Raw genomic sequence first — 461,373 nt, forward strand, 5'->3', positions numbered from 1 at the left:
GAGGTCGAAGAGCGCCTGCTGTTCCGGGCTTCGCTCGGTCAGCAGGCGCCGCGTCCGCGGGCGGCCACCGGTGGACGGGTACCGCAGCACCGTCTCCCCTATCCCCGCGAGGCTGTCCATCAGCTCGCGGACCGACAGGTTCATCCCGGCGCGGTCCGCCTCGCGCCGCATGAGGTGGGTGACCGTGGACGCGAGCACCGTGACCAGTGTGTGCACGGCGATCCGATGCGGGGTCCAGTCCCAGCGCGGGGTGGGGCCGGTGACCGCAGGACCGGTGAGCCAGCGGAACGTCGAGTCGAGGTGGGTCCGGGCCCGGTACGCGGTGACGACTTCGGACACGGGCCAGTCGTGGTCGGTGACCAGCACCTGCTTGCCGAAGAACTCGTCGTGCAACCGCGACACGGCGGCGTCGTCGACCTTCCAGGTCAGCCGGATCTCCCCCGGCTTCGTCCCCATCAGGGAAGGGGAGAGCACCCGTTCGACGCGGCGCCCGCGCGTGATCCGCGCGATTTCGGCGTTCACCTGACCACGGTCACCCCTGTAGACGCCTGAGGCCAGTGCGGCGTCGAGGCCGGAGAGTTCCCGCGTCGCGGTGCCCAGTTCCTCGCCGAACGCGCGGGCCTGCGCGTTGTGCAGGGTTTCCGAATGGGTCAGGATCACGCGGCGCCGCACGCCCGCGACCACGGCTCTGGTGTCGAGAGCGGTCAGCCCGGCGAAGCGCTCCGGGTCGACGGGCTTCCGCGCGGACGGCGGTTTCGACAGCAACTCCGGATGCTCCGAAAGCGGGAGTGCGCCGACGAAGTGCCGTCCGAGGTCCAGTTGCGCGGCTTGGCCCGCGGTGAAGACCAGCGTGACGGGGTACAGCGAGCGGAGTCGCTCGGCGAGCGCGGCGAACGGCGGCGCCTCCTCCCTCGGGTACACGTGCGAGGCCAGCGGGATCGCACCGTCCTTGGTCACCACCAGGCCGAGCCCGGCGAGTTCGCAGCGGCAAGGGTCGGCCGTGGTGAAGGTGGCGAACTGCGGGACGTCCACGGCGAGCGCGGCGTCGCCGCTCCCCAGCCAGGAGAGCACCGCGTCGGCGACGGCGGTCTCGATCCTGGCGATCCGTTCGGGCGTGAGGCGGTGCAGGGCGCGCCAGTGATTCGGGAGGTCCGCCCGGACGAATTCCCGGGCGACGGAGTCACGCCACCAGTCGGCTAATGGCGTTTCAGGGGCTGTCGCCCGGTGCAGGACAGCGAGCGCGAGATGCGTCCCGAGCGTGGTCGCGGCGCGCTGGGCTCCGACGGCCTCGTCGACCCGGCGCACGAAGTCGAGCCGTCGCAGCGTGGCCCACACCGCCGCGACGTCACCGAAGGTCCGGTGTCGCGCTTGGCCGGGGGCCGAGACGTCGCCCTCCATCGCGCGCCCGATCTCCTCGGCCGTCCCGAGGTAGCGCTGCGACACGACCCTGGGCTCGCCGTCGACCCGCGCTGAGGTGACGAGGTAGTAGTACGTCCGCCCGCCGACCTTCTTGCCGATCACCGAAGCCACACTTTAGGTAATACACTCCGGCCCACTGATGGGCAACCGAGATCATGCGCTGACCAGCGAAAACAGTGATCCCGCCCACGTGGGTGACGCGGTGGCGGGATGCACACTGGCAGGTGGAGCGAGTCCGGCCATAGCGTGCGGGAATGGCATCGGATGCAGACGCGAACGCCCCCACCACCTCGGCGATGCGCCGGGCGCTCGCCAGGGCGCGCGACGGGAAGACCCTCGACATCACCGAGGCCTCGATCCTGCTCCAGGCGCGCGGCGACGACCTCAAGACGCTGTCCGAGCACGCCTCCCGGGTCCGCGACGCCGGGCTCGTCGCGGCAGGCCGTCCGGGCGTGGTCACCTACAGCCGTTCGGTGTTCATCCCGCTGACCCGGCTGTGCCGGGACCGATGCGGCTACTGCACCTTCGCGACCGTCCCCGGTCGCGTCGAATCGCCGTTCCTCTCCCCCGACGAGGTGCTCGACATCGCCCGCAAGGGTGCCGAAATGGGGGTCAAGGAAGCGCTGTTCACGCTCGGCGACCGTCCGGAGGACCGCTGGAAGGCGGCGAAGGACTGGCTCGACGCGCACGGCTACGACGACACGCTGTCCTACGTCCGGGCGATGGCGATCCGGGTTCTCGAAGAGACGGGTGTCCTCCCGCACCTCAACCCGGGCGTGCTGAGCTGGCAGGACTTCCAGCGGCTCAAGCCGGTTTCGGCGTCCATGGGCATGATGCTGGAGACGACGGCGAAGCGGCTGTACACGGAGAAGGGCGGCCCGCACTACGGCTCGCCCGACAAGGACCCCGACGTCCGCCTGCGGGTGCTGGAGGACGCCGGCCGCAGTTCGGTGCCGTTCACCACGGGCATCCTGATCGGCATCGGGGAGAACTTCGAGGAGCGCGCCGACTCGCTGTTCGCGATCCGCAAGGTCGCGAAGACCTACGGCGGTATCCAGGAAGTCATCGTCCAGAACTTCCGCGCGAAGCCCGACACCAAGATGCGCGCGACCCCGGACGCCGATCTCGAGGAACTCGCCGCGACCATCGCCGTCGCGCGGCTCGTGCTCGGGCCGCGGATGCGCATCCAGGCACCGCCGAACCTGATCGGCCAGCAGTACGAACTGATGCTGAACGCGGGTATCGACGACTGGGGCGGCGTCTCGCCGCTGACCCCCGACCACGTGAACCCCGAACGCGCGTGGCCGCAGATCGACGAGCTCAAACGCCGCACCGAGGCGCTCGGCTTCACCGTGCGCGAGCGGCTGCCGATCTATCCGGAATACGTCAAGGCCGGTGAGCCGTGGTTGGACCCGCGGATGAACGCGCATCTCGCGCCGCTGACCGACGCCGAGACCGGGCTCGCGATCGAAGAGGCGATCCCGGTCGGCATCCCGTGGCAGGAGCCGGACGGCGGCTGGAAGGAGGCCGGGCGCACCGATCTGCACGTCGAGGTCGACACGGTCGGGCGTACGGAAGACCGGCGCAGCGACTTCGACTCGGTCTACGGCGACTGGGCCGAGATCAAGGGCAACATCAAGACCGCGCCGCAGCGGTTCGACCTCGATATCCGGGATGCCTTGCGAAGCGCGGAAAAGAACCCCGCCGGGCTTTCGGACGACGAGGCTCTGGCGCTGCTGCACGCCGACGGGCCGGAGCTCGACGCCTTCACCAAGATCGCCGACGACCTGCGTCGCGAGGTGAACGGCGACGACGTCACCTTCGTCGTCACGCGGAACATCAACTTCACCAACGTCTGCTACACCGGCTGCCGCTTCTGCGCGTTCGCCCAGCGGCGCACCGACGCCGACGCGTACACGCTTTCGCTGGAGCAGGTCGGCGACCGGGTCGACGAGGCGTGGGCCGCGGGCGCGACCGAGATCTGCATGCAAGGTGGCATCCACCCGGATCTGCCGGGCACCGCGTACTTCGACCTGGCGGCGGAGGTGAAACGCCGTCAGCCGGACATCCACCTGCACTCGTACTCGCCGATGGAGGTCGTCAACGGCGCTTCGCGGACGAACCTCTCGATCGAGGACTGGCTGGCGCGCGCGAAGGAGGCCGGTGTCGACTCGCTGCCGGGCACGGCCGCGGAGATCCTCGACGACGACGTCCGCTGGGTGCTGACGAAGGGCAAGCTGCCGACGTCGGAATGGATCAACGTCGTCACCACCGCGCACAAACTCGGCATCACCACGACGTCGACGATGATGTACGGCCACGTCGACACCCCGGCGCACTGGGTCGGGCACCTGAAGCTGCTGGCGAAACTGCAGCGAGAAGGCCTGGAGCGCAACGGGCGGCGCGGGTTCAGCGAGTTCGTGCTGCTGCCGTTCATCCACCAGAGTTCCCCGATCTACCTCGCCGGGCTCGCCAGGGCGGGGACGACGCTGCGCGAGAACCGCGCGGTGCACGCGCTGGCCCGGCTGCTGCTGCACGGGATGATCGACAACATCCAGAGTTCGTGGGTGAAACTCGGTGAAGAGGGCAGCCGCGCCGTGCTCCAGGGCGGGGTCAACGACATCGGCGGGACGCTGATGGAGGAGACGATCAGCCGGATGGCGGGTGCGGCCAACGGGTCGTACAAGACGATCAGCGACATGCGTGCGATGGTCGAGCCGCTGGGCCGTCCGCTGCGGCAGCGGACCACGGAGTACGGCACGCCGACGGCTGAGCGGATCGCCGCCGCCCAGGCGTCCGACGGCGTCGCGACCGCGGTGCGGCGGCCGCTGTTGCCGCTTGTCACCAGCTGACGAAAAGTCACTGACGGCCCCCTTGTCCGCGTACGAACGCGGACAAGGGGGCCGTCACGTTCCGTGTGGCACCGCTCACAAGGCGCGGGAGTCACGGGCGTTTTCTGTGCTAAACCCGAGGCTCACTTCCGGGCAGCCGAGAGGACGTCGATGACCGCGAGCGCAGTCCAGGTGGCCGATACCGCCCGCTATCCGTTGTCCGAACCGGGAAGCCCCGCGTGGCGCGCAATCGTTTCCCGGACCCGCGCCGAACTGCGGGAAACGGGCTGCAGTGTGCTGGCCGACTTCATCCGTCCGGAGCTGCGTGACGTCCTTCGCGACGAAGGCGCGAAGATCGCTCCGGAGGCGTACGCGAAGGTCGAACGCGTCAACGCCTACAACATCGCCCTCGACACTCCGCTGCCGGAGGACCATCCCGGCCGCACGATCATGGAACGCGGCAACGCCTTCGTGGCGCGTGACCGGATCCCGGTGACCGCGGTGATCCAGCAGCTGTACACGAGCCGGGAGTTCCAGCGGTTCGTCGCCGACTGCTTCGAACTCCCCGAACTGCACGAACTCGCCGATCCGCTGTCCGGCCTGGTGCTCAACGTGATCGAACCGGGCCGCTCGCATCCGTGGCATTTCGACACCAACGAGTACACGGTCAGCATGCTGACCCAGGACGCGGCCGACGGCGGTGTCTTCGAATACTGCCCGAACATCCGCTCCGAAACGGCCGAGAACTTCGACGACGTCCGTGCCGTGCTGGTGGGCGAAGGTGATCATTTGATCAGGCGGCTCACTCTGCGTCCTGGCGATCTTCAGCTGTTTCGCGGACGCTTCGCGCTGCACCGGGTGAGTAGTGTTCAAGGGGCAGTCGCCCGCCATTCCGCGATCTTCGCGTACAGCGAGCGTCCTGGGGTCATCGGCAGTCCGGAACGGACGAGACAGCTGTTCGGCCGGGTCCTGCCGGAACACGTCGCTTCGGCGGCGGTCCGGGGCGATCAGCTGCTCGACTAGCGCCTGTTGGCGGAGCTGAAGGAGTACCTGAAGGTGACCACAGGTGTGAACCCGCCCCGGCCGTAGGCCCCGCTATCGCGGTCGCAGGGCAGCGCCCCGCCGACGTCGATCGCGGTCGCGGGTTCACCTACAGACACTCAGTCAGGAGCTTGGCCGTGCCTTTCGATTCGACCGGCAAGATCTCTTTCGACCACATCTACACCGAGCCCGATCCCCGTGCGTTCTTCGGTACCTTGCGCAGACTGGACTACTCCATCCCCCAGCAGGCGAAGGCCTACTTCGCGAAGTTGATCGACGAGTACCGCGCGGAGGCCGACGTCAAGATCCCGACGGTGCTCGACCTCGGCTGTTCCTACGGCGTCAACGCGGCGCTGCACCGCTGTGACACCTCGATGGAGCAGCTGTACGACCACTACCGGGACGGCGAGTCGCTCAGCCGGGACGAACTGATCGCGCGCGACCGCCGGATGGTCGGGAAGCTCGCCGTCGGCGACGGTGTCCGTTTCATCGGCCTCGACGCCTCCGCGCCCGCACTGGACTACGCGCTCGCCGCCGGCTTCATCGACGACGCGATCCACGCGGATCTGGAGAGCGAAGACCCGACAGAGGAACAGCGCGCGCTGCTGGCCGACGTCGACATCGTCATCTCGACCGGCTGCGTCGGCTACGTCACCGAGAAGACCCTCGTCCGGATAGCGCGGGAGAACCGGCCGTGGATGGCGCATTTCGTGCTGCGGATGTTCTCCTACGGGCCGGTCGCCGAGAGCCTCGCCGACTTCGAATACGACACGACCGGGGTCGACGGCGTCTTCCGGCAGCGGAGATTCGCTTCGGATGAGGAAAAGTCGCAGATCTTGGACAATCTTTCCGTCGCGGGCGTCGACCCGCGTGGGCTGGAAGACGACGGCCGGCTGTACGCGCGGCTGTTCGTCTCCCGGCCGAACGGCGCGGCGGGCGAGCTCGCCTCCGTGCTGAACGCCCTTCCCCTTCGAGATCAAGGATGATCGTGAGCAGTCCGGAACCGTCCACCCGCACGTTCGGCAACGAGGACATCCTGCCGCGGGTCCCCGTCCCCAGCCTGGAGGACACCTGCCGCCGGTTTCTCGAGTGGTGCTCGCCGCTGCTCACCCCCGGCGAGCTGGCGGAGACCGAAGGCGCCGTCACCGAGTTCCTCGCGGAAGGGAGCCCGGCGTACGAACTGCAGAGCGCGCTCGAGGCCTACGACAAGCGGGAAGACGTCCGCAGCTGGCTCGACACCTTCTGGCCGTACCGCTACCTCGGCCGTCGCGATCGGATCGCGCTCAACGCGAACTTCTTCTTCCTGTTCACCGAATCCCCGCTGGGGCAGCTGGAGCGCGCGGCCGAACTGGCGGCGTCGGCGGTGGACTACAAGCTGAAGCTCGACGAGGAACTGGTGCCGCCGATCGTGCTGCGCGGGCAGCCGCAGTCGATGGTGCAGCACAAGTATCTCTTCTCGGCGACGCGGATTCCCGGCGCCGTGCAGGACACCGCGCGCACGCCGTACCGGGAGGACTGGCCGGGGCCGTCGCGGGCGCGGCACATCGTGGTCTTCCACCGCGACACCCCCTTCCGGATGGACGTCATCGCGCCGGACGGGCGGCCGTACTCCCCCGATCAGCTGGTCGCGGGGTTGCAGACGATCGTGAAGTCAGGGAACTTCGTCGAAGACGCGAGGACCGCCGCCGGGCATTTCACCACCAAGGCGAGGGCGGAGTGGGCGGCGACGCGGGAAGCGCTGCTCGCCGCCGGGAACGCGGCCGCGCTCGACGACATCGAGACGGCGTTGTTCTGCCTGTGCCTGGAGGACTTCACGCCGGCGAACACGCAGGAGGCGTGCGACAACCTGCTGCACGGCGACAGCGGGAACCGGTGGTTCGACAAGGCCGTTTCGCTCATCGTGTTCGAGGACGGCACAGCCGGGATCAACGTCGAGCACTGTGAACTGGACGGGACCACGATCCTCGGGTTCACCGACGCGCTGCTGAGCGGGACGCGGCTGGAGCGCCCGCCCGCCGACGGCGTCCCGGCGTCGGAGGTCATCGAGTTCGTCCTGGGTGAGGCGCTGCGCGAGGACGCCCGCGCCGCTGCCGCGTCCTTCGCCGAGTACGCCGAAGCGACCGCTACGAAGACGGTGTCCTTCACCGACTTCGGTGCGAAGCGGGCGAAGGAGCTGGGGATGTCCCCGGACGCCTTCGCGCAGATGGCGTACCAGCTCGCGCACAAGCGGGCGAAGGGGATCACCGGCGCGACGTACGAGTCGATCGCGACGCGGCAGTACCAGAACGGGCGCACCGAAGCGATGCGGGTGGTGACGCCCGAAGTGCAGTGGTTCGTCCAGGTGATGGACGACCCGCAGGCCGACCGGCAGACGCGTCAGGCGGCCTTCCGCGCGGCGGCCGCGAAGCACGTCACGCGGGCGAAGGAGTGTCAAGCGGGTGACGCGCCGGAGCAGCACCTGTGGGAGCTGCAGCTGATCCAGAAGCGACGCGGCGTCGAGGACTCTCCGGCGCTGTACTCGTCACCCGGCTGGCTGAAGATGCGCGACGACTACCTGAGCACCAGCTCGGCGCCGTCGGTGAACATCCAGTACTTCGGCTTCGGGTCGACCAGCCCGCAGTGCATCGGTGTCGCGTACGTGCTGCTGCCGGAATCGCTGAATCTGTATCTGTGCACGCCGAAACACGTGGCACACGAGATGGAGCTGTTCGCGACCGAGCTGGACGGCGCCATCCGGGAGTTGCAGGAGTTGCTGGCCTGAGTTCGTGAGCGCGGTCTGTGATGGGCCGAAGGCGTCCTTCACCGCGTCGGATGCGGTGAAGGGGGCTTTCGGCCCGCAGGCAAGAGGCGTTGCGAAGGCCACCCAGGGTTTGTGACGAGACGGCACGGCTCTGCGACGGTTCCGCCCCGGATCCGGGCCAGTGCGACAGAGCGCCCTTACGATCGGTGAGCCTTTCGATCTTGGGGGAACCATGGCTCGCATCCTGCTCGTCGAGGACGACGTGGCACTGGCCGAAGCGCTCACGCTCGCGCTGAAGGCTCTCGGGCACGACGTCGTCGCCGCCCTGACCGGAGAGCGGGCGCTGGAGGCTCTGTTCACCGACCGGCTCGAACTCGATTTCGTCCTCCTCGACGTCATGTTGCCCGGGATGGACGGCTTCGAAGTGTGCCGCCGGATCCGCGCGCGGAGCCGGTTGCCGGTGGTCCTGCTGACCGCCCGCGGCGACCCGATCGACATCGTCGCCGGGCTGGAATGCGGCGCCGACGACTACGTGGTCAAACCCGCCGAACCGCGGGTGATCGACGCGCGGATCAAGGCGATCGGCAGGCGCGCCGTCACCGCTCCCGGGCCGTCGGCCGGCCGGTTGCGGGTGGGACGGCTGGAGATCGACGCGGCCGCGATGAGCGTGACCCGTGACGGCGCCGAACTGGCGCTGACCGCGACCGAGATCCGGCTGCTCGTCGAGTTCGCCGAACATCCCAACCAGGTACTGAGCAGGCAGACACTGCTGAAACGGGTATGGGATTACGGCTACGTCGGCGACTCGCGGATCGTCGACGCGGCGGTCGCGCGGCTGCGGGCGAAGATCGAGGACGATCCGGCGAATCCCGTGGTGCTGAAGACCGTGCGCGGACTCGGCTACCGGCTGGTGGGCGAATGAGGTTCGGACTCCGCGCCAGGGTGACCGCGGCGGTCGTGACGGTGACCACGACGGCGACGGTCGTGATGGCCTTCAGCGCGGCCGAAATCCAAGAGGACGACGCGTTCGACAGGTTCACGGCCGCGGCGAAGACGTCGTTCGGGGCGATGTTCGGTCAGGCCTGGCCCCACCTCGAACAGTTCATGGCGGGCGCCCCTCGGGCCTTGGAAATGTTCTCCCAGGGAATGGACAAGGCGGCGGCGGACTGGATGCTCGTCACGAGCCATCCCCAGCCGACCAACAACGACTTCGGCGGGCTCAAAGGGCCTCCCGAAGTCGTCAAGTCCTCGTCGCAAAGCCACGACTGGGCGACGGGCACCGAAAACGCGAACCCGCCCGACAGGCGAGCCGCGTTGGAAACGGTCAAGGACGTGGTCCTTGTGCGGACCACGGGACCGGAAGAACTCCTGTCGGCGACCACGACCGATCCGCTGACCGGCCACCGGCTCCTCGTGGTGAGCGCGAACTTCGTCGCGTACTGGGTCGTGCAGTTCTTCGACCTCACCACGTTCGAGCAGGATCTGACGGCCCAGCGGTGGAAACTGGCGTGGATCGCGCTCGGGGTCACCGTCCTCGGCGTGGCGGCCGCCGTCTTCGCCGCGGGCCGGATCCGGCGGCCGGTGCTCCGAGTCGCCTCCGCCGCGCGCGACCTGGGCGGCGGCGCCTTCGACGTGCGTGTTCCGGTGAAGGGCCGCGACGAACTCGCCGACCTCGCCGCGTCGTTCAACACGATGGCCGATCGGGTCGGCACGGCGATCGAGGAGTTACGTGCCAAGGATCGCCAGCAGCAACGCTTCGTCGCCGATGTCGCCCACGACCTGCGGACGCCGCTCGCGTCGATGGTCGCCACGGTCGCCACCCTCGAGGACGCCAGCCCCGAGGTCCGGACCCGGGCGACCGAGCTGCTCGGCACGCAGGCCCGGCGGCTGGCGCGGCTGGTCGAAGATCTGATGGAGATCTCGCGGTTCGACGCGGGTTCCGCGGAGCTGCGCCCCGAACTCGTCGACCTGCCCGCGCTCGTCGAGGACGCGATCGAGGTGAGTGTGCCGGGGACTTCCGTCCAGGTGACGAGCACCGGTGACACGACCGTCTCCGCTGATCCGCGCCGCGTCCACACCATCGTGTGCAACCTGCTGGTCAACGCCGAACGGTACGGCCGGACCCCGATCACGGTGTCCCTGGAAGGCCTTTCCGGCACGGTGACGATCCGGGTCGCCGACTCCGGGCCGGGGGTCCCCGAGGAGTTGCGCCCGATCCTGTTCGACCGGTTCGTGCGCGGCGATCACGCGCGGCAGGCGACCGAAGGCAGCGGGCTCGGGCTGTCCATCGCCCGCGAGAACGCGCTGATCCACGGCGGGGAGATCACCGTGCACAACGACGGCGGCGCCGTCTTCACCGTGCGGCTTCCACGGGAGTCACCAGGGTGAGCCACCGTGGCGCGTAGCCGTCGAAGTACGGCATCGGGACGTGCGTGAGGATCAGGAACACCGCGGTCAGCACGCCTGCCTGGGACAGCTTCAGCTCGCGGTGACCGAGCCGGTGCCACACCACCAGGACGAAGTTCGTGACCAGCAGGAATCCCCAGCGGGCGTCGTCCCAGCCGCCGAACGCGAGCAGCACCGGCGCCCCGATCGCGGCGACGGGCGCCGCCGCGGTGAGCGTCGGCCGGTGCAGGACCAGGAAGCCGCCGATCACCACGACCGCGATGGGCAGCAGATAGAGCAGCACCGCGGTGATCGAGTACAGCCGCCAGCTCTCGGCCTGCGTGCGCCCGAACAGATCCAGCGCGTCGACACGGTAGGGAAAGTCCGCTGTGGACAGTGACCGGCGGAGTCCTTCGACAGCGCCGGGTGCGGCGGGTGGCAGCGCGAGGATCACCAGGCCGAGCACGGCGCCGGGAGCGAGCAGTGCGCACGCGCGCCGAAAAGGGAGCTTCCGCAGCAGGGCGAACCCGAACACCGGCAGCACGGTGAGCAGCGCGATCTCGTGCACCGTCACCGAAAGCGCCATCACCGCGCTCGCGAGCGCGAACCTGGTGCGATGCAATGCCCACAGCGCACCGAACAGGAGGAGATACAGCACCTGGTCGAAGTAGCCGATCTCGTGGAACAGATAGCCACCGCACGGCAGAAGGAGCCAGGCGACGATCAGCAGCCGCCGGCTTTGGGTTCGGCTCTGGAAGAAGGCGAGCGCCACGGCCGCCAGCACCGCGCCGAGGACCACGAAACTCGCGACCGCGAAGATCAGGTAGTCCTGCCCGAACGGCTTCAGGAGCGTGCCGACGAGGAAACGCCGGTGGAAACCGTCGGTCAGGGACACGGCCTGCAGGGTCGCCGCCCACTCCCCCGGCAACCGGAATCCGGTGTATCCGGCGACGAGGACGGCGATCCCGAACAGCACGGTGACGCTTCGCCGCGGGGTCTTCCCGGGAACGGGCACCGGGGCCCGGTCGAGCAAGGTGGTCATGGCGCCAAGCTAGAAACGGATCATGTCACCACCATGACCGCTGATCACCGGCTTCGCACGGCTCTGCTACATCGTGCTCGACCTCAGGAACGCCTGTTCGGAGCCCTCGACCACGAAAGCGGTCCGCGCCTTGGTGGTCGTGGGCAGGTCGCAGGAGAGCCACGCCACGCCGGGCGTCAGGAGCCCCTTCAGCTGGTTCGGCACGTCCGGGGCCCCGGCCGTGCACTCGAGATCACTGATCATTTTCGCCACGGCCTCGCGACGCAGCTTCACGACCGCGGACAACCGGAGGTCTGACGGTCCGGGCGCCTCGATCCGGCCGTCGGAGGCGCCCATCCGCTCCTCGACCCAGGACGCTTCGACGATCTCGCCGACATCGGGGAAGTCCTCGGCGACCGGCGCCGAATCGGTGCGGACGGCCATTTCCTTCGGCGGTGCCGGGGCACAGGCCGCGATCAGGACGATCGCGGCCGTGCTCCCCAGGATCTTCCCCATGGTGTGCATGGGGAAGATCCTGCCTCAGGTGGTGAGCTTCAGGATGTCGATTCCGCGAGTGTTGTCGGCGACATAGACGTAACCCTTGTGCCAGTAGGGCGCCCACGCGCTGGCGTCCGCCGGGCGGAAGTAGGCGATCTGCTTCGGGTCGGTCGGGTCGCTGACGTCGAGGAACCGCGTGCCCTGCGCGTAGAAGGACTGCACGAGGACCTTGCCGCGGATGTCGAAGTAGTGCGCGGAGCAGTCACCCGACGCCGGGTCACTGCCCTCCTGCCCGGCGACGCTCCAGGTGCCGACGGACTCGAGGCGGAACGGCTTCTCCGGCGTCGAGCGCCAGCCCTCGCCGTTGTACGAGTTCTTCAGCGACGAGATCGTCAGCACGCCGTCACCGGCGCAGCCGTCGAGGAAACTCTCTTCGGTGGCGTAGATCAGGTCGCGGCCGTGCCGGCGGTTCGAGTCGGCGCCGTCGGCCGAGCGGTGCCCGGCCGGGTGGAAGCTGTTGTGCATGAACTTCGACGGCGCCGCCGTCTCCTCGACCCCGCCGCCCGCGTAGGGCACCGGGTCGAACGCGGTCGCGCGGCGGACCTTCCCCTGCACGGGGTCGCGGTGGTAGCCGTTGGTCCAGTAGCCGCGGACGCCGCCCCGTCCGGACACCCAAGCCACGCCCTCGGCGTCGACCTGGACGTCGTGCACGTAATCGGTCTTGCCGTCGTTGCGCGCGAGTTCGATCGGGTTCGGGAACGTCTTGGGGTTGCGCGGGTCGCGGATGTCGGTCACCCAGATCGGGCGGCCGCCCCACTCCGCGGGCTGGTTCGCGGCCTTGGACGGGCCGCCGGTCCACAGGTACCGGCAGTCGTCGACGCAGCTGGTCGTGTGACCGGCGGGCACCTTGGTGTAGCTCAGGATGGCCGGTTTGTCCGGGTTCTTCAGGTCGATGATGTAGATACCGGACTCGCCGGTCTGCGTGGTGCCGCCATAGGCCCGCGGGTCGCGCGCCAGGAAGACGAGCTTGCGCTTGACGTCGACCTCGGTGTCCTCGGTCTCCCACAGACCGGGAAGGCTGACCTCGCCGATCAGCTTCGGCGCGGTGGGGTTCTTCGTGAGGTCGTAGACCTTCAGGCCGAACTCGCCGGAAACGGCCATGACGTCACGTTTGCCGTACTGCAGGAACCCCATGGCGATGGCGCCTTGCGCGTCGGGCACGTTGCCGACGGCCTTGACGTTCTTCACCGCGCCGGGGGCGCCCGCGACCCGGACCTTCTCGCCTGCCGGTTTGTCCTCCTCGCCGCAGGCCGCGGCGGGCAGACCGGTGGCGATCAGGGTCGCGGTGACCGTGGCGAGCGCCAGGCACGAACGGAGCAACCAGTTTCCTCGCACAGAAACCTCCCAGGCTGGTTCCTGCACCTTATGATCGCCACTTTGCCCGCACAACCGCCAATAGTCGTTGCTGGACTGCTATGACATGACCATGCGCTTGCGTCTTCTGGTCCCGCTCCTGGCCGCCGCCCTCGTCGCGGCGGGCTGCACGGAATCCGGCGAACCGCCCGCACCGGACGTTCTTCGCGTGGGCCTGGCCGCTCCGGTGACCCTGCTGCCCGCCGACGTCCGCGACCAGTCCGGGCGGATGCTCGCCGGCGCGCTCTGGACGCCGTTGGCCGATTACGACCCCGCGACGGGCAAGACGGCGCCTCGGGCGGCCGAATCGTTCACCAGTTCCGATCGGCTCACGTGGACGGTGAAGCTCAAGGACGGCGGGAAGTTCCACGACGGCACCCCGGTGACCGCTCAGTCCTATGTGGATACCTGGAAGGTGATCGGCGCGGAGCGGTGGCAGGCTTCGCGGGTGGTCAAGGATCTCCTGCGGGCCAAGGAGATCACCGCGCCGGATCCGCTGACCATCCGGCTCGTGCTCGACCGGCCGTCCGGTCAGGTCCCCGCTCTGCTCTCCTCGCCCGCGCTGGTCCCGCTGCCCGCGTCGGCACTGGCTTCGCGTGATTGGGCCGGTTTCGCACAACGCCCCGTCGGCAACGGGCCGTTCCGGCTGGACGGCGCGTGGCAGCCGTCGGGCGGCAAACTCGTCCGCGTGGCGGACGCGCCGGGCAAGGCGCGCGTGATCGAACTCAAGACCGGCGACGCGGCGGCGCAGTACGACGAGGTCAAGGCCGGGAAGCTCGATCTCTCCACGTTCGTCCCCGGTGATCGCCACGAGGCCATGCATGCCGATTTCGCGCAGCGGCACGTGATGTGGGCCCTGCCCACCGTCGCCTACCTCGGGTTTCCCCTGACCGCACAGCACTTCTCCGACGCGACCGTCCGGCACGGTTTCGCGCTCGGGATCGACCGCGCGGCGCTGGAGGCCGGTGCCCTCGGCAAGCAGGTGGATCCGGCGAAGTCGCTGCTGCCGCCCGCCGTCGCGCCGGGTGAGCGCAGCAGTACCTGCCGCCCCTGCACGTTCGACGCCGGCGCCGGGAAATCCCTGCTGACCCAAGCGGAGTTCCCGGCCGCACCTGTCCACTTCGGACAGTCGCAGGGAAGCTGGCTGCGTCCGCTCGCGGAGCAGGTCAGCGCGGCGGTCGGGGTCCCGCTCGCCGCGGAGCCCGGACAGGGACCGTTCGCGATCGACGTCGGCCTGATGACGCCGAGCCCGCAGGAGGTGCTGGCCGAGATCGCCAAGGCGACCGGATATCAGAGCGACGGGTTCGCCGACCTGCTGAAATCGGCCGAGGAGATCGAATCCACCGAGAGCGGTGAGGTCTACCGGCTGGTGGAGAACCACCTGCTCCGGGACCTCCCGGTCGTACCGCTGTGGTCCGGGCACGGGCACGCCGTCTGGGCGGACCGGGTGGGCGACGTCAAGGCGACGACGTTCGGCGGGGTGGACCTGTCAGCGGCTTCCGTGCGGTGACCCGAGCGTGCACTCCCCCGCGACGACGTCGATGAAGGCCGCGGTCAGCGGGTCGGGCGTGCTGCGGCAGTAGGCGGCGAGCGGGCGCCGGATCGGCGGTTCGGGCCGCAGGACGCGGCCGTGGAAGCCTTCGGGCAAGACGTTGGCGGGGACGAGCGCGGGACCGAGCCCCGCCGCCGCGAGCACCGGGGCCGCCGCGCTCTGCTCGGTCCGGACCGCGGCCCTCGGCTGGAACCCCGCCGCGGCGCACGCCTGGTCGACGAGGTCGGCGAGGCCGTTGCCCGGCGCGTAGTGCACCCACGCGCAGTCGGCGAGGGTCGCCAGATCGACGACGCCGGTGCCGTCGTCCTCGCGCGGCCCGTCGATCGGCAGGACCACGACGAACTCCTCGGCACCGATTTCGCGGACCGGCCCCTCCCAGCCCCGCGGCACCGGGCCGACCGCGACGTCGGCCTCCCCCGCGGCCATGGCCTCCCGGAGCTCGTCCGCGTGCCGGAACTCCACCAGCCGGACGTCGACCTCCGGCCGCTCCCGGCGCCAGACCCGCAACGCCGCGGGCAGGACCCCGATGCCGACCGAATAGACCGTCGCGATCTGGAGCTCCCCGGCCTCCAGTCCGGACGCCTGCCGGGCCGCGCACCGCGCGCGTTCGGCGTCGGCGAGGGTGGCGCGGGCGTGCGGCAGCATGGCGCGGCCCATCGGGGTGAGCCGGACGCTGCGCGGCAGCCGTTCGAGCAGCGGGCCGCCGACGCCTTTCTCCAGTACGCGTACCTGATGCGACAGCGCGGGCTGCGTCACGTGCAGCACCTCGGCGGCCTTGGTGAAGGAGCCGGTGTCCACGACGGTCACCAGGTACTCGAGCTGTCGCAAGCTTGTCATGAAGAGAGTTTATCGGAGCGGTGATATCTATGCCTTGGACTTATCTCGGCGGGGAGTCCAGGCTTGAGGACATGAACGAAGAACGCAAGGTCGCCCTGGTCGCCGGGGCCAACGGGGTCATCGGCAAGAATCTGATCGAACACCTGGAGACCCTGCCGGGCTGGCGTGTCATCGGCCTGTCGCGGCGCGGCGGCCCCGGTCAGATCGCGGTCGACCTGCTCGACGCGGACGACACCCGGGCGAAGCTCGGCGGCCTGGGCGATGTCACGCACGTGTTCTACGCGGCTTATGTCGACAAGCCGACCTGGGCCGAACTGGTCGCGCCGAACCTGGCGATGCTGACGAACCTCGTCGACGCGATCGAGCCCGCCGCGCCCGGACTGCGCCACATCAGCCTCATGCAGGGCTACAAGGTCTACGGCGCCCACCTCGGCCCGTTCAAGACCCCGGCGCGCGAGGACGACGCCGGGCACATGCCGCCCGAGTTCAATGTGGACCAGCAGGAGTTCCTGGAACGGCGTCAGGCCGGGAAGACCTGGACGTGGTCGGCGATCCGGCCGTCGGTGGTCGGCGGCACCGCGCTGGGCAACCCGATGAACCTCGCGCTGGCCATCGCGGTCTACGCGTCGATCTCGAAGGAACTCGGCCTGCCGCTGCGGTTCCCCGGCAAACCCGGCGCGTACGACAGTCTCCTGGAAATGACCGACGCCGGCCTGCTGGCGAAGGCCACCGTATGGGCCACCGGTTCGGAGAACGAGGCGTACAACATCGCGAACGGCGACCTCTTCCGGTGGAGCGACCTCTGGCCGCGGATCGCGCGGTACTTCGACCTGGAGGTGGCGCCGCCGCTGCCGATGTCGCTGGACGTCGTCATGGCGGACAAGGAAGAACTCTGGACGTCCATCGCCGCGAAGTACGGCCTCGACGTGCCCTACAGCGCCGTTTCGTCGTCGTGGGCGTTCGCGGACTTCGTGTTCGGCTGGGATTACGACATGTTCGCGGACGGCTCGAAGGCGAGGCGAGCCGGTTTCCACGAATACGCGGAGACCTCGGCGATGTTCTTCCGGCTGTTCGACGAGTTCCGGAAGGCGAAGGTGATCCCGTAGGGCCGGAGGCTTCCGGGTGGTCGCCGGCCGAGCGGAGTTGCGAAGGGGACTTTCCCCTCATCTCACGCGGCGAAAGCGCCCCTCACCGCGTGAGATGAGGGGAAAGTCCCCTTCAGCCCCGTCCGATGTACGGCATCGCGGTCGCCGTGACGGTCAGGAACTGGACGTTCGCGTCGAGCGGCAGCCCGGCCATGTACAGCACGGCGTCCGCGACGTGCCGGGCGTCGAAGGTCGGCTCGGCCTTGACGCTGCCATCGGCCTGCGGGATCCCGTCGGCCATGCGCAGGGTCATCTCGGTGGCGGCGTTGCCGATGTCGATCTGTCCACAAGCGACGTTCCAGGCCCGCCCGTCGAGGGAGATCGACTTCGTCAGCCCGGTCACCGCGTGTTTCGTCGCGGTGTAGGCGACGGACGCGGGGCGCGGGGCGTGCGCGGAGATCGAACCGTTGTTGATGATCCGGCCGCCGCGTGGGTCCTGCGTCTTCATCAGCCGCACGGCCTGCTGCGCGCACAGGAACATCCCGGTCAGGTTGGTGTCGACGGCGCGTTTCCAGTCCGCGAAGGACAGTTCGTCGACCGTCCCGCCCACCGAAACACCCGCGTTGTTCACCAGGAGATCCAGCCGTCCCCATTCCGCGCGGACCGTCTCGAACAACGCGGCGGCGGAATCCGGGTCGGCGACGTCCGTGGGCACGGGAAGCGCGTTCGTGTCGCCGCCGGCGGTCTCGGCCAGCGCGTCCGCACGGCGGCCGGCGAGGGCGACCCGGTACCCGGCGCCGAGTAACGCGCGGGAGATCTCCCTGCCGAGCCCGGAACCCGCCCCGGTGACGACCGCGGTCCTGCCGTTGCCCATCGAACCTCCTCGCAGACCGTGCCGGATCGACCCGGCTCGGTGATTGTTTTCCGATTACCCGCGTCCGTTCAGGCTAGCGCGCGACCGTCGGCGGAAAACGTTCACCCGTCGGCCGTCGCGCCTTCACGAAAACCGGTAACCCCTTCACCGTATCGAGGCGATTCACCGGATGTGCCCAGGGGGAATTCACTCCGTTCACTTCGTCGCCGGAGTGGTGGACAGTGAAGAAGAATCCGCGCTTCCAGCTGGTCCAGACCGGCGATCAGACCATCCGATGGCGACTGCTCGGCGGCAACAACGTGTCGCTGGGGTCGGCGCCCGACGACTATCCGCGAGCCGAGGAATGCCTCGCCGCGATCGCCTGGCTCAGCGTCCATATTTCCGAGCTGACCAGCGATTTCAGTCATCTCAGCGGCGGGCGCTGGCGCTGGCGCCTGCATCGGGACGACCGGGTCGTCGCGATCGCCAGCCACGCCTACGGGCGGCGTATCGAGGCGCAGCGCGGGCTCGACCGCTTCCGCTCGGCCACCACCGAGGCGCCACTCGGCGAAGGGATCGAGACCATCTCCGATTGGCGCCGGAAATACCGTCGCGATTCCGGCGGTATTTCACCGAATCGTTCTCCGTGACGGCCGCTCACGGAAAGTGCGTTCCCCGGAGATTAACCACCATGACGTCGGGCGGGAACGCGAAGCACCGTCGCCGGACAGTGTCGCGGAGCGAGGATTGTGGCAAGTCACGGAATCCCGTGACGACTTGGGGACTAGAGAAAGAGTGCCAACAAGATGCGTGCTCGTACCACTCGGTTTCTCGGCGCCACCGCCATCGCCGCCTGTGCCTGCCTCACCCTGACCGGCACCGCCTCGGCGGTCGCCCCGGCCAACGGCCTCGAAGACGTCCTGGCCGCGGCGGGCTCGGACACCACCGCCGACATCACCGGCGCGATCCTGGCCAACGCCAACGGCGCCGCCTGGAACACCGACCCCGACAACCACGTCAACATCCCGCCGCTGCTCGCCGCGGGCGGTACCTTCACCGTTCCCGGTGACCTTTACGCCGATCAGGTCGTCTACAACACCACGACCACCCTGCCGCCGAACGGCTCTTCCCAGGGCAAGGCCGCGCTCAAGGCCTCCGGCGACGCGGGCGACGGCAAGATCGACATCGCGCGGTCGTCGTCGCCCCGTGGCTCGTCCGACCCCGCGTCGTTCGAGTACTACTCCTTCGCCACCGACGGTGTCACCTGGTCGTCCTCGGCGACCGGCTCGGGCGCGGGCCTGTCCCTCACACTGGCGCAGCTGCGCGGCATCTACGACGGCTCCATCACCAACTGGAACCAGGTCGGTGGCGCCAACGCCGCCATCGTCGTCTACCTGCCCCAGACCGGCTCCGGCACGCTGAGCTTCTTCACCACCACGGTCCTCGGCTTCGACCCCACCACCAAACCGGTCACCATCAAGCGGTTCCAGGAGCACGACGGCAGCTCCATCCCCACCGCCGACCGGGCCAACGCGATCGCCCCGTTCTCCATCGCGCAGTGGATCGCCCAGGGCAACGCGGTGACCGCGGACAAACGCGCGGGCTTCACCGTGAACCCGCTGACCGGTGCCGGCTTCAACGGTTCCCCGGTCGCCGGCTCGGCCGGCAACTACACCCCGGCCTTCACCACGGCGTTCCTGGGTTCGCGCAGCGTCTACCACGTGCTCGACACCCGCACGCCGAGCTACGACCAGGCCCAGCGCGCCGTCGGCTTCGCCGCCGGTGACACGGCCGCGACCGCCAGCCCGTTGTGCGGTGGCCAGCTCGCCACCACCATCAAGCGGTACGGCTTCCTGACCGTCTCGGGCCCGAACGGCCTGTCCTGCGTCAAGTCCTGACCCCCTCCTAGCGCGTGAAGGCCCCCTTCCCTCGGCTGAGCCGAGGGAAGGGGGCCTTCACGTGCGATGGGACTACTGCGGCTACTTCGGAGCGACGCCCAGTGCGGCGAGCGCCGGGCCGGTCATGATCACGCCCGCGCCGGTGACCGGGTCGAAGCCCGGGGCGCCGAGGTCGATCGCGGTGGACACGAGCGCGTTCCGGATCTCCGCCTGGGTCGCGGCCGGCTTGCCCTGCTTCAGCAGCGCGGCGATGGCGGCGGCACTCGGCGCGGCGGCCGAAGTCCCGAAGAACGGCTGGAAGCCGCTCACCGAGGTCGCGACGCCGTCGGCCGCGGTGATGTCCGGCTTGTTGCGCGTCGCGCCACCGGTCGAGGACACGTTGCCGGGGGTGATCACCGAACCGTCCGGGTGGTAGAACTGGTGACGGCGACCGTCCGAAGTGAACCGTTCCCACTTGCTGGCGGCGGTGAACAGACCCGGGTACGGGCCTGCCGGGTTCGCCGGATCACCGGCTTCGAGCGCACGGCCGAAGGCGCCGGCGGCGGGAGCGGCCGCGACGCTGAAGGCGTTGACGGCGGCCGAGTGGCCGGAGGTGACACCGTTGGTGCTGAAGGCTTTCAGGTCACCGGAGGGGACGAAGCGGCCGCGGATCACGTTGAGCGCGATGAACCGGTCGGAGCCGCTGTACTTGACCACGGCGACCTTGAAGCCCGAGCCGCTGGCCGGAACCTGGGCGATCTCGTACGGGTTCTGGGTGCCGTTCTGCGCGCCCTCACTGGAGGCGACGACCGCGCCGGAGGAGTTCAGGACGAACAGGTCGTAGTCGCTGGTGGCCTTGCCCCACGGGTCGGACCAGAACAGGGTGACGTAGCGGCCGACCGAGTTCGGCGAAAGCGCGTTGTACAGCTGGGTCGTGGCGCTCGGGTCGAAGTCGTGCGGCGTCCCGGTGACCCCGGAGATCTTGCTGCTGGAGCCGCGGAAGTCGCCTTCGTAGTAGCCGCTGGTGCCGTCGGTCAGGTTGCCCGAGTTCCCCGCGGAGGAGAAGTAGAGCGCGCCGGCCGCGGTCACGTCGTTGACGGCCTGCGCGACCGGGCCGTCCTGGAACGGCGACTCGTCGAAGTAGGAGACGTCGTCGACGATGATCGTGCACTTGCCGGTGGTCCGCAGGGCGCGGATGTTGTCGGCGAAGCTCTGCTCGCTGGTGAAGGCGGTCGCGAAACCGAGCGCGGCGCCGGGCGCCATGTCGTGGATGATCTCCAGCATCGCGGTGCCCTCGTCACCGCTGCCGGCCTGGCCGGGGAGGACGTCGACGGCGGGGAGTTCGCCGGCGGTCTGCGACGCCTGGAGCGACTTGATGCCGTCCGAGAGCACGCAGACCTTCTGACCCGCGCCGGTGACGCCGTACTTGGTGCGGGCGGTGTCGTTGCCGTGCGCCTTGTCGCCCTCGGCGACCTGCAGCGCGGCGGCGGTCTTCTTGGCCGCGGCCTGCCGCCGGTCCTGCGGCGCGGATTCGTTCCAGGTCATGGCCTGGGAAGCGGCCTTGACCTCGGCGACGTCACCGCGTCCGGCGATCGCGTCCACGGCGGTCAGGGGGAGGTCGGCGCGGATCGCACCGGCGGGTGAGGCGTAGCGGACGGTGCCACCCGCCGCCTTGACGGCGTCCACCAGGGACTGTCCGGCGCCCTTGATGTCCACCGCGACCGTGCCGGCGTCGCTGACGCCCAGCCCGGTCCGGTACTCGGGCAGCTTGCCGGCCAGGCTCTTGTCGGCGCGGAGGCGCTTCTCGACGACGAGCTGGCTCGACTGTTTGCGCTCGGCCGGGGTGAGGCTCTTCTTGATGCTCTGCAGCGCGCTGATCCCGGCCTGGGTGCGCACCTCTTCCGACGGCTGGGCACCGGAAACCGCGGTCGACAGCAGCAAAGCGCCGACCGCGACCGGAACCGAGCATGTGACCACCCGGCTGAATCTGCTCATCGAAAACTCTCCCTGATTCTGGCCAACACAGCCCGTGACAGGAATTCCTTCGGCCGCCCGAATGAATTACCCTGACCGGGTGTAATGGGGAGAATCTAAAGAGCTATCAGTGAGGAGTCCACCGACCAAAGTCGGTATCGGGCGAAGATCCACATCGTGGGAGTGATTTCGGTCCGAAAAGACCGAAATTCCGCTCCTAAGCCCACGCGGGAAACAGCCGCCAAAGCGCCAAAGCCGCCAGTGACGCCAGGGTGAGCAGCACCGGGCCGGTGATGACGTAGGTGGAGACCGGCCGCCACCGGCGGTAGAGGAAGGTCGCCCCGGCCGCGGCCGCCACGAACCCGCCGAAGGCCAGCACGAGCCCGGCCCACGCGTCGCCGTCGCCGGTCCGGCCGTCCTGCGCGTCCGCCTTGCCATTCTGCGGGGTGGGCCGGAACGGCCTGCCCTCCAGCGCCGCGGTCACCACGGTCGCTTCCGCCGAGGCCAGCGGCCACCAAGACGCCGAAGTCACCAAGGTCAGCCGATCGTTCTGGGTCTTGCCGTAGTCGGCCCCCTCGTCGAGCGGGCGGGTGGCCTTCTCGGTCACGCGGTAGACGGATTTGCCCTGAGTGGTCGCGACGACGATTTCGTCACCGGGCTCCAGCGCCTCCAGCGATCCGAACGGACCGCCGTAACCCGCGTTGCGCGCCACGATCGCGGCGTTGCCGGGCTGCCCGGGACCGGCGGTCCCCGGCACGTGCCCCGGCCCGGACGCGGTTTCCCCGCTCGACGCGCCTTCGACGACGACCTGCTGCAGTTTCAGCGCGGGGATCTCCAGCACGGCGACCGGCTTGCCGAACTCCACCGGTTCGCTGGGCGGAGCGGCGCCGAAGAGGCTTTGGCTGGCACCCAGCGCCAGGCCGATCTCGCCGCGGATCTCGCCCAGCGCCTTCCGCTGATCGCTCGCCTGGAGCATCGGCCCCAGCGCGTAGACGACCAGCGCCAGCGCCACCAAGGTGGTGACCAGCCAGGCGGCGAGGACAGCGCCGATCCATCCCGGACCGAAGCTCAGGAAGCGGGTTTCCGGTTCCTGGTGCCGCTCTTCGACAGAGGTGCTCACGCCGCTCCTCCGGCCGATTTACGCCGCAGGAGACCGAAGAGCATCGCGAACGCGGCCCCGATCTCGGTCAGCGCGACGACCAGCCACCTCGGCACCGGGCGTCCGGCGGCGACGTACGCCGTCGCGGACGGGAGTGTCGCCAGGATCACCAACGCCACCAAGGGAATGAGCGCGCCCAGCACTCCGGCGCCCGGGAACTTCGGGATGTCGATCGACTCGGCGAGGTTCTTGGCCGCCAGCACGCTTTCCGGGGTCGGGGCGGCCGCGGGAGCGGGCCCGGTGGCGGCCGCCGTCGCCGAAGTCCCGGCGGGCGAACCCGTTCCCCCGGTGGGGCCGGTCAGCGAGGAATTGGCGGCCGTCGTGGCACCGTTCCCGCCCGCCGGTGGCGGATTCTTCGCTTCTTCCCTTTCCTGACAGGCTTCTTGGACCGTCCCGGTGCCGATCTTGGCCACTCTCGCGGGAACGGTGGCCGCCAAGCCAGGGCTCAACGGGGTCATTCCCGGCGGGAGCAGCGACTGGCCGTAGCCGCTCGCCAATTCGGCGACCGCCTTCAGCTGTGCCTGTTTCTCGGTCATCGGCTTGCAGGTCGCGTCGATCAACGGATTGACCGGCGCCGCCAGATACTCCACGAAGGTCAGCGGGTACGCGCCGTCCTTGGTCACGGTGCCCGGCTGCGCCGTCCCGTCCGCGCCGACCTCCATCGAATCGGCCGCCAGCTGCAGGCTTTCCTTGGTCGGCGCGACGAAGTTCCCCTTGCCGTCCGGAAGCGCGACCGGCGCCCAGCCGTAGGCCCTCGCCGTCGCGAGATCGGTGACGACCCAGCTCATGCAGCCGCCGGTGCAGACGAATCCCGTTCCCACGACACCGTTCTGCACGGTCTTGCGCACGGCGAGCTGACCGGTTTTCGCGTCGACGTTGTGCAGCGAGCGGGCACCGGGGTCGAGCGCGTTGAGATCGGAGATCACCCCCGGCGACTTCCCATCCAGCTCACCGAAGTACTCCGTGCCCTTCTTCGGGAACACCCAGGCCGACGGCGCCGCCCCGGCGAGGACCTTGCTCAACGCGAGCGGAACGGTGCCCGGTCCGGATTCCCCGGTCACCCCGAAGAAATCCAGGCTCTCGGCGCCGGCCCTGGCGCTGGCCGCGTTCGCCTCGTTCTCTCTCGTGACGGCGGCGAGCGCCGGATTGCGGCCGACCAGCGGGGTACCGTTCCGGAAAATGCCGCCCCGGCCGTCCAGATCGGGTTGCTGTCCCCCCTTGGTGACCATGTTCGCCACCTCGTCGTGGGTGAACCGCAGGGTGCCGGTGAACTTCGCGTTGAGCGAGCTCCCGTTGTCGTCGCTGTCGGTCGGCGACCAGCCGACCGCGGCCACCACCGCCGCGTTGATCCCGACCGGGATGTACTGCCGCTCCCGGACGGTCTGGGTGGCGAGCGCGTTCCCGCTGCCGGTGATCACCAGATCCGAGTCGCCCTTGTCGAACGCGGTCAGGCCGGCGTCCTCCGTCTCGCTCACGATGTTCGACGGCTGCTCGGCCTGGGTGGGCGCGCAGAGCGCTTGGTTCCAGGCGACCGCGGCACGGCCCAGCCGCTCCGGCATGCTGGCGTTGAGGGTGTTCTGACCGGCGCCCTTACAGCCTTCGACGCCGATCGCCTGCTGCGACGGGGTGAACGCGATCGAGCTGTCGATCCAGGTCACGAACGCGCCGTCCGCGTTCTTCGCGGTGATCGTGACCGCGACCGAACAGGGATTGTTCTCATCGCACCGGAACGAATACTTGTTGCGGGTCTTCGCACCGGTCGCCGGATCGACGACATCGGGATTGGCGGCCCAGGAAACCGTGGGCGGCTTGTCCGCCTGACCTTCGGCGTTCTTGGTGAAGGTGGTGTACAGCGGGTCCCAGATGATCGGTTTCGGGGTGGAGGAGCCGAGCGGGATCTGAGTGTCGATGACGATGTCGCCGGTCCTGCTGCTCCGGCGGCCCGTGGCGCTGTCCATATGCGCCGCGTTCGCGATGAACTCGTCTTTCAACCCTCCGCAGTAGGCATTGACCCGCGCGCTGACGGAACTGTCCCGCAGCCACGGCGGTTTTCCCGCGACCTTGATCAAATTGTCCGGCAGGACCTTGGGGCAGACTTTCAGGGACGCCTGGGCACCGCTCGCCAATCCCGACACCGTGATCCGCACCGGTTCGCCGTTCCGGGCCGCCGACAGATCGGCGGGCTCGGTTTTGAGGGTGTACGGCGGGTTCGCCGGCGCTTGCGCCTGCGCCGCGGGGACGGACACCCCCGTGACCATCAGCACCCCGCAGATCAGCAAGATCCCGACTTGTCTCGCACGGACGAAGAACACGGACGACTCCCAAGGTGCGCGGGCATACGGCGGCGAGCGGGACTCGATCACGAGCCGCGCCGGAACCAACGTCCCCGAGTCGCCCGTTCGGGGTCAACCGCACCCGGACCCGCCCCGGCACAGATTCACACGCGCCCCGTCGGGCGTTCTCCGCTTGGACACCTTTCGCGGTTTCGGGCACCACATACTGGCCGCATCGAGGGGCGACGTGGTGTGCCCTGAACTCGTTTGCCCACCGATACGAAGGAAGGCCGCTCGTGACCGTCGCGCCACCCCGGCCCGACCCGTCGCCACCGGGAACCCCGGTGCGGCGGGCGATCACCGAAGTCCTTTCCCGGGCAGACCGGGCGTTCCGCCGCGTCACCACCGGCGCCGGGCTGACCATGCTGGGCATCCTTCTGGTCATCGGCTTCTTCCTGGTCTACCGGTCCGGGCCCGCCTTCGACAACAGCGGTTTCGGGTTCTTCACCACCATCCGGTTCGACCCGGCCTCCGGCGTACTCGGTGTGCTGGGCCTGCTCTACGGGACGATCGTGGTCGCGCTCATCGCGGTCCTCGTCGCCGTCCCGCTGAGCATCCTGGCCGCGCTGTTCATCACCGAGTACTCGAGCGGCCGGATCCGCGGCTTCCTCACCGGCCTCGTCGACCTGCTCGCGGCCATTCCCAGCCTGTTGTACGGCTTATGGGGATTCAGCTTCCTCGGCCCGCAGATCGTCCCGGTGTCGACGTGGCTGACCGAGAACCTCGGCTGGTTCCCCCTGTTCGCGTCCAAGGAGAACACGCTGTACATCCAGTCCATGTTCATCGCCGGGCTGGTGGTGTCCCTGATGGTCCTCCCGATCACGACCTCGGTGATCCGCGAGGTGTTCGCGCAGACTCCGCCCGGGGAAAAGGAAGCGGCGCTCGCACTGGGCAGTACTCGGTGGGGGATGGTCAAAACGGTCATGCTGCCCTTCGGCCGGGGTGGCATCATCGGCGGTTCGATGCTCGGGCTCGGCCGCGCGCTCGGCGAGACGATCGCCGTTTCCCTGCTACTGCCCCAGGTTCCGGAGATCACGCAGCACGTCCTCCAGTTCGGCGGCGCGACCATCTCCGGGTTCATCGCCAACAACTCCGGCGCCTCCGGCCTTTCGCTGTCCGGGCTGATGGCGGCGGGCCTGGTGCTGTTCGTCTTCACCTTGGCCACGAACTTCACCGCGTCGGTCATCATTTCCAAGAGCCGGTCCGGTGCGGGAGTCGATGCCTGATGACCACGACACTCACTCCCCCGGTCTCGTCCGGCCCGCGCAAACTCGTCAAACGCCGCCCGTCGGAGACCACCCGGCAGGATCGGCTGGCCGCGCTCGGCTGCGCCGTGTCGGCCACCCTGCTCACCTGGTTCGTCATGCATCTGCTGCTGGATTCGCCCGGCTGGCTGGCGGATCTGATCGTCGCCTACCTGCTGTACCTGGCGATGCTCTACCTGGTCACCCGCGACCGTCTCGGCAGGCTCGCCGCGTCGGACCGGCTCGTCTCGACGATCGTGGTCTCCGGGGCGCTCACCCTGCTCGTCCCGTTGCTGTTCCTGTTGACCTACATCGTGATCGAGGGCGCGCCGTATCTGCGCCTGGGCTTCTTCACCCACGACATGTCCGCGGTCGCGCCGACCGATCCGGTCACCGCGACCGGCGGTCTGCACGCGGTCGTCGGAACGCTTCAGCAGACCGCGCTGACGCTGGTGTTCGTCGTTCCGCTGGGGGTGCTCACCGCGATCTTCCTGAACGAGACGCGGTCGAGGTTCCGCCGCCCGGTGCGGATCATGGTCGACGCGATGAGCGGTCTCCCGTCCATCGTGGCCGGTCTGTTCATCTACGCGGCGCTGATCATCCCCGGTATCCAGGCGGGGGTGGGACTGTTCAGCTACAACGGTTTGATGGCCACCTTGGCGCTGACGATGGTCATGCTGCCGACGGTGACGCGGACCGTGGACGTGGTGCTCCGGCTGGTCCCGGACGGCCTGCGCGAGGCGTCGCTGGCACTCGGCGCGAGCCGCGCGAGGACGGTGTGGTCGGTGGTCCTGCCCACCGCGCGGACCGGCGTCACCACCGCCGTGATCCTCGGGATCGCCAGGGTGGCAGGCGAAACGGCACCACTGCTGTTCACCTCGTTCGGCTCGCTCGCGATGAACGCCAACCCGTTCTCCGCGCCGCAGGAGAGCATCCCGCTGTTCATCTACCGCTTCATCAAGCAGCCGCTGGAGAACGTCCAGCAGCGCGGTTACGTCGGCGCGCTCGTGCTGATCCTGCTCATCTTCGGCCTGTTCGCGATCGCCAGGATCGTCGGGCGCGACCGGTCGAAGCGCAAGGCGAAAAGAACGAAGGAGAACCGGTGACCGACACCACCGAATTGTCCACCGTGGACGGTAATGAGGAGAATCCTTACTCCACCGGCTATCTCACCCCCCGCGACGCCGACGGCAGGCCTCAGGTCACCTTGACCGGCGGCCCGCCGCCCGGCGCGGCGGAACTCGAGTCGCGCGAAATCGGTGCCTGGTTCGGCGACCGGCTGGTCCTCGAAGGCGTGTCGCTGCGGATGCCCGCCAAGGAGGTGACCGCGCTGATCGGTCCGTCGGGCTGCGGCAAGTCGACCTTCCTGCGCATCCTCAACCGGATGCACGAGCTGGTCCCGTCGGCGTCGCTGACCGGTGAAGTCCTGCTGGACGGCCAGGACATCTACGCCGACGGAACCCGGCCGCAGCAGGTCCGGCTGCGCATCGGCATGGTGTTCCAGAAGCCGAACCCGTTCCCCGCGATGTCCATCCGGGACAACGTACTCGCCGGACTGAAACTCGCCGGCGTCAAATGCGACGACAAGAACGCGCTCGTGGAACAGAGTCTGGAACGCGCCGGGCTGTGGCGTGAGGTCCGCGACCGGTTGAGCTCGCCCGGCGGCGCTCTCTCCGGTGGGCAGCAGCAGCGGCTCTGCATCGCCCGTTCGCTCGCGGTGCAGCCGAACGTGCTCCTGATGGACGAGCCCTGCTCCGCCCTCGACCCGACGTCGACCCGGCGGATCGAGCAGACGATCGCCGAGATCGGGCACGAGGTGACCGTCGTGATCGTCACGCACAACATGCAGCAGGCCCAACGGGTTTCGGATCACTGCGCGTTCTTCCTCGCGGCCGAGAACGAACCCGGCCGGGTGATCGAGCACGGTCCGACGGACACGATCTTCAACGCGCCGTCGGACGAACGCACCTTCGACTACGTGAACGGGCGATTCGGATGACGGCCTTGCGCAGAGTGGGCGCTTTGGCCGGGGTCTCGGCGCTGCTGCTCTCGATCTCCGTGGCGGGCGCGCCCGGCGCGGCCGCGCTCAGCAGGGTCACCGGCTCGGGGTCCAGCTACGTCGGCGTGGCGATGACCGACTGGCAGAACGGCGCGACGTCGCGGGGTATCCCGGTCAACTACTCGGCGACCAACTCACCCGCCGGGGTCAACCAGTACGGCGACCGGACGGTCGACTTCGGCGGGACCGAAGCCGAGGTCTCCTCGCTCCTCGCGGCCGGTGGCGGCGGGGTGACCGCGCAGACCCGCGGCTACCAGTACGTCCCGGACGTCGCCGGCGCGGTCGCCGTCATGTACAACGTCACCGACCAGGCCGGGAAGCGGGTCGACTACCTGCACCTGACCCGCGAGGTGATCGGCCGCATCTTCAGCCGGGACATCACCCGCTGGAGCGATCCGGCGATCACCGCGACCAACGGCGGGAAGTCGCTGCCGGACCAGCCCATCACGCTGGTCGGCCGGACCGGGCAGTCCGGGACGACGGCACTGTTCTACGACTTCGTCGCGCACGCGGCACCCGACGCGTACCAGCGTTTCGTCTCCCGCAACGTCGGCAACGGGATGGGCAGCCTGCCCGCCGGGGTGCGCCCGATCCAGCTCCCCGAACGAGGACCGGACGCCGACTGGTACCGGCTGCTCGCGGACTCGGACCAGATCGCGCAGGCCATCGGCAAAGCGACCATCCCGTTCTCGATCGCCTACGACGAATTCGCCTACGCGCAGCGCCACAACGTGCCGTCGGCATGGGTGCAGAACGGCGCGGGGCAGTACACGCAGCCTTATGCGGAGAACATCGCCTCCGCGCTGAAGTTCGCGGAACTCCGCCCGGACCTCAGCCAGAAACTCGACAAGGTCTACTCGAACGCCGACCCGAAGACGTACCCCATTTCGGCGTACTCCTACATCATGATGCCGTGTACGAGCGGCCGGGACACCTGCCGCGGCGGCTATGGCGACCAGGGCAAGACCGACACGATGACCGCGTTCCTCGAACACGTCGCCTGCGACGGCCAGATCAACATGGCCCGGATCGGTTACTCGCCGCTGCCGCCGAACCTGTCGCAAGAGATCATGAACTCCAATTCGCGGCTCACCGGGCAGCCACCGAAACAACTGAACGCGAGCAACTGCGCCAACCCGACCTTCCGCGGCAGTCTCGGCGCGGGCGCGACCAGCCCGCCCGACCCGCTGGTGACCGCCGGGATCCTCGCCCCGAACGGCAAACCCGCGACCGGACAGGGCGCCGCCGGACCGAGCAAGTCGGCCGGGCCCGCGAACGGTCGGGCCACCGGCGACAAGACCGCGACCGCGACGGCGAACCCCGACGAGGAATCGGCGGGCGGCGGCTCGAAGAACTGGCGGGAAGCCGCACCGGCGTCCTACGACGAGGGCGGGTTCGGCGGCTTCGGGGGCTGGGCGGCGCTGGTGCTCTTCGTCGCGATTGTGACGCCACTGGTGGTGCGCGGGGTGATCCGGAAGCTGCGGGGTGCTTAGGGGCTCGTGAGTGGTAAGGACGGTTCTAACCGTCCTTACCACTCACGAGGTCGACCTCACGGGAAGGTCAGCACGATCTTGCCCCGCCCGTGTCCGGTCTCGATCTCCCGGTGCGCCGCCGCGGCTTCGGTGAACGGATACGTCCGGCGCACCAGGAAACGCAGTTCCCCCTTGGCGTACAACGACGCCAGCATCCCCAGCCGCTCGGCCGACCGGGTGCCGGTGATCAGTCGCGCCCCCACCTCGGGCGCGCGCCCGTGCTCGACCAAGGTGAGCACGCGGTCCGGATTCCCGACCAGTTCCAGGGAAAGATCGAAGGCGGCTCCGCCCGCGCCGTCCAGCGCCGCGTCGATACCGGACGGCGCGAGGGCACGCACCCGGTCGGCGAGGCCATCCCCGTAGACCACCGCTTCGGCCCCGAGCGAACGGACGTACTCCTGGTTCGCCTCGCTCGCCGTCCCGATCACCCTCGCCCCGCGCAGCACCGCGAGCTGGACGGCGGCCGTCCCCACCGAACCGGCCGCCCCGTGGATCAGCACTGTCTCGCCACGGGCGACCCGAAGCGCGTCCAGCGCCAGGTACGCCGTCTGGGTGCCCGCCGTGAACCCGCCCGCGACCTCCCACGGCATCTCCGCCGGCTTCGGCGTGACGTTCTCCGCGGGCACCACGATGTACTCGGCGTACGCCTGAACGGCGGTGAAGCCGAGCACCTCGGCCCCCGCGACGAGGCCGGTAACCCCGGAACCGACCTCGTCGACGACCCCGGCGAACTCGTTCCCCGGGACACGCGGCCAACGCAGCTCCAGGCCCGCGGGTTCCCAGCCCGCCCGCACAGCCGCGTCGTACGGCTGCACCCCCGCCGCCTTCACCCGCACCCGGACCTCCCCCGCCCCGGCGTGCGGCTCCTCCAACTCCAGCACCCGGAGTACTTCCGGGCCACCGGCTTCCGTGAACGCGGCCGCTTTCATCTTGTTCCTCCAGTTCGTCCCCGGCTGTCGGAACCCAGCCTCATACCTCCAGATAGCTGGAGGTCAAGAACTGTCGGTGTGACGTTCTAAGCTGCGCTCGTGACGAGCTACCGCATCTCCAGGGCAAACGCTTCCGACGCCGGCAGGCTGACGACGCTGATGCACGAATCGGCCGCCTACCAAGGGGAGTACGCGTCGATCCTCGAGAACTACCAGGTCACGGAGGACTACCTCGCCACCCATCCCGCGTTCGTCGCGCACGCGCAGCGGGACGTGGTGGGCTTCTACAGCCTGATCGAGTATCCGGCCGAGCTGGATCTGCTGTTCGTCGCCGATTCGGCGCAGGGCACCGGCATCGGCGCGTGGCTGGTGGAGCACATGCTCGGGGAGGCCGCGAACCTCGGTATGACCGAGCTCCGCGTCGTCTCCCATCCGCCGGCCGCCGGGTTCTACGAGCGGATGGGCGCCCGCCGCGTCGGCGTCGTACCGCCCAGTCCGCCGAAGATCACCTGGGAGCGCCCGGAACTGGTCTTCGACGTCAAGCACCCACCGCACGACTGAACCGGCCGATCAGTTTGCGCAGGTGCCCGGCGAATTCCGGCGAGTCGACGACCTCGAAGTCGGTGTCGAGCAGGCCCAGGTAGAGCGCGAGGTACTCCAGCGTGTCCGCACCGGCTTTGAGCAGGCAGGTCCGCTCGTCGAGGGCTTCGACGACAACGGCGGGCGGTACCTTCGCCGCGGCTTCGGCGGCCGGGGCCCGCAGCCGGATCGTCGCGTGGTGCCGCCACAACGCGGCGCCGACGCCTCGTTGGAGGTAGGCGATCACGCCGCCTTCAGGTGGTTCGCGCTCCTCGAACCGCCGCCCGTTGGGTGTCCGCGGCCGCACCCGATCGGCGCGGAACGTGCGCCAGTCCTGTTTGTCGACGTCCCAGCCGACGAGGTACCACCGGCGGCTCATATGCACGACGCGATGCGGCTCGACCTGCCTTCGTGTCTCGGAGCCGTGGTGTCCCACGTAATCGAAGCGCAGGGTCTCGCGGTCACGGCAGGCAGCGGCGATGGCCGAGAGCACGTCGGCGTCCACCGTGGGGCCGCCGCCCTGCACCGCGAGCGTCGCGGAGTTCAGCGCCGCGACCCGATGCCGCAGCCGTGACGGCAACACCTGCTCCAGTTTCGCCAGCGCGCGCACCGACGTCTCCTCGATCCCCGCGATCGTGCCGCCCGCGGCCGTGCGCAGGCCCATCGCCACCGCGACGGCCTCCTCGTCGTCGAGCAGCAGTGGCGGCATCGCCGCGCCGGCGCCCAGGCGGTAGCCACCGGAGACGCCGGGAGTGGCGCCGACCGGATAGCCGAGGCCACGAAGGCGCTCGATGTCGTTCCGGATGGTCCTGGTGGTGACGTCGAGCCGATCCGCCAGTTCCGGGCCCGTCCAAGTGCGCCTGGCCTGCAGCAACGACAGGAGTCGCAGCAGCCTCGCCGAAGTTTCCGCCATGAATCCCACCTTGTCCGCGATCGCGGAACGAAACTTTCCGCAATCGTTCCTAATCTAGCCCCATGACCGACATCAAGCCCTTCCGCATCGCCATCGACCAGGCCGAACTCGACGACCTCAAGGACCGTCTGCACCGCACCCGCTGGCCCCGCGAGGTCACCGGCGACTGGAGCAGAGGCGTCCCGGTCGCCTACCTCAAGGGATTGGCCGAGTACTGGGCCGACGGCTTCGACTGGCGCGCACAGGAAGCCGAGCTGAACGAGTTCCCGCAGTTCACCACCGAGATCGACGGCCAGACCATCCACTTCCTGCACGTCCGCTCGACCTCCCCGGACGCGCTGCCGGTGCTCCTCACGCACGGCTGGCCCAGCTCGCCGTTCGAATTCCGGCGAGTCGTCGAGGAACTCGGCACCGAGTTCCACCTGGTCATCCCGTCCCTGCCCGGTTACGGGTTCTCGAACCCGGTGAGCGGCCCCGGCTGGGGCAACCTGTTCCGCGTCGCCCAGGCGTGGACCACGCTGATGGACCGCCTCGGCTACGAGCGCTTCGGTGTGCACGGCACCGACGCCGGCGCCGGAGTCGCGGGCGTCCTGTCGATGATCGCCGCGCACCGTGTGGTCGGCGTGCACCTCACCGGGACCAGCGCGGGGATGCCGTTCGGCCCGGCCGTCGAGCTGGACGGCCTCGATGACGAGGACCGCGAGCGCGGCGAACGCTTCAACCGGTTCCAGTCCGACGGCCTCGGCTACCTGCACCTTCAGGCCACCCGGCCGCAGACGCTGGCCTATTCGCTGAACGATTCCCCCACCGGTCAACTCGCCTGGATCGTCGAGAAGTTCGCCGAATGGACCGATCCGGCCAAGGCGCTGCCGGACGAGGCCGTCGATCGCGACCACCTGCTGACCGCGGTCAGCCTGTACTGGTTCACCGGTGCGGGCGCCTCCTCCGCGCACGCCGTGTACGAAGGCATGGAGGCCTACCGGCAGATGTCCCAGGGCGGCTGGAGCGAGGCGCCCGCCGGTCCGCCGCGGGCGATCGCCGTCTTCGCCGGGGACACCACGATCCGGAGTCTCCAGGACGGCCCGGTGGAACACTGGTCCGAGTACGACACCGGCGGCCATTTCCCGGCGATGGAGGTTCCCCGCCTGTTCGCCGAAGACCTCCGTTCCTTCCTGCGAAAGTGCGTCTGACGATGGAGCAGCTGAGCCCCCGGGCCCTCAACCGCGCGACCCTGGCCAGGCAGTTCCTGCTCGAGCGCGCCGATCTTCCCGCCGTCACCGCGATCGAGCGGTTGGCAGGTCTCCAGGCTCAGGCCCCCGACTCGTCCTATGTCGGCCTGTGGTCGCGGCTTGGGGATTTCCAGGTGGACGAGCTGGCGAAACCGCTGGCCGCCCGCGAGGTCGTCCGGTCGACGCTGATGCGCGGGACGGTGCACCTGGTGACGGCCGCCGACGGCCTCGCCCTGTGGCCGACCGTCAAATCGGTGGTCGAGCGCGGTTTCCTCGGCCACTACTCGCGGGAGATCGCTGGACTCGACCTCGCAGCGGTCGCCGAAGCGGGGAAGGCCCTGCTGTCCGAGCGGCCCCGCACACGCGCCGAAATCCGGACCGCGCTCGCGCCCCGGTGGCCCGGCGCGGACCTGCCCACGCTCGGCTACGCGGTCAACAGCCTGCTCCCGCTCGCGCACGTGACCCCGCGTGGCCTGTGGGGCCAGACCGGGCCTGCCGCGTTCGCCCTGCTCGAAGACTGGGTCGGCGCACCGTTCACGGACGGCATCACCCTCGACGACCTGGTGCTGCGCTACCTCGCGGCGTTCGGCCCGGCGACCGTCCGGGACGCGCAGGTCTGGTCGGGGCTCACCAGGCTCAAGGAGGTCTTCGAGCGGCTCCGTCCCCGGCTGATGACCTTCCGCGACGCTGCGGGGAAGGAACTGTTCGACCTTCCCGACGCACCGCGCCCCGACCCGGAAACCCCGGCACCGCCTCGATTCCTGCCCGAGTACGACAACGTCCTGCTCTCCCACGCCGACCGCGCGCGGGTGATCCCCGACGGCCGCCGAGTGCCATTGCCTCCGGGAAACGGCGGCCGCCGGGGGACCCTGCTCGTCGACGGTGAATTCCTGGCCATTTGGGCGATCAAAGGGGCGACTCTGACGATCGAATCGCGAAAGCCGTTGCGGGATCAGGATTCGATCGCCGAAGAGGGCGCCCGGCTCCTGGAATTCGTAGTACCGGGCTCGGCCCCCGACATCCGTTTCGACCTCGACGGATAACGGTCCGGCCTTTTGCCGTAACGACGGGCGGCGTTCGGGCGAAGCATGGCGCGTAGAGCCTGAAGGGAGCGGGCGATGAGCAAAAACTACGGGTTCATGACGGTGCTGGCGGGGTTGAGCGCACTCGCGGTGATCGCGGTCGCGGCGGTCTGGCGGTACCCGAACACCTCCGACGTCACGGCCGTGATCACCGCGGCGGGAACGGTGATCGGCACCGTGGTGGGTGCCTTCTTCGGCGTGAACGCGGCCTCGGCGGGACGCGTGAAGGCCGAAGAGAGCCGGGATCAGGCGACCGCGGCACTGGTGAAGGTCGCGGGCGAGGCCGAAAGAGGAAGCGACGTCGCCAAGACGGCGATGGAAGGCGTGAGCTGACCGTCCTCTATGGACACACTCAGTCGAGCGCCTCGAGCAGGGCGAGATCCGGTGGGACGAGGGTCGTGGACAGTACGAGCTCTCGCAGCAGGTTGTCGTTCAACGTGTTGCCGACCGGCTCGCCGACTTCTTCGCGCCGCAGACCGAAGACACCGCCGGCGGACAGCCGCGCCCGGACGTCGATGACGACGTGCTCGACGCGCCGGGCGGTCCACGTCTCACCGGGCCTGAGTTCGGCGAGCACCTCGGCCGTCTGCTGACGGGACAACGGCTGCGGATTGAGGTCGTGCAGCAGATACCGTTGCCCGAAGACGACCAGGACCAGGCGCTCTTCCGCGCTGAGACGCCACCGGCGGGGCGGCACGGTGACGTCGTCGTGCCGGGTGACGGGCTGTCCGCCCTCGGGACCCGCGACGTACAACTCGAGCAGGTGCTCCCGCCTGCCCGAACCGCGGACGAACAGCGGCGTGTACCCGTCCGACAGGGGGATCGGTTCCTCGCCGCGGGACAGCCAGCGGGAATTCGGCAAGCGGATGGGCAGCTGGCCGGTGTTGCTGACCCACCACTGCCCGTCGGCGAAGTTCAGCAGCCCGTGCCTGCGGCTGACCTGCAGGTCGTTCTCCCCCACACAGACGTCGACCTGCGGCCGATTACGCCCGAAAGTGATCTCGCCGCCCTCGCCGGGGTCGACGGACACGCCGCCCGCGAGCGTGAGCGCGAACACCGCGCCGGGAGCCGACGGCGGCACGCCGAGCGCCAGGCTCTCGTGCGTCGTCGTGAGCCGCTTCATCGTGCCTCCTCCTGTTCCCCGGCAGTATGCGGGACGCCGCCGGGGACGGGTCCCGGTGTCGCGTTCGCCCGTATGTTGGAGTACATGATTGACTTTTCCAAGGACACCGTCTTCAAACTCACGCCGTGCAAGCCGAAGGACATCGCGCCCACGGTGCAGCCGATCATCATCCCCGGCGAGGAGATCATCTCGTCGTTCAAGGCGGTGCGCGACTTCGTGGTGTTCACGAACAAGCGGCTGATCGCGGTGAACGTCCAGGGCATGACGGGCAAGAAGAAGGACTTCACTTCGCTGCCTTACAACAGGATCCAGGCCTTCTCGATCGAAACCGCGGGCACCTTCGATCTCGACGCCGAGCTGGACCTTTGGTTCAGCGGGCTGGGGAACGTGCGGCTCGAATTCCGGGGGTCGGACATCCGGGCGATCGGCCAACTGATCGCGACCCACACGCTTTAGCCCCTCCCGCAATTGGTCACCTACTTGCGTCGGGTGGGCTGCGGTAGGCGTTGGGCCGGGTGGGTCGTGAGTGGTAAGTGACGTTCTAGCGTCACTTACCACTCACGACCCACCTGGGCGACGCGACTCCCGCCGGCTCCGGGGCGTTGCGAAAGTGGCTTTCGCAACGCTGGCCTGCGTGTCGTGAGCGTCTCGGGACGGTAGCGCCAGCCGCCACCGCCGTGCGCGAATGGCCATCTCGCGTGACTGCATGGACGACTCGCGTGATCCGATGGACGACACGTGTGTCCAGACGGACGACTCGCGGCGGCCCCCGTCGCGCGCAGGCCAGGGCAGAATTGGGACATGACCTTTGAGTCCGAGTACGCCAGGATGTGCGAGCAGACCAACCAGATGCTCCGGGAAGAATCGATAGCGGTCGCCAGGCGGGTACTTCTCGCGACCGACCAGCAGTACCTGGCCCGCGGCTACGGTGTTCAAGCCCACGGCTTCCGGCGCCTGCGCGACGCGCTCGCCGACCAGCTTCTCAATCTGCTCACCGCGTCAAGGCGCGCCAGTACCAGTTTTGCCGATGCCGACCTGCCTGTGGCGATCAGATCCGACTCTCACGGCGACAGCTGGGTAGACCCGGGCGCCGACGCGATCGGGCAGCTGGCAGCGGCATTGGCCCGCGCGGCCACCATGCTCGTCGGCACCACACCCAGTGACTTCACCGACGAGTCGACCGGAGAGTGGGCCACCGGCGTGCTGAACGCGGTTCGCACGGCCGCGGAGAAGGTGATCAAGGTGGCCTAGGGCGTGTCTTGTGAGTCATGGAGCCAGAACACGATCGCGGCGATGGTGAGTTCGGCCTGGTAGTAGGCGGCGCGGTCGCGGAACTGCTTGAGCCGGTTGAAGCACCGTTCGACCACGTTGCGCTGTCTATAGGCCTCGGCGTCGAACGCTGGTGGTCGCCCGCCGCTGCGGCCTTTGGCTGTGCGGCGGGCGATCTGGTCATCCCGTTCCGGACTGACGAACTTGATCCGCCGGTCTCGCATCGCCCGGCGGGTCGACGGATGCGAATACGCCTTGTCCGCGATCACCGTCTCCGGTCGGCAGCGTGGCCGGCCGGGACCGATCCGGGCGACGGTGATGCCGTCCAGCAGCGGGACCAGCTGCGGGCTGTCGTCAGCCTGGCCCGGGGTGAGCAGGAACCGCATCGGCAGGCCCACCCGTCCACAACCAAGTGGTCCTTGGTGCTCAGCCGCCACGGGATGTACCGAGAAGTGTCCGAGGTGGACCGATCGCACCACCACGAACTCAGGTACTGGGCGGGCTTCAAGGAACGCAAGGCCGAGGAGTTAGCCGCACGAATCGACGCGGCGAGAAGCAACTCGTGAGTGGTAAGGACGGTTCTAACCGTCCTTACCACTCACGAGGCCTTACATGTTGATCATGTGGCCCGCGAGGCCGTGCACGGCTTCCTTGACCGCTTCCCCAAGGGTCGGGTGAGCGTGCACGTTCCGCGCGATTTCGTGCACCGTAAGGTCCCACTGCTGCGCCAAAGTCAGCTCCGGCAGCAGTTCGGTCACCTCGGGGCCGATCAGGTGCGCGCCCAGCAGCTCGCCGTGCGTCGCGTCGCTGAGGATCTTCACGAAGCCGACAGCCTCGCCGAGGCCGTGCGCCTTTCCGTTGGCGGTGAAGGGGAACTTCGCCACCTGGACGTCGAAGCCCTTTTCGCGCGCCTGTTCTTCGGTCCAGCCGAAGCTGGCGATCTGCGGCTGGCAGTAGGTCGCGCGCGGGATCATCACGAAGTCGAGTTCCATGGTCTCGGCGCCCGCGATGGTTTCGGCGGCGACGACGCCCATGGATTCGGACGCGTGCGCGAGCATCAGTTTCGCGGTGACGTCGCCGATCGCGAAGATGTGCGGGACGTTGGTGCGGCCGCGCGAGTCGACGGCGATGGCGCCGCGCTCGGTCAGTTCCACGCCGGTCTTGTCCAGGCCGTATCCCTCGACCCGCGGCTGGAAACCGATGGCCTGCAACACCTTGTCCGCTTCCAGGACCCGCTGCTCACCGTTCTTCGACACGGTCACGAGGACCTGCTCGCCGGTGTCGTCGATCGACTCGACCTTGGTGGAGGTCAGCACCTCGATGCCGAGCTTCCGGTAGCGGCGCGCGAGTTCCGCGGAGACCTCGGCGTCCTCGAGCGGGACCATCCGGTCGAGGTACTCGACGATGGTCACCTTCACGCCGTAGTTGTGGAGCACGTAGGCGAATTCGACGCCGATCGCGCCCGCGCCGGCGATGATGATGCTCTCCGGCAGCTCGTTTTCCATGATCTGCTGTTCGTAGGTGACCACGCGGTCGCTGCGCGTGGTGCCCGGCAGCAGACGCGCGGTGGCGCCGGTGGCGATCACGCAGTGGTCGAAGGTGACCCGTTCGCCGTTGACCTCGATGGTGTTGGCGTCGAGGAAGGTGCCGTGCCCGTCGTATTCGGTGATCTTGTTCTTCTTCATCAGGAAGTGCACGCCCTTGACGCGCCCGTCCGCGACCTTGCGGCTGCGGTCGAAGGCGGCCTGGTAGTCGAAGCTGACCTTCCCCTCGACCTGGATCCCGAACGACTTCGCCTCTTTGGTCACGATGTGCGCGAGTTCGGCGTTGCGCAGCAGCGCCTTCGACGGGATGCAGCCGACGTTGAGGCAAACGCCGCCCCAGTATTTCTCCTCCACGACCGCCGCGCTCAGCCCCAGCTGCGACGCCCGGATCGCCGCCACGTAACCGCCGACTCCGGCCCCCAGGACAACGACGTCATAGTGTGCACTCATACCTCGAAACCTACCCCTCACCGGGAGGGTCCGAAGGGTGAGACTGCCTACTCGGGGCGCGAGCCGCGGATCTCGATCAGCAGGTCGGTCACCGCGGTCATGATCCGCTTCGTGGCCTCCTCCAGCACCTCACGGGACGGCGAGGGCGTCATGAGATCCGAGAGGTCCACCGGCGGCCCGGCGGCCAGGTTCACCGTCTTGCGCGGGAAGGCGCGCGGAAGCACGGCGTCGGACGGCAGCAGGTGGTGTGTGCCCCAGTTCGCCAGCGGGATCACCGGGACGCCGGTCTCCAGGGCGATCCGCGCGATCCCGGTCTTGCCGCGCATGGGCCACCCGTCCGGGTGATCCGTGAAGGTCGCTTCCGGGAAGATGACGACGCATTCACCCTCACGGACGGCGCTGACGGCGTCGCGGTACGCGTCGGACGCCGTGGCCGCGCCGCGGTAGACGGGGATGTGCTTGCCGGAGCGCATCACCGAGCCGGTGACGGGCGCGTCCCACAGGCTCGCCTTCGCCAGGTAGCGCGGCACGCGTCCGTGCGCCAGGCAGTACGCGGTCACCGTCGTCGGATCGGCGAACGAGAGGTGGTTCGACGCGACCAGGAAGCCGCCCGACGAGGGCAGGTGCTCCCCGCCGCGCACCCGGAAGCGGGTGAACAGCACCAGGAACGGCCACACGACGTTGATCGCGAAGGCGAACCAGGCGCCCCGGCCGGCGCGGGCGAAGCGCCGGCCGAAGGCGATCATCTGGCGGAACGTCAGCAGGTCACCCGAAACGGGGCTCAGCGCGGTCCAGCGTTCACGGGGTCTCAGCACCATGGACGTAATTCGTAGCCGAACCAGCCCCGGTTCGGCTGCAACCGCGCGCGAACGCGGCGCGGATCACACGCGCTCGAGCACCACCACGGGGATCTCACGGTCGGTCTTCTTCGCGTACTCGTTGTAGTCCGGCCAGACCGCGGCGAGCTTCTCCCACAGCTTCGCGCGGTCCTCCCCTTCGAGGGTCCGGGCCCGTACGGTGAACTTGTCCGCCTTGACCTGGGCCTTGGCCTCGGGGTTGGCCTGCAGGTTCTTGTACCAGCCCGGGTCCTCCGGCGCGCCGCCCTTGGACGCCACGATCACCGGGTTGTCGTCATCGTCGAACTGGTAGATCAGCGCGAACTTGCGGTCCTCGCCGGTCTTGCGGCCCTTCGTCGTGAGGATGAGGCAGGGCGCGCCCTTCTCCCAGTCGTGGCCCACCTCGCCGTCGGTCTCTTCGTAGCGACGGACGTGCTCGTCACCGAAAAGCATGTCTGCGTTCCTCTCCTCGTCCTGGGGTGTACCGGCGCCCCGCCAGTCTGACGCGAATCGGTCGGTCGCGCTGATCAACTCGTGCAGGATGCCGGGTTCGTCGAACGCGTGACCGGCACCGCCGACCATCACCAGTTCCGCGGTGGGCAGCACCTGGCTGAGCTCCCACGCGGTGATGGCCGGGGTGACCACGTCGTAGCGTCCCTGGACCAGAACGCACGGGATGTCCCGGAGCTTCCCGGCGTCGCGCAGCAGCTGATCTTCGGCCAGCCAGCCGCCGTGCCGGAAGTAGTGATTCTCGATGCGCGCGATCGCGAGGGCGAACGAAGGATCGCTGAACGCGTCGATCACCTCGTCCTGGGGGCGCAGTTTGACCGTCTCCCCCTCCCAGCGGCTCCACGCGATCGCGGCGGGGCCGTGCACCGCCGGATCCGGGTGGCTCAGCAGTTCGTGATAGACCTCGATCAGGTTGTCCTGGCGGCGCGAATACGGCACCGGGGCGAGGAAACGCGACCACGCCTCGGGGAAGAGGAACGCCGCGCCCCCGCCGTAGATCCATTGCAGTTCCTTGACCCGCAAGGTGGCGACGCCGCGGAGGACGAGTTCCGTGACGCGTCCGGGGTGGGTTTCCGCGTAGGTCAGCCCGAGCACACTCCCCCACGAACCGCCGAAGACCATCCAGTGTTCGATGTCCAGGTGCTCGCGCAAGCGCTCGATGTCGGCGACCAGATGCCACGTCGTGTTGACCGAGAGATCGGCCTCCGGGGTGGCGCAGTTCGGCGTGCTGCGCCCGCAACCGCGTTGATCGAAAAGGACGATCCGGTACCGCTCGGGGTCGAACAGCCTGCGATGTCTCGGACTCGAACCGCCACCGGGGCCGCCGTGGAGAAAGATCACCGGCTTGCCCTCGGGATTGCCGCATTCCTCCCAATAGATCTCGTTGCCGTCACCGACGGGCAACATCCCTTGGACGTAAGGTTCGATTTCCGGGTAAAGGCCGAGCATGTCCGCCACTATGCCCCAAACGCCCGCTTGGAGGATCGATGAAGGCTCGCCCCCACGTGACGCTGGAGGATGTGGCGCGCACCGCGGACGTGTCGCTCGCGACCGCGTCCCGCGTACTCAACGGCACCGCCACCGTCCGGGGAGATCTCCGCGAACGAGTGATCGCCGCGGCCTCCGAGCTGTCCTATACCCCCAACGCTCACGCTCAGGCATTGGCCGGTGGCTCACGGCCCACCGTCGGAGTGATCTGTCACGACGTCGGCGATCCGTATTTCGCCGCGATCGCCGGCGGGGTCATGCGGGTGGCGAGCGAAAACGATCTTCTGGTGATGCTCGCGAGCACGTTCCGCGATCCGGCCAAGGAGGTCGCCTACGTTTCGACGCTGCGTGCGCAGCGCGCGTCGGCCATTCTGCTGATCGGTTCCGCGTTCGAAGACAAGGCGTGGGAGAAGGCGATGGCCGCCGAACTCGAGCCGTACCGGCGCGGCGGCGGGCACGTGGCGGCGGTCAGCAGGCATCGCGGGCTCAAGGTGGACACCGTCCAGCCCGACAACCGCGGTGGCGGCGCCGAACTGGCGAAGGCCCTGCTGGACCTGGGACATCGGCGGTTCGCCGTGCTCGCCGGGCCGAAGAGCCTGACGACCGTCGTGGACCGTCTCGACGGCTTCGCCGCGGAGCTGCTGGAGCACGGCGTCGACTTGGCCGAGGACGACGTCTTCGAGGCGGCGTTCACCCGCGACGGTGGTTACGAGGCAATGGAGAAGGTCCTCGCCCGGCCGCGGAAGCAGTGGCCGACGTGTGTGTTCGCGGTGACCGACGTGATGGCCATCGGCGCGATGTCGGCGCTGCGCGACGCCGGCGTCTCCGTGCCCGGCGAGATGTCGATCGCCGGTTTCGACGACATCCCGGTAGTGCGCGATCTCACGCCCGCGCTGAGCACGGTCGCGCTGCCGCTGGAGAAGCTGGGCGAACGGGCCATGGACCTGGCGCTCAAGGCATCGCCCGGCACCCGGCCGCGCGTGGTGCGGATGTCCGGCGAGGTCGTCCTGCGCCGCAGCACCGCCGCTCCCGCTCGCTGAAACCCTTGTGTGCGGCCCATGGGGTGACTTACCGTGGCGCGAGAAAGCGCTTTCTCACCCCCGCGCCACGGAGACCCGATGACCTTGATCGCCCTGCCCACCGCTGACGGCGGACTGGCGGAGTGGACGCCCCGAGGGGCGGCAACGCCCGCGAAACCGGCGTCACCGCCGACCTCCCGGATCGCCTACGCGGCCGCGCACGTGGTCGCCAACCCGCTCGCCCCCGCCGACCCCGAAGAAGGTGCGGTGCTGGACTGGGACACCACGCTGGCCTTCCGCGAGCACCTGTGGTCCTGTGGTCTCGGCGTCGCCGAAGCGATGGACACCGCGCAGCGCGGGATGGGGTTGGACTGGGGCACCACCAAGGACCTCATCCGGCGCACCGGGGCACTCGCCGCCGGACGGCCGTGGGTGGCCGGCGTCGGCACCGATCAGCTGCCCGGCGGCGAAGCGACCGCCGAGTCCATTGTGGACGCCTGGCGGGAACAGCTGGACCTGGTCGGCGAGGCCGGGGCGATCCCGGTCGTGATGGCCAGCCGGGCGCTGGCCGCGTCGGCTTCCGGGCCCGCGGATTACCACGCCGCGTACGGGAAGTTGCTCTCCGGCGCGGACCGCTCGGTCCTGCTGCACTGGCTGGGCGAGCAGTTCGACCCGGCCCTGGCGGGCTACTGGGGCCACGACGACGTCCGCGCGGCCGCGAAGGAACTGGGCAGGCTCTGCGCCGAGCACGCCGGCGTGATCGCCGGGGTCAAGGTTTCGGTGCTCGACGCCTCGATCGAGACCGAGTTCCGCCGCGCCCTGCCCGAAGGTGTCAGGTGCTACACCGGCGACGACTTCAACTACCCGGAGCTCATCGCCGGGGACGACCAGGGCCACAGCGAGGCGCTTCTGGGCATCTTCGACGCTGTCGCGCAGGTCGCCGGTGCCGCGCTCGCCCGCCTCGACGAAGGCGACAAGGACGGTTTCCACGGCCTGCTGGACCCGACGGCGGCGCTCAGCCGGGCCATTTTCCGGGCGCCCACCAGGAACTACAAGACCGGCGTCGTCTTCCTCGCCTATCTCAACGGGCACCAGGACCACTTCCGCATGGTCGCCGGCCGCGAGTCGGCCCGCTCGATCACGCATCTGGCCGAGTTGCTGCGCCTGGCGGACGCCGCGGGCGCGCTCACCGACCCGGAGCTCGCCGTCGCGCGGATGCGGCCGCTGCTGGCCGCGGCGGGGGTGGCGTGATGGACCGGTTGAGCCTGAACCAGATCACCACCAAGGCGTGGTCGCTGCCGGAAGCCGTGGCGGGCTGCGCCGAAGCGGGCGTCCGCTGGATCGGCCTGTGGCGGGACAAGGTCGCCGAGACCGGTGTCGAGGAGACCGCCCGGTTGCTCAAGGAGTACGACGTCGGCGTGTCGTCGTTGTGCCGTGGTGGTTTCTTCACCGGGATCACCCCGGAAGGGTCCCCTGTGGACGGCGTCGCGCAGACAAGGGAGGCGATCGACGAAGCCGCCACCCTGGGCGCCGACGTCCTCGTCCTGGTCGTCGGCGGGGTGAACGGCGACCTGGCTTCGTCAAGGCAACGGGTCGCGGACGCGGTCGGTGAGCTGGCACCGTACGCCGGTGAGCGCGGGGTCCGCCTCGGCCTGGAACCGCTGCACCCCATGCAGTGCGCCGAACGGTCGGTCCTGTCCACAGTGGACCAGGCGCTGGCGATCGCACGGGAGCATCCGGCCGATCAGGTCGGCGTGATCGTCGACGAGTTCCACGTGTGGTGGGATCCGCGGATCGAGGAGTCGATCGCCGCGGCGGCGGGCCGGATCGCCGGATTCCACGTCTGCGACCAGAAGGTACCGCTGACCGACACCCTGCTCGGCCGGGCGCTGCCCGGTGACGGCCCGATCGACCACCGGCACCTGAAGGCGTGTGTCGAGGCCGCCGGCTACACCGGGCCGATCGAGGTCGAGGTGTTCGACGCCGACCTTTGGCGCCGCCCCGGTGGCGAGGTGCTCGCGGAGACCATCGAGGCCTACCGGGATCACGTTTCCTGACGAAAGTAAGGGTCCCTCGCTGCCCAAGGTCGGCTGTCCGGGCGGCCGTGGTTTCCTACCGTTCGCGGTATGAAACCACGGCTGCTCTGGTGGCTGGGCACAGCGTTGCTCCTGCTCGCCGTCCACACCGACTGGAACGTTCCGCTCGCGGCCTGGGTGTTCCCGGTCTTCCTGCTCCGCTACGCCCGCCTGGTCCCCCTTCGTCGCGCGGTCCTGATGGTGGGCCTGTCCCTGCTGATCGGGCAGCTGTTCTGGCTCGGGGTCACCGGCCTGCTGTTCGTGCTCTCCGCGCTGCTCGCGTTCACTTTGCTCGCGGTGCTGCAGACGACGGCGTTCCTTGCCGATCGGCTGCTCGCCGGGCGCGCCGGGCCGTTGAGGACGCTGGTGTTCCCGGTGACGCTCGTCGCGGGCGAACACCTTTTCACGGTGATCACCGGTTTCGGTGACTTCGGCGCGCTCGGCAGCACCCAGGCCACGAACCTGCCGCTGCTCCAGACGGCGTCCGTGACCGGCGTCTACGGCCTCACCTTCGTCCTCGCGTGGTTCGCGTCGGTGGCGAACACCGTCTGGGCGGAAGGTTGGCAGCCGGTCAAGCGCACGGTCCTCGTCCACGTTTGCCTGCTCGGCGTGGTGTTCGCCGCCGGTGGCGCGCGGTTGCTGTTCGACGCTCCCACCACGGAGACCGTGCGGATCGCGGGGATCAGCCCGTCGGCCGAGGCCGACCGGTCGAGTTCCGGCGCACTGGAGCGCATCGGGGTGAAGTATTGGCGAGCGCAGGAGGTCAGCGGTGCCGATCCGGTCGCGGTCGGTGCGGCGTTCGCACCGGTCACCGACGATCTCGTGGCGCGGACCAAGCAGCAGGTGTCGGCGGGCGCGAAGATCGTGCTCTGGCCGGAAACCCACGCTCGCGTCCTGGAACGTGATCAGGCGGCGCTGCTGAAGCGGGTCGGCGACGAAGCGAGACAGGCCGGTATCCACGTGGGGGTCGCGTACGCGCTCTACACGTCGCAAGCTCCTTACATCCGCAACGTGGTCGTGCTCATCGGACCGGCCGGCGAGGTGCTGTGGACCTACGACAAGACACATCCGACGCCGATGGAACCGATGACCCCCGGCCCGGGGAACGTCCCCACCGCGGAGTCACCGTACGGACGGCTCGCGGCGGTGATCTGTTACGACGCCGATTTCCCCGGCCTGATGCGCCAAGCCGCGGACAAGGGGACGGCACTGATGCTCGTCCCCGCCAACGACTGGCCGGGTTTCGGCTCCCTGCACGCCGAAAAGGCGGGCTTCCGCGCGGTGGAAAACGGTTACTCCCTCTTCCGGCACTCCACCCATGGGAATTCCACAGCCGTGGACGGCCAGGGCCGCGTGCTCGGGCACGCCGACTACTACCGCACGGATCAGCAGACGCTCGTCGCCGATCTGCCGGTACAGCCGAGAACACAGACCGTGTACAGCCGTGTCGGTGACGTGTTCGCCTGGCTGTGCCTCGCGGCGGCCGCGCTCTGTCCTTTATGGACATATCGAAGGAAACGTTAGCACCCCGTTACGGAAGAGGTGGTGTTCCTAACGTCATACCCGAAAAGAACAGTGTTCAACGGTTAAGCTCCCCCGCATGCCGAAACTGCTCGTGGTGGAAGACGACGACGCGATCGGCGGTGTCCTCGAATCGACCCTCCGCCTGCACGGCTACGAGGTTTCCTGGCAGCGCGACGGCCGCACCGCGCTCGCGGCCGCGGCGGACGGCGGCATCGACTTCGTCCTGCTCGATCTCGGCCTGCCGGATCTGGACGGGGTCGAGGTCTGCCGTCGGCTGCGGGCGGAGCTTCCCGGCGCCGTCCTGGTCATCCTGACCGCGCGGCAGGAGGAGATGGACGTCGTCGTCGGCCTGGAGGCCGGCGCCGACGACTACCTCACCAAACCCATCCGGCTCGGCGAACTGCTCGCCAGGGTCCGGGCGCATCTGCGGCGGGGGACGGCTCCGCCGGAGAGCAGGCCCGCGATCGCCATCGGCCATCTGCGGGTGGACACCGCCGGACGGCGGGTCAGCGTCGGCGGGCGGGAGATCTCGTTGCGGGCCAAGGAGTTCGACCTGCTCGCCCGGTTGGCCGAGCAGCCGGGTGTCGCGGTCAGCCGGGACACGCTGATGTCGGAGGTGTGGGACGCGCACTGGTACGGCTCGACGAAGACCCTCGACGTCCACATCGCCGCGCTGCGCCGGAAGCTGACCGAGTCGGCGCCCACCCCCGAGCAGGCGCCGAGGATTTCGACGCTGCGCGGCCACGGGTACCGGCTCGAGCAGCCCTTCGAGAGTCAGTAGTCGCGCAGGTCGGAGACCTCGTCCCGGGCGGCCAGCTGCGCGATCCGCGCCGACGCCGCCACGCACGACACGATCACCACCGCCGCCAGCAACCCGAAGTACCCGTGCGGCGAAGGCACTCGCTCCATGCCGGTGAGGGCGACGAACAGCACCCCGAGCACGTGCCCCGCGATCAGGCCCCCGGCCCCGACGACCAGCGCGTCCCCCGCGATGAACGCCGCCACCTGGCGGCGTTTCCCGCCGAGCGTGCTCACGATCAGCAGGTCACGCCTGCGTTCGTTGAGCGCCGCCCCGAACGAGGGCCCCGCCGCGGCGGCCGCGAGGATCAGCGACGCGATCAGATCCACCTTGGCCTCGCCGCAGCCGTCCTTGGTGAAGGCGGTCGAAATGGCATAGGCCACCGCCAGCGCGACCAGCACCACGGACCGCGCCAGAAGCGCGCTCCGCCACGAAATGGACAGCGCGAGCACCCCCGCCAGTCCGGAGACGAGCGGCCGGAGCAGGCCGCCGATCACCCGCTTTCCCTTCCGCAGCCCCAGCTCCACCAATCGCCACAGCAGCATCGTGCCGCCCGCCCAGCCGAACAACGGCCAGACGAAGGCGAGCGCGAGCAGGATGACGTCGAGGCCGTACGGCGCCCACCAAGGGGGACCTTCGTCGCTCGGGATGAAATACCACTCGCGCAGCACCGGGGGCAGGATGGCGAGTGCCGCGACGAGCGTCCCGGCGAGCAGCAAGAGAACGATTTCCCGGACGAGCGAGACTCCGGAGCCGGTCGAGAAGCCACAGGCCAGTGACAGGGCGACCCCGGCCACGCCACCCGCCAGGCCCGCCGTACCGGCTTCGGCGGCGGCCAGGCCGAGTACCTGCCCGCCGGTGGCGCCGCGGGCCCGCAGCAGGTCCTGATCCGCCCGCAGCACCCGCGCCGAGGGGGTGGTCAGCAGCACCACGAGCACCATCGCGGGCACCCATCGCGGTGCCAGGCTTCCGGTCCAGTCGTGCACCGCGAGCAGGGTGGTCACGATCGCGACCCCGGCCGCGGGGACACCGAGCCTGGCGGGGCGCACGCGCGCGATCCCGCCGACCCACAACGCCATCGCCGCGATCACCGGTCCCGCACCAGCTTCCCGTCGACCATCGCCCAGCGCTCGCCGAACAGCCCGGCCGGGGCCTCTTCGGCCGTGGCCACCAGCAGTCCGGCGCCCAGCTGGTCCGCGGCCCCCAGGAGCCTGCGGAGGAGCCGCTGCCCCTCACGCTGGTCGAGCCAGCCCGCCGGGTCGTCGGCGAGGATCAGTTTCGGCGCGGGCGCGAGCGCCCTGGCCAGGACGGCGAGCCGGATCTGCTCACCGGTCAGGTCACGGGGCGCCTTCTTGGCGAAACCGGCCAGGCCCACCAGCTCCAGCGCGCCGTCGACGGCGTCGCGGACCGCCGTGCCGGTCCGGCCGGCGAGCACCAGCGGCAGAGCGACGTTGAGCCGGACGTCGAGATCGCGCAGCAGCCCGCCGTCCTGCAGCATCAACCCGATCAGGTCGGGGCCCGGCGGCGACGGCTCGAAGGCAGGCCAGACGACGGTGCCCGCCGTCGGTTTCTTCATCCCGGCGAGCAGATGCAGCAGCGTCGTCTTCCCGGCACCGGCCCTGCCGGTCACCACCGCGCGGGTCTCCGCGCAGATCTCGCAGGTCACGCCGTGCACGGCGACCACGGCGGTCAGCCCGGAACCATAGGTGTGCGCCAGCTCGTCGGCGCGGACCAGTGGTGCCGTCACGCCACTCTCACGATCCGGTGCGCGGCGGCCGCGATCTCGGGGTCGCGGGTCGCCACGACCACGGCCGTCCCGCGAGCCGCGACGGCGCACAGCAGATCCATGAGTTCGAGTGCGGCGAGTCCGTCGAGTTCACCGGCGGGTTCGTCGGCGAGGACCGTCTCGGGGGCTCCGGCCAGCACGACGGCGACTCCGGCGCGCGCGCTTTCCAGCGCCGACAGCGTGTCCGGATAGTCGTCACCGCGGCCGGCCAGCCCGACCAGTTCGAGCAGGTCGTCCGCGGCGCGGAGGGAGCGGCCGGCCAGCCGTCCCGCCAGCACGACGTTCCGCGCGACGGTGAGGTGATCGAAGAGGTTTCCGCGTCTGAGCAGCACGCCGACACCGGGAGCGCCGGCGGAGGCCTCGCCGCTTCCGGCGGGCAGCACGGCCACACACTCGCCCGGGACGGCGAACCGGACGAGGGGGACGGATCCGGGCCCCGGGCCTGCCATGACGGCGGCACGTCGGCGCATGGCCCCAAGGTAAGGCGAACGGGGTCAACATCGCCTTGATCTCAGGTCAACGGACGGCAAAATATCGCGTCGGGTGGGTGATCCTCGCGCTCGTCGGCCACACTCTGTCCGTGCGCCGCCGGATCGTCACTCTCACCGTGCTGGCCGCGGTGCTGGCGATCACCCTGTTCGGGGCGCCGCTGGCCGTCGCGGTCGCGAGGTTCCACGAGGGCAACTCGACCCACGACCTCGAACGGGTCGCCGACACCGTCGTGCTCGACGTGACCGGCGATCTCGCCAACGGCCGGGTCCCGGAGCTCCGGCCGATCAAACCGGACAAGGACCGCATCCGCGGGATCAGGGTCGCGGTCTACACCCCGACCGGCAGGCTCCTGGCAGGCAACGGCCCGCCCAGTGAAGACCGCTACGTCCGCGAAGCGCACTACACCGACATGGCGACCGGGACCCGCGACGACGAGGTCGTCCTGGCCGTCCCCGTGCTCAGCGGGCAGTCGCTGGTCGGCGTGGTCCGCGCCGCCCACCCCCGGTCCGAACTGGACGCCCAGATCCGGCTGACCTGGATCAAGATGATCGTCCTCGCCGGGCTCGCGATCGGGGCCAGCTGGCTGATCGGGCGCCGGATCGCGACCCGGCTGGCGCGGCCGCTGGAGGATCTGGCCGCCACCGCCGAACGCCTCGGCGAGGGTGACTTCACCGTGCGCGCCCGCCGGACGGGTGTCCGCGAGATCGATCAGGTCGCCGAAGCGCTGGACGTCACGTCCGAGCGGATCGGCGAGACGCTGGAACGCGAGCGGACCTTCTCCTCCGACGCCTCCCACCAGCTGCGGACGCCGCTGACCGGCCTGCGCCTGCAACTCGAGGCGGCGCTGGAGAGCCCCGATCGCGACCCCTACGCGACGATCCGCGACGGCATCGCGTCGGCCGACCGCCTGGAACGCACCATCGACGACCTGCTGGCGCTGGCCAAGCAGACCAGGGCCCCCCGAGCGCTGCTCGACCTGGGCAAACTCTTCGAAGAGGTCCGGCAGACCTGGCACGGACTGCTCGCCGGGCGTGGCCGGGCGCTGCGGATCAGCGGACGCGATGCCCTCCCCGCGCGGGCGGCGGACGCGGCGGTGCGGCAGGTGCTCGCCGTACTGCTGGACAACGCGGCGACCCACGGACGCGGCACGGTCTCCGTCCTCGCACGCGACGCCGGGGACGCGCTCGCCATCGACGTGAGCGACGAGGGCACCATCCCGGACGGTCGCGATCCGTTCGCGACCGCCGACCGGACCGAGGACCACGAAGGCAACGGGATCGGGTTGCGGCTGGCGCGGAGCCTTGCCGAGGCGGAGGGCGGACGGCTGCGGCTGACCAGTCCGTCGCCGACGACGTTCACGCTGCTTCTGCCAGCCGAACGTCCCACGCCGAAAAAAGAAGGCCCGGGCCTGGCGAGCTAGGGGGGGTTACTCGCCAGGCCGGGCCGGTAGGAGGCAAACGCGCCCCGACAGCGCGCACGGCATGCCACCTGAATGAAGACGGTAAAGACCAGCGGGCCAACAGACGGTACACGCCGGATTAACTGACACTTTGCTTTTACATGTCACACCGATTCGGCCGCTGTCCGGCCCCGCTGAATCGATCGTGGGAAGATTGACCGCATGACCACCGAGCCGGCGCCGAGATGGCGGAGACTGGAACCGGACGAACGCAAAGAGCAGATCTTCGCCTGCGCGGCCCGCCTTTTCGCCGACCGCCCGTACTCGGAAGTGTCCACTTCGGACATCGCGGCGGAGGCAGGCGTCGCCAGGGGTCTGATCAACCACTACTTCGGCACCAAACGCGAGCTCTACCTGGAGATCATCCGGCGCGCGCTGACCGTGCCGCGGCTCGCCGTCGAGATCCTGCCGGACGGGCCGCTCGAACTGCGTGCCGACGTCGCCATCGACTGGTTCCTGGACATGGTCACCAGCCAGGGAAAGATGTGGCTGGCCGCGATCGCGCCGGAAGGCATCGGCCGCGACCTCGAAGTCGAACGGATCCTGGAGGAGGCCGATCGCGAATCGGCGGACCGGGTGCTCGAAGCGGTCGGGCTCTCCCGTGAGAGCGAACACGGGCAGGAGCTGAACGCGCTGGTCCGCGCGTTCGGCGGGATGGTCAAGGCGGCGGGCCGCGAATGGCTCGTACGCGGCTCGCTCGATCGCGCTCAGGTGCACACGTTGCTCAGCAAGTCGCTGGTCACACTGGTCGGCGAGGTCTTTCCCGAGATCCAGCGGGCAGCCCCGCGCACCTAGAGAAGCCCCCGGCACCTCGAGGGGGAGGTGGGTGCCAGGGGCTTCGGGACCGGTGACGAGCACCGGTATTCCTCCACACTACGCCGATTCCCTGTCACGGCTCTGTCAAACTTCCCAAAGCGTTCAACTGGGTGAGCCTGAGTTCCAGCCCGTCGAGGCAGCGCTGCACGGCATAAGCGTAGAGACGCTCGTAGTAGCCGGCCGCGAGATCGGGGTCCGCGACCAGCGCCGAAACCGACTCGCCCAGCGCCGCCATCCCCGGCAAGTCCGCGCGTGTGCGGTACGCGGCGTAGCCCTCGCTGCGGTCGAGCTGGAGCGCCATCGCGCTCTCGCGGTCGTCCTCCATCGCGACGAACTGGCAGGCGGTGGCGAGCAGCAGGTTGTAGGCGAACGGCGACTCGGTACCGAAGCCCGCCGCGAGCAGGCGGCCGATGCCGGCGTTCATGGTCGGCACGGCGGCGGCGACCGACGACCCGAACAGGGCCAGCCGCCGCGCCGAGCCGGGATAGCGGCGCAGCACTTTCCGCACGGTCGGCAGGAACTCGTCGAACCACTCCCGCCACGGCAGGGTTTCGTCGGGCAGGGTCAGCTCGCCGACCACCCGGTCCAGCACCGCGACGACGACGGTGTCCCGGTCGCCCACGTGGTGGTAAACGACCGCGGGGTAGGCGTCGACGGCCGCCGCGAGCTGCCGCAGCGTCCAGTTCTCCAGGCCCGACTCCGCCGACAGCTCCAGCGCGGCGTCGACGATCCGGTCCCTGGTGACGGCCGGCCGTCCGGAAGCCGCGCGGGACCTGGGGCGGGGGCCCGCGTCTTCGGGGAAAGTCGGCATGCGGGCTACCGTATCCGCCTTCGGCTGGTCGGACGGCGGGGGCTTCCGGCAGGATCGTGCCATGCCCCGCGCGCGTGTGAACGGCCTCGAACTCGAGTACGACACCTTCGGCTCCCCCGCGGATCCGCCGCTGGTACTGGTGATGGGCCTCGGCGCCCAGATGGTGACGTGGGAGGTCGGCTTCTGCGAGCTGCTCGCCGGCGGCGGGTTCCACGTCGTCCGGTTCGACAACCGCGACGTCGGTCTGTCGTCCTATTTGGACGATCTTCCCGCGCCGGATCTGGCCGCGCTCGCCGCGGGTGATCCGGCCACCGCGCCGTACCTGCTGTCCGATCTCGCCGCCGACGTCACCGGGCTGTTCGACGCGCTCGGGTTCGGCCGCGCGCACGTCGTCGGCGCGTCGATGGGCGGGATGATCGTGCAGCAGCTCGCGATCGACTCGCCGGAGCGGCTGCTCAGCCTGACGTCGATCATGTCCACCACCGGGGATCCCTCGGTCGGGCACGCCGAGCCCGCCGCGCTCGCCGGGCTGACGCGGCCACCGGCCGCCACCCGGGAGCAGGCGATCGAAGACGGTGTCGCATGGTTCAAGCTCGTCGGTTCGCCCGGTCACCCGTCCGACGAGGAATTCCTGCGGATGAAGGCCACCCGGAACCACGACCGCGCGAATCACCCCGCGGGAGCGTTGCGGCAGGCCGCCGCCATCGTCGCTTCGGGTGACCGCACGGCGAAACTGCGCAAGGTGCGGGTCCCGGCGCTCGTCATCCACGGCGAAAGCGATCCGCTGATCAACGTCAGCGGCGGGAAGGCGACCGCGGAAGCGATCCCGGACGCCGAACTGCTGTTGTTCCCCGGGATGGGGCACGAACTGCCGCGGCAGCTGTGGCCCGCGATCGCCGGCGCGATCGTCGCGCACGCGCGGAAGGCCTGAAGGGGCAAATCCCGGCGGAGGCGCAGGGAAGCCATTCACGTCCGGTGACGCGGTGTTCCCTGGAGGGAAGCGAGTGCTTCGGCTCCTCGGTTCGGCGCGAACGCGACCGCGATCGGCTCACTCGCCGGAGCCGTACGGCGTTCCGTGGAAACCGCCGCGTCCGAGTCGCCCCACCCCCTGGAAGGAGCGACTCGGACGCGGCTTTCCGGCCCTGCGCCTGCCCACACCCCTCCGGTGGGCGGGCACGAAGGGGATCATCGGCTACGGGAAGGTTCCAGCTGGTCCGCCCGGACCCAGGTCGCGTGAAAACCGAGCGGGACACGCTGGGGCAACAGAACCCTGGCCACGGGTCCGGCAGCGAGATCGGCGGCGTCGAAAACGTCCAGCTCCGAGCGCCCCTCACGCTCGTCCTGGACGAAGGTCACCAGATAGCCGTCGTCGGAATCGGCGGCCGCGCCGTCGCGGGGTGCGAACGGCGCCTCACTGCCCCACCGGCCCGGGCCGAAACGGTGTTCGGTCTTGGTGCCGGCACGATTGTCGTAGCACACCAGGCCGTCGAACTTGAGCGTCGCGTCCGGCGAGATGTGCACCGCGTAGGAGAAGCGATTCCGGCCGCCGGCCACCCTCGAGTCGACGGACGGAAATTCGGTGTTGTCATCGTCGAGCTGGTTCTCCAGGCACTGCCCGGTCCGCAGGTTGAACCGGTAGCGGTGAAGCGAAGCGTCCAGCCGCAGGTACGACAGCATCTTGGCGAGCGGGGTGAGCGCGTCGGCACGCGGTCGCGGCCGCTGCACGCGGCAGACGTCGAGGACGACTTCCTCGCCCTGCTCCCAGGAATTGACGACGTGATAGATGTAGCAGGGGCTGGCTTCGAACCAGCGAATCTGACTACCGTTACCGTAGCGAGGCAGCACCCCGAACCGGCTGGGCAGTGAGCGGTCGAAGAACAACTTGTGCCGCCCGTTCCGCGCCGCCTCCATGTCCTGGACCAGCGGCAGATCCATCAGTACGGCGTGGTTCTCGGTGATCGCCATGTCGTGCGGCAGGCGCGGACCGAGGAGTTCGATCTCGGTCGTGCTCGCGACCTTGCCGTCCGCACTGATCACGCCGTAACGCAGGTACGGCGGTCGCGGCCCGTAGTCGAACCAGAACAGCTCACCGGTGCGCTCGTCGACCTTCGGATGGGCCATCATGTCGCCCACCAGCGTGCCGAGGAAGTCCTCCGCGCCCAGTGTCTTCAGCGACAGCGGGTCGACCGCGTACGGCGTGCCGCACAGGTACCAGGTGGAGAGCACCTTGCCGCGATGGAAGATCAGGTCGGTGTTGGCGCTGTCCTTGACGTTCACGCCATGCGTGTTGCCGAACGGGTTGCCTTCGGGCGACTCCATGACGCCCTTCCAGAGCGCCTTGCCCGCCGCGGATTCGGCCTCGAAGGCCTTGGTGCGGATCCAGCGGTTGCGGTAGCGGGCCTTGCCGTTCTCCAGGTGGACGGCGTGGATCATGCCGTCGCCGTCGAACCAGTGGTAGCGCCCTTCCGGCGCGAATCGCGGGTTCGGCCCGTTGCGCAGGTACACGCCGTTCAGATCCGCGGGGATCTCGCCGACCACCTCGAGATCGCTCGCGTCGATCTCTTCCCCCACCGGGGCGTAGACGCCCATCAGGTACGGGTTGACCTCGGATTCGCCGGTGGCGGCCGCCACCAGCACCGGGTGCTCGGAGGTACTGGCCATGCCGAGACACTACGATTGCTGTAGTCAGGTGTCAATAGACTTCTACTGCTGTAGTCAGTAGTACGCTGACAGCGATCCCACCCTCGGAAGGAACCACGTGACAGAGGCGACGGCGCAGCGCGTCCGGCCGGCGGGCGATCCACTGCGCCACGCGCTCGAACTGCTCGGCGACCAGTGGACCTTGCTGATCCTGCAGAGCCTTTTCCTGCGCTTCCGCCGCTATGAGGAACTCCGGCTGCGGCTCGGCATCTCCCCCACCGCGCTGTCCGGGCGGCTGCGCGCGATGGTCGACGCGGGCGTGCTCGTCCGCACGCCGTACCGCGACGCGCGCCGCACGCGGCACGAGTACCGGCTCACCGAACGCGGCCTCGAACTGTGGCCGCTGCTGATCTCGATCTGGGCCTGGGAACGGGAATGGGTCGAGGGACGGCGTGCCGTGCTGCCGACGCTGATCCACCTCGACTGCGAACTGGCCACCTCGGCACCGCTCGGCTGCGCCTCCTGCGAACGGCGGGTCGACGCCCGCGACGTCCGCGCACGACGGCTCGACGACACCGGCGTCGTCGAGGCGACGGCCTCGAAACGCTTCCGCCGCAAGGACGCCGAATCCCTCGCGGGCGACCCGCTGATGTTCTTCCCGGACACCATGGAACTCCTCGGTGACCGGTGGTCGACCGGGCTCGTGGTGAGCGCACTGCTCGGGGCGCGGCACTTCTCGGAGTTCGAACGCGAACTCGGCATCGGGCCGAGCGTGCTTTCGGGACGGCTGTCGAAGCTCGTGGACGTCGGTGTGCTGCGGACCGGAGCCGCGAAGACCCGCACCGACGCGCACGACTACCGGCTGACGGCGAAGGGGCTCGCGTTCTTCCCCGCGCTGGCCTTCATCGCCGAGTGGTCACAGGGTTTCGAGGTCCCTGGCCAGGAACCGGACATCACACTCGACCACGTGGACTGCGGCAACCGGCTGAAGCCGATCCTGCTGTGCGACCACTGCTGGCGGCCGCTGCTGCGGAACCGGGTCCGGTTCGGCGGCCCGGTCCGGCTGCCCACGCCGCCCAGGTGACGTAAATCGACTCGCCAAGCCGGTCGGTTCCTGACAGGCTGGCGTGGTCACACGTCGTCACCTCGGAGGTAAGAATGACTGAACCCGCACCGTCCCCTGCGGATGGCGAAGAGGACGACACCAAGCGCAAGTTCCGCGAGGCCCTGGAGCGCAAGCAGGCACAGGCCCGCTCGGGCTCGGCCCACGAGAACGGCGGCGGGAAGAACCTGCACGCGCACGGTCCGGCGGCGAACAAACGCACCTTCCGTCGCAAGAGCGGCTGAGTCCTCCGCGCCTGGACGAACCTGACGCGAAAGCCACTTTCGGGGCATCTGGTGTCCTGAAAGTGGCTTTCGCCGCGTCCAAGCCGCGCGACGGAGCTGGGTCCCAGGGCCACACCGGGCACCACTCCGCCGCGCATGCCATGAAGGGGCCTTTCATCGCGAATTTTGCTATGAAAGGCCCCTTCATGGCGCTTGAGAACTACACCGTCAGGATCGACCGCAGTCCGCCGACCTCGGCCATCCGGCGCTCGGCCAGCCGGTCGGCCGCCGTCGCCGGTGGCACGCCGTCGGCCTTGGCCAGCGCGAACACCTCCTTGGTGGTGTCGAAGATGGCCGTCGTCTTGCGCTTGGCACGCGCGAAGTCGAACCCGTGCCGCTCGTCGTCGACCTGGATCACGCCACCGGCGTTGACCAGGTAGTCCGGCGCGAAGAGGATGCCGCGGTCGTCGAGCTGCTTGTCGACGCCCGGGTGTGCGAGCTGGTTGTTGGCCGCGCCGCAGACGATCTTGGACCGGAGGTCGCCGACGGTCTCGTCGGTGAGCACCCCGCCCAGCGCGCACGGCGCGAAGACGTCGAGCTCGGTGCGGATCAGCGTGTCGAGGTCTTCGACGACCTCCACGCCGGGGTACGCCGCGCGGGTGCGCTCGATCGCCGCGGGCGAGACGTCGGTGATGACCACCTGCGCGCCCGCCTCGATCAGATGCCCGACGAGGATGTGCCCGACCTTGCCGACCCCGGCGACGCCGACCTTGCGACCCGCGAGGTCGGGGACGCCCCAGACGGCGTCCGCGGAGGCCCGCATGCCCTGGTAGGTACCGAAAGCGGTGAGCACCGAGGAGTCGCCGGCGCCGCCGTTCTCCGGCGAGCGGCCCGTGACGAACTCCGATTCGCGGGCGACGATGTCCATGTCCTGCACGTAGGTACCCACGTCGCAGGCGGTGATGTAGCGGCCGCCCAGCGACTGGACGAACCGGCCGAAGGCGCGAAGCAGCGCTTCGGTCTTGTGCTTCTGGGGGTCGCCGATGATGACGGCCTTGCCGCCGCCGAGGTCGAGCCCGGCGAGCGCGTTCTTGTAGGCCATCCCCTTCGACAGCGCGAGGACGTCCGCGAGGGCCGCGTCTTCGGATTCGTAGGGGTAGAAGCGGGTCCCGCCCAGCGACGGTCCGAGCGCCGTCGAGTAGATCCCGATGATGGCCTTCAGGCCGGTGGCCTGGTCCTGGCAGAAGACGACCTGTTCATGGCCGGTTCCCTGGCCGAACACTTCGGTCACTGTGGTGACTCCTTGTCCTGGAGTGCACGCTGCTTGTGGCTCACGTGCGAAGTTCCTGCAACAAGGCACAGTCCCCGACGAAGGTCGTCCGGCGGCGACGGTGCCACATCGCAAACCTAGATCGCCCCGGTCCGTTCGCCAAGCCGGGGCGGGCCGTCTCAACCGTCGACGACCTCTTTGAGGACGCGGAGCGCGGAGTCGAGCTGCCGGTCGGACAGATAAGGCGCCGGCCCGAACCTCAGATACGCGCCGCGGCTGTCGGTCCGCACGCCGCGTTCGTCGAGGGCGGCCTGCAGCGCGCCCGCGTCGGCGCACTTCAGCGAAAGGAACCCGCCGATGCGGTCCAGCGGCGTCTCCCGGTCACGGGTGATGACGTCCTCGGGCAGCCCCAGCCTGTCGAAGCCCTCGGCGAGGTAGCCCACCTGGTGCCGCGACACCTCCCGCAGGAACTCGGGCGTGAGCCCGTGCTCGGCGAAGAACCGGAAGACGCGGGCGCCCCGGTAGTGGCTCGTCGGGTCGTAGGTCGCTCCGGCGAACCGGTCCGATCCGGAGGCGTAGGCGATCTGGTCGGGTCGGCGCTCGTCCGCGAGCGCGCCGAACTCGGCGTACCAGCCGGTGACGACCGGCCGCAGTTCCTGTGCGTGCGCGGGCATCCGCAGGAAGCAGTTGCCTTCGCCGAGCTGGAGGTACTTGTAGCCGCCGCCGAGGACCCAGGCGTTGGTGAGCCCGAGGTCGTGCAGCGAGAACGGGACGATGCCGAGCGCGTGATAGGCGTCGACGACGAGGTTCACCGACTTCGAAAGGCAGACGTCGGCGAGATGCGCGAGACCCGGCACGAGGCGGGAGGTCTCGAACAGCACCGCCGAAACGAGCACGGCGGCGGTGTCTTCGGTGACCTCGGCCGCGACGCGTTCGGCCAGCGTGGCGACCGGCGCCGCGGGGACGCGGACCACCTCGACCCCTTCCTCGGCCAGCCTGCCCAGCTGACGGCGGAGTGTGTGGAACTCGCCGTCGGTGGTGACCAGCCGCGGACGGCGCGGCAGGTCCATCGCCGAGAGGAACCGGATCACCAGATCGTGCGTACTGGCACCGAGCGCGATGTCGCCGTGCGGGTCACCGAGCAGCGCCCGGAACCCGGCCCGCAGCTCGTCCGCCTTGGCGAAGGCCCGCGCCCACTTCGTGTCGACCTCTTCGGCAGCGTCGGCGAAGGCTTCGAGAAGGCCTTCGCGCGCGACGTCCGGCCAGGCCTGGTGCGAGTGCCCGGTGAACAGCAACCGGTCCGCCACACCGAATTCCGTGTAGTGCGCCGCGAGCGCGTTGGGGTCGCGGCGAAGTTCGTCGAGGTTCGTCAAAGCCTGCTCCGCACAGCCCAGAGATCCGGGAACATCGGGGAGAAAAGCGTCGTACGCAGATAGTGCGCTCCCGACGAACCCCCCGTCCCGGTCTTGTCTCCAATGGTCCGCTCGACCATCTTCACGTGCCGATACCGCCACTCCTGCATCCCTTCGTCCAGATCGACCAGGTGCTCCGCCACGACGGACGGCCCGGTGTCGTCGCGGTAGACCCGCAACAGAATTTCTTGGAGCGCCGGAGAGGGTTCGAGTGGCTTGGTGACATCGCGCCCGGTCGGGACGTCGTACCCCTTCACCGCGAGGTAGGTGACGAAGGAGTCGAAGAGCGACGGCCGTGACATCGCGTCCGCGATCTGGGCACGCTGGTCACCGCCCTCGGGGTAATGCGCGAACACCCGCTCGTCCCGGCGGCCGAGGACGGCCTCCAGGACGCGGAACTGAGCCGACTGGAACCCGCTCGAAGCGTCGAGTCGCGCACGGAAACTGGTGAACTGGCTCGGAGTCATCGTCTCGAGCACATCGATCTGCGCGACCACCACCTTGAAGATAGTCAGGATTCGCCTCAGTGTGCGGACGGCGTGAGCGGTGTTACCCGCTTCGAGTTGCTCCTGCAGGTAAAGCGCCTCGTGGAGAACTTGTTTGAACCAAAGTTCATACACTTGGTGGATCACGATGAAGAGCAATTCATCGTGCTCGTCGGACCGCGGATGCTGCGCGTCCAGCAATTCGTCCAGCGAAAGGTAGGACGTGTAACTCAATGCGGCCTGAGTGTCGTTCATTTTTCTGTCACTCCATCGATATCGCGCCGACCGTGATCGCGCCGCCAGGGCGCGATCCCGGAAAGATCAAGAGCCTCTCCCGGTCACCTTTCCTTTTTCCGTCACCTCGTCGAAATGGCGCTGCGCCGCCGGGGCCAGCGCGTGGTAGAGCTCGTGGAACAGGTCGACCGCGGCCGCCCGGCTCGGCGGAGCGGGCACCAGCCCGACCGGGAGCTCCGGATCGAGTGACGGGAAGGCGCGGAACGTGTGCGTCAGCCAGGTCCGGACCCGGAACGCCTCGGCGTCGGGCAGGTCTCCCGGATACCCGCCGAAATCCCGGACGAACGCGTCGTACCGCGCGGCGAGGCCGTCGAGGTTCCACGCCCTCGCGGCGAAGCGCCGGACGTCGAGCCCGGCCGACGGTTTTCCGAGCATCAGCCCGGCGTGTTCGGAGACGTCCAGTTCGGCCAGCAGGGCGAGTACCTCGGCCTCACGGTCGTGCGGGGCGATCCAGGTGCCGTCCTGGACGGGCCCGAAACCGAGGAACCGCAGGCGCCGCACCAGCCGTTCCCTGGCCTGCCGCCGGCTCTCCGGGATGCTCTGCCACAGCACGGTCCACTCCCCGACCTCGCGTTCGCGCCTGCCGAGCGAGAAGATCCGGCGGTCACCGTCCTCCAGGAGCGCGATCGTGCGGCGGGTCAGCGAGTAGTGGACGAGCCTGCCCGCCTTGTGCCGCGCGAGCAGATCGCGGCGGGCGAGCCTGGCCAGCGCGATCCGCGCGGCGCCGTCGGAGAAGCCGAGCCCGGCGAGCACGCCGACCAGGCCGCCGGACCAGACACGACGGCTCTCGCGCGGCGACACGTAAGTGCCGAGCAGCGTCATCACCAGTTCCTGGGGACCTGGGTCGCCGTGGGGCGCGGCCGATTCGGGCATACGAGCAACTCTATACACCTCAGGCCGCTGCGGTGTAGCTTGACTCGGGTGACGTACTTCGCGGAGTTGAGCTCACCACAGGTCGCCGCGCTCGCGTCCGACGAGCGCGTTCCCGTGCTGCTGCTGCCGGTGGGCGCCGTCGAGCCGCATGGACCGCACGCGCCGCTGGGCACCGATCCCCTGATCTCCCGCGGGATGTGCGAGCGCGCCGCCGCGCGGCTGGCCGGTGATCCGGGTGTCCGGGTACTGATCCTGCCCGAGGTTCCGTACGGCGTGACGCGGCTCGCCGCCGGGTTCGCGGGTGGCATCTCGATCGGCGAGGAAACCCTGTACGCGCTGCTGACCGAGATCTGCGGGGCGCTCGCCGAGCAGGGACTCACCCGGATCCTGCTGGTCAACAACCATTTCGAACCGGCGCATCTGACAGTGCTGCGGCGCGTGGCCGAGACGGCGGGCGTCGGCTTCGTCGACCTGGTCCGCCGCCGGTACGCCGAGCGGCTCACCGACGAGTTCCGTTCCGGCGAATGCCACGCCGGGCAGTACGAGACGGCACTGGTGCTCGCCGACCGGCCGGACCTCGTCGACGCCGCCGTTCAGCGCGACCTTCCGCCGGTCCACGTCGACCTGGCGCGCACCACCATCACCGACTTCGGCTCGGCCGGGATGACCGAGGCCTACTGCGGATCCCCCGCCCAGGCGACCGCGGAGGAAGGCGAGAAGACCTTCTCGGTGCTCACCGACATCCTGGTCGAAGCGATCCGAGAACTGGTATGACCTTCAATCTGGCGACCCATTTCGTCGACCGCCTGCCCGGCGAACGGACGGCGTTGCTGTGCGGCGACGAGGAAGTCACGTACGCGGATTTGGCGGCTCGGGTGAACCGGGCCGGGAACGTGCTGCGGGAGCTGGATGTCCGAAGTGGACAGCGGGTCCTGCTCGCGCTGAACGACGGTGTCGAGTTCGTGGCCCTCTGGTACGCGGCGCAGAAGATCGGCGCGGTCACCGCCGAGGTCTATTCCTTCCTCCAGCCCAAGGACTACGCGTACTACCTGGACTACACCGAGGCCGTCGTCGTCATCGCCGACGGCTCGACGTTGCCCGCGCTGCGGGCGGCCGGGGCGCGAAACCTGCTGGTCGTCGGCGATGTCGCGCTGGAGCCCGGTGAGCACTCGTTCGACTCGCTGGCCGCATCGGCGTCCGCCGAGCTGGAGGCCGCGCCGACCACGCTGGACGACGTCGCCATCTGGAAGTTCACCACCGGCAGCACCGGTGCGCCCAAGGCCTGCGTGCACCCGGCGCGCAGCGCACTGGAGAGCTTCGACCGGTACGCGCTCGGCGTGCTGGGACTCCGCGAAGACGACCGCGTGCTGGCCGTGCCGAAACTGTTCTTCGGCTACGCGCGGGATCTGACCGCGTTGTTCCCGTTCGGCGTCGGCGCGTCCGGGATCGTGTTCCCCCAGCGCAGCACCGCCGATCTGCTGTTCTCCCTGATCGAACGCCACCGGCCGACGATCCTGGTCAACGTGCCGACCATGATGAGCGCGATGATCGCCCATCCGCAAGCGTCCTCTGTGGACATGAGTTCGCTCCGGCTGGCGACGTCGGCGGGCGAGGCGTTGCCGTCGGAGCTGCATCGCAAATGGGACAACCTGTTCGGTGTCCCGGTGATCGACGGGATCGGCTCGTCGGAGGCGTATCACATCTATCTGTCCAACGTTCCCGGCGCGCAGCGGGTCGGCAGCCTCGGCCGCGAGGTACCCGGCTACACCGCTCGTGTCCTCGACGAACGCGGCGATCCCTTGCCGGATGGGGAGATCGGCACCTTGGAGGTGACCGGCCCGACCATCGCGCGCGGGTACCACGGCGACGCGGAAAAGACCGCGCGGACGTTCCATGGCGACACCCTGCGCACGGGCGACCTGTTCAGCCGCGACATCGACGGCTACTTCCATCACCACGGCCGCGCCGACGACCTGCTGAAGGTGTCCGGTGTGTTCGTCGCGCCGAGCGAGATCGAAGACTGTCTCATCGGTCATCCCGCGGTCGTCGACTGCGCGGTACTGGGCGTGACGGTCGACGGACTCGTCGTCCCGCGGGCGTGCGTCGTCCTGGCGGAGGGCGCTTCCGCCACGGCCGAGGAGCTGAAAGACCACGCGCGGACACATCTGGCGAAGCACAAATACCCGCGCGAGGTGGTGTTCGTGACCGGACTCCCCCGCACGGCCAACGGGAAACTCGATCGGCGCGCGTTGCGCCGGGTGGAGGCAGAGTGAGCAGGATCGTCGTCGTCACCGGCGGGACCCGCGGGATCGGCGCGGCCATCGCCGCCCGGTTCCGGGCCGCCGGCGACAAGGTGCACGCCCCCGGCCGGGCCGAGTGCGACGTCACCGACGAAGACGCCGTCGCGCGGTACTTCGAAGATCTCGGCCCGGTGGACGTGCTGGTGAACAACGCCGGGATCTCGGCGAGCGCGCCGCTGGCGAAGACGTCGCTGGAGCAGTGGCGCACGCAGATCGAGGTCAACGCGACCGGCGCCTTCCTGTGCACTCGGGCGGCTCTGCCCGGTATGCGGTCGCGTGACACCGGCCGGATCGTCACCGTCGCCTCGACGGCGTCGCATATCGGCTACCGCTACACGGCCGGGTACACCGCGTCGAAGCATGCCGCCGTCGGCCTGATGCGGGCCACCGCCGCGGAACTGGCGGGCACCGGTGTCACCGCGAACGCCGTCTGCCCGGCCTTCGTGCGCACGGACATGACGGCCGCCTCGGTCGCCCGGATCCGGGAAAAGACCGGCCGGGACGAGGCCGGCGCCGAGGCCGCCCTCGCCGCCGCGGCGCCGCTCGGCCGCCTGCTCGAACCCGACGAGGTCGCCCACGCGGTGACCTTCTTCGCGGCGCCCGAAGCGGCCGCGATCAACGGACAGACACTCGTCCTCGATGGAGGTGGGATCCAGTCATGAGCCCGTTCCGCGCCACGCCGCCGATCACGACGGACTGGGAGCACTTCGAGTTCACCGTGGACGACGGCGTCGCCACGGTCACCTTGGACCGCCCCGAAAAACTGAACGCGCTCACCTTCGACGTCTACGCGGACCTGCGCGACCTGCTGGCCGAGTTGCCGCACCGCGGCGACGTCCGAGTGCTGGTCGTCACCGGCCGGGGGCGCGGCTTCTGCTCCGGCGGCGACGTCGAAGAGATCATCGGCGAGTTGCAGAGAATGGAGTCCGCCGAACTGCTGGAGTTCACGCGGATGACCGGCGCGGTGGTGAAGGCGCTGCGGGAGTGCCCCATCCCGGTGATCGCCGCGGTGAACGGCATCGCGGCGGGCGCGGGTTCGGTGATCGCACTGGCGAGCGACTTCCGCCTGCTGGCGTCTTCGGCGAAGTTCGCCTTCCTGTTCACGAAGGTCGGCTTGGCCGGCGCGGACATGGGCTCGGCGTACCTGCTGCCGCGGCTCGTGGGTCTGGGCCGGGCGACCGAGTTGCTGATGCTGGGCGACAAGATCGACGCGACGCGCGCGGAGGCGATCGGCCTGGCTTCGAAGGTGGTTCCCGACGCCGAGCTCGCTGCCGAGGCCTCCGCATTGGCGCGGCGCCTGGCCGATGGCCCGGCTCTGGCCTATGGGACGACGAAGGTGCTGCTGACGCGGGAGCTGGACATGGACCTGGGCAGTTCCATCGAGCTGGAAGCGATCACGCAGGCTTTGCTGATGACGGCGAAGGACCACGGGGAGTTCTATGCGGCCTGGACGGCCGGGCGTGCGCCCCAGTGGACCGGGCGGTGAGCTCTTTTCGCTGAAAGCCCCCGCAACTAGTCATCTACTTGCGCAGGACCGGCCGTGCCCAGTAGCCGCTCCGCCAGCACCCGGCACCGCTCCCCCAGCTCCGCCGGCTCGATCACCGCGAACGCGTGCCCCAGCACCACCACGTGCATCAGCAGGAAGTCGAGATCCCCGGCCCCGCTCACCACCTCGCACCGCGAACGGCCCCGTTCCCGCACGACGGCCGCCGAAGCCGGAATCTGCGCCCGCACAACGGGAGCGGGTGCGTGGACCAGGAATCGCGCCTGGTGCCGGTACACCCGGCTGGCGATGTTCTCCTGCACGTAGGCGGCCGCGTCGGGTGCCGGGCGCGGGCGGAAACGCCACGACCTCGCGGAAACCTCGGTCATCCGGTCGACGCGGAAAGTGCGCCAGTCGTCGCGGTCGAGGTCGTAGGCGAGCAGATACCAGCGTCGCCCGGAAGCCACCAGCCGATACGGCTCGACCCGCCGCACCGCGGACCCCGAAGAGGACGGATACGCGAAGCCCGCCTCGACCTCGTCACGGCAAGCTCGGGCCAGGGTCATGAGTACGTCGGGGTCGATCGGCGCGCGGCTTCCGTCGAAGGCGACCACCGCACCGGACAACGCGCTCACCTCGTGGCGCAGCCTGGTCGGCAGCACCCGATCGAGTTTCGTCAGTGCCCGGAGCGTGGCCTCGCCGCTGCCCGCGCCGGCGAGCAGCGAGACCGCGGTGGCGATCGCCTCCTCGTCGTCCAGCAGCAGCGGCGGCATGTCGTGGCCGGGTCCGAGCTGGTAGCCGCCGCCCACGCCGTTGCCGGCCTGCACCGGATATCCGAGCGCGCGCAGGCGTTCGACGTCGCGGCGGATCGTGCGCGGCGTGACGCCGAGCCGTTCGCCCAGTTCCGGGCCGGTCCACACCGCGCGCTGCTGCAAAAGGCCGAGCAGGGTGAGCACCCGCTCGGTCGTGCCGCGCTCGTCCTCCATGTCACCCACTGTGCCAGAGATAGCGGACCGATCCTGTCCGCTAGGCGTGTCAGAGTGGTCCCATGAACCGCAAGAGCCGCGAATTCCAGGTCAGCTTCGACGCCCTCGACCCGAAAGCCCTGTCGATCTTCTGGCGCGACGCCCTGGGCTACGTCCACCCCGGCCCTCCCGGGGTGGAGGTGCCCGAAGGCACCGACCCGCTGGACGCGTGGGCCGAGTTCCTCGAGCGTGTCGGAGTGCCCGAGGATCAGCGCAACACCCGCTCCGCCCTCGAAGACCCGGACGGCGAAGGGCCGCGGATCTTCTTCCAGCAGGTCCCGGAGGACAAGATCGCGAAGAACCGCGTCCACCTCGACCTCCGCGCCGCGCCCGGGCTGGTGGGAGACGAGCGCATGGCAGCGCTCGAAGCCGAGTGCGACAGGCTCGTCGCGCTGGGGGCGAAACGGATTCAGCGCTTCGAGCCCGAGGAGCCGCTGAGCCTCGGCTTCATCGTGATGAACGATCCGGAGGGCAACGAATTCTGCCTAGACTGAGGTGACGGCGATCGCGTTGTCCTCCAGCGAGCCGAAGTAGAGGGTCCCGGCCCGCTCGCGGACGCCGACGAGCACATGGAACCCGTCGATCTCCCCGCGTAATTCGTGGACCTGCTTCCCGTCCGGCGTCACGCCTCGCACCCCGCATTCCCGCGCGGGTGCGGGCTGCAGGGCCGTCGGCAGCGCCCGGACTCCGGCCCGCAAGGGCGCGGGGAGCTTCTGCACCAGGGAAAGCGCGGGCACCTTCGGGCTCGCCACGGTGATCCAGATCAGCCCGTCGCTGCCGGTCGAGATGTTGTCGGGATACCCCCACAGGTCGTCGACGAGGTAATCCCGCGTGCCCGCCTTGTCGCCGGTGAGCCACACGCGCGCGACCCGGTAGGCGCCGGTCTCGGCGACGGCCACATAGGACTCGTCGGGCGGCAGCGCGACGCCGTTGGCGAACTGGAAACCGTCCGCGAGTTGCTCGATCTTGCCGTCCGGCGTGCGGCGCAGAAGCCGTCCGCCACCGGTCTGCTCGATCAGGTCGTCGCGCCATTTCTCGATGCCGAAGCGACGCGACGAGTCGGTGAAGTACACCGTGCCGTCGGAGGCGACTGCGGCGTTGTTGCAGAACACGAAGTCGAGCCCCACCGCCGAAGTCGCCAAGGTGGTCACGGGGCCGCCCGCGAGCGGCATGGTGAGCAGACCGGCCTTGGCGTCGCAGATCAGGAGGTCTTCGCCGTAGAACTCCAGCCCCAGCGGACGCCCGCCGGTGTCGCCGAGGACGTCGATCCGCCTGCCGTCCGGCGTGACGCGCAGGATCCTCCCGTCGTCGACGCCGGTGTAGATCCGCCCCTGGTCGTCGACCACGACGTCCTCGGGACCGTGCCCGTTGACCGGGATGACCGTGACCTCGCCGAACGCCATCGCGTTTCTCCTAGTGTCGCGCACCGGAATGCGGTGCATGAGTCGGTGGATCCAGGTTTCCGCTGGCGGTGTTGCCGGTTCGTCCACGTACCGGGTTGTACTCGGGCGGACCGGCAACGCCGCCAGCGGGAAGCTGGGCCGCCGAATCATGCACCGCATTCCGGTGCGCGACACTAGCGATAAGTGAGTAGTTCCGCGGCTTCCGCCTCGAAATGCGGATGTTCGTTGAACGACAACAAGGTCACCCCGCCACGGCCGGACACGAGTTTGGTGATGCCCGCGTTCACGGTGACCCGGTTCAGCTTCAGCAGCCCCGCCTTCGGCGTGCCCATGAGCACACCGCAGACCGTCGCGATCACGCCACCGGAGCTGAACACCACGGCGTGTTCGCCCTTGCCCAGCGACGCCACGACATCGGCCAGCGCGCCCTTGACCCGCTCCAGGAACTGAGGCCAGGTTTCGGCACACGGACCTGAAGCACCTGCTGCGACCCAAGCGTTCAGGGCACCGTCCAAAGCGGCCTGATACGCCCGCGAATCGGTCTGCTGGACACCGGCGGCATGATGCTTCGCGATGTCGACGTGGTCGTACTCGTTCCAGCGCTCGTCCTCGACGACGGCGATCCCGGAGCCGAGCACCTTCAACGCCGTCGCGGCCGTGTCCCGTTGGCGGGCAAGGGAACCCGCTCGCACCTGGGTGAACTCGACACCTCGCCGCACCAGCTCCTCACCGACCACAGTGGACTGTTCGAAGCCGCGCGGCGAGAGCTGGTCGTAGTTCTCCGCGCCGAACGACGCCTGCCCGTGCCGGACCAGGTAGATCGCACCCATCTACGCGTGTCCTCCTCCGATGACGCGGCGGCAACGCCCGTCGAGGTAGCCGACGAACTGCCAGAGGTCCTTCAGCGCCGGGTTGGTCGTCTGTCCTTCGTGGTAGCGGTAGTAGATCTGCTGGATCACCACCGCGAGCCGGAACAGGCCGTACACCTCGTAGAACGTCCAATCGCCGATTTCGAGGCCCGAGCGCTCCGCGTACCGCCGCACGAACTCCTCGCGCGTGTACATCCCGGGCACATGCGTCGGCTGACGGCGGCTGAGCTTCATGACGTCGTCATCGTCGTCCTGCACCCAGTACGCCAGCGTGCTGCCCAGTTCCATCAGCGGATCGCCGAGGGTGGCCATCTCCCAGTCGAGCACGCCGACGATGTCGAGGTCGTCGTCGAGCACCAGGTTGTCGAGCCGGTAGTCGTTGTGGATCAAGCAGATCTTGACCTCGGACGGCTGATTGTCCTTCAGCCACGCCATCACCTCGGCGCAGTCCGGGACGTTCTCCGTGCGCGCCTTGAAGAATCGCTCCGACCAGCCGCGCACCTGGCGCTCGACGTAACCGGCACCCTTGCCGAGATCGGCCAGCCCGGCGGCCTCGACGTCGACGGCGTGCAGTTCGACCAGCCTGTCGACGACCTTGCCGCACAGCTCCCCCGCGACCTCCGGCGGCAGGGCGAGGCCGGCGGGCAGATCTCCGCGCAGGATCAGGCCTTCGAGCCGTTCCATCACGTAGAAGTCGCCGCCGAGCACGGTTTCGTCGTCGCAGAAGGCGAGAACCTCGGGCACGTACGGGAAGACGGGCCGCAACCCCTGCTGGACCCGGAACTCGCGGCGCATGTCATGCGCGGAGGCGGCCTTGTGCCCGAGGGGCGGGCGCCGCAGGATCAGCTCGCGATCCGGATAGGTCAGCAGATACGTGAGATTCGAAGCCCCGCCGGGGAACTGCCGGACCTCGGGCGGCGAGTCGCCGAGCCCGGGCACCCGCCCGGCCAGCCAGGCGTGCACCACGGCCGGGTCGAACGAGTCCTCACCGCGGACCTCGACGGTTTTGTCCGGGGCCACCGTCATCCGAACTTCTTCAGCAGAGGCGCCGGGACGAACGGGAAGAGCTTCGAGAGCACGCTCCACGGCCACGTCGGCACGAACGCCTTCGCCGTCTCGGATTCGATCGCCTTCACCAGCGCCTGCGCGCCGGGCTCCGCCTTGACCGCGCCCGGAAGCTTCGAGATGTCCGGGTTCATCCCCGATTCGATGAACCCGGGATGCAGTGTGGTGACCTTGATCGGCGTCTTCAGCAGCTCGATCCGGGTGCCCTCGGCGAACGCCGAGATCCCCGCTTTCGAGGCGGCGTACGCGGTGGTGTTGCCGGGGACACCGCGAAGCGCGAGGAAGGAGGAAACGACCACGAGGTGGCCGTCCTTCTGCTTGCGGAAGATGCCGACGGCGGCCTCGATCTGGGCGGCAGCGGCGAGGAAGTTCGTCTGGAGCGTCTGGCGGTTGGCGTCGAACCGGCCGGTGCCGACCCGCTGTCCCTTGCCGAGCCCCGCGTTCACGATCACGCGGTCGAGGGAACCGAGTTCCTCGCGGAACTCCTCGAAGACGGCGAAGACCTGGTCGTGGTCGTTCACGTCCAGCTTCCGGGTGACCACGGTGATGCCGGGATACGCCTTTTTGAGTTCCGCCGCGAGGGCTTCCAGTCGGTCGACACGGCGGGCGGCCAGCGCCAGGTTGCGGCCTCTGGCGGCGTACTGCCTCGCCATTCCCTCGCCGAGTCCGGAGCTCGCCCCGGTGATCAGGATGTTCTTCCGCAGGACCATGGCCTGGAGCTTACCCGTTGGTAACAAGTCTGGGATCCCCTCGGACAGGGGCTGCCCCCGGCGCCTGGAGTACGCCGGGGGCAGCCTGTCCGAAAAGGGTCTTACTTGACCTGGAGCAGCTTGTTCGCCGTTCCACCGGTCGGGTTGCTGATCTTGCCGTCCGCGGCGGCGCCGACCAGGCCTTCGGCGACCTGGGCCGGGGTGGCGTCAGGGTGCGCCGAGAGGTACAGCGCGGCGGCACCGGCGACGTGCGGCGCGGCCATCGAGGTACCGCTGATGGTGTTGGTGGCGTCGTCACCGGTCGCCCACGAGGAGGTGATGTCGACACCCGGCGCGTACAGGTCGACGACCGAACCGAAGTTCGAGAAGCTGGCCTGCTTGTCGGTCTTGTCGCTGGCGGCCACCGTGATGGCCTCCTTCACCCGGGCGGGCGAAGTGGTGCCGGCGTCGGAGGACTCGTTGCCCGCCGCGAGGGCGAAGGTCACGCCCTTGTCGATGGCGCCCTTGACCGCCGCGTCCAGGGCGTCGTCCGCGCCGCCGCCCAGGCTCATGTTGGCGACCGACGGACCCTTGGCGTTCGCCGCGACCCAGTCGACACCGGCGACGACACCCTCGGTGGTGCCGCTGCCGTTGGCGTCCAGCACGCGGACGCCGACGATCTTCACTCCCTTGGCCAGGCCGTGCTCCGTGCCGCCGATGGTGCCGGCGACGTGCGTGCCGTGACCGTGCTCGTCGTTGGGGGTGTCGTCGTTGTCGACGAAGTCCTTGCCGCCGGCCGCGCGATCACCGAAATCCTTGTGCGAGCCGAGGACACCGGTGTCGATGACGTACGCGGTGACGTTGTCGGCCTTCGTCGGGTACGTGTACTTGTCGTCGAGCGGAAGGTCCGCCTGGTCGACGCGGTCCAGGCCCCACGACGGCGGGTTGTCCTGGGTCTCGCTGATCTTGAACGTCTTGTTCTGGACGACGTACGCGACCTGCGGGTCGGCGGCGAGACGCTTCGCGGCGGCCTCGTCGGCCTTGATCGAGAAGCCGTTCAGCGCCGAGCCGAACGTGCGGGACAGCGTGGTGCCGTACTGACCGGCGAGGCCCTGCGCCTTGGCGGCCACGTTCGCGGTGATCTCGTGCGCCGCGGCCACGCCCTGGCCGACCGCGGTGGGCTTGAGCACGACGATGTAGCTGCCGCCGACCGCGTTGGCCGCACCCGCGCCGCGGATCTCACCCTGCTGCTCGGCGTTGGCCGCACCCGCGCCGAACGTGGCGACCGCTGCGGTCACACCGGCGAGGGCGACTCCCGCCACGAGGCCGCTACGGGTCTTTCGGGACTTCAGGTTCTTCCGGGACTTGCTCACTGGTTCCCTTCCTGCCGCGCCGTGCGGATCACCCGGGAGGATGATCGTTGTTGAGAGCCATGCAAGCCGGTGCGCTGGTGGCCGGGCAATGATTCACAGTTACCAGTACTAGGCCAAAAGGAGTAACAGCGCTCGTCCGAAAAGTCGTTTTCGCCTGGCAGAAGGCGCCCCTGAAGCGTTACCTCAGACTGTTAAAGTTATTCGTGTTGTTATCAACCGGGCGGTGTCAGGAAACGGCAGACGGGGGCGGTCGGGCAGCATATGGTGGCGGGGAGCACGGCGGACCGGGTGACCACGGACGATGAAGATCAGCCGCGTACCGCCTTCGCCACCGCGTTGAGATCGGCCATCGCCACCAGCGGCCTGAGTCTCGACCGTATCCAAGCCCGGCTCCTCGCGCGCGGCGCGTCGGTGAGCGTGACCGCGCTGAGTTACTGGCAGTCGGGCAAACGTCAGCCGGAACGGCAGAGTTCACTGTCCGCGGTCCGGGTCCTCGAAGAGGTCTTGGCGATCCCCGCCGGTTCGCTGCTCAGCCTGCTGCCGCCGCCGCGGCCGCGCGGGGCGTCGTCACGCCGCAGCCGGGCGACCACCGAGCAGCCGCTGACCTTCCCGCTCGAAGCGCTCCAGGCGTTGCTGGAGAAGGTCGGCGCGCCCAACGCGCTCGAACAACACCATCAGCTGAAGCTCGTCGGCCTGCACGACCTCTGCGAGATCGCCGAGGACGGCGGGCAGCGCGCGGTGACCGCGCGGGCGGTGTTCCAGGCGGGTGCGGACGGTCAGGACCGCTGGCTGCTGGTCTACGCCCAAGGTGATCCGGAGGCCGGGCCGCCGGTGCTGAACACGCTGCGCAACTGTCACGTCGGCCGCGCCGAGGTCGACGACGAGCACGGGCTCACAGTGGCCGAACTGCTCTTCGACCGGCCCATCGACCGCGGCGAGACGCATCTGATCGAGTACTCGCTGACCAACCCCGGGCCGCCGTACCCGGAATGCCGGAACACGCATTACCGCGAGTTCCGGCGTCCCGTGCGTGAATACCTGCTGGAGGTCCGGTTCGATCCGGGCACCGTGCCGGCGAAATGCTGGCAGTACAGCGCCCACGGCGCCTCGGCTGGGCCGAGGGACCGGAAGGAACTCAAACCGGACCAGGGCAACGGCGTCCACGCCGTGGCACTCGACTTCGGCCCCGGCGTGTTCGGCATCGACTGGGAGTACTGATCGCCTCGTGAGTGGTAAGGACGGTTAGAACCGTCCTTACCACTCACGAGGCCGTCGCGTCAGTGCAGCTTGTTGCGCAGCACCTTCCCGGTCGCGTTGCGCGGTAGCTCTTCGAGGAACTCCACCTCGCGCGGCACCTTGTACCGGGCGAGGTTGGCCTTGACGTACTCGCGCACGCCGTCGACGTCCAGGTCCGACTTCTCGGCCCGCACCACGAACGCCTTCAGCCGCTGCCCGAACTCGGGATCCTCGACGCCGATCACCGCCGCTTCGAGCACGTCCTCGCGTTCGACCAGAAGGTTCTCGACCTCGATCGGGAAGACGTTCTCGCCGCCGGAGACGATCATTTCGTCGTCGCGGCCGTCGATGAACAGGAGGCCGTCCTCGTCGAAGTGGCCGACGTCGCCGCTGGAGAGCAGCCCGTCGATGATCTCCTTGTTGCGCCCGTCGGTGTAGCCCTGGAAGCTCAGCCCGCTGCCGACGAACACCCGGCCGGTGACATGCGGCTCGGTGATCTTCTCGCCCTTTTCGTCGTACAGCGCGACCTTGCAGCCCACCGGCGCGCGGCCGACCGTACCCGGTGCCTTGCGCCAGTCTTCGGGAGTCGCGACCGTCGCGACCGCGACCTCGGTGGAGCCGTAGAGGTTGTGCACGACGTCGCCGAACGCCGCGGTCGCGCGGTTCCCCAGATCCGGTGACAACGCGGAGCCGGCGACGAAGATGATCCGCAGGCACGAGGTGTCGTACTTGGCGCGGACCTCCTCGGGCAGGTCGACGATCCGCTGCAGCATCGTCGGCACGAGGACCAGCGTGGTGCACCGGTTCTCCGCGACGCCGCGCAACGTCTCCTCCGGCACGAACCTGCGCCGCATGACGACCTTCGAGCCGAGCGCGAAGGACAGGATGAACTGCGACAACCCGGTGCCGTGGAACAGCGGCGCGCCCATGTAGGTCGCCTCACCGGTCCGCAGCGGGATGCGGTCGAGGAACTGCGCGGAGGCCAGCGCGGAGGTGTGCGGGCGCGGCGCGCCCTTCGGCGTCCCGGTGGTGCCGCTGGTCAGCAGGATGAATCCGCCCGGTTTGGCCGGCGCGGGCCACGGGCGGTCGTCGGTGCTGGCGACCAGCTCGGTGACGATCGGGATCTTGTGCCCGGACAGCTCGGCGTCCGAATCGACCCACGCGAGGTAGTGGTCGACGTCGCCCTCGACCGCGTCCAGCAGGTCGGAGAACTCCTGGTCGTACACGAGCGCGGTGACGCCTTCGCGTTTCGCGACGTCCGCGAGCTGCGGTTTGGCGAACCCGGTGTTCATCAGCAGCAGCTTGGCGCCGAGCTTGCCCGAGGCGAGCATCGTCAGCACGAGACCGCGGTGGTCGCGGCACAGCGCGGCGATCACCGAACCCGGGCCGAGGCCGCGTTCCGACCACGCCCTGGCCAGCGCGTTCGACTGGGTGTCGAGCTGCTTGAAGGTCAGCGGGCCGAGCTCGTCGATGATGCCGGTCGCGGTCGGGTCCCGGCGGGCGGCGATCATGTTCGCGCCGGCGAACGGACCCCATTTACGCACCATGACCAGCGAACGCAGGCCCTCGTCGACCCGCGGGATGGGGAGCAGGCCCGCTTGGCGCATCACGTCGATGCTGCGCACGGTCTCGGTCACCTTGCCCGCCACCAAGGTGGCGAGGCCGGTGGGGTTTCTCATCCGGGCACCTCCGTTGCTGCTGCGGCGAGACACCATGCCCCCGGCGGTTCGCGTATCGGCGGTATGGGGTTGCTACTCGACAGTAGCCGACCGATAGCGCAGGCGCACTAGCCGTCTGGTGACAGAAATGTCGGGGGGAACCACCACAATGTGAGTGTGCAGGCGATCGCAGGTCAAGAGGAGGATGGCGACTTCGCGATCGCTTTTTCCGGGGAGCCGCCGCGGCAGGGCATGAAGCTCCCGGAGTTCGTCGGCGAAGTGCGGCGGTGGGAGGCGGAGCACTCACCCCGTTGGGTGTTCCCGTCGGTCGAAGGGACGTATCCGGCGCTGATCAAGGCGGGCGTCCGGGTGCGGCGCTGTCATGACCTGGCGCTGACCGAGGGACTGCTCCTGGCCCACGAAGGCCGTCCGCAGGAGTCGCGAAGCCTGCGTGCGGCGCTGGCCAGGGCAAACGGGCAGGAAGCGCCCGCCGACGAGCCCCCACTGTGGGCCGAGGACGACCAGCCGACGCTGTTCGAGACGCGGGGGCCGCGACTGCCGTCCGGTGTCACGGTGATCGACGCGGCGCGCCGGGTGCTGGCCGAGCAGGAGAAACGGGTCGCCGTCACCGATCACCCGGAGCGGTTACGGCTGCTCTTCGCGGCGGAGTCGGCGAGCGCGCTGGCGGCCGCCGAGATGTCGGCCGACGGGCTGCCCTGGCGGGCGGACCTGCATCTGGCGTTGCTCGCCGACCAGCTCGGGCCCCGTGTTCCGGCCGGCCACCGGCCGAAGCGGCTGGTCGAGCTGGCGGCGAAGATCAGCGCCGCGTTCGGCGGGCGTCCGGTCAATCCGGACGCCCCGGCCAGCGTCGTCCGGGCGCTCGGCCGGGAGGGCATCGAGGTTTCGTCGGCCAGGAAGTACCTGCTGCGCGACATCGACCATCCCGCCGTCCCGCCGCTGCTGGAGTACAAGGAGCTCGCGCGGCTGCATTCGGCGAACGGCTGGACGTGGCTCGACGAGTGGGTGCACGACGGCCGGTTCCGCCCGCACTACGTCGTCGGCGGCGTCGTTTCCGGCCGCTGGGCGAGCCGGGGCGGCGGCGCGCTGCAGATCCCGAAGATCCTGCGGACCTGCGTCCGGGCCGATCCTGGCTGGAAACTGGTGGTCGCCGACGCCGCCCAGCTGGAGCCACGGGTGCTGACCGCGTTGTCCGGAGACCGGAAGCTGGCCGACGTCGCCGCGGCCACGGATCTGTACGCGAGTCTCGCCGAGGCGATGTTCTCCGGAGTGCGCCGCGTGCCGGTGCCCGCGTGGGACGACAGGGACGACCGGGACCGCGCGAAGATCGCGATGCTGTCGGCGATGTACGGCGGCACGTCCGGCGAGGCGGGACCGTTGCTGGCGTTGCTGCGCACCAGGTTCCCCGACGCGGTGTCCTATGTGGAGCGTGCCGCGCAGGCCGGGGAACGTGGTGAGCGCGTCCGCTCGCGGCTCGGCCGGACGTCGCCCGCGCCGTCGGAGGCTTGGCGCGCGCTGACCGGCGGCGTCGCGGAGGACGAGGCGGGTGAGCTGAAGGCACGGCAGGCGTCCCGCAACTGGGGTCGCTTCACCCGGAACTTCGTGGTGCAGGCGAGTGCGGCGGACATGACCGCGGTCCTGCTGGCGACCCTGCGCAGCAGGCTCCCGTCCCCCGCGCACCTGGTGTTCTTCCAGCACGACGAGGTCCTGGTGCACACCCCGGCCGAGTTCGCCGACGAGGTCTCGCAGTCCATTGTGGACAGCATGGCCGAGGCGGCGCGGATGCTTTTCGGTCAGGCCTGCCCGGTCCGGTTCCCGCTGCACATCGCCGCCGTGGACACCTACGCCGACGCGAAGTGAGTTACGCCCCCAACCACGCGAGTTACGCCTTCAATCACGCGAGTTCGCCGTTCAATCACGCGTGTCGTCCGTCTGCACACGCGCGTCGTCCATCGGATCACGCGAGTTCCGCCTCCAGTCACGCGAGTCGTCCGTCTGATCCCACGTGTCGTCCGCCCAATCACGCGAGTTACGCCCTCAATCACGCAAGTTCCGGCCCCAATCACGCGAGTCCCGGTTCCAGGCGATGGGATATACGTGACCAGATGGCGAACTCACGTGATCAGATGGACGACTCGCGTGATTGAACGGACGACTCACGTGATCAGATGGACGACACGCGTGATCGGGGGCGCAACTCGCGTGATCGGAGGCGTAACTCGCGTGATCGGGCGGCGAACTCGCGTGATCGGAGGCGTAACTCGCGTGAGCACCGCAAGTAGGTGACTAATTGCGGGAGGTGGCGGCGTCGTCCAGGGCCTTGATGACGCGCTTCAGCGAGACGGGGTGGGCGGTGCCGAGCGTCTGGGCGAAGAAGCTGACCCGCAGTTCCTCGATCATCCACCGGATCTCCCGCAGCGCGGGCGAAGAAGTGCCCGGCGGCAGCGCGTCCAGCGCCGCCTGGTACTCGTTGCGGAGCCAGGCGATGTCGCCGGTGCGCTGGATGTCGCGCGTCGGCTCGGTCGGGAGTTTCTCCAGCCGCCGTTCAATCCCCCGCAGATACCGGACGACGTGCTTCAGCCTGTCCTGCCCGGTCTCGGTGACGAAACCCTTGTGCACCAAGCCGTCCAGCTGCGCGCGGATGTCAGCGAGCGAGTCCTTCGGGCCACGCGTGTCGGCCAGCCGCGTTTCGACGTCGTTCGCGGCGCGCAGGATCTTCTCGACGTTGGTCAGCACGTCGAGCACCCCGGCGTTCAGCCCGGCACGCACCTTCTCCAGCAGGACCGCGAAGCCGGCCTCGTCCCAGCGCGGTCCGCCGTTGTCGGCCACGAGCTTGTCGACGGCGCAGTCCACACAGTCTTCGAGCAACGCCGCCACGGAGCCGTGCGGATTCCGGTTCAGCACGAGTTTCGAGGAGTTGCCGAGATTGCGGGTGATGAACTTCATCGGCGAAGGGATGTTCAGCCGCAGCATGCGCCGCGTGCCCGCCCACATCGACTGTTCCTGCTGGCCCGGCGTGTCCAGCAGCCGCACCGCCACGGAACCGCCTTCGTCGACCAGCGCCGGATACGCCTTGACGTCGTGCCCGCGTTGCTTGCTCGCGAACACCTTCGGCAGCTCACCGAACGCGGGCGTCGTCAGCCCCTCGCGCTCGATGCTGTCCGCCGCCTTGGAGATCGTCGCGCGCACCTGACCGCTCAGATCTCGTTTGAGAGCGTCGATGTCCTTGCCCTCGGAGACCTTCTTGCCGCGGACGTCGACCACGCGGAAGGTCATCTTCAGATGGTCGGGGACCGCCGACAGCTGCCAGGCGTCGTCGGGGATAACCACTCCGCGTAACGCTTCCAGCTCGTCGGCGACGACGTGCAGCAGCGGCCCGTCGGCCGGGCCGACCCGCGACAGCACCAGTTTCGCGTGGTCGGGCGCCGGCACGAAGTTGCGGCGGATCGCCTTGGGCAGCGACTTGATCAGCTGCGTCACCAGCTCTTCGCGCAGGCCGGGGACCTGCCAGTCGAAGCCGTCCGGGGTGACCTGGTTCAGCACCGGCAGCGGGACGTGCACGGTGACGCCGTCCGCGTCGGCCCCCGGCTCGAACTGGTACGTGAGCTTGAAGGTCTGGCTGCCCTGGGTCCAGAAGTCGGGGTAGTCGGCCTCGCGCACGCCGCCCGCGGTCTCGTTGATGAGCATCGTCTTCTCGAAGCTCAGCAGGTCGGGCTCGGTGTGCCGGGCCTTCTTCCACCAGCTGTCGAAATGCCGCGCGGAGACGACGTCGGCCGGGACGCGCTGGTCGTAGAACTCGAACAGCGTCTCGTCGTCGACCAGGATGTCGCGGCGGCGGGCCCGGTTCTCCAGGTCCTCGACCTCTTCGAGCAGCGCGCGGTTCTCGCGGAAGAAGTGGTGCCGGGTCTCCCAGTCACCCTCGACGAGGGCGTGCCGGATGAACAGCTCGCGACTCACCTCGGGATCGATCCGGCCGTAGTTGACGCGGCGGTCGGCGACGAGCGGAACGCCGTACAGGGTCACCTTCTCGAGCGCCATCACCGCGCCCTGTTTGCGCTCCCAGTGCGGCTCCGAATAGTTCCGCTTCACCACGTGCCCGGCGAGCGGCTCGACCCACTCCGGCTCGATCCGCGCGTTGACCCGGCCCCACAGCCGTGAGGTTTCGACGAGCTCGGCCGACATCACGAACCGCGGCTGCTTCTTGAACAGCGCCGAACCCGGGAAGACCGAGAAGCGCGCCCCGCGCGCGCCGAGATAGTCACCCTTGGCCGGATCCTTGAGACCGACATGCGACAACAGCCCGGCGATCAGCGACGTGTGCACACGTTGCGGATCGGCCGGGCCGTCCGTGTTGAGGGTGATGCCGAGCGGTTTGGCGAGCTGACGCAGCTGGCTGAAGATGTCCTGCCATTCGCGGATGCGCAGGTAGTTCAGGTACTCGTTGCGGCACATCCGGCGGAACTGGTTGGTGGACAACGCCTTCTGCTGCTCGGTGACGTACTCCCACAGGTTCAGGTACGCGAGGAAGTCCGACGTCTTGTCCGTGAACCGCGCGTGCTGCTCGTCCGCCGCCTGCTGCTTCTCCGCCGGCCGCTCGCGCGGGTCCTGAATGGACAGTGCGGCGGCGATGATCATCACTTCGCGGACGCAGCCGTTGCGAGACGCTTCCAGCACCATGCGCGCCATCCGCGGGTCGACCGGGAGCTGCGCGAGCTTGCGGCCGGTCTCGGTGAGCTTCTTGCCGTCGGACATCTCGAACGCGCCGAGTTCCTGGAGCAACTGGACGCCGTCGGTGACCTGACGGCGATCCGGCGGCTCCACGAAGGGGAACGCCGCGATGTCGCCGAGGCCGAGCGAGGTCATCTGGAGGATGACCGACGCGAGGTTGGTCCGCAGGATCTCCGGATCGGTGAACTCGGGCCGGGCGTCGAAGTCGTCCTCGGAGTACAGCCTGATGCAGATACCGTCGGACGTCCGGCCGCAGCGGCCCTTGCGCTGGTTCGCCGACGCCTGCGACACCGGCTCGATCGGCAGCCGCTGCACCTTGGTGCGATGGCTGTAGCGCGAGATCCGCGCGGTGCCGGGGTCGACGACGTACTTGATGCCGGGCACGGTCAACGAGGTCTCGGCGACGTTCGTCGCGAGCACGACGCGGCGTCCGGTGTGGCGCTGGAACACCCGATGCTGGTCCGACGACGAGAGCCGGGCGTACAGCGGGAGGATCTCGGTGTTGCGGAGGTCCTGTTTGGACAGGGCGTCCGCGGCGTCGCGGATCTCCCGCTCGCCGGAGAGGAACACCAGGATGTCGCCGGGCCCCTCGTGCTGCAGTTCGTCGACGGCGTCACAGATGGCCTGCGTCTGGTCGCGATCCTGATCGGCGTCCGGGTCGTCGGGGTCGATGATCGGCCGGTAGCGGACCTCGACCCGATACGTCCGGCCGGAGACCTCCACGATCGGCGCGTCGTCGAAATGCTTGGAGAACCGCTCCGGATCGATCGTCGCCGAGGTGATGATCACCTTGAGATCGGGGCGGCGCGGCAAGAGCTGCTTGACGTAGCCGAGGATGAAGTCGATGTTGAGGCTGCGCTCGTGCGCCTCGTCGATGATCAGCGTGTCGTACTGGCGCAGCATCCGGTCGGTCTGGATCTCGGCGAGCAGGATGCCGTCGGTCATCAGCTTGACCAGCGTGTCCTGGCCGGAATGGTCGGTGAACCGGACCTTGTAGCCGACGGCCTCGCCGAGCTCGGTGTTCAGCTCGGAGGCGATGCGATCGGCGACCGTGCGCGCGGCCAGCCGCCGCGGCTGCGTGTGCCCGATCTGGCCCCGGATACCGCGGCCGAGTTCGAGACAGATCTTCGGCAGCTGGGTCGTCTTCCCGGACCCGGTCTCGCCCGCGACGATCACCACCTGGTGGTCGCGGATGGCGGCGGCGATCTCGTCCTTGCGCTGGCTGACGGGCAGCTCTTCGGGGAACGAGATCTTCGGGACGGCGTCGCGTCTGCGGGTGACCCGCAGCTCGGCGGCCTCGATGTCGGCCTCGATCTGCGCGGCGAGCGACTCGGCGTTGCGCGCTTTCCGGGCACCGTCGAGCCGGCGCCGGAGGCGGTGCTCGTCGCGCGACATGAGTTCGGGCAGGCGAGCGCGCAGGGCGCCGAGCGGGGAAGGTTGAGAAGCCATGACCGGCACCAGGATAGCCGTGCGTGACGATCCGGGCCTCCGAATATCCCGCACGTCACCACCACCCCTCGCAATTCGCCATCTACTTGCGATAGTTGGCAGGACGAACTATCGCAAGTAGATGACGAATTGCGGGGGGTCAGAGGTGCCGCAGGGAGGCCGGGGTGAGATCGGCGAGGGTCCGGTGCCCGGACAGGCCCATGGTCAGGTCGAGGTCGGCGAGCAGGCTCCGCAGCACGTGCCGGACGCCCTCCTCCCCCGCGTGCGCCAGGCCGTACACCCACGGCCGTCCCACCAGCACGGCCTTCGCCCCGAGCGCGAGCGCCTTGGCGATGTCGGCACCGGTGCGGATGCCCGAGTCGAACAGGATCTCCAGCCGGTCGCCGACCGCGGCCACGATCTCCGGGAGCGCGTCGAGCGACGCGATCGCGCCGTCGACCTGACGGCCGCCGTGGTTGGACACGACGATCCCGTCCATCCCGGCCTCGACGGCGCGGCGCGCGTCGTCGGGGTGCTGGATGCCCTTGAGCACGATCGGCCCGTCCCAGTGCTCGCGCAGGAACGGGAGCCGGTCCCAGGTGCTGTCGGTGCCGGTGATCATCGAGATCCAGCGCAGGATCGCGGTGGGCGGATCCTCCTCCGGCGTCTTCTCCAGCAGGCCGCGGAACACCGGGTCGCTCAGCGGGACACCGAGCCCGACCCCCTTGATGAACGGCAGGTACGCGTGGTCGAGGTCGTTCGGGCGCCACGCGAGGGTCCAGGTGTCGAGCGTGACCACTAGCGTGGTGAAGCCCGCGGCCTTCGCCCGCGCCAGGATGCTCGCGCAGACCTCGTTGTCCGTCGGCCAGTACAGCTGGAACCAGCGCGGCCCCTCGCCACTGGCTTCGGCGACGTCCTCGATGCTCGTGGACGACGCCGTCGACATGATGTACGGCAGCCCGACCGACGCCGCGGCCCGCGCGGCCGCCGGTTCGGCGCCCTCGTGCACGATCGACTGGACGCCGACCGGCGCCAGCAGCACCGGAGCGGGCACCGGCGTCCCCAGCACCGTCGTCGACAGATCGCGTTCGGTGGCGCCGGTGAGCATCCGGGGCACCAGGCGCCAGCGGTCGAACGCCTCTCGGTTGGCCCGCGCGGTGGCGCCCGATCCGGCCGAGCCCGCGACGTACCAGAACGGTCCGGGCTCGAGGATCTCCCGCGCGGACTCCTCCAGCTTCGTGGCGTCGGTGGAGCACGGCGGGAAGGTCCCGCCGAGCCCCTGCAGGTAGATCTCGTTCTGGTAGCCGCCGAACCGTTCGGTCACCCAGGCCTCCTCGTCACGTCGCCCTGGCCGGCTCGTCGCGGCGGGTCGAGCCTCGGACAATACTCGCCGGTAGCAACCAGGTGAGTTTCTCGGAGCGGATGACCGCGACTGGACCGATCACGGCCAGCAGGAGGACGTAGCCCGCGACGAACGGCGCGACCCGCGAGTCCAGCCCGGCGGCCGTCGCCATCGCGGCGAGCACGAGCGAGAACTCGCCGCGGGTGAGGACGGTGAGCCCGATGTTCACCCCGGCTTGGCGATCGAAGCCGTTCACGCGCGCGGCCAGCGCGCCGGCTCCGAGGTTCAGCACGATCGTCAGCGCCACCGCGATCAGCACCGGCACGACCACCGAGCCGACCGCGTTCGGGTCGATGCTGAGCCCGAAGATGAAGAAGAACAGCGCGCCGAACGCGTCCCGCAGCGGGAGTACCAGCTTGTGGATACGCGGCGCGACCTTCGAACCGCCGAGCATCATGCCGACCATGAACGCGCCGATCGCGTCGGACACCCCGACCTCTTCGGCGACAGCGGCACCCATCACCGCCACCCCGACGAAGCAGACGGTGAGCAGCTCGTCGTCGGCCGAACCGAACAGCTTCGACACCACCCGGCCACCCCAGCGGGCGAGCGCGGCCATCACGATCAGGAACGCGAAGGCCTTCCCGAAGTCGGCGAGCGCCGAACCGAAGCTCCCGGCGCCGGACAGCACCGGCTGCAGCAGCGCCAGGTACAGCGCGAGGAACAGGTCCTCGATCACGATGATGCCCATGATCAGCCGGGATTCGGGGTTGGTCATCCGGCGGGCTTCGAGCAGGAGTTTGGTGACGATCGCCGACGACGAGATACCGATGGCACCGGCGATGACCAGCGCCTCCCTGGTGCCCCAGCCCAGCAGGAAGCCGAACGCGAGCCCGCCGCCGATGTTGAGGATCAGGTAGATCAGCCCGGACCAGACGAGTTTGCGCCCGCCTTTGGCCAGGTCGTCGAGGGAGAATTCGAGGCCGAGGTAGAACAGGAGGAAGACGAGACCGAGCCCGGCGAGCACACCGAGCTCGGCCGGATCGTCCACAAGGGACAGTCCGGGGGTGTTGGGGCCGAAGACGAAACCGGCCAGCATGAACAGGGGAATGGTCGGCAGCCCGATACGGGCGCCCGCTCTGGCGATGACACCGGCGGCGAGGAACGCCCCGCCGACGGCCAGCAGGGCATGACCGGAACTCATGGAGACCTCCGATGGATGGCTGATGCGGCTTGGGGACCGGGTCAGCGCGGAGGTGCCCGAGCGGGTGCCTGGGGCACCGCTCGGGTGATGACGACGGGTTCACCCTGCTCAGGGGCGTAGCCGGTGTCAGGGAGGTCGACGGTCTCCGCTTCGGCGGGAGCGTCGGCAAGGGGAACTGTTTGCCCGCCGTGGAAGGCGGGCAGCGGATGGGTCGCGAAGACGGCGACCGGATCTTCCTTCGCGGCCCGCCCGTGCCCGTGGGGAACGGTCGGCGTGACGAAGGCGAAGACGAGCAAGAGCACGAGGAAGAAGACGGAACGGTGCCGTGTGGCGGGGGCACGGTTCGTCGTCATCTGCCCGCTACTTTACCAGTCCTTTATAGACTGATCGACGGCTCCCGCCACATGGGCAGCATCGGCGGCCCGCCCTCGGCCGCGAAAGCCGGTCCGTGATCGCGGAAACCCAGCCGCCGGTACAGTTTCGCGCTCTCCGCGCTGCTCGCCTCCAGATACGCGGGTACCGCGCCGTACCGGTCGAGCCCATACTTCAGCAGCCGTGCGCCGATCCCCTGCCGTTGCGCGTTCTTGCGGACGCCGATGAACTGGGCGTGGTGGTACTCGCCGCCGGGAGCGTGCTCCGTCATCAACTCGAACAACGCCGCGAGCCTGCCGATTTCTTCCCCGGTGAGCCCGGCGAACGCTTCGTCGTCGATGTCCTCGTCACCACCGGGCGCCCAAAGCGCGGCGGCGGACAGGTCGCCGGTGACGTCGACGTGGCCGCCGACGGCGAGCATCCCCAGCACGACCGCCCGATGGAAGATCGGCAGCGCCACCGCGCGGCGCTCGTCACCGGGAAAGACCCACATGCTCACCGGGTCTTCATGGAAGGCCTCGGACAGTACATCGATCACAGTGTCCATTTCGGACGGTTCGGCGGGCCGGACGATCATCGCCCCGCCCTCAGCACGACGGGCTCGTCGACTTCGAGCGGGCCGCCGATGGCGGCGTACGTCTCAGGATCCTTGGTCCGCAACACTTCCGCGCGCAGGAAACCGGCAAGGGCGGCGACGACCACGAGACCGGGCAGACCCCAGCGCAACAGGAACGTCCCGGCCGGGCCGAGCAGCAGATCGAAGTTGAGCAGGATCAGCGCGAGGACGGCCGACAGCGCGAGCATCGCCGCCCCCGGCGCGATCCAGCGGCGCCAGGCGTTTTCGGCGTCGCGGCGCCGTTTGAAAAAGCCGATCACCGAAAGCGAGACGGCGATCATGATCACCACGACACCGGTGGACGCGGTCGTGCCGAGCCAGGTGAACAGTTCGGTCACCGGATCACGGCCCGCGATCGCGAACAGCGACACGACCACCAGCGCCAGCGCCGTCTGCGTGAGCGAGCCCGCCACCGGCGCGCCGGTGCGCTTGCTGGTCTTGGCCAGCGAGCGAGGCAGCAGCCCTTCCCTGCCCAGCGCGAAGAAGTACCGCGCGACGGCGTTGTGGAAACTCAGCAGCGCCGCGCACTGGCCGGTCACGAACAGCGTGTACGCGACATCGGAGAACGTCTCGCCGAGGTGTTCTCCCGCCAGGGTGAACAGCAGGTCCGGGCCCTGCGCGGCGGCGGTGGTGACGATGACGTCCGGCCCGGTCCCCACGGCCAGCGCGAGTGACGAGACGACGTACAGCACCGCGGTGAGCCCGATCGCCGCGTACGTCGCACGCCCGACCGTGCGGCTGGGTTCCCGGGTCTCCTCGCCGTAGGTCGCCGCGCCCTCGAAACCGATGAACGCGGCGGCGGAGAACGCGAACACCGCGCCCACACCGGTGGTGAACAGGCTCGACGGCTCCAGCGGGACCCAGGAAACGGCGCCACCGGCGGGGTTCGCGAACAACGCGATGTCGACGACCGCGACGACGGCGACTTCGAGGCAGAGCGCCACCCCGAGCACCTTGGCGTTGAGATCGACCCGCAGGACGCCGAGCGCGCCGATGATCAGCACCATCACCAGCGCGCACAGCCACCACGGCGGCGGGGATCCGGTGAGCGTGCCCAGCCAGGTCGACACCGACCAGCCGAACAGTCCGTAGATGCTGATCTGGATGGCGTTGTAGGAGATCAGCGTGACGAACGCGATCCCGGCGCCGGTGGATTTGCCGATCCCGTTGGCGACGTACGGGTAGAACGCGCCCGCGTTGGTGATGTAGCGGCTCATCGCGGCGTAGCCGACCGCGAACAATCCGAGGATCGGGGCGAGCAGGAGGAACGACAGCGGCACCCCGATACTGCCGGTGACCGCGTAGTTGGTCGGGACCCCGCCCGCGATGGCGAAGAGCGGCCCCGCCGCGGCCACCACGAAGAACACGATCTGCGCGGCTCCGAGCCGTCGATGGCCGAGACCGCGCCGCGGTCTTTGCGTACCCATGAACCCGTCCCCCCGGACGTCGGTTTGGCGCTGGAGGTTCTCGATCTTGCGAGAGCCATCCCACCCTAGGGCCGGCCACCCCGGCGAGGTACGTCCGTTCAGGCTAAAAACGGACCTCGGGTCGCAGTGGTCCGCGCGCTACCGCTACTTTGGCCGTCCCGCACTACGACGCCGGGGGGCGTGCCATTCATGCGTCGGCTGACCTTGGTCGATTCCCTGTTCTTCCTCGCCCACGACGAGTTCACCGGAAAACCCGCGCTGCGAGGCACGGGACTCGGCATCGGAATGGCCGGTTCCGCGCTCTGTGATCTCCTCCTCGCCGAGCGGATCACCGTGGAACGCAAACGAATCCGGCCGTTGTCGCGCCGCGGCCTCGCCCATCCCCCGCTGGATCGGGTGTTCTCGGAAATCCTCCGTGAACCCGAGCGGCACACCGTCCGGGAATGGGTCGGCCATCTCCGCCACGATCTCGGGGCAACGGTCGCGGACAACCTGCTCGCCGCGGGGGTGATCGACCGCGAAACAGACCGGATGCTCATGCGGAAGAATCACCGCTATCCGCCACGGGATCTGCTGATGTCGACGGCCGCGCGCAGCAGGGTGAGGACGGCCGTCCTCGGCACCGATCAGCCGGATCCGCATTCGGTCTGCCTCGCCCTGCTGGCCTGGACCATCGGGCTCGACGATTTCTGCGAACCGGAACTCGACCGCGCCGGCCTGCGGGCTTGGGCCGGGTCCACGCATCGGGAACTCCCGAGGGCGCTCGCCGAACTGATCTCGGGGGTGGACGCGGTGAGCGCCGCCGTCGTCTACACCGGCGACCGGCGCTGACCGGCGGTAGCCTGACGCCATGCCTGCCGACCGTGACCACGACGTCGTGCTGTTCGGCGCCACCGGATTCACCGGTGGCCTGACGGCGGAATATCTCGCCCGCACCGCGCCGCCAGGTCTGCGCCTCGCCTTGGCCGGACGTGATCCCGTCAAGCTGGAAGCGCTGCGGGAAAAGCTTTTCTCGCTCAATCCGGCGCTCTCCGAGCTACCGTTGTTACGGACCGACGTCTCCGATACGGGCTCGCTGCGGAAGGTCGCCGAGGCCACGAAGGTCGTCGCCACCACGGTCGGCCCGTATGTCCACTATGGAGAACCGCTGGTCGCCGCGTGCGCCGAAGCGGGGACCGACTACGCCGACCTGTGCGGTGAGCCCGAGTTCGCCGACAAGATGTACCTCGCCCACCATGCCCGCGCGGTCGAGACCGGTGCCCGGCTCGTGCACGCGTGCGGTTTCGACTCGATCCCGCACGACCTCGGCGTGCTCTTCACGGTTTCCCAGCTACCACCAGGGAAACCGATCCGGATCGACGGGTACGTGCGCGCGGGAGCGGCCCCGTCGGGCGGCACCTTCCTCTCGGCGCTGACGGCGTTTTCGCGGCTGCCGTCGAGTTTCCGCGCCGCACGGGAACGCGCGGCGGCCGAACCGCGGCCGGAGGGCCGTCGTGCGCGCGCCGCGCTGGGCACACCCCATCGCAGCCCCGACGGTTTCTGGGCGGTGCCGCTGCCGACCATCGACCCGATGATCGTCGAACGTTCCGCCGCCGCGCTCCCGGTGTACGGCCCCGACTTCACGTACCGGCATTTCGCCGCGATCAAACGGCTTCCGGTGGTGGCCGCCGGCGCGGCCGGGATGGGTCTCGTCTTCGCCGCCGCCCAGCTCCCGCCCGCGCGACGGGCGCTGTCGAATCTGCTGAAGCCCGGCGGCGGTCCGGACGAGCAGCGACGGGCGCGGTCGTGGTTCTCCGTGCGGTTCCACGCCGAGAGCGGCGGCGAACGCGTCGTGACCGAGGTGTCCGGCGGCGACCCGGGGTACGGCGAGACGGCGAAGATGCTCGGCGAGTCCGCGCTGTGCCTGGCACTGGACGACCTTCCCGCGACGGCCGGGCAGGTCACCACGGCGACCGCGATGGGGCAGTCGCTGATCGACCGGCTGAGCGACGCCGGCCTGCGGTTCGCGACACTCTCGTGAGTGGTTAGGACGGTTCTAACCGTCCTAACCACTCACGAGGCCAGCAGGTCTTCAGCGGTCCGCGTGTTGATCACCCGGTCCGGCTCGATCCCCAGCTCGGTGGCCCGCGCGCAGCCGTAGACCAGCCAGTCCAGCTGGCCCGGCGCGTGCGCGTCGCTGTCGATCGCGAAGTCGCAGCCCAGCTCAACGGCCAGGTTCAGCAGGCGCGTCGGCGGGTCGCGCCGCTCGGGACGGGAGTTGATCTCGACGGCGACCCCGTTGTCCCGGCACGCGGTGAACACCGCCTCCGCGTCGAACTCCGACTCGGGCCGCTTCCCGCGGCCTCCCATCACCAGCCGCCCGGTGCAGTGCCCCAGCACGCGGACCCGAGGATGCCGCACCGCGGCGAGCATCCTCGGCGTCATCTCCTTGGCGGGCATCCGCAGTTTCGAGTGGACGCTCGCGACGACGAAGTCCAGCTGTTCCAGCAGTTCTTCCTCCTGGTCCAGCGTGCCGTCGAGGTGGATGTCGACCTCGATGCCGTGCAGGATCCGGAACGGTGCCATCTTCTCGTTCAGTTCGGCGACGACGTCCATCTGCCGCCGCAGCCGTTCGGGCGAAAGGCCGTTGGCGACGGTGAGCCGCGGCGAGTGGTCCGTCAGCACCATCCATTCGTGGCCGAGCGCGCGGGCGGCCTCGGCCATCTCGTCGATCGGGCTGCCACCGTCGGACCAATCCGAATGGGTGTGGCAGTCGCCGCGCAACGCCGCCCGCATGGGGCCGCCGTCGGGCAGCTTCGGCTCGCCGATCTTCTCGAAGTAGGCGGGACGGCGTCCGGCGAGGACGTCTTCGACGACGGCCGCGGTCGCCTTGCCGATGTTCGGCAACGCCGTCAGCGTGCCCGCCTCGGCGCGTTTGCGCAGGTCGTCGGGCTTGACCTTGGCGATCACCGAGGCCGCCTGCCGGAACGCCCTCACCCGGTAGGTCGGCTCGCCCGCACGCTCCAGCCGGAACGCGATCTCCCTCAACGCCTGCGCCGGTTCCATGGCTACCTGTCTACCCGGTCAGCGGCGAAGCGGCAGCTCATGAAGAGCTACGTCGCGCAGCTCGCCGTCGCGGATCTCGGCGGTCTGGTACGTGCAGAACGGCTGGCTCCGCCGGTCGGTCGGCGAGCCGGGGTTCAGCAGCCGCAGCCCCTTCGGCGTGACCGTGTCCCAGGGGATGTGGCTGTGCCCGAACACGAGGACGTCGGTGTCCGGGAACTGTTCGTCGCAGCGGCGCTCACGCCCCTGCTTGCCGCCGGTTTCGTGGATGACCGCCAGGCGGACCCCGTCGAGGTCCGCCCGCGCGATCTCGGGGAGCCGCGCCCGCAGGTCCGCGCCGTCGTTGTTGCCGTAGACCCCGATGAGCCGCTTGCTCCGTGCCTCGAGTTCGTCGAGCAGGGCGGCCTCGACCCAGTCACCGGCGTGGATGACGACGTCCGCCGCTTCGACCTCGCGCCAGACTTGGGCGGGCAGCCGCTTCGCACGCTGCGGCAGATGTGTGTCGGCGATGAGCAACAGGCGCATCATTCGTCTCCGATGGTCTCGAGGATCCGGTCCAGGAAGTCGCCGATATGGGCGCGCAGCAGCCCGGCCGCGCCGTCGGCGTCACCCTTCTTCGCCGCCGCCAGCACCGCCTTGTGCTCGGCCCATTCCCTGCGCCAGCTGGGATTCGCCGCCCAGCCGACCACACTGATCAGCGCCGCGCGGTCCCTGAGGTCGTCCAGCATCGAGACCATCAGCGGGTTGCCGCAGCCGCTGTAGAGCGCGCGGTGGAACCGGCGGTTGAGCAGGCTGAGCGCCGCCTGGTCCTTGTCCGAGATCGCCGCCGACGCCTCCTTCAGCGCCTCCGCGGCGTCTTCGAGCAGGTCCGGCGAGCGGCGTTCGACCGACCGGCGCACGGCCTCGGGCTCCAGCACCATGCGAACGTCGTAAACGGACTTCGCCAGCTCCGCGTCGACCACGCAGACCGAGGCGCCCTTGTACGGGCTGAAGGTCACCAATCCCGTGTTCGACAGCACCTTGAGCGCCTCGCGGACCGGCGTCTTCGACACCCCGAGCCGGGCCGCGAGTTCGGCTTCGACCAGCGGCTGGCCGGGCTTCAGCTCCCTGGTGAGGATGCCGCGGCGGATCTCTTCGAGCACCACTTCGGTCCGTGAAGCGGGCAGGCTGAACGTCGAAGGCATGGGCCGATCATATATGAGATGCCATAATCGCGATCATGAGGAACCCCGAGGAACTCCGAAGCCACCGCTGGTTCGGCGGCGACGAACTACGCGGCTTCAGCCACCGGGCCCGGAGCAGGCAACTCGGCTACAACCCGGAGGAGCATCTCGGGAAACCCGTCATCGCGATCCTCAACACCTGGAGCGACATCAACCCCTGCCACATGCATCTGCGCGAGCGGGCGGACCAGGTCAAACGCGGGGTGTGGCAGGCGGGCGGATTCCCGCTGGAGTTCCCGGTCGCGACCCTGTCGGAGACGTTCCAGAAGCCGACCCCCATGCTCTACCGCAATCTGCTTTCGATGGAGACCGAAGAGATCCTGCGGTCCTACCCCGTCGACGGAGCGGTCCTCATGGGCGGCTGCGACAAGACGACACCGGCGTTGCTGATGGGCGCGACGAGCGCGGGTCTGCCCGCGATCTTCGTCCCCGCGGGCCCGATGTTGCGCGGGCATTGGCGGAACGAAGTGCTCGGCAGCGGCACCGACATGTGGAAGTACTGGGACGACAAGCGGGCCGGGCTGATCGGCGCCGGGGAACTGTCCGAATTGGAGCGTGGACTGGCCCGTTCTCCCGGAACCTGTATGACGATGGGGACCGCGTCCACCATGATGTCGGTCGCGGAAGTGCTCGGCCTGACCTTGCCCGGCGCCGCGTCGATCCCCGCCGTCGACTCGGCGCACCACCGGATGGCCGCGGCGAGCGGAGCGCGTGTCGTCGAGATGGTGTGGGAGGACCTCACCGTCACGAAAATCCTCGACGAGCGCGCGTACGCCGACGCGATCACCACCGTGCTGGCGCTCGGCGGCTCGACCAACGCCGTCATCCATCTGATCGCGATGGCCGGGCGCGCGCGGATCCCGTTGTCTGTCGGCGATTTCGACGCGATCGCGCGCCGGGTCCCGGTACTGGCGAACATCCGGCCGGGCGGTGACTGGCTGATGGAGGATTTCTACTACGCCGGCGGGCTTCCCGGCCTGCTCTCCCGGCTGACCGACCTGCTGCACACCGATCGGGTCACCGTCACCGGCCGGACTCTCGGCGAAAACCTGGCTTCGGCGCGGGTGCACGACGACGACGTCATCCGCACGCGCGACAACCCGGTCGCCACCGAAGGCGGGGTCGCGGTGCTTCGCGGCAATCTGGCGCCGTCGGGCGCGGTGATCAAGCACATCGCCGCCGATCCCCGGCTGCTCGTCCACACCGGACCCGCGGTGGTCTTCGACGACCACGAGGACTTGAAGAACCGCATCAACGACCCCGCGCTCGGCATCACCGAGGATTCGGTCCTCGTCCTGCGCGGATCCGGCCCGCTCGGCGGCCCGGGGATGCCCGAGTACGGGATGCTGCCGCTGCCGGATCACCTGCTGGCCAAGGGCGTCCGGGACATGGTCCGCGTCTCCGACGCCAGGATGAGCGGCACCGGTTACGGCGCGTGCGTGCTGCACGTCGCGCCGGAATCCCACGTCGGCGGGCCGCTCGCTCTGGTCCGCGACGGCGACCGGATCACTTTGGACGTTCCCTCGCGACGGCTGAGCCTCGACGTCGATGATGCCGAATTGCAACGTCGCCGGGCACGATGGAACCCGCCCGCTCCGCGGTACGAAAGGGGTTACGGCGCGTTGTACACCGAACACATCACGCAGGCCGATGAGGGCTGTGACTTCGACTTTCTTGCCAGAGTGGGTGAAAATCCCGAACCTGACGCCCAGTGACCACCCGACGGAGTGACCCGCTCACCCAACCGGGCGAGTTGCACGACCACAAAACGCGCCCCGTATCTTGAACCTACGTCCGGAACGTAGGGAAGCCCGGATGTTCGATCACGACGCCCGGCCTCGCCGGACCGTGGAGGGTGGAGAGTTGCCGCAGGAACCGCGCTGGCCCGAGTCCCACGCTGAGCAGACGGACATTCTCCCGGTCGTCACGCCCGGGTTCGCGGAGTCTGCCACGCCGGAGGAGCCCGCGCCACCGAAGCGCCGCCGCAGCCACCGCAAGGCCGCCTTCATCGGCGGCGGCGTGTTCGGCCTGCTGGTCGTCGCGTACGCCCTCGACGTGCTGGTCTCCCAGGGCAGCGTCCCCCGTGGCGTCACCGTCGCCGGGGTGGACGTCGGCGGGATGGACCGCGCGGCGGCCGAGAAGGAGCTCCGCGGCGGCATCGAGCCGCGGCTGACCCGGCCGGTGAAGGTCGTCGCGGGCGACGCCGAGGAGTCGCTGGCGCCGAACAACGCGGGGTTGCGCCTCGACTGGCCCGCCACCCTCGACCAGGCCGGCGACCAGCCGCTGAACCCGTTCACCCGGATCGCGTCGTTCTTCTCGACCACCGAGGTCGGCGTCGTCACCCAGACCGACGACGCCAAGCTCACCGCCGCGCTGGAGAACCTGCGCGACAAGGTCGATCGCGATCCGATCGAGGGCACCGTGCGCTTCGAGGAGGCCAAACCGGTCGCCGTCGAGCCGAAGACGGGGCAGAAGCTCGACGTCGAAGCAGCCAAGAAGACCATCCTGGAGCGCTGGGCCGGCGGTGAGCCGCTCACGCTCGCGGTCACCCAGACCCCGGTCAAGGTTTCGGCGGAGGCCGTCCACGCCGCTCTCGAGCAGATCGCGAAGCCCGCCGTGGCGTCGCCGATGGTCGTCAAGGGCGAGGGCAAGGACGCCGTCGTCAAACCCGCGCAGATCGCGGCCGCGCTGACCTTCGAGCCGGTCGACGGCGGGGTGCTGAACCCGAAGGTGGACAACAACAAGATCATCGAGGCCGCGAGCCCGCAGCTGAAGTCCACCGAGAAGGAGGGCAAGGACGCGCAGATCGTCTTCGAAGGCGGCAAGCCGACCGTGCAGCCCTCCGAGGACGCCAACGTCGTCGACTGGGAGCCGAGCCTCAAGCCGGTGCTCGACGTGCTCAAGCGCGCCGCGCCCCGCGAGCTGCCCGTGACCTACAAGAAGACCCCGGCCAAGGTGACCACCGAGCAGGCCAACCAGCTCGGCATCAAGGAGGTCGTCAGCGAGTTCAAGACCGGCGGGTTCGCGCCGGACTCGGGGACGAACATCCGGGTCGTGGCGCAGAAGGTCAACGGCGCCATCGTGAAGCCGGGCGAGACGTTCAGCCTCAACGGGTTCACCGGGCCGCGCGGCACCGCGCAGGGCTACGTCGAGGCCGGTGTCATCAAGGACGGCGCGCCCGGGCGCGAGGTCGGCGGCGGGATCTCGCAGTTCGCGACGACGCTGTACAACGCCTCGTACTTCGCCGGCATGAAGGACACCGAGCACAAGGAACACAGCTACTACATCAGCCGCTACCCCGCCGCGCGCGAGGCGACCGTGTTCCAGAACCACAGCGGCGGCAGCGTGATCGACCTGAAGTTCACCAACGACACCGACACCGGGGTCGCGATCCAGACCATCTGGACGCCGTCGGACATCACGATCCGGCTGTGGGGCACCAAGAAGTACACCGTCGAGTCGATCCCCGGCGGCCGCACCAATCCGTCCGATCCGCCGACGAAGCCCGGCCCCGCCGAGAACTGCAAGCCCAGCAACGGCGCGCCCGGCTTCACCACGTCGGACACCCGGGTCATCAAGGACGCCTCGACCGGCCGCGAGATCCGTCGTCACACCAGGAACGTGCACTACAACCCGCAGCCCAAGATCACCTGCGGCACGGAGTAGCCCCGGAAGTACGTGAAGGCCCCCTTCACTGCGCCTAGCGCAATGAAGGGGGCCTTCACGTACTTGCGAGGGTTCACCGCACGCGTGCAGGGCGGTACGCTCGGTGACTCACCCGACCTGGCGGGGGTGGTCACCTCGTGGAGCCCAAGGCGACCTTCCGGCGGATCCTCGCGGTCGGCGAACTGCGGGCGATCTGGTTCGCGGAACTCCAGTCGATCCTCGGCGACCAGGTGGCCAGGGTCGCCCTGTCGGTGCTGGTGTTCGAGCGGACCCGTTCGGCGACGTGGCCCGCGCTGACCTACGCGCTCACCTATCTGCCCGATCTGATCGGCGGACCGCTGCTCGGCGGACTGGCCGACCGGTTCCCGCGCCGCGCGGTGATGGTCTGCTCCGACGTCGTCCGCGCGCTCCTGGTCGCGGTGCTCGCCGTCCCCGGCATCCCGCTGCCCGTACTCGCCGCCGTGCTGGTGGTGGTGCAACTGGCCAACGCGCCGTTCACCGCCGCGCAGGCCGCGGTCCTGCCGTCGGTGCTCAGCGGGGATTCCTACGTCCTCGGCCAGTCCCTGCTGAAGATCACCAACCAGGTCGGCCAGCTCGCCGGATTCGCCTTGGGCGGCGCGGTGATCGCCGCGATCGGGCCGGGCCGCGGGCTGGCGCTGGACGCGGTGACGTTCGGCGTCTCGGCGATCGTCCTGCGGCTGGGGGTCCGCGCCCGGCCCGCTTCGGGTGCGAGCGGACCGGCGACGTCGACCCTGCGCCGGCTTTCGGCGGGCGCCAGGACGATCTGGCACGATCGACGGCTGCGCGCGCTGGTCGGGCTGGCGTGGCTGGCGGGTTTCGTGATCGTGCCGGAAGGGCTCGCGGTGCCCTACGCCGCGGAGATCGGCGGCGGCGCGGCGACGGCGGGACTGCTGCTCGCGGCGCATCCCGCCGGGATCGTGCTCGGGGTGTTCGCGCTGAGCAGGCTGGTGCGGCCCGAAGTCCGCTTGCGCATGGTCGGCGGGCTGGCCCTCGGCGCCATCGTGCCGCTCGCGGCGTTCTGGTTCCGGCCATCGCTCCCCTACGCCGCCGGACTGCTCTTGCTGTCCGGGATGTGCGCGGCCTACCAGGTCACCGCGAGCACCACGTTCATGCGGCTGGTACCCGACACCGAACGAGGCCAGGCCTTCGGCCTCGCCGGGTCGGGACTCATCGCCGTGCAGGGAATCGGGCTGATCGCCGGCGGCCTGCTCGTCGGCGTGCTCGGTTCACCCGCGACGACGGTCTCGGTCATCGCACTCGCCGGTCTCGTAGTGGCTGTTCCGGCCACCCGGGCTTGGCGCCACGTGGCCCCGCTTCACCCCCTTTGACCGGAACCGGGTATTCACCAGTTCTGCCCGCGCATGGAGCTCACCCCCTCCACTTCCCCGATCCGGTCACGCGTGGTGCACCCACGCCTACCCATACAGCGTAGTGACACCTAGTATCCAACCGATTACGTTCGTCTCCGTGGCGCTAACGAATTGGGCGCTGTGGCGGCTACCCAACCGCGGCTTGATCGGCTTCGTCCTCCTGGTGGACGTCGCGGCGATCGCCGGATCCGCCTGGTCTTTTCTCCGGGTCCCGTTCACTCACGGCGACGCCCTCCCCTTCTCGATCCTGATCGTCAGCGCCGTCGCGTACACGGAGTTGTCGCGTCCGGTCGAGCGCGTGCGGGAACGGTTCGCGGGCACACCGCACATCTCGCTCGACAGCGTGTGGACCTTCGCCGCCGTGCTGCTGGTGCACCCGGCGCTCGCCGCGCTGGTCATTGCCGTGTCGTTCTTCTACCGCTGGTTCCGCGGGCAGCCGAACCCGTTGTTCCGGCGGGTGTTCTCCGCCTCGGCGACCGTGCTCTCGGGGTTCGCGGCCGCCGCCTTCCTCTCCCGGTACGCGGCCCCGTTCGACCTACTGCCCCGCGACGTCTCCTCGTTCTGGTCGATCGTCGCGGCGGGCGGGGTCTTCCTGCTGGTCAACACCGTGCTGATGACCATCGCGGTGTTCTACGGCACGCCGCACGAGCGGCTGCGCGACGCGCTGGCGAAACCGTTCGAATACGCGCTCGAAGCGGCCACGATCGCGCTCGGCGTCATCGTCGCGTGGGCGTTGCGGGACTGGCCCGTGGTGCTGCTGCTGGTCGTCGGGATCACGCTGGTGCTGCACCGCGGAGTCCTGCTGCGGCAACTGAAACGGCAGGCGCGCAGCGACGCCAAGACCGGGCTGCTCAACGCCAAGGCGTGGCGCGAAGCGGCGGCCGACGAACTCGACCGCGCGCGGCGCGCGGGACGGCACACCAGCCTGTTGATGGTCGACGTCGACCGGTTCAAACTGATCAACGACCGGCACGGGCATCTGGTCGGCGACCGGTATCTGGCGGCCATCGCGGAAACGCTGCGCACCGAGGTGCGCGGCACGGATCTGGTCGGGCGGTTCGGCGGCGAGGAGTTCGTCGTCCTGCTGCCCGGCACGCCCGCCGTCCACGCCCACGCGATCGCGGAGCGGATCCGGTCGAGCGTGGCTTCGCGCGCCGGTGACCTGCCCGAGCACGTCACCGTGTCGATCGGCCTCGCCGACCGGCCGGGCGTCAGCGATCTGGACGCCGTACTCGCCGTCGCGGATCGGGCGCTCTACGAGGCGAAGAACACGGGGCGGAACCGGACTTCGGGCTACCAGGTCACCGGCTGACTTCGTCGCGTTTCAGGGTAGGCCGGCGAGCGACTTCTCGAGGACCTCGTCGGACAGCGCGTGGTCGGAAATGTCGCCCGCCAGATACGCGCCGTACGCCGGAAGGTCGAGGTGAGCATGCCCGCACAGCGCGGTCAGAATCACCTTCTCCTCTCCGGTTTCCTTGCACCGCAACGCTTCCTGAATGCACGCGGCGAGGGCGTGGGTCGGCTCGGGCGCGGGGATGATGCCCTCCGTGCGGGCGAACCGCACGCCTGCCGCGAAACAGTCCTCCTGCCCGATGGCGACCGCGTCGATCAGCCCGAGCTCGTAGATATGCGAGATCAGCGGCGACATCCCGTGGTAGCGCAGGCCGCCGGCGTGAATCGGGTCGGGGATGAAGTCGTGACCGAGCGTGTGCATCTTCAGCAACGGCGTCAACCCGGCGGTGTCCCCGAAGTCGTACGCGTACTTCCCGCGGGTGAGGGTCGGGCAGGCGGCCGGTTCGACCGCGCGGATCACCGGATCCATCCGGCCGGCGAGTTTTTCGCGCAGGAACGGGAAGGCGAGCCCGCCGAAGTTGGATCCGCCGCCCGTGCAGCCGACGAGGACGTCCGGGGTGTCCCCGGCCAGTTCGAACTGCTTGAGCGCCTCTTCGCCGATGATCGTCTGGTGCAGCAGCACGTGGTTGAGCACGCTGCCGAGCGCGTACCGCGTGTTCTCCGCCTGCGCCGCCTGCTCGACCGCCTCGCTGATCGCGATGCCGAGACTCCCGGCCGAGTCCGGGTCCGCGGCCAGGATCGCGCGGCCGGATTCGGTCAGCTCGGACGGGCTGGGGTGCACCGTCGCGCCGAAGGTCTCCATCATCAGCTTGCGATACGGCTTCTGATCGAACGAAGCGCGGACCTGCCACACCTCGCACTCGAGCCCGAAGGTGGCGCACGCGAACGCGAGCGCGCTACCCCACTGTCCCGCGCCGGTTTCCGTGGTCAGCCTGGTGACCCCCTCCGCCGCGTTGTAGAACGCCTGCGGGACGGCGGTGTTGGGCTTGTGCGAGACGACCGGGCTGACACCTTCGTACTTGTAGTAGATGCGGGCGGGAGTGCCGAGCGCCTTCTCCAGCCGCCTCGCGCGGAACAGCGGCGACGGCCGCCAGAGCCGGTAGACGTCGAGGACCTCTTCCGGGATGTCGATGTACCGTTCGGTGCTGACTTCCTGGGCGATGAGCGCCTGCGGGAACAGGGGCGCGAGGTCGTCCGGGCCGACCGGCTCACGGGTGCCCGGATGCAACGGCGGCGGTGGCGGCTCCGGCAGATCCGGGACGACGTTGTACCACCTGGCCGGCATGTCGGCTTCGTCGAGGATGTATTTGGTCCGCTCCGCCATTGAGCCTCCTCTGTCCGTCCCTTCAACCTAAAGGGACGGACGGCGTGACACCAGGGATCGCTACTACGGTGTGGGCATGGGGAATTTCGTACTGCTCGACGCACCGTCCAATCTCGGACTGCGCCCGCCCGCCGAAGGTGTGGTCCCCGGCTGCTACAAAGCGCCGGGCGCGCTCCGTGACCACGGCCTGCTCACCCGTTTGGGGGCGACCGACGGCGGTGTCGTCACCCCGCCGCGATATCTGCCCGACCGGTCGCCCGGCGGCGGCGTGCGCAACGCGGCCGGGATCGCGACCTACACCGCGGCCCTCGCCGGACGGCTGGCGAAGATCCGCGCGGACGGTGGCTTCCCGGTGGTGCTCGGCGGCGACTGTTCGATCGCGCTCGCCGCCATGCTCACTCTTCGCCGCGAAGGCCGCTTCGGCATCGTCTACTTCGACGGTCACGACGACTTCCGGCACCTCGGCAATTCCGATCACGTCGCCAACGTGGGCGGTGAGGCCCTCGCCGTCGTCACCGGCCGTGGCCGACCGGAACTGGCCGATGTGGACGGTCTGGGGCCGTACGTCCGTGACGAAGACGTCCTCGTGCTCGGTGTTCGCGCGGAGGAATCCACCGAGGCGCGGGACGCGGGGCTGCGCGTCGTGACCAGCCAGGAGATCATGGCCTCCGGCACCGGCGGCGCACTCGCCGCCGCCCGCGAGATCTTCGCGCCGCTGGACGGTTTCTGGATCCACATCGACATCGACACGCTCGATCCGGAATTCGTGTCCGCTGTGGACAGTCCCGATCCCGGCGGGCTCAGCCCGGACAAGCTCGTCGAACTGCTCCGCGGCCTGCTCGCCATCCCCGGCGCCGCCGGGCTGGAACTGACCATCTTCGATCCCGACCTCGACCCCGACGGCACACAGGCCGCCCTGGTGGCGGACTGCCTCGTGCGCGCACTGGAAGGAACCCGATGACCAAGGTGACCGTCGCCGACGGCTCGTTCGACGCCCCGCTCTGGCTGCCCGAATCCGGCTCCGGTCCGGGGCTGGTGCTGATCCAGGAGATCTTCGGGCTCGACGACTACCTCAAATCGGTCGCCGCCGATCTGGCCGCCCTCGGTTACGTCGTCGCCGTGCCTGAACTGTTTTGGCGAATCTCCCCCGGCTGGTCGGCCACGCACGACGAAGCCGGGCTTTCGGCCTCGATGGCCGTCGCCGGCCGGCTCGATCCGGCACGCGCCGTCACCGACGTGCTCGCGACCCTCGCGACGCTGCGCGACCTGCCCGAAACCGATGGCCGCGCAGGCGTCTTCGGTTTCTGCCTCGGCGGCTCGATGGCCTACGCGGCCGCGGCCGAAGGCGACCCGGATGTCGCGGTCTCGTACTACGGCTCGCGTGTTCCGGAGCAACTTCCGTTGCTGGACAAGATCACCTGCCCGATCCAGTTCCAGTTCGGCGGCGAGGATCCCTACATTCCCGTCGAAGGCGTGCGTCGCCTTGCCGACGCGGTCGCTGCTCACGACGGAGCGGAGATCCACATCCACGAGGGGGCGGGGCACGCGTTCCACAACCACGTGGCGCCGATGTTCCACCAGCCGGAGCCCGCCGCGGCGGCTTGGGCACTGACGCTGGAGTTCCTCGGGCGGGTCTTCCCCGCGTGAGTGAGCATTGGGCCTCGTGAGTGTTAAGGACGGTTAGAACCGTCCTTAACACTCACGAGGTACTTCGCTGTGGGCGAAGCACCGGAATATGTCGGTGCCTCCCGGTAGTTTCCCCACCATGGCCACATTGGTGAGTTTTCACGCCCACCCCGACGACGAGTGCATCGTCGCGGGTGGCGTCATGCGCAAGGCCTTCGAGGAAGGTCACCGTGTCGTGCTCGTCGTCGCGACCAGGGGGGAGGTCGGCGAGGTGCCGGACGGTTTCCTCGACGACGGAGAGGAGTTGTGGCAGCGCCGCGTGCAGGAGACGCACGCTTCCGCCGAGGTCCTGGGGGCCAAGCGGGTGGAGTTCCTGGGGTACACCGATTCCGGCATGATGGGCGAGCCGCGCAACGACGTGCCCGGCACGTTCTGGCAGGCCGACGTCGAGGAGGCCGCGCAGCGGCTGGCCGCGATCCTGCGCGAGGAGCAGGCCGACGTCCTGACCGTCTACGACGACAACGGCGGCTACGGGCATCCTGATCACATCCAGGTCCATCGCGTCGGGAAGCGCGCGGCCGAGCTGGCGGGCACGCCGCGGGTCTACGAGGCGACGAGCAACAGTGACGAGATGCGCCGCGGCATGGAGGAGGCGGTGCGGACGGGGCAGATGAAGGCCGAGGACCTTCCCGATTTCGAAGACGGTTCCGAGTTCGGCAAGCCGGAAGCGATCCTGACCGCGAGGGTCGACGTCACGGAGTACCTGTCTCACAAGCGGGCCGCGATGCGCGCGCACGCCAGCCAGATCAGTGAGGATTCGTTCTTCCTCGCGATGCCCGACGAGGCCTTCGCGCAGGCGTTCGGCGTCGAGTGGTTCATCCGTGCCGGGCAGGGTCCGGGCATCACGGAGACCGATCTCATGGCCGGTCTCTGACCGATGGGCATGTGCGGGGCGTACCTGCGGGTCACGTCCGACGAACTACGTGGACTGAGCGAGAAACCCGAGCGGTACTGGGAGTACGCCGAGAAGGCCGACGGCACCGAGCGGGCGGTGGACGTCGACAAGGCCTGGCACGCGCTGTGGTTCCTGGGCGGGCGGGCCGGGTTCGAGGTCGACTTCGTGCTGGGCGGAACACTGCTGGGAGAAGCCGACAGTGACGGGCCACCGCGGCATTTCACCGCGGACGAGGTGCGGACGATCTCGGCGGAGATGGCGCGGACCGGGTTCGATCGGCTCTCACACGGTGTCGAGCTGTCGGAACTCGAGGCCGAGGGGATCTACCCGTCGATCTGGGACGAGCCCGACGCGCTGGATTACGTGCGCGGGTACTACGACGAACTGGCGGCCTTCTTCGCCGGGGCCGCGAAGGCCGGGGAGCCGGTCGTCACGATCATCACCTGACGAGTCCGTGAAGGCCTCCTTGAGGGACTCTGGGTCCCTCAAGGAGGCCTTCACGGAATTGATCAGGCCGTGGCGGCGGTGACGTCGAGCTCGACGAGCTGCCCGCGATACCCGAGCTGCGCGACCCCGAGCAGGGTGCTCGCGGTGGTGAAGGCCTCCCCGATCTCCGACTCGACGAACCGGTCCCACACGGCCGAGAGCACGTCGGCGTCCGGCGTGACCACGTAGATCACCGTGCGCACCACGTCGGCCGGGGTCGCCTTGGCGAAGGCGAGCGCGGCGGCGGTGTTCGCGACGACCTGGTCGACTTGGGCGAGCACGTCGCCCTCGACGACCTTGCCGTCTTCGGCGAGCGGGCACTGGCCGGCGAGGTGGATGTCCCGCCGTCCTTCGACGATGGTCACGTGGTGGTAGGTGGGCGTGGGGTGCAGACCAGGTGGATGGTGGCGTTGAATGGTCACGAGCCGCATCCTCACCGAGGCGGTCGCGACGGGACAACCGGATTTCACGGGAGAGCCATGCGCAGGACGATCGACTGGACCGGTGACGCGGTCACGATCATCGACCAGACCGTCCTGCCCGCGGAGTATCGCGTACTCGAACTGCGCACGGTCGGCGAACTCGTCGACGCCGTCCAGCGGCTGGCGGTGCGCGGGGCGCCGGCGCTCGGCGCGGCGGGGGCGCTCGGTGTCGTGCTCGCGGCCCGCGCGGGAGGTGACGTCGAAGCCGAGGCGCACCGCGTCGCTCAGGCGCGGCCGACGGCGGTCAACCTGAGCTGGGGTGTCTCCCGCGCCCTCGCGAAGCTCCCGGAGGGGCCGGAAGCCGTTCTCGCCGAAGCGCTGGCGATCCTCGACGAGGACGAGCGGATCAACCACGAAGCCTCCCGGCTGGCGGCCGGCGTGGTGCTCGAACACTGTGCGCGGCGGCCGTTGCGGCTGCTCAGTCACTGCAACGCGGGCCACCTCGCCACGGTCGCCTGGGGCAGCGCGCTCGGCGTCGTCTGGCATCTTCAGGCCCGTGGCCTGGTCGAGTCCGTGCTGGTCGACGAGACCCGGCCGCTGCTGCAAGGCGCCCGCCTTACCGCGTGGGAACTGGCCGAAGCCGGTGTCCCGTACCGGATCCAGCCCGACGCCGCGGCCGCCGCCGCGATGAGCCGCGGCCTGGTCGACTGCGTGCTCGTGGGCGCCGACCGGATCGCCGCCAACGGCGACGTCGCCAACAAGATCGGCACCTACGGCCTGGCGATCGCGGCGAAGCACCACGGAGTCCCGTTCGTGGTCGTCGCCCCGTCGTCCACTGTGGACACCGCGATGCCGGACGGCGCCGGGATCGTGATCGAGGAACGCGATCCCGGCGAGGTCCTGAGTTTCGGTGGCACGAAGGTCGCTCCCGAAGGCGCCGAGGTGTTCAACCCGGCCTTCGACGTGACGCCGTTCGAGCTGGTCACCGCGGTCGTCACCGAGCAGGGGGTGCTGCGCCCGTGATCAGCTTGGTGAACAAGGCGGCCATTTCCGCGTCGTCGTAGCTCAACGGGAGCGTGTCGAAGTAGTAGCGGAGAACGCCTGGTCCGGTGCCCACGAATCACCGTCACCCCGAGCAGAACCGATGCCACACCAAGGAATCTCTTGATTTTCACACCTGGTCGCCTTGGCAAGAGCGGCCACGCGAAGTCGATTACCCGGCAGGTAATGCGGGCTAGAAGGATTCGAGGCAGGACGGCTCGCGGTCGGTGGCGAACGCGGCCGTCGCCCGGGAAACCGCGCCGGCGGTCCGCTCCTTGATCCGGCCCGCGGCGGCCAGCGTGCTGGGCCTGGTCCCGCCGAGGAAGATCGCGCCGAGATCGTCCACGCCCAGTTCCAGATCCGGTGCGTCCTCCACCTGCGTCACCTCGGCGTTGCCGTCCTCGTCGGTGACAAGCCGCCAGTTCCCGGTGTTCCACGGACAGAAGGCATCGCGGACGCCGAGCACCAGATCCACCGGAGCGCCATAGCGCCGGGTGACGAGGCCGCGGTCGACGTCGACGAGCCGGAGCCACAAGGAGTCACCGGCGGACCGGGTCATGGCGCGGGGGTTGGCGAGCAGATGGACGAGCGGCTCGTCGAGGGCGGTGAACCCTTCCACCGTGACGACCAGGTCGTAGTCGAGCAGGAAGCGATACAGCGTCGCGTACGCCTCCGGAGTGGTCGCGACCATTTCCTGCACGGTCAGGATCCCTCGCGGGCCTTCCTCGTTCCAGTCGTTCTTCAGCCGGTAGATCACGTAGCCGTCCGGGAGGACGGCGAACTTGAGCGCGGTCGCGCCGTGACGGCGGTACTCGGGGTCGTCGAGCACGAATTCCCAGGTCGACTCGGGCCTGTCGAGTGCGCCGACCCGTTGTGGCGCTTCCTTTTCGTAGATCGCCTTGATCAGCGGAATCGCCTGTTTCCGCCCGACTTCGCGTACTCGGTCGGCTTCGAGTTCGACGCCGGGCCGGAACTCGGACTTGGCGCGCACTTTCGCGCGGTGGAACTGCGCCGCGAGGCCATAACCGAAACGGGGATAGATGACCGCTTCGGACGCCCACAACGCGGCGATCGGTTCACCGCCGTCTTCGTGCAGGCCGTGCAGTTGCGCCCGCATGACCCGGGTGAGCACCCCCCGCCTGCGGTGGCCCGGCGCGACGGCGACCGACGTCACCGCGGCGAGCGGCGTCTGCCCGGCACCGGGAACGGTGATCTCGCGGGTGAGCAGTTCCCCCACTCCGACGAGGTCGTCGCCGTCGAAGACACCGTGCGTGCGGTCCGGCTCGAACACCAGCCGTTCGCGGTGTTTCAAGCCTTCCGTCGGGTCGGTCAGGAAGGCGCTCGCGAGCAGTTCCGCGAACGCGGGCAGGTCGTCGGCGGTCAAGGTGCGGAGGGTCAAGCCGTCATCGCTCACCCTGTCGTCCTACGCCTCTTCACCGACGACCGCCACGCATTAAAGTGCGGTCGTCAGGGCCGCGGCCCGATCACCTCACCCTTTTCCGTCACCTCGATGGCCATCGCGGGACACGAGTCCGCCGCGTCCAGCACCGTCTCGTCCGGCTCCACCTCTCCCGTGACCAACGTCGCCGTGGCACCGTCGAGTGCGAAGACCTCCGGCTTCAGCGCGGCGCACATCCCCGAGCCGATGCACGTATCGCCATCGACGTCGACTTTCCAGCTCATGCTCACCATCCGATCGGCATGGAGCGGGGCCCCCGCACCAGCATCTGCGTCTTCCACACGATATCGCCGTCGAGGTGCAGTCCGGGGAGATCCCGCAGCAACGCCCGCAGGGCCTCCTGCAGTTCCAGCCGCGCCAGCGGGGCGCCGAGGCAGTGGTGCACGCCGTGCCCGAAACCGAGGTGAGGATTGGACTCCCGGCCGAATTCGAGGGTTTCCGCCGACGTGAACTGGAGCGCGTCCCGGTTGGCGGCACCGATCGCGACCATCACCGGCTCGCCCTCCTTCACGAGCACATCACCCACCTGGATGTCTTCGGTGGCGTAGCGGGCGAACCCGGCTCCGGCACCCAGAGGGATGAATCGCAGCAGTTCCTCGACCGCGGCCGGGATCAGGTCCAGGTCCGCGCGCAGCCGGGCGAGCTGCTCCGGCTGTTCGAGCAGGGCGTAGACGAAGTTGGGGATCTGGCTGGCGGTGGTCTCGTGGCCGGCGATCAGGATGCCGATGCACATGTCGACCAGTTCCAGCTCGCTGAGCCGGTCGCGGACGTCGCGCGCCTCGATCAGCGCGGTCATCAGGTCGTCCTGGGGCTCGGCGCGATGCTGCTCGACGAGCACGTGCATGTACGCCCGCAGCTCGTCCTGGTTGGCCATCATCTCTTCGGTGGTCAGCGGGCTGGTCGACAGCGCGGCGTCGCTCCACACGCGGAACTTCGGCCGGTCCTCGACCGGGACACCGAGCAGTTCGCAGATCACCGCGACCGGGATCGGCAGCGCGTAGTCCTCGACCAGGTCGGCGGGCTGCCCCTTGGCCTTCATGTCCTGGATCAGGCCCGCCGCCAGCTCGGCGACGCGCGGCCGCAGCAGTTCGACGCGCCGCATGGTGAACGCCTTCGCGACCAGCGTGCGCAGCCGGGTGTGATCCGGCGGGTCCATGCTCAGGATCCCGCCGGGCCGCCTGCCCGGCGCCATCCGCGGCTCGTCCCGTTCCGCCGCCATCGCACGGGAGAAGCGCCGGTCGCCCAGTACGAAGCGCGCGTCGGCGTATCGGGTGGCGAGCCACGCCGGCTCACCGTGCGGAAGACGGACACGGAGCATGCCCTTGGTCGCGCGGGCGGCCGCGTAGGCCTCGTTGAGTTCGAGCCCGGCGTCTTCGTTGAAGGGATAGGCGACGAATTCGGTGTCTGTGGTGGTCATTTATCCGGAAACCCCCCGGCTCGGCGGTTTGTAAGCAACTGCTTACAACGCTAACCATGATCACGGTGAGCGTCAATGCGCCTACCGTGCGACGTCCGGCTAGCCTTTGGCGATGACGGAAGAACCGCAGGTCCGCAAGCGTGACGCGGCCGCGACCAGGGCGGCCCTGCTCGACGCGGCGGCGGCTCTCTTCGCCGAACGCGGTTTCGACCGGACGACCGTGCGCGACATCGCGAAACTCGCCGGGGTCAATCAGGCCTTGCTTTTCCGCTACTTCGGTTCGAAGGACGCGCTGTTCGAGGAGGTCCTGGCGCGCGGCGGACGCGAGCAGATCGCCACCACCCCGCCGGACGAACTGCTCGGGACGGCGTTGCGCAGCATGCTGGAGTCCGACACCGGCCGCGACCGCACCCTCGACGCGTACCTGCGCTCGACGGGGCACGACAGCGCCGCCGCCGCGGTCCGGCGGCAGCTCGGCGAGGAGTACGCCAAGGTGCTCGCCACGCTGACCGACGCCGAAGACGCGGACCTGCGGGCCGACCTGATCCTCGCCTGGCTGCTCGGGATCGGTCTGGTCCGCGACATCACCGGCAAGGAACCGCTGGCCAGCGCGGATCCCGACGACGTCTGCCGCCTGGTGCTCGGCGCGGCGCGGACGTTGCTGGAGCGCAGCGGGTAATTACGTCGCCTTCCCCGGCGCGCTGCTCTACGGTCGTGCCGTGATCCCGTTTCCGCCCGCCGGCACCGAAGCCGAGTTCGACGCGCTGACCAGGCAAGACCTCCTTCCGGCGGTGACTTCGCTGGGCCTTGGCGAGGCTGTCCCGTTCACCGAGGGTTCCTTGCCGGTCTACGCCGTCGGCGAAGATCTGGTGCTCAAGCTGTTCCCGCCGGTGCATCGCGACGAACTCCCGACCGAGCGGACGATGCTCGAGGTCCTGCACGGGAAACTGCCGATCCCGACCCCCGCCGTGCACGAGGCCGGTGAACGGGACGGCTGGGGCTACGTGCTCATGGACCGCCTGCGCGGCGAAACGCTGAAGGACGCCTGGCCGAAACTGTCCACAGAGGACAAGCACCGGCTCGCTCCCGAACTCGGCGAGGCGCTGGCCGCCCTGCATTCGCTGCACGACCCGCGGCTCGACGTCCTCGGCCCGCCGGACTGGGCCGCGTTCGTCGCCGGGCAGCGCGAAAAGGTCGTCGAGCATCACCGCCGGACCGGGCTCGACGAGTCTTGGATCAGCCGGATTCCGGCGTTCCTCGACTCGGTCGACCTGGGCAGCCCGCCGGTCGTCCCGCTGCACACCGAATTCATGCGTGACCACCTCATGGTCGTCCACGACGGCGAACGCCCTCGGCTGACCGGCCTCTTCGATTTCGAACCGGCGATGCGGGGTGCGGCCGAGTACGACTTCGTCGCCGTCGGTCTGTTCGTTTCGGGCGGGGACAAGGATTTCCTGCGTCGCCTGCTGGCCGGATACGGCGTCGAGCCGGACGAAGAGTTCTCCCGGCGTTGCCTGGCCTACGCTCTTTTGCACGTCTACAGCAATTTCACCTGGTACTTCAGGGTTCTTCCCGCACCGGACGAGCCGACGCTGGAGAGCCTCAGCCGCGCTTGGTGGTAGCTCACGTGACGGGTACGGCTTCCGGGCCGCGGATCGAGAGCGGCAGGCGGCGCGGCCGGAAGGACCCGGCCGGTCACCCGCCCGAAGAGCCGAAGATCCTTCTCACCCGGTGATAATCCCGCGCAGGAACTCCAGGTAGCCCGGCCGCTCGGCCGCGGACAGCAGCGTTCCGCCGCTCGCTCGCTGAGCCTGGATCAGGCCGAGGAAAGCCGTGTACGCCAGTAGACCTCGATGCCGGGCCTCGGTTTCGGGACGGCCCATTTCCCGGAAACACCGGACGATGAAGTCGACGCGCCGCGCGGTGACGTCCGCGAGCAGCGGGCCGATCACCGGGTCGCCGGCATGGGCGAGCAGGGTCAGCTCGGCCCGCTCGTCGTCCTTGCCGCTGAAGACGAGTTCGAAAAGCTCGCGCAGCCTTCGCTCCGGATCCGAGATCCCGTCCAGCAGGGTGATCAGCGCCTCGGTGTCGTGCTCGACCCACCGGCGCACGGCCGCTTCGACCAGGGCGTCCCGATTCGCGAAATGCCAGTAGAAGCTGCCTTTCGTCGTCCCGAGTTTCGCCGCGAGAGGCTCGACGGCGATCGCGGCGACCCCGCCGTCGCACAACGCTTCGAGCGCCGCGTCGGCCCAATCTTCACGGGCGAGCTTCCGTTTCACGCTCCGTACGCTACCGTATGGGAAACCATACGGCACCGTACGGAGGCTGACATGCCCTTCGGATCACCCGCGAACTGGGGCGCGACCCCGGAAGAACGCCGCCGCGCGCAGCCGGCGGACACCCTGCTCGACGGCCCGATCGCGCACTTCGACCGGGCGATCACCGTGCACGCGCCCGCCGCGCTCGCCTACCGCTGGCTCTGCCAGATCTCGGTCGCGCCCTACAGCTACGACCTGCTCGACAATCTGGGGCGCCGCAGTCCGAGCACGCTCACCCCCGGCGCCGACGAACTCGCTCCCGGCGACAAGCTGATCGTGTTCGAGCTGACCGAGGTCGAACCGGGGCACCAGCTCACCGGCCGCACCTTCGCCGAATCCGAGAAGGTGTTCGGCCCGGTGGCCGCCACTTACTCGGTCGAACCGATCGACGAAACCTCCTGTCGCATGCTGTGCCGCATCATCGTCACCTCGAAGGGATTCCGCGGCCGCCTCAAGGAGTTCCTGCTCGGCTGGGGCGACCTGGTCATGATGCGGAAGCAGCTGCTGACGTTGAAGAAGTACGCCGAACGGGACGCGCGGCTCGGTCACCTCTCGTGAGTGGTAAGGACGGTTAGAACCGTCCTTACCACTCACGAGCGTCTAGGGCAGCGCGCGCCTCAACAGCTCGGCCAGGTGCAGCGCCCGCCGTCCGTCGAGCTGCTCGATCTGCGTCCGGCAGCTGAAGCCGTCGGCGACCACCTCGGTGCCCTCGGCCGCGGCACGGATCGCGGGCAGCATGCGGTCTTCGGCGCAGGCGACGGAAACGTCGTAGTGCCCGCGTTCGAAGCCGAAGTTGCCCGCCAGTCCACAGCAGCCGGAGTCCATTGTGGAATTGTGGACACCCGCGGCGCGCATCGCGGCCTCGTCGGCGTCGAAGCCGAGCACGGCGTGCTGGTGACAGTGCACCTGGCTGAGCGCTTCGACGTCGAGCGACCGGAATTCGAGCGGCGAGTCCTCGACGAGTTCGGCGAAGGTCCTGGTCCGTTCGGCGAGCAGTTCCGCCACCGGGTCGCCGGGCAGGAGCGCCGGGAGATCGCCGCGGAACAGAGCCGTGCAGCTCGGCTCCAGACCCGCCACCTGATATCCCGCACGCAGGTACGGTTCGAGTACGGAAAGCGTGCGGCGCAACACCTTCTTCGCCGCGTCGAGCTGTCCGGTGGACACCAGGGTCAGCCCGCAGCAGACGCCGCGATCGGGCAGGACGACGTCGTAGCCGGCGGCGGTGAGCACCTCGGCCGCGGCGTCGAGGACGTCCGGGGTGAGGTAGTTGTTGAAGGAGTCGGGCCAGAGCACGACGGGCCGGGAGCCGGTCGCCCAGCGCTTCAGGTCGGTGCGGCGCCGGGTGAACGGCGCCGTGGCGAACGTCGGCAGCTCCCGTTCCGGCGCGATCCCGCCGAACTTCTTCAGGAGCCCGGAGAACCGGCGTGAGATCGTGTTCGCCGGCCGGGGCGCCAGCGCCGCCGCGCGCAACCACAGCGGAAGCCAGCCCATCGAGTAGTGCGACGCCGGGCGCAGCCGTCCCTTGTGATGCTGGTGCAGGAACTCCGCCTTGTACGTCGCCATGTCGACGTCGACCGGGCAATCGGACAGGCATCCTTTGCACGACAGGCAGAGATCCAGCGCCTCGGCGACCTCTTCCGAGCGCCAGCCGTCGGTGATCAGTTCGCCGTTCACCATTTCGGCGAGCAGATGCGCGCGCCCCCGCGTCGAGTGCTTTTCCTCGCGCGTGGCGCGGTAGCTCGGGCACATCACGCCCGCACCGGTGGTGTTGCGGCATTTCCCGACGCCGACGCAGCGCCGCATCGCCTGCCCGAAGCTGCCCCGGTCTTCCGGGTACGCGAGCGCGGTGACGTCTTCGAGGTCCAGCGGCGCGCGCCGGACGCGGAGATCGGCGTCGACCGGCCTGGGGTTCACCAGGATGCCCGGGTTCATCATGCCCGCCGGATCGAAGATTCCCTTGAACCGCGCGAAGAGCGCGAGGATTTCGGGGCTGTACATCCGGGTCAGCAGTTCCGAGCGGGCCTGTCCGTCACCGTGTTCCCCGGACAGCGAGCCACCGTGCGCGGCGACCAGGTCCGCCGCCTCTTCGAGGAACGACCGGAACCCGGCGATCCCTCGCGGTGACAACAGATCGAAGTCCAGCCGCAGGTGCAGGCAGCCCTCGCCGTAGTGGCCGTAGACGACGCTCTTGCGGCCGTGCTCGCGCATGAGCTGCTTGAACTCCCGCAGATAGGCGCCCAAACGCTCGGGCGGGACGGCCGCGTCCTCCCAGCCGGGCCAGGCCTCCTCACCGCCGGCCAGCCGGGTCGCGAGACCGGCGCCCTCCTCCCGGATCCGCCACAGCCGCTTCTGCGCGGCCACGTCGTCCAGGAGCGCGGATCCGGTCAGCGCGCCGCGGAGCCCGTCGATCAGGCCGCGCGCCTTGTCCGGATCGGCCATCTCGACGAACAGCCACGCACCGCCCGGCGGAAGCCCGTCGGCGCGACCGGGTTCGAGCAGGGCGACGAGGTCCGCGTCGACACCCTCGACGGTCAGCGGCGACCACGGCAGGATCTCCATGACCGCGTCGGCCGCGGCGATGTCGGACTCGAAGCCGAGCACCGCGAGCACCTTGCGTTTCGGCACCTCGGCGAGGGACACCGTCGCCTCCAGCACGGTGACGCAGGTGCCCTCGCTGCCGACCAGCGCCTTGGCGACGTCGAAACCGTTCTCCGGCAACAGGTGCTCCAGCCCGTAGCCGGACACCCGCCTGCTGAACGAGGACAGCTCGGTCCGCAGCAGCGCCAGGTTGTCGTGGACGAGCGCGCGCAGTTCCGAGAAGACCCGGCCTTCCGTGCCGGGCCGGGACGCCCGCGCGTCCACTTCGGACGGCGACGTCGGGCCGACGGTGAGCCGGGTGCCGTCGTAGAGCAGCACGTCCAGTTCCCGGACGACGTCGACCGTCCGGCCCCAGGCGACCGAATGCGAGCCGCAGGCGTTGTTGCCGATCATCCCGCCGATCGTGCAGCGCGAATGCGTCGACGGATCGGGCCCGAACCGGAGGCCGTGGGGCGCGGCGAGCCGCTGGAGGTCGTCGAGGACGGTTCCCGGGGCGACCCTCGCCGTGCGGGCGGCCGGGTCGAGGCCGAGAACGCCGCCGAAGTGGCGTGACGTGTCGATCACGACGCCCGGCCCGCACGAGTTGCCGGCGACGCTGGTGCCGCCGCCGCGGGCGATCACGGGCAGCCCGGCCTCCCGGCAGGCGGCGACGGCCGCGATCACTTCGTCGACGCTCCGCGGCAGCACCACACCCTTCGGCACGTGCCGGTAGTTGGAGGCATCGGTCGTGTACAGCGCCAGTGTCGCGGCGTCGGCCAGGATCTCCACGGGGTCCATTCAAGACAACCGCGGGCGAGAACGCATCGGCGAACCTCTCCGGACGGGTGTGTCGGAAACCACGTCCGATATGCGATCGTGAGCGCGTGACGGCGAGACGGCACGCCGGTGAAGACCTCGCCGCCGAGCACAGCGCGGTGCTCGGCGGGCTTCTTCGCGAGCGCGAAGAGCTGCTCGCCACCCTCGACCGGGTCGCGGCCCTCAACGGCACCGCGCGCCTGATCCGCGAGTCGATCGGCACGCATTCCGGCTTCGTCGCCGAGCTGACCGGGCCCGAACAGGCGGTGATCCGCTGGATGTCGGGCACCCGCACGGACGCGTTGCAGGACCTCGCCGTGCCCATCGGCCAGGGCATCGGCGGGCGGGTGCTCGCGCTGGGCAAGCCGGTGCGGGTCAACGACTACGTCAACTCGCCGAGCATCACCCACCAGTTCGACGCGCAGGTACGCGGTGAGGGCCTCGCCGCGATGATCGCCGTCCCGATCGTCAGCGGGACCGAGACCGTCGCCATCGCGTACGCCGCCATGCGCGAGCGCCGCGACTTCGGCGACGACGCGGTCCAGTCCCTCGAAGACATCGCCACCGAGGCCGGCCGGGCGCTGAAACTGGCGTCGGTCGCCGAGGCCGACCGCGAGACCGCGCTGTCCGCCGAGCGGCTCCGGATGCAGAGCGCGCTGCACGATTCGGTCGGCGCGCTGCTGTTCTCCATCGGCGTCCAGGTCCGGAACCTGCACGAGGACATCAGCGACAACCCGGCGCTCGAATCGCGGCTGCGACGGCTGGAGGGCGACGTGTCGGCCGCGTCGAGAGCGCTGCGCGAGTCGTTGCTGGCGTTGTCGGAGTCGAGCCCGGAACGCGCGCTGCCGGTGGAGCTGGCCGAGCACTGCCGCTCGTTCCAGGCGCGCTGCGGCGTCCCGGCGCGCTTCGTCCAGCTCGCGCCGGTGCCGCGGCTCGACGCCGAACGCACCGGCCTGCTGGTGGCGGCGGTGCGGGAGGGCCTGCTCAACGTGGAGAAGCACGCGGACGCGCTGTCCGTCGTGGTCAGCCTGCTGCCCAGCGAAGACGGCGTGCAGGTGGTGGTCGCCGACGACGGGACCGGGCATCGCTCCGGAGACGAGGAGCCTGAGCCGGGGACCGGGATGGGGCTGCGCGCGCTGGCCGAACGCGCCGCGCGGCTCGGCGGCCGGGTCAGCCTGGTCCGCGACGAGGACGACGGGTGCACGCTGCGCGCATGGGTACCGGAACCGTGCCGTCGCCGGTGACGGTCCTCGTCGTGGACGACCACCCGGTGGTCCGCGACGGGGTGAGCCTGCTGCTGCGCTACGACCCGGCGATGACCGTGGTCGGTTCGGCCGAGACCGGCCGGTCCGCGATCCAGCGGGCGGCTGAGCTGAAGCCGGTGCTGATCCTGCTGGACCTGCGGCTGCCGGACATGCTCGCGCCCGAGGTCATCGCCGAGCTCCGGCGCGTGCACCCGGCCGGGCGGATCGTGGTGTTCACCGCGCACGGCGACCATCAGGGTGTCCGGGCCGCGCTGGATTCCGGGGCGCACGGCTGCCTGCTCAAGGACGTCGCCGGGACGGATCTGGTGGCGGCGCTGCGGCAGGTGCTCAGGGGTGAGCGCGTCGTCGATCCGCGCATCTTCCCCGACGACGGCCAGCGGTCCGACGCACTGGCCCGCAGTGGCCTGACGCGGCGCGAGTACGAGGTTTTACGACTCGCGGCGCAGGGGCAGACGAATCCGGAGATCGCGGAATCGACCGGCCTGGCGCGGAACACGGTGAAGACCTACCTGCAGTCGGCACTGCACAAACTCGGCGCCCGGAACCGCGTCGAGGCCATCGGTAAAGCCTCCGAAGCCGGCCTCCTCTAACCCCTCCGCAATTAGTCACCTACTTGCGGTAGTTCGACGATGAACTACCGCAAGTAGATGACGAATTGCGGGGTTCGGGTGCGTGAGGACCGCAAGCAGGTGACGAATTGCGCTGTGTCCGTTTTGTAGCCGTCTGGGTCTCCAGGTGGGGGTAACGCGGCGGAGGGTGCCCACGCAGGATGACCGCCACCGATCGTGACTCGGGTCACACGGATGGAGGAGGCGGCTTGCTGAGTGTCCGTGATCTTCAAGTGCGGTACGGCCGATCGGTGGCCGCACTGCACGGGGTCGACCTCGACGTTTCACCCGATGGAGTGCTGGCCGTCCTCGGCAGCAACGGTGCCGGGAAATCGACTCTGCTGCGCACGGTCTCCGGCACGCTGCGTATGCACCGCGGCTCGGTTTCCGCCGGCGAGGTGCGCTACGACGGCAAACCACTGACCAAACTGGACCCCGCCCGCATCGTCGGTCTCGGTGTGGTCGGCGTCCCCGAAGGCCGCCAGGTCTTCGCGCGGATGACGGTCGAGGAGAACCTGCGCGCGGGCGGGATCGGCGCCCGCTCCCCCGAGCAGCGCGCCGCCGCCCGCAAACGCGTCGACGAGCTCTTCCCGGTCCTGTCCGAACGGGCCAAACAACGGGCGGGCCTGCTCTCCGGCGGCGAGCAGCAGATGCTCGCGATCGGCCGCGCGCTGATGTCCGGCCCGCGACTCCTTCTGCTTGACGAACCCTCGCTGGGGCTCGCGCCGAAGATCGTCGAGCGGATCAGCGACATCATCCGCGAGATCCACGACCAGGGCACCGCCGTGGTGCTGGTCGAGCAGAACGCCGTGATGGCGTTGCGCGTCGCCGATCACGCGATCGTCCTGGAGGTGGGCCGGGTCGCGCTCGCCGGGACGACGGCCGAACTCGCGGCGAGCGAGGAGGTCCAGCGGCTCTACCTCGGTGGCCACGCCGAATCGCAGGCCACCGCCGAGGCCGAAGCCGCCGACGCCCGCAAGCAGCTCGCGGGCCGGAGCCTGTCGAGGTGGGCCGGATGACGCCGCCCGAGCTGCACGTCGAGAACGTGACCCTGCGCTTCGGCGGGATCAGGGCGCTCGACGACGTCTCCTTCACCGTCGGTTCCGGCTCGCTGCACGCGCTCATCGGGCCGAACGGCGCCGGGAAGTCCAGCTGTTTCAACGTGATCAGCGGGCTCTACCGGGCGAACACCGGCCGCGTCCGGCTCGACGACGCCGTCCTTTCCGGACTCCCGCCGCACCGGCTGGCCGGCCTCGGCGTCGGCCGGTCGTTCCAGAACGCCGCCCTCTCCCCCGGCTCCACCGTGCTCGACAACGTCATGCTCGGACGGCACGCGCTGACCAAGGGCGGCTTCCTCGCCTGCGGGCTCCGGCTGCCGTGGACGGTCCGCGCCGAACGACGGCATTCCGCGCGGGCCAAGGAGATCTGCGACTTCCTCGGCATCGGCGCGCTGGTGGATCTCCCGGTCGGCGCGCTGCCCTACGGCGCCGTGAAACGCGTCGACCTCGCCCGCGCGCTCGCCGTCGAACCGGTCCTGCTGCTGCTCGACGAACCCGCGGCGGGCATGAACGCGACCGAGACCGCCGAACTGGCCGGGACGATCCGCGACGTCCGTGACGAGCTCGGCATCTCGATCCTGCTGGTGGAACACGACATGGGGCTGGTGATGGGCATCGCGGACCGGGTCACCGTCCTGGACTTCGGCAGGCGGATCGCCGACGGCACCCCGGCCGAGGTCCAGTCGGATCCGGACGTGATCAGGGCATATCTCGGCACGGAGGCCACGGCGTGAACACTTTCCTGCAACTCGTGGTGAACGGACTCGGCAAGGGCGCGGTGTTCGCGTTGCTGGCGCTGGGTTTCGTGATCATCTTCAAGGCCACCGAAGTGGTCAACTTCGCGCACGGCTCGCTCGTGCTCTTCGGTGGCTACCTGGTCGTCGTGACGCGCGAATCGCTCGGCTGGGCGGGCGCCTCACTGGTCGGCATCATCTCGGCCGGTCTGCTCGCCCTGCTGCTGGAACGGTTCCTGCTGTCCCGCTCGCGGCACGCGGACGCGAACAGCCTGGCGTTGCTGACGATCGGCGTCGACGTGATCATCACCGAGGAGATCGTGCGGCGGCTCGGCGTCACGCTGCCGTTCCTCGGCGACGCCTGGGACGCGCAGCCGTTCCAGATCGGCGGGATCACCCTGTTCCGCACGCATCTGGTGGCGCTGCTCGTCGCCGCCGTGCTGATCACCGCGTTCACGGTGGCGTTCAAGTATTCGAACTGGGGCGTCGCGATGCGAGCCCAGGCCGAGAACCGCGAAGCCGCCGCGCTGATGGGGATCCGCAGTTCGCGGGTGACGGCGACCGCGTGGGTGGTCGCCGGTGTGCTCGCCGGAGTCGCGGTGCTCTTCATCGCCACACAGGACTTCTCCGGCGCGGGACTGTCCCGCGGCACGCACTCCATCGCGCTCGCGGCGTTCCCCGCGGCCATCCTCGGCGGGCTGGACTCGACGGCGGGCGCGGTGGTGGGCGGTCTGGTCGTCGGGCTGGTCGAGGCGCTTTCGGCGCAGTACGTGTCGTTCGACTTCTCCAAGAGCGCGGTCTTCCTGGTGATGCTCGTGGTCCTGGTGGTGCGGCCGTCGGGGTTGTTCGGGACAAGGGAGAGCACCCGTGTCTGACACCGCCGTGAAAACCCCTCCCGCCGCCCCGACGGCACCGCCCGCGAAACGCGATCGGGGACGGCTGCTCAAGACGCTGGCCTGGATCGCGCTGCTCGTCGTCCTGCTCGCGATCCCGTTGTACCTCGACGCCGCCTGGCTGAAGGCCGGGCAGTACATGATGATCGGCGGGGTCGGCGCGATCGGGCTGACGATGCTGGTCGGGCAGGCCGGGCAGTTGTCCCTGGCACACGCGTTCTTCCTGCTGGCGGGCGCGACCGGCTACACCGTCCTTTCCGGACCGGTCGACGACGAGCGTGTGTTCGGGCTCGGCCTCGACCCCGGCCTGTCGCTGGTCGGCGCGGTGGTCATCGCCGCGCTGCTCGGCTTGGCGTTCGCGCCGGTTTCCGGACGGCTGCGCGGGATCTACCTCGGTGTCGCGTCGCTATCGCTGGTGTTCCTCGGGCTCTACTTCGGACAGTCGGCCGAGACCCTGACCGGCGGGACGTCGACCGGGCGCAGCCCCGAACCGTTCTCGCTGTTCGGTTTCCCGTTCACCAACGACGGCCCCGAAATCGAGCTGATGGGCGTGCCGATCCGGCAGGCGGAGCGGCTCTGGTACCTGTTCCTGCTGCTGACCGTGCTCGCGTTCGTGGTCGCCAAGGCGGCGGTGCGCAGCCGGGTCGGCCGGTCGTGGCGCGCGGTGCGGGACAACGAGGCCGCCGCGTCCGTGATGGGCGTCAGCGTCACGCGCGCCAAGGCCGGCGCGTTCGCCGTCTCGTCGGCGTACGCGGGGCTCGCGGGCGCGATGACCGTGCTGTGGTTCGACATCCTCAAACCCGACGAGAGCGAATTCGGCACGTACGGCATCAACATCTCCATCGCCTTCCTGGCCATGGTGATCATCGGGGGACTCGGCTCGGTGCCCGGCGCGCTCGTGGGCGCGCTGATCGTCAACGGGCTGCCGCAAGTGCTTTCGCTGTACTCCGCCGATCTCGGCTGGTTCTCCGGAACCGGCGACGGCGCACTGACCCCGATCCTGGTCAGCTCGTTCGTCTACGGCGCGGCGATCATCCTCGTGGTGCTCTTCGAACCGGGCGGGCTCGCCGCGATCGGACGCCGGATCACGTCAGCAAGGAAACCTCATCTCCCGGAGGAGCAAGACAAATGAAGCGCACATATCCGGCCGTCGCGCTGGCGGCGGTCCTCGCCCTCTCGGCGTGCAGCACGAAGGCGGGCGACTCGGGGTCCTCGGGGGCGGACGGATCGGGCGTCAAGACCGACAAAGGAGTGACGGCATCGGAGATCACCCTCGGCGTGATGACCGACAAGACCGGGGTGTTCAAGAACCTCGGTCTCGGCATCACGCAGGGGAACGAGTTGTGGGCCAAGGACTTCAACACCGCGGGCGGGGCCTGCGGCCGTCAGGTCAAACTCGAGACCGTCGACCACGGCTACAAGGCGGACACGGCGAAGACGCTGTATCCGCAGATCGAGCCGAAGGTCCTCGGCTTCGTGCAGTTGCTCGGCTCGCCCGTGGTGGCCGCGCTGAAGCAGAACATCGCGTCGGACAAGACCGTCGCCGCCCCCGCCTCGTGGTCTTCGGAGCTGCTCGACAACCAGTACGTGATGATCGTCGGGACGACATACGACCTGGAGATCATCGACGGGCTGTCGTACTTCCAGGAACAGGGCCTGGTGAAGGACGGCGACACGATCGGGCACGTCTACATCGACGGCGAATACGGCAAGAACGGCCTGCGCGGCTCGCAGTTCTACGCGAAGAAGCACAATCTGACGGTCAAGGAGGTCAAGGTGACCTCCACGGACAACGACCTCACCAACATCGTCACCGGGCTCAAGGGCGACGGCGTCAAGGCCATCGTCCTGACCACCACGCCCGCCCAGACCGGTTCGGCCCTCGCGGCGAACAAGGCGCTCGGGCTGAACGTCCCCGTGCTCGGCAACAACCCGGTGTTCGATCCGGTGCTGCTGAAGAGCCCGGCGGCGAACGCGCTGGACAAGCTGACGATCGTCGCCAGCAGCGTGCCGTTCTCCGCCGACATCCCCAAGGCCAAGGACGTCGCTACGAAGTACAAGGCGGCGTACAAGGAGACCCCGAACGGCGGGATCCCCTACGGCTACGCGGTCGGCGAGGTCTGGGGCACCGTGCTCAAGAAGGCCTGTGAGAACAAGGACCTCACCCGGGACGGCATCGCCGCGGCGCTGAAGCAGACGACGTCGGCGAGCACGGGTGACCTGGTGGCGGCGCTGGACTTCTCGAAGGCGGGCACCCCGGCGACACGCCAGGTGTACGCGGCGACACCGGACGCGTCGGCCGAGGGCGGGGTCCGCTACGTCAAGCCGCTGTTCGAGGCTCCCGAGGCGAAGGAGTACGTGGCTCCGCACCAGAAGTGAGTCTCGCTTCGGCGAGCGCGTCCGCTTCGGCCAACGGTGTGGTGCCGTTGGCCGAAGCGGCGTCGAGAATCGTTCGCGTGGTGTCCTCCAGGGTTTCGACTCGGGCGATCGCCTGTTCGTGCGTGAGGTTTTGGGCTTCCCTGCCGAGCGTGTAGACCACTCCCCCGGCGCTCGCGACGAAATCCGGGATCCACAGAACTCCCCGGGCGGAAAGCTCGTCGGCCACGGTGTCGTCGGTGAGCTGGTTGTTGGCCGGGCCGACGACCAGCGGAGCGGAGACCTCGGTTTCCGGGCCGAAGACCCCGCCGACCGCGGCCGGGATCAGGACATCGGCCTCGATGCCGAGCACTTCCTCCGGCCGGACCAGGGGGAGGCCTTGTTCGCGGGCCGCGGCGAGGCGTCGTTCGTCCACATCGGACACGACGACCTCGGCCCCCTGCTGGACCAGGTCCGTGGCCAGGTGGGCGCCGACCGAGCCGTATCCGCTGATCACCACCTTGCGGCCGTGCATTCCTTCGTCACCGAAGACAGCCAGCGCGCCCGCGCGCAGGGCGGCGAGTACGCCGACGGCGGTCGGCCCGCTCGACGAACCGGTCCCGCCGTGCTCCTGGGGAAGGCAGAACACGTGCGGGGTCCGCTCGCGTAGCACGAGCATGTCCTCCGGGCCGGTTCCGACGTCGGGACCGGCGAGATACGCGCCGCCGAGCGACTCGATGAGGTCGGCGTGGTCGAGCAGGATCTCGCGCCGCTGCTCGGCCGTCGGCACGGCGTCGAGTGCGACGACACTCTTGCCGCCGCCGAAGTCCAGGCCCGCGACCGCGCATTTGCGCGTCATCGCCGCGGACAGCCGCAGCACGTCGTCGATCGCGTCGTGGACGCGTGGATAGACCTTGAACCGGCAGCCGCCGACGGCCGGGCCGAGCGTGCTCGAATGCACGGCCACCATCGTGGTCACTCCGGACCGGCGTCCCCTCCGGACGACCAACTCCTGTACGGACATCTCATCCCTTCCCGCGCAATTAGTCACCTACTTGCGCTGAAGTTAGGGTGATTCACAGGGTGTCAGGAGTTTTGCCGAACGTTATTCGGCAGGTAGGCGGAGGTGGCAGGCGTGGACGAACTTGATTCGGCGATCATCCGGGAACTCCAGGCGGATGCGCGGCAGTCGAACCGCGACATCGCCCGGAAGGTCGGCGTCGCGCCGTCGACCTGTCTGGAACGGACCCGGCTGCTGCGGGAGCGCGGCGTCATCCGCGGGTATCACGCCGACATCGACCTGCGGAGCCTCAACCGCGGCGTCCAGGCGATGGTCTCGGCGCAGGTGCGGCCCTTGAGCCGGGAGGTGATCGACTCGTTCCAGCGCTCGGTCGCGGAATTGCCGGAAGTCCTTTCGGTCTACGTCACCGCCGGCAGCGACGATTTCCTGATCCACGTCGCCGCACAGGACGTCGATCAGCTCCACGCATTCCTGGTGGATCGATTGGCGAAGCGCAAGGAGATCATCGGCTTCCGCAGTTCGATCATTTTCCGGCATCTGCGCAAGACCGAACTGGAACCGCTTCCGCCTCGAATACCCGGTGATACCCCTTAGTGGACGACTCGCCGCCCTTCAGTCCGCCCGAAATCCCGGACTTCGCATCCAAGGAGACGGAAACTGTCGGGGGTATGGGTTTGACTGTTCAGTGCGGGACGGAAAGGAGGCACGCCATGGACCTTCGGACGGACCTCAACCATCGTGAGCGGGCCACCCTGAGAGCCGTGGCCGAGGGCCACGCCGAGATCAGCTGCAGCCGCGAGCCGGACCTGTTCGTCGACGGCCTCGCCTGCTGCGACCAGCACACCGCGCATCGCCTCGCCCATCTCGGGCTGGTGGCGCCTGCCAGAGACGGCCGGTGGGGGGAGCGCGTTCCGGCTCTGCTCACCGAGGCCGGAGCGGCCGCGTTGGACGACCTCGCCGGCCCCGGAGCGGCCGCGTAATCCGGTTGCCAGAGCGGCTCGCCGTCGCCACGCTTTGCCGATGCGTGTCTTTCTGGAGACCGAGCGGCTCCTGCTGCGACAGTTCACCGGCGCCGACGTCGACCACCTATTCGCGCTCTACGACGACCCCGAAGTCATGCGTTACCTCAACGGGGGCGAACCAGCCGACCGGGCGGAGATCGAAGAACACGACCTTCCCGCCTTTCTCGGTTACTACGAGCGTTTCCCCGGTTACGGGTTCTGGGCGGCGATCGAGAAATCGAGCGGGGATTTCCTGGGCTGGTTCCATTTCCGCCCGTTGCGCGATCACCATACGGACGACCCCGAACTGGGCTACCGGCTGAACCGGTCGTCCTGGGGCAAGGGGTATGCGACCGAAGGTTCGCTCGCACTCCTGAAGAAGGGGTTCACCGAATTCGGGGCCCGGCGGATCTGGGCGGCGACCATGGCGGTGAACCTGGGGTCCCGGCGGGTCATGGAGAAGATCGGGATGCGGCACGTCCGGACCTATCACGAGCACTTCGACAACCCGATCCCCGGCACCGAGGAGGGCGAGGTCGAGTACGCCATCACGCTGGAGGAGTGGCGGACCCGCGTCGGCCTCGTGAGTGGTAAGGACGGTTAGAACCGTCCTTACCACTCACGAGGTGGGCAGCCAGGTTTCGCCGATCTCCTCGGCCAGGGCCTCCCCGCCGGTGAGGTCGGCGAGCCAGGCGCGGAACGTGTCCCCCTGGCCCGGCGCGAGTCCGACGTCGAAGTGCGCGACGTCCTCGAAGCGGGTCGCGTGCAGGAGGTACGGCGACGAGCGGATGTCGTTCTCCAGCCGTCCGGCGCGGTCGTAGTCGACGACGACCTCCACCAGCCGCAGCCGCCGGTACTCCCGGACGCCGAGGACGTCGACGGCCTCCGAGACGGCCTGTCCGTACGCGCGGATCAGGCCGCCGGTCCCGAGGAGCACCCCGCCGAAGTAGCGGGTCACCACCGCGACCGTGTCGGTCAGCTCCCGGCGGCGGAGCACCTCGAGCATCGGGGTGCCCGCCGTGCCCGCGGGCTCCCCGTCGTCGCTGGAACGCTGGGTGCGCCCGTCGGCGCCCAGCACGAACGCGTGACAGTGGTGCCGGGCCGCCGGATCGGCCTTCTTCCGGCCGGCGATCACCTCACGGGCGGCCTCTTCCGAGGTGACCGGCGCGAGCGCGCAGAGGAACCGCGACCGCCGGATTTCGATCTCGTGAACCCCGGTGCCCGCCACGGTGAGATAACGATCCGCCATCGGCCAAGCCTCTCAAACCGGCCAAGGCACTCTGCCGTTCGGGCGATTCGACGGTCACCCGGGGTCACCGCAACACCGGCGAAACCCACTCCACTGCGCGACCCAGATCACACTTTCGGACTAGGTGAGCGATCGTTTACGCAGCTCAGCGGGCCGATGCCCCACTCAGTGGACGTCTCATTCCAGCCAGTGGGCAGATGATGTTTGAAGTCAACGCCCGCGTGGCATTTCCCACCCCGACCAAGCGACGTATGTCGATAACAGCGATTTCACACTATCGTCATAAGACCGGCGAACCCGGGAGTAACACGTGTACCCGTCAGCCGCCCACCACAGTGGCCGGACGGCACCCACGTGCACAGCAGTACCGATATGCGCATCGGCCGCCCAGTGCAGTGCGGCTCTACGAGGCCTGCCCCCGTTTCCGCGGGCGGGATCGTTCCCTCTCGACTGACCATCGCGGTCCCGGACCACTTCGTTAACTGGTTCACGTCCGAACCACCCGAACGGAGTGGTACCGGTCGCGCCGACGCCTTGGGAGGCGGCCAGCCGTGACCCACCATGCCAGCTACAAGGGCAGCAAGGCCCCCGAAGGCCTGTACGACCCGGAGTTCGAGCACGACGCCTGCGGTGTCGCGTTCGTCGCCGATCTCTCCGGTAAACGCGATCACGGCATCGTCGCCAAAGCGCTGATCGCGCTGCGGAACCTGGAACATCGCGGGGCCCGCGGCGCCGACCCGGAGACCGGCGACGGCGCCGGGATCCTCATCCAGGTCCCCGACGAGTTCTATCGCGAGGTCGTCGGCTTCGAACTTCCCGAGCCCGGCGCGTACGCCGCCGGCACGGCTTTCCTTCCGCAGGACGAAAACGCCCGCGGCCGGGCGATGACGACCATCGAACGCATCGCCGCCGAAGAGGGCATGCGCGTCCTCGGCTGGCGTGACCTTCCCGTCCACACGGAACACGTCGGTACCGGCGCGGCCGAGACCATGCCGTATTTCAGCCAGCTGTTCCTGGCGGGGAACGACGCGCTGGAGGGCCTGGCGCTGGAACGCGCCGCCTTCGTCGTGCGCAAACGCGCCGAGCACGCGCTCGTGGAAGACGACGTGTACTTCCCGAGCCTCTCCTCCCGCACGATCGTCTACAAAGGAATGCTCACCGAGCCGCAGGTCGAGAAGTTCTTCGCCGACCTCACCGACGAGCGCGTCACCAGCGCCATCGGCCTGGTGCACTCCCGCTTCTCCACCAACACCTTCCCCTCGTGGCCGCTGGCGCACCCGTACCGGTACGTCGCCCACAACGGCGAGATCAACACCCTGCGCGGCAACCGGAACTGGATGGACGCGCGTGAGGCGCTCCTCGAATCCGACCTGATCCCGGGCGACCTCAAGCGGATCTACCCGATCATCACCCGCGGCGCGAGCGACTCGGCGTCCTTCGACGAGGTGCTGGAACTGCTCCACCTCGGCGGCCGTTCGCTGCCCCACGCCGTGCTGATGATGATCCCGGAGGCCTGGGAGAACCATCAGGAGATGGACCCCGCGCGCCGCGCGTTCTACGAGTTCCACTCGACGCTGATGGAGCCGTGGGACGGCCCGGCGCTGGTCTCCTTCACCGACGGCACCCAGATCGGCGCGGTGCTCGACCGCAACGGCCTGCGCCCCGCCCGGTACTGGGTCACCGAAGACGGCCTCGTCGTCCTCGCCAGTGAGGTCGGCGTGCTGGAGCTGGAGCAGTCCACGATCGTCCGGAAAGGACGGTTGGAGCCGGGCCGCATGTTCCTCGTGGACACGGCCGCCGGCCGGATCGTCGAGGACGAGGAGATCAAGGACCGGCTCGCCACCGAGCACCCGTACGACGAATGGGTCGAGGACGGGCTGCTCCCGCTCGACGGGCTTCCCGAACGTGAGCGCGAGATCCCGCCGCACGCCGCGCTCGTGCGGCGCCAGCAGGCTTTCGGCTACACCGAAGAGGAACTCGACGTCCTGCTCCAGCCGATGGCCCGCACCGGCGCGGAGCCGATCGGCTCGATGGGCAACGACTCCCCCATCGCGTCGCTGTCCAGCCGGCCGCGGCTGATCTTCGACTACTTCATCCAGCTCTTCGCCCAGGTGACCAACCCGCCGCTGGACGCGATCCGCGAGGAACTGGTCACCTCGCTGGGCACCCAGCTGGGCGCGGAGCCGAACCTCCTGCAGGCCGACGCCAAATCGTGCCGCCGGATCGTGCTGCCGTTCCCGGTGCTGGACAACGACGAGTTCGCGAAGCTGGTGCACGTCAACGACGACGGCGACCTGCCCGAGTTCCAGGCGGTCACCGTGCACGGCACCTACGACGTCCACGGTGGCGGCGAGGCGCTCGTGCGACGGCTCGACGAGATCCGGGCCGAGGTGTCCGCGGCCATCGCCGAGGGCGCGCGGCTGATCGTGCTGTCGGACCGCGGCATCGACGAAGACCACGCGGGGATCCCGTCGCTCCTGCTCACCGGCGCGGTGCACCACCACCTGGTGCGCGAGAAGACCCGCACGCAGGTCGGCCTCATCGTCGAGGCGGGCGACGCGCGCGAGGTGCACCACATCGCGCTGCTGATCGGCTACGGCGTCGCCGCGGTGAACCCGTATCTGGCGATGGCGACCGTCGAGGAGATGGCCGACCAGGGCCTGATCCCCGGTGTCACCGCGAAGCAGGCGACCGCGAATCTGATCAAGGCGCTGGGCAAGGGCGTCCGCAAGACGATGTCGAAAATGGGAGTGTCCACAGTGGCCTCCTACACCGGCGCACAGATCTTCGAAGCGGTCGGGCTCGGCGACGAGGTCATCCAGAACTGCTTCACCGGCACCACTTCCCGGCTCGGCGGCGTCGGCTTCGACACGCTCGCGCTGGAAGTCGCCGAGCGGCACCGCCGGGCGTTCCCGCGCGATGGGTTCCGCGCGAACCACCGCGAGCTGGAGACCGGCTCGGACTACCAGTGGCGCCGCGAGGGTGAACCGCATCTGTTCAACCCGCAGACGGTGTTCAAACTGCAGCACTCCACCCGGGCCGGGAAGTACGAGGTCTTCAAGGAGTACACGAAGGCCGTCGACGACCAGGCTCAGAAGCTGTACACGCTGCGCGGGCTGTTCGACTTCAAGATCGGGCAGCGGCCAGCCGTGCCGATCGAGGAGGTCGAGCCGGTCTCCGAGATCGTCAAGCGGTTCGCCACCGGCGCGATCTCCTACGGCTCGATTTCGGCCGAGATGCACGAAACCCTGGCCATCGCGATGAATCGGCTCGGCGGCAAGTCGAACACCGGTGAAGGCGGCGAGGACCCGGAACGGCTCTACGACCCCGAGCGCCGCAGCGCGGTCAAGCAGGTCGCGAGCGGCCGGTTCGGCGTCACGAGCGAGTACCTGGTCAACGCCGACGACATCCAGATCAAGATGGCGCAGGGCGCGAAGCCCGGCGAGGGTGGCCAGCTGCCCGGCGCGAAGGTGTACCCGTGGATCGCGAAGACGCGGCACTCGACGGCGGGGGTCGGGCTGATCTCGCCGCCGCCGCACCACGACATCTACTCGATCGAGGATCTCGCCCAGCTGATCCACGACCTCAAGAACGCCAACCCGGCCGCGCGGATCCACGTGAAGCTCGTGTCCGAGGTCGGTGTCGGCACGGTCGCGGCCGGTGTGTCCAAGGCACACGCGGACGTCGTGCTCATCTCCGGGCACGACGGCGGCACGGGCGCTTCCCCGCTGTCGTCGATCAAGCACGCGGGTGGCCCATGGGAACTCGGGCTCGCCGAGACGCAGCAGACGCTGCTGGCCAACCGGCTGCGCGACCGGATCGTCGTGCAGACCGACGGCCAGCTCAAGACCGGCCGTGACGTCGTCATCGCCGCGCTGCTCGGTGCCGAGGAGTTCGGTTTCGCGACCGCTCCGCTGGTGGTGTCCGGCTGCATCATGATGCGGGTGTGTCACCTCGACACCTGCCCGGTGGGCGTCGCGACGCAGAACCCCAAGCTGCGCGAGAAGTTCAGCGGCAAGGCGGAGTACGTGGTGAACTTCTTCGAGTTCATCGCCCAGGAGGTCCGGGAATACCTGGCGGAGCTGGGTTTCCGGTCCATCGCCGAGGCCGTCGGCCACGCGGAGATGCTCGACAAGCGCAAGGCGATCGATCACTGGAAGGCCGCCGGGCTCGACCTGTCGCCGATCTTCCACGTGCCCGACATGGCCCCGGCCGGGCTGCGCCACCAGCAGACGGTGCAGGACCACGGGCTGGAGAAGGCGCTCGACAACACGCTGATCCAGCTCGCCGAGGGCGCGCTGTCGTCCGGCGACAAGGTGCGGCTGGAACTGCCGGTCCGCAACGTGAACCGGACCGTCGGCACCATGCTCGGCCACGAACTCACCAAGCGGTGGGGCGGCGAAGGCCTGCCGGACAACACGATCGACGTCACCTTCACCGGGACCGCCGGTCAGTCGTTCGGCGCGTTCGTGCCCAAGGGCATCACGCTGCGGCTTTACGGCGACGGCAACGACTACGTCGGCAAGGGTCTCTCCGGCGGACGGCTCATCGTCCGCCCGCCGAAGGTGGCGCGGTACAACGCCGAAGAGCACATCATCGCGGGCAACGTGATCGGGTACGGCGCGACCAGCGGCGAGATCTTCATCCGCGGCAAGGTCGGCGAGCGGTTCTGCGTGCGCAACTCGGGCGCGCTGGCCGTCGTCGAAGGCGTCGGCGACCACGGCTGCGAGTACATGACCGGTGGCCGTGTCGTCGTGCTCGGCGGCGTGGGCCGCAACTTCGCGGCCGGTATGTCGGGCGGCGTCGCCTACGTGCTGGACCTGCCCGCGCACCGGATCAACCCGGAGATGGTCGACGTCGACCCGCTGGATTCGTCCGATGTGGACTTCCTGCGTGAGGCGCTCGAAAAGCATTACGACGAAACGGAGTCCGCGGTCGCGCGTGCGCTGCTCGCCGACTGGGACGCCGCCGTCGACCGGTTCGGCAAGGTCATGCCGAAGGACTACAAGCGCGTGCTCGCGGCGCAGGCGAAGGCCGAGCGTGACGGGCGTGACGTGAACGAGGCGATCATGGAGGCAGCTCATGGCTGATCCCAAGGGCTTTCTGACCACCACTCGCGAGACGCCCAAGAGCCGTCCCGTCGACCTGCGCCTGATGGACTGGCGCGAGGTGTACGAGGACTTCGCGACCTCGAAGCTGCAGAAGCAGGCCGGCCGCTGCATGGACTGCGGTATCCCGTTCTGTCACCAGGGCTGCCCGCTCGGGAACCTCATTCCCGAGTGGAACACGCTGACCTGGCGTGACGATTGGCGCGACGCGGCCGAGCGGCTGCACGCGACCAACAATTTCCCGGAGTTCACCGGGACCCTCTGCCCGGCGCCGTGCGAGACGGCGTGTGTGCTCGGGATCAACGACGATCCCGTCACCATCAAGCGGGTCGAGATCTCGATCATCGACCGGGCCTTCGAAGAAGGCTGGGTCACGCCGGAGATGCCGGTCGTCAAGACCGGCAAGAAGGTGGCGGTGGTCGGGTCCGGCCCGTCGGGACTCGCCGCGGCGCAGCAGCTCACGCGTGCGGGCCACAGCGTCGTGGTCTTCGAGCGGGCCGACAAGATCGGCGGGCTGCTGCGCTACGGCATCCCCGAATTCAAGATGGAGAAGCACCGGCTCGACCGGCGCCTCGACCAGATGCGGGCCGAGGGCACGGAGTTCCGGACTTCGGTGAACGTCGGCGTCGACCTCACCGTCGAGGAACTCCAGTCGTCCTACGACGCCGTGGTCCTCGCCGGCGGTGCGACCGCGTGGCGCGACCTGCCGATCCCCGGCCGCGAGCACGCCGGTATCCACCAGGCGATGGAGTTCCTCCCGCACGCCAACCGGGTCGCCGCCGGTGAGCTGGACGTCTCGCCGATCAGCGCCGAGGGCCTCGACGTCGTGGTTATCGGCGGTGGCGACACCGGCGCGGACTGCGTCGGGACGTCGCACCGCCAGGGCGCGAAGTCGGTGACGCAGCTGGAGATCATGCCGAAGCCGCCGCTTTCGCGGTCGGACGCGCACCCGTGGCCGACGTATCCGATGATCTACCGCGTCTCGTCCGCGCACGAAGAGGGCGGCGAGCGGCTGTACTCGGTCAACACGCAGGAGTTCGTGGCCGACGCCGACGGGCGCGTGCGCGCGCTGAAGCTGGTCGAGGTGCGCAACGAGGGCGGCAAGTTCGTCCCGGTTCCCGGAACGGAACGCGAACTGCCCGCGCAGCTGGTGCTGCTCGCGATGGGCTTCGTCGGCCCGGAGCGGGAAGGCCTCCTGGAGTCGCTCGACGTCGAACTGGACCAGCGCGGCAACGTCGCCCGCGACAAGTCCTTCAAGACCAGCGTCGACAACGTGTTCGTGGCGGGTGACATGGGCCGCGGCCAGTCGCTCATCGTGTGGGCGATCGCCGAAGGCCGCTCCGCCGCGGCCGGGGTGGACGCGTTCCTCACCGGGCGGGACGTGCTGCCCGCCCCGATCGCGCCGACCGACCGGCCTCTCACCTAGGCCGCTTTTAGCGCGTGAAGGCCCCCTTCCCTCGGCTGAGCCGAGGGAAGGGGGCCTTCACGCATGTTCGCCCTCTCGCGCTTAGTCCTCTGCATGCGTTAGTTGCGCGTGCAACCACCGAAAGCAGAGGACTAAACGCGGGGCGTGATCGGCGCTTTGGTCCTTTCGAGTGAAAGAACCGCCGGAAGAGTGTACTTGCGGGTGATGACAGCGAGGTTTCGGTATCGGTTGTATCAAGGGGTAAGACCCGCACGGCGGCGACCGGCACATACCTGCCGGGGCCGCCGGACGGGTTTCTCAAGGAGGGGGTTCCTTGCCATGTCCGTCGATCTGACCATGCCTTTGGAATGGAAGACCGCGACCGGCGACGCCGCGAAAATGCTCGAAGAACTACAGCCGAACATCCTCAAAACACACGCTCGCGACCATTTTTCCGCACTGTTCCTCCGATTTTCGGAGGCCACGGACGCGATGAAGTTCCTCGCGTCGCTCGTCCCGCTGATGAAGTCCGCGAAGACCCACCTGACCGAGGTCGAGCGCTTCAAGGCCGAAGGGGTGAAGGGGACGCCCTACGTCGGCACCGGGTTGACGGCGGCGGGCTACCGGTTCCTGAAAATCGAGGTGCCACAAGACGAATCTTTCCGTCGCGGCATGCGCGCGCAGGAGACCCGCGAGAAGCTGAACGACCCGCCGCGCTCCACGTTCGACGGGGGATACCACGACGAGATCCACGCGGTCGTCATCATCGGCGACGCCGAGGACGCTCCGATGACCGCGCGCCGGAACCAGGTTCTGGCGCTGATTCCGCCGACGGTTTCCGTCGTCGCCGAGGAAACCGGATTCGGGCGGGTGAACGCCAACGGTGATGGAATCGAGCATTTCGGCTACGTCGACGGCCGGAGCCAGCCGTTGTTCCTGGTCGAGGACATCCACGCGGAAAAGACGGAAACGGACGGGATCAGCGTCTGGGATCCGGCCGCGCCGCTGAACCAGGTACTCGTCCCGGATCACGCCGCTCCCGATCCCGGAGTGCATTTCGGCAGCTACTTCGTTTTCCGTAAATTAGAGCAGAATGTGCGGCGGTTCAAGCAGTCGGAGGAGGTTCTGGCGGATCAATTGGGGCTCGTCGGCGAAGACCGGGAACGGGCGGGCGCGATGATCGTCGGCCGGTTCGAAGACGGCACCCCGCTGACCGCGCAACGGGAAGAAGGCGCGGAAAGTCCGGTACCGAACAACTTCGACTACGGAAGTGACGCCGCCGGCGCCAAATGCCCCTTCCAGGCCCACATCCGGAAGACGAACCCGCGCGGCAGCGGAGGCGCGGAACAGCCACCGCAGGAACGCCTGCACCTGATGGCGCGGCGGGGCGTGCCCTACGGCGAACGAGCCGACGACCCGAACGCCGATCTGCCGCCCTCGGCCCGGCCGAGCGGCGGTGTCGGCCTGCTGTTCATGGCGTTCAATTCGGTACTGGACAACCAGTTCGAGTTCACCCAGGCGAACTGGTCGAACAACCCGGGGTTCCCGATCCCACCCGTCGGGGTCAAACCGCCAGGCCTCGACCCGGTCATCGGCCAGGGCCCGCGGCCGGAATCCGTCTACACCACGGAATGGGCGGGCACGCGCACGGTGACCGCGGATCCGATCCCGCAGGCGGTGACGCTGAAGGGCGGCGACTACTTCTTCATGCCGTCGCTCGCCTTCCTGCGCGGGCTCGGCGGAAAGGACTGATCGGGCGGCGAATATCCGCTGAACGTCACCGTAACGGGCGAAAATCCGATATCGATCCGGAGTCGGCGGAGATAGCCTGCGAAACGGGCCGGTCCTGGGCGTGCCGGCCACCGGGCGGACGCCGGTCACTGGGGGTGGCCGGCGCCCGCTCCTTTCGCTCTTTCCCTCCCGATGTCCCGAAACCGCCGCTTCTCGCCGCCCGTATCGCGACGCGTAGTACTTTGTCCGGTGCGATAAGCGACATCGGGCTTCGGGGAGGGAGCTGGAGATGAATCGGCATGAGCGACTCACGGCTTTATTGGACATGGTGGGAGAGCGGGAAAAGGTCGACGTCGAGGTTTCGGCGGGCGAACTCGGTGTCTCCCCCGCGACGATCCGCCGGGACCTCGATCACCTGGCGGGCCGCAATCTCGTGGTCCGCACCCGCGGCGGCGCCGTCGCGAGCAACGTCGCCTACGACCTTCCGTTGCGGCACAAGGCGGCTCGCAACGCGCCCGAACAGCAACGGATTTCCGCCGCCGCGGCCAGAATGGTCGACCCCGGCATGGTGGTCGGCCTCAACGGCGGCACCACGAGCACCGAAGTGGGCCGTGCGCTCGCGACCCGGCCGGACATGGGCGAGCCGACCGGCGGTCCGTCGCTCACCGTGGTGACGAACGCGCTCAACATCGCCCATGAACTGGCCGTGCGCCCCAATATCAAGATCGTGGTGACCGGCGGGGTCGCGCGGCAGCAGTCGTTCGACCTGTCCGGCCCGCTGTCGCACCTGTTCCTCGACCAGATCTCGCTGGATCTGGTGTTCCTCGGGGTGGACGCCTTCGACCCGGTGCACGGCGCGCAGGCGCATCACGAAGGGGACGCGAGCACGAACCGGCTGATGGCGGCCCGCGCCCGTCAGGTCGTCGTGCTCGCCGACAGCGGGAAACTCGGCGGTCACGCCTTCGCGAAGATCTGCGCGACCACCGACGTCGACGTTCTCGTCACCGATGGCCGCGCGGATCCGGAGCGGGTGCACGCCTTCGAGGAGGAAGGCGTGCGGGTGGTCAAGGCTTGAGCCGGTCCAGTGCCAGCAGCGCCGCGCCGAGCCTGCCCGCCTCGTCGCCGAGCTGCGCGATCCGCAGTTCGGGCATCCGCTGGAACTGCAGGTTCGCCGCCAGCCACGCGCGTACGGGTTCGAGGACGTAGTCGCCCGCGGTGAACAGGCCGCCGCCGAGAACGACGACTTCGGGTGCCAACAGCGTGACCAGGGTCTTGATGCCGTGGCCGAGCCCTTCGAGCGCGTCGTTGACCACGGAGATCGCGGCCTCGTCGCCGTGCCGGGCGGCGTCGACCACCTGCTCCGCGCCGTCCGCGGGCCGTCCGGTGTGCTCGCTGTAGCGGCGGGCGATGGCCGACGCGGAGGAGATCGCCTCGAGACATCCCGTCGCGCCGCACCCGCACGGCAGCCGGTGGCCGACGTCGATATGCCCGATCTCGCCGCCTTGCCCGCCCGCGGCGTACAGCCTTCCGTCGAGCTGGAGCGCGGCCGCGATCCCGGTGCCGACCGGGATGAAGGCGGCGTCGGTGCAGCCTTTGCCCGCGCCGACGCGGAACTCCGCGAGCCCGCCGGCGCGGACGTCGTGCCCGAACGCGAACGGCAGCCCCAGCCTGCGGTCGAGCATCTCGCCGAACGGCACGTTCCGGAAGTCGAGGTTCGCCGAGAACCGGGCCACTCGCCCGACTTCGTCGACGATGCCGGGGATGACCACGCCGACGGCGTCCGGCGTCCCGGTCCCCGCCTGCTTGCCCAGCGTTTCCACGATCCGCGCGACCTGGTCCGCGAGCGCCTCGCCGTCCGCTCCGCGCGCCGTCGGCTCGCGCAGGCTGGCGAGGTCTTTCAGGTCCGCGTCGTACAGGGCCGCCTTGATGGACGTTCCGCCGACATCGAGTGCCGCCACCGCAGGTGTCATAGCTGGATTTTGGCATGCGCCCCGCCGCGGACCGCAAGGATTCCGTCGTCGCCGTACCGTCAGCCGCGCGGGGTCAGGTACCCCTGGGAGAACGCCGTGGCCACGGCCGCCGCCCGGTCGTTGACGCCGAGTTTCGCGTACACGTGCAGCAGGTGTGTCTTCACCGTCGCTTCGCTGATGAACAGCCTTTTCGCGGCCTCGCGGTTCGTCGAACCCTGGGCGATCAGTTCGAGGACTTCCAGTTCACGGTGTGAGAGCGGGCCTGAGGTCGGCTGCCGCATCTGCCCCATCAACCGGGTCGCGACGGCGGGAGAGAGCATCGCCTTTCCCTGGGCGGCCGCCTCCACCGCGCGGAACAGTTCGTCCCTCGGCGCGTCCTTCAGCAGGTAGCCGGTGGCACCGGCCTGGATGGCAGGCAGCACGTCGCTGTCCGTGTCGTACGTGGTGAGCACGAGGATCCGCGAAGTCACCCCGCGTTTCGCCAGCTCTTCGATGGCTGTGACGCCGTCGATCCGGGGCATCCGCAGATCCATGAGGATCACGTCGGGCCGGAGCTTCACCCCGGCGGTGATGGCCTCCTCGCCGTCCCCGGCCTCACCGAGGACATCGAAGCGCGGGTCGGCGCTGAACATGCCGCGCAGCCCGTCGCGCACCACGGGATGGTCGTCGACGATCAACAGCGAGATCACCGCTCGGCTCCGGCCGGAATCGCCGGCACGGACGCCGAGATCGCGGTGCCCCCGCCCGGCTCCGACTCGATGTCGAGACGTCCGGCGAGGCGCTGCACGCGCTGCCGCATACCGGCGAGCCCGAACCCGCCGTCTGCGGAACCGTTGGCGCGCTTGGCGGTGGGCTCGAAGCCCACGCCGTCGTCACGCACGTCGAGCGTCACCAGATCCTCCATGTACGACAGGGTCAGGCCGACTCGGCCCGCCTTCGCGTGCTTGGCCACGTTGGCCAGTGCTTCTTGAGCGGCCCGGAGCAGCGTCACCTCGACATCGGCGTGCATCGGCCGAGGGTCGCCGGTGGTGGTCAGCACCGCCTCGATGCGGTTCACCTCCGACCAGCGTCTGGTCACGTCGCCGATCGCGTCCTGGAGCCTGCCCTCGGCGAGCGGCTCCGGCTGCACCGCGTGCACCGTCCGGCGTGCCTCGGTCAGGCTTTCCCTCGCGAGGTTCATCGCGTTCGTCACGTGCCGGTGCAGCACCGGGGGCTCGTCCAGGGTCTGCTCGGCGGCCTGGAGCTGGGTGAGGATGCCTGCCAGGCCTTGCGCCAGGGTGTCGTGAATGTCCCTGGCGATCCGCTGCCGCTCGTCGAGCACCCCGGCCTCCCTGGCCTGGACCAGCAGCTGGGCGTGCAGGCCGGCGTTCTCCTCCAGCGCCGCCTCCAGCCTGGTGTTCGCCTCGTTCAGCTCGGCGAGCGCCTGCTTCTGCTTGAGGTTGCGCTGGTCCGACTGCTCGGCGATCCGGGAGAAAGCCCCGGCCAGCACGGTGATGATCACGCTGAGCGCCGCCCACGCCGCCCACATGTTCTCGTCCCGGATCCCGGTCAGCCCGCCCAGGTACGCCACCGCCGAGATCACGGACGTGGCGGCGACCCCGACGTACCGCCAGCGGCCTTTCAGGTAATGGAACGCCTGGGGGTAGCCGATGAAGGCGAAGAGGCCGTACCACGGCGCGACCGCGACCAGGCAGGCCGTCAGCAGCATCAAACCCGTGTAGTACAGGCCCATCAGCGGGCCGTTCCGGTGCCATTCCGGATGAAGCGTGTGGAACCAGAAGGTCCAGGCCAGGATTCCGGCCGAAAGCGTGAGCACTGCCGGCAGGTGCACCGGCACCCGCCAGATCGGCAGCAGCACCGAGATGAGCACGCCGATCGCCAGCAGGACGTACGGAAGGACGTTGAAGACCTTCGTCTCGACCCGTTCCCAGCGGTCGAACTCCGCACGCAGCTCCGCTTCGATGCCCACGACTCACTCCCAGCGGAAGTACCGGGCGGCCAGCCCGCCTGCCACGATCGTCCACCCCAGCAAGACCGCCACCTGCAGTGGTTGCGGCCAGTGACCGGCGGCGGCGTCCTGCAATGATTGCACGCCCGCACCCAGCGGAGTGAAGTCGCTGATCGTCCGCAGGACGTCGGTCATCTGGGCGCGCGGCACCCAGAGACCGGCGAAGAACAGGATCGGGAAGAACAGCAGGGTCCCGATCGCGCCCGCGCTCTTGCCGGTCGGCGCGACGGAAGCGACCAGCAGGCCGATCGCGAACATCGCCAGCGCCGTCAGCAGATAGGCAAGCAGATACGCGAAGAACTGACGGGGCAGGCCCACGTCGTACAGCACCCTGCCGATGGCCAGCACGACCAGCATCGTCGCCACGGACATGATCGTGGACATCAGCAGCTGCGCGCCGAGCATGACGTGCGGTTTGACCGGGGTGGTCCGCAGGCGCCGCAGCACCCCTTTCTCCCGGTAGGTGGCGAGCAGCTGGGACACGCTGTTCAGCGCGAACATGGCGAGGCCCATCGCGACGATGATCGGCAGGTACAGGGTGATCGCCCTGGCGCCGCCGAGGTCCGCGCTGGGTTCTCGCAGCGCGGGGAAGGCGCCGAGGACGACGAGCAGGAGCGGCGGGAACGCGAGCACGAAGAACACGAGCATCGGCTCGCGGAAGAAGAGTTTGGTCTCGGCGACGGTGAGCCGGGCGAGGGCGGACATGGTGTTCTCCTCAGGAGTCGATGGTGCGGCCGGTGAGCGCGACGAACGCGTCGTCCAGCGACGCCTGCTCGACCCGCAGGCCTGCCGCGGTGACCTGGTTGCGGGCGAGCACGGTGGTGACGGCGAGCAGCAGGTTGCCGGTGCCGGTCACGACGAGCTGGTCGCCCGCACGGTCGACCGAGGTGACCTCGGGCAGCGCCGTCAGCGCGAAGTGGTCCAGCGGGGCGGACGGACGGAACCGGATGCGTTGCCGGTCGTCGACGCCGGCGACCAGCCCGGCCGGGGTGTCGAGCGCGACGACGCGGCCGGAATCGATCACCGCGAGCCGGTCGCACAGTCGTTCGGCTTCCTCCATGAAATGCGTGACCAGCAGGATCGTGACCCCGCGATCGCGGATTCGCTCGATCAGGCCCCATGCGTCACGGCGAGCCTGCGGGTCCAGGCCGGTGGTGAGCTCGTCGAGGACCGCCACCTTCGGGTTGCCGATCAGCGCGAGCGCGATCGACAGCCGTTGCTTCTGCCCGCCGGACAACCTGCGGAACTGGGTGTCGATCTTGTCGGTCAGGTCGAGGAGGCCGAGAAGTTCCCGCCAGTCGGCCGGTTCACGATAGAAGGAGCGGTACAGCTCCATCGCCTCGCCGACCTTGAGCTTGTCCGGCAACTCGCTTTCCTGCAGCTGCGCGCCAAGCAGCTGCCGCAGCTCACCGGATTCGCGTCGCGGGTCGAGCCCGCACACCCGGATGGTCCCGCCGTCCGGGACGCGGAGTCCCTCGACGCATTCGACCGTCGTGGTCTTGCCTGCCCCGTTGGGGCCCAGAATGCCGAAGATCTCGCCTTGTTCGACGGCGAAACCGACCCCGTTCACCGCGGTGTGGTCGCCGTAGCGCTTGACGAGGTCTTCCACCTCGATGATTGCCATACGAAGACCATGCCGCGCGGCGGGGGTCCGCCGAATCAACCGCGTGGCCACGACTGAGGTGGGCGACGGTGGATCCCCCATCAACCGATCGGTGGATGCCCGCGACGTCACGAGCCTGTGCCGATCGGGTTCCGTCACATTGACCGGACGCTTCGTGGCGACCTACGCTCGACCGGCCAGACGACGGCACCCGGAACGCGGTGAGAATCCGCGCGGTCGCGCCACTGTGACCCCGAGCCATCGGGGAAGCCAGACCCGGAGCCGTCGTGACACCCCTGAAGAGGCCGCGCTAGCCCGAGGAGGTCCCACCGCCATGTCCGAAGCGGTAGCCGCAGTACCCGTCCCCGTCCGGATCCCCGTCCGCGAGATCCTGCCCTGGGCGGTGCTCGTCATCCTCCTCTCGCTGATCACGCTGTACTTCGTCAGCGCCGAACAGGGCGCGGTGTCGGTGTTCGCGAACTCGTACGTCCACGAGTTCGTCCACGACGGCCGGCACCTGCTGGCCTTCCCGTGTCACTAGGCGGCACGCGCCCCATGATGAGGACCTTGCTGGTCCGCGGCATGCTCGCGGGCCTGGTCGCCGGTGTCCTGGCGACCCTTTTCGCGTACTTCTTCGGTGAGCCTTCGGTCGATACCGCCATCGGTCTCGAAGGCACCGCCGCTCATTCGCACAGTGCTCCGGGTGCCCACGAACACGCCCCCGCCGAGGGGGAAGCGGCGGAGGAGGAACTCGTCACGCGTGGCGTGCAGAGCACCGTGGGCCTGCTGACCGGCGTCGGCCTTTACGGGGTCGCCGTCGGCGGGCTGTTCTCGCTCGCGTTCGCCTTCGTCTACGGGCGCCTCGGCACCCTGCGGCCGCGGGTGACCGCGGCTCTGCTCGCCGGTGGCGCCTTCGTGGTCGTGTTCCTAGTGCCGTTCCTGAAATACCCGGGGAATCCGCCCGCGGTCGGTCAGGCGGGCACGATCGGGAGCCGGACTTCGCTGTACTTCGGTTTCGTCGCGCTTTCGCTGCTGGTCGGCATCCTCGCGGCGGCGTTCGGCCGGAAGCTGGCCGACAAGCTCGGCGCCTGGCGCGGCGGCCTGATCGCGGCGGGCGGGTACGTCGTGCTGATCGGGGTGGCGGCGGCGCTGTTGCCGTCGGTCGACGAAGTCCCCGACGGATTCCCGGGCTCCACGCTGTGGACCTTCCGGCTCGCTTCGGTCGGCACGCAGGTGGTGCTCTGGACGGCGCTCGGCCTGACCTTCGGCACCCTGGCTGAGAAGGCGTTGGGGCGTAAGGAAGCCACTAGCCCGCAGCTCGGCTGACCGGCTCCCAGGAGCGCCATTCCGCGACGCGGCTCTGGTGCAGTTCCATGATGACGTCGAAGTCCCCGTCGCCGAGCAGCAGGCGGCGGGGCGGCGCGTCGCTGGCCACCAGTTCGAGGACGGCCTCGGCGACCTTCACCGGGTCTCCGGGGACGCCGTCGGCGTACTTCGCCATCAGCGCCGCGCGTACCGGGTCGTAGGCCGGGTTCATCGGTGACATCTTGAGGCTGGCGCCCATGAAGTCGGTGGCGTAGATGCGCGGCTCGACCAGGGTCACGTGGACGCCGAAGCCTTCGACCTCCTGCGCGAGCGCGTCGCTGAGGCCTTCGAGGGCGAACTTGCCCGCGTTGTAGAGGCCCATGGTGGGCACCGCCATCAGGCCGCTCACGCTCGACATCTGCAGGATCCGGCCCTCGCCCTGTTCCCGCAGCACGGGGAGCACGGCCTGGGTGACCCACAGCGCGCCGAAGAAGTTCGTCTCCATGATGGCCCGCGCGTCGTCCTCGCCGACCTCTTCGACCGCGCCCATCAGGCCGAAGCCCGCGTTGTTGACGACGACGTCGAGCCGTCCGAACGCCGCGGCCGCCTTCTCGACGGTCGTGAAGACCGCGGCTCTGTCCGTGACGTCCAGCGGCAGGACGACCAGTCTGCCTCCGCTCCCGGCGACCAGATCGTCGAGCACCTCGGGGCGGCGCGCCGTGCCCACGACGTTGTCCCCCGCCTCGATCGCGTGCTCGGCGATGAGCCGCCCGAGACCGCGGCCGGCGCCCGTGATGAACCAAGTACGCATGTCCGGCTCCCTTGAAATTCAGCGAGACGAACCGTCTCGTCTCGTGGTGCTACAGTACCGGCATGGCTGGAAACGTCAAGTCCCCGGATCCGACCCGGCGTAACGAACGCTCTCGACAGGCCATCCTGACCGCGACGACCGAACTGCTCGGGGAGGTGGGCTACCCGAAGCTGGCGGTGGAGGCGATCGCGTCGCGGGCGGGGGTGGGAAAACAGACGATCTACCGCTGGTGGCCGGACAAGGGCGCGCTGGTGCTGGACGCGTACCTGGCGCTGGTGCAGGGGGCGGACGAGCTGACCTTCCCGGACACCGGCGACCTGGAGGCCGATCTGCGCACGGTGCTCAGATCCACTGTGGACCCGCTGGCGGACAAGGGATACGAGGCGTTCTACCGGGCGTTGCTGACCGCGATCCAGGGCGACGCGAAGCTGTCCGCGGAACTCGACGAGCGGCTGGTGCGGCCGTGGCTGGAGGCGACGCGGGAGCGGTTCAGGGTCGCCGCGAGGACGGGGAGGATCGACGACGCCGACATCGACACGGGCGTGGATCTGTTCTACGGGGCGGTCTACTACCGCTGGCTGCTGCGGACCGGTCCGCTCTCCGAGGAGTTCGGCGAGTCGGTGGTCCGGCTGGTGCTGCGCGCGCTGGAGCCCGGTTCAGACACCGGGCGGAACGAAGGGCAGGCCCGGCCGAGCGCCACGCTCGATCAGATTTATGAGCCCCACGGTGTCGAGATGGTCCTCGACGGCGTCGGCGAGCCGGTCCAGCATGCTCTCCCGGAGCAGGCCGAATCCGGGCGCCCCGTCGACCGGTGACCAGTCCGCCACCTCGCCCAGCCAGGCGCGGCGGAAACCGTCGTTCTCGAAGGCTCCGTGCCACATCGTGCCCCACACCGCACCCAGCCGGTATCCGTCCAAAAAGGACTCGGCGGGGCCGGTGGAGGTCACGGTGCCGTGGTGGATCTCGTACGCCTCCACGGGTTGCCCGCGCCATTCCCCCGAGGGCCGGGCCAGCACCTTGTCGGCGCCGAACGAAACGCGCGTCGGCAGCAGACCGAGACCGGGTACCGTTCCGGCGCCGGATTCGACGTCGTCCTCGATCTCGGCGGCCAGCATCTGATAGCCGCCGCAGATCCCCAGCACCGGACGTCCCGCCTCGGCCCGCGTCCGCACGGCGTCCGCCAGGCCGCGCGCACGCAGCCACGCCAGGTCGTCCACGGTCGCGCGGGAACCCGGCAGGATCACCACGTCGGCGGAAAGGACCGTGTCCGGATCTGCGGTCAGCGCGACCGAGACCCCGGGCTCGGCGGCGAGCGCGTCGACGTCGGTCGCGTTGGAGGCACGGGGAAAACGCACGACGGCGACCCGGAGCGACCCGCCCGACGCACCCCAGCCCGCGGCGGCGAGCGCGTCCTCCGAGTCGATCCATACCTGGTCGAGCCAGGGCAGCACGCCGAAGACCTCGCGGCCGGTGAGTTTTTCCAGCGTCTCCAGTCCCGGCCGCAGCAGGCCGACGTCACCGCGGAACTTGTTGACCAGCCAGCCCGAAACCAGCGCCTGGTCTTCGGCGGACAGCAGGGCGAGGGTGCCGAACATCGCGGCCATGACGCCGCCGCGGTCGATGTCGCCGACGACGACCACGGGCAGGCCGAAGCGCCGCGCCAGCCCCATGTTGACGTAGTCGCCTTCGCGCAGGTTGATCTCGGCCGGGCTGCCCGCGCCCTCGCACAGCACGACGTCGAAACGCTTTCGCAGTGAAGTGAAGGTGTCGAAGGCGATCTCGGCGAGCCCGGCCCGGCCCGTGGCGTACTCCCCCGCTTCCAGCGTGCCGAACGGTTTCCCGAGCGCGACGACATGGCTGCGGCGATCGCTCCCCGGTTTCAGCAGTACCGGGTTCATCGCGGCTTCGGGTTCGACGCGGGCCGCCCGCGCCTGGAGCCATTGCGCGCGGCCGATCTCGGCGCCGTCGGCGCACACCATCGAGTTGTTCGACATGTTCTGGGACTTGAACGGCGCGACCCGCACGCCCCGGCGCGCGAGCCAGCGGCACAACGCGGCGGTGACCAGGCTCTTGCCCGCGTCCGACGTCGTCCCGGCGACGAGCAGGCCGCTCACCGCGTGACCGCCACGGCGACGGCGAGCGCGGCGAGACCGACCGCCCTCGACAGCCGGACCGCGCGGCGCACGTCCACCGGTTCGGGCTCGCGGCCGTCGCCGAGGACACCGCGGCGTTCGGTACGTCCGCCGTAGCTGTTCGTCCCGCCCAGCCTGATCCCGAGCGCGCCGGCGAAGGCGGCCTCGACCTGGCCCGCGTTGGGGCTCGGATGATGCTTCCCGTCGCGGCGCCAGATCCGGAACGCGGGTCTGGCGAATCCGCCCGCCAGCGGCGCCGACGCGACCGTGAGTGCCGCGCCGACCCGGGACGGCACCAGATTCGCCAGATCGTCGGTCCTCGCCGACGCCCAGCCGAAGTTGGCGTACTTCGGGGACCGGTAGCCCACCATCGCGTCGAGCGTGTTGAGCGCGCGGTAACCGAGCAGGCCGGGGATCCCGGCGACCGCGCCCCACAGGAGCGGCGCGACGACCGCGTCGGAGGTGTTCTCGGCGATGGACTCGGTGGTCGCCCGCGCGAGTTGTCCGGTGTCGAGCCCGGTGGCGTCACGGGCGCACAGATGCGAAAGCCGCTGCCGCGCGGCCGGCAGGTCGCCTTCGTCGAGCAACCGGGCCATGCGGGTGCCCTCGGCCGCGAGCCCCTTGCCGCCCAGAACCACCCAGGTGGACGCCGCGGTGAGCGCGAACCGCGCGAACGGCCGCTTCCGGGTCCAGAACTGGGCCGCGACCCCCAATCCGGTGACGGTGCCCGCGCAGACCGTGGTGTATGCCGCGCCCCGCACCTTCGAATCGGTGTAAACCCGCTGTTCGAGGGCTTGCGCGGCCCGGCCGAAGCCCGCGACCGGATGCCTCCTGCGTGGATCTCCGAACACGGCGTCGGCGACGTAACCGGTCACGAGTCCGGCTGCGGTGGCGGCTTGTCGGAGTGGCACGTGGCGAACCGTAGCGCGTGCACGAGAATGCGGGGTATGACCAAGCTGACGCATCGCCTCGCGAAGGTCCTGGAGACCCTCGCGCGCGCACTTCGCCGCTACTCGCGCGACGACGGCAAGGTGCTGATACTGGGCGGCGTCCGCTCTGGGAAGTCACACCACGCCGAGCGGCTCGCGTCCCGCCACCCGCACCTGACCTACGTCGCGCCCGGGCTGCCGCCGAGCGCCGAAGATCCCGAATGGGCCGCCAGGGTGGCCGCGCACCGCGCTCGGCGGCCGGGCAACTGGAAGACGGTGGAGACCACTGACCTGGCCACGGTGCTGCGCACGGCGACGCATCCGCTGCTCATCGACTGTCTCGGCACGTGGATCAGCCGGGTGCTCGACGAGGTCGGTGCCTGGGAGCAGCGCAAGGGCTGGGAACGGCGGCTCGACGACCGGCTGGAGGACTTCCTGGCGGCGTGGGCGCAGGCCGACGTGCCGGTGATCGCGGTCAGCAACGAGGTCGGCAGCGGTGTGGTGCCCGCGACGGTGTCCGGACGCGTGTTCCGTGATGTGCTGGGCGCGTTGAACAACCGGGTCGCCGCCGTGTCCGACCGGACCGTGCTGGTCGTCGCCGGACGGATGCTGGACCTGCCGTAGGGAGTCACCATGCGTATCGCCACCCTGGACGCCGCCGCCGAAGCCGCCGCGCGCACCAGGCTGGACGGTCTGGTCAAGCCGCTGGGCTCGCTCGGTCGGCTCGAAGACCTGGCCGCCTGGCTCAGCGCGGCGCACGGCGAGGTCCCGCCGCGGCCGCTCGACGACGTCCGCGTGGTCGTCTTCGCCGGGGATCACGGGGTTTCCGGGATGTCGGCGTATCCGCGCGAGGTCACCGCGGCGATGGTGCGGGTGTTCCTGGCAGGCAAGAGCGGCGTCGGCGTGCTGGCCAAGCTCGCCGGAGCGACGGTGCGGGTGTGCGACATCGCGGTGGACTGGGACGCGGCGGACGTGCCCGCCGAGGTCACCGCGCACAAGGTCCGGCGGGGTTCCGGTTCGATCGACGTCGAGGACGCGCTCGCCGAGGGCGAGGCGCGGACGGCGTTCGAGCACGGGCGGGCGATCGCGGACGAGGAGATCGACGACGGCGCGGATCTGCTCGTTCCCGGCGACATGGGGATCGGCAACACGACGATCTGCGCGGCCGTGGTCGCCTCGCTGCTCGGTCTTTTGCCGGAAGACGTCGTCGGTACGGGCACCGGGATCGACGAGGACGGGCGGGTACGGAAGCTCGCGGTCGTCGAGGCCGCGTTGATCAGGGCCGGTGCGGTGAAGGACCCCTTCACGGTGCTGACCGCGCTCGGCAGCGCTTGTCTCGCCGCGACGGCGGGTTTTCTCGTGCAGGCGGCGGTTCGCGGGGTGCCGGTGCTCCTCGACGGCGTGTTCTCCGGGGCCGCGGCGCTCGTCGCCCGCGAGATCGCGCCAGGCGCCGAGCAGTGGTGGCTGGCCGGGCACCGGTCGACCGAGCCGTCGCAGGCGTACGCGTTGAAGGCGCTCGACCTGGAGCCGATCCTCGACCTCGGGCTGCGGCTGGGCGAGGGCAGCGGCGCCGTGCAGGCGGTACCGACGCTGAGGGCGGCACGGGCGATCCTCGCGGACATGGGTCTGCTGGCGGATCTGGCTTGATCGCCGACGCGCTGAAGATGGCCGTCGGCACCCTGACCACCGTCCGGGTGCCGCCGCCGGGAGTGATCGACCGGCGGGTGGCGGGCGGCGCGATGGTGCTCGCCCCGCTGGCCGTCGTGCCGCTCGCGGCCGTCGCCTCGCTGATCGTCTTCCTGGGTGAGTCGGCCGGTCTGCCCGCGTTCGCGTCGGCGGCGCTCGCGTTGGGCGCGGTGGCACTGGGCAGCCGCGGTCTTCATCTGGACGGGCTCGCCGACACGGCGGACGGGCTCGGTGCTTCGTACGACCGCGCGCGGGCGCTGGAGGTCATGCGGCGCGGGGATTCCGGGCCGACCGGGATCGCGACCCTGGTGCTGACGCTGCTCGTGCAGACCGGCGCGCTGGCCGGGGCGATCTCGGCCGGGCACGGGATCGCGGCCGCCGCGGCGGCGGTCATCGCCGGACGCGGGGTGCTCTCGCTGTGCTGTACGCGCGGCGTGCCCTCGGCACGGCCGGAAGGACTGGGCGCGACCGTCGCCGGTTCGGTGCCGGTGTGGACGGCCGCGGCGGTGTTCGCCGTGCTCGCGGGCGCGGCCGCGCTGGTACTCCCGTGGTGGCAAGGGCTCGCCGCGGTGGCACTGGGGTATCTGGCCGCGGCGGCGTTGCTGGCGCGGTGCGTTCAGCGGCTGGGCGGGGTCACCGGGGACGTGCTCGGTGGCTGCGTCGAGGTCGCCGTCGCGGGGGTATTGCTGGCTTTGTCGTTCTGAACGACGTATCTCGCGTGCTCAGAGACGTATCTTGCGTGCTTGGAGGCGTAACTCGCGTGTTACGCCTCCAAGCACGCGAGTTACGCGTCTGAGCACGCGAGATACGCCTGCGGCCTCACTGGCCCCGGTCAGGCGGCAGTGTCCGTCTTCAGCTTCTCGTCGATCTCCGGCAGCCAGAAGCACAGTTCGAAGGTCTTCATCCCGGCCCAGAGTCCGAGCTTCCGGCCCTGCGAAACCAAAGTGAGCGACGAGAACAGCAGCAGCACCGCGACGGCGGCGGCGACGAACGGGTGCTTGCCCGCGAAGATGTCGACGATCGCGGCGATGGCGCCGAACAACAGTGGCGGCGCGCAGTTGCGCACCATGAGCCCGGACGCGCGCAGCCGCGTGACGTCGGCCGCGACCTCCTTGTCGTGCAGTTGCAGCGCGCACAGCAGGAGATGCGGGTTCTCCTTCAGGAACGGGCGGTCCTTCGCGGCGGGCATCCGGCGGACGAAATCCTGGGCCGCGTCCCGGTTCCGCCTGCGCGGCACGATCCGCTCCAACGCCTCCCCGAGCGGATAGGCCAGATAGCCCAGCAGGAAGCTCAGCACCACGATCACGACGACCAGCACCACGGTGGGCACGCCACCGATACTCGCCGCGGTCAGGATGTGGAGTTTCGCCCCGAGGTAGCCGAAGAACGCGACGTACAACGCGCCGGGGATGGTGTAGGCGAAGAGATCGAAGACGCCGATCACGAAGTTCACCGGCCCATCCAACCACTTCGGGTGCCCGATGGTAAGACGAAACGAGCAGGCAAGACCGCCCACGCTCGGCCGGGCCAAGAGATAGCGCAGGATGATCAACGCCCCCAACGGCCACACCGATGCTGCTGACGGCGAACCACCCAAAAGCGTTACACCGGCACGGCGGGCTGGAGGCCACGCTAGAGGCAGGGAGCCATATCGGGCGACGAGGGGACTTACCCGTGATTACGTTGGACGCACTGAGGGGTCATGTACTCGAAGAACATCTTGCGCGACTCTTGCGCAGCAATGGCTACCACCTGCTCGTTTCCGAGAGGCAAGATCCCGATGCCCTGAAACGTGGCGCGCACGGTCTACTCGTGCGCGGGCGAGGTACGGATCACCAGGCTGATGTCCTCGGGGAACTAGTGCGGCCCGCGCCGTTCTCCCTGCCACTCCGAATCTTCGTCGAGGCCAAGTACCGCAAGTCGAAAGCCGATCTTCGCGATGTCCGAAACGCTCACGGCGTAATCCACGACGTCAACGAACAGTACGGAACAGCATCCGCTGGATCTCGACGTATTCCGATGCGACGCTACCACTATCGCTATGCCCTGTTCTCCGTGTCCGGGTTCACCCGGCCCGCACAGCACTACGCGCTCGCGCAGCAGATCTCGTTGGTCGACCTGTCGAGCCCGGCCTTCGCCTCACTGTTGGCAGCGGTGGATCAAACCGCTCGTGAGCTGCACTCTTTGGCTGAACGATCGCGTATCTCGACCTTTCCTCGCGGCCAGGTCCGGACGGCTCTCAGACTCGCTCTCGGTACTTGGACCGCCGACGGGCACGACGCCCATGTCGGCGTTGAGCGAACTGACCATACCGCTCTCCGCGGGCAGTGGGCGAGCGAGCTGAATCCTGCAACTCAAGAATCCCAGCACCTTCCTGACGAATCGCTTGCTCGTATTGCCGACGACCTCGCGGACGACTCCGGGTACGACCTCATCTTGGGCTTTCCGCCCGCACCGTTCGTCTTGGTGCTGCGACCTGATGATCCGCATCGTCTCCGCGAATACCTGGAACGCAAAAGCTCGGACATTCTCGTGAACATCGCGACCGGACGAAGAGATGAGATCGCCGGCGACTGGGTGATCACGCCAGCGGACGAAGAACGCGGGTTTCAGCTCCGATTCGCGCTACCGACTCAGCTCGAGGACTGGCTTCTCCGCGCGGACGGTGCGGCCGCCCTACGGGCAAGGGAAGTCAAGAGCGCACTGCTTTCCTCGATCACGTTCTTCTACGGCGACCGCCTTGTCCGGCTACTCTTCCAGCCACGCCGCCGAACGTGACGAGATTTCTTGCCAAGCCGCCAGGAACCGATCCACCGTCTCCCGGTCCCGCACCGCGATCCGCAGGTACCGCGCGTCCAGCCCCGGGAAGGTGTCCCCACGCCGGACGGCGAAACCGTTCTCCCGCAACCGTTCCCGGACACCGTCGGCGCCGGGGAGCCGTACGAGCACGAAAGGACCCCGAGGCTCTCCGAGCACTTCGACGCCCAACGCGGTCAGACCCGAAACCAGGTACTCCCGGTCCGCTTCCGCCGCCACCGCCAGCTTTTCGGCTTCCTCCAGCGCCGCCGGGCGACAGCACGCCACCACGGCGACGGCGGCGAGCGACGACACCGACCACGGGGGCTGGACCGCGCGCAGACCGTCCACAACGGACTCGCCGGCCAGTACGTATCCGGCGCGCAGGCCGGCGATCCCCCAGGTCTTCGTCAGGCTGCGCAGGACGGCGAAACCGGGTTGTCCCGCAACGCTTTCGGTCTCACCGGGGACGGCGTCGAGGAAGGCCTCGTCGACGACGACCAGGCGCCCCGGGCGCCCCAGCGCGAGCAGGTCCGCCGCCGGGTGCAACACGGACGTCGGGTTCGTGGGGTTCCCGACGAAGACCAGATCGGCTTCTTCCGGAACGTCGCCCAGCCGGAAGCCGTCGTCGGGGGACAGCAGCACCCGGTGCACGGGATGGCCTGCCGCGCGCAGAGCGGCCTCGGGTTCGGTGAACTGCGGATGCACGACGACGGCGTGCGACGGCCGCGACGCCGTGGCCAGCAACGTGAACGCCTCTGCCGCGCCGGAGGTCACCAGCACCTGGGACTCCGGCAGCGAATGCCGGGCGGCGACCGCGGCCGTGGCGGCGGTGACGTCCGGATAAGCCGCCAGATCGTCGAGGGCCGCCGCCAGTTTGGCGCGCAGCCAAGCGGGTGGCACGGGGAGACGGACGTTGACCGCCAGATCGACGAGTCCTTCGCCGACTTCGCGATCACCGTGGTGCCAGAGGTCGTAGTCAGCCATGGTCGTGCACCGCGGTGGCGAACCGTTCGGCGAGTTCGGGGTAGCCCGCCCAATGGACGTGCAGGTACGACGCGTGCAGGGACGCCGAAGCGAAACCGTCGGGAATGCGGTCCCAGCCCCACGCCGGGGTCGGGCCGCTGCCGGGTTCGATGATCGTGCGGTGGAATTCGTGCCCGGTGACGCGTTGCCCCGCGACGGCGAGCACGCTGTCCGCGGGCGCGAAAGCCTGGCGGTAGCCGAGTTTCCCGCGTTTCGTCATGGTGGCCGATGCGTCGAGGACACCGGTCATCGGTGTCCCGTCGATGTCCTGGCACAGGTACAGCAGCCCGGCGCACTCCGCCACGACGGGCATTCCGTCGCCGACGGCCCGCGTGACCGCGGTCCGCAGCGGGGCGTTCGCCGACAGTTCCTCGGCGTGCACCTCGGGGAAGCCGCCGCCGAAGTACAGCCCGGCGCAGCCTTCGGGAAGTTCCTTGTCCTGCAACGGATCCACGTCGACGACGTCCACACCGGCGGCGGCGAGCAGCTCGACGGCCTCGGTGTAGCGGAAGGTGAACGCGGGACCGGCCGCCGCGGCGACCACCGAACGGCGTCCGTCGTATGCGAACGGAGGCCGCCAAGGCTCCCCCGAAAGCCGCGAAGCCGACCGGGCGACCTGCACGATCGCACCGAGGTCCACGCCCTCGCTGATCCATGCCGCCAGCTCCGGCAGCAGTCGTTCCGACTCGCTCGCCCGCTCCGCCGCCGGGACCAGACCGAGGTGACGGCTCGGCGCGTGGATCTCTTCGTTGCGGTACAACGTTCCCAGCAGCGGGACACCGGTCGCTTCCAGCGCGGTGACGATCTCGTCCGCGTGCCGTTGCGAGCCCAGCTTGTTCAGGATGACGCCGGCCAGGCGGACGCGCGTGTCGTACTGCGCGAACCCGAGTACGGTCGCGGCGACACTGCGCGACGCGGCCGAGGCGTCCACGACCAGCACCACGGGCGCGTCCAGCAGCCGCGCCACATGCGCCGTCGACGCGTACCCCTCGGTGCCGAGCGCCCCGTCGAACAGGCCCATCACGCCTTCGATGACCGCGATGTCGGCACCGGCGGAACCGTGCCGCAGCAACGGGATCAGCCGATCCTCACCCTGGAGGAACGGGTCGAGGTTGCGCGGGGGCCGTCCGGTGGCGAGGGCGTGGTAGCTCGGGTCGATGAAGTCGGGGCCGACCTTGTGCCCGGAGACCTTCAGCCCCCGCGCGCGCAACGCCGCCATCAGGCCCGCGGCGATCGTGGTCTTGCCGTGCCCCGAACCGGGCGCGGCGATGACCACGCGATTCACCATTCGATGCCTCGCTGGCCCTTTTGCCCCGCGTCCATCGGATGCTTCACCTTCGTCATCTCGGTGACCAGGTCCGCGGCCTCGATCAGCTCGGGCGGGGCGTACCGGCCGGTGATCACCACGTGCTGGTGGCCGGGACGCGCGGTCAGCGTCGAGACGACGTCGTCCACTTCGAGCCAGCCCCATTTAAGCAGGTAGCTGAACTCGTCGAGGACGTAGAAGTCGTGGGTCTCGGCGGCGAGACGGCGTTTGATCTCGGCCCAGCCCTCACGCGCGTTCTCGGCGTGGTCCTCCTCGGAACCGGATTTGCGCGCCCAGCTCCAGCCTTCGCCCATTTTGTGCCACTCCACCGGGCCGCCCTGTCCGGTGTCGTCGTGCAGCTTGCCGAGGGCACGGAACGCGGCTTCTTCGCCGACGCGCCACTTCGCCGACTTGACGAACTGGAACACGCCGATCGACCAGCCCTGGTTCCACGCGCGCAGCGCCATCCCGAACGCGGCCGTGGACTTGCCCTTCATCTCGCCGGTGTGCACGGCGAGCAGCGGGCGGTTGCGGCGCTGACGGGTGGTGAGCCCGTCGTTCGGCACGGTTTCCGGTTTGCCCTGGGGCATTACGCCGCCTTTCCGGAGATACGCGTACGGACGGCGCCCGCGAGGGTGTCGGCGGCGACCTCGGCGACCGGGACATGCTCGGCGCCAAGGTGCTCGGCCAGTTCCGCGGCGAGCCCGAGCCGCATTTTCCCGCTCTCGCAGTCCATCACGATCGAAGTCACGTTCCCGGCCAGCAGCCCGGCGGCCTGTTTCGCGCGCTGGACGGCGTCGGCGCCGCTGGTCGCGCGGCCGTCGGTGACGACGACGAGCAGCGGACGCCGCAGCGGATCACGGACCGCTTCGATCCGCAGGACCCGCGCCGCCTCAAGGAGTCCTTCGGCCAGCGGTGTCCGTCCGCCGGTCGCGAGACCGTCCAAACGGGACGCGGCGGCGTCGACGCTGATCGTCGGCGGGAGCGCGAGTTCGGCACCGGAGGCGCGGAAGGTCACCAGGCCGACCTTGTCGCGACGCTGGTAGGCGTCGAGCAGCAGCGACAGCACGGCGGTCTTGACCTCGCGCATCCGCTGCCGCGCGCCCATCGAGCCGGACGCGTCGACGCAGAACAGCACCAGGTTGCCCTCGCGCCCTTCCCGCCGCGCGAACCGGAGATCCTGGGGCCGCACCACGAGTCCGGCGCCACTGCGGCCGCGGGACCGCTGATGCGGCGCGGCCGCGCGCACGGTCGCGAGCAGATGCGGATGCCCGTCCCTGGTCCCGGCGGGCTGGACGCCGATGGTCCGCCCGTTGTCGGTGATCGCCCTCGACCGCCGTCCGGCGGCACCCTCACCGGTGCCCTTCACCTCGAAACGCCTGGCACGAAAGGCTTCCCCGGCCCCGACCGGTTTCTGGTCACCACCGCTCTTGCCGCCGCCCGACGGCTCCTGACCGCCGCCGTCCGACGGCGGAGCCTCACCGCCCTCAGGAGGGGCACCGGAACCGGGGCCGCCGTCGTCGTCGGGACCGGGGCCTTCCGGCTCGGCGTCCTGGAGCGCCTGTTCCAGCTGCTCCTCGGAGATCCCGGGCGCGTCGAAGGGATTCCGGCGACGGCGGTGCGGCAGCGCGAGCCGGGCCGCGACCCGGACGTCGTCGGTGGTCACCTCGGTGCGCCCGGCCCAGGCGGCGTGCGCGACCGCGGTCCGCGCGGTCACGATATCCGCGCGCATCCCGTCGACCTCGAAGGACGCGCAGACCTCCGCGATCTGCCGCAGCGCGTCGTCGGGGAGTTTGACCGACGGCAGAAGTCGTTGCGCCGCCTCGATGTCCGCGGCGAGTTCGGCGTCGGCCGCGGCGTACTGGCCGGCGAAACCGTCGGGATCGGCCTCGTAGGCGAGCCGCCGCCGGACGACCTCGACCCGCAGTTCGGGATCCCGGCTGGACGCGACCTCGACGGTGAGCCCGAAGCGGTCCAGCAACTGCGGCCGCAGTTCGCCTTCCTCGGGGTTCATCGTGCCGATGAGAACGAACCGGGCCGCGTGCGACACCGAGACACCCTCGCGTTCGACGGTCGCGCGCCCCATGGCGGCGGCGTCGAGCAGCGTGTCGACCAGGTGGTCGTGCAGGAGGTTGACCTCGTCCACGTACAGCAGCCCGCGATGCGCGGCCGCGAGCAGACCGGGCTGGAAATCGGTGACGCCGTCCGCGAGCGCGCGTTCCAGGTTCAGCGAACCGATCACCCGGTCTTCGGCCGCGCCGACCGGCAGCTCCACGAGCCGCGCGGGACGGCGGTGCGCGGGCGAACCTTCGGCGTGCGGGCCGTCGGGGCAAGCCGGGTCGGGCTCGACGGGGTCGCAGGAGAACCGGCACGCGTCCACCACGTCGACGCCGGGCAGCAGACCGGCCAGCGCGCGCACCATCGTCGACTTCGCCGTGCCCTTCTCCCCGCGCACCAGCACCCCGCCGACGGCGGGCGAGATCGAGGAAAGCACCAGCGCCAGGCGCAGATCCGGCATCCCCACAACGGCGGTGAACGGGTACGGCTTCACAGCACTCCCTGTCGTCGACGACCTCCGGCCGATCATCGCATAGGAATTCCGTCATCTACCGTGACCGAGGTGCGCGAAAAATCACCCCTGACGGTCGTCGGGATCGGGGCCGACGGCTGGCCCGGCCTGTCCGAGCGGGCCAAGGAAGCACTGCTCGGCGCCGACGTGGTCGTGGGCTCGCCGCGGCAGCTCGCGTACTTGCCCGCCGGGATGAAAAGCGAACCCTGGCCGAGCCCGCTCCTTCCCGGCCTGGACGCCTTCCTCGCCGAGCGGGAAGGCCGCGTCTGCGTGCTGGCCAGCGGTGATCCCCTGTTGTCCGGCATCGGCACGACGCTGATCCAGCGCGGCTACGACGTCGAGGTCCTGCCCGCGCTCTCCTCGGCCACGCTCGCCCGCGCGAAGCTCGGCTGGTCGGCGGAGGAGACCGAAGTGGTCACTGTCGTCGGCCGCGCGATCAGCCGGGTGAACCGTGTGCTCACGCCCGGCCGGAAGATCCTCGTGCTCGGTGCGAACGCCGAAGACCTGCTCGACCTCCTCAAAGCCCGCGGTTACGGCAAGAGCCGCGTCACCGCGCTGTCCGACCTCGGCGGCCCGGAAGAGCGTGTCGGCCCCGGCACGCTGACCGTGTTCGCCATCGAGGCCGACGGCCCCGCGCTGCCGCTGACCGGCCTCCCCGACGACGCCTTCGAGCACGACGGACAGCTCACCAAACGCGACCTCCGCGCGTCCGCGCTGGCCAGGCTCGCGCCGACGCCCGGTGAACTGCTGTGGGACGTCGGCGCGGGCGCGGGCAGCGTCGGGATCGAGTGGTCCCGGATCCATCCCGCGAACCGGGCGATCGCGATCGAGCGGTCGCCCGAGCGGGCCGCCCGCATCACCCGGAACGCGCACGCGCTCGGCGTCCCGGAACTCGACGTGGTGATCGGCGCGGCGCCGGACGCACTCGATGGGCTGACCAGGCCGCACGCAATCTTCGTCGGCGGCGGGCTGACCGTGCCCGGGCTGCTGGACGCCTGCCTGGCGACCGGCGCGCGGATCGTCGCGCACGGCGTGACCCTCGAATCCGAACAGGTGCTGGCCCGCGCGTACGGCGAACACGGCGGGGAGCTGATCCGCGTCGGCGTCGAACAAGCCGCGCCGCTGGGCGGATTCACCGGCTGGACCCCGGCGCGAGCCGTGACGCAGTGGAGCAAACCTTGACAGTGCACTTCATCGGAGCCGGACCCGGCGCCGCCGACCTCATCACCGTGCGGGGCCGTGACCTGCTCGGCCGCTGCGAGACCTGCCTGTACCCCGGCAGCATGACGCCCACGGACCTGCTCGCCCATTGCCCGGACGGCGCGGTGCTCATCGACACCGCGAACCTCGCCCTGCCCGCGATCGTCGAGCGCATGGTCGAGGCCCACGGCAAGGGCCACGAGATCGCGCGGCTCTGCTCCGGTGATCCGTCGATCTACAGCGCGGTCGCCGAGCAGATGCGCCGTCTCGACGCGGCCGGCGTTCCCTACGACGTCACGCCCGGTGTCCCCGCGTTCGCCGCCGCGGCCGCGCTGCTCAACCGCGAACTGACCGTGCCCGAGGTCGGCCAGAGCCTGGTCATCACGCGCGCGCAGGCCCGATCGACCGCCATGCCACCGGGGGAAACGCTGGCGAACTTCGCGCGCACCGGCACCACGCTCGCGCTGCATCTGGCGATCAACCGCATAGAGCAAGTAGTCGACGAATTGCGGCCGTTCTACACCGACGACTGCCCGGCGGCGGTGGTGGCGCTGGCGAGCCAGCCCGGTGAGCAGGTGCTGCGCGGCACGCTGGGCACCATCGCGGCGCAAGCCCGCGAGGCTGGGATCAGCCGCGCCGCGATGATCTTCGTCGGGCAAACCCTTGCCGCGGAAGGGTTTCCCGACAGCTTCCTGTACTCGGCCACCCGCGATCGCGCCAACCAACCGGAGTCGCTGTGAAGAACCTTCGCTGGGGCCTGCTGGCCGCCGGGACCATCGCCGCCGAGTTCGCGGCGGGCGTCGAAGAGAGCAAACACGGTGTCCTCGAAGCCGTCGCCGCGCGATCCGGTGACCGGGCGGCCGAGTTCGCGAGCCGCTTCGAGATCCCGAAATGCTATGGCGCCTACGAAGACCTGCTCGCCGATCCGGACGTCGACGCGATCTACATCTCGACGCCGCATCCGCTGCACGGCGAATGGGCGATCCGCGCCGCCGAAGCGGGAAAGCACATCCTGTGCGAGAAACCGCTGACGATGTCGGTCGCCGAGGCGGAGAAGGTCATCGACGCCGCCCGCGCCAACGACGTCTTCCTCATGGAGGCGTTCATGTACCGGCTGCACCCGCAGATCCGGCGGCTGGCCGAACTGATCTCCTGCGGCGCCATCGGCGAGGTCCGCGCCGTGGACGTCGCCTTCAGCTACAACTTCGCCGTACCCCGGCTCACCGATCCCGCGCTGGGCGGTGGCGGGATCTTCGACGTCGGCTGTTACTGCACGTCACTCGCGCGGCTGGTTTCGCAGGCGGCGACCGGGCAGGACGTCGTCGAGCCCGAAGAGGTGCTCGGGATGGCCAGGCTCGACGAGAACGGCGTCGACGAGGTCGCGTTCGGGCTGCTGCGGCTGCCCGGCGGGATCCTCGCGCAGCTGGCCTGCGGTTTCCGGCTGACGCAGGACGACCACATCCGCGTGTACGGCTCGGAAGGGCAGCTGTACGTGCCGAAACCGGCGTGGATCCACGAAATGCGCAAACCGAAGACCTCGCAGATCATTCTCACGCCGGAAGGCGGTGAGCCCGAGGTGATCGAGGTAGAAGCGACTCAAGGCCTCTTTGCTCGCGAAGCCGACCACGTCGCCACCCACCTCGAAGACCGCCAGGCACCCGAACTCACCTGGGCGGAAACACTCGCCAACCTGCGCACGCTGGAACGGTGGCGCGAGGCTGTGGCCCGATGAAGCTGCTGATCCTTGGCGGCACCGGCGAAGCACGCGAGCTCGCGAAGGAACTCGTCGCGCGCGGTGAGCACGTCGTGTCGTCACTCGCCGGCCGCGTCGCGCGCCCGAAGCTGCCTCACGGCGAGACCCGCGTCGGCGGCTTCGGTGGCCCGGAGGGTCTCGCGCGCTGGCTGACCGAGAACGACGTCGACGCGGTGATCGACGCCACGCATCCCTTCGCCGAACGCATCGGCTCGAACGCGGCCATCGCGGCGCGGGAAACGGGAACACCGCTGCTCAGGCTCGCCAGGCCCGGGTGGACCGAACAGCCCGGCGACACCTGGCACTGGGCCGACGACCTCGATCACGCCGCGCGGCTGCTGCCGTCACTCGGCGAACGCGTGTTCCTCACCAGCGGACGTCAAGGGCTCGCCGCCTTCGCCGGGCTGGATCTCTGGTTCCTGATCCGCTGCGTCGACCCGCCCGAAGCGCCGCTCCCCCGCCGTCACGAAATCCTGCTCGACCGCGGGCCGTACACGGTGGAGAAGGAGCGGGCGCTCATGGAGCGGCACGGCGTGGAGGTCCTCGTCACCAAGGACAGCGGCGGCGAGATGACCGCGTCGAAACTCACGGCGGCCCGCGGGCTCGGCCTCCCGGTGGTCGTCGTCCGGCGGCCGAAGCGACCGGAAACGTCCAGCGTAACGACAGTTCAGGGCGCTCTAACCTGGTTGAGCGGCACGGCGAAGGGCAGCCCTGCGTAAGCCGTTCGGACCAGACCCGTTAGCGTTGCGCCGATGCGTCTGATCGCTGTCACGCTGGGGTTGCTGTCCGCCTTGTGCGCATTGGCTTTCCCCTTCCTGCCGGTGGTGCAGGACACGGCGGAGGTCGTCTGGCCAACGGGCGGCGACACCCGCTCCGTCAACGCGCCCTTGACCGGGTACTGGGCTCAGGACCTGCGCGTCGACCTGCCGTGCACGACCGTCCGGTCGCTGGACGCGCGTTCGCAGGGCCAGGCGCTGTTGTTCTCCACCGTGCCCGACGGCCGCACCGACCCGCGCGCCGGCAAGGGCGTCGGCCTCCAGTTGCGCATCGACAACGGCGTGCTGCTCGCGTCCAGCCAAGGGCAGCAGATCGTGCAGCAGCCGCTGCCCGAGAACAAATGCGACATCGAGCTCCGTGCGGACGCGAACCGGATGACGCTGACCGTCGCCGAGACCGTGGTGTTCCACGCCGAGGGCGACGTCCGGCCGCGCCTGGTCGGGATCTACTCGTCGATCAACGCGGGCAAGGACCCGATCGCCGGCCTGCACGTCTCGGTCGTTCCGGACACCCGCTACCAGACTTCGCCGACCGTGTGGAAGTGGATCATCGGCGTCATCGCGGCGCTGTCGTTCATCGGCTGCCTGATCGCGGTGTGGCGGATGGACTCCGGCTTCGCCCGCCGTGCGCCGCGCTGGGCGCCGGTCGGCTGGTGGCGGCTGACCGCCCGCGACGCGACGGTGATCATCGCGCTCGGCGCTTGGGTCTTCATCGGCCCGGTCACCTCGGACGACGGCTACATCCTCACGATGTCGAGAGTGGCCGAAGAGACCGGCTACCTGACGAACTACCACCGGTGGTTCGGGGTCGCCGAGGCGCCGTTCGGCTGGTTCTACCACGTGTACCAGCTGATGGCGCACGTCAGCACGGTGCCGCCGTGGATCCGGCTCCCGTCGTTCCTGCTCGGCGTGCTGAGCTGGCTGCTGATCAGCCGCGAGGTCATGCCGCGCCTGGGCACACAGGTCCGCACGAGCCGCGCCGCCGGCTGGGCCGCCGCCGCGGTCTTCCTGGTCTGGTGGATGCCGTTCAACAACGGTGTCCGGCCCGAACCGGTCGCCGCGCTGGGCTCGCTGCTGGCGATCTGCGCCGTCGAGCGCGCGCTGGTGACCCGCCGCCTGCTGCCGTTGTGCCTCGGGCTGACCGCGGCCGGGTTCACCCTGGCCGCGACGCCGACCGGGCTGATCGCGGTAGCGCCGTTCCTGGTCGCCGCGCGCCCGCTGTACAAATTGGTCCGCCAGCGCGCCGAGAACGGCTGGCTGCCGGTACTCGCGCCGGTGCTGGCCGCCGGGCTGCTGGTGCTGGTCGTGGTGTTCGCCGACCAGACCTTCGCCACCGTGCAGGAAGCGACCCGGATCCGCACCCTGGTCGGCCCGAACCTCTCGTGGTTCCAGGAACTCGCGCGCTACCAGCTGCTGTTCGAAAGCCTGCCGGACGGCTCCGTGCCACGCCGGTTCCCCGTGCTGCTGGTGCTGCTGTGCACCGGGACCTGCCTGGTGGTGCTGCTGCGCCGCGGCCGGATCCCCGGCGCCGCGCTCGGCCCCAGCCGCCGCCTGATCGGCACGGTCGCCCTGTTCTTCCTGCTGCTGGCGCTGACCCCGACCAAGTGGACGCACCACTTCGGCGCGTTCGCCGCGGTCGGCGCGGCCATGGCGGCCTTGACCGCGCTGGCGACCAGTTCGACGGTGCTGAGGTCCAGGCGCAACCGGGCCGCGTTCCTCGCCGGGCTGCTCGTGGTCGGCGCGCTGGCCGCGACCGGGCCCAACTCGTACTGGTTCGTCTCGAAACTCGGCGTGCAGTGGACCGCGGTGGCGCCGTCGATCGGCGGGATCCCGCTGTCGACGATCCTGCTGATCGCGGCCGCGATCTCCGGGGTGTACGCGTTCGTGGAGAACGTCCGCGCGCACCGGCCAGGGCTGCAAGCGGGACCGCAGGAGGGGCGGAGCCGGTCGCTGCGGCTCGGTTCGCTCTCGCTGGTGGTCGTATGCGGCCTGATGGCCACGGGCGAGTTCGTCAGCATGGCGTGGGCGATCCACAACCAGCAGGGTTCCTACAGCCTCGGCGCCGCGAACTTCGGGCATCTGTTCGGCAAGAGCTGCAACCTCTCCGATCACGTGATGGTGGAACGCGACGCCGCGACCAGCATCCTGCGCGCCCAGTCCGAACAGCGGACGGTGCCGGTCAAGAAGGAGGAGCCGCCCGCCGGGCAGACCCCGCCGCCGCTGCCCGATCCGGAACAGGACAACGGCCGCGTGCAGACCGGGTTCCACACCCGCGCGATCGACGACAAGGACCCGCTGGCCGAGCCGCCACACGGGTTCAAACCCGACGAAGTCCCGATGTGGAGCAGCTTCCTCGACGCCGAAACGCGGGCCGGACGGCTGCGCAGCGACTGGTACGCCCTCTCCGAGAAGCCCGCCGACGGCCAGATCGTGGTCGCCACCGCGGGTGCGGCCCGGCGGCCGACGTCGGTGAGCCTCGACTATGGCGTCAACACCAGCGAAGGCGTGAAGGTCGTCCGCAGCCAGTTCGTGCTGCCGCCGGGCGCCGGGACCAACGGCTGGAACGACACGCGGATCAACCTGCGCGACCTCCCCGCCGAGACGACGTCCGTGCGGATCAACATCGTCGACAACGACCTCACCGAGGACGGCTGGATCGCCGCGTCCGCGCCGCGCGTGCCGACGTTCACCACGCTGACCGAGAAGATCGCGGGCAAGCAGGTGTACATCGACTGGCCCGCGTCCTTCGTCTACCCGTGCGTGCAGCCGGTGACCTCGCACGACGGCATCTCGAAGGTGCCCGACTACCGGATCACCCCCGGCGCCGTCGCCGACGAGGCGAACTGGGCGTCCAGCACCAACGGCGGCCCCATCGGCTGGCTCGAAGAAGTCGCGGCCGAACCCGAGGTGCCCAGCTATCTGATCGGCCAGCCGAGCCAGTCGTGGGGCCAGCTGCTGCAGGTGGAACCGTTCACCGAGGGCATCGCCCCGACGATCGTCCACGGCGAGAAGGTCGTCCCCGGCTGGTGGTCGCCGGGTCCGGGACCGCGGCAGCCGAACGGCAAGGACCCGACGCGCTAGTGGGCTGAAAGCGTCCTTCACCGCATCAGTCGCGGTGAAGGACACTTTCGTCGCGTCTCATGCGGGGAAAGCGTCCTTCAGCGCCTCCGGCAGCGGGCCTTCGTGCAGGACGCCGAGCCGCTGCGTAGCGCGCGTGAGTGCGACGTAGAGCTCAGCGGCACCGCGCGGGCCGTCGGCGAGGATCCGCTCCGGGTCCACGACGAGGACGGCGTCGAACTCGAGCCCCTTCGTCTCCGAGGCCGGCACCGTGCCCGGCACCCCGGGCGGGCCGATCACGACGCTGGTGCCCTCATGCCCGGCTTCGTCGTTGACGAACTCCTCGATGGCGCCTGCCAGCGAATCAGCGTCGACCTGCCGGGCCCACGGCCGGACCCCGTTGGACCGGACCGACTCCGGCGCGCGGACGTCGGGCGCGAACTCGGCGAGCACCGACGCCGCGACGGCCATGATCTCCGCCGGGGTGCGGTAGTTCACCGTCAGCGACCGATAGACCCAGCGGCCCGGCACGTACGGCTTCAGCATCGCGTCCCACGATCGCGCCCCGGCCTCGGACCGGCGCTGCGCCAGATCGCCGACGACGGTGAACGACCGGCTGGGACAGCGCCGCATCAGCACCCGCCAGTCCATTTCGGACAGTTCCTGCGCCTCGTCGACGACGACGTGCCGATATGTCCAGTCGCGATCGGCGGAGGCGCGTTCGACGAGGCTGCGCGTGTCGTGCTCGACGAACCGATCGGCGAGTTCGTCGGCGAAGAGCAGGTTCTCCGCCGACAGCATGACGTCCTCGTCCATCTCCTCGCGGTCGAGTTTCATCGTGTCGAGCACACCTTCGGCATACTCGGCCTCGGCCTTCTTCTCCCGCGCGAGCGCCTTCTCCGCCGCCTCGTCCGCCGCCTTGTCGCGGCCGAGCAGGTCGACGAGCTCGTCGAGCAGCGGCATGTCCGACACCGTCCAGGCTTCCCCGTCGGCGCGGAGCAACGCCTGGTCCGCACCCGCCGCGCGAAGCCGTTCCGGCGACGACAGGAGCGAGCCCAGCAGACTCTCGGGCGTCAGGATCGGCCAGAGTTCGCCGAGCGCGGTGGTGAACGTCTCGCTTTCCGCCAGTTCCTTGAGCAGGTCCTTCCGCAGCCGCTCCCATTCGTCGCGGTCGTCCCGGCTGAGCCAGCCTCGGCCGATCCGCGCGATCGCCCGCTCGGTCAGGACGTAGGTGACGACGTCGATGAACGTCCCGCGCGCCTCGTTGTGCGGCAGACCGCTCTTGCGGGCCTCGTCCCTGGCCCATTCCGCGGTCTCGGCGTCGATCCGCACGGTGACGTCGGCGAGGTCGATCAGCACCGGCTCCTCCGGCAGCCGCTGGCGATCGGCGACGGCGGCCTTGAGGACGTCCAGCATCTTCAGCGAACCCTTGAGCCGCGTCGCTTCCGGGCCGTCCTCGGCGGTGACGTGCTTGCCGGGGACGAAATCGCCGGTGGTCATGAACACCACGTCGGTCTCGCCCAAGGACGGCAGGACCCGGCCGATATGGTGCAGGAACGCCGGATTCGGCCCGACCACGAGCACGCCGTGGCGTTCCATCCGCTCGCGCTGGGTGTAGAGCAGGTACGCGACGCGGTGCAGCGCCACCACGGTCTTCCCGGTACCCGGCCCGCCCTCGATCACCAGCACGCCCGGGTGCTCGTGCCGGATGATCTCGTCCTGTTCGGACTGGATCGTCGCGACGATGTCCCGCATCCCCTCGCCACGCGGCGCGTTGACGGCCGCGAGCAGCGCGGCGTCACCCTCCGCGTCGCCGCCGGGACGGCCGAACACCTCATCGGTGAAGCCGAGCAGCTCGCGCCCGTGCGTGTGGAACTGGCGGCGACGGCGCATCTTCTCCGGTGTCGCGGCCGTCGCGGTGTAGAACGGGCGGGCGGCGGGGGCCCGCCAGTCGAGGAGCACCGGCTCGTAGTCGTTCTCTTCGTCGAAGAGCCCGATGCGGCCGATGTACGAGGTCTCCCCCGCGAGACTGTCCAGCCTGCCGAAGCACAGGCCGTTGTCGACGACGTCCAGCCGCCGTGACTCCCTGGCCAGCGCCCGCACCTCGACGTCGCGCTCCATGGCCGTCCCGCCGGTTCCGCCCAGCGCCGCCTGGTACTCCCCCTTGACCCGCGCGCGTTCGGCGTCCAGGCGCGTGTAGAGCCCGGCGACGTATTCGCGTTCGGACCGCAGCTCTTCTTCATGACCCTGAGTTGACACAGACTCCCATTTCACCAGGTTGCGGCTACGGCGAGTGAGTCTGAGGCATGACCGGGGTCTTGTGGCAAGTCCCCCTATGCGCTATATGTTTATTACGGAGGGAGTTGCCTTCGTTCGATTCTTGGCCGATCGGCCCATCTCCCCCAGGTTGCCTCCGAGCCTTTTATGCCCGTTTGCCCGGGTCCGCGAGGGATCGTGAAGGGCAGCGAGCTGTTCTCTTGAGGGCAGCGGGTGGCGTGAAGGGCGCTTTCGCCACATTGGATGCGGGGAATGTCCCCTTCACCCGGGCACCGGGGGTCCGCTGCGCTGGCTCGTGAGTGATACGGGTCGTTAGAGCGGGCGGCATTAGCCGCAGGTCCGTGCAGGCCTCGACCTTCACACCCTGCCGAAGTACCGCAAGGGGCGCCGGTGGCGTAATGGGCGGCAGCTGGTCCCAAGCCCGGCCCGTGAAGGACCTCGCCGAGTACATGAAGGCCCCCTTCCTGTACTTAGGCGCAAGGAAGGGGGCCTTCATGTACTGCAACGGCGGCGCCTTCGCGGCGGCCCTCATCCGCACGGCGGCGCCTTCGCGGCGGCCCTCATCCGCACGGCGGCGCGTAGTCGAGCCCCGGGAAATACCTCTCCCACTCCTCCCTCGTGATCCTCTGCGTCGCCAGCCGGCAGATCTCCTCGCCCACGCGCTCCGTGTCCGTCTGCCACAGCTGGACACCGCTGCTGCCGATCGCGAGCGTTTGCCCGTCCTCCCGGTACGCCAGCGAGTTGACCGTCGCCGCGAATCCGGTGAGCTGCGCTTTTTCGACCGGATTCCGCGGATCGTCCAGGTCGAGGACGCGCACTGTCCGGAACGCCGACGCCGCCAGCTCCCGGCCGGTCGGCCCGAACGCGAGATGCCCCACGCCTTCGGGATTGCCGCCCAGTTTCGCCAGCCGCACGGCGTGCGCGCGATCGGCGATGTCCCACAGGTAGATGTTCCGGTCGTCGCCGCCCGCGGCGACCGTGCGCCCATCGGGGCTGAGCGCCATCTTGAACAGAGTGCCGCCGTCGGGCCTCAACGTCGACACCAGACCCGGCCGCTTCGGGTCGGCGACGTCCCACAGCGTGACCGCGGACGTGTCGGGCCCCTGGCTCGCCACCAGCGTCCGCCCGTCCGGGGTGAACGCGAGCGACCACACGGTGCCGTCTCCGACGGGGATGACCCGGGGCTCGGCGAACCGCCGGGGATCATCGACGTCCCAGAGCTGGATCGGCCCGTCGTCGTGGCCGGAGGCGAAGGTCTTCCCGTCGGGGCTGAACGCGAGCGAATACGTGGGTTTCACCTCGGTCGACGCCAACAGCCGCGGCACCACGGGATCGGCGATGTCCCAGCGCTGGAGCAGGAACCTCCCGGCCACCCCGGCCCCGTCGTGCGTCGCGAGCGCGAGACTTCGCCGGTCCGGGCTCAGCGCGATGGCGGTGACGGTGGCCGGGCCGGGGAGTTTCGCGAGCTGGCGCGGGGCACGGAGATCGTCCATCGCCCAGAGCCGCACGTCGTCCCCCGCGGTGACGAGGATCCGGCCCTGTGCGGTGAACGTGCCGGCGCTCCAGCCCGCGCTCGAAGCCAGCGCCAGTTCGCCGACGTCCTGCAGCCGGACCGTCCGGTCGTCGCTGGTGGACACGATGGTCTTGCCGTCCGGGGAGAAGCCCGCCCACCAGATGGCGTTCGTGTGCCCGGACAACGGCGGCAGTTCCTTCGCCGGTCCCGTGACGTCCCAGAGCCGCACGGACTGGTCGTCCCCCGCGGTCACCACCAGCCTGCCGCTCGGGCTGAACCCGGCCGCCCAGACCACGGCCGGGGTGGTCAACGTCGACAACGGCCGCGGCGCCGCCGGATCGGCGACGTCCCAGAGTTTCGCCGTGCGGTCCCAGCTGGTGGTGAGCAGCCGCCGCCCGTCCGGGCTCCAGGCCGGGGTGAGCTGGAGGTCCTTGTGTCCGGAAAGGACGGAGCGCCGCCGCGGCGCGGACGGTGTGGTGACGTCCCAGAGTTCCGCCGTCCAGTTCGTGCTCGTGACCGCGAGCATCGTGCCGTCGGGATTGAACACGGCGCGTTCGAGCTCGGGGGCCGGGATGCCGCCGAGCGGTTTCGGCGCAGCGAGGTCGCCGACGTCGGTGAGCAGGACGGTGCGGTCGACGGAGCCGGTGGCGAGGCGGCGGCCGTCCGCGCTGAAATCGAGGGACAACAGGGGCGCGCGATGACCGGTGACGTCGGCCTTCCGCACCGGCTTCCGCGGATCGGTCAGCTCCCACAGCCGGACCCGGTGGTCCCTGGTGGCGGTCGCGAGCGCCCGCCCGTCGCGGCTGAACGCCAGCGGCCCGCGGACCTCCTCCGAACCGGGCAGCGTCGCCAGGAGCGCCGGCTGCCGCGAATCGGCGATCGACCACACCTGCGTCGCCCGGTAGGAATCCGAGGTGACCATGAGCTGCCCGCTCAGCGCGACGGTGACGTCACCGGAGTCGAAGACCATCCGGGTGGCGAACGGCGCCGCCACGGACGCGAGCAGGCCGTCGTGGGTTTCCCGGATCGGCGCGAGCCGGTACGCGGCGAGGCTGAGCTGCGTCGACAGCGCCGGGTTCGAGTCCCGCATCGCCTTCGCGTCGACGGCGGCCTTGCGCGCGAGTGCCACGTTCCGCTGGTCGGTGGCGGTCCGTCCGGCATCGACGGCGTATCCGACGGCGACACCAGCCAGGAGCAGCAGGACACCGAGGAGCGCCACAAGTCTTCGCAGCCTCCGCGTCCGTTTGCGACCGACAGCGGTCTCCTCGGCTTCGGCGTCCAGCCCGGCCTGGAGGAACTGCCGCTCGCGCGCGCTCAGCGCTTCCGGCTCCCGCTCCGCCCATTCGGCCGCGAGCCCCAGCCGCGTGCCCCGGTACAGGCTGCCCTTGTCGCGATCCAGCGATTCCCACAGCTCGGTCGCTTCGGCGAGCTGGCGATGCAGACGATGCCCTTCGCGGTCCTCCGCGAGCCAGTCGCGCAGCCGAGGCCAGCCGCGGATCAATGCTTCGTGGGCGATTTCGACTCCGTCGCGGTCGAGGACGAGCAGGCGCGCGTCGGCGAGGCGTTCGAGGACCTCCGTGGTCGCCGGGTCGTCGTCGAGTTCGCGGCGGTTGAGACGGCGCTTCGTGTCTTCGGTGCCTTCGCCGAGCGCGGTCAGCCGAAGGAAGATCTGTCGCACGACGCGTTGTCTGTCCGGCTCCAGATCCGTGTAGACCGCCTCCGCCGTCTGCGCGATCGCGTTGAGGATCCCGCCCGCCGCCTCGTAGGCCGCGCTGGTCAGCGTGATCCCCTGGCGCCGGCGCCAGGTCTCCAGCAGCGCGTGCGAGACCAGCGGGAGCATCGCGGGTTGACCGGTGGCGTCGGCGACGAGCGTCGTGACCAGCGCCGCCTCCACCCGGCAGCCCGCGCGGACGGCGGGTTCGACGATCGCGGTCCGGAGTTCGTCGGCGGTCATCGGGCCGACCATCACCTGCGCGTCGGTGAGCGCCTCGACCAGACCTGCGTGACGGCAGAGGTGACCGTAGAAGTCCGCGCGGACACCGAGGACGACCCGCGTTTCGTGCTCGTCGCGGGAGAGCGCGAGCAGCGTGTCGACGAACTGCTCGCGTTCGGCCTGGTCCCGGCAGAGCGTGTAGACCTCCTCGAACTGATCGACGATCAGCAGCCGTCCCTCGGCGTCGAGGTCCTCTTCGAGCGGATGCGCTCCAGGCGTCCGGATGACGGCCGGACGCTCGCTCACCGCTGCCAATCCGGCTCGCAGGACGGACGATTTCCCCGAACCCGAAGCGCCGAAGACGCCGACGAGCCGACGTTCCGCGAGCTTGCCGGTCAGCTCGGCGACCAGCCGCTCGCGGCCGAAGAAGCGGGCGGCGTCAGCCGTCTGGAACGCGGCCAGCCCCAGGTACGGAAGCTCGGCGTCGTCGCGTTCGCCCGCGGCCGCGGCGAGGCCCGCGGCGACCGTGCGCCAGCGCTCCTCCCAAGCCGGGACGTCGCCGCCGCACGCGGTGACGTACGCGGCCGTCACCGCGAGCCCCGGCAGTTTCCGGCCGCCGGCGGCTTCGGAGAGCGCGGCGGCCGAGTAGCCCGCACGGCTCGAAAGCTCACGGTAGGTCGGCCCGCCGGCCTTCTCGCGAAGTCGCCGGAGATCCGCCGCGAAGCTCACGACGACGTCGTCGCCCGGCCCCAGCGGGCGCTCGCGTCTCGGCACCAGGCCCCCTGATCGTCGAAGCGCCTGTCGGCGGAGCAGCAGACGCATTTGAAAACAACCGGACGCGTGAACCGCCCCGGCCGAAGGCCCCGCTATCGCGGCCGCGGGTTCACCCACTGACATCAAGCGTTATCGAAGGGACATTGTTCACCGGAAACGGCCCGACACTGTACAAAAGTTCTGCGCTACAACCGATGGCGTGCCGATTCGAACCCAAACGGTGACCGTGGTCTTCGCGGGTGTCCCCGAACCCCCCGCGTCCGCGGAACTGGAGGTGGTCGCCCACACCCCCGACGAACGCGAAGCGGTCTGGCACGCCACGGCCCTTCGCCCCGACGTCCTCGTCCTGCCCGTCCACCCGCCCGCGCTCGACGGGCTCGCCGTGACCCGCGAAGTGACCGCCCGCGTGCCGGGAACCGCCGTCCTGGTCCTGACCCCGCCGGGCGACGGCGAACTCGTGATCGCCGCGATGCTCGCGGGCGCCCGCGGCGTCCTGTCCCGGAGCGCGGGCCACGACGATCTGGTCCGGTTCATCCGCGGGGTGGCCGGGGGCGCGGTCGTGTTCGGCGAGCGCGCCGCGGACCGGCTCTACGGCTTGCTCGCCGCCTCGCAGCCGATGCGGGCGTTCCCGCGGCTGACCTCACGCGAGCACGAGGTGCTCGGCCTCCTGGCCGGCGGACTGGAGATCCCGGCCGTCGCGCGGCGGCTGGGGCTCGCGCCCAAGACCGTGCGCAACGTCGTCTCGTCGATCCACGCCAAGGCCGGCACGGACGACCGGGAAGTGCTGCTCGCCCAAGCCCGCAACGCGGGTCTCGGGCATCACTCGTAGGTGCGCGGCGTCCAGACCACGCCGTTCTCGGCCCGGGTCTTCGACGAGCCGATGATCAGCAGGCAGCGCATGTCCACTTCCGACGGCTCCAGCGTGCCGAGGGTGACCACACGGACGTCCTCCTCCGGGCCGCCGACGTCGCGGGCGACGACCACCGGTGTCTCCGGCGCGCGATGCCGGAGCAGGACGTCGCGCGCCTGGGCGAGTTGCGTGGTCCGCGTGCGGGACGCCGGGTTGTACAGCGCGAGCACGAGATCCGCCGCACCCGCCGCGTCGAGCCGTCGTTCGATGATCTCCCACGGCTTGAGCCGATCGGACAGCGAAAGCACGCAGTAGTCGTGGCCCAGCGGCGCGCCGACCCGTGACGCGGCCGCCTGCGCGGCCGTCACGCCGGGCACGATCCGCACGCGGGCGCCCGCGCCGTGACCGGCGGCGACCTGCTCCAGCACCGCCGACGCCATCGCGAACACGCCGGGATCACCGGACGAGACCACCGCGACCTTGGCACCGTTCGCGGCCAGCTCCAGCGCTTCGACGGCGCGTTCGGCCTCGACGCGGTTGCCCGACGCGTGCCGCTGCTGGCCCGCGCGCTGCGGCACTCGCGCGACGTACGGGCCGTAGCCGACGACGTGCTCGGCCGCGGCCAATTCCTCGGTCGCTTCGGGGGTCAGCCAGCCGGGACCGGCCGGGCCGAGGCCGACGACCACGACTTCGCCACCGGTGTGCGTCTCCGGCTTCCTGGCGACCTCGGGTTCGTCGGCGAGCCGGGACGCGTAGGCCGGGCTAGGCAGCAGCGCCAGCGAGAAGTACGGCACCGAATCCGGATCGACGTCGGCGAACGGCTCGACGCGCTGCGCCTGCCAGGTCGCCCGTTCGACGTAGAAGGCGTCGTCCAGCTTCCCGGCTTCGGCCAGCGCCTCGCGGACGTTGCCGAACGTGCGCCCGAGTTTGAGCACCGCGGCGGCCTGCGTGTCGGCGAGGCGTCGCGCGAGTTCCGGCGCGGGCAGCGTGCCGGGCAGGATGGTGAGGACCTCGTCACGCTGCACCAACGGGCGGCCGAGCACGGACGACGCGGCGCTGACCGACGTCACGCCGGGCACCACGGTCGCCTCGTAGCGGTCGGCGAGGCGTTCGTGCATGTACATGTAGGAGCCGTAGAAGAACGGGTCGCCTTCGCAGAGCACCACCACGTCGCGTCCGGCGTCGAGGTGCTCGGCGAGCCGCTTCGCGCTCAGCTCGTAGAAATCGGCGATCGCGCCTTCGTAGCCGCCGGGATGGTCGGTGGTCTCGGTGGTGACCGGGTAGACCAGCTTCTCCTCGATCTGGCCGTCCCGCAGGTACGGTTCGGCGACCGAACGCGCGATGCTCCGGCCGTGCCGCGCGCTGTGATAGGCGATGACGTCGGCCTCGCCGACCAGCCGGGCGGCCTTGACCGTCATCAGTTCCGGGTCGCCGGGCCCGAGCCCGACACCCCAGAGTTTCCCGAGCCCGCTCATTCGACCTCACTCGCCATCGCGTTGATCGCGGCGACGGCCATGGCGCTGCCGCCGCGGCGTCCGTGCACCACCAGGTACGGGGCCGGTGCCCGCTTCGCGAGCTCCACTTTGGACTCGGCGGCGCCGATGAAGCCCACCGGGACCCCGATGATCGCCGCCGGCGCACCGACGCCCTCTTCGAGCAGTTCCAGCAGGCGGAACAACGCGGTGGGCGCGTTGCCGATCGCCACCACGGATCCGGGCAGCTTGTCGCGCCACAGCTCCAGCGCGGCCGCGGACCGGGTGGTGCCCATCCGCTCGGCCAGCCCCGGCACCTTCGGATCGGACAGTGTGCACAGCACCTCGTTGGCGGCAGGCAAACGTTTGCGGGTCACCCCGGAGGCGATCATGTTCGCGTCGCACAAGATCGGCGCGCCCGCTTCGAGCGCGGCGCGGCCGGATTCCACCACGTCGAGGCTGTAGCGGAGATCGTCGACCAAGTCGACCATCCCGCAGGCGTGGATCATCCGCACGGCCAGCACCGCGACGTCGTCGGGGAGGATCGCGAGATCCGCCTCCTCACGGATGGTGGCGAACGAATGCCGGTAGATCTCGGCCCCGTCCCGGATGTAGTCGATCACTGCTGTCCTTTCTCCGCCAACGCTTTCGCCAGCTCGCCGACCGGGACAAAGGCCCCGTCGACCAGATAACCGTCCTCCGTCGCGAGCACGTCGACGTGCTCGCGCGCGGGCTTTCCGCATCGCCGTGCGCAGCCGGCGAAATGGACCCTCGGGGTCCGGCCGACACGCGCCGCGTCGGCCCGCACGTCGGCGAGCGATTTCGCGCAGCCCGGCTGTCCGACGCAGGCGCTGATCCCGAGCGACGGCTCACCCGGATCGGTGATCAGCCCCGGCTCCGCTTCCACGGCGCCGAGGACGAGGATCGACCGCCATGGGGTGACCACGGCGTTCCCGGCCTTCGCGATCTTGCGTGCCTGAGCCGAGGTGAGCCTGCCGAAGACGGGGGCGACCCCGGTCGCCTCCCCGATCCGCCCGATCGGAAGGCCGGGGTTCACCGGGAATCTCCGCGGCTCCACGATTCGGCCTGGTATGCCTTCGATCAGTGGCTCCGTGTCGTCGAGTTCGCTGACCCGCCAAGCCGTTCCCCGCCTTCGAAGGAACGCTCGCGCGACCGCAAGCAGCGTCTCGACGGCGTGTTCGGCGGTGACCCGCAGGCCGGTGTCTTCGCCGGCGAGCAGCACGGCTCCGTCGCGCCAGCAGACGTCGGCGCCCTCCCCCGCGACGTCGCCCTGGCCGCCGTCCAGGGCGAAGAGGAAACGTCCCGGGAGGTCGGCCAGCTCAGGGACGGCGCACAGGGCCTTGTCGAGCGCCGAGGCGAGAGTTTGGGCGGTTCCACTCAGCGGCGACGCGAGGATGTTGCGGACGCGTTCGTGCGACGGCGAGGGCAGGAGCCCGGCCGCGGCGAGCCTGCCCGCGAGACCTGGCCGGGTGACGCCGCGCAGCTGCACGTTCCCCCGGGAGGTCAGGTGGAGGGCGCCGTCCCCGAGATCGTCGGCGGCATCCGCGAGCGCCTCGAACCGGGCCGCCGTGATGGCACCCCCGGGCAGCCGGACCCGGGCGAGCGGACCGTCGGCGGCGTCGTGCGTGGCGAAGACACCAGGGCACGCGTCGGCTCGGACACGGGCGCTCGTGGACATGCGCTCACTGTAGATGGCGCGTTCGAGCAAGAGTATGTCTCAGATCATATGTAGTAGGTGTGCTACATTCGATCGCAGCACTGAGATGGGGGTGACCAATGAGAGATCCACAAGACGTGATGATCTCCGTCAAAGATCTCCGGATGCGTTACGGGACGAACGACGTCCTCCACGGAGTCGACTTCACCGCGCATCGCGGCGAGGTGATCTGCCTGCTGGGTCCGAACGGCGCGGGCAAGACCACGACGATCGAGATCCTCGAAGGCTTCCGGATGCGGTCGGAAGGCGAGGTCAGCGTGCTGGGCGCCGACCCGGCGCACGCGGACGAGAACTGGAGGGCGCGGCTGGGGGTCGTCCTCCAGGCTTGGCGCGACCACGCGAAATGGCGAGTGCGCGAGCTGCTGGAACACCTCGGCGGCTACTACGCGCCGTATTCCACGGACCGCATCAAGCGGCCGTGGGATCCGGACGAACTGGTCGCCGCGGTCGGCCTCACCGAGCACGCGGACAAGAAGGTCCGGATGCTCTCGGGCGGACAGCGGCGCCGTCTCGACGTCGCGATCGGCATCGTCGGCCGCCCGGAACTGCTGTTCCTCGACGAGCCGACCGCCGGACTGGACCCGGAGGCGCGGCGCGAGTTCCACGAACTCGTGCACCGGCTGACCGATGACGACGACACGACGATCCTGCTGACCACACACGACCTCGACGAGGCCGAGAAACTGGCCGACCGGATCCTGATCCTGAACCACGGCCGCATCGTCGCCGACGGTTCGGCCGACGCGCTGAGCAGGCAGATCGCCGGCGAGGCCGAGGTGCGCTGGACGCTGGACGGCCAGCGGTTCGTGCACTCGACCACGGAATCGACGAAGTACGTGCACGAACTGTTCAAACAGCACGGGGACGCCATCGGCGATCTGGAGGTCCGGCGGGCGTCGCTCGAAGACACGTACATGACCCTGGTCCGCAAGGCCGAATCCCTCGAGGCGGTGGGCGCGCGATGAACACGATTCAGCACAGTGTCCGGCTGGGCGTCCGACGCGGCTGGATCGAAGGCCGCCAGATGATGACCAACCGGGAAGACCTCTTCAACACCTTCCTGTTCCCGGCGATCTTCATCATCGTCATGTTCTTCATGCGCGGCGCGAAACTGCCGGGCACGGAGTTCTCGCTCGGCGCCGCCACCGTGCCGAGCGTGCTGGGCGCGTCGATCGTGTTCAGCGGCATGCTCGGAATGGCGGGCGTCCTCGCCGTCGAACGGGAAGACGGCACGCTCCTGCGCGCCAAGGCCACCCCGAACGGCATGATCGGCTACCTCGTCGGCAAGGTCGTCACGGTGTCGGTGAACACCGTCATCGGGATACTGCTGGTACTGATCCCCAGCCTGATCCTGTTCGACGGCATCGCGCCCGGCGGGCTGACGTCGTGGCTGGGCCTGCTGTGGGTGCTGGTGCTCGGCCTGCTCGCCACCATGCCGATCGGCGCGATCTTCGGCTCGCTGACCTCGAACGCGCGCAGCATCGGCCTGATCATGCTGCCGACACTGGGTATCGGCGCGATCTCCGGGATCTTTTACCCGATCACCGCGCTGCCGGAATGGCTGCAGGGAATCGGGCAGGTGTTCCCGATGTACTGGCTCGGCCTCGGCATGCGGTCGGCGCTGCTGCCGGACTCGACGGTGATGGTCGAGATCGGGCAGTCCTGGCGGCCTTGGGAGACCCTCGGCGTGCTGTCGGTGTGGGCCGTGATCGGATTGACGCTGGCCCCGGTCGTCCTGCGGCGCATGGCGCGGCGCGAGTCCGGGTCCTCGGTGGCGGAACGACGGGAAAAGGCGATGCAGCGAATTGGCTAGTTCATGAGCGAGGTCGTTTACAACCGGATCGCGATGTTGCGAGCGGAACGGGGCATCTCCCGCCGCGAACTCGCCGATGCGCTGGGCGTGCATTACCAGACCATCGGCTACCTCGAACGCGGCGAGTACAGCCCGAGCCTCTACCTCGCACTGCGGATAGCGGAGTTCTTCGAGGTGGCGGTGGAGATCATCTTCTCCACCGCCCCTTTCCCGCGAATAGGTGACTCTTCGTCGGAGCGGTCGGCTTGAGCGTGCCTGGTTTGGCGCGCGGCTTGCGCACGCTCGATTAGGCGCGCGGCTTGCGCAGTCCAGCTGGAGCATGCCTGGTTTGGGGCGCGGCTTGAGCATGCTCGATCAGGCGCTCGGGCTTGCACAGTCCGGCTGGAGCACTTCTCGGCGTCTTCGTGTGTCCCTTCGCAATTAGTCGACTAATTGCGAAGGGGGAGGCTCGCTCAAGGTGATTCGACTCGGCGTCCAATTCACCCTTCAGTGTTGTTCGCGCGTTTCGCTCGTCGCTTAAAATTACGAACACATGTTCGATGAACTGCGGTATTCTGGAGGGGTGTCCGAGACCTTCGTTCCCGAGTTGCCGCAGGAGCTGTGGCGCGCTGGCAAGCTGGAGCTTGCCCATGGCGTGCAGCAGTCTTTGCAGGTGATTCGCATGGCTACCGCCGGACTGGGGCGGTATTTGGCGGAGATCGAGTCTCGGGGCGTCAAGGACTTGTACGGATATGGCCGTACGGCCAGCTGGTTCGCCGATATCGCCGGGTTGTCGGTCGGTGAGGCGGGTGCGGTGGTGAAGCGGGCGATCGCCCTGAATCCCAGCCGGGCGTTGGACGGCACTGAAGTTCCGGCCGCGCTGCCTGCCACTGCCGCGGCCGCTGCCGAGGGGTTGGTCGGGGACGAGCGGATCGATCAGATCCTGGAGATTCTGAAGAGACTCCCCGCCGACACCTCCACTGAGGACCGCGAGAATGCAGAGAAGATTCTCGCCACCCTTGCCCGGGACGCTGGCCCTCGCCAGTTGGCGGACGCTGAAGCGAACCTGCTCGCCTTGCTGGACCCGGACGGGAACGAGCCGAAAGACCCTGAGCCCAAGGAGCCGCGCCGGGAAATCACCCTGGAGCGCCGCAAAGACGGATTCTGGAAACTCACCGGGTTGCTCGATGACGAGACCGGTGCCCGCACCGCCGCCGCCCTGGAGGCCTACGCCCAGCCACGGCCGGTGGACGAGTTCGGCCAGGCGGATCTGCGGATGAAATGCGAGCGCATGGGTGACGCCTGGGTCGACCTCCTCGACCTGGCCATCGCCTGCCCCGACCAGCCCGGCACCAGCGGCTACCGGACCCTCGTGAACGTCACCATCGGCCTTGACGAACTCAAATCCGGTCTCGGGACCGCGTGCCTGGATTTCGTCGGGACGATGACCGCGAGGGAAGCCCGCCTCGCTGCCTGTGACTGCCTGATGCTGCCGGTCGTGCTGAGCGCTGCCGGAGAGCCCCTCGATGTGGGACGACTCAGACGGTTCGTCACCCCGGGCCAACGCCGGGCGTTGAACATCCGCGACGGCGGCTGCGCCTTCCCGGGCTGTCACCGGAAACCCAAGAATTGCCACGCTCACCACATTCATCACTGGGCAGACGGCGGCCCGACGGATCTTCGGAATCTGGTGCTGCTCTGCGGATTTCATCACCGGTTGATCCATCACGGTGACTGGGAAGTCCGCATGGCCGCTGATGGGTTACCGGAATTCATCCCACCCCAATACCGAGATCCGCTCCGACAACCTCGCCGCAACACCCTGCACCACGTCTGAGCCCCGAGGAGCCCGTCGGCCACACCGGCGACGGGCCCCTCGGCATGCCCACGCCCGGACGCACGTGAAGGAGCCCGTCACCACCTGCCGCTCCTTCCCTCGATGCGATGCCGCCGCGTGATCGATCACCCAAGACGATCGCGATGGAAGGCAGCAGCCGGCATGGCGGATGACGTTCCCACCGCGACGATCAAGCCCCGGAGATCCGATGCCGTGGTGTTGGTGATGAGCACAGACCTGACCAAGGTCCCGATCATCCACCCGGCTCTGAAGCAGGCACTGATGGACCCGGCTGGACCACGAGACCGAAATCCCTGCCCGACGTCGTCCGACGGGACAGCGGCAGGCCCTGGTGACGGCCACGACTCGCTGGTCCTCGACCTCGACCTGTCTTCCCGCGACGGCCTGTCCGTGCCGCGAACACCACACGATTCGCCCTGGAGGGCGATGCGGTCGACTACACAGCGAAACCGTTCCGTTTCGACGAGTTGCCGATCAGGATCAGGCTCCGGCTGCGCCGGACCTGCGCACGCGACGCGGAGGTCGAACGGCACCGGCGCGGAGCAGACCTCACGCGAGTTCGGCCATCCGCCACCAAGCCCAGGTGCTCACTCGTGAGCAGATCCTCTCCCTCGTGGGGGGTCACGACTTCGACTCGCCTCCACCATCGTCGACGTGTACATGCGCCACCTCCGCATCGCCCGCGACATCGGGTACACGTTCGACCCCGGCTGCACATCACCTTGACTCCCGCCGGACCGCACCGGAGAGTGAACCGAAGAACCCACGCGTCGGCAGGTGGAGGAACCCGGTGAAAGTCCGGGGCGGTCCCGCCACTGTCACCCCTCCTGGGCAAGGGAGGGGAAGCCAGGAACTCCGGCCGGCGCGACCGAACGACCCGGGGCGCGGACACCCCGAGTGAGGACTGCTGTGATCCTGCTTCTGTCCACTTCGGACACCGACCTGCTCAGCGCCCGTTCCAGCGAGGCCGAATACCGGCTGGCGAACCCCGCCCGGCTCGATCTGGCCGAGCTGCCCGCCCTGCTCGACGGCGCCCCGATCGTCGTCGTCCGGATCCTCGGTTCCGAACGCAGCTGGCAGGAGGGACTCGACACGGTCCGCGCCAGCGGCGCCCACGTGGTCGTCCTCGGTGGCGAGCAGACGCCCGACGCGCAGCTCATGAAGCTGTCCACGGTCCCGGCGGGCACGGCGGCGGAGGCGCACGCGTACCTCGCGCAGGGCGGGCCGGAGAACCTCACCCAGCTGCATCGCTTCCTGAGCGACACGCTCCTTCTGACGGGTGACGGCTTCGAGCCGCCCGCGGTGCAGCCGCTCTGGGGTGTCCTCGAACGCGAGCCCAAGACCACCGAGGGTCCGGTCATCGCGATCCTCTACTACCGGGCACACCATCTCTCCGGCAACACCGAGTTCGTCCACGCCCTTTCCGACGCCGTCGAGGCCGCCGGGGGTCGCGCGCTTCCGATCCACTGCGCGTCCCTGCGCACCCGCGAGCCCGAGATGATGGCCGAGCTGGCCAAGGCCGACGCGCTCCTGGTCACCGTGCTGGCCGCCGGCGGCACCCGGCCGTCCGAGGTCGGCGCGGGTGGCGACGACGAGGCGTGGGACGTCGCCGAGATGGCCGCGCTCGACATCCCGATCCTCCAGGCCCTGTGCCTGACCAGCGATCGCGAGACCTGGTCGGCCAACGACGACGGCCTCTCGCCGCTCGACGCCGGCAACCAGATGGCCGTCCCCGAGTTCGACGGCCGGCTCATCACCGTCCCGTTCTCGTTCAAGGAGATCGACGACGACGGCCTGCCCAAGTACGTGCCGGATGCCGAGCGCGCGTCCCGGGTCGCGAAGATCGCGCTGGCCCACGCCCGGTTGCGCCACACTCCCCCGCCGGAACGCCGTATCGCGCTGATGCTATCCGCGTACCCGACCAAGCACTCCCGCGTCGGCAACGCCGTCGGTCTCGACACGCCCGCGTCCGCGATCGAACTGCTGCGCCGCATGCGCGATCAGGGTTACGACCTCGGCGAAGACCCGTTCCCCGGCGTCGAGCCCACCGGCACCGACCAGCCGGACGGCGACGCGCTGATCCACGCGCTCATCGCCGCGGGCGGCCAGGATCCGGAGTGGCTCACCGAGGAACAGCTGTCCGGCAACCCGATCCGCGTCCCGGCCGACAAGTACCGCGCGTGGTTCGCCGAACTGCCCGCGGAGCTGCGCGAGGGCATGGAGGAGCACTGGGGCCCCGCGCCCGGCGAGCTCTACGTCGACAACGGGGACATCGTCCTGGCGTCCCTGCAGTCCGGCAACGTCATCCTGATGATCCAGCCGCCGCGCGGCTTCGGCGAGAACCCGGTGGCGATCTACCACAACCCGGATCTCCCGCCGAGCCACCACTACCTGGCCGCGTACCGCTGGCTGGAGGAGGAGTTCGGCGCGCACGCCGTCGTCCACCTCGGCAAACACGGCTCGCTGGAATGGCTTCCCGGCAAGACCGCCGGTCTCTCCGACTCCTGCGCGCCGGACGCCGTCCTGGGCAACCTGCCGCTGATCTACCCGTTCCTGATCAACGACCCGGGTGAGGGCGCGCAGGCGAAACGGCGTGCGCACGCCACGATCGTCGACCACCTGATCCCGCCGATGGCCCGCGCCGAGAGCTACGGCGACATGGCCCGCCTGGAGCAGCTGCTCGACGAGCACGCCAACATCGCCGCGATGGACCCGGCCAAACTGCCCGCCGTCCGCGCGCAGATCTGGACGCTGATCCAGGCGGCGAAACTGGACCACGACCTCGGTGTCGAGGAGCGTCCGCACGACGCGGAGTTCGACGACTTCCTGCTGCACATCGACGGCTGGCTGTGCGAGGTCAAGGACGCGCAGATCCGCGACGGCCTGCACATCCTCGGCGCCGCGCCGGAAGGCGAGGCGCGGATCAACCTCGTGCTCGCGATGCTGCGGGCGCAGCAGATGTGGGGCGGCAAGCAGGGCGCGGTGCCCGGTCTGCGTTCCGCCTTGGGGCTCAAGGAGAACAGCGACGCTCCACTGTCCGAAGTGGACGCGATCGAGCAGACCGCCCGATCGCTCGTCGAGGCGATGGAGGCCAGGGACTGGTCTCCCGCGGCGGTCGCCGAGGTCGTCGCCGACGTGCCGGAGCACCAGGAGGTCGCCCGCGTGCTGACCTTCGCCGCCACCGAGATCGTGCCGCGGCTGGCGGGCACCGGCGCCGAGATCGACGCCGTGCTCCACGCGCTCGACGGCGGCTACATCCCGGCCGGGCCCAGCGGTTCTCCCCTGCGCGGCCTGATCAACGTGCTGCCGACCGGCCGCAACTTCTACACCGTGGACCCGAAGGCCATCCCGAGCCGTCTCGCCTGGGAGACCGGGCAGGCGCTCGCCGACTCGCTTCTCCGCCGCTACAAAGAGGACACGGGCGACTGGCCGCGTTCGGTCGGCCTCTCGGTATGGGGCACGTCGGCCATGCGCACCTCGGGCGACGACGCGGCGGAAGTCCTTGCCCTGCTGGGTGTCCAGCCGATCTGGGACGAGGCTTCGCGACGGGTCACCGGCATCGAGGCGATCCCGCTCGCCGAACTCGGCCGCCCGCGGATCGACGTCACCGTGCGGATCAGCGGATTCTTCCGCGACGCCTTCCCGCATGTGATCACCCTCCTGGACGACGCCGTCCGCCTGGTGGCGAACCTCGACGAGCCCGACGAGCAGAACTTCGTCCGCGCGCACACCAGCGCGGATCTGGCCTCGCACGGGGACGAACGCCGTGCCACGACGAGGATCTTCGGCTCCAAGCCCGGCGCGTACGGCGCGGGCCTGCTGCCGCTGATGGATTCCGGGAACTGGCGCGACGACAAGGATCTCGCCGAGGTCTACGCGGTCTGGGGCGGCTTCGCCTACGGCCGCGACCTCGACGGCAGGCCCGCGCGCGAGGACATGGAGAACTCGTACAAGCGGATCGTGGTGGCGGCCAAGAACACCGACACCCGCGAACACGACATCGCCGACTCCGACGACTATTTCCAGTACCACGGCGGGATGATCGCGACGGTCCGCGCGCTGACCGGGACCGCTCCCGCGTCCTACGTCGGCGACAGCACCACCCCGGACGCCGTCCGCACGCGCACCCTCGGCGAGGAGACCGCCCGCGTCTTCCGCGCCCGCGTGGTCAATCCACGCTGGCTGGCGGCGATGCGCAAGCACGGTTACAAGGGAGCTTTCGAGCTCGCGGCGACCGTCGACTACCTCTTCGGTTTCGACGCCACCGCCGGGGTGGTCGGCGACTGGATGTACGAGAAGCTCAGCGAGTCCTACGTGCTCGACGAGGTCAACCAGGAGTTCCTGCGCCAGGCCAACCCGTGGGCGTTGCGCGGCATCATCGAGCGGCTGAACGAAGCGGCCGATCGGGGGCTCTGGGCGGAGCCGGACGCCGATCTTTTGGCTCAGCTGCGCGAAGTCTACCTCTCGTTGGAAGGCGACCTCGAATCCTGACCGTCACCCGCTGGAGCAGCGCCATGGCACTCCCGGCGGTACCACTGTCGTATGCGCAGAACTTAGCGTGACAAGGGCGGTGGGACGTCAATGATCGGGAGGACAGCGATGATCAAGCGTCTGTTGAAGGTCGTGCTTCGCCACGGCTGCTGCTCGGCGTGCACCGGCCTGGGCTGCGGCTGCTGCGACGCCTGCAAGTAGTTCAAAGGTGAACGCCCGGGATATGGGTGTTCGCGCGGCGGACGTCGGCGGCGAGGGCGGGTACCTCGATCACCCGGCGTCCGGCCGCCTCCAGCGTTTCGGCGCCGACGCAGTCGACGAACACCGACGGCTCGCGCCAGGCGAAAACGACGCGCGGGATGCCGGCGTCGAGGATGAGCTGGGTGCAGCTTCGCGGATGTGACGTCCGCGAGCTGCACGGCTCCAGCGACGTGTACATCGTCGCCGCCGCCAGCCTCGGATCCCGGGGTTCGAGCTTGGCGAGCGCGGCTTCCTCGGCATGGTTGGCGGGATCGCCGTCGCCCGAGTAGCCGGTGGAAATGACTTCGCCGTCGGCGGCGGTGATGACGGCGCCGACGCGGAAGGTACGTGGCGGGCAGTTCTCGGCCAGTGCGATGGCCTCGCGCAGGCGCAGAATGTCCACTTCGGACGGTTCCGGGGTCGCGTGGTACTCCAGTACGGCGATGTCACCCAGCCTCGTCGTGCCGGTCAGCGTCAACCCACGCGGGAACGCGCCGGGCCCGGTGAACCGGGGCGCTCGTGGGTCGCCGACGAAGAACGGCGCGATCGCCAGGTGCAGTTCGTCGACCAGGCCTTCGGTGAGGAACTGGGTGTGGATCGCGCCGCCGCCTTCCACCATCAGCCGCCGGACGCCCCGCGTGTGGAGGTCGGCCAGCATCGCGCGCAGATCGACCAGCTCGACGACGGTCGCCTTCACCCCGGTGACGACGCCGGGCGGCGCGTAGACCAGCTTCTCGGCGTCACCGACGGTGAAGAACTGCGCCGTCGGATCGAGTGACCCGCTCCGCGTGAGGGTGACCTTGACCGGCTGTTCCGGACGGCAGGCCGCGACCCGTTCCGCGACCAGTTCCGGCGAGCGGACCAGCAGCCGCGGGTCGTCGGCGCGAACCGTGTTCGCGCCGACGAGGATCGCGTCCGACGCCGCACGCAGACCGTCCACCCTGGCCCAGTCCTCCTCGTTGGACAGCACCAGCCGGGTGTCGCTCGCGTCGTCGAGGTAGCCGTCGAGCGAGACCGCGGCGGAAAGCAGGACATGAGGGCGTTCGATCACGACCGCCAGTATGCCCCCGCCGGTCGCGGGTCGCCGAGGCTACACGGTGGGGCTTGTGGCAGGTCCTCCGTTGCCGGAAATCGGAGCCACGTGACCAAGACCGACACCGGTGCCATCGCCGAAATCCGGCGATGCAAGACCCCGTGATTCCCAGGGGCGGCGTTCAAGAAAACCTGTCTGCGCACTGCTGACCACTGCCAGGCGTCAAGCGCAAGGCCGAGTTCGCCCTGGTCCGCGAATGCCGCAGGCCATTCCTGGCGCTTCGTTGCCGGAAAACGGCGACCCGTCTTCGCCCGAGTCCCCCGCACTCCCCGCGAAAATCGATCGCCACGCGGCGACCCGCGGGCTACCCTGTCGCGGTGATCTTCTGAGACGAACCTGCGCCCTCAACCCACCTCCTTCGCAGGGAGTCTCATGTCTTCTTCCTTGACACTTTCCGACGTCACCTTCACCTGGCCCGACGGCACCCCGGCGTTCGAACGCCTCTCGCTCACCATCGGCGGCGGTCGCACCGGCCTGGTCGGCACCAACGGATCCGGTAAGTCCACGCTGCTCAGGCTGCTCGCCGGCGACCTGCGAGCCACCTCGGGCTCGATCACCGCACCGGGTGAGCTCGGCTACCTGCCGCAGAATCTCGTCCTGGACACCGGCCGCCGCGTCGACGACGTACTCGGTGTCACGGCGATCCGCGCGTCTATCCGGGCCGTCGAGAGCGGTTCGGCCGCCGAAGCGCACTTCGTCACCATCGGCGACAACTGGGACGTCGAGGAGCGCATCCACGCGATCCTCGACCGGCTCGGCCTGGGCGCCATCCGGCTGGACCAGCGGGTGGGCGAACTGTCCGGTGGCGAGCTCACGCTGCTCGGGCTCGCCGCCCTGCTGCTGCGCCGTCCCGCCGCGCTACTGCTCGACGAGCCCACGAACAACCTCGACCTCCGGGCACGCGAGCTCGTGCACCGCGAGGTGGCGGGCTGGGGCGGGATCCTCGTGGTCGTCTCGCACGATCGCGAGCTGCTCTCCCTGGTCGACCGGATCGCGGAGGTCCGCGACCACGAGGTGACGCTGTACGGCGGGAACCTCACCGACTACGAACACGCCGTCGAGGTCGCGCAGGAGGCGGCGCGGCGGCACCTGCGCGCGGCGGAGTCCGATGTCAGGCGGCAGAAACGGGAGCTGATCGAAGCCGGGACCAAACTCGCCCGGCGCGCCCGCTACGGCCAGCAGATGTGGGACCGGAAACGCGAACCCAAGGTGCGGATGCGCAAACGCCAAGAGGACGCGCAAATCGCCGCGGGCAAGTACCGGAACCTCCACACCGACAGGCTCGAAACCGCCGTCGAGGCGATGAAGGCCGCGGAGGATCTGGTGCGGGAGGATGCCGAAATCCGGGTCGAGCTACCGGAAACGACGGTCTCGAGGGGAACGGACGTGCTCCGGATCGACGCCGTGCCCCGCTTCGGCCCGCCGGTGGACCTGCACGTCATGGGACCCGAGCGGATCGCGCTGGTCGGCCCCAACGGTTCGGGCAAGACCACCCTGCTCCGCACGATCACCGGCGAAATCCCGCCGGAGTCGGGTGAGGTGGGACTGTTCGTCCCGGCCAGGCTGCTCCCCCAACGGCTCGACGTCCTCGACGATTCGCTGTCCATTGTGGACAATGTGCGGCTGGTCGCGCCGTCGCTCACGGACAACGAGATCCGCGCGAGGCTGGCGCGGTTCCTGTTCCGGGGCAAGGCGGCCGACCGGGAGGTGACGTCGCTGTCCGGTGGGGAACGGTTCCGTGCCACGCTGGCGACGTTGCTGCTGACCGAGCCCACGCCCCGGCTGCTGCTGCTCGACGAGCCGACGAACAACCTCGACCTGGCGAGCGTGCGACGGCTCACCGAGGCGCTCCTGGCCTACCGGGGAACGCTGATCGTCGCGAGCCACGACCGGCCATTCCTCGCCGACATCGGCATCACCCGCCGGCTGGAGCTCTAGTCTCGTGAGTGGTAAGGACGGTTCTAACCGTCCTTACCACTCACGAGACTTCAGGCGTCGAAGTCCACGGTGACGGCGTCGGAGATCGGCACCGACTGGCAGGTGAGCACGAAACCGGCGTCGACTTCGGCCTTCTCCAGGGCGAAGTTGCGCCGCATGTCCACCGTGCCGTCACAGATCTTCGCCCGGCAGGTTCCGCACACTCCGCCCTTGCAGGCGAACGGCAGGTCCGGGCGATACTTCTGCGCGCCGTCGAGCAGCGAGGAGCTCCGTGGCAGCGTCATCGTCGTCGACCGGCCGTCGAGCACCAGCGTGACCTCGCTGGACGCACCCACGACGGCCGGATCGATGTGGTGCACCGGTTCCGGCGGGGTGTCCACATAGAACAGTTCCTGATGGATCTTCTCGTCGGCGACGTCCAGCGAGCGCAGGAGTTCCTGCGCTCCGGTCACCATCTCGAACGGCCCGCACAGCCACCAGTGCGCGACGTCCTCGACCGGGATCAGCACGGTGCACAGACGCCGCAGCTTCTCCACGTCGAGCCGCCCGGTGAACAGTTCGGCCTCGCGCGGTTCCCGGGAGAGCACGTGGACGAGTTCGAGCCGGGCGGGATGACGGTCTTTGAGATCCGCGAGGTCGTCGGCGAACATGACGGTGTCCGTGCGCCGGTTGCCGTACAGCACGGTCACCGTCGCGTCGGAGTCGCTGAGCAGCGAGGACGCGATCGACAGCACCGGCGTGATCCCGGATCCGGCCGCGATCAGCACGTGATGCCCAGGAACGTCCAGGTCCGGACTGAAGTTGCCGGTCGGCGGAGCGACCTCGATCTCGTCGCCGGGTTTCACGTCGCGCACCAGCCACGACGAGAACAGCCCGCCCGGCACCTCGCGGACGCCGACCCGCGGCGCCGCGCCGGCGGGCGCGCAGATCGAGTACGAACGGCGCTCGTCGCGGCCGTCGATCTCCCGGCGCAGGGTCAGCGACTGTCCCGGCTTGAACCGGAAGGTGTCCGCGAGGTCCTCGGGAACGTCGAAGGTCACCGCGACGGCGTCGTCGCACAAACGCTGGACGTCGGACACCTTGAGGGTGTGGAAGCCCGTGCGGCGCAGGGTCGCTGTCACTAGATCTCCTTGACGTGTTCGAACGGTTCGAGGCAGAACCGGCAGCGGCGCAAGGCCTTGCACGCCGTCGCGCTGAACCGGGACTGCTCCTCGGTGTCCGCGGAACCGCAGTGCGGGCAGCGCACGGACGACACCGGCGGACTCAGCGTGAGCGGGATCGGTCCGGTCCGGCGCGGCGCGGCGCCCGGCGGCGCGATGCCCGCTTCGGCCAGTTTCCGTTTGCCGTCCTCGGTGATCCAGTCGGTGGACCACGCCGGCTGGAGCACCGTGCGGACTTCGACCTCGCCGTAGCCCGCGCCGGTCAGCGCGTGCACGAGGTCGTCGCGCATGGTGTCCATCGCCGGGCAACCCGTATAGGTCGGAGTGATCGCGACGACCACCCGGCCGTCCTCTTCGGACACTTCACGCAGCACACCGAGATCGGCGAGGGTGAGCATCGGCAGTTCCGGATCGGTGACCGTGGCCGCCACGGCGTACGCGGTCACCATGTCGCGTCCGGATGTTCCCTGGCGACACTCTGCAGGGTCGCCAGCAGGAAGCCCATCCGCTCGGTGTGCACGCCGTCACGGCCCATCCGGCCCGAAACCCCCGCGATGGCACCGATTTCCGGGCGCGTCAGCTTCGCGACGGCCAGCACCTGGTCGAGGATCGCGTCGAACTCCGGCCTCAGCGACGGCGACTCGACGAACTCGACCTCGTGCGCCGTGAACAGCTCGCCGACATACGGCCAGACCGCGTCGAGGCCTTCCTGCATCCGCGAGTGGGACAGCTCGGTGCCGTCGCCGAGGCGCACGGCCCACTGGGCGGCGTAGTCGCGGTGGTAGGCGACCTCCTTGACCCCCTTGTCCGCGATGGCCGCGAGCACGGGGTCCACGCTGGTCTGCAAGCGCTGAAGCAGGGCGAGACGCCAGATCGAGAACACCAGCAGCCGCGCGATCAGATGCCCGAAGTGCCCGCCGTCGAGTTCGGCGAGCCGGACGTTGCGGTACTCCTGCTCGCTTCGGAAGAAGGCGTACGAGTCCTCCGTGCGGTCGCTGCCGTCGGCCTTGCCCGCGCGGGCCAGCAGCAGCCGCGCCTGTCCGAGCAGGTCGAGCGCGATGTTCGCGATCGCGACCTCGTCCTCGAGCTCCGGCGCGTTCGTGCACCACTCCTGCAACCGGTGCGAAAAGATCAGCGCGTCGTCGCCTAGCATCAGGCAGTACGCGGCCAGCCGCGCACCGTCCACACCGGACGGAACCGTGGTGTCCACACCGGACAGCGGATCCTCGAACCCGGTGCCGAAGGCCCAGCGGGAATCGTTCTCCTCGGTGATCGCCTCGTAGGCGTTGTCGAAGCTCATGTCAGATGTGGGGGACGTTGTCGGGGATGTCGTAGAACGTCGGGTGCCGGTACACCTTGTCGCCGCTGGGCGCGAAGAACGGGTCCTTCTCGTCCGGCGAGGACGCCGTGATGTCCGACGCCCGCACGACCCAGATCGACACGCCTTCGTTGCGGCGGGTGTAGAGATCCCGCGCGTGGTGCAGCGCCATGTCGTGGTCGGCGGCGTGCAGCGAACCCACGTGCACGTGGTTCAGGCCGCGCTTGCCCCGGACGAACACCTCGTACAACGGCCAGTCGTGTTTCATCACGAACCCTTCTTCGCTGCGTGCGCGGCGGCGGCTTCCCGCACCCACGCGCCGTCTTCCTGGGCCCGCCGCCGGTGCGCGATGCGCTGGGCGTTGCAGGGGCCGTTGCCCTTCAACACGTTCTTGAACTCGTCCCAGTCGACGGCGCCGAAGTCGTAGTGCCCGCGTTCGGGGTTCCACTTCAGGTCCGGGTCCGGGAAGGTGACGCCCAGCGCCTCGGCCTGCGGAATGGACATGTCGACAAAACGCTGGCGCAGCTCGTCGTTGGTATGCCGTTTGACCTTCCACGCCATCGACTGCGCGGTGTTCGGCGAGTCCGCGTCCGGCGGGCCGAACATCATCAGCGACGGCCACCACCAGCGGTTCACCGCCTCCTGCACCATTTCCCGCTGCTTCTCGGTGCCGCGCATCATCGTCATCAGCAGCTCGAAACCCTGCCTCTGGTGGAAGGACTCCTCCTTGCAGATGCGGATCATGGCGCGCGCGTACGGCCCGTACGAGCTGCGGCACAAGGGAACCTGGTTGCAGATCGCCGCGCCGTCGACCAGCCAGCCGATCACGCCGACGTCGGCGAAGGTCAGCGTCGGATAGTTGAAGATCGACGAGTACTTCTGCTTGCCGTTGATCAGCTTGTCGGTCAGATCCGCGCGGTCGGCGCCGAGCGTGGCGGCCGCCGAGTACAGGTACAGCCCGTGCCCGGCCTCGTCCTGCACCTTCGCGAGCAGGATCGCCTTGCGCCGCAAGGAAGGCGCCCGGGTGATCCAGTTGCCCTCGGGCTGCATGCCGATGATCTCCGAATGCGCGTGCTGCGCGATCTGCCGGATCATCGTCTTGCGGTAGCCCTCGGGCACCCAGTCGCGCGGCTCGATGCGCTGATCGCGCGCGATGGTCGCTTCGAAGTGCTTTTCGAGGTCTTCCTCAGGAAGGGTCGCTGTCATGACTGCTCCTTGGCGACCAGGGTGAGCACGTCGTACTTGGCGACCGAGTCGCCGTCGGCGTTGGTCACGTCGGCGTCCCAGCGGACTTCGCCGTATTCCTGGTCGATGCGCGGGGTGATCTGCTTGGCGGTCAGGGTCACGGTCAGCGAGTCGCCGACCTTGACCGGGGTGAGGAACCGCAGGTTCTCCAGGCCGTAGTTGGCCAGCACCGGGCCGGGTTCCGGCGAGACGAACAGGCCCGCCGCGAACGAGACCACGAGGTACCCGTGCGCCACGATCCCGCCGAACAGCGGGTTCGCCGCCGCGGCCTCGGGGTCGGTGTGGGCGTAGAAGGTGTCGCCGGTGAACTCGGCGAAGTGGTCGACGTCTTCCTGGGTGACGGTGCGCGGACCGGCGACGACGGAGTCGCCGATCTTCAGCTCCGCCAAGGACTTCCGGAACGGGTGGACGTCACCTTCGGTCCTCGGCGCGCCCGCGACCCAGCGGCCGGTGACCGTGCTGAGCACCCTCGGGCTGCCCTGGACGGCGGTGCGCTGCATGTGGTGCAGCACGCCGCGGACGCCACCCATCTCCTCGCCGCCGCCGGCGCGGCCGGGGCCACCGTGCACCAGCTGCGGCATCGGCGAGCCGTGGCCGGTGGATTCCTTGGCGTCTTCGGCGTCTAGCACCAGCAGACGGCCGTGGTACGGCGCGACGCCGAGGACGACCTCACGCACGAACTCCTGGTCCGCGGAGACGACGGAACCCACGAGACTGCCCCCGCCGCGTGCGGCGAGCTCGATGACCTGTTCGGTGGAGGTGTAGGGCAGCAGGGTCGACACCGGGCCGAACGCCTCGACCTCGTGCGGCTCGGACCGCTCCGGGTCGGCCTTCAGCAGGACCGGCGAGATGAACGCGCCGCGTTCGGCGTCCGCGCCGACGACCTCGACCTGCTCCGGGTCACCGAAGACGACCGTGCCGACGTCCAGCAGCGCCTTGAGCGACCGCCGGACCTCTTCACGCTGCTCCAGGCTGGCCAGGGCGCCCATCCGGACGCCCTCGGCGGTGGGGTTGCCGATGGTGGTCTTCGCCAGCCGCGCGCTCGCGGCCTCGGCGACGTCGTCCACCAGTTCCGCGGGGACGAACGCGCGGCGGATGGCGGTGCACTTCTGGCCGGCCTTGACCGTCATCTCGGTGGTCAGCTGCTTGACGAAGAGATCGAATTCGGTGGTACCGGGTTTGGCGTCCGGGCCGAGGATCGACAGGTTCAGCGAGTCGGCCTCGGCGTTGAACCGGACGGAGTTGCGCACGATCGCGGGGTGCGCGCGCAGCTTCTGCGCCGTCGACGCGGAGCCGGTGAAGGAGACGAGGTCCTGTGCGGTGACGTGGTCGAGCAGGTCGCCGACGCTGCCCGCGACGAACTGCAGCGTGCCCTCGGGCAGGATGCCCGACTCGATGATGATCTCGACCAGCCGCGCGGTGAGATAAGCGGTCTGACTGGCGGGCTTGATCAGGCTCGGCACCCCGGCGAGGAACGCGGGCGCGAACTTCTCCAGCGGGCCCCAGACGGGGAAGTTGAAGGCGTTGATCTGGACGGCGACCCCGCGCAGCGGGACGGCGATGTGCTGGGCGACGAAGGTGCCGCCCTTGCTCAGCGGCTCGACGTTGCCGTCGACATAGACGGTGTCGTTCGGCAGTTCGCGCTTGCCCTTGCTGGAGTAGGCGAACAGCACGCCGATGCCGCCGTCGATGTCGACCATCGAGTCGGTCTTGGTCGCGCCGGTGCGCGCCGAGAGCGCGTACAGCTCCTCGCGGTGTTCGCGCAGGTGGGAGGCCAGTGCCTTCAGCAGCGCGGCACGCTGGTGGAAGGTCAGCTCACGCAGCGCGGGGCCGCCGACGCGGCGCCCGTAGTCCAGCGCGGCGGCGAAGTCGATGCCCTCGGACGAGACCCGGGCGACCTCTTCGCCGGTGGAGGCGTCGTGCAGCGGTACTCCGTCACTTTCCGCCGTGTGCCATCCGCCGGAGACGTAGCTGCGCAGCAATGCCATGGGGCCGAACCCTTCACTGGTGGGATTAACAGACCGTCCGTTCAGTAATTCACTGTAGCTCGCGTCCGGGGTCTTGCAAACCCCCGGACGGCGGCGGATCCTTGACATCCACCCGGAAGCGCGCCTTTACTTGCGGCACCCTTTAACAACCGTCCATTCGGTCAGTAACCAGGGGGTCTGGCTTGACTAACGCCGCGCACACGATGTTCGCCGACGACCAGGCGTCCAACGCGCTGGGCATCGAGCTGGTCGAGGCCGCCGACGGGCACGCCGTCGCCACCATGCGGATCACCGAGACGATGGTCAACGGTCACGACATCGCCCACGGCGGCTACGTCTTCCTGCTGGCCGACACGACGTTCGCCTGCGCCTGCAACAGCCATGGGCCGGTGACGGTCGCTTCCGGTGCGGAGATCTCCTTCGTCGCCGCCGGCAAACTCGGCGACCACCTCATCGCCACCGCCACCGAGCGGACCCGCTACGGCCGCAATGGCATCTACGACGTCACCGTGCACCGGGAGACCCCCGACGGGCCGGAGGTCGTCGCCGAATTCCGCGGCCGCAGCCGCACCATCGAGAAAGCATGACGATGACCGCCTTCAGCGACGACGCCGAGAACCTGACCATCGACGAACTTCAGGCGCTGCAACTGAAGCGTCTCCGGTGGACGCTGCGGCACGCCTACGACAACGTGCCGTTCTACACCCGGAAGTTCGACGAGGCGGGCGTTCACCCGGACGACTGCAAGGCGCTCGAAGACCTGGCGAAGTTCCCCTTCACCACGAAACAGGACCTGCGCGACAACTACCCGTTCGGCATGTTCGCCGTGCCGGAAGCGCAGGTCAGCCGCATCCACGCGTCCAGCGGGACCACCGGGAAACCGACCGTCGTCGGCTACACCGCCGAAGACATCGACACCTGGGCGACGGTGATGGCGCGGTCGATCCGCGCCGCGGGCGGGCGGCCGGGCGACAAGGTCCACGTCGCCTACGGATACGGCCTGTTCACCGGCGGCCTCGGCGCGCATTACGGCGCCGAGAAGCTCGGCTGCACGGTGATCCCGGCGTCCGGCGGCATGACCGCGCGCCAGGTGCAGATCATCACCGACTTCAAACCCGAGATCATCATGGTCACCCCGTCGTACATGCTCACCCTGCTCGACGAATTCGAACGGCAGGGTGTCGACCCGCGGACGAGCTCGCTCAAGGTCGGCATCTTCGGCGCCGAGCCGTGGACCGAGCAGATGCGCGCGGAGATCGAGGACCGTGCCGGCATCGACGCCGTCGACATCTACGGCCTGTCCGAGGTGATGGGGCCCGGCGTCGCACAGGAATGCGTCGAGACGAAGGACGGGCTGCACATCTGGGAGGACCACTTCTTCCCCGAGGTGATCGACCCGTTCACCGAGAAGCCCACCGACGCCGAGGGTGAGCTGCTGTTCACCTCGCTCACCAAACAGGCGCTGCCGATCATCCGGTACCGCACGCGCGACCTGACCCGCCTGCTGCCGGGCACCGCGCGGCCGGCATACCGGCGGATGGAGAAGGTGACCGGGCGCAGCGATGACATGATCATCCTGCGTGGCGTCAACGTCTTCCCCACGCAGATCGAGGAAGTCGTGCTGGTGACCCCCGCGCTCGCGCCGCATTTCCAGCTGATCCGGTCGACGAAGGGCCGGATGGACCACCTGACGGTGCGGGTCGAAGCGCGTCCGGACGCGTCCACCGAGCAGCGCGCCGAGGCCGCCGCCAGGCTGATCGCCGGCGTCAAGGACGGGGTCGGCGTGAGCGTCGGCGTCGAGGTCGTCGACCCGGACACCCTGGAACGGTCGCTGGGCAAGATGCGCCGCGTACTCGACGAACGGGACCGCGGTTGAGCACCCCCGCCCGCCGGGGACGCCCCGGCTACGACCTCGAATCGCTGCTGCAGGTCGCGGTCAAACTGTTCAACGAACGCGGCTACGACGGCACCAGCATGGAGGACCTCTCCCGCAAGCTCGGCATCACCAAATCCGCGATCTACCACCACGTGCCGAGCAAGGAGGAGCTGCTGCGGCTCGCCGTCGACCGCGCGCTGAACGGCCTGTTCGCCGTCGCCGCCGAGACGGAATCCTTCGAGGGCAAGGCGATCGAGAAGCTCGAGCATCTGGTGCGGGGCAGTGTCCTCGTACTGGTCGACCAGCTGCCGTTCGTGACGCTGCTGCTGCGGGTGCGCGGCAACACCAAGATCGAACGCGCGGCGCTGGCGCGACGGCGCGAATTCGACCGGCTCGTCACGGAACTGGTGAAACAGGCCGAAACCGAAGGCGACGTGCGGCCCGACATCGATCCCGCGGTCACCGCGCGGCTGCTGTACGGCATGGTGAACTCGCTGATCGAGTGGTACCGGCCGCGGCGGGGTTCGGCCGGGACGGAGCTGGCGGACGCGGTCTGCAAGATCGCCTTCGACGGCCTCCGGACCCAGTGAGGCTGAAGGGGATTTGAGCAGAAGTCCGTGAGAGACCCAGTCCCGCTACTCCCCCGCGGCCTTGGGCGGCCGCCGCGCCTGCCAGATCAGCGCCTCGCGCAACTGCTGGATGAGCTGTTCGTCGTCGGCCTCCGACGGATCGACCCCGAGCGGGATCCAGCGTTCGCCGACCTCGGCACCGTTCTCGAAACTGGTGATCACGATCCCCGCGTAGGAGACGCATTCGTCCTGGACGCGGACGTCACGATGCTGCAGCCGCACACTGACCCACCGTCCGGTACGGCGAACCGGATCGCGTTCGGCACTGGCCATTCGTCCCTACCCATGACACCCGGTCCCCCCGCCCCCAACGTCGCCGTGCGGGCCCCTGGGGTTACCGGCGGGTTGTTCCGAATGAATAACGGCGACCGGTCACCTGAAACGGTTACGCTCGGCCCATGAGCACCGATCCGGAGAACCGGCGGCGCCGCCTCGAGCCGGCCGCCCGGCGCGCCGAGATCCTGACCGCGGCCCGGCGGCTGTTCGGCGCGAGCACGTACGCCTCGGTTTCGACCTCGGACATCGCGAAGGCCGCCGGGGTGGCGAGGCCCCTGATCAACCACTACTTCGGCGGCAAACGGGAGCTGTACCTGGAAGTCGTCCGGCAGATGATGATCGTCCCGGCGCCGGTGATCGAAAACCTGCCCGACACGAGCGCCGAAGAGCGGCTCGCGATCAGCGTCCAGCACTGGATCGAGGTCGTCGAGCGCAACGAGCAGGCGTGGCTGACGGCGATCGGCCCCGAGGCGGTGGGCCGCGACCCGGAGATCGAGCGGATCATGCTGGAGGCCGACGAGATCGCCGCCGATCGCGTACTCGCGGCCGCGTTGATGAGCGAGGTCACCGAGGGTCGCGAAGAACTCCGCGCGATGATCCGTTCGTACGGCGGGATGCTGCGCGCGGCGTCACGCGAATGGCTGATCCGCGGCACGCTCGGCCGCGAAGAGCTGCGGGTCTTCCTCACCGATTCGATCCTGCACCTGCTGCGGGTCACCTACCCGGCCGTGCTCGCAACGCGTTCCGCCGGGCATAAGCCGCCGGCGTCATCCCCTTCCAGCGTTTGAACGCGTAGATGAAACTCGACGCTTCGGCGTAGCCCAGCCGCAGCGCGACGTCCTCCACGCTGAGCGCGCCGGTGTCGAGCATTTCCTCCGCCAAGGCCTGGCGGACCTCGTCGAGCAGCGTGCGGTAGCCGGTTCCGGCCTCGAACAGCCGCCGTCGCAGCGTGCGCGGGCTGAGCGCGAGCTGCCGCGCGACCTCGTCCATCCCGGCGCCGACGCCGCCGAGCCGCACCAGCCGTTCCCGGACCTGCTGCGCGATCCCGGAGCGTTCCCGTTTCCGGGACACCAGCAGATCGCATTGCGCGGCGCAGACCGCGACCGTCTGGTCGTTGGCCTGCGGCAAGGGTTTGTCGAGGAAGAGCGGATCAAGGGTGGCTAGATGCGACGGAGCGGCGAACGACGGCGGCAAGCCGAACGTCCGCACGTATTCGTCCACTGTGGAGGGACGTTCGTGCCGGAAGGCCACGGAACGCAAGGAGATGTCCGGCAGGATGTCGCGCATGACGGTGTGGATGGTGCCGAGGTCGCGCAGCACGAGGAACCGGGCGACGTCGCCCGGCACGCGGCTGTCGTCCATGGCCAGCGCGAGCCGTCCGGACTCGACGGTCACATGCGGGATGCAGAAGGTGAAACTCAGGTCGAGGTAGCGCAGGGCGAAGCGCATCGCGTCCCCCAGCGTCGGGCTGCTGATGCACGCGAAGCCGAAGATGCCGAACGCGCTGACCCGGTACCGCCTGCTCAGTCGCAGCGCGATGTCGTCCCCGTCGCCGAGCCCGCGGATCAGGGCCCGGACCACCGCGAGCTCCTGCCGTGCGTCGACCTGGCCGTCCACGGACGCGTACTCGTAGGACTCCAGCCCCGCGACACCGTTCTCGGCGGCGAAGCGGGCCATGAGCACGATGCTCGCCGTGCCGCGTGGGTAGTCCCAGTCCCGGATCACCGGCGGCGGTAGTTCCATGGCCGGGATTATGGATCCCGGCAACGCTCGCCGCATTGAGGACCGTAACTGTCCTTGATCCCGATTAGGGTGAACGGCATGTCCGACACGTTGAGCAGGCGCGCGCTGAACCGCGCCATGCTGGACCGGCAGCTGCTGCTCCGGCGTTCGAAGATGACCGCGCTCGAAGCGGTCGAGCAGCTGGCCGGGTTGCAGGCACAGGCCCCGAACCCGCCGTACTTCGCACTGTGGACCCGGCTGCACGGGTTCCGCCAGGAAGATCTGGCGAACCTGCTGCTGGACAAGCGTGTCGTGCGGATCGCGCTCATGCGCGGCACGGTGCACCTGGTGAAACCGGCGGACGCGCTGGCCTGGCGGCCGATCGTGCAGCCCCTCTACGACCGCTCGGTGACCGGCAACACCCAGTTCAGCCCCGACATCAAGGACCTCGACCACCAGGAGATCGCCCGCACCGCCCGCAAACTGCTCGGCGAGCGGCCGCTTTCGTCGGCGGGACTCGGCGCGGAACTGGCGAAACACTGGGAGGGCGTGGCGCCGTCGTCGCTGGTGCATGTCGCGCGGGCGTTGCTGCCGCTGGTGCAGATCCCGCCGCGTGGCGTCTGGGGCAAGGCCGGCCAGCCGACCTATCAGACCACCGGGGACTGGCTGGGCGCCGAGCCGGACGCGACGCCGTCCCCGGAAGCGATGTTCCGCCGCTATCTGGCCGCTTTCGGGCCCGCAAGTGTGCAAGACGCGCAGGCATGGGCGGGGATCACGAAGCTCGGCGACGTCGCCGAGCGACTGCGGCCGGAGCTGCGGACGTTCCGCGACGAGAACGGCCGCGAGCTCTTCGACCTCGAAGACGCCCCGCGGCCGGACCCGGACACCCCCGCGCCCGCCCGGCTGCTGGGACCGTTCGACCAGACCGTGCTGTCCTACGCCGACCGCACCCGCGTGATCAGCGACGAGTACCGCAAGGTCGTCATCACGCAGAACGGCCTGGTCAAGGGCACCATCCTGGTCGGTGGGTTCGTGAAGGGATTCTGGGAGATCAAGACGGCGAAGAAGGCCGCGTCGGTGGTGATCACGCCCTTCGAGCGGGTCCCGAAGCGCGATCTGGACGCCCTCGAAAGCTCCGCTCACCGCCTGCTGACCTGGGCTCACCCGAAGGCCGAAAGTCATTCGGTGGAGATCGTGGCCGGAAATCTCGATTGAGTGGCCGGTCGTGTACTTCCTAGTGGGGTGACCGCTGGGTAACTTCGATCGGCATGGGCGATACGAGCGTGCTGATCGTAGGGACGGGCTTCGGCGGGGTCGGAACGGCGATCGAGCTCAAACGCGCCGGGTTCGACGACTTCACCATCCTGGAGAGCGCGGACGAACCGGGCGGCGTCTGGCGGGAGAACACGTACCCCGGCGCCGGCTGCGACATCCCGTCGCCGCTGTACTCGTTCTCCTACGAGCCCAACCCCGACTGGCCGAAGCGGTTTTCGCTGCAACCGGACATCCACGAGTACCTCAAACGCGTGGTGCGCCGCTACGGGCTCGAACCGCACATCCGATTCGGCACCCGCGTCACCGCCGCGGCCTTCGACGAGGAGCGCGGACTCTGGCGAGTGGAGACCGCGGGTGGCGAGACGTTCGAGGCGAACGTCTTCGTGCCCGCCGTCGGCCAGCTTTCGCGGCCGGTCCAGCCGGACATCCCCGGACAGGAGACCTTCAAGGGCGCCAGTTTCCACTCCGCGCGCTGGGATCACGACGTCGACCTGCGCGGCAAGAAGGTCGCGGTGATCGGCACCGGCGCGAGCGCCATCCAGTTCGTGCCCGAGCTCCAGCGCCAGGCGGGTGAGCTGACGGTGTTCCAGCGCACCGCGCCCTACATCATGGCCAAACGGGACACCGGCTACCGGCGCTGGCAGCAGCGGCTGTTCCGGCATCTGCCCGCCACCCAGCTGCTCGGCAGGCTGCGGATCTTCCTCCTCGCCGAGTACGCGACCTACGCGATGACCAAACATCCGCTGCTGGCCAAGATCTTCGAACTGCGGACGGCCCAGCTGCGCCGCCGCCACATCAAGGACCGGGCGCTGCGCGAGAAACTCACCCCGGACTATCCGCTGGGCTGCAAGCGGATCCTGTTCACCAACGAGTACCTGCCCGCGCTGGCGCAGCACAACGTCGCCGTGGAGACGCGGCGGATCAGCGCGATCACCCCGTCCGGGGTGCTCACCGAGGACGGCGTCGAACACGAAGCCGACGTCATCGTCTACGGGACGGGTTTCGCGGCGACCGACTTCCTCGGTGAACTCAAGATCGAGGGGCTCGGCGGGCGGGCGCTGTCCGACGCGTGGAAGGGCGGCGCGCGGGCGTACCTCGGCATGACCGTGCCGGGTTTTCCGAACCTGTTCTGCGTCTACGGGCCCAACACGAACCTCGGCGCGGGCTCCATCATCTACATGATCGAACGGCAGGCTCGCTACATCCGCCAAGCCGTCGAACATCTCGCCAAACCTGAAGTGTCCTATATGGACGTCGTACCGGAGGTCGAGCAGGCCTACGACGAGGAGATCCAGCGACGCCTCGGGCGCAGTGTCTGGACGACCTGCGCCAGCTGGTACCGCCAGGAGAACGGCCGCGTGAGCACGAACTGGCCGGGCCTGGTCACCGAGTACGACCGGCGGACGAAGAAGCTCGACCTCGGCGACTACCGGACGGCGGGTGCGCGATGAACTACGACGTGCTGGTGATCGGCTCCGGTTTCGGCGGCAGCGTGACCGCGTTGCGGCTCACCGAGAAGGGGTATCGCGTCGGAGTGCTGGAGACCGGCCGCCGGTTCGCCGACGACGAGTTCGCGAAGACGTCGTGGCGGCTCCGGAAGTACCTGTGGGCCCCAAAACTGGGGTGCTACGGCATCCAGCGGCTCACACTGCTGAAGAACACCTTCGTGCTGAGCGGCGCGGGTGTCGGCGGCGGGTCGCTCGTCTACGCCAACACGCTCTACGAACCACCGGACACCTTCTACGAAGACCCGCAGTGGGCGCATATCACCGACTGGAAGGCCGAACTGGCCCCGCATTACGACCAGGCGAGACGGATGCTGGGCGTGGTGGAGAACCCGCTGGTCACTCCGGCCGACCGCGTGCTGCGCGAGGTCGCCGAGGACATGGGCATCGCGGGCACCTATCGGCCCACGCCGGTCGGCGTCCACTTCGGCAAGCGCGACGTCGACCCGTTCTTCGGCGGCGAAGGACCGCTGCGCAAGCCGTGCACGCACTGCGGCGAGTGCATGACCGGCTGCCGGGTCGGCGCGAAGAACACGACCGTCAAGAACTACCTGTACCTGGCGGAGAAGGCGGGCGCGGAGGTCCATCCGCTGACCACCGCCGTGTCGGTCCGGCCGATCGACGGCGGCTACGCGGTCGACACCGTCCGAACAGGACGATGGGGGCGCAAGCGCAAGCAGACCTTCACCGCCTCCGAGGTGGTGTTCGCCGCCGCTTCCCTTGGCACCCAACGGCTTCTGCATTCGTTGAAGGACTCGGGAACGCTGCCGAACCTGTCACCGCGTCTCGGCCTGCTCGCCAGGACGAACTCCGAGGCCGTGCTCGCCGCGCGGTCCCTGCGCAAGGACACCGATTTCACCCGCGGCGTCGCGATCACGTCGTCGATCCACCCCGACGCCGTCACGCACGTCGAACCGGTGCGTTACGGCAAGGGCAGCAACTTCATGGGCCTGCTGACGACGGTGCTCGTCGACGCCGAGCCGGGCCGACGCCGGTGGGTGCTGGGCGCGCGGGAACTGTGGCGGAACCGCCGGCAGCTGGTGCGGCTGCACAACCCGCGACGGTGGTCGGAGCGGATGGTCGGGCTGCTGGTGATGCAGACGCTGAACAATTCCGTGACCACGTATCCGAAAAGCGGGCTCTTCGGCCGCCGGATGACCACGAAGCAGGGCATCGGCGAGCCGAACCCGGAGTGGATCCCGGCCGGCCACGAGGTCACGCGGCGGGTGGCGGACAAGATCGGCGGGCTGGCGCAGGGCGCGTGGACGGATCTGGCGAACATCCCCATCACCGGCCATTTCATCGGCGGTTGCGCGATCGGCGACAGCGCCGAGACCGGCGTCGTCGACCCGTACCAGCGCGTGCACGGCCACCCCGGGCTGCATATCGCGGACGGTTCGGCGATCTCGGCGAACCTCGGGGTGAACCCGTCGCTGACCATCACCGCGCAGGCGGAACGCGCGATGTCGTTGTGGCCCAACAAGGGCGAGCCCGACCCGCGGCCGCCGCTCGGCGCCCCCTACCAGCGCCTGTCCCCCGTCGCCCCGCTCAAGCCCGTCGTGCCCCCGCACGCCCCGGCCGCCCTGCGCCTCCCCCTCACCCCGCTCTGACCCCCCGCAATTCGTCATCTACTTGCGATGTTCGCGTGGCGCGAATATCGCAAGTAGATGACGAATCGCGAAGTGGAAAGGGCGGGGCACCGTCGCCCGCGCGACGACGGTGCCCCGCCCCGGTCTAGCGGATCATCACGGGAGGCCTGCCAGGCCCGCGCTCACCGTGTTCGACCACGCGTAGCCCTGCGAGGCGTCCCAGTTGATCGACCAGGTCATCGCGCCCCGGATCGTCGGGTACGTCGTCGAAGGCTTGAACGAACCGCAGTTCGTACCCTTCGCCAGGCAGTTCAGCGCGTTGACCGTGTTGCCGGGCGCCTGGTAGCCGCCACCGGCCGCCGAACCCGACGCCGGCAGGCCGAGCCCGACCTGGTCGGCGCGCAGACCGCTCTGCAGCTGGATGCAGGCCAGCGCGGTGAGGAAGTCGACCGTGCCCTGCGAATAGACCTTCTGGTCGCAGCCGAGCATCGAGCCGCTGTTGTAGTACTGCATGTTGACGATCGTCAGGATGTCCTTGACGTTCAGCGCCAGCTTGAAGTACTCGGCCGCCGGGCTCTGCATGTCGATCGTCTGCGGCGCCATGGTGATGATCGAGCCGCCCGCCGCGTGGATGCTGCGCAGCGCCTGTGCCATGTAGGTCGCGTTGACGCCGTTCTCCAGGTCGATGTCGACACCGTCGAAGCCATAGGTCGCGATGAGCGACTTCATGCTGTTGGAGAAGTTCGTGGCCGCGGCCGCGGAGTCGACGCGGATCGTGCCCTTCTCACCGCCGACGGACAGGATGACCTTCTGCCCGCGCGCCTGCGCGGTCTTGATGTCGGCCTTGAACTGCCCGTCGGTGTAGCCGCCGAGCTGGCTCGACAGGCCGGAGTCGAGGGTGAAGGTGACCGCGCCCGGCGTGGCCGTCGCGTCGGCGAAGGACACCGCGATGATGTTGTACTTCGTCGGGACGTCGGCGAGCTTGAGCGCCTTCGCGCCGTTGTAGAAGTTCTGCCAGTAGCCGGTGATCACGTGCTTCGGCAGGTTGCCGGTCGGCGGGGTGCTCGTCGTGGTCGTCGGCGAGCTGGTGGTGGTGGTCGTCGGGCTCGTGGACGTCGTCGGCGTGGTCGGTGTCGTGGTCGGCGAACCGCCGGGGCCGTCGAGGTTCACGTCGTCCGCGAAGTACGCGGGCTGGCCGTACCAGCCGTGCAGGTAGATCTCGACGCTCGTGGTGGACGCGCCGGTGGTGAAGCTCAGCGAGAGCTGCGACCAGCTGCCGCCACCCGGGGTCCAGGTGTTCTTGTCACCCGTCCCGGTGCCGGTGACACCCAGGTAGGTGTAGCTGCCCTGCACCCACGCCGAAAGCGTGTACGCGGTGTTGGCCTTCACGGCCACGCTCTGCGAGCAGCGGGCGTTGTCCTGCCCCGCCGGGGTGGCGCTGAGCGCGCGGGTGCCCGAGTGGACCGGCGTGGTGACCACGGAGGACGTGCCGGTGCAGGTCCAGCCGCTCGTGGTCCCGAGTTCGAATCCCGGGTTGGTCAGGATGTTGGCGGCCGAGGCGTTGCCCGAGACCGCGAAAGTCACCCCCAGGCACACGGCCAGTGACGACAGCAGGGCGAGGAACGCGTGTTTCGGCTTCACTTTCACGACTGGCCTCCACGAACGGGTGATGTCGGCCACATCAAAATGGTACAGACCAATACAACTGTCAAGGGTTCGGTTAGGGGAGGCCATACGAAAGTCGGCTCGGCGCGAGCGGCAGAATGCAGGGTCCGAGAGCACCCGAGGGCGGATTCAGGAGCGTGGGAGTGAGCGTGCAGGGCCTGCAGACAGTCGAGCAGAAGATCGCCGAAGAACTCGGTGTGCGCGAAGGGCAGGTCAAGGCGGCCGTCGACCTGCTGGACGGTGGATCGACCGTGCCGTTCATCGCCCGGTACCGCAAAGAGGTCACCGGGATGCTGGACGACACCCAGCTGCGCACCCTCGAAGAACGCCTCCGCTACCTGCGGGAGCTCGGCGAGCGCAAGGTCGCGGTACTGGAGTCGATCCGCGGCCAGGGCAAGCTGGACGAGGCGCTCGAAGCGTCGATCATGGCGGCGGACACCAAGTCCCGCCTCGAAGACATCTACCTGCCGTACAAGCCCAAGCGGCGCACGAAGGCGATGATCGCCCGCGAGGCCGGTCTGGAGCCGCTCGCCGACGGGCTGCTGAGCGACCCGAACACCGACCCGCAGGCCGCGGCCGCGGTGTTCGTCGACGCCGACAAGGGCATCGCGGACGCGCAGGCCGCGCTGGACGGCGCCCGCGCGATCCTCGTCGAACGCTTCGCCGAGGACGCCGACCTGATCGGCGAACTGCGCGAGAAGATGTGGGCCGAAGGTCGTCTGGCCTCGAAGGTCCGCGACGGCAAGGCCGAAGAGGGCGCGAAGTTCTCCGACTACTTCGAGTTCTCCGAGCCCTACACCAAGCTTCCCTCGCACCGGATCCTCGCGATGTTCCGCGGTGAGAAGGAGGAGATCCTCGACCTCACGATGGAGTCCGAAGAGCCTTCGGAGGAACCGAAGACCGGGCCGACCGAGTACGAGAACCGCATCGCCCACAAGTTCGGCATCTCCAACGAAGGCCGCCCCGCCGACAAGTGGCTCGGCGACACCGTCCGCTGGGCTTGGCGGACGAAGATCCTGCTGCACCTCGGCATCGACCTGCGGATGCGGCTCCGCCAGTCGGCCGAGGACGACGCCGTCCGCGTGTTCGCCGCGAACCTGCGCGACCTGCTGCTCGCCGCTCCGGCCGGCACGCGCGCCACGATGGGCCTCGACCCGGGTTTCCGCACCGGCGTCAAGGTCGCCGTCGTCGACGCGACCGGCAAGGTCGTCGACACCCACGTGATCTACCCGCACCAGCCCGCGAACAAATGGGACCAGTCCATCGCCGAACTCGCCGCGCTGTGCGCCCGGCACAAGGTGGACCTGATCTCGATCGGCAACGGCACCGCGTCGCGCGAGACCGACAAACTCGCCGGCGAGCTGATCAAGAAGCACCCGGAACTGAAGCTGACGAAGGCCGTCGTCTCCGAGGCGGGCGCGTCGGTCTACTCGGCGTCGGCGTTCGCGTCGCAGGAACTGCCGGGCATGGACGTCTCGCTGCGCGGCGCGGTCTCGATCGCGCGCCGGCTGCAGGACCCGCTGGCGGAACTGGTGAAGATCGACCCGAAGTCGATCGGCGTCGGGCAGTACCAGCACGACCTGTCGGAGATCTCCCTGTCGCGTTCGCTCGACGCGGTGGTCGAAGACTGTGTGAACGCCGTCGGTGTGGACGTCAACACCGCGTCCGCCCCGCTGCTGACCCGCGTCTCGGGTATCACGACGACGCTGGCGGAGAACATCGTCGCGCACCGCGACGAGAACGGTCCGTTCAAGACGCGGAGCGGGCTCAAGGAGGTCGCGCGGCTCGGCCCCAAGGCGTTCGAGCAGTGCGCGGGCTTCCTCCGGATCCCGGACGGCGACGACCCGCTCGACTCGTCCTCGGTGCACCCGGAGGCCTACCCGGTGGTGCGGCGGATCCTGTCCTCCACCGGCACGGACATCCGCTCGCTGATCGGCAACTCGCGGACCCTGCAGGCGCTTAAGCCCACCGAGTTCGTCGACGACACCTTCGGTCTCCCGACGGTGACCGACATCCTCGCCGAACTCGAAAAGCCGGGCCGCGACCCGCGTCCGGCGTTCAAGACCGCGACCTTCGCCGACGGCGTCGAGAAGATCGGCGACCTCAAGCCGGGTATGCGGCTGGAAGGCGTCGTGACGAACGTGGCCGCGTTCGGCGCGTTCATCGACGTCGGCGTGCACCAGGACGGCCTCGCGCACGTCTCGGCGCTGTCGAAGAACTTCGTCAAGGACCCGCGTGAGGTCGTCAAGCCCGGCGACATCGTCAAGGTGAAGGTCCTGGAGGTCGACGTGCCGCGCAAGCGGATCTCGCTGACCCTGCGGCTGGACGACGAGCCCGGCAAGCCTGCTCGTGAGCAGGGCGGCGGCGGTCGGGACCGCGGCCAGGGCGGTCAGCGCCAGGGCGGCGGACAGCGGCAAGGCGGCCGTGGTGGCGGCCGGGACCGCGGCGGGAACTCCGGTGGCGGCGGCGCCATGGCGGACGCGCTCCGGAAGGCCGGCTTCGGCAAGTAAAGCTGCTGAAGGGCGCTTTCCCCGCATGCGATGCGGGGAAAGCGCCCTTCACCGCGTCAGATGCGGGGAAAGCGTCCTTCAGCTCAGGGATTCATGGCGTAAGCACCCGAGAGGTCCCGCACCAGCGACCACACGTGATCGAAGCGGGCCGCGTCGACGACGGGCTTCCGGATCGAAGCCAGCGCGAGCGCCTGCTGCGCGTCGGTCGAGGATGACTTCCCGTGCAGCTCGATCGCCGTGAGGCTGAAGTCCTGCACCAGGATGGCGAAGATCTGGTCGACCACCTCGGTCTCGATCCCGGTGATCTCCGCCTGCTCCAGCACCAGCTGCCCGTAGACGACCAGCGTGAACAGCTCGGTCAGCGCGAGGCCGAAGTCGATGTCCTGCTGCTGCGCCTCGTCCGGCGCGGCTTCGGTGAACAGCTTCACCAGCGCCTCGGCCTGTTCGGTGAACCGCGCGACGTTCGGGATCGCGGACGCCTTGGCGTAGGCCTCACGCCAGTCGTGGAACCGCACCTTCGAGAGCCCGCGCGCGGGGCCCTGGCGGAACAGGAACTCGTCGTCGGCCGCGTCGGAACGGGTCGGCACCGGCTCGTAGGCCTGCGGCGCGAACAGATAGGCGGGCACGAACTTCGCGATCAGCGCGAGGTTCACCGCCACCGTCCCTTCCAGCTTCGGCAGGCCGTCGATGTCGTTCTTGGACATCGCGAGGTAGGTGTCCGCCTCGAAACCCTTGGCCGCCACCACATCCGCGACCAGGCCGATGACCTTCTGCGCCTCGGTGGTCACCTTCATCTTGGTGATCGGGTTGAACAGCAGGTACCGGCGGTCGTCCGCGTTCGCGCTGCGGAAGTAGTCCACGGCACGGTCGGAGAACAGCTTCATCGCGACGAGCCGCGCGTACGCCTCGACGAATTCCCGGCGCACGTGCGGGAATTCGGTGACCTTCTTGCCGTAGAGCACCCGATTGTGCGCGTGCGTGATCGCCTCGTACAGCGAGTGCGTCGACATCCCGATGCCGCCGAAGCACAGGTTGAACTTGCCGATGTTGACCGTGTTCAGCGCCGCGGAGAACGCGTCGGCACCAACGTGCAGAATGTCCTCTTCGGACACCGGGTAGTCGTCGAGCTCGAACTCGGCGACGTACATCTGCGACGGGACGACGTTCTTCACCACGCGGTAGTTCGGGTGTTCCGAGTCCGCGTAGAAGAACACGTACTGGTCCGGGCCCTCGACACCGTCGATGCGGCCGAACACCGAAACGGTCCGCGCGCAGTTGCCGTTGCCGATGTAGTACTTCGATCCGTTCGCACGGTAGCCGCCCTTGCCGTCCGGGGTGAGCACGAGGTCCGACGAGTAGATGTCGGCCCCGTGCTCCTTTTCGGACAGCCCGAACGCGGCGACGCCGCCTGCCGCGAGCGAGTCCGCCGCGCGTTTGCGGGCGGCCTCGTTCGCGCTCTGCCACACCGGGCCGAGGCCGAGGATGGTGACCTGCCACGGATACCAGTAGTTCAGCCCGTAGAAGCCGAGGATTTCCGACAGGGCCGCGACCCGCGCGGTGTCCCAGCGCTTGTCAGGGTTCCCGTCGGCGTTGGTGCCGGGAGTGAGGAACGTCGAGAAGAGCCCTTCCTTGCCCGCGAACTCGATGAAGTCCGCGTAGAAGGTCCGGTCGTGGTAGTCCTCGACGAGCTTGCGTTTGCCGCGCTGTTCGAACCACTCGATGGTGGCACGCAGCAGGCGACGCGTCTCCGGGTCGAACTGCCGTGGGTCGTACCCACCCGGGTTCAGCAACAACGCGGTCGCCTTTTCGCTCATGGTCACTCCTGGTCAGCCGAAGTTACTACCCGGTAACCGTAGCGCTTCGCTTCGCCGTCCGGCCACCGAACTCGATCGAAGTCACCTCCCCGTGGTCGTTCCGCAGGAAACGCGCGGTGGGCTTGCGGGTGTCGCCGGCGGGGGCGATCGCGTCACCGCCCACGAAAACGGCCTCGAACGGCGGCGGCGAGGGGAAGCCCTCGACATCGGCCACCAGTTGGGCCCAGAGGGCGCCGGCGCGGTCCTCGACCACGAACGCCAGGTCACCGGTCTGATAGCGGCCCAGGTACTCGGCGATGTCCGGCTGCCGCACCGGCGGCGGGGTCGCGAGCGGCGGCAGCCCGACCAGATGTTCCAGGCACCAGTCGACGATCTTCGCACCCAACGCGGACCCGCCCGCGCTATTGGTCAGCACCGTGACGGCGAAGTCGTGTTCCGGCAGGGTGACGAACTCGGACAGCTGCAGATTGCTCACGTTGCCGCCGTGCCGGACCAGCCGAGCGGCGCCATGGGTCGTGTGCAGCCAGCTCAGCCCGACCTCCTCGAACCGCAGCGCGGCCTTGCGCTGCGGCGCGCGCATGAGGTCGCGGGTGGCTTCGCTGAGGGGAGGCTCGCCCTCGGCCTCACCGGTCAGGAAGAACCGCGCCCATTTCAGCTGGTCTCCCGCCGTCGACCACAGGCCCCCGCTCGCGCTGTCCGCGCGGGTCAGGCCCACCGTGTGCGCGACCGCCGCTTCGCCGTCTCGCAGCACGTGACCGACGGCGTGACGGCGCGTGAGCACCTCCCACGGCAGGTAATACGACTCGGTCATGCCGAGTGGTTCGAGCAGCCGGGCGCGGACCACGTCCTCGAACGGTTCGCCCGCCACCACCTCGACGACCCGTCCGGCCAGCTGGAACCCGGCGTTGCAGTAGGAGAAGACCTCGCCGGGCGGGAAGTTCTGCGGCAGGTCGCCGAACTTCGCGATCGCGAGCGCCAGCGCGTCGTCACCCCACCCGGTGGTGAAGTCGACGTCGCCGAGGAACCCCGCCGAATGCGTGAGCAGATGACGCAAGGTCACCGTCTTCCGCGCCACCGGATCCGCCAAGGGAAGGTCGGGGAGGTACTCGACCACCGGCCTGTCCAGGTCCAGCACACCGTCTTCGACCAGGGCCAGTGCGGCGGCCGCGGCGAAGGTCTTGCTGGTGGAGCCGATCATGAACGCCGTGCCGGGATCGACCGGTAGCCCGGTGTCCACACTGGACACCCCGGTGACGAACACCGACTCCACACCCCGGTACGTCACCCCCACCACCGCTCCGGGGACGCTCGCGCGACGCGCCTCCTCGTCGAGCACCCCTTGCAGATCCTGAACGTTCGACACCCGTGTCCCCTTTCGTCCGGTCAGGCCAGCGTTTCAGCACGACGCCGCGCCCGGCTCGTCCGAACCGACGAACATCGCCGGACCGGTGCGGGCGATATCACGTAGCCCGGGAGATCAGGACCCAGTACACTGGGCGACGCGGTCCGCTCAGTTCTGCCTCGGGCCGCGTTTCGTTGTCGAAGACCACGCGCCGCGGCCCCCCGAGGTCTGCGCCGGGCAGGACAACCCTTTCTATCCTTACGGAGATACCAGGGCGCACCTGTGCCCACACGCTTATGAGCACACCTACTTTTACCGAACTCGGCCTGCCCAAGACCCTCGTGGACTCGCTCGCCGAACAGGGCGTCACCAGCCCGTTCCCGATCCAGGCCGCCACACTGCCGCATTCGCTGGCCGGCCGGGACGTCCTCGGCCGCGGCCGCACCGGCTCCGGCAAGACCTACGGCTTCGTGCTGCCCGTCCTCGCCCGGCTCGCCGAAGGCCCGACGCGCCGCCGCCCCGGCCGCCCGCGTGCGCTGGTGCTGGCGCCGACGCGCGAACTGGCGACCCAGATCGAGGCGTCGTTCCTGCCGCTGGCCAAACCGCTCGGTCTCAGGGTCACCACGATCTTCGGCGGCGTCAGCCCCAACCCGCAGATCACCAGGCTGCGTGACGGCGTCGACATCGTCGTCGCGTGCCCCGGCAGGCTCGCCGACCACATGCGCTCCGGCGAGGCGAAGCTCGACCATGTCGAGATCACCGTGCTGGACGAGGCCGACCACATGGCCGACCTCGGCTTCCTGCCCGACGTCCGGCGCATCATGGCCGAGACCCCGGAGCGCGGGCAGCGGCTGTTGTTCTCCGCGACCCTCGACGCGGGCGTCGACGTGCTGGTCAAGCGCTTCATGCACGACCCGGTCACGCACAGCGTCGACTCGGCCCAGTCGCCGGTCTCGACGATGAAGCACCACGTGCTGCACCTGGAGGAGACCCACCGGCTGCCGGTGCTGATCGACCTCACCGCCGCGCCGGGCCGCACGCTCGTGTTCACCCGGACGAAGCACCGCGCCAAGCAGCTGACGCGCAAGCTCATGGCCTCCGGCGTGCCGGCGGTCGAACTGCACGGCAACCTCGGCCAGACGGCGCGGACCCGCAACCTGGAGGCGTTCGCCTCCGGCGCGGCGAAGACGCTGGTCGCGACCGACATCGCGGCGCGCGGCATCCACGTCGACGACGTCACGCTGGTCATCCACGCGGACCCGCCCGTCGAGCACAAGGCGTACCTGCACCGCTCCGGCCGGACGGCGCGGGCCGGGGCGTCCGGCACCGTCGTCACGCTGATGACCGACGCGCAGGTCGGCGACGTCCGCGACCTCACCCGCAAGGCGGGCATCAAGCCGACCACGACGCAGCTCGGCCCCGGCCACCCGCTGCTGTCGGAGCTGGCGCCCGGTGAGCGTTCGTTCACCGCGTCGCCGCGACGGCCGATCGTGGACACGCGGCCGAAGCGGGTCAGCGCCAGCGGTGAAGCCATCCCGGGCAAGGGCGACGACGAAGACCGTCCGGCAAGTGGTGGACGTGGCGGCCGCGGTGGTCGCGGCCGTGGCCCCTCCGCCGGTGGCCGCGGCGCTTCCGGTGGCGGCCGTCGTAGCGGCTCGTCCGACGGCCGCTCGCGTCAGCCTCGCTCCGAGGGCGACCGCCGAGGTGCTCCCGCCGGCCAAGGCCGTCGCGCGGCCGAGCCCACCGGACGTCGCGAAGGCGCGCCCAAGGGCGGTGGCCAGGGTCGTCGCTCAGCCGACTCCCAGCCGCGCCGCGGCTCCGGTGCCGCGAAGCCGCAGTCCTCGCGGAACCAGTCCGGTGGCGCTCCGGCCCGTCGTGGCGGTGCCGCCGCTTTCTCCTCCGGGACCCGCGCCGGCTCGCGCCGCTCGCGCTAGTCCCGCCCGGCTTCCGTCCCGCGAGTTACGCCTTCGAACACGCGAGATCCGGCTTCAAGCACGCGAGTTACGCCTTCCGTCACGCGTGATCGGATGGCCGGCACATGAGTCGTCCGTCTGATCACGCGTGTCGTCCGCCGGATCACACGTGCCGTCCGTCTGATCACACGTGACGGCCGCCGGATCACACGTGACGGAAGGCGTAACTCGCGTGATCAGGGGCGGATCACGCCTGGCGGGCGGCGGCGCGGGCTTCAGCGGCCGCGCGACGCTCTTCGAAGCGCGAAGCTTGGGTGTCGAGGGCCTTCAGGAACTGGTCGAGTTCGTCCCGCGCCTTCTCCCCCACTTCGCCGAGCCCTTCGAGCTCGAAGATCTTCCACTGCCGCAGCAACGGCCAGATCACCTCGTCGTGGTGGATGCGCAGGTCGTAGATGCCCGCCTTCGCGATCAGCGCGGCCTTCCGCACGAAGCTCGGGATCACCGCGCCCGGCATCTGGAACTGGACGACCTCGTCGGTGATGGCGCGCATCATCGCGTCGGGTGAAAGCTCCAGCGACGCCTGCACCAGGTTCCGGTAGAAGAGCATGTGCAGGTTCTCGTCCATCGCGACTCGCGAAAGCAGCTTCTCGCACAGCGGATCCTGCGTGTACTTCCCGGTGTTGCGGTGCGAAATCCGCGTCGCCAGCTCCTGGAAGGACACGTACGCGAAGACGTTCAGCAGCTCCTTGTCGCCGCTGTCGTACCCGGCCTGCATGGTCTGCATCCGCGCCCGCTCCAGCTCGACCGGGTCCACCGCGCGCGTCACCAGCAGGTAGTCGCGGATGCAGATCCCGTGGCGGCCCTCTTCGGCGGTCCAGCGATGCACCCACGTGCCCCACGCGCCGTCGCGGCCGAAGGCGCGCTCGATCTCGCGGTGATAGCTCGGCAGGTTGTCCTCGGTGAGGAGGTTGACCTCTAACGACGTCCGCGCGATCGGCGACACCCGGGACTGCTCGGGATCCCACGCCTCACCGCCGAGATCGGCGAAGTTGCGGCCCTCGTCCCAGGGCACGTACTCGTGCGGCATCCATTCCTTGGCGACCGAGAGATGTCGATTGAGGTTCTCCTCCACCGTTCCCTCGAGCTCGAGCATCAGCCGGGTGGTTTCGGGGACCGCCATGCGTCTCGTCCTTCCAGGGTACGGAAAACGCCTACCTACGACACCGTAACTTACGGTGTCGTAGGTTTGCCACCTCCGGAAGGTGAACGCTCAGGAGCCGGCGACGGCCGCCAGCTTCGGCACCAGCTGCTCGATCGCGTACGGGATGCTCAGCACGGTGTTGAACGAGATCGCGGCCCCGACCGGCGGGTTCTCGTAAGTGATGAACAGATCCCTCTTCTCGCCCGAGACCTTCAGCCGCTGGTACACCGGATCGGCCCGCACCCTGGTCTCCGCGTTGACGTCGGAGTTCAGCCACACCAGGCGATCCGCGTCGAACAGGTCGAACCGTTCCGAGGAGACCTCGACGACGTTGTTCTCCGGTTTGCTCAGCGCCTTGACCGGCTCGAAGGGCCGGAAGCCCAGCTCGGTCATGAAGATCATCTTGGGGTCGGTCGTGGTGAACGCGGAGAACTTGCCCGCCTCGAAGGTGTCGGCGACGACCATCGACAGCTTCGCGAACCCGAGATGCTCGGCGCGCGCCTGCGCGAACCGCCGGTCGATCCCCGCGATCAGGTCTTCGGCCTTCTGCGGGAGCCCCAGCGCGCGGCCCACCATCCGGGTCATCTCCTGCCACGGCGCCGCGTAGTCCTCGTACTTCGGCGGCTGCGCGACGACCGGCGCGAGCTGTGAGAGCTTGTCGTACTGCTCCTTCTTCATCCCGCTGTACTGGGCGAGGATCAGGTCCGGCTTCAGCGCGGCGATCTTCTCGAAGTTGAAGTCGTCCCGTTCGCCGACGACCTCCGGCTGCTTGTCACCCCAGCGAGCCTGGGTCCACGGCCACTTCCCGTACGGCCGCTCCTTGAACCAGTCGACGGCGCCGACCGGCCGGATCCCGAGCGCCAGCACGGCGTCGTGGTCGGACAGGCCGAGCGTGACGATCCTCGAAGGCTGCTTCTCGACCGTCGCCGACCCGTATTTGTGCTCGACGGTCACCGGGAAGGCACCCCGGGACTCCGGCGGCACCAGGCTCTCGTCGGCCGATTGCGAAGAACCACAACCGGCCACCAGCAGCGACATCATCAGCGCGGTCAGGGTCGCCTTGACCCGCACCCCAGTAACGGACATGCGGGTAAGGCTAGCCTGACCAAAGTCCTAAAGGGACGCGGTGAGACCACGCGCACGTAGGACCGAACGTTCCAGCGGACGGAATACCACCAGTTCGATACCGACGCCGACCAGCAGGATCAGGAAGATGGCCGACATCACGGCCTCCATGCTGTTGAACGACGAGCCTTCGTGCAGGTAGGCGCCGAGTCCCTTGCCGAGCGCCGGGGACAGCGCGATCAGCTCGGCGGCCATCAGCGAACGCCACGAGAACGCCCAGCCCTGCTTGAGCCCGGCGAGGAATCCGGGGAGCGCGGCGGGCAGCAGGATGTGCCGCGCGGACGACAGCCTGCTCGCGCCCATCACCTGGCCCACTCGCGGCAGTATCGGCGGGATCTGGTCGATGCCGGCGACCAGGCCGTTGGCGATCGAAGGCACCGAACCCAGCAGGACCACGAAGTAGATCGACGCGTCGTTCAGCCCGAACCACAGGATCGCCGCGGGCACCCAGGCCACCGACGGAAGGCTCTGCAGCCCGGTCAGAAACGGCCCGACCGCGGCCCGGACGACCCGGACCTTCGCCACCAGCAGCCCGAGCGGGGTCCCGATGACCACGCCGATCAGGAAGCCCAGTGCGGCGCGGTGCACCGATGTCCAGACGAACTCGAAGATGTCGCCGTCGACGGTGATGCCGACGAGTTCGTCCCACACCGCGAGCGGCGCGGGAAGCATGGCCTCCGGCCAGAACGCGGCGGCCCACAAGGCCTGCCACAGCGCGACCAGCAGCGCCAGGAAGACCACCGGCGGCACGAAGCCCCGCAAGAATCGCTTTCCCCGGCTTTCCCGGCGTTCCCCGGTGGGGGTGTCGAGCGAGTCGAGTCCCGCGCCGACGGCCTCGTCGGCGTCTTCCGCCGCGGTTTCGGGGCGGTCAAGCCGCGGCATGGGTACTGATCACCTCCCGGAGGTGACCGGTGATCTCCAGCGTCAGCTCCTCGGCGTCGGAGGCCTGGACGTCGCGCCATTCCCGCACGACCCGGCCAGGCCGCGACGACAACAGCACGACCCGCTGGCCGAGCCGGACCGCCTCGCGGACGTCGTGGGTCACGAACAGCACCGACGTGCCGGTGCTGCGGTAGACGCGCAGCAGTTCACCCTGGAGAACGTCGCGGGTGATGGCGTCGAGGGCGGCGAACGGCTCGTCCATCAGCAGCAGCGACTGCTCCGGGTCACCGCCGACGCGCAGGGTGGCGGCCAGCGCCCTGGCGAGCGCGACGCGCTGCCGCATCCCGCCGGACAGCTCGTGGGGCCGCTTGTCGCCCGCGCCGCCGAGGCGGACGAGTTCGAGCAGTTCGGCCGCCTTTGCGCGACGCTCGGACCGGCCGAAACCCGCGAGGCGCAGCGGCAGTTCCACATTGCGGGCCGCGGTCAGCCACGGCATCAGCGCGGCCTCCTGGAACATGACCGCGGGCCGCGAGGTCTCGAGCGTGATCGAGCCCGAGGTCGGCCGGTCGAGACCGGCGACCAGGTTCAGCAGGGTGCTCTTGCCGCAGCCGGAGGCGCCGAGGAGGCAGACGAACTCGCCGGGGGCGACCGTCAGATCCATCCCGTCGAGGGCCACGACGGCGCGGCCGGTCGGCCCGAAGGCCTTCCGCACCCCGTCGAGGCGCACGGCGACACCGGTGGACAGGCCGGGCTCCAAGGTGGTCGTCATCGCTGATCCCCTCCGGTCACTTCGTCAGCCCGGGCGCGTTCACGCCGGGCTTGCCCTGCTCTTCGAGCACGGCGTTGAGCGGGCCGAAATCGGCGAACCCCTTGAGGTCCACCGCGGACTTCACCACGCCCGCGGTCACCGAGTCCTGCGCGAGCTGGCTGAAGGTCGACGCCACCGGATCGATACCAAGTTCGATGCCGGAGAACGCGCGATCGAGAACGGCCTCGCTCAGTGTGCTGCCCGCGAGCGCCTTGAGTTCACCGTTGACGACCTTTTTCGCCTCGGCGGGGTTGGTCTTCGCCCACTCGATGGCGGCGAGTTCACCCTTGAGGATGGCGGTGACGGTCTCCGGGTGCTGCTGCAGGAACTCGCTGCGGACGATCACGACCGTGGTCGGGAATTTGCCTTCGGGCCACAGCGTCTTCTCGTCCAGCAGGACCTTCGCGCCCGCGTCCAGCACGAGCCGCGAGGACCACGGCTCCGGCAGCCAGCCGCCGTCGAGCTCACCCTTCTTGAAGGCGTCGAACGTCTTCGGGTTGTCGAGGTTCGTGACCTTGACGTCGGGGATCTTCTTCTCGGCGACGAACTTCTTGAGCGCGACGTCCTGGGTGTTCGCCAGCGACGGCGTCGCGATGTTCTTTCCGGTGAGCTGCTCCGGCGTGGCGATCTCCGGCTTCACGACCAGCTGGGCGCCGCCGGTGACCGCACCGGAGACCAGCTGGATGGCGCCCTTGGACTTGGTGAAGGCGTTGATGGCCGGGCCGGAGCCGATGAACGCGATGTCGAGCGAGTTGCCGAGCAGCGCGTTGACCTCTTCGGGTCCGGCGTTGAACGTCTGGGTGGTGAGCTTCGTCGAGCCGAGCTCCTTGGCGAAGAAGCCGTTCTTGGTCCCGATCAGCGCGGGCGCGTGGGTCACGTTCGGGAAGTACCCGACGCGAACCTCTGCCGCGGCTCCCTGGCTCTTCTGCTCCGCCGGGGCGGCGCCGCTGTCCGCGCGTGAACATCCCGCGATCCCGCCGGCCAGTGTCAGGGCGGCGAAGGCCGCGGCCAGCAAGCGGGTTCTGTGGTGGGTGCGCACGGAAGGTCGCCTTTCGGAGGGTACGACTCGGCTCGGGTGGTGGCGCGAGAGTCGCATGTTCACCCGCGTACCTGCATCGCCATCCGAATGACGGGAAAGATGCTGAGAATCCTTGACACCAGGCGGAACTCCTGTTCCACATTTCAGGACCGGTGTAACGGATCGGGCCGAACGGGCGAATCACGCTTAGTGGTGACGCACCCTCGTACCGTCGCGATGGCGGGCGTGCTGACCGCCGGGATCGGCATGGGCGTCGTCGCGTCGACGCTCAAGATCGCCGACGGCACGCACACCGTGCTCGACACCACCCTGTCCACGACGACGGGGTTCCTCTTCCTCCTCGCCGGCGCGGTCGCGCACGTGCGCCGGACGTCGAACCCCATCGGCCTGCTCATCGCACTGGCCGGGCTCGCGTTGTTCACCGAGGACCTGCAATTCGCCGACGAACCGCTGGTGCACACGGCCGGTCTGGCGCTGTCGGCCGCGTCCAGCCCGGTGATCGCGCATCTCGTGCTCGCCTTCCCGCACGGGAAACTCCGGTCACGCTCCGAACGGGTGCTCGCCTTCTCCGCGTACGCCGTGGTCTTCGGGTCGGCCGTCCTCGGCCTGCTGGTCAACGACGATCCGCAGAACCTCGCCGCCGTCGCCGCGTCGCCGGAGGCCGAACAGCTGGTCAAACGGCTGCTGGAGCTCGTCGGCGCGCTGATCGGCGGCGGGGTCGTGGTGGTGCTGCTCTACCGCTGGCTCACCGGACGGCTTCCGCAGCGCCGGCTGCTCTCGCCTGTCCTCGCGATCGCCGTGGTCGGCGCGGTGAGCACCACGGTCGGCAACGCACTCGGCTCCGGGCATCCGTTCTCCGAACCGCTGCTGGACGTCTACCGGATCTCGTTCTGCCTGTGGCCGCTGACGTTCCTGATCGGCGTGCTGCGGGCGCGGGTCGGCAACGCGGAGATGATCCGGCTCCTGCTGGAACGCGACGGCACCGGGCTGGCCGCGCTCGTGCAGGACGATGAAGTGTGGAAGGACAGCCGGTCGATCGACGCGCTCAACGCGGCCGCCGGGCTGGTGCTGGACAACCAGCGGCTCGCCGCGGAACTGGAGGAGCGCCTCGTCGAGGTCCAGGCCTCGCGTGCCCGCATCGTGGCCGCCGCCGACGACGAACGGAGGCGGGTCGAGCGGGATCTGCACGACGGCGCCCAGCAACGCCTGGTCAGCGTCGTCCTGCTGCTGCGGATGGCGGAACGACGGCTCGGGGACGAACTCACCCCCGCCGTCGCGACGCTGCTGAGGAGCACCATCGACGAACTGCAGGCCACGGTCACCGAACTGCGCGAACTCGCGCGCGGGCTCCGCCCCGCGATCCTCACCGAGGCCGGGCTGATCCCCGCGGTCCGGTCGCTGCTGGACCGCGTCCCGCTCACCGTCGATCTCGCGGGCGAGGACGTGCCGCGGCTCAGCGGTGCCGTCGAAGCGACGGCGTATTTCGTCGTCTCGGAGGCGGTCACCAACGCCTTGAAACACGCGCGGGCGGGCGAAGTCCGCGTGTGCATCCGCGTCGAGGACGACGGCCTGCGGGTGGACGTCCACGACGACGGCACCGGCACGGCCGACATCGGCGGCGGCTCCGGGCTGCACGGCCTCCGTGACCGGGTCCGCGCGCTCGGCGGCGAACTGACCGTCGCGAGCGACCCCGGCTCGGGCACCACGGTTTCGGCCGTCATCCCGCTCGACGGTTAGGCCAGCCCCCGGATCGCGCGTGACGGCGGCCGCGTCCCCTGGATGGAGGCGACCATCTCCAGCACCTGACGCGTGCGCCGCACCTCGTGCACCCGGAACACCTTGGCCCCCTCGGCCACCGCCCAGGCCGTCGCGGCGAGGGTTCCGTCGACCCGCTCCGCGAGTTCCACGCCGAGTGTCTCGCCGACGAAGTCCTTATTGGACAGTGCCATCAGCACCGGCCAGCCGGTGTCGGCCAGTTCCCGCGCGTGCCGCAGCAGCGCCAGGCTGTGCCACGTGTTCTTGCCGAAGTCGTGCGTCGGATCGATCAGCACCCCTTCACGCGGGACACCGAGCGCGACCACGGCTTCGGCGTGCGCCGTGGTCTCCGCGACGACGTCCGCGACGATGTCCGGGTAGTGCACCCGGAACGGGCGGGTGCGCGGGACGGCCTTCCCGGTGTGCGAGCAGACGTAGCCGGTGCCGAACTCGGCGGCGACCTCGGCCAGTTTCGGGTCGGCTCCCGCCCAGGTGTCGTTGATCAGATCCGCGCCCGCTTCCGCCGCACGCCTGCCCACCTCGTGGCGCCAGGTGTCGACGCTGATCACCAGGCCGGGGTGCAGTTCGCGGATCCGCTCGACGAACGGGACCACCCGTCGGATCTCTTCCTCGACGCCGACCTCCGCACCGGGGCCTGCCTTGACCCCGCCGATGTCGACGATGTCGGCGCCTTCCGCCACCACCCTGTCGACGGCGGCGAGCGCGGCCGGATCCGAAAAGGTCGCCCCCTTGTCGTAGAAGGAGTCGGGGGTACGGTTGACGATCGCCATGACCAGGGCGCGGTCTCGGGCGACGCGGCGCCCGCGGAAGGTCAGCTCGTTCACGTACCGATCGTAGGCGAGCGGACGTCTTCCCGGTGAGTACCGCCCATCGGGACCGTCCCGGCGACCGGGAGCACCCGTTCGGGTGACGTATCTGATATATGACGTAAGAGATCGGATCTCTCTTGACTCTCCGTCGAAGCCGCGGGTAGACGTTGTTCAGCCGGGATGGCGACGGACGGCGGATCGGCATCCCGGCCACTCACTCCCCCGGTTCCCCGGCGCAGGAAGGGCCTCGAATGTCCCCAGATCCTCTTCGCGCGGCACGGCTTTCCCGGCGCACGGTGCTGGCGGGAACCGCGGGCGCCGTCGGCGCGCTCGCCCTGCCCGGCGTGGCCTCCGCGGCTCCGGTGGATTGGTCGCGCGCCGTCGTCGACTCGACGATGAAGCGGCACACCCCGGCCACCCTCGGCGGCTGGGGCTACACCCGCGGCCTCTACCTCTACGGCCAATACCTGGTGTACCGGCGTACCGGCGAGAAGTCCTACCTCGACTACATCCTCGCCTGGTACGACCGGTTCGTCACCGAGAGCGGGATCTCCAACAATTTCACCAACCTGGACGCGATGCGCTCCGGGCAGATGTTCCCCTTGCTGTACACCGAAACCGGGCAGGCGAAGTACAAGACCGCGGCGGACCAGTTGCGCGCGCGGTTCCCCTCCTATCCCCGGACGTCCGACGGCGGGATGTTCCACGCCACGAGCAGGGTCGGGCAGCTGTGGGCGGACGGCGTGTACATGGCGCAGCCGTTCCTCGCCCTGTACGGCAAGACCTTCGGCGATGCCGCCTACTGTTACGAAGAGGCCGCGAAGAACGTCAGCGTCTACTTCGACCGGCTCAAGGAACCCGCGAAGGGACTGCTGTACCACGCCTACGACGAAGACGGCTCGGAACCGTGGGCATCGGGTCCCGGGCGGCATTCGAAATTCCACTGGGGCCGCGCGATCGGCTGGCTCGGGATGACGGCGATCGACCTCCTCGAAATCCTCCCGTGCGACCATCCGCGACGCCGTCGTCTCGTCGACGTCGTGAAATTCCTCGCCGCGGGGTACACACGCTGGCAGGACAAGGCTTCGGGGCGCTGGTTCCAGGTCGTCGACCGGGGCGGCGACAAGGACAACTGGCTGGAGACCTCGGCTTCGGCGATGTACACCTTCCTGCTTTCCCGCGCGGTGGAACGCGGCTACCTCGGCGCCGAGTACCGGCCCGTGGCCGCGAAGGGCTATCGCGGGGTTTTGTCCCAGGTTTCGACCGGAACCGACGGATTGACCGATATCTCGAACATCTCCGAAGGCACGAACGTCGGCGACACGGCGTATTACTACGCACGAAAACGCAACACCAACGATTTCCACGGTCTCGGTGCGTTCCTCATCATGAATGAGCAACTCGCCCACTGAGGTCGCCGCACCGGCCGAAGGGCGCTTTCCCCGCTTCCGACCTGGGGAAAGCGCCCTTCGGTCGTTTTCCGGCCGGATTCCGGGTATTGACCGGAGGCGCTACCATCGCGTGCTGCGACGCCCACTCCCAGGAGGGACGACCGGATGCGCGAGACGCCGACCCCGGCTTCTTATACCCGGCTCGAACTCGGTGACACCAGCACGATCCAGGTCGGTGTGACGGTTTCCCCGCACATCTCGCTGGTTTCGATGCTCGTCGAGGTCGTCGGCGGGTACGACCGCGGCCTGCCCGCCGCCTGGCGCCGTCAGGTGGGCTCGGCGATCCCCGAGCAGGGATACCGCGCGGCGAGCTCACTCGCCCGCCGCGGCACCTCGGTGCAACCGGACTTCATCGTGCCGATCAGCCCCGGCGAGGACTCTTCCGCCGTGGCTCAGGCGGAAATGCTGCGTGAGCTGACGGAATCCGACGTTCTGAAAGGCTTGGAAGAGGTCTTCGGCGACCGGGTGCCCGCGCAGTGGCGGCAGGCCACCGACCATCCGAGACGCTGGGCCGCCTCGCTCGCGGACGCCTTCACCGCGACCAGGCTGGCGACCGAAAACCTCTGGACCAAGGCCCGGCCCCTGCTCGACCGCGAGATCGAACGGATCGGCGTCGCCTCCGTCCGCGGCGGGACCGACGCGGTGCTCGGCCTGCTGCGACCGCATTTCCGGTTCAGCAACGGCTGTCTGCTGCTGCCCGACCCCGAGCCGGCGAAGTACACCGTCCGCGGCCGCAAACTGATCCTCGTCCCGATGCTCGCGGGCACCCGCTCGGTGGTGTCCAACTTCGACGAAGAGGACGCCATCTGGATCGGCTACCCGCTGCCCGGACTCGACGGCCTGCTCGACGGCGGCAAGGCCGAACCGGCCCCCGGGGTCGACGGACTCGACCTGGTCGTCGGCGCCCACCGCGCGAAACTGTTGCGGCACTTGGGTAAGCCGGCTCGGATGGGCGAGATCGCGAATCTGCTGTCCTGCGCCGCGAGCACCGCGACCTACCACTGCGAACAGCTCGTCTCGGCGGGGTTGATCCAACGGCATCGCGAGGGTCAGGTGGTGCTCGTGGTGCGGACGCCTCGCGGTGACGCGCTGGTGGACCTGCTCTCCTGACTCGTGCGCGTGGGCTGAAAGCGTCCTTCACCGCATCGGATGCGACGAAAGCGTCCTTCACCGCGTCAGACGAGGCGAAGGACGCTTTCAGCCCGCTCTAGACCCGCTGCAACCCCGGCTTCCCCGCTTCGACGACGTACGAACGGTCCGCGGCCAGGACCACCTTCGAGAAGTCGTACTCGGTGGTGTCCGAAACCGTCATGAAGTCCGCCCGCATCTGCGTTTGCGACGCCGTCACCCGGACATAGCCGCGCTTTCCCCGGCAGTACTTGATGTGGGGGTTGTGCGACAGCCACGTCGACGACGGGTCGGTCGCGGTGTCGCTGTTGCTCGTGACCGAGGTCGTCACCAGTTCCGAACCGAACACCGGGTCGCTGTGGTTGAAGTAGTCGCGGCGCAGATCGGCCGCCCAGTGCCGGTGGACGTCGCCGGTCAGCACGATCGGGTTCGGCACCTTGCGGTCCACGATGCCCTTCGCGATCCGGTCGCGGGAAGCCTCGTATCCCTGCCAGGAATCGGGGCTTTCACAGGTCGCCTTGTTGCCGTCGCCGTCACGGGTGGCGAAGAAGACCTGCTGGCCCAGGAAATCCCACTTCGCCGGATGTGTCTCCAGCGCCTTCAGCAGCCAAGCCTCCTGTGTCGTGCCCAGGATGCTGCGCGACGTCGAACGCATGTCGGTGCACGATGGGCCCGTCGTGCCGGACGGGTCGGTCACCTGCGCGTTGCGATACTGGCGGGTGTCGAGCATGTGGAACCGGGCGAGGTTGCCCCAGCCGAACTGCCGGTACAGGCGGATCGACGCGCCGCTCGGCTTCGCGGTCGACCGGATCGGCATGTTCTCGTAGAACGCCTGGAAACCGGCGGCCTTGCGCTCCGCGGTGGCCGGGCTGGCGGTGCCGTTCCAGTTGTTCATCACCTCGTGGTCGTCGAAGACCACGACCCACGGCGCCATCGCGTGCGCGTTCTGGAGGTCGGCGTCGGTCTTGTGCTGGGCGTGCCGCGCGCGGTACTGGGCCAGCGTCGTCACGTCCTCGGTGAAGGCCAGCCTGCGCGGATTCCGGTCGGCGGCGGCGCGGCCGGACTTCCGCTCGTACATGTAGTCGCCGAGGAACAGGACCAGATCCGGGTTGTCGGCGAGCATGCCCTTGTACGAGTGGTACCAGCCTTCCTCCCAGTGCTGGCAGGAGGAGAAGCAGTACTTCAGCTGGTTCACCGCCGCGCCGGCGGCGGGCGCGGTCCGCGTCCGGCCGACGGGCGAGAGGTAGCCGCTGGTCTTGAACCGGTAAAAGTACTCCCGTCCCGGTTCGAGGCCCACCGGTTCGATGTGGACGCTATGCCCGGAAGCGCGAGCCGCGGTCACGGTCCCCTTCTGCACGACCGAGGAGAACGCCTGGTCGTTGGCGATCTCCCAGTCCACTGTGTACGAAGCGTCCGGCATACCGCCGAAACCGTCGGGGTTCAGCGGGGCGGGAGCGAGCCGCGTCCACAGCACGACACTGTCCGGCAGCGGGTCACCCGACGCGACACCGAGCTGGAACGGGTCGTGGATGGCGGGAGCCGCCGCCAGTGTTCTCGCGTTCGCCCACGAAGGCACGGTCGACGACAACGCCGCCGCCGAAACCGCCGCGGCTCCACCGAGGAGTACCGCCCGCCGATTCACCTGGCCCATGAAAATTCAACCTTTCGAAGTGGGGAAAGAACGGGGAGGGATTTCACGCGGCGTAATCGGTGATGCCGCTGCTACAGGCCTCGAGCGTCGGATTCGCGGCGGCGTCGGCGACGCAGACCTTGTAATAGACCCAAGATCCCTTCGCGACCGGCACGGCCTTGTCGACGTGGGTGCCGTTACCGCCGGAGGCCCAGACGTAGAACGGGCCGGCGCCGCCCTTCAGCCAGTACGCGACCACGGCGGACTTGCCGTCGGCGTTCCGGTCGTAGACGAGGAAATGCGCGTCCGACGAGCGGAACTGGCCCTCTCCCGCGCAGACCCCGGTGGAACATTCGGCGCTGCCGGAACCGACTCCGCAGTCGGGGGCGATCCGCTGGTCGGAGCCGGTGTAGACGTAACTGTCCGAGATGTAACCGCCGAGCGCGGGAACGTAGTCCCACAACGTCGTGGTGCCCAGCGGACCGGTGACCGAGGTCCCGATCGTCTGGCAGTCGATGGTCACCGTGGCGCCGTTGGCCACCGTGCGCACCGCGGTCGCGGACGTGCTCGGGGCGCGGCGGACGTTCAGCGGATCACCCGCCGTCTTCACGGTCCCGGTGGCCGCGGCCAGTGCGGGAGTGGCTCCGGCGAGGCCCAAGGCGCCCGCCGTCACCAGCACGAGAAAGAAACCGGCGAGCCGCCGGACACTTGAACGCTTCATGACCGCAGCGTCGACCGGCGTCGTACACATCACGTACAAACACCGACCGCTGTCTGCACATGCATGCGAATGGATCTAGCCAACCATGGCGGGACGGCAATATTATCGGCGGATATGGGGCTCCTGCCGTATTGGCGGTTTAGGTGACTATTCTCGGGTTTCGCGTTCTCGGTCCGCTCGAAGTGGCGGTGGACGGACAGGTGGTGCCGCTCGGCGGGCCCAAACCCCGGCTGCTGCTGGCCGCTCTCCTGCTCCAGCCCAACGTCGTCGTCTCCACCGAACTGCTGATCGAGGTCCTGTGGCCTTCGTCGGCGCCCCGTTCGGCGGCGGCGAACATCCGCACCTACGTCCATTCACTCCGCAAACGCCTCGCAGACCACGACCCCGAACTCGGGGAACGCATCGGAAGCCGGGCATCCGGCTACATCCTCAAGGCCACCCCCGACGAGATCGACCACATCCGCTTCGGCGAATTGGCCGCCCGCGCGCAGGACGCGCTCGGCCGCGGGGAAGCCGAATCGGCCCTCGGCCTGCTGGATCAAGCGGAAGCGCTGTGGCGCGGGGAAGTTCTCGAAGGCCTCCCCCACGACCACGGCTGGGGCGCGACCGTCGCCCGGCTGACGGAATTGCGGCTCGCCGTCCAGGAACAGCGGCTGCGGGCGAGGATCGAACTCGGCCGGACCGCCGAGGCCGTCGCCGAGTTACGCGGCCTGGTCACCGAACATCCCCTGCGTGAAGAGCTCTGGCAGCAGCTGATCGTCGCGCTGCGGGCCGACGGCCGCACGGCCGACGCGATCGAGGCCTACGAAACGGCCGAGAAGGTACTGGCCGACGAGCTCGGCACCGAGCCGGGGCCGCGCCTGCGGGAACTGCGGGCATCGCTGGTCCTCACGCCGTCCGCGACCCAGGACGCGGTGGCCGCCGCCCTCACCGTGCCGATGACGCCGGTCTGCCAGCTGCCGCTGGACCTGCCGGACTTCACCGGCCGCGACGAGGTGGTCAGCGCGCTCGTCGGACTCTTCCACGATCGTCGTGAACAGGGAAAACCCGCGATCGCGGTGCTTTCGGGGGCGCCGGGGATCGGCAAGTCCTCCGTCGCGATCCGGGTGGCGCACGCGGTCCGCGACGACTTCCCGGACGGTCAGCTGCACGTCGACCTCGCCGGGACGTCGTCCTCGCCCCGGCCCCCGATGACCGTGCTCGCCGAGTTGCTCCGCGCCTTGGGCGTCCCCGACGCGGGACTGCCGCGTGATCTTCCCGAGCGCGCGGCGCTGCTGCGTTCCCGGCTCGCGACCCTGCGGATGTGCGTCGTCCTCGACGACGCCGGCAGCGCGGCGCAGGTCCGCCCGCTGCTGCCCGGCGCGGGTTCCTGCGCGGTGCTGATCACCAGCCGGGTCCGGATGCCGGATCTGGCCGGGGCCACCCCGGTCGACGTCGACCTGCTGCCCGAAGGCGAGGCCGCGAAGCTGCTCGAAGGCATCGTCGGCACCGAAAGAGTCGCGGCGGAGCCGGAGTGCGCGACCGCGATCCTGCGCCACTGCGGCTATCTGCCGCTGGCGATCCGGGTCGCCGGCGCGAAGCTGACCCACCGGCCGGGCTGGACGCTGCGCGTGCTGGCCGACCGGCTGCGGGACGAAAGACGAAGATTGGACGAACTCCGCGTCGGTGATCTCGCCGTGCGGGCCAGTGTCACGCTCAGCTACGACCTTCTGCCGATGTCGGCGGCGACCGCGTTCCGTGGCCTCGGCGGGCTCGGCTCGGTCCAGTTCCCGGGCTGGGTGGTCGCGGCCCTGCTCGGCCGCACGCACGGTGAGGACGTCCTCGATGTCCTGGTGGACGCTCATCTGGTCGAGCTCAGCGGCTCGGACGCCACCGGCGAGCCCCGCTACCGCTTGCACGACCTGTTGCGGTGTTACGCCCTCGAACTCCGTGCGCAGGACGTTCCGGTAAAGGCACGCGACGCCACGAAGCGGGTGCTGGAGGGTTATCTCGCGCTCGCGGTCGAAGCCGCCGCCCGGATGCCGATCCATTTCTTCGGGCTCTACCGGGACGACACGGCCGTCCAGCCCGGGCTGCCGCCGGGCACCGCACACCTGATCGAGGATCCGGCCGCGTGGTTCGCCGCCGAACGGCACACCTGTGTCGCCGCCGTCTCGCTCGCCGCCGATCTGGGCTTCGACTCGCTGGCCTGGCGTCTCGCCGCCGCGCTGGCGCCGTACTTCGACCAGCGCGGTCACCAGGACGACTGGATGCACACGCACGCCGTCGCGCTGGCCGCCGCCCGCCGGTCCGGCGAGGTCCGCGGTGAGGCGATCATCCAGCGCAATCTCGGGCAGATCCAGCTGTACCAGGACAGTTACGCCGAGGCCCTGGTCGCGTTCGAGCAGTCGCAACTGCTGTTCGACAAGGTCGGCGACACGCGGGGCGCGGCGATCGCGCTGGCCGGGCTCGGCACCGTGCTGCGGATCAAGGGCGAGGACACCGTCGCGCTGGAGCACTGTCACGCGGCGCTCGACCAGTTCTCGGCGGCGGGCGATCCGCATGGTGAGGCCGTCGCGCGCATCGCGATCGGCGCGGTGTGGCTGGCGCGGCGCCGATACGCCGACGCGGAACGCTGGTTCACCGAGGCGCTGGAGCAGTCCGCCCGGATCGGCGATCGGCACCGCGAGGCGCACGCGCTGAAACGGCTCGCCATGCTGCGTCAGCATCAGGGCAACCTCTCCGGCGCGCGGGAGCGGGTCGACCGTGCCATCGCGATCTTCAACGAACTCGGCGACGACCACTGCGTCGGCTACGCGAACCAGAACCTCGGCGAGCTGTACCTGCACAGCGGCGACCTGGCCCACGCGCAACTGCTGCTGGTCAATTCGCTGAGCGTGCACCGGCGCAACGGGGACCGCCGGTCCGAGGCCGAGGTGTCACAGTTGCTCGGCGAACTGCACGAGGCGCTGAGCCAGCCCGAGCGGTCGCGGACGTATTCGGAGCGCGCGCTGGCGTTGTGGCGGGAACTCTCCGCGCGCCCACAGGAATCCGCACTCGCGTCGCGCCTGCAGGAATCGGCCGAAGCCTCGTACAACGACTCCGCGAGCGCCTGACCTTTTCGCCATTCGGCACCTGATTGCGAGGTTCACCCACCGCAACCAGGTGCCGACTTGCGTTTGTATCGATCGTGTACACGCCCCGGCGAAGCTCCCTTCGTAGCAACCGAGAGTGCTCGAAGGGAGACCGGAATGGTCCGGACCGTTAAGGCCCGCCGGGTGATGGCGGCCGTCCTGGCCGTGGGGGCGGTCACCGCCTTGGCCGCCAGCCCCGCGAACGCGGCGCCCGAAGGCAGCTGGCGCGCCGATCTGTCCACTGTGGACGGCGACGACGTCAACGTCCGCAGCGACGGTGGCGTGCTCAGCCTGGAAAACGCCGCCTGGCACAGAAAACCCGACTCCGTCGGCAGCCAGGGCTACCTGCTGCTCGCCGAGCAGAAGCTCGGGAAGCCGGTCAACCGCGTCACCGCCCAGGTGACCGCCGACGCGCCGAAGGGCACCGAGGTCGAGGTCGACGTCCGGGGCAAGCTCAACTCCCAGGACTGGACGGAGTGGACGCCCACCGAGGGCGGCGCCGCCCAGCTGTCCGCTTCGGTCTCCACGGTCCAGGTCCGCATCGGACTGCGCACGGTGACCGACGGCGTGACCGCGAAGGTCAGCGACGTCACCCTCCAGGGTGAGCTCGGCCCGCAGACCAACGCGATCGGCGCGGCCGCCGCCGCGCTGACGTACAAGGTCTACGGCACCCGCGAAGGCCTCGTCGGCGGCACCACCGCCAACGGCCACGTGATCAAGTCCCGCGACCACTTCGTCGCCCTCCCCTCGGGCCGCGGCCTCGCGCCGAAGAACACCGGCAACTACACCGTCCGCGTCTGCCGCACCGACAACAGCCGGTGCGAGTACGCGCCGGTGTGGGACGTCGGCCCGTGGAACACCAAGGACGACTACTGGAACCCGTCGGCCACCCGCCAGATGTGGAAGAACCTGCCGCAGGGCAAGCCCGAGGCGCAGGCGGCGTACCAGGACGGCTACAACGGCGGCAAGGACGAGTTCGGCCGCAAGGTGGCCAACCCGGCGGGCATCGACCTCGCGGACGGCACGTTCTGGGACGGCCTGAAGATGACGGACAACGGCTGGGTCAACGTCTCCTACCTGTGGACCGGCTCCGGCCCGACCGGCGTCATCAGCACCGCGGGCGACCCGATGAACATCCGGGCCTCCGCCAGCACGACCGCGGCTATCAAGGGCCTCGCGGCGAACTACGCGAAGGTCAACATCGAGTGCTACGTCGAGGGCGAGACCGTCACCGGCAAGTTCGGCACCAGCAACGTCTGGGACCGGATCGGCCCGGGACACTACGTCTCCGACACCTACGTGCAGACCGGCTCGGACCTGCCGGTGGCGCCCAAGTGCTCGTGACGCACCCCTGAACCCGCTTCGGCCGAAGGCCCCGCTATCGCGGTGGCAGGGCGCCCCTGGCACCTGTCGTGCCCTCAGATCCAGGCCGCGCCCTGCCGACGTCGATCGCGGTCGCGGGTTCAAAGGTCGAACACAGATCGCGAAGGCCCGGCGTACCCCATAACGCCGGGCCTTCGCCCTTTCGTCCACCCTTTTTCCCGCGCGGACAGACCTGGGGCCGAGGCGTCCGCCATCGAGACTGGGCGGTAGCCACGACCTGAGGGGGTCCGCATGAATCCGCCCGAAACGACCACGCTGCGCGAAAAACTGTCCGGCACGGTGGTCACCGCCGCCGATCCGGGTTACGACGCAGCCCGCGCCGTGTGGAACGGCGACATCGACCGGCGCCCGGCGGTGGTCGCCGAATGCGCCACGCGCGAGGACGTCGTCACCGCGCTGGCCTTCGGCCGCGACAAGGGACTCGAGATCACCGTGCGCGGCGGCGGGCACAGTTTCAGCGGTTCCGCCGTCGCCGACGACGGGCTGGTGATCGATCTCGGCGGGCTGCGCCGGATCACCGTCGACCCGGATGCCCGCACCGCGGTGGTCGGGGGCGGCGCGCTCTGGGCCGACGTCGACGAGGCGACGCAGCGGCACGGGCTCGCGACGGTCGGCGGCACGGTGAGCGACACCGGCGTCGGCGGTCTCACCCTCGGCGGTGGTTTCGGCTGGCTGACCGCGAAACACGGGCTCACGATCGACAATCTGCTCTCGGCGGAGGTCGTGACGGCCGACGGCCGGATCCTGCGGGCTTCCGAGGCGGAGCATCCGGATCTCTTCTGGGCGCTGCGCGGCGGGGGCGGGAACTTCGGCGTGGTCACGGAATTCGAGTTCCGGCTGCACCGCGTCGGCCTCGCCGAAGTCGGGCTGTTCTTCTGGACGCTGGCCGACGCGCCCGAGGCGATGCGTTTCGCGAAGGACGTGATCGCGTCCCTGCCGTCGGGCACCGGTTCCATGCTCGTCGGGCTCAACGCGCCACCCGCGCCCTTCGTCCCGCCGGAGCTTCACCTCGCGCCGGGTCTCGCGCTCGTCGTCGCCGGCTTCGACGGTCCCGAACGGCACGGCCTGCTGGTCGAGCGGATCCGGAGCGGGCTGCCCACGGCATTCGAACTGGTCACCCCGATGCCGTACGCGGAGCTGCAAAAGCTGCTCGATCCGACCGCGCCACGGGGAATCCTCGCCTACGAGAAGTCGCTGTACGTCGCCTCGCTGTCCGAAAAGGTCATCGACCTGATCGCCGCGCGCCTGCCGGACAAGGCGTCGCCGACGACCGTTCTGCCGATCGTGCCGTTGCAGGACACGTTCTCGACGGTGCACGACGACGCGACCGCGTTCGGCGGGCCGCGGGCGCCCGGGTTCGTCGTCGGTATGGCGGCCACCGCCCCGACGCCGGAACTCCTGGCCGCGGACCGTGTCTGGACGCGGAGGCTGTGGGAGGAGCTCCTGCCGCATTCCAACAACCACGGCGGCTATCTGAACTTCATGAACGAATACGACGAAGACCGGGTGCGTACGGCGTTCGGCGCGGAGAAATACGCGCGGCTGGCCGCCATCAAGGCGGTGTACGACCCGGACAACGTGTTCCGGCACAACGCGAACATCCGTCCCGCTGGGTGAGCCTTTTATTCACAACCATGAACGGTCTTCACAATCCCGTCATCGGCGTGCGAAACTCCCGTTACGCATTTCCCACTGACGAATGGCGGGCATGGTGAGCGTTTCCCGGCGAACCCTGTTGACCACCGCAGCCGGTGCCGCCGTCGCGGCCACGACGATCACCCCGGCCGCCGGAGCGGCCGGGGAAACCGCCGACAGCCTGAGGACTTTCCGCCGAACGGCCGATTACGCGGTCGCCAAGTTGCGAGCCGTCGCGCCCGGTGTGACGGCCTTTCCGGAGATCACCCGGTTCGAGAAATGGACCTATTCGCAGAACGGCGGCTGGATCGGCGGATTCTGGCCGGGAACCTTGTGGCTCGCCTCCATCCACAGCGGTGATCCGCAATTCCGCACCCTCGCCATGGCGTCGGCGGAAAAGCTCGCGCCGCGCCGGCACGAGACGCGGGACCACGACCTCGGATTCCTCTTCTATCCGTCGTGGGTGACCGGCTGGCGGCTCACCGGCGACGAGAAATGGCGCACCGGCGCGCTGAACGCCGCCGCGTCGCTCATCCAGCGCTACAACGAAAAGGGGAGGTTCATCCGGGCGTGGGGCGCGCTCGGCACGCCGGGCAACGCCGGCCGGGTCATCATCGACACGATGATGAACCTGGATCTCCTGGCGTTCGCGAGCAAGCAGACCGGTGACCGGAAGTACCTCGACATCGCCGTCTCCCACGCGAAGACCACCGAACGAGTCTTCCTTCGCCCGGACGGTTCGACTCCGCACGTGTTCGATTTCGACCCCGACACCGGCGCCGAAATCGGCCCGAACACCGTGCAGGGTTACAGCCCGACGTCCTGCTGGTCGCGCGGACAGGCGTGGGGTATCTACGGATTCACCACGATGTACCGGCGTTCCGGCGACCCGCTGTTCCTGCGGACCGCGCAACGCCTGGCCGACTTCGCGCTGCGCGCGCTGACTCCCGACAACGTGCCCGTGTGGGACTACCTCGCGCCGCAGGCACCGCACGACATCAAGGACTCTTCCGCCGGGGCGGTGATGGCGTGCGGCCTGCTCGACCTGGCGAAGGTCGCGAACCGGCCGCACTACCGCGAGGCGGCGATCCGGATCCTCACCGCGTTGTGCGACACCTGCCTGACCACGAAGTCCACCCGCGCCGAGGCGATCGTGGCACGGGGGACGCGCAACCGCCGTGCCGAGGACGGCGTCGAGGTTTCGCTGCCCTACGCCGACTACTACCTGCTGGAGGGTCTTTTGCGGGTGCTGATGCCGAAGGAGATCGACAAGGCGATCGACCTGTCGATCGCCTGACGACGGGTGGCGGCGGACGCTATCGGATATCTGAGTGTCCATTTGATGCTTGTATGTTCGGTTTTCGACAGGGGTCGTGAGCGGTAAAGAGGGTTAGAACGACCATTACCACTCACGACGCCCTCATAAAGCGCACAAACCCCCAAGCCCGCCTCAGCATCCACCGCCCCCTTGGTCAGCGGTTATGCGACTTTGTCGGCCCCCTGACCTTGAGGGTTGGACAAGGAGTCCCGCGCGGACCTTCCGCGACCCGTGCAGTGAAGGGCGCTCAGTGCGCGTGGTGCCCTTCGTGACCACTGTGGTCGCCGTGCCCGCCGTGGTGCGCGTGGACCTTCGCGTGCCCCAGCCCGCGCCCGATCATCCACTTGTTCACCGGCACCGTCAGCACGAACGCGACGGCCAGCGCGAACGCCAGCGCACCCCAGAACAGCAGGCTCGCCAGCCCGGCCTCCATGGCACCCGGCACCACCAGCATGACCCCGTTGTCGACGATCTCCATGACCGCGATCGACACGGTGTCGGCCGCCAGCGCCACCTTGAGCGCGGTGCCGAACGGAAGGCCCGACTTCAGCACGCCGCGCATGGTCAGCGCGTAACCGAAGACGAAGGCGAGCGCCACCGCGAGGACGATCGTCGCCACGTTGCCGAGGCCGAGAGCCGTGCCGATCACCATGCCGAGGACCTCACCGATCGCACAGCCGGTGAGGCAGTGCAGGGTCGCCGACGCCGCCATCGACCAGCTTGCTCCATGCCGTGTCTCGTTCATGCGGACACCATACCCCCCACCCGTATATAAGGCGCAGTGATGCGCATCTCCCGGTCGCTCACCGTCACCCCCGTAGGCCGACCCGGTAATCAGCCCAGGTCGATGAACTCACTTCCGTAACCCTTTGCGCTCATCCGGTTGACCGGGGTAACCGAACACCCCTAGTTTCGCCGGAGGTCTCCACCGCGCGTAGACCGATCGGCTGGTTCAGGTAGTTCCGTGACTATGGGGTGGAGATGCGAGGGCCGACGAAGACGCTCGTCGTTGCCACTGTGCTCGCTTGGGGCATGGTGTTCGGGCTGACCGGCTGTGGCGGTGGTGAAGAACCGGCGGAGACGGCGGCGAAGCCGATCCGGATCGCCTTCGTGCCGAAGGTCGCGGGCATCCCGTACTTCGAGGCGATGAACACCGGCGGGCAGGCCGCGGCCAAGCAGCTCGGGGTCGAATGGAGCTCGACCGGCCCGGCCACGGTCGAGCCCGCGGCGCAGGTCTCGATCGTGCGCGGCCTCGTGGACCAGCAGGTGGACGTCATCGCGATCGCGCCGAACGATCCCAGGGCGATCGCGCCTGTGATCACCGAGGCGCGGGCCAAGGGCGTCCATGTGATCACTTCGGACACCGACGCGCCCGGCACCGATCGCGAGCTCTTCGTCAACCAGGCGACCCCGGAGGGCATCGGCAAGGCGCTCACCGACGCTTTGATGAAGAAGATGGGGAACGCGGGCAAGTACGCGATCGTCTCCTGCGGCGAAACCGCCGAGAACCTCAACGCGTGGATCGCCGTTCAGCGCGCTTATACGGCTACGGAGTACCCCCATGCGCAGCTCGTCGAAACGGTCTACGCCGGCGAGGACAAGGACAACGCCACCGCGCTGGCCAAAGGGCTGATGGCCAAGTATCCGGACCTCACCGGCCTGGTCGGCGAATGCACGACATCCGCGCCCGGGGTCGCCGAGGCGGTGCGGTCGCAGCAGAAGATCGGCCGCGTCTTCACCGTCGGTGTCGGGACGCCGCAGGCGATCAAGCCCTACCTGCTGGACGGTTCCGCGTCGCTGTCGGTGCTGTGGAACGTCGAATCGCTCGGCTACCTCACCGCGTGGGCGGGCAAGCAGATCGCCGAGGGCAAACGGCTCGGCCCGTCGAACAAGGTCAACCTCGAACTCCCCGCGATCAAGTACGAGGAAGACACGAAGACCGTGCTCCTCGGCGACCCGCTGCTCATCACGCGCGAGAACGTGGACCAGTTCAAGTACTGACTCACCGGCCCCGCCGGACGGCGGCCGCCGCCGCGCCACCACCGAGGATCAGCACCAGCGCGGTCAATCCCCACCGTCGTTTCTCCTTCGTACGGGCAAGGGAATCGGTCTCCGCCGCCTCCTCCTTCCGTTCCCGGGGCGCGGCGGAACGAGACGGCTTCGGCGCGGGAGCGGGCGGCGGCACCACCTTGGGTGCCGGAGTGGGCGCCGGGCTCGACGACGGCGTCGGCGAGGGAGCCGGCGAAGGACTCGGTGACGAAGACGGACTGGGCGAGGGTGTGGAAGACGGGCTGGGAGACGGAGGCAGGGAAGGCGCCGGAGTCCGAGTGGGTGTCGGCGTGGGTGCCGGAGTCGGCTTGGGCGGCTCGGGTTTCGGCGGTTCGGGCGCGGTGAGACAGCCCGCGGCGTCCGAACCCGCCAGCGGCGGGCCCGAACGCACCACGGTCACCTGCCCGCTTCGGTCGAGGCGGTAGAGCACACTGCGCCCGCCGATCCGGTTCGCCGTGGCGTACAGCGCGCCGTCGCGGCCGAGCACGACCGAACCGTAGACGTCGGCGGGCGGGAAACGCGCGTCTTCGGCTTCGCGGACCTTGCCGGACGCGGGATCGATGGTGATCACGGCGCCCTTCCCCCGCCAGGTGGTGGACACGCCGTAGAGCAATCCGTTGTGGTACGCGAAATCGTTGACGTCGTGGGCGAGCGTGATCGGCCGGAGGAACACCGTCCCGATCACCCGCAGGTACCGCTCTCCCGGCGACAAGTCCACTGTGTACAAAGTGCCGTTCCTGAGCAGATACCAGGAATTCCCGCCTATCGCGCCGGCGGTCACCCCGGCGACGGGGCTCCACAACGGCAACCGGTTCCCGGCGCGGGTGATCGGACCGAGGTCCTGGGTCTTCCCGTCACGGTCGATCGTCACCGCGTGCGCGCCCCGGCTGAGTCCTTCCGCGACACCGAAGACCAGGTTCCGCGTCGCGGAGTACCCGAGCGCGTTGAGCCGGTAGCCCGGTTCGGTCACGCGCGCAGTGGCCCCCGATCCGGCGTCGAGCCAGCGCAGCTTCGACTTCCCGTGCGACCCGGTCTCCGCCTGCACCACCAGGCAGGACTCGGCGGCATGGGCGGCCATCGGGGCCAGCAAGGCCGACGCCCCCACCAGACCGGCGACGGCCACCGTCGCCGCCGACCGCGTCACCCGGTCCACAGTGCTCACCGGCTCAAGAGATCCTCGCCAGCGCGGAGGTGAACGCGTCCGGCGGGATCCGCACCCCGCCGCCGAACGGGTTCTGCAGCTGATAGATCGCGAACAGCAGCAACGTGACCGTTCCCGCCAGTGTGGACACGAGCACCAGGTGCGCGGCCAGCCGGGTACCGCCGAACAGATTGGGCAGCAGCGCCGAGATGAGGCTGCCGAGAATGAGCGCGAACCAGACGACGCTGCCGACCCGGCTGCCCTCGACCGCGTTGAGCCGGTCCTGCCTGGCCTCGTAGACCTGCCAGAGCTGGGTGGCGGCCTCGGCTTTGCGCTCACGGATCCAGTCGTCGTCCGACGGGGCCTTGTCCACCGCCTTGCGCAAGTTGTCGAGCTGTGCCCAGCCGCGATCGGGAATACTCGTCTGCCCCCCGGCCATCAGCGGCCACTCCTTCTGCTCGACCGTGGTGATGTACTCCGCGCTCAGCTTCCGCACCTCGTCCTTGACCTCGGTCCCCAGCGAATCGGCGGCCCAGACCGCGGCGACCAGGCTGTCCGCCTCGTGGTACGAGCCCTCGCGCGCCGCGCTCGCGGAGTCGAAGAGCGAGATCAGGATGAACGCGACCAGTACGGCGTGCAGCCCGCCGACGATGGTGAACACCTGACCGGCGGCGTCGTTGTTGTCCGGCCGTCCCTCGTCCCAGCCGAACCGGCGGACGAGGTAGCCGACGAAGCACGCGATGGCCGCCGCGCCGACGACCCAGGCGATGCCGGTCAGGTAAATACCCATTCGAGTCCTTCCCACGGAGACTGCTGAAGCTAGTTCACACTTCCACGGGCGAAAAGGCCGGTTGAATCAATTCATACCAGTGGCGGAAGAAGCCCAGCCGACCTTCACCGGCTCGGCCCAATTTCGCAACACTCGAAACAATTTCCGATACACGCCGGAAAGGCGCGTCACCGGTCGGAGAGCTCGGCTTCACGACCGAGTGAGCGGTCACCACGAGACGTCACCGACGCCGCCGCATACCCGCGTTTCGCGCAGCTCCGGCACCCGAACAGCCGTCTTCGGACCACGCATCCGGAGCAGTCCGGCAAACAGGTGAACCTCTCCGCAGACCCGATCGAGCTGTTTGTCCGGGCATTGGCCCTTGCTATGTTGACCTTGCCCATGCCCCACTCGAATGAGTAGCCACGAATTGCGAAAACAGCAGTTCACCGGGTCGACCGAAAGGGAGTCCGTTGACGACAACCGAGACCCACACCGGAGCCCGGCCCGCCGGTGAAGTGCTGGACTGGAGCCGGAAGCTGCTCGACCCGGCCCTGCGCGAGACCGTCGACGGCCTGCCCGAATCGATGCGGCTGATCGCCGGCTACCACTTCGGCTGGTGGGACGAACACGGGCGTCCGTCCACTTCGGACAGCGGGAAGACCTTGCGGCCCGCGCTGGCGCTGCTTTCGGCGCAGGCGGTCGGCGGGGACGCCGAAATCGCCGTGCCGGTGGGGGTCGCGGTGGAGCTGGTGCACAACTTCTCCCTGTTGCACGACGACGTGATGGACTCCGACACCACCCGGCGGCACCGCCCGACGGCGTGGACCGTTTTCGGCACCGGCGCGGCGATCCTCGCCGGGGACGCCCTGCTGTGCCGGGCCTTCGAGGTGCTGTCCCCGTTCGGGCAGACCGCGCTGCGGGTGCTCAGCAGTGCCGTGATCGATCTCTTGGAGGGCCAGAGCGCCGATCTGAAGTTCGAGGAACGCGGTGACGTCGACACCGCCGAATGCGTACGCATGGCCGAAGGGAAGACCGGCGCGTTGCTCGGGGCGTCGTGCACGCTCGGGGCGCTGGCCGGGGAAGGGAGGCAGGATCAGGTCGACCGGCTGACCGAGTACGGGAGGGCGCTCGGGCTGGCGTTCCAGCACATCGACGATCTGCTCGGGATCTGGGGCGATCCGGCGGTGACCGGGAAACCGGTCCACTCGGATCTGTCCAACCGGAAGAAGTCCCTGCCGGTGGTGGCCGCGCTCCATTCGGGGACGGAAGCCGGGCGAGAACTGGATGCCTTGTACCGCAAGGAAAACCTCGAAGCCGCGGAATTGCCCCACGCGGCCGAGCTGGTGGAACGGGCGGGCGGCCGGGCTTGGAGTCAGGAGCAGGCCGACGCGCTCCTGACCGGCGCGCTGCACCATCTCGCCGTCTCGAACCCGGTGCCTCGCCCAGGCGCCGAGCTCGCGGCCCTCGCGAAACTGGTGGTGCGGCGACGGTATTGAAGGCGGGCGCGGTAAGGCAGGGGTGGGCGGGACCAGCCTGCCCCTGTCCCGTCGGGTCAGCGGCCGGGGCGGGTCAGTCCCCGGTCGCCCGCGCCGCGGCTGAGGACGACCTCGTCGGTGGCCTTGAGCGCTTCCGCGCCGGCGTTCCCGGCCTGCCCCGCGGTCAGATCGAGCAGGCGGATCGGCGGGCCGAGCTGGACCAGTGTCGGGACGTATTCGGCCTTGTCGACCTTCCAGCGGTCGCCGTCCCGCACGAACCGGAACCGCGCGGCCGCGCCTTGTTCGGTCGAACCCTTCGGCTCCGAATGCCGGGCGACGCTGTTGCCGAGGCCATAGGCGACCCATTTGCCGTTGATCTGCTCGAAGGGCTGCACGACGTGCGCGTGATGGCCGATGATCAGGTCGATCGAGTCGTCGCCGAGGAGTTTCTTCGCCAATGAGCGCTGTTCGGCGGTCGGGTCGTGCTGGTATTCGGTGCCCCAATGCAGGCTCGCGAGGACGACCTGCGCGCCCGCCTTCCGCGCGGCCTTGGCCTCGGCGATCACGTCTTCGGCGTCGATCTGGTTGACCAGCCAGGGTTTGCCCGCGGGCACCTTGATCCCGTTGAACCCGTAGGAGAAGGAGATCTGCGCGACTTTGACGCCCTTGACGTCGACGATCAGCGGCTTCTTCGCCTCTTCGGCCGAACGCGCCGAGCCGGTGTGCTTGATCCCGGCCTCGTCGAGTTCGTCGAGTGTCCTGGTCGCGCCGTCCACGCCCTGGTCGATCGTGTGGTTGGACGCCGTCGAACAGTTGTCGTACCCGGTGTCCTTCAGCGCGTCGGCGATCTCGGGTGGCGCGCTGAACGACGGGTAGCCGCTGTACGGCCCGCCCTTCGGCGCGAGCGGGGTCTCGAGATGGCAGATGCCGAGGTCGGCCCCGGAGATCAGCGGTTTGATCCCGGCCAGCAGGGGGCGGTAGTCGATCTTGCCGCCGCCGTCCTCCTTCGCCTGCTCGGTCAGCGCGGGGTGGATCAGCACGTCACCGGTCGCGACCACGGTGAACGACCCGTCCGGCGCCCGGCTTGCCGCCGGCGCCTCGGACGTGGCGGGCTGCGGCTGCTGTTCCGGAGCGCTGCTGCACCCTGCGAGCAGGAGAGCGGCGCCGAGGAGGGCGGTGGTCTGGCGGGCACGGGAGCTGAACATCTATTCCCTCGATCGGGTGAAGGTCCCTCCATCCTGCCTTACGGGTGGTCACTGGACAGCGTCACGCCTGATCGCGGAGGATCGCGTCATGACCGCGCGTCCCCGGTTCGGCCTCATCGCTTTCGTCGTCGCCGCGTTCTGGCTGACCGCGGCATGTGGATCGTCGGCCGACAGAACGACGGCGGACGGCGCCGCCGGGGCGATCGCGCAGGCGATGACCGACGGCGACAATCCCGCTTTACTGGCCTTGACCTGCCCGCGCACGCCGGACAAGTCCGCCGCTCCGGCCGAGCTGGTCTCCGGCGAAACGCCGGTCACTGTCGGCAGCGTGGAGCAGAAGGACCAGGCTGCCATGGCGGTCCTCAACGACCAGCGGAACGACAAGCGCGCGTACGGCGCACTGCTCATCGAAGGCGACGACGGGAACTGGTGCATCTTCGGCTTCCGCAACTGCCCGCGCGATGTGAAGGTGACCAGCGCGAACTTCGTGACCGTCTGCCGAGGCTGACCCTCAAGCCAGGCAGTCGCCGGGCTCTCCCCGCCGCAGCGCCGGATCCTCCTGGGTGAACGTCCGCGCCACCCCCGGCCCGCTGGTGCGCGTCTCGAACCGGACGGTCACCCGCCCGTGCCCGGCGCCCTGCACCCACCCGGTTCCGTACGACTCGTGCACGACGTCGTCCCCGGGCCGCCAGCTCGACGTCACCACGGCCGCCGGCGCGGGCGCTCGCTCGACCACGGGCGTCTCGGCGGCCGGAACGGAAAGAGTGAACAGCGGATCCTGATGCGGCACCGAAAGCCCGGAGAACGCCACCCCGGCCAGCCGCACCCCGCCGAACTCGGCCGGATCGATCAGCAGCCGTTCCGCCATCGCGGCGAGCTGATCGAATTCGTCGGTGGGCGAGGCCATCGTCTCCGAACGCGTCACGGTGCTGAAGTCGGTGTGCCGCAGCTTCACCACCACCGTCCGCGCGACACGTTCGGCGTTGACGAGGCGCCGGTGCGCGTGCACGGCGAGGTCGCGGACCTCGCGGCGCAGGCTCATCAAGTCGATCAGGTCACGGTCGAAGGTCGTCTCCGCGCTGACCTGCTTGAGCTCCGCGCGGTCGGACACCGGCCGGTCGTCGACGCCGGTGGCCAGCCGCCGCAGGTCCCGCCCGACCACACTGCCCAATGTGGACACCGCGTCGGCGTCGGAGAGCGCGGTCAGCTGGCCGAGTGTCCGGACGCCGATCGCCCGCAGTTTCCCTTCCGCCACCGGGCCGATCCCCCACAGCACCCTGGTCGGCAGCGGCGCGAGGAAGTCGCGTTCGGTGCCCTGGTCGACGACGAGCAGCCCGTCCGGTTTCGCCAGATCCGACGCCACCTTCGCGACCTGCTTTCCCGACGCCGCCCCGATCGACGCCACCAGGCCGATTTCGGACCGGATGTGCTCCCGCAGGCGCGTACCGAACTCCCGCACCTCGTCGGAAGAAGCACCGGCCAGCGAAGGCGGTTCCGCGAAGGCCTCGTCGAGGGAGATCCGTTCCAGCACGGGCGCGTACTTCGCGACGAGGTCGAACACCTGGGTGCTCAGCAGTTCGTACAGTTTGAACCGCGGCGGCAGGATGACCCCGGTGGGCGGCAGCAACCGCCGGGCCTGCGACATCGGCATCGCCGATTTGATCCCGTGTTCGCGCGCCTGGTAACTCGCTCCGGCGACGACGCCGCGCGGGCCCGCGCCGCCGACCAGTACCGGACGCTTGCTCAGGGTCGGCCGGGTCAGCTGTTCACAGGAGGCGTAGAACGCGTCCATGTCGAGGTGGATGACCCACCGGTCATGCCCGCCCATCGCCCGGCACCTCGAGAAGACGATGCAGGGCCTTCGTGTACTCCTCGAACGCGGCCCGGCCACGGGTGGTCAGCTCGACCAGCGTCACCGGCGTGCGGTGCTCGAACGCCTTCGTGATCTCGACGTAGCCCGCGTCCTCGAGTTTGCGCAAATGGGTCGACAGGTTGCCCGGTGTCATGTCCAGCAGTTGCTGCAGCCGCGGGAAGGTGATGCTGTCCCCCGGCCCCAGGCTCGACAGCGCCACGGTGACCCGCAGCCTCGCCTGTGCGTGGATCACCGGATCGAGCTGGGGCAGCCCGTCTTCGCTCATCGCGCCCGCACCAGGAAGGCCAGCGACGCCACCAGGAAGCCACCGCCGCCCGCGAGGCTCAGCACGAGGAAGTTGTGCGGTCCTCCGGCCAGCACGCTCGCCGCGCCGCACGCGATGATCCACACCCCGAGGCCGTACTGCAGTTTGCTCTGCCACAGCATCCCGCCGGCGAGGTACATCAGGCCGGTCAGCATGAGCGAGGTCCCGGACCACAGCAACGGGATCAGCTCGGTGTCGAGGCCGAGGCGGATCAGCGCGGTGTTCACCACCGTCAGCCCGCCGAACGCGATCATCCAGCTCCACCCGTACATCGCCCCGACGAGCCGGGACGGCCCGCGCACCCCGCGACCCGAACGGATGCCGTAGATCGCCGAATACGCCATGGCCCCGGCGAACCCGGCGACGGTGATCGCCCCGGCGGCCCACAGCGGCATCAGCGCGGTCGGCGGGGCGGAGAGGTAGATCAGCCCGAAACCGAACAGCCACACCAGACCCCAGACGGCGAGCAGCACCGCCGGATTCGGCCCGATCTCGCGCCGGGTCCGCTCCGACTGCGTGGCGATGAGCGCGAGCGACTCCTCGGGCGTCATCGGCCGCTCGTCGCCGTCCCGTTCATCCTCCGCCACTTCGGAAAACTAACACGGGTTCACAGTCTCGCCGTGTCGAGCCGGAACCTCGCCATCACCACGAGCGCGGGGATCACCAGCCACGCCGCGAGCACCGCGACGGCGGTCAGCGTGCCCGAACCGCCGAGCACCGGTGCGCGGCCGATCTCACCGAGCCAGTACGTCGGCATGAGGTGCCCCGCGGTGTTCATCCAGCCGGGCAGGACCTGCAGCGGAATCCACAATCCGCCGAACATCCCCAGCGGCAGCATCAGCGCGCCGGTCACGGCCTGGACGGTGTCGCCCTTGCCGAACAGGCCGATCATCAGGCCCAGCACCGCGAAGGGCAGCGCGCCGAGCCAGAGTGCGCCGAAGATCGTCAGCCACTGGCCGGTTTCGAGCCGGATGCCGCGGATCATCCCGGCCGCGAAGATCACCAGCAGGACGGGCAACGCGACGAACAATCCCGCCGTCACCTTGACCATCAGGTAGCCGGGCGCCCGCATCGGTGTCAGCCGCAAGGTGCGCTGCCAGCCGTCGGTGCGCTCGGTGGCGACGCGGGTGCCGGTGAACAGCGCGGCCGTCATGGCGCCGTACGCGGCCATGTTCACCATGGTCACCGTCGCGGTCGAGATGCCAGGAGCGATGTCGCGGGCGCCGAAGATCCCGCCGAACAACAGGAACATCGCCAAGGGCATGCCGATGGTGAACAACGCGAACTGCGGGCTGCGGACGATGCGCTTGATCTCCAGCGCCAGGTAGTTCAGGTTCATCTCGAGGCCCCCTCGGTTTCATCGGCGGTCAGCGCGATGAAGGCTTCTTCCAGTCCCACAGCGGTGATTTCGATGTCCGCCGCGAGCGGGAACTCGCGCAGCAGGCCGCGGATGGCGGCGTCGGAATCGGCGCAGCTCAGTTCCGCGTGCCCGGCGCGCAGCACCGCGCGCGACACCCCGGGCAGCGCGGCGAGCGCGGCCTCGGTGGCTCGCGGGACGACGGCACGCAGCACGCGTCCGGCGACCGCGGCCCGGACCTCACCGACCGGACCGTCCGCGACCACCCGGCCGTGCCGCATCAGCACGACACGGTCCGCGTAGTCCTCGGCCTCGGCGAGGTAGTGCGTCGCGAAGAGGACCGTGCGGCCCGTCTCGGTGTACTCGCGCATCGACGCCCAGAAGCGGCGGCGCCCGTCGACGTCCATGGCGGCGGTCGGCTCGTCGAGCACCAGCAGGTCCGGATCGCCGACCAGCGCGAGCGCGAACCGCACCCGCTGCTGCTCGCCGCCGGAGAGCTTCCCGCAGCGGCGATTCGCGTACTCGGTGACGCCGGCGCGCTTGAGCACCTCACCGACCGGCAGCGCGTTCCGGTGCAGTGAGGCGAACAGGCCGACGAGCTCGGCGACCGTCGCGTCCCGCAGCAGCGTCCCGTTCTGCGCCATCGCGCCGACCATCCCGCGGTCCATCGCCTCGGCGGCGGTGAGCCCGGCGACCCGGACCTGACCGGCGTCCGGCCTGCTCAGGCCCAGCAGCATGTCGATGGTGGTCGATTTGCCAGCACCGTTCGGCCCGAGCAGCGCCACCACCTCCCCAGGCGCGGCCCGCACACTGACGTCGTCGACGGCCAGGACGTCGCCGAAGCGCTTGACCAGCCCCTGGAGGCTGAACGCGTCCGCCATGACTTTCCCCCTTCGAGCACTCTGAACCACAAAGCTCACTCGCACTTTGTAACACAAAGTCCCCTGCTCTCAAAACCCCGTAGCGCGTGAAGGCCCCCTTCCCTCGGCTGAGCCGAGGGAAGGGGGCCTTCACGCGCATTGCTTAGGCGGGCACCCGGGAGGTGGCCGCGTCAGGAACCGAAGCGGGTGCCGGAGGCGGCACCGGGAGCGGCAGCGGCGCGCATTCGACGTCGGCCGTCCGCCCTGGCTTGCGCTCGGGCAGTACCCCGGTCGCCAGGTAGTCGGCGATCCGGTTGTCGACGCACGCGTTGCCGCGTGGGGTGATGGCGTGGCTCGTACCGCCCGGCTCACCGATCAGGCGAGCACCGGGGAACCGGCTACGCACTTCGAGGCTGCCTTCGTACGGCGTCGCCGCGTCGAGGGTCTCGCCGATCATCAGCACACTCGGCACCTTCGAGCCGTCTACCTTGACCGGCTTGCCGGGCTTCGCGGGCCAGTACCGGCAGGGCGCGTTGAACCAGGCGTTCTGCCACGTGAAGTACGGCGCCTTCTCGTACGTGCGCCAGTTGTCGCGCTTCCACTGCTGCCAGCTCGACGGCCACTTGACGTCCGTGCACTGGACGGCCAGGTAGACGGCGTACCCGTTGTCGTCACCGCGGCCGCCGAAGGCCTCGAACAGACCCTTCATCGTCTGCCAGTCGCCCTGGTTGACGAACTTCGCGAGCGCGTCGCCGAGCAGCGTCCAGCGCAGCTGGTAGTAGGAAGCCTGCTGAAAGACGTCGAGGAACTCGTCCGGCCCGATGTAGCCGCCCGCCGGAACCGCCGCCAGCTTCTTCAGCTGCTCGTCGAAGACCTGCTTCACCGCGGCCTGGGTCTTGCCGAGGTGGTAGACGGAGTCATGCTGCGCCACCCAGCCGAACCAGATGTTCAGGTTGACGTCGAAGGCCACGTCCTGGTTCAGGTTGGCCTGGTACCAGACGTTGCGGGGGTCCACAGTGGAATCAAGGACCATCCGGCGGACGTGCTGCGGGTACAGCGTCCCGTAGACCTGGCCGAGGTAGGTGCCGTAGGAGTATCCGTAGAAGTTCAGCTGCTCCGCGCCGAGCGCCTTGCGGATACTTTCCATGTCCTTGACCGTGTCGGTCGTCTTGATGTTCTCCAGCAGCGCGCGGCTGTTCTTCTCCGCGCACGCGTCGGCGTAGGACTTCGAGCGCTGCAACCAGGTCTTCTCCAGTTGCCGCGTCGTCGGCACGTAGTTCGGCCGGTTGTAGTCCATGTAGTTCGGGATACAGGAGAGCGCGGGTTTGCTGGAGCCGACACCGCGCGGGTCGAAACCGACCCAGTCGTAGGCGTCGCCGGCGCGGTTCGGCACACGCGTCCCGCGGGTCGCGAGCAGCAGCCCGGAACCGCCGGGCCCACCGGGGTTGGTGAGCATGACGCCCTGGTACTGCGCCTCGGGTGTCTTGTGCTTGACGCGGCTGAGCGCGAGCTGGATCTTCTCGCCGCGCGGCCGCGAATAGTCCAGCGGAACGGGCAGGTAGCCGCATTCGGCACCGGCCTTGATCAAGGTCTCGTCGGTACAAGCGCCCCAGGTGATCGTCTCGGCGGGTTGCGTCTCTTCCGCGGCGACGGCGGGCGCGGTCACCGCGACCGACGCGAGCGTGGCGACGGCCAGCGCGGTGATGAGCACACGTCTCAAGGTTTCTCCCTTTCCCTCCAAAGGTGAAAGCCCCGAAACCCTATCCACGTCCATGACCTGCGGAAGCCTTCCGGCGAAGGTCCCTACCAATGGCGGGTCCCGATCGCGGCAAACCGGGCAACCGGTTAATCGGTTGGGAGGCCGGGCGGGAGTCGCTAGGCTGTCGATCATGATCTGCCACATCCGCATGCGCACCGTCTGAGACGGCGTGACCGCAGGGCCGCCCGCGATCAGGTGGTCCCTTTTCTGCGCGCCGTCTGACGTTCCTTCACAAATTCAGACAGGACATCATGCAGAACAAGCACATCGCCATGATCGGCTCCACCGCGCCGAGTCACATCTATCCCTCGCTGGCGATCATCCGTGAGCTGGTCACTCGCGGGCACCGGGTCACCTACGCCGTGGGCGAGCCGCTCACCGGGTTGATCGAACCGACCGGGGCCGAAGTCGTCGCGCATCCGTCGATCCTCCCGCTCGGCGATCAGGCGGCGTGGCCGGAGGATCCCGCGTCGCAGATGCGGGTCTTCCTCGACGAGGGCATCCAGGCGATGCCGGCGCTCACCGGCTTCTACGACGAGAACCGCCCGGATCTGCTGCTCTACGACATCGGCGGCCTCCCGGCTCCGCTGCTGGCCAGGCGCTACGACGTTCCGGCGGTGCAGCTTTCCCCGACGTATGTCGCCTGGGAAGGCTACGAAGAGGACATGGGCGAGATCCTGACCTCGATCCGGACCTCGCCGTCCGGAAAGGACTATTTCGCCACGTTCACCCGATGGCTGCACGAAAACGGCATCGAGGCCGACGCCTGGGACTGGATCTCCCATCCGCCCCAGGTGCTCGCGCTGCTGCCGAAGGCGATGCAGCCGAACGTCGATCGGGTGCCGTCGTCGGTCCGGTTCGTCGGCCCGGCGCTGGACCCGGAACGCCTCGCCGACCGAAGCTGGACCCCGCCGTCGAACGGCAGGAAGGTCCTGCTGATGTCGCTCGGCACGGCCTTCACCGACCAGCTCGACCTGTTCCGCGCTTGTGTCGACGGCTTCCGTGACTCGGACTGGCACGTCGTCATCTCCATCGGCCAGACCGATCCGGCCGCGCTCGGGCCGCTGCCCGAGCACATCGAGGTGCGTCAGTTCGTGCCGCAACTCGCGGTACTGGAAGCCGCGTCGGCGTTCATCACGCACGCCGGCATGGGCGGCAGCACGGAATCGCTGTGGTACGGCGTGCCGACCGTCGCGATCCCGCTGGCCACCGACGGTTTCGGCAACGCGGCGAAACTGGCGGAGCTCGGGGTCGGCGAGCAGCTCCCGGCCGACGAGGTGACGGCCTCGACGTTGCGGGCCGCCGTCGAGCGGGTCGCCGGGTCGCCCGAGGTGGCCGCGCGGCTCGCCGAGGTCCAGGCCGAGACGCGCGGGAACGGCGGCATCGACAAGGCCGCCGACGCCGTGGAGTCCTTCCTGAGCTAGGCCCTCGTGAGTGGTAAGGACGGTTAGAACCGTCCTTACCACTCACGAGACGATCAGCCCCGGATCTCGTTCAGGTAGTTGTAGATCGTGTACCGCGTGACGTCGAGTTCCCCGGCGAGGTGGTCCACCGAGTCCTTGATGAGGAAGAACCCCGCCTCGTCCAGTTCCCGGACCACGGCCGCCTTGTGCCGCTTCTTCATCAGGTCCACCGGGATCCCGGCCTTCGCCACGGCGCGCCCGACCAGGAACCGTTGCAGGCTGTCGACGTCCGGCGGGAACGTCTCGGGTTCGTGCCCGTCGGCCTTCGGCGCGCCGTCGGACAGCCGGTTGACGCACAGGCAGCCGATCGCGACCCCGTCGGCGTCCCGCAGGAACAGCGTCGAGGAGCGGATCGCGCGGCCGTCGGGGCCGTGGGTCTCGTAGTTCGTCAGGTCCTGCGTGGTACCGCGGCGGACCAGGCCCAGCAGCAGATCCGTCATCGGCCCGCCGACCGTCCGGCCGGTGAGGTCACCCGCGATGGCGACGATCGAGTCCGGGAGCCTGCTCAGGTCGTGCAGCAGGACTTCGTTGCCCGGCCCCAGCATCGCCGCGAGCGCGTGCACCGCCGGGACGAGCGCGGTGAGCAGATCACCCGAAGCCGCCGAAGCGACGACCGGCGCTTCGAACACCGTGACCGGCTTCTTCAGCCGCTCCAACGCCGTCCGCAGCTGTTCGGCCGCGCTCGCCGGAGTCGACGCGTGCGGCGACAGCCGGACGTGTTCCGGCCGCACGGTCGCGGCGATCCCGGCGTTCGCCAGCGCGGAACCCACCTGTTCGGCCGCGTGCCCCGGCAGTGTGAAGGCGAGGATGCCCGCCCGCCGGTCGACGGCCGAAACCACTTCCCCGCCAACGGATTGCACGGCCGCTTCGAGTTCGCCGACCCGCTCGGCGATCCGGCCCGCGATGGCTCCGACGCCCGCTTCCTCGACCAGCTCAAGCGCCGCCGCGAACGCGCCCGAGGTGATCGGGCTCAGGTTCGAGATCGACCACGAGGCCGCGGTCTCGTCGGCGGGATGGATCTCGTCGTCGAACAGTCCCGGATCGCGGGCTCCGGTCCAGCCGGAGAGGATCGGTTCCATCCGCTCCAGCGCGCGGTCGGACAGCACGGCGAAACCGGTGCCCCAGCCCGCCCGCAACCACTTCTGCCCGCCGACGACGAGCACGTCCGCGACCTCCCATGGCGCTTCGGTCACCCCGAAGCCCTGGATCCCGTCGACGACGAGCAGCCTGTCGCCGACCACCTCCCGGAGCGCCGCGAGATCGGCGCGGTACCCGGTCCGGAAGTCGACCGCGCTCACGCTCACCAGGGACGTCTCCGGCGTCAGCGCCGCCTTGACCGCGTCCGCGGTGACGTTCCCCAGCGGCAGCCGCCGCACGGTCAGCCGTCCCGCCTGTTCGGCCCGCGCCCACGGGTAGGTATTGGCCGGGAACTCCGCCGCCGACACCAGCGCCTCGCCGCCGGGCGCGTTGAACGCCGCCTGGAACAACCCGAGACTGGTATGCGGCAGCAGCACCGTGTGGTCGGTGTCGCTGCCGGAAAGCCGCGCGGCGGCGGCCTTGGCCCTGGTCTCCTGCCGCATCAGGTCGTCCACGGTGGACGGACCGGCCTTGGTCGAGGCGTCGAGCAGGCTCGCCGTCGTGTCGAGCACGGCGTGCGACGGCGGACCGAACCGCGCGAAGTCGAGGTACCCGGCCGGCTCGTCGAACTGCAGCAGGTACCGCGGGGAGATCCGCGTCATGCGAGGACCCGCGCCAGGAACTGCTTGGTCCGCTCGTGCTTCGGAGCGCTCAGGATCTCCCCCGGCGGCCCGGTCTCGACGACCACGCCATCGGCCATGAACACCACCTCGTCCGCGGCCTCGGCCGCGAACCCCATCTCGTGCGTCACCACGACCATCGTCATCCCCTCCGCGGCCAACGTACCCATCACCGCCAGTACCTCGCCCACGAGTTCGGGGTCGAGCGCCGACGTCGGCTCGTCGAACAACATCAGCTTCGGTTTCATCGCCAGCGACCGGGCGATCGCGACCCGTTGCTGCTGCCCGCCGGACAGCTGCGCCGGATAGGCGTCGGCACGGTGGGCGAGGCCGACCCTGTCGAGCAGGTCGAGCGCCTGGACGCGCGCTTCCTCAGGGTTCAGCCCGAGGACCCGCACCGGCCCTTCGACGACGTTCTGCAGCGCCGTCCGGTGGCCGAACAGGTTGAATCGCTGGAACACCATGCCGATGTCGCGCCGCTGGCGGGCGACCTCGCGTTCCTTCAGCTCGTACAGTTTGCCATTGCGCAGCCGGAAACCGATCGGCTCGCCGTCGACCCAGACCTGGCCGGCGTCGATCGTCTCCAGATGGTTGACACAGCGCAGGAAGGTACTCTTCCCGGCGCCCGACGGGCCGAGCAGGCAGACCACCTGTCCTTTGTGGACTTCGAGGTCGATCCCGCCCAATACCTCGGTGTGGCCGTAGCTCTTGCGGACGCCGACGGCCTTCAGCAGTGGCTCAGACACGTTCACTCCTCACCAGCGGCGCGGTGCGCAACGCCTTGGCGGCACGGGAGAACGGGCTCCTCGACCGGTCTTCGGAGTCGAACGTGCGCTCCAGATAGTGCTGCCCGACCCCGGCGACGGTCACCACGACCATGTACCAGACGGCCGCGGCCAGCAGGGTCTCCATCACCAGCAGATTGTTGGACGAGATGTTGTTGGCGGCGTGGATCAGTTCGGTCACGCCGATCACCGACGCCATCGACGTCCCCTTGAGCATGTTGATGAAGTCGTTGCCGGTCGGCGGGATGATCACCCGCATCGCCTGCGGCAGCACCACGCGGCGCAGCGTCGCGCCCGGCGACATCCCGATCGACTTCGCCGCCTCGGTCTGTCCACTGTCGACACTGTTCAGCCCGGCGCGGACGATCTCGGCCATGTACGCGCTTTCGTTGAGCGCCAAGCCCAGCAGCGCGGCGGTGAACGCGGTGATCAGCACGTTGGTCTGCTCGTGCAGCAGATAGCCGCCGAACGGCAGCGGGATCGAGATGAACTCGAAGACCAGCGCCAGGTTGTACCAGATCAGGATCTGCAGCAGCACGGGAAGCCCGCGGAACAGCCAGATGTAGCCCGCCGCGAACCAGCGCGCCACCGGATTCGCCGAGCGGCGCATCAGGGCGATCACGATCCCGATGACGATCGCCGACCCCTGCGCGATCACCGCGAGCAGCACGGTGTTGAGCAGGCCGACCGCCATCACGCGGTACCACAGGAATTCCGGCACGGAGTCCCACTGGATCTGCGCGTTCGCGAGCGCGATCCCGAGCAGGACCAGCAGCGCGAGGATGACGACGGCGCTGACCCAGCGGCCCCAGTGCCTCAGCCGGACGATCGGCAGCGGCTCAGCTCCCGCCATTGAGCTTCGCCTCCTTGACCGCGCCCTGTTCGACGCCCCAGGCCTGCAGGATCTTGCCGTAGCCGCCGTCGGCGATCAGGGACTGCAACGCCTTCTGGATCGACTCGGCGAGCGGTTTGTTCTCCTTGGTGACGCCGATCCCGTACGGCCCGCCGTTGATCGGCTCGCCGGCGACGACCTCGAAGAACTTGCCCTCGCCCGCGGTCCGCGAGATGTAGACCGCGCTGGGCAGGTCGTTGAGGATGGCGGCGACCCGGCCGGTGCGGAGCTGGTTCTGGTTCTGGGTGTCGGAATCGGTCGCGGTCACGGTCAGCGCGGGTTTGCCCGTCTGCGCGCACTTGCCGTTCTGTTCTTCGGCGAACTTCTGGTGGCTCGTCCCCTGCACGACCGCGACGTTCTTGCCGCACAACGTGTCCGGGCCGGAGATCTGGTCGGGATTGCCCTTGCGGACCATGATCGTGATCCCGGAGGAGAAGTAGTCGACGAAATCGATCTGCGCCTGACGGGTCTTGGTGTCGTTCATCGCGGCCATCGTGAGATCGACGCGGCCGGACTGGAGGCTGGTGATCAGCGACCCGAACGCCATGTCCTGGTGGTGCACGGTGACGCCCAGCTTCTTGCCGATGGCCTTGGCGAGGTCGACCTCGTAGCCGATCGGGGTCTTGCCGTCGGCGGCGTAGAAGTTGTTGGGCGCGGACTGCAGATTCGACGCCAGGTGCAGCATCCCGGCCTGCGCGTACTTCGCGGGGAGGGTGCCGGCGACGGCGGCGTCCTTCTGGACGGACTCGATCAGCGCGGTCGTGTCCGGGATGGCGGCGGGCGCGCCCGGGGCAGCGGGTTCCTGGCCACCTGCCCCGTCGGGCCCGCCTCCGCAGGCCGCGGTGACGAGCGCGGCCACGCCGGTGAGCACGGCCAGGCGCCAGGTTCGGGTCAGGGTGAGCGGCGTCGACGGCATGACGGACCTCCACGGGGGCTTCAGGTGGTCGCCGACGCTACAACTGGCTGTTGAAGAGGTCAACTCACAGTTGAAATCCTGTCCGGTGGATGTCCGTTTCGCACGGCTTCCGCGCCCCGGGGTCGTGAGTGCTAAGGACGGTTCTAACCGTCCTTACCACTCACGAGACCCGACGGGCTCGATGCCAGTTACTCGGCAAGATGCGAAGGCCTCCTTGAGGGACTCTGGGTCCCCCAAGGAGGCCTTCACGGACCTGGCTCCAGACTCACGCGAGTTCCGTCAGACCGCGACGTAGTTCCCCGACAGGATGATCAGAACCTGCACGGTGATGCCCGTGCCGTAGTAGTCCTTGGCGTTCGGCGACCAGGTGGTGATCGACGTCCACAGCTTGTCGAGCCAGGCCTGGCTGCCCGGGTCGTTCATCGCCGCGATGGCGAACGACGCGGTGAAGCAGGGGTGCTGCCCCGTCTCCTCCGGCAGCTTGGCCCCGGACAGCGTGTAGCCGGTGGTGATCTTGGCCGGGTTGCCGCCGGTGTTCTGCTGGATCCAGGTGTTCATCTTCCGCACCTGCCCCTGCGCGGGGCTGCCCGAAACGGTGATCCCGTCGACGCCGAGCCGCCACGGGTCACGGCAGGCGTTGTAGCCGTAGTACGGGTCGTGGTCCTCGAGGAAGCCCTCCGGAGCGGGCTTCGGCGTGGAGTTGGTGTTGACGACGAAGTCCGGGATCAGGCCGGTCTTCGGCGCGTACTGCTGCTGCAGCTGCGTGACCGCCTTCTCCTGACGGGTCCGGACCTGACCCCAGAAGGAGTCGCCGGTGGCCTTCTCGAACGCCCGAAGGTGTCCTGGCATCCAGTCCGACGAGCGCGAGCTGTTGATGTACTTGCCACTGTCGGCCCAGTCCGCCAGCCGCATGAACTTCGTGTCGGGGTTGACCTCGCTGCGCTTGATCGCCTTGATGATCCGCAGCGCCTCGGCCTTGTAGTTGACCGAACCGCCGCTGCCCCAGACCTTGTCGGCGAGGAGCAGGCCGTACGCGATCTCGAGGTCGCCGTCGGTCGCCGCGTCACTGCCGTTGACGCTCTGGCAGCTCTCGTTCTGCTCGGCGGCGTGCAGATCCTTGTCGATCACGGACGGGTGCGCTTTGACGAACTTCAGGATGCCGTCGAAAACCGTGCGCGCCTGCGAGTCCTTGCCCGCCATCATCGCCGCGATGGTCATGCCGTAACCCTGACCCTCGGCCACGAAGGCATGGTCGGCGTCCGGCGCCTTGACCGCGTACGTGCCCGCCCCGCACTTGGTGGTCAGGAAGTTCTTCTTCCAGTAGTCGTAGTACTTGGCGAGCGCCGCGTCCTGTGCCGATTGGGCCACGGACGGGCGCAGAACGCCCGGCAGGTAAGGGGTCCCCTGCCTGGTCACCGCGGTGGCGGGGGCGGTCGTGGCGACCAGCCCGGCGGTCAGCGCGGCCGCGGCCAGCACTGTCCGAACGGTCTTTCTCATCGGCTCCTCCGGAAACGTCGTTGATGGCGGCGGCGCGTTTCGAGAGTGACAGCCGGATCGGGCAAAGACAAGAGAGTTAAGAAAGTTTCCTTACTATTACCTCAAATGACGTCTCCGTGACGCGTGCCTTAGCGTTGACGGCATGACGATCGACCTGAGCGCGCGCGGCGAGTCCTTCCGCGACTTCTGGACCGAACGGCACCTCGCCACCCTGACCACGGTCCGCCCCGACGGGACTCCGCACGTCGTCGCGGTGGGGGTCACGGTGGACTTCGAGGCTGGGATCGCCAGGGTGATCACGTTCCGCTCGTCCAAGAAGGCGCGCCTGATCAAGGAAGCGGGCGAACAGGGCATTCCGGTCGCCGCCTGCCAGATCGACGGGCCCCGGTGGTCCACTTTGGAGGGACGTGCCGTGCTGCGCGAAGACCCGGAGTCGGTACGCGACGCGGAAAACCGCTATGCGGCGCGTTACCGACAGCCCAAGCCGAACCCGGAGCGTGTGGTCGTCGAGATCACCGTGACCCGGGTACTCGGCAACGCCTGACCCGCGCGCACGAGCCGGGTGTGCCGGTCGGGGATCAGCCGGTGACCGGCAGGCGTCAAGCCACGAACAGGCTGAGCAGTCCTTCGACCGAGCGCACGATCACCCGGGCGGCCGCGCGTTCGGCGTGCGCGGCGTCGGCCCGTTCCGCCTCGTGCCGCCAGCGGACGAGCGCGCTTTCCGCGGCCGCGTGGATCTCGGCCGGATCCGCGTCCGGTTCGAGACCGAGCCGTTCGGTGGGCGCGAGTCCCTGGGCACCGAGCAAGCGGACGGCTTCCTCGGCGACCTCTCCGGTCAACGCCGTGCGGCCGCCGCGGACACCGGCGATGAGCCGCAGCTCCCGGAAGTCGTGCGCCGCCGCGGCGAAACGCTCCACGCGCGCGGCGAGCCGGTCGCCGTGCGGAAGGGGTTCCGCGGCGAGAAGGCCTTCCAACCGCACCACCGCCGTGCGCGCCTTCAACGCCTCGGCCCGCGCGACGAAGCAGCCCGCGAGCGCGTCCCTCAGGTCGCCGAGACCGCTGCGGTGCACGAGTTCCGCCGAAAGTTTCAGTCTGTTCTCGCAGCCGGTGCGGATCAGGGTGATCGCCAGCCGGACCCCGTAGAGCCCGAACCGCGACACCAGATGCTTCCTCGATTCCGCCGGGACCCCCACCGGGAACGGATCTTCCACAAAGGAATCGACGGACAGGAGGTAGCGCTCGAGCTCCGGCCGGGAGATCGACGCCAGCGCCCGCAGCACCTCGAATTCGTCGTCTCGCAGCGCTCGCCCCGCGTAACCGAGTTGCCCGGCGACCGCGATGACTCCCTGGAATCCCGCGCAATCCGGGTTCTCGCGCCAGGCCCGCCGCGCCAGCTGTTTCGCGGTGAGCAAGGCGTCGATCCGGCCCGCGCCGACCTCGTCCGCTCTGCCGAGCACCAGCACGGAATTGACCGCCGTCTGCCGCGCGAACGCCGAACCGCCCACCGGCCGGGTGCCCGCGAGTTCGTCGGGTTCGAGATGGCGCACCAGGCGTACCGTCGCGTCGACGTGTTCGGCGGGGGCCGGGGTGTCGAACAGTTCGATTTCGCGCAACGCCCGCGTCGGCCATTCCGCGAGGGCGGAGACCAAAGTGGACTTTCCGGTTCCCGGGGTGCCGGTGAAACCGACCCGCAGCGGTTCTTCCAAGCGCTCCAGGCATTCCCGCAGCATCGACACCGCGTGCGGGCGATCCCGGTAATGCGCCGCGGCCTCGTTCAGCAGTTCCCGGACGTCCAGGGGGGTCACGCCGAAAGCTCCCGGCGCGGCGTGGCGCCGGTGCCGAGCGCCCCCGCCTTCCGGTGCAGGGCGGCCAGCCGGTCGATCTCCTTCTTGACCCGCTGGGTGCGCCGGTCCCGTTCGGCGGAGCCGGCGATGATCAGTTCCCGTTGGCGCGTCAGCTCTTCGGAGAGCCGGTCGGCCACCGCGGCGAAATGGTCGCGCAGGCGCCGCTGCACCTGACGGACCTCGTCCTTGATCTCCTTGCTGAACCGGATGAACACGTCGTCGACGTGGCGCTGCGCGGCGGCCTTCGCCAGCGCCTGACGTCGCTGCAATCGCGTCCCGCCTTCGTCGCGCACGCTCTTGGTCGCGAACGCGACCCCGGCGCCGAGCGACACCGGGTTGATCAGCGGCAGCCCGGCGAGACTGGTGACCAGGCCGAACATCAGCACGCCGCCGTAGGAACCGCGCAATCCGGTGAAGAGTTTCTGCCCGATCTTGAACCGCTCGATCTTGGGTGCGCCGACCTCGGGGATCGAGTCCACTCCGGACCCGCTCAGCGGTAGTTCCGGCGCATGACCGTAGTGCGGCCCGAAGGTCGAGGCGACCGCTTGCGCGATCCACTCCGACCGGTCGGACACCCAGTTGTAGTTCGTCTCGACCGCCTCGGCGAGGTTCTCTTCCAGCCAGGTCTGGAAATCCGGCCAGATCTGCACGGGATCGCCTTCGTCGAAGGTGCGGTCGATATGCCGCACGATCATCCGGGTCCGCTCGCGCAGGTCGTATTCGGCGTCGGAGATCAGGTCGGTGATCTCGTCCGACAACATGTTCTGCCAGCGGACGTTCTGCCGCCGCAGCTCCTCGGCGCGCCGCTGTGCCTGGTGCAGCAGCGTGACCTGGTCGACCCCGTTGTCCTGCGAGACCGCGTTGAGCCGGGCCTGGAGTGTCTCGACCAGCTCGACCGCCGCCGCGCGCACACTCACCGCGGCGGCGAGCGCACGGGTCCGTTCGATCGGGCGCGCGGCCTGCTCTCCCACCCAGTTCAGCAGTTCCGGGAAACCGGACCGTCCGTTGAGGACGGCGTCACCGGCCTTCGCGGCGGCCTGGCGGACCGTCGCGGACACCGGGAAGACATCGGCGACGACACCGGTCTCCGACAACGCGGCGCGATTGCGGGCGGCGAGTTCCCGCCAGTCCGGGCTCACGTCGATCTTGGTCAGCGCCAGCACCAGCGCCGGGCACCAGGTGCGGATATGCCTCGCCAGCGCGAGTTCCGCGGGCTGGAGTTCTTGTGTCGCGTCGGAGACGAGGATCACCGCGTGCGCGTCGGCGAGGACGTCGAGGGTGGCGGCGGTGCGCGGCGATCGGGGATCCCCTATCGCCGGGGTGTCCACCAGCACCAGTCCCGTGCCGAGCAGTTCGCGCGGCAGGCCGACTTCGACCCGGCGCAGGGAGCCGGGCGGCCGGACTTCGAGTTCCTTGGCCAGGTCACCGACCGGCACGCTTTCCCTGGCATGCCCGACCAGGATCGCGGCGGGATCGGCGGCGTAGCCGATCTCCGTGGGAACGGCGGGCGTACTCGCGTCCCCGACCGCGCAGACCGGCGCGTTCACCAGCGCGTTGAGCAGGTAACCCTTGCCCTGCTTGGGAAAACCGACCACCGCGATCCGGGTGCCCGGCGCCCGCTGGTCGCGTCTGCGCCGGAGGCGTTCGGCCAGGTCGGCGCGACCGTGGGCGGCACAGGCGTCCAAGGTCTCGTTGAGCACGTCGAGCCAGGCGGGGGCTGTCACGGGGATGCAGTGTTCCCTTAACCAAGCGCGGAATCAATGTGGCATAGGCCAACAATGCCGTGCGGGCCCCGCGACCTGCTGCGGTCGCGGGGCCCTGACACAAAGCTGAAAGATGTTCGTATCAGCCGATGTGGATGTCGTTGTTCGACGCGATGTCGCCGGTACCGATGGTGACGTCACCGATGGTGCCGATGGTGCCGGTGACGTCGGAAACCGTGTCGTGGACCTCGGTGACACCCGCGTGGTTCGCGACGTTGGCGACCTCGTTGGCCACGTTGCCCGCGACCGCGCCGGACACGTCGCCGTGGTTGTTGGCGACGTCACCGTAGTTGTTCGCGATGTCGTGCACCTTGGTGGTGACGTCGGCGACGTCGACGTGACCGATGGTGCTGGTCAGGTCGCCCACCTCGGACAGGAAGTTCGGGGCGTCGCCCGCGACACCGTCGGTGCGCGGCAGGTCGCTGCTCAGGTCGCCGACGGCGGGCACCGAGTCGACGGCCGGAATCTGGACGGCGTCCACGGCCGGAACCTCGGGGACCAGGCCGGTCGCGGTGTCGACGGCGCCGTTGGCGATGTCGCCGGCCTGGCCGAGGGACGCGGCGTCGAGGCCACGCGAAAGGTCGCCGGTCAGTCCGAAGCTGCCGGCGGTGTTCTGCGCGAGGGCGGTCACGCCCGCGGCGGCGTTCGACACGTCGGTCACGTCGGAGACGGCCGGGACGGCGGGCAGACCCGGGACGTCGACCGGCAGGTCGCCCACGGCGGGCACGGCCGGGACGGCAGGCAAGCCCAGCTCCGGCAGGCCCGGCACGGCCGGGACACCCGGGAGACCGGCCTCGGGCAGGCCCGGGAGGGCGCCGGCGCCGGGGACGGCGACCGGCAGGCCGGCGGTCAGCGCGGTGAGCTGGTCGATCGCGCCCTGGACACCGTCGGCGCACTCGCCGTCGGTGCCGAGACCGGCGTTCGCGATGCCGCCGAAGCCCGCCAGGTTGTCGGCGGTGGCCGCGGTGGTTCCGGTGAGGCCGGTGGCGGTGTCGACCGGGACGAAGTCGAGCACCAGCGGGACGACCTCGTGCACGTCGGCGGCGTTGATGTCACCGAGGCCGGCGTCGGCCAGCACCTGCTGCGGGTCGTTGGCGAACGCCGCACGGGCCGCGGTGTCGTTCAGCAGGTTCAGCGTGAAGTCGTGCAGGGTCTGGACGGAACCCATGAAAGGACTCTCCTGGAGGTCTAGGTCGGTGGGGAAGCACAGCGGCCGGAGGGCACAGCTGAGCGCAGGTCACCGAAGCTAGTGAGCCGGTGCCACTGAGCACATCGGGGATCACTCCTGGTCGTCGCTCACTCAGCCAATAGGGGATCGGTATGACATCGTTAGGGCGTTAGGGGCTTAACCGAGACGCACACGGTTGGGTTTAATGCCAACCCTCACCCGGATGGGTCAAGCCGTTCAGGTGAGTGGCCCTATTTGGTCCTTAGGGGCTGGTCAAGCGAAGGAGGATGCTCGTTGCCCTACGTCCTCGGCATCGATATCGCCTCGACCCGCACCACCGCCGCCACCTGCGTGGACTCCGGCGACGGCTGGGGCGCGCCCGAGCCGTCGTGGCTCGGCGCGCGCGGCCCGGCGGCGGCGTCCGCGGTGTTCCTCGACGACGACGGCTACCTGCTCACCGGGGACGCCGCGGTCGAGGCGGGCCGGTCCGCGCCCGCCCGCCTGCTCACCGGATTCCACGAACGGGTCGGCGACGACGTCCCCGTCATCGTCGGCGGCGAGCGGTTCCCGCCCGAATCCCTCAGCGCGGTCCTCGTCGACGCCGCCGTGGATCAGGCGGCCGAACGCTTCGGTGAGAAACCGCGCCACATCGTGCTCACGCACCCCGCCGGCTGGGGTTCGTTCCGCCGGGACCTGCTGCGCCGCGCGCTGGCCGAGGCCGGGTTCCCCCGTGCCGCGCTGGTGGCGGCGCCGGTCGCCGCCCTGCACGCGTACCTCGCCCCGCATGGCGGCGTCACCGCCGGAGTCTGCGAATTCGGCCCGGACGGCGCGGTGGTCACGATCGCCGCCGCCGGGGTCAACGGCTGGCAGCCGGTCAAAACGGTGGAGGGCGTCGAGCCCGCTGAGGCCGTCGGCAAGGTCTTCGAACTCGCGCACGGCGCCGGGATCCCGCCCCAGGCGCTGGCAGGCATCGTGCTCTGCGGCGAGGCCCCGCCGGTTCCCGGCCGGACCCCGTGCCCCCTCTTCGCTTCGAGCGACCCAGTGCTGACAGTCGCGACCGGGGCGGCCAACATCGCCGCGCGACGTGACGTTCCTCAACCCGGCGGGGCCGCGTCGAACGCCGTCGCGACCATCGAAACCACCCTGCTCCCCCGGGTCGACGTGCCCGAAGAGCTCACCGAGCGACCCGAACGGCCGCCGGTGGACATCACCCCGTTCCCCTTGCCAGAACGCACCGGGGCGGCGAAACTGCTCAGCCGGCGCAAGCCTCTCGTCGCCGGGGCCGCGGTCGTGGTCCTGGCCGCGAGCACCCTGCTGCTCACCCTGACCACTCGAGAAGCCACCGCGGACAAGGGTCCCGAAGCCCCTCCCACCACTTCGAGCTCGTGCGCGCCGCCCACCCCCGGTGCCACGCCGTCCACCCCCGAAGGTCGCTGTTGAACGCACTGCTCGACAAGCCCGGCATCATCCATCCGGGTGCCCGGCGCCTGCTCGACGAGGTGACCACCGCCCCGGAACTCCCGGTGCGGGTCACCGTCGTCGCCCCCGGCGGGCACGGCAAGACCCATCTGCTCGGCCAGCTCGGACGTCACTACGCGGACGCGGGGGTCGAAGCGCTACTGGTCGACGACGCCGATCAGCTCGACGACGACGAGCTCGCGAAGATCAAGGCACAGGCCGAAGAAACCACGGCGCCCGTGGTGCTGGCCTTCCGGCCGGCGGCGCGGACGACGACGCTGCGGGTGCTCGCCGACTCCTTCGGGAGGTCGGTGGCCTTGGGCGCGTTCGGCGTCGACGACGTCCGCCGGCTCGTCGAGCACGCCGGCGGCGACGCGGCCACGGCGGAAGACGTCCACGCCAGGACCGGTGGTGTCCCGGGATTCGTGCTCCGCGCGGTCACCGGCAGGCTCGCGGACTTCCGCGGCGAGCTGGAGCAGCTGGACGACGACGTGCACCGCTACCTGATCGCGGCGGAAGCGGGCGCCGGCCGCAATCTCGATCTGCTGGCGGCGTTGCTGAACCGCGATCGCGAAGGGCTGCCCGAGGTCTTCGACAGTGCTAGGGCGACCGGTCTGCTCGGCGAGGACGACGTCCTGCTGCCGATCGCCGCCGAAGCCATCCGGACCTGGGGCTCGCCAGGGCGCCGGCTGACGGTGCTGCAGCGGCTGGTCGAACTCCAGCTGCGGGACGGGCTTCCGGTGCTGGAGCTCGCTCGTTCCCTGCTGGGGACGGGAAGTTCGGGCGCGAGCGCGGCGGCGGCCTTCGAGGCGGCCGCCCGTGAGGCGATGTCCGACGACACGAAACTCGCGGCGCGGTTCTACGAAGCCGCGTCCGAGGCCGGTGGGCGCGGCGCGGCGCTCACCGTCGGCTGGGCGCACGCCGCGGCGCTCGCCGGGGACCTCGACACCGCGCTCCGGCTCGGCGACGGCATGCTCGGCAGCACGTCGGATACCGATGCCAGGGCCGCGGGCGCCGAAGTGGCGGCGACCGTGCTGGCGCATCGCGGCGAACTCGCGCACAGCGCGGAGCTGTACCAATGGTCCGGCCGGGCGGCCTCCAAGGCGTTCGCCGCGATCGCCTTGCTGGGTACCGGAAAACTCGAAGCCGCCCGAGGTGTGCTGGAGACTCCGGAAGTGCCGACCCTGTTCGCGGGCGCCGCTTCCCGGATGGCGCGGGCGATCACCGGCTCGGTGTCCGGCTGCGGCGCGGAGACGCTGTCGGCCCTGCTGGGCGCGGCCTCGATGCTCGAATCGGCGGGCGCGCCCGCTCCGCTCCCGGACAGCCCGGCGGCCCTCGCGGCGTTGGTGGGCCTGCATTCCGGCGAACTCGCGCTGGCCGAGTCGGTGCTGAGACGCGCGGTGGACGGGCGGATCGGCGGCGACCTGCTCGCGAAACGGCACCGGTTGCTGCTCGGCTGGGTCGCGATGACCGCGGGCGACCTCAAGACGGCCGTCGAGGCGTTGATGCCGCCGGACGGTCTCGAAGCGCGCGACGAACTTTTCGCCGCCACCCTGCAGCTGGGCCTGGCGCGGCGGTCGAGCGATCTTCCCGGCCTGCAACGCTCCTGGGACCGGGCCTACCAGGCGTCGATGCGCCAACAACCGGACCTGTATTCGTTGCTGCCGCTGGGAGAACTCGCGATCGCGGCCGCGCGGGGCGGCGCGGGCGCCAAACTGGCAGGCCTGCTCGAACGGGCGCACGCCGTACTCGACGCGCTCGGCAATCCTCCACTGTGGACAGCCACCCTGCGCTGGCACGAACTCCACGCCGCCATCACCGTCGAGGATCACGCGTCGGCGGGCGAACATCTGGCCGCACTCGACGATTTCGCGTCCTGCGGCCGCTATCCGGCCGCGCTCGCCGCCGCCGCGACCGGCTGGCTCGCCGTCTTGACCGGCACCGTCGATCCCGAGGCGATCACCGCGTCCTCTTCGGAGCTGCACGAACTCGGCCTCTGCTGGGACGCTTCGCGACTGGCCGGGCAGGCGGCGATCCGGACCTCGGACCGCAAGGCGATGGTCCAGCTGCTCGAAGCCGCTCGCCAATTCCAAGGGCGGGCGCCGGAACCCACCGCGGCCACCGGGCTGAGCGCGCTGAGCGAACGGGAACTGGAGGTCGCCCGGCTGGTCGTCGAGGGGCGGACCTACAAGCAGGCCGGGAGCGAACTGTTCATCTCGGGGAAGACCGTGGAGCACCACATGGCGCGGATCCGGGGGAAACTCGGCGCCGGAGACCGGCGGGAGCTGCTGGCCATGCTGCGGGAGTTGCTCCCCGCGGGCGAGGGCTGAGGCGGGTTCGGGCCTGGCTACCGCTCCGCGAGGTAGGCGTCCTCCGCGGTGTAGTCGAACATAGGCGCGAAATAGTCGTGGTCGAACCCTGCCGGGAGCCGATCGGTGGAGTCCAGCCAATCCAGCTCGGCGAGCACGGTGGTGGCGTAGTCGCCGACCGGCCGGTAGCCCCGGCGCCCGGCCGCGTCGGTTCCCTGGCAACGGGGACGCGATTCACCGACTTCGGGACCGTCGGGAAATATTTTCCAGCCGACCGGGATGCGCCATCTCGAGTGCCGAGTGGACCAACCGCGAACTCGACGGGAATGAGTACCCCTTTTACCTCAAGACGAGCACCATGGCGACGGCGCCACAAAGAATCAGGCCGGAAATGCGACTATTCACTGACGGCGCGCACGATTTCCGAGTCAATTGAGGCGCACGGAGCCGACGCGGGCGGCTACCGACCGGTCGGCCGCGCAGTGCGGTGGAGCGAGCAGAACGGGCGATATTTCGGAAACCCCCGAAATTGATTCGCCTATCAGTGGCGGCGTCGCCGAAAAGATCCGCTAGGGCATCACCCCTTGGTGGGTCTGCCGTACTCTGATCGGCCTCGGACGAAAAGCGGAATCGGCGCGAGCGGGCCGGTCGAGGACACGGAGATCAAGGGGTCGAGCGTCATGACCAGGCCACTACCTTCCGATGGGCAGGGGCGGCCCGCCGGAACGCAGCCTCTCGCGTCGCGGCGGGAACGCGTCAAGCTCGCGCGCAAATGGGCCTATCTCGTCAGTAGCACCACTTACCTGCCCTTGTCGCACGACCAGATCGAACGAGAGTTGCTCGGTCTGCTCGATCGGCTGCTCGAGGCGGTGGCCGGGGACCGGCCCGCCACCGAGATCGCCGCGGAGGTCGGCGCCGAACTCGTCCGGCTGCACTGTGTCGGCAAGACGAGCCTGCAATGCACGGTGGACCTGCTCGCCGCCGCACTACTGGCGCCGACGGATCCGCGCTCCGCCGATCGATTACCGGAGCGCGTCGCCAGGTTGCTCGGTGCGCTGGCGTCCGGTTACGTGGAGGCGATTCGTTCCGCGACCGTCGAGCAGCGGGGCACGAGTGACCAGGCGTTGCTCAACGCGGTCCGGGAGTCGCAGCGCGAGTGGCGGGCCTGCGAGGCCCAGCTGGACGAGATCTTCCTCGGTTCGCCGAGCGGGATCGCGGTCACCGAGCCCGATGGGCACCTCGTCCGCACGAATCCCGCTCTGCAGCGGATACTGGACCGGACGCCGAGCGAGGTCGCGGACGGCAATCTGTTCGACTTCGTCCACGAGGCGGATCGGCGCCTTTTGCTGGACGGCTACCGCGATCTCCGGGACGGCAAGCTCGACCGGCTGCGATCGCGGCCGCGCTTCGTCACCAAGGACGGCGACCCGCTTCAGGCCACGCTGACCGCTTCGCTCCTGCGCGGTTCACACGGCTACGTCACGATCGTGTCCGACGACGCGGAGCTGACGCTCCTGCAGAACCAGCTACGACACCAGTTGCTGCACGACATGCTCACCGGTCTGCCGAACCGGCAGTTCTTCAGCACACACCTCGAGCACGTGCTGCACCTGCCGAATCCGGCGACGCTGTACCACGTGGATCTCGACGGGCTGTCGTTGGTCACCGATGGTCTCGGCAGGAAGGTGGGAGACAGCCTGCTGCGGATCGCCGCGGACCGGCTCAGGTCCGTGGTGGCGGGCGAGAACGCGATGGTCGCGCGGTTCGAGAGCGACAAGTTCGGCATCCTGATCGAGAATTCGGCGAGCACGCCGGACGTCGTCACGATGATCGAGCGGATCAACGAGACGTTGTCGGAGCCTGCCTACATCGACGGCAAGGGCCTGGCGCTGACGGCGAGTTTCGGCGTGGTCGAAGACCTTCCCCGCACCGCCGAACCGGCCGAGTTGCTGTGTTCGGCGGACCTGGCGATGCGACGGGCCAAGCGCAAAGGACCTGGCCGGTGGGAACGGTACGACCCGGTATGGGACGGCCGAGCGAGGGAGGCCATCGGCCTGGTCGCCACCATGCCCGGCGCCTGGGAGAACGGCGAGCTGGGCATCGGCTACGAACCACTGGTACGGCTGGCCGACGGAGAGATCGTCGGAGCCGAGGCGCGCCTGAGGTGGGACCATCCGGAGCTGGGACTGCTGCCGAGCGAACGGTACCTCGAACTCGCCGAGCGCACCGCGCTGATCGGCGCGCTCGGCGCCTGGCTGGTCGAACGGGGCTGCACGGACATGGCCGCGGGCGGCGGCGCGGACATGCCGCTGCTGGTACCGCTCACGCCGAACCAGCTGGCCGATCCTCGGCTGGCCGGGACGATCCGGGGAATTCTCGACGGCGCCGCGCCGGGCCCCGGCCGGTTGTGGCTCGGCCTGCCGGCCGGGGCGCTGCTCGAAGCCGGGCACGAGATCGTCGACAACGCGCGAGTGCTCGCCGACCTGGGAATCGGAGTGGTACTGCACGACTTCGGCGTGACACCGGGGGAACTGACGTTACTGGAGGACTTGCCGGTACACACCGTACGCCTCGACTCCCGTCTCGTGTGGCATTCCGTCGACGAGGACTCGCTCGTCCTCGCCGGGGCGAGGAACCTGATCGCGCTGGTTCGCCAGGCCGGAATCACCGTGCTCGCCGGTGACCTCGAAACCAGCGCGCAGGCACGGTGGTGGCGGCGGGCGGGAGTCGAGCTGGGAACGGGTCCGCTGTTCACCGGCGAGGAGGGACCGGTGACCGACATCGGTTCGCTCATCGGCGGTGGACGGGCCGGTCCGCTTCAGGGCCGGTGACCCTCATTGTCCTTAAAGGACACTCGCGCTCGAAAGGCGGCGCGAGGCACACCGACGTCCCGCTTCAGGATTTGCGTGCCATTCCGGCGTACAGGACCTGGTTCAGTGTCGGGTCCTCGGCGATGTCGCCGGGCCCGGCGGGGCGCCAGGTGCCGCATCCGACCAGACCGGGTTCGAGCAGTTCGAGGTCGCCGAACATGGTGAGCACCTCGTCGTAGGGGCGTGACGTGACCTGGTCGCCGCCCCTTGTCGCGATCCTGAGCGCTTCCCGAACCTGGTAGGGCAAGTAATCCTCGGTGATATGCGTGATCGCCAGATAGCTTTCGGAAGCCATCGCGTCGATGTAGTGGCGCATGAGGCCACCCGGGTCGGATTCGTCGGGGAGCCAGTGCAGCATGCACAGGAACAACATGCCGATCGGCTCGTCGAGATCCAGCTGCCGGCGCAGCTGAGAATCGCCGAGGATGCGTGAAGGGTCACGGGCGTCGGCCTTGAGCGCGGTGGTGCGGTCGTTGCCGTCGAGAATCAGCCGGCTGTGCGCGACCGCGACCGGGTCGTGGTCCACATACACCACCCGGCATTCCGGGTCGGCTTCCTGCGCGATTTCGTGCACGTTGCCGACGGTCGGCACGCCCGAACCGATGTCGAGGAACTGGCGGACGCCCTGGTCGACCATGAACCGGACTGCCCGGCGAAGGAACGCGCGGTTGAGCCTCGCCACACCCCGGGCGTGCGGCATGATTCGCTCGGCCTTCGTGGCGGCCTCGCGGTCGACGGCGAAGTTGTGGCCACCGCCCAGCATGTAGTCGTAGATCCGGGCGGCACTGGGCACCGTGTCGTCGGTCCCCGGCGGGACCCAGTCCGGTGATCGCGTCAGTGTCAACACCCCAATGCCATCGCTTTTCCTTGGAGAGCCGTCGAGTTTACTCAGTCCGGCACGGTAATCGGGGCCTGGCCGCGTAGTCACCCGATCGAGTGCTGCGGGCTGCCACCGAATGGCGCTAGCGTGTCCTCTTCCCTTTCGCGTCGGCGATGGAGACACACTCCGGCGTCGCTTCGCATTACCACCGCGTACACGAGCCGGCTGCCGATGGCAGTCGTCCCGCGCTTCCGGCAACCGGCGAAAGAACTATTTCAGTGGAGGTTTTTTTCATGCGTCGTGGCAGAGTGAAGCGCCGCCGGGCAGGCGCGGCGGCGTCCGCCATCCTGCTGGCCGCGTCACTGTCGATGCCCGCGCAGGCTCAGGCCGATGCGGCGACGTGCCGGTCCGTGACCATCCCGGTGAAGCTGGCCGGACTGCTCCCCCAGACCGTGCACGGCAGGCTGTGCGAACCACCGCAAGGCGCGAGGACCGTCCAGGTGCTGGTGCCGGGCGCCACCTACAACAGCGTGTACTGGGACCCCGCGATCACCCCGGAAACCCGTTCGTTCCGCCTCGCGATGAACAAGGCGGGCCACGCCACCCTCGCCATCGACCGGCTCGGCACCGGTGCCGGCTCCAAACCGCCCAGCGCACTGCTGACCGCGTTCACCGGGGCCGACGTGGTCCACCAAGTGGTCCAGACCATCCGGCGCGGCGAGCTCGGCTCGCGGTTCGACAAGGTGATCCTCGGCGGACATTCGCTCGGCTCGGCCATCGCCGTGCTCGAAGCGGGCACTTACCACGACGTGGACGGCGTGCTGATCACCGGGCTGGCCCACCGCATCAATCCTCCCGGCGCGCTGACCGTCTTGGGCTCGTTCATCCCCGTCGCGCTCGACCCGGTGTTGTCGCGGCTGGGGCTCGACCCCACCTACCTGACCACCCAGCCGGGCACCCGATACGCGGCCTTCCACGCACCCGGGCCCGCCGTCCCCGAGATGACCGCCTACGACGAGGCCACGAAGGACGTCGTCGCTCCCGGCGAACTGCTCGACGCCGCCGCCCTCGCCACCGTGCTCCCGTACAGCTTGAAGATCACCGTGCCGGTGCTGGTCGTGCTCGGGGGCGGGGACGGCGGCCTCTGTGGCCCGCTCGCGACCGACTGCACTTCCTCGGCCGGGCTGCTCCGGTCCGAGGCGCCGTACTACTCCGCGGCGGCGAAACTGCGAACCTACGTACTGCCCGGCTACGGCCATTCGATCAACTACGCACCCAACGCGCCCGACTACCACCGAGCCGTCACACAGTGGGCCGACACCATGGGACTGTCTCGGTGATCGCGCGCCGGCCCAGAGATCACGGGCTTGCGCGGACCGTATCGCCGAGGCCGGTTTCCGCCCACCACGCTCCTCCTTTCGCGGGTAGACGCCCGACCACAAGGCGCGTAGGAACAAGAGAATGGCTGAGGAAAGGTCCAGACGAGTTTTCCTGTCCACCTCGGCGGCGCTCTCGGCGGCCGCCCTCACCGGTGTCCCGGCCGGCGCCGAAGAACAAGGCGACCGGCTCTCCCCGCAGCGACCCGACGCCGAGCTCCGGGCGATTCTGCGGGAGATCGACGAACACCGCATCGAGGCCACCGTACGCAGGCTCGCCGGCTTCGGGACGCGGCACACGTTGTCGTCGCAGACCGACCCTGTCCGGGGAATCGGTGCCGCCCGCGACTGGATCTTCGCGGAGATGACGAAATCCGCGCAGCGGTCGGGCGGCCGGATGGCGGTGGAACTGCAGTCTTATCTGCAGCAGCCCGCCCCGCCCCGCATTCCGGTCGCCACCACGATCACCAACGTCGTCGCCACCCTGCGCGGTTCCACCACCCCGGAGCGGGTCTACGTCGTGTCGGGCCACTACGACTCGCGGTGCTCGGATCCGCTCGACGCGACGAAGGACGCTCCGGGCGCCGACGACGACGCTTCCGGAGTGGCCGTCGCGATGGAACTCGCCCGGGTGCTCGCCACTCGCCGCCCGGCGGCGACCATCGTGTTCGCGGCGGTCGCGGGCGAGGAGCAAGGTCTGTTCGGCGCGCGGCACATGGCCACGCTGTACAAGGCGGCGGGCACGAACGTACAGGCGATGTTCACCAACGACATCGTCGGTTCGAGCCGGGCGGACGACGGGACACGGGATCCGCGCACGATCCGGTTGTTCGCCGAGGGTGTGCCGACGTCGGAAACCCCGGCGCAGGCGGACATCCGGCGCGCGGTCGGCGGCGAGAACGATTCGCCGTCCCGCCAACTGGCCCGGTTCGTACGGTCGGTGGCGGAGAACGACGCGACCGGGATGACCGTCCGGGTGATTTACCGCCGCGACCGCTACCTCCGGGGTGGCGACCACATCCCGTTCCTCGAACAGGGCTATCCGGCCGCGCGGTTCACCGAACCCCACGAGGACTACGCGCACCAGCACCAGGACGTCCGGGTGGAGAACGGCAAGCGGTTCGGCGATCTGCCCGAATTCTGTGACTTCCCGTTCATCGCCAGGGTCGCGCGGGTGAACGCCGCCACGGTCTGGTCGCTGGCGACCGCGCCCGGCACCCCGGAGGACGTCCGGATCCGGACCAACCAGCTGACGAACGACACCGATCTGGTGTGGCGGCGCGGGACGGACCCGGATCTCGCCGGCTACGAGGTCGTCTGGCGAGAGACGACGGCGGACGACTGGACGCACGCGTTCAGGGTCGGCGACCGGACCGAGGCTAAAGTGGATCTGTCGAAGGACAACGTGTTCTTCGGTGTGCGCGCGGTCGGGAAGAACGGCCGCCGCGGTCCGGTCGCGTTCCCGACGCCCTTGAGTTGAGGTCACCGAGCTGATGCCACGATGACAGTCACCCCCGGCGACCTCGACGCGGCGATCGCGAGCGTGACGGACAGCCTGCGCGAGGCGTCGGGCCGTGACTGGACGGCGGCACCGGGCACCGGCGAACTGAACGCCTGGCGCACCGCCGAGCATCTCGGCGACTGCCTCATTTCGTACGCGGGCCTGCTGATCGCGCGGCCGTCGGCACCCCGTTTCGTCTGCTTCGAAGCCGTCGCCGACCAGGCCGCCACTCCCTCGGAGCTGCTGGAGTTCGTCACGGTCGGCGGCGGCATCCTGGGCGCCACGCTCCGCACGATGGCCCCGGACGTCCGCGCGTACCATCCGAGCGGCCGCGCCGACCTCGAAGGTTTCGCCGGAATGGGCTGTGTCGAGGTGCTGGTCCACGGGGAGGACATGGCCAGGGGCCTCGACGTCACCCTCGACCCGCCACGCGACGTCTGCGCGCGAGTGCTCGCGCGGATGTTCCCGGAAGTCGACACCACCGGCGTCGATCCCTGGCGGGTGTTGCGGTGGGCGACGGACCGGACGGAGTTACCGGGCCGTTCGTCGCGAGCCGGATGGCAATGGCGAGGCGCACCGCTCGGCGAATGACCGAACGCCTCAGTGTCGTCGGAAAGCCACCACGGCGGCTTGGATACCGTCTCGCCAGGCCACGACGGGCCCCTCGCCAAGGCCGGCCTCCAAGGCGCGCAGGTGCCACTCGGCCGGAGGATGCCATTCGGCCGAAGGCGAATCACCGAACGACCGGGCGCGTTCCCCCACCGCGGGGCCGAGCACCGGATCCGCCGCGACCCCCTCCCACCAAGCACTCCAGGGATCTTCGCCGTCGTCGCTCGTGGCCGCCATGACCGCCGCGGCCGGCATGTCGTCCACATTGGCCACGAACCCGCGCGCTCGCACGAGCCCGGCGAACTCGGCGTACAACTCGGTCAGCCGGCCGGGTGGCAGGTAGTGCAACGCCATGACCGCCAGAACGGCGTCGTAACCGTCATACGGCAGTCGCGTGACCCAGTCCGGGTCACGCAGATCGGCCCGGACCACCTCGACCGAGGACGGCAGGGACGCGCCGGCGATCGTCAGCATCACCGGATCCAGATCGACCAACGTGAGCTCCGCCCCGGGAAGGCGCTCGAGCAGACGAGAACAGAGCGTGCCCGTGCCGCCACCCACGTCCAGCACGCGTGGCGCCGCACCTTCGGAGCGCGACGCGACCAGGTCGATCATCCGCGCGATCGCCCGCTCGCGTCCTGGCTGGTACTTCGCCATGAGGCGCTCCCAGCCGTCGTTCCAGTCCCCAAGAGTCATAACGAGAATGATAATCGATATCAGATGGCGTGCACTGCGTCACCGGGCGCCTCCGGGCAGTGGGCGAGGTACGGCCGATCGGCGCAACTTGGCCGCTGAAGCGTTTGTCACGACGGAGCCGGGGAACTTATCCGGTATGTCCAGATGGCGAACCACCAGCAGGAGCAACACCGCCGTGCGGGTCATCACCGGCATTGGCGCGGTGTTCGCGTTCATCGAGTTGCTGTACATGGTGATGGTGCTCGCGGGAGCCAACGCGGGCAACGGTTTCTTCATCTTCATCCAGGCACTGGCCAAACCGCTGGCGTTGTTCTGGCCGGGCCTCTTCCCGGTCAGTGACCCGAATCTCGCGGTCATCCTCGACTACGGTCTGGCCGCCGCGTTCTGGGTGATCCTGGCGGGTGTGATCGCCCGTTTCGCGGCCCGCTGACCCCCTCCGGCAGCGATCGGCGTCCCGTTCGGCGACACTGGACGGATGAGCGACGGCAGATGGTTCGACCTGAACCCGCTTCCCGAGCTGTTCGGCCTGGCCGCCGCCGGGCGGGCGCTGCTGCCCAGCGTGCCCGTGACCCCGGCCGCGATCCTGAAGACCGTCACCGAACAGCTGGTCGGGCGGCGGCTGACGGCCAGGGTGGAGGGGCACGACGTCGAACTCACCCTGACCGGGCTCGACTACGAGACCGACAGCCTCAGCCTGGCCGCGACCGGCAAGGTCGGCGACGTCCGCATCGTGGTCGAGGACGTCGACTGGCCGGAGACGCCGCTCGAACGCATCACCGTGCTGGCCTCGAACGTCCGTCTCCGCTCGCTCCCGTCCCCGGCCGCCATCCCCGAGCAGGTGAAGATGGCGATCCGGGTGTCACCGGAAGTCCTCCAGGCGCGCGTGGCGGAGGTCCGGCCGGGCATCATCGTGACCCCCGGCGAGGACGGGCATTTCCACGTCCGCTGGGAAAAGCGCCCCCGCTGGGGCCATCTCGCCCTTGAGTCCACTGTGGAGGACGACGCCGTCGTCCTCCGGCCGATGGCCGTCCACATCGGACGCCGCCGGTTCGGCCCGCCGTCCCGTCTCAGGCCGATCGTCCTGCCGCTTCCCGAACTCCCGCAAGGGGTGCGGCTCGTCGCGGTCGAGGCGCACGACGGTCATCTGATCCTGCACGCACTGGCGGAGGAATGGCCGGAGAAATTGTCCACCATCCCGCTCGGCGATCTGCTGGGCTGGGTGACGACGGCGGTGGCCACACTGACCCTGCCGCGGCTCGGCGGACGCTGATCGGTGATGGCCCCCGTCACCACGGGCGGCGGGGGCCATCGCCGGGTCATGAATCAGCTGTGCAGCCGCCCTTGCGCGACGGGCAACGCGGCCGGCTTCGGCGTCGCCGCGGGAAGCGCGGCACTTTCCGCCTGCGTCGCGGCCTGGGACCGCACGAGCCCGGTCGAGTTCCCGCACACCTTCTTCTTCTCGGCCGAGGTCATCTTCTTGCCGACGGTCCTGGTCTGACCCACGACACCCGGGGCCGGGCCCTCACCGCTGAAGTTCCAGACGTACCACTGGTGGTGGCCCCACCGGCGCTTGTCGTACCACATGTCGTACGAACCGCTGGCCACCTTCATCACCGGTGAGCGGTCCAGGCCCGCCCAGTAACCCGGGTTGACCTCGATCCGGGTCTCGACGTTCTCGCTGGTCTCCCAGCCCCATTCCTGGCCCCACGTGCGCTTGTAGGCGACCGTCCACTGGACGAGGAACTCGAAGCCCGCGCTCACGCTGAGCTCGTTCGAGACCGTGTTCTTCCCGCTGCGCGTGTCCCGCTTGCCGATCACCTGGGTGATCTTGTTGGAACTGCAGTTGAACACCGTGTCCACCCGGCCCCAGTCGCCGTAGAAGTCCTGGCCGCGCTGGTCGACGTGCGCGTTGCAGGTCTTGGTGGCGCGGCCACAGTCCCGGAGCAGTTCGGCACGGGAAGGCCCGCGCGTGTACAGCACCGAGCTGCCGCGGTCGTTCATGTTCGACCCGTAGTTGCCGCTGTCGTTGGCGTACCACTCCTGGATGTCGCCCTGCCGGTAGGCGTCCGCGTACATCGTGATGTGGCAGTCGTTGAAGGTCTGGAAGGAGGAAACCTTGTCGTTCCAGTCGTTCCCGAGGTAGTCGAGGTACTGGACGGTCCCCTCCGTGCACGGCGACCCGTGGACGGCGAGGCTCCCACCGCCGAAGTTCCAGTGTTCGTAGAGCACGCTGATCACCGTGGCGGCCGCCCCGGCCTTGCCGGACTCTTCGATCCGCGCGGCCATCCGGCCGTTCTCGGCGGTACCGGGTTTCGCCGCCGCCTCCGGCACACCGGTCACCTTGCCGTCCGACGCCGCGGCGATCGACTCGCCGAAGCTGCCGTAGCACTGGATCGCACCGCTCGCCGCATCGGCGACGCAGTGCTCGCCGCGCTCCTCGGCGTTCGCCGGGGTACCACCGGCGAGGCACACCACCACAGCGGCCAGGAAGGCCGCCCCGAGTCTGTACTTGTGCACGTCTGAACTCCCTGGGGAAGAAGGAAACCGACCACGACCGGATCGGCCTCACGAGTGCACTACGGGCGGTCCGCCTTGCCCATGCAGAACGACCGGCAGACCTGATTTCGCTTACCGGTGATCGGTACTCCTCAACCGGATTGGCCGCGCTCGCGCAGATATCGCGTGTGGTCGGCCTGCAGATGGACGTCACCCGCATAGAACCGCTCCGCGATGCGATGCGCTTCGGTCTCCAGCAGCTCCAGTTGCGTGAGGAGTTCGTCGGACGCGCTCGGCTCACCACTGGCCCGGCGTTTGGCGGCGAACCACCACGGCAGATTCAGGTAGGTCTCCACCGACAGCGGCAGATCGGTTCGCGCCAACCGGGTGACGGCGTGCCGGACGTCCGGGTTGGCCGCCCACCGCTCCGGCCGCGAAAGCAGGTCGTCGAGCACCTCGGCGATCCGACGCACACCGTCCACAGAGGACTCCGGCATGCGCTGCGCCCGAGCGGTCACCTTGCCCACCAACGAGTCGAGCTCCGCGCGCAGCTGCCCGGCCTCGGCGAGGGCGTCCACCGAGACGAGCCGGACCCGTTCGGGCGGCGCGAGGAGGGCGAACACCGCGTACAGCCCCGCGACGACGAGCGGCCACAATCCGCCGACGACGCCGGTCAGGTACAGCGCGAGCCCGATCAGCCCGCCGACACAGCCGGCGAGATTCTTCGTGGAGCCGAGGTACCGGATCACTGGTACCCGCGGATTTCCTGGAAAACCTTGGGCAGCACGTCGCCCCGCGCGTCGAACACGTTGCCGCCGGTGCGTTTCGCGACCTCCCCGAGTTCGGCGGAGTCGCCCTCGCCGAAGATCACGGTGAACACCGGGATCTGGCGCACGGCCTCCGGCAGCGACGGGAACCTCAGCTGGAAGTCCGAGAACTTGGCGCCGTTCGCGTTCTGCCCGTCGGTCATCAACACGATCGACGTGAACCGATCGGGGTCGCGCGCGACCAGAGGACCCATGATGTCGTACGCGCGGTGAAGGCTGTCGTAGATCGCCGTACCGCCGTTCGCGTCGAGACCCTCGGCGAAGCGTTTGATCTTGTCCAACGCGGGTTGTGGATCGCCTTCCGGGACGGTGAACGTCTCCGGAGTGCCGGGCACGGTGTCGAACGGCAGCATCGTGACCTCTTCACGGCTGCGGAACCGGCGGTACCGCCCGGTCAGCGAACCGTCGGCGCCGGTCAGGCCGATCAGCGCGGCGCGCAGCGACTCGATCCGGTCGCCCGACATCGAACCGGAGGTGTCGAGCACATACAGCGTCCGCGACGGCCGCCGGATCTTGTCGAAGTAGGCGCCCAGCAACGCGTCGGCCGCCTGCTGCGTCGCGGGGAACGGCAGCTCGACGAGGTCCTTCTGCGCGAACTGCCGTCCCAGCTGGACACCCGGCACGACCGGACGGCGTTGCGTGGTCTCCATGATCTTGCGCTGGGTGTCGGGCGTCCGCAGCCGCTCGGCCAGCTTGCGGTGCGCGTCCCGCGCGTCGGAATTCGCGCTCTGCACCAACGTCAGCGGGTAATCCGCGGTGACGACGCCGTCGGACGGGTACACCAGCGTCAGCGGCTCGGGGAGTTTGCCGCTCGCGTTCATCGACAGCAGGACGGACTCGTAGTTGATCAGTCCGTCGACCTTCTTGCCGGGATCCTGGCCGGTCGCCCGTCGTTGGTAGGCCTCGGAAAGCCAGCCGGACGAGCCCGCGGACAGCGCCTGCGCGCTGAAGAATTCGGTCAGTTTCGGGGTGACGGAAGCGATCTGCTGCGCGTCGACCGCGTTGCCCGCCCCCGCGAGCGCCGACGCCACCCCGACCAGTGCCGAGAAACCGGAGTTCGACGCCGACGGATCGGTCATGCCGTAGGTGAAGGCCTTTTTCCCGGCTTGCTCGGCGATCTCGCCCCAGCCCACCGGCCGTCCGGTCCAGCCGAGCCGCTGCGCCGACGACGCGGACAGGCCGAGCACCACCGGCGAACTCATGATCTTCACCTGCTCGCCCAGCCGTTTCGCGGCCTCCGGAACCGCCGCCGGGTAGCGGTTCGACGAGAACCAGACGGCGTCGTACTGGCCGTCCACCTTGCCGTTCGCCAGCGATTCGGTGCCTTCCAGCGTTCCGGTGAACTGGAACTTGACCTTGACGCCGGTCGCGGCCGCCTCCTGTTCCAGCAGCGGCTGCAGATCGGCCAGCTCGCTGCCCGCGAGCACCCGCAACGTGCCCGGCTCGGCCTCCCCCAGGTTCTGCGTCCCACCTTCGCTCGAATCGCAGGAAACCAGTGACAGCGCGCAAACCGCGCCGACCGCCAAGACCGCCCAGCGTTTCACGATGCCCCCTCGGCCGTCGCCGTCTCGTGAGACCGGCGCAGATGGTCTTCGGCCCGCCGGATCTCCCCCGACAGCGCCTCCACGGTCGCCGCCATCGTCGAGACGGCCCCCGCCTTGAACTCGTCGATCGCGTCGATGCTCCGGTAGATCCGCTCGAACGACTCGCGGATCGTCGCGACCGCCACCGCGGGATCACTGCCCGCGCGCTGGATCTCGGCGCTGCGCAGTTCCAGCATTTCCGCGTTGGCCCTGATCAGCCCGTCGGTGGTGGCCTGCACGGCCTGGACCTCGTCGAGGACGTCCCGTTGGCCGGCGAGCGCCGCGCTCACCAGCAACGCGACCCGCAACGCCGCGACGGTGGTCGACACCGCCCGTTCGATCCCGCGGATCAGCTCGTCGTTGTTGCGCCGCACCAGATCCAGCGCCAGATAGCCCTGCGCGCTCACCGCGAGCTGGGTCAGCAGATCCTGGTGTCGTTGCCGGATCGGATGCACCGCGTCGGCCCGCAGCGACTTGGCTCGCGCGGGATCGGTGAAGTCGAAGATCCCGGCCTGGCGCTCGACGGCCGTGTCGACGGCTTCGGCGAACGCGGCCGCTTCCGACAGCTTGCCGAGGGTCGCCCACAACCGCTCCCGCTCGCCCTTGAGCGCGGCGTTGTCCCGGCGCAGGACGTCCTGCCGCGCACGCAGGTCCAGTACCAGCGCGTTCACCGGCTCGTTGGCCGCGCGGTAGCGGTCCAGCGCCTTCTTCGCGCTGCCCGCGACCGGGATCAACCCCATCAGCTTGCGGCCGGTGATCGGCAGTTTCGCCGGGTCGATCTCCGCCACGGTCCGCCGGAGCCCGGCCAGGCTCACCGCCGCCTGCTGTTGCGGTGACCCGATTTCCGCCAGCGCCCGCGTCGAGCGGTCCAGGAGCGCGCCCGCGACGGTCGCCGCCGCCCGCATGTCGGACTCGCCGACCGCGAGCAGTTCGTCCAGCACCCGGGTGAACTCCGGTGATCGGACGTCGAGCGCTTCGAGGCGACGGGCGAAACTCTCGGCGCGCTTCGCGACCTCGGCGTGGACCTCCGGCGCGAGCGTGACCAGGCCCGCGGCCCGCTCGGCCGGGATCGCCTCCACCGGTTCGGGTGGAGTGAACGTGAAATCGTCCATCAGTACTGTTTCTTCACGGCGTCGAGCAGACGCTCCAGCGTTTCGAACGACGGCGGTTCGACTGCGTCCACCAGATCCGCGGGTACCGGCGCCTTGGCCGCCGCGACGACGTCGGCGAACAAGCGCGGGTCCCCGGTGCGGAAACCGAAGGTGGCGGCGAGTTTCCCCAGTTCCGGGTCGGTCGCCAGCAGCCTGCCCACCTGGTCGCCGTTCGGCTTGAGCGGGACCAGCGTGTGCTTCGAGTACACCGTCGGCGCCGTGTAGAGCAGGCGCATGTCCGGCCGGATGGAACCGTCGGCGCGGACCAGCCTGTCGACGAACTGCGACTCGTAGATCAGCGCCATCGGCGTCTTGCCCATGCCCGCGGCTAGGTAGTCCTCGAACGGGCCTTCGGTGCTGTTCTGCGTGTAGCCCTGGTCGATGAACAGCTTCGACACCGCGGGCAGCACCTTCGACTCGGCCTCCGGAGTGCTGACCACGTTGTTCCCGTTGGCGACGAAGGAAACGATCGAGAGGTACATCGCCGCCGAGTTCGATTCGCGCGGGTCCGTGGTCGTGAGCAGCACGTTCTTGCGGGCCGGGAACGCGGTGTTGCCGGGGAGCTGGTCCCAGCGCGTGCTCTTCTGCGCCAGTTCGAGGTACTTCGCGATGTCGAGCACCTGGTAGTCCCCGGCGCCCTTGCGCACGGTCCCGTTGGCGCTCAGGAGGTTCACGATCGGCTCGAAGGTCGCGACCGCCATCGGCGACTGGAACGGCGTGTGCACACCGGTCACCTTGTGGTCGCGCTGGATCCGCTGCGCGGCAGGCGACGAGGACGGGAACGCGAACTCGTACTTCCCGAGATCCATGCTCGCGATCTGCCGCGAACCGGCGGTGTCGACCTCGACCTTCACCCCGTGCCTGGCGAACGCGTCCGCCACCCGCTTGTCGGAGAAGAAGGCCAGCTTCTCCGAGCCGATGACGCCGCGCACCGTGGTGAGATCCGCCCCCTGGGCGGTGTTCTCGTCATCACCGCGCCCCCAGACGATCACGGCGACCACGGCCAGCAGCAGCACCACCGCCAGGCCGATCGACAGACGGCGTTTCACCGGCCCACCCCCTCGTTCACCTGCTCGATCTTTCAGCCCGTTCGACTCTTTTGACGCGCGAGTGAGCCATTTCGAAGTGAACGATCGATGAACGAAAGAAGTCGTCAGTTCCTGGCGAACCGTTGGGGTAGAAGGAAAATCAGATCACGGACTGCTCCGAGACCGGCAGGCACACGGTGAACCGCGTATCGCCGGGCTCCGAGTCGACCCGCAGATCGCCCTGGTGCCGTTCGACGACGATGCGCCAGGAGATGTCCAGACCGAGCCCGGTCCCCTGTCCCACCGGCTTCGTGGTGAAGAACGGCTCGAAGATCCGCTGCCGCACCTCCGCCGGGATCCCGGGCCCGGTGTCGCCGATCTCGACGTGCACGTGATCGTCCACTCTGGACGTCCGCAGGGTCAGCGTGCCGTCGGACCCCATGGCGCCGAGCGCGTTGTCGATGATGTTCGTCCAGACCTGGTTCAGCTCGCCCGCGTATGCCGGGATCCTCGGCACCGCGTGGTCATACTCCTTCACCACCCGGATTCCCGGCCCGATCTTCCCGGCGAGCATGACGAGGGTCGAGTCGAGTCCTTCGTGGACGTCGATCCACTGGTGCGGGGCACGGTCCATCTGGGAGTACTGCTTGGCCTTGCCGACCAGCACCGAGATCCGGGTCGTCGAATCCTCGATCTCGCCCATCAGCATCTCGGTCTCGAGCGCGTACGCCAGCCAGCGGACGGCGCCGTCGAGGAAGGTCTCGCCCACCGAGTCCAGCAGACGGTCGAGATCGGGCACGGTCAGCCCCGCGCGGACATAGATGTCGGCGAGGTCCCAGCCCTGGTCGATGCCGTGACCGTCGAACCAGTCGCCGATCTCGTCCTCGCGGTCGGCCTGCTGCATCGCGGTCAGCTTCGGGGCCGATGCGACCTGCTTGACCAGCTGCTCCTGGATGTCCAGCAACTGCTCCAGCAACGTCGGATCGACGTTCTTCTTCGCCAGCATCGCGAGTTTGTGCCGCATCCCGGCGACTCGCTCCCGCAACGCCGCCGTCGCGCGGACGGCCGCCGCGGCCGGGTTGTTGAGTTCGTGGGTCAACCCGGCGGAAAGCTCGCCGAGCGCCAGCAGCCGCCGCCGAGAACCGATCACGGTGTCGCTGTTGCGCCAGCCGAGGTACATGCCCTCCAGCAGATGCGTCGCCATCGGGAACCAGCGGCGGAACTCGGTGGCGAACTCCGCCGCGGGCAGGGTCAGGAAGGTGAGGTCGCTGACCGCGTGCACCGAAGCGCCGTAAGTGTGTTCGGTCTCCTGGTGCACGAAGAACTGCGTCGCACCGCAGTAGGCGCCGCGCTGATCGGATCGGATCGTCTCGACCTCGGTGCCGCCGACGAGCCGCGTCATCCGCAGCGCGCCCGAGAGCAGGAGATAGAAGCAGGTGGCCGGTTCACCCTCGCGCATGACCGTGGTGCCGCCGGCGTACTGCTCCAGCACGGCGTGCTCGTCGATCCAGTCGAGCTGTTCCTCGCTGAGGTGCTCGAAGAGGAAGAGCCCGCGCAGTTCCTCCCTGGGCAGAACGCTCATTGCTCCTCCAAGTAGCGGTGGACCAGGGTGACCGCCATGGCGCCTTCGCCGACGGCCGACGCGACACGCTTCACCGACGCCGCCCGGACGTCACCCGCCACGAACACGCCCGGGATGGACGACTCCAGGTAGTGCGGGTCGCGGTCCAGCGGCCAGCCCGGCGGCGGGCCGCCGTCAGTGAGCAGATCGGGGCCGGTCCGCACGAAACCGTGGTCGTCTCGCTGGATTTCCGTGCCGAGCCAGTCGGTGCGCGGCGCGGCGCCGATGAAGATGAAGAGGTGACCGGTGGGCACGGTCTCGGTCGCGCCGCCGTTCTCGCACAGGGTCAGCCGTTCGAGGTGATCGTCACCGTGGGCCTCGACCACCGTGGTCCGGGTGCGGACGTGGATGTTCGGTATCCCGGCGATCTGCTCGATCAGGTAGTGCGACATCGACGCTTCCAGCGACTGGCCGCGGACGAGGATGGTGACGTCCGCGGCGTGCTTGGAGAAGAACACCGCCGCCTGGCCCGCCGAGTTCGCGCCGCCGACGATGTAGACGTGCTCGCCCTTGCACTCGGGCGCTTCGGTCGCGGCCGAGCCGTAGTACACGCCGCGGCCGGCGAGCTCGGCGACGCCGGGAGCCTCCAGTGCCCGGTAGGTGACGCCGCTGGCCAGCACCACGGAATGCGCGGCGATCTCGGTCCCGTCGCCGAACATGACCACGCGCGCGGAGCCGCGGGCCTCCAGGCCCACGACGTCGCGGGCGGTGAGCACCTCGGCACCGAACTTGAGCGCCTGCCGCCGCGCCCGGTCGGTGAGCTGCGCGCCGGAAACGCCGTCCGGGAAGCCGAGGTAGTTCTCGATGCGGGAGCTGGTGCCGGCCTGACCGCCGGTCGCCTTGCGCTCGACGATGACGGTGCGAAGGCCCTCCGACGCGCCGTACACGGCCGCCCCGAGGCCCGCGGGCCCGCCGCCGATGACGATCAGGTCGTAGAACTCCTGCGCCGGGCGCGTGGACAGACCGACGGCGTCGGCGAGCTCCGGCCCTGACGGCTGGCGCAGCACCGTGCCGTCCGGGGTGACCAGCACCGGGATGTCCTGCGGCGCCGCGTCCGCCGCCTCGAGGATCCGGCGGCCCTCGTCGTCGTCGACGGAGTACCAGCGGTACGGCACGGCGTTGCGCGCCAGGAAGTCGCGCAGGTGGAACGACGGCGAGGAGTACCGGTGGCCGATGAGCTTGATCTCGTCGACCGGCCGCTCCCCCACCGCGCGCCAGGTCTCCACGAGCGCGTCGACGACCGGGTAGAGCTTCTCCTCCGGCGGGTCCCAGGGCTTGAGGAGGTAGTGGTCGACGTCGACGACGTTGATCGCCTGGATCGCGGCGTCGGTGTCGGCGTAGGCGGTCAGCAGCGCGCGACGGGCGTTCGGGAACAGGTCCATCGCCTTCTCGAGGAAGACGATGCCGTCCATCTGCGGCATCCGGTAGTCGGCGAGGATCGCGGCCACGGCGTCGCCGCGCAGCTTGATCTCGCGCAGCGCTTCAAGGGCGTCGGCACCGGAATCGGCCCGGATGATCCGGTAGTCCTTTCCGTACCGTCTGCGCAGGTCGCGGGCGACCGAACGGGACACGGCGGGATCGTCGTCGACGGTCAACAGGATCGGCTGGCTCACCGGATCAGCCTATTACGTTGGAGTCGTGCTGACCGAAGCCGAAGAAGTGATCTACGCCCGTACCGCCGTCGGGTGTGAGGCGGCCACCGCGCCGGAGTTGCGGTTCCTGCGCACGATCACCGGCGGCACCGAGGCGAACCTGCCCCGTGCCGTCCGGCTGGCCGGCGCGTCGTGCTGGAACGGCGACCCGCCGACGCTGATGCTGCCGCCGGGCCTTCTCCGCCGCGGCACCTGAGCGCGCACGGTCCCGGCGCCGTCCTCGGCGGGTCCGCCACGCCACGGGCGCATCGCGGCAAAGGCGCGCAGGCACGGCTGCTCCTCCACGGCCGCCCGCGAAGGCCGCCGCTTCGCCGTCGCGACCGCGGTGGAAGGTTCGCCGAGCCTGTCGAACCTGCGCCGTGCCGGAGCGCGGATCCATCTCCGGCAGGCTTTCAGGCTTGGGTGAGCTTCCGCAGGCGGAAGGCCAGCACGAGCAGCATCACGCCGTACAGCAGGGCGTAGATCCCGACCAGCAACGCGATCCCGTACGCGCCGGCGATCGGGTTGACCACGATCACGATGCCCGCGATCAGCGAAAGCGCGCCCGCCGCGATGAGGAACGCCTCGCCCTCGATCTGCTTGCGCAGCCGGATCGCGGCGACGATCTCGACGATGCCGGTGAAGATCGCCCAGAAGCCGACCAGCAGCGCCAGCACGAGCACCGTGATCCCCGGCCAGATCAGGACGAGGACACCGGCGATGATCCCGAACGCACCGAGCACTCCGTAGGCGGCGCGATGGGCGGCGTCACCCGGCCGGAAGGCCTGCATGATGCCACCGATGCCGTCGAAGATGGCGTAGATGCCGTAGAGGATCGCGAGGGCCAGGACGGTCGTTCCCGGCCAGATCAACGCGAGAATGCCGAAGAGGATGGCGAAAACCCCGCGCAGGGCGGCGAGCGGCCAGGCCAGGCGGGGTTCGACGACGGTGAGACCGGCGAGAGGCATGCTCCGAGTATCGAAGCGCCGCTACGCGAGCGCGCGGCACGCCACCCGTAGGGGTGAAAGGACCGTGCGCCCCCTCTTCCCGACCCGCGGCAGGTGTTGCGAAAGCACTTTCGCGACCTTCTCGCGGTGAAAGGCCGGTGCGCGCCGCGACCGCCATCCCGGCGCGCACCGGGGTCATCAGGGATAGGCGACCAGGTTGGCCACGGTCGATCCCGAGTTGGCAGGCCCACCGCGGTCGTTGATCACCCGGCCGATGGTCCCGTTCCCGCCGAGGGAGACGGCGACCATGCTGCGGAACCGGACGTTCGGGGTGTTCGGCACCTCGATCGCGCGATCGGCCACCACGCTCGGATTCACGTTGAAATAGCAGTAGCTGCCGAGCCCGTACGCCTCGTGGCTCGTCACCGAGTTCGAGACCTTGTAGGCCGCGTAACCCCGCGTCGAGCCGTTCATCCAGGCGGCCTGATTCGGTGGGTCGTAAGGCATTTCGTTCTGGTAGAAGTACGTCCGGCCGCGCTCGCCGGCCCAGATCGTCTGGTACTTCTGGTAGTGCTCGACGAACAGGCCGTACATCGTGATGTCGTCACCGTTGACGATCAGACCGGTGTCGGCGGTGTTTGTGGTCCATCCGACGCCGCTGCCGTGGTCGGCGCGCCAGATCCACAGGTGGTCGCCGATGACGTCGTCGCTGTTGACCACCAGGCTGTTCGTGGCCTTGCCGACGCCCGCCCCGCCGACGCGGAAGAAGACGTCGTGCAGCGAGGTCGGGTTGGCCGCGTGATCCTGCGCCGAATTCGCCGGGCCGACCTCCATGAGCGTGGCCGAATTCGTGGTGCCCGCGTCGATCAGCACGCCGGCGATCTTGACGCCGTCGACGTCGGCCACCGTCATCGCGGTGATGCCGTTGTCCGGGATCAGCGTCGCCAAGCCGAGACCGAGCACGACGGTGTCCGGCCGGGTGACGCGAAGCGTCTCGGCGAGGTGATAGACACCCGGGGTGATCAGGAGGTCCTTGCCTTCGGCGAGAGCCGCGTTGATCTGCGCCGCCGTCGTGCCGGGCTTCGCGATGAAGAACCGGCTGATCGGCAGCGAAGACCCCGGCTGACCGGCACCCCACGTGATGCCGGAGGCGTTGGTGCGCTTGGCGGGCACGAAAACCTGGTACGCGCCCGCGCCGTCGACGTAGAGGAACGGCTTCTCCCGCACGACCGGTGTCGTGTTCACCGTGGTGTACGGCGGATTCGGGAAACTGGTCGACGGTGCGCCGCTCACACCCGCGAACACCATGTTCCAGTTGGAGCCGCTCCAGCTCCCGAACTGCGAGTTGCGCGAGATCCACTGCTGCTGCGAGCCGGACCGGACCTGGCCGTCGACCTTCACGTCGGACATCCAGCCGCCGCTCGACCAGCCGCCGTCGTCGAGCTGCAGGTTGCCGCGGACATGCATGCGGCGATACGGCGCCGCCTGCGAAACGGCCCACCGATCGGTGCCGCCGTTGGGGTTCACGGACAGGTTTTCCGCGCCACGCCAGAAGTTCTGCGTCGCGTTGCCCTGGAACCAGTCGGCCTCCGCGTGCACCGCGCCGTTGATCGTCACGTTGTCGGGAGACAGGCCGAGCCCGAGCACCTGCGTGTAGAACCCGACATTGACGTCGACGTTGTACGAGCCCGGCTTGAACAGCAACGCCTTGCGATTCGAGCCGAACTGGCTGGTCTCCTGCTGCGAGAACACGCTGTTGACCTGAGACTGGATCGCCGACTGCGACATACCGGGGTCGAAGACGAGCACGTTCGGCCCGAGGTCGGGGTTCGCGGCGCCGGAGACCGGGGTGAGCCGGAAGGACTGGGCGCCGGTGCCGTTGCAGGCGTACTGCTGGAGCTGGGTGCTGTCCTGGGTCGAGAGACCGGGGATGTCCAGGCACTTGCCACTGTTGCGGCTCACGAAGTGATACGCCCCGCCCGTTTCCTCGACCGGCTGCCACTGCTGGTTGTTCCCGCCGCCGTAGGCCCACAGGTGGATCAACCCGCCGTCGGCCGTCGTCACCTCGGCGACGTCCCACACTTGGCCCGGGTTGTTGCGGGTGTTGACCCGGTAGTAGCCGCCAGAGGTGGGCTGGAACTGCCACTGCTGGGAGAAGGTCTGGTTGCAGGCGTACTGCTGGACGACGGTCCCGTTCGCCGCCCCGGCGGCGCGCGCGTCCACGCACTTCCCGCCGGTGGTCGACACCGTGTACCAGGTGTCGGGGACGATGGCCGCCTGCGCCGCCGGGGCCACCACTATCAGCGCTCCGACCAGCGAAAACAGTGCTATCAGGGCTGCTCTGGCCCTCATCGGGACCTCCTCCGCGTCATTCGGGCAGGGCGAGCTGAGGCGGAGCCCAGTGGAGACGCGGCGTAGCGGGCGGGGACCTCGGCGTCACGATGGTCGAAAACGTAACGGCGGTCACATCGAGAGTCAATACAAGGCTAAAAATAAGGCGCAAAGATGCAGGTCAGCGCCATTCGACCCGGCAGGGGGTGCATAGAGTGACCCCCGCGTGAACGGCCCTCATGGGCGGTGTAATGTATGGACACACGAGATGCGGAGAACAACGCCGCTCCGGGGCTATGGCGCAGCTGGTAGCGCACCTCACTGGCAGTGAGGGGGTCAGGGGTTCGAGTCCCCTTAGCTCCACAATACAAAACCCTCCCGAATCAGCGGAACTTCCGCAGGCTAGGGAGGGTTTTTCGGTTGTCCGATGATCTTCGGTGATCACTTGGAGATCCGTGGCGGATCGATTCAGGAGCCTCTGCTGGAGGATTTCTGGAGGATCGATCTTGCCGCTCCGCCTGCTCGATGTGATCAGCAACAGGCGCCAGGGCGAGGGCCCATGGGGCTCGCGGCGAAGCGAGGCAGGAAAACTCTCAGCTGCTGCAGGCTCTCCCCCTTACTTTCCCACCACCGCGGCGCGGTGGGGGTCAACCAGCGGTCCCGCAGATCCGGCCGGCTGTGGCGCATTCGGTCGGCCAACAGCCGTGCGTGCTTTCCGCCAGCGGCGCTCGAGACAGCGGATCAAGCGTCACTCGACTTCACGGGCGACGTTGCTGTAGGTCTCCACGATGCGGTTGTCGAGCAGGTGCCCGAGCCGACGAGCCTGGGCGATCTCGGGCGATCATCCACGTCTTGTGGCTGTGCCGTAGTCCGTGGAACGTCAGACCCTGCCGAACAGGCTCGATCGACACAGCAGCGCCGGGGCGCTGAAGGTTTCCGTCCACCGCGGGGCGGAAGACCCGCCGATCGAAGTCACTGCGGCGCAACCAGCAGCGGCGCGGACTGGCGAACACGAAGTCACCATCGTGACCGTCCAGGTGGTCCCGCAACAGATCGATCAGGAACGGTGGCAGCGTGATAGTGCGTGCCGACGCTGGAGTCTTGGGTGGCCCGAGCCAGAGGCGGTGGTTGCCTTCATGCAAGCAGCCGGTGTCCGGATCGATGACGATGCACCCGTCGTCGAGGTGCGTGTTGACGCGGCGCAGACCGGTCAGTTCGCCCCAGCGTGCCCTGGTCCAGCCCGCGGTCACCACCAACAGCCCATAACAGTGCCCGCCGAGCAACTCCGCGTTGTCCGAGATCCGGACGACTTGCTCGGGCGTGGCCCAGACCCGTTCCACGGAAACGGGCGACCGCTCACGGCGCCGACCACGCCGCGCCCTCCTGCGCACAGGATTGACGGCGATGAGCCGTTCGTCGACAGCGTCGTCAAGCATCATCGAGAACACCGTGACAATGCCGGCCACCGTCGACCGGGCGTAGCGGCGCCGCAACTCCTTGACCCACAACGTCACCGCCAGGGCAGTGATATCGCCGACCGCGGTACTCCCCCACCGCGGTTCGATCTGGTTACGGATCCGGCTGCGATAGTTCTCCTCAGTGCGGACCTCCACGTCGAGAGTTTCGGTCCACAAGGCCGCCCAGGCGGACACGCTGGTCTTCGCCGCCTGCGGGTCCAACCAGATACCACGCCGTTGATCGGCCTCAATCTGATTGGCATAGTCATCAGCCAACTTCTTGGTACCGAAACCAGAACGCGACCCGACCCTGCCGTCAGCCGTGGGATACCGGACACGCCAAGAGCGCGGGCCGATCTTCTCTGTCCAAGCCATACCACCCTCCCGGACGCCAGCGTCGAAAGTGGACAGCCCCGGTATGCGCCACCGTTTGCCAGTTCGCAACTCGGCTACCAACAGTGCAAACGCGACAAAGGCAAGCAATACAACGCCACGTCGATGAGCTGCAGATTCCCTCGGATCACAAGTCCCCTCCGCCGTAAGGTCGGCCAGTGTCGCAAAGGGTCAAGTTTCGGCCATCTATGCAGGTCAACGCGGACCTCACATCCCATCCGACTGTCAGGCCGTATCGGGTAGTGTCGGGCTCTACGTCGGCAACGGAGCCCAATCGGAGACGGCACTGGCCCGCGTTGCAGGCGACAGCTCGTGGCCGACCTGAATGAGAATTCAGCCCGCGCTGGATGTCACAAGTCCGCCAAGAAGTGTGTGACAAGTTCGCGGTAGCGCCAGACTTCGGTGCGACGCTCGGTGCCGTCCATGTCGATCGACGCCCCCCGGGGGGGAGGGGGAAGGTTTGCGAGCTCGCGGACGCGTGGTTCGTAGTCGAAGTCGAGACCCTCATGATAACCCTGGCCAACGACAGCGGGGTGGTGTTCGCGCCATCCTGTCGTCGCAGTGATCAGCAACTGAAAACCGGACCTGCTGCAGGTGACAGCTACCGCTCACAGTCACAACGGTTGTAGTGGTCGGCCACCGCCGGGCTGAACGGGCATTAGAGGTCGTGTCGAGGAGCCCAGGTCAGGGGAGTTCGCGGTTGAGAACGACCAGTGCGAGGGCCGCGGCGGTGAGGCCCGCGAGGATGGCTGCGGGTACATTTTGGCCGGCGAAGTAGGTAAGCGACCCTGCGATGAGGCCGATGACGAAAGCCAGCAGGATCAGGACTGCGCCGCGTAGGTCGAACAAGGGTGGCGGCGTCTTCTTGACCATGACGTCTTCTCCTCGGATATTCGATGGTCAGGGTGAGTGCGCTGGTTGCCGACCTTCCGGTCGATGTGGACCAGGCGAACCGTTGTGGACCAAGCATGCTGGTAGCGGCGAGGCTGGTAGACGATTTCTGACAGACTTGGCCATACTTAGACAGCCGCCCGCCGACGAGTTCCGCAGTTGACAGGCCTTGACGAACTTTGACAGCCCCTGACAGTTGAGAGATCATGCCCACATTTCGCCGCCCAGCCGATCTTCCGCACCGACTGCGAGACCTCAATGACGCTCTGCATGTTCTCCACGAGCTTGCCGGGCTGCCCAGCTCCCGGCGTATCAGTAACTCGATCCTGAACGACAACACTCTTCCCGCCACGGCAAGTCACGAGCGAGTCCGCTCCGCGTTCTCGAAGTCCGTTCTGCCGCGTTGGGAGTTAGTCCTGTCCATCGTCACCACGCTCGGTCCGCTAGCGGACCGAAATGTCAGGATGGAGAAAGAGCGCTTCCACACCTTATGGCTGTCCGCTTTGCGCGAGTCCAGAGGCGAGCCGGACTTCCGCGACCACAGCGAACCGCTCATCTCAGCGACCTCCGTCTCAGCCAACACCCGGCAGCCGACCGTAGGCGGGGAACAGTTCACACTAAACATGACAAGAGCGGTAACCGACCAGCTCACCGAGGCACTGGCTGCCATCCCGGCACGTCCCCTGGTCCCAAAGGAGCTCAGCCGCATCAGCCACGGCCCTGGCGTCTACCAGCTGTTCCATCGCGATCGACGTGTCTACATCGGCTCGGCTCCAGCTTCGATAGAACATCGTCTCGCTCGGGCATTGCGCAAGCTCTCGGGTCGTCGCAATATCGACCCAGCGGACGTGTTCTTCAACTTCCTGAAGGTGGAAGAAGACTTAGATGGACTTTCACCACACCACCTCCTTCTCAAACGAGAAAAAAATTCAGGTAGCGCTCCCTGGAACCAGAATGGATTCGGCAACTTGGACCCGGGCCGACGGCGCGACAGTGCCGACATATCCAAGCAGCACTTCGACTACCAGTACCCCGTGAACCTCGACTATCAAATACCCGAGGTTGTGGGACAGTGGCCAGCGAGCGAAGCAGTAAGGACGCTGAAACGTACTCTGCCATACGGGTTCCGTTACGCTAAATCGCTCCAGACGAACTCACAGGTCATCGATTTCGGCACAACGCCTCCCACAATGAACGATGCGATGTCCCTCCTGACAAGAAACCTCGGCCCAGGGTGGCAAGGGACCGCCTTGTTAGGGCACGTGATTCTATATCCAGAAACACGGCAATATCCCTCTGCGCAGCGGACGTACCTGCCATTGAGCACTGCAGACGAGCAACGATGACCTCTAGCCTGGGCCTTTCGCGCAGGTGCTGTAAAACTGATTCGGACTGGAGGAAGTGCCTGTCCTGTAAGGGAAATTGATGTTTGCGAAGACAGCCAGTTTCACGAGCAGGAACGCACTCCCTGGTGCAAGATAGCAAGCGGTCGCGGGTCGAGGTCAGCGCGGATGGCACGGGACTGGTGTCACGTGCGGGCGTGGCGCTGCTACGGGAGTTGACGGGCAGCACCGGTCCGGGAACTGGCTGGTCGGAAGCAATTCTTGACACCTACGACGGGATGCCGGTCCACTTGCCGGGGCGGATTTTGGCTGATCTGGCGGTGATGATCGCCGACGGTGGTAACGCGCTGGAGCACTTGGCGACGCTGCGGGATCAGGACAACTGTTCGGCTCGGTGGCCAGCGACGCCACCACGTGGCGAGTCCTGGACGAAGTCGACGACGAACATCTGGCTCGTTTGCAGGCCGTTCGCGCGGCGGCGCAGGAACGCGCCTGGGCCGCCGGAGCAGGCCCCGACCTCACTGGCGGGCTGGTGATCGATATCGATGCGACGATCACCATCGCCCACAGCGAGAAGGAGAGCGCGGCGAAAGCGTGGAAGAAAACGTTCGGGTTTCACCCGCTGCTGGCCTACCTCGACCGCCCCGACATCGCCGGAGGGGAAGCTTTGGCCGGGATCCTACGATCGGGCAAGGCTGGGACGAACACCGCCACGGACCACGTCGAGATCCTCACCATGGCCCTTGCCGCATTGCCCGCTCACGCCCGGCCCAGCCCCGATGATCCCGGCGCGCCGCGGGTGATGGTGCGGACCGACGCCGGGGCGACGCACGCATTCGCGGCCGCGACACGCAGCGCGGGATGCGGGTTTTCACTGCGGTTCTTCATCGTCGTCGAGTTCAGGCCACAGTTCTCGCGATCCCCGCCGACGCGTGGGTCCAGGCCTGCGACCTCGACGGCAAACCCTGGAAAGGGGCGTGGGTCGCCGAGATCACCGGCATACTCGGCCTATTGAAATGGCCGGACGGTGCACGGGTCATCATCCGCCGGGAACGCCCGCACCCCGGTGCGCAGTTGCGGTTCACCGACACCGACAGGGCCGCGGGTAGAACCGAGCGCCCGTTCGGCGACGGTGGCGATAAGGGTGTCGTCGGGCGCGCTCGCTGGGGTCATGGCGCTGAGGTGGTCATGTGCGTCGTCGCGGGTCGCGTGGAGGGACACGTGACGGCCGTCGGGCAGGCCGTCTACGACGAGGATCTACACGCTGGCGGCGGCGCGGTCGCGCATCATGCGGCACCGCAAATCCAGCGCGCCGTCGGGCACGCAGCCGAGACGTTCAGCGACGACGAGACTGTCGGCGGCCAATCCCAGCCGGATGTAGCGTCCGGCTATGTCGATCTCGGAGGCGCCCACGGCGACGAGCACTGGGCGCCGTCCGACGCGCCGTTCGTGACCCCTTCGAGTCTCGGGTGCGACGTGGCATTTCACGCAAAGTAGTAGAGCTGGAAGCTATCCGCAGTGATGGTTTCCAGGTCTACTACTTTGCGGTGAAGTCTTAGAGGATCACCCCGGCTTCGTAGAGCCGCCAAAGCAGGGCAACTAGACTGCTGGCGTCGGCGACGGCGCCCCAGAGCAGCTTGAGGACCTTGCAGGCGTCCGCCCGATGGTCCTTGTCCTTGAGCGACAGCGCAAAGTGCGTCGCGTAGCCGATAAGCCCCGCGACGAAGACGGCATAGCCGCCGATGAGCCAAGCCCACATGGCTTGTGTCCCTTCAACCCGAGTGACGGTGTCGAAGGGGAGTCAGGCACCAATCTCTGAACTTTGACGTGCGCCTGAACCCTGCTCCTCAACGACATAGCTGACCGAAAGTTCCCGAATGACCGTCACAGGTCAGTCCAGTGCCGGGATTGGGGTGTGGTCTTCGTCGGCGGCGATGAGATCGGTGACGATGGCGGCGGAGCTGAGCAGGGCGCGGGCGTGTTCGAGGTAGGCCTCGGTGACGGCGACGGAGGAGTGGCCGAGGTCGAGGCTGATCTGGCGAATGGGGGATGCCGTTGTTCTCGGCGGTGATGGCGTAGAAGTGCCGGGTGCTGTGCGGGTGGATAGTGTCAGCGATCGGGCTTAGCTGCGCGGCGTGCCCGCGCAGGGCGCTGGACGTCGGAGTTCGGTGTTGCTCAGCCGATCCAGGCGCGTGAGCTGCAGTTCGGCCGCGACGGCGAGCAGGCCGTCGTGGTCCAAGCTCAGATCTCTTCGTGGCCGGTGACCGCTACGGGGTGTTAAGAGGCGGTTCATGCGATCTCATAAGGCATATGGTCCACGCCGACTCCGCCAGTCGGGTTATTCATCGCTAAGCAACGGAACACACTTGACGGTGGTGAATTATCGCCGATAAGGTTTGGGTCGGGAGAGGGAAGCGAGGGGACTGTGCGCTATATTCACGGATAGACATTGCTGGGGCTTATTGTTTATCGCCGTGTTGACGGATTACATCGCGGAGACCCATCTGGGGCGACGAGGCCAGACCGAACCGTCTGGGCTCCAAGGTTGACTTGCTCGACTCCGACGTCACCTCGCTGCAGCGAGCGGCCACAGAGTAAGCCCATGAGCAGGCCGTACGTCGAAGAGGGGGTCGCGGTCCTGATGGCTGTGTGCCGTTCCGGCCGCGTGTGTCCCGCTCGATCGCACCATTGTCGCGACCTTCCCACACAGCGGAACACCTGCTCCCGGCCGCCTAGCTATATCACTCATTTTCACTCCGCCTAACGAGGGGCCCTTAAGCTCTGTCGATTTAACGGCATCGACAGTAGCTCAGTTCCGTCGCCACGCCAAACTGAGTTTGCGACACTCGATTTAACGGAATTCGCATTTCCACTGGGAGGTCTTTGTGCACTTTTTCAGGAAAAGAAGCAGACCCCGGGTCGCGGTACTGACCGCGACGGCGGCGGTGGTCGCGCCGCTCTGTCTGACCGCGATCGCGCAGGCCGCGCCCGCCGACGACTCCGGGAACCTGCTGGCGCTGACCCGGCAGTACTTGCAGGACCGGGCCAGCCGGGTCACCGATTCCCGGCCAGCCGCTCTGGCCGCCTCGGCGCTGACGTCGGTGGCGGCGACCAGTCCCTTCTCCGCCCGGCTGGCCACGGAGATCCCCGCGCTGGATCGCCTGCGGGCCAGGACCGTCGGCACCTACGCCCAGTACCGCAATGCCCAGGTCGATTTAGTGTCCCCGACGGTGACGGTCACCGGCGACACCGCCCGGGTCACGGTGCAGGAGCAGACCCGGCTGGTGTTCGCGAAACGTGATACGCCGGACTCGGCGGACGCGACCCGCTACCAGGTACCGCACGTGCTCGATTTCCAGCGGCACGGAGCCGGCTGGGTCCTGGCCTCCGACGCCCTGGACGTCCCGGCCGACGCGCTCGACCCCGTCCCCTACGTGAATCCGGTCAAGCTGCAGCCGGCCACACGGCGCGATCTGGCCAGCGAAACCCCGATCCCCAAGGACGTCAAGCCGAACTATCCCGGAGCCCAGCCCTACAGCAGCGCTCCGCCTGTCAGCATCAACGGGGGTGTGCCGATCGACCGCCAGACCGCGGTCCGCTACGCCCGCACGTTTGCCCTCAGCTACAACCCTGCCTACGAGCGCTTCGGCAACGACTGCACCAACTTCGCCTCCCAGGTCATGCGCGCAGGCGGCTGGCCCGACGTCGGTCGCCCCGGGCCGGACGGCGACGATAAGTGGTTTCAGTACAACGTTGTTTCTCACAGCAGGACCTGGGCCATCGCCCATGAGTTCTTTTTCTTCGGCTACCTACACAGCAAGCGTCTACGCCACTATGCCGGCGAAACTCCCCTGATCGCTGACCTGATCTTCGTGGACTGGGCATGGGGCGGGGTGCCCGACGCCCACCTCGACCACACCATGATCATCACCGAAAACCCCGCCGGCAACATCAACGACTGGTCGAAGATCAAGGTCACCTACCACAGCACCGACCAGGACAACGTCCCGCTTAACGTCGTGTCCGACAAGCTCGGCCAAGGTGCCAATTGGTACTTCACCGACACCCGGGGACTTCCGGGATAGCGCCGAACAGCAGCTAAGTAACACACGACGGGTTGGCCCCTCGCAGCAGTGAGGGACCAACCCGGCTAGGCAACACTCTCCGCTCGCATCGTCATCGCGAGGCGGGGCGTGCCGAGTTGATGCCGCCGCTACCGTGGTGAGGAGCACTTCGTCATGCCGAAAGGGGCAACCATGCCAGGCAGGGAACCTGTGCCCACGCCGCGCCACGACGATAAAAGCGTCGATGACCGGTCCACGAGCCGCCGACGCCGACGTGTGGTGATCCTGTCAATCGCTGTGCTGGTCGTTCTCGGTGCACTATGTGGTGCCGCGTTCATCCCCAAGGTGGCGAACCACTTCGGCTACGCACTACCGGGAGAGAAAGGCCTCCCGTACCAAGTCAAGTACAACGGCAGGGACTACCGCAGCCACATGACGTGCGCTGGCGCGCAATGGTGCGAAGACGAGAAGACCCCTGAACAGCGAACAAGGCCGTACTGCACGCCTCGTGCTGGACTGGGTCTGGAGAAAGGCAACGGCGGTACGGGGATGGTGAAGGTCGATGACGTCTTCACCATGTTCGGACCCTCACACCCGGTTTTCACCGTTGGCGCCCTCCCACAGGGAGGGACCGTGACGGGAGTCGTCGTCGAGGCCTCCAAGGACTGCTACCTGACATATGACCTAGTGGGCGGCCCTTAGTTCCGCTCGCCGTCGTTCGACAGCGACGAACACCGCCGGGTGCCGTGACGGCGGCGGTCAGGTCCTGGCCATGCGCGTGGCGAGGTCGTCGGCGCTGGCTGTCCGGGTGCCGCGTCGGTCGTCGAGTCGGCGGTGGGTTCCTTCCTTGCTGGGCTTCAAATATCGCTGGAGGATGCGGCGGTCTTCGTGACCGGAGAGGTTCATCAGATCGGCTTCGGTGGCGCCGTCTTCTCCGGCGTGGGTAAGGCGGGAGTGGCGCAGGTCGTGCAGGTCCCAGCCGCCGGTCGCGGTATCGAGGTGGCGTTCGGCGCTGCGGTAGGTCATGCGCCGACGGCGGCTGACCGGGTCGGCGTCGCGGGCGAGGACCTATAGTCGAGCGCGGCCGGCAGGCCGGGTCGGGCGTCGACGGCAAGCTGCCGGGGAGCTTCTCCTCGAACACCCTCACGCAGATCGGGCCAAGTGCGTCGTGCTGCCGTTGGTTTTCGTGTTTGCTCGTGCTCACCCGCACGAGGCCGGGTTCACGGCGGGCACTCTGCTCTCGGTCGTGGACCTGTTCGCCGCGGCGCACGAGACGTTGCCCGCCGGCGTCGACCCGGCGGGACGCCGGGGCTGCTGGTGGCCTTCTCCGTCGCGGGTGGCACGGGCGAACACAACTGGAGACTCTGTCATGATTTTCGTGTAAGCCACGGACGATTTCTTCTCTTATTCTAGTGGAGAGGGAGGCGGCCTGGGAAGAGTGCGGCGAGGGTGTTGAGTGTTTGTTTCCAGCCTCGGGTGCCGGTTCCTGATGGTCCGCCTCGGTTGCTGGTGATGTTGCGAAGGCCGAGGTAGAGCAGTTTTGTCGCGGCGGCGTCGCTGTCGAAATGGCCGCGATTCTTGGTGATTTTCCGGAGTTGGAAGTTGATGTTCTCGATCAGGTTCGTCGTGTAGACGATCCTGCGGAGTTCGGGTGGATAGTCAAGGAATGGGATGAAGTCGTTCCAGGCGTGCCGCCATACCTGGATCGCGGCCGGGTATTGTGTGCCGAAATCTTTGTCGAAGTGTGTGAGTGCGATTTCGGCCGCCTCGAGTGTTGGTGCGGTGTAGATCTCACGCATGGCGGCGGCGACCTTCTTTCGGTCGCCGTAGGAGATGAAGCGCATGGCGTTGCGGATCACGTGCACGACGCAGGTTTGGACCACGGCGTCGGGAAACGCGCCGCGGATCGCGTCGGGCAGCCCGGTCAGGCCGTTGCAGCAGGCGATCAGGATGTCTTTCACGCCACGGTTGCGCAGGTCGGTGACGACCTTGGCCCAGAACTTGGCTGCTTCGGTGTCGGCGATCCAGAGCCCGAGGGCGTGCTTGCGGCCTTCTATGTCCACGCCGACGGCCAGGTAGGCGACCTTGGACGTGACCACGCCCTTGTCCTTGACTCTGAGTCGCAGGCCGTCGACATAAAGAATCGGGTATATCTCGTCCAAAGGCCGGGATTGCCACAACGCGATCTGGTCGGCCACGACCTCGGTCACGTTGGAGACCAGCTCCCGTGACACGTTCACGCCATAGACTTCACGCAAATGTGATTCGATATCGCGGGTCGTCATGCCACGCGAATACAGTGACAGGATCGCCTCGTCGATGTTGCCCAGCCGGCGTGCGCGTTTCGGGACGATCGCCGGTTCGAACGAGCCTTTCCGGTCACGCGGCACCGCCAGCTCGACCGGACCGTTAGTGGTGGACACGGTTTTCGGGGACCTGCCGTTCCGGGAGTTCCCGGACCCGTTCCCGGCCGGGTCACCTTTCTCGTATCCGAGATAGTGGGTCATTTCGGCGTCCAGTGCCCGTTCGAGCACCGCCTTGGTCATCTCGTTCAGCAATTCCTGCGCGCCCAGCGCACCGCCATTCGCGTACGCGTCTTTCACCAACGCATCGAGCATGTCCGGCGGCAGCACGCGAGCGAGTGCCTCGCCGGCAGCGGAACCCGCAGCCCGATCAGGTGTGTCCTCGGTCACAGACGGAGCCTTTCTGGGTCGCGTCCGACGACCCGATCTTGGTCCATCCGTGGCTTACACGGTTGTCATGACACGGCCCTGCAAGGTGGAGTCGCTCGGCATCTGCGAGCCCGAAGGGTCTGAAATAATCCAGCACCAGGCGACATACCCCGACACAGCGACTGACCACCAAACAGACGAAAAAGTCTCGTTCGACATCACTCGACACCGTCCGACACGTTAAATGCCGACTCTTAACCAACTGGTTGCCGACTGCCGATTCGGCAGACTAAGGCGCTGTCCCAACTCGAAGGTCATGGTCGCCCATCCTCTTGTCGTTGAGCTGTCCTGAACTCTCACACCAATTTTCCTGGAGCAGACCTGGAGCACAGCGTAGGTCACAGCTGCACTCAACGACGCCGAACCGCATCGAGCAGCCCACAGTTGCTCCAACCGACCAGCGGGTTCTCGATAACCGCAGGTCAGCGCCCTGGTTGAACCCTGGCAGTGAGGGGGTCAGGAGTTCGAGTCCCCTTAGCTCCGCAATACAAAACCCTCCCGAATCAGCGGAACTTCCGCAGGTCAGGGAGGGTTTTTTGTTTGATCGATGATCGCCGGTGATCACTTGAAGATCCGCCGCGTATCGATTCAGGAACCTCAGTTGGAGGGTTTCTGGAGGATCGATCTTGCCGCTCTGTCTGCTCGATGATCAGCAGCAGGCGCCAGGCCGAGGGCGCGCAGGGCTCGCGGTGAAGCGAGGCAGGGGAACGTCTCGGCTACTTCGTTTTTCACCGCTGCTTTCCCCCAACCGCGGCGCGGTGGGGGTCAATGAGCGTTCGCGCGGGTCCGGCCGGCTGTGGCGCATTCGGTCGGCCCACAGCCGTGCGTGCTTTCCGCCGGCGGCGCTCGACTTCACGGGCGACGTGGCTGTAGGTCTCCACGATGCGGTTGTCGAGCAGGTGCCCGAGCCGTCGGGCTTGGGCGATCTCGGGGATACCGTCGGCGATCATCCACGTCTTGTGGCTGTGCCGTAGTCCGTGGAACGTCAGCCCCTGCCGGACCGGCTCGATCGACACAGCAGCGCCGGGGCGCTGAAGGTTTCCGTCCACCGCGGGACGGAAGACGCCCGGACCCCCAGGACCGCCGTGGTGACCTGGCGCGAGGCGAGCACGGTGCCGTTGGCGACCCCGTCCAGCCCGGACGGCACCGCGTAGAACGGATCATCGCTCGGCGCGGGCGAAAGCAACCCCGCCTGCGCCACGGAACCGGATGCCAGAGCCGTCGCTCCGGCCACTGTCGCGACCAGCACCACGAGCCGTCGCCAGATCTTCGTTCGCCTCATACGCCGTCCACCGTTTCCGTCGGTCCACAGTGGAGCCACGGTAGGCCGGGCGATTCAGCGTGGGGGAACACTCATTCACGGGCCGATGAACAGGAGGTTCCTGTTACCGGCGTCACCGCTGGATCCGGTCGACCACCACGACCTACGACCGCGGCTGATGAGCACGTTCGACGCGTTGGCCGTTTCGCCAGATGGCGGTGATGTCGCGGGTGTTGGTGATGGTGCTGGTGGGGTCGCCGTCGACGAGGAGCAGGTCGGCGCGGAGTCCGGGCGCGATGCGACCGCGGTCGGCGAGGGCGAATCGGTCGGCTGGTGCGCTGGTGGCGGCGGTGAGGGCTTCGATCGGGGTGAGGCCTGCGCGGACGAGTAATTCGAGTTCGAGGTGCAGCGTGGCGCCGTGGGCGGTGTCCGGGTTGGAGGCGTCGCTGCCGGCGAGGATGGTGACGCCGGCGTCCCGGAGCAGGCTGAGCGTCTGGTGAGGTACGTCGAGGTCATGGCGTGCTTCGGGGTTGAGGGGGAAGTCGCCGAAGCTGAGCATCTGCCGGGATGTGGCGTCGAGGTAGGGCTCGATGCGGTGGTCGGCAAGCAGTTCCGATGCGTGCGGCCTGCCGAACAGCCCGTCGAGAACGGCGAGGGTGGGGATGACCGCGGTGTCGCGCTCGGCCAGGAGGTGCGGCAGGTCCGGGTCGGCTGGGCGATCTACGAACAGGTGACCGAGCACGTCGACACCGGCGTGGACGGCCGTCGCGGCGTCGGAGGCGTTGAGGACATGGGCGATGGTGAGCCGGTCACGGGCATGAGCGTGCTCGACGAGTGCGGTCATGGTGTCTTCGCCCAGCTTGGGCAGGGGGGTTCCGGTCGTTGAACCATCGTCGATGAGGATCTTGATGTAGTCGGAGCCTTCCGACAGCCGGGCGTCGACGAACGCCTCGGCGTGGGCGGGTTCGGTCAGGGTGGGGAACGGCGGCAGGTAGCCCATCTCGACGAGGTACGAGCCGTAGCCCCCCGGCACCGTCGCCGCCGTGCCGGCGGTTCTGACGTCGGCCATGGCGGGCGTGGCGCCTGCCTGCCGGCGCAGGGTGCCGATCGCCGCCGGGTCGGCCATGAGGTCCAGCACGGTGGTCACTCCGAGGACCACTGCCTGTTCCAGGTTTCCCGGAAAGACGTGAGCGTGGGCGTCGATGAGGCCGGGCAGGAGGGTCCGTCCCCGGCCGTCGACGATCTCGGTGCCTGCCGCGACCGGCGACGGCTGGGTGGAGACCGTGACGATCAGCCCGTTCTCGAAGGTCACGTGGGCGTCGGGGAGGACCGTGTCACCGGTGAACACCCTCACATCGCGGATCGACACGCTCGAAGAGTAATCATACATTCGTGTATGTATACCATAATGATGGCGTGCGACGAACAGCCGAAGAGGCAGCCCAGACACGCCGAGCCCTGCTCGAGGCCGCGCTGGAGGTATTCGCCGAACGCGGATACGCGGCAGCGACCCTGTCCGGCATCGCGGCGCGCGCCGGCCTGACCCGCGGCGCGGTGTACCACCACTTCACCGACAAGGCCGAGCTCTACCTGGCCACGATCGCCGAGAACTGGGGCGCCGCGGCTGCCCCGGTCTGGGCTCACCTCGAGGACACCGATGCCGGCCCTCAAGAGCGGATCCGCCGGTTTCTCGTGGCGTTCTTCACCGCCTTCGAGAAGAACTTCGCCCTGCGCACCACATTTGCGATGTCGATGCAGGGCAGTGAGCTTCCCGAGCTCCAGGTCGGGCTCGAGGACAAGCGGCGGGTCATGGACGCCTGGGCCGAACAGCTCGCCGCGTTGCTGAGGGCGGCCGGCGTGGACCGCTCCGGTGAAGTGGTGCCGCCGGAGTCCGGCGCGATCGCGATTATCGCCGCGGTCAACGGTGTCGCCGCCACCTGGCTGGCCTGCCCCGACCTGTTCTCGCCCGCGCACCAAGCCGAGGCGCTCGCTCAGGCGGTCCTGCACGGGATACTCCCGCGCAAGGAGTGAGGTCCGCGATTTCGGGTCGTCATGAATCGGAGACGAGGTCGAACGGCACCGCAAAGCCGCGGGTCTTCCGCCGATCCGGCCGCATGATTCCGGCACGTCGCTGCCATGCTCCAGGCATGACCTGAAGGCAGCACACCGCAGCGTGCGGCCCCGCCCACGGGATAAGGCAAACGTGGCGTGGCGCCTCGGTCGACCTCGACGCCATCGGGTCTCCGTCACCACGCCTCTGTGACACTGTGCCGCAAAGCGCCCCCCTCAAGATCGACATGAAAGACGACGGTGCCGGAGCGAACCAAGGTCGCTCCGGCACCGTTGTCTTCCGGTCAGGGGCTTTTCGAGTGCTGCCCGTACACGGTGTCTAGCCGAAGATCCGGGCGCGTAGTTCTTTCACCGTCTGAACGGAAGCGATCAGGTCCAGGGTGTCGAAGTGCAGCGACCATGCCGTGCCGGTCGCGGTCCGCACCGTTCGCTCGACCAGGCTGAAGGGAATAGTGCGCGGGTCGCCACCACCGAGCGCCACCGCGGTGCCGATCCACTCCCGGTATTCGGTGCCACCCGCGGACACGGTGGCCCGCGGCTCGAGCCGGATGTCGCGGACCGCGCCGAACAACCGGTCCAGATATTCGGTCATGGCCCGGCGGCCGGAGATCGGCGTGGTCAGGCCAGGTCCCTGCAGAGTCGCCGTGCCGTCCACGCCGGCGACCAGGATCTCGGCCGCTTCCCGGTTCCATGCCAGCTGCCGCACGCGAGGCGGCAGGGGGGCCGCCGGAGCCGGATCGGTCGCCGACGAGGCGATTCCCTCGAAGAGGTTCCGCAGCGGGTTCACCGGATCCTCGACCGGGCGGAACATGTTGACCTGGTCCCAGAACCGCCTGCCGTCCTGTACCCGGGCGGGGTCCTTGCCCGCAGCCGGATCACCGAGGACGAGCCGGTGCATCGTTTTGAAGGAGACCGGCTTCTCCTTGATCGTGCCGGTGTTGAGCGCCTCGACGAAGACGACTCTCCCGTCCGGGCTGGAGGTGACGGTCTCCGGCACGAAGACATAGTCCGGAACCAGCCGGAGTACGCCCTCGATCTGACTTTTGATCCCCGCCCAGTCCCTGGGCGTTTCGAGCCCGCTGTCCCACAGGCGCGCCGTTCCGTCTTGGACGAACAGGTTCAGGTATGCGTCGACATCCTGCGCGTTCCGTCCCCAGTCACGGTAGGCGGCCATGAACTGCCGCACGTTCGCCGGCACTTCCGCCGTCGTCCGGTCCGGTTGCCGTGCCTGTGGCTCGGCGTTCGCCGATGTCGCCAAGATGACGCAGGACAAAACGGCCACCGTGAGGGCAGGGATGATGCGCGAAACCCGCATGGGTTTTCTCCGATCGCTTCGGGGGAAAGCCGCTTCTCGGCTCCGTCTCGGCGCGGGAACGTGTGGTGGGTAGGTGTTCCCGCTCTGCCCAAAGGATCTTCGAGACACCGCACCCTGTCGATTACCTCTGGGGTAACGAGGCGAAGGACGTGGCCTGAACTCGCCGCACGCTAAGCGGCGGCAGGGTCGCGCAGGGTGAGGCTCGCGAGTTCGGCGCGGGATTGCACGCCGAGTTTGGGGTAGGCCTTGTACAGGTGGTGCCCGACCGTTCTCGGACTGAGGAACAGCTGCGCCGCGATGTCGCGATTGGACTGCCCGGTGGCCGCCAGCCGGACGATCTGCAGTTCCTGCGGGGTGAGCTGGGCAAGCGGGCCGTGCAACGTGGCGTGCCCGCCGCCGCTGCCTGTCACTCCGGTGGCGCCGAGTTCGCCTTCCACCCGTTCGAGCCACGGCCTGGCTTGCAATCGTTCGAACGTCTCCTTGGCGGAACGCAGATGGGTGCTCGCCTCCGCCTTGCGGCGGGCGCGGCGCAGCCATTCTCCATAGAGCAGCTCGGTTCGCGCCTGCTCGAACGGACGTCGATCCTTGCCGTGCAGGGAAAGCGCGGTCGTGAAGTGGTCTTCGGCTTCCCGCTCGGGGCCGAGCAGGGCCCGGCAGCGTGCGACCAAGGCGTCGGCCCACGCCTGGCGCATGCTCCTGGCGCGCGTGGTGAACCGGTCGAAGGCCTCGCCCGCCCTGGCCGGCTCGCCGACCCGCACCGCCGCCTCGACCAGGTCGGGCACGCTGCGGGTCGCCGCGACGCCGTAGCCGCCCGGTGACTCGGCGAGCGTCGCGAACCGGGCCAACGCGGCTGCGGCGCGGCCTCTGCCGAGGTCGAGCACACCGAGGGCCCAGATGGCCCGGTGGGTGCCGGGGCCGTCGGGCGCGGCAAGCACGCTGTCGGCGAGATCGCGGCATCGCGTGTCGTCGCCCTCGATGGCCGTGACGTAGGCCAGCAGCCCGGCGTGCATCCCGCGCCATTGGTGCTGGCCCGTGTCCTCCGCGATCTGGTTCCCCTCGGTGGCCGAGGCGACGGCGTCGCGGTGGAGGCTTGTCGCGAGTTGCGCCTCGGCGAGCAGGAACAACAAGTTCGGCAGCCGCGCGATCCGGCCGGCCGCCCTGGCCTCGGTCACGGCCCGTCGGGCGAGCGAGAGCACGGCGGCGTCCTGGCCGGTCGCCAGCTCGAGACCGCAGACCAGCAGCAGCTGATGCGGTGCGTCCGCGTGCCGGCAGGCTTGCTCGCCGAGCGCGGCCAGGTCGGCAGGCCCGACGTCGCGGTCGAGGAGAACCGAAATCGCCGCGACGAGTAGCCGGGCCATCGCGCCCCTCGCGCCACCCGGTTTGTGCCGCAGATCCGTCAGCCGGTCGAGGCTCTCGGCCAGTTCGCGCTGTCCGGCGAACCAGCCGAAGTAGGAACCCTCCAGCAGCAGGTCCAGCGATTGGTCCGGCCCGAGCCCCGTCAGGTTCGCCGCGTCGAGCAGCAGCCGGTGCGCTTCACCCGCCCGTCCCTCGGCGAACCGGGCAACGGCGTCGACCTTGACCAGCCGGGCTCGCAACTCGGGATCCTCCGGGGGCTCGGCCACCTCGACGGCCAGCGAACGAGCCCTGGACACCTCTCCGGCCTCGGCGGCGGCTTCGGCGGCGAGCACGAGCCGGCGCGCTCGCTCGGCGACGGCGGGGCTGAGCTGCGCGGCCCGCTCGTAGGCCGTCGCGGCGGCGGTGTGGCCGAGGCGACGACCCGCGCGCGTCGCGGTCCGCTCCAGCTCTTCCGCCACCGCTTCATCCGGTCCGGTGCTCGCCGTGGCCAGATGCCAGGCGCGCCGGTCGGCGTGTTCGGGGCCGCTGAGCGCGCTGGCGAGTGCCTGGTGCAGTGCGAGCCGGTCGGCCAGCGGGGCGCCCTGGTAGGTCGCCGTCCGCACCAGCGGGTGACGGAAGCCGATGGTGCCGTCGGCGACGACGACCAGCCCGGCGAGTTCGGCCGGGCGCAGGTCGGCGACCGTGGCACCGAACACCGCGGCGGCGGGCAGTACCGTCGCGAGGTCACCGGTGTCCTCCGCGGCAGCGACCAGCAGCAGCCACCGCGTGGCGTCGGGAAGGCGGTCCAGCTGGGCAGTGAAGGTCGCTCGTAGCTTGTCCGTCAGCGGCAGGTGCGTGTCCAGGGCGGAGCCCGCGTCACCGAGGGCGGCGGGAAGCTCGATCAGCGCCAGCGGGTTTCCCGCGGCTTCGGCCAGCAGCCGGTAGCGCAGTTGCGGGGTCAGGTCGTCCGCGTGCTCGGCGAGCAGCGCGGTGGCGGCCGAGGCGTCCAGACCGGTCAGTTCAAGCTCCGGCAGGCCTTGCGCGGAAAAGCGCGACCGCGCGCCGAAGACCAGCAGTACGCCCTCCTCGGCCAGCCTGCGGGCAGCGAACATCAAGGTCTCTACCGTGGCACGGTCCAGCCATTGGGCGTCGTCGACGAGGCACACCAAGGGTTCGTCCTCGGCGAGACAGGCGAGCAGCGACAGCACCGCCAGCCCGATCAGGAACTGGTCGCCGCCGCCGGCCGGGGCAAGGCCCAAGGCGCTGCGCAGCGCCACCGCCTGCGCCTCCGGAAGCGCGTCGAGGTGCCGCAACGCCGGCCGCAGCAGCAGCTGCAGGCCGGCGAAGGGCAGTTCGGCCTCGAACTCCACACCGCTGCCGCGGAGCACTCGCGCGCCTTCGGACGTCGCTGTCTTCGCCACGTAGTCCAGCAGCGTGGTCTTGCCGATTCCGGGCTCACCCACCACCACGAGCGCCCCGCTGTGCCCGGCCATCACGGCCGCCAGCAGCTCGTCGAGGGCGCGGCGTTCGGTGTCCCGGCCGTGCAGCATGTCGCGAACCCTACTTATGCCGGTCGGCCGCTCCTGCCGGAAGTACCTATTCGTGACCGATTCCTCGGTCGCTGACCTTGCCTAACGTTCTCATCAGCAAGAACGAGCAAACACCGACCACGGCAAGGAGCACTCAAGTGAGCGACCTCGGCGAACTCGTCAACGACTACCTCGCGATCTGGAACGAGACCGACCCGGCCGCGCGCCGCGCCAAGATCGACACGGTGTGGGCCGAGGAATGCAGCTACATCGACCCGATGGCGGAAGCGCACGGTCGCGACCAGCTCGACGCCACGATCGGCGCGGTCCAAGCCCAGTTCCCCGGCTTCGTGTTCACCCTGGGCGAGGTCCTCGACATCCATCACGAGCAGGCCCGGTTCACCTGGGAGCTCGGGGCGGAGGGCGCCGAGGCCATGGTGGTCGGCTTCGACGTCGCGGTCTTCGAAAACGGGCGCATCCGCGACGTCTACGGCTTTCTCGACAAGATCCCCACACCTTGATCCCGGCCATGCCGGGCAGAGCTTTCCCACTTCGTGATCACCACAGCGCGACTACTCACCATCGGACAGAGGAGAACGAGATGACCGCCCCCACCGCAACCGTTCCGGCCACCCACGCCACGACCACGCCCGCCACCACGATCCTGCGCCGGGTACTCGTCCTGGACGCGCTCGTGACCGGCGGCAACGGCTTGATCTACCTGGTCGCGTCCGGCCCCGTCGCCGGACTTCTCGGCACCGGCGCCGGCCTGCTGCTCGGCATCGGCACCTTCCTGACGGCCTACGGACTCGCGGTCGGTGTGCTGGCCGCCCAACGGAAACCGTCGGTGTCGATGACGAAGCTGGTGATCGGCGCGAACCTGCTGTGGGCACTGGCCAGTATCGGAGTCGCCGCGTTCGGTGTCCTCGGCACGAACGTGATCGGCACGACCTGGACGGTGTTGCAAGCCGGTACCGTCGCCGGATTCGCCGCCCTGCAGATGTGGGGACTGCGGAAACTGCGCACCCACCACTGACCTACGGCACCACGCCGAGGACCGGGATCTCCCGTCCTCGGCGTTCGCCATGCCCTTGACCGCTCCTGACCCGGCCGTACTCCAGTGTCGCTTCGTGAGCGGACGCCTTGGCTACGAGTACGACGACGAAATCGACATCAGGCGTTTCACTCCACCTTCTTGTGCGCCAACTCGGTCGTCACGTCGTCGACCTTCCGTTCGAGGCGCGAATCGTTCCCGAGCAAGGCGAGCACCTCGTCGTCGTCCAGTTCCAGAAGTTTCTCTGCGCGAACGGTGCGCAAGGCCTCCACCTCGCCCAAGGTGCCAGTCTCAAATCGGCCGGCATGCAAGCGTAGACAACGTTCGACAAGCGTCGTTTGAGGGCGCGCTTTGCTTCCATCGACGTTGTAGGCTCGCCGCTCGCGACATGTCGATCTTGGGTGACCTGGGAGTTTTCGGTTGTCTCACGGCGAGGTCACCATGATCAGTCTCGAACTCTTGGCATTTCCTCGACCGTGCGAGCCAGCGGCTGCGGCGACCGGGCAGCGTGGGCTGGTCCAACTTCCTGTCTGAAGGCCCTCATCGCGGCATGAGCGGATGGTCGTCGAGGACGCCGGCGGGGTGGCACCCCTCCGGCCGTGGACGCCGACGGTGGCTGGTTTCAGACGTCGAGTGAATGGGCCGGGGTCACCTCTTGGAAGTGGACGATGACGTCGAACCATTCGGCGAGCGAACCACCGGAGAGGTGGCGGACAGCATCCTCGGCGGGGTTGTAGGCAGGGCCGACCAATCGGGTCTTCGCCGGTCGGTTCAGCCACTCCCGGACCGGGTCCGGGCTCGGGGCATGCAGATCCAGCAGATAGGCGTCCATATCGGTACTTCCCAGCGTGGCATCGACGAAATCGGCCGGCGGCGCGGGGACGGCGTAGGACGCCGACCCGTGATGGAAGGTCAGCCCCACCGAGCGGTGATCGGAGCCGAAATGCTCCCTGAGGTAACTGCCCGCACTGCGATCGACGTCCTCTGGCGTTTCAGCGGAGAGGGCCCGCGTCCTACCGTTCACCATATGCGCCATGCCACCCCAGTAAACGATCTTATGCCCGGTGTGTTCGTGCCAGCGGATCGTGTTGTCGGCGAGCAGCCGTTCGATGTCGCCCAGATTGTCGGGCAGAGGGGCCACACGACGTGAAATCCCCGCCACGTTGGCGATGCGGACCGGGTCGGCCGGGTTCTGCTCGTTGTGGCGACGCATCCAGCCGACGACATCAAGGAGTTCCCTGGTTCGCCAGAATGACCTGGCGCCGGCCAGCAACGCTCGAGGGTCACCGATTCCGGTTCGCACGTACTCGTCAAGCGCGATGCTCGTGATGTCGTCGCCTTCGAGCACAAGAGAACGAAATTCCAGTGCCTCGACAAGAAATCTGAATATCCGCTGGGAAACAGCGGAAAGCTCGTACGTGTCGCGGGCCGAAGCGCCGAGCGTGACCAGATTCGCGTCACGCACCATGTTGCGCAGTGGCGCCAGATCGGCGAGTGGTCCTTCGGGATCGAAGGTGACCAGGGGATGCGCGTACTGGTGGATCCACCGCGACGGCGCGTCGGTCCTCGATGTCGTCATAGGACCAGTCTCATACCTGCACTTTGGTAGAGGTCCAGTCAAAATCGTCGCCAGTGGGACAGGTCTCATCGCCGGCCACGAGGAGCGCCGTTCGCACATCGGCAGGACAGTGCATGAGGTGTCAAGGTTGCGGACGCCGTGTATGCCGCCAGGATGCAGTTCGGGTGCCGGTCGACGTTCTTGCGGGCTCGGTCGTAGCGCATGGTCGTGCGTGGGTCGGCGTGCGGGGCCGCGATCTGAACGTCTGGGAGGTCGACGCTCGCAGCCGTCGTGTTGCGCAGTGCCCGTCCGCGCGCACACCTCGCCGGTTGAGGAGTATCGGGCCATGGTCGCGTTCACCGACGGCACGGTCGATAGCCCGCCCGACCGCCGGCGGCGTTATCCAAGTTGTCCTGGGCATGGGCTCGTTCGAGCCGATGCTGACTGCTGCCGTGTGGCCACCGACCACACGAATTCCTCAGTGTGGCAGCGCACTGTGGCCCACAGGTTCGGCCGACCGGAGCCGCGAGAGGTCACGAGACAGATGAGATCTTCTGAGCCGTCGATTGCGAAGAATCCAGGCGCGATCCGCCCGACGTCCATAAGTCAGCTGTACATGGAAATAGTTGATGTACTCGGCGACGGCCAGAATCCACAACGCCGCGCCCAGCCAGAAACGACCAAGAGATCCCGACTGTGCCTCCACCACGATCGGAACGACACCGATCGCGATCAGCGCCACGTTTACCGGCGCCAGCACCCGCAGCACTCGAACGACGATGGTGAGGGCCACACGGTGACCTTCGAGTTGGCGGCGTTTACCCATCCAGTAGACGCTGCCCTGAACCAGCATCATCGCGGTGAGCAGGAATCCTGCCACGTTCGCGGCCGTCGCAGGCACCCCTGCCAGCATGAAAAAGACGACGAAGAACACCACGACACTTACCATCTCGCCAACCGCCAGGCTCACCATCCGCCGGCTCAGCTGCCGCCTCATGGTCACGCTCCTCAGTCCACGTAGGGTCGGCCCATGCTACGGAGGTATCTCCCTGAGCCGGCGGATGTCCCGTCAAGAGAACCGGCCACACCGTGTTCTCTGTGTGACACCGCCGGCGAGCACGCTACTTGAGTGGCGACCGGGACCAGGAAATCATCTGAGCTGAGGCGCGTCGCAGACTCCCACGCAAACGGTCCAGCGGGCATGAAGGATAGGCAATCCCAGTTTTCGTGGCACCAGCGCCATTTCAGTGCCAACATCCTGGGGAAAGTGTCATCAATTCTGGGACCCCGCAGCGCCAGCCGTGGTTGGCGCCGATCATCGGAAGTCCCGCGATGGGGCCGGTGGTCATGGACAGGTCCAGGCGTTCGAGCTTGTCAGCGACGAGTGTTATCACACCGTCGGCGGCCTGGACCTGGCCGCGGATCAGCAACGCCGCGCTGGCCCGGGCCACGACTTTGTGTCGTGCCCACAATGCACTCCTCGCCGAGATCGCGCGGTTATGCCAGATCTGGGGTGGCGCCGGAAATCCCCTACTGCCTGTGCGCAAGGGGAAGATCGTCGGATCCTCGACACCGAGCCGATTGACGGCGTTGGCGGTCTGCAGGACGTGGCCGTGGAACCACCTTTCCGAGTCGAGGCACTGCACCCTTGGGACTGTCCCGTCCCGATGATCGCAGCACACGAACCGCGTGATCAGTGGCGGCCGATTGAGGTCTGCGACCTCGACCCAGCAGATCCATGGGCGCCGACATCCCACAGCCCCGGCTTGTTCAGCGCTCGGCAGGGCCGCTGGCTGGGCGAAGTCGCCGCGATCGAGGCCACCATGGCTGCAGCGGCCCAGAAGCTTGGAGCCATGCGCGCCGCACGCAACCCGACCGTCCACCCCGGATTACCCGAATCCACTCCTCGGCCGGACGGTCGAGCGTGGCAGAGGCCCGCGCCCGGGATCGACCCTGGTCAGCAGCGGGTTCGAATTGGGGGCAGGTGAATTGAGGTCGGGAATATGTCGGGCACGATCGGGCAGGAATTCGCGCTCGAAGCGCCGCTGCAGGCATCGTTGCCGACCGACGAGTTCGACAGCACGCTGACCACGACACCGCAGGCCGATAGCTATGCGCGCGGCGCGGCTGATCGGGCAAACGCTCGAGGCCGGGGCGTCTCGCCGGACGTGGTAGGCCCGCAACCACGCCGCAGCAGCCGGAGACACCAGCGCGGAGATCAGCCTTGTCCGGAGTGGGCATCGCCAGGTACGTGAACGGCGGGGCTGGGTGATTCAGGTCACGTATCGTTTGGCGGGTATCTGATTGGCGTTGACCTAAGGGGAGGCGTCCACCCTGGGTGCATGACCGAGATGAATTACGGGCACCAGACCAATTCGCCTTGGACCGGTATGGTGCCGGTCGAGGACACGGCGCTGGCTGTGACCGACACTGGCGGAACCGGTACTCCGGTGATTTACCTCAATGGCTCGTATGCCGATCAGAAGCATTGGCGGCGCGTCATCGCCGACTTGGGTCCGGGCTGGCGGCACATCACCTACGACGAGCGTGCCCGCGGCCGGTCGCGGCGTTCGGCGGACTATTCCTTCGAGGCGTGTGTTCGCGATGTCAGTGCCGTTCTCGCGGCGCGGGGGGTGGTCCGGCCGGTACTGGTGGGTTGGTCTTATGGTGCGGTGGTGGGGGTGCACTGGGCGAGCCGGAACCCGGACCGCGCGTTGGGCGTGGTCCCGGCCGACGGCGCGTACCCGTACGACCTGTTCGACGGTGGCCGCATGACCCGGGATGAGGTCCGCCGCCTGTTCCGCCGGATGCGCTGGGCGTTTCCGGTGGCCCGTCGGCTGGGTTTGGCCGCGCGGATGTCCGCCGACCAGCACGCCGAGGTCAACATCGAACTCAACGAGGTCGTCGCCGAGATCAAGGCTGTGCTGGACGACCTCACCGTGCCGGTGCGCTGGGTGGTCGCCTCGGGCGGGAACCTCGGTGGTGACGCCGAGGAGATGGCAGAACAACGGGCCAACCTCGGCCCGGTGCTCGCCCGTAATCCGAACATCAAGGTGAGCGCGACCGTCTCCAGCAACCATTCGAAGCTCCTGAGCAAGGACTTCCGCGCCATCGCCAACGCCGTGCGCGAGGTCGCCGCCGTCGGCAGGGGGAGCCGTTGAGGCCGTGACGAGCGGTTTGACGATCGGTCAGGCGGCGGCCTTCGCCGGTGTCACGGTGAAGACCGTGCGGCACTATCACCGGCTCGGCCTGATCGAGGAACCCCTTCGCGACAGTCTCGGTTATCGACGTTACGGCTCGACCGACGTGCTGCGGCTGGTCCAGGTCCGAACACTGGCCGAAGCCGGCGTGCCACTGGCCGAAATCGACACCATGCTCGGCGCCGATCCGCACCAGTTCGCCACCCACCTGGCCGAGGTCAAACAACAGCTGACCGATCGGATCCAGGACCTGGTCGCGCGCCGTGACATGGTGGACCGGCTCGCCGCCGGGAACCGGCTCCTGTTGCCCGACCGCGCGTGCGCGTTGCTGGACCGCGCAGCCCACCTCGGCTTCCCCCCGGACTACCTCGCGCAGTCCCGAGAGAGCCTGGTGCTGGCCAAGGCGCTGGTCCCATGGGACTTCGACGACTTCCTTACCCAGATAGAGCACTCTCTCGACGACGCCCAGTACGTGGCCCTGCTCAAGCGCACCTGGGAGGCCGGCGCGTGGGAACCGGACGATCCGCGGGTCGCCGACCTCGCCACTGCCGTCACCGACCACCTGCTCGCCAACCCCGAGCTGCTGGCGATACCCAGCAGTCTCCAAGGCAGAACCGACACGGCGGTCCGGTTCGGATTGATCAACGATTACCAGGCGCGGATCGCGCCCGCCTGGAATCGACTGACGGCCCTCATCGAGGCCAACTTGCGCTCGGCCGACATCGACATCAGGGGCACACGACCTTGAACATTGCCGCCAAAACCCGGCCAAGCCCAGCCGGGCGCCACCGGCGGGACCACACCTCACCGAGGTTCCGGGCCAGTTGGTCGTCGGTGAGCAGTGATCGGGAATGCATCGCGCTGATCAGGGCAGGCCGGCGGGCAACGCCCCCGCACGCCGGATAATCACTACGCCGAAGCCGTCGCAGCGGCAGAGATCCCGACCATGTACCTGGAGTTCCGCGGATTAGTGCACGGCCTCAACGGCCTGGTCACCTCCTCCCCCACGGTCCATCAGGCGCTCTCGCGATGCACGCCAAGATCATTCGAAGGGGTGGCGGGCTACTCGCCGTGGCGGTGCCGCGGTTTCCCGCGATGTGATCCCAACACGTCTCGCCGCAGGCGTCGATCAACCACAGGAAGACTGACACAGCAGCGCTGCTACTTGTCCTCGTGCACCGAGACGAGGTACACGAACGGGTTGCCGTACGAGCCGCTTAGAAACGATCAGGGCGGGGTATCCATGGCGCAACACCCTTCTCGGCAAGGAGAATTATGCCCCCGAAACGTCAGCGCGAGCAGTCAGCACCGGCCAAAGACGAATCGAACGCGAGGACCGGCCGGTCGGGCGAGGGGCAGCGCGGGAACCACCTGACGACGGCTCAGGGCGTCCGGCTTCCAGACACCGACCACTCGCTGAAGGCGGGCCCGCGGGGGCCGTCGCTCATGGAGGACTTCCATCTTCGCGAGAAGATCACTCATTTCGATCATGAACGCATCCCGGAGCGCGTGGTCCACGCACGCGGCGCGGCGGCACACGGCACTTTTCGCGCCTATGGCAACGCGGCGTCGGTGACCAAGGCCGGTTTTCTGGAGAAGGGCCGGGAGACCCCCGTCTTCGTGCGGTTCTCGACGGTGCTGGGCTCGCGGGGATCGGCGGACACCGTCCGGGACGTCCGCGGATTCGCGGTGAAGTTCTACACGGCGGAGGGGAACTTCGACCTGGTCGGCAACAACATGCCGGTCTTCTTCATCCAGGACGGCATCAAGTTCCCCGACGTCATCCACGCGGGCAAACCGCACCCGGACCGGGAGATCCCCCAGGCACAGACCGCGCACGACACCTTCTGGGACTTTGTTTCCCTTCACACCGAGGCGACTCACCACGTCATGTGGGCCATGTCCGACCGCGGGATCCCTCGGTCCTATCGGACCATGGAGGGCTTCGGAGTGCACACCTTCCGGCTGGTCAACGCCGAAGGCGCGACCAGCTTGGTGAAGTTCCACTGGAAACCGGTGGCCGGTGTGCACTCACTGGTGTGGGAAGAGGCTCAGATCGCCGCCGGCGCCGATCCCGACTTCCACCGCCGGGACATGGCAGACGGCATCGATGCCGGGGCACCCCTGGAGTACGAACTCGGCCTCCAGGTCATGCCGGATTCCGACGACGAGATGTTCGAGGGGATCGACCTGCTCGACCCGACCAAGATCGTCCCGGAAGAGCTCGCCGAGGTCCAGCTGGTCGGCAAGCTCACCCTGGACCGGAACCCGACCAACTACTTCGCCGAGACCGAACAGGTCGCCTTCCACACCGGCAACCTGGTGCCCGGCATCGAGGTGACTGACGACCCGCTGATGCAGGCACGGCTGTTTTCCTATCTGGACACTCAGCTCACCCGGCTCGGCGGCCCGAACTTCACGCAACTCCCGATCAACTGCCCGCACGTGGCCGTCAACGACAACCTGCGCGACGGGATGCATCAAACCCTCATCCACCACGGACAGGCCCCGTATCTGCCGAACAGTGTCGACGACGCCCTGCCGACGGCGACCACGGAAGCCGAAGGCGCTTACGTCCACCGGCCCATCGAGGTCGGGGGGCCGAAGGTCAGGGCCAACCCGGTGTCGTTCGACGATCACTTCTCGCAGGCCACACTCTTCTGGAAGAGCATGTCCCGGATCGAGAAGATCCACTTGATCGAAGCGTTCACGTTCGAGCTGGGAAAGTGCTTCGCCCAGTCGATCCAGGAACGTGTCCTCGAGTCACTCGCCCAGGTCGATGCCGAATTGTGCGCGGCGGTCGCTGAAGGACTCGGACTCGCCGCTCCGCTGGGCACCCCGGCCGAAGACGTCACTCCTTCCTCCGCGCTGTCGCAGATCCCCGCGGGACCCGGCCCGATCGCGGGCCGCATCATCGGGGTGGTGGCGACGTCCGGCGCCGATCTCGGTGGCATCGGCAAGCTCCGCCGGACCGTCGAGGCCCAGGGCGCGATTTTGCGGGTTCTGGCGCCGGTCGGCGGGACGGTGAAGCGGGGGCGCGGACAACAGCCGGTGGCGAGGACGTTCCTCACCGCCCGATCCATCGAATTCGACGCGGTGGTGGTCGCCGGCGGTACGGCCGGACTGCACGACATCAAGCTGACCATTCTGTTGCAGGAGATGTTCCGTCACTGCAAGGTCATCGGCGCTTGGGGTGACGGACGCCAAGTGTTGACCGACGCCGGGATCGACGTCGACGCACCGGGAATCGTGCTCGCCGACGAGGTCGCCAAACCGTTCTCCGCCGAGCTGGTGAGTTCCGTGGGGCTGCACCGCGTCTGGGAACGGGCCGAACGTGTGATGAACGACTGAAGAATCGGACCTTGATGAAGACCCTGCTCGAACCGGCCGCACCGGAAGCTTTGTCGGAGCCGAGAACCGTCGAGACCATCGCCGCCATGGTGCGGTTGCTGATGCAGAACGGGGTCCTCGACCTGCCGCTTCCGGGGGGAGGCGATACGTGGGGCCGCTGGACGACGCTCGCCGGGCTGGGGCGTCGCGACCTGGTGCTCGGCCGGCTCGCGGAGGGACATACCGACGCCCTCGCGATTCTGGCCGAAGCCGGCCGTGAGCCCGTACCGGGCGCGCTGTACGGCGTCTGGGCCGCCCGTTCGGCTGGTACCGGCGCGGCCGTCGTGGGCGGCGCGCTCACCGGTACCGTCCGGTTCTGTTCCGGCGCTCAAGTCCTCGACCGTGCCCTGGTGGTGGCGGATTACGAGGACGGGCCACCGATCCTGCTGGAAGTCGGCCTGGACGAACCGGGCGTCCAGGCGCTGCCGGAAACGTGGCAGGCCATCGGGATGGACGCCTCCGACAGCGGTGACGTCCGGTTCGACGGGGTCCCGATGACCTCGGACCATATCGTCGGCGAGCCGGGCTGGTACGCGTCCCGGCCGAGGTTCAGCCTTGGCGGCGCGGGCGTCGCGGCGGTGTGGCTCGGTGGCTGTGCGGCCGTCGTGGACTCGGTGACGGCGTACCTGCGCGCACGCGGCGCGGCGGACGACCACCAGTACGCCCACCTCGGCGCGCTGCACACCGCGCTCCACCAGGCCGACGCGCTGCTCGTGCGGACGGCGGAAGTCGTCGACACCGAACAGGACGAGGACCTGCCCCTGCTGACCGGATTCTGCCGGGCCGCCGTCGAGCACGCGGCCCGGCAGGTCCTGGACATCGCACCGGAGATCACCGGGCCGGCGGCGCTCTGCCGGGATCGACTGCTGCCCCGGCAGCTGGCCGATCTGATGGTCTACGTCCGGCAGCATCACGGCGCTCGGGACCTCGCGGCCTTGGCCGTCGGACTTCTGAAAGACGGGCGACGGTGACAACGGGTCCCTTCCACGCCGAAGCCGACTGGCGTGGATTGGAGACGCTTCCACTGTTCCCCACTGAGGAAGTGCGGCGCGTCTGCGTCGTCGCCGCACACCCGGACGATGAGACTCTGGGCGTTTCCGGACTCATTCAACGGCTGCATACCCACGGAGCCAAGATCCGGCTGGTCGTCGCGACTGACGGAGAAGCCGCGTTCCCCCGCTCCTCGGCCGCCGACCGCCGATCTCTCGGAGCTCGTCGGCGCCTGGAGCTGCTGGAAGCGTTGCGGTGCCAAGGGATGGCGGACGTCGAACCGGTATGGGCAGGTTTTCCCGACTCCGCGCTCATCGACCACGAGGCCGAACTGACCGACATCATCCGTGAAGTGGCCGCGGACAGCGAACTCTGCCTGGCTCCATGGCCGGAAGACCCTCATCCGGACCATCAGGTGGCGGGCCGAGCCGCGTTCCGCGCCGCACCCCTGGGCGCGCACCGATGGTCCTACCCGATCTGGCTGTGGCATATGGTGGCCCCGGACGACCCGGCCATCCCCTGGGCGCGGGCCGCGGAAGTCCGGCTCGACGACGCGAGCGCGATGATCAAAACGAAAGCCGTCCAAGCTTTCCAGTCGCAACTGGAGCCGGGCCCGGGCGGGGAAGATCCGATCCTGACACCGGAGATACTGGAGCACTTCGGGCGCGACAGGGAGATCCTGTTCCACGAGCCGAGGACGACATCGACGCCGGTGAGCAGATTCGAGACGCTCTACCGCGAACCCGATCCGTGGGCGATGGACAGCTGGTACGAACGTCGCAAAAGGACGGTCGCCCTGGCCGCTCTTCCACGCGAGCGGTACGCCTTCGCGGTGGAACCCGCGTGCGGCACCGGAGCCCTGACACTGGACCTGGCCGACCGCTGCGACCGGGTCTACGCCTTCGACCCGGTGCCTGCCGCTCTCTCGGTCGCCCGCGATCGCACGGCGCATCTGTCCACAGTGGAGTGCGCAGCGGGCACGCTCCCGGACGGGATGCGAGGTCCGGCGGATCTGGTGGTACTGAGTGAAATTCTCTACTATTTGAGCGAGGCGGACCTGACGGCGACACTGGACCGCACCGTGGCCTCACTAAGCCCGGGTGGGCAAGTGCTTGCCGTGCACTGGCGACCGCAAGCTCCGGACGCACCGCACCACGGCTCCCAGGTCCACGAACGGCTGCGAACGCACTCAGGCCTGCGGAGTCTGGTGACGTACAGTGAGGCCGACTTCCTGGTCGATGTTCTGGCACGCCGTTGATCACGTCCGTGGGCGTGCTGATCCCGGCGCGCGACGAAGAAACCGATCTCCCGGCCTGCCTGCGGGCGCTGGCTGTCGCCCTGCGCGAACTGCCTCCGGAACTGGAACGGCGGGTCTGTGTGGTGGCCGACCGCTGCCGTGACGACACCGCCAAGCTGGCCAGGGACGCGGGAACGGAGGTCCTCGTCAACGCTCGCGACCTGCCGATCGGAGCGATCCGGGCGCTGGGCGCACAACACCTGCTTCGCGGGCTGGATCACCACGCATCGGCCCGTACCGTGCTGTTGAGCACGGACGCGGACACCCTAGTCGACCGAGACTGGGCGGTCCGTCATGTCCGCCGGGCGGAGGCGGGCTGGGACGCCGTGGCCGGCACAGCGAAGCTGAAAACCGCGTTGGCGGCCAACGCGCAGCCACGCTATGAGGCACTGCTCGCGAACGCACGAACCGCCGCGGGCCATGGGAACGTCTACGGAGCCAACCTGTCGATCAGGGCGAGCGCCTACCACGCGGTCGGCGGTTTCCTCCCGATCCGGACCGCCGAAGACCACGACCTGTGGCGTCGTCTCGCCCACGCCGGATTCCGGCTGGTCTATGCCGAGGAAGCGAAAGTCGAGACGAGCGCCCGCCTGAACGGCCGAGCGCCGGACGGCCTCTCGACATTGTTGCGTGCCCTTGCCCGAGCCTCATGAACCTTCGCGACATCCCCTCGTTCCAAGGAGTATCCGGCGGCCTTTCTCGCCGGTGACCCGGAGAAGTGTGTGCGGACGCTGGCGGCGAGGTTGACCGAGCCGCCGTTCCTCGACGAAGACGCCGTCCTGCCAGCGTTCTCGGCCGAGCGGTCGACCGCACTCGGAGCCATGTGCGTGGCCTGACCGGTGACGGCCGACTCCTGTCTCGCTCCGGCCCTGCGCGCGCCACTACCCGAGAGCGGCGCCGGTCGGCGTCGGAAAAGCGCAGGTGCTCGCCGAGGAAGGTGCTGGGCGGGGGTGTACAGGAGTCGCTCCTCGACCTTCAGCGCGTCGTGGTGCGCGGTCTGGCCGGCGGATGCCGGGCGAGAGGCGCCGTCGGTGGTCATACGTCAGGGAGAGGTCGGAGCTTCTGTTTCTTTCTCGATCACACCGATCTGCGCCGGGTCTTCCGGGGGCGCCATGTGGCGAATGCTTTCCCCACCCTTGTGATCGTGGGCACGGGAATGCAGGGTGTCCAGCACGCTCTTCAGTTTGTGCGCCGCTCCGGCGTACGCGTCGTCCACCGTCGTCGCGTGATGCGTCACCGCGACGGGCTGTTTCGCCCCGGGACGTGCTTCGATCACGCACTTCTTGTCTTCCGGCTTGGTGCCGCCGTTGTCGCTGAGGTGCACCTCTACCCGGGTCAACCAGCCATCGAACCTGGACAGGCTGTTTTCCAAGTCCGTCTTCACGTAGGCGGCGAGTCCCTCGCCGCCATGGACGTTGTGGTCGGTGTTGACTTGGATCTGCACGAGCACCCTCCGCGGGAAAACGACGATGATGATGTCCGCAGTACCACGGACACGACGGACTCAAACCCAGATCACACGGCACGACCGCGCGCCGGTGGTGGCGCTGTCGCACCAGTTCTGCCGTCACTTGGGCGAACTGCCGCTCCAAGCTCGGCTCGTCGGCGGTCGGCTCCAGCAGCATTCCGCTGACATGCGCCGCCAGAACGGGGTGGATATCTCTGCACACCCGGAAACAAAGCTCGGCCAAACCAAAACTCGCGCTGCTCCGGTGCGAGGCCGGCTGTCATCTGCTCTTGGGGCGAGGTCACGTCGACCGCGGTACTTGGCCGGTCGAGGCCACCAAAGCCGCGCAGCGTGACAGCGAGATGTGCCGACGACGCGCCATCTCCCTCAGCTCGCCACCAGCCCGCTCACGGCTGACACCCCGAGCGACCAGAACGGCCTCCGCCCGCTCGAGATCACCAACGGGCACGGTAGCTTTCCTGCGAAACAACACTACGTTTCCTCCGGCGACAATTTCACGACGACTCAAGGGACCTACCCACGAACGTCGGACCTCAACCAGGAAACCCGGGCACGCGCCGGCCACGGCTACGCGCCCCCCAGTTTCCCGGTATAGAAGAGAAAAACAGGCCGACGGCGTTTGACGAGACACCAGCGCGGGCACTACCAGCCCAGTTCCCATCGTGGCTGAAAATCCGTTCGGCCGCTCCAGGAGGGTGAATCACCATGATCGTGCTCGGAGTCATCATTCTCGTGATCGGCCTGATCGTCGACATTCCCGTACTGACCACCATCGGTGCCGTTCTCGCCGTCGTGGGCGTGGTTCTCGCGATTCTCGGCGGCACGGGACGCAAGGTGGGCGGCCGCGCCCACTGGTTCTGAGCCACTCACCGTTCCCACCGACGGCCCCGGTCCGCGTTTCACCCGGACCGGGGCCACCGTCTTCCTGCTGACACTTCCTTCTTCACCGCACCCGCGAGGACCACGATGCCTGAGCCGACGACACCGGAACCCCTCCCGGCCGAATTGCGGACTCTGGCCGCCGAGGCCGACACTCTCGCCGAACGGACCGCGGAAATGGCCGCTCGTCTGGAGGCCGCCGACGACGGGCACTTGCAACGGCTCGCGCGGCCGATGAACAAAGCCACCGACGATCTGGCCGACTACACCAACGAAATCGCCAGGACCGCCGCATACCTGACCCGCGTCCGAGTGGCCCGCGATCCCCATCTGTGCGACGTTCCCTGGGGCATCTGCCCTGACCACGGCGTCACCCTGCACTCACGCGCAGACCAGGCTTGGTGTACCGCCACAGGCTGTGACAATTCCTGGAATTACGACCGGCTCCACACTCCCTGCACAGAACCAGCCGCGGCGATCGCCACCGATCGCGACGGTGTGACAGGCTCGCTCTGCTCGGCCCACGCATCCGACGCCAAGCGGCGACTGGACGGATGCAGCATCGAATATCTCGACCACCGGGCAACGAACCCCTGACCGGCTTCGTGCCCATCAGTTCCGCTGAAGGTCGATGCCGGTGAAGTCGCCCAGGGGCCGCGGCGGGACGTGCGCCGACCAGGGTGTCGGCTTTGAGGCTGAGCGCGTCGACCAACGTGATGATCAGACCGGCGTGCTCTCCGGACCAGTAGCCGTGGCCGGACTTCGGCGTCGACAGCCCTAGCCCGGGCAGGTCAGAGTGATGTTCTTGGCATTAGCGCTGCATCTCGGCGTCCTCGTCTGTGGCGGTCTCGGGACTCGCGGCGCGGCTTCGGTCACGGTCTTACGCGTTCGACGGAAACGTCGAATCGGCTGCGCGGTTCATCGGCCACGACTACCGGTGATCGCGTGACCGGCGAACTGCCGCGCGAAGGCTTGTTCCTCCGAATGGACGAAAGACGTGCTGTCATCCGTTCCTCGCGGCGTCGACCGGACCGCCGACGACCTCGCACCGGTCTCAGCCGAGTCGACCAGCTATGTCGGCCACGCGCAGGAGGGTGCCGCGATACGCCGGTTGCTCGGCCAAGCGCGGCGTTTTCACAGGACTGGGCGACGCGCTGATCCAAATCCGCAAATCCGGTCGGAAGCCGTGCGGCCCCTGCCTATTCAGCCACCGTCGTGGCGTCGGTCAGGGGCCGCACGGAGAACCGGTCATCAGTCCTGGTACAACGGATCGTCGTCCACGCGTACATACAGTGCTTCGACTGGCTGTTCAGCCCCGCTGTTCCACGTGGCGTTCTCAATCGCTCCGATGAGGACATCCCCCGTGCCCCGGATCTCGAACGCATCGGGATCCAGGCCGAGTTGGCCGGCGAGTTTCGTGGCCACTCGCCGCAGGCCCGGCTCGGCGGCTTCACCATCGATGGCGGGGGTCGCTGAGAGCAGGGCGACTTCGCAGAACTCTTCCGGCAGGCCTGCCGGACGCGACGAGACGATCTGGATCACCGACGCGCCGATCGACGCTACGAGCGGAAGACATCGGTCCAGCGCCGTGTTCAGGTCCGCCACCGGAAGCCGGAGGTGGACCCGAGCGATGATGTCCGTTTCCTCGCGCGGCGTGGAATCAGCACGGGCCACGGACGTCGGCGCGCGTGTTTCCTGCCCTCCCCGCTCGGCTACCACCCTGAAAAGAACGTAGCCGTCGACCTTCAGTTTCTGGAACCGAAGGCTGGCGAAGCCGCGCCGATCCGGGTCACCGTGGATCTCGAGGTTTTCGTCGTTCAGCCGGTACTTGACGATCGCCGGTCGAACTGCCCGCCGCATGGCCTGCTCGATGGTTTCCCCTTCCGCTACCGAGCAGGTGAAGAAGAGGGAAGCAAGGAATCCGGTCCTGGGGCTCTCGGGGTTGGCGCGTTCGATCTCCACCGCGACGGCACCGAATTCGTCGAGCAGCGGCCGGCACACGCCGAGGGCCGTCGCGAGTTCCGTGGTCTCGACGGCGAACCGGATGTCCGTGACGATATCGGTTTCCGGAAACTTCATTTGTGTGTCACACGTCCCTCGGGGGAAATGTTGGCATGCCCCTTGTCCTTGGCGAAGTAGTCCATCTTACCGTCGCCGTTCTTGATCTGGACGTCCCATTCGTTCTGGTTCGAGTTCCATCGCCACTCGTTACCGTACGCGTCGTTGTACGACCGCCTGGGAGTACTCGGTTTGAAGGTGTCGGCCGGCACGAACCGGATCGGCCCCATCGTGGGCAGCCGCGCGGCTTTGAGCGCTTGTATGTACTCGGGTCCCTTGCCGCTGAGATACTTTTCCGCGTCTCGGTGCAGGGTGTTCATCACGCTGAAGGCCCGGTTGGCGTGATCCGGTGAAAGTCCCTTCACGTTGTGCAGGGCGTTTTCCAGGAAGCCCTTTCGGCTGATATACGGCGCGAGGAACCCGAAACCCTTCTCGATTCGTCGCGCGGCCTTGGCGAAGTCGGCACCCGCGCCGAGGCCGGGGATGGCGCCGGCGGCCGAGAGCACCACACCGGCCCAGTCGCCCTGGAAGAGGCTCATCAGCCCGGACCCGATATTGCTGACCGGTGTCGGGTCGAACATGCTCGCGAGGTCGACTAGCAGCCCAGCGAGATCGGCCAGCGACATGCCACCCTCGAGGGCCATTTCCCTGGGCACCACCGGATCGGCGTCGCCACCGGGGTCCGGGGGAACCGGTACCGGGTTCTCGCGTTGTGCCCTGTCTTCCGCGGCACGCTTGTCCGAGTAGATCTTCAGGGCGTCCGCGGCGGCCTGCGCGGCTTCGTTGGCGGACTTGCCGGCGGCGATAGCGGACGCGCGTGCGTCCGCCGCGGCCGCCTGTGCCTCGGCCGAGTAGATCCTGGCCCGTGCGGCGGATGCCGAAGCCTCGGCCGCGGACTGCTCAGCCGCTCGCGCGGACTTTTGTGCCGCATTGGCGGCGTCACGGGCCTGCTGCGCGGAACGTGCGGCCGCGTCTGCCGACTCCTGCGCCTGCCGCGCGGACTCTTTGGCCTGATCCGCGTAACGCCGCGCCTCGTCCGCCGCCCGATTCGCCTGGTCGGCATAGGTTTGCGCCTCGTTGGCCGCGTTGCGCGCCACCGCCGCGGCGCGCGCCGCTTCGGCCGCGCTCGCCCTGGCATCTGCGGCCAGCCGGTTCGCCTCCGCGACATAACGCCGGACCTCGGCGGCGTGGGTCGCCGCGTCGTGGTCCATCCGCTGGGCCTTGTACTGCCCGACCTGGAGGAAGATCCGCAGGAACGACGGCGGGCCCGCCAGCGCGACCTGCCCGGCCGCCTTGATGTTCGGCCCGCCGGTGCTGATGATCCGGCCGACGGCGATCCGGTCGTCGTGCTCGGCCGCGACGTATTGCCCCGTGGCGAGGAACTGCTCGACGTCCGCCGGGGTGCCGTTCAGCGCTTGCTGCGCGGCCTCCTTCGTGGCGGGGCCGCCGGTGCTCATGATCTGGCCGACGCGGACCCGGTCGTCAGCGACCTTGCCGTCGTAGTACTGGGTGCGCAGGAAGGTCTGGACAGCCGGGTAAGCACCGAACAGCGCGGTCTCCGCGGCGGTCTTCTTCGCGGCCTTGTCCGTGGAGTCGGCCAGGAAGGCGACGCGAGCGCGGTCGTCCTGCTCGGCCGCGATCCGGCGCTGGGTCCGCACGAACGCGAGCACGTCGGCGTCGGTCCCGCTCAGCGCCGCCTCCGCGGCCGCGATAGTCCAAGAGCCGCCGGTCCTGCGGAGCTGGACGGCGATCTTCCGCCCGTCGGCCACCTTGGTGGCGTCCGTCGTTTCGGGGGCCTCCGCCTCGGCGATCAGCCGCTGGGTCTCCTGGTCCAGCCTGGCCGCCTCGGCCGCGTCCCACTCGGCGTCGGCCCGTCGCGTGTCGTACGCCTGTTTCGCCTGCTCCGCGGTCCCGACCGCTTCGGCGGTGTCGTTCGCGAGCCGGTCGGCCTCGCTCTTCCGGGCGGTCTCTTCGATCCTCGCCGCCTCGGCCGCCGCCGCCGTCGCCGCGTCTGCCGCGCGAAGCGACGCTTCGGCGTGGATTGTGGCTTCCTTGGCCGCGTCCTGGGCCTCTCCGGCGTGCTTGGCCGCCTCTTCGGCCGCGGTAGCCGCCGCCTCCGCGTGGCCGGCCGCCGAGCGGGCCGCCCGGGAGGCCTCGGCCGCCGCGCTCGCGGCCTCGTTGGCGAACGACTCCGCGGCGTTCGCGGCGCGGTTGGCCTCCGCGGCCTTCCGCTTCGCCGTCGCGGCGGCGTTCCTTGCCCGCTGGGCTTCGGCCCCGGCGGAACCGGCGTACCCGGCGGCGGCCGCCGCCGCGACCGCGGCGGCGTCGGCGTTGGCCCCGGCACTGCGGGCCGAGCCGGCCGCTGAAGCCGCGTTCACCGCGGCGGAACCGGCCGCCGTGGCCGCGTCGGCGGCGAGGTTGGCCGCCGCGGCGACGGCCCGGGCATCGACCGCGGCCCGGCGGGCGGCGTCGGCCTGGCCGGCGTCACTGGCCGCCGCGGCGGCGGCGTTGCGGGCACGGACCGCGGCCTGACCCGCGGCCGCGGCGGCGGAGGCGGCCTTGGCCGCGGCGTTCGCCGCGACCCGTGCGGCCGCGTTCGCCGCGTTCGCCGCCGCGATCGCGGCCTGCGCGGCGTCCGCGGCGCGTCCGGCCGAATCCGCCGCCCGCCCGGCCGCCTCCGCCGCCCGGCCCGCGTCGTTCTTCGCTGCCTCGGTCTCCTGGGCCGCCCGCTGTGCGGCCTCCTTGGCATGCCGGGACGCCTCCACCGCGCGGGCCGAAGCCTCCTTGGCCGCCTCGGTTTCCCGGACAGCCTCTGCCCCGGACTCCTTCGCCAGTGCCGCGAGCTGCGCGACCGACGTCGTCTCCTGGTCGCGAGCGCGGGCGATGTACTGACCGCTGCGGAGGAACTCCTTGACGTCGTCAGGCGTGCCCGCGAGCGCGACCTGGGCCGCCTGCTGCACGTTGGGGCCGCCCTCGACCATGATCCGCCCGACGAGCACGCGGTTGTCGCGCTCGGCAGGCTCGAACTGCCCGCTGACCAGGAATCGCCAGACGTCCTCGGCGGTCCCGTTCAACGCCGCCTGCGCGGCCTCACGGACACCGCGTCCCCCGGTGCTCATGATCTGCCCGACCCGGACCCGCTGGTCCTGCTCGAGCGGGGCGCGCCAGCCGTCGGCCAGGAAGGCCCGGACGTCCTCGGGGGTCCCGTTCAACGCGGCTTGCGCCGCTTCCCGGAGGCCGCGGCCGCCGGTGGCGAGCAGCTGCCCGACCCGGACGCGGTCGTCCTGCGCCCGCGCCGTCGCCTCACCGGTCCGCAGGAACTCGGCGACCTCCGCGTCGGAGCCCGTCAGGGCGATCTCCGCGGCCCTGGTCACCCCCGGTGTGCCGGTCCGCACTATCGCCAGTACCCGCGCCCGGTCGGCCGCGCCGCCTGACGGGGTCTCCGCCGCGGCGACCGGTCCGGCGCCCGCCGTTCCCGCCACCAACGCGCCAACCACGGCCAGCACCACAAGGGCACGCCGACCCGGCGCGCCACACAGTCTGATTCCCACCCTGCTCGGTCCCCCTTGAATGAATGCCGATGATCAGACAATGAGAACCATAGCCACCCGGTAATGCACCGCACCAGCGCGGCGTAGATTTCCGGATTTGTCAATCCGCCGTTGTCGCCATAACGGCGGACGTTATTCGCGATCAATCGAGACGGCACCAACGTTAGCCACTCTCGACCAATTATGATGAAGGTCATAGTTATGGAACTTTTACCATAAAGGGATTTGCCCGACACTTATTCGATCTACATTTTCCATCGGGGGGCGGCTTGTCGTGCCACGCATCTGCCTGGGCACCGTTTCCCGTTTTTGCCACGGAGGAACTGTTCATCGTGCATTCTGCTTCGCGACGTCTTGCTGCCGTCTGCGCCGGCCTGCTCGGCCTGTCCGCGCTGGCCACCACGCTCACCGTCATCCCAGCGGACGCCGTCGGCGAAACCACCGCCGACGACACCCCTCCCCCGATCGTCGAAACGTACGACTATCCCGGCGCGGACCGGATTCTCGCTGAGCGGAACATCACCCTGCTCAAGGGTGACGGGCGCGTTCTGCTGGTCGACTGCGTGAGCGGCGGCGACCTCATCGTCGTGCAGAGCTACAAAATCAAGGGCGGTGACGCCTGTTTCCGCGTCACCGGCACGCCGGGTTACGTGACCATGCAAATTCCCGAGACTTACTTCATCAAGGGTGACAGTCACACCGCGAAAGCCACATTGACGGCGAAGAGCACGACGGAAACGGTCGACATCCGGCCGGGCCAGTGGACCCCGGTCGGCGAGGCGCTGCCGAACCACGACCCCGCCGCGCTGCTCGAAATCCGGGTCGCGGCGTAGCCGCACCGGTGCGCCGACCATGCAGAAGAACGGAGTCCCCGTGTCCCTCCCCCGCACCGCCGCGGTCGTGATCCTCACCGCGGCGGGCTTACTGACCGCCATTCCCGCCCAGGCCGTTTCCGGCGGAACCCCCGCAGCGGCGGGCGCCTACTCGTACGTCGCGAAGCTCACCGCCGACGGCCGTGCCTGCGGTGGCGCGCTCATCGAACCCGACTTGATCCTCACCTCCGCCGCCTGCTTCCCCGAGAACCCGCAGGGTGGCGTGCCTGTCAAGGCGACCACCGCGACCGTCGGGCGGAGCTCGCTCAGCGGCACCGGCGGCCACGTCGTGGCCGTCACGAACGTCATCACCCGCACCGACCGCGACGTCGCCCTCGCCCGGATCGCCACGCCGATCACCGACATCGCGCCGATCCCGCTCAGCACCGTCCCGGGTCACATCCCCGGCGGTGACGAAACGCTCAGCCTCGCCGGGTACGGCCGCACTGAAAGCGAATGGGTGCCGGACAAGCTGCACGTCGGCACGTTCAAGGCGACGTCGTCGACGGCGACCGCCCTCTCGCTCACCGGGACCAACGGCACCGACGCCTGCCGTGGGGACGCGGGCGCGCCGATCTTCCGCGCCGCCGGCGCTCGTACCGACGTCGTCGCCGTCACGAGCGCGTCGTGGCAGCACGGCTGCTTCGGGGAGACCACGACGCGACAGGGCACCACCGGTGCCCGCGTCGACGACATCACCGGGTGGATCCGCCAGCAGGCCCTTGCCCCGGCGGCGAAGGCGGCGGGCCACGCCATCACCGTGACGTGGCACCCACTGGCCGCCGCGGACAACGCGCGCTACCACGTGTACGGCTCGGCCACCCCGGACGTGCCGATCGACGCCGCGCACCTGCTCGGCAGCACCGCCGCCCCGGCCTATACGCAGACCTCCTTGCCCGGCAAGCAAACCCGCTACTACCGCGTCGTCGCGGCGACCGCGGACGGCTGGACGAGCACACCGACCGACGCCGTGTCCGCGACCACCCCGGTCTCGGCCGGCAACGACTTCACCGGCGACGGCAAGGACGACGTCGGCGCGGGCTACGACCTGAAGAACACCCGCGTCGGTGTGTACGTTTGGCCGACGACCGCGTCCGGCGTAGGAGCCCCGGAGCTGAAGTGGAGCACCGACGGCTGGGAGGCCGCAAAGGCCCGCTGGGTCACCGGCGACTTCAACGGCGACGGCCGCACCGACTTCGCCGCGTTTTACGACTATCTGAACGGCACTTCGAACCTGTTCCTCTGGTACGCCAACGCCTCCGGCGGGTTCGACAGCCAGGACATCAAGTGGAGCGGCGCCTTCCGGCCGCTGAATGCCCGGTTCACCACCGGTGACTTCGACGGCGACGGCCGCACGGACATCGCCGCCGCCTACGACAACGGCAACGCCGACCTGAGCATGCTGACCTGGCGCGCGACGGCGGCCGGGTTCGACGCCCCGGTCACGCAGTGGCGCACCGGAGCGGGCAGCTGGAACCTCGCGCAGTCGAGCTGGCGGAGCGGCGACTTCAACGGCGACGGCCGGGCCGACCTGGCCGCGTTCTACGACTACCGGAACAACACGGCGAACCTGTTCCTCTGGTACGGCAAAGCCGCCGGCGGGTTCGACGCGCAGAACGTCAAGTGGAACGGCGGCCTCCCGTCCGGGAAGGCGCAGTTCGTCGCCGGTGACTTCAATGGCGACGGGCGCACCGACCTCGGCGCCGCGATCGACCTGGGCAACGCGAACCTGACATTCCACACCTGGCGCGCCACTGCCACCGGCGTCGACGCGCCGGTGGCCCAGTGGACCACTGGGGCCGAGCAGTGGAACCTCGCCCAGTCCCGCTGGACCGTGGGCGACTTCGACGGCGACGGCCGCACCGACCTGCTCGCCTCCTACGACTACGGCAGCTCGAACACCAACCTGTTCCGCTGGCACGCCAACGGTTCCGGTGGATTCGACGCCGAAGGCGTGAAGTGGAGCAGCAACGGCACCTTCAACGCCGCCCAGTCGACGATGTTCTGATCCGCCGGGGTGGTGGCGCCCGCGAGCGCCACCACCCCGCCGCCCCGTGCGGCAGCACCGCGGTCCGGCCGGGACCGCCCGTTCCTCTTCCGGATCTCCACGCCAACCGACGCCTGCTCCAACGCCCCGACCGAAACCGCCACGGTCGCCGTTCGATGCCGAAGGTGGTCCGAGGTTCGGCTTCGATTCTTACGCGTCGGACCGGCGGCCGGCGCCCAGACGAGAACGGAACCGCCGAGCGTGACTCCGGCTCGGACCGGCCGGCTTCTTTTGGGCAGACCCTCCGCAGGGCCAGGATGGGGCGTTCGCCAGCGACTCGTGACCCAGCTCGCATGCGGCGTCTCGACACGATTTCACGAGCAGGCCGACGACTGCGCCAAGCCGGTAAGCGAGCTCCTCGGTGAACACGCCGTTGCCGAGAAGGGAAACGCGCGCGGGCGCCGCCCAAGGCCGTCACCGATATAGTCCACTGTGGACGCACCGTGCTCCACGACGAGCCCTGCCGCGCAGAGGCCGTCGAACGCCACGTCGGAAAACCGCCAGCGACGCGGGTGATCCCTTCGTAGCGTCCGGACATGCGCATTCGACATCGTGACCGGGAGCCCCGGGTGCACGCCGACGCCTACGTGGCGCCGACCGCGACCCTCATCGGGGACGTGGAAGTGGCCGCACACGCACGTGTTCTGTCGGGCGCCGTGCTGGACGCCGAAGGCTCACGGGTGACGATCGGCGAATACGGCATCATCGGCGAGCACGCCGTGCTCCGCGCGTCCGCGGTGGCCGGACCGCAACCGGTCGACGTCGGCGATCACGTACTCGTCGGCCCGCACGCGACCTTGCTGGGGTGCACGGTCGGCCGGTGCTCCTACCTGGCGACAGCGGTGACCGTGCTGCAGACCGCGCGGCTCGGCGAGGGCACCACCGTCGCGGTCGGCGCCCTGGTGCACGCGCGCACCGAGACCCCGGCCGAGTACTTCGTACCGCCCTTCACGGTCGCGCTGGGCAGCCCGGTCCGGCTGCTCGCCGCCGGCGACCCGGCCTTGCCCGACGCCATCCGCGAGGTGGGCTTCGCCGAAACCGCGTTCGGAGCCACAGCCACCTGGACCGACCGGATCCGGCGCGCCGAACACGCCACCGAAACACGCTCGGCCGAATTCGGCGCCCACCAGGACGACGTCGTGCTCTAGCGTGTCCGGGGCGGAGTGCGGCGCGGGGTCGCCGGACGCTGCGCGGTCGTCGTCTTGCGCTGAGTCGTGGTGCGAGCTGTCGTGGTGGGCGTCGTCCGCTGCGTCGTGGTGGTCGCCGGGGTCTCCGGCGGCCGCGTCGTCGTCCGCGCGAGGCCCGTCGTGGGGATGGTCGCCGTCGTCGAGGGCACCACCTTGCCCTTTCCCGACCCGCCTCCGGCGCACGCGCCGAGCAGCGCGACCGAGCCCACGACCAGGCCACACCACCACACCCGCATGGCCGGACCCTAACAGCCCGCCACCCGCGGATCCGGCGAACGGCGAAACCCCGCTGCCAGCAGGCGATACAGCTCGGCCAGCGCGGCCCGGCGCGTTGCCGCCGAAGAACATCGCTCGATCAAGAGTTTCGGTCAGTGTGGGCAGGGTTGCCTCGGTTGCCGTAGCGGGAGGTCCGCTGCGCCGCTGGCCAGTCTCCGACCCCACCCCCGCCACTACGATGATCGAAGGAATGCTTGTCTGTTCGCGAACCGGATACGACTGCGGCTCAGACGAGAGAGAACCGAATGGCCAGAGACGACAGCCCCGAACTGGTCGCCGAACTCGACCGCCTCGACGAGACAGCGAAAGCGATTCCCGCTGGGAACACGACTGCGCAGATCGCGTTGCGGCGCCGGGCGGCTTTGCCGGAACACAGGTTCTTCCTCGGAGCCGCCCTCGGCCTTGCCGATCCGAAGGGCGGCCCGGTGCCGTTGTCCGGTGAGACGGCAGTGTCGATGTCGCGCGCTGCCCGAGTGCGGACCGCGTGATCTCCGGGCTCGACCTCGGTGGGCATCGTGGATCCGTCGATGCCTACGTGCGGGCGCATGGGGCCGTGCCGCACAACAGCTGGGTGAACCGCGCCAACGGCGAAGCCACGGTCGTCTACGACTTCGCCGGGAATCGGCTCGGCTTGGTGTGGGCGGACGGGAGTATCGCCCGGATCTTCGTCACCGGTGCCTGAGCGGCGGCCGGCGCCCTGATCCGGGGGCGCCGGCCGATGCTCAACCGCGGGCGACCTCGCTGGCGGTGGTGAACTCGTATCCCTGCGCCCGGAGGCCGAGGACGACCGTGCTCAGGTGTTCCAGCGGCAGGAACGGGTGGAAGAAGAAGCTCGCCACGTTGTCTCGGACCACTTTGGACTTCGCACCGTCGGCGAGCAGGTCCGCGGGCAGCCGGGCCGGATGCTGGTTGAACGGTTCCGGCGCGATATGGTCCAGATTCTCCGGGATCACCACCGCGCCGTAGACATCCCTTACCGGGTACGGGAAATACTGACCGTACTTGTTCTGATAGGACACGGTCGAGGTGGACCCGCAGGCGCCGCGGGGGCAGTATCCCGCGAAGTAGCTGCCCTGGTCGTAGCGCGCCGCGAAATGCGAGCTGACCTCTTTGTAGTCCACCGCGGAACCGCCGTAATGCGGGAACTCGAACACTTCCGGCTCCGGCAGCCCGACCCGGCGGAACTCGCCGAGCCCGGTGGCGATCCGCCCGCGGAACCATTCGGCGGAATCGCCGGGGACCGGGCCGGTCTCCACGACATGGTTGTTCTGGTCCACGATCGCCGTGTAGAACTCGTAATCCGCGGAGCTCGCCCCGCCGTAAGGGTTCGCCATCTCCTCGAACTGATGGCTGTAGCCGTGCATGATCATCGTCCCGCCGCGCCGGATCGCGTGGTGCAGGGCGTCGACCAAGGCCGGGCTGTCCACGAGCCGGGCGAAGGTCGGCCTGCCGCCGTTGGCGACGCCGTGCGGGTCCGCGTAGTACGGATAAACCGCGAGGGAGAACGGAATCCCCTGCCCGCCGAGGAGATCGGCGATCCGGCGGATCTGGCCGGGGTCGGTACGCGGCCCGATGTCCTCGATCCGCACGAGCGCGCGGTGCCGTTCCGCGGTCTTCGGAGCGAGTGTGCCGAGCAGGATGTCGGCGGCGGCGAGGTACCGGTCTCCCTCGTTGACATAGGAGAACGGCGCTTCCGCGAGGTAGGTGAAAGTCCCGGAGCGCACTGCCCACGGAGTGTGCTCCCCGCCCGTCACGCCGTCCGCGAGCACTTCGTTGACCGCCGGGTTTTCCCGGCGTACCAACGGAACCGAGCCGATCTCGGGGTTGCGTTCGAGCGGCACGTTCTTGTAGCGGACCTCGGTCGGCGAGGTCGGGGTGCGGCCCACCGGCGTCCATCCCCAGCGCGCGGTGATGCCGGGGTCGTGTTCCGCCAGGCGATGGATGTTCTCGCCCATCCAGATGACCGGCACCTTCGCGGCCGCCACGTCCGTGAGCAACGCGGCGGGCAGTGCGGCCTCGCTGATCGCGCCGACGTAGACCAGCGCCTGGTATCCGCCGATTTCGCCGGCCCGGTAGTCGGCCGCGGCACGCATCGTCCAGCTGCCCGCCCGCGAAACCAGGTTCGCGGTCTGCATCGCGTGCGCCTCGGCCATTCCGGCCTCGTCCGCGCTCGCGGGCGGGTTCGGCGCGTCCCGCTCGCCCGCGTCGTAGACCACCAGCGTCCGGTGGTCGCGGTTCCCGCCGGGCCCCGGACTGCCGACCTCGCTGCCCATCGCCAGCCGGTCGCCGAGCGAGACCGGCGCGGCCGCCGGCGACGCCAGGATCGCGCTCGCCGGGCGCGTGTACACGACCAGCATCACCAGCCCGGTCGCGACGACGACGGCCAGCGCCGCGAACCTCAGCCCGGCGGGCGTTCGACGGCGCCGGTGTCCCTTCCGCTTCCCGGTCATACCAGTACACCCCCCGAAAGCACGGCGAACTCCTCCACCGGCTCGGTGCTCAGGCCGAGCAACCGGGCCAGCGCGAGCTCGGTACGCGACGCAGCCTTTCCGTCGCCGAACGGATTGCCGTTGCTCATCATGGCCGCCCTGGCCCGCGGGTCGGCGAGGAGTTCCGACGCCGTCCGCACGATCAGCTCGCGGTCGGTGCCGACCAGCCGCGCACAGCCCGCGTGCACCGCTTCCCTCCGTTCGGTGACCTCTCGCAACACCAGCACCGGCACCCCGAAGGTCGGGGCCTCCTCCTGGATCCCGCCGGAGTCGGACAGGACCAGCGTGGCCGCCGCGAGCGCGCCGGCGAGTTCGTCGTAGCGCAGCGGCTCGGTGACCACCACGCGAGGCACGTCGCCCAGCTCGGCACCGACCAGCTCACGAACGGCCGGATTCGGGTGCGCGGGCAGGACCACGTGCACTTCGGGATGCCGGGCGACCAGTTCGGCGACCGCGCGCAGCACCTGGCGCAGGGGTTCGCCCCAGGATTCACGGCGGTGCGCGGTCACCAGCACCAGCGGCTTGCCACGGGTGGCCGCCTCCACGGCCGCGGCGACCCGCTCGTCGCGGTAGTCCACCGCCCCGCGGTCGGCGATCGCGCGGATCGCGTCCACCGAAGTGTTGCCGGTGACCACGATCCGCTCGGCGGGGACCAGTTCACGCGACAGGTTCTCGGCCGCGGCAGGCGTCGGCGGCAGATGCAGGGACGCGGCCTGGGTGACCAACCGCCGGTTCAGCTCCTCCGGGAAGGGCGCGGCCAGATCGAACGAGCGCAGGCCCGCTTCCAGATGCACCACGGGTATCCGGCGCCAGAACGCGGCGAGTGTGCCGGCCAGGGTGGTCGTGGTGTCCCCCTGGACCACCACCACCGCGGGCGGTTCACGGTCGGCGAGCTCGTCCAGACCGGTCAGCATCTGGCCGAGCAGTTCGGGCTGGCCACCGTCGCGGCGGTGCAACGGCAACGTGACGTCCGCGCGGGCACCGAACGTCTCCAGTGCCTGATCGACCATCGCCGGATGCTGCCCGGTGGCGACCAGCACGGGTTCCATCCGGCCCGCCGCGGCGATCGCCCCGGCGACCGGCGCCAATTTGATCGCCTCCGGCCGGGTCCCCATCACAAGCCACACCCGCGGCCGGGTCACGTCGGTTCCTTGTTCATTCCAAACCATTACTCCCCCAAGGTTCGAATATTCTTTTCCGCGACTCCGCTCACTTCGCATGATCCTTTGTGCGGGGCGCTGTGCCCGATGCGACGCAGAGTGGTTCTGTCCGGTTCCCGGCGAATTTCCTCACCCGATCGAGGGAACCGGGGCACGACTCTTCACGTCGTAGTCGACGATGCGGGATCGGCTGGGGGCCCGGACGCATCACGCGCAATCCTTTCAGCGCAAGGATTTGAGCATTCCGACTTTTGGGGGAGAAGATGTCTGTGATCCGGATCGGACCGGCGGTCGGGGCGACGGCGACCATGGGGGTCACCGCGAGCGCCGGACCCTGGCTGCCACTGTCGCTCGCCGCCTTTGTTCTGTTGCTTTTCGCCGCTCGCGCGATTCTCGTCCGAATCGCGCCCGCGCCGGAAAGGGGGCAGTAGCGAAATGGAAACCAGCCTGTCCGTCATCGCGACCATCATGGTCGGCGTCCTGATCTGGTGGCCGCTGCAGAACCTCGTCCTGGCGGTGTTCGCCTGGCGGTCCCCGCAACGACCACGCAGTGTGCGCCGGACGCCGGATCCGGTGCCGTTCTGGATCGTCATCCCGGCACTGAACGAGGAACGCGTCATCGCGAACACGGTGCGCAACGCGCTGGCCACCGGAACGCGGTACACGCCGGTGCGGGTCGTCGTCGTGGACGACGCCTCCGACGACGCGACACCGCATATTCTGGCCGGTATCAGGGATCCGCGGCTGCATGTACTGCGCCGCGAGCTCCCGATGGCCCGGCAAGGCAAGGGCGAGGGCCTCAACACCGCGTACCGCTACATCCTCGACATCGCCCGCAGGGAGGGCACGATCGAGCAGACGATCGTCGGGATCGTGGACGGCGACGGCCGCTGCAGCGAAGGGATGCTCGACGAGATCGCCGAGCTGATGGCGGAGAAATCGGTCGGTGCCGTGCAATGCCGCGTGCGCATCCACAACCGGCACAAAACGCTGGCGCTGCTCCAAGACCTGGAATTCGGTGCCATCGCCGACTCCGCGCAGTCCTTGCGGGACCTGGTCGGCAGTGTCGGGCTGGGCGGCAACGGCCAGTTCACCCGGCTGTCCGTCCTCGCCCGGTTCCACCCGGGACCGTGGTCGGCCTGCCTTGTCGAGGACCTGGAACTGGGTCTGCGCCTGCACCTGGACGGGATCCGCGTGCGCTATACGAAATCCGCGTGGGTCACCCAGCAGGGACTGACCGACGTGAAAAGGTTGCTGCGTCAGCGAACCCGGTGGGCGCAAGGGAATCTGCAATGTTTCCGGCACCTTCGCAGGCTGACGACGTCGAGGTTCGTCAGCGGCTTCGGCCTCACCGACTTCCTGATCTACCTGCTCTCGCCCTGGCTGACCGTGCCCATGTCGCTGCTGCTGGTCGGGCTGGTCGCGGCGTCCGCGGTGGCGCTGGCCACCGGAAGCACGCTCGGCGGGCTGGTGGCCACAGTGGACACTCTGCCGACGTCGGCCGCGATGCTGGTGGGGCTGGCCATGCTGCCGAGCCTGCTCTGGGGACTGGTCTACTGGGTCCGGCTCCGCGACGAGAACATCTTTCGCTGCCTGTTCGCCGGGTTGCTCTACCCGTGGTTCCTGGCGCTGGGCATCATCGCGACGTGGCGAGCACTGTTCCGGCTGCTGTCCGGACGCAACGGCTGGGCCAAGACCGAACGGCTGGCCGAAGACGGCCAGGCCGCGCCGTCAGTGCCGATGTCAGTGCCGATGCCGGTGCCGATGCCCGCACCCGCCTCCGTGCCGCTCCCGCTGCCGCGCCCGACCACTCCACCGGCGACGGTCGATCCCAGCGTCACCCAGCCGATCCCCGCGGAGGTCCTGTCCGCCGCCGAGCGGACCCGGCCGGTGCCGCATCCACTGGCCGAAGCCGAACCGACACAGCGACTGGAGCGAGTGTGATGGCAGGTCAGCACCGGCGCGGCCCGAAACGGAACAAGCTCGTTCTCGCCCTCGCGGCCGCCGTGCTGGCCCTCGCCGCCGCCTCCGCCATCGACCGCGGCGACTCCGGGAAGGAGTCGTCCGCCGGGTGGTACGTGACCGTGTACTACACCGCCGTCGAAACACATCACGACGAAGACCCCGTCCCGGTCACCGGCTGTCTGGTGATCGACTGCGAACGCGGTGACGACAACCTGGGGCGCTACCCCGAAGGGTTCGTGAAGGCCGTCGAAGACGAAGGGACCGGTCGCATCGTCAGCGGGCGGCACGCCGGCCGCTACCTGAACTGGTCGCACGACACCGGTTTCTGGCTGGACAACGCGCCCCGTGACAGCCACGGGCGTCCCTTGGAGCCGTTCGTCTCCGCCGCCGCGGATCCGAACGTCCTCTCCGCCGGGCGCGAACTGCGGATCACCGGCTGCGGCACCGCGGAGGACGGCACGGCGATCGACGCGGGTGTCTGCGACCGGCTGCGGTCCGCCTCCTGGCGGATCATGGACGAGTTCACCCCCGGTCTCGGCGGCGATCGGCACATCGACGTCTACCTCGGCGAGGAGACCGGGCCGGACTTCACTTCGGATCCGATGTACTCGTCGCTGCACAACGCCACACTCGAACTCGGAAGGCCTTGACCGTCAGGAAAGGCGCTCGGCCTCGGCCCTAGCCCGTTCCCGTACCTCCCGCACGACGAGGGAGTGCGTGAACGCGGACGACACTTGGCTCAGCCAGGCGCTTTCCTCCCGCACGCCGGGATGCGCACCGTCCGGCCCCGCCGGAGGGTGCGGCCAGCTGCGGCCCGCCTCACGCATCACCAGCGCCGCCGCGAGTTCGGCGGCGGCGCGCGTGGGTTCGTCGACCGGGGTGCGCAGCCAGTCGCCGAGCTGCGGCGGAACGTGTGCCCGCACCGCGAGCAGACCGTCACGGATCTCGATCACCCTGCGGTACAACGTGAATTCGAGATCGTGGCGCACGGGGAGCGCGATCTGCGGATGCGCGGCGACGAGTTCCTTCCACAACGGTGTCACCGCCCGGATCCCCCGCCACGCGCGCGCCAGCCGGAGCGCGCCGTCCCAGGTGGTGAACAGCCCACCGAGGACCCACAGCACCATCGCGCAGAGTCCTACCAGGCGGGCACGGGGCATGAAATCGAGGTCCGCGAGGTCGGTGATCTCCAGCCACAGCGAGGGAAGCCCGGAGAACAGCACCCACACGATGGTCGCGACGGCGGCACAGATCAGGATCCGCAGGCCGGTCCGGAAGGTCCCTCGTGGACGGGCAGCGGCGCTGCGGGCCAGCGTGCGCGTGAATATCACCAGGCACGCGACCCCGTACGTCGTGAGGACAACCTGATACGCGACGACGCTCAAGCGCCATTGGAACGCGGGCGTGCCCACCTCGAGCCGATGCGGGACGATGTCCACGTAGCACAGGGCCATCAGCGCCCAGCACAGCACGATCGGCCAGAACGGCGTCGGCTTTTCCGGTGACCGCGTACTGCGGACCACCTGGACCAGCGCGCGCATCGCGAGCAGTTGCAGCGCGTTGGTGACCAGCCGCGGGAGCAGGACGTCGCCGAGCAACCGGACCGTGGCGTCGGCGGAGACGGCGAGGCCTGCCGCCATGCTGAGGAAGAACGTGGCCAGATGCCGGGGCCCGGCGCGAACCGCCACCAGCCGGGCGACGCCGATCGACGCCAGCAGCGCGGCGGACAGATAGCTGATCACGAACCGAGGGCGTGGCGCAGCCGATCGGATTCCGGCCCGGCGCTCACGGCTCGGCGCATGAGCAACGACGCGAAGAGTTCGGCTTCCTTCTCCTGCTCCTCCGCGTACGTCGTACGGCCGAGGACGCGGCGGACCAGGTCCACCGAAAGCGAGGGCGCGACCATCGCGGCGATCGCCTCCGGCCGCACCTCGCCTTCGACGTGCCCGCACAGCAGATGGCCGAGTTCGTGCAGCAGGATGTGCCGCTGGTGCAACGGAGACGTGTCCCGCGTGTAGAACACGTAGTCCGCCCGATCGGTGGCCGCGAGCACCCCGCACGGCGCACCCGGCCGCGCCTCGAGCGCCACCAGTTCGATGGGCCGCCCGCGCATCGCGGCGACCTCGCCGAACAACGTGGTGACGTCGAACGGTTCCGGTAGCCGCACGGTGGCCGCGATCCGCTCACATCTGCGCCAGAGCGCGCTCTTCCTGCCGAACATCGCTACTCCCCCTGGTCACGCATGGCCTCGCGCCGCTTGATCGCCTCGACGATGTCGGACACGGTGCCGAGCCCCTCCTCGGACAGCGTCACCGCGCGCAACGCCAGGTTGCGCACCGCGGTGTTGCGCAACGCTCCCAGCAACTCGACCTCTTCGGCAAGAGCCCTTCCCTGTTCGTCGTCGAAGAAGTACGCGGGCGGCACCTGGAAGAACGCCGCGAGTGCTTCGAGGTGCCGTTTGGTCGGGTTGTCCCGGCGGCCCGTCCGCAGCTGCCAGAGGTAGGCGGCGGAAAAGGACTCGCCGGTACTCTCCCGGCAGGCCCGCGCCACCTCCTCGTGGCTGTGCTGCTCGCCGTTGGGCCGCCGGACCACCTGGAAGAGGCGGTCGATCCGGTCGGTGAGCGTGGTCGCCCGTGGTTCGGTCATCTTCACCTCTGTAAGCTGAAATGAATCTCTTCAAGATTGCTGTTCACATGAGTTGACAGTCGATCCGACACTCCCTTACGGTCATCACGTTAGCTGAGATGAATGACTGAAGGGAGTCAGTCGATTCTGGCTGACGACTCAGAGGGGAGCACGCATGAAGAAGTTGCTGACCGCGGCCGCACTGGCGGTGGCCGCGGTGACCTTGTCGGCGCCGCCCGCTTTCGCCGTGGAGACGGGGGACTTCCACGCCACCGGCATCGGACCGTACCCGGCGGACGCCATCAGCTCGGCGGAGAAGGTCGCCCGCACCTTCGCGCGCAACACCGGCTGGCTGGACTCGCAGTGCTATCGGCGCAGCGCCGACGTCCGATCGCACACGAGCTACTACAGCGCGACCGTCTGGCTCTACTGCCAGCGATGAAATCAGGAGGGGAAATCATGAACAGAACGATCGCCCGCGCCACGGGGGCCGCCGTGGTCCTCGCGGGACTCATGACACTCGCACCGGGAGTGGCGAGCGCCGAGGAGACCCGGGCGTTCCTCGGGACCACCGTGGAGAAGACGTCGGCCTCGGCCAAGCGGACGGCGTTGCTGCAGGCCTACAACGAGGCTTCGATGTACGGGTTCGCGCAGGAGCGGTGCGTGACCATCCACCTGTACTCGGTGAGGATCAGCTCCGTGATGTACCGGGGTGAAGCCGGGATCCACTGCACGAAGTAGGCAGCACCGCGAAAGCCACTTTCGGGACACCAGACGTCCCGAAAGTGGCTTTCGCGACACCCGCGCCCCGGTGAACGCGCGAAGCGGCAGGCTAGGTTGATCGCATGAGTCTTCTCGATGACGTGGCCGAGCGCGACGGCTGGCGCTGCTGGGTGTGCGACGAACCGGTCGACCCGGACATGTCGGTGAACGACCCGCGCGGGCCGAGCGTCGACAGCCGGACCGCCGATCGGAAGGCCAAGATCGCCGAGCGGCTCGCGCATCGCGGGTGCAACACCCGCAAGGGCGCGGTCAAAGTGGTCATCGCCTGGCCGGACCGTCTGCACGTGGTCGAACCCGCGCCGCTGATCACCGTGGCCGGACGGCTGGAGCGCAAGGGAGGCCGGGAATTGGTGGCCCGCTGCCCGACCGAGCAAGACGCCAAAGAAGCGGCGGAATGGCTCGAGGACCGGTTTTCCCGCCTGGTACCGGGATTGCCGGTGACCGCGGGCGTCGAGCCGGGCGGCGGCCAGTTCCTCGTCATCCTGGCCGCCGGCCGCCGGTGACCCGAGCGACGGGTCACATTCGTCCACAGAGGACACAAGCGATCGCCATCCGTGGAATAACCCTTTCGCCGTCTTCGCGCAAGCCCTGAACGAACCATTGTCCGAGCCGTGGCCTGCCTGTTCAGTCAGGAACCTGCACTACCAGGTCATCAACTGCTCCACCCGCGTCGGCATCTCCTCCGCGCTCCAGGGCGGCACCCCGTGGACCGGCTCCCGGCCGGTCAGCGTCAACATCAGGGCCTGAGCCCACGGAAAACCACTTGAGTCCATGACGACAATTTCACCCGAAAGTGGGTACGGCACCTGCAATTACCCGCATTTCATCGGCATTTCATCGGGGCTCATTAGCGTTCGGCGAGGAATCCGACAGCGGGGAGAAAACCGATGAAAAGAGCCAGCGCACGTCTGTTCGCGACCGCCGTCCTGTCCGCCGTCACCCTGGCCGGAGCCATCGCCGGATCGGGAGCGGCACAGGCGGCGCCCGCGCGACCCGACGGCCCGTGCGGGCCCGTCATGTTCGTCGTGCCGGGATATCAGGACGGCGGGGCACAGAAACTCCTGGACCGGGCGTTCGCTCCCGGCGGCGCCGACCCGGTGCGCATTCCGTATCCCAACGGCGCCGGGGACGTGAATCTGTACGCCGATGTCGACGCGGGGGTCGCCAACCTCCGGACGGCGCTCTACAACCTCTATGTCACCTATGGCTGCGACCTCGAAACGAAGGTCTACATCGTCGGATTCAGTCTCGGCGCGCTCGTCGCGGGCACGGTGCTCGAGACCGAACCACCCGGTCGGAACATCCAGGGTGTGCTGTTCGCGGACGGGCGGCGGCAGCCCGTCGAGTCGAACTGGCCGGGTGACCCGGGTGGACTGATCGGGCACCTGCCCGTTCCCGGCCCCGGCGGTGCCGGTTTCCGGCCGGTGGATTCCTTCCGCTATCCGACGCTCAGCCTGTGCAACGGGCCGAGGGCGGCCGGTGGCGCGGATCTGATCTGCTTCGGCGGCACCAATCTGGACAGCTATTTCAGTTCGCATCCGTATTACAGCTTCGAGGTGAGCAACGAGCTGAACATCCACGGCGAAGGCCCGTACCCGAACAACCTGCGCAACCGCGTCATCCCGTAACCGGCTTCGCGATCTCCCCGGCGTCCGGCGTTCCACGCCGGGGAGGTTGCGCGCCGAGCCGAGGTCGTGCCCTCGCGGACACGGCGGTCCGAACCTTCGGGCACCTCTGCGCCGCACGTGCTTTCCGAAGCAACCCCATTTCGCTTCCGGCGTCTTCCGGACAAAGCTTCACCAAGGAATGCGAGAGGGGCGCTGAAATGAAATTCACCGCGAAGAAGACCATCAAGACGGCCATTGTGGGCGGGGCGCTCGCCGCCACCGCACTCCTTTCCGCATGCGGCGGGAACAATGTCGCCGGAAATGGTTCTCCGGTGAAGAACGCGGCCGTCGAACAGGCTCAGACGGGCGGTGGCCGGGGAGCGGCCGCCGGTGGTTCCGACGCCGAGCCGTCCGGCGGCGACGTCAACTGCAGCGAGCACGGCGGCCAGGTCGGCGCCCCCGGGCGGCCGCGAATGGATCTGATCGCGGTGGCCGCGACCGACGGCACGACGCCGGGCTGCACCGAGGCGTACAACGTGATCACCGAGTACTACGAGAAACTGCCGCAGGCAGAAGGCCCCGGCGAGCGGGTGCTCGACGTGCGGGGCAAATGGACCTGCGCCCGGCTGACGGAAACCGGGACCGAGGTGGTCTGCGGCGTGCCGAACAGCTCCTTGCAGCTGGAGACCAGGCCCTCGGGCGCCGGGAAGGCACCGGTCGAGCAGGACCGGAAGTTCCCGAACACCACCCAGCGGGTGCGGTTCACCGGATACGACGCCGATCTGCGGATGGTCCGCTTCCAGCTGATGACCGACGGCAACACGTACCGGCTTCCGCTGGAACCCGGTGCGGAGGTGTTCAGCGCGGCCACCCTGTGCCCTGGCGAATCGGTCACCATCGACGACGAGGGTCACGGCGACCTGCCGTGCGGCAAGGACCAGCTGATCCAGCAGTTGCGGGAAGGCAACCCGGTGCTCGCGCAGATCAGGGTGAACGGTGAAGACCAGATCGCCACGGTCAAGGAGATCTACCGCCCCTGACACCGAAAAACGGAAACCGGCGGCCGGGAATCCACCCGGCCACCGGTTTTCGGCGTTCACCGCTCCAAAAGCGCGAGCACTTCGGCCGCGGCGCGATGCCCGGAACGGACAGCGCCGTCCATGTAGCCGTTCCAGATGTCGGAGGTCTCCGCGCCCGCCCAATGGATACGCCCGACCGGTGCGGCCAGCGCGGCGCCGTACTGGGTCCACCCGCCCGCGCCGAGGCGGCCGCCGTAACAGCCGCGGGTGTACTCCTCCTCCATCCAGTTCTGTTCGACGTAATCGATCGGTTCCGCCGCTTCCGGCCCGAACTGCTTCACCAGCGTGGCCACCGCGGCCTCGCGGCGTTCCCGGGGCGACAGGCGGGCGACCTCGCGGGCGTGGGCGCCCTCGAAGAAGCCGACGAGGACGCCACAGGAACCGTCCGGCGGCGAGTTGTCCAGGGTGACGCACAGCGGGTCGTCCAGGTTGAACGCGAACCCGTTGAGCCCGGCGTCGCGCCAGAACGGCGCCGGGTAGGCCACCTGGACCTTGATCACGCTGCCCATCGGGATCTGCTGGGTCAGCCCGTCGCGTGCCGCGGGGAGCGCCGGCTCGTAGTGCAGCCGTCCGGCCAGCGCGGGCGGGATCGCCACGATCACCCGCTGGGCGGCGATCAGTCCGCCGTCGTGGCGCACCTCGACCCCGTCCGCGTGGTGGGCGATGCCGCGAACCGGTGCGCCGAGCGTGACGACGTCGCCCAGCCGATCGGCGAGCCGCTCGGAGATCAGATGGGTGCCGCCCACGACTCGCAGTTCCTGCGCACCACCGGTGGTGCCGACGAGGATGTCCAGCGAGCCCGCGGATTTGACGTAGAACAGGAAGTGCAGCAACGACATCTCCGCCGGTTCCGCGGAGAACACCGCGGCGACGACGGCTCCCCAGAACGCGAGGGCCTCGGCGTCGTCCGTGGCGGTGCGGAGCCATTCGTCCAGGGTTTTGCGATCCAGCTCCGCGGCTTCGGGTGACGTCCACGGAGAGGCGAGCGACACGGTGCCCGCCAAGGCTTCGAGTTCGACCTTCATCCGGCCGACTTCGAGCGCCGCCTGACCGGACAGCCCGAACGTTTCGTCGGCGTAGGTGGTGCGCCTGCCGTGGTAGATCGTCACCGCCGCTCCGTCGTCGTGGGTCGGGAACGTTTCGAGGCCGAGTTCGGCGACCAGGTTCAGGACCTCGGTCTGCGTCCGGCCGATCCACTGACCGCCCAGTTCGACCGGGACCCCGTTGACCAGCTCACGACCGAGGTTGCGGCCCGCCACCCGGTCCCTTGCCTCCAGCACGGCGACCGTGCGTCCCGCGCCGGTCAGCGCGCGAGCGGCCGTCAACCCCGCGAGGCCCGCTCCGATCACCACGACATCGACTGTGTGCACCGCAGACTCCCAAATTGTCGGTCGGTTGTCCGACTCAAATTAAGGCAGGGCTCCATCCGGCACAAGAGCCGATATGCGAAACTCGGACACTGTCGACGAAGGAGAAGCCGGATGGCCTACGTGAAGGCGGCGGAACGCGAGGGGCAGATCGTCACCGCGGCGATCCGGGTGCTCAGCACCGTCGGCGTACCCGGGACCACTCTTCGCGCGGTGGCCGCCGAAGCGGGGATCTCGCTGGGCACGCTCCATTACGTCTTTCCGAGCAAGGACCAACTGTTGCGCGCGGTCATCGGCACGATCGTCGACGACATCTCCGACGCGCTGCGCAGCGGCCTCGACCCGGACAGAGGTTTCGAGCACGCGCTCCGGACGGGCATGACGACGTTCTGGGACAAACTCGTCGAGGGTGACGTCGGACTGCAGATCCTGCAGTACGAGCTCTCCAGCTACTCGTTGCGGAGCGAGGCCCCGGACCTTGCCCGTTCCCAGTACGACGGCTACATCTCGCTCGTGACCAGGCTTTGCGAACAGGCGGCCATCGCCGCCGGCGAGCGCTGCGCAGTCGGCTTCGACACGCTGGGCCGGCTCGCGCTGGCCTCCGTCGACGGCCTGATCCTGCAGTACGTGGCCAACCCGGATCCGGTGCGCGCCCACGGCGATCTCGAACGAGCGCTGGACATGGTCGTGTTATTGGCGGACCCGCAGCCCGTCGCGGCGCGCACCAGGCATCCGCGCTAGCGCCGGAATTGTAGGTCACCTGTCCGAGTTCACTCCTGTGCTACCGTTCAGATGTTCTCAACATCTGTTTCAGACATCCGGAATGGAACGCATGCGGATTCTCTTCGCCAGCCTTGCCTCGGTCGGCCACACCTATCCGTTGATCCCGCTCGCGATCGCCGCCAGGGACGCCGGGCACGAAGTACATTTCGCCGCCGGAGAGAACGTCCACCCGCCTCTGCACAGGAACGGTCTCAGGCCTTTCCGCCCGGCGGACGCGTTCTACGAGATCTACGCCGAGGACCTCGAGCCGGCACTGGCGCGGCTACGGCCCGACCTGGTCGTGCACGAATGGGGACAGCCCGGGGTGGCCATCGCCGCGGAGCGCGCCGGGATCCCTGGCCTCTGGCACGGATTCGGCCGCATGTTCCCCGACGGGATCGGGCTCGAACCGCCGACGAGGCCCGACCGGCCGCATCTCGACATCTGCCCACAGTCCTTGCAGGACAAGAACTTCCTCGCGACGGCCGAACGTGTCGCACTGCGCCCGGTGCCCTACTCCGAACCCGCGGTGCCCCCGTGGCGCGTCGAGAAGTCCGCCCGCCCGCTGATCTACCTGACGCTCGGCACCGCCTTCGGCACGCCGGAACTCCTCGGCACCGTGATCCGCGGGCTGGCTCCGCTCGGCGCGGACGTGGTGGTCGCCTCGGGCCGGGTCCGCCCGGACGAACTCGGCACCGTGCCGGACAACGTGACGGTGCGGGCGTGGATCCCGCAAGCGGACCTGCTGCCGCAGGTCGACGTGGTCGTGCACCACGGCGGCAGCGGCACGACACTCGGCGCGCTTTCCGTCGGCGTCCCGCAGCTGATCCTCCCGCAGGGGGCCGATCAGTTCGCCAACGCCGAGGCCCTGTGCGCGGCGGGTGCCGCGCTGAGTCTCCAGCCCGGCCTGCCGAGCGCGGAAGCCGTCACCGAACGTGTCGGGAGCCTGCTGGGGCGGAACGCCCATCGCGACGCGGCCAGGGCGATCGCCGAGGAGATCGCCCTGATGCCCTCCCCCGGCGAGATCGCCCGCGCCTTGCCGGACTGGACCTCGTGACGGGTCAGAACCCGAACAGCTCCTGCGGTACTTCGTGCTCGTCCGGCCAGGTCAGCCAGGCGACGTCGGTCGGGCCGATGGCGCAGTTGGCCACCCGCCAGGACCGCGCGTCGTCGTCGACGCCCGTTTCGCTCCTCTTCTTGAGCAGGGCGACGTAGACGTCGGACATGACGCCGTCGGCCCGCTTGTTCTCCCAGATGGTGCCGGCGTAGTACGACCGACCGGGTTCGGTGCCGCGCATCGTCCCCTGCAGGAACACCCAGGGACCGAGCCGGTCGAGCTGTTCCACGGCCACCTGGACCCGATCGCCGAATTCCTGGTCGAGCCGGGCGGTGGCGGCCTGGAGTACCGCTTCCCGGACCGGGTCGCCGGGGTTCAGCGACACCGGGACGGGTCGTGCGGACGGGGTGTACATCGAGCTACCTCCCACTGGCGGGCAGCGACGCGAGCGAACGCGTCAGCCTGCCCGGTGCTGCTCTGGCGGTCTGTCGGATCAGGTCGGCGGGGTGAGGATCTTCACGAGGCCGCCACCGCCGCCCATGCTGATCTTCTGCGAACCGTCGGGGTTGACGTTGTTCGAGCCGATGAACTGGCCATCGCCCGCGTACAGCACGACGTGCCCGCCGTTGTTCGAGATCACCACGTCGCCCGGTTTCGCTTCGGAAAGCGGCACCGACTTCCAGCCGTCCGCTTCGAGGTTGGCCGTCAGGCCCGCGACCGAGGCACTGGCCTGCCCCTTGTCGATCAGGCCCGCCGCCTCGAGACAGCCGGAAACGAAGTTCGCGCAGTTGACGTTGTTGGGCACCCACGACTGCATGGCGGGCAGCTCGCCGCTGCCCTTGAGGTCGCCGGCGTTGCGGCCGAGGAACTGCTCGGCGATCTTCGCCGGGTTGTCGCCCCGGGCGTCGATCGGCTTCGCGGGCCTGCCGTCGCCCGGCACCCCGGCGGGGCCGCCACCGCCACCGCCGCCGCCTCCACCACCGCCGCCGTCTCCCCCGCCGTAACTGGGTGCGCTGCCCACGTTGGAGTTGACCGGCTTCGCGTTGACGCTCGACGCCGTGGTCTGGCCGTCGTCGGCGGGGATGAGCTCGATGAAACCGCCTTCGATCTCCAGGCCGAGCGGCTTGAGGAGATCGTCGATCTGCTTCTCGGCGTCGTCCAGCGCCTTCTCGATCTCGTCCTTCTTGCCGTTCGAGTCTTTTTCGTTGAGCTGCCGGAGCCGCTCGATGTCCGTCGCGGCGGAGGCGATCTCGTTGTCGTCCTTCGAGCTGTTCTTCCGGCGGCGGGCCGCGTCGATCAGCTTGCGGTTGTCCGCGTCCTTGTCGTTGGCTTCCTGGGCGAGCTGGGCGACCTTCTTCTTGACCTCGTCGAGGATCTCGGAAACCCGCTGGAGGATGTTCTTGGCGGCCTCGGCCTTGTCGCTCACCTTGTAGCTGGCCTTGCCGAGCTTTTCGAGGTGTTCGGCGACGGCGTCGGCGTCCTTGCCCTCCCAGTTGCGCAGGACGTCGTCGCGGAAGACCTTGAGGTCGTCGCCGAGGTCGTTCGCCCTCGTCGCCGCCCCGCCGACCTTCCTCGCCTGGTCGTTGACCGCGCTCGAATTGAGCTTCTGCGCCTGCTGGGCGTGTTTGTCGATGGCGTCCAACGACTTCGGACGGTCGTGCGACGGGTCGTCGAGCGTGCTCGGATTCCGCTCCGCGGTGGTCATCGGTCAAATCCCCCTGGTTCCCGTCTTCAGTCCGATCAGTCCCGCTCGCGGGCGCCGCCGCGGAGGGTGTCGACACCCGCGGCTTCGTCGTTCCGCATGCGTTGGGCGGCGTTGGCCAGCGCGTTCGACGCGGCATCGACCAGCTTCGCGGCGGCCGCCAGTTCGGCGTTCACACCGCGGTGGAAACCCTTCATCGTGGTCCCCGTGCTGGCCGCGTTCTTCAGGTCGCCGAACGCGCCGCCGGGATCACCGTCGCCGAGGTCCTTGCCCGCGCCGCTGTAGCCGTCCTTGAGCCCGCCGACCTTTTTGGCCAGCGCGGCGATCTGCTCTGGATCGAATCGGCGAGTCATGAATGATCCCTCCAGTCCGGCGCCTGCGCGCGTGCTTGCCTGACCCACGATGTCTACCCGCGCACCCTATGAGTTCACACCCACGTGTGCGCGCCGTTTCCCGAAACGCGATGACGCCGTTCGTGTACACCGACGCATCCGGCGGCGCGTTGGTTCCCGGAAGTTTCCACCGGCATCCTCGGCGGCAAGATCTTACCCTCTCGGCGCCGGTGGACAGCGGGATACCGGGTTCCAGGAGCTACTTTCCGTAGCTGTTTCTCACCCGGTCAGGTGGGGCTAGACCAAACCCAGTTCGCGAGCCCGGACGCCCGCCTGGAAACGGGACTCGGCACCCAGCGCCGCCATCAGCTCGGCCACCCGTCGCCGGTAGGTCCGCACGCCGAGGCCGAGGCTCCGGGCGGCGGCTTCGTCCTTGACACCGCTGCCGAGCAGGTCCAGCACCGCGGGCGCGAGGCGCCTGATCTCGGACACCTGCGTGTCGAAGACGTCGAGCTCGGTCGCCGCTCGCCAGGTCGCCTCGAACAGCGACATCACGCCCTGCACGGTTTCGGGCTGGGTGATGACGCTGTATCCGCGTTGCCCGGCGACGAGGTCACCGGCCAGGATGACGAGCCTGCCGTCCATCACGATCGTCTCGTTGACGTCCTCGGTGGAAATACGGACCTGGGCTCCATGCCGGTCGCGGACCCTCGTGAGCTCCTGCGCGGCTCCCGGGTCGAGCAGCAGACCGGCCCGGTAGATCTTGCGGATCCGGACCTCGCCTGCCCGGCGCTCGGCGATCTCGCCTGCTCCGTGGGCGGCGACCCAGGTCGCGAGGTCGTTGGCGGCGCATGCCAGGTCGGTCACGGTCGAGAACAGGTGCCCGACCCGGCGGAACAGCTCCTCTTCGCCGCGCACGACCGTCACCGCATCACTCGTCCGCATGGCATCGATACTGCCTCAACCGCGCGACGGGGTGGCAGGTTGTTGCCATTTTCTGACTACGGAAGGCCTCGTCACGACGCTGGTGGTCATGACGAACTTTCACGAAACCTGGCGGCTCGGGGACCTGACCGTCAACCGGCTCGGCCTCGGCGCGATGCGGCTGACCGGGATGCCATGGGACGAGAAGCCCAAGAGCCGCGAAAGCGCGATCGCCGTCCTGCGCCGCGCGATCGAACTCGGCGTCGACCACATCGACACCGCTTCGTTCTACTTCACGCCCACGCGCTCGGCGAACGAACTGATCGCCACCGCGCTCCAGCCCTACCCCGAAGGCCTCGTGATCACCACGAAGGTCGGCGCGGGCCGCGACCGCGACGGCGAATTCTCCTTCGCGCGCCCGGATCAGCTCCGCGGCCAGGTCGAGGAGAACATCCGGCAGCTCGGTCTCGACCACCTCGACGTCGTCAATCTGCGCTGGGGCGCCGCGATGGGTAAGGAGCCCGGCTCGGTGGCGGAACATTTCGGCGCGCTGGCGGAACTGCGCGAGGCAGGCTTGATCCGCCATCTGGGTGTCTCCAACGTCGTGGCGGAACAGCTGACCGAGGCTCTGACGATCGCTCCGGTGGTCTGCGTGCAGAACCGCTACGGCCTGGCCGACCGGGAGGACGACGCGCTGCTCGACCTGTGCGGCGAACACGGCATCGCGTTCGTGCCGTTCTTCGCCGTCACCACTTCGCTTCCCGGCGCCGCCACGCCCGACGCCGTTCCGGGGCAGGCCGAGGTCGCGAAGGTCGCCGCGGCGCACGACGCGACCCCGGCGCAGATCCGGCTCGCCTGGACCCTGCACCGCGGCGCGCACGTGCTCGCCATCCCCGGGACCGGCGACCCCCGGCATCTGGAGGAGAACGTCGCGGCGGGCGGCCTGCGGTTGAGCGAGGAGGAGCTGGCCCTGCTCGACGGTGTCGGCTAGCGGGCGGCCGGTCCGGGTGGTCGTGACAGGGACGGTCTCGCCGGACTGTGTGGATTTCGGGTCATCCAACGCCCCCAAATCCACACGGTGAGGGACGCGGTCCGGTTTGCCCCCTCGCGAGACCTTGCGTATGGCATAAATCGGTCATGTCGCCGCACTGATGTGTCCTTTGTAGACACCCGCGCATCATCGGCCGGTCCGGAGGGGCAGGCGAAGTGTCAGCTGTTGCGAAGGGGACTCTCGCTGCATCCGATGCGAGGAAAGTCCCCTTCGCCCAGGCCGTCAGCGGCGGATCCGGTGGTCCACGGCGACCCAGTTCGTCTCCCAGGTCGTCCCGCCGTCGGCCGAGAACGCCTGCTCGAAACGCGCCTCGTCCGGGCCGTGCCGGAAGACGAGGAAACGCACCTTGATCGGCCGCCCGGCGAGCTGGTCGTCGCCATGGAATTCGCCGACGCCGTCGCGGAACCCGCCGTAGACCGATGGGGTGAGCAGGCCGTCCCGCATGTTGACGAAGGTCAAGCTCCACCGGCCCGCCTGCGGTTCGTACAGCCGCAGGTTGAGCGCGTCGATGCGCCCGTCGGGGCCGGAGACCTCGAATTCGAGGGCGTTCGCCCGCCGGTCCATGAGCGGGCGGACGGTGCTGGTGCCCGCGAACTGGAGTTACCGGTCCGCGGAATCCGAAAGCGGCTCGGCCAGCACCCGCACCGAGGAGCGCCAGGCGCCGATCTCCCAGTCGAACGCGCGTTGCCCGTCGGGCGAAGTCGAAGCGGCACCCGACGCGGCCGTGGCGATCAGCATCAGGGCTGAAAGGCCCACCGTCAGGATTCGTTTGTATGGCACGGTCATGGTCCGACTATCCGAGCGGAGGACGACCATGGACAAGAAGGCACCTGCGGGTAACCTTCCGCGTCCCAACCCGCTGCCCGGCTGTCCGATGGCCGCGGCGTTCGCCGCGGTCGGCGGGAAATGGAAATTGACGCTCTTGTACTGGCTCGCTCACGGCGAGACCCATTTCGCCGGCCTCCGCCGCCGGGGCGCCCCCATCACCCCCAAGGTGCTGGCCGAGCAGTTGCGCGAACTCGAGGCCGACGGACTCGTCGAACGCGTGGTGACCGGGCCGGTCCCGGCGCGCGTCATCTACCGGCTCACTCCTTACGGGGTCACGGTCCTGCCGGTGGTCGAGGGCGTCCGGGTCTGGGGCGAGGCGCATCTCGAACGCACCCGGGGCGACGCCGCCCCGAACACCGCGATGGGCTGCGCCGAGTCGATCGGATAGCGCACACGCGTGATCAGACGGACGCCTCACGTGATCAGACGGACGACACGCGTGATCAGACGCGCATCTCGCGTGATTGGGGACGTAACTCGCGTGATCAGAGGGCGCGCACGCCGGCCCGGCGGGCGGCGGTCGCCGTGGCGAGGGACTGGAGCACCTCCTGGGTAGCGGCGATGTCGATGCAGGCGTCCGTGATGGACTGGCCGTAGGTGAGCGGCCGGTCGGGGTGGAGGTCCTGGCGGCCCGCCTGGAGGTTGGATTCGAGCATGACCCCGACGATGCCGCGCTGACCGTTCTTGATCTGTTCGGCGATCTGGCCGGCGACGACGGCCTGCCGAAGATGGTCCTTGCGGCTGTTGTCGTGGCTGGCGTCGATCACCACCCGCCGGGGCAGTCCCGCGTTCTGCAGGGCGGTGAGCGCCGCGCGGACGGACGCCGGATTGTGGTTGGGCGCGCTGTTTCCGCCGCGCAGCACGAGGTGGCAGTCCGGATTGCCCGCCGTGTGCAGGATCGCGGGCAGGCCGCTGGGGTCGACGCCAGGGACGACGTGGCGCGCTTCGGCGGCACGGATGGCGTCGACGGCGACGGTGACATCGCCGTCGCGGCGGTTCTTGAAACCGACCGGCATGGACAGCCCGCTGGCCAGCATGCGGTGGTTCTGGCTTTCCACCGTGCGCGCGCCGATCGCGCCCCACGAGACGGTGTCGGCCAGGTACGCCGGAATGGTGGTGTCCAGCCATTCGCACGCGGCGGGCAGGCCACCCTCGGCGAGTTCGAGGAGCAGGTCCCTGGCGATGCGCAGGCCGCGGTTGACGTCGCCGGTGCCGTCGAGGTGCGGGTCGTTGATGAGCCCCTTCCAGCCACCGACCGTGCGGGGCTTTTCGAAGTACACGCGCATGACGACCAGCAGGTCGTCGGCGAACCGGCCGGCGAGGGCGGCGAGGCGGTCGGCGTATTCGAGTGCCGCCGCGGGATCGTGGATGGAACAGGGCCCGGCGATCACGAGCAGCCGGTCGTCCGTGCCGTCGAGGACGCGCAGGACGTTTTCCCTGCCCTGTCGCACCGTGTCGGCCGCGTTGGCGCCGAGCGGCAGTTCATGGTGCAGCAGGGCGGGCGTGACCAGTGGGACCATCCGGTCGATGCGCTGGTTGTCGAGTTCGACCGTGGCGAGCGTTGTCATCACAGATATCCAGGATTTCTGCCGGCACCGGGTGAAGGGAAAGCCGGGATTTCCGGCCCGGCCGGCGGTCTCGGGTGAACGAAGAAACAAACCCGGCGTTATTCGAGCGAGAAAGTCTCCTACCCGGAATCTTCCACCATTCGCCACGCGGAACAACGGTCCAACCCGAATTCAGCGACCGGTCCAGACCGGATCCCGTTTCTCGGCGAAGGCGCGGGGTCCTTCGCTCGCGTCCACACTGGTCCGTCGTCGTTCTTCCCACGGATACGAGGTTTTGAACGCTTCTTCGAGCGGGAGGTCGAGCGAGCGCAGCGCGGCCTCCTTGATCGCGCGGACCGAAAGCGGGGCGGCGCGCACCAGATCGTCCGTCCATTCGGTGACGCGCCGGTCCAATTCGGCGAACGGCACGACTTCGTTGACCAGTCCGTGGTGAAGGGCCGTCGCCGCGTCCATTCTGCGCCCGGTCAGCAGATATCCCATCGCCACTTTCAGCGGCAGCTGCCGCGGCAACCGGAACACGCCACCCGCCCCGGCGATCAGGCCGAGCCGGACCTCCGGCAACGCGAAGACCGCCTCGTCGGAGGCGATGACGATGTCGCACGCGAGCGCGAGTTCGAAACCGCCACCCAGCGCGTAGCCGTGCACCCGGCCGACCACCGGTTTGGACAGGGTGAACCGGTCGGTCAGCCGGGGATGTCCCGGCTGACAGCTGCTGCCGAACGTCGACGCTTCGACGCCTTCCTCGGTCAGCCGCGCGCGTTCCTTGAGGTCCTGCCCGACCGAGAACGCGCGATCCCCCGCGCCGGTCAGGACCACCACCCGGACGTCGTCGTCGGCTTCGACGTCGTCCCAGATCCCGGCGAGTTCCGCGTGCATCCGCCGGTTCATCGCGTTCAGCGCTTCGGGCCGGTCCATCGTCACGTAGGCGACGTGGTCCTTCTTTTCGTACCGCACCGGGCTTTCGCTCATCGCGCGCCCACCGCGAAGCCGTCCACCTTGCCGATCACGTCGGCGCCGTAGATGCGCAAGGCCTGCTGCAGCGCGAACTCCGCGATGTACCGGCGGAATTCCTCCGGTGGTTCCTCGGCAAGGTTCAGCATGCGCCGGTTCGCGACCACGGCTTCCCCGTCGAGCCGGGTGAGCGCGCCGTCGATCGCCGCGTCCATCTCATCCGGCGCGGCGACCTCGTCGACGATCGACCGGGCGTCCGGCTCGTCGGCCCGGAGCTTGCGTCCGCCGAGGATCACCTGGCGGGCCACCCGCGGTCCGGCGATCCGGGAAAGCCGGAAGTTCGACACCCCGGGGATGATCCCCTCCTTCGCCGCCGGAAGGCTGAGGTACGTGTCGGACGCCGCGAGCACGTGATCGAAGACCAGCAGCAGTTGGGTCCCGCCGCCGATGGCGAAGGAATCGACGGCCGCCATCCAGGGCTTGTCGGTGAACCTGGAGTGCCAGGATCCGTCCGTCAGCAGACCGCGGAAGATCTTCTGGATGTAGCCCGTTTCGCGCCGCAGAAGGAAATCGACGAGCGGGATCTCGCCGGCGCTGAGCTTCTTGAGGTTGATCCCCGCACAGAACACCCGGCGCCCCAGGTACCGGGAATGACTCATCACCCCGCCCCGCAGGAGTCCCACCCGGACGGACGGGTCGAGCAGCGTCAGGTCGACCGCCGTCTCCATGTCGTCGACCTGCTGGGCGTCCTCGGCGTTCAGGCAGTCGTCGCGGCACAGGGTCAGGTGCGCGACACCGTCACGGCGTTCGAGCCGGACGGCCTCCATCTCCACGACACCGGTCTCGAGGAATTCGGGCAGCAGCCGCTGTGCCCTGGCGGTGGGCCGGAGCATCGCGTCGAGCAGATGCGGGCCTGCCTTCGGCGCGCGCAGGATCCCGCGCAGGAAGATGCCCTGGTCGATCTCGCGCCCTTCCTTCTCCGCCTGCGAACGCGACCGCTCAGCCGCCATCTGCTGCTCGGAGGGCACCAGACCGGGGAAGGCGAGCGCGGCGGCCCGGACGAGTTCGTCGATGCGCAGGTACCGCGTCCGGCCGTCGGTGAGTTCGGCGTAGATCTCTTCGGCATGCGCCTCGACAAAGGCCGTGCGCAGCGCTCGGATGTCGTCGTCGACCCGGTGGGCCTCCCCCGCCAGGGCCCGGAGATCGAGCCCTGGCGCGCTGTCCGTCGTCACGGCTTGGCTTCCCGCCGCAGGGCCCGGTCCGCCGCGGCCAGATGGGAACCGAGCGCCTCCTCGAAGGTGGTCGAGCCCGCTTCGAAGATCAGCTGGCGCCGGATCGCCGCCTCGGCGCCGTCCCCGGCAGCCTCCAAAGAGGACAGTGTCGCGGCCGGGTCGCCGGACACCTCGTCGATCAGGTTGAGCGCGAGCGCCCGGTCCGTCCCGATCGGCGTGCCGAGCAGTACGGCCCGCCGGATACCCGCCGCGCCCGCCTGCTTGGTGAGCCGGTACACGGTCATCCCCGGCCAGGTGCCGCCACCCGCCGAGGCGAGCCGCAAGGTGGTGCCCGGCTCGGCGATCCGGACGTCGGCGGCGAGCAGGAGATCCAGCGCCATCCCGGCGCAGTCACCCGACGCCACCACGGCCGTGAGCCTGCCAAGGCGTTCGAACCGGCGCACGGCCCGCTCCCATTTGGACACCAAGCCGACCGCGAGTCCCTTCGCCCAGCCGGCAGGCGGGGCCCCTGTGACGTGGACGGTCACCGGTCCCGGTTCACGCTGGTCCTCGGCACGATCGCAGAGCGCGGCGACCTCCTCGACGGCCGCCACGGACAGCGGACGGGAGCCGTCGAAACGCAGCACCAGGTCGCTCTTGATTTCGTTACGCGTCACCATTGAATAAGCGCCATTTCGATTGTGGAGCCAGGCCCCATGGTCATGAGCACGCCGTAGTCCCCCGGGCGGGCGACGTCTTCGTCGGCGAGCCGCTCGTAGGAGAAGAGGAAGGAGCCGCTGGAGAGATTCCCGTAGTCGCGGAGCACGCCGGTGGTGTGCCGGACGTCGTACCGGCTCAGGCCGAGGTTGACGACGACCGCGTCGATCACCTTCTTCCCACCGGAATGCACCAGCCAGTGGGCGATGTCGCTGCGGCGCAGGCCCGTCCCGGACAGGAGCCGGTCGATGACGATTTCGGCGTGCGCCCCGACCACGTAGGGAATCTGCGGATCGAGGAAGAAACTGAACCGGTCCTGGTCACGGTCCCAGTCGTAGCGCATCGCGTCGACCGCGTCGGTGATGATGTAACTGGCGAATTTCAGGACGCGCGGACCCGGCACGCGTCCGTCGCCGGATACGAGCGCGAGCGCCGCGGATCCGTCGCCGAAAAGACTGTTGACCACCGCGGTCCGCATCGTGCCGTCCAGGGCGTAGGCGGCGGAGCACGCCTCGCTGCACAGGACGACGCCGAGTTCGCCAGGGTGCGCCGCGGACCAGCCCGCGACCACGTTGAGCGCGTTGAGACCGGCGTTGCAGCCCATGCCCACGATGTCCGACCGGCTGCAGTGCGGGTCGATGCCCAGCTCACGGATGATCAGCGCGCTGAGGCCGGGGGTCAGGAAGCCGGTCGAGGTGACACAGCAGAGGTGACGCAGGTCGGAAAGCGTCGCTCCCGACGACTTCAGGCAGGCTTCGAGCGCGCGGCAGCCCATGTCGACGGCGATCTTCTTGTGCTTGTCGAGCAGATCGCCCTGTGGTTCGGCCGCGCGGGCGCCGCCGGGCTCCTCCGGCGGGAGGGTGAGGAAACGCCGCTCGATGGCGCTGTTCAGGAAGACCGAGCGGATCTTCGGATCTTCGATGCCGAGGATCTCGATGAGTTCGGTTTGCGAGTAGGACGCCGAGGAGACCGCGGTCCCCACGCCGGCGAACCGGGTGATCTCGGTGAGTCCGGTGAGGACGGAAAGGTCTTCGGCCGGTTCGACGATGGCAGTCATCGGTACATCCACCCCCATGTTCTGAGCTTGCTACGGAGCAGCTGCTTGACCTGCGCAGCGGGCATTGGTCTCACCTTTCGCGGATCTCAGTGGACAATTCCGAAATTAGGCTTCGCGGATCTCGATGGTCAACGCGTCCAAGCCCCAGAAACCGTTACCGGCTCACGATTCGGGACTGGTGACGACCTGTCTCAAGTGGACAGGCCGCGCAGTGCTTCGACGGCCTACCCGTGAACGGTGCGGCCAAGCGCTCACGGACGGCGGTAGATCGTCATGGAGTGCCCCACCCGCTCCACCGGTGTGCTCCCGGCGATCAGCGCGGCCAGATCGCCGGTCGCACCGCCCGGCTGTCCGCCCCCGCCCGTGCCGCCACCGCCCATCGGGTCGGAGAAAGCCCCCAGTACCGCGGAATCCGACACAGCGAGTACCCCGTGCACCTGGTCCGCCGGGACCGCGAGCGGATCGGCGGCGTCGATGCCGTAGTGCGACGGCAAACCGCTTCCCTGGTAGACGAGCCAGGTGCGCTCACCCGCGTAGTCCTTCTTCAGGCGATCCGCCAGGCGGCCGAGATCCTGCCCCCAGTCGACGTTCGAATCCAGCAGGTACCGATGGGTGTTCTCCGGGCCGCCGAACGCCTCGTTGGAGTACGGGAGGTAGTACGGGAAGGTCATCAGCGAACTGACCGCGGCGAAGGCCACCACGACTACCGCGGCCGCCTTCACCCACCGTCCGCGGACGGCGACCACCGTGGCCGCCGCGACGGCGAGGAACATCGGCGCGAAGGCCAGGTACCGCACGCCGTTGTCGCGGACGATGACCATGGCCGTGGCCATCAGCAGGGCCGTCGGCAGGAGCACGTACGGCGCGGCGGGGCGCAACCGCCGCACCGACAGCAGCACGGCGGCGCCCGCCAGCCAGATCGCCAGCGCGCCCAGCGGCGTCTTCACCAGCAGCGCGGCCGGGCCGTAGTACCAGAGCGATCCCGTGTAGTGCCTGCCGAACAGGAAGTTGTGCCACACATGGTCTTCGAGTTCGAACTGGAACCGCATCCCGTCCTTCAACGGCTGCGGGAACGGCAGCCAGTCGACGAGGGTGCGCAGTCCGTGGAGCGGTTGCATTCCCGACGGCGTCTCCCAGCGCAGCCGCGGATCCACGACGAGGTAGGAGGCCCATACGACGGCGATCGCGATCAGTGCCATCCCTGCGGCCGCCAGCAGGCCGCGGCCGATCAGCATGGCCGGGGCCTTCAGGTCGAGCCCGCGGGCGCGGCGGGCATGCCAGACGGACAGCACGGCCAGCGGGATCAGCACCGGAACCGCCACCAGGGAAAGCACTTTCGTGGCCGTGGCCGCGCCGAGCGCGAGCCCGGCCAGCGGCAGATAAAGACCGGGGCGGCGCCGGGCACGCCACACCAGCCAGACCGACGTCAGCAGGAACCCGGCCACCGGCACGTCGAGCGTCGCCAGCGAGCCGTGCGCGATGACGTCGGGCGAGAAGGTGAACAGGGTGAGCGCCAGCAGCCCGCCGGCGCGGCCTGCCAGATCGGACGCGAACGCGAAGACGACCAGCCCGAACAGCAACGTCAGCAGGATCACCGGCAGCCGCGCGAACAACATCAGCCGTTCCGGATCGTTGCCCGCCTCGTAGACGACGTGCTTGCCGAGCTCCCACTCGTGACCATTGAAGCCGGGGGCGACCTTCGGATCGGTGAAGGCCACCCCGGTCGCGATGATGAGCTTGCCCAGCGGCGGATGTTCGGGGTTGTACCGCAGGCTGTGCTCTTCGAGATAGACCACCGCGGTGCCGACGTAGACCGGCTCGTCGATGGTCGGGGACTGTTCCACGGCGGTCGTGACCATCGCGATCGCCATCTGCGTGAGCAGGGCGATCACGGCGCCCGCGAGCAACCACCGCTGGTGCCGCCGCACCCAGGCGATCCACTTCGAAGTGTCCATTGACGGCTGAAGGCCATCGGTCGTCAAGTTCGGCGTCCTTCCCCCGGCGGGCCGGTGCGCCCGGCCCACCCTGGATATCGATTACCCGGTCGGGCGCCCGCGCCTTCGAGGGCCATCACGGTCGGCGCCGCCGTTCGGGCGGCACCGAGTCGGGTCCGTGATGGCCCTCGTAGGCCGGGCGCGGATGAAGAGAAAGTCAGACGGAGAGCGGAAGAACGGACAGCCGCCGTTCGATCTCCAGGCTGACGTTGTAGTCGGGGAGCATCCCTTGCCCCTCCGCCTCGCCGAGCGTGAGGGCCGCCGTGTCCCGCTCGGACAGGATCGGCACGACGTCGGTGTCGATCGGCAGGCCGAGGGCGGGGTCCAGCGGCGAGAGGGCGAGTTCGTTCTCCGCCACGTAGGGCGAGGAGATCATGTACGACATGACGGTGTCGTCTTCGAGCGCCACGAAGGCGTGGCCGACACCGACCGGGAAGTACATCGTCCGGAAGCTCTCCTGGTCCATCAGGACCGCGTCCCATTTGCCGAACGTCGGCGAGCCGACGCGGATGTCGACCACGATGTCCAAGGCCTTGCCGCGGGGGCAGTAGACGTACTTCGCGGTGCCCGGCGGCGTCACGGTGTAGTGGATGCCCCGCACCACACCGCGTTTCGACCTGCTGTGGTTCGTCTGCGCCACCGGGAAGAGCGGGCCGCCGTGGGCCTCGATGAACGCCTCCTCCTGGTACGGCGAAACGAACAGGCCCCGGTCGTCGGGGAAGACGCGCGGAGTGAACTCGAGCGCGCCTTCGACGGCGAGTTTGCGTGCTTGCACGGTTTTGCTCCTGTGGTCAGAGGGTGGACAGCACTTCGCGGATCGCGTGGACGACCTTGTCCTGCAGGTCGGGCGAGAGCGCGGGGTACATCGGCAGCGAGAAGATCTCGCCTGCCAGCTTCTCGGTGACCGGGAGCGAACCCTTCTCGTAACCGAGGTGGGCGAACCCGGTCATGGTGTGCACCGGCCACGGGTAGCTGATGTTCAGGTGGATGTCGTAGGCCTTGAGGCGTTCGATGATCTCGTCGCGGCGCGGGTGCCGCACCACGTACACGTAGTACACGTGCTCGTTGCCGGGAACGGTCTTCGGCAGCTTCAACTCGGTGTCGCCGAGAGCGTCGACGTAGCGCTGGGCGACGGCGCGGCGGCCCGCAGTGTAGGCGTCGAGCCGCTTGAGCTTGCGCCGCAGGATCTCGGCCTGGACCTCGTCCAACCGGCTGTTGTGGGCAGGCGTCTCGACCGTGTAGTAGCGCTCCTCCATGCCGTAGTACCGCAGCCGGCGCAGCTTCGCGGCCACGTTCCCGTCGGAGGTGATGGCCGCGCCGCCGTCTCCGTACGCGCCGAGCACCTTGGTGGGGTAGAAGGAGAACGCGGCCGCGTCGCCGGTCGTACCCGCGATGGTGCCGTTCTGCCGCGCGCCGTGCGCCTGGGCGCAATCCTCCAAAATGGACAGCCCGTGCTTCGCGGCGAGTGCCTTCAGCGGCGCCATGTCCACGCATTGGCCGTACAGGTGCACGGGCACCAGGCATTTGGTGCGTTCGGTGATCGCGGCTTCGACCTGAGCGGTGTCCATCAGGAAGTCGTCCTCGCGGACGTCGACGAAGACGGGGGTCGCGCCCGTGCCGTCGATGGCGACGACGGTCGGGGCTGCGGTGTTGGACACCGTGATCACCTCGTCGCCCGGGCCGACGCCCAGCGCCTGGAGGCCGAGCTTGATCGCGTTCGTCCCGTTGTCGAGACCGACACAGTGCCCGGCGCCGTGGTACGCGGCGAATTCCGTTTCGAAACCGCGCAGGCTCGCGCCGAGCACGAGCTGCCCCGAGTTGAAGACCGTCTCGACCGCGTCCAGCAGATCGAGCCGCTCGGTCTCGTATTCGGCGAGGTAGTCCCATACGCGCGTGGTCATGTGCGAGCCTTTCCGTGAACTGGGGTGGTCAGCGCGGCGACGGTGCGACGCACTCCTTCGGGCAGTGAGATCTCCGGACGCCAGCCGGTGACCGCCCGGAACGGCGTGGAATCGATGGTGACGCTGCGCAGATCCGTCGACGGCGCGTGCGACGGAGGATCGACGCAGAGCACGTCCACCGGGCCTCGTCCGGTGTGCGCGGCCATTTCCTTCGCCACGAGCCGGAAGACGTCGGCCAGCTGGTCTCCCCGGCCGGCGCCGAGCAGCCAATGGCCGCCGATCAGCGCGTCCGGGGCGGCCAGCGCCGCGGTGAACGCGGTCGCGATGTCCTCGACGTGGACCAGGTCACGCCGCACCGTGCCGTCGCCCCAGATGGTGAGGTCCTGCCCGTCGAGCGCGCGCCGCGCCATGGCCGACACGACGCCGCGGTCGGAGTTCGCGCCCTCGGTCAGGGTCTCGCCGAACACCGTGGGCAGCCGCAGGCTGATCCCGCGCACGCGGCCATCGGCCGTGGCCTTCTTGAGGACCTGCTCCGCCGCCAGCTTCTGCCGGTCGTACGGGGTGCCCGGCTCGTCGGGCTCGCTCCCGTCGATCGGCTCCCGGGGCGGCACCCCGACCTGCGACGCGGCACCGCCGTAGAGCACCAGCGGCTTTCCGCCGACCACGTCGACGAGATCCCGCATCACGCCCAGGTTCACGCGTTCGGCCTCTTCGGTCTCGGCGACCCGCCAGCCGCCGTCCGCGAGGAGCAGGTACACGATCGCGTCCGAGCCCGCGACCGCTTCGGCCAGCGCGGCGCGGTCGGTGAGATCGGCGGCGACGACGGTCGTTTCGGCCTGGCCGTCCGGCGGCGTGACTCGCCTGCGCGACACCGCGCGCAAGCGGATCGGTTGCCGCGCCAGCGCGCGCGTCACGGCCGAGCCGACGAAACCCGACGCCCCGAGGACGGTGATCTGCTTCATTTCATGCCTCTCGTTGCGGCTGCGCCGTCGCGGCGTTGATACAGGCGAGCAGGGTGCGGGCTTCGACGTTGACGTAGTGCCCGTGCCGGGTGAGCGCGGTGAGCTGGCCGGGGGTGACCCAGGCGTAGCCCGGCGGGGCCTCGACCGTGTCGTCCGCCTCGATCGCGAGATAGCGGGCCCGGACGTTGAGGAAACGGCCGCCCTCTTCGGAATGCATGGCCTCGTAACGGATCCGCGATCGCGGCGCGTTCAGCACGAAGTCGAGGAAGGGCGGGCGGCTCTCCGCGGGCAGATGCGCGTAGTTCTGCGGCGTGCACTGGACGGTCGGCGCCAGCTCGACCGTGTCCAGGAATCCGCCGTCGGCGCGGGCGTGCACCAGCACGTGGGGCACGCCGTCGATCTCGCGGACGAGGAACGCGACCACACCCGTGCCGACCGATTCCAGCAACGGCTGGGTCCAGCTGATCTTCTCGCGGTTGCTCCCTTTCACCGCGACCGCGAGGACCTTGAAGTACCGGCCGTCCTCATGCTCGATCGCCTCCACTCCCTGTTTCCAGCCGCAGACGTCCGTGAGCGGGATACGCCGCGCGCGCACGTCGTGGCGCGAACGCTCGTTCGTGAACCAGGACAGGAGCTGGACGTCGGACAGCAGCGCGCCGGGAGCCTCGTCGTGGTACGGCAGACAGGACAGCACGCTCCTGGCATTCATGTTGATCGTCTCGTCCTCATGCATCAGCTCCGCGATCTGGCCGAGGGTGAGCCAGCAGAAGTCGTCCCACATCGGCACGTCGTCGACGGTCTCGACGATCATGTTGCGATTGGACTTGCGGAAGAACCACGAGCCCTGCTCGGCCTGGAGGACGTCGACGATGATCCGCTCCGGATCGGGCGGGGCGAAGTACTCGATCAGTTTGACGTTCGTGCCGCCGTGCGCCTTGGTGTAGTTGCTGCGGGTGGCCTGCACGGTCGGCGAGAGCTGCACCAGGTTGGGGTTCCCCGGCTCCATCTTGGCCTGCATGAGGAAATGCAGAACGCCGCCGAACTCCTTGGCCAGGATGCCGAGAATGCCCACCTCGGGCTGTTTGATGACCGGCTGCCGCCATTCGCGGTACGGGCCGTCGCCGTGGGGGCCGTCGGCCTCGACCACGTGCAGCCCCTCGATGGCGAAGAACCGCCCGCTGCTGTGCACGAGGTTCCCGGTCACGTCCTCGAACCGCCACTGGTCGAGCTCGGCGAAGGGAATGCGTTCGACGTGGAAGACGTTGGCCTCACGGCGTTCGTCGATCCACAGGCGGACGTCCTTGGTCGGCATGTGGACCCCGTCGGTCGTCGCGGCCGACAACGCGATGCGGTCCGCGTGGTCGCGGTCGTCGCGAGGGCGCACCGCGCGGGGTGCGAGAAGGGGCAGCATGGACCTCACCTTTCGTGCCGAGTGCTCAACCGCCGGATCGCGCTCACCGAATCGCAGCCCGCCAGGCCCATCGCGTTCCGGAGTTCGACGGCGAGCAGGTCGAGCACCTGGCGGGCGCCGTCCTGGCCGTCCGCGGCCAGCCCCCACATGAACGGCCGTCCGACCAGGACCCCGGACGCGCCGAGCGCGATCGCCTTGAGCACGTCCCCGCCGGTCCGGATCCCGCCGTCCAGCAACACTTCGCAGCCGCCGGAGACCGCGTCCGCGATCTCGCCCAGCATCGTGATCCCCGGTACGGCGCCGTCCAACTGACGGCCTCCGTGGTTGGACACCACGATCCCGGCGGCCCCCGCGTCGACGGCCCGCACGGCGTCCTCGACCGCGAGGATCCCCTTGAGCACCACCGGAAGGTCCGTGTGCGCGCGGACGGCCTCGACGGATTCCCAAGTGGCCGGGGCGAATTCGCGCGCGGTGTGGTCGGCGACGGCCGAAAGCCCCTCGGTACGCCGATGCGCGGCCGCACCGGCGTCGAAGTTGGCCGCCGTCACCGATTCCGGCAGCGCGAAACCGTTCCGCATGTCCCGCAGCCGCCGTCCCATCCACGGCACGTCGACGGTGAAGACGATCGCCTCGCAACCGGCGTCCTCCGCGCGGCGCACGAGCTCCAGCGACCGCTTTTCGTCGCGCAACCAGTAAAGCTGGAACCACGGCCGCCCCCCGACGGCCGCGACCTCCTCCAGCGGGACACTGCTGAGCGTGCAGATGGTGTACGGCACGCCGGCGTCCCGCGCCGCCCGTGCCGCCGCGAGTTCGCCTTCGGGATGGAACAGCCGCTGGTACGCGACCGGCGCGACCGCCACGGGAAGCGCGGCGCGCCGGCCGAGAACCTCGGCCTCGGTGGTGCCGCCGGAGAGTTCGCGCAGCATCCGGGGGATCACGAAGATCCGCTCCAGCGCGGTGCGATTGGCCTCCAGCGAGGCCTCGGCCCCGCTGCCCCCGGCGAGAAAATCCCAGATCTCGCCGGGGAGGACCGCCCGGGCGGCACGTTCGAGGTCGTCGAGGCAGAGCGGGGTCATCGCTGGGCGGGACCGATCTTGCTCTGCCCGGTGCGCTCCAGCTCCACGGCTTCGTACAGGGCCTTGATATTGGAGCTGCCGAACGTGCCGGCGCCCTGGCGCTCGATGATCTCGAAGAAGATCGTCTTACGCGGATGCGTGGAAGCGGTGAAGATCTGGAACAGCTGGCCGCCGTGGTCCTCGTCGGCGAGCAGCTTCGTCTCGCGCAGGTCGTCCAGCGAGTGCGTCTCCAGCTCGATCCGCTCGCCGAGCAGGTCGTAGTAGGCGTCCGGGGTCTTCAGGAATTCCACGCCACGCGCGGAAAGCTCCTTGACCGCGCGGACCGCGTCCGGGCTGGTGAACGCGATGTGCTGGACGCCGGAGCCGTGGTGCTCCTTGATGAAGTCGTCGATCTGGCCGGGGTCGGCGGTCTTGTCGGGCTCGATCAGGGTGAGGGTGACCGCGCCGGAGGTGCTCTGCACGACGGTGGAGTTCATCGCCTGGGCACCGACCACGATGTGCTCTTCGAAGATCTGCTTGAACCCCAGGGCGCGCTCGTAGTACGCCACCGTGGAAGCGAGGTCGCCGGCGTTCAGGCAGACCGCGAAGTGGTCGATGGCGTTCAGGTCCACGCCGCCCTTGCCGCGGAAGGCCGCCGTCGATTCCTCGGTGTCGTCGCTCTGGACCAGTGTGTGCACGACATCGCCGAAACCGCTGACGGTGGCCGTGACTACGGAGTCCGCGCGCTTCTCCGGCTCACGGATGGGCTGCGCGCCCGCCTTCACCGCGGTCTCGAAGGCGGCGGCCACGTCGGGAGTGCGCAGCGCGATGTCCGCCACCCCTTCACCGTGGGTCTGCAGGTAGGTCGCCCCCGGGTGCCGGTCGGTCAGCGGCTCGGTGAGGACCAGGACGATCTCGGCGTGCCGCAACGTCACGCTCCGGTGGTCGTCCGACCGGTCCGTGGCCGCGACGGAGAAGTCGTACCTGTCCATCCAGCCGGACGCGGCGGCCTCGAGGTCGGCCACGTACATTTCCACATAGTCGATCTCGAAATTCTGCGTGCTTTCGTGAGAAGACAAGACATTCCTCCGTGGAATAGATGTGATCCTCATGCACAGGATGGCGCGAAGCCCATTCCCCATCAATGGTGTCCGCTTGACAGTTCAGTCCAGATAGGACAGTCAGCGGCCGGTGAACCGCACCGAGAGTTCCCGGTAGCCCTGCACTACGACCGCCCGCAACCAGGACGGCTCCTTCGTCAGTTCCACTCGCGACACTCGTGCGGCCACCTCCCGCAGCACGACCGCCAGCTCGATCCGCGCGAGCGCGGAGCCGAGACAGTGGTGCATACCGTGCCCGAAAGCGATGTGCCGATTGGGTTTCCGCCCGGGGCGGAAGGTGTCGGGATCCTCGAACACGGCGGGATCCCGGTTCGCCGCGGGCAGCCACGCGACCACCGGCGTCCCCGGTTCCAGGTCGCGGCCGTTGAGGGTGACCTCCCCGGTCGTCACCCGCAGAACGTGCATCGCGGGCGACGTCCAGCGCAGCACCTCGTCCACGACGGTGTCGACGTCCACGTCGCCGTCCCGCACCCGCGCCAGGAGCCCGGGCACGGTGGCGAAAGCGTGCACCGCGCCGGTGATCGCGTGGCGCGTCGTCTCGTTGCCGCCGATCAACACGTTGTCGCAGTTGAGCAGGACGTCGTCGATCGACAGTTCGTCGTCGGAAAGCAGGGTGCTGACAAGGTCTTCGCCGGGGCTCGCGCGGCGTGCGGAGATCAGTTCGTCGAAGTAGACGAGGATCTCGGTATGCGCCTGGCGCGGGGTCATCCCGTCGAACAGCTCGTCCTCACCGCCGAACGCGTGATTGGTCAGGTCGATGAGCATGTCCTGGTCCTCGGCGGGCACACCGAGGATTTCGCAGACGACGGCGGCGGGGATCCGCGGCCCGATCGCCGCGGCCACGTCGCACACTTCGCCGTCGAGCACCCGGTCCAGGACTCCGGAGACCTCGGCTCGCACCCGCTCCGAAAGCTTCCGCGCCGCCGCCCTCGACAGCAGCGGCCCGACCAGCTTGCGCAGCTTCCGGTGCTGATCCTGTTCGGAGACCACCATCATCTGGCCACCGGAGTTGTCGGGATGCTCGCGGTCGAAACCGATCATCATCCCGTATTCCGAAGTGAACGGGGCCGACGGCCCGAGCACCGCGGCACACGCCCGATGCGAGAACACGGACCAGAATCCGCTGGGTGAGCTGCCGGGCTCGCTCCACACCATCGCGTCTTCCGCCGCGTAGGCACGCCACCGGTCGTGCCGGTCCAAAGTCGTGTAGAGGTCGGGATTTCCGAGGTCGACGGCTGTCGTCGTCTGCATGAATGGTCTCCAGATCAGGTGTGTGCGCCGTCGAGCACCTTGGCCAGCCGGGCCACCGTCGGCGCGTCGAAGAACGCCTGCACCCTCAGCCGGATCTTCAGGCGTTCCCGGATGCGGCTCACGAGCCGGGTCGCGAGCAGCGAATGGCCGCCGATCTCGAAGAAGCTGTCGTCCACGCCGACACTGCTGACGCCGAGCACTTCGGCGAACAGCTCGACCAGGATGATCTCCGTGGGAGTGAGCGGTTCCCGGCCCGCCGCCGCGCGCCCGGCGTGCTCCTCTTCGGGAGTGGGCAGGGCGACCCGGTCGATCTTGCCGTTGGGCGAGACCGGCAGGCTCGGCAAGCCGACGATCACGTCGGGCACGAGATAGCCGGGCAGCTGCGCGCGAAGGGGCGTCAACAGCCGTTCGGCGGGGACGCGCTCTCCGCCGGTGCCGACCACGTAGGCGACGAGCCGGTTCTCGTGCTCGGTCACCACCGCCTGGGCCACCCCGTCGACCGCGAGCAGCGCGGCCTCGACCTCGCCCGGTTCGATCCGGTGGCCGCGCACCTTGAGCTGGTCGTCGACCCGGCCGACGAAGACGTACTGGCCGTCCGGGCGCGTGCGGACCCGGTCCCCGGTGCGGTACATGCGGCCACCCGGTGCGCCGAAGGGATCCGGCAGGAACCGTTCCGCGGTCGCGGCCGCTCTTCGGAGATAACCGCGGGCCAGGCCGGGCCCCACCGTGTACAGCTCGCCGACGTCCCCGTCCTCGACGGGGCGCAGCCTGTCGTCCAGGACGTAGGTGCGGACACCGGTGATCGGCCTGCCGATCGGCGGCGTCTCCTCACCGGTCAGCGGCTCGCTCGCGGTGACCGCGACCGTGGTCTCGGTCGGGCCGTAGGCGTTGATCATCACGCGGTCCACCGCCCACCGTTTCGCGACCGGGGCGGGGCACGCCTCACCGGCGACCAGCAGCGTCAGTCCCGTGGGCAGGCCACCCGACTCCTCCAGCGGCGCCAGCGCGGACGGCGGCAACGTGACGTGCGTGATGCGCTGGTCGCGCACCAGCCGGGAAAGCGGCTCGCCGGGGACCAGGTCCGGCGCGGAAGCCAGCACCAGGCAGCCACCCGCCTGCCAGATCGGCCAGAACTCGGCGACGGCGGCATCGAAACTGGGCGAGGCGAAGGCCAGCAACCTGCTGTCCGGCCCCAGTTCCTGACGGCGCACGTAGTCGTCGGCCAGGTTCGGGATCCCGCGGTGCGTGACCAGCACGCCCTTCGGCCGCCCCGTCGAACCGGAGGTGTAGATGACGTACGCCGGGTGGTCGGGACGCAGCGGGCCGAGGCGGTCCCCGTCGTCCAAGTCCGGCTCGGACAGCCCGGGTTCCCGTTCCACGCTGAGGACGACGGGGGCGCCGTCCACGTCCTGCCCCGGCAGGCACAGCAGGCAGTGCGCCGCCGCGTCGTCCAGCATCTGCCGCTTGCGTTCCTCCGGATAGTCCGGGTCGACCGGGACGTACGCGGCGCCGGCCTTGTGCACGGCCAGGATCGCGATGACGAACTCGATCGACCTCGGCATCGCCAGCGCGACGAGCCGCTCCGGGCCGACGCCGTGCGCGACGAGCCGCCGGGCGAGCCGGTTGGCCTCGCCGTTCAGCTCGGCGTAGGTGAGGGTGGTGGTGTCCATCGCCACCGCCTGCCGATCCGGCAGCACGGCCGCGGTCGCCTCGAACAGTTCGGGTGTCGTGGCCGCCGAAAGGACGGTCATACGGTCTCTCCCAGTGTCTCGCGCGATCCGGCGCGGAAGAACCGGATCAGCTCGCGGTTCACCGCTTCCGGGTTCTCCAGGTAACCGAAATGCCCGCACTCGGGAATCGTGCGGTACGTCGCGCCGGGGATCGCGGAGGCCAGCTCCAGTCCGCCGGCGGGTGGCGCCACGAGGTCGTGCTCGAACGAGATGACGTGACAGGGCACCTTGATCGCCTTGTAGGCGTCGTGGCGGTCGGGCAACGCGCTCACCAGAAGCTGTGCGCGGACACCGGGTCCCCAAGCCCCGGACGCCGCGAACAGGTCGAGCCAGTCGGCCGCGGCGTCGTCGTCGGCGAGGGTCGCGGGCCCCAGGTTGTGCATGGCACGGACGGCGGCGAGGAAACCCGGCGGCAACTCGATGCCCTGCTCGATCAGCTTCGCCTCGCCCTCGGCGAGCTCCCGCTGGACGAGGCTGCTCTTGCCACAGGCCGCCATCAGCACGACCGAATCCAGCAGTTCCGGTTGGGCGAGCGCGAGTTCCTGCGCGATGTACGAACCCATCGACGTGCCGATCACCCGGCAGGGCACGGCGTCGAGATACTCGATCAGGGAGGCCACGTCGTCGACGAGGTCCGCGATCGTGAACCCGCCCGCGCCGTCGTCGCTCGGCGGGATGCCGCGGTTGTCCATGGTGATCACCCGGAAACCGGCGGCACGGAGCGCGGGAACCTGATGCAGGTCCCACACCGAACTCGGCGCGCCGGTGCCGGTCAGCAGAAGGACAGGCGGGCCGTCACCACAGTCGTTGTAGGACAACCGGATCCCGTTCTCGGTTGTCATCAGCATGATGCTCCTTGAGGGAAAATGGCCGCTGCGCCGAGATTCGATGAAGGGGCGCGGAGCCGACCGTACCTTCGGGGATCGAGTGTCCGAACCATCGGCGATGGACATTCTCCGAAAATGGCGTCCACGGCCTGTTCTTGACACCTGAACGGCGCATGGAAATCCTAGTATTCATGGATTCAAACGGTCTGTCCACTCACTGGAACGTGGAAACGCTGCATGGATCGCTCACCGATCCGGCCATCTCGTCGATGAATCTGCTCAACGAACTGATCGACGAATACCCTGTGGCCATTTCCATGGCGGCAGGCCGGCCGTACGAAGAGTTCTTCGACATCCGGCTCATCCACGAATACATCGACGCCTATTGCGCGCATCTGCGCGAAGATCGAAAACTGGACGAGGCGGGGGTGACCCGCACACTCTTCCAATACGGCACCACCAAGGGCGTCATCGCCGATCTCATCGCCAGGAACATCGCGGAAGACGAGAACATCGACGCCGCCCCGGAATCCGTCGTCGTGACCGTCGGCGCTCAGGAGGCCATGTTCCTGGTCCTGCGCACGCTGCGCGCGGGCGACCGGGACGTCCTGCTCGCGCCCGCCCCCACCTACGTCGGGCTGACCGGCGCCGCGCTGCTCACCGACACCCCCGTCTGGCCGGTGCGCTCGACCGAGAACGGCATCGATCCGGACGACCTCGTCCTCCAACTGAAGCGGGCCGACGAACAGGGCAAGCGGGTGCGGGCCTGCTACGTGACCCCCAACTTCGCCAATCCCACCGGCACCAGCATGGATCTGCCGTCGCGACACCGGCTCCTCGACGTCGCCGAGCAGAACGGGATCCTGCTCCTGGAGGACAACGCGTACGGGCTGTTCGGCTCCGAGCGGCTGCCCTCACTGAAGTCCCTCGACCGGTCGGGTTCCGTGGTCTACATCGGCTCCTTCGCCAAGACCGGCATGCCCGGCGCCCGCGTCGGCTTCGCGGTGGCGGATCAGCGGATGGCCGACGGCGGCCTGTACGCCGACCAGCTTTCGAAGCTCAAGGGCATGCTCACGGTGAACACCTCCCCCATCGCCCAAGCCGTGATCGCCGGGAAACTCCTGCTCAACGACTTCAGCCTCACCAAGGCCAACGCGCGGGAAATCGCCATCTACCAGCGCAATCTGCAGCTGACGCTGGGCGAACTCGACCGCAGGCTCGGCTCGTGCGCCGGCGTCACCTGGAACACCCCGACCGGCGGCTTCTTCGTCACCGTCACGGTCCCGTTCGTCGTCGACGACGAACTGCTGGAGGTCGCCGCGCGCGACCACGGGGTGCTGTTCACGCCGATGCACCACTTCTACGGCGGCAAAGGCGGATTCCACCAGCTGCGGTTGTCGATCAGCCTGCTCACTCCGGAACTGATCGAGGAGGGTGTCGCGCGGCTCGCGGCGCTCATCACGCCGCGGCTTCCCTGAGTCGCTCTGGTACGGGAAAGGCCCCCATCCTCGCGGGATGGGGGCCTTTTCGTGTTGGGCCGTGTCTCGGGGTGCTGCGAAAGCCACGCCTCCGGGCCGCGACCGACCCCGGAAATACATGAAGGCCCCCTTCATTGCGTCTAGCGCAGTGAAGGGGGCCTTCACGTACTTACCCGATCAGGGCTTGGTGCCGGTCACCAACGCGTGCTCGAACGGCAGCTCCACCGAACGCACGTCCACACAACCCACCGACTTCAGCCACGCCGACGCCTCGGCCTGCGGCCAGGCCATCCCGCGTCCGGTGGCCAGAATGTTGAGGTACAGCGAAAGCCGCGCCGACAGCGGGCCGCCGGTCTCGTCGTCCGCGGCCGCGAAGCCGTAGATCGAGATCTTCCCACCGGACGGCAGCACCTCGTACGCCTTGGCCAGCAACATGACGGACTGCTCGGCGGTGAAGGTGTCGAGCACGTGGCTGAACAGAGCGTGGTCCGTGCCGCCGGGGAACGCATCGGTCAGCAGGTCGGCCGGGTGCAGGGTGAGCCTGTCGGTCACCTCGGCGGGCACGCGCTGTTCGGCCAGCTCCACGCTGCTCGGCAGATCGAGCAACGTGGCCTTGAGGCCGGGGTTGGCCTTCAACAGGGCCGCCGCCGTGGTGCCGTCGCCGCCGCCGACGTCGAGCAGATGCCGCGACGACTTGACGTCGATGTGCTCCAGCAGCCCCGGCATCGTCTGCAGTGAGAACGCCGACATCGCCGTGTAGAAGATCCGCGCCTTCTCCGGGTCGTTGCCGAGCCGCGCGTACAGCGTGTCCCCCGGGCCGTCGAGGGCGTCGAGGGCCTCGTTGGTGCCGGCGCGCAGCGCGGAGGTCATCCGCGCGAACGCCGGATAGTAGATGGTCTTCCAGCTGAGCAGGATGTGCTGCCAGCTCTCCGGTCCGGTCGTGGCGAGCAGTTCGGTCGCGACCGGGTGGTTCACATAGTCGACGCCCCGCTTCTCGATCAGGCCCGTGGTCGTCAGGGCGAGCATCAGCACTCGGACCTTGTGCGGCTCCAGGCCGGTGAACTCACCGAGCGCCGCGGCGTCGGCGCCGCCACGCTCTTCCAGGAAGTCGAAGATGTCCAACTCGATACCGGACACCACCGCGTTGAACAGGGCGGGACCGTTGGCGATCAGCTGGAAACGGCGGTGAACCTCGGTGGAGTCGAGCGATTCCTGCATCGGCAGTTTTCCTTTCCGGCCGGCGGAGATTTCCGCAGACGTTGAGAACGACACCGGCCCGCCTCAGAAGGAGCCGGACGCCGGTCCGGCATTGGCGTCGAAAGAGCTGCCGGAGTAATCGGGATGGAGTACGGAGAAGGCATAGGTGGCGGGCGCGGCGATCATCGCCGCGACACCGAGGACGAGGGCGGCCGTGACCAGAGATTTCGAAGCGTTCTCACGCATTCGAGCCACGATCAGCACGACGAGGGCGGCCACCCCGAGCACGAGCGTGCCCCATTTCGCCCACGGCAGGAAGTTCGGGTAATGGGACCACAGCCAGGCGCCCCAAGCCAGCTCCGCCGCGATGGCGATCGGCAGGATCCAGCCCTGCCTGCCGCCATTGTGGTACGCCCGCCAGAAGGTGACGATGCCGAGCGCGGAAAGCGCGGCGATCGCCGGAGCCAGAGAGGCCACGTACGCGGTGTGCGCGACAGCGCTCGCGCTGAAGACGAAAAGGAAGGTCACCAGCCAGACGCCCCACATCACCAGCCCGCCGCGCACCGGATCGGTGCGCTCGGCCCGGCGCCACCACCAGAGCCCGCACAGCAGGGACAGCAGGGCGAGCGGGAACAGCCAGGCGATCGCGACGCCGAGGTGACCGTCGAGCAGTTTGGTCGCCCCCATCGGATCCGCTCGAGTCTCCATTTTGGACTCATCCGGCTGCGGGCCGCCCGGGCCGAGGGGCTGACCGCCTTCGGCCTTCGGGCCGAAGTCCCCGTTCTGCTCGTCCTGGTGCTTGGTCCCGAAGTTCCCGTTCTCGTCCAGGCCCTGGCCGCCGCCGGGGCCCTGAGGATCCCCGGGGCCGTCACCCGGACCGCCCTCGGGACCCCCAGGGCCACCAGGGAAGTCGCCAGGACCACCTTCCGGCCCACCGGGTCCGCCTGGGCCGAGCGACGGCAGGCCACCACGGCCGTTGGGGTCCTCGGCGCCGGGCAGGTGGATGCCGACGCGGCCGAGACCGTTGTAGCCGAACACCATGGCGAAGGCGCTGTTGTTCGTGGTGCCGCTGATATGCGGGCGGGAGCTGTCCGGGGTGAAGGTGTAGAGCGCGATCCACGACAGCGAGACCGCCAGCGTCACGACACCGGCGAGCGCCAGGTGCTTCGCCCGGCGACGCAGTTCCACCGGCGCGCTCAGCAGGTAGCCGATGGCCAGCGCGGGAAGGATCATCCACGCCTGCACCATTTTCGCCTGGAAGCCGATGCCGACCCAGACACCGGCCCAGACCAGCGACCGGAGCCGCGCCTCGAGCACGGCGCGCTGATAGGCGTCGACGGCCAGCACCAGGCACATCGTCAGCAGGCCGTCCTGCATGCTGTGCCCGAACATGGACGCGAGCACCGGGGTGAGGGTGAAGATGCCGGCGGCGAGCAGGCCGGGCACCACACCCGCCCAGCGGCGCACGACCCGGTACAGCACCAGCACCGAGATCACGCCTTCGATCACCTGCGGCAGCGCCAGCGACCATTCGTGGTAGCCGAAGATCTTGGCCGAGATGGCCTGCGGCGCGAACGATCCGGCGAGTTTGTCGAGCGTGTACGTCGCGCCCGGATCGACGGTGCCGTAGAAGAACGCCTTCCAGCTCTCGGACATGCTCTTGGCCGTGTCCGAGTACAGCGGCGCGAAGTCGACCCTCGGCAGGTTCCAGGCATAGAGCACCAAGGCCACGAAGGCGATGCCCAGCAGCGCCGGCCGGGCCCACCGCGGCTGATCGGCGGGTGAGCGCCAGAACGCCCAGCGGCCGCGCACCCCCTCGGGGGCGGGGTCCGGTGACGGTGACGGCAGATGGGTGAGTGTTGCGGACACTCCGGTACCTCGCTTAACCGTTGTTGTCGTCGAGGAGAACGGGCCAGGTGGTTTCGCCGAATCCGCCCCGCGGCGAATTCTTCCGCGCGTGCTCGTCCAGCCTCTCGAACAAGTTCTTGTTCCTGCCGTTGAGCATCGTCAGCTGGGAAGAATAGCACTCGACGGCTTCTCGTTTCCGTTTCCAAGTCTCCGTCGTCGCGGATTCGAATTCGGAAGTGCCGAGCCGGAAACCGGCGGGGAGTTCGATCGTTCCCGGTTTGAACATCGAATAGGGAAGGTCTTCCCAGAGCCGTATCGGAACGTTCTTCGCGCGCGCGGCGGAGAACGCTGCCAACGCGGCGTCACGGGTGGCCAGGTTGTCGGGATGGTCGACGACGGCCGCGCACGTGACGATCAGCGTCGGCTCGAACTCCGCCACGATCGCCTCGATGTCGTCCCTGATCTCGGCGACCAGACCGTCGTCGCCCGGTGAATCCTGGGCCACCGCGAGCTTTTGCCCGCCCTCCACGTGATCGGTGAGCCACCGGCCGTCCGGCAGCCTCCGGTAGATGGAGTCGAGGAACCGGCCGTGCCGGTAAGCCAGCCCCAGATGCGCGAGCGCGGCGATGTCCTCGCTCCGGCGATGGAGCGGCGCGTCGTCCTCCGGCGAAAGACCCCAGACCGCGTGCATTCGCTCCGCCGCCGCGGAATAGGGAGGCGGTGCCGTTCCCGCGAAGACCGTGTAGACGAGTACCTCCGCGCCATCCCGCGCCGCTTGGGCGAGGCTCGCGCCGAGGGAAAGGACCGCGTCGTCCAAATGCGGGGAGATCGCCAGCAGCCGGGTCGCGCCGGGGCGTGGAAGCATGGTGCTGATTTTGGTTACCGCCTTGTCGCACTTCAACGGAGTGGGGCTGGACAGTGCCTGGGCCTCGTGAGTGGTAAGGACGGTTAGAACCGTCCTTACCACTCACGAGGTCAACGCACGACCGCGGCGCGCACGAGTTCCGCGGCCACCGTCGTCCCGTCGGTGCGGATCGTGCCGGCGACGGCTTTCGCGCGGGCCGAGGTTTCCGGGGCCAGCGCCGTGACGAGCGCGGCGGAAAGCGAATCGACGGTCGGGTTCGGGCCGTCGTGCGCCACCCCGATGCCCAGTTCGGCCACCTTGGCGGCGAAATGCGGATGGTCCGCGATCTGCGGGACCACGATCTGCGGGACTCCCGCCAGTGCCGCCACGTGTGTCGTGCCGGTGCCACCATGGTGGACCGCGGCGGCCACGCGGCCGAAGAGCGCTTGCAGATTTTCCTCTCCGACGGCCAGGCAGTCGGCGCCGTCGTCCGGCAACGTCAAACCCGCCCAACCATGGGAAAGGATCACCCGGCACCCCTGGGCACGGATCGCCTCGACGGCCACCTTGGCGATTTCGGCGGGGGCGGGCGAGCAGCCGAAGCCGACGTACACCGGCGCCGGACCGTCGGCGAGAAACGCTTCCAGATCCGCGGAAAGCGGACGATCGTCGGGGTGGATCCACGCGCCGGTCCGGACGCCGCCGGCCGCCGGTGCCAGGAGCGGATCCGCCGCCAGCAAGGGCTGGTCGGTGGTGCTGAAGTCGTACAGGTCCTTCACCGGTGGGAGACCGATCGAAGCCCGGAGCTCGTTGAGCGGGCCGCCGAACATCCCGTCGGCACCGTTGTTGTACATGCCCCGGTGTTCGGGCGACGGCACGAGCGCCGGCGAGGGAACGACGGAGAAGTACGGGATGCCCAGTTTCTCGGCCACCGAACGGACACCGATCGCGCCCGACAGCAGGCCGGTCGCCACCACCGCGTCGCACCCTTCGGCGGCCGCCGGGATCTTGTCGAACTGCTCGGCCATCCCCGCGATCGCGGCTTCGGGCGATTCGGGCGGTCCGCCCAGCGCGCCCGCTTCTTCGAGCACGGGCTTGCCGACGACGATATGCGGCACGCCGACCTCGGCCAGCCGTCCGGTGTAGTCGGGAGGCGCACACATCCGCACCTCGTCACCCTGCTCGCGCAACCGCAATGCCAGCGCCACCAGCGGTTCGACCTCGCCGCGGGTTCCGTACGACCAAAACAACACGCGCATTTCGTATCCCCTGGTGTACTTCAGCGCCGGACCGCGGCGATGCCGACCGTGGCGTAGTTGATGGTGAACGAGCCACCGATTTCGTCGATGGCCGAGCCGAGGTACGCGAGGAACCGGGCGCGCGCGTCCTCCGCGAGGTGGTTGAGCCCGCCCTGGGTCGGGATCTGGTCCAGCCACTCGTCACGGGTGCAGACACGCGACCACTCGAAGCGCAGTTCCTCCGGCCGGCTGAACGCGCCGGTCCGGAGGATGCCTTCCGCCGCCTTCACGTACTGCTTGGCGTAGACCTGTTGGACGTACTCTTCGACATCTTCGTCCTTTTTGGACGGTGGCTCGAACTTCACGTCCGGCATGGCGTGCCGGTACGCCTCCCCCTGCGCCGTCATGACGGCCTCCGGGAGCTCGAAACCGTTGTCGAACAACGCGATCAGGCCATGCGGGGCGAGCACGTCCGCCACCTTGGCCGCACCCGCGAACGGGTCCACCCAGTGCCAGGCGGTCCCCGAGGTGACCGCGTCGAAGGTGCGGCCGGCCGGGTCCCAGTCCTCGAACTTGGCGACCTCGACGTCGAGCCCGCGCCTGCGGGCGACCTCCGCCATCCGCGCGTCCGGCTCGACGCCGAGCACCGTGCAGCCCGCCGCCTGGAACGGGCGGGACGAAAGGCCGGTACCGCAGCCGACGTCCACGAAGTTCTTCCCGGGGCTCAGCGAGACGACCCGGTCGACCAGCGCTTCGGGATAGGTGGGCCGGGCGCGGTCGTACCGTTCGGCGTCGGCGCCGAACCACTGCGCCATCTGCCGGTTCTCGTGCGGTGCTGCAGCCAGATCGGACATTTTCCTCACCCTGGTCAGGTTGATGGTCAGACGGAAACGCGGCCGACGGCGGCGCGCAGGCGCTCCGCGGCGACGGTGGTCCCGTCGGTGCGGAGCGTGCCCGCGACGGCCTTCGCGCGTGCCCGGATCTCCGGGGACAGCGCGGTGGCGAGCGCGGCGGACAGCGAAGCGAAAGTGGGAGCCGGGCCGAACTCTTCGAACGCCACGCCGATGCCCAGCGCGGCCACCTGCTCGGCGAAGTACGGCTGGTCGGTGATCTGCGGAAGCACGACCTGAGGGATGCCCGCCCGCGCGGCCACGGTCGTCGTGCCCCCGCCGGCGTGGTGGACGACGGCGGCGACCCGGCCGAACAGCGCCTGCAGGTTCACCTCGCCCACGGCGAAGCAGTCGGCTCCGTCGTCGGGCAGGGCCATGTCCGCCCAGCCCCGCGAGAGGACCACCCGGTGCCCCTTCGCCCGGATCGACTCGACGGCCAGCTTCACCGTGTCCGCGATTTCGGGCGTGCTGCCGAAACCGACGTACACCGGTGGCGGACCGGTGGCGAGGAACGCCTCCAGATCAGCGGGGAGCGGCCGCTCGTCGGGCAGGATCCACGCGCCGGTCTGCACGGCGCCGAGTTCGGGCCGGGGCGGAGCGAGCACCGGATCCGCCGCCATCCAGGGCTGCTCGGTGAAGCCGTACTGGACGAGGTTCTCCACCGGCGGCAGGCCGAGCACCGCGCGACGGCCGTTGAGTGCGTCCGAGTACCGCCGGGAGAAGACCTCGTTGTAGAAGTCCCACAGCGCCCGGTTGTCGTCCATGGCCTCCTCGGGCGGCCGCCCGTCACCCCGCGACAGGGGCGGCGGGTAGTACGGCGACGGCAGGTAGATCGGGCAGTAGGCGGCGTAGAAGTACGGGATGCCCAGGCTTTCCGCCACCGACCGCACGCCGATGGCGGCCGACAGGACACCGGTCGCCAGCACCACGTCACAGCCCTCGGCGGCCGCCGGGACCGCGTCGAACTGCTCGGCGAGCTCGTCGGCGGGGCGCCGCGGTTCCGGCCCTTCCGTCATCCCCTGCATCATGACGCGCAACGACTGCCCGACCGGAACGAACGGGACGGCGAATTCGGCCAGCCGTTCCCCGGTGTCCGGCGGCGCGCACACGCGCACGTCGGTACCGAGTTCCCGCAACCGCACCGCCAGCGCGACCACCGGTTCGACGTCTCCGCGGAGACCGGTCGTCGACAACAACACACGCATCTCGTACCCCTGGCTTCAGACGGAAACGCGGTCGACCGCGTCGAGGAGGAATTTCGCGGCCACGGCGGCCCCGTCGGTGCGGACCGTGCCCGCAACCGCCGTCGCCCGCTCCCGGGTTTCGGGGGCGAGTGCCGTTTCGAGCGCGGCCGACAGGGAATCGAAGGTCGGTGTCGGACCGTCGTGCGCCACGCCGATGCCCAGCTCGGCCACCCGGCCGGCGAAGTACGGCTGGTCCGCCATCTGCGGGACGACGACCTGCGGGACACCCGCCCGCGTGGCCGTGGTCGTCGTGCCCGCGCCGCCGTGATGGACGGCGGCGGCGACCCGGCCGAACAGGAGCTGCTGGTTGCCCTCCCCCGCGGCGAAGCAGTCGCTCCGGTCGTCGATCAGCGCGAGATCGGCCCAGCCGCGGGAAATGATCACCCGGCGGCCGTGGGCCCGCACCGCCTCGATGGCGACCTTGGCGGCCTCGTCGGGGGCGCGCATGCTGCCGAATCCGACGTACACCGGCGGCGGCCCGGCGGCGAGGAACGCCTCCAGCTCCGGGGACAGCTGCCGCTGGTCGGGCAGCGTCCAAGCGCCGGTCTGGACGACGTCGAGATCCGTCGGCTGAAGCGGGGCGAGGGAAGCGTCGGCCGCCAGCAGCGGGTGATCGGTGAAGCCGTACCCGAAGATGTCCTCGACCGGCGGGAGACCGATCGCGGCCCGCTGACTGTTGAGCGGCTCGCCGAAGCGCTTGAGGGCGCTCCGGCTGTTGCGCTCCCACAGCGCCCGGTTGTCGGTGCCTTCCGGCGCGGGAGGCTCGCCGAGCGGAGGCGGCGGCGCGTAATGCGGCGACGGGATGAAGCGGGGGCAGTAGAAGCCGTAGAAGTACGGGATGCCCAGTTTCTCCGCCACCGAGCGGACGGCGACCGCGGTGGCCAGCATCCCGGTCGTCACCACGACGTCGCAGCCCTCGGCGGCCGCCGGGACCTCGGCGAACTGGACGGCCATCGCCTCGGCCGAAAGCCGCGGCCCGTCCTCGGGGGACGGCGGCTTCGCCCCCTTGATCGCGGTGCGGGTCGACTGTCCGACCGGGACCAGCGGGACACCGACCTCGGCCAGCCGTTCGGAGGAGTCCGGCGGCGCGGCCATCCGCACCTCGGCGCCCGCCTCCCGCAGCCGCACGGCCAACGCCACCAGCGGTTCGACGTCCCCTCGGCTTCCGGATGTCGCCAGCAACACGCGCTTCACGTAATTCCCCGTTCTTTCAGTTCAGGCGGGAACCGACGGCTTTTCGCGGCTGACCGCGTCGCGCAGCAGGTCCACGGCGACCGTGGTCCCGTCGGCGGGGATCGTGCCGGCGACCTCGATCGCCTTGGCCCGCGTCTCGGGGGCCAGTGCCGTGGTGAGCGCGGCGGACATGGCCTCGAACGTCGGCGCCGGCCCTTCGAGGGCGACACCGATCCCCAGCTCGGCGACCCGGTCGGAGTAGTACTGCTGGCCGACGATCGACCGCACGATGATCTGCGGCGAGCCCGCCCGGGTGGCGATATGGGTCGTGCCCGTGCCGTCGTGGTGGATGGAGACGGCGACCCTCCGGAACAGCTCTTGGAGGTTCACCTCGTCGACGGCGAAGCAGTCGTCCTCGTCCTCGGGCAGGTCCAACCCGGCCCAGCCACGGGAAAGGATCACCCGGTGCCCCTTCGCGCGGATCGCCTCGATGGCCACCTTCGCCGCGTCGGCGGTGCCGGACGAGCTGCCGAAACCGACGTACACCGGCGGCGGGCCGGCGGCGAGGAACGCCTCCAGGTCGGCGGGGAGCGGCCGCTCGTCGGGCAGGATCCAGGCGCCGGTCTGCACGGCCTCGTGCCGCGGCTCCAGCGGAGCGAGGATCGGATCCGCGGCCAGCAAAGGCTTTTCGGTGGAGCAGTAGTCGAAGAGGTTCTTCACCGGCACCAGACCGATCTCGGCCCGCTTCGCGTTGAGCGCCTCGCCGAACAGGCCGTCCGCACCCTGGTTGTACATCTCGCGCTGCGGCGCTTCGAGGTGGCTCGGCAGGTGGATCGGACACAAAGCGACGTAGTAGTAGGGGATTCCGAGCTTCTCGGCCACCGACCGCACCGCGACCGCGCCGGACAGCAGACCGGTCGCCACGACGACGTCACAGCCTTCGGCGACGGCGGGCATCTGGTCGAACTGGTCGGCGATCCCGGCGGCGGCGAGCTCGGGATCCCGGCCCTCGCCGTCGTTCATCCCGCGGTCCGGCCGGGCGACCGGCACCAGCGGCACCTCGATTTCGGCCAGCCGCTCCGCGCTGTCCGGTGGCGCGCACACCCGCACCTCGGCGCCGGATTCCTTCAACCGCGCGGCCAGCGCCACCAACGGTTCGACGTCCCCGCGTGATCCGCAGGCCCACAACAAGACGCGCATTCCGCTTCCCCTCTACCAGGTGACCGGCAATTGATCCGGGCAGTCGATGAACGCGTTCCGGAGCTTGACCTCGTCGTTGGACACCGCCAGGCGCAGCCCGGGGAATCGCTGCCACAACGACTGATAAGCCATGCGCAGTACAGACCTCGCGACCGCGGCGCCGATGCAGTAATGGATGCCGTGCCCGAAACCGACGTCCGAAACCGGCGGGCGCCGCGCGTCGAGGACGTTCGGGTTCGGCGTCAGCGCTTCGTCCCGGTTCGCCATCAAGATCGAGCAGAGGACGTAGTCCCCCGCCTTGATCAGCTGCCCGCCGACGACGACGTCCCTGAGCGCCATCCGCGGATTCGGCTGCTGCACGGGTGAGAGATAACGCAGCAATTCGTTGACGACGCGATCCGCCTCGTCCCGGCCTTCGAAGAGCATCTGCTTCTGCTCGGGGTGATCCAGGAGCGCGAGTACGCCGAAGCCGAGCATTCCCGCGACGGTCTCGACACCGCCGAGCAGCAGCGCCGTGCACAGGCCCTTCAGCTCGTCGTCGGTGACGTTGTCGCCGTGCTCGCGGACGAGCATGCCGAGGAAACCGTCGTCGGGATCCTTGCGCTGGCGGGTGATGAGACCGAGCAGGTACTGGTTGAACGCCGCGCTGTCGGCGGCCCTCGCCTTGAATCCGCGGCTGAGGTCGACATTGCGCCGGATCCGCCGGATGAACTCGTTGCGGTCGTCGCGCGGGATGCCGAGCAGTTCACAAAGGACACCGCCACCGACCGGGTCGGCGAAAAGTCCTTGTACGTCGGCGGGCGCCCCTTCGGCCTCGACCTCGTCGAGACGTTCGTCGATGAGTTCCTGGATCGCGGGTTCCAGCCGCCGGATCCGCCGGACGGTGAACTCCGGCGTCAGCATCCGCCGCAGCCGTGTGTGCTCGGGCGGATCGTAAGTCGAGATCTGGCCGACGAACTGCGGCGCCATGGGAACGTCTTCGCCGTTCGTCGTCCGCTCGGCTTCCGCCTCGGTGAGCCGGGGGCGCGTCGTGAAATTCTCGTGGTCGCCGAGGATCTTGCGCACGACGTCGTAACCGAGCGCCTGCCAGACGTAGCCCTTGCCGAGCTGCGTGGACGCGTCGCCGAGAATCCGGACCAACGGGCCCTTCTCCCGCAACGTGAACATGTCCTCGTGCGGATCGCAGTGCGTCCTCATCATGTAGTTGGCCGTCGGCTCCACGGCCGGCGCGACCTCGTCGATTGCGTGCTCCATACCGATGGAAGCTCCTTCAGTGACCTGCGGTCCGGCCGTATGCCGCGCCGCAATCTTCATCCGCGATCGGGCGGGACGTCCAGCGCCGCCATGGACGACTCGTGAGTGGCTCAGGGGAAATGGGGAGGCGAAGCCGGCGACGTTGCGAAAGCCACTTTCGCAACGTTGAAGGTTGCGAAAGTGGCTTTCGCAACGTCGGCGGATGCCGGAGTGCGAGACGGGCCGTGAGTGGCGAGGTGCCCTTCCCAGGTCGCGAAAGCCACTTTCGGGACATCCAGCGTCGCGAAAGTGGCTTTCGCGACACGGCACGTCACCACCGGCCGAAACTCACCACTCGACCATCAAGCTCGTGAGCCCATAAGCCGGTGTGGTGAGGCGGAACATGGCGTCCTTCTCGGGATCCGCGAGCCTGAGGTCCGGAAAACGCTGCCACAGCAAAGTAAAGACCGTGCGCAGTTCGAGCCGCGCCAGCGAAGCGCCCAGGCAGTGGTGGATCCCGTGCCCGAACGCCACGTGCGGCGCGGGCTCCCGCGTGAGATCGAGCCGGTCAGGATCCGGCACCAGCGCGGGATCACGGTTCGCCATGGGGAGCGAGCAGAGCACGGTCTCGCCCTCCTTGATGACCTCGTCCCCGATGACGACGTCCTCCATGGCGGTGCGGGGTGTCGGGGCGTACGGCACGGTGAGGTACCGGATCAGCTCGTCGACCGCGCGGTCCGCCGCCTGGCCGTCGCCCCGGATCGCGGCGAGTTGCTCGGGATGCCGCAGGAGAGCCAGCACACCGAGGCCGATCATGCCGGAGATGTTGTCGTCACCGGCCAGCATCACCTGAACGCAGAAACCCCGCAGTTCCTCGTCGGTGGCCTCGTCACCGTGTTCGGCGACGACCGCGCCGATCAGCCCTTCACCGGGTTCCTCACGGTTCCTGGCGATCATCGCCAGCAGGTAGCGGGAGAACGCCTCGCCGGCGGCCGCCCGTCTCCGCTGGCTCAGCGAGGCGTCGAGGTGCCCGTGGCACAGCTTGAGGAACATGGCGCGGTCGTCACGAGGCACGCCGATCAGTTCGCACAGCACGGCTCCCGGCACCTCGTCGGCGACGAGCTCGATCACGTCGGCCGGGGATCCCTCGTCCTCCATGACGTCGAGCCGTTCCGTCACGATCTGCTCGATGTACGGCTCCATACGCCGCATCTTCCGCAGCGTGAATCCCGGGGTCAGCTTCTGCCGCATCCGGGTGTGCTCGGGCGGGTCGTAGTCCATCAGGTTGCCGACGAGCTCCTGCGGCCGGAAGATGCCCTGCCCACCGACTTCGTCCTGTTCATGCCACCGGCGCCGGGTGCTGAATCGCTTGTGGTCGCCCAGAACCTGGCGGACGACGGAGTGTCCCGCGGCCATCCAGATGGTTTCGGCGTCCGCCCCGGTGCCCACCGTGACCTTCGACAGCGGCCCGGCGGCGCGCAGTTCGTCCGCCGGGTCGAGGTCTTGCCTGCGGATGTGCAGCGGACGCGTGTCCTCACCACTCAACGGGGAGCTCCTCGATGTTGAACGGGGCGGGTTTGCCCGCCACGAACCGCAGTTCCTCCTCCGGGACCGCCAGCCTCAGCGCCGGGAACCGCCGCGCCAGGATCGGCAGCGCCACCCGCAGTTCGAGCCTCGCCAGCGGAGCCCCTACGCAGTGGTGGATGCCGTGCCCGAAGGCGAGATGCCCCGGGGTGTTCTCGCGGGTGATGTCGAATTTGTCCCCGAGCGCGCGGTTGACCGCCAGCATCGAACAGGTCAGTACGTCGCCGGCGTGGATGTCGTGGCCGGCGATGTTCAGGTCGACGAGCGCGGTCCGGGGAGAGGGCGCTTCGACGATCGTCGGGAAGCGCAGGACTTCCTCGGTCGCGCTGTCCACGAGTTCCGGACCTTCGCGCAGCAGCGACAGCTGGGCGGGGTTCGTCGCGAACAGGAGCACCGCCATCGCCAGCTGGGCGGCCATCTGCTCGACGGCCACGATCAGGATCGCCTCGGCGAGCCCCGAAAGTTCCTCGTCGCTGACCTTGTCGCCATGCTCGCGCACGATGAAGCCGATCAGCTCGTCGCCGGGATCGCGGCGTTCGCGGGCGGCGAGCTTTTCGCAGTAGTTGACGACACCGAGGCTCGACTGGGCCCGCTGCTTGGGGATCCGGCTCTCCCGGCTGTCCCGGATCATCCGCGACAGATCGGCCTGGTCGTCACGCGGGACACCGAGGAACTCGCAGGCGATCAGCGCCGGAATGGGCCAGCCCGCGTACCGGACGAAGTCGATCGGCGAGCCCATGCTCTCCAGATCGTCGAGGCCCTCTTCGATGACTTCTTCGACCCGTGGCCGCAACCGCTCGATCCGCCGGACGCTGAACGCCCCGGCCACCGTCCCGCGCAGGCGGGTGTGGTCGGGCGGGTCGTAGGCCTGCAGGATCCCCGGCAGGTGGGCGCGGTCCGCCTCGTCGTCGACCGGCCGCATCGAGCTGAACCGCGTGGCGTCGGCGAGGATCGCGCGCACCTCGTCGTATCCGGTGACCAACCATTGCCGGCGGCCGTTCAGCCCGGTCTCCGTGTCGTAGGAGTGCAGCGGGCCTTCCTGGTGCAACGCCCAGAGCTCCGGCGCCGGATCGAGCCGGATCCGCTGATGCGGCAAGGGAACTACCATGATTCTCCTCAGGCTTTCTGGCGTTACCAGTCGAGCGGCAGGGCTTCCACGTCGAACGGTGGTGGTCCGAACTTGAGCTTGCGATCGGGCTCGGCGAGCCTCAGCTTGGGAAAACGCCGTGCCAGCGCGGGAATCGCCTTCCGGAACACCATCTCCGCCAGCGGCCTGCCGAGGCAGTGGTGGATCCCGTGCCCGAACGAGACATGCGGCGACTTCTCCCGGGTGATGTCGAATTCGTCGTCCGGGGCGGGGAACTTCGCCCGGTTCGCCCCGAGCAGGGAACACGTGACGGTGTCACCGGCCTTGACGAGACGGCCGCCGATCGTCACGTCCTCCTTCGCGATACGCGGGTGGAGCTTCTCGTCGGTGGTGAGGTACCGGTTCAGCTCCTCCAGCCAGTCCGGGATCGTGTCCGGCCGCTCCCGCAGGATGTCGAACTGCTCCGGGAAGTCGGCCATCAGCAACGCGCCCGCCGCGAGGAACCGGGCGACCTGGTCGCCACCGGCACCCATGATGAACGCGGCCACCCCGGCCAGCTCCGCGTCGGTGATCTCGTCGCCATGTTCTCGCACCACGACGCCGAACAGGTCGTCTCCGGGATCGCGACGAACGCGGGCGACGGCCTTGTTCATGTACTGCATGTACTTGTTGCCCGCCGCGTTGCGCCGTTTGTCGGTCCGTTCGGTCCGGCTGGCGTGCAGCGTGCGGGACAGATCCGCCTGGTCGTCCCGCGGGATGCCGAGGAAGTCGCAGGTCGCCGTCGTGGCGATCGCCCAGCCGAAATGCGGGACGAAATCCACCGGGCCGCCCATGTCCTCGATGGTGTCCAAGGCGTCCTCGACGATCTGCGAGACCTCGGGGCGGAAATCCTTCATCCGCCGCATGGTGAACGGCGGGGTGACCAGGCGGCGCAGGCGCGTGTGGTCCGGCGGGTCGTAGTGGGTGAGGAACCCGGGCCAGGCGATACCTGCCGCGGTCCCGCCGTAGATCAGGCGCGCGCTGAACTTGTCCGAGCTGAGGACCTGGCGGACCTCGTCGTATCCGGTGGCGAGCCACGCCGTTCGCCGTTCACCGTCTTCCTCGGTGCCCAGGGCGGAGATGGGACCTTCGGCCATCAGGGACAGGAGTTCCGCCCCCGGATCGAAGCGGTTCCTCCGGTGGATTTCCAGGCCCTTGACGACGTTGAGCTCCTCGAACACGGCAGTTCCTTTCGCCTCAACCGGCCGTCGCGCGCGGGAATGATGTTCTCGGCTTGGGCGGACGGGCGTCGAGTTCGTCCAACCGTCCGGATCTGGGCGAAGGGCCCTTCCCCCGCATGCGATGCAGGGAAAGCGCCCTTCGCCACGTGTTATGCGGGGAAAGTCCCCCTCGCCGAGCTCGTCCAACCGCCCGGTTTGAGCGGCTGGACACCCTCGCTCAGCCGTTGACTTCGGCGATCAGGCTCTTCGGCCGCAGGTCGGTCCAGTTCTCCTCGACGTAGGCGAGGCATTCCTGGCGCGAGGCCTCGCCGTGGACGCGGGTCCAGCCGGCGGGCACCTCGGCGAACGTCGGCCAGAGCGAGTGCTGGCCCTCGTCGTTCACCAGCACCAAAAAGGAACCGTCTTCGTTGTCAAAGGGGTTGCTCATGATCGCTTTTCCTTTCAGGCGCCCGGCCGCGGCCGGAGCTTCTCGGCGACGATGGATCCAATCTGGACCAACGCCGCGGGTTGCACCATGTCGTAATGGTTGGTCGGGATCTCGTGGTGTTCGATCGTGCCGCTGGTGAAGTCCTTCCAGCCGGCGACGGCCTCCGACACGGGCAGGTGCGCCGGCCGGTCCTCCGAGGCGACGAACAGCAGGATGTCGCCGTTGAACGGCGACGCCGTGTGCTGCGGCCCCACCTTCCAGAGGTTCTTCATGACCGCTTCCAGCCGTTCCCGGGCACCGGGGCCCTGGACCATTCCGCCCGCCAGCTCCAGATCCTGCTGCTTTCGTTTCTGCAGGCCGTCTTCGTCGCGCGCGGCCTCTTCGGTCACCGTGCCGGTCGCGTTCCGTCCCATGTAGACGGGGTAGGCGTCGAGCAGCGCGAGCAGGCCGAGTTCTTCCCCGTCGGCTTCGAGCATCGCGGCCATCGCCTGCGCGATCCGGCCGCCGAGCGACCAGCCGAGCAGGTGATACGGCCCGGTCGGCTGCACGGCACGGATATGCGCGAGGTAGTCGGCCGCCATCTCTTCGACGCTCTCGGGCAGGCGTTCGGTCCGCGCGAGGCCGCGTGCCTGCACGCCGTAGACCGGCTGGTTCGCGGGAAGATGCCGCAGCAGCGGCCCGTAGTTCCAGCTGAGCCCGCCGCTCGCGTGCACGCAGAACAGCGGCGGCCGGTCGCCGCCCGCCTGCAGCGGCAGCAGGATCTCGTAGTCGCCCGTCTTCACCGAGGTGCTCGTGCGCCGCCGCTCCCCCACCACGATCAGGGTCTTGGCCGGGGTCTTGCGGGCGAGCAGGCCGGTGTTCAGCATCCGGTGCCCCGGCTCGCCGAACAGGCAGGGCTCACCCGTCTTGCCCTCGTCCACCACCGGTCCGGTGACGTAGAGGTCGCCGACGACGCCCGGGGCGACAGGTCGCTTCTGGCCGTCGAGCACCAGCGCGCCGAGCGGGCCCAGCTCCGCGACCACCGAAGGCACCTCGCCCGCCCACCGCGCCGGCGCGATCGCCGGACGGCCGCGTTCGGTCTCGTCGAGGAAGAGGTCCAGCTCGCTGATCCGCCGCTGGGGATCCTCCGCGACCTGCTCCAGGACGTGGACCAGCCGCCGCGCGACCGATTCCGCCGTGGCTTCGTCGAAAAGGTCCGCGGCATACCGAAGAGTGCCTTCGAGACCGTCCTCGTTGTCGTCCTCGTCGAGCCGCTCGGTGAGCTTGAACGCCAGATCCAGTTCCGTGGCCTCGGTTCCGCCGGGTTCGACGCTGGTGCGCAGGGCGGGCAGTTCCGCCGCGTCCCACGCGCCGATGTCCTCCTCGTCGACCTCCAGCCCCACCTGGAACACGGGGTGGCGGGACAGCGAGGCGGGCAGATCCAGCAGGTCGACGATCCGCTCGAACGGCACGTCCAGCTGCTGACGCGCACCCCGGACGGCCTCCTGCACCCGCGTGACGACCTCGAGGAAGGTCGGGTCGCCGGAGAGATCCGTGCGCAGGGCCAGTGGCCGGGCGAACGGCCCGATCATCGGTTCGAGATCGATGAGGTCCTCGTCCCGCGCCAGCTTCGTCCCGATCACGAGGTCTTCACCCGCGCCGAATCTGCTCAGCAGCATGGCGAGCCCGGCATGCACGACGTGGATCGTTTCCGCGCCAAGCCTTTCCACCGCTTCGGTCAGCCGGTCGTACGGTTCGGCGCCCAGCCGCAGCGAGACCGTGCCCGCCTGCCGCGACGGAACTGCCGGACGCGGCCGGTCGACCGGGAGCACCGTCTCGCCTTCGATCCCGGTGAGGGTGTCCCGCCAGAAGACGACCTGTTCGTTGATCAGGCTGCCCTGTTCGTCCTCGTCCGCGAGGAGCCGCTGCTCCCAGATCGCGTAGTCGGCGAACTGCAGCGCCAGCGGCGCGCGTTCCGGGACCCGGCCCGAACGCCGCGCGCCGTACGCGGCCGCCAGGTCGCGGAAGAACACGTCGAGCGAGTCGTCGTCGGCGAGGATCCGGTGCAGCCGCAGGTGCAGCACGTGTTCCTTCTCCGCCAGCGCGAACAGATCGCAGCGCCACGGCACCTCACGAGTGAGGTCGAAGACCGACGCGCGCAGTCCGGCGAGCAGGCCGGGAAGCTCCTCCTCGGTGGCGGGCACCGGCGTCAGCTCGATGGCCGCGGGTTCGTGGACGAGCTGCCGGACGTTCTGCGCGTCTCCGGGGAACGTCGTGCGCAGCACCTCGTGCCGGGTCGCGACGTCGCCGAGCGCCGCCGCCAGCGCGGACACGTCCAGCCTGCCGCGCAGGCGCAGCGCGACCGAGATGTGCAGAGCGGCGGTCTCCTCGCCGGGGCTGGCCAGCAGCCAGGCACGCAGCTGCCGGGCGGTGAGCGGAATCCGCTCGGGCCGCTCGGCGGGCTCCAGCGCGGGACGGGACTTCGCGGCGAGCGCCCGCGCGACACCGGCGGGCGTCGGCGAGGAGAACAGCTGCCGGATGGGCAGATCCACGCCGATCACCTCGCGGATTCGCGCGATGAGCCGCATCGCCAGCGCGGAACTGCCGCCGAGGTCGTGGAAGGCGTCGTCGACGCCCACGTTGTCGACGCCGAGGATCTCGGAGAACAGGTCGCAGAGCACCTTCTCGGATTCGCTGTCCGGCGCCTTCTCCGACGCGCGGCCCGCGAGATCCGGGGCAGGCAAAGCCCGGCGGTCGACCTTTCCGTTGGGAGTGACCGGAAGGCCGGGCAGGGCGACGACCGCCATCGGGACCATGTACGCGGGCAGCACGAGACCCATCTGGCGCTTGATCTCCTCCGGGCCCGCGTCACCGCCGTCGGAGACGAAGTACCCGACCAGCCGCTTCTCCCCCGGCTGGTCCTCGCGCGCCATGACGACGGCCTCGACCACGCCCGGCTGGGCCGCCAGCACGGATTCGACCTCGCCCAGTTCGACTCGGTAGCCGCGGATCTTCACCTGGTCGTCGGCGCGTTCGAGGAACACGACCTCGCCGTCGCGGGTCCAGCGCGCCAGGTCGCCGGTGCGGTACATGCGCTCGCCGGGGAGGAACGGGCACGCCACGAAGCGCTCGGACGTCAGGCCCGGGCTGTCGAGATATCCGCGCGCCAGCCCCGTTCCCGCGATGTACAGCTCGCCGGCCACACCTGGCGCGACCGGCCGCAGGAAGGCGTCGAGGATGTAGATCCGGCGGTTCGTCATGGGGTGACCGATCGGCAGTTCCCGGTCGACGACGTCGCCGGGTTCGATCGGGAGCCACGTCGCGCACAGGGTGGTCTCGGTCGGCCCGTAGGTGTTGCGCACCCGCAGATTCGGCTGGGCGCGCCGCAGGTTCTCCACGGACTGCGCGGGAACGACGTCGCCGCCGGTGCCGATTTCGACCAAGCCGTCGAAGCATTCCGGCGACGTCTCCGCGAGCGCGCGGAAGGTACCGGCGGTGAGGTGGACGTAGTTCGCGCCGCGGGCGACGGCCTGCCGCACCCCGGCCGCGTCGAGCACGCCCGGCTCGGTGAGCAGGACGCGGGCACCCGTCGAAAGCGGCACCCACATCGCGTACAGCGAAGGGTCGAAGACGTGCGTCGCGTGCATGAGGACGCCGTCACCGGGGCCGATCTGCCAGCCCTGATCGCCGGCCAGCCCCGCCACGCCACCGTGCGGGATTCCCACGCCCTTGGGCAGGCCGGTGGAGCCGGAGGTGTACATGACGTACGCCAGATCGTCCGCGCTCGGCCGGAATCCCGGTGCAGTATCGGCGAAAGCGTCGATGGCGGCCCGCGTTTCCGGGGCATCGAGGACGATCGTGTCCTTCGGCACGACGCCACTGGTGGCCTGCGTGCACACCACGACCGAGACCGCGGAGTCGTCGAGGATGAACGCGATCCGCTCGGCCGGGTACTCGACGTCCACCGGGACGTACGCGGCTCCCGCCTTCCAGATCGCCAGGAACGCGATGAGCAGCTCCGGCGACCGCTCCATCGCCACGCCGACACGGTCACCGCGGCCGACACCACGGGCTGCGAGATACGCGGCCAGCCGGTTCGAAGCCTGGTCAAGAGCGGCGTAGGTGAGATCCGCGCCCGCGGCATCGGTGATCGCCACCGCCTCGGGCGCCTCGGCCACCCGCCGCGCGAACAGTTCGACGACGGAGTCGCCCGGCACGGGCCCCTCGGTCGCGTTGAATTCGTGCACCACCAAGGCGCGTTCGGCCTCGCTCAGCAGCGTCAACCGGCCGACGAGGACGTCGGGTTCGGCGACCAGCCGCTCCAGCACGCGGGCGAGCGCGCCGACGACCGACCCGGCGGCCTTTTCGTCGAACAGGCTGCGGTCGTAGTCGAGGATGAGCGGCATCTGCTCACCCGGACCGGTGACCAGGGTGAACGGATAGTGCGAGGAATTGCGTCCCCGCTTGACCGGACGCAGCGTCAGGCCGTCGTGCGCCTGGCCGAGTCCCTTGCGGGGGAAGTTCTCGTAGATGACAAGCGTGTCGAACACCGCGCCGGGGCCGACCACGGCCTGCACGTCCTGCAGGCCGAGGTGCTGGTGCGCCATGAGCGCGGACTGGTCGCGCTGTAGTTCGGCGAACAGGTCGACCGCCCGTTTCGCGCCGTCGAGCCGCACCCGCACCGGCAGAGTGTTGAGCAGCTGGCCGACCATCGATTCGACACCGGCAAGTTCGGCGGGACGGCCCGAAGCGGTCGCGCCGAACACCACGTCGGTGCGGCCGGCGAGCTGCGACAGCACGACGGCCCATGCGCCCTGCACGACGGTGTTCAGCGTGAGATCGTGCCCGCGGGCCAGATTCGCCAGCCCGTCGGTGAGTTCCGTGGACAGCTCGACGATCGTGGTGTCGATCTCCGGCACCCGGCCGGGATCGGCGGGCGCGACCGCGGTGGGCGTGTCGACCCCGGCGAACTCCTCGCGCCAGGCCGCGCGGGCGATTTCCTTGTCCTGCTTGCCGAGCCAGGCGAGATAGTCCCGATAGGACACCGTGGGCGGCAGCCCGGACGCGTCCCCGCCCGCGGCGTAGATCGCGGCGAGTTCGCGGTGGATGATCGGCATCGACCAGCCGTCGGTCAGAACGTGGTGCAGCGTGTGCACCAGCCGGTGACGGTCCGGGCCGAGCCGGATCAGGTGCAGCTTCATCAGCGGCGCCACCTCGATGCGGAGCCGCTCGGCCAGCTCGTCCGCGGCCAGCCGGTCCACTTCGCTTTCGAGGATCTCCTCCGGCAGCCCGGTGAGATCCGTTTCGCGCCAAGGGATCTGCGCGTCCCGGGTGATGACCTGCACCATCTGCGCGCCGCTGACGTAACGGAAACAGGCCCGCAGCGCGGCATGCCGGTCGACGAGCGCCTGCCACGACGCCCTCAGCAGCGCGGCGTCGAGCGGGCCGTCGATGCCGTAGACGGTCTGCACGGTGTAGGTGTCGTGCCCCTCGTCGTCGAGGGCGGTGTGATAGAGCATTCCCTCCTGCAGCGGGGAAAGAGGCCAGACGTCCTCCACGCTGGAACGCGGTTTCGCGCGAGTGTCGTCAACGGTCACGATCTGCTCCTTGGTGAAGTGGGTGAGTGAACTCGCGTTCGCGTTGGGCTCGTGAGTGGTTAGGACGGTTAGAACCGTCCTAACCACTCACGAGAACCCGGCCTCAAGCTGTTCCAACTGATCCGGGGAAAGCGCCACAAGCGAACCCCCTGCGGACTCCGGCTCCGGCTCCGAGGCGGTCTCGCCTTCGGGCGGGATCTCCTTGACGAGCGTCGCCAGCCGTTCCGGTGTCTTCTCTTCGAACACCTGCCACGGGCTCAGTTCCAGCCCTTCGCGGCGGGCGCGGGCCGACAGCTGCATCGAGATGATCGAATCGCCGCCGAGTTCGAAGAAGCTGTCGTCGGGCCCGACCTGCTCCAGGCCGAGCACCTCCGCGAACAGCTCGCACAGCTTCGCCTCCATGGCCGTGCGCGGGTCGCGGCCGGAGGACAGGCCGGAGAAGTCGGGTGCCTGGAGCGCTCGGTGGTCGAGCTTGCCGTTCGGGGTGAGCGGCATCTTCTCCAGCGCCACGAACGCCGCGGGCATCATGTACTCCGGCAGCCGTGCGGCCGCCATCTCGCGCAGCACCGAGGTAAGCGAAACGTCGGCCTCGTCCGCGGGCACGACGTAGGCCACCAGCCGTTTGTCGCCCGGCCCGTCGCGGTGCACGGCGACCGCGACCTGCGCGACGCCCGGATGTTCGGCCAGCACGTTCTCGATCTCCGCGGGCTCGACCCGATAGCCGCGCACCTTGACCTGCGCGTCGACCCGGCCGACGAAGATCAGCTCGCCGTCGGGATCCCAGCGGAACCGGTCGCCGGAGCGGTACATGCGCTCGCCCGGCGTGAACGGGTCGGCGACGAACCGTTCCGACGTCAGACCCGGCCGCCCGAGATACCCGCGGGCGAGTCCGGCACCGGCGATGTACAGCTCGCCCGCCACGCCCGGCGGCACCGGCTGCAGGTACGCGTCGAGGATGTAGTGCTTCACGTTCCGGATCGGGCCGCCGAGCGGGACGACCTCGTGTCCCGGCGACAACGGGGCGCTCATGGTCGAGCAGATCGTCGTCTCGGTGGGACCGTAGGCGTTGATGAACCGGCGCCCCGGCGACCAGCGGTCGACCAGCGCGGGAGTGCACACCTCGCCGCCGGTCAGCACGCCGCGCAGCGTGTCCGGTAGGTCTTCCTCGACCGCCAGCACGCTCGGCGACACCGTGAGATGCGTGATCCTCCACTGCCGCAACGCGTCGCCGAGGGTCGCCCGCGGCGGCATGCTCTCCGCGTCGGCCAGCACGAGGGTCGCACCGGCCAGCAGGGACATGTACAGCTCGGAGACGATGGCGTCGAAGCCGATCGCGGACAACTGCAGCACCCGCGAGGACGCCGTCACACCAAGGCGTTCGATATGCGCGGTCGCCAGGTTCCCGAGCCCGGAGTGGGTGACCTGGACGCCCTTCGGCACCCCTGTCGACCCGGACGTGTAGATCACGTACGCCGCGTCGGTCGTCTTCACCGGCGGCAGCACGACCGACGGATCCGCGGCGGGAAGGTCGTCCAGCAGCAGGATCTCGCCGGCGAACTTCGCCGGAACGACCGCCCGGGTAGCCGACGTGCACACCAGGACCTGCGGCGCCGAACTGGTCAGCATCAGCTCGATGCGCTCGGCCGGATAGTCCGGGTCGACCGGGACGAACGCCCCGCCGGCGAACGTCACACCCATCATGGTCACCACGAGTTCGGCCGACCGTTCGACCAGCACGCCGACCCGGGTCTCCCGCCGGACACCCAGCCCGACGAGCAACCGCGCCAGCGTCTCGACCTCGCCGAGCAGTTCGCCGTAGGTCAGGGTCCGCTTCGCGTCCTCGATCGCCACCGCGTCGCGCGACCGCTCCACCTGACGGCGGAACAGCACCGGCAGGGCCTCGGCCTCGAACGGCACCTCGGTCCGGTTCCACTCCTCGATCACCAGACGCCGCTGCTCGGGCCCGATCAGAGCGACCCGGCCGACGGGGATCCGCGGTTCGGTGACCACCTGGTCGAGCGCCCGGATGATCGAAGCGACGATCTCCTCGATCCGCGTCCGGTCGAACACGTCCGGCCGGTAGATGACCTCACCGTGGACGCCACCGCCTTCGGAAGCGCGGATGGACAACGGATAGTGCCCGGTGTCGTCCGGGATCCCCGCCGGACGCAGGGCGAGGACGTCGGGGTCGTCGGACGGCGGGGGCGGCGGCGGATAGTTCTCGAACACCACGATCGTGTCGAAGGCCGCGCCGGGACCGGCGAGCTGGTTGATCTCGGTCAGCCCGACGTGCTGGTGCGGCATCAGCGCGACCTGGCGTGCCTGCAGATCGGCCAGCATCTCCAGGAACGGCTGGGCGCCGGTGAGCCGCGCCCGGACCGGCAGCATGTTCATGAACAGGCCGACCGCGGATTCGACCCCGGGGATCTCGACCGGCCGCCCGGCCACCGTGGTCCCGAAGACGACGTCGTCGCGTCCGGTCAGCCTGGCCAGCAGAAGCGCCCACACGCCTTGGAAAAGCGTGTTCGTCGTGACGCCGTGACGCCGGGTGAACTCCATCAGGCGGCCGCTGAGGCCGGCGTCGAGCTCGAAGCGGACACGGTCCGGCTCGATGGGCACGGCGATCGTGTCCGGCGGCACCACGTGGGTCGCCTCGTCGAGCCCGGCGAGTTCGGTCCGCCACGCCTCTTTCGCGGCCGCCTTGTCCTGGCGGGAAAGCCAGGCGAGGTACTCCCGGTACGACGTCGGTGTGGGAAGCGACCGACCGTCTTCGTACGCCGCCATCACCTCGCCGAGGAACACCGGAAGCGACCAGCCGTCGGCCGAGATGTGGTGCGACCGGAGCACCAGCCGGTGCCTGCGGTCGGTGAACCGCACCAGATGCAGATGCAGCAGCGGCGCCTTCGCCAGATCGAACCGCTCGGCGTGGGATTCCGCCGCGAGCCGCTCGAATTCCGCCAGCGCCTCGTCCTCGGGCAAGTGCGACAGATCGGTTTCCCGCCACGGCACCGGGACGTCGCGGACGACGGCCTGGACGGCGGTCCCGGAGCCGAGGCGGTGGAAACCCGCCCGCAGCGCGGGATGCCGGTCGAGCAGGGTCTGCCACGACGCGCGGAACCGGGCGACGTCCAGCGGCCCGTCGAGGATGATGTCGCGGATACCGGCGTAGACGTCCGGGCCACGCTCGTCCACCGCGTGGAACAGCAACCCTTCCTGCAGCGGGGAAAGCGGCCAGATGTCGTCCAGGCTCGGGACGAGGGCTTCCACGTCCGTCACTTCCTGCTGCGTCAGCGAAATCAGCGGGAAGTCCGACGGCGTGTGTCCGCCCGCGCCGCCCTCGGTGTGGCGGGCGAGCCCGGTCAGCATGTCCAGCCACGCCTGGCCGAGCGCCTCCGCGTCGGCCTCCGTGAGCAGGCGTTCCGCCCAGGTCAGAGTCAGCGAGAACTCACCGTCGAGCACGACCGCGTCGATCTCGACGGCGTGCCGCAGCGGCAGGTCGTCCTCCGCCGTGCCGCCGATGGTCCCGGCCAGCTGCCAGGGTTCCGCCTCGCCTTCGGGCCGGGCCGAGAACCGCCCGAGGTAGTTGAAGCCGATCTCCGGCGACGGCAGCGCCGCCAGCGCCTTCCCGGTCTCCGGGTCGAGATACCGCAGCATCCCGTAGCCGAGCCCGCCGTCGGGCACCGCTCGCACGTTCTCCTTGACCTGCTTCAGCAACCGGCCAGGCGTGTCCGCCTCGGCGGTGTCCAACCTCAGCGGATGGACATCGGTGAACCAGCCGAGCGTCCGCGACAAGTCCATCCCGTCGAGGGGCTCACGGCCGTGGCCTTCGACGTCCACCACGACGGCGGTGCCCCCACGCCACTGAGTGACCGCACCGGCGAGGGTCGCCAGCAGTACCTCGTGGACGCCGCAGTGGAAGGCCGTGGTGGTCTTCTCGACGAGCACGCTCGCGCGATCCCGCGGCAGGGTCCACGACTTGCGCCCCGACGTGGCGATGGTGTCGCGCTGAGGGTCGAGTTCGCCGACCCGCGCCTGCGCGCCGTCGAGGATTCCCCTCCACAGCTCCAGTTCCCCGGTCCGCGACGCCGCCTGGCCGGCCAGCGTCCGCGCCCAGCGCCGGAACGAAACGGGCGGCGGATCGAGCACCGGTTCCTCGCAGGCCGCTTGCAGATCCGCCAGCAGGACACGCCACGACACCACGTCGACCGCGAGGTGATGGGCGGCCAGCACGAGCCGCCCCTCGGATCCCGCGTCCACCCAAACGGCCTGGAGCATCACGCCCGCGACGGGGTCGAGCCGTCCGGCGGCCTCGTGCGCGTGACGCTCCGCGATTTCGTCGAGGTCACCGTCTCCGGCCTCGACCCGCTGAAGCAGCGGCGCCGCGTCGACGGATCCGCGTTCCGCCACGACCAGGCGGGAATCGATCACCTGGCTCCGCAGCAGGTCGTGGGTGTCGATCACCGCGCGCAGACCGGCCGTCAGCTTCGGCTCCGTCAGGTCGCCGGGGACGCCCGCCGTCACCCACTGCGCCAGCGCGCCCCGCGACATCGCACCGGGATCGCGTTCGAGCAGCGCCCGCACGACCGGCGTCCACGGCACCTCGCCGACACCGTCGGTGACCTCGGCCTCCTGCACGCCGCGCTCGGCGACCGCCGCGAGACCCGCGGGGGTCTTCTGTTCGAAGACCTGCTTGGCACCGAAGACGAAGTCCTCGCGCCGGGCGCGGGCGGCCAGCCGCATCGACAGGATCGAGTCGCCGCCCAGTTCGAAGAAGCTGTCGTCCGCGCCGACCCGGTCCAGGCCGAGGATTTCGGCGAAGAGATCGGTCATGACACGCTCGGCCTCGGTCCGCGGTTCACGACCGGCCGGTTTCCCGGTGAATTCGGGGGCGGGCAGGGCGGCGCGGTCGATCTTTCCGTTGAGGGTCAACGGGAAGGTGTCCAGCACCAGCACCACCGCGGGCACCATGAACTCCGGCAGCCGCTCCGCGAGCCGGGTGCGGATCGCTTCGGATTCCAGTCCCGATTCCGCGGTGACGTAGGCGATCAGCCGCTTCTCGCCAGGACGTTCTTCCCGCGCCACCACGACCGCCTGCGCGACGTCGGGCAGTGCGGTCAGCGCCGCCTCGATCTCGCCCGGTTCGACGCGGTAGCCGCGGATCTTCACCTGGGAGTCGACCCGGCCGCCGAACAGCAGTTCGCCGTCGTCGGTCCAGCGCGCGAGGTCGCCGGTGCGGTACATGCGCTCGCCGGTCGCGAACGGGCTCGCGATGAACCGCTGCGCGGTCGCGCTGGCGGCGCCCAGATAGCCGTGCGCCAGACCGGCACCGGCGAGGTACAGCTCGCCGGTCACGCCCGGCGCCACCGGCTGCAGGAACGCGTCGAGCACGTACGCCTGCCGTCCGGCCAGCGGTCCGCCGATCGGCAGGACGTCGCCCGTCTCCGCACCGGGTTCGAGGACAAGCCACGTGGCGCACAGCGTGATTTCGGTGGGGCCGTACAGCTGCCGGAACCGAACGTCCGGGCAAGCGCGGCGCATCCGCTCGACCGAGGCGAGCGGCACCGCGTCGCCACCGGTCAGGATCTCCCGCAGCCCGATGAAGGATTCCGGCGCTTCCTCGGCCACCACCCGGAAAGTGCCTGCCGTCAGGTGGATCGTGGTGACCCCGCGTTCGACCGCTTCCCGCACCCGCTGCGCGTCGACCGCACCCGGTTCCGCGACGACCACGGCGGCTCCGCTCACCAGCGGCACCCAGATCTCGACCAGCGACGCGTCGAACGCGTGGGAAGCGTGCAGCAGCACCCGATCCCCCGGCGCCTGCGACCAGCCCGGGTCCCCCGCGAGCGCCGCGACACTGCCGTGCGGCACCGAAACACCCTTCGGCACGCCGGTCGATCCCGACGTGTACATCACGTAGGCCGTGTCGTGCGCGCCGACGGTGACCGGCGGCACCTCGTGCTCCGTCGCGCCCACGACGACCGGCTCGACGCCGTCCGGCACCGAGTCGCGGCTCGCCGCCACGCAGATCGCCAGCGCGGCACCGGAATCGGCCAGCATCCGCTCGATCCGTTCGGCGGGGTAGTCCACGTTCACCGGAACCTGCGCCGCACCGGCCTTCCAGACCGCGAGCAGGGCGACGATCAGATCCACACCACGTTCCATCACGATGCCGACGCGGTCACCGCGCCGCACCCCGCGCGCGGCCAGATATCCGGCCAGCCCGTCGGATTCCCGGTCGAGTTCGGCGTAGGACAGCGTGCGGTCGCCATCGACGACCGCCACCGCGTCCGGGGATTCCGCGGCCCGGCGCCGGAACAGCTCGGGCACCGTGACCCCCGTCGTCGCCTCGCCTGTCGCGTTCCACCGCCGCACCACGGATTCGCGTGCCGGTTCGCTGGTCACGCCGAGGCGTCCCACGGGAAGCGAGGCCTCCGCCGACACCCGCTCCAGCACCCGCACGACCTGCCGGGCGACCTCGGCCGCCGTTCCCGCCTCGACCCGGTCGGGCCGGTACGCCACACGGATCTGCAGGCTCTTCCCGGGCGAAACGCTCATGGTCAGCGGGTAACCGGTGCCGGTCCTGGTCTCGACCGAGCTGATCGAAACACCGCCGTCGTCGCCGAGACCGTCGGCGTCGTGCGGGTAGTTCTCGATCATCACGATGGTGTCGAAGACCGCGCCCGAACCCGCCGCGCGCTGCACCTGCGACAGCCCCAGGTACTGGTGCTCGGTCAACGCGGACTGCCGGGCCTGCAGGTCCTGGAGCATTTCCAGCACCGGCAGGTCGCCGTCGAGCCGCACGCGGACCGGGACGGTGTTGATGAACATCCCCACCATCTGTTCCACGTCCGGCACGTCCGCCGGGCGGCCGGAGACCACCGTCCCGAACACGACGTCCGTCCGGCCCGCGAGCCGCGACAGCACCAGCGCCCACGCGCCCTGCACGATCGTGCTCAGCGTCAGGCCGTGACCGCGGGCGAAACCGGTGAGCGCCCGCGTCGCCGCCTCGGACACCGATTCCGCGTGCTCACCCGGCACGACCATCGCCTTGTCCGCGTCGGCGTCCACCACGGTCGGCTCGTCGGAACCGGCGAGTTCCGTCCGCCACGCCGCCTGCGTCGCCTCGACGTCCTGGCGGCTCAGCCACGTCAGATAGTCCCGATAGGACGGTGTCTTCGACGGCGCTTGCCCGCCCGCGTACGCGATCGACACCTCACCCAGGACGAGCGGCGTGGACCAGCCGTCGAGGAGCACGTGGTGCGACGTCAGCACGAACCGGTGCCGCACCGGGCTCAGCTTGATCAGCATCAGCCGGAGCAGCGGCGCCTTGGTCACGTCGAAGCGCTCTGCCTGGTCTTCGGCGAGCAGGCGTTCGATCTCCGCGGCCGCGTCCGCTTCCCCGACGTGCGACAGATCGACCGTGCGCCATGGGATTTCCGCCTCGGCGGCGACGACCTGCACCGATTCGCCGGAGGCCAACTGGTGGAAACCCGTCCGCAGCGTCTCGTGCCGGGCGACCACCTGGTTCCACGCGGCGCGCAGCCGCTCGGCGTCGAGCGGCCCGTCGAGGTCGAGGATCCGCTGGCTCTGGTAGACGTCGACACCGTCGTCGGCGACGGCCCGCTCGAAGAGCATGCCTTCCTGCAGCGGCGAAAGCGGCCAGATGTCGGTCAGCCCCGGCGTCGCGGCTTCCAGCTCGGTCACGTCCTGCTGCGCCAGCTCGACGAGCGCGAAGTCGGACGGCGTGTGCCCACCGGCGGCGGAATCGGCGGCGAGCGCGTTCAGCGTCGCCAGCCAGGCCTCCCCGAGGCGTTCCACCGTGGCGGGGTCGACGTCCCGGCCGTCGATGGCAAGCCCCAGCCGGGGCCCGTCCGGCGTGTCCTGGACCTCCGCGCCGACCTCCACGGGGTGGGCCAGGATCATGTCCGGGCCACCACCGAGCGGCCCCTCACCCGCCGGCTGCCACGCCGGGTCCTTGGCGGAAAGGCTTGTCCGGCCGAGATAGTTGAAGCCGATCTGCGCGGACGGCAGCTCCGCGAGCCTGGCACCGGTGTCGGGGTTGAGATACCGCAGGAGCCCGTAACCGAGCCCGTCACCGGGAACCGCGCGGATCTGTTCCTTGGCGGTCTTCAGCAGGTCCCCCGCCGAGACGTCGAAGCGGACCGGGTGCACGCTGGTGAACCAGCCCACGGTGCGCAGCAGGTCTTCGCCGTCGGCGGCCTCGCGGCCGTGGCCTTCGACGTCCACCAGCAGCGCGCCGCTCCCGCGCAGCCGCGTCACCGCGCCCGCCAGACCCGCCAGCAGGACGTCCTGGATCCCGCAGTGGAAGGCGTTCGGCAGCCGGGTCAGCAGGTCGTTCGCCGCGTCGCCGGACACCGTCGCCGACCACGAGTGCGTCTCGCCCGGGCTCGGTTCCACGGCCGGTTCCGCGCCGTCGAGGAGGGCGATCCAGCGTTCGGTTTCGGCCACGGTGCGCTCGTCACGCGCCTGCTCGGTCAGCCGCCGCGCCCACTGCCGGTAGGGCGTCACCACGGGTTCGAGCGCCGCGTCTTCGTAGGCCGAGCGCAGATCCGGCAGCAGGATTCCCCACGAGACCGCGTCGACGGCCAGGTGATGCGCCACCAGCGCGAGCCGCCCCTGCCCGGTATCAGGTGAGTCGATCCACACCACGCGCAGCATCGCCCCGGCCGCCGGGTCCAGCGCGGCCGTCGCCGTCCGGACCTCGCGTTCGGCGGCCTCATCCAGGTCCTCTTCCACCACCCGGGTGACGAGGGCGGCCGCGTCCACCGCACCCGGCTCGGGCACGATCAGCCGCCCCGACTCCACCCGCGCCCGCAGCAGATCGTGCGTGTCCAGCAACGCCTGCACGGCCTTGACGAGCTTGTTCTTGTCGAATTCCGCAGGGGTGACGATGACCCGTGCCTGCGCGAAGCCGGGGCGGACGGCGTTGTCCCCGAGGGCGAGCATCACCGGCGTCATCGGGATCTCGCCGACCCCTGTGTCCCCTGTATCCACTGTGGAGGGCCGCGCCGGTGCTTCCTTGGCCAGCGCCGCCAGCCGTTCGGGCGTCCGGTGCTCGAAGACCAGCCGCGGCGTCAGAGAGATCCCCTCGCGCCTGGCGCGGGCGGCCACCTGCATCGACGAGATCGAGTCGCCACCCAGCTCGAAGAAGCTGTCCTCGACACCGACCCGCTCCAGCCCCAAGACGTCGGCGAACACTCCACAAAGGACTCGTTCGTCCTCGGTCGCGGGTTCGCGGCCCGCCGCCTTCGAGGAGAAGTCCGGCTCGGGGAGCGTCTGCCGGTCCACCTTGCCGTTGACGGTCAGCGGAAGTTCGTCCAGCACCAGGATCGCGGCCGGGACCATGAACTCGGGCAGCGTCTCGGCGAGCCGGCCGCTCAGGCTCGCCGGGTCGAGATCCTGCCCCGCTTCGGGGACGGCGTACCCGATCAACTGCTCACCACGGGCGATCACCACTGCCTGGGCGACCCCGGGCAGGCGGCCGAGCGCGACCTCGATCTCCCCGGGCTCCACCCGGTAGCCGCGGATCTTCACCTGGTCGTCGGCGCGGCCGGCGAACGCCAGCGTGCCGTTCTCCGTCCAGGACGCGAGGTCTCCGGTGCGGTACATCCGCCCGCCGGGCACGAACGGATCCGCGACGAAGCGCTCGGCCGTCAGCGTCGAACGGCCCAGATAGCCCTGCGCCACACCGGCTCCGGCGACGTACAGCTCGCCAGGCAAGCCCGCTGGTACCGGCCGCAGGAAGGCGTCGAGGACATAGACCCGCCGTCCCGCGAGCGGACGGCCGATCGGCAGCACCGACCCCACTTCGTCGCCGGGTTCCAGTACCCACCACGTCGCGCACAGCGTGGCCTCGGTGGGCCCGTAGAGATGCCGCACCCGTACGTCCGGGCAGGTCCGCCGCACCCGCTCGACCGCCGCGGGCGGCACCGCGTCACCACCGGTCAGCACCTCGCGCAGCCCGGTGACCGACTCCGGCGCCTCCTCCGCCAGCACCCGGAAGCTCCCGGCCGTCAGGTGAGCGGCCGTGACGCCGCCCGCCACGTAGCCGGCCAGCGCCTCGCCGTCCACCGCACCCGATCCGGCGAGCACCACCCGGGCGCCCGAGACCAGCGGCACCCACAGTTCGAACAGGGAGATGTCGAAAGCGTGCGAAGCGTGCATGAGCACCGCGTCGCCGGGGCCGACGTCCCAGCCCGGCTCACCGACCAGGGCGGCGACGTTCCCGTGCGACACCGCGACACCCTTGGGCATGCCCGTCGAGCCCGACGTGTACATCACGTACGCGACGTCGTCCGCCATGGCACCGATCGACAGCCGAGCGGACTCAGCGACCGCCCGCAGGGTCTCCGGATCGTCGACGACGATCGGTGCGAGACCGCCGTCCAGGACGGCGGCCCGATGCGCTTCCGTGCACACGACCGCCGACGGCTCGGCGTCCGCCAGCATGAACTTCACGCGTTCCGCCGGGTACGCGGGGTCCAGCGGGATGTACGCCGCCCCCGCCTTCCACACCGCGAGCAGCGTCGCGATCAGGTCGGGCGACCGGTCCATCACCACGGCGACTCGGTCACCGCGCCGGACGCCCTTGCCACTCAAGTAGCCCGCGAGCCGCTCGGCGCGCTCGGCCAGCTCCCCGTACGACAACGTCTCGTCACCGGCGACGAGGGCGATCGCGCTTTCGTCCTGACGCGAGAACAGATCCGGTGCCAGGACGTCCGGTTCGGCCTCAGCGGACACACCCCACCGGCCGACCGTTTCGCGCTCGGCCACGGTGGTGACGTCGATGTCGGCGACGGTGAGGTCGCGTGACAGCTGGCGCAGCACACCGGTGAACCGCTCGACGATGACTCGCGCGGCGGCCTCGTCGAACAGGTCCGTGAGGTAGTCGAGTTTGACGAGCATCGACTCGCCGGGGACGGCGACCAGCGTCAGCGGGTAGTGGGCCGCCTCCTGCCCCTGGTTCACGCGAATGCCGAAGGGCGCGGCGGAATCCGGCCCGCCGAGCTCGCGCGGGAAGTTCTCGAAGACGATCATGGTGTCGAAGCTCGCGCCGGGTCCGGCGGCCTGCTGGATGTCCGCGAGCCCGACGAACTGGTCGGGGATGAGCGCCGACTGCCGTCTTTGCAACTCCGCCAGCATCTCGACGACCGGCGCCGGCCCGCGCAGCCGCGCGCGCACCGGGACGGTGTTGAGGAACAGCCCCACCATCCCCTCGACGCCGGGCAGATCCGGCGGGCGCGCCGAAACGACCGCTCCGAACACGACGTCCGTGCGGCCGGAGAGCTGCGCGAGCACCATCGCCCACGCGCCCTGCACGACCGTGTTGAGCGTCAATCCGTTGCCGCGGGCCAAATCCTCCAGCGATCGGGTGAGCTCCGGCGGCAGTTCGACCGTGATGCTCTCGGGAATGCCGGGCGCGCGCCCCGGATCGGCGGGCGCCACCAGGGTCTGCGCTTCGAGGTCACCGAGTTCGTTCGTCCAGGCCGCGAGCGCCTTCGTCTTGTCCTGACGGCTCAGCCACGCGAGGTATTCGCGGTACGGCGTCACTTCCGGCAGCTCCGCCGCCGCGTACAGCGCCGACAGCTCGTCGAACACGATGGGCAGCGACCAGGCGTCCATGATCGCGTGATGGCAGGTGACCACGAGGCGGTGGCTGTCGTCACCGAGCCGGATCAACGTCAGCCGCAGCAGCGGCGCCGTCGCGAGGTCGAACCGCTTTGTCCGGTCCTCCTCGGCCAGCTCACGTACGGCCGCGTCGGGGTTTTCGAGGTGGGACAGGTCGATCTCGCGCCAGGGCAGTTCCACCTGCCGGGCGATGATCTGCACCGTCTCACCGGTTTTGCGCTGCCGGAAGCAAGCGCGCAGCGACGCGTGCCGCGCCAGCAACGCCTCCCATGCCGCGCGCAGCTTCGCCGCGTCCACGGGGCCGTCGAGCTCCAGGACCCAGTGTCCGATGTAGACGTCGAGCCCGTCACCGTCGTAGACCGCGTGGAAGACCAGCCCTGCCTGCAACGGCGACAGCGGCCAGATGTCCTCGATCCGCGACTGAGCCATCAATTTCTCCCTCGATCAGCGAAGTTCTTCGGCGAACCAAGCTCGAATTCCCCTGCGCGAAGCCGAGGCGCCGACGTCGAATGCGACATGTCCCCCCACCGAATCGTCGCCCGAAGGGCCGACCCGGACAACATGTCCAACGGCCCCGTTTTCCTGCCGTGAACTGTGGCGCGGGGATGAAAGTGACCTTCCCCGCGCCCGGTTCTGCCAGGAGCGGGGTGAAGGGGACTTTCACCGCGTCCGATGCGGCGAAAGTCCCCTTCACCCCCGCTAACCCCAGGCCCCTGGTGTTGCGAAAGCGAAAAGGGGTCGTGAGTGGCAAGGACGGTTCTAACCGTCCTAACCACTCACGACCCCAATGCGAAAACCGACCCCTACACGGTGTCGAACTCCGACTCCAATTCCTCGATCTCGTCCTTCCCCAGGTCGACCAGTTCGAAGTCGGCGGCGGGTTTCCGCGCCGCGGGGACCTCGTCCGGCTCCTCCCCCAGTTCGACGAACGACGCGAGCCCCGCCGGCGTCCGGTACTCGAAGACCTCCCGCGCGCCGAAGGTCATCCCCTCACGCCGGGCTCGCGCCGCCAGCTGCATCGAGACGATCGAATCCCCGCCCAGCTCGAAGAAGCTGTCGTCCGCACCGACTCGCGCCAGGCCGAGCATCTCGGCGAAGAGTTCACACAGCAGCCGCTCGATCTCCGTGACCGGTTCCCTCCCGGCGATGTGCCCGCTGAAATCGGGTTCCGGCAACGCTTTCCGGTCGACCTTGCCGTTCGCGTTCACCGGCAGCGCGGCCAGCGCCATCACCACCGACGGCACCATGTACTCCGGCAGCAGCCCGGCGATCCGGTCGCGCAGCCGCACCGGGTCCACCCCGGTGCCGGACACGATGTAGCCGATCAGCCGTCCGTCGCGGACCGCCACCACCGCCTGGTCGACGCCCGGCTGGTCCGCCAGCACCGCCTCGACCTCGCCCGGTTCCACCCGATAGCCGCGGATCTTGACCTGCGTGTCCGCGCGCCCGGCGAAGACCAGCTCGCCTTCGTCGTTCCAGTACGCCAGGTCCCCCGTCCGGTACATGCGCTCGCCGGACGCGAAAGGATCGGCGACGAACCGTTCGGCCGTCAACGCGGTCCGCCCGAGGTAACCGTGCGCGACCCCGGCGCCCGCGATGTACAGGTCGCCCGCGACGCCCGGCGGCAGCGGCCGCAGGAAGACGTCCAGCACGTACAGCCGCCGCCCCGGATGCGGTTTGCCGATCGGCAGCGTCGAGCCCAGCTCGTCGCCGGGCCGGATCACCTTCCACGACGCGCAGAACGTCGTCTCGGTCGGGCCGTAGGTGTGCAGGACACGCAGGTCCGGGCACGCCTGCCGCACCCGCTCCACCGCGCCGAGCGGCACCACGTCCCCGCCGGTCTGGAAGTAGCGCAGGCCCGCGAAACAGTCCGGTTTCTCCTGCACCAGCGCGCGGAACTGGCCGGCGGTGAAGTTCACCGATGTGAGGCCTCGCGCCGCGTGCGCGGCGAGGGTGTCCGCGTCGATCACGCCCGGTCCGGCGAGGATCACCCGCGCGCCCGCCACGAGCGGCACCAGGACCTCGTACAACGCCGGGTCGAAGGTGTGCGGCGCGTGCATCAGCACCGCGTCACCGGGATGCAGGTCCCACACCTTGTAGCCCAGCAACGCCGCGACGCCGCCGTGCGACACGGCCACGCCCTTCGGCGTTCCGGTCGAGCCGGAGGTGTACATCACGTACGCCAGATCGTCCGCTCCGACGGGTACCAGCGAGGCCTCACCCTCGACCGGATCGTCCACGAGGATCCGCGGATATCCGGACGGTGTCGCGGTCCCGGCGCGGCACACCACCGCGGCCGCCGACGAATCCTCCAGCATGAACGTGACCCGCTCGGCCGGGTAGTCCGGATCGATCGGCACGTACACCGCGCCGGCCTTCCACACCGCGAGCCAGGCCGCCAGCAGCTCCACCGACCGTTCGACCACGACCCCGACCCGGTCGCCACGCCGCACACCCCGCGCCGTCAGCACCGTCGCGAGTTTGCCGGACCATTCGTCGAGTTCCGCGAACGAATACTCCCGGTCCGCGGCCACGATCGCCGTCGCGTGCGGGGTCCGTGCCACCTGACGGCCGAACAACTCCACCGCCGACGACGCGTCGACGATGTCGTCCGTTTCGTTCCAGCGCTCGATCACCAGCGCACGGCCGGCCTCGTCGAGTACGTCCAACCTGCCGACCGGCGTCCCCGGCGCCGCGATGATCCGCTCCAGCACCAGGGTGAGCCCGTCCAGCGCCGCCTTGGCGACCGAGGCTTCGACGGCGTGATATTGCAGTTCGATCTCGAGGCTTTCACCCGGCATGACACCGAGGGTCATCGCGTACGGCGTCGCCTGGTTGAAGTCGCGCAGAGTCAGGCTGAGCTCGGACGGCGATTTGGCCGCCGGGTCGGCATAGTTCTCGAACACCACGATCGTGTCGAAACCCGCTTCGCCCAGCTTCTGGATCTCCGGCAGGCCGAGATGGTGGTGCGCCATCATCTCCGACTGCCGTCCCTGCAGTTCGGTCAGCATGCGCAGCACCGGCCGGCCGGCGTCCAACCGCACCCGGACAGGCACGGTGTTGATGAACAACCCCACGGTCTGCTCCGCGCCGGGCAATTCGGCGGGACGCCCGGAGACCACCGCGCCGAACACGACGTCCTGACGTCGCGCCAGCCTCGCCAGCACCAGCGACCACGCGCCCTGCACGAGCGTGTTGAACGTCAACCCGTTGCGGCGGGCGAACTCGGCCAGCGCGGAGGTGAACTCCGGCGAATGACGGACGACCTCGCTCGACGGCAGTCCGTGCGCCTTCCCGGGCGTCTCCGGAAGCCCGAGCGACGTTCCGTCGGCCCCGTCCAGTTCCGCGCGCCAAGCCGCCTTGGCGGCCTCCTTGTCCTGCTTTCCCAGCCAGGCGAGGTAATTCCCGTAGGAACCGGGGGCGCGCGCGACGCCACCCGTCGCGTAGACCTCCAGGAGATCCGCCTCGATGAGCGCCCGCGACCAGCCGTCGATGAGCAGGTGGTGGCTCGTGGTCACCAGGCAGTGCTTGTCCGGGCCTAGCCGGATCAGCATCAGCCGCAGCAACGGCGGCCGCGTGAGGTCGAACCGCGTGGAGCGTTCCTTCTCCGCGATCGCGGTCACCTCGGCCAGTGCGTCCACTTCGGACAGATGGGACAGATCGCGTTCGGCCCACGGCAGCTTGACGTCCCGCGGGATGAGCTGGATCGTCTCGCCGTTCTTCCGCCGCTGGAAGCTCGCCCGCAGCGCGGCGTGTCTCGCGAGGACGGTCTCCCAGGACTTCCGGAACCGTCCCGTGTCCAGGGGTCCGTCGATGATCTGTGTCTGCTGGATGAGATGGATGTCGGGCGCCTCGTCGTCCAAGGACGCGTGGTAGAGCATGCCCGCCTGCATCGGGGAAAGCGGCCAGACCTCGGCCAGTGCCGATCCAGAAGTTGTCGTCGAAGTGTTCACGATGCCCGGCCTTCGCTGAGTTCCGCTGCCAATGCTTCGAAGCTCTCGATCTCGTCCTGGTCCAATTCGAGGAGACCGAAATCGGATGCGGTGTGCCCGCCGGCGGCGGGGTCTTCCGCTTGGGAGGCCAGTCCGGACAACACGGCCAGCAGTTCCTGGACGAGTCGTTCGATTCCGGCGTCGTCGAACACGTCGTCCGACCATTCGAGCAGGATGATCAGTTCCGGCCCGTCCGGCAGGTCCTGGACGATCGCGTTGACGTCCAGCGCGTGCGGCAGCCGCATGTCCGCGTCGATCGAGCCGCCGATCTCGCCGACCTGCTGCCACGCCCGCACATCGCCACTCTCTCCGGCGGCGAACCGGCCGAGGTAGTTGAACCCGATGCTCGCCGACGGCGACGCCGCCAGCACCGGCTCGGTCTCGGCGTTGAGATGGCGCAGCAATCCGTACCCGAGCCCGTCGCCGGGCACCGCGCGCGACTGTTCCTTGACCGCCTTCAGCAACGTCCCGGCCGCCGCGTCACCGGCGAGCACCCCGTCCAGGTCAATCCCGGAGACGTCGAGCCGCACCGGATGCGTGCTGGTGAACCAGCCCACCGTCCTCGACAGGTCCATTCCCTCGGCGGGATGACGGCCGTGGCCCTCGACGTCCACCAGTACCGACTCCGACGCGCTCCACCGGGCCACCGCTCCCGCGAGCCCGGCCAGCAGGACCTCGTGCACGCCGCAGTGGAACACCACCGGCGCCCGTCCGGCCAGCACCGACGTCTCAGCCGCAGGCACCGTCCACGACCGCGAGCGCACGGCGCCCGCCGGTTGCGGCTGGTCCCCTTTCCCGAGGATCGCTTGCCACGCCGGGAGTTCCGCGACCCGCTCGGCGGAGACGGCCCACTCCTCCAGCAGCCCTGCCCAACGCCGGAAGGACACCGTCACCGGCTCCAGTTCCGGCTCTCGACCGGCGGCCGCGGCCTCGCACGCCGCTCGCAGATCCGCCGCCAGGACGCGCCACGAGACCCCGTCGACCACGAGATGGTGCGCCACCACGATCAGACGTCCAACCTGGTCCGGTCCGGCGTCCAACCACACAATTTGGACAACCACGCCCGCGGCGGGATCCAGCCGTCCCACGGCCTCCCGCGCCGCTGCTGCCTCGTCCAGTTCGCCTTCGACCTTCACCCGAGTAAAGGTCGCGGGAGCGCCACGCTCACCGACCACCAGCCGTCCGTCGGCGACCCGTGCCCGCAACATGTCGTGCGTGTCCAACACCGCCGTCAGCCCGGCCGCCAGCGTCTCTTCCGTCAGATCCGCCGGCGCGCCCAGGACCAGCCACTGCGCGAAGCCCGGCGCCGCCGCGCCGTCCCCGAACAGCCGCATCACCGGCGTCAGCGCGACTTCACCGATGCCGTCGGCGGAATCGCGCGATGCCTGCCGCGGCGCCAGCGTCACCAGCTGCGCTAGTCGTTCCGGAGTCCGGTGCTCGAACACCTGCTTCGGAGTCAGCGCGATGCCGTCACGACGCGCTCGGGACGCGACCTGCATGGACGAGATCGAATCCCCGCCCAGCTCGAAGAAACTGTCCTCGACCCCGACCCGCGCCAGCCCGAGCACCTCGGCGAAGACCTCGCACAGGATCCGCTCGGCCTCGGTCGCGGGCTCCCTGCCGACCGTCTTCGACGAGAAATCCGGTTCGGGCAACGCCTTCCGGTCGATCTTCCCGTGCGCGGTCAGCGGCAGGACATCGAGCACCATCACTGCCGCGGGCACCATGTACGCCGGCATCCGCTCGGCGAGTTCGTTTCGCAGCGCCTCCGGGTCGACGTCACCCGGCGACACATAGGCCACCAACCGGCCTTCGCGCACCGTCACCGTGGCTTGCGTGACCCGAGGATGGTTGGACAGCGCGAACTCGATCTCGCGCGGCTCGACCCGGAACCCGCGGATCTTGACCTGGTCGTCGGCCCGGCCGGCCGATACCAGCTCGTCCTCGTCCGTCCAGTAGGCCAGGTCGCCCGTCCGGTACATGCGCTCACCAGGGACGAACGGATCCGCGACGAACCGCTCCGACGTCAGCGCCGCACGACCCAGATATCCCCGCGCCACACCGATTCCCGCCAGATACAGCTCGCCGACGACGCCGCGCGGCAACGGACGCAGGAACGCGTCCAGCAGATAGCCGCGCACCCCGGCGATCGGCCCGCCGAACGGGATCACCTCGCCGCGCGGCGCCAGCGGCATGCTCACCGTCGCGCAGATCGTGGTTTCGGTGGGCCCGTAGGCGTTGAGCATCCGGCGGTCGGCCGAAAGGCGGTCCACCAGTCCCGGCGGGCAAAGCTCCCCCGCCGCGGTCACCGTCTCGACCCCGGCCGGGAACAGGTCGACGGTGGCCAGCACCGACGGCGGAGCCTTCACGTGCGTGACGTCCCACCGCTCCAGCGTGTCGCTCAGCGACGCCTGCGGCGGCAGATCCTCGTCCGGCGGCATCACCAGCGTCGCCCCCGAAAGCAACGCCATCATCACCTCGGACACGATGGTGTCGAAGCCGAGCGCCGCGAACTGCAGGACACGGGACGACGACGTCACGGCGAGCCGTTCGATATGCGCCATCGCCAGGTTGCCCAGGCCCGAGTAGGTGACGATCACGCCCTTCGGGGTTCCGGTCGATCCTGACGTGTAGATCACGTACGCCGCGTCGCGCATCCCGACCGTCGGCAAGACCGCCTCCGGGGCCGCCGCCAGGTCGATTCCGTCGAGCACGACGACGCGGTCCGCGAATTCCTCCGGCACCGCGTCGCGCGTCTTTCCCTGACACACCACCAGCATCGGATCGGCGCTGCCGAAGATCAGCTTCACCCGCTCGGCCGGGTACGCGGGGTCCACCGGGACGAAGACGCCGCCCGAAAGCGACACCCCGAGCATCCCGATCAGCCACCACGCGGACCGCCCGGCCACCAGTCCGACCCGGCGCTCGCGGTCGACGCCCGCCGCGCGGAGGACGGCGGCGAACCTGGTCGCGCGGTCCCACAGTTCCGCGTAGGTCAGGTCGCCTTCGCCGTCCGTGACGGCCACCGCGTCCGGCCGCTCGGCCGCCATCCGCCCGATCAGCTCCGGCAGCGGCTCGCCGTCGATCAACGCCGGTTCCCAGCGGGGCAACGGGATCTCGCCCATCCCGGTCCGTCCGACGAGCGCGGACGGATCCTCGACGAGCGCGCCGAGCGCTCCGGCGAACCAGTCCAGCAGGGAGCCGGCGACGGCCTCGTCGATCTGGCCGCGCCAGTAGGCGAGCTGGATCCGGAACTCCTCGCCCGGGATCACCCCGACCGTCACCGGGTAGTGCGTTCCTTCGACCGTGCCCAGATACGAGAACTGGTCGGCGAAGTCCCGCGGGTAGTTCTCGAACACCAGCAGCGTGTCGAACATCGCGCCGGGTCCGGCCGTCTTCTGGATCTCCGTCAGGCCCAGATGCTGATGCGGCATCAGCTCGACCTGACGCCGTTGCAGGCCGGTGAGCATGTCCACAACGGACTGTCCGCCGTCCAGCGAGACCCGCACGGGGATCGTGTTCATCATCAGCCCCGGCATCGACTCGACGCCGGGGAGTTCGGCGGGACGGCAGGCGACCGTGGTGCCGAACACGACGTCGGTCCGCCGCGCGAGCCGCGCCAGTACCAGCGCCCACGCGCCCTGCACCACCGTGTTGAGCGTCAGGCCGTGGTCGCGGGCGAAACCCGTGAGCCGGGTGTACAGCTCCGGCGCGAGATGGGTGACGCGGTAGTCGTAGTCCGTCGCCGTGTCCGACTTGGCGACCAGCGCGGGCACATCGATATCCGACAGCTCCGCCTGCCAGGCCGCGCGCGCCGCGTCCTTGTCCTGTCTGTCCAGCCACGCCAGATAGTGGCGGTACGAAGCGGCCGTCCGGTCCGGGAAACCACCTGACGTATACGCCTCGGACACCTCGTTGAGGATCACCGCCACCGACCAGCCGTCGGTCAGGATGTGGTGGTTCACCACCAGCAACCGGTGCCGGTCCTCGGCGACCGTGATCAGCACGAGCCGGAACAACGGCGCCTTGGCGAGGTCGAACCGGTCCCGCTGTTCCGCCGCGGACAGCGCCTTGACGGCCTCGTCGACATCGCTCGCGCCGGTCAAGTCGACCTCGCGCCACGGCAATTCGACGCGACCGGCGACGGCCTGCACCGCCTTGCCCGACGCGAGCCGGTGGAAGGTCAGCCGGAGTTCGGGGTGCCGGGCGAAAACCGCCTCCCAGACCGACCGCAGCCTGGCCACGTCCAGCGGTCCGGTCAGCTCGACGATCCACTGGGTCTGGTAGATGTCGGGACCCTGGTCGTCGAGGGTCGTCTGGAAGAGCAGCCCCGCCTGAAGCGGCGCCAGCGGCCAGACGTCGACGGCGTCCGGGACCGCGGCCGCCAGTTCCGTCTCGTCTTCCGCGGTCAACTCGACCAGGGGACCGTCGAAGGGCCGATCGGCCGGGGCGATGCCCGCCACCGCGGCGAGCCGCGCGGGCGTCCGCTCCCCGAAGATCTGCGAAGGCGTCACCAGCAGGCCGGCCTTCGCCGCACGGGCCGCGACGCGCACCGCGAGGATCGAATCCCCGCCCAGTTCGAAGAAGCCGTCATCGACACCCGCCCGGTCGATGCCGAGCACTTCGGCGAACAGTCCACAAAGGACACGCTCCGCCTCGGTGACGGGTTCGCGCCCGTCGGTCTTCGCGGTGAAGTCGGGCGCGGGCAACGCCGCCCGGTCCACCTTGCCGTTGCCGGTCAACGGCAAGGTGGCCACCGCCAGCACCACGGCCGGGACCAGATAGTCGGGCAGGACCGCTTGAAGCCGCTCGCGAACGAGCGCGGGCTCCACGTCCGCCACCACGTAACCGATCAGGCGGCCGTCGATCGGCACCACGACGGCCTCGTGGACGTCGGGCTGCGCGGTCATCGCGGCTTCGACCTCACCGGGTTCGATCCGGAACCCGCGGATCTTCACCTGGTCGTCGACGCGGCCCGCGAAGAGCAGTTCGCCGTCCGGTGTCCACTTCGCGAGGTCACCGGTGCGGTACATCCTCTTGCCCGGCGCGAACGGATCCGCGACGAACCGCCCGGCCGTCAGCCCGGGCCGGTCGAGGTAGCCGTCGGCCAGCCCGGCGCCGGACAGGTACAGCTCGCCGACCACGTCCGGGGCGACCGGCCGCAGCGAGTCGTCCAGCACCCAGGCCTGCCGCCCGGACAGCGGACGCCCGATCGGCAGGACCGCCACCGGATCGTCCTCCGGTTCAAGCACGTGCCACGTGGCGCACAGCGTCGTTTCCGTCGGCCCGTACAGATGCCGGATCCGCGCGCCGGGCGCGGCGTGGCGCACCCGGTCCACCGCGTGCGCGGGCACCAGGTCCCCGCCGGTCAGGATCTCGCGCAGCCCCGCGAACGACTCCGGTGCTTCCTCCGCCACCGCACGGAAACTGCCCGCGGTGAGATGCGCCCGCGTCACCCCGCCCGCGACCGCCTCCCGCAGCCGTCGGGCGTCCACCGGCCCCGGCGCGGCGATCACCACCCTGGCACCCGACACGAGCGGCACCCAGATTTCGCACAGCGACGCGTCGAAGGAATGCGGCGCGTGCATGAGGACCGCGTCGTCGGGTTCCATCGCCCAGCCGGGATCGCCCACCAGTTCCGCGACGCTGGAATGCGGGACGGCGACACCCTTCGGCTTGCCCGTGGAGCCGGACGTGTACATCACGTACGCCAGGTCTTCCGGGCTCGCCGGAGCGACCGCGACGTCGCCCGCGTCGTCCGTCACGACGATCGACTCGGTCCCTTCCGGGACGCTGTCGCGCGTCTCGGCCGAGCACAGCACCAGGGACGCGCCCGAATCCGCGACCATGAACGCCACCCGCGGCGCGGGATACGAGGCGTCCACCGGCACGTACGCCGCGCCCGCCTTCCAGACGGCGAGCAGCGCCACCAGCAGATCCGCCGAGCGGTCGAGCATCACCGCGACCCGGCGGGCACCCCGGGCGGCCAACCGGCCGGACAGCCTGCCCGCGAGCTCGTCGAGCTCGCGGTAGGTCAGGATCCGGTCCCCGTCGGCCACGGCCACCGCGCCGGGGGCCCGGCCCACCTGCCTGGCGAAGAGATCGAGCACCGTCGGTGCGGCCTGCGCTGCGGAACTCATCGTCATCCTCCGTAGACCACGGTGTCCAGCGGCTCTTCGTCGAACTCGTCTTCCTCGGGTTCCGGCTTGGGCGCGTTGTTCTCCGGCCTGGCGAACTGCGTGTGGTAGAGCTCCGAATACAGCCCGCCCCGCGCCAGCAACTCGTCGTGCGTCCCGCGTTCACGGACCGTTCCGCCGTCGATCACGAGGATCTGGTCGGCCTCGCGGATCGTGGACAACCGGTGCGCGATCACCAGCGACGTCCGGTCGCGCAAGGCGGTCTTGAGCGCCCGTTGGACGGCGGCCTCCGACTCGGAGTCCAGATGGGCGGTGGCCTCGTCCAGCACGACGACCGTGGGCGCCTTCAGCAGCAACCGGGCGATGGCCAGGCGCTGCTTCTCCCCGCCGGACATGCGGTACCCGCGGTCGCCGGTGACGGTGTCGAACCCGCGGGGCAGCGTCTGGATCAGCTCCCAGATCTGGGCCCCCTTGCACGCTTCGACCAGCTCCTCCTCGGTGGCGGCCGGGCGGGCGTAGAGCAGGTTCTCCCGGATCGTGTCGTGGAAGAGGTAGGCGTCCTGGCTGACCACCCCGACCGTGCCGCGGATCGAGTCGAAGGACAGGTCGCGCAGATCGTGCCCGTCGAAGCGGACCGCGCCGGCGTTCGGGTCGTACAGCCGGGAGACCAGGTGCGTGATGGTGCTCTTCCCCGCGCCCGACGGGCCGACGAGCGCGGTGAGGGTCCCCGAGGGCGCCTCGAAGCTGATGCCGCGCAGAACGTCCGCCGTCTTGTCCCCGTTCTCCCGCTTGGTCCGCAGGTGTTCGAGCGAAGCCAGCGAGACCTCGTCCGCGGTGGGATAGCGGAACACCACGTCGTCGAACTCGATCCCCGGCGCCTTGCTCTTCTCGAGTTCCTTGGCGTCGGGGCGTTCCTGGATCAGCGGCTTGAGGTCGAGCAGCTCGAAGATCCGAGCGAAGCTCACCACCACGGTCTGCGCGGTCTCCTGCAGCCCGGACAGCTGGGTGATCGGCCCGAACAGCCGCCCGAGCAGGGTGGCGATGGCGATGAGCGTCCCGAGCTGGAACGCCCCCTCGATCACGAGGCCGCCGCCGACCCCGTAGACGACCGCCGTGGCCACCGAGGCCATCAGCGCCATCATGACGAAGGACATCCGGGCCCAGATGGAGATGCTCACGCCGATGTTGCGGATCTTCCCGGCGCGCTTGCGGTAATCGGCCATCTCCTCGTCCGGGCGGCCGAAGAGCTTCGAGAGCATCGCGCCCTGGACGTTGAACCGCTCGTGGAGGAGCCCGCCGAGCCCGGCGTTCGTCTCCATCAGCGTTCCGGTGCGGCGCTGGATGATCCTCCCCACCCAGATCCAGGGGAGGACGAACAGCGGGACCAGCACCAGCGTGACCACGGCGACCAGCCACGACAGGTAGAACAGCTCGACCAGCACGAGCAGGACGGTGACCACACTGGTGGCCGCCATCAGCAGATGACCGAACGCCTGTTGCGCCATGATGAGTTCGGTGTGCAGCCTGCCGACCAGCACCCCGGTCTGGGTGCGGGTGAAGAACGCGATCGGCAGCCGCCGGACGTGATCGAGGGCCTGCACCCGGAGGTCGTAGGTGACCCCCTCGCCGATCTTCGCGGAGACGTAGGCGGACAACAGCGACAGCAGCGCGCCCGCCACGGCGAGGCCGGCCGTCAGGACCGCCATCAGGATGACGACCCCGAAGTCGTTCTTGAGGATGCCGCCGTCGATGAGCTCCTTCATCAGCAAGGGAGTCGCGACGACGACGAACGCCTCCATCGCGGCGATGAGGACGAAGATCGCCACCTTGCCGACGTGGGGACGGAAATACGCGAGGACTCTGCGCACCGTCCCCGGACGGACCCGGTTCGACCAGGGATCGGGGTCGTCATCGCTCTTGGGCGACGCCCCGAAGCGCAACATTACTTCCATTTGGGCATCCCTCTCACGCACGAAGTCGGCAAGCTCAATCGTGCTGAATCGTGTCGATGTCCACGAGTGGCCCCCGGCGAACATCTCCGTCTCGTTCGTCCACAAAGGACGTTGTCCACCCGGTGGCCGTGTCGCGAAAGTGGCTTTCGCGACCCCGCCACCTGCTCCCTCACGACCGACGTGGGCCGAAGGGGCCCATCACCGCATCAGACGCGGTGAAGGACGCCTTCACCCCGCTACCGGCCGCCCGGCCGGAGCGGCGGGAATCCGGCCGTGGCCGTCCACCCCGCGCCGCAGCAGGTCCGTCACGTCGTCCAGGTCGCCCGCCCGCAGCGCCGAGGCCGCCGCGGCCAGATCGGCCGCGATCCGGTCGAGCACCGCCGCCACCGGCAGCGCGTTCCCGGCGAGGATCTTCCGCCACAGCAAAGGATTCCCGGCTGCTATACGAGTGACGTCGCGCAACCCCTGTCCGGCGAGGCGCAAGGCGACGTCCTCGCCGTCCTCCAGGCTCGCCGCCACCGCCGAAGCGGCCACGTGCGGAGCGTGTGACACCAGCGCCACCGCCGAGTCGTGCTCGGCCGCGCCGACGGTGACGGCCTCGGCCCCGCACAGCGACACCAGTTCGCGAGTCAGCCGTAGTGCCTCGGCCGCGGTTTCGTTGCCGGGACACAGCGCCCACGGGCGGCCCGCGAACAGGCCGGCGCGCGCCGCGGCCGGACCGGATCGCTCCCGCCCCGCGAGCGGATGCCCTGGCACGTAAGAGATCAGGTCACAGCCGAGCCGCTCCGCGTCGGCGATCGGACCCGCCTTGACGCTGGCGACGTCGGTGTACGCCCGTGCCGCGCCCTGCTTCTGGAGTGCGGCCAGCCGCTCCCCCACCAGATGCGGCGGGACGGCGATCACCGCCAGATCCACGTCCTCGCCGGTCCATTCACGGCCGGCGCCGAGTTCCCGCGCCACCCGCACGGCGTCTTCGTCGATGTCGGTGAGATGAACGGTGACACCCTTTTCCCGCAGGGACAACGCGGCCGACGTGCCGATCAGGCCGGTGCCGACGACAAGCGCCTTCTCGATGGTCACAGCTACTTCTTAGGCCGCTCTCCCGGCGATGTCGAGCCGCGAAGCCTGGGCACCGCGGGAAAGCCACGAGGGGGACTTCTCCGCATATGTCACGGAAAAGTCCCCTTCGTACCTACCCGATCACCGTGCGGCCAGATCGGTCGCCCTGCTCTCCAGGTGATCCGCGAACCCCGCCCAGACCCGGGCGTGATCCCTGGCGAATCCGGCGACCACGCCGTACAGGTGCGGCGGGACACCGTGCAGGATCCGTTCCCATTCCTGCCCGTCCATCGAGTGCATGGCGAGCATGCGCAGCAGGATCCGCCCGACCTCGCTCAGCCGCAGCGCCGGGTCGGCCTTGAGCCGCTCCAGCACGGTGAGCCGTTCCCGGTCCAGCGAGTGACCGAGGTCGGTTTCCGTCAGGCTCAACGGATCCGGCTTCGCGCGCAGCCTCCTGCTCCCGTCCGGGGTCGGGCTTTCGCCACGCTCCAGCCTGCCGCGCACGTCCCGGACCGTTTCCGGGGAGATGCCGACCTGCTTGGCGACCTGACGCAGGGAAAGACCGGGGTCGTTGCGGATCAGATCGGCGGCGAGCTTCCGCCGCTCCGAGCTGTCCACGGGCCGGATCCGCCCGTCCCGCCCGATCCTGGCGCCGTTTCCGCTTTCGCCGCCACGCCTGCGCAGGTCCGCCACGGTTCCCGCGGAAATGCCGGTCGCCGAAGCCACCCGCCGGTCGGACCACTGCGGATGCGTCCCGATGATCTGGACGGCCGCCCGTTTCCGGTCCGCCAGTGAAAGCGGCAGACCGTGCCGGATGTTCGCTTCCACCGCGAGAACGAAGGCGTCGGATTCGGCGCCGTCGATGAACCTCGCGGCGATTTTCGTATCGCCTCGTACTCGTGCCGCCTTCAGCCGGTGCAGGCCATCGACCACCTGCATCGTCGGTCGGTGAACGAGAATGGGCGGTAGCTCCCACTCCGCCGACAACAGTGTCTCGACATGCTCTGGATCCTCGCCCGAAGTCCGCGGCGAACAAGCAGTGGACAGTCTCGACAGCTCGATTTCGACGACAGGGAGAGCGGACAAGTCAACTCTCGTCGGATCCACCTAGCCCCCATTGAATCTGTTGATTCAGCAACTTTCAGACACGGCACGGAAACCCCACCGTCCAACTGCTTGGCTTCGGTGGTTGGACACCATGAACCCGTCCGACGCCAGCCTCGGCCGTAGGGCGGGATGTCCTCGACGGTGAGGAACCCTCAAGCGCCACAGGCAGAACCGCATGCGGCGGCCCGCCTCGACGGTCTCCCAGCTGACCGTTGGCGCGTATTCCGACGAACTACCGAAGCTGAACGGCATCCTCCCATCGCCCCGACGGCGATCTGCGGGACGAACGCTCGACGGCTTCGGCCCGGCAGGACCGACACTTGGTCAGCCTGACGAAACCGACACCCGCTTCGGCGCGAGGTCCCGGACATGTCCGATCTTATGACTCCGTACGTGCTCGGTTCAGAGGATCGGCGAGTGAAGTCTTTGGTTTGGCTCGTGGTCGCGAGTCACCGACGCACCCCCTCTGTCCCCAGCAAAGCGTGCACACCATGTCAGCCCCAGCTGATGTGCACCTGTGCAGCATGGCATGAACAATCCATGTCGGCAATTGACGAACAGTGTGATTTTCGTAGTGAACGAGGCCCTCAAGATCAATATCCGGAACTCCGCATGCACTATTGACTCGTTTGGCGAACATAAGTAAAGGGGCCCGCGTACAAGCTTGTTCCCGGTTGACCGGTTAGCCTGTTCGCAGGTCTTGTTAGGCCGTTCGCGCGGCTCGTTCTCTCCCCCGGATGATCACAACACCGGCGGTTCATGTTCCGTTCTTCGATACTTGTTCACACGAACGGCCGAGCCCGCGTCCCATGGTCCGGGCGAAAATCTCACCCTTCCGGGGATCACCCACGAGCAAAGCGAAGGGTGGCAGGCTGGAAGCCGGCCCCGTTCATCCCGCCGCCATGGTCGACGGCGCCGTCCACCGATCCCGGAAGGAGGTTTCGTGCGTACAGGACAACAAAGGGACAGCGTCCGGCCTCCCCCGAGGCCCACGAGGGACGGGCCTCGCCGGTCGGCCGCCGTACTCACCCGAGGCGCCCGGACATTCATGGGATGAAATGGTGTTCGCGGCAATTCTGCGCGGCGTGAGTCTTCACGAACCCCGAAACGCGTGAAGGCCCCCTTCCCCCGGCCGAACCGAGGGAAGGGGGCCTTCAGACGCGACACCTACGCGATGGGGAAATCGAAATAAGTGTCCGGGTAGGGCTCGTCCTTCAGGTTGTAGTGCCACCACTCGCACTCGTACGAGCGGAAGCCCGATCCCTCCATGACCGCGCACAGGTGCGCGCGGTTCTTCGTGGCCTCTTCCGTGACGCCCGCCGCCCCGTGATGCGAGACGACGTCCATCAGGTCGTGGTCGCCACCCATGTCGGCGAGCTCGCCGGTGTCCAGGTGGTAGAGCGTCAGGTCCACGGTGCTGCCGCGGCTGTGGCCCGATTTGGTGGCCACGTAGCCCTTTTCGAACATCTGAGGCCGGTCGATGTTCGGGTAGTGCCTGGCCTTCTTCCGGCCGTCTTCGGGCTCTTCCGCCCAGCGCATGAAGCGGTCCACGGCGCGCTGCGGGCGGTATCCGTCCCACAGGAGCAGCCCGAAGCCGAGCTCCCCGGCCTTGTCCCGCGCCTTCTCCAGCGCCGCGCAGAACGCCCGCGTGCCGACGATCCGGTTCACCAGGTACCCGTCCACCGGCTTGCCGGTGAAGTTGTCCCACGTGGCGTACTTGGCGTCCCAGCGAATTCCGGAGACGACCTCGTCTACGAAGACGAAATCATCCTTCATTCGTCACGGCCCGCCAGCGTCAGGTTCACCAGCCGGTCGATCAAGTCGCCGAGCGAGAGGCCGGCGGCGGCCATCATGCGCGGGTAACGGCTGTACGAGGTCAGGCCGGGCAGGGTGTTGACCTCGTTGAGCACCACGCTCCCGTCCTCCTTGAGGAACAGGTCCACCCGCGCGAGCCCGCGGCAGCCCAGTGCGCGGTAGATGACCTTGGCCGTCTCCTGGACGAGGTCACGCGACTCGTCCGGAATGTCGGCGGGAACGATGAAGCTCGAGTTCTCGGAGCCGGTCTCGGGGCTCTTCTCCTGGTGGATCTTGAAGAAGCCGTGGGTCAGCGCGACCCGGTCGACCTCGCCCGCGAACAGGTCCTCGTCGTTGCCGAGGATCGAGCAGCCGATCTCGCTGCCGATGACGGCCTCTTCGATCAGGACCTTCGCGTCGTACTGGCGTGCCTCCGCCAGCGCGGCGGGCAGCTCTTCCTTCGCGGAGACCTTGCTGACGCCGAAAGACGAGCCGGAGCGGGCGGGCTTCACGAAGACCGGGTAGTTCAGCTGGTCCGGGTCGACGTCGTTGTCCGGCGTGACGATGTAGAAGGTCGGCGTCGCGATCCCCGCGCCGCGGACGACGGAATAGGTGAGGGCCTTGTCGATGCACATGACCGAGCTCGGGAGGTCGCAGCCGACGTAGGGGATGCCGGAGATCTCCAGCAGGCCCTGCATCGCGCCGTCTTCGCCGAACTTGCCGTGCAGCACCGGCAGCACCACGTCGAGGGCGATCGTCTCGTACTTGCCCTCGTCCAGGACGAGCAGACCGTGCACCCCGCGGTCCGGCGACAGCACGGCCGGGCGGACGTTCCCGCTCTCCCAATCCTCGGCGGGGCCGTCGCAGAGCATCCAGGAACCGCTCTGGGTGATCCCGATGTAGTACGGCTCGTACTTCTCGAGGTCGAGGTTCTTCTGGACCTCGCGCGCAGATTTGATGGAGATAGGATGTTCTTCGGAAAGCCCGCCGAACAGAATTCCGATTTTCAGCCTACCCATACTACTTCCCGCTTTCGAATTGGAGACAATTGATGATGGAGTTTTCAACAGTGTCACTCAGCGCGTGGTCCGTGTAATAGGCGGTATGCGGACTGATGAGCACGTTCGACAGCTTTTCCAGCCGCAGCAACGTTTTGCTCTCTATCGCCTTGTTCCGGCAGTCGGCGTAGAAGATGCCTTCCTCTCCTTCGAGGACGTCCAGCGCCGCTCCGCCCAGCTTTCCGCTTTCCAGTGCCGAAATGAGGGCTTCGGTTTCGATCAGCGGGCCACGTCCGGTGTTGATGATGTACGCGCCGTCCTTCATCCGCTCGATGTTCTTCTCGTCGAGGAGATGATAGGTATCCGTGGTGAGCGGCACGTGCAGTGTCACGATGTCGCTCTGCTGCAGCAATTCGTCGAGGGGGACGTACTCGGCCGAGGCGGTCAGCACCGTATCGTAGGCCAGCACCTTGCAGCCGAAACCGCGCAACCGCTCCAGGACGGCGACCCCGATACGCCCTGTTCCGACCACTCCGACGGTCAGATCGCGCAGCTCTTTACCGCGCACCTCGTTCAGCCGGTAGTCGTGCACCTCGGTGCGGCGGATGATGGACTTGGCGTCGCGCACCGCCATCAGCATGAGCATCAGCGTGAAGTCGGCGACACTGTCCGGCGAGTAGGCGACGTTGCCGACGGTGATCCCGACGCTCGCCGCGTACTCCACGTCGATGTGGTTGAAGCCGATGCTCCGCGTGGAGATGTATTTCACGCCGGCTTCGCCGAGCGCGAGAAGAATGGAGTTCGTGACCTTGGTCTTGTGACCGATACTGATACAGCTGTTTCCGGAGACCAGTTCGATATTGGTCTCGGATACCGGCTCCTCCACAATGGTCGGCACAATGCCGAAACGAGGTGCCATCTCCCGGAACAGGGCGGCCTCGTCCTGTCCGCATCCATAAATCGTGATTCCCGTTGCCAAGACGGCCGAGGAGGAGGCGGACGCCAGCGATCCGGTGCGGGGGGCAGCTGATCGCGCTGGTTCGCTGTAGGTCATGCCCGACATTGTAGGCAGCGCGATGTTGCCGCTTCTTATGGGGTTTTCGAGGCCTCGACAATAAGTTACCAACTGGTAGCGCCGAGTGCACGCCGTTGTCGCTCACCTGCGCCGCACAGCTCTATCGCAGATCTTGCCCGCCCGCTCCCGGCGTCGAAACCGCCCCGTGACGGATGCCACAAAGCCACCCCGACACGAGGTCCGCGAGGGCTTCCGGAGCGTCCCTCGCCACGAGGTGACCCGCCGCCGGAACACCGGCGACGGCGACCCGGGGGTTGGCTTCGCGCAAACGATCCACATCGGCGTCGCGGAGCGGCGACCCCTGTCCGGCGTGCACCACCAGGATGGGCAGGTCCAGGGCCCCGGCCGTCGCGAGCAGGGCGGAACCCGAGCCGAGGACGTCCTCGACCAGGCGGGTGTAGCGACCGGCGAGCCCGTGGAAGTCGAGCCACGCACGCGCCCTGGCGGGTTCGATATCCGGTACGACGTCGACGAGCACGAGCCCGGAGGCCCTGGCCGCGACGGCGGGGTCCGCCAGCGCGGCGATGGCGGCCAAGCCGCCGACCGAGGCGCCCGCGAGGACGATCGGGGCCGGCTGGCTTCGGATCATCCCGGCCACGTCGCCCGCCAGCGCCCGGAGCGTGGTCGCCCGGCCGGAACTGTCCCCGTGACCGCGCAGGTCGAAGGCGACCGACCGGAAGCCGCGCCGGGCCAGCACCGCGGCGACCGGCGCCCAGACCGCACGGCGTTCCCCGCCCGCGTGCAGCAGCAGAACCGTCGGACCGGCGCCGGTCACCGTGCCCCGCAAGGTGACCTCGCCCAGGTCAAGACTGATTTCGGTGGTCATGGCCGCCCCCTTACCTTGGCCTGTCAAGGTAGCGCAGATACCTTGGCGCATCAAGGTACGATGCCGGTCGTGACGACACCGCGAGCACGGCGGACTCCCGAAGAGGCCCGGCGGCTGATCCTCGACGCCGCCGCCTCACTGCTCGGCGAGTCCGGTGTCGCCGCCGTCCAGATGCGGGCCGTGGCCGCGCGCGTCGGCATGACCGACGCCGGCGTCGCCCATCACTTCGGCAACCGCGAGAAACTCCTCGCCGAACTCCTCCGGCACGGTGGCCGCCGCCTCCGAGACGCGCTTCGGGAGCTCCTCGCGAGCTGGCTGGACCGTGGCGCCGACCTGCTCGAACTCGTCGAGGCACTGCATGGCCTGTACCGGAACGGCTACGGCGAGCTCGCGGTGGCACTGCACGCGGCGGGCTGGCACGACCCGGGCAGCGGGATGCTCGACCCGGTCGTCGACGCCCTGCATCGGCTCCGGCCGCCAGGCTGTTCTGTCGACGACACGCGGCTCGCCGTCGCCGCCCTGCATCAGGCGATGGCCACGGAAGCCCTGTACGGGAGCGATTTCCGGCGCAGCTCCGGGCTCACCGGAGCCGCGGCGGACGACTCGACCGCGCAAGTGCGCTGGTGGGCGCGGCAGCTCCACCTCGCGCTCGGGCTCAGGCCTGGTACGGGCCTCGATCGCCGAGATCAGGGCTCACCCGCGGGTTCCGGCCATCCTGCCCGGGCACCGGGGTGACGGTCGGCTCCTGCAAGGAGTCGACACGGTCTTCCTCGCGCTTCCGCAACCGGGTCTCGACGACGTGGTCCTGGCGCCGATGGCCGAGCACGGACAGGGTGAGGACGTGGGCCACCGCCATGAGAAGCAGGAAAACGCCCAGCCTGCCGACGAAGGCGGCCGCCGAACCGGACCACTCCGGAGCCACGACCGCCAGCAGCGCCAGCATCCCGATCGCCGCCAGGTGGAAGACCGTCACCACCATCCAGGCCACCGACCCGCTTCCCTCACGGGCGTCCGGCGCGGTGAGGTAGCGGCGGGCGCCGCGATACAGGACCTGGCCGTCCGCGATGACGAAGATCAGGCCGATGATCAGGAAACCCGGAAGTTCGTTGTCGGGCATCGTTGCCTCCTCCGTTTCCCGGGGGGGGTACCCCGGGAGTCCGGCGAGACAGGCCTCATACCTCGATCGTGTGACGGTCTCGTGAGCGGTAAGGACGGTTCTAACCGTCCTTACCGCTCACGACCCGGAAGGTCAGCGAATACCCTGCGAAATGCGTTCCCCCAGGCCTTCGACGGCGCCGAGCGCTGCTCGCAGCTCGGCGGCGTACTCTTCGGCCCCGGCCCGCAGGCCCCGCTCGACGACGCCCACGGCGTCGAACGTCTCGACGTCCCCGCCGCTCAGCGCGGCGACCGACTCCTTGACGACGGCGCCGAGCAGCAGTTCTTCCGGCACCCCCGGCGTTCCTTCCAGCGGCCAGACGAGGTCGTCGAGCACGCTCTGCCCACCCACTTCGCGGACCAGGCCCGCCGCGGTGATCCCCGGAACCCGGAAACCCTCCGGCAGTACCGCGCGAAGGCTCAAATTGTGCGAAAGCCAGTACAGCAGCTGCCCGTTCACCTCCAGCTTGACCGGTTTCGGCGCCAGCCACAGCGTGAGGTTCACGAAGTACTCGGTGAGACGGTCGAGCACCTCACCGCCTTTCTCGAAGCCCCACAGGTTGAGGTCGAAATAGTGGTGCCACGTGGCGTCGGCGACGATTCGCCCGACCCCGGCCGCCGCGCCGTCGTACGCGCTGGTCACGCCGTAGACCTTGCCGTCGCGCTTGTCGGTGCCCTGCGCGACGATCTCGGGTTTCGGCTGGCCCGTGCGCCCCGACGGCCACACGTCCGCCGGATACCGCTCGGGGATGAGCAGCTGTCCTTCGTGCATGTGGTCGGGGAAGACGGTGATCGGACCCCGCCTGCCCTGGAACAACACGTGCGGCCTGCCGAGCCGCTTCCGCAGGATGAGCTCCTGCGGGTACGGGTCGAGGTCGTTCGGGATCGGGTTGTTGATGTCGCTGCCCCACGGATCCGGCTGGTGGGTGTTGTGGCTGAACTCGATGCTCGAATCCGGCCGGTCGTTCCACACCCGTAGCTCGCCCGCGCGCGGGACCCGGTGTCCCAGCGCCCGGCCGAGGTTCAGGTATTCGGGCAGTGACGGATCCGCTCCCGGCGGGCGCGGATTCGAGTGGTCACCGGTGATGAGCACGCCACCGCCGGCGTCCATCCAGGCCCGCAGCGCGGCCACCTCCGCGTCCACGAGCTCGTTTTCCGGCTGTCCTGGCAAATTGCACGGCAAGAAACCGAAAAACCACACCTGCTCGTATCCGGCGAGAACGCCGGAAGTGAGTTTGTTGGCGGCGTGCCCGCCTTCGTGTCGGTTGATCAGATCGATCTCGAACTCGGCGAAGAACGGCTGATTCGCCAGAATGAGATCACGGACGATACCCAAGGAAAAGCCGTTGTTCCCGGTGAAGCCGACAAGGTCGGTGTAGAACAGAATTCTGATCTTCGGCTTGGCGAGCGGACTGACCTGGTCAGCGACAAGACGTGCGTCGAACATGGTGAATTCCCCCTAGCTCGCGGCGCCTTGCCGTCCTCCCCGGCGGCGCCGTCCTTCCACGTATACCGGAACTTCCGGCGATTCCGCAGAGACGATGGCGCACTGAGGATTCCGCTGCGATCAAGAAGCGAATCGAACGAAATCCTCTCCCGGCCCCACGCGGCCGCCCCGAAGTGCTTGCGCGAGGATGCGGGGATGGGTTACCGGACCTGGATGCGGTACTTCACACCGTCCGCCGTGCATCGTCGGCTGGGCCTGGTGTGCCTCGGTGTCGGGCTGCAGCACGGAACCGTGCCCGTCGTGGGGCCGCGCGTGCTCGACCATTACGTCGCCGTCGTGGTGTCCAAGGGGCGTGGGTGGTTCGCCGTGGCGGGCGGCGACCGCCAGGAGGTCGTCGCGCCCGCCTTGCTGTGGCTCGTCCCCGGCGTCGGACACCACTACGCGCCCGACCCCGCGCATGGCTGGGAAGAGTGTTTCGTCGACTTCGACGGCAGCGCCGTGGACGCGTACATGGAACTCGGCTACGTCACGCCCTCGACGCCGGTGGTACCACTGGGCGACGTCGAGGCCGTCCGCGACATCGTGAGCCGGATCGTGCGCTGCGCGCGAGGCGGGAGCCCGCTGGCGCAGGTCGACGCCTCGGCTGCCGTACATCACCTGCTGGTGGCCTTGCGCCGGGCCGCCGACAGCACCCCCAGCGACGGTTCCCTGCTGGAGGCACTGGCGCAGGACGCCCTGTTGCCGATCAGCGTCGCGGAGATCGCGGCCCGCCGCGGCATGACGCTGCCCGAACTGCGCACCGCCGTGCGCCGCGGCACGGAGACCGGGTTGAAGGACCACCTGCTGACCCTTCGCCTCAACCGCGCCAAGGAACTCCTTGCCACCACGCGAATGCCGGTCCAGGAGGTGGCACAGGCGATCGGGTACGGGGACGCCGCCTACTTCAGCAGGCTCTTCACCCGCCGGGTCGGCGTCTCCCCCGCGCGCTTCCGCGAATCGCGAGTGCGGGCCGTCCCCGGTGGCTGGAGTTCGCGCGTTCCCCCACCCGACGACCCGCCGCTCGTGCCGACGGACTGAGCTTGGACTTCCGCACCGCACCACTTGGACTTTCCGTGCAATAACTGCATGAACAACGCTTGAAGTTGAGCGAACTCGTTGACTTACGCGCAATAACGTTCATAACATCGGCGACCGCCCCGCCAACTGTGGTGCGGGTCACCTTTGGGAGAGAGTCATGCGGACCCTGCCTCTTCTCGGCGCCGTGGCGTTGGCCGTGGCGGCGACCACGGTGGTACCGGTGTCGTCCGACGCCGCGCCGCCGGACGCGACGTACACCATCACGGTCGACGCCAAGAAGTCGTTCAGCCCGACCACCGACACCCCGGCGAGTACCTATGTCGACAAGGACGGCACGTTCTACTTCCAGCAGGCGGCGGCGCTCTACGGCGCGGACCAGCCGCGCGAATGGGACTTCTACAGCGGACGCGATTTCGACGGCTTCACCAAGAACCCGATCAGCAGCGCGGTGAACCCGGCCAACCCCGCCGACCGCAACGACGACACGACCTGGCGCTGCAACAACAGCCCCACCGGCAAGGAATCCACGTACCCGCCGGCGGGCTCGGGCTATTCGCAGCGCAACTACTGCGATCTCGTCGGCACCTGGGTCGATCCGGACACCGGTGACTGGTACGGCCTGGTCCACAACGAGTTCACGCCCGAACCGTTCGGGGCGTATTCGTTCTCCCATTACGACGCGATCGACATGGCCGTGTCGAAGGACCAGGGCAGGACGTGGGCCATCAAGGATCACGTGATCACCTCGCCCTACAGCACCGAACGCGGTGACACGGCGGCGTTCCCGCATCAGACGTTCGACTACGGCGACGGTGACCCGCGCCTGTTCGTGGACACCGCCTCCGGGTACTTCTACGTCTACTACGGCTCGCGCATCGTCCCGAAGGCCGGTGCCGGTGGCCCGATGACCGGGCTGGCGCACGTCGCCCGCTCGCCCATTTCGGCCAAGATGGCCTCCGGCTCCTGGCAGAAGTGGTTCGACGGCGGCTGGACCCAGCCGGGCGTCGGCGGCCGCGAGAGCAACATGGTCCCTGTGTCCGCCGCGGGCGACACCGGCTACACGCCCGTCGCGGACGACTACGACCCCGCCAACACCGGCAACGTCAGCCGGCAGATAGCCGCCGGGCAGCTGCCGCGCAAATCGGATCTGTTCATCATGAACATCGCCTACAACGCGCATCTCGGTCTCTACCTCGGCGCGCCGGAGGCCGTGGACAGCGTCGTCCCCCAGCGCTATTACGTGACCGACGATCTGACGACGCAGAAATGGCGGCTGATCGGCGACACGGGGAGCTACACGAACCAGTCCTGGTACCGCTGGTTCGTCGACGCCGCGAACAAGACGAATTCGACCATCATCGGCAAGCAGTTCCGTTCGTACTGCGCGGTGGCCTGCTCGAACAACGCGGGCGGCGAGTACACCACCCAGACCATCACGTCGTCCGTGCCCGCACCGTCCCCTGTGGACACTTCGCGCAAGTACCGGATCGGCCTCGGCGACGGCCGGGTGCTCGCGCAGGGCACCGGGACCGCGACGACGTCGGTCGCGAGCACGACCGGCTCCGACCGCGAGGCATGGCAGTTCTCGCCCGACGGTGACGGCTCGTACCGCATCGCCAACGCCGCCACCGGCCTGCTCCTCGGCGTCGACGCGGTGCAGGCCGGCCGGGCATGGGGCGCGAAACCCACCGTGACGTCGTCCTCGACGGTCGGGCAGCAGTGGTTCGTCCTCCCGTCCACTGTGGACAGGGGGACCTTCCGGCTGGTGAACCGCTACAGCGGGCTCGTGCTCGGCCTTTCCGGCAAGACGTCACGTCTCGCGGAGACCACCCCGTCGCGTTCCTGGGCCGACACCACCGGGAACGCCGTGGGCGGCGGCCGGACCCCGGCCGAGCAGACGCTGAAGTTCACCGATGCCGGTGCGGGCGGTCTCGGCGGGGTTCACACCCTGGCCGCGGCAGGCAAGAACCTCGACGATCCGGACTCGTCGACGGCCGCCGGCACCCCTCTGGTCACCTGGACACCGAACCAGGGCGCCAACCAGAAGTGGCTGTTCACCCGGCAGGCCGACGGTTCCTACACCCTGACGAACGCGCATTCGCAACTGTGCGCCGACGTCGAAGGCGGCGCCACCACCGCGGGCGCGCGCGTCATCCAGTGGACGTGCACCGGCGGGCCCAACCAACGCTGGACCGCGGCGAAACAGCCCGACGGCGGCTACAAGCTCACGAGCGTCCGCTCCGGCTTGCTGCTGACGACCGCGTCCACTTCGGACGGTGCCGGCGTCACCCAACGGGCCGACACGGGCTCCGCGCTCCAATTGTGGAAGATCGGCTGACTCGGGTGGCCCGCTCCCTCGGGGCGGGCCACCCGGTTGCTTTCGTGTGGCAAATCACACTCTCACTGCACGCTCCCTAGCCGCGACCGTCTCCCCTCATGAGAGCGCTTCGGTGAAGTTCACCGAGCGTGGAGGGGAGAACACCATGAAGCACACCGGCATCGTCCGTACCGCCACCATCACCGGCGTCGCCGCCGCGCTGAGCCTGGCCACCGTCCTCCCGGCGCTGGCGAGCCCGCAGAGCGATCCCGTCACCACCGTGGCCGACCTCGACGGCGACGGCGAGATCGAAACCGTCACCGCGCAGCTCACCGGTGACAACGAGCAGGTCGTCTCCGCCACCGTGCACGGCACCTTCACCTCGATCCACCTCGGCGCCGACAGCTGGGTCCCGCTCGAGGCCCCGCTCGTGACCGACCTCAACGGCGACGGCCGCGCCGAACTGATCGTCACCCAGGCCGTCGGCGCCAACACCACGTTCGTCACGGCCCTGCACTACGACGGCCGCGACCTGAGCCAGGTCGTCGACAACGAAGGCAAACCGCTGTCGGTCCCCGAGGGCGGCGGCGTCGCCGCCCATGTGGGTTACCAGTGCACCCCGCTCGATGGCGGCGGCCGCACCTTCGAAACCGTCAAGACCGAAGCCGACGACGTCCGCGCGGACCCGATCACCTATTCGGGCACCCGCACCGTCTACACGCTTCGCGACGGCGCGCTGACCGCCCAGAAGACCATCTCGATCAAGAGCCGTCCGTTGACCGACCCGGTGCTCGGCACCGACGCCGCGACCTGCGACCAGGCCGGGAGCTGATCGGGCAGACCACGGCGTCGCGAAGGCCCCCTTCCCTCGGCTGAGCCGAGGGAAGGGGGCCTTCCCGCGCATGTGTGGTTTACGGAGCGTAGGTCAGGCAATTGGCGGCGTGATCGCCCTCGCCCGGTCCCACCCGGACACTCGATGCGGTGCATTCCAGCGCGGAATTGTGGCGGCAGTCGGACCGGGAGCAGGCTCCCACTTGTGCGGTCACTCGATCGAGTCCGCCCTTGGTGTTGAGCGGGACGAACGTTCCGCAGTCGGCCGATCCGTTCCCGCCACCGACCGTGATGGCGAAAGCGTGACAGCCGTCGTGGTTGTACGAACAGCCGCTGACCGTGCATTCGTGGACAGCGGGCATTTCGGTGGTGGTCATAACGACTCCTGTACTTCGTGGTGGTGGTGTCGTTCGGTATGACCAGGGTTACACCGGCCCGTCCCGGCGGCAATTCGGGGAAATTCCTTCATGTCCGGGCGAGCAGCCGGTCCAACCAGGACTCCCTGGCGGCGAGACACGATCGGGCGATGGCGGTTTCCGGGGCGAGATCGTAGAAACCGTGGAAAGCGCCACCCCAGACATGCAATTCCGCTTCTCCCCCGGCGGCCCAGATCGCACTCGCGTACGCCACGGCCTCGTCCCGGAACACCTCGGCGGCGGCGACGTCGATGAACGTCGGCGGCAATCCGCCGAGGTCTGTCGCACGGGCCGGGGCGGCGTACGGAGAGACGCCGGGAGTGCCTCGCCGGTCCCCGAGGACCATCGTCCACGCCGTCAGGTTGCTGGTCCGGTCCCAGACACCGACCCCGTCGTACCGGCGCGCCGAGAGGGTCTCGTTCCGGTCGTCGATCATCGGGCACTGGAGCAGCTGACCGGCCACTACCGGTCCGCCGCGGTCTCGCGCCATGAGCGTGACCCCGGCGGCGAGGCCACCGCCGCCGCTCCCGCCGAAGATGACCAGGCCGCCGGGGTCGAAGCCCAGCTCGTCCGCGTGCGCGGCCATCCATTCCAGCCCGGCGTAGCAGTCCTCCACCGGCACGGGATGCGGATGTTCGGGCGCGCGACGGAATTCGACGGTGACCGCGACGGCGTCGTATTTCATCGCCCAGTCGACGAGCGGTTGCGCCGACGCGAACCGGTCGCCCATCACCATTCCGCCGCCGTGCACGTGGTAAATCCCCGGACCGCCGCCGCGATGATCCCGGCGGGCGATGACCGAAACGGTGATTTCCGCGCCGTCGTATCCGGGGATCGAGTGATCGGTGCAGGTGACCGGGCGGTCGCCGATCTGCTCTTCGATCGTCGGGAACGGCAAGGCCCGATAGCGCTCCAGCTGATCCGCCGTCATGCCGACCGGCACGTTCCCCGCGAGCGCGGGCAGCACGGCGGCGAGTTCGGGATCGTATGCGGGTTCGACCATCCGCGCGAGCCTAGCGATCGAGCGCCGACATTCCGTATACGCCGGGTCAAAGGTCGAGATCGAGGCGTGAAGACGCGCGGGAGACACAGCAGTACATCCGTCCCGGTGGCGCGCCGATATCGTCGCGGTGTTCCGGTTCGCCGCCGGCGACGCCGATCTCGCAACTGCCGCAAACCCCTTCACGGCAACCGGACGGGATACGGAACCCCGCGTGATTCAACGCGTCCAGCAGCGACTCTTCCGCGGCGACCGGCACCGTCCGCCCCGATCGGACGCAGTGCGCCTCGAACGGCTCCGCGGGAGCGAATTCCTTGGCCACGGGCCGGAAACGCTCGATATGCAGTCTCTTCGCGGGGAACACCGCTTCGGCCGCGTCGAGCATCGACGCGGGACCACAGCAGTAGACCAGCGCGTCCGGGCCGAGCCCGGCGGCCAGCGCGGCGAAGTCGGGCCTGCCGTGCTCGGCGGTGGCGTGAAGGCGAACCCGGTCGCCGTACGCGGCTTTGAGTTCGGCGGCGAACGGCATCGTCGCTTCGGACCTGCCCACGTACACCAATCTGGCCGTGGGACCCGCCGCCGCCAGCATCGGCATCAGGGGCGTGATCCCGATCCCGCCGGCGATGAACAGGTGGTCAGGCGCGGGTAGTAACGGGAAGTTGTTGCGCGGCAAGGAAACGTCGAGCGTCCGGCCGGCGCGCAGGAACAGGTGGACGTACTCCGAACCGCCCCGGCTCAGCCGGTCGTACCGGACGGCGACGCGGTAGCCGCCGCGATCGGCCGGGTCTCCGCACAGCGAATACTGCCGGGTCAGCCAGTTCGGCAACGCCACATCGACGTGCGCGCCCGGTTCCCAGGGCGCCAGCGAGCCTTCGGCGCCGCGCAGGACGAGTGACACGGTTCCTTCGGCGATCGGTTCCACGCGGTCGAGAACGGTTTTCTGCATCGGCGAATTCATCTCAGTACAACCGCCGGTAGCCGGTTTCGAGCATGGCCTCCAGTACGGCCGGATCGACGTCGAGCCCCATCTGCTCGGCGGCCATCTCGCCGGCGGACGGCAATTCGTCCGCCAGCGCCTGGCTCGCGGGATCCCAGAGCCGGGACCGGATCAGCGCGCGGCCGCAGTGGAAGAAGGTCTCCACCACGTCGACGATGATCGCCAGTTCCGCCGGTTTGCCCTCGGTGCGCATCCTGGCGAGCACGTCCGGCTCATCGGTCGGATAGGCGCGGCCGTTGACCCGGAACACCTCCCGCACGCCGGGGACGACGAACATCAGGCCGATGCCGTCGTTCTCGGCGAGATTGCGGAAGGAGTCGGCGAGCTTGTTGCCCGGCCGGTCGGGGATCGCCAGGGTGCGCTCGTCGAGCACCTTGACGAAACCCGGGTAGTCGCCGCGCGGCGAGCAATCGGGCAGGCCCGTCGCGTCCGACGTCGCCATCGCCACGAACGGGGCATGGGCGATGAACCGATGGCCGTGCCGGTCGATCCGGTCGTGGACCTTCGCCTTGATCATGGCCTCCGGCTCCCCCAGCCGAGCACGGACCTGCTCGGGCGAAAGTCGGCGCGGACGGGTATCACTGCTGGTCATGGCATAATTATGAGCAATTGTTCAGCCCGCTCGCTACTCGCTTTAGCGCCGCTTCACCGGGAGTGTCATGACGTCGGAGCAACGACGCCTTCAGCCACGTAAACAGCCACGCCAGGTCCGGGCCGAGCTGACCAGACAGCGCATCCTCACCGCGGCTGCTCACGTTTTCGCCGAGTACGGGTACGCCGCGGGGACGACGAACCGGATCGCCGAACGGGCCCGGATCTCGATCGGTTCGCTGTATCAGTACTACCCGAACAAGGACGCGATCCTGGCCGAGTTGCTCACCCGCCACCTCGACGGCGACCGGGCGGCCGACACGCTGCGCCGGTACAAGCGGTCGCCGGAGCCACTGGAGACCGTCATCCGCGAGTTCGTGCACACGGTGATCGAGAACCATCTCGACGATCCGCGGCTGCTGCAGATCATGATCGAGCAGGCACCCCGCTCCGGTGAGCTGCTGGAACGCGTCACCCGGCTGGAGTGGGAGATGGTCGGTGACCTGCGGGAACTCCTCCACGGCCACCCCGAAGTCCGCGTGCGGGACAAGGACACCGCGGCCAGGCTCGTCGCGTCCACTGTGGAATTGACCGTGCATCAGCTCATCGCCGCGCCCGGCTCCATCGACGTCACCCGGCTGGAGAACGAACTCGTGGCGATGATCACCGGCTACCTTCGCGCCTGATTTCCGGGGGTTGACCAGGCGATGAGCGGGTATCCACCGGTGTGAGCCGAGTAGAGAACAGGATGCGCGCCGTCGCCGCCCGCTGGCGCCGGAGGGGCGGCACGCTCGCCCTGCTGTGGACGCTGATCACCCTCGGCCTGGCCACGATGCTGTGGGTTTCGGGCTTCCGTGCGTGGCCGGTGTACCTGACGGCGCTGCCGGGCGCCGTCGTCTCCGTCCTGCTGTGGATCGGGGTCGCGCGCACCCGCCGCAGGAAGGGCGTCGAGAAGCAGCCGAGCGGTTGAGCTATTTCGTCGCGCGCATGGCCAGCCGGTCGAACTCGCGGTCCGGCAGGGTCCGGTTGAGTTCCAGGAGCTTCTCGGCGAGGTGGCCGACCGCGTAGCGGGTTTCCGGATTCTCGGACTCGACGGCGCGGCGGATGGCGTCCACGACGACGGACGGGTCGGAGCCGTCACTGAGCCCGGTCTCCCCGTGCCGCGCCATGGCCTCCGCCATCTCCCGGTACGCCCCGCGGCCGGAATACTCGCGGAGCTGCGCGGCGGTCTGGTCTTCGAACTCGGTTTTGACGATGCCCGGCTGGATGATCACGACGTCGATGCCGAAAGGCTCGACCTCCATGCGGAGCGTGTCGGAGAACGCTTCGAGCGCGTGCTTCGACGCGTAGTACCAGGCTCCGAAAGGCAGGGCGATCTCGCCGCCGATCGACGAAACGTTGACGATCGTGCCGGACCGCTGGGCCCGCATGGCGGGCAGGACCAGCTGAACGAGCCGGGCGGGCGCGAGAAGGTTGACTTCGAGCTGGTCGCGCGCGCGGTCGAGCGGCACGTCCTCGACGGCGCCGTGCAGCACGGTGCCCGCGTTGTTGACCAGGACGTCGATCCGTTGGTGCTCGTCGAGAACTGTGCCGACCGCGCGGCGGAGATCGTCCTCGTCCCTGGCGTCCATCTTCAGCGGATGGCCGCCCGCCGCGCGGAGGTCGTCCATCTTCCGCACGCGCCTGGCGGCGCCGTAGACGATGTGTCCCGCGCGCAGCAGCTCCAGCGCGGTGGCGTGGCCGATCCCCGACGAAGCGCCGGTGACCAGGCATACCTTGGCCGTCATCCCGTGTGCCCTCCCGATCTTTATCGCTTCCTCCGAAACACTAGGCTCGTTTTTCTGAGACCGGCAACTTCACACAGCGGTTTTTCGAGGTCAGCTGCCTATAATTGATGCAATGACCATGAAGCTGAATGCATCGGGAGGGCAGGACGGGTGCCGGGAAGACGCCTGACCCAGGACGAGCGCGGGCAGATCGCTTCGGGACTGTCCGCAGGCCTCACGTACGCCGAAATCGCCCGCCGGATGGACCGCCCCAAATCGACGGTGATCCGCGAAGTCGCGCGCAACGGCGGCGCCCACGGTTATCGGGCAGGCCAGGCGCAGCAGGCGACGCGATGGCGGGCACGCCGCCGCAAACCCGGCCCGCCGCCCAGCACCGCACGGACCCCGGAGACGGTGCGGGACTTCGAGACCGAATTCGCCGAGACGATGGCCGCGACCGGTGTCCCGTCGATGATGGCCAGGGTCCTGGCCTGTCTGTTCACCGCGGACACCGGCGGCGGCACCGCCGCCGAACTGGTCGCCCGGCTGGAAGTCAGCCCCGCGTCGGTGTCCAAGGCCGTGAACTGGCTCGAACAACGCGGCCTGATCACCCGCGAACGCGAGGGCGGGCGGCAGCGGTACGTCGTCGACGACGACTTCGGCTACCGCGCCTGGCGCACCAGTCTCGACGCGATGACCCGCTGGGCGGAGGTCACCCGGCGGGGCGCCGGGCTGATCGACGGGCCGGCGGGGGCGCGACTGGACGCCACCAGCCGGTTCTTCCGGCATCTGCACAAGGACATGAGCGAGGCGGCGGAACACTGGCGGCGCACGGCGTGAGTCGGTCCGTGAAGGCCTCCTCGGGGGTCCCTGGGTCCCTCAAGGAGGCCTTCACGGACTTGCGTGAGCTCACCCCACGACAGGGGCGAGGTCACCCACGCTTGAATTCCTCCCAGGTCACCTTCTTCACCTTGGGGCCGTCGTCCTTGGCGTGGCTCGCCAGGCCGTTGAGGCCCTTGAAGTAGTCACCGGCCTGAGCCTGAGCCTGCGGCGACATGTCGGTGTCGCTGATCGCGATCCCGTGGATGTGCTCCGCCCAGTTGCCCTGGCTCGGGGTGCGGTGCCACGCGGCGAAGCCGACCTCGCGCAGCGCCTTCACCGCGGCGGTCTTGTTCGAGATGTTGTTCACCGAGATGTCGACCGCACCGCCGCCGTCGTGCGTGCCGCCCGAGGCACCGACACCGCCGGCGTTGTACGAGCCCTGGGTGATGGTGAACTTGACCCCGGCCTTCTTCTCCGCGGCCGCGATCATGTCGGCGGTGCGCTTGTTGACCGTCTTGCCGTCGAGGCTGGTCTTCGAGCCGACACTGATCGGCGCGGTCACGGTGTAGCGGCCTTTGCCCAGTTCGGTCAGCGAGCCCTTGCCCGGCAGACCGCTGGCGGCGAGGCCACTGTGCCCGAGCGACTTCTGGTACTTCTGGTACGCGGTGACCGTCGACGTGCCGAAGTGACCGTCGACCTGCTTCTTGTCGAGCAGGTTCTTCGCGGCCAGCGCCTGCTCGACCGCCTTGACGCTCTCCCCGGAGCCAGGCGTGATCGACTGGTCGGCCTTGTACGGATCCCACATGGCCGCCTTGACCACGGCCTCCATGTTGACCGACGGCGCGGCCGCCGCGGGCTGTCCCGCCGTCATCCCCAGCGCGGTCGCGGACAGTGCGGCGAACATCGCGGCGGTTGCCACCTTGCGCATGACTGCTCCTTCACTCGATGGCTGCTCCCCGTGAGCAGCTCGTGACCGACACTGGCCCGGAGGCGGTGTCAGCCGGAACCGCCTGTACGGAACGTCTGACGTCAAAAACCGCAGGTTGACAGCGTCTGACAGCGCTCGAGCCAGGCGGAATCCGCAGGTCGGCGCGGCGATCCGGACACTCTTCGCGATATAGTCACCAGGCCGCGCAGAGCGACGAAAATCGTTGTCACGTCGGACACGATCGCGAGGGGGAGCGTGCCGGAACCGCGAACAGGAGAACGGGCACCGGAGCTGGAAGCGTTCATGGACGGGCTGCGGAAGCTCCGGACACGGGCCGGGGAACCGTCCTTCCGGAAGATGGCGGCGAAGTCCGGCGCGGTGTCCCACGCGACCCTGCACCTCACCGTCACCGGTACGCGGTTGCAGCCGTGGGAGACGGTCCGGGAGTTCGTCCGCGCCTGCGACGGTGACGAAGAGGAATGGCACGCCCGATGGCAGGGCGTCCAGCTCGTGCTGTCCGCCGACCGCGACCCGGAACCCGCGCCGCGATGGCGGTCCAAACGCGTCCTGGTGCCGCTGGCCCTCGTGCTCGTCGCCGCGATCGCCGCCGTCGTGGTCCTCCTGCTGCCGGGCGAGCAGGGCACGCCCGCACCGCCGCATCCCGGCGACTCGAGCAGATTCCTCGGCGACGTGACCATCCCCGACGACACCGTGGTCAAACCCGGCACCCAGTTCGTGAAGGTGTGGGAACTCGAGAACACCGGCACCGTCGAGTGGCGAAAGCGGTACCTGCGCCGCACCGATCTCCCGGTCACGCCCGGCACCTGCCGCACCCCCGACCGGATCCCGGTCAACGACACCGCGCCGCGAGGACGTGTGCAGGTGACGGTCACCGTGAGCACCCCGCCGAACGCCCCGGTCGACTGCAAGGTGTTCTGGAAGATGGTCGACGAACAGGACCGGGAACTCTTCCCGGCCAGCAGGCCGATCTACTTCTCGGTCCTCGTCCGCGCCTGAGCCGTAACTCGCGTGATCTGAGCCGTAACTCGCGTGATTGGAGGCGTAACTCGTGAGTTACGCCTCCAATCACGCGAATGACGCGCCGGATCACGCGAATCCCGAGTTCGGTACCCGGCGAAAACACCTCGATAGGCCGGAAAAGTGCGCTAGCCGACGCTTTCCGGGCTCCCTACGCTGGATTCCGCGCACGAGAACCACAAACGTCCTCGGGAGTCTCCGATGAGAGCAACGAGAATCGTGTTCTGCGCCCTGTTCGCCCTCGGCGCCGCCTGCCTTTCCCCGGCGGCGTCGGCCACTCAAGACGCGTTCACGCTGTCCAGTACCGCGTTCGCCGACGGCGGTCTCATGCCCAAGGTCCACGAGTGCACCAGCGGCGGCGGGCAGGATCCGGCCAAGAAGAACGAGTCGCCGCCGTTGGCCTGGTCGGGGGCTCCCGCCGGGGCGAAGAGCTACGCGATCGTCATGCGCGACCTCGACAACGCCGCCCTGATCCACTGGGTCATCTACGACATCCCGGCGACCACGGCTTCGCTCCCCCAGAACGTCCAGCACGTCTACCGGCCACCGGTGCCCGCCGGCTCCAGGCAGGTCTACTACCGCGGAAGCGCGAGTCTCTACGGCTACCAGGGCCCGTGCTCACCCTCCACCGTGAATACCTACGAGTTCGTCGTGCACGCCCTCGACCAGACGTCGCTCACCGGCCTGGACTCCGGTTCGTCGACCCGCACTGCCGCCAGGGCGATCACCGCGGCTTCGATCGGCTCGGCGAGGATCACCGGCGAGTCGTAAGTCCCCTGGTCACCCGTGGCAAAATCGGCCCAATGCAGATCGGGATGCTGGGGCCCTTCGAGGTGCGCACGGACGACGGTGGCTTCGCCGACGTGCCGGGTGCCCGGTTGCGCGGGCTGTTGATCGCGCTCGCGCTCGAACCGGGCAGGGTCGTCCCGAAGGCGGCGCTCGTCGACTGGATCTGGGGCGAACAGCCTCCCGCCGACGCGACGAACGCCTTGCAGCGCTTGGTTTCCCGGCTGCGGAAGGTACTTCCGGAAGGGGTCGTCGAGGGACAGCCGGACGGCTACCGGTTGAAGGTGCCGCCCGACGCCGTCGACGCCGTGCGGTTCGAGCGTCTTGTCGGCCAGGCCCGCGGCGACGAGGAGCCGAAGCGGCTGCGTGAGGCGCTCGCCCTGTGGCGCGGCGCGGCCATGCAGGACGTCGGCCTTCAGGACAGCGGCGCCTTCGACGCGGCGGTCACCCGGCTCGAAGGGCTTCGCCTGACGGCGCTGGAGGATCGGTTCGACGCGGAGCTCGACCTCGGCCACGGCGCGAAACTGATCACCGAACTGACCGATCTGGTGGCCGCGCATCCGCTACGCGAGCGGCTGGTCGCCGCCCTGATGCGGGCCCTCGCGGCGACGGGCCGCGACACCGAAGCGCTGCTCGTGTACCAGCGCACGCGGGAAGCCCTGGCCGACGCGCTCGGCGTCGATCCGTCGCCGGAGCTGTCCGCGGTGCACGTCGCGCTGTTGCGGGGCGAGCTGGGGCGGCGTGAAGAGAACCGCAAGACGAACGTGCGCGCCGAGCTGACCAGCTTCGTCGGCAAGGACGCCGACGTCGCCAAGGTCCGCGACCTCGTCGCCGGGCACCGGCTCACCACCCTGCTCGGTCCCGGCGGCTCCGGAAAGACCCGGCTGGCCACGGAAACCGCGCGCACCTTGCTCGGTGATCTGCCGGACGGCGCGTGGCTGGTGGAGCTCGCGGCCATCGGCCCGGAAAGTGATGTCGCCCAAGCGACTCTGGCCGCGCTCGGGCTGCGGGACGCCCTGCTGGGCGACTCGTCGAACGCCGAACCCGCCGAACGGGTCATCGCCGCGATCCGGGACCGGGAAGTCCTGCTGATCCTCGACAACTGCGAGCACGTGATCGAGGCGGCCGCGGCGTTCGCCCATCGCGTGCTCGGGGAATGCCGCCGTCTCCGGATATTGGCGACGAGCCGGGAGCCCCTCGGTATCACCGGCGAGACGTTGTGGCATGTCGTGCCGCTGGCCGTTCCGGACCGGCACGCCGGCGCCGCCGAAATCGAATCCTCCCCCGCCGTCCGGTTGCTGCGGGACCGGGCGAGCGCGGTGCACAAGGATTTCGTGGCTGACGAGACGACTCTGTCCACCATGGCGCGCGTATGCCGGATCCTGGACGGGATGCCGCTGGCGATCGAACTGGCCGCGGCGAGGCTGCGCACCATGTCCGTCGATCAGCTCGCGAACCGGCTCGACGACCGGTTCCGCCTGCTGACCGGCGGCAGCCGGACCGCGCTGCCCCGGCACCGGACGTTGCGTGCCATGGTCGACTGGAGCTGGGAACTGCTGTCCGACGCCGAGCGGACGGTCCTGTGCCGGCTCTCGGTGTTCTCGGGCGGGGCGAGCCTCGAAGCGGCCGAACGGGTCTGTGTCAGCGAGGCGGTCGAGCAGTACGAGGTCCTCGAACTGCTGACCACGCTGACCGAAAAGTCGCTGCTGGTCGCGGCGGGTGACGAAGCGCCGCGTTATCGGATGCTCGGCACGATCAAGGAGTACGCCGCGCAACGGCTCGCCGAGGCAGGCGAAACGGTGGTGGCACGCCACGCGCATCTCGCCTATTTCACCGAGCTCGCCGAGGCCGCGGAGCCGATGCTCCGCCGCGCCGAGCAGCTGGAATGGCTCGCCAAACTCAAGGCCGAGCACGACAACATCACCTCCGCGATGCGCGGCGCCCTCACCGCGGGCGAGGGCCTGGCGGCGATGCGGCTGGCAGCGGCCTGCGGCTGGTACTGGTGGCTCAGCGGGCACCGCACCGAAGGCATGGAGCTGGTCAGCGCGGCCGTCAGGACTCCGGGCGAGGTGTCCGACGACGTCGCGGCCGTGGTGTACGGGCTCGTCTCGCTGTTCGTGAGTTCCGGTTTCGCCGACGAACACACCGCCGCGAAGTGGATCCACGAGTCGTACCGGCTGGGCATGCACAGTGAGAGCAAGCATCCACTGCTCGGGCTCGTCGTCCCACTGGAACGCATGCTGGCGGGAGACGAAGCGCTGTCGGCGTGGGAACCGGTGCTGGAGGACGAAAACGCGTGGGTCCGTGCGCTGGGCAGGCTGCACCTGGGCAAGATGCGGATCACGCTCGGCCATCCCGGACGGGAGGCGGACGAATATCTCGAGCAGGCGCTCGGTGAATTCCGCGCGCTCGGCGAACGATTCGGGATCTCGTTCGCCCTGACCGAATTGGCGGACCGTATCGCCACTCGTGGCGAGTTCGCCACCGCTTGTGAGTACTACGAAGAGGCGGTCACCGTCGTGACCGAGGTCGGTTCCCTGGAGGACCTCATCCGGCTGCGGTCGCGGCAGGCGCAGCTGTACTGGCTGATGGGCGACGAGAAGGCCGGCGCGGCCGCCGTGGCCGAAGCGCAGCGGTACGCCGAGCGGGTCTCCTGGCCTGGGGCGCTGGGCATGCTCGCCCTCGCGCACGCGGAACTCGCCCACTGGCGCGGCGAAACCGAAGAGGCGGCGCGGCAGCTCGACCTCGCGATGACGGTGATGGGCGACGAAGCCGGTCTCGGCCACGTCCGCGCCATCAGCCACGACCTTCGGGGCTACTTCGCGGACGAGCTCGAAAAATCCCGCGAACACCGGCGAGCGGCCTGGGAGGCGGCCGCCGAGGTGCGGCACGTGCCCCTGATCGCCCACATGCTCGTCGGGATCGCGGATCTGGCCCTGCGCCAGGACGATCCCGAGCAGGCAGCGCGGCTGCTCGGAGCGGCCGACGAGCTGCGCGGGCTGCCGGACCGGTCCCGTCCGGACGTGACCCGGATCGAGGAGACAGTGCTGCGCCGCCTCGGCGAAGCGAAATTCGCGGAGGCGGCGCGAGAAGGCACCGAAGCGGACTGGAAGCGGCTGGCCGAGGTCACGCTCGCTTCTTGAACGTCGAGGACGCCCACAGGTATCCGGCGAGCGCGATCAAGGCGCACCACCCGAGGGCGGGGAGCACGTCGCCCGCGGCCGGTGCCCCGTCGAGCAGCCCGCGCAGGGTCTCGATGATCGGTGTGAAGGGCTGGTACTCCGCGAATTCCCGGAGCCCGGGTCCCATCTTCTCGGCGGGCACGATCGCGCTGCTGAAGAACGGCAGCATGACCAGCGGCACCGAAGCCATCCCCGCGGTTTCCGGGGATTTCGCCGCCAGCCCCAGCGCGACCGTGAGCCAGGCCGCCGCGAAACCGAGCAGGACGACGATCCCCACCACGCCGAGCCAGTCGAGGAAACCGGCCGCCGGGGAGAAGCCCAGCAGGAAGGCCACCCCGGTGAGCGCGGCGATGGCGAGCAGGTTGGTCAGCACGCTGGCGACGACATGCCCGTTCAGCACCGCGCCGCGGGAGACGTCCATGACCTTGAACCGGTTGATGATGCCCTTGGTCATGTCGGAGTTCACCGCGGTCGCGGTCGCGCCGAGCCCGTAGCAAACGGCCAGCAGCATCAATCCCGGCGTGGCGTAGTCGACGTAATCGACGCCGACACTGAACGCGTCGCCGAACACGTACACGAACATCAGCATCATCACGACCGGCATGAGGATCGCGTTGAACACCGAGGTCGGATTGCGGACGAGGTGCTTGAAATTACGGCGCAACATCACCGTGGACGCGGATTTCACTTCACTGCCTCCGTGCTGTGGCCCGTCAGGGCGAGGAAAACGTCATCGAGATCAGGGGTGTGGACGGAGAACTCTTCGGCGGCGACCGCGTACTCGTCGAGCCGGTCCAGCAGCGAGCGCAGGGATTTCGTCCCGCCGTCGCTGGGAACCCGCAGGACGAGCGCCTCGTCGTCCCTGGTGGCTCCGGGGAAGATCCGCGCGGCCGCGTCGAGTTCGGCGACGGTGGTGAACCGCAGCCGGACATGCGTTCCGGGCATCCGGCGCTTGAGTTCGCCGGGCGTGCCCTGCGCGACCAGGCGGCCCTGGTCGAGGACGGCGATCCGATCGGCGAGCTGGTCGGCTTCCTCGAGGTACTGGGTGGTGAGGAAGACGGTGACGCCGCCGTCCACCAGTTCACGGATGATCGACCACATCGTGCGACGGCTGCGCGGGTCCAGTCCCGTGGTGGGCTCGTCGAGGAAGATGATCCGCGGATCGCCGACGAGCGTCATCGCCAGATCCAGTTTCCGGCGCATGCCGCCGGAGTAGGTCGACGCCGGTTTCCGTGCCGATTCCACCAGGTCGAAGCGTTCCAGCAGATCGGCGACGACCCGCTTGTCCGCGGCCGGCCGGCTCAGGTCCGCCATCAGCTGCAGGTTCTCCTGGCCCGTCAGCAGTTCGTCGACCGCCGCGAACTGGCCGGTGACCCCGATCGCCGCGCGCACCGCCTTGGCCTCGGTCACGAGGTCGTGGCCGGCGACCTTCGCCGTCCCGCCGTCGGACTTCATCAGTGTGGTCAGCAGGTTCACCGTCGTGGTCTTTCCCGCCCCGTTCGGGCCGAGCAGGGAGAAAATGGTGCCGGCGGGGACTTCCAGGTCGATACCGTCGAGCACGACCTTGTCCCCGAAGGTCTTTCGCAGTCCCGAGACCGCGATCGCTGTATCTGTCATGGGCACCACTCTGGGCGGCCGCGCTGACACGCCCCCGCCACGGCGCTGACACGGGCGGTGTCAGCGCCGTGTCAGCCGGATGTCAGTGCCCGCGAGGACAGTGGTGGGCACAACCACCACGAAAGGCGAAGCGATGACTCAGACGGTTCCCGTCCCGCAGGGCCTCCCGATGGACCGCGACGCGGGCCCCTTCGACCCGCCCAGCGAGATCACCCGGCTGCGCGAGGCCCGCCCGGTGAGTCCCATGGTCTTCCCCGACGGCCACGAGGGCTGGCTCGTCACCGGCTACGACGAGGTCCGGCAGCTGATGGCCGACACCCGGTTCAGCTCGCGCCAGGACATCGGCATCCTCCACGCGCCGTACGAGACCCCGGGGATGCCCACCCCGACCGAACCCTCCCCGCCGATGCCGGGCATGTTCGTCGCCATGGACCCGCCGGACCACGGCCGGTTGCGCAAGCGGCTCACCGGCGCCTTCACCGTCAAACGCATGAAGCAGCTCGAAGACCACATCGTCGAGATCACCGAACGGCAGCTGGACGCGATGGCCGCGCTGGTCCCGCCGGTCGATCTGGTCAAGGAGTTCGCGCTCCCGGTGCCGTCACTGGTGATCTGCGAACTGCTCGGCGTCCCCTACGAGGACCGGGAGAACTTCCAGGCCGACTCCGCCCAGCTCATGGTCAGGGACCAGACGCTGGAGGAGAAGATGGCCGCGTTCATCGGGATGAACACCTTCCTCACCGAACTGGTCACCCGTAAGCGCGAGACGCCCGGCGACGACATCCTGTCCGATCTCGGCCGCCACGACGACCTCACCATCGAGGAGCTGACTGGAGCCGCTTTCCTGCTGCTGCTCGCGGGCCACGAGACCACCGCGAACATGTTGTCGCTGGGCACTTTCGCGCTGCTGGAGCATCCCGAACAGCTGGCCGAACTGCGTGCCGACGCGGAGCTCATGCCCGGTGCCGTCGAAGAGATGCTTCGCTACCTGTCCGTCGCCGACATCTTCTTCCGCTATGCCACGGAAGACCTGGAACTGGGCGGCGAAACGATCCGCGCGGGGTCGACCGTCATCATCTCGCTGCTGGCCGCGAACCGCGATCCGCGCCGGTTCGAGAATCCCGACGCCTTGGACCTGCACCGCAACGCCCGCGGCCTGCTGTCCTTCGGGCACGGCATCCACCAGTGCCTCGGCCAGCAGCTCGCGCGGGTCGAGATGCGCGCGGGCTTCGAGGGATTGCTGCGCCGCTTCCCGACGCTCGCGCTCGCCGTCCCGGCCGACGAGGTCAAGCTCAAGACCGACATGAACATCTACGGCGTCCACGAGCTGCCGGTCACCTGGTGAGCGGGCGGATGGTCCCGGCGAGCGCGGTGAGCAGTTCCGCCAGCAGCGACGCGGTGAAGTCGTCGGTCAGCGTGCCCTCGCCGTCGAAGCGTTCGTGACTGCGGAACACCGTCACCTCGGGTTTGACGACGACGTCGGCGCCGATCGACGCGAGGATCTGCCGGAGCGCCTGCTGGGCGCGGACCGAACCGAAAGCGCCCGGTGAGGCACCGGCGATCGCGATCGGCTTGCCGGGAAGCGGCGATTCGGCGGCCGGCCTGCTCGCCCAGTCGATCGCGTTCTTCAGCGCCGCGGGCACGGACGCGTTGTGTTCGGGGGTCGCGATCAGCAGCCCGTCCGCCTCGGCGACCCGGCGCCGCAGATCCGCCACCGGTTCCGGTGGTGAGTCGGTGTCGAGGTCCTGGCGGTACAGCGGCAGGTCGCCGAGTCCCCGGTACAGCTCGATGGTCATCCCGCCGGGGTTCAGCTTCCTGGCCGCGCGCAGCAGAGCCGTGTTGTATGAGCCGTCGCGCAGGCTGCCGGAAATCGCGAGGATCTTGAGTTCGGTCATGATCGGTTTCCTTCGTCAGTTCTTGGGGCGGGCGAGGGTCTGGCTGAGCGTCAAAGCGGTGAGGGCGATGGCGAATCCGGTGAGCTGCCACCCGGTGAGGGTCTGGCCGAGCACCAGGAATCCGGCGGCCGTGGCGACGAGGGGGTTGGTCAGCGTCAGCAGGGAGACCGACGCCGGGGCGAGGCGGTCGATGCCGCGGAACCACAGCGGGTAGGCCAGCGCGGTGGTGACGATGCCGATGTAGCCGTAGCCGAGCAGGTTCGTGGTCGTCAGCGAGTCCGGGAGACCTTCGAACAGCAGCGTCGCCGGGGCCAGGACGACGCCGCCCAAGGTCAGCTGCCAGCCGGTCATCGCCAGCGGATGCCCGGGACGGCCCCATTTCTTGGTCAGGATCAGGGACACGGCCATGAGTCCGACGGCGGCGAGCATGGCGGCCAGGCCGAGCGGGTCGAGGCGGGCTTTCGCCGAAAGGGTCAGCAGGGCGACACCGCCGGCACCGGCGATCGAGGCGAACAGGATCGGCGCCGGTGTCCGGACGCGGAGCATCGGCAGCGCGAGCAGGGCGACCAGCAGGGGCTGGAGGGCGCCGAGGGTCGCGGCGACACCGCCGGGAAGGCGGTACGCGGCGAAGAAGATCAACGGCAGGAAGGCGCCGAAGTTGAGCATTCCGAGCACGGTCGTCTTCCACCACCAGGATCCGTGCGGGAGCCGCCTGGTCAGGGCCAGCAGGAGCAACCCGGCCGGGAGCGCCCGCAGCACGGCGGCCAGCAGGGGCCGGTCCGGGGGCAGGAGGGTCGCGGTGACGACGTACACGGTGCCCCAGCTGGCCGGTGCCAGTGCGGCGAGCCCGGCGTCGCGGAGCGTCGGCCGCGCGGCCGGCTGCCCAGTCGGAACGACAGGCCGTTCGGCGATGATCGCCATGATGTCTCCTCACTGATAATCTCAACGTTGAGATAACACCAGCAACTTCTGTCAACGTCAAGTCTCTTAATATTGAGACGATTGGAGGGTGTCATGGCCGACGCGGTGGACGCGGTGATCGCGTTGTGGCGGCACGAGCGGCCGGACCTCGAAGACAAGCTCTGGCCCGCCGAGGTGATCGGCCGGGTTCAGCGGCTTTCCCGGATCCTCGACCGGAAGCTCAAGGAGTTCAACGCCCGGCACGACCTGGAGTCGTGGGAGTTCGACGTGCTCACCACCCTCCGCCGATCAGGCGAAGCCGACGGCCTGACGCCCGGCGCTCTGCTCAAGGCGGCGATGGTCACCTCGGGGGCGATCACGAACCGGATCGACCGCATGGAGGCCAAGGGGCTGGTCGAGCGGGTGCGGGACAGCGACGACCGCCGTTCGGTCAAGATCCGGCTGACCGGCAAGGGCCGCGAAGTCGTCGACGAGGTCTTCGTGCTCCACCTCGAGAACGAAGCCGCCCTTCTACCCGAGCTGAAACCGGCGCAGTGGGCCGAACTGATCGGCGGCCTGCGACTGCTGCTCGAACACTTCGGCGACACGTCATTGGAGTAATTCGCCGGGCGCCAGGGTCATTCGCTCCAGGCACCGCCGGTTTCGACGTACCGTTGCGCCCCTTCTGGCTATGTCCAGCCGAGCGGGGTGACCTCCGCCGCCGACGTCCACGCGCCGCGCCCGCCCGCCTCGGTGAGGGCGCGGAACCGCACATAGCGGGCTCGGGCAGGCCAGAACCGCAGTGTCTTCCGGGCCGCGTCGTCGGCGAAGGTACCCGTGGCGACGGGGCTTCCCCAGGCCGACCCATCGGTACTCAGATAGACCTCATACGCGCCGACGCGGCCGTTGCCGGACCCGTCTTGGCGCGGCAAGTAGGCGAGGCCCGTGACGGTGCGAGCGGCACCCAGATCGAGCTGGATTTCGTGAGGCAACGGGTCCACCCCGCCGGACCACTTGGTGTGCCAGAGGGTGGCGGGATCACCGTCGACGGCGTTCGCGGCGGCGCCGGACTCGCCCACGGTCTCCTGGCTGTCGGCCGAGCGGACGGTGACGGCGAGCGGCCCGGAGCCCATCACCGGGTCGCTGATGGTCTCGGCGCCCGTCTCGACATGCCCGGCGAAACGGCGAAGGAAGCCGTCCGGCCCCTGAGCGGTCAGATCGTACCAGCCGCCCATGCCGCCTTCGATGCTGAACCAGTCCTCGACCGTCGCGCCTTGGGCGACCGTGTACGTCCACGGTCCGCCACCCCGATTGCCGGTGCGCACGGTCAGCTCGCAAGCGGCGCCGGCGTTCGTCATCTTCAGGTACACGACGCCGGAACCGGGCCGCAGCACGACTTCCGGGTTCGGCTTGCCGCCGGTGGTCGCGGTGATCCGGTTGCCCGCGAACCGCCGCAGGAAACCGTTGGGGCCGTGCGCGGTGAGGTCGTACGCGCCGTCCGGGGAACCCACCTGCCAGTAGTCCGAGAGCGTCGCGTTCCCGCCGAGCGTGTAGCGCCAAGGCCCGTCGGTGCGGTGCGCGTTGGCGTATACGTAAAAGTGAGCGCCCGCGGTTCCGGTGTTGGCGAAGTCGATCCAGAACCGCTCGGCCGTCACTCGACCGGAAGCCGCCAACCGGTAGGGCAAGGGTCGTGCGGGCCGAACGCCGGTCTCCGGCACCGGAAGCTTCTGCACGGAAGGCGGCTGCGGCTGGGTGTTCCACGGCCCGCTCGTGGGCACCGGTTCGGTGAGCGCCGGATAGGTCGCGTTCGGCGCCGTGGTGTCCAGCGCCGAAGTCAGGTCACCGCATACGGTGCGCCGCCACGGCGAGATGTTCGGCTCGGCGACGCCGCTCCACTGTTCCAGGAACCGCAGCACCGAGGTGTGGTCGAAGACCTCCGAGCACACCTTCCCGCCCCGGCTCCACGGCGAGATGACGAACATGGGCACCCGCACACCCAGCCCGATCGGTTCACCGGAGACGAATTCGTCGGTCGTGGCCACGGAACTCTTGCCTTCGCCGTCCGACGCCGGCGGCGCGGGCGGTGGCATGTGGTCGAAGAAGCCGCCGTCTTCGTCATAGGTCAGCAGGAACAAGGTCTTGTTCCACACGCCGGGTTTGGAGGCGATCGTGTCGAGGATCGACTTCACCAGCTCCGCCCCGGTGTTGGGCCCCCACGCGGGATGTTCGGTCTGCGCTTCCGGTGCGACGATCCACGACACCGACGGCAACCTGCCCGCGTCGACATCGGCCTTGAAGGCGACCGGCAACTGCTTCGGCGCGACCCTGGCCAGGCCACGGTCGTACAGAGCGCGCTCGGTCGCGGTCAAGGTCGCCACCCCCGCGGCGAGTCCGTCGAGCAGCCGGGTTCGTTCGGCGGCCGAGGCCGAATCCAGGGCGTAGTAGAAGTACTCCAGCTTCGGAAAGGCTTTGCCCGCGGAGTCCTTCACCTTCGACAAGGCCTTGGTGCCGACGGCCAGGAAGCTGCTGAAATAGTCCAGCGAATTGTCGCCGTAGTTGTCCCATTCCTGGTAGACCCGCCAACTGCGACCCGCGGCCTGGAGTCGCTCGGCGTAGGTCTTCCAGGTGTAGCCGGTGTGCCCGGGGTTCTGCCACGCGTCATTGCCGATCGCGCGGGTCGTGCCGTCCGGTTCGAAGCCGAGTTTGCCGGTGAACAGGTACATCCGGTTCGGGTTGGTCGGTCCCATTTCCGAGCAGTGGTAGGCATCGCAGACCGTGAACGCGTCGGCCAGTTCGTGGTAGAACGGCAGCGCCGAACGCTTGTGGTAGGTCAGTGAGCGAACGCCCTTGGCCGCACGCCACGCGTCGTGGCGGCCCTTGTTCCACGCCCGGTGCCCGCCGGACCAGCTGTGGTCGACGTCGGCCATGAACTGGTCGTCGATCGCATACGGCAACAGGGTTCCCGCGCCGTCGGGCTGCTGGAAAACCGACGCCCCGGAAGGCAGTTTGATCGCGGCCGGATCGGAGAAACCCCGGACGCCGCGCAGCGTCCCCAGGTAATGGTCGAACGACCGGTTCTCCTGCATGAACACCACGACATGCTCGATGACTTCGAGCCCGCCCGTCGGCGCTTCCGCGGCGAGCGCCTGCCGGACGCTCGCCGGGAGCAAGGTGAAAGCGGAAGCCGCACCAGCGGCCTTCAGCAGGGTACGACGGCGCACGGAGCCCTCCAGGAACTGCGTTGAACCCGTTTCAATCGTGTTCGAAAATGCACCTTATCCGCGACTATCGAGCAGATAGAAGCATAGGGGCGCTGATCGGTTCAAGGGTTCCGCCCGCGGGCTGCATGATCGGAGCAACAAGACGCGACTTTCGGATGGTGGATCCACGCGGCCGTTCGGTCCGGGGGTCGTGAGTGGTAAGTGTCGTTCTAACGGCACTTACCACTCACGACCCCCGGAGACCGTGGTGGGGGCCGCCCCCCTTGAGCGTCCCCCACCCGGCTCACCCGGCCGGAAACCGGCCGGACGTCATTTCGCGCCGTTGTCCGGACGGCCGGACAACGCCGCCACCGCGAGCACCATGACCACCGGCCAGATCACGGCCATCAACACGGCCCCGCCGAAGGTGATCGCCGTGACCGAAACCGCCGTCGCGATCAGCCCGCCGACGGGTGACACATAACAAAAGCCCAAAGGCCCCAGGAAGAACACCCACGACAGCGCCACCTTCACCGATTTGGCAGGCGGACGCGGAACCGGATAGCGCCCCGGTCCGACGACCTCCCGGTCGTCGCCCTGATACCACCCGCCGGACATCAACGGCGGGTGCGGCGCGAAGAAGGCCGGTCTTCGGCCGAACGCCTTGGGCGTCCGCGGATTCGGTGCGGCCGGCTCACGCCGGTGATCCTTCGGCCGTCCCATGACACTTTCGGCGCTGCGCATGACGTCCTCCCCCGTCGCCGGCCCGAGGCCTGGTGAAGTCACCCCTTGCCTGGCACAATTACCGGTTGCGGTGCGAAACTTCCGGGTCGTTCTGCCCACTGACCATGCTGACGAGTCGGGGGAGTGGCTGATGCGTCAAATGGAACACAGCGCGAAACCGGCCCCCGGCGATTCGGAGGGCCAGGATGACCGGTTCTCCAACGGGTGATCACGGGAGCTTCGGAACGTGGGGGCGGCTGACGCCCGCGGAGCAGTCAGCGCTTCGGCGCGCGGGCCATGTGAAGGTGTGGCGGCCCGGCCAGATCCTCGCCCTCCAAGGCAGTCCGCCCACCAGTATGTTCGTCGTGCTCCACGGCTGGGTGAAGATCAGCGCCACCAATTATCGCGGTGAGGACGCGCCGCTCGCCGCCCGCGGTCCCGCGGAAATCGTGGGCGAGCTGGCCCCGATCAGCGGACTCCCCCGGTCCGCCACCATGTCGGCGATCGACGAGGTGCGCACCCTCGTCGTGCCGAGGGAGAAGTTCCTCGGCGTTCTGCGGGACCGGCCGAGGATCGCCGAAGAGATCTTCCGTACCGCGGCGATCCGGCTGCAGCAGTCCGACCGGCTGCGGCTCGAAGCAGGCGGGCCGGACTTCCCGCAACGCCTCGCCGCGGTCCTCCTGGAGCTGGCGCTGCAGCACGCCGTCGACTGGACGGACGGGCAGCAGGTCGATCTCCGGTTCAACCAAGGGGAATTGGCGGGCTTCGCGCGTGTCTCGCGCAGCACCCTGATCCGGGGCCTGGAAGAACTCCGGCGGCTGGGTGTCGTGCGCACCGCGCGTCAGCGCGTCACCATCACCCGCCCTCGCGCATTACGGGAATTGGCGGCCGGGCGGCCCCCACCGCCCGCCGAGGCCTGATCAGGCACGCAATCTCGGCTATCCTTGTCGAGGTTCAACTCTCGCAACCGTTTCACGGGGTGGAGGGAATCGGCACGATGAGTTCTTTCTCGGCAAGCACCGAACCGGACATCGAATCGGCGTTGCTCGATCTCGACGCGGTCTCCTTCACCGCGTTGCGGGAGCTGGACGGGGAAGCCTTTCGCCAGTCGGCGCATCACGTCGTCGAACGGACCACTCTCCTCCGCGCACGCTACAGAAGCGGGGGCCAGTCCGGTGGCGAGCGCATCGACTGATGCCGCCGTCTGCCGGGGCTCGCCCCGCGTTCCATCGTTTGTCGTGGCAGGACTTCGACGCGCTGGCACGCCTTGACGGCGACGAGGACATGGCCCGGCGGTTGCGGCGCGCCGAGCGAAGCCGCCGCAAACTGTTGATCCACGCTTTGCTGACCGAGGCCACGAAGACACCGGGCCATTCGGGCCCCCTGCCCCCACTGGAGTCCGCCTGGGAACTCCTCGCACGCGCCGAGGCACGGGCACCTCGCGCGGTGAACCGGATGCTCACCAATCCGTACACCGGAAGCTGGGCAGGCTACACGACTCGTCTGCTGCGCAACGGAATCGACGGTGTCGGTCCTTTGTGGATGCATCTGGGCCACGCGCACGCGATCGCGGCGGCCGCGGCGATCCGGGCGGAGCTGGACTTCGAGACGGCCATCCCGGCGTGGCACGGCAACGCCATGCTCCCGTCCCTCGGCATGGCGAGATTTCCCGGTACCGCGGCATTTTCCTCAGCCATCGTGTGCGGCGAGAACGGCCGCTACCTCGTCTCGAACGCCGAAACGACGGTCCGCCTGCCCGGCTCACCCGACGCCGACGCCCCGGGCTGGTGGGGAATCCGCCGGGTGCGTAGCCAAGTCGGCGCGCACCGGTTCTCCCTGCGGCTGGACGATCTTGATCCCTATCGCGGGCTTTACGAACCGGTCCCGCCGGAACGGCTGCCGGGCAAGGAATTGGCGGATTGGCAACGGCTGATCGACGAAGCCTGCCGCCTGATCGCCGCCCATCTCCCCGGCTTGGCCCGCATCATGCCGCTGGGGCTCGCCTCCTTGGTGCCGAAACCCCAGGTGCTCTTCCGGAATCCGAGCGCGTCGACCGGGGAGGCCTTCGGCAGCGCGGTGGTCGGCCTGCCCGCCGACGGCACGTCGCTCGCGGAGACCTTGATCCACGAGTTCCAGCACATCGTGCTCGGCGGCCTGCTGCACCTCGTCGAGTTGTACGAGCCGGATCCACGGGAACGGATCTACGTGACCTGGCGGGATGATCCACGGCCCGTGAGCGGTGCCCTGCAAGGGGTCTACGCCTTCTTCGGGGTCACCGCATTCTGGCGCGCGCTGGCCAACGCCGGCGAATGCCCCCGGCGCTCCGGCTTCGAATTCGCGTTCTGGCGCGCGCAGACGTGGCGCACCCTGCGGATCCTGCGCTCGGACTCGACTTTGACCGACGCCGGACGCCGGTTCCTCGACGACATCGCCGAACGCCTCGGCCCCTGGCAGGACGAGCCCGTGTCGACGGAGGCAGGCGAACTGGCCGCGGCCGCCGGCCGGGATCACCTCGCCGGCTGGCGGGCCCGCCACCTGCGGCCTGACCCGTCGGTGGTCACCGAACTGGCGGCAGCCTGGCTTAGCGGACGACCGCGGCCGCCCGCCACACTCGACGCCCCGGACCTTCCCCCGACGCCGGTACCGGACGGAGACTGGTCCCACGCCAGAACGGACCTGATCCGGCTCGCCGTCGGCGGCACACCGCTGTCGCCGGACGGACGCCCGCCGACGGTGCCCGGCGCCACCGCCGCCGATCTCGCCTACACCTCAGGCGACTTTCTCGAAGCCGTCCAGGGCTACCGGCGGGAACTCGCCACGGATCCGGACCGGCCGAACTCCCTCGTCGGGTTGGGCCTCGCGCTCGCCGCACGAGGCCCACACCCCGCCGCCCGCGCGTTGCTGCACTGCCCCGAACTCGTCCGGGCCGTGCATCGGTCCTTGCGAGCCGTTCCCCGGCCACCGACCGTGGAACAGCTCGCCGCCTGGATCGGTCAACTCGTTCCGGGCTGACTCACATCAGGATCGGGTCGATGTCGCAGTTGGCACGGGCACCCCGGCCCGCCGCCTGCGTTCCGGGGTGGGCCTCGCCAAGGACCCGCCGATACCGCACCAGGATCGGGTCGCGGAACGGTGCTGCCTCGTCCGTCCGGCCGAGCGCGGCCAGGTCCAGTCCGAGGTTGAAGGACGCCGCCAGTACCGTCGGGTGGTCTTCGCCGAGGACCTGTGTGCCGCGTTCGACCGCGTCCCGTCCCAGTTCCACCGCCCGGTCGAGCTCACCCAGCGCCGCCAGGTCACTCGCCAGGTTGATCGTGGCGGCGACGGCATACGGGTGGTCCGGGCCGATGCCGGCCCGGAACTGCTCGAGGGCGCGCTCGTCGAGGACGCGGGCGGCCTCGACGTCCCCCATGAGCCGCAAGGTGACCGCCAGGTCGATATTGGCGACGAGAGTGTGCGGGTGATACTCGCCGAGCCCGCTCCGGAATCGCTCGAAGGTTTCTTCCCCCAGGCGCTTGGCCGCGGCCAAGTCACCTGAGTGACGAAGATCGAGCGAATGGGCGAGAGCGCAGCCCATCGTGACGGAGTGGTCGTCACCGTAGGCGGGCCGGAACCTTTTGAGAGCTTCCGTGGACAGGCTGAGCGCGCCCGCATGGTCGCCGTCCTTGCGCCGGGTCACGGAAAGCAGGAACGAATGGGTCGCGCTGTCCAGCTGGTCCGGGCCGAAGCGCGCGTAGAAATTCTCCGCGAGCCTTTCCTGCTGCACCCGGGCTTGGCCGTACTCCCCCGCCTCGCGCAGGTCCACGATCAAGGAAGCGTTGACGCTGAAGGTGCGGACGTGATCGCGGCCGAGGACCTCGATCCGGCGCCGGAGGGTGTCCTGGTCCAGTTCCGCGGCCGCGCGGTAGGCGCCGGTCAGCCGGAGGCTGATGGCGTGCTGGTACGCGGCGTTGAGTGTCTCCGGGTCGTCCTCGCCGAACATGCGCTTGGACTTCTGGTAGATCTCTTCGCTCAGTTTGGTCGCCGCCGCGAAGTCGCCCTGCGCCCGGAGGTCGATCGTGATGTTCCGCTGGAGTGCGAACGTCTCTTCGTTCTCTTCACCGGACACCTGAAGGCGTAGTGCGAGAGTGCGCTGATTGAGTTCCGCGGCTTCGGAGTACCGGCCGATCGCCCACAGATAGAGCCCCAGCCTCGACGAGACTTCGAGCGTCTGCGGATGGGTGGGGCCGAGGGCGGAGGTGAACCGCTTCCGCGCTTCGAGGCCGAGCCGGGCGGCCTCCTCGTGATCGCCGTACTCGAACAGGTAGCGCATCAGGTTGATGTAGAGCTGACGCGGCCAGTCATCGTCGCAGTCCAGCACGTTCGCGGCGTAGGCGTGTGGCAGCAGTTCGCGGTAGCGCGACCAGTGCCTGCTGGACTCCGGGTCGTTCGGGTCCAGCGCGGCCAGCAGCTGGTGGGCGCCGTGCTGCATCCGCGCGTGCACCTGGCGGGCCATGACCCGGTTGCGCAGGACCAGCTGGACCAGCCGGTGCAGCTGGAGGGTGTTGTTTCCGTGGTCGATCTTCGCGAGGCCGTACCTGTTGATGTCCCGGATGGCCCGCGCGAGCTTGATCGGGTCGCGCAGGGCCGCGTCGAGCTCCGGGGAGATCGACACCCGGTTGACCCCGGTGAGCAGGTCACGCGAAATGGGCTCCGGCGAGAAGAACGCGCAGATGTGGAGGATCTGATGCGCCGCCGGGTTGCGGGTCTTCAGTTCCTCGAACGAAACGTTCCAGGCCGCGGCGACGGAGACCTCGTTGTCGGGCGCCGAGGCGGTGTCGAGGATTTCCTCGACCGACTCGTCGAACAAGCGCAGATACTCCTGCACCGGCATCCCGGTCACCGCGCGCCAGGCCGCCGCCTGTTCGACGGCCAACGGCAGATCGCCGAGTTTCTCGGCGAGTTCGTCGGCGTCGGCCGGGTCGATCTCCGGGCCGCGGCGGCCGAGCAGCTCGACGCTTTCCTCGCGTTTGAACACCGCCAGTTCCAGCGGGCGGGCGATACCGGCCCAATCGGAGTTCCGCGAGGTGATCAGGATTTCGCCCGGACCGTTGCGCGGGAAGAACGGCAGCACGGTTTCCGGGCTCTCGGCGGCGTCGAAGACCAGGAGCCAGCGGCGGAACGGCCGCCCGGTCCGGAGTGCTTCGATGACCGCCGGGACCGCGACGCTGGCTTCGGACGCGCCCTGCAGGCCGAGCATCCCGGCGAGTTCGGTGAGACCGGCGCGGATCTGGGTCGTGTGCGCGGCGTCGATCCACCAGACGAGGTCGTAATCCTGGAGGTGCCGGTAGATGTACTCGGTCGCCATCTGGGTCTTGCCGATACCACCGAGACCGTGCAGCGCCGAAGGGAGCACGGCGGTGGTACCGCTGCTCAACCGTTTGGTGAGCTGGTCGAGCAGTTCGTCGCGACCGGTGAAGTTGGGGTTCCGCGGGGGTACGTTCCCGAAGACCAGCGGCGGGTCGTCGGGCTGGCGGTTGGGGAAATGCCGGGAACTGTCCGAGGCCGAAGGGTGGACGATCCTCGTCGTCGGTTCGTTCGCGTCGGGCTCGCTGAGATAAGTCGAGCGTCCCTGTGGCGCAGGTGTCGAAGCAGGTGGACGTTCGGCCGTCTCAGGCATCTCTGGGCTCACAGCCTTCTTTATTGATTCAGATTCGAATGCGACGAGGCCCCGGCCTTGTACCGCGTTCCGTAGCCGGTCGGCCCGGGACAGGTACGGTCCGGAAAGCGCGCGCATGAGCGCGCTTTCCAATTCCACATCGGCCGGGGACTCGCGGGTGAGGTCTGGATCCGGTGTGTTGTTCGGGTCGGCGATGGCGTCCCGGAGGTGACCGAGCAACCTGATCCGGTCACCGAAATGGGTGGCGGCCACTCGGACGACACTGGCCGTTTCCGACCGTCGCGCGCCACTGAGCAGCAATTCCCGGACTGCCTCGGGAAAAGCGAAGACCCCGTCGGTGTCCCAAGTGGACTCGCCCTTCCTGAGTGCGGGAGCGTACATCATCCCCGAAAGCAAAAGTTCGAGGAGGTGCTCCACTCCCGCTTCCGGTACGAACCGTTGTCCCACCAGCTTCGCGATGTCGAGACGGACCGGTACCGCCGCGAGCAACTGCGCCAATCGTAGGGCAGGCGGCGACGCAACACTGCGGAATCTGTGCACTCTTTCGGCGGGTGACAAAGTTACCGGCGGGTCGGCGAAGTCGGACCGGGAGATCCGTTCCGTGGCGAGGACGACCGTTCCTCCGGCGGCACCGGTGTTTTCGCCGGTCATCAGTCCGGCCCACCAGCCCAGCGACCGCGGCCGCAATTCGAGGACCGGCACCGGGACGAGGTGGCCGGGCACTTGCGAACCGGGCTCGAGCCAGGCGTCCGCGAGGTCGCAACCCCATCGACTGTTGGGCGCCAACGCGTTCGGGACGCGTAACCACGCCTTGTGCGGCTCCATACCGCACCGGCCCCAAAGCCATGGCGGAAGCAGGTGGACGATGCTCACCGGCATCGACCTTCCCCAGCGCGCGAGCATCGGGTACAGCGCGTCCTTGTTCTGCCAGGCATCACCGACACCGTCGGTCAGCAGCAATACGGCCCGCCGCCCCGAAGAATCCACGATCTCGTCCGGGTCGCGGGCGGGCGAACCGGGCGTGCCACCACGGAGAACGAGACCCTCTTCGCTGTCCTTCGCGGTTTCCAACAGCCGGACCTGAACGGTGCGGAAAGCACCCACCTGCCGGAGTAGTTCGACGAACGCCGACACCCTCGGCCGCCACAAGGCCATCGAGGGACCATTGTCGAGGACGAGCGTCAGGTCGAGCCAGCGCTCTGTTCTCGATCGGGTGACCGGCCACCACCGGCCGGTCTCCGCGACCCGGACGGCGGTCGCCACTTCGTCCAGGACCACATTGTTGTGTCGCCGCGACGCCGTCTCCCGTTTCAGCGATCTCAGTGCGCGGAAGTACTCCAGCGATTCCAGGAGCACCACTCCCCCCGGCCCGGTGCCGTCCACCGCGGGTTCGGGCAACTCACCGGGCACGGCCTCGATCGCGACGACCTCACCGTCGTCTTCGGCGGGCACCTCGGCGTCGACGATCCGGGACGGCGGCGACTCGCGAGGTTCCGGGGTTTCCCCGCGCTCGGCGGGAGCGTTGCGGATCCGCGTTTTCCCGGAAGGCCGCCGCGGTTCCTCGGCGGGCTCGGCTTCGCCGGCTGCCCGCCGCGGCGAGATGGCCGCGGCCAGCCACACGATGTCGGCGACATCGATCCAGGTCAGATCCTCGAACCCGAACCGCTTGTCCCCCTGGGAGGAACCGGTCTTCCGTCGCTCCGCCACCGGGGCGGAACGCGAGTCGGACACACCGCCCGGCCCGTCCACGTCACCGCACCGTCAGTCGTTGCCAGAGGGCGTCCACCAGCCGCGGCCATGCCTCCTGATCCGGCTGGTACGCGCCCGACGTCGCGAGATAGACGGCGTCGAGCAGCCTGTCGGTGGGAAGCCCGCCTTCCGCCTTGCTCCGTTCGGCGAATTCCCGGATGAGCCGGTCCCGGTGTTCGCCGTCCTCGCCGACCAGATGGCCCGCCACGATCGCCGCGAGCTGCTCCTCGTCCGGGTTCTCGATCCGCAATTGCAGACAGCGGCGCAGGAAGGCGGGCGGGAACTCCCGTTCTCCGTTGCTGGTCATGACGACGATCGGAAAGGCGTGGCAGGCGATCCGGCCGTCGCGGACCACCGCGGTGCGCTGCGGGTCGGCCGTGTGCACGGTGACCTCGGGATGCCGGTTGCGCACGCGCGCCAGTTCGTCGATGGAGAATTCACCGTCTTCGAAGAGCGACAGCAGATCGTTGGGCAGATCCGCCTCGGATTTGTCCAGCTCGTCGATCAGCAGTACCCGCGGCAGTCTGCTCGGGAGAAAAGCGGTGCCCAGCGGGCCGAGCCGGACGAAATCGCCGATCGGTGGTTCTTCGGCCTCGCCGCCCCGTTGCGCCTGACTGGTCGCCGCTGCCTGGACCCGGCCGATCGCGTCGTAGCCGTACAGCCCGGAACTCAGCGCGGTATGGCTGGTGATCGCCCAGCGCAGCACCCTGCCGAGACCGAGTTCCCTGGCGATCCGGTACGCGAGGCTGGACTTCCCCGTCCCCGGGTTTCCGGTGACCAGCAACGGACGGCGCAGATACAGGGCGGCGTTGACCATGTTCAGCTCGCCGTCGTCGACGGTCAGCTCCGAAAGCGTGAACGCGGTGCCGAGACGACGCTCCGTCTCGCCGTCGTCCGGCGGCGGCACGTCGTCCTCCGGTGGCGGGTCCCCGCGATACGAACGCCACGGCGGCGGCGCGGGCAGCAACTGCGCGAGGTCGATGTCGTGAATGGGCCGTCCGGTTCCCCGGTAAATCCACCAATCGGGTGCGTCGCGCTGAGGCGTCCGGCCGTTCTCGGCCGCGTCCTGATCGATCCCGCTCATCCGCGGTATCCCCTTACAGTCGAGTCGGGATCAACGGCTGGTCCAGAACGATCACCCGTTTCGGGTCGTCCCACATTACCACCAGATCGTGAGCCAGAGAATTCTTGAACGGTACCGCCGCACCCGAATTCGCCAGTTTGCGGCGATCCGGGAGTTCGATAAAACCGCTGTCCGCGGCCAATACCCAGTCCAGCAACTCGCGCAGGTTCTCCGGCTCGGCGTCCGGATGCCAGAGCACCACCGGAAGGCCGCTGCGGAGCGCGCTCGTCAGTTCGTCCGGCGCTCCACCCGGTTCCGCCTGGGGCGACGGGGGTTTCGCCAATACCAGGCCGACCCAGTGATCGTCGCTGAGGATGGCGTCGATCGGGTGATTCTCGAACTCCGCGCACCCGGAATAGTGCAGCCGGTCGGCGGCGGGGTCCTTCACCATCGAATCCCAGCGAACGTGCCATGCGCGATGCCAATGCCTCGCCCGCATCCTCTCCAAAGACCGTATTCCGAGCCGGTACCCGTAGCGCAGCGGCTGGGGATGGCCGGTCTCATGTTCCTTCGCCCAGCGCTGCACGGGCAAATTGATCAACGTCCTCGGCAGCAGGAATTCCACCGACGCGGACATGCTCTGGCCGGACCAGACGCCTTCAGTCTCCAAGATGACGTCGTCGACCCTGAACTCGACCTCTTCTATCCCGATTTCGCGCACTCCACCGAGTGACGGCGGCCAGACATCCGGATCGTCCTGCCGCCAGAACGCGAGGGTGCATCGTGTGGGATCCCCGGAAACCGGTTCGAGCATGATCATCAGATGCAAATGGGGCCGCTCCGGAATCGATGGCCTGCTCTGCCGCTGGTGCAGAAGGGCGGGGCCGAGCCGTAACGACCGGGCCTGGTCGGCGATCCAGTTCGCGATCATGGCGGCGGGCTCGCCGTCCACGTTTTCCGCTAGCAGGCCGAGAAAAGTCATGGCGGGCGGGATACCGTCCGGCCCCGCGTTGAAGTCGGCGAGCAGCTGGAAGGCACCCCACGCGTCGGTGATGCCCTCCAGTCTGGGCAAGGGAACCGCGGGACCGAGCGCGCGGCTCACCATGACCGCCAGATGGGGGACTTTCAGCCGGACCAGCCTGCGGTGCAGACCGACCAGATCCTTGCGCGGGATCAACTCCAGAACGGGGCCGGTCAGGTCGGCGAGGAACAGGTCTTCGGCGGCCACCACCGCCGGTTCGGGGGATTCGGCGACCGGCGTGATGACTTCTCCGTGCAGTCGTAAATAAGCCGTTCCGGTGAAGGTCTTCACCGAAACGGGTATCGGACTGTACGACTCCGGCAACAGGCCCGGGTCCTTTTCGATGACATCGGCGAAAAAACGCTGCGAACAGATGAACGCGATCATCCGGCCGGATTCCGCGAACGCGTCCTTCGCCTGCTGCGCGTCCAAAATGCGGAAAGCGATGTCGACCGCTTCACCGACCCACCCGTTGCCGTCGTCGACCACCTCGCCGGAGTTGAGGCTCACCCGGAGCCGCATCTGCGCCTGCGGCGTCCGCGTGTGGTTGTACCGGCGGAGGGCGACCGCGATGCGATCCGGAAACAGATCGGCGACCAGGCTTTTCGTCGTTCCGGGCGGAAGAAGGACCAGCACACCGTCGCCGCGGTCCTCGTGCGCGCAGGAATCGAAATCGATTCCGCTTTCGGCGAAAGCGGTCTTCAGCACCTCGTACATGCCTTGGTGCACGGCGAGTCTGTCGAGCCGGTTGCGGTCCGGCGCGGTGAACCCCACGACGTCCACTACGACGATCGTGCGGTCGAGAGCCCGCGTCGGTCTCGCCACTGGCCCCCTCCCAAGGTCCACGGGCGCCGACCCACCGGCGCCGACCGCCACATTATCGCGTCGATCGGCCCTGAGGGTGAGTGTCAATTGACAAATAGGGGGCGGCGGGAGCGTGCTAGGTCTCGTGAGTGGTTAGGACGGTTAGAACCGTCCTAACCACTCACGAGCCGATCAGACGCCGGCGATCTGCTGGATCCAGCTGCGGTAGCGGGTGATGTTGGTGTAGGCGGTGTTGTTCGACCGGTCGCTGGTCGAGGCGACGCCGACCTGGCGGCCGCCGGAGAACATCGGGCCGCCCGAGTCACCGCCGGCGGTGATGCCGTCGACGCGGTTCGCGCAGACCGCGACCCCGCCGTTGTAGTCACTGCAGTTGACCGAGTTGACCCGGACGGTGGCGACCTTCAGGTAACGGGACTGGCAGTTGATCTCCGAGCCGCACTGGCTGGTCGCGCCCCAGCCGTAGACCTGGACGTTCTGGCCGACCGCGACGTTGCTCGTGGTGCCGAGCGGCGCGTAGGTGGCGTTGACCGAGCTGGTCAGCCGGACGACGGCGAGGTCCGCGCCCGAGTGGCGGGTGATGCTCGCCGCGGTGGCCATGGTGCCGCCGCTCTGCTGGTCGAGGCTGCCGATCCGGAAGGTGTAGCTGCCGCTGCCGGCGACACAGTGCTTCGCGGTGAGGATGTACTGCGGCGCGATGATCGTCGCGCTGCAGTTCTGCTGGCCGTTCACGAACAGCCGGGCCGCCCAGGGAGCGTTCTGCGCGTACTGACCGCCGATGATCATCGGCTGCACACCCGAGGGCTCGGCGGCGGTCGCGGCGGGGGCGGTCGAGCCGAGCAACGCCATGAAGGCGGTGCCGGCGAGCAGGACGAGAGAGCGCAGTCGCATGTTCCGACTCATTTCTGCGGCGGGGTTCCGGCCGCTTCAGTGGGGACGAACGCGCTGATTCTGTGTCGTGCCAAGGGAACCCGGAAACCGACGAAAGTTCGCGTGGGCTACCTATTTATTTCCATGACGGACGGCGGTGATCTTTGAGTATCCGGCGAAGATCATTAGGTAGTCACTCGCCGAGCAGCCGCCATGCGGTGAGGGCGAGCCTCGCGCGGGTCAGCCCGAGCGGATCGGTGAGGTCGATGGTCAGGCTCTTGCCGATCTGGGTCAGCCGTCGCGCGACGCTGCTGTGGTGCAGGTGCAGGGAATCGGCGGCCTGGCGCACCGAACCCGTGGCGCAGTAGGCGTCCAGCGTCCGCAGGTCCTCCGGATCCGCCGCCAGCTTCGAGATCGCGACGACGTCGGCGTTGGCGCGCGTGTCCTCCTCCGGGATCCGCGCGAGCAGCGCCAGCGCTCCGAGGTCGCCGTAGTGGATCACCGGACGGCGCGCGGTCGTGAAACGCAACGCCGTCCTGGCGTCCTGCCACGACCGATGCGGGCATCCGGCCTCCCCGATCCCCGCTCGGACGTCCTCCGGGAACCGGTCCGGATCCACCGCGGTGGCGAGGATGATGCCGACGTCGGTGAGCGACGCGGCCTTGACCGGGCGGCCGGGGCAGATCAGGTTCCCGATCTTCTCGAGCGGGAGCCCCGACCGGACGGCGACCACCCGGATCGGCGTGTCGGCGGCGAAACCCAGCAGCCGCAGGGCCCGGCTCCTCGCGGCGTCGTCGCCTGCGCTGATCACGAGTTCCACCAACGCCGGATCGGCCATGGTGGTGCGGGCAGGCCCGTACCGCTCGACGACGGTCGCCACGGCGATCGCGAGCCGGTCCAGCACTGCTTCGTCGAGGGCGACGGACGCTCCCTCGCGTTCCAGCCACACCGTGCCGATCTCCTCCTCGTCGAGGGTGATCGGCATCGTGCTGGACACCGGTGCGGAAGCGGGAGCGGCTTCGCGGCCGTCCGGTGCCATGCGGACGGTGCGCCCCGTGCTGTGGAGCCGGATGCCCGCCACGCATTCCGCCAGTCCCGCGGTGGCGCGAACGAGGGCGGGGAGGTCGACCCGCCGCCGCATCAGGGTGTCGTAGAACATCACGACCCGGATCGCGCCTTCGACGTCGGGATCCAGATGCGACAACCGCGCGGCCAGTGCCTCCATGTCCGCGAGCGTACGCGGCGGTCGTCGCGCGAAGGGGCGATCACACGCGACGGATGGCGGCCGCCTTCCGGCTCCGGAGCCGGAAGGATCGTGGCCATGGATCCCGAACTCGAAGCCTTCATCGCCCTCTTCCCGAAGGCGAAACTCGACGACCCGGTCGCGGACCGCGTGAGCTTCGCGAAGCTGGCCACGTCCGTGCCGCGGCCCGACACGTCGGGCATGGACGTCGAAGACCGGACGGTACCCGGTGAACCCGGCGTTCCGATCCGGATCTACCGGCCGCGTGAGGCGCAGGGCGCCGTCATCTGGCTGCACGGCGGCGGGTGGGTCATGGGCGACCTGGAGACCGAACATCCTTGGGCGGCGCGGCTCGCCGAAGCTTCCGGCGCGACAGTGCTCTCGGTCGACTATCGGCTCGCCCCGGAAAACCCGTTCCCGGCCGCGTTCGACGACGTCTACGCCGTGCTGAACTGGACGGCGGACCACGCGGCAGAACTCGGTGTCGCCCCCGACCGGATCGCGATCGGCGGGCACAGCGCGGGCGGCGGGCTCGCGGCGGCGACGGCACTGCGGGCCCGCGACGAAGGCGGCCCGCGGATCTGCTTCCAGCTGCTCAACCAGCCGGGGCTCGACGACCGGCAGGAGACGTGGTCGGCGCGGAACTTCACCGACACGCCGTGGATGAACCGCGCCAAGATCACCGCCGCGTGGGGGCACTACCTGGACGGGAAGCCCGCGCCTTCGCCGTATGCCGCCCCTTCCCGGGCCACGGATCTCTCCGGGCTGCCGCCCGCGTACGTGGCCTCCGCCGAGTTCTGCCCCAATCGCGACGAGAACATCGAGTACGCGCTCCGGCTGCTGCAGGCGGGGGTTTCGGTCGAGCTGCACCAGTGGGCGGGCACCTTCCACGGGTCGCAGGCGATCCTGTCCGCCGAGGTGTCCCGCCGTCAGATCGACGAACTCGGCGGCGTCCTGCGCCGCGCGCTGGCCTCGTCATGACAGCCCCTACGGCGGCCAGGTTGCTGCGACCGTTCGCCGGGAGTTTCGCCGCTGTCGTCGTCCTGCAGGTCATCGGCGCCCTCTCGGGGTTGGCGCCGCTGCTCGCGGTCGTCGAGCTGGGCAGGGCGCTGCTGACGTCCGGCCCCGTCGACGAAAGCCGGGTCTGGACCGCGGTGATCGTGGGCGCGGCCGGGATGTTCGTCCGGCTGGTGCTCACGGCCGCGTCGTCGGGGATCGGGCATCTGCTCGACGGCCGGGTCCAGCTCACTTTCCGCCGTCTGCTGGCCGAACGCCTGGGGCGGGTGCCGATCGGCTGGTTCTCGAGCCGCCGCACCGGTGAACTGGCCAAGGTCGTCGGCGAGGACGTCGGCGCCGTGCACCCGTTCATCGCCCACACCCCCGGCGAACTCGTGTCGGCTTTCGTCATCCCGCTGGTGTCGCTGGTCTACCTGCTGACCATCGACTGGCGGCTCACCTTGATCACCCTGATCCCGGTGGTGCTGGCGGTGGCGCTGGTACCGCTGATGATGACGCCCTCCCGGCTGCGCGAGCAGGAGGAGTTCGATCGCGGCATGGCGGGGATCTCGGATTCGGTCGTCGAGTTCGTCCAGGGCATCGCCGTGGTCAAGGCGTTCGGCGGCGCGGGCCGCGCCCATCGCAGGTTCCGCACCGCGGCGGACGCCTTCGTCGCCACCTTCACCCGGTGGGTGCACGGCATGGCCGGGCCGGCGGCGGGGATGCAGCTGGCGCTGTCGCCGCCGTTCGTCCTGCTGGTGGTCCTGATCGGCGGCACGCTCCTGATCACCGGCGGCGGCCTCGCCCCGGTGGATCTCCTGCCGTTCCTGGTCCTCGGTCTGGGCTTGACCGCACCCGTGGCCGCGCTCGGCCACGGCTTCGACGAACTCCAGGCCGCCCGTCGCGCGACCGGCCGGATCCGCGAAGTGCTCGGGGTGCCATCGCTGCCGGAACCGCCGGATCCCGTGGCGCCGCAAGGGCACCGCGTGGAACTGCGCGGCGTCCGGTTCGGCTACGAGGCCGACCGCGAGGTCCTGCGCGGGATCGATCTGGTGCTCGAACCCGGCACGGTCACCGCCCTGGTCGGGCCGTCCGGCGGCGGAAAGTCCACTTTGGTCACTTTGCTGCCGCGGTTCTTCGACCCGGAGGAGGGTTCTGTGCTGCTGGGCGGCGTCGATCTGCGTGAGATCGGCAGCCGGGAGCTGTACCGCAAGGTCTCCTTCGTGTTCCAGGACGTCCGCCTGCTGCGCGCGTCGGTCGCGGACAACATCGCGCTGGCCGTACCGCACGCCGATCGCGAAGACGTCGTGCGCGCCGCCCGGCTCGCGCATGTCCACGACCGGATCCTCGAACTGCCACACGGTTACGAAACGGTGCTGCACGAGGAAACCGGGCTTTCGGGCGGCGAAGCGCAGCGGATCTCGCTGGCGCGTGCGCTGCTCGCCGACACTCCCGTCCTGGTGCTCGACGAGGCCACCGCGTTCGCCGATCCGCGCACCGAACTGGCCGTGCGCCGGGCATTGGCGACGGCGCGCGCCGACCGGACGGTCCTGGTCATCGCGCATCGTCTGGAGACGGTCGTCGACGCCGACACCGTCGTGCTGCTGGAGAACGGCGTCATCACCGAACGCGGGAAACCCGCGGATCTGCTGGCACGGAACGGGAAGTTCGCCGCTTTCTGGCGTACCCACCGCTCCACCGAACCACTGGGGGAACCTCGATGATCCGGATGTTGCTGAGGGTCCTCGGACCCGACCACGCTCCGCCGGTGCGGCGCACCGTGGCGCTGATGACGGCGACCGCGATCGTCGAAGGCCTGTCCTACGCCTTGCTGGTCCCGTTGCTGCGCGCGCTGCTCGGGAACACTCCGGGTGACGCCGTCCCGTGGCTGATCGCGTTCGGTGCGGCCTTCTCGGTCTTCGCGATCCTGCGCTACCGCGCCGATCTCTCCGGATTCCGCGCCGGGACGACATTGCTGCGCGGGATGTATCACCGGCTCGGCGACCATCTCGCACGGCTGCCCATGGGCTGGTACAGCGGGAAACGGGTCGGTGAGGTGTCGTCGCTGGCCGGACCCGGTGTGCTGCAGGCGATGGCCGTGATCGCGCATCTGCTGGCGCCGTTCATCGCCGCGTGCGTCACCCCGCTGACGATCGTGTTCGTGATCCTCGTCTTCGACTGGCGGCTGGGGCTGGCCGCGCTGATCGCGGCCCCGGTCGTGGCGGCCATCCAGGTCTGGACGGGCCGTTCGATGGCCGCCGCCGACGAGGAGGCCGCGGAACGCGGGAACGAGGCCACCGGGCGGGTCATCGAGTATTTGCAGGCCCAGCCCGTACTGCGCGCGGGCGGGCGAGCCGCGGAACGGTTCCGGTTGCTCGACGACTCGCTGCGGGACCTTCAGCGGGCGAACCGCCGGTCCACGCTGTCGGCGTTGCCCGGTGTCGTGGGGCTGACGTTCACGGTGCAGGCGATGTTCACCGGCCTGCTGGTGCTGGGGGCCTTCCTCGCGCTCGGCGGGGGCATCGGGGCGCCCGAAGTACTGACGATCCTCGTCCTGGCCGCGCGCTGCGCCGATCCGCTGCTGTCGCTGACCGACATCGGCGGCAAGCTCCGCGGCGCGCGTTCGGTGCTGACGAGGCTCGACGCGCTGCTGCGGACCGAACCGCTGCCGGAACCACCGGACCCCGTCCGGCCGGAGCGGCACGACCTCGAGTTCGAGTCCGTCGTCTTCGCCCGCGGCGGCCGCACGGTGCTCGACGGCCTTTCGCTGACCGTCCAAGAAGGACGGAAGCTCGCCGTCGTCGGGCCTTCGGGTGCCGGGAAGAGCACGGTGCTGCAACTGCTCGCCCGGTTCCACGACGTGGATTCGGGCGCGGTGCGCGTCGGCGGGGTGGACGTCCGCGCGATGAGCACCGACGACCTGATGTCGCGGATCGCGATCGTCTTCCAGGACGTCCATCTCTTCGACGGCACGATCGAGGAGAACATCCGGCTGGGCCGTCCCGACGCCGACAACGCCGAGGTGCGCGCCGCCGCGACGGCGGCCCGGCTGGACGAGGTGATCGACCGGCTGCCCGGCGGCTGGTCCGCGAATGTCGGCGAGGGCGGCGCGCTGCTGTCCGGTGGGGAACGCCAGCGGGTCTCGATCGCGCGAGCCCTGCTGAAGGACGCGCCGATCGTGGTACTCGACGAGGTGACTTCCGCACTGGATCCGGTCAACGAAACGGCCGTCCACGAAGGGATCGATCGACTCATGGCCGGCCGGACCGTGGTGATGGTCGCGCATCGGCTGCGGACCGTCGAACGCGCCGATCACGTGGTCTTCCTCGACGAGGGGCGGATCGTCGAGGAGGGAAGCCACGACGAGCTGGTCCGGCTCGGTGGCCGGTACGCCGGGTTCCTCGAGCTGCAAATCGCTTGACGCGACGCGGGAACGGCAATGCACTGTGGCGATGAAGATCCGCTCCACGACCGCCGAGGACCGCGACGTCTTCGTCGACACGATGTTCACCGCGTTCGCCCGTTTCCCGGAGACCGCGGGTGAGACCTGGTCCGCGCTCGAACTCGACCGTGGCCTGCTCGCGGTGACGGAGGACGGGCGGCCCGTCGGCACGGCTGCCGCGTACTCGTTCGAGCTCACCCTGCCCGGTGAGGTCGTCGTCCCGGCCGCCGGGGTGACCGCCGTCGGTGTCCTGCCCTCGCACCGGCGGCGAGGCGTACTCAGCGCGATGATGCGGTATCAGCTCGCCGAGTTCCGGGAACGGGGCGAGTTCCTCTCCGTCCTGCTGGCGTCGGAGGCGCTGATCTACCGTCGGTTCGGCTACGGCCCGGCGACCTACACCCGGCGTCTGACGGTGCCGCGCCATCGGGCCTCCTTCGCCGCGGGGGCGGCCGGTGGCTCGATCGAAGTGCTGCGCCGGGCCGAGTGCGGCGAGCTCCTGGAGGCGGTCTACGACCGGTATCGCCGCGCCCGGCCCGGCGCGCTGTCGCGGCCGCACCGCTGGTGGTCCTTGGGCGCCGGGCAGCCGCCGATTTCCCGGGCGTCGCGCCACATCGCCGTTCATCGTGACGCCGGCGGCGTCCCGGACGGGTACGTCTCGTATTCCCTCACCGAACCGAGCACCTTGGCCGTCGACGAGACCATCGCCGTCGATGACGAGGTGTCCACTGCGCTGGCCCGGTTCCTGCTCGAACACGACCTGATCACCGAGGTCGTGTTCAAGCACTGCCCGCCCGACCATCCGCTGCGGTGGCAGCTCGAAGACTTCCGCGCCGGCGAAGTCGGTGGCGACACGGACTGGCTCTGGGTGCGGCTCCTGGACGTGCCGCGTGCGCTCACCGCACGAGGCTGGTCCACCGACGGCGAGCTCGTCCTCGACGTCGACGACCCGGCACTCGGCGAGCGCGGCCGGTACCGGCTGTCCGTCCGAGGCGGCGAGGCCGAATGCGTCACGACGGACACCGAACCCGACCTGTCCCTGGACGTGAGCGACCTTGGCTCGATCTATCTCGGCGGTACCGCCCCGAGTCTGCTCGTGCGGGCCGGGCGCGTCCGTGCCCATCACCCTGGGGCGGCCGCGCTGGCCGACGCCCTTTTCCGTACCGAGCGGCCGCCGCACTGCCTGCACTGGTTCTGATCGAGCGAGGGGGCCCGGTCCCAGAGCGCGGACGTTCGTTGACACCCCGTAGTGCCACTGCTCTACTCGGACGCATGCGCTGTCCGGCCTGAAGCAAGTCCGCTCACTTTCGGGAAAACCCGGGAATTCCGGGCGTTCCGCCCTGCCCGGAAAACCCATTCGCCCTCGCACAGAACGGAATTCGCCCATGACCACGACCGAGAACCGAGTCCGCTCAGCCAGTGAATGGCTGGCGGCCGCGAAAGACGTCGCCGATGAACTCGCGGTGGACGCCGCGGAACGCGACCGGAGGAACGAGACGCCGTACGCGGAAGTACGGCTGCTCAAGGATTCCGGCCTGGTGACCCTGCTAGGCCCGGTCGAGCACGGTGGCGGCGGCCAGAGCTGGGAGACCGCGTATCGCGTGATCCGCGAGGTCGCGCGCGGCGACGGCTCGATCGGCCAGCTGCTCGGCTATCACTACCTCTGGGCATGGGCCGCCCGGCTGGTGGCGACCGACGATCAGATCGCCGCGGTCGAAGAACTGTACACGCGGAACAACCTCTTCTTCGGCGGTGCGGTCAACCCCCGCGACTCCGACCTGAAGATCACCGAAGACGGCGACGAGATCGTCTACAACGGACACAAATCGTTCTCCACCGGCAGCAAGGTCTCCGACCTCACCGTGCTCGAAGGCATTCTCGAAGGCACTGAGGACCATGTCTTCGCCATCGTCCCGTCCGAACAGGACGGTATCGTCTTCCACGACGACTGGGACAACATCGGCCAGCGGCTCACCGAATCGGGCAGTGTCACCATCTCCGGCGTGCGCGTCCCGTGGGCGAGCGCGGCGGGCTACGTCGACAAGAAGTTCCGGCCCTTGACGTACAACACGCTCAACGTCCCGGCGATCCAGCTGGTGTTCACCAACTTCTACCTCGGCATCGCGCAAGGCGCGTTGGAAACCGCGCTGGAGTACACGCGCGAGCACACCCGCGCGTGGCCGTACGGCGGCGACGACAAGACTTCCGCCGGCGAGGAGTGGTACATCCTCGACGGCTACGGCGATCTCCAGTCGAAGCTGTGGGCGGCCGAGGCACTGGCGGACAAGGCCGGGACCGCGATTTCGGCCGTGCTGCACGCGCCGCGCGAAGAACTGACGCCCGAGGCCCGCGGTGAGGTCGCGGTCCTCATCGCGGCCGCCAAACAGCGCGCCATCGACACCGGCCTCGAAATCGGCACGAGGATCTTCGAGCTGACCGGCGCCCGGGCGAGCGCGACGAAGTACGGCCTGGACCGCTTCTGGCGGAACCTGCGCACACACTCGTTGCACGATCCGGTGGCCTACAAGCGCCGTGAAGTCGGTGCCTACGCGCTGCTGAACGAACTCCCGGAACCCACCTGGTACACCTGAGCCCGGTCGCCTAACGCGCGACGGCGTAGGTGAGCAGCAACGCGCCCGAAGCGAACCGCCGGTCGTCGACGAGCGTGAGCGCCGTCTTCGCGTACTCGCCATCGAACAGCCGCGTCCCGCCGCCGAGGAGTACCGGGTTCACCACGAGCCGCACCTCGTCGAGCAACCCGAGCCCGGCGGCGGACGTCGCGGCCCCTCCCCCAGCGAAAAGCGCGATGTCACCGTCGAGCCCGGCGAGCGCCGGGGCATCTTCGATCACGTGGGCGTTGTGCCAGTCCGTGGCCCGGAGCGTGCGCGAGAGGACGTACTTCGGCAGTTCGTGCATCCGGCGCCGTTGCGTGGCCGAGACCTCGTCGCCGGCGGTCGGCCAATAGCCGGCGAGTTCCTCATAGGCCTTGCGGCCGAAGGCCATGCCGTCGATCGACTCCAGCAGCTCGTCGATATGTCCTTGGAACTCGTCGTCGGCGAACCGCCAGTCGATGTCGCCTGCGGCGTCGGCGATGTAGCCGTCGAGCGAAACGTTGGTGTGCAGGAAGAGACGCCCCATGTGAACCCTCGCACTGACTTCTTGGACAAGTGAACAAGAAGTCAAGATACACTTCTTGAACGCACTGTCAAGAAGTCGTACGATGACCCCATGCCACGAACCGGACGGCCGCGTTCCTTCGACGAGGACCAAGTGATCGGGGGCGCGCTCGAGCTCTTCTGGCGGCGGGGTTACACGGCCACGTCGATGCGCGACCTGAAAGAGGACCTCGGCATCCTGCCGGGAAGCCTGTACGCCGCATATGGCGACAAGCACGCACTCTTCCTACGCGCTCTGGAACGCTACGCGGGCGGCGCCGCGAACCAGGCGAACGCGCTCGCCGAGGGACCGGCCCTCACGCATCTACGCGAACTTCTGCTCGGCATCCTGGAGGCGGCACGGGAAGCCCCGGGGCGCGGATGCCTGCTGGGCAACACCGCCGCCGAACTGCTTCCCACCGACGAAGCCGCCAGGAAGATCGTCCACAGTGGATTCGAAGCGCTGGAAGCCGGTATCACGCAAGGCCTCGAAGCCGCACAACGCTCCGGCGAGGTCCGCGCGGACGTCGACTGCGGAGCGCAGGCGCGGCTCCTGCTCGTCGTCATGCAAGGACTGCACGTGGTGGCCAGGGCGGAGACGGATCCGCGTCGGCTCACCGACGCGGTCGACGCCGCTTTGGCACCCTTGACCGCGAAGTGACTCCTGGGCACACCGTCGCCGGTGTGCCCAGGAGCCGGATCACTCCTCGAAGCCTTCGTCGCCGCCGCCGAAGGCGTCCTCCATGACCTCGCCGAGGATCATGCCGCCGACCACGCCCGCCGCGGCACCGGCGACCACGCCGCCCATCCCCGGCCCGCGCCTGCCGTGGTGCCCGTGATGACCATGGTGGTCGTAGTCGTGGCCGTAGTGCTCCTGGTGCCCGCCGAACATGGCGTGCCCGCCACCGGACTCGGTGACCTTGGCCAGCCAGCCGTCGATGGCCGCCGCCCAGTCGGTGCGCAGGGCCTCCTCGTGCGAAACGTGGAAACGGCCGAAGGAATCGCCACTGGAGCGGAACATGCCACCGCGCCGATCGGCCTCCAGCACCACCACGAGGTCGTCCGGGCTCGCGACGAAGGTCAGCTCCACCTGACTGACACGGCCCGCGTAGCGCGACGGCGGGAAGAACTCGATCTCCTGGAAGAACCCGAGTTCCTGCCGGACGCCGTGCAACCGCCCGGCTTCGACGTCGGCACTGCGGAACGAGAAGCCCAGCTCGCCGAACGCCTCCAGCACCCGGTCCTGCGATTCCAGCGGCCCGACCAGCACCGGGTCGAGGTCGCCCTTGTCCGGCGCGCCGGCGATGACGAGCTCGGTCCGCACGCCGACGACCACGCCCGGCAGCTCACGTCCGCCGACCGCGCTGATCGGCGTCTCCCACGGCAGGGCGATCCGGAACGGCACCGTGGTCAGCTGTCCCGCCGTCACCTTCACCTTGCGGCCCGCGCTGACCCGCAGGAACTCCGCGGTCCCGGCGCGCTCGTGGTCGCCGTGCTCCACCTCGACCCTGGTGACCAGCGAAAGCAGGATCTCCTCGATCTGGGCGTCACTCGAACCGCCCTGGATGCGGACCTGGCCGGTGATCACCTCGCCGGGAACGGCGTGCGGTGAGTCGAGCACGGTGTCGACGGACGGACCGCCGACCCCGAAGGCGCTGAGCATCCGTTTGAACATCAGGGATTTCCTCCGCTGGGTACTGGAACAAGGGGAGTGCCGGAACACTTCGACTACTACCGAGATCCGTCGCGGCACGCCAGGTAAAACGGGTTAAAACCCCCTAAACGGGCGCGACGTCACTACCTTCTCAGATCGGCCTGGCGGACGTCGTGCAGGTGGATGACGACGTCGTAGGACCGTCCGAGCGAGATGGAGGCGAGATCGACGGGGAACTGCGTGCCGATGGTGCGGGTGGGCCTGGCGGTGTCCAGCCAGGCCCGCGCGGACGGCGGCGCGGTGCGCACGTCCAGGTAGAAGTCCTCGAACCGGACCTGGTCGAGGGTGTGTTCGTTCGAGCCGGACGGCGCGGCGGGAACGGAGAAGCGCTTCCAGTCGCCCTCGAGCGCCTTGTCCTTGGACAAGAAGGAACCCCGGTCGAAGCTGAAGCCGATCGGCAGGTAATCCCGGCCCAGCGTTTCGCGCAGGAAGGCGCCCTGGGTCTTCGGGTACATCGCAGGGTTGTCGGTGACGTAGGAAACGTGGCCGTTGTGCGCAGACAGCAGGATCCGATGGCCGGTCCGCCGCTGCCACCAGGCGACGTTCTCCGCCATCGCCCGGTCGCGAAGGATCTGCGCCGTGGGGAGGCCTTGCGGATCCGCGAGGTCGACGGCGAGGAACCGGGCTGTCTGCGCCACGAACCTGGCGTGCTGCTCGGCCCAGTCTCGGGCTTCCGCACCGCGCAGGCCCTTGATCAGCTCGTACGCCTGCTCCGCCTGCGTGGCGAGCCGCAGCCGCTCGTCGAGCGGTTTGCGCAGGTACACGAACGCGTCGTCGATCGGGCGCAGGCCCGTGTAGAGCCGGTTCAGCCGGGGCAGCTCCGCCGGGTGGTGCTGCCGCACGTAGTCGGTGATCCTGGCGAAGAACGCGTCGTTCACCGAAGGCGCACCAAGGTCGTCGCCGACGAAGTGCACGGTGCGGCCGGGGTGCGCGCGGTTGTACTCGCGCATCCACCGGATGAGGCTCACGAACTCCTCGCGGTCCCACGGGGAACCGGCCAGCGTCCGCCTGGCGATCTCCCGGGCGTCGCCCTTGCCGCCCTGGACGTACTCGTCGATCTCCAGGCCCGCGGACCAGCTCAGCTCCAGCGCGAAGGCCCGGAAGCCCTTTTCCTCGACGAGATAGCGGAACACCCGCTCCTTCATGGTGAAGAACTCGTGCGAGCCATGGGTCGCCTCGCCGAGGCCGACCACCTTCGCACCCCCGATCATCCCGCCCAGCGCCCGCAGGTCGGCGTTGTTCCGGCCTGGTTCGGTCGAGCGCAGCGGATGCGCGGCCCGGTCCAGCGAGCGCACCGGGGCCGGGCCCTCCTCCGCCAAAGCCGGGCCCGCCATGGGAGCGAGCAGCGCCCCGGCCACGACCGCGGCGACCACTCCCCGTCTCCCCCACCGTTTCCGGCGCTGTGTCATACCGTCCACCCCTTCGCTCCGATGTCGAAGACGATCATCGTCCGCGGACCGGGGGCGGCGCACTGAAGCAGAGCTCCCACTTGGGGTGAGGAAAACCCCACCCCACGAGGAGCGGGTGGACCCCGCCGCCGGGGTGTGGGACCCGGCGGCGGGAGTCCACCCGCGTTTATCTCCCTCCCCAGCGGCTGTCCGTCACTCCGCGCGCCACAACGCGGGTGTGGACGGCGGCTCCCAGCCAGGCTGGGCCGTGTGCGCCTGCAAGCACACGTAACCGCGACCGCTGTAGGTGACCCGGGCGCCCGCGGAATAGCCGGTTCCCGCCGCCCAGGTCGTCCCGCCGGGCGGGTTGGAGGTCGAAGTCGACGTCGTCGGCGTCGTACTGGTCGGCCGGGTGGTCGACGTCGGCGTCTGCGGCACGTTCAGCACGAAGTCGAACGCGGCCTGTTTGCCGGGAGGCTGATCGCGCACGGTCATCAGCAGCCGAGGGTCGAAGATCGAGTCGGTGTTGTTGCGCGGCTCGTTGGGGAAGTAGAGCTGCGTCGTCAGCACCGGCCTGCCGGGCGCCTGGACCTTGACGTGGATGTGCCGCGTACGGCCGGGGTACAGGCCGGGCACGATCGTGCTCAGCGAGAACGCGCCCTGGTCGTTGGTGAACTGGTGACCGCGGAAGGTGTACCCCACGTTGTCGTAGGCACCGTTGACGTCCGCCTGCCAGAAGTCCAGCAGCACCCGCGCGATCGGAAGACACCCGAGACCGAAGACGTAGCCGGAGACGGTGAGCCTCGTCCCTTGCGTGTTCGGCGTGACGAGTGACGTCCGCTGCGGGGAATTCGGCTTGAAGTAAGGACCTTCGGTCTGCGGCGGGGTCGGGTCGTCACCGTCGTCACAGGCGGGGGTCAGCTCGGGTGCCTGGCCGTTCGCGACGGTGGTGCGCGCGAGGGCGGGACCGCCGATCAACGCGACCGGAGCCGCCACACCCGCGGCGATCGCGGCCTTCAGCACGGTCTTCCGGCTGAGCTTGCTTTCTTCGTCCATACCTGCTCCTCGTGGGGGCTTCGGGAATCACCCTCGACGGTATGGAGAAGATCAGCTGCGGACGATGGACTGAGCTGGTCAGTCGTGGTGAATCTCCGGGGGCGCGTCGCCGGTCCTGCGGTAATCACCGGGGCTCAACCCCGTTTCCCGCCGGAAGAACCGGCAGAAATACGCGGGATCCGCGAATCCGACCCGGCTGGCGACCTGCCGCACGGTGAGATCCGTGCCGCGCAGGAATCGTTTCGCCTCCCTTGTCCTCGCCTCGCGCATCAGTTGCGCCGCCGTCCGGCCGGTCGCCGTTTTCACCGCGTCGGTGAGATATCCCGGCGTGACCCCGATTCGCTCCGCGAGCGCGCCCACCGACCAGAGCCCGAGATCGGGTCTGCCGAGCAGCCGGGCGAATTCCGTGCCCACCGCCTGCGCCCTGGCGGGCGGGCGCGGTTCCGCCAATCCCGGGAGGCGTCCCGCCCGCACGATCAGCACGTGCATCAGCGCCCGCAGCACCGAATCGGTACCCTGACCGCCGCACCGGAATTCTTCGTCGAGTTCGGCGACCAGCCGCGCCGTCTCCTCGGCCGCGCGCTCGTCGAGCCGCCACGGTTGTTGGCTGAGCCTTCGCAGGGTTTCGCGGTCCGACGGATGTTCGAGCAGGAAATCGTCGGTGAACAACACGACGAATCCGCTGAGATCGCGGGCATCCCAATGGTGCACCTGCCCCGGCGTTATGACCGCGAGTTGCGGCGGCCCCAATTCCCAGCGGGTGAAATCGATGACGTGGTCGCCGGTACCACCGGTGACATGGACTATTTCGTAAAAGGTGTGCCGATGCGGGAACGCCGCCCGCGACATCGGCCCGATCGTGTCGAATGTGCCGACCGTGAACGGCAGGGCGTCCGGCGCGCGGACCTCCAGCCGATGCAGTGGCAATTCCCCCGCCTTCGGTTCGAGGCAAGGCGTCCTCGGCAACACCGTCGTTCCGCGCATGGTCCGGTCCCTTTCACCACACTGGGAATAAAAAGTCTAGACCAATACCGGGTGCGTCGGCTGCCGACGGAAGTCGCTTGTCGCCGTCGGGGTACAGTCGGGATCATCGACGCACGTCCGAAGGGTCACCACGCGATGTCTCCCACCCAGTCGCGCGGTCGGACCTGGTGGCCGGTCGGCGCGTTCGCCGCGTTGGTGCTGGTGTGCGCCGTGGCCTGGGCGACGACGGGCACTTCCCACAGCGACCTCGAAATCTACCGCTTCGGCGTCGACACCCTGTGGAACGGCGGCGACCTCTACGGCGCGTTGCCGCTTTCCGACGCGGGCATCCCCCTGCTGTTCATCTATCCGCCGTTCGCCGCGCTGGTGCTCACCCCGCTGGCGCTGGTGCCCTGGAACGGCGCGGTGCTGCTGCTGTTCGCGCTCAGCCTGGCCGCGCTGGGAATCACCTTCTACGGGATCGTCCGCACCCTGTGGCCGTCCGGGAACCGGCGGAAGGCGCTGATCGTCGCGTCGCTGGCGATCACGCCGGCACTCTTCCTCGAACCGGTCCGCCAGACGCTCGGCTTCGGCCAGATCAACCTGGTGCTGATGGGTCTCGTCGCGGCCGACTGCCTGCTGGCCCGTGGCCGCTACCGGGGCATCGGTGTCGGTCTCGCGGCCGCGATCAAGCTGACGCCCATGGCGTTCCTGTTGTTCTTTCTGATACGCAAGGACTTCCGCGGCGCGCTGACCGCGTCGGGCACGTTCGTGGCCGCCTCCGCCGTCGCGTTCGCGGTCGCCCCGGAGGCTTCCGCGCGCTATTGGTTCGGCGGGCTCGCCGGGGCGTCCGGCATCAGCGGCACCTCGTTCCACACCAACCAGACCCTGCAGGCCGTGCTGGCGCGATTCGGTGTCGAGGGCGCCGCGAAGCCGCTGTGGATCGTCCTCACCGTTGTCCTGCTGGCTCTGGTGACGCTGACGATGTACCGCTCGGCGGTGGTACCGGCACTGCTGCTGAACGCCACGTTCGCCCTGCTCATCTCGCCGACGTCGTGGTCGCACCACTGGGTCTGGATCGCTCCGGCGCTGTTCACCACTGCCGCCTACGTGGTGCTCAGGCGCCGGGCGGTTTGGCTCGCCGTCACCGGGGTGGCCGCCACGATCTTCGTCGCGGCGCCGTTCCGGTACTTCCCCGCCTTCGATCGGCCGGGCCAGACCTGGACGACCACACAGCAGTGGCTGGGGAACTGTTACGTCGTCGCAGGCCTGGTCTTCGTCGTCGTCGCGGCCGTCGTCGCGCTGCGGAAAGGATCTCGATGCTCGACCTGAGCGACACCACGACTCTGGTCACCGGAGGCAGCGGCGGCATCGGTCACGGCATCGCCCTGCGCTTCGCCGAAGCGGGCAGCGCCGTCGCCGTGCACTACCACCGCGACGAAGCCTCCGCGCTCGCCGTCGTCGAGCGGATCCGGAACGCGGGCGGCACCGCCAAGACGTTCTCCGCCGACCTCACCGACGACGGCGAATGCCGGCGTCTCGTGGCCACCGCCGCGGCATGGACCGGGCGGCTGGACACGGTGGTCAACAACGCCGGCGTACAGCCGATAGAGCCCTTGCCGGGCATGTCCGCGGAAAGCTGGCGCGCCGTCCTCGACGCGAACCTCACCAGCGCGTTCTCCTGCACACAGGCCGCCGCCGAGGTGATGGACGGCGGCAGCGTCATCCACATCGCTTCGATCGAAGCGGCCAATCCCGCGCCAGGACACGCGCACTACAGCAGCGCGAAGGCCGCCCTGGTCATGCACGCCCGCGCCGCCGCGCTCGAATACGGGCCGCGAGGCCTGCGCGTCAACGCCGTCTCTCCCGGCTTGATCGACCGCCCAGGCCTCGGCGAAACCTGGCCGGAAGGCGTCCGCCGCTGGAAACAGGCCGCACCCCTCGGCAGGCTCGGCACCCCCGGCGACATCGCGAACGCCTGCCTGTTCCTCGCCTCGCCGCTCGCGGCGTGGATCACCGGGCACAACCTGACCGTGGACGGCGGCGTCTCCGCTCATCCCACTTGGTGATCACGGATTCGTGATTCCGTGGCGACTACTCGTCACAGCACACCTTCATCGGAGCCCGTGAATCTCCATGATCAGCGGCTCGTATTAAGCGGATTCAAGGAGTCAGTGCGCAGGAGTAGACCGGCTGTCCGCGGCGATGTCGAACTCGGCGTGACGGCTCATTTCCTTGCCTTGGTCGCTGATGCTGTTCTTGAAAGTTGCGGAAGGTGTTCGTCTTCTTGGTCGGCAGGCGCGCTACGCGTTCCGTTGAATGATCGTAGGGAATGCGGCCTGATCTGCGAGGCGTGGTCTTTGCCGGTGCTCAGATCGCCCCCTCGGCACCCTGGCACTGACCGGTCGTCCAGACTCGGCCGGTCCGGGTACTCACAGGACGAACTCGATGCCATCGCATCCGAACTCAACGACAGGCGGCGGCAGACACGGGGATGGCGCAAACTCGTGGAAACGTTCAGCAAAGTGTTGCCAGACCAGAGGCGGCGCACTCACCAGTGGAAACCATCGTTAGTCTGAATATGCTATAGCACAGGTGTTCGACTCAGGGGTAACGTCGACGTCGTGGCCAGCGACGATGCACCCCAGAAGACGTCCACCGAGTGGTGGCGCGTCGACACCGCGACGCTGCATGCCCGCAAACAAGAACTGGAAGTCTTGAAGCGACGGGCGGATGCGGAGCAGAACGCGATCCTGGCGGAAATCAATTCCCGCGGGGTACGCGGATGCAGCGGGCATTCGACCTTGGCGGCATTGATATTCGAGGACTTCCTCGTGACCGACAAGGAAGCCTCCGCCCGCGCCGACCGCGTCCTGGCGTTGCATCCCGGCCCGTCCATCGGCGGAGACCCCGAACCACCCCTGGCGCCGTTGACCGCCGAGGCCGCTGCGGAGGGCGCGATCGGCGGGTCGCAGATCGACGCCATCATCCGCACCCTCGCCCGTATCCCGTCCACCGTCCCGGAAGAAGACGTGCGGGCGGGGGAAGCGATCCTGGTCGAGTTGGCCCGCCGCGCCGGACCCCGGCAGATCGCCCGCGCCGGACGGCGCCTGCTCGACGAACTCGACCCCGACGGGAAAGAACCCCGTAACGAGGACCCGAAAGACACTCGGCCGGAGCTGCGGTTCGTCAAGCACCGCGACGGCACCCTCGGCCTGAAAGGCACCCTCGACCTGGAAACCTACGCCCGGTTGAAATCCGACCTGGACCCGATGGCCAAACCCCACAAAGCCATCGACGGCGTCCGGGACCCCCGCACCCAAGACGAACGCTACGGAGACGCCTTCACCGACTACGTCCGGTTGAAAACCACCAGCCGCAACCTCCCCGGCCAAGCAGGCGAAGCCACCCACATCCTCGTCACCATGTCCTACGACGACCTCATCCGCGACATCGGCGAAGCCCACCTGGACCTCGTGGGGCCGATCAGCGCCACCGACGCCCGCATCCTCGCCTGCGACGCCCGCGTCCGACCCGGCGTCCTCGGCACCGCCGGAGAGCCCTTGGACATCGGCCGGTCCAAACGCACCGTGTCCCTCGCCCAGAAATACGCGCTCACCCTCCGCGATGGCGGCTGCGCCTTCCCCGGCTGCGACATGCCCGTACCGCGCTGCACCGCACACCACATCGTCTTCTGGCGACACCACGGCGAAACCAAAATCGACAACCTCGTCCTGCTCTGCACCAAACACCACCGCCTCATCCACCACAGCGAATGGAAAGTCCACATCGCCCAAGACGGACTGCCAGAGTTCACCCCGCCTAGCTATCTCGACCCCACCGGGACATCGAGACGGAACACCATGCACCTCAGGACATAGGCCGACCCGGCGACGCCGGTCCGCGACATCGGCCAGCGCGGCTTCGACGTTCGACCACGTGGCTCCATCTCATCGGCCCGACCGCACCGGAGACCGGGCGGCCACAACCTCATAACCGCCGCCGGCCAGAACCGACCGCCGGGACCGCTACCAGCCAGAACCGCCGCCAGGACTGGCGCGGCACCGAGGCGCGCCGTGACATCACCGGCTCCGGATCTCGGCCCCATGCCTCAGATTCGTCACCAGCGCCGTCGACTTGCCTGTGACGGCGGCAGCGAGCGGCCGTTCGAGGCCGGGAAGACGGGCCACGTGAAGAAAAAGACGGCGCGCCTGGAGCAGGAATCGATTGGCGGGCAGGAACCATCGCGCGCCGCGGCGGGCGACCTGCTGCTTTTCGGTCACCACCGGCCGGACCAGTCTCTCGTACTCGGCGAGCGCGGTCTCGACCGAGGACGACCGAGTGAGCTGTTCGGCCAACACGAACGCGCCCGCGATCCCCAGCGAGGCGCCTTGTCCGGCGAGAAGGGAGACGGCATAACAGGAATCGCCGACGAGCACGACCCGGCCGCGGCTCCATGACGGCATCTCGATCTGCGCGACCTGGTCGTAGTAAACCTCCCCGGGCGGCGGACACAGAGCGAGCGCTCGGGGTACCGCCCAGCCCAGTGAACCGTAGGTCGTGCGCAGGGCGGCTCGCGCGTCGTCCGGCAGGGCCGGATCCGTCGTGCGGTGCACGGCGAACGCCGCGAGCTTGCCGTCGCGGAGACCGTAGAAACCCATCTGCATCCCGATCGTGTCGGTCAGGCAGAACCGCTCCCCCACCCACGCACGAATCTCCTCGTCCTCGAAAACGAAGGCCGCCGTATGAAACCCGAGATGACGCAAGAACCGGCTCTCTTCACCGAAGACCAGCCGCCGCACGGTCGAATGGATCCCGTCGGCGCCGATCAGCAGATCGGCTTCGAGTGTCTCGCCGTCCGCCGAAGTGACCAGCACCCGGTCACCGAGATCCTCGACTCCTGTGACCCCGGCACCGAACCGGACGTCCACTGTGGACGGAAGACCGCCGCGCAGGACACCTTCCAGATCGGGCCGCATGATGCTGCAGAGCCTGCCCCGCACCGATTTGGCGAACCGGACGTAGTCGATGGCCGCCCGGCGGCGACCGCGCTCGTCCAGCAAACTCGCCTCGTTCACCCGGTACGCCACGTCTTCGACCTGAGGCAGCAGGCCCATCTCCTCGACGGCGTCGAACCCGGGGCCGAAGAAGTCGATCATGTAGCCCTGCTCGCGCGGCCCCGAGGCCCGCTCCAGCACCACGACCTCGACGTCCAGCGTCGCGAGCCGGTGCGCCAGTGCGAGCCCGGTGATCCCGGCGCCGCAGATCGCCACCTTCATGGGGGTCCTCCCTTTCGGTTCAGTCGACGAGCCTGCGCAGGACGACAGGAGAGACATCGCCCGAATCCGGTCCGAGCGCCCGATGCAGCAGAAGCCCGTCCACCGCCGCGAGAAGGACCGCGGCCGTGTCGTCGGCGTCGGCCACCCCATGTCGCGCCAGCCAGCCGCCGAGCCGGATGCGCAGGTCGGCGAGCAGTTCGCGGATGCCTTGGCGCAGGGTGTCGTCGCGGGTCGCGGCGAGGTAGGACTCGGCGAACAGCAACGACATCGGGTCGGTGCCGGAGTAGCCGCCGACCGACGCCAGCAGTGCGTCCACGGCGTCCGACGGCGTTTCGACGGATTCCAGTGCCGGCTCGAAGGCGAGCGCGACCTCGCGCATCGCCCCCAGCACGGCCTCGATCAACAACGCCTGCAGCGAAGGGAAGTGATAGTGCACGACGCTCGGCGTGACACCCGCGCGTTCGGCCAGGATCCGGGTGCTGACCGCGGACCAGCCGAGTTCGGGCACGAGCGCGACGGCCGCTTCGAGCAACCGCCGCCGAACGAGCCGGCCACGCGCCGCGGCCGGGGAACCTGTCACCGGTGCATCTCCTAGGGCATTCGTCCTGTACGACTGCCCTGATCGTATGCCCGGATCCGGCCGCGGCGCAAACCGGCCCCTGCTCAAGCCGCCTTCAGGAGCTCCAGCACACGCTCCG

General features: G+C 69.0%; 381 protein-coding genes, 1 tRNA gene, 4 pseudogenes and 1 riboswitch (2 of these 387 cut by a window edge). Of the genes and pseudogenes, 173 read left to right on the forward strand and 213 right to left on the reverse strand.

From position 1 onward, the window contains the following. A protein-coding gene (locus tag BLW75_RS14855; RefSeq protein ID WP_034312691.1) for an IS1634 family transposase crosses the window boundary here: on the reverse strand, positions 1-1,530 show its 5' portion. It extends 69 nt beyond the left edge of the window; only the first 1,530 of its 1,599 coding nucleotides appear in the window; its start codon is at positions 1,528-1,530; its stop codon lies beyond the left edge, outside the window. A gap of 185 nt (positions 1,531-1,715) precedes the next feature. Here BLW75_RS14855 and BLW75_RS14860 point away from each other — a divergent pair, with 185 nt between their 5' ends. From BLW75_RS14860 to BLW75_RS14885, 6 genes are all read left to right on the forward strand, one after another. After that, on the forward strand, positions 1,716-4,271 hold the full coding sequence (locus BLW75_RS14860) for a bifunctional FO biosynthesis protein CofGH (protein WP_241783631.1): 2,556 nt from the start codon (positions 1,716-1,718) through the stop codon (positions 4,269-4,271). Between the two features lie 150 nt (positions 4,272-4,421). After that, the gene (locus BLW75_RS14865; protein WP_034312696.1) at positions 4,422-5,273 is read left to right on the forward strand and encodes a HalD/BesD family halogenase; all 852 of its coding nucleotides are present in this window, start codon (positions 4,422-4,424) and stop codon (positions 5,271-5,273) included. 155 nt (positions 5,274-5,428) lie between these two features. Then, on the forward strand, positions 5,429-6,277 hold the full coding sequence (locus BLW75_RS14870) for a class I SAM-dependent methyltransferase (RefSeq protein ID WP_034312698.1): 849 nt from the start codon (positions 5,429-5,431) through the stop codon (positions 6,275-6,277). Next, complete coding sequence (locus BLW75_RS14875; RefSeq protein WP_034312701.1) at positions 6,274-8,052, forward strand: choline/carnitine O-acyltransferase; 1,779 nt, start codon at positions 6,274-6,276, stop codon at positions 8,050-8,052. Before BLW75_RS14870 ends, BLW75_RS14875 begins: the two co-directional genes overlap by 4 nt. Before the next feature lie 211 nt (positions 8,053-8,263). Further along, positions 8,264-8,953, forward strand: coding sequence for a response regulator transcription factor (locus BLW75_RS14880; RefSeq protein ID WP_034312704.1), 690 nt, complete (start codon positions 8,264-8,266; stop codon positions 8,951-8,953). Next, the gene (locus BLW75_RS14885; RefSeq protein WP_034312706.1) at positions 8,950-10,419 is read left to right on the forward strand and encodes a sensor histidine kinase; all 1,470 of its coding nucleotides are present in this window, start codon (positions 8,950-8,952) and stop codon (positions 10,417-10,419) included. Before BLW75_RS14880 ends, BLW75_RS14885 begins: the two co-directional genes overlap by 4 nt. Here the strand turns inward: BLW75_RS14885 and BLW75_RS14890 are convergent. The 3 genes from BLW75_RS14890 to BLW75_RS14900 form a co-directional block, all read right to left on the reverse strand. Next, positions 10,385-11,458: a hypothetical protein gene (locus tag BLW75_RS14890; protein ID WP_034312709.1), complete on the reverse strand. Its 1,074-nt coding sequence runs from the start codon at positions 11,456-11,458 to the stop codon at positions 10,385-10,387. The two genes, BLW75_RS14885 and BLW75_RS14890, sit on opposite strands and share 35 nt — an antisense overlap. 66 nt (positions 11,459-11,524) lie before the next feature. After that, on the reverse strand, positions 11,525-11,962 hold the full coding sequence (locus tag BLW75_RS14895) for a hypothetical protein (RefSeq protein WP_034312711.1): 438 nt from the start codon (positions 11,960-11,962) through the stop codon (positions 11,525-11,527). A gap of 15 nt (positions 11,963-11,977) precedes the next feature. After that, the gene (locus BLW75_RS14900) at positions 11,978-13,315 is read right to left on the reverse strand and encodes an LVIVD repeat-containing protein (protein WP_034312713.1); all 1,338 of its coding nucleotides are present in this window, start codon (positions 13,313-13,315) and stop codon (positions 11,978-11,980) included. Between the two features lie 100 nt (positions 13,316-13,415). On the opposite strand from BLW75_RS14900, the gene BLW75_RS14905 reads away from it, so the two are divergent. Then, the gene (locus tag BLW75_RS14905) at positions 13,416-14,858 is read left to right on the forward strand and encodes an ABC transporter substrate-binding protein (protein WP_091597623.1); all 1,443 of its coding nucleotides are present in this window, start codon (positions 13,416-13,418) and stop codon (positions 14,856-14,858) included. Here the strand turns inward: BLW75_RS14905 and BLW75_RS14910 are convergent. Further along, complete coding sequence (locus tag BLW75_RS14910; RefSeq protein WP_034312715.1) at positions 14,838-15,737, reverse strand: LysR family transcriptional regulator; 900 nt, start codon at positions 15,735-15,737, stop codon at positions 14,838-14,840. The two genes, BLW75_RS14905 and BLW75_RS14910, sit on opposite strands and share 21 nt — an antisense overlap. Positions 15,738-15,808: 71 nt before the next feature. Between BLW75_RS14910 and BLW75_RS14915 the strand changes: the two genes are divergently transcribed. Continuing rightward, positions 15,809-16,843 (forward strand): SDR family oxidoreductase, encoded by a 1,035-nt coding sequence (locus BLW75_RS14915; protein ID WP_034312717.1) that lies wholly within the window; start codon positions 15,809-15,811, stop codon positions 16,841-16,843. Between the two features lie 112 nt (positions 16,844-16,955). Here the strand turns inward: BLW75_RS14915 and BLW75_RS14920 are convergent, their stop codons facing one another. Beyond that, positions 16,956-17,696: an SDR family oxidoreductase gene (locus BLW75_RS14920; protein WP_034312719.1), complete on the reverse strand. Its 741-nt coding sequence runs from the start codon at positions 17,694-17,696 to the stop codon at positions 16,956-16,958. Positions 17,697-17,917: 221 nt separating this feature from the next. Between BLW75_RS14920 and BLW75_RS14925 the strand changes: the two genes are divergently transcribed. Beyond that, a complete protein-coding gene (locus BLW75_RS14925; RefSeq protein ID WP_034312721.1) occupies positions 17,918-18,325 on the forward strand; it encodes a YegP family protein in 408 nt (135 codons plus the stop codon). Between the two features lie 156 nt (positions 18,326-18,481). After that, entirely contained in the window at positions 18,482-19,573 is a 1,092-nt protein-coding gene (locus BLW75_RS14930) for a substrate-binding domain-containing protein (RefSeq protein ID WP_034312723.1), read from the forward strand. A gap of 81 nt (positions 19,574-19,654) precedes the next feature. On the opposite strand, the gene BLW75_RS14935 is transcribed toward BLW75_RS14930, so the two are convergent. From BLW75_RS14935 to BLW75_RS14945, 3 genes are all read right to left on the reverse strand, one after another. Continuing rightward, positions 19,655-21,547: a S8 family peptidase gene (locus BLW75_RS14935; protein WP_034312726.1), complete on the reverse strand. Its 1,893-nt coding sequence runs from the start codon at positions 21,545-21,547 to the stop codon at positions 19,655-19,657. Positions 21,548-21,743: 196 nt separating this feature from the next. Continuing rightward, positions 21,744-22,646 (reverse strand): sortase, encoded by a 903-nt coding sequence (locus BLW75_RS14940; RefSeq protein ID WP_091597626.1) that lies wholly within the window; start codon positions 22,644-22,646, stop codon positions 21,744-21,746. Next, complete coding sequence (locus tag BLW75_RS14945) at positions 22,643-24,997, reverse strand: hypothetical protein (protein ID WP_034312728.1); 2,355 nt, start codon at positions 24,995-24,997, stop codon at positions 22,643-22,645. The genes BLW75_RS14940 and BLW75_RS14945 overlap by 4 nt, the downstream gene beginning before the upstream one ends. A 257-nt stretch (positions 24,998-25,254) precedes the next feature. Here BLW75_RS14945 and pstC point away from each other — a divergent pair, with 257 nt between their 5' ends. The 4 genes from pstC (at position 25,255) to BLW75_RS14965 (ending at position 29,814) form a co-directional block, all read left to right on the forward strand. Beyond that, positions 25,255-26,244, forward strand: coding sequence for a phosphate ABC transporter permease subunit PstC (pstC, locus tag BLW75_RS14950; RefSeq protein ID WP_034312731.1), 990 nt, complete (start codon positions 25,255-25,257; stop codon positions 26,242-26,244). Further along, positions 26,244-27,368 (forward strand): phosphate ABC transporter permease PstA, encoded by a 1,125-nt coding sequence (pstA, locus tag BLW75_RS14955; RefSeq protein WP_034312732.1) that lies wholly within the window; start codon positions 26,244-26,246, stop codon positions 27,366-27,368. Before pstC ends, pstA begins: the two co-directional genes overlap by 1 nt. Before the next feature lie 101 nt (positions 27,369-27,469). Then, positions 27,470-28,261 carry a phosphate ABC transporter ATP-binding protein gene (locus BLW75_RS14960; RefSeq protein ID WP_034312994.1) on the forward strand — a complete coding sequence of 264 codons (792 nt, stop codon included), beginning with the start codon at positions 27,470-27,472 and terminating at the stop codon, positions 28,259-28,261. Then, positions 28,258-29,814 carry a substrate-binding domain-containing protein gene (locus BLW75_RS14965; protein ID WP_091597629.1) on the forward strand — a complete coding sequence of 519 codons (1,557 nt, stop codon included), beginning with the start codon at positions 28,258-28,260 and terminating at the stop codon, positions 29,812-29,814. Before BLW75_RS14960 ends, BLW75_RS14965 begins: the two co-directional genes overlap by 4 nt. Positions 29,815-29,870: 56 nt before the next feature. Here the strand turns inward: BLW75_RS14965 and BLW75_RS14970 are convergent, their stop codons facing one another. Next, positions 29,871-30,782: an NADP-dependent oxidoreductase gene (locus tag BLW75_RS14970; RefSeq protein ID WP_034312735.1), complete on the reverse strand. Its 912-nt coding sequence runs from the start codon at positions 30,780-30,782 to the stop codon at positions 29,871-29,873. Positions 30,783-30,881: 99 nt separating this feature from the next. Between BLW75_RS14970 and BLW75_RS14975 the strand changes: the two genes are divergently transcribed. After that, on the forward strand, positions 30,882-31,343 hold the full coding sequence (locus tag BLW75_RS14975; RefSeq protein WP_034312737.1) for a GNAT family N-acetyltransferase: 462 nt from the start codon (positions 30,882-30,884) through the stop codon (positions 31,341-31,343). Here BLW75_RS14975 and BLW75_RS14980 read toward each other — a convergent pair. Then, positions 31,321-32,274: a helix-turn-helix transcriptional regulator gene (locus BLW75_RS14980; protein WP_034312739.1), complete on the reverse strand. Its 954-nt coding sequence runs from the start codon at positions 32,272-32,274 to the stop codon at positions 31,321-31,323. The two genes, BLW75_RS14975 and BLW75_RS14980, sit on opposite strands and share 23 nt — an antisense overlap. Before the next feature lie 62 nt (positions 32,275-32,336). On the opposite strand from BLW75_RS14980, the gene BLW75_RS14985 reads away from it, so the two are divergent. From BLW75_RS14985 to BLW75_RS14995, 3 genes are all read left to right on the forward strand, one after another. Further along, complete coding sequence (locus tag BLW75_RS14985; protein WP_034312742.1) at positions 32,337-33,464, forward strand: epoxide hydrolase family protein; 1,128 nt, start codon at positions 32,337-32,339, stop codon at positions 33,462-33,464. Between the two features lie 2 nt (positions 33,465-33,466). Then, a complete protein-coding gene (locus BLW75_RS14990; RefSeq protein ID WP_198935742.1) occupies positions 33,467-34,546 on the forward strand; it encodes a winged helix DNA-binding domain-containing protein in 1,080 nt (359 codons plus the stop codon). Positions 34,547-34,621: 75 nt separating this feature from the next. Next, positions 34,622-34,918: a hypothetical protein gene (locus BLW75_RS14995; RefSeq protein WP_034312745.1), complete on the forward strand. Its 297-nt coding sequence runs from the start codon at positions 34,622-34,624 to the stop codon at positions 34,916-34,918. 19 nt (positions 34,919-34,937) lie between these two features. Here BLW75_RS14995 and BLW75_RS15000 read toward each other — a convergent pair whose 3' ends face one another. Beyond that, on the reverse strand, positions 34,938-35,708 hold the full coding sequence (locus BLW75_RS15000; RefSeq protein WP_034312747.1) for an FHA domain-containing protein: 771 nt from the start codon (positions 35,706-35,708) through the stop codon (positions 34,938-34,940). An 84-nt stretch (positions 35,709-35,792) separates the two neighbouring features. Here BLW75_RS15000 and BLW75_RS15005 point away from each other — a divergent pair, with 84 nt between their 5' ends. Both BLW75_RS15005 and BLW75_RS15010 read left to right on the forward strand, forming a co-directional pair. Next, on the forward strand, positions 35,793-36,164 hold the full coding sequence (locus tag BLW75_RS15005) for a PH domain-containing protein (protein ID WP_026467493.1): 372 nt from the start codon (positions 35,793-35,795) through the stop codon (positions 36,162-36,164). Positions 36,165-36,509: 345 nt separating this feature from the next. Continuing rightward, entirely contained in the window at positions 36,510-36,959 is a 450-nt protein-coding gene (locus BLW75_RS15010) for a hypothetical protein (RefSeq protein ID WP_034312750.1), read from the forward strand. Here BLW75_RS15010 and BLW75_RS15015 read toward each other — a convergent pair. Next, positions 36,956-37,459, reverse strand: a complete 504-nt coding sequence (locus BLW75_RS15015) for a transposase (RefSeq protein ID WP_395766735.1) — start codon at positions 37,457-37,459, stop codon at positions 36,956-36,958. The two genes, BLW75_RS15010 and BLW75_RS15015, sit on opposite strands and share 4 nt — an antisense overlap. Between BLW75_RS15015 and BLW75_RS43945 the strand changes: the two genes are divergently transcribed. Continuing rightward, positions 37,400-37,543, forward strand: coding sequence for an AMED_5909 family protein (locus BLW75_RS43945; protein WP_277814966.1), 144 nt, complete (start codon positions 37,400-37,402; stop codon positions 37,541-37,543). The two genes, BLW75_RS15015 and BLW75_RS43945, sit on opposite strands and share 60 nt — an antisense overlap. A 42-nt stretch (positions 37,544-37,585) precedes the next feature. Here BLW75_RS43945 and lpdA read toward each other — a convergent pair whose 3' ends face one another. The 4 genes and pseudogenes from lpdA to pip form a co-directional block, all read right to left on the reverse strand. Beyond that, on the reverse strand, positions 37,586-38,971 hold the full coding sequence (gene lpdA / locus BLW75_RS15020; RefSeq protein WP_034312753.1) for a dihydrolipoyl dehydrogenase: 1,386 nt from the start codon (positions 38,969-38,971) through the stop codon (positions 37,586-37,588). Between the two features lie 47 nt (positions 38,972-39,018). Beyond that, complete coding sequence (locus BLW75_RS15025) at positions 39,019-39,789, reverse strand: lysophospholipid acyltransferase family protein (protein ID WP_034312755.1); 771 nt, start codon at positions 39,787-39,789, stop codon at positions 39,019-39,021. A 63-nt stretch (positions 39,790-39,852) separates the two neighbouring features. After that, positions 39,853-40,260 (reverse strand): nitroreductase family deazaflavin-dependent oxidoreductase, encoded by a 408-nt coding sequence (locus BLW75_RS44190; RefSeq protein ID WP_425266434.1) that lies wholly within the window; start codon positions 40,258-40,260, stop codon positions 39,853-39,855. 66 nt (positions 40,261-40,326) lie between these two features. Continuing rightward, positions 40,327-41,265, reverse strand: a pseudogene (gene pip, locus BLW75_RS15030) (prolyl aminopeptidase); the annotation flags it as partial. A gap of 38 nt (positions 41,266-41,303) precedes the next feature. On the opposite strand from pip, the gene BLW75_RS15035 reads away from it, so the two are divergent. The 5 genes from BLW75_RS15035 to BLW75_RS15055 all read left to right on the forward strand — a co-directional run bounded on the left by BLW75_RS15035 (position 41,304) and on the right by BLW75_RS15055 (position 46,703). Then, positions 41,304-42,344, forward strand: a complete 1,041-nt coding sequence (locus BLW75_RS15035; protein WP_034312757.1) for a LacI family DNA-binding transcriptional regulator — start codon at positions 41,304-41,306, stop codon at positions 42,342-42,344. 78 nt (positions 42,345-42,422) lie between these two features. Continuing rightward, positions 42,423-43,574, forward strand: a complete 1,152-nt coding sequence (locus tag BLW75_RS15040) for a dihydrodipicolinate synthase family protein (protein ID WP_034312759.1) — start codon at positions 42,423-42,425, stop codon at positions 43,572-43,574. Next, entirely contained in the window at positions 43,574-44,380 is an 807-nt protein-coding gene (locus BLW75_RS15045; RefSeq protein WP_034312763.1) for a sugar phosphate isomerase/epimerase family protein, read from the forward strand. The genes BLW75_RS15040 and BLW75_RS15045 overlap by 1 nt, the downstream gene beginning before the upstream one ends. Positions 44,381-44,449: 69 nt before the next feature. Beyond that, entirely contained in the window at positions 44,450-45,922 is a 1,473-nt protein-coding gene (locus tag BLW75_RS15050) for an apolipoprotein N-acyltransferase (RefSeq protein ID WP_034312766.1), read from the forward strand. A 76-nt stretch (positions 45,923-45,998) separates the two neighbouring features. After that, the gene (locus tag BLW75_RS15055; protein ID WP_034312768.1) at positions 45,999-46,703 is read left to right on the forward strand and encodes a response regulator transcription factor; all 705 of its coding nucleotides are present in this window, start codon (positions 45,999-46,001) and stop codon (positions 46,701-46,703) included. Here BLW75_RS15055 and BLW75_RS15060 read toward each other — a convergent pair. The 3 genes from BLW75_RS15060 to BLW75_RS15070 are packed head-to-tail and all read right to left on the reverse strand — an operon-like array spanning position 46,697 to position 48,977. After that, entirely contained in the window at positions 46,697-47,812 is a 1,116-nt protein-coding gene (locus BLW75_RS15060) for an FtsX-like permease family protein (protein ID WP_034312769.1), read from the reverse strand. The two genes, BLW75_RS15055 and BLW75_RS15060, sit on opposite strands and share 7 nt — an antisense overlap. Continuing rightward, positions 47,809-48,468: an ATP-binding cassette domain-containing protein gene (locus BLW75_RS15065; protein ID WP_034312773.1), complete on the reverse strand. Its 660-nt coding sequence runs from the start codon at positions 48,466-48,468 to the stop codon at positions 47,809-47,811. Before BLW75_RS15065 ends, BLW75_RS15060 begins: the two co-directional genes overlap by 4 nt. After that, on the reverse strand, positions 48,465-48,977 hold the full coding sequence (locus BLW75_RS15070; RefSeq protein WP_034312776.1) for a P-loop NTPase family protein: 513 nt from the start codon (positions 48,975-48,977) through the stop codon (positions 48,465-48,467). Before BLW75_RS15070 ends, BLW75_RS15065 begins: the two co-directional genes overlap by 4 nt. 77 nt (positions 48,978-49,054) lie before the next feature. Here BLW75_RS15070 and BLW75_RS15075 point away from each other — a divergent pair, with 77 nt between their 5' ends. Further along, positions 49,055-50,419, forward strand: coding sequence for a sensor histidine kinase (locus tag BLW75_RS15075; protein WP_034312778.1), 1,365 nt, complete (start codon positions 49,055-49,057; stop codon positions 50,417-50,419). Positions 50,420-50,620: 201 nt separating this feature from the next. Next, positions 50,621-51,253, forward strand: coding sequence for a TetR/AcrR family transcriptional regulator (locus tag BLW75_RS15080; protein ID WP_034312781.1), 633 nt, complete (start codon positions 50,621-50,623; stop codon positions 51,251-51,253). Positions 51,254-51,347: 94 nt separating this feature from the next. Here BLW75_RS15080 and BLW75_RS15085 read toward each other — a convergent pair whose 3' ends face one another. Further along, the gene (locus BLW75_RS15085; RefSeq protein ID WP_034312784.1) at positions 51,348-52,085 is read right to left on the reverse strand and encodes a TetR/AcrR family transcriptional regulator; all 738 of its coding nucleotides are present in this window, start codon (positions 52,083-52,085) and stop codon (positions 51,348-51,350) included. Positions 52,086-52,146: 61 nt separating this feature from the next. Between BLW75_RS15085 and BLW75_RS15090 the strand changes: the two genes are divergently transcribed. Then, complete coding sequence (locus tag BLW75_RS15090) at positions 52,147-53,016, forward strand: alpha/beta fold hydrolase (protein WP_034313005.1); 870 nt, start codon at positions 52,147-52,149, stop codon at positions 53,014-53,016. A 254-nt stretch (positions 53,017-53,270) separates the two neighbouring features. Here the strand turns inward: BLW75_RS15090 and BLW75_RS15095 are convergent, their stop codons facing one another. Next, positions 53,271-54,746, reverse strand: coding sequence for a carotenoid oxygenase family protein (locus BLW75_RS15095; protein ID WP_034312786.1), 1,476 nt, complete (start codon positions 54,744-54,746; stop codon positions 53,271-53,273). Positions 54,747-54,843: 97 nt separating this feature from the next. Here BLW75_RS15095 and BLW75_RS15100 point away from each other — a divergent pair, with 97 nt between their 5' ends. Further along, a complete protein-coding gene (locus tag BLW75_RS15100) occupies positions 54,844-55,809 on the forward strand; it encodes a winged helix-turn-helix transcriptional regulator (RefSeq protein ID WP_034312789.1) in 966 nt (321 codons plus the stop codon). A 74-nt stretch (positions 55,810-55,883) separates the two neighbouring features. Continuing rightward, positions 55,884-56,072, forward strand: coding sequence for a DUF5302 domain-containing protein (locus BLW75_RS15105; RefSeq protein ID WP_005162443.1), 189 nt, complete (start codon positions 55,884-55,886; stop codon positions 56,070-56,072). A gap of 199 nt (positions 56,073-56,271) precedes the next feature. Here the strand turns inward: BLW75_RS15105 and BLW75_RS15110 are convergent, their stop codons facing one another. The 4 genes from BLW75_RS15110 to BLW75_RS15125 form a co-directional block, all read right to left on the reverse strand. Then, entirely contained in the window at positions 56,272-57,342 is a 1,071-nt protein-coding gene (locus tag BLW75_RS15110) for a Glu/Leu/Phe/Val family dehydrogenase (protein ID WP_034312793.1), read from the reverse strand. A gap of 158 nt (positions 57,343-57,500) precedes the next feature. After that, complete coding sequence (locus tag BLW75_RS15115) at positions 57,501-58,694, reverse strand: PLP-dependent aminotransferase family protein (RefSeq protein WP_034312795.1); 1,194 nt, start codon at positions 58,692-58,694, stop codon at positions 57,501-57,503. After that, positions 58,691-59,473 carry a tryptophan 2,3-dioxygenase gene (locus BLW75_RS15120; RefSeq protein ID WP_034312798.1) on the reverse strand — a complete coding sequence of 261 codons (783 nt, stop codon included), beginning with the start codon at positions 59,471-59,473 and terminating at the stop codon, positions 58,691-58,693. The genes BLW75_RS15115 and BLW75_RS15120 overlap by 4 nt, the downstream gene beginning before the upstream one ends. A gap of 66 nt (positions 59,474-59,539) precedes the next feature. After that, entirely contained in the window at positions 59,540-60,385 is an 846-nt protein-coding gene (locus BLW75_RS15125) for a PaaX family transcriptional regulator (RefSeq protein WP_034312801.1), read from the reverse strand. Between the two features lie 48 nt (positions 60,386-60,433). Here BLW75_RS15125 and BLW75_RS15130 point away from each other — a divergent pair, with 48 nt between their 5' ends. The 4 genes from BLW75_RS15130 to BLW75_RS15145 are packed head-to-tail and all read left to right on the forward strand — an operon-like array spanning position 60,434 to position 64,171. Beyond that, on the forward strand, positions 60,434-61,159 hold the full coding sequence (locus BLW75_RS15130) for a creatininase family protein (RefSeq protein ID WP_034312803.1): 726 nt from the start codon (positions 60,434-60,436) through the stop codon (positions 61,157-61,159). Continuing rightward, positions 61,156-62,658 (forward strand): benzoate-CoA ligase family protein, encoded by a 1,503-nt coding sequence (locus BLW75_RS15135; protein WP_034312805.1) that lies wholly within the window; start codon positions 61,156-61,158, stop codon positions 62,656-62,658. Before BLW75_RS15130 ends, BLW75_RS15135 begins: the two co-directional genes overlap by 4 nt. Then, positions 62,655-63,347, forward strand: a complete 693-nt coding sequence (locus BLW75_RS15140; protein WP_034312807.1) for an SDR family NAD(P)-dependent oxidoreductase — start codon at positions 62,655-62,657, stop codon at positions 63,345-63,347. The genes BLW75_RS15135 and BLW75_RS15140 overlap by 4 nt, the downstream gene beginning before the upstream one ends. Next, a complete protein-coding gene (locus tag BLW75_RS15145; protein ID WP_034312809.1) occupies positions 63,344-64,171 on the forward strand; it encodes an enoyl-CoA hydratase family protein in 828 nt (275 codons plus the stop codon). Before BLW75_RS15140 ends, BLW75_RS15145 begins: the two co-directional genes overlap by 4 nt. A gap of 26 nt (positions 64,172-64,197) precedes the next feature. Here the strand turns inward: BLW75_RS15145 and BLW75_RS15150 are convergent, their stop codons facing one another. Further along, positions 64,198-65,154 (reverse strand): helix-turn-helix transcriptional regulator, encoded by a 957-nt coding sequence (locus BLW75_RS15150; RefSeq protein ID WP_034312812.1) that lies wholly within the window; start codon positions 65,152-65,154, stop codon positions 64,198-64,200. A 62-nt stretch (positions 65,155-65,216) separates the two neighbouring features. Here BLW75_RS15150 and BLW75_RS15155 point away from each other — a divergent pair, with 62 nt between their 5' ends. Next, complete coding sequence (locus BLW75_RS15155; RefSeq protein WP_034312815.1) at positions 65,217-65,687, forward strand: VOC family protein; 471 nt, start codon at positions 65,217-65,219, stop codon at positions 65,685-65,687. Here BLW75_RS15155 and BLW75_RS15160 read toward each other — a convergent pair. The 5 genes from BLW75_RS15160 to BLW75_RS15180 form a co-directional block, all read right to left on the reverse strand. Next, entirely contained in the window at positions 65,679-66,596 is a 918-nt protein-coding gene (locus tag BLW75_RS15160; RefSeq protein WP_034312816.1) for an SMP-30/gluconolactonase/LRE family protein, read from the reverse strand. The two genes, BLW75_RS15155 and BLW75_RS15160, sit on opposite strands and share 9 nt — an antisense overlap. A gap of 173 nt (positions 66,597-66,769) precedes the next feature. After that, a complete protein-coding gene (locus tag BLW75_RS15165; protein WP_034312818.1) occupies positions 66,770-67,426 on the reverse strand; it encodes a histidine phosphatase family protein in 657 nt (218 codons plus the stop codon). Beyond that, entirely contained in the window at positions 67,427-68,491 is a 1,065-nt protein-coding gene (locus BLW75_RS15170) for a phosphotransferase family protein (RefSeq protein ID WP_034312822.1), read from the reverse strand. It abuts the gene before it with no gap. After that, positions 68,488-69,240 carry an SDR family oxidoreductase gene (locus BLW75_RS15175; RefSeq protein ID WP_034312824.1) on the reverse strand — a complete coding sequence of 251 codons (753 nt, stop codon included), beginning with the start codon at positions 69,238-69,240 and terminating at the stop codon, positions 68,488-68,490. The genes BLW75_RS15170 and BLW75_RS15175 overlap by 4 nt, the downstream gene beginning before the upstream one ends. Positions 69,241-69,341: 101 nt before the next feature. Then, positions 69,342-70,592: a S8 family peptidase gene (locus BLW75_RS15180; RefSeq protein WP_034312826.1), complete on the reverse strand. Its 1,251-nt coding sequence runs from the start codon at positions 70,590-70,592 to the stop codon at positions 69,342-69,344. Between the two features lie 261 nt (positions 70,593-70,853). On the opposite strand from BLW75_RS15180, the gene BLW75_RS15185 reads away from it, so the two are divergent. Further along, positions 70,854-71,810 carry a hypothetical protein gene (locus tag BLW75_RS15185; protein WP_198935743.1) on the forward strand — a complete coding sequence of 319 codons (957 nt, stop codon included), beginning with the start codon at positions 70,854-70,856 and terminating at the stop codon, positions 71,808-71,810. A gap of 59 nt (positions 71,811-71,869) precedes the next feature. Here the strand turns inward: BLW75_RS15185 and BLW75_RS15190 are convergent, their stop codons facing one another. Continuing rightward, positions 71,870-73,507, reverse strand: coding sequence for an acyl-CoA synthetase (locus tag BLW75_RS15190; protein WP_034312828.1), 1,638 nt, complete (start codon positions 73,505-73,507; stop codon positions 71,870-71,872). 150 nt (positions 73,508-73,657) lie between these two features. Between BLW75_RS15190 and BLW75_RS15195 the strand changes: the two genes are divergently transcribed. Next, the gene (locus BLW75_RS15195) at positions 73,658-75,364 is read left to right on the forward strand and encodes a bifunctional 3'-5' exonuclease/DNA polymerase (protein WP_034312831.1); all 1,707 of its coding nucleotides are present in this window, start codon (positions 73,658-73,660) and stop codon (positions 75,362-75,364) included. A 426-nt stretch (positions 75,365-75,790) separates the two neighbouring features. On the opposite strand, the gene hrpA is transcribed toward BLW75_RS15195, so the two are convergent. The 6 genes from hrpA to BLW75_RS15225 all read right to left on the reverse strand — a co-directional run bounded on the left by hrpA (position 75,791) and on the right by BLW75_RS15225 (position 84,621). After that, positions 75,791-79,681 (reverse strand): ATP-dependent RNA helicase HrpA, encoded by a 3,891-nt coding sequence (gene hrpA / locus BLW75_RS15200; protein ID WP_034313010.1) that lies wholly within the window; start codon positions 79,679-79,681, stop codon positions 75,791-75,793. 139 nt (positions 79,682-79,820) lie between these two features. After that, complete coding sequence (locus BLW75_RS15205) at positions 79,821-80,984, reverse strand: lactate 2-monooxygenase (RefSeq protein ID WP_034312832.1); 1,164 nt, start codon at positions 80,982-80,984, stop codon at positions 79,821-79,823. Between the two features lie 13 nt (positions 80,985-80,997). Next, positions 80,998-82,206 carry a cation:proton antiporter gene (locus BLW75_RS15210; RefSeq protein ID WP_034312835.1) on the reverse strand — a complete coding sequence of 403 codons (1,209 nt, stop codon included), beginning with the start codon at positions 82,204-82,206 and terminating at the stop codon, positions 80,998-81,000. Positions 82,207-82,247: 41 nt separating this feature from the next. Continuing rightward, on the reverse strand, positions 82,248-82,559 hold the full coding sequence (locus tag BLW75_RS15215; protein ID WP_034312837.1) for a hypothetical protein: 312 nt from the start codon (positions 82,557-82,559) through the stop codon (positions 82,248-82,250). 23 nt (positions 82,560-82,582) lie between these two features. Further along, positions 82,583-83,155 (reverse strand): GNAT family N-acetyltransferase, encoded by a 573-nt coding sequence (locus BLW75_RS15220; protein ID WP_034312839.1) that lies wholly within the window; start codon positions 83,153-83,155, stop codon positions 82,583-82,585. Next, positions 83,152-84,621, reverse strand: coding sequence for an APC family permease (locus BLW75_RS15225; RefSeq protein ID WP_034312842.1), 1,470 nt, complete (start codon positions 84,619-84,621; stop codon positions 83,152-83,154). The genes BLW75_RS15220 and BLW75_RS15225 overlap by 4 nt, the downstream gene beginning before the upstream one ends. 189 nt (positions 84,622-84,810) lie before the next feature. Here BLW75_RS15225 and BLW75_RS15230 point away from each other — a divergent pair, with 189 nt between their 5' ends. Together BLW75_RS15230 and BLW75_RS15235 are read left to right on the forward strand one after the other, a co-directional pair. After that, on the forward strand, positions 84,811-85,452 hold the full coding sequence (locus BLW75_RS15230; RefSeq protein WP_034312845.1) for a GOLPH3/VPS74 family protein: 642 nt from the start codon (positions 84,811-84,813) through the stop codon (positions 85,450-85,452). A gap of 19 nt (positions 85,453-85,471) precedes the next feature. Continuing rightward, the gene (locus tag BLW75_RS15235) at positions 85,472-86,641 is read left to right on the forward strand and encodes a saccharopine dehydrogenase family protein (RefSeq protein WP_034312848.1); all 1,170 of its coding nucleotides are present in this window, start codon (positions 85,472-85,474) and stop codon (positions 86,639-86,641) included. A gap of 32 nt (positions 86,642-86,673) precedes the next feature. Here the strand turns inward: BLW75_RS15235 and BLW75_RS15240 are convergent, their stop codons facing one another. The 3 genes from BLW75_RS15240 to BLW75_RS15250 are packed head-to-tail and all read right to left on the reverse strand — an operon-like array spanning position 86,674 to position 88,847. Beyond that, positions 86,674-87,666 carry a PHP domain-containing protein gene (locus BLW75_RS15240; protein WP_034312851.1) on the reverse strand — a complete coding sequence of 331 codons (993 nt, stop codon included), beginning with the start codon at positions 87,664-87,666 and terminating at the stop codon, positions 86,674-86,676. 18 nt (positions 87,667-87,684) lie between these two features. Continuing rightward, positions 87,685-88,188, reverse strand: coding sequence for a metallophosphoesterase family protein (locus BLW75_RS15245; RefSeq protein WP_034312853.1), 504 nt, complete (start codon positions 88,186-88,188; stop codon positions 87,685-87,687). After that, entirely contained in the window at positions 88,188-88,847 is a 660-nt protein-coding gene (locus tag BLW75_RS15250; protein ID WP_034312855.1) for a GntR family transcriptional regulator, read from the reverse strand. The genes BLW75_RS15245 and BLW75_RS15250 overlap by 1 nt, the downstream gene beginning before the upstream one ends. 35 nt (positions 88,848-88,882) lie before the next feature. Here BLW75_RS15250 and araD point away from each other — a divergent pair, with 35 nt between their 5' ends. The 4 genes from araD (at position 88,883) to BLW75_RS15270 (ending at position 95,255) form a co-directional block, all read left to right on the forward strand. Further along, positions 88,883-90,601 (forward strand): L-arabinonate dehydratase, encoded by a 1,719-nt coding sequence (gene araD / locus BLW75_RS15255; RefSeq protein WP_034312857.1) that lies wholly within the window; start codon positions 88,883-88,885, stop codon positions 90,599-90,601. Positions 90,602-90,749: 148 nt separating this feature from the next. Continuing rightward, positions 90,750-92,552 (forward strand): VanW family protein, encoded by a 1,803-nt coding sequence (locus tag BLW75_RS15260; protein ID WP_034313012.1) that lies wholly within the window; start codon positions 90,750-90,752, stop codon positions 92,550-92,552. A 137-nt stretch (positions 92,553-92,689) separates the two neighbouring features. Further along, entirely contained in the window at positions 92,690-93,901 is a 1,212-nt protein-coding gene (locus tag BLW75_RS15265) for an MFS transporter (RefSeq protein ID WP_034312860.1), read from the forward strand. A gap of 139 nt (positions 93,902-94,040) precedes the next feature. After that, entirely contained in the window at positions 94,041-95,255 is a 1,215-nt protein-coding gene (locus BLW75_RS15270) for a GGDEF domain-containing protein (RefSeq protein ID WP_241783624.1), read from the forward strand. Between the two features lie 12 nt (positions 95,256-95,267). On the opposite strand, the gene BLW75_RS15275 is transcribed toward BLW75_RS15270, so the two are convergent. After that, entirely contained in the window at positions 95,268-96,620 is a 1,353-nt protein-coding gene (locus BLW75_RS15275) for a TrpB-like pyridoxal phosphate-dependent enzyme (protein ID WP_034312865.1), read from the reverse strand. A 76-nt stretch (positions 96,621-96,696) separates the two neighbouring features. On the opposite strand from BLW75_RS15275, the gene BLW75_RS15280 reads away from it, so the two are divergent. The 4 genes from BLW75_RS15280 to BLW75_RS15295 all read left to right on the forward strand — a co-directional run bounded on the left by BLW75_RS15280 (position 96,697) and on the right by BLW75_RS15295 (position 99,648). Continuing rightward, entirely contained in the window at positions 96,697-97,581 is an 885-nt protein-coding gene (locus BLW75_RS15280; RefSeq protein WP_034312867.1) for an arginase family protein, read from the forward strand. Continuing rightward, the gene (locus BLW75_RS15285; RefSeq protein ID WP_034312870.1) at positions 97,578-98,267 is read left to right on the forward strand and encodes a dienelactone hydrolase family protein; all 690 of its coding nucleotides are present in this window, start codon (positions 97,578-97,580) and stop codon (positions 98,265-98,267) included. Before BLW75_RS15280 ends, BLW75_RS15285 begins: the two co-directional genes overlap by 4 nt. 118 nt (positions 98,268-98,385) lie before the next feature. Continuing rightward, complete coding sequence (locus tag BLW75_RS15290; RefSeq protein WP_034312871.1) at positions 98,386-99,180, forward strand: PIG-L family deacetylase; 795 nt, start codon at positions 98,386-98,388, stop codon at positions 99,178-99,180. A gap of 3 nt (positions 99,181-99,183) precedes the next feature. Then, positions 99,184-99,648: a YfbM family protein gene (locus BLW75_RS15295; protein WP_034312872.1), complete on the forward strand. Its 465-nt coding sequence runs from the start codon at positions 99,184-99,186 to the stop codon at positions 99,646-99,648. Between the two features lie 62 nt (positions 99,649-99,710). Here the strand turns inward: BLW75_RS15295 and BLW75_RS15300 are convergent, their stop codons facing one another. Further along, positions 99,711-100,109, reverse strand: coding sequence for a RidA family protein (locus BLW75_RS15300; protein ID WP_034313015.1), 399 nt, complete (start codon positions 100,107-100,109; stop codon positions 99,711-99,713). A gap of 57 nt (positions 100,110-100,166) precedes the next feature. On the opposite strand from BLW75_RS15300, the gene mtnA reads away from it, so the two are divergent. After that, the gene (gene mtnA, locus BLW75_RS15305) at positions 100,167-101,132 is read left to right on the forward strand and encodes an S-methyl-5-thioribose-1-phosphate isomerase (protein WP_034312875.1); all 966 of its coding nucleotides are present in this window, start codon (positions 100,167-100,169) and stop codon (positions 101,130-101,132) included. A gap of 211 nt (positions 101,133-101,343) precedes the next feature. On the opposite strand, the gene BLW75_RS15310 is transcribed toward mtnA, so the two are convergent. Genes BLW75_RS15310 through BLW75_RS15320 form a run of 3 tightly spaced genes read right to left on the reverse strand, consistent with a single transcriptional unit; the run spans position 101,344 to position 104,026 of the window. After that, on the reverse strand, positions 101,344-102,564 hold the full coding sequence (locus BLW75_RS15310) for a GNAT family N-acetyltransferase (RefSeq protein ID WP_034312882.1): 1,221 nt from the start codon (positions 102,562-102,564) through the stop codon (positions 101,344-101,346). Between the two features lie 53 nt (positions 102,565-102,617). Next, a complete protein-coding gene (locus BLW75_RS15315; RefSeq protein WP_198935744.1) occupies positions 102,618-102,833 on the reverse strand; it encodes a ferredoxin in 216 nt (71 codons plus the stop codon). 2 nt (positions 102,834-102,835) lie between these two features. Beyond that, positions 102,836-104,026 carry a cytochrome P450 gene (locus BLW75_RS15320; RefSeq protein WP_034312887.1) on the reverse strand — a complete coding sequence of 397 codons (1,191 nt, stop codon included), beginning with the start codon at positions 104,024-104,026 and terminating at the stop codon, positions 102,836-102,838. A 112-nt stretch (positions 104,027-104,138) separates the two neighbouring features. Between BLW75_RS15320 and BLW75_RS15325 the strand changes: the two genes are divergently transcribed. Both BLW75_RS15325 and BLW75_RS15330 read left to right on the forward strand, forming a co-directional pair. After that, positions 104,139-104,705 (forward strand): TetR/AcrR family transcriptional regulator, encoded by a 567-nt coding sequence (locus BLW75_RS15325; RefSeq protein WP_034312890.1) that lies wholly within the window; start codon positions 104,139-104,141, stop codon positions 104,703-104,705. A 40-nt stretch (positions 104,706-104,745) separates the two neighbouring features. Further along, on the forward strand, positions 104,746-105,648 hold the full coding sequence (locus tag BLW75_RS15330) for a phosphotransferase family protein (RefSeq protein WP_034312892.1): 903 nt from the start codon (positions 104,746-104,748) through the stop codon (positions 105,646-105,648). 102 nt (positions 105,649-105,750) lie between these two features. On the opposite strand, the gene BLW75_RS15335 is transcribed toward BLW75_RS15330, so the two are convergent. Beyond that, a complete protein-coding gene (locus tag BLW75_RS15335; protein WP_034312895.1) occupies positions 105,751-106,305 on the reverse strand; it encodes a TetR/AcrR family transcriptional regulator in 555 nt (184 codons plus the stop codon). A gap of 51 nt (positions 106,306-106,356) precedes the next feature. Here BLW75_RS15335 and BLW75_RS15340 point away from each other — a divergent pair, with 51 nt between their 5' ends. Next, positions 106,357-106,902 carry an SRPBCC family protein gene (locus BLW75_RS15340; protein ID WP_034312898.1) on the forward strand — a complete coding sequence of 182 codons (546 nt, stop codon included), beginning with the start codon at positions 106,357-106,359 and terminating at the stop codon, positions 106,900-106,902. Between the two features lie 42 nt (positions 106,903-106,944). On the opposite strand, the gene BLW75_RS15345 is transcribed toward BLW75_RS15340, so the two are convergent. Then, positions 106,945-109,719, reverse strand: a complete 2,775-nt coding sequence (locus BLW75_RS15345) for an FAD-binding and (Fe-S)-binding domain-containing protein (protein ID WP_241783626.1) — start codon at positions 109,717-109,719, stop codon at positions 106,945-106,947. An 86-nt stretch (positions 109,720-109,805) separates the two neighbouring features. On the opposite strand from BLW75_RS15345, the gene BLW75_RS15350 reads away from it, so the two are divergent. The 7 genes from BLW75_RS15350 (at position 109,806) to BLW75_RS15380 (ending at position 116,674) form a co-directional block, all read left to right on the forward strand. After that, positions 109,806-110,981, forward strand: coding sequence for a GAF domain-containing sensor histidine kinase (locus BLW75_RS15350; RefSeq protein ID WP_034312899.1), 1,176 nt, complete (start codon positions 109,806-109,808; stop codon positions 110,979-110,981). After that, positions 110,951-111,592: a response regulator gene (locus BLW75_RS15355; protein WP_034312902.1), complete on the forward strand. Its 642-nt coding sequence runs from the start codon at positions 110,951-110,953 to the stop codon at positions 111,590-111,592. Before BLW75_RS15350 ends, BLW75_RS15355 begins: the two co-directional genes overlap by 31 nt. A 227-nt stretch (positions 111,593-111,819) precedes the next feature. Further along, on the forward strand, positions 111,820-112,629 hold the full coding sequence (locus tag BLW75_RS15360) for an ABC transporter ATP-binding protein (RefSeq protein ID WP_034312904.1): 810 nt from the start codon (positions 111,820-111,822) through the stop codon (positions 112,627-112,629). After that, positions 112,626-113,402 carry an ABC transporter ATP-binding protein gene (locus tag BLW75_RS15365; protein ID WP_034313019.1) on the forward strand — a complete coding sequence of 259 codons (777 nt, stop codon included), beginning with the start codon at positions 112,626-112,628 and terminating at the stop codon, positions 113,400-113,402. The genes BLW75_RS15360 and BLW75_RS15365 overlap by 4 nt, the downstream gene beginning before the upstream one ends. Then, positions 113,399-114,277 (forward strand): branched-chain amino acid ABC transporter permease, encoded by an 879-nt coding sequence (locus BLW75_RS15370; RefSeq protein WP_034312907.1) that lies wholly within the window; start codon positions 113,399-113,401, stop codon positions 114,275-114,277. Before BLW75_RS15365 ends, BLW75_RS15370 begins: the two co-directional genes overlap by 4 nt. Next, a complete protein-coding gene (locus BLW75_RS15375) occupies positions 114,270-115,427 on the forward strand; it encodes a branched-chain amino acid ABC transporter permease (RefSeq protein WP_034312909.1) in 1,158 nt (385 codons plus the stop codon). The genes BLW75_RS15370 and BLW75_RS15375 overlap by 8 nt, the downstream gene beginning before the upstream one ends. Continuing rightward, positions 115,424-116,674, forward strand: a complete 1,251-nt coding sequence (locus BLW75_RS15380; protein ID WP_034312911.1) for an ABC transporter substrate-binding protein — start codon at positions 115,424-115,426, stop codon at positions 116,672-116,674. The genes BLW75_RS15375 and BLW75_RS15380 overlap by 4 nt, the downstream gene beginning before the upstream one ends. Here the strand turns inward: BLW75_RS15380 and BLW75_RS15385 are convergent. After that, positions 116,616-117,674, reverse strand: coding sequence for a Glu/Leu/Phe/Val dehydrogenase dimerization domain-containing protein (locus BLW75_RS15385; protein WP_034312913.1), 1,059 nt, complete (start codon positions 117,672-117,674; stop codon positions 116,616-116,618). The two genes, BLW75_RS15380 and BLW75_RS15385, sit on opposite strands and share 59 nt — an antisense overlap. Positions 117,675-117,785: 111 nt before the next feature. Between BLW75_RS15385 and BLW75_RS15390 the strand changes: the two genes are divergently transcribed. The 3 genes from BLW75_RS15390 to BLW75_RS15400 all read left to right on the forward strand — a co-directional run bounded on the left by BLW75_RS15390 (position 117,786) and on the right by BLW75_RS15400 (position 119,276). Then, on the forward strand, positions 117,786-118,265 hold the full coding sequence (locus BLW75_RS15390) for an Lrp/AsnC family transcriptional regulator (protein ID WP_034312915.1): 480 nt from the start codon (positions 117,786-117,788) through the stop codon (positions 118,263-118,265). Between the two features lie 116 nt (positions 118,266-118,381). Continuing rightward, a complete protein-coding gene (locus tag BLW75_RS15395) occupies positions 118,382-118,651 on the forward strand; it encodes a hypothetical protein (protein ID WP_034313021.1) in 270 nt (89 codons plus the stop codon). A 40-nt stretch (positions 118,652-118,691) separates the two neighbouring features. After that, the gene (locus BLW75_RS15400) at positions 118,692-119,276 is read left to right on the forward strand and encodes a GNAT family N-acetyltransferase (RefSeq protein ID WP_034312917.1); all 585 of its coding nucleotides are present in this window, start codon (positions 118,692-118,694) and stop codon (positions 119,274-119,276) included. Positions 119,277-119,291: 15 nt separating this feature from the next. Here the strand turns inward: BLW75_RS15400 and BLW75_RS15405 are convergent, their stop codons facing one another. Then, the gene (locus BLW75_RS15405) at positions 119,292-119,921 is read right to left on the reverse strand and encodes a YigZ family protein (RefSeq protein ID WP_034312919.1); all 630 of its coding nucleotides are present in this window, start codon (positions 119,919-119,921) and stop codon (positions 119,292-119,294) included. A 551-nt stretch (positions 119,922-120,472) separates the two neighbouring features. Between BLW75_RS15405 and gltB the strand changes: the two genes are divergently transcribed. The 4 genes from gltB to BLW75_RS15425 all read left to right on the forward strand — a co-directional run bounded on the left by gltB (position 120,473) and on the right by BLW75_RS15425 (position 129,240). Beyond that, complete coding sequence (gltB, locus tag BLW75_RS15410; RefSeq protein ID WP_034312920.1) at positions 120,473-125,011, forward strand: glutamate synthase large subunit; 4,539 nt, start codon at positions 120,473-120,475, stop codon at positions 125,009-125,011. Further along, complete coding sequence (locus tag BLW75_RS15415; RefSeq protein ID WP_034312923.1) at positions 125,004-126,455, forward strand: glutamate synthase subunit beta; 1,452 nt, start codon at positions 125,004-125,006, stop codon at positions 126,453-126,455. Before gltB ends, BLW75_RS15415 begins: the two co-directional genes overlap by 8 nt. 318 nt (positions 126,456-126,773) lie before the next feature. Next, on the forward strand, positions 126,774-128,186 hold the full coding sequence (locus tag BLW75_RS15420) for a Dyp-type peroxidase (protein WP_034312926.1): 1,413 nt from the start codon (positions 126,774-126,776) through the stop codon (positions 128,184-128,186). 268 nt (positions 128,187-128,454) lie between these two features. Then, complete coding sequence (locus BLW75_RS15425) at positions 128,455-129,240, forward strand: DeoR/GlpR family DNA-binding transcription regulator (RefSeq protein WP_034312927.1); 786 nt, start codon at positions 128,455-128,457, stop codon at positions 129,238-129,240. Here BLW75_RS15425 and BLW75_RS15430 read toward each other — a convergent pair. From BLW75_RS15430 to BLW75_RS15450, 5 genes are all read right to left on the reverse strand, one after another. Beyond that, positions 129,230-130,123 carry an ROK family protein gene (locus tag BLW75_RS15430; RefSeq protein ID WP_091597644.1) on the reverse strand — a complete coding sequence of 298 codons (894 nt, stop codon included), beginning with the start codon at positions 130,121-130,123 and terminating at the stop codon, positions 129,230-129,232. The genes BLW75_RS15425 and BLW75_RS15430 overlap by 11 nt on opposite strands. Positions 130,124-130,194: 71 nt before the next feature. Continuing rightward, on the reverse strand, positions 130,195-130,824 hold the full coding sequence (locus tag BLW75_RS15435; protein ID WP_034312931.1) for a response regulator: 630 nt from the start codon (positions 130,822-130,824) through the stop codon (positions 130,195-130,197). Beyond that, a complete protein-coding gene (locus BLW75_RS15440) occupies positions 130,821-132,104 on the reverse strand; it encodes a sensor histidine kinase (protein WP_034312933.1) in 1,284 nt (427 codons plus the stop codon). Before BLW75_RS15440 ends, BLW75_RS15435 begins: the two co-directional genes overlap by 4 nt. A 3-nt stretch (positions 132,105-132,107) precedes the next feature. Next, the gene (locus BLW75_RS15445; protein ID WP_034312936.1) at positions 132,108-132,848 is read right to left on the reverse strand and encodes an ABC transporter permease; all 741 of its coding nucleotides are present in this window, start codon (positions 132,846-132,848) and stop codon (positions 132,108-132,110) included. 10 nt (positions 132,849-132,858) lie between these two features. Beyond that, positions 132,859-133,767 carry an ABC transporter ATP-binding protein gene (locus tag BLW75_RS15450; RefSeq protein ID WP_034312938.1) on the reverse strand — a complete coding sequence of 303 codons (909 nt, stop codon included), beginning with the start codon at positions 133,765-133,767 and terminating at the stop codon, positions 132,859-132,861. A gap of 313 nt (positions 133,768-134,080) precedes the next feature. Here BLW75_RS15450 and BLW75_RS15455 point away from each other — a divergent pair, with 313 nt between their 5' ends. After that, on the forward strand, positions 134,081-134,287 hold the full coding sequence (locus BLW75_RS15455) for a CbtB domain-containing protein (RefSeq protein ID WP_034312940.1): 207 nt from the start codon (positions 134,081-134,083) through the stop codon (positions 134,285-134,287). Between the two features lie 14 nt (positions 134,288-134,301). Next, positions 134,302-135,072: a CbtA family protein gene (locus BLW75_RS15460; RefSeq protein WP_034312942.1), complete on the forward strand. Its 771-nt coding sequence runs from the start codon at positions 134,302-134,304 to the stop codon at positions 135,070-135,072. Here the strand turns inward: BLW75_RS15460 and BLW75_RS15465 are convergent. Then, the gene (locus BLW75_RS15465) at positions 135,053-135,862 is read right to left on the reverse strand and encodes an SDR family NAD(P)-dependent oxidoreductase (RefSeq protein ID WP_034312944.1); all 810 of its coding nucleotides are present in this window, start codon (positions 135,860-135,862) and stop codon (positions 135,053-135,055) included. The two genes, BLW75_RS15460 and BLW75_RS15465, sit on opposite strands and share 20 nt — an antisense overlap. 62 nt (positions 135,863-135,924) lie before the next feature. On the opposite strand from BLW75_RS15465, the pseudogene BLW75_RS15470 reads away from it, so the two are divergent. Next, a pseudogene (locus tag BLW75_RS15470) lies at positions 135,925-136,485 on the forward strand (TetR/AcrR family transcriptional regulator); the annotation flags it as partial. A 33-nt stretch (positions 136,486-136,518) separates the two neighbouring features. Here BLW75_RS15470 and BLW75_RS15475 read toward each other — a convergent pair. Together BLW75_RS15475 and BLW75_RS15480 are read right to left on the reverse strand one after the other, a co-directional pair. Further along, positions 136,519-137,976 carry a cobyric acid synthase gene (locus tag BLW75_RS15475; RefSeq protein ID WP_034312947.1) on the reverse strand — a complete coding sequence of 486 codons (1,458 nt, stop codon included), beginning with the start codon at positions 137,974-137,976 and terminating at the stop codon, positions 136,519-136,521. After that, entirely contained in the window at positions 137,973-138,905 is a 933-nt protein-coding gene (locus BLW75_RS15480; protein ID WP_034312949.1) for a cobalamin biosynthesis protein, read from the reverse strand. The genes BLW75_RS15475 and BLW75_RS15480 overlap by 4 nt, the downstream gene beginning before the upstream one ends. A gap of 36 nt (positions 138,906-138,941) precedes the next feature. On the opposite strand from BLW75_RS15480, the gene BLW75_RS15485 reads away from it, so the two are divergent. The 3 genes from BLW75_RS15485 to BLW75_RS15495 are packed head-to-tail and all read left to right on the forward strand — an operon-like array spanning position 138,942 to position 141,313. Beyond that, positions 138,942-139,547 (forward strand): bifunctional adenosylcobinamide kinase/adenosylcobinamide-phosphate guanylyltransferase, encoded by a 606-nt coding sequence (locus tag BLW75_RS15485; protein WP_034312952.1) that lies wholly within the window; start codon positions 138,942-138,944, stop codon positions 139,545-139,547. Positions 139,548-139,556: 9 nt separating this feature from the next. Then, the gene (gene cobT / locus BLW75_RS15490) at positions 139,557-140,570 is read left to right on the forward strand and encodes a nicotinate-nucleotide--dimethylbenzimidazole phosphoribosyltransferase (protein ID WP_034312954.1); all 1,014 of its coding nucleotides are present in this window, start codon (positions 139,557-139,559) and stop codon (positions 140,568-140,570) included. Continuing rightward, complete coding sequence (locus BLW75_RS15495) at positions 140,567-141,313, forward strand: adenosylcobinamide-GDP ribazoletransferase (protein WP_091597648.1); 747 nt, start codon at positions 140,567-140,569, stop codon at positions 141,311-141,313. Before cobT ends, BLW75_RS15495 begins: the two co-directional genes overlap by 4 nt. A 128-nt stretch (positions 141,314-141,441) precedes the next feature. On the opposite strand, the gene BLW75_RS15500 is transcribed toward BLW75_RS15495, so the two are convergent. Then, positions 141,442-142,062 (reverse strand): hypothetical protein, encoded by a 621-nt coding sequence (locus BLW75_RS15500; protein WP_034312957.1) that lies wholly within the window; start codon positions 142,060-142,062, stop codon positions 141,442-141,444. Between the two features lie 221 nt (positions 142,063-142,283). Between BLW75_RS15500 and BLW75_RS15505 the strand changes: the two genes are divergently transcribed. Then, complete coding sequence (locus BLW75_RS15505) at positions 142,284-143,387, forward strand: PDDEXK family nuclease (RefSeq protein WP_158005382.1); 1,104 nt, start codon at positions 142,284-142,286, stop codon at positions 143,385-143,387. Here BLW75_RS15505 and cobC read toward each other — a convergent pair. Genes cobC through BLW75_RS15525 form a run of 4 tightly spaced genes read right to left on the reverse strand, consistent with a single transcriptional unit; the run spans position 143,358 to position 148,288 of the window. After that, positions 143,358-144,392 (reverse strand): Rv2231c family histidinol phosphate aminotransferase CobC, encoded by a 1,035-nt coding sequence (gene cobC / locus BLW75_RS15510; protein WP_034312960.1) that lies wholly within the window; start codon positions 144,390-144,392, stop codon positions 143,358-143,360. The two genes, BLW75_RS15505 and cobC, sit on opposite strands and share 30 nt — an antisense overlap. Further along, entirely contained in the window at positions 144,385-145,719 is a 1,335-nt protein-coding gene (locus BLW75_RS15515; protein ID WP_034312962.1) for a cobyrinic acid a,c-diamide synthase CobB, read from the reverse strand. Before BLW75_RS15515 ends, cobC begins: the two co-directional genes overlap by 8 nt. Continuing rightward, complete coding sequence (cobO, locus tag BLW75_RS15520) at positions 145,713-146,327, reverse strand: cob(I)yrinic acid a,c-diamide adenosyltransferase (protein WP_034312964.1); 615 nt, start codon at positions 146,325-146,327, stop codon at positions 145,713-145,715. The genes BLW75_RS15515 and cobO overlap by 7 nt, the downstream gene beginning before the upstream one ends. After that, positions 146,327-148,288 carry a putative cobaltochelatase gene (locus BLW75_RS15525; protein ID WP_034312966.1) on the reverse strand — a complete coding sequence of 654 codons (1,962 nt, stop codon included), beginning with the start codon at positions 148,286-148,288 and terminating at the stop codon, positions 146,327-146,329. The genes cobO and BLW75_RS15525 overlap by 1 nt, the downstream gene beginning before the upstream one ends. Before the next feature lie 60 nt (positions 148,289-148,348). Here BLW75_RS15525 and BLW75_RS15530 point away from each other — a divergent pair, with 60 nt between their 5' ends. Genes BLW75_RS15530 through BLW75_RS15550 form a run of 5 tightly spaced genes read left to right on the forward strand, consistent with a single transcriptional unit; the run spans position 148,349 to position 155,116 of the window. Beyond that, the gene (locus BLW75_RS15530; RefSeq protein ID WP_034312968.1) at positions 148,349-149,488 is read left to right on the forward strand and encodes a bifunctional cobalt-precorrin-7 (C(5))-methyltransferase/cobalt-precorrin-6B (C(15))-methyltransferase; all 1,140 of its coding nucleotides are present in this window, start codon (positions 148,349-148,351) and stop codon (positions 149,486-149,488) included. Next, positions 149,485-150,246, forward strand: a complete 762-nt coding sequence (gene cobM / locus BLW75_RS15535; protein ID WP_034312970.1) for a precorrin-4 C(11)-methyltransferase — start codon at positions 149,485-149,487, stop codon at positions 150,244-150,246. The genes BLW75_RS15530 and cobM overlap by 4 nt, the downstream gene beginning before the upstream one ends. Next, a complete protein-coding gene (locus BLW75_RS15540) occupies positions 150,243-151,238 on the forward strand; it encodes a Gfo/Idh/MocA family protein (protein ID WP_034312971.1) in 996 nt (331 codons plus the stop codon). Before cobM ends, BLW75_RS15540 begins: the two co-directional genes overlap by 4 nt. Then, positions 151,235-151,978, forward strand: a complete 744-nt coding sequence (locus BLW75_RS15545) for a cobalt-precorrin-6A reductase (protein WP_034312973.1) — start codon at positions 151,235-151,237, stop codon at positions 151,976-151,978. The genes BLW75_RS15540 and BLW75_RS15545 overlap by 4 nt, the downstream gene beginning before the upstream one ends. Before the next feature lie 33 nt (positions 151,979-152,011). After that, a complete protein-coding gene (locus tag BLW75_RS15550; protein WP_091597658.1) occupies positions 152,012-155,116 on the forward strand; it encodes an arabinosyltransferase domain-containing protein in 3,105 nt (1,034 codons plus the stop codon). 57 nt (positions 155,117-155,173) lie between these two features. Here the strand turns inward: BLW75_RS15550 and helR are convergent, their stop codons facing one another. Next, positions 155,174-157,351 (reverse strand): RNA polymerase recycling motor ATPase HelR, encoded by a 2,178-nt coding sequence (helR, locus tag BLW75_RS15555; RefSeq protein ID WP_198935745.1) that lies wholly within the window; start codon positions 157,349-157,351, stop codon positions 155,174-155,176. Between the two features lie 578 nt (positions 157,352-157,929). Next, positions 157,930-161,589 (reverse strand): WD40 repeat domain-containing protein, encoded by a 3,660-nt coding sequence (locus tag BLW75_RS15560; RefSeq protein WP_091597661.1) that lies wholly within the window; start codon positions 161,587-161,589, stop codon positions 157,930-157,932. A 199-nt stretch (positions 161,590-161,788) separates the two neighbouring features. Between BLW75_RS15560 and BLW75_RS15565 the strand changes: the two genes are divergently transcribed. Beyond that, entirely contained in the window at positions 161,789-162,418 is a 630-nt protein-coding gene (locus BLW75_RS15565; protein WP_241783628.1) for a response regulator, read from the forward strand. On the opposite strand, the gene BLW75_RS15570 is transcribed toward BLW75_RS15565, so the two are convergent. Genes BLW75_RS15570 through BLW75_RS15580 form a run of 3 tightly spaced genes read right to left on the reverse strand, consistent with a single transcriptional unit; the run spans position 162,409 to position 165,610 of the window. Further along, positions 162,409-163,914, reverse strand: a complete 1,506-nt coding sequence (locus tag BLW75_RS15570) for a precorrin-2 C(20)-methyltransferase (protein WP_034312978.1) — start codon at positions 163,912-163,914, stop codon at positions 162,409-162,411. The genes BLW75_RS15565 and BLW75_RS15570 overlap by 10 nt on opposite strands. Further along, complete coding sequence (locus tag BLW75_RS15575; protein ID WP_016332061.1) at positions 163,911-164,534, reverse strand: precorrin-8X methylmutase; 624 nt, start codon at positions 164,532-164,534, stop codon at positions 163,911-163,913. Before BLW75_RS15575 ends, BLW75_RS15570 begins: the two co-directional genes overlap by 4 nt. Continuing rightward, positions 164,531-165,610, reverse strand: coding sequence for a precorrin-3B synthase (locus tag BLW75_RS15580; RefSeq protein ID WP_034313034.1), 1,080 nt, complete (start codon positions 165,608-165,610; stop codon positions 164,531-164,533). Before BLW75_RS15580 ends, BLW75_RS15575 begins: the two co-directional genes overlap by 4 nt. Before the next feature lie 98 nt (positions 165,611-165,708). On the opposite strand from BLW75_RS15580, the gene BLW75_RS15585 reads away from it, so the two are divergent. From BLW75_RS15585 to cobN, 5 genes are all read left to right on the forward strand, one after another. After that, the gene (locus tag BLW75_RS15585; protein ID WP_034312980.1) at positions 165,709-166,614 is read left to right on the forward strand and encodes an ABC transporter ATP-binding protein; all 906 of its coding nucleotides are present in this window, start codon (positions 165,709-165,711) and stop codon (positions 166,612-166,614) included. Then, positions 166,611-167,462, forward strand: coding sequence for an ABC transporter permease (locus BLW75_RS15590; RefSeq protein WP_034312983.1), 852 nt, complete (start codon positions 166,611-166,613; stop codon positions 167,460-167,462). The genes BLW75_RS15585 and BLW75_RS15590 overlap by 4 nt, the downstream gene beginning before the upstream one ends. Before the next feature lie 3 nt (positions 167,463-167,465). Then, on the forward strand, positions 167,466-167,711 hold the full coding sequence (locus tag BLW75_RS15595) for a helix-turn-helix transcriptional regulator (RefSeq protein ID WP_005162705.1): 246 nt from the start codon (positions 167,466-167,468) through the stop codon (positions 167,709-167,711). Between the two features lie 313 nt (positions 167,712-168,024). Next, the gene (locus BLW75_RS15600) at positions 168,025-169,278 is read left to right on the forward strand and encodes an HNH endonuclease signature motif containing protein (protein WP_091599784.1); all 1,254 of its coding nucleotides are present in this window, start codon (positions 168,025-168,027) and stop codon (positions 169,276-169,278) included. A 779-nt stretch (positions 169,279-170,057) separates the two neighbouring features. Next, positions 170,058-170,173: riboswitch (cobalamin riboswitch) on the forward strand. Between the two features lie 35 nt (positions 170,174-170,208). Then, entirely contained in the window at positions 170,209-173,790 is a 3,582-nt protein-coding gene (cobN, locus tag BLW75_RS15605; protein ID WP_034323171.1) for a cobaltochelatase subunit CobN, read from the forward strand. 202 nt (positions 173,791-173,992) lie between these two features. Here cobN and BLW75_RS15610 read toward each other — a convergent pair whose 3' ends face one another. Further along, complete coding sequence (locus BLW75_RS15610; protein WP_034323168.1) at positions 173,993-175,081, reverse strand: dihydrofolate reductase family protein; 1,089 nt, start codon at positions 175,079-175,081, stop codon at positions 173,993-173,995. 414 nt (positions 175,082-175,495) lie between these two features. On the opposite strand from BLW75_RS15610, the gene BLW75_RS15615 reads away from it, so the two are divergent. Then, on the forward strand, positions 175,496-177,061 hold the full coding sequence (locus BLW75_RS15615; RefSeq protein WP_034323166.1) for an ABC-F family ATP-binding cassette domain-containing protein: 1,566 nt from the start codon (positions 175,496-175,498) through the stop codon (positions 177,059-177,061). A gap of 50 nt (positions 177,062-177,111) precedes the next feature. Here the strand turns inward: BLW75_RS15615 and paaE are convergent, their stop codons facing one another. Genes paaE through paaZ form a run of 6 tightly spaced genes read right to left on the reverse strand, consistent with a single transcriptional unit; the run spans position 177,112 to position 182,772 of the window. After that, positions 177,112-178,182 carry a 1,2-phenylacetyl-CoA epoxidase subunit PaaE gene (gene paaE / locus BLW75_RS15620; protein WP_034323163.1) on the reverse strand — a complete coding sequence of 357 codons (1,071 nt, stop codon included), beginning with the start codon at positions 178,180-178,182 and terminating at the stop codon, positions 177,112-177,114. Next, positions 178,182-178,670: a 1,2-phenylacetyl-CoA epoxidase subunit PaaD gene (gene paaD / locus BLW75_RS15625; RefSeq protein WP_034323161.1), complete on the reverse strand. Its 489-nt coding sequence runs from the start codon at positions 178,668-178,670 to the stop codon at positions 178,182-178,184. The genes paaE and paaD overlap by 1 nt, the downstream gene beginning before the upstream one ends. Continuing rightward, on the reverse strand, positions 178,664-179,521 hold the full coding sequence (gene paaC / locus BLW75_RS15630) for a 1,2-phenylacetyl-CoA epoxidase subunit PaaC (protein WP_034323158.1): 858 nt from the start codon (positions 179,519-179,521) through the stop codon (positions 178,664-178,666). Before paaC ends, paaD begins: the two co-directional genes overlap by 7 nt. 1 nt (position 179,522) lies before the next feature. Next, positions 179,523-179,807: a 1,2-phenylacetyl-CoA epoxidase subunit PaaB gene (gene paaB, locus BLW75_RS15635; protein WP_034323157.1), complete on the reverse strand. Its 285-nt coding sequence runs from the start codon at positions 179,805-179,807 to the stop codon at positions 179,523-179,525. Then, a complete protein-coding gene (gene paaA / locus BLW75_RS15640; protein WP_034323155.1) occupies positions 179,807-180,745 on the reverse strand; it encodes a 1,2-phenylacetyl-CoA epoxidase subunit PaaA in 939 nt (312 codons plus the stop codon). The genes paaB and paaA overlap by 1 nt, the downstream gene beginning before the upstream one ends. Then, positions 180,742-182,772, reverse strand: a complete 2,031-nt coding sequence (gene paaZ, locus BLW75_RS15645; protein WP_034323153.1) for a phenylacetic acid degradation bifunctional protein PaaZ — start codon at positions 182,770-182,772, stop codon at positions 180,742-180,744. The genes paaA and paaZ overlap by 4 nt, the downstream gene beginning before the upstream one ends. A gap of 203 nt (positions 182,773-182,975) precedes the next feature. Between paaZ and paaI the strand changes: the two genes are divergently transcribed. Genes paaI through BLW75_RS15660 form a run of 3 tightly spaced genes read left to right on the forward strand, consistent with a single transcriptional unit; the run spans position 182,976 to position 185,238 of the window. Then, on the forward strand, positions 182,976-183,359 hold the full coding sequence (gene paaI / locus BLW75_RS15650) for a hydroxyphenylacetyl-CoA thioesterase PaaI (protein WP_034323150.1): 384 nt from the start codon (positions 182,976-182,978) through the stop codon (positions 183,357-183,359). Next, positions 183,356-184,648, forward strand: coding sequence for a phenylacetate--CoA ligase PaaK (paaK, locus tag BLW75_RS15655; RefSeq protein WP_198935845.1), 1,293 nt, complete (start codon positions 183,356-183,358; stop codon positions 184,646-184,648). The genes paaI and paaK overlap by 4 nt, the downstream gene beginning before the upstream one ends. Continuing rightward, positions 184,645-185,238 (forward strand): TetR/AcrR family transcriptional regulator, encoded by a 594-nt coding sequence (locus BLW75_RS15660; RefSeq protein ID WP_034323145.1) that lies wholly within the window; start codon positions 184,645-184,647, stop codon positions 185,236-185,238. The genes paaK and BLW75_RS15660 overlap by 4 nt, the downstream gene beginning before the upstream one ends. Before the next feature lie 45 nt (positions 185,239-185,283). On the opposite strand, the gene BLW75_RS15665 is transcribed toward BLW75_RS15660, so the two are convergent. Then, complete coding sequence (locus BLW75_RS15665) at positions 185,284-185,550, reverse strand: hypothetical protein (protein ID WP_034323142.1); 267 nt, start codon at positions 185,548-185,550, stop codon at positions 185,284-185,286. 125 nt (positions 185,551-185,675) lie between these two features. On the opposite strand from BLW75_RS15665, the gene BLW75_RS15670 reads away from it, so the two are divergent. Continuing rightward, positions 185,676-186,341: a TetR/AcrR family transcriptional regulator gene (locus BLW75_RS15670; protein ID WP_034323139.1), complete on the forward strand. Its 666-nt coding sequence runs from the start codon at positions 185,676-185,678 to the stop codon at positions 186,339-186,341. Here the strand turns inward: BLW75_RS15670 and BLW75_RS15675 are convergent. Further along, the gene (locus tag BLW75_RS15675; RefSeq protein ID WP_034323137.1) at positions 186,268-187,296 is read right to left on the reverse strand and encodes an AraC family transcriptional regulator; all 1,029 of its coding nucleotides are present in this window, start codon (positions 187,294-187,296) and stop codon (positions 186,268-186,270) included. The genes BLW75_RS15670 and BLW75_RS15675 overlap by 74 nt on opposite strands. 78 nt (positions 187,297-187,374) lie before the next feature. On the opposite strand from BLW75_RS15675, the gene BLW75_RS15680 reads away from it, so the two are divergent. From BLW75_RS15680 to BLW75_RS15690, 3 genes are read left to right on the forward strand one after another with little or no spacing between them, the layout of a single operon-like run. Beyond that, a complete protein-coding gene (locus BLW75_RS15680; protein ID WP_034323186.1) occupies positions 187,375-188,490 on the forward strand; it encodes a winged helix DNA-binding domain-containing protein in 1,116 nt (371 codons plus the stop codon). Positions 188,491-188,543: 53 nt separating this feature from the next. Next, a complete protein-coding gene (locus tag BLW75_RS15685; protein WP_034323134.1) occupies positions 188,544-190,001 on the forward strand; it encodes a flavin-containing monooxygenase in 1,458 nt (485 codons plus the stop codon). Further along, entirely contained in the window at positions 189,998-191,665 is a 1,668-nt protein-coding gene (locus BLW75_RS15690; protein WP_034323131.1) for a GMC oxidoreductase, read from the forward strand. Before BLW75_RS15685 ends, BLW75_RS15690 begins: the two co-directional genes overlap by 4 nt. 135 nt (positions 191,666-191,800) lie before the next feature. On the opposite strand, the gene BLW75_RS15695 is transcribed toward BLW75_RS15690, so the two are convergent. Continuing rightward, the gene (locus tag BLW75_RS15695) at positions 191,801-193,291 is read right to left on the reverse strand and encodes a chitinase (protein ID WP_034323129.1); all 1,491 of its coding nucleotides are present in this window, start codon (positions 193,289-193,291) and stop codon (positions 191,801-191,803) included. 161 nt (positions 193,292-193,452) lie between these two features. On the opposite strand from BLW75_RS15695, the gene BLW75_RS15700 reads away from it, so the two are divergent. Then, complete coding sequence (locus BLW75_RS15700; protein ID WP_034323126.1) at positions 193,453-195,819, forward strand: Tex family protein; 2,367 nt, start codon at positions 193,453-193,455, stop codon at positions 195,817-195,819. A gap of 83 nt (positions 195,820-195,902) precedes the next feature. Here BLW75_RS15700 and BLW75_RS15705 read toward each other — a convergent pair whose 3' ends face one another. Beyond that, positions 195,903-197,633, reverse strand: a complete 1,731-nt coding sequence (locus tag BLW75_RS15705; protein WP_034323122.1) for an acyl-CoA dehydrogenase family protein — start codon at positions 197,631-197,633, stop codon at positions 195,903-195,905. Between the two features lie 25 nt (positions 197,634-197,658). Beyond that, entirely contained in the window at positions 197,659-198,996 is a 1,338-nt protein-coding gene (locus BLW75_RS15710; RefSeq protein ID WP_091597667.1) for a serine hydrolase domain-containing protein, read from the reverse strand. A 275-nt stretch (positions 198,997-199,271) separates the two neighbouring features. Between BLW75_RS15710 and BLW75_RS15715 the strand changes: the two genes are divergently transcribed. Further along, the gene (locus tag BLW75_RS15715; protein ID WP_034323117.1) at positions 199,272-200,909 is read left to right on the forward strand and encodes a DEAD/DEAH box helicase; all 1,638 of its coding nucleotides are present in this window, start codon (positions 199,272-199,274) and stop codon (positions 200,907-200,909) included. Positions 200,910-201,135: 226 nt separating this feature from the next. On the opposite strand, the gene BLW75_RS15720 is transcribed toward BLW75_RS15715, so the two are convergent. From BLW75_RS15720 to BLW75_RS15740, 5 genes are all read right to left on the reverse strand, one after another. Continuing rightward, entirely contained in the window at positions 201,136-202,068 is a 933-nt protein-coding gene (locus tag BLW75_RS15720) for an acyl-ACP desaturase (protein WP_034323114.1), read from the reverse strand. 90 nt (positions 202,069-202,158) lie between these two features. Further along, positions 202,159-203,175, reverse strand: a complete 1,017-nt coding sequence (locus BLW75_RS15725; RefSeq protein WP_091597670.1) for an iron-siderophore ABC transporter substrate-binding protein — start codon at positions 203,173-203,175, stop codon at positions 202,159-202,161. Between the two features lie 27 nt (positions 203,176-203,202). After that, the gene (locus BLW75_RS15730) at positions 203,203-204,096 is read right to left on the reverse strand and encodes an ABC transporter permease (protein WP_034323112.1); all 894 of its coding nucleotides are present in this window, start codon (positions 204,094-204,096) and stop codon (positions 203,203-203,205) included. Next, complete coding sequence (locus tag BLW75_RS15735; protein WP_034323110.1) at positions 204,083-204,865, reverse strand: ABC transporter ATP-binding protein; 783 nt, start codon at positions 204,863-204,865, stop codon at positions 204,083-204,085. The genes BLW75_RS15730 and BLW75_RS15735 overlap by 14 nt, the downstream gene beginning before the upstream one ends. A gap of 16 nt (positions 204,866-204,881) precedes the next feature. Beyond that, positions 204,882-205,943, reverse strand: coding sequence for an ABC transporter substrate-binding protein (locus BLW75_RS15740; protein WP_034323107.1), 1,062 nt, complete (start codon positions 205,941-205,943; stop codon positions 204,882-204,884). Positions 205,944-206,159: 216 nt separating this feature from the next. Here BLW75_RS15740 and BLW75_RS15745 point away from each other — a divergent pair, with 216 nt between their 5' ends. After that, positions 206,160-207,680 (forward strand): sensor histidine kinase, encoded by a 1,521-nt coding sequence (locus BLW75_RS15745; protein WP_091597673.1) that lies wholly within the window; start codon positions 206,160-206,162, stop codon positions 207,678-207,680. Here the strand turns inward: BLW75_RS15745 and folP are convergent. Further along, positions 207,677-208,543, reverse strand: coding sequence for a dihydropteroate synthase (gene folP, locus BLW75_RS15750; protein WP_034323104.1), 867 nt, complete (start codon positions 208,541-208,543; stop codon positions 207,677-207,679). The genes BLW75_RS15745 and folP overlap by 4 nt on opposite strands. Before the next feature lie 236 nt (positions 208,544-208,779). On the opposite strand from folP, the gene BLW75_RS15755 reads away from it, so the two are divergent. Continuing rightward, positions 208,780-209,940, forward strand: coding sequence for a glycoside hydrolase family 88/105 protein (locus BLW75_RS15755; protein ID WP_034323102.1), 1,161 nt, complete (start codon positions 208,780-208,782; stop codon positions 209,938-209,940). 144 nt (positions 209,941-210,084) lie between these two features. Continuing rightward, positions 210,085-211,089, forward strand: a complete 1,005-nt coding sequence (locus BLW75_RS15760; protein ID WP_034323099.1) for a winged helix-turn-helix domain-containing protein — start codon at positions 210,085-210,087, stop codon at positions 211,087-211,089. Positions 211,090-211,186: 97 nt separating this feature from the next. On the opposite strand, the gene BLW75_RS15765 is transcribed toward BLW75_RS15760, so the two are convergent. Continuing rightward, positions 211,187-212,758 (reverse strand): alkaline phosphatase D family protein, encoded by a 1,572-nt coding sequence (locus BLW75_RS15765; RefSeq protein ID WP_034323097.1) that lies wholly within the window; start codon positions 212,756-212,758, stop codon positions 211,187-211,189. Between the two features lie 43 nt (positions 212,759-212,801). Continuing rightward, positions 212,802-213,458, reverse strand: coding sequence for an SH3 domain-containing protein (locus BLW75_RS15770; protein ID WP_034323094.1), 657 nt, complete (start codon positions 213,456-213,458; stop codon positions 212,802-212,804). A gap of 143 nt (positions 213,459-213,601) precedes the next feature. On the opposite strand from BLW75_RS15770, the gene BLW75_RS15775 reads away from it, so the two are divergent. The 4 genes from BLW75_RS15775 (at position 213,602) to BLW75_RS15790 (ending at position 220,886) form a co-directional block, all read left to right on the forward strand. After that, positions 213,602-216,553 (forward strand): AfsR/SARP family transcriptional regulator, encoded by a 2,952-nt coding sequence (locus BLW75_RS15775; protein ID WP_091597676.1) that lies wholly within the window; start codon positions 213,602-213,604, stop codon positions 216,551-216,553. Between the two features lie 135 nt (positions 216,554-216,688). Next, complete coding sequence (locus tag BLW75_RS15780) at positions 216,689-217,915, forward strand: hypothetical protein (RefSeq protein ID WP_034323090.1); 1,227 nt, start codon at positions 216,689-216,691, stop codon at positions 217,913-217,915. Between the two features lie 270 nt (positions 217,916-218,185). Further along, entirely contained in the window at positions 218,186-219,571 is a 1,386-nt protein-coding gene (locus BLW75_RS15785) for an FAD-binding oxidoreductase (protein WP_034323087.1), read from the forward strand. A 94-nt stretch (positions 219,572-219,665) separates the two neighbouring features. Further along, positions 219,666-220,886: a glycoside hydrolase family 88 protein gene (locus tag BLW75_RS15790; protein WP_034323178.1), complete on the forward strand. Its 1,221-nt coding sequence runs from the start codon at positions 219,666-219,668 to the stop codon at positions 220,884-220,886. A 268-nt stretch (positions 220,887-221,154) separates the two neighbouring features. Here the strand turns inward: BLW75_RS15790 and BLW75_RS15795 are convergent, their stop codons facing one another. Beyond that, positions 221,155-221,619: a DUF4396 domain-containing protein gene (locus BLW75_RS15795; RefSeq protein WP_091597681.1), complete on the reverse strand. Its 465-nt coding sequence runs from the start codon at positions 221,617-221,619 to the stop codon at positions 221,155-221,157. 269 nt (positions 221,620-221,888) lie between these two features. On the opposite strand from BLW75_RS15795, the gene BLW75_RS15800 reads away from it, so the two are divergent. Further along, positions 221,889-222,908: an autoinducer 2 ABC transporter substrate-binding protein gene (locus BLW75_RS15800; RefSeq protein WP_395766736.1), complete on the forward strand. Its 1,020-nt coding sequence runs from the start codon at positions 221,889-221,891 to the stop codon at positions 222,906-222,908. A gap of 1 nt (position 222,909) precedes the next feature. Here BLW75_RS15800 and BLW75_RS15805 read toward each other — a convergent pair whose 3' ends face one another. Then, on the reverse strand, positions 222,910-224,118 hold the full coding sequence (locus tag BLW75_RS15805; protein WP_091597684.1) for a DUF6923 family protein: 1,209 nt from the start codon (positions 224,116-224,118) through the stop codon (positions 222,910-222,912). A gap of 4 nt (positions 224,119-224,122) precedes the next feature. Continuing rightward, the gene (locus tag BLW75_RS15810) at positions 224,123-224,887 is read right to left on the reverse strand and encodes a bestrophin-like domain (protein ID WP_034320032.1); all 765 of its coding nucleotides are present in this window, start codon (positions 224,885-224,887) and stop codon (positions 224,123-224,125) included. Between the two features lie 452 nt (positions 224,888-225,339). Between BLW75_RS15810 and BLW75_RS15815 the strand changes: the two genes are divergently transcribed. Further along, a complete protein-coding gene (locus tag BLW75_RS15815; protein ID WP_034320035.1) occupies positions 225,340-226,365 on the forward strand; it encodes a family 2 encapsulin nanocompartment cargo protein polyprenyl transferase in 1,026 nt (341 codons plus the stop codon). Positions 226,366-226,421: 56 nt separating this feature from the next. On the opposite strand, the gene BLW75_RS15820 is transcribed toward BLW75_RS15815, so the two are convergent. Then, positions 226,422-227,549 carry a CapA family protein gene (locus tag BLW75_RS15820; RefSeq protein WP_034320038.1) on the reverse strand — a complete coding sequence of 376 codons (1,128 nt, stop codon included), beginning with the start codon at positions 227,547-227,549 and terminating at the stop codon, positions 226,422-226,424. A gap of 88 nt (positions 227,550-227,637) precedes the next feature. On the opposite strand from BLW75_RS15820, the gene BLW75_RS15825 reads away from it, so the two are divergent. Continuing rightward, the gene (locus BLW75_RS15825; protein ID WP_034320042.1) at positions 227,638-228,057 is read left to right on the forward strand and encodes a hypothetical protein; all 420 of its coding nucleotides are present in this window, start codon (positions 227,638-227,640) and stop codon (positions 228,055-228,057) included. A gap of 3 nt (positions 228,058-228,060) precedes the next feature. Here the strand turns inward: BLW75_RS15825 and BLW75_RS15830 are convergent, their stop codons facing one another. From BLW75_RS15830 to BLW75_RS15855, 6 genes are all read right to left on the reverse strand, one after another. Further along, positions 228,061-229,377, reverse strand: a complete 1,317-nt coding sequence (locus BLW75_RS15830) for a DNA polymerase IV (RefSeq protein ID WP_034320044.1) — start codon at positions 229,375-229,377, stop codon at positions 228,061-228,063. Further along, positions 229,364-229,687 (reverse strand): transcriptional regulator, encoded by a 324-nt coding sequence (locus BLW75_RS15835; RefSeq protein ID WP_034320046.1) that lies wholly within the window; start codon positions 229,685-229,687, stop codon positions 229,364-229,366. Before BLW75_RS15835 ends, BLW75_RS15830 begins: the two co-directional genes overlap by 14 nt. Continuing rightward, entirely contained in the window at positions 229,684-230,313 is a 630-nt protein-coding gene (locus BLW75_RS15840; protein WP_091597687.1) for a hypothetical protein, read from the reverse strand. The genes BLW75_RS15835 and BLW75_RS15840 overlap by 4 nt, the downstream gene beginning before the upstream one ends. 20 nt (positions 230,314-230,333) lie before the next feature. Beyond that, entirely contained in the window at positions 230,334-231,065 is a 732-nt protein-coding gene (locus BLW75_RS15845) for an ABC transporter permease (protein WP_034320048.1), read from the reverse strand. After that, on the reverse strand, positions 231,062-231,964 hold the full coding sequence (locus BLW75_RS15850; protein ID WP_034320050.1) for an ABC transporter ATP-binding protein: 903 nt from the start codon (positions 231,962-231,964) through the stop codon (positions 231,062-231,064). The genes BLW75_RS15845 and BLW75_RS15850 overlap by 4 nt, the downstream gene beginning before the upstream one ends. A gap of 142 nt (positions 231,965-232,106) precedes the next feature. Continuing rightward, on the reverse strand, positions 232,107-233,663 hold the full coding sequence (locus BLW75_RS15855; protein ID WP_034320059.1) for an alpha/beta hydrolase: 1,557 nt from the start codon (positions 233,661-233,663) through the stop codon (positions 232,107-232,109). Positions 233,664-233,953: 290 nt separating this feature from the next. On the opposite strand from BLW75_RS15855, the gene BLW75_RS15860 reads away from it, so the two are divergent. Beyond that, entirely contained in the window at positions 233,954-235,126 is a 1,173-nt protein-coding gene (locus tag BLW75_RS15860) for a macrolide family glycosyltransferase (RefSeq protein ID WP_034320061.1), read from the forward strand. 53 nt (positions 235,127-235,179) lie between these two features. On the opposite strand, the gene BLW75_RS15865 is transcribed toward BLW75_RS15860, so the two are convergent. From BLW75_RS15865 to BLW75_RS15885, 5 genes are all read right to left on the reverse strand, one after another. Further along, positions 235,180-236,904 (reverse strand): aminotransferase class V-fold PLP-dependent enzyme, encoded by a 1,725-nt coding sequence (locus BLW75_RS15865; protein ID WP_034320064.1) that lies wholly within the window; start codon positions 236,902-236,904, stop codon positions 235,180-235,182. After that, on the reverse strand, positions 236,901-237,668 hold the full coding sequence (locus tag BLW75_RS15870; protein ID WP_034320067.1) for an amino acid ABC transporter ATP-binding protein: 768 nt from the start codon (positions 237,666-237,668) through the stop codon (positions 236,901-236,903). The genes BLW75_RS15865 and BLW75_RS15870 overlap by 4 nt, the downstream gene beginning before the upstream one ends. After that, complete coding sequence (locus BLW75_RS15875) at positions 237,661-238,560, reverse strand: amino acid ABC transporter permease (RefSeq protein WP_034320070.1); 900 nt, start codon at positions 238,558-238,560, stop codon at positions 237,661-237,663. The genes BLW75_RS15870 and BLW75_RS15875 overlap by 8 nt, the downstream gene beginning before the upstream one ends. Beyond that, entirely contained in the window at positions 238,547-239,515 is a 969-nt protein-coding gene (locus BLW75_RS15880; protein WP_034320073.1) for an ABC transporter substrate-binding protein, read from the reverse strand. Before BLW75_RS15880 ends, BLW75_RS15875 begins: the two co-directional genes overlap by 14 nt. A 279-nt stretch (positions 239,516-239,794) precedes the next feature. After that, positions 239,795-241,012: a family 8 glycosyl hydrolase gene (locus BLW75_RS15885; protein WP_034320076.1), complete on the reverse strand. Its 1,218-nt coding sequence runs from the start codon at positions 241,010-241,012 to the stop codon at positions 239,795-239,797. A gap of 142 nt (positions 241,013-241,154) precedes the next feature. Here BLW75_RS15885 and BLW75_RS15890 point away from each other — a divergent pair, with 142 nt between their 5' ends. Continuing rightward, positions 241,155-241,556: a PPOX class F420-dependent oxidoreductase gene (locus BLW75_RS15890; protein ID WP_034320079.1), complete on the forward strand. Its 402-nt coding sequence runs from the start codon at positions 241,155-241,157 to the stop codon at positions 241,554-241,556. 55 nt (positions 241,557-241,611) lie between these two features. Here the strand turns inward: BLW75_RS15890 and BLW75_RS15895 are convergent, their stop codons facing one another. The 3 genes from BLW75_RS15895 to BLW75_RS15905 all read right to left on the reverse strand — a co-directional run bounded on the left by BLW75_RS15895 (position 241,612) and on the right by BLW75_RS15905 (position 245,787). Beyond that, the gene (locus tag BLW75_RS15895; protein WP_034320084.1) at positions 241,612-242,817 is read right to left on the reverse strand and encodes a GTPase; all 1,206 of its coding nucleotides are present in this window, start codon (positions 242,815-242,817) and stop codon (positions 241,612-241,614) included. Then, entirely contained in the window at positions 242,814-244,580 is a 1,767-nt protein-coding gene (locus BLW75_RS15900) for a dynamin family protein (RefSeq protein WP_034320087.1), read from the reverse strand. Before BLW75_RS15900 ends, BLW75_RS15895 begins: the two co-directional genes overlap by 4 nt. Positions 244,581-244,701: 121 nt before the next feature. After that, a complete protein-coding gene (locus tag BLW75_RS15905; protein ID WP_034320088.1) occupies positions 244,702-245,787 on the reverse strand; it encodes an IniB N-terminal domain-containing protein in 1,086 nt (361 codons plus the stop codon). A 294-nt stretch (positions 245,788-246,081) separates the two neighbouring features. Between BLW75_RS15905 and BLW75_RS15910 the strand changes: the two genes are divergently transcribed. From BLW75_RS15910 to BLW75_RS15920, 3 genes are all read left to right on the forward strand, one after another. Continuing rightward, positions 246,082-247,227 (forward strand): Hsp70 family protein, encoded by a 1,146-nt coding sequence (locus BLW75_RS15910; RefSeq protein ID WP_034320091.1) that lies wholly within the window; start codon positions 246,082-246,084, stop codon positions 247,225-247,227. Next, positions 247,224-249,575, forward strand: coding sequence for a helix-turn-helix transcriptional regulator (locus tag BLW75_RS15915; RefSeq protein ID WP_034320216.1), 2,352 nt, complete (start codon positions 247,224-247,226; stop codon positions 249,573-249,575). Before BLW75_RS15910 ends, BLW75_RS15915 begins: the two co-directional genes overlap by 4 nt. A gap of 659 nt (positions 249,576-250,234) precedes the next feature. Continuing rightward, complete coding sequence (locus BLW75_RS15920) at positions 250,235-252,385, forward strand: putative bifunctional diguanylate cyclase/phosphodiesterase (RefSeq protein ID WP_034320219.1); 2,151 nt, start codon at positions 250,235-250,237, stop codon at positions 252,383-252,385. A 64-nt stretch (positions 252,386-252,449) separates the two neighbouring features. Here BLW75_RS15920 and BLW75_RS15925 read toward each other — a convergent pair whose 3' ends face one another. Further along, positions 252,450-253,271: an SAM-dependent methyltransferase gene (locus tag BLW75_RS15925; protein WP_091597693.1), complete on the reverse strand. Its 822-nt coding sequence runs from the start codon at positions 253,269-253,271 to the stop codon at positions 252,450-252,452. Between the two features lie 266 nt (positions 253,272-253,537). On the opposite strand from BLW75_RS15925, the gene BLW75_RS15930 reads away from it, so the two are divergent. From BLW75_RS15930 to BLW75_RS15940, 3 genes are all read left to right on the forward strand, one after another. Next, positions 253,538-254,584 (forward strand): alpha/beta hydrolase, encoded by a 1,047-nt coding sequence (locus tag BLW75_RS15930; protein WP_091599792.1) that lies wholly within the window; start codon positions 253,538-253,540, stop codon positions 254,582-254,584. A 121-nt stretch (positions 254,585-254,705) separates the two neighbouring features. Further along, a complete protein-coding gene (locus BLW75_RS15935; protein WP_034320093.1) occupies positions 254,706-256,100 on the forward strand; it encodes a M28 family metallopeptidase in 1,395 nt (464 codons plus the stop codon). Positions 256,101-256,121: 21 nt separating this feature from the next. Beyond that, on the forward strand, positions 256,122-256,712 hold the full coding sequence (locus BLW75_RS15940; protein ID WP_034320097.1) for a maleylpyruvate isomerase mycothiol-dependent enzyme family protein: 591 nt from the start codon (positions 256,122-256,124) through the stop codon (positions 256,710-256,712). A 9-nt stretch (positions 256,713-256,721) separates the two neighbouring features. Here BLW75_RS15940 and BLW75_RS15945 read toward each other — a convergent pair whose 3' ends face one another. Continuing rightward, positions 256,722-257,426, reverse strand: a complete 705-nt coding sequence (locus BLW75_RS15945) for a class I SAM-dependent methyltransferase (RefSeq protein ID WP_034320101.1) — start codon at positions 257,424-257,426, stop codon at positions 256,722-256,724. Between the two features lie 175 nt (positions 257,427-257,601). Here BLW75_RS15945 and BLW75_RS15950 point away from each other — a divergent pair, with 175 nt between their 5' ends. Both BLW75_RS15950 and BLW75_RS15955 read left to right on the forward strand, forming a co-directional pair. Continuing rightward, positions 257,602-257,856, forward strand: coding sequence for a hypothetical protein (locus BLW75_RS15950; protein WP_026467456.1), 255 nt, complete (start codon positions 257,602-257,604; stop codon positions 257,854-257,856). Between the two features lie 45 nt (positions 257,857-257,901). After that, positions 257,902-258,696 (forward strand): LmeA family phospholipid-binding protein, encoded by a 795-nt coding sequence (locus BLW75_RS15955; RefSeq protein WP_034320104.1) that lies wholly within the window; start codon positions 257,902-257,904, stop codon positions 258,694-258,696. Positions 258,697-258,749: 53 nt separating this feature from the next. Here the strand turns inward: BLW75_RS15955 and BLW75_RS15960 are convergent, their stop codons facing one another. The 7 genes from BLW75_RS15960 to BLW75_RS15990 all read right to left on the reverse strand — a co-directional run bounded on the left by BLW75_RS15960 (position 258,750) and on the right by BLW75_RS15990 (position 267,745). Next, positions 258,750-259,943 (reverse strand): peptidase inhibitor family I36 protein, encoded by a 1,194-nt coding sequence (locus BLW75_RS15960; protein WP_034320107.1) that lies wholly within the window; start codon positions 259,941-259,943, stop codon positions 258,750-258,752. A gap of 131 nt (positions 259,944-260,074) precedes the next feature. Beyond that, positions 260,075-260,671, reverse strand: a complete 597-nt coding sequence (locus tag BLW75_RS15965; protein WP_034320110.1) for a hypothetical protein — start codon at positions 260,669-260,671, stop codon at positions 260,075-260,077. Next, complete coding sequence (locus BLW75_RS15970) at positions 260,668-262,293, reverse strand: VWA domain-containing protein (protein WP_034320114.1); 1,626 nt, start codon at positions 262,291-262,293, stop codon at positions 260,668-260,670. The genes BLW75_RS15965 and BLW75_RS15970 overlap by 4 nt, the downstream gene beginning before the upstream one ends. Continuing rightward, complete coding sequence (locus BLW75_RS15975) at positions 262,290-263,444, reverse strand: toxic anion resistance protein (RefSeq protein ID WP_034320117.1); 1,155 nt, start codon at positions 263,442-263,444, stop codon at positions 262,290-262,292. Before BLW75_RS15975 ends, BLW75_RS15970 begins: the two co-directional genes overlap by 4 nt. Further along, positions 263,444-264,532: a hypothetical protein gene (locus BLW75_RS15980; RefSeq protein ID WP_034320120.1), complete on the reverse strand. Its 1,089-nt coding sequence runs from the start codon at positions 264,530-264,532 to the stop codon at positions 263,444-263,446. The genes BLW75_RS15975 and BLW75_RS15980 overlap by 1 nt, the downstream gene beginning before the upstream one ends. 139 nt (positions 264,533-264,671) lie before the next feature. After that, on the reverse strand, positions 264,672-266,093 hold the full coding sequence (locus BLW75_RS15985) for an ATP-binding protein (RefSeq protein WP_034320124.1): 1,422 nt from the start codon (positions 266,091-266,093) through the stop codon (positions 264,672-264,674). Next, entirely contained in the window at positions 266,090-267,745 is a 1,656-nt protein-coding gene (locus BLW75_RS15990) for an NAD(P)/FAD-dependent oxidoreductase (RefSeq protein WP_034320127.1), read from the reverse strand. The genes BLW75_RS15985 and BLW75_RS15990 overlap by 4 nt, the downstream gene beginning before the upstream one ends. 25 nt (positions 267,746-267,770) lie before the next feature. Here BLW75_RS15990 and BLW75_RS43555 point away from each other — a divergent pair, with 25 nt between their 5' ends. Next, positions 267,771-267,980 carry a hypothetical protein gene (locus tag BLW75_RS43555; RefSeq protein WP_241783969.1) on the forward strand — a complete coding sequence of 70 codons (210 nt, stop codon included), beginning with the start codon at positions 267,771-267,773 and terminating at the stop codon, positions 267,978-267,980. Between the two features lie 196 nt (positions 267,981-268,176). Here the strand turns inward: BLW75_RS43555 and BLW75_RS16000 are convergent, their stop codons facing one another. After that, the gene (locus tag BLW75_RS16000) at positions 268,177-268,731 is read right to left on the reverse strand and encodes an HdeD family acid-resistance protein (RefSeq protein WP_034320130.1); all 555 of its coding nucleotides are present in this window, start codon (positions 268,729-268,731) and stop codon (positions 268,177-268,179) included. Between the two features lie 177 nt (positions 268,732-268,908). Next, complete coding sequence (locus tag BLW75_RS16005) at positions 268,909-271,062, reverse strand: RICIN domain-containing protein (RefSeq protein WP_034320132.1); 2,154 nt, start codon at positions 271,060-271,062, stop codon at positions 268,909-268,911. A 269-nt stretch (positions 271,063-271,331) separates the two neighbouring features. Here BLW75_RS16005 and BLW75_RS16010 point away from each other — a divergent pair. Next, positions 271,332-271,404 (forward strand) — tRNA-Ala (locus tag BLW75_RS16010). Between the two features lie 395 nt (positions 271,405-271,799). Here the strand turns inward: BLW75_RS16010 and BLW75_RS16015 are convergent. Together BLW75_RS16015 and BLW75_RS16020 are read right to left on the reverse strand one after the other, a co-directional pair. After that, on the reverse strand, positions 271,800-272,873 hold the full coding sequence (locus tag BLW75_RS16015) for a tyrosine-type recombinase/integrase (RefSeq protein ID WP_198935811.1): 1,074 nt from the start codon (positions 272,871-272,873) through the stop codon (positions 271,800-271,802). A 702-nt stretch (positions 272,874-273,575) separates the two neighbouring features. Next, the gene (locus tag BLW75_RS16020) at positions 273,576-273,764 is read right to left on the reverse strand and encodes a hypothetical protein (RefSeq protein WP_034320135.1); all 189 of its coding nucleotides are present in this window, start codon (positions 273,762-273,764) and stop codon (positions 273,576-273,578) included. A 482-nt stretch (positions 273,765-274,246) separates the two neighbouring features. Between BLW75_RS16020 and BLW75_RS42285 the strand changes: the two genes are divergently transcribed. Together BLW75_RS42285 and BLW75_RS44195 are read left to right on the forward strand one after the other, a co-directional pair. Further along, positions 274,247-275,128, forward strand: a complete 882-nt coding sequence (locus BLW75_RS42285) for a GIY-YIG nuclease family protein (RefSeq protein WP_143055324.1) — start codon at positions 274,247-274,249, stop codon at positions 275,126-275,128. 122 nt (positions 275,129-275,250) lie between these two features. Further along, positions 275,251-276,220, forward strand: a pseudogene (locus BLW75_RS44195) (transposase); the annotation flags it as partial. Positions 276,221-276,680: 460 nt separating this feature from the next. Here the strand turns inward: BLW75_RS44195 and BLW75_RS16030 are convergent. Further along, positions 276,681-276,884: a hypothetical protein gene (locus tag BLW75_RS16030; RefSeq protein WP_034320138.1), complete on the reverse strand. Its 204-nt coding sequence runs from the start codon at positions 276,882-276,884 to the stop codon at positions 276,681-276,683. A gap of 1,126 nt (positions 276,885-278,010) precedes the next feature. Between BLW75_RS16030 and BLW75_RS16035 the strand changes: the two genes are divergently transcribed. Next, positions 278,011-279,210 (forward strand): amidase domain-containing protein, encoded by a 1,200-nt coding sequence (locus BLW75_RS16035; protein ID WP_091597696.1) that lies wholly within the window; start codon positions 278,011-278,013, stop codon positions 279,208-279,210. A 171-nt stretch (positions 279,211-279,381) separates the two neighbouring features. Beyond that, the gene (locus BLW75_RS16040) at positions 279,382-279,891 is read left to right on the forward strand and encodes a hypothetical protein (RefSeq protein WP_241783975.1); all 510 of its coding nucleotides are present in this window, start codon (positions 279,382-279,384) and stop codon (positions 279,889-279,891) included. A gap of 57 nt (positions 279,892-279,948) precedes the next feature. Here the strand turns inward: BLW75_RS16040 and BLW75_RS16045 are convergent, their stop codons facing one another. The 4 genes from BLW75_RS16045 to BLW75_RS16070 form a co-directional block, all read right to left on the reverse strand. Continuing rightward, positions 279,949-280,215 carry a site-specific integrase gene (locus BLW75_RS16045; RefSeq protein ID WP_091597699.1) on the reverse strand — a complete coding sequence of 89 codons (267 nt, stop codon included), beginning with the start codon at positions 280,213-280,215 and terminating at the stop codon, positions 279,949-279,951. A gap of 383 nt (positions 280,216-280,598) precedes the next feature. After that, the gene (locus BLW75_RS16055) at positions 280,599-281,807 is read right to left on the reverse strand and encodes an IS256 family transposase (protein WP_034320236.1); all 1,209 of its coding nucleotides are present in this window, start codon (positions 281,805-281,807) and stop codon (positions 280,599-280,601) included. Positions 281,808-282,906: 1,099 nt separating this feature from the next. Then, complete coding sequence (locus BLW75_RS16065) at positions 282,907-283,203, reverse strand: hypothetical protein (protein ID WP_034320150.1); 297 nt, start codon at positions 283,201-283,203, stop codon at positions 282,907-282,909. A 142-nt stretch (positions 283,204-283,345) separates the two neighbouring features. Beyond that, on the reverse strand, positions 283,346-284,551 hold the full coding sequence (locus tag BLW75_RS16070; protein ID WP_158005416.1) for an amidohydrolase family protein: 1,206 nt from the start codon (positions 284,549-284,551) through the stop codon (positions 283,346-283,348). A 47-nt stretch (positions 284,552-284,598) separates the two neighbouring features. Between BLW75_RS16070 and BLW75_RS16075 the strand changes: the two genes are divergently transcribed. After that, a complete protein-coding gene (locus tag BLW75_RS16075) occupies positions 284,599-285,213 on the forward strand; it encodes a TetR/AcrR family transcriptional regulator (RefSeq protein WP_158005417.1) in 615 nt (204 codons plus the stop codon). A gap of 358 nt (positions 285,214-285,571) precedes the next feature. Here BLW75_RS16075 and BLW75_RS16080 read toward each other — a convergent pair whose 3' ends face one another. Beyond that, positions 285,572-286,567 carry a nuclear transport factor 2 family protein gene (locus BLW75_RS16080; RefSeq protein ID WP_091597705.1) on the reverse strand — a complete coding sequence of 332 codons (996 nt, stop codon included), beginning with the start codon at positions 286,565-286,567 and terminating at the stop codon, positions 285,572-285,574. A gap of 170 nt (positions 286,568-286,737) precedes the next feature. Further along, positions 286,738-289,452 carry an ATP-binding protein gene (locus tag BLW75_RS16085; protein ID WP_034320158.1) on the reverse strand — a complete coding sequence of 905 codons (2,715 nt, stop codon included), beginning with the start codon at positions 289,450-289,452 and terminating at the stop codon, positions 286,738-286,740. A 137-nt stretch (positions 289,453-289,589) separates the two neighbouring features. Here BLW75_RS16085 and BLW75_RS16090 point away from each other — a divergent pair, with 137 nt between their 5' ends. Both BLW75_RS16090 and BLW75_RS16095 read left to right on the forward strand, forming a co-directional pair. Next, positions 289,590-289,952, forward strand: coding sequence for a nuclear transport factor 2 family protein (locus BLW75_RS16090; protein ID WP_034320161.1), 363 nt, complete (start codon positions 289,590-289,592; stop codon positions 289,950-289,952). A gap of 80 nt (positions 289,953-290,032) precedes the next feature. Then, positions 290,033-290,467 carry a hypothetical protein gene (locus BLW75_RS16095; RefSeq protein WP_034320164.1) on the forward strand — a complete coding sequence of 145 codons (435 nt, stop codon included), beginning with the start codon at positions 290,033-290,035 and terminating at the stop codon, positions 290,465-290,467. A gap of 146 nt (positions 290,468-290,613) precedes the next feature. Here BLW75_RS16095 and BLW75_RS43950 read toward each other — a convergent pair whose 3' ends face one another. From BLW75_RS43950 to BLW75_RS42290, 4 genes are all read right to left on the reverse strand, one after another. After that, a complete protein-coding gene (locus BLW75_RS43950) occupies positions 290,614-290,748 on the reverse strand; it encodes a hypothetical protein (protein WP_279627445.1) in 135 nt (44 codons plus the stop codon). Positions 290,749-291,107: 359 nt separating this feature from the next. After that, positions 291,108-292,064 (reverse strand): erythromycin esterase family protein, encoded by a 957-nt coding sequence (locus BLW75_RS16100; RefSeq protein WP_034320167.1) that lies wholly within the window; start codon positions 292,062-292,064, stop codon positions 291,108-291,110. Positions 292,065-292,521: 457 nt separating this feature from the next. Beyond that, positions 292,522-293,040, reverse strand: coding sequence for a hypothetical protein (locus BLW75_RS16110; RefSeq protein ID WP_034320170.1), 519 nt, complete (start codon positions 293,038-293,040; stop codon positions 292,522-292,524). 247 nt (positions 293,041-293,287) lie between these two features. Further along, positions 293,288-293,689: a hypothetical protein gene (locus tag BLW75_RS42290; RefSeq protein WP_143055326.1), complete on the reverse strand. Its 402-nt coding sequence runs from the start codon at positions 293,687-293,689 to the stop codon at positions 293,288-293,290. A 696-nt stretch (positions 293,690-294,385) separates the two neighbouring features. Here BLW75_RS42290 and BLW75_RS16120 point away from each other — a divergent pair. The 6 genes from BLW75_RS16120 to BLW75_RS16145 all read left to right on the forward strand — a co-directional run bounded on the left by BLW75_RS16120 (position 294,386) and on the right by BLW75_RS16145 (position 301,573). Continuing rightward, positions 294,386-295,204 (forward strand): alpha/beta fold hydrolase, encoded by an 819-nt coding sequence (locus BLW75_RS16120; RefSeq protein WP_241783977.1) that lies wholly within the window; start codon positions 294,386-294,388, stop codon positions 295,202-295,204. Between the two features lie 4 nt (positions 295,205-295,208). After that, complete coding sequence (locus BLW75_RS16125; protein ID WP_034320175.1) at positions 295,209-295,991, forward strand: MerR family transcriptional regulator; 783 nt, start codon at positions 295,209-295,211, stop codon at positions 295,989-295,991. Between the two features lie 527 nt (positions 295,992-296,518). Beyond that, complete coding sequence (locus BLW75_RS16130; protein WP_034320177.1) at positions 296,519-298,594, forward strand: catalase; 2,076 nt, start codon at positions 296,519-296,521, stop codon at positions 298,592-298,594. Positions 298,595-298,608: 14 nt separating this feature from the next. Continuing rightward, complete coding sequence (locus BLW75_RS16135) at positions 298,609-299,604, forward strand: acyl-CoA dehydrogenase family protein (RefSeq protein ID WP_091597708.1); 996 nt, start codon at positions 298,609-298,611, stop codon at positions 299,602-299,604. A 71-nt stretch (positions 299,605-299,675) separates the two neighbouring features. Beyond that, entirely contained in the window at positions 299,676-300,881 is a 1,206-nt protein-coding gene (locus BLW75_RS16140) for a bifunctional PIG-L family deacetylase/class I SAM-dependent methyltransferase (RefSeq protein ID WP_034320180.1), read from the forward strand. Further along, positions 300,878-301,573 carry a glycosyltransferase family 2 protein gene (locus BLW75_RS16145; RefSeq protein WP_034320183.1) on the forward strand — a complete coding sequence of 232 codons (696 nt, stop codon included), beginning with the start codon at positions 300,878-300,880 and terminating at the stop codon, positions 301,571-301,573. The genes BLW75_RS16140 and BLW75_RS16145 overlap by 4 nt, the downstream gene beginning before the upstream one ends. Positions 301,574-301,962: 389 nt before the next feature. Here the strand turns inward: BLW75_RS16145 and BLW75_RS16150 are convergent, their stop codons facing one another. Then, positions 301,963-302,364, reverse strand: coding sequence for an HPF/RaiA family ribosome-associated protein (locus BLW75_RS16150; RefSeq protein WP_034320252.1), 402 nt, complete (start codon positions 302,362-302,364; stop codon positions 301,963-301,965). Positions 302,365-303,093: 729 nt separating this feature from the next. Here BLW75_RS16150 and BLW75_RS42295 point away from each other — a divergent pair. Beyond that, positions 303,094-303,249, forward strand: coding sequence for a hypothetical protein (locus BLW75_RS42295; protein ID WP_103746191.1), 156 nt, complete (start codon positions 303,094-303,096; stop codon positions 303,247-303,249). Between the two features lie 105 nt (positions 303,250-303,354). After that, positions 303,355-303,864, forward strand: coding sequence for a hypothetical protein (locus BLW75_RS16155; protein WP_034320186.1), 510 nt, complete (start codon positions 303,355-303,357; stop codon positions 303,862-303,864). A 654-nt stretch (positions 303,865-304,518) separates the two neighbouring features. Here the strand turns inward: BLW75_RS16155 and BLW75_RS16160 are convergent. Beyond that, on the reverse strand, positions 304,519-305,346 hold the full coding sequence (locus BLW75_RS16160) for a hypothetical protein (RefSeq protein WP_034320190.1): 828 nt from the start codon (positions 305,344-305,346) through the stop codon (positions 304,519-304,521). After that, the gene (locus tag BLW75_RS16165; RefSeq protein ID WP_143055327.1) at positions 305,343-308,822 is read right to left on the reverse strand and encodes a polymorphic toxin type 17 domain-containing protein; all 3,480 of its coding nucleotides are present in this window, start codon (positions 308,820-308,822) and stop codon (positions 305,343-305,345) included. Before BLW75_RS16165 ends, BLW75_RS16160 begins: the two co-directional genes overlap by 4 nt. 386 nt (positions 308,823-309,208) lie before the next feature. On the opposite strand from BLW75_RS16165, the gene BLW75_RS16170 reads away from it, so the two are divergent. The 3 genes from BLW75_RS16170 to BLW75_RS16180 all read left to right on the forward strand — a co-directional run bounded on the left by BLW75_RS16170 (position 309,209) and on the right by BLW75_RS16180 (position 312,943). Further along, positions 309,209-309,709 (forward strand): hypothetical protein, encoded by a 501-nt coding sequence (locus BLW75_RS16170; protein ID WP_091597714.1) that lies wholly within the window; start codon positions 309,209-309,211, stop codon positions 309,707-309,709. Positions 309,710-309,749: 40 nt separating this feature from the next. Continuing rightward, positions 309,750-311,756, forward strand: coding sequence for an FG-GAP-like repeat-containing protein (locus BLW75_RS16175; protein WP_158005418.1), 2,007 nt, complete (start codon positions 309,750-309,752; stop codon positions 311,754-311,756). A gap of 575 nt (positions 311,757-312,331) precedes the next feature. Continuing rightward, a complete protein-coding gene (locus BLW75_RS16180; RefSeq protein WP_034320194.1) occupies positions 312,332-312,943 on the forward strand; it encodes a gamma carbonic anhydrase family protein in 612 nt (203 codons plus the stop codon). Here BLW75_RS16180 and BLW75_RS42300 read toward each other — a convergent pair. Beyond that, entirely contained in the window at positions 312,940-313,218 is a 279-nt protein-coding gene (locus BLW75_RS42300; protein WP_143055328.1) for a hypothetical protein, read from the reverse strand. The genes BLW75_RS16180 and BLW75_RS42300 overlap by 4 nt on opposite strands. Before the next feature lie 285 nt (positions 313,219-313,503). Here BLW75_RS42300 and BLW75_RS16190 point away from each other — a divergent pair, with 285 nt between their 5' ends. Together BLW75_RS16190 and BLW75_RS16195 are read left to right on the forward strand one after the other, a co-directional pair. Continuing rightward, the gene (locus BLW75_RS16190) at positions 313,504-313,746 is read left to right on the forward strand and encodes a hypothetical protein (protein ID WP_034320200.1); all 243 of its coding nucleotides are present in this window, start codon (positions 313,504-313,506) and stop codon (positions 313,744-313,746) included. Continuing rightward, positions 313,743-313,940 (forward strand): hypothetical protein, encoded by a 198-nt coding sequence (locus BLW75_RS16195; RefSeq protein ID WP_034320203.1) that lies wholly within the window; start codon positions 313,743-313,745, stop codon positions 313,938-313,940. The genes BLW75_RS16190 and BLW75_RS16195 overlap by 4 nt, the downstream gene beginning before the upstream one ends. Positions 313,941-313,980: 40 nt before the next feature. On the opposite strand, the gene BLW75_RS16200 is transcribed toward BLW75_RS16195, so the two are convergent. Together BLW75_RS16200 and wecB are read right to left on the reverse strand one after the other, a co-directional pair. Then, positions 313,981-315,708, reverse strand: coding sequence for a DUF2334 domain-containing protein (locus tag BLW75_RS16200; RefSeq protein WP_091597720.1), 1,728 nt, complete (start codon positions 315,706-315,708; stop codon positions 313,981-313,983). Beyond that, positions 315,705-316,916, reverse strand: a complete 1,212-nt coding sequence (gene wecB / locus BLW75_RS16205) for a non-hydrolyzing UDP-N-acetylglucosamine 2-epimerase (protein WP_091597723.1) — start codon at positions 316,914-316,916, stop codon at positions 315,705-315,707. The genes BLW75_RS16200 and wecB overlap by 4 nt, the downstream gene beginning before the upstream one ends. 254 nt (positions 316,917-317,170) lie before the next feature. Here wecB and BLW75_RS42825 point away from each other — a divergent pair, with 254 nt between their 5' ends. From BLW75_RS42825 to BLW75_RS16220, 3 genes are read left to right on the forward strand one after another with little or no spacing between them, the layout of a single operon-like run. Further along, complete coding sequence (locus BLW75_RS42825) at positions 317,171-317,338, forward strand: hypothetical protein (RefSeq protein WP_158005383.1); 168 nt, start codon at positions 317,171-317,173, stop codon at positions 317,336-317,338. A 4-nt stretch (positions 317,339-317,342) separates the two neighbouring features. Next, positions 317,343-318,851 carry a glycosyltransferase family 2 protein gene (locus BLW75_RS16215; protein WP_091597726.1) on the forward strand — a complete coding sequence of 503 codons (1,509 nt, stop codon included), beginning with the start codon at positions 317,343-317,345 and terminating at the stop codon, positions 318,849-318,851. Then, the gene (locus BLW75_RS16220; protein WP_034313437.1) at positions 318,851-319,522 is read left to right on the forward strand and encodes an RlpA-like double-psi beta-barrel domain-containing protein; all 672 of its coding nucleotides are present in this window, start codon (positions 318,851-318,853) and stop codon (positions 319,520-319,522) included. The genes BLW75_RS16215 and BLW75_RS16220 overlap by 1 nt, the downstream gene beginning before the upstream one ends. A gap of 3 nt (positions 319,523-319,525) precedes the next feature. Here BLW75_RS16220 and BLW75_RS16225 read toward each other — a convergent pair whose 3' ends face one another. From BLW75_RS16225 to BLW75_RS16235, 3 genes are read right to left on the reverse strand one after another with little or no spacing between them, the layout of a single operon-like run. Further along, the gene (locus BLW75_RS16225) at positions 319,526-320,614 is read right to left on the reverse strand and encodes an MAB_1171c family putative transporter (RefSeq protein WP_034313438.1); all 1,089 of its coding nucleotides are present in this window, start codon (positions 320,612-320,614) and stop codon (positions 319,526-319,528) included. Then, on the reverse strand, positions 320,611-321,093 hold the full coding sequence (locus tag BLW75_RS16230) for an ImmA/IrrE family metallo-endopeptidase (protein WP_034313440.1): 483 nt from the start codon (positions 321,091-321,093) through the stop codon (positions 320,611-320,613). Before BLW75_RS16230 ends, BLW75_RS16225 begins: the two co-directional genes overlap by 4 nt. A 2-nt stretch (positions 321,094-321,095) precedes the next feature. Next, positions 321,096-321,518 carry a helix-turn-helix domain-containing protein gene (locus BLW75_RS16235; protein ID WP_034313685.1) on the reverse strand — a complete coding sequence of 141 codons (423 nt, stop codon included), beginning with the start codon at positions 321,516-321,518 and terminating at the stop codon, positions 321,096-321,098. 154 nt (positions 321,519-321,672) lie between these two features. Between BLW75_RS16235 and BLW75_RS16240 the strand changes: the two genes are divergently transcribed. The 3 genes from BLW75_RS16240 (at position 321,673) to BLW75_RS16250 (ending at position 322,783) form a co-directional block, all read left to right on the forward strand. Beyond that, positions 321,673-321,939, forward strand: coding sequence for a hypothetical protein (locus BLW75_RS16240; protein WP_034313443.1), 267 nt, complete (start codon positions 321,673-321,675; stop codon positions 321,937-321,939). A 17-nt stretch (positions 321,940-321,956) separates the two neighbouring features. Then, entirely contained in the window at positions 321,957-322,238 is a 282-nt protein-coding gene (locus BLW75_RS16245; protein ID WP_034313446.1) for a hypothetical protein, read from the forward strand. Between the two features lie 104 nt (positions 322,239-322,342). Beyond that, the gene (locus tag BLW75_RS16250) at positions 322,343-322,783 is read left to right on the forward strand and encodes a hypothetical protein (RefSeq protein ID WP_034313448.1); all 441 of its coding nucleotides are present in this window, start codon (positions 322,343-322,345) and stop codon (positions 322,781-322,783) included. A gap of 138 nt (positions 322,784-322,921) precedes the next feature. Here the strand turns inward: BLW75_RS16250 and BLW75_RS43955 are convergent, their stop codons facing one another. Then, on the reverse strand, positions 322,922-323,053 hold the full coding sequence (locus tag BLW75_RS43955) for a hypothetical protein (RefSeq protein ID WP_277814967.1): 132 nt from the start codon (positions 323,051-323,053) through the stop codon (positions 322,922-322,924). Positions 323,054-323,167: 114 nt separating this feature from the next. Here BLW75_RS43955 and BLW75_RS16260 point away from each other — a divergent pair, with 114 nt between their 5' ends. Further along, complete coding sequence (locus BLW75_RS16260) at positions 323,168-323,908, forward strand: hypothetical protein (protein WP_034313451.1); 741 nt, start codon at positions 323,168-323,170, stop codon at positions 323,906-323,908. A 197-nt stretch (positions 323,909-324,105) separates the two neighbouring features. Continuing rightward, on the forward strand, positions 324,106-324,927 hold the full coding sequence (locus tag BLW75_RS16265) for a hypothetical protein (RefSeq protein WP_034313453.1): 822 nt from the start codon (positions 324,106-324,108) through the stop codon (positions 324,925-324,927). Positions 324,928-324,983: 56 nt separating this feature from the next. Here BLW75_RS16265 and BLW75_RS16270 read toward each other — a convergent pair whose 3' ends face one another. Then, positions 324,984-326,336 carry a flavin monoamine oxidase family protein gene (locus BLW75_RS16270; RefSeq protein WP_034313456.1) on the reverse strand — a complete coding sequence of 451 codons (1,353 nt, stop codon included), beginning with the start codon at positions 326,334-326,336 and terminating at the stop codon, positions 324,984-324,986. A 111-nt stretch (positions 326,337-326,447) separates the two neighbouring features. Between BLW75_RS16270 and BLW75_RS16275 the strand changes: the two genes are divergently transcribed. Together BLW75_RS16275 and BLW75_RS16280 are read left to right on the forward strand one after the other, a co-directional pair. Then, positions 326,448-327,074, forward strand: coding sequence for a TetR/AcrR family transcriptional regulator (locus tag BLW75_RS16275; RefSeq protein WP_034313458.1), 627 nt, complete (start codon positions 326,448-326,450; stop codon positions 327,072-327,074). Positions 327,075-327,165: 91 nt separating this feature from the next. Further along, positions 327,166-328,152, forward strand: coding sequence for a glycosyltransferase (locus tag BLW75_RS16280; RefSeq protein ID WP_034313461.1), 987 nt, complete (start codon positions 327,166-327,168; stop codon positions 328,150-328,152). A gap of 4 nt (positions 328,153-328,156) precedes the next feature. On the opposite strand, the gene BLW75_RS16285 is transcribed toward BLW75_RS16280, so the two are convergent. The 4 genes from BLW75_RS16285 to BLW75_RS16300 all read right to left on the reverse strand — a co-directional run bounded on the left by BLW75_RS16285 (position 328,157) and on the right by BLW75_RS16300 (position 331,131). Beyond that, positions 328,157-328,567 (reverse strand): hypothetical protein, encoded by a 411-nt coding sequence (locus tag BLW75_RS16285; RefSeq protein WP_034313463.1) that lies wholly within the window; start codon positions 328,565-328,567, stop codon positions 328,157-328,159. A 78-nt stretch (positions 328,568-328,645) separates the two neighbouring features. Then, entirely contained in the window at positions 328,646-329,857 is a 1,212-nt protein-coding gene (locus BLW75_RS16290; RefSeq protein ID WP_034313465.1) for a peptidoglycan-binding protein, read from the reverse strand. A 35-nt stretch (positions 329,858-329,892) separates the two neighbouring features. After that, positions 329,893-330,207, reverse strand: a complete 315-nt coding sequence (locus BLW75_RS16295) for a hypothetical protein (protein ID WP_034313468.1) — start codon at positions 330,205-330,207, stop codon at positions 329,893-329,895. Between the two features lie 276 nt (positions 330,208-330,483). Then, positions 330,484-331,131, reverse strand: a complete 648-nt coding sequence (locus BLW75_RS16300; RefSeq protein ID WP_034313470.1) for a response regulator transcription factor — start codon at positions 331,129-331,131, stop codon at positions 330,484-330,486. Positions 331,132-331,219: 88 nt separating this feature from the next. Between BLW75_RS16300 and BLW75_RS16305 the strand changes: the two genes are divergently transcribed. Further along, complete coding sequence (locus tag BLW75_RS16305; protein ID WP_034313686.1) at positions 331,220-332,101, forward strand: oxidoreductase; 882 nt, start codon at positions 331,220-331,222, stop codon at positions 332,099-332,101. A 282-nt stretch (positions 332,102-332,383) separates the two neighbouring features. On the opposite strand, the gene BLW75_RS43575 is transcribed toward BLW75_RS16305, so the two are convergent. Together BLW75_RS43575 and BLW75_RS43580 are read right to left on the reverse strand one after the other, a co-directional pair. Further along, positions 332,384-332,725 carry a hypothetical protein gene (locus BLW75_RS43575; protein WP_241783650.1) on the reverse strand — a complete coding sequence of 114 codons (342 nt, stop codon included), beginning with the start codon at positions 332,723-332,725 and terminating at the stop codon, positions 332,384-332,386. A gap of 36 nt (positions 332,726-332,761) precedes the next feature. Beyond that, positions 332,762-332,947 carry a hypothetical protein gene (locus tag BLW75_RS43580; RefSeq protein WP_241783651.1) on the reverse strand — a complete coding sequence of 62 codons (186 nt, stop codon included), beginning with the start codon at positions 332,945-332,947 and terminating at the stop codon, positions 332,762-332,764. Between the two features lie 28 nt (positions 332,948-332,975). Between BLW75_RS43580 and BLW75_RS16315 the strand changes: the two genes are divergently transcribed. After that, entirely contained in the window at positions 332,976-333,377 is a 402-nt protein-coding gene (locus BLW75_RS16315; RefSeq protein WP_241783653.1) for a winged helix-turn-helix transcriptional regulator, read from the forward strand. 97 nt (positions 333,378-333,474) lie between these two features. Here BLW75_RS16315 and BLW75_RS16320 read toward each other — a convergent pair whose 3' ends face one another. The 15 genes from BLW75_RS16320 to BLW75_RS16390 all read right to left on the reverse strand — a co-directional run bounded on the left by BLW75_RS16320 (position 333,475) and on the right by BLW75_RS16390 (position 350,766). Beyond that, on the reverse strand, positions 333,475-334,557 hold the full coding sequence (locus BLW75_RS16320) for a 3-deoxy-7-phosphoheptulonate synthase (RefSeq protein ID WP_034313475.1): 1,083 nt from the start codon (positions 334,555-334,557) through the stop codon (positions 333,475-333,477). 171 nt (positions 334,558-334,728) lie between these two features. Beyond that, entirely contained in the window at positions 334,729-335,526 is a 798-nt protein-coding gene (dpgD, locus tag BLW75_RS16325) for an enoyl-CoA-hydratase DpgD (protein ID WP_034313478.1), read from the reverse strand. Further along, positions 335,523-336,740 (reverse strand): (3,5-dihydroxyphenyl)acetyl-CoA 1,2-dioxygenase DpgC, encoded by a 1,218-nt coding sequence (gene dpgC / locus BLW75_RS16330; protein ID WP_034313481.1) that lies wholly within the window; start codon positions 336,738-336,740, stop codon positions 335,523-335,525. Before dpgC ends, dpgD begins: the two co-directional genes overlap by 4 nt. Then, positions 336,737-337,399, reverse strand: coding sequence for an enoyl-CoA-hydratase DpgB (dpgB, locus tag BLW75_RS16335; RefSeq protein WP_034313483.1), 663 nt, complete (start codon positions 337,397-337,399; stop codon positions 336,737-336,739). The genes dpgC and dpgB overlap by 4 nt, the downstream gene beginning before the upstream one ends. Next, entirely contained in the window at positions 337,393-338,493 is a 1,101-nt protein-coding gene (gene dpgA, locus BLW75_RS16340) for a 3,5-dihydroxyphenylacetyl-CoA synthase DpgA (protein WP_034313485.1), read from the reverse strand. The genes dpgB and dpgA overlap by 7 nt, the downstream gene beginning before the upstream one ends. Before the next feature lie 251 nt (positions 338,494-338,744). Next, positions 338,745-340,448 (reverse strand): ArnT family glycosyltransferase, encoded by a 1,704-nt coding sequence (locus BLW75_RS16345; RefSeq protein WP_091597730.1) that lies wholly within the window; start codon positions 340,446-340,448, stop codon positions 338,745-338,747. A 196-nt stretch (positions 340,449-340,644) separates the two neighbouring features. Next, complete coding sequence (locus tag BLW75_RS16350; protein ID WP_034313490.1) at positions 340,645-341,262, reverse strand: dTDP-4-dehydrorhamnose 3,5-epimerase family protein; 618 nt, start codon at positions 341,260-341,262, stop codon at positions 340,645-340,647. 16 nt (positions 341,263-341,278) lie between these two features. Then, a complete protein-coding gene (locus tag BLW75_RS16355) occupies positions 341,279-342,388 on the reverse strand; it encodes a DegT/DnrJ/EryC1/StrS family aminotransferase (RefSeq protein ID WP_034313492.1) in 1,110 nt (369 codons plus the stop codon). Further along, positions 342,385-343,350 (reverse strand): NAD-dependent epimerase/dehydratase family protein, encoded by a 966-nt coding sequence (locus BLW75_RS16360; protein ID WP_034313494.1) that lies wholly within the window; start codon positions 343,348-343,350, stop codon positions 342,385-342,387. Before BLW75_RS16360 ends, BLW75_RS16355 begins: the two co-directional genes overlap by 4 nt. Before the next feature lies 1 nt (position 343,351). After that, the gene (locus BLW75_RS16365) at positions 343,352-344,761 is read right to left on the reverse strand and encodes an NDP-hexose 2,3-dehydratase family protein (RefSeq protein WP_034313497.1); all 1,410 of its coding nucleotides are present in this window, start codon (positions 344,759-344,761) and stop codon (positions 343,352-343,354) included. A 5-nt stretch (positions 344,762-344,766) separates the two neighbouring features. Then, the gene (locus tag BLW75_RS16370; protein ID WP_034313498.1) at positions 344,767-345,837 is read right to left on the reverse strand and encodes an alpha-hydroxy acid oxidase; all 1,071 of its coding nucleotides are present in this window, start codon (positions 345,835-345,837) and stop codon (positions 344,767-344,769) included. Further along, complete coding sequence (hppD, locus tag BLW75_RS16375; RefSeq protein ID WP_034313500.1) at positions 345,834-346,895, reverse strand: 4-hydroxyphenylpyruvate dioxygenase; 1,062 nt, start codon at positions 346,893-346,895, stop codon at positions 345,834-345,836. The genes BLW75_RS16370 and hppD overlap by 4 nt, the downstream gene beginning before the upstream one ends. A 102-nt stretch (positions 346,896-346,997) precedes the next feature. Further along, positions 346,998-348,188, reverse strand: coding sequence for a cytochrome P450 (locus BLW75_RS16380; protein ID WP_034313501.1), 1,191 nt, complete (start codon positions 348,186-348,188; stop codon positions 346,998-347,000). 14 nt (positions 348,189-348,202) lie between these two features. Beyond that, positions 348,203-349,939 carry an amino acid adenylation domain-containing protein gene (locus BLW75_RS16385; RefSeq protein WP_034313503.1) on the reverse strand — a complete coding sequence of 579 codons (1,737 nt, stop codon included), beginning with the start codon at positions 349,937-349,939 and terminating at the stop codon, positions 348,203-348,205. Continuing rightward, a complete protein-coding gene (locus BLW75_RS16390; RefSeq protein WP_034313505.1) occupies positions 349,936-350,766 on the reverse strand; it encodes an alpha/beta fold hydrolase in 831 nt (276 codons plus the stop codon). Before BLW75_RS16390 ends, BLW75_RS16385 begins: the two co-directional genes overlap by 4 nt. A gap of 170 nt (positions 350,767-350,936) precedes the next feature. Between BLW75_RS16390 and BLW75_RS16395 the strand changes: the two genes are divergently transcribed. Continuing rightward, positions 350,937-352,223 (forward strand): aminotransferase-like domain-containing protein, encoded by a 1,287-nt coding sequence (locus tag BLW75_RS16395; RefSeq protein ID WP_034313507.1) that lies wholly within the window; start codon positions 350,937-350,939, stop codon positions 352,221-352,223. 177 nt (positions 352,224-352,400) lie between these two features. On the opposite strand, the gene BLW75_RS16400 is transcribed toward BLW75_RS16395, so the two are convergent. The 23 genes and pseudogenes from BLW75_RS16400 to BLW75_RS16520 form a co-directional block, all read right to left on the reverse strand. Further along, positions 352,401-353,441, reverse strand: a complete 1,041-nt coding sequence (locus tag BLW75_RS16400) for a methyltransferase (protein ID WP_034313509.1) — start codon at positions 353,439-353,441, stop codon at positions 352,401-352,403. 63 nt (positions 353,442-353,504) lie between these two features. Then, entirely contained in the window at positions 353,505-355,289 is a 1,785-nt protein-coding gene (locus tag BLW75_RS16405; protein WP_034313512.1) for an ArnT family glycosyltransferase, read from the reverse strand. A gap of 13 nt (positions 355,290-355,302) precedes the next feature. After that, a complete protein-coding gene (locus BLW75_RS16410) occupies positions 355,303-356,133 on the reverse strand; it encodes a PIG-L deacetylase family protein (protein WP_034313689.1) in 831 nt (276 codons plus the stop codon). A gap of 110 nt (positions 356,134-356,243) precedes the next feature. Next, a complete protein-coding gene (locus tag BLW75_RS16415; protein WP_034313514.1) occupies positions 356,244-357,371 on the reverse strand; it encodes a glycosyltransferase in 1,128 nt (375 codons plus the stop codon). A 20-nt stretch (positions 357,372-357,391) separates the two neighbouring features. Continuing rightward, entirely contained in the window at positions 357,392-358,204 is an 813-nt protein-coding gene (locus BLW75_RS16420; RefSeq protein ID WP_034313515.1) for a class I SAM-dependent methyltransferase, read from the reverse strand. A 26-nt stretch (positions 358,205-358,230) separates the two neighbouring features. Then, on the reverse strand, positions 358,231-359,445 hold the full coding sequence (locus tag BLW75_RS16425; RefSeq protein ID WP_034313518.1) for a glycosyltransferase: 1,215 nt from the start codon (positions 359,443-359,445) through the stop codon (positions 358,231-358,233). 15 nt (positions 359,446-359,460) lie between these two features. Continuing rightward, positions 359,461-360,678 carry a glycosyltransferase gene (locus tag BLW75_RS16430; protein ID WP_034313520.1) on the reverse strand — a complete coding sequence of 406 codons (1,218 nt, stop codon included), beginning with the start codon at positions 360,676-360,678 and terminating at the stop codon, positions 359,461-359,463. Positions 360,679-360,699: 21 nt separating this feature from the next. Beyond that, positions 360,700-361,857, reverse strand: a complete 1,158-nt coding sequence (locus BLW75_RS16435) for a glycosyltransferase (RefSeq protein WP_034313523.1) — start codon at positions 361,855-361,857, stop codon at positions 360,700-360,702. Positions 361,858-361,869: 12 nt separating this feature from the next. Next, positions 361,870-363,111 carry a cytochrome P450 gene (locus BLW75_RS16440; RefSeq protein ID WP_034313525.1) on the reverse strand — a complete coding sequence of 414 codons (1,242 nt, stop codon included), beginning with the start codon at positions 363,109-363,111 and terminating at the stop codon, positions 361,870-361,872. Between the two features lie 327 nt (positions 363,112-363,438). Next, a complete protein-coding gene (locus tag BLW75_RS16450; protein ID WP_034313529.1) occupies positions 363,439-364,635 on the reverse strand; it encodes a cytochrome P450 in 1,197 nt (398 codons plus the stop codon). Further along, positions 364,625-365,782: a cytochrome P450 gene (locus tag BLW75_RS16455; RefSeq protein ID WP_034313531.1), complete on the reverse strand. Its 1,158-nt coding sequence runs from the start codon at positions 365,780-365,782 to the stop codon at positions 364,625-364,627. The genes BLW75_RS16450 and BLW75_RS16455 overlap by 11 nt, the downstream gene beginning before the upstream one ends. A 23-nt stretch (positions 365,783-365,805) precedes the next feature. Then, positions 365,806-366,981 (reverse strand): cytochrome P450, encoded by a 1,176-nt coding sequence (locus tag BLW75_RS16460; RefSeq protein ID WP_034313533.1) that lies wholly within the window; start codon positions 366,979-366,981, stop codon positions 365,806-365,808. A gap of 217 nt (positions 366,982-367,198) precedes the next feature. Next, entirely contained in the window at positions 367,199-367,408 is a 210-nt protein-coding gene (locus BLW75_RS16465) for an MbtH family protein (RefSeq protein ID WP_034313535.1), read from the reverse strand. 14 nt (positions 367,409-367,422) lie between these two features. Next, positions 367,423-372,984 carry a non-ribosomal peptide synthetase gene (locus BLW75_RS16470; protein ID WP_034313538.1) on the reverse strand — a complete coding sequence of 1,854 codons (5,562 nt, stop codon included), beginning with the start codon at positions 372,982-372,984 and terminating at the stop codon, positions 367,423-367,425. A gap of 87 nt (positions 372,985-373,071) precedes the next feature. Next, the gene (locus BLW75_RS16475) at positions 373,072-385,062 is read right to left on the reverse strand and encodes a non-ribosomal peptide synthetase (protein WP_034313540.1); all 11,991 of its coding nucleotides are present in this window, start codon (positions 385,060-385,062) and stop codon (positions 373,072-373,074) included. Between the two features lie 458 nt (positions 385,063-385,520). Further along, positions 385,521-394,735: pseudogene (locus tag BLW75_RS43590) on the reverse strand (amino acid adenylation domain-containing protein); the annotation flags it as partial. Positions 394,736-394,767: 32 nt separating this feature from the next. Continuing rightward, positions 394,768-396,714 carry an ABC transporter ATP-binding protein gene (locus BLW75_RS16490; RefSeq protein ID WP_034313542.1) on the reverse strand — a complete coding sequence of 649 codons (1,947 nt, stop codon included), beginning with the start codon at positions 396,712-396,714 and terminating at the stop codon, positions 394,768-394,770. 228 nt (positions 396,715-396,942) lie between these two features. Beyond that, positions 396,943-397,794 carry a prephenate dehydrogenase gene (locus BLW75_RS16495; RefSeq protein ID WP_034313545.1) on the reverse strand — a complete coding sequence of 284 codons (852 nt, stop codon included), beginning with the start codon at positions 397,792-397,794 and terminating at the stop codon, positions 396,943-396,945. Positions 397,795-397,914: 120 nt separating this feature from the next. Then, positions 397,915-398,712, reverse strand: a complete 798-nt coding sequence (locus tag BLW75_RS16500) for a helix-turn-helix domain-containing protein (RefSeq protein ID WP_034313548.1) — start codon at positions 398,710-398,712, stop codon at positions 397,915-397,917. 1,335 nt (positions 398,713-400,047) lie between these two features. Beyond that, a complete protein-coding gene (gene vanX, locus BLW75_RS16505) occupies positions 400,048-400,656 on the reverse strand; it encodes a D-Ala-D-Ala dipeptidase VanX (protein ID WP_034313550.1) in 609 nt (202 codons plus the stop codon). Next, a complete protein-coding gene (gene vanA-Ao2 / locus BLW75_RS16510) occupies positions 400,653-401,693 on the reverse strand; it encodes a D-alanine--(R)-lactate ligase VanA-Ao2 (protein WP_034313553.1) in 1,041 nt (346 codons plus the stop codon). The genes vanX and vanA-Ao2 overlap by 4 nt, the downstream gene beginning before the upstream one ends. A 1-nt stretch (position 401,694) precedes the next feature. Then, positions 401,695-402,726, reverse strand: a complete 1,032-nt coding sequence (vanH, locus tag BLW75_RS16515; RefSeq protein ID WP_091599802.1) for a VanH-AOV family D-lactate dehydrogenase — start codon at positions 402,724-402,726, stop codon at positions 401,695-401,697. 121 nt (positions 402,727-402,847) lie between these two features. Beyond that, entirely contained in the window at positions 402,848-403,573 is a 726-nt protein-coding gene (locus BLW75_RS16520; RefSeq protein ID WP_034313557.1) for an alpha/beta fold hydrolase, read from the reverse strand. 69 nt (positions 403,574-403,642) lie between these two features. On the opposite strand from BLW75_RS16520, the gene BLW75_RS16525 reads away from it, so the two are divergent. Then, a complete protein-coding gene (locus BLW75_RS16525; protein ID WP_241783655.1) occupies positions 403,643-404,308 on the forward strand; it encodes a TetR/AcrR family transcriptional regulator in 666 nt (221 codons plus the stop codon). Here the strand turns inward: BLW75_RS16525 and BLW75_RS16530 are convergent. Next, positions 404,229-404,690, reverse strand: a complete 462-nt coding sequence (locus BLW75_RS16530; protein ID WP_034313561.1) for a hypothetical protein — start codon at positions 404,688-404,690, stop codon at positions 404,229-404,231. The two genes, BLW75_RS16525 and BLW75_RS16530, sit on opposite strands and share 80 nt — an antisense overlap. Before the next feature lie 132 nt (positions 404,691-404,822). After that, a complete protein-coding gene (locus tag BLW75_RS16535) occupies positions 404,823-406,175 on the reverse strand; it encodes a hypothetical protein (RefSeq protein WP_034313563.1) in 1,353 nt (450 codons plus the stop codon). Positions 406,176-406,370: 195 nt separating this feature from the next. Between BLW75_RS16535 and BLW75_RS16540 the strand changes: the two genes are divergently transcribed. The 3 genes from BLW75_RS16540 (at position 406,371) to BLW75_RS16550 (ending at position 410,401) form a co-directional block, all read left to right on the forward strand. Further along, positions 406,371-407,252: a helix-turn-helix domain-containing protein gene (locus tag BLW75_RS16540; RefSeq protein WP_034313565.1), complete on the forward strand. Its 882-nt coding sequence runs from the start codon at positions 406,371-406,373 to the stop codon at positions 407,250-407,252. A gap of 157 nt (positions 407,253-407,409) precedes the next feature. After that, positions 407,410-409,590 (forward strand): RICIN domain-containing protein, encoded by a 2,181-nt coding sequence (locus tag BLW75_RS16545; RefSeq protein ID WP_034313568.1) that lies wholly within the window; start codon positions 407,410-407,412, stop codon positions 409,588-409,590. A 145-nt stretch (positions 409,591-409,735) separates the two neighbouring features. Beyond that, positions 409,736-410,401, forward strand: coding sequence for a hypothetical protein (locus BLW75_RS16550; protein ID WP_034313695.1), 666 nt, complete (start codon positions 409,736-409,738; stop codon positions 410,399-410,401). Between the two features lie 79 nt (positions 410,402-410,480). On the opposite strand, the gene BLW75_RS16555 is transcribed toward BLW75_RS16550, so the two are convergent. From BLW75_RS16555 to BLW75_RS16570, 4 genes are all read right to left on the reverse strand, one after another. Beyond that, the gene (locus BLW75_RS16555) at positions 410,481-410,777 is read right to left on the reverse strand and encodes a DUF1540 domain-containing protein (protein WP_016331847.1); all 297 of its coding nucleotides are present in this window, start codon (positions 410,775-410,777) and stop codon (positions 410,481-410,483) included. Positions 410,778-410,865: 88 nt separating this feature from the next. Next, positions 410,866-411,819: an alpha/beta hydrolase gene (locus BLW75_RS16560; RefSeq protein ID WP_034313570.1), complete on the reverse strand. Its 954-nt coding sequence runs from the start codon at positions 411,817-411,819 to the stop codon at positions 410,866-410,868. 46 nt (positions 411,820-411,865) lie between these two features. Beyond that, positions 411,866-412,762 (reverse strand): PDR/VanB family oxidoreductase, encoded by an 897-nt coding sequence (locus BLW75_RS16565; RefSeq protein WP_034313698.1) that lies wholly within the window; start codon positions 412,760-412,762, stop codon positions 411,866-411,868. A gap of 13 nt (positions 412,763-412,775) precedes the next feature. Beyond that, entirely contained in the window at positions 412,776-413,405 is a 630-nt protein-coding gene (locus tag BLW75_RS16570; RefSeq protein WP_034313573.1) for an MSMEG_1061 family FMN-dependent PPOX-type flavoprotein, read from the reverse strand. A 67-nt stretch (positions 413,406-413,472) separates the two neighbouring features. On the opposite strand from BLW75_RS16570, the gene BLW75_RS16575 reads away from it, so the two are divergent. Both BLW75_RS16575 and BLW75_RS16580 read left to right on the forward strand, forming a co-directional pair. Then, the gene (locus tag BLW75_RS16575; protein ID WP_034313575.1) at positions 413,473-414,090 is read left to right on the forward strand and encodes a TetR/AcrR family transcriptional regulator; all 618 of its coding nucleotides are present in this window, start codon (positions 413,473-413,475) and stop codon (positions 414,088-414,090) included. 62 nt (positions 414,091-414,152) lie between these two features. Beyond that, entirely contained in the window at positions 414,153-414,374 is a 222-nt protein-coding gene (locus tag BLW75_RS16580) for a hypothetical protein (protein ID WP_034313577.1), read from the forward strand. A 1-nt stretch (position 414,375) separates the two neighbouring features. Here BLW75_RS16580 and BLW75_RS16585 read toward each other — a convergent pair whose 3' ends face one another. After that, a complete protein-coding gene (locus BLW75_RS16585) occupies positions 414,376-415,191 on the reverse strand; it encodes an oxidoreductase (protein ID WP_034313580.1) in 816 nt (271 codons plus the stop codon). Positions 415,192-415,341: 150 nt separating this feature from the next. On the opposite strand from BLW75_RS16585, the gene BLW75_RS16590 reads away from it, so the two are divergent. After that, positions 415,342-416,010 carry a GbsR/MarR family transcriptional regulator gene (locus tag BLW75_RS16590; protein WP_034313582.1) on the forward strand — a complete coding sequence of 223 codons (669 nt, stop codon included), beginning with the start codon at positions 415,342-415,344 and terminating at the stop codon, positions 416,008-416,010. Positions 416,011-416,101: 91 nt separating this feature from the next. Here BLW75_RS16590 and BLW75_RS16595 read toward each other — a convergent pair whose 3' ends face one another. Further along, positions 416,102-416,920 (reverse strand): peptidoglycan-binding domain-containing protein, encoded by an 819-nt coding sequence (locus tag BLW75_RS16595; protein WP_034313585.1) that lies wholly within the window; start codon positions 416,918-416,920, stop codon positions 416,102-416,104. A 255-nt stretch (positions 416,921-417,175) separates the two neighbouring features. Here BLW75_RS16595 and BLW75_RS16600 point away from each other — a divergent pair, with 255 nt between their 5' ends. The 3 genes from BLW75_RS16600 (at position 417,176) to BLW75_RS16610 (ending at position 421,887) form a co-directional block, all read left to right on the forward strand. Further along, complete coding sequence (locus BLW75_RS16600; protein WP_034313587.1) at positions 417,176-417,937, forward strand: NBR1-Ig-like domain-containing protein; 762 nt, start codon at positions 417,176-417,178, stop codon at positions 417,935-417,937. A 222-nt stretch (positions 417,938-418,159) separates the two neighbouring features. Then, positions 418,160-418,729, forward strand: a complete 570-nt coding sequence (locus BLW75_RS16605) for a YbhB/YbcL family Raf kinase inhibitor-like protein (RefSeq protein ID WP_241783657.1) — start codon at positions 418,160-418,162, stop codon at positions 418,727-418,729. A 32-nt stretch (positions 418,730-418,761) separates the two neighbouring features. Then, on the forward strand, positions 418,762-421,887 hold the full coding sequence (locus BLW75_RS16610) for an AfsR/SARP family transcriptional regulator (protein ID WP_034313590.1): 3,126 nt from the start codon (positions 418,762-418,764) through the stop codon (positions 421,885-421,887). Here BLW75_RS16610 and BLW75_RS16615 read toward each other — a convergent pair. Beyond that, positions 421,871-422,593 carry an ABC transporter permease gene (locus tag BLW75_RS16615; RefSeq protein WP_395766737.1) on the reverse strand — a complete coding sequence of 241 codons (723 nt, stop codon included), beginning with the start codon at positions 422,591-422,593 and terminating at the stop codon, positions 421,871-421,873. The two genes, BLW75_RS16610 and BLW75_RS16615, sit on opposite strands and share 17 nt — an antisense overlap. A gap of 17 nt (positions 422,594-422,610) precedes the next feature. After that, on the reverse strand, positions 422,611-423,543 hold the full coding sequence (locus tag BLW75_RS16620; protein ID WP_034313596.1) for an ATP-binding cassette domain-containing protein: 933 nt from the start codon (positions 423,541-423,543) through the stop codon (positions 422,611-422,613). A 133-nt stretch (positions 423,544-423,676) separates the two neighbouring features. Between BLW75_RS16620 and BLW75_RS16625 the strand changes: the two genes are divergently transcribed. Further along, positions 423,677-424,888, forward strand: coding sequence for a cytochrome P450 (locus BLW75_RS16625; RefSeq protein WP_034313597.1), 1,212 nt, complete (start codon positions 423,677-423,679; stop codon positions 424,886-424,888). Here BLW75_RS16625 and BLW75_RS16630 read toward each other — a convergent pair. Both BLW75_RS16630 and BLW75_RS16635 read right to left on the reverse strand, forming a co-directional pair. Next, the gene (locus BLW75_RS16630; protein ID WP_034313600.1) at positions 424,878-425,438 is read right to left on the reverse strand and encodes an NADPH-dependent FMN reductase; all 561 of its coding nucleotides are present in this window, start codon (positions 425,436-425,438) and stop codon (positions 424,878-424,880) included. The two genes, BLW75_RS16625 and BLW75_RS16630, sit on opposite strands and share 11 nt — an antisense overlap. Positions 425,439-425,453: 15 nt before the next feature. Continuing rightward, positions 425,454-426,359 carry an EamA family transporter gene (locus BLW75_RS16635; protein WP_034313602.1) on the reverse strand — a complete coding sequence of 302 codons (906 nt, stop codon included), beginning with the start codon at positions 426,357-426,359 and terminating at the stop codon, positions 425,454-425,456. A 93-nt stretch (positions 426,360-426,452) separates the two neighbouring features. On the opposite strand from BLW75_RS16635, the gene BLW75_RS16640 reads away from it, so the two are divergent. Continuing rightward, positions 426,453-426,959 (forward strand): MarR family winged helix-turn-helix transcriptional regulator, encoded by a 507-nt coding sequence (locus BLW75_RS16640; protein WP_034313605.1) that lies wholly within the window; start codon positions 426,453-426,455, stop codon positions 426,957-426,959. Positions 426,960-427,027: 68 nt separating this feature from the next. Here BLW75_RS16640 and BLW75_RS16645 read toward each other — a convergent pair whose 3' ends face one another. Then, positions 427,028-429,559, reverse strand: a complete 2,532-nt coding sequence (locus BLW75_RS16645; protein WP_034313608.1) for a phosphocholine-specific phospholipase C — start codon at positions 429,557-429,559, stop codon at positions 427,028-427,030. A gap of 309 nt (positions 429,560-429,868) precedes the next feature. Further along, the gene (locus tag BLW75_RS16650; protein WP_034313610.1) at positions 429,869-430,282 is read right to left on the reverse strand and encodes a hypothetical protein; all 414 of its coding nucleotides are present in this window, start codon (positions 430,280-430,282) and stop codon (positions 429,869-429,871) included. 185 nt (positions 430,283-430,467) lie between these two features. On the opposite strand from BLW75_RS16650, the gene BLW75_RS16655 reads away from it, so the two are divergent. From BLW75_RS16655 to BLW75_RS16665, 3 genes are all read left to right on the forward strand, one after another. Beyond that, positions 430,468-431,181, forward strand: a complete 714-nt coding sequence (locus BLW75_RS16655; protein WP_034313613.1) for a Crp/Fnr family transcriptional regulator — start codon at positions 430,468-430,470, stop codon at positions 431,179-431,181. Positions 431,182-431,258: 77 nt separating this feature from the next. Continuing rightward, on the forward strand, positions 431,259-431,456 hold the full coding sequence (locus BLW75_RS16660; protein ID WP_198935753.1) for a hypothetical protein: 198 nt from the start codon (positions 431,259-431,261) through the stop codon (positions 431,454-431,456). Further along, a complete protein-coding gene (locus tag BLW75_RS16665) occupies positions 431,456-433,273 on the forward strand; it encodes an HEXXH motif domain-containing protein (RefSeq protein ID WP_091597742.1) in 1,818 nt (605 codons plus the stop codon). The genes BLW75_RS16660 and BLW75_RS16665 overlap by 1 nt, the downstream gene beginning before the upstream one ends. 1 nt (position 433,274) lies before the next feature. On the opposite strand, the gene fxsT is transcribed toward BLW75_RS16665, so the two are convergent. The 5 genes from fxsT to BLW75_RS16690 form a co-directional block, all read right to left on the reverse strand. Next, on the reverse strand, positions 433,275-437,666 hold the full coding sequence (gene fxsT, locus BLW75_RS16670; RefSeq protein ID WP_091597745.1) for an FxSxx-COOH system tetratricopeptide repeat protein: 4,392 nt from the start codon (positions 437,664-437,666) through the stop codon (positions 433,275-433,277). A gap of 1 nt (position 437,667) precedes the next feature. Beyond that, positions 437,668-438,750 (reverse strand): AAA family ATPase, encoded by a 1,083-nt coding sequence (locus BLW75_RS16675; protein ID WP_034313618.1) that lies wholly within the window; start codon positions 438,748-438,750, stop codon positions 437,668-437,670. Between the two features lie 13 nt (positions 438,751-438,763). Next, positions 438,764-440,575 (reverse strand): VMAP-C domain-containing protein, encoded by a 1,812-nt coding sequence (locus BLW75_RS16680; RefSeq protein ID WP_034313620.1) that lies wholly within the window; start codon positions 440,573-440,575, stop codon positions 438,764-438,766. 171 nt (positions 440,576-440,746) lie between these two features. Further along, complete coding sequence (locus BLW75_RS16685) at positions 440,747-441,463, reverse strand: S1 family peptidase (RefSeq protein ID WP_034313622.1); 717 nt, start codon at positions 441,461-441,463, stop codon at positions 440,747-440,749. Positions 441,464-441,635: 172 nt separating this feature from the next. Then, positions 441,636-442,667, reverse strand: a complete 1,032-nt coding sequence (locus BLW75_RS16690) for a PucR family transcriptional regulator (RefSeq protein WP_034313624.1) — start codon at positions 442,665-442,667, stop codon at positions 441,636-441,638. 96 nt (positions 442,668-442,763) lie between these two features. Here BLW75_RS16690 and BLW75_RS16695 point away from each other — a divergent pair, with 96 nt between their 5' ends. From BLW75_RS16695 to BLW75_RS16715, 5 genes are all read left to right on the forward strand, one after another. Then, complete coding sequence (locus BLW75_RS16695) at positions 442,764-443,666, forward strand: alpha/beta hydrolase (protein WP_091597748.1); 903 nt, start codon at positions 442,764-442,766, stop codon at positions 443,664-443,666. Continuing rightward, positions 443,663-445,405, forward strand: coding sequence for an ABC transporter ATP-binding protein (locus BLW75_RS16700; protein WP_034313626.1), 1,743 nt, complete (start codon positions 443,663-443,665; stop codon positions 445,403-445,405). The genes BLW75_RS16695 and BLW75_RS16700 overlap by 4 nt, the downstream gene beginning before the upstream one ends. After that, on the forward strand, positions 445,402-447,102 hold the full coding sequence (locus BLW75_RS16705; RefSeq protein WP_034313628.1) for an ABC transporter ATP-binding protein: 1,701 nt from the start codon (positions 445,402-445,404) through the stop codon (positions 447,100-447,102). The genes BLW75_RS16700 and BLW75_RS16705 overlap by 4 nt, the downstream gene beginning before the upstream one ends. A gap of 31 nt (positions 447,103-447,133) precedes the next feature. Then, positions 447,134-448,318 carry a GNAT family N-acetyltransferase gene (locus BLW75_RS16710; RefSeq protein ID WP_034313631.1) on the forward strand — a complete coding sequence of 395 codons (1,185 nt, stop codon included), beginning with the start codon at positions 447,134-447,136 and terminating at the stop codon, positions 448,316-448,318. 187 nt (positions 448,319-448,505) lie between these two features. Continuing rightward, positions 448,506-449,711 carry an acyl-CoA dehydrogenase family protein gene (locus BLW75_RS16715; RefSeq protein ID WP_034313633.1) on the forward strand — a complete coding sequence of 402 codons (1,206 nt, stop codon included), beginning with the start codon at positions 448,506-448,508 and terminating at the stop codon, positions 449,709-449,711. 10 nt (positions 449,712-449,721) lie between these two features. Here the strand turns inward: BLW75_RS16715 and BLW75_RS16720 are convergent, their stop codons facing one another. Beyond that, entirely contained in the window at positions 449,722-450,258 is a 537-nt protein-coding gene (locus BLW75_RS16720) for a dihydrofolate reductase family protein (RefSeq protein ID WP_034313636.1), read from the reverse strand. A gap of 90 nt (positions 450,259-450,348) precedes the next feature. Between BLW75_RS16720 and BLW75_RS16725 the strand changes: the two genes are divergently transcribed. After that, complete coding sequence (locus BLW75_RS16725) at positions 450,349-450,936, forward strand: TetR/AcrR family transcriptional regulator (RefSeq protein WP_034313638.1); 588 nt, start codon at positions 450,349-450,351, stop codon at positions 450,934-450,936. Positions 450,937-450,975: 39 nt separating this feature from the next. On the opposite strand, the gene BLW75_RS16730 is transcribed toward BLW75_RS16725, so the two are convergent. From BLW75_RS16730 to BLW75_RS16745, 4 genes are all read right to left on the reverse strand, one after another. Further along, a complete protein-coding gene (locus BLW75_RS16730; protein WP_034313640.1) occupies positions 450,976-451,950 on the reverse strand; it encodes a sporulation protein in 975 nt (324 codons plus the stop codon). Positions 451,951-452,072: 122 nt separating this feature from the next. Continuing rightward, positions 452,073-453,398, reverse strand: coding sequence for an erythromycin esterase family protein (locus tag BLW75_RS16735; protein WP_091597751.1), 1,326 nt, complete (start codon positions 453,396-453,398; stop codon positions 452,073-452,075). Positions 453,399-453,590: 192 nt separating this feature from the next. After that, entirely contained in the window at positions 453,591-454,433 is an 843-nt protein-coding gene (locus BLW75_RS16740; RefSeq protein WP_034313643.1) for a dioxygenase family protein, read from the reverse strand. 78 nt (positions 454,434-454,511) lie between these two features. Next, a complete protein-coding gene (locus BLW75_RS16745; protein WP_034313645.1) occupies positions 454,512-455,417 on the reverse strand; it encodes a helix-turn-helix transcriptional regulator in 906 nt (301 codons plus the stop codon). 135 nt (positions 455,418-455,552) lie between these two features. Here BLW75_RS16745 and BLW75_RS16750 point away from each other — a divergent pair, with 135 nt between their 5' ends. The 3 genes from BLW75_RS16750 (at position 455,553) to BLW75_RS16760 (ending at position 459,277) form a co-directional block, all read left to right on the forward strand. Further along, positions 455,553-456,728: a glycosyltransferase 87 family protein gene (locus BLW75_RS16750; RefSeq protein WP_091597754.1), complete on the forward strand. Its 1,176-nt coding sequence runs from the start codon at positions 455,553-455,555 to the stop codon at positions 456,726-456,728. Continuing rightward, positions 456,716-457,465: an SDR family NAD(P)-dependent oxidoreductase gene (locus BLW75_RS16755; protein ID WP_034313647.1), complete on the forward strand. Its 750-nt coding sequence runs from the start codon at positions 456,716-456,718 to the stop codon at positions 457,463-457,465. The genes BLW75_RS16750 and BLW75_RS16755 overlap by 13 nt, the downstream gene beginning before the upstream one ends. Before the next feature lie 555 nt (positions 457,466-458,020). After that, the gene (locus tag BLW75_RS16760; RefSeq protein WP_034313649.1) at positions 458,021-459,277 is read left to right on the forward strand and encodes an HNH endonuclease signature motif containing protein; all 1,257 of its coding nucleotides are present in this window, start codon (positions 458,021-458,023) and stop codon (positions 459,275-459,277) included. A gap of 201 nt (positions 459,278-459,478) precedes the next feature. Here BLW75_RS16760 and BLW75_RS16765 read toward each other — a convergent pair whose 3' ends face one another. The 3 genes from BLW75_RS16765 to BLW75_RS16775 form a co-directional block, all read right to left on the reverse strand. After that, positions 459,479-460,675 (reverse strand): FAD-dependent monooxygenase, encoded by a 1,197-nt coding sequence (locus BLW75_RS16765; protein ID WP_034313651.1) that lies wholly within the window; start codon positions 460,673-460,675, stop codon positions 459,479-459,481. A gap of 19 nt (positions 460,676-460,694) precedes the next feature. Continuing rightward, positions 460,695-461,255, reverse strand: coding sequence for a TetR/AcrR family transcriptional regulator (locus BLW75_RS16770; RefSeq protein ID WP_034313653.1), 561 nt, complete (start codon positions 461,253-461,255; stop codon positions 460,695-460,697). An 83-nt stretch (positions 461,256-461,338) separates the two neighbouring features. Further along, positions 461,339-461,373: the final stretch of a type 1 glutamine amidotransferase domain-containing protein gene (locus BLW75_RS16775; RefSeq protein WP_034313656.1), read on the reverse strand. The gene runs 664 nt beyond the window's last position; the window shows 35 of its 699 coding nt (coding positions 665-699); its start codon lies beyond the right edge, outside the window; it ends in the stop codon at positions 461,339-461,341.

Source organism: Amycolatopsis lurida (assembly GCF_900105055.1).
Taxonomy (GTDB): domain Bacteria; phylum Actinomycetota; class Actinomycetes; order Mycobacteriales; family Pseudonocardiaceae; genus Amycolatopsis; species Amycolatopsis lurida.

Bases quoted from the DNA above. Each gene is read 5' to 3' on its own strand.
- BLW75_RS16245 (WP_034313446.1), top strand. From the start codon at position 321,957: ATGAACAGAACGATCGCCCGCGCCACGGGGGCCGCCGTGGTCCTCGCG.
- BLW75_RS16650 (WP_034313610.1), bottom strand. From the start codon at position 430,282: ATGCGCAGCGCCGAAAGTGTCATGGGACGGCCGAAGGATCACCGGCGT.
- BLW75_RS16265 (WP_034313453.1), top strand. From the start codon at position 324,106: ATGAAATTCACCGCGAAGAAGACCATCAAGACGGCCATTGTGGGCGGG.
- BLW75_RS16735 (WP_091597751.1), bottom strand. From the start codon at position 453,398: ATGACACAGCGCCGGAAACGGTGGGGGAGACGGGGAGTGGTCGCCGCG.
- BLW75_RS15590 (WP_034312983.1), top strand. From the start codon at position 166,611: ATGAACACGATTCAGCACAGTGTCCGGCTGGGCGTCCGACGCGGCTGG.
- BLW75_RS15145 (WP_034312809.1), top strand. From the start codon at position 63,344: ATGAGCCCGTTCCGCGCCACGCCGCCGATCACGACGGACTGGGAGCAC.
- BLW75_RS15845 (WP_034320048.1), bottom strand. From the start codon at position 231,065: ATGAACCTGAACTACCTGGCGCTGGAGATCAAGCGCATCGTCCGCAGC.
- BLW75_RS16095 (WP_034320164.1), top strand. From the start codon at position 290,033: ATGACCGCCCCCACCGCAACCGTTCCGGCCACCCACGCCACGACCACG.
- dpgA (WP_034313485.1), bottom strand. From the start codon at position 338,493: ATGACTGCCATCGTCGAACCGGCCGAAGACCTTTCCGTCCTCACCGGA.
- BLW75_RS16575 (WP_034313575.1), top strand. From the start codon at position 413,473: ATGACGTCGGAGCAACGACGCCTTCAGCCACGTAAACAGCCACGCCAG.
- BLW75_RS16685 (WP_034313622.1), bottom strand. From the start codon at position 441,463: ATGCGACTGCGCTCTCTCGTCCTGCTCGCCGGCACCGCCTTCATGGCG.
- BLW75_RS15240 (WP_034312851.1), bottom strand. From the start codon at position 87,666: ATGGAACCGGCGCAGGCGTTGAGGGAGATCGCGTTCCGGCTGGAGCGT.
- BLW75_RS15755 (WP_034323102.1), top strand. From the start codon at position 208,780: ATGTCCCCAGATCCTCTTCGCGCGGCACGGCTTTCCCGGCGCACGGTG.
- BLW75_RS16110 (WP_034320170.1), bottom strand. From the start codon at position 293,040: ATGAGGCGGCAGCTGAGCCGGCGGATGGTGAGCCTGGCGGTTGGCGAG.
- BLW75_RS14885 (WP_034312706.1), top strand. From the start codon at position 8,950: ATGAGGTTCGGACTCCGCGCCAGGGTGACCGCGGCGGTCGTGACGGTG.
- BLW75_RS15105 (WP_005162443.1), top strand. From the start codon at position 55,884: ATGACTGAACCCGCACCGTCCCCTGCGGATGGCGAAGAGGACGACACC.
- BLW75_RS15835 (WP_034320046.1), bottom strand. From the start codon at position 229,687: ATGAGCGAAGACGGGCTGCCCCAGCTCGATCCGGTGATCCACGCACAG.
- BLW75_RS15170 (WP_034312822.1), bottom strand. From the start codon at position 68,491: ATGACGGTGGCCCCGGACAAAACCGTCGAGGTCCGCGGTGAGGACTCG.
- BLW75_RS15345 (WP_241783626.1), bottom strand. From the start codon at position 109,719: ATGGACCCCGTGGAGATCCTGGCCGACGCCGCGACACTGGCGCTGTAC.
- BLW75_RS15340 (WP_034312898.1), top strand. From the start codon at position 106,357: ATGCCCTTCGGATCACCCGCGAACTGGGGCGCGACCCCGGAAGAACGC.
- BLW75_RS14980 (WP_034312739.1), bottom strand. From the start codon at position 32,274: ATGGCGGAAACTTCGGCGAGGCTGCTGCGACTCCTGTCGTTGCTGCAG.
- BLW75_RS16015 (WP_198935811.1), bottom strand. From the start codon at position 272,873: ATGGCTTGGACAGAGAAGATCGGCCCGCGCTCTTGGCGTGTCCGGTAT.
- BLW75_RS14935 (WP_034312726.1), bottom strand. From the start codon at position 21,547: ATGAGCAGATTCAGCCGGGTGGTCACATGCTCGGTTCCGGTCGCGGTC.
- BLW75_RS16500 (WP_034313548.1), bottom strand. From the start codon at position 398,712: ATGCAGGTGGTCGATGGCCTGCACCGGCTGAAGGCGGCACGAGTACGA.
- BLW75_RS15545 (WP_034312973.1), top strand. From the start codon at position 151,235: ATGAAGCTGCTGATCCTTGGCGGCACCGGCGAAGCACGCGAGCTCGCG.
- BLW75_RS16595 (WP_034313585.1), bottom strand. From the start codon at position 416,920: ATGCGCAAGGTGGCAACCGCCGCGATGTTCGCCGCACTGTCCGCGACC.
- pstA (WP_034312732.1), top strand. From the start codon at position 26,244: ATGACCACGACACTCACTCCCCCGGTCTCGTCCGGCCCGCGCAAACTC.
- BLW75_RS16235 (WP_034313685.1), bottom strand. From the start codon at position 321,518: ATGACCGAACCACGGGCGACCACGCTCACCGACCGGATCGACCGCCTC.
- BLW75_RS16040 (WP_241783975.1), top strand. From the start codon at position 279,382: ATGCCAGGCAGGGAACCTGTGCCCACGCCGCGCCACGACGATAAAAGC.
- BLW75_RS15365 (WP_034313019.1), top strand. From the start codon at position 112,626: ATGACGCCGCCCGAGCTGCACGTCGAGAACGTGACCCTGCGCTTCGGC.
- BLW75_RS16305 (WP_034313686.1), top strand. From the start codon at position 331,220: ATGACGAACTTTCACGAAACCTGGCGGCTCGGGGACCTGACCGTCAAC.
- BLW75_RS15880 (WP_034320073.1), bottom strand. From the start codon at position 239,515: ATGCCGTCGACGCCGCTCACCCTGACCCGAACCTGGCGCCTGGCCGTG.
- BLW75_RS16715 (WP_034313633.1), top strand. From the start codon at position 448,506: ATGACCACGACCGAGAACCGAGTCCGCTCAGCCAGTGAATGGCTGGCG.
- BLW75_RS14930 (WP_034312723.1), top strand. From the start codon at position 18,482: ATGCGTGCTCGTACCACTCGGTTTCTCGGCGCCACCGCCATCGCCGCC.
- BLW75_RS15325 (WP_034312890.1), top strand. From the start codon at position 104,139: ATGACGGAAGAACCGCAGGTCCGCAAGCGTGACGCGGCCGCGACCAGG.
- BLW75_RS15720 (WP_034323114.1), bottom strand. From the start codon at position 202,068: ATGGCGGTCCCCGAAACCACCCGGCTGATGCTCGAGCTCGAGGGAACG.
- BLW75_RS16030 (WP_034320138.1), bottom strand. From the start codon at position 276,884: ATGTGGGCTTGGCTCATCGGCGGCTATGCCGTCTTCGTCGCGGGGCTT.
- cobC (WP_034312960.1), bottom strand. From the start codon at position 144,392: ATGGCTGACTACGACCTCTGGCACCACGGTGATCGCGAAGTCGGCGAA.
- BLW75_RS16720 (WP_034313636.1), bottom strand. From the start codon at position 450,258: ATGGGGCGTCTCTTCCTGCACACCAACGTTTCGCTCGACGGCTACATC.
- BLW75_RS16530 (WP_034313561.1), bottom strand. From the start codon at position 404,690: ATGCCCGACAACGAACTTCCGGGTTTCCTGATCATCGGCCTGATCTTC.
- BLW75_RS15780 (WP_034323090.1), top strand. From the start codon at position 216,689: ATGGTCCGGACCGTTAAGGCCCGCCGGGTGATGGCGGCCGTCCTGGCC.
- BLW75_RS15420 (WP_034312926.1), top strand. From the start codon at position 126,774: ATGTCCGTCGATCTGACCATGCCTTTGGAATGGAAGACCGCGACCGGC.
- BLW75_RS16085 (WP_034320158.1), bottom strand. From the start codon at position 289,452: ATGCTGCACGGCCGGGACACCGAACGCCGCGCCCTCGACGAGCTGCTG.
- BLW75_RS14895 (WP_034312711.1), bottom strand. From the start codon at position 11,962: ATGCACACCATGGGGAAGATCCTGGGGAGCACGGCCGCGATCGTCCTG.
- BLW75_RS15785 (WP_034323087.1), top strand. From the start codon at position 218,186: ATGAATCCGCCCGAAACGACCACGCTGCGCGAAAAACTGTCCGGCACG.
- BLW75_RS15455 (WP_034312940.1), top strand. From the start codon at position 134,081: ATGTCCGAAGCGGTAGCCGCAGTACCCGTCCCCGTCCGGATCCCCGTC.
- BLW75_RS15235 (WP_034312848.1), top strand. From the start codon at position 85,472: ATGCCTGCCGACCGTGACCACGACGTCGTGCTGTTCGGCGCCACCGGA.
- cobO (WP_034312964.1), bottom strand. From the start codon at position 146,327: ATGCCCCAGGGCAAACCGGAAACCGTGCCGAACGACGGGCTCACCACC.
- BLW75_RS15125 (WP_034312801.1), bottom strand. From the start codon at position 60,385: ATGCCCGAATCGGCCGCGCCCCACGGCGACCCAGGTCCCCAGGAACTG.
- BLW75_RS15425 (WP_034312927.1), top strand. From the start codon at position 128,455: ATGAATCGGCATGAGCGACTCACGGCTTTATTGGACATGGTGGGAGAG.
- BLW75_RS15090 (WP_034313005.1), top strand. From the start codon at position 52,147: ATGCCCCGCGCGCGTGTGAACGGCCTCGAACTCGAGTACGACACCTTC.
- BLW75_RS16665 (WP_091597742.1), top strand. From the start codon at position 431,456: ATGCCGCCGTCTGCCGGGGCTCGCCCCGCGTTCCATCGTTTGTCGTGG.
- BLW75_RS16550 (WP_034313695.1), top strand. From the start codon at position 409,736: ATGAAGCACACCGGCATCGTCCGTACCGCCACCATCACCGGCGTCGCC.
- BLW75_RS16535 (WP_034313563.1), bottom strand. From the start codon at position 406,175: ATGTTCGACGCACGTCTTGTCGCTGACCAGGTCAGTCCGCTCGCCAAG.
- BLW75_RS15935 (WP_034320093.1), top strand. From the start codon at position 254,706: ATGGCTGAGGAAAGGTCCAGACGAGTTTTCCTGTCCACCTCGGCGGCG.
- BLW75_RS15890 (WP_034320079.1), top strand. From the start codon at position 241,155: ATGACGATCGACCTGAGCGCGCGCGGCGAGTCCTTCCGCGACTTCTGG.
- BLW75_RS16425 (WP_034313518.1), bottom strand. From the start codon at position 359,445: ATGCGTGTGTTGTTGTCGACGACCGGTCTCCGCGGAGACGTCGAACCG.
- BLW75_RS15515 (WP_034312962.1), bottom strand. From the start codon at position 145,719: ATGGTGAATCGCGTGGTCATCGCCGCGCCCGGTTCGGGGCACGGCAAG.
- BLW75_RS15485 (WP_034312952.1), top strand. From the start codon at position 138,942: ATGACCAAGCTGACGCATCGCCTCGCGAAGGTCCTGGAGACCCTCGCG.
- BLW75_RS16765 (WP_034313651.1), bottom strand. From the start codon at position 460,675: ATGAAGGTGGCGATCTGCGGCGCCGGGATCACCGGGCTCGCACTGGCG.
- BLW75_RS16745 (WP_034313645.1), bottom strand. From the start codon at position 455,417: ATGCGCGGAACGACGGTGTTGCCGAGGACGCCTTGCCTCGAACCGAAG.
- BLW75_RS15810 (WP_034320032.1), bottom strand. From the start codon at position 224,887: ATGGGTATTTACCTGACCGGCATCGCCTGGGTCGTCGGCGCGGCGGCC.
- BLW75_RS43580 (WP_241783651.1), bottom strand. From the start codon at position 332,947: ATGACCGTGCCATACAAACGAATCCTGACGGTGGGCCTTTCAGCCCTG.
- BLW75_RS15735 (WP_034323110.1), bottom strand. From the start codon at position 204,865: ATGACGACCACCTTGGAGCCCGGCCTGTCCACCGGTGTCGCCGTGCGC.
- BLW75_RS15725 (WP_091597670.1), bottom strand. From the start codon at position 203,175: ATGTCCGTTACTGGGGTGCGGGTCAAGGCGACCCTGACCGCGCTGATG.
- BLW75_RS15005 (WP_026467493.1), top strand. From the start codon at position 35,793: ATGATTGACTTTTCCAAGGACACCGTCTTCAAACTCACGCCGTGCAAG.
- BLW75_RS16180 (WP_034320194.1), top strand. From the start codon at position 312,332: ATGCGCATTCGACATCGTGACCGGGAGCCCCGGGTGCACGCCGACGCC.
- BLW75_RS15295 (WP_034312872.1), top strand. From the start codon at position 99,184: ATGGGCATGTGCGGGGCGTACCTGCGGGTCACGTCCGACGAACTACGT.
- BLW75_RS15465 (WP_034312944.1), bottom strand. From the start codon at position 135,862: ATGCGTACTTGGTTCATCACGGGCGCCGGCCGCGGTCTCGGGCGGCTC.
- BLW75_RS14985 (WP_034312742.1), top strand. From the start codon at position 32,337: ATGACCGACATCAAGCCCTTCCGCATCGCCATCGACCAGGCCGAACTC.
- BLW75_RS15770 (WP_034323094.1), bottom strand. From the start codon at position 213,458: ATGAAGCGTTCAAGTGTCCGGCGGCTCGCCGGTTTCTTTCTCGTGCTG.
- vanX (WP_034313550.1), bottom strand. From the start codon at position 400,656: ATGAAGGATGATTTCGTCTTCGTAGACGAGGTCGTCTCCGGAATTCGC.
- BLW75_RS16695 (WP_091597748.1), top strand. From the start codon at position 442,764: ATGGATCCCGAACTCGAAGCCTTCATCGCCCTCTTCCCGAAGGCGAAA.
- BLW75_RS14880 (WP_034312704.1), top strand. From the start codon at position 8,264: ATGGCTCGCATCCTGCTCGTCGAGGACGACGTGGCACTGGCCGAAGCG.
- BLW75_RS15160 (WP_034312816.1), bottom strand. From the start codon at position 66,596: ATGGCGTTCGGCGAGGTCACGGTCATCCCGGTCAACGGGCACGGTCCC.
- cobT (WP_034312954.1), top strand. From the start codon at position 139,557: ATGCGTATCGCCACCCTGGACGCCGCCGCCGAAGCCGCCGCGCGCACC.
- BLW75_RS16130 (WP_034320177.1), top strand. From the start codon at position 296,519: ATGCCCCCGAAACGTCAGCGCGAGCAGTCAGCACCGGCCAAAGACGAA.
- BLW75_RS16560 (WP_034313570.1), bottom strand. From the start codon at position 411,819: ATGGTCGAACCCGCATACGATCCCGAACTCGCCGCCGTGCTGCCCGCG.
- BLW75_RS16750 (WP_091597754.1), top strand. From the start codon at position 455,553: ATGTCTCCCACCCAGTCGCGCGGTCGGACCTGGTGGCCGGTCGGCGCG.
- BLW75_RS15460 (WP_034312942.1), top strand. From the start codon at position 134,302: ATGATGAGGACCTTGCTGGTCCGCGGCATGCTCGCGGGCCTGGTCGCC.
- BLW75_RS16700 (WP_034313626.1), top strand. From the start codon at position 443,663: ATGACAGCCCCTACGGCGGCCAGGTTGCTGCGACCGTTCGCCGGGAGT.
- BLW75_RS15760 (WP_034323099.1), top strand. From the start codon at position 210,085: ATGCGCGAGACGCCGACCCCGGCTTCTTATACCCGGCTCGAACTCGGT.
- BLW75_RS16380 (WP_034313501.1), bottom strand. From the start codon at position 348,188: ATGCAGACGACGACAGCCGTCGACCTCGGAAATCCCGACCTCTACACG.
- BLW75_RS16490 (WP_034313542.1), bottom strand. From the start codon at position 396,714: ATGGAAGTAATGTTGCGCTTCGGGGCGTCGCCCAAGAGCGATGACGAC.
- BLW75_RS15685 (WP_034323134.1), top strand. From the start codon at position 188,544: ATGGGCGATACGAGCGTGCTGATCGTAGGGACGGGCTTCGGCGGGGTC.
- BLW75_RS16160 (WP_034320190.1), bottom strand. From the start codon at position 305,346: ATGAAGTTTCCGGAAACCGATATCGTCACGGACATCCGGTTCGCCGTC.
- BLW75_RS15150 (WP_034312812.1), bottom strand. From the start codon at position 65,154: ATGGAGGACGAGCGCGGCACGACCGAGCGGGTGCTCACCCTGCTCGGC.
- BLW75_RS14860 (WP_241783631.1), top strand. From the start codon at position 1,716: ATGCGCCGGGCGCTCGCCAGGGCGCGCGACGGGAAGACCCTCGACATC.
- BLW75_RS14970 (WP_034312735.1), bottom strand. From the start codon at position 30,782: ATGAAAGCGGCCGCGTTCACGGAAGCCGGTGGCCCGGAAGTACTCCGG.
- BLW75_RS15850 (WP_034320050.1), bottom strand. From the start codon at position 231,964: ATGGCGGACGCGTTCAGCCTCCAGGGGCTGGTCAAGCGCTTCGGCGAC.
- BLW75_RS16580 (WP_034313577.1), top strand. From the start codon at position 414,153: ATGCGCGCCGTCGCCGCCCGCTGGCGCCGGAGGGGCGGCACGCTCGCC.
- hrpA (WP_034313010.1), bottom strand. From the start codon at position 79,681: ATGGCTTCTCAACCTTCCCCGCTCGGCGCCCTGCGCGCTCGCCTGCCC.
- BLW75_RS15210 (WP_034312835.1), bottom strand. From the start codon at position 82,206: ATGAGTTCCGGTCATGCCCTGCTGGCCGTCGGCGGGGCGTTCCTCGCC.
- BLW75_RS15230 (WP_034312845.1), top strand. From the start codon at position 84,811: ATGCGTCGGCTGACCTTGGTCGATTCCCTGTTCTTCCTCGCCCACGAC.
- BLW75_RS15985 (WP_034320124.1), bottom strand. From the start codon at position 266,093: ATGAGCGTTCTGCCCAGGGAGGAACTGCGCGGGCTCTTCCTCTTCGAG.
- BLW75_RS15275 (WP_034312865.1), bottom strand. From the start codon at position 96,620: ATGGCGGAGCGGACCAAATACATCCTCGACGAAGCCGACATGCCGGCC.
- BLW75_RS16710 (WP_034313631.1), top strand. From the start codon at position 447,134: ATGAAGATCCGCTCCACGACCGCCGAGGACCGCGACGTCTTCGTCGAC.
- BLW75_RS15070 (WP_034312776.1), bottom strand. From the start codon at position 48,977: ATGCGCCGACGTGCCGCCGTCATGGCAGGCCCGGGGCCCGGATCCGTC.
- BLW75_RS15920 (WP_034320219.1), top strand. From the start codon at position 250,235: ATGACCAGGCCACTACCTTCCGATGGGCAGGGGCGGCCCGCCGGAACG.
- BLW75_RS16620 (WP_034313596.1), bottom strand. From the start codon at position 423,543: ATGACAGATACAGCGATCGCGGTCTCGGGACTGCGAAAGACCTTCGGG.
- BLW75_RS15320 (WP_034312887.1), bottom strand. From the start codon at position 104,026: ATGACCACCACAGACACCGAATTCGTCGCCTATCCCTTCAACGAAGAC.
- BLW75_RS15250 (WP_034312855.1), bottom strand. From the start codon at position 88,847: ATGCCTTCGACGTTCAGCCTGCCCGCTTCACGGACCGAAGTGGTGCTC.
- BLW75_RS16615 (WP_395766737.1), bottom strand. From the start codon at position 422,593: ATGTTGCGCCGTAATTTCAAGCACCTCGTCCGCAATCCGACCTCGGTG.
- BLW75_RS15045 (WP_034312763.1), top strand. From the start codon at position 43,574: ATGGACCGGTTGAGCCTGAACCAGATCACCACCAAGGCGTGGTCGCTG.
- BLW75_RS16570 (WP_034313573.1), bottom strand. From the start codon at position 413,405: ATGACCAGCAGTGATACCCGTCCGCGCCGACTTTCGCCCGAGCAGGTC.
- BLW75_RS15400 (WP_034312917.1), top strand. From the start codon at position 118,692: ATGCGTGTCTTTCTGGAGACCGAGCGGCTCCTGCTGCGACAGTTCACC.
- BLW75_RS15690 (WP_034323131.1), top strand. From the start codon at position 189,998: ATGAACTACGACGTGCTGGTGATCGGCTCCGGTTTCGGCGGCAGCGTG.
- paaB (WP_034323157.1), bottom strand. From the start codon at position 179,807: ATGAAACACGACTGGCCGTTGTACGAGGTGTTCGTCCGGGGCAAGCGC.
- BLW75_RS15975 (WP_034320117.1), bottom strand. From the start codon at position 263,444: ATGGACGATTTCACGTTCACTCCACCCGAACCGGTGGAGGCGATCCCG.
- BLW75_RS15670 (WP_034323139.1), top strand. From the start codon at position 185,676: ATGAGCACCGATCCGGAGAACCGGCGGCGCCGCCTCGAGCCGGCCGCC.
- BLW75_RS43955 (WP_277814967.1), bottom strand. From the start codon at position 323,053: ATGGACTCAAGTGGTTTTCCGTGGGCTCAGGCCCTGATGTTGACGCTG.
- BLW75_RS14965 (WP_091597629.1), top strand. From the start codon at position 28,258: ATGACGGCCTTGCGCAGAGTGGGCGCTTTGGCCGGGGTCTCGGCGCTG.
- BLW75_RS14865 (WP_034312696.1), top strand. From the start codon at position 4,422: ATGACCGCGAGCGCAGTCCAGGTGGCCGATACCGCCCGCTATCCGTTG.
- BLW75_RS14915 (WP_034312717.1), top strand. From the start codon at position 15,809: ATGAACGAAGAACGCAAGGTCGCCCTGGTCGCCGGGGCCAACGGGGTC.
- BLW75_RS15185 (WP_198935743.1), top strand. From the start codon at position 70,854: ATGGTGGCGGGGAGCACGGCGGACCGGGTGACCACGGACGATGAAGAT.
- BLW75_RS14890 (WP_034312709.1), bottom strand. From the start codon at position 11,458: ATGACCACCTTGCTCGACCGGGCCCCGGTGCCCGTTCCCGGGAAGACC.
- BLW75_RS16345 (WP_091597730.1), bottom strand. From the start codon at position 340,448: ATGGACACTTCGAAGTGGATCGCCTGGGTGCGGCGGCACCAGCGGTGG.
- BLW75_RS16240 (WP_034313443.1), top strand. From the start codon at position 321,673: ATGAAGAAGTTGCTGACCGCGGCCGCACTGGCGGTGGCCGCGGTGACC.
- BLW75_RS15165 (WP_034312818.1), bottom strand. From the start codon at position 67,426: ATGGGTGCGATCTACCTGGTCCGGCACGGGCAGGCGTCGTTCGGCGCG.
- BLW75_RS16675 (WP_034313618.1), bottom strand. From the start codon at position 438,750: ATGAGCGGGATCGATCAGGACGCGGCCGAGAACGGCCGGACGCCTCAG.
- BLW75_RS16230 (WP_034313440.1), bottom strand. From the start codon at position 321,093: ATGTTCGGCAGGAAGAGCGCGCTCTGGCGCAGATGTGAGCGGATCGCG.
- paaK (WP_198935845.1), top strand. From the start codon at position 183,356: ATGACGATGACCGCCTTCAGCGACGACGCCGAGAACCTGACCATCGAC.
- BLW75_RS15450 (WP_034312938.1), bottom strand. From the start codon at position 133,767: ATGGCAATCATCGAGGTGGAAGACCTCGTCAAGCGCTACGGCGACCAC.
- BLW75_RS15875 (WP_034320070.1), bottom strand. From the start codon at position 238,560: ATGGCGGGAGCTGAGCCGCTGCCGATCGTCCGGCTGAGGCACTGGGGC.
- BLW75_RS15285 (WP_034312870.1), top strand. From the start codon at position 97,578: ATGACCAAGGTGACCGTCGCCGACGGCTCGTTCGACGCCCCGCTCTGG.
- BLW75_RS16155 (WP_034320186.1), top strand. From the start codon at position 303,355: ATGCCTGAGCCGACGACACCGGAACCCCTCCCGGCCGAATTGCGGACT.
- BLW75_RS16020 (WP_034320135.1), bottom strand. From the start codon at position 273,764: ATGGTCAAGAAGACGCCGCCACCCTTGTTCGACCTACGCGGCGCAGTC.
- BLW75_RS16725 (WP_034313638.1), top strand. From the start codon at position 450,349: ATGCCACGAACCGGACGGCCGCGTTCCTTCGACGAGGACCAAGTGATC.
- BLW75_RS16455 (WP_034313531.1), bottom strand. From the start codon at position 365,782: ATGGTAGTTCCCTTGCCGCATCAGCGGATCCGGCTCGATCCGGCGCCG.
- BLW75_RS15445 (WP_034312936.1), bottom strand. From the start codon at position 132,848: ATGTCCGCCCTCGCCCGGCTCACCGTCGCCGAGACCAAACTCTTCTTC.
- BLW75_RS16730 (WP_034313640.1), bottom strand. From the start codon at position 451,950: ATGTTCAAACGGATGCTCAGCGCCTTCGGGGTCGGCGGTCCGTCCGTC.
- BLW75_RS15595 (WP_005162705.1), top strand. From the start codon at position 167,466: ATGAGCGAGGTCGTTTACAACCGGATCGCGATGTTGCGAGCGGAACGG.
- BLW75_RS16275 (WP_034313458.1), top strand. From the start codon at position 326,448: ATGGCCTACGTGAAGGCGGCGGAACGCGAGGGGCAGATCGTCACCGCG.
- paaA (WP_034323155.1), bottom strand. From the start codon at position 180,745: ATGACAGCGACCCTTCCTGAGGAAGACCTCGAAAAGCACTTCGAAGCG.
- BLW75_RS16045 (WP_091597699.1), bottom strand. From the start codon at position 280,215: ATGACCTACCGCAGCGCCGAACGCCACCTCGATACCGCGACCGGCGGC.
- BLW75_RS16120 (WP_241783977.1), top strand. From the start codon at position 294,386: ATGACCGAGATGAATTACGGGCACCAGACCAATTCGCCTTGGACCGGT.
- BLW75_RS42300 (WP_143055328.1), bottom strand. From the start codon at position 313,218: ATGCGGGTGTGGTGGTGTGGCCTGGTCGTGGGCTCGGTCGCGCTGCTC.
- BLW75_RS15290 (WP_034312871.1), top strand. From the start codon at position 98,386: ATGGCCACATTGGTGAGTTTTCACGCCCACCCCGACGACGAGTGCATC.
- BLW75_RS16000 (WP_034320130.1), bottom strand. From the start codon at position 268,731: ATGCCTCTCGCCGGTCTCACCGTCGTCGAACCCCGCCTGGCCTGGCCG.
- BLW75_RS43575 (WP_241783650.1), bottom strand. From the start codon at position 332,725: ATGGACCGGCGGGCGAACGCCCTCGAATTCGAGGTCTCCGGCCCCGAC.
- BLW75_RS15050 (WP_034312766.1), top strand. From the start codon at position 44,450: ATGAAACCACGGCTGCTCTGGTGGCTGGGCACAGCGTTGCTCCTGCTC.
- BLW75_RS16520 (WP_034313557.1), bottom strand. From the start codon at position 403,573: ATGACCACCGAAATCAGTCTTGACCTGGGCGAGGTCACCTTGCGGGGC.
- BLW75_RS16355 (WP_034313492.1), bottom strand. From the start codon at position 342,388: ATGACCACGCGCGTATGGGACTACCTCGCCGAATACGAGACCGAGCGG.
- BLW75_RS15135 (WP_034312805.1), top strand. From the start codon at position 61,156: ATGACCTTCAATCTGGCGACCCATTTCGTCGACCGCCTGCCCGGCGAA.
- BLW75_RS15245 (WP_034312853.1), bottom strand. From the start codon at position 88,188: ATGCGCCTGTTGCTCATCGCCGACACACATCTGCCGCAGCGTGCGAAG.
- BLW75_RS16320 (WP_034313475.1), bottom strand. From the start codon at position 334,557: ATGACAACGCTCGCCACGGTCGAACTCGACAACCAGCGCATCGACCGG.
- BLW75_RS16290 (WP_034313465.1), bottom strand. From the start codon at position 329,857: ATGACCACCGCGGAGCGGAATCCGAGCACGCTCGACGACCCGTCGCAC.
- BLW75_RS16215 (WP_091597726.1), top strand. From the start codon at position 317,343: ATGGAAACCAGCCTGTCCGTCATCGCGACCATCATGGTCGGCGTCCTG.
- BLW75_RS16300 (WP_034313470.1), bottom strand. From the start codon at position 331,131: ATGCGGACGAGTGATGCGGTGACGGTCGTGCGCGGCGAAGAGGAGCTG.
- BLW75_RS15155 (WP_034312815.1), top strand. From the start codon at position 65,217: ATGAACCGCAAGAGCCGCGAATTCCAGGTCAGCTTCGACGCCCTCGAC.
- BLW75_RS16475 (WP_034313540.1), bottom strand. From the start codon at position 385,062: ATGGCTCAGTCGCGGATCGAGGACATCTGGCCGCTGTCGCCGTTGCAG.
- BLW75_RS15730 (WP_034323112.1), bottom strand. From the start codon at position 204,096: ATGCCGCGGCTTGACCGCCCCGAAACCGCGGCGGAAGACGCCGACGAG.
- BLW75_RS15865 (WP_034320064.1), bottom strand. From the start codon at position 236,904: ATGACGCGGATCTCCCCGCGGTACCTGCTGCAGTTCGACGAGCCGGCC.
- BLW75_RS16635 (WP_034313602.1), bottom strand. From the start codon at position 426,359: ATGGCGATCATCGCCGAACGGCCTGTCGTTCCGACTGGGCAGCCGGCC.
- BLW75_RS15395 (WP_034313021.1), top strand. From the start codon at position 118,382: ATGGACCTTCGGACGGACCTCAACCATCGTGAGCGGGCCACCCTGAGA.
- BLW75_RS15095 (WP_034312786.1), bottom strand. From the start codon at position 54,746: ATGGCCAGTACCTCCGAGCACCCGGTGCTGGTGGCGGCCGCCACCGGC.
- BLW75_RS15675 (WP_034323137.1), bottom strand. From the start codon at position 187,296: ATGGAACTACCGCCGCCGGTGATCCGGGACTGGGACTACCCACGCGGC.
- BLW75_RS15580 (WP_034313034.1), bottom strand. From the start codon at position 165,610: ATGTCCACGAGCGCCCGTGTCCGAGCCGACGCGTGCCCTGGTGTCTTC.
- BLW75_RS16285 (WP_034313463.1), bottom strand. From the start codon at position 328,567: ATGTACACCCCGTCCGCACGACCCGTCCCGGTGTCGCTGAACCCCGGC.
- BLW75_RS15385 (WP_034312913.1), bottom strand. From the start codon at position 117,674: ATGTCCGTACAGGAGTTGGTCGTCCGGAGGGGACGCCGGTCCGGAGTG.
- BLW75_RS15765 (WP_034323097.1), bottom strand. From the start codon at position 212,758: ATGGGCCAGGTGAATCGGCGGGCGGTACTCCTCGGTGGAGCCGCGGCG.
- BLW75_RS16390 (WP_034313505.1), bottom strand. From the start codon at position 350,766: ATGCTGATGACAACCGAGAACGGGATCCGGTTGTCCTACAACGACTGT.
- BLW75_RS16545 (WP_034313568.1), top strand. From the start codon at position 407,410: ATGCGGACCCTGCCTCTTCTCGGCGCCGTGGCGTTGGCCGTGGCGGCG.
- BLW75_RS15010 (WP_034312750.1), top strand. From the start codon at position 36,510: ATGACCTTTGAGTCCGAGTACGCCAGGATGTGCGAGCAGACCAACCAG.
- BLW75_RS15745 (WP_091597673.1), top strand. From the start codon at position 206,160: ATGGCGGGCGTGCTGACCGCCGGGATCGGCATGGGCGTCGTCGCGTCG.
- BLW75_RS16640 (WP_034313605.1), top strand. From the start codon at position 426,453: ATGGCCGACGCGGTGGACGCGGTGATCGCGTTGTGGCGGCACGAGCGG.
- BLW75_RS16190 (WP_034320200.1), top strand. From the start codon at position 313,504: ATGGCCAGAGACGACAGCCCCGAACTGGTCGCCGAACTCGACCGCCTC.
- BLW75_RS16360 (WP_034313494.1), bottom strand. From the start codon at position 343,350: ATGAAGCAGATCACCGTCCTCGGGGCGTCGGGTTTCGTCGGCTCGGCC.
- araD (WP_034312857.1), top strand. From the start codon at position 88,883: ATGAGGAACCCCGAGGAACTCCGAAGCCACCGCTGGTTCGGCGGCGAC.
- BLW75_RS15025 (WP_034312755.1), bottom strand. From the start codon at position 39,789: ATGGTGCTGAGACCCCGTGAACGCTGGACCGCGCTGAGCCCCGTTTCG.
- BLW75_RS16065 (WP_034320150.1), bottom strand. From the start codon at position 283,203: ATGAGGCGAACGAAGATCTGGCGACGGCTCGTGGTGCTGGTCGCGACA.
- BLW75_RS15800 (WP_395766736.1), top strand. From the start codon at position 221,889: ATGCGAGGGCCGACGAAGACGCTCGTCGTTGCCACTGTGCTCGCTTGG.
- BLW75_RS15680 (WP_034323186.1), top strand. From the start codon at position 187,375: ATGTCCGACACGTTGAGCAGGCGCGCGCTGAACCGCGCCATGCTGGAC.
- mtnA (WP_034312875.1), top strand. From the start codon at position 100,167: ATGCGCAGGACGATCGACTGGACCGGTGACGCGGTCACGATCATCGAC.
- BLW75_RS16465 (WP_034313535.1), bottom strand. From the start codon at position 367,408: ATGAGCAACCCCTTTGACAACGAAGACGGTTCCTTTTTGGTGCTGGTG.
- BLW75_RS14910 (WP_034312715.1), bottom strand. From the start codon at position 15,737: ATGACAAGCTTGCGACAGCTCGAGTACCTGGTGACCGTCGTGGACACC.
- BLW75_RS15000 (WP_034312747.1), bottom strand. From the start codon at position 35,708: ATGAAGCGGCTCACGACGACGCACGAGAGCCTGGCGCTCGGCGTGCCG.
- paaC (WP_034323158.1), bottom strand. From the start codon at position 179,521: ATGAGCTTCGACAACGCCTACGAGGCGATCACCGAGGAGAACGATTCC.
- BLW75_RS16395 (WP_034313507.1), top strand. From the start codon at position 350,937: ATGGATTCAAACGGTCTGTCCACTCACTGGAACGTGGAAACGCTGCAT.
- BLW75_RS15280 (WP_034312867.1), top strand. From the start codon at position 96,697: ATGGGGAATTTCGTACTGCTCGACGCACCGTCCAATCTCGGACTGCGC.
- BLW75_RS15040 (WP_034312759.1), top strand. From the start codon at position 42,423: ATGACCTTGATCGCCCTGCCCACCGCTGACGGCGGACTGGCGGAGTGG.
- BLW75_RS16540 (WP_034313565.1), top strand. From the start codon at position 406,371: ATGGGTTACCGGACCTGGATGCGGTACTTCACACCGTCCGCCGTGCAT.
- BLW75_RS16705 (WP_034313628.1), top strand. From the start codon at position 445,402: ATGATCCGGATGTTGCTGAGGGTCCTCGGACCCGACCACGCTCCGCCG.
- BLW75_RS15955 (WP_034320104.1), top strand. From the start codon at position 257,902: ATGAGCGACGGCAGATGGTTCGACCTGAACCCGCTTCCCGAGCTGTTC.
- BLW75_RS16220 (WP_034313437.1), top strand. From the start codon at position 318,851: ATGGCAGGTCAGCACCGGCGCGGCCCGAAACGGAACAAGCTCGTTCTC.
- BLW75_RS15665 (WP_034323142.1), bottom strand. From the start codon at position 185,550: ATGGCCAGTGCCGAACGCGATCCGGTTCGCCGTACCGGACGGTGGGTC.
- BLW75_RS44190 (WP_425266434.1), bottom strand. From the start codon at position 40,260: ATGCTTTTCGGTGACGAGCACGTCCGTCGCTACGAAGAGACCGACGGC.
- BLW75_RS15055 (WP_034312768.1), top strand. From the start codon at position 45,999: ATGCCGAAACTGCTCGTGGTGGAAGACGACGACGCGATCGGCGGTGTC.
- BLW75_RS15085 (WP_034312784.1), bottom strand. From the start codon at position 52,085: ATGCCGACTTTCCCCGAAGACGCGGGCCCCCGCCCCAGGTCCCGCGCG.
- BLW75_RS16605 (WP_241783657.1), top strand. From the start codon at position 418,160: ATGAGAGCAACGAGAATCGTGTTCTGCGCCCTGTTCGCCCTCGGCGCC.
- BLW75_RS15795 (WP_091597681.1), bottom strand. From the start codon at position 221,619: ATGGCGGCGTCGGCGACCCTGCACTGCCTCACCGGCTGTGCGATCGGT.
- BLW75_RS15860 (WP_034320061.1), top strand. From the start codon at position 233,954: ATGCAGAACAAGCACATCGCCATGATCGGCTCCACCGCGCCGAGTCAC.
- BLW75_RS16200 (WP_091597720.1), bottom strand. From the start codon at position 315,708: ATGACCGGGAAGCGGAAGGGACACCGGCGCCGTCGAACGCCCGCCGGG.
- BLW75_RS16080 (WP_091597705.1), bottom strand. From the start codon at position 286,567: ATGCGGGTTTCGCGCATCATCCCTGCCCTCACGGTGGCCGTTTTGTCC.
- dpgB (WP_034313483.1), bottom strand. From the start codon at position 337,399: ATGGTGACGCGTAACGAAATCAAGAGCGACCTGGTGCTGCGTTTCGAC.
- BLW75_RS15175 (WP_034312824.1), bottom strand. From the start codon at position 69,240: ATGGTCCTGCGGAAGAACATCCTGATCACCGGGGCGAGCTCCGGACTC.
- BLW75_RS15930 (WP_091599792.1), top strand. From the start codon at position 253,538: ATGCGTCGTGGCAGAGTGAAGCGCCGCCGGGCAGGCGCGGCGGCGTCC.
- BLW75_RS16400 (WP_034313509.1), bottom strand. From the start codon at position 353,441: ATGCAGGAATCGCTCGACTCCACCGAGGTTCACCGCCGTTTCCAGCTG.
- BLW75_RS42285 (WP_143055324.1), top strand. From the start codon at position 274,247: ATGGAGAAAGAGCGCTTCCACACCTTATGGCTGTCCGCTTTGCGCGAG.
- BLW75_RS15220 (WP_034312839.1), bottom strand. From the start codon at position 83,155: ATGATCGTCCGGCCCGCCGAACCGTCCGAAATGGACACTGTGATCGAT.
- paaI (WP_034323150.1), top strand. From the start codon at position 182,976: ATGTTCGCCGACGACCAGGCGTCCAACGCGCTGGGCATCGAGCTGGTC.
- BLW75_RS16370 (WP_034313498.1), bottom strand. From the start codon at position 345,837: ATGACCCCGCTCTGCCTCGACGACCTCGAACGTGCCGCCCGGGCGGTC.
- BLW75_RS15550 (WP_091597658.1), top strand. From the start codon at position 152,012: ATGCGTCTGATCGCTGTCACGCTGGGGTTGCTGTCCGCCTTGTGCGCA.
- BLW75_RS16420 (WP_034313515.1), bottom strand. From the start codon at position 358,204: ATGTCCGATCTGGCTGCAGCACCGCACGAGAACCGGCAGATGGCGCAG.
- BLW75_RS15905 (WP_034320088.1), bottom strand. From the start codon at position 245,787: ATGGGTTCCGTCCAGACCCTGCACGACTTCACGCTGAACCTGCTGAAC.
- BLW75_RS16135 (WP_091597708.1), top strand. From the start codon at position 298,609: ATGAAGACCCTGCTCGAACCGGCCGCACCGGAAGCTTTGTCGGAGCCG.
- BLW75_RS16435 (WP_034313523.1), bottom strand. From the start codon at position 361,857: ATGCGCGTCTTGTTGTGGGCCTGCGGATCACGCGGGGACGTCGAACCG.
- BLW75_RS16365 (WP_034313497.1), bottom strand. From the start codon at position 344,761: ATGCTGCCCCTTCTCGCACCCCGCGCGGTGCGCCCTCGCGACGACCGC.
- BLW75_RS16440 (WP_034313525.1), bottom strand. From the start codon at position 363,111: ATGGAGCACGCAATCGACGAGGTCGCGCCGGCCGTGGAGCCGACGGCC.
- BLW75_RS14905 (WP_091597623.1), top strand. From the start codon at position 13,416: ATGACCATGCGCTTGCGTCTTCTGGTCCCGCTCCTGGCCGCCGCCCTC.
- BLW75_RS16055 (WP_034320236.1), bottom strand. From the start codon at position 281,807: ATGCTCGATGCGTTGGTGAAAGACGCGTACGCGAATGGCGGTGCGCTG.
- BLW75_RS42825 (WP_158005383.1), top strand. From the start codon at position 317,171: ATGTCTGTGATCCGGATCGGACCGGCGGTCGGGGCGACGGCGACCATG.
- BLW75_RS16295 (WP_034313468.1), bottom strand. From the start codon at position 330,207: ATGACTCGCCGATTCGATCCAGAGCAGATCGCCGCGCTGGCCAAAAAG.
- paaD (WP_034323161.1), bottom strand. From the start codon at position 178,670: ATGGTGACCGCGTACGCCGTGGCGGCCACGGTCACCGATCCGGAACTG.
- paaZ (WP_034323153.1), bottom strand. From the start codon at position 182,772: ATGGCATTGCTGCGCAGCTACGTCTCCGGCGGATGGCACACGGCGGAA.
- BLW75_RS15355 (WP_034312902.1), top strand. From the start codon at position 110,951: ATGGGTACCGGAACCGTGCCGTCGCCGGTGACGGTCCTCGTCGTGGAC.
- BLW75_RS15315 (WP_198935744.1), bottom strand. From the start codon at position 102,833: ATGAGCTGGAAAGTCGACGTCGATGGCGATACGTGCATCGGCTCGGGG.
- vanH (WP_091599802.1), bottom strand. From the start codon at position 402,726: ATGACCTACAGCGAACCAGCGCGATCAGCTGCCCCCCGCACCGGATCG.
- BLW75_RS16755 (WP_034313647.1), top strand. From the start codon at position 456,716: ATGCTCGACCTGAGCGACACCACGACTCTGGTCACCGGAGGCAGCGGC.
- BLW75_RS16415 (WP_034313514.1), bottom strand. From the start codon at position 357,371: ATGCGCGTGTTGTTTTGGTCGTACGGAACCCGCGGCGAGGTCGAACCG.
- BLW75_RS15830 (WP_034320044.1), bottom strand. From the start codon at position 229,377: ATGGGCGGGCATGACCGGTGGGTCATCCACCTCGACATGGACGCGTTC.
- BLW75_RS15945 (WP_034320101.1), bottom strand. From the start codon at position 257,426: ATGACTCTTGGGGACTGGAACGACGGCTGGGAGCGCCTCATGGCGAAG.
- BLW75_RS16260 (WP_034313451.1), top strand. From the start codon at position 323,168: ATGAAAAGAGCCAGCGCACGTCTGTTCGCGACCGCCGTCCTGTCCGCC.
- BLW75_RS15825 (WP_034320042.1), top strand. From the start codon at position 227,638: ATGACCGCGCGTCCCCGGTTCGGCCTCATCGCTTTCGTCGTCGCCGCG.
- BLW75_RS14920 (WP_034312719.1), bottom strand. From the start codon at position 17,696: ATGGGCAACGGCAGGACCGCGGTCGTCACCGGGGCGGGTTCCGGGCTC.
- BLW75_RS16565 (WP_034313698.1), bottom strand. From the start codon at position 412,762: ATGCAGAAAACCGTTCTCGACCGCGTGGAACCGATCGCCGAAGGAACC.
- BLW75_RS15405 (WP_034312919.1), bottom strand. From the start codon at position 119,921: ATGGCGGATCGTTATCTCACCGTGGCGGGCACCGGGGTTCACGAGATC.
- BLW75_RS15225 (WP_034312842.1), bottom strand. From the start codon at position 84,621: ATGGGTACGCAAAGACCGCGGCGCGGTCTCGGCCATCGACGGCTCGGA.
- BLW75_RS15570 (WP_034312978.1), bottom strand. From the start codon at position 163,914: ATGAGCGGGCTCGGGAAACTCTGGGGTGTCGGGCTCGGGCCCGGCGAC.
- BLW75_RS16690 (WP_034313624.1), bottom strand. From the start codon at position 442,667: ATGGAGGCACTGGCCGCGCGGTTGTCGCATCTGGATCCCGACGTCGAA.
- BLW75_RS16385 (WP_034313503.1), bottom strand. From the start codon at position 349,939: ATGACCGTCCTTTCGGCGGCCACGACACCCGAACTGTTCGAGGCGACC.
- BLW75_RS16585 (WP_034313580.1), bottom strand. From the start codon at position 415,191: ATGACGGCCAAGGTATGCCTGGTCACCGGCGCTTCGTCGGGGATCGGC.
- BLW75_RS16630 (WP_034313600.1), bottom strand. From the start codon at position 425,438: ATGACCGAACTCAAGATCCTCGCGATTTCCGGCAGCCTGCGCGACGGC.
- BLW75_RS16610 (WP_034313590.1), top strand. From the start codon at position 418,762: ATGCAGATCGGGATGCTGGGGCCCTTCGAGGTGCGCACGGACGACGGT.
- BLW75_RS16410 (WP_034313689.1), bottom strand. From the start codon at position 356,133: ATGCTTCCACGCCCCGGCGCGACCCGGCTGCTGGCGATCTCCCCGCAT.
- vanA-Ao2 (WP_034313553.1), bottom strand. From the start codon at position 401,693: ATGGGTAGGCTGAAAATCGGAATTCTGTTCGGCGGGCTTTCCGAAGAA.
- BLW75_RS15885 (WP_034320076.1), bottom strand. From the start codon at position 241,012: ATGAGAAAGACCGTTCGGACAGTGCTGGCCGCGGCCGCGCTGACCGCC.
- BLW75_RS16100 (WP_034320167.1), bottom strand. From the start codon at position 292,064: ATGACGACATCGAGGACCGACGCGCCGTCGCGGTGGATCCACCAGTAC.
- BLW75_RS15585 (WP_034312980.1), top strand. From the start codon at position 165,709: ATGAGAGATCCACAAGACGTGATGATCTCCGTCAAAGATCTCCGGATG.
- BLW75_RS16655 (WP_034313613.1), top strand. From the start codon at position 430,468: ATGACCGGTTCTCCAACGGGTGATCACGGGAGCTTCGGAACGTGGGGG.
- BLW75_RS15215 (WP_034312837.1), bottom strand. From the start codon at position 82,559: ATGACGACGAACCGTGCCCCCGCCACACGGCACCGTTCCGTCTTCTTC.
- BLW75_RS15380 (WP_034312911.1), top strand. From the start codon at position 115,424: ATGAAGCGCACATATCCGGCCGTCGCGCTGGCGGCGGTCCTCGCCCTC.
- BLW75_RS16555 (WP_016331847.1), bottom strand. From the start codon at position 410,777: ATGACCACCACCGAAATGCCCGCTGTCCACGAATGCACGGTCAGCGGC.
- BLW75_RS15705 (WP_034323122.1), bottom strand. From the start codon at position 197,633: ATGAGCGAAAAGGCGACCGCGTTGTTGCTGAACCCGGGTGGGTACGAC.
- BLW75_RS15820 (WP_034320038.1), bottom strand. From the start codon at position 227,549: ATGTTCAGCTCCCGTGCCCGCCAGACCACCGCCCTCCTCGGCGCCGCT.
- BLW75_RS14990 (WP_198935742.1), top strand. From the start codon at position 33,467: ATGGAGCAGCTGAGCCCCCGGGCCCTCAACCGCGCGACCCTGGCCAGG.
- BLW75_RS42295 (WP_103746191.1), top strand. From the start codon at position 303,094: ATGATCGTGCTCGGAGTCATCATTCTCGTGATCGGCCTGATCGTCGAC.
- BLW75_RS15415 (WP_034312923.1), top strand. From the start codon at position 125,004: ATGGCTGATCCCAAGGGCTTTCTGACCACCACTCGCGAGACGCCCAAG.
- BLW75_RS16005 (WP_034320132.1), bottom strand. From the start codon at position 271,062: ATGAGGGCCAGAGCAGCCCTGATAGCACTGTTTTCGCTGGTCGGAGCG.
- BLW75_RS14995 (WP_034312745.1), top strand. From the start codon at position 34,622: ATGAGCAAAAACTACGGGTTCATGACGGTGCTGGCGGGGTTGAGCGCA.
- BLW75_RS15715 (WP_034323117.1), top strand. From the start codon at position 199,272: ATGAGCACACCTACTTTTACCGAACTCGGCCTGCCCAAGACCCTCGTG.
- BLW75_RS16660 (WP_198935753.1), top strand. From the start codon at position 431,259: ATGAGTTCTTTCTCGGCAAGCACCGAACCGGACATCGAATCGGCGTTG.
- wecB (WP_091597723.1), bottom strand. From the start codon at position 316,916: ATGGTTTGGAATGAACAAGGAACCGACGTGACCCGGCCGCGGGTGTGG.
- BLW75_RS16280 (WP_034313461.1), top strand. From the start codon at position 327,166: ATGCGGATTCTCTTCGCCAGCCTTGCCTCGGTCGGCCACACCTATCCG.
- lpdA (WP_034312753.1), bottom strand. From the start codon at position 38,971: ATGAGTGCACACTATGACGTCGTTGTCCTGGGGGCCGGAGTCGGCGGT.
- BLW75_RS15035 (WP_034312757.1), top strand. From the start codon at position 41,304: ATGAAGGCTCGCCCCCACGTGACGCTGGAGGATGTGGCGCGCACCGCG.
- BLW75_RS15080 (WP_034312781.1), top strand. From the start codon at position 50,621: ATGACCACCGAGCCGGCGCCGAGATGGCGGAGACTGGAACCGGACGAA.
- dpgD (WP_034313478.1), bottom strand. From the start codon at position 335,526: ATGAGCGAAAGCCCGGTGCGGTACGAAAAGAAGGACCACGTCGCCTAC.
- BLW75_RS16625 (WP_034313597.1), top strand. From the start codon at position 423,677: ATGACTCAGACGGTTCCCGTCCCGCAGGGCCTCCCGATGGACCGCGAC.
- BLW75_RS14875 (WP_034312701.1), top strand. From the start codon at position 6,274: ATGATCGTGAGCAGTCCGGAACCGTCCACCCGCACGTTCGGCAACGAG.
- BLW75_RS15120 (WP_034312798.1), bottom strand. From the start codon at position 59,473: ATGAACGACACTCAGGCCGCATTGAGTTACACGTCCTACCTTTCGCTG.
- BLW75_RS16315 (WP_241783653.1), top strand. From the start codon at position 332,976: ATGGACAAGAAGGCACCTGCGGGTAACCTTCCGCGTCCCAACCCGCTG.
- BLW75_RS15190 (WP_034312828.1), bottom strand. From the start codon at position 73,507: ATGAGAAACCCCACCGGCCTCGCCACCTTGGTGGCGGGCAAGGTGACC.
- BLW75_RS16250 (WP_034313448.1), top strand. From the start codon at position 322,343: ATGAGTCTTCTCGATGACGTGGCCGAGCGCGACGGCTGGCGCTGCTGG.
- BLW75_RS16740 (WP_034313643.1), bottom strand. From the start codon at position 454,433: ATGGACGAAGAAAGCAAGCTCAGCCGGAAGACCGTGCTGAAGGCCGCG.
- BLW75_RS15615 (WP_034323166.1), top strand. From the start codon at position 175,496: ATGTCTTCTTCCTTGACACTTTCCGACGTCACCTTCACCTGGCCCGAC.
- BLW75_RS15940 (WP_034320097.1), top strand. From the start codon at position 256,122: ATGACAGTCACCCCCGGCGACCTCGACGCGGCGATCGCGAGCGTGACG.